At 38.1% G+C, this 461,373-nt stretch carries 463 protein-coding genes, 7 tRNA genes and 6 rRNA genes (2 of these 476 cut by a window edge); 157 read left to right on the top strand and 319 right to left on the bottom strand.

Translation table 11 applies throughout. The features are described from left to right. The 6 genes from ileS to MLC35_RS08185 form a co-directional block, all read left to right on the top strand. Positions 1–1,960, top strand: the 3' portion of a protein-coding gene (gene ileS, locus MLC35_RS08160; RefSeq protein WP_434636543.1) for an isoleucine--tRNA ligase. 809 nt of this gene lie to the left of the window's left edge; the window shows 1,960 of its 2,769 coding nt (coding positions 810–2,769); its start codon lies beyond the left edge, outside the window; its stop codon occupies positions 1,958–1,960. A 108-nt stretch (positions 1,961–2,068) separates the two neighbouring features. Continuing rightward, positions 2,069–3,409: an Asp-tRNA(Asn)/Glu-tRNA(Gln) amidotransferase subunit GatA gene (gene gatA, locus MLC35_RS08165; RefSeq protein ID WP_434636545.1), complete on the top strand. Its 1,341-nt coding sequence runs from the start codon at positions 2,069–2,071 to the stop codon at positions 3,407–3,409. A 51-nt stretch (positions 3,410–3,460) separates the two neighbouring features. Beyond that, on the top strand, positions 3,461–3,868 hold the full coding sequence (locus MLC35_RS08170) for a hypothetical protein (protein WP_193150172.1): 408 nt from the start codon (positions 3,461–3,463) through the stop codon (positions 3,866–3,868). 93 nt (positions 3,869–3,961) lie between these two features. Next, positions 3,962–4,303 carry a hypothetical protein gene (locus tag MLC35_RS08175; RefSeq protein WP_151901494.1) on the top strand — a complete coding sequence of 114 codons (342 nt, stop codon included), beginning with the start codon at positions 3,962–3,964 and terminating at the stop codon, positions 4,301–4,303. 65 nt (positions 4,304–4,368) lie between these two features. Next, complete coding sequence (guaB, locus tag MLC35_RS08180; RefSeq protein ID WP_151899932.1) at positions 4,369–5,814, top strand: IMP dehydrogenase; 1,446 nt, start codon at positions 4,369–4,371, stop codon at positions 5,812–5,814. 80 nt (positions 5,815–5,894) lie between these two features. After that, the gene (locus tag MLC35_RS08185; protein ID WP_434636548.1) at positions 5,895–8,381 is read left to right on the top strand and encodes an EAL domain-containing protein; all 2,487 of its coding nucleotides are present in this window, start codon (positions 5,895–5,897) and stop codon (positions 8,379–8,381) included. On the opposite strand, the gene MLC35_RS08190 is transcribed toward MLC35_RS08185, so the two are convergent. Together MLC35_RS08190 and MLC35_RS08195 are read right to left on the bottom strand one after the other, a co-directional pair. Then, complete coding sequence (locus MLC35_RS08190; protein WP_434636550.1) at positions 8,374–9,717, bottom strand: PepSY domain-containing protein; 1,344 nt, start codon at positions 9,715–9,717, stop codon at positions 8,374–8,376. The genes MLC35_RS08185 and MLC35_RS08190 overlap by 8 nt on opposite strands. Beyond that, complete coding sequence (locus MLC35_RS08195; RefSeq protein ID WP_434636553.1) at positions 9,711–11,762, bottom strand: TonB-dependent receptor; 2,052 nt, start codon at positions 11,760–11,762, stop codon at positions 9,711–9,713. Before MLC35_RS08195 ends, MLC35_RS08190 begins: the two co-directional genes overlap by 7 nt. 86 nt (positions 11,763–11,848) lie before the next feature. On the opposite strand from MLC35_RS08195, the gene MLC35_RS08200 reads away from it, so the two are divergent. Then, complete coding sequence (locus MLC35_RS08200; protein WP_346389002.1) at positions 11,849–12,352, top strand: RDD family protein; 504 nt, start codon at positions 11,849–11,851, stop codon at positions 12,350–12,352. Here MLC35_RS08200 and MLC35_RS08205 read toward each other — a convergent pair. The 35 genes from MLC35_RS08205 to MLC35_RS08375 form a co-directional block, all read right to left on the bottom strand. Then, positions 12,336–13,058 (bottom strand): tRNA 2-thiocytidine biosynthesis TtcA family protein, encoded by a 723-nt coding sequence (locus MLC35_RS08205; RefSeq protein ID WP_434638307.1) that lies wholly within the window; start codon positions 13,056–13,058, stop codon positions 12,336–12,338. The genes MLC35_RS08200 and MLC35_RS08205 overlap by 17 nt on opposite strands. A gap of 16 nt (positions 13,059–13,074) precedes the next feature. Further along, the gene (locus tag MLC35_RS08210; protein ID WP_346389004.1) at positions 13,075–13,767 is read right to left on the bottom strand and encodes a 5'-methylthioadenosine/adenosylhomocysteine nucleosidase; all 693 of its coding nucleotides are present in this window, start codon (positions 13,765–13,767) and stop codon (positions 13,075–13,077) included. Between the two features lie 2 nt (positions 13,768–13,769). After that, positions 13,770–14,492 carry a nitrilase-related carbon-nitrogen hydrolase gene (locus tag MLC35_RS08215; protein ID WP_346389005.1) on the bottom strand — a complete coding sequence of 241 codons (723 nt, stop codon included), beginning with the start codon at positions 14,490–14,492 and terminating at the stop codon, positions 13,770–13,772. 1 nt (position 14,493) lies between these two features. Next, positions 14,494–15,432 (bottom strand): ACP S-malonyltransferase, encoded by a 939-nt coding sequence (gene fabD / locus MLC35_RS08220; RefSeq protein WP_346389006.1) that lies wholly within the window; start codon positions 15,430–15,432, stop codon positions 14,494–14,496. Further along, positions 15,429–16,232 (bottom strand): Fis family transcriptional regulator, encoded by an 804-nt coding sequence (locus MLC35_RS08225; RefSeq protein WP_230973305.1) that lies wholly within the window; start codon positions 16,230–16,232, stop codon positions 15,429–15,431. The genes fabD and MLC35_RS08225 overlap by 4 nt, the downstream gene beginning before the upstream one ends. Continuing rightward, positions 16,180–16,704, bottom strand: coding sequence for an FKBP-type peptidyl-prolyl cis-trans isomerase (locus MLC35_RS08230; RefSeq protein ID WP_151899923.1), 525 nt, complete (start codon positions 16,702–16,704; stop codon positions 16,180–16,182). Before MLC35_RS08230 ends, MLC35_RS08225 begins: the two co-directional genes overlap by 53 nt. Before the next feature lie 75 nt (positions 16,705–16,779). Next, positions 16,780–17,685: a tetratricopeptide repeat protein gene (locus MLC35_RS08235; protein WP_418640528.1), complete on the bottom strand. Its 906-nt coding sequence runs from the start codon at positions 17,683–17,685 to the stop codon at positions 16,780–16,782. A gap of 9 nt (positions 17,686–17,694) precedes the next feature. Beyond that, the gene (gene pal, locus MLC35_RS08240) at positions 17,695–18,252 is read right to left on the bottom strand and encodes a peptidoglycan-associated lipoprotein Pal (protein ID WP_151899921.1); all 558 of its coding nucleotides are present in this window, start codon (positions 18,250–18,252) and stop codon (positions 17,695–17,697) included. 72 nt (positions 18,253–18,324) lie between these two features. Next, on the bottom strand, positions 18,325–19,575 hold the full coding sequence (gene tolB / locus MLC35_RS08245; protein WP_151899920.1) for a Tol-Pal system protein TolB: 1,251 nt from the start codon (positions 19,573–19,575) through the stop codon (positions 18,325–18,327). Positions 19,576–19,578: 3 nt separating this feature from the next. Further along, positions 19,579–20,295, bottom strand: coding sequence for a TonB C-terminal domain-containing protein (locus MLC35_RS08250; protein ID WP_434636556.1), 717 nt, complete (start codon positions 20,293–20,295; stop codon positions 19,579–19,581). Then, positions 20,288–20,680: an ExbD/TolR family protein gene (locus MLC35_RS08255; RefSeq protein WP_346389010.1), complete on the bottom strand. Its 393-nt coding sequence runs from the start codon at positions 20,678–20,680 to the stop codon at positions 20,288–20,290. The genes MLC35_RS08250 and MLC35_RS08255 overlap by 8 nt, the downstream gene beginning before the upstream one ends. A gap of 4 nt (positions 20,681–20,684) precedes the next feature. Next, the gene (locus MLC35_RS08260) at positions 20,685–21,251 is read right to left on the bottom strand and encodes a MotA/TolQ/ExbB proton channel family protein (RefSeq protein ID WP_434636559.1); all 567 of its coding nucleotides are present in this window, start codon (positions 21,249–21,251) and stop codon (positions 20,685–20,687) included. A gap of 7 nt (positions 21,252–21,258) precedes the next feature. Beyond that, entirely contained in the window at positions 21,259–21,651 is a 393-nt protein-coding gene (atpC, locus tag MLC35_RS08265; RefSeq protein ID WP_151899917.1) for an ATP synthase F1 subunit epsilon, read from the bottom strand. A gap of 27 nt (positions 21,652–21,678) precedes the next feature. Then, positions 21,679–23,073, bottom strand: coding sequence for a F0F1 ATP synthase subunit beta (atpD, locus tag MLC35_RS08270; RefSeq protein WP_151899916.1), 1,395 nt, complete (start codon positions 23,071–23,073; stop codon positions 21,679–21,681). An 11-nt stretch (positions 23,074–23,084) separates the two neighbouring features. Beyond that, complete coding sequence (atpG, locus tag MLC35_RS08275; protein ID WP_151899915.1) at positions 23,085–23,975, bottom strand: ATP synthase F1 subunit gamma; 891 nt, start codon at positions 23,973–23,975, stop codon at positions 23,085–23,087. A 10-nt stretch (positions 23,976–23,985) separates the two neighbouring features. Next, complete coding sequence (gene atpA, locus MLC35_RS08280) at positions 23,986–25,503, bottom strand: F0F1 ATP synthase subunit alpha (RefSeq protein ID WP_151899914.1); 1,518 nt, start codon at positions 25,501–25,503, stop codon at positions 23,986–23,988. 23 nt (positions 25,504–25,526) lie between these two features. Further along, positions 25,527–26,060 (bottom strand): F0F1 ATP synthase subunit delta, encoded by a 534-nt coding sequence (locus MLC35_RS08285; protein ID WP_151899913.1) that lies wholly within the window; start codon positions 26,058–26,060, stop codon positions 25,527–25,529. A 1-nt stretch (position 26,061) separates the two neighbouring features. Further along, positions 26,062–26,574: a F0F1 ATP synthase subunit B gene (locus MLC35_RS08290; RefSeq protein ID WP_193150191.1), complete on the bottom strand. Its 513-nt coding sequence runs from the start codon at positions 26,572–26,574 to the stop codon at positions 26,062–26,064. A gap of 9 nt (positions 26,575–26,583) precedes the next feature. After that, positions 26,584–27,006 carry a FoF1 ATP synthase subunit B' gene (locus MLC35_RS08295; protein ID WP_151899911.1) on the bottom strand — a complete coding sequence of 141 codons (423 nt, stop codon included), beginning with the start codon at positions 27,004–27,006 and terminating at the stop codon, positions 26,584–26,586. 84 nt (positions 27,007–27,090) lie between these two features. After that, the gene (locus MLC35_RS08300; protein WP_346389012.1) at positions 27,091–27,939 is read right to left on the bottom strand and encodes a ParB/RepB/Spo0J family partition protein; all 849 of its coding nucleotides are present in this window, start codon (positions 27,937–27,939) and stop codon (positions 27,091–27,093) included. After that, entirely contained in the window at positions 27,939–28,721 is a 783-nt protein-coding gene (locus tag MLC35_RS08305; RefSeq protein WP_151899909.1) for a ParA family protein, read from the bottom strand. The genes MLC35_RS08300 and MLC35_RS08305 overlap by 1 nt, the downstream gene beginning before the upstream one ends. After that, on the bottom strand, positions 28,718–29,353 hold the full coding sequence (locus tag MLC35_RS08310) for a biotin--[acetyl-CoA-carboxylase] ligase (protein ID WP_418640530.1): 636 nt from the start codon (positions 29,351–29,353) through the stop codon (positions 28,718–28,720). Before MLC35_RS08310 ends, MLC35_RS08305 begins: the two co-directional genes overlap by 4 nt. Further along, positions 29,334–30,248 carry a methionyl-tRNA formyltransferase gene (fmt, locus tag MLC35_RS08315; RefSeq protein WP_346389014.1) on the bottom strand — a complete coding sequence of 305 codons (915 nt, stop codon included), beginning with the start codon at positions 30,246–30,248 and terminating at the stop codon, positions 29,334–29,336. The genes MLC35_RS08310 and fmt overlap by 20 nt, the downstream gene beginning before the upstream one ends. A 2-nt stretch (positions 30,249–30,250) precedes the next feature. Beyond that, positions 30,251–31,012, bottom strand: a complete 762-nt coding sequence (proB, locus tag MLC35_RS08320; protein WP_346389015.1) for a glutamate 5-kinase — start codon at positions 31,010–31,012, stop codon at positions 30,251–30,253. Positions 31,013–31,016: 4 nt separating this feature from the next. Beyond that, the gene (gene obgE / locus MLC35_RS08325) at positions 31,017–32,117 is read right to left on the bottom strand and encodes a GTPase ObgE (RefSeq protein WP_151899905.1); all 1,101 of its coding nucleotides are present in this window, start codon (positions 32,115–32,117) and stop codon (positions 31,017–31,019) included. Between the two features lie 149 nt (positions 32,118–32,266). Beyond that, complete coding sequence (gene rpmA / locus MLC35_RS08330; RefSeq protein ID WP_151899904.1) at positions 32,267–32,524, bottom strand: 50S ribosomal protein L27; 258 nt, start codon at positions 32,522–32,524, stop codon at positions 32,267–32,269. A gap of 19 nt (positions 32,525–32,543) precedes the next feature. Continuing rightward, entirely contained in the window at positions 32,544–32,852 is a 309-nt protein-coding gene (rplU, locus tag MLC35_RS08335) for a 50S ribosomal protein L21 (RefSeq protein WP_151899903.1), read from the bottom strand. Positions 32,853–32,949: 97 nt separating this feature from the next. Next, a complete protein-coding gene (locus MLC35_RS08340) occupies positions 32,950–33,342 on the bottom strand; it encodes a RidA family protein (RefSeq protein ID WP_151899902.1) in 393 nt (130 codons plus the stop codon). Next, positions 33,320–33,751 carry a DUF255 domain-containing protein gene (locus tag MLC35_RS08345; protein ID WP_434636562.1) on the bottom strand — a complete coding sequence of 144 codons (432 nt, stop codon included), beginning with the start codon at positions 33,749–33,751 and terminating at the stop codon, positions 33,320–33,322. Before MLC35_RS08345 ends, MLC35_RS08340 begins: the two co-directional genes overlap by 23 nt. Beyond that, a complete protein-coding gene (dapE, locus tag MLC35_RS08350; RefSeq protein WP_346389039.1) occupies positions 33,748–34,851 on the bottom strand; it encodes a succinyl-diaminopimelate desuccinylase in 1,104 nt (367 codons plus the stop codon). Before dapE ends, MLC35_RS08345 begins: the two co-directional genes overlap by 4 nt. 3 nt (positions 34,852–34,854) lie before the next feature. After that, entirely contained in the window at positions 34,855–35,205 is a 351-nt protein-coding gene (locus MLC35_RS08355) for a hypothetical protein (RefSeq protein WP_151899900.1), read from the bottom strand. After that, positions 35,192–35,995, bottom strand: a complete 804-nt coding sequence (gene trpC / locus MLC35_RS08360; protein WP_151901490.1) for an indole-3-glycerol phosphate synthase TrpC — start codon at positions 35,993–35,995, stop codon at positions 35,192–35,194. Before trpC ends, MLC35_RS08355 begins: the two co-directional genes overlap by 14 nt. Beyond that, complete coding sequence (locus MLC35_RS08365; protein ID WP_418640533.1) at positions 35,992–37,287, bottom strand: hypothetical protein; 1,296 nt, start codon at positions 37,285–37,287, stop codon at positions 35,992–35,994. Before MLC35_RS08365 ends, trpC begins: the two co-directional genes overlap by 4 nt. After that, positions 37,280–37,660, bottom strand: a complete 381-nt coding sequence (locus MLC35_RS08370) for a YkgJ family cysteine cluster protein (RefSeq protein WP_151899898.1) — start codon at positions 37,658–37,660, stop codon at positions 37,280–37,282. Before MLC35_RS08370 ends, MLC35_RS08365 begins: the two co-directional genes overlap by 8 nt. Then, positions 37,648–38,343: a tRNA1(Val) (adenine(37)-N6)-methyltransferase gene (locus tag MLC35_RS08375; protein WP_434636564.1), complete on the bottom strand. Its 696-nt coding sequence runs from the start codon at positions 38,341–38,343 to the stop codon at positions 37,648–37,650. The genes MLC35_RS08370 and MLC35_RS08375 overlap by 13 nt, the downstream gene beginning before the upstream one ends. A gap of 55 nt (positions 38,344–38,398) precedes the next feature. On the opposite strand from MLC35_RS08375, the gene kdsB reads away from it, so the two are divergent. Then, on the top strand, positions 38,399–39,115 hold the full coding sequence (gene kdsB, locus MLC35_RS08380) for a 3-deoxy-manno-octulosonate cytidylyltransferase (RefSeq protein ID WP_151899896.1): 717 nt from the start codon (positions 38,399–38,401) through the stop codon (positions 39,113–39,115). A 63-nt stretch (positions 39,116–39,178) separates the two neighbouring features. Here the strand turns inward: kdsB and rpsO are convergent, their stop codons facing one another. Beyond that, positions 39,179–39,454, bottom strand: a complete 276-nt coding sequence (gene rpsO, locus MLC35_RS08385) for a 30S ribosomal protein S15 (RefSeq protein ID WP_151899895.1) — start codon at positions 39,452–39,454, stop codon at positions 39,179–39,181. Between the two features lie 162 nt (positions 39,455–39,616). On the opposite strand from rpsO, the gene MLC35_RS08390 reads away from it, so the two are divergent. The 3 genes from MLC35_RS08390 to MLC35_RS08400 are packed head-to-tail and all read left to right on the top strand — an operon-like array spanning position 39,617 to position 43,318. Next, positions 39,617–40,021: an RrF2 family transcriptional regulator gene (locus tag MLC35_RS08390; protein WP_151899894.1), complete on the top strand. Its 405-nt coding sequence runs from the start codon at positions 39,617–39,619 to the stop codon at positions 40,019–40,021. Between the two features lie 20 nt (positions 40,022–40,041). Beyond that, positions 40,042–42,228 carry a flagellar biosynthesis protein FlhA gene (flhA, locus tag MLC35_RS08395; protein ID WP_346389019.1) on the top strand — a complete coding sequence of 729 codons (2,187 nt, stop codon included), beginning with the start codon at positions 40,042–40,044 and terminating at the stop codon, positions 42,226–42,228. A 10-nt stretch (positions 42,229–42,238) separates the two neighbouring features. Next, positions 42,239–43,318 carry a DHH family phosphoesterase gene (locus tag MLC35_RS08400; protein ID WP_434580074.1) on the top strand — a complete coding sequence of 360 codons (1,080 nt, stop codon included), beginning with the start codon at positions 42,239–42,241 and terminating at the stop codon, positions 43,316–43,318. A 14-nt stretch (positions 43,319–43,332) separates the two neighbouring features. Here MLC35_RS08400 and MLC35_RS08405 read toward each other — a convergent pair whose 3' ends face one another. The 13 genes from MLC35_RS08405 to MLC35_RS08465 all read right to left on the bottom strand — a co-directional run bounded on the left by MLC35_RS08405 (position 43,333) and on the right by MLC35_RS08465 (position 58,472). Then, complete coding sequence (locus tag MLC35_RS08405; protein ID WP_434580076.1) at positions 43,333–44,718, bottom strand: N-acetylmuramoyl-L-alanine amidase family protein; 1,386 nt, start codon at positions 44,716–44,718, stop codon at positions 43,333–43,335. Positions 44,719–44,724: 6 nt separating this feature from the next. Next, entirely contained in the window at positions 44,725–45,816 is a 1,092-nt protein-coding gene (locus MLC35_RS08410; RefSeq protein WP_151899891.1) for a nitronate monooxygenase, read from the bottom strand. Position 45,817: 1 nt separating this feature from the next. Next, positions 45,818–47,017 carry a tyrosine--tRNA ligase gene (tyrS, locus tag MLC35_RS08415; RefSeq protein ID WP_346389021.1) on the bottom strand — a complete coding sequence of 400 codons (1,200 nt, stop codon included), beginning with the start codon at positions 47,015–47,017 and terminating at the stop codon, positions 45,818–45,820. A gap of 19 nt (positions 47,018–47,036) precedes the next feature. Beyond that, positions 47,037–49,175, bottom strand: coding sequence for a RelA/SpoT family protein (locus tag MLC35_RS08420; RefSeq protein ID WP_434638309.1), 2,139 nt, complete (start codon positions 49,173–49,175; stop codon positions 47,037–47,039). A 19-nt stretch (positions 49,176–49,194) separates the two neighbouring features. Continuing rightward, positions 49,195–49,416: a DNA-directed RNA polymerase subunit omega gene (locus tag MLC35_RS08425; protein WP_151899888.1), complete on the bottom strand. Its 222-nt coding sequence runs from the start codon at positions 49,414–49,416 to the stop codon at positions 49,195–49,197. 19 nt (positions 49,417–49,435) lie between these two features. Next, positions 49,436–50,146 (bottom strand): UMP kinase, encoded by a 711-nt coding sequence (gene pyrH / locus MLC35_RS08430; RefSeq protein ID WP_151899887.1) that lies wholly within the window; start codon positions 50,144–50,146, stop codon positions 49,436–49,438. Positions 50,147–50,212: 66 nt separating this feature from the next. Then, positions 50,213–50,806, bottom strand: coding sequence for a GGDEF domain-containing protein (locus tag MLC35_RS08435; RefSeq protein WP_434636568.1), 594 nt, complete (start codon positions 50,804–50,806; stop codon positions 50,213–50,215). An 85-nt stretch (positions 50,807–50,891) separates the two neighbouring features. Next, positions 50,892–53,183: a molybdopterin oxidoreductase family protein gene (locus tag MLC35_RS08440; protein ID WP_434636570.1), complete on the bottom strand. Its 2,292-nt coding sequence runs from the start codon at positions 53,181–53,183 to the stop codon at positions 50,892–50,894. Then, positions 53,180–54,745, bottom strand: a complete 1,566-nt coding sequence (locus MLC35_RS08445; RefSeq protein ID WP_434636572.1) for a DmsC/YnfH family molybdoenzyme membrane anchor subunit — start codon at positions 54,743–54,745, stop codon at positions 53,180–53,182. The genes MLC35_RS08440 and MLC35_RS08445 overlap by 4 nt, the downstream gene beginning before the upstream one ends. A 174-nt stretch (positions 54,746–54,919) precedes the next feature. After that, positions 54,920–55,408, bottom strand: a complete 489-nt coding sequence (locus tag MLC35_RS08450) for a hypothetical protein (RefSeq protein WP_151899884.1) — start codon at positions 55,406–55,408, stop codon at positions 54,920–54,922. Beyond that, on the bottom strand, positions 55,401–56,006 hold the full coding sequence (locus MLC35_RS08455) for a hypothetical protein (RefSeq protein ID WP_434580084.1): 606 nt from the start codon (positions 56,004–56,006) through the stop codon (positions 55,401–55,403). The genes MLC35_RS08450 and MLC35_RS08455 overlap by 8 nt, the downstream gene beginning before the upstream one ends. A gap of 166 nt (positions 56,007–56,172) precedes the next feature. Continuing rightward, positions 56,173–57,861: a cbb3-type cytochrome c oxidase subunit I gene (locus MLC35_RS08460; protein WP_151899882.1), complete on the bottom strand. Its 1,689-nt coding sequence runs from the start codon at positions 57,859–57,861 to the stop codon at positions 56,173–56,175. Further along, positions 57,858–58,472: a hypothetical protein gene (locus tag MLC35_RS08465; RefSeq protein WP_151899881.1), complete on the bottom strand. Its 615-nt coding sequence runs from the start codon at positions 58,470–58,472 to the stop codon at positions 57,858–57,860. Before MLC35_RS08465 ends, MLC35_RS08460 begins: the two co-directional genes overlap by 4 nt. A 214-nt stretch (positions 58,473–58,686) precedes the next feature. Between MLC35_RS08465 and MLC35_RS08470 the strand changes: the two genes are divergently transcribed. The 8 genes from MLC35_RS08470 (at position 58,687) to MLC35_RS08505 (ending at position 69,870) form a co-directional block, all read left to right on the top strand. Beyond that, a complete protein-coding gene (locus MLC35_RS08470) occupies positions 58,687–59,967 on the top strand; it encodes an MFS transporter (protein WP_434636575.1) in 1,281 nt (426 codons plus the stop codon). A 20-nt stretch (positions 59,968–59,987) separates the two neighbouring features. Then, entirely contained in the window at positions 59,988–61,910 is a 1,923-nt protein-coding gene (locus tag MLC35_RS08475) for a ferredoxin--nitrite reductase (RefSeq protein ID WP_434636577.1), read from the top strand. Positions 61,911–61,984: 74 nt separating this feature from the next. Then, positions 61,985–62,776 (top strand): formate/nitrite transporter family protein, encoded by a 792-nt coding sequence (locus MLC35_RS08480; protein ID WP_151899878.1) that lies wholly within the window; start codon positions 61,985–61,987, stop codon positions 62,774–62,776. A 58-nt stretch (positions 62,777–62,834) separates the two neighbouring features. Beyond that, positions 62,835–64,475: a protein kinase domain-containing protein gene (locus MLC35_RS08485; protein ID WP_346389026.1), complete on the top strand. Its 1,641-nt coding sequence runs from the start codon at positions 62,835–62,837 to the stop codon at positions 64,473–64,475. 23 nt (positions 64,476–64,498) lie between these two features. Next, positions 64,499–65,812, top strand: coding sequence for a hypothetical protein (locus MLC35_RS08490; RefSeq protein ID WP_434636580.1), 1,314 nt, complete (start codon positions 64,499–64,501; stop codon positions 65,810–65,812). 3 nt (positions 65,813–65,815) lie between these two features. After that, on the top strand, positions 65,816–66,904 hold the full coding sequence (locus MLC35_RS08495; RefSeq protein ID WP_151899875.1) for a trypsin-like peptidase domain-containing protein: 1,089 nt from the start codon (positions 65,816–65,818) through the stop codon (positions 66,902–66,904). A 12-nt stretch (positions 66,905–66,916) separates the two neighbouring features. Further along, on the top strand, positions 66,917–68,869 hold the full coding sequence (locus MLC35_RS08500; RefSeq protein WP_434636582.1) for a M3 family metallopeptidase: 1,953 nt from the start codon (positions 66,917–66,919) through the stop codon (positions 68,867–68,869). Positions 68,870–68,922: 53 nt separating this feature from the next. Continuing rightward, complete coding sequence (locus MLC35_RS08505; RefSeq protein ID WP_346389028.1) at positions 68,923–69,870, top strand: endonuclease/exonuclease/phosphatase family protein; 948 nt, start codon at positions 68,923–68,925, stop codon at positions 69,868–69,870. On the opposite strand, the gene MLC35_RS08510 is transcribed toward MLC35_RS08505, so the two are convergent. The 22 genes from MLC35_RS08510 to MLC35_RS08615 all read right to left on the bottom strand — a co-directional run bounded on the left by MLC35_RS08510 (position 69,845) and on the right by MLC35_RS08615 (position 90,760). Beyond that, positions 69,845–70,528, bottom strand: a complete 684-nt coding sequence (locus MLC35_RS08510; RefSeq protein WP_418640544.1) for a uracil-DNA glycosylase — start codon at positions 70,526–70,528, stop codon at positions 69,845–69,847. The genes MLC35_RS08505 and MLC35_RS08510 overlap by 26 nt on opposite strands. A 116-nt stretch (positions 70,529–70,644) precedes the next feature. Beyond that, positions 70,645–70,760 (bottom strand): 5S ribosomal RNA (gene rrf, locus MLC35_RS08515). Positions 70,761–71,016: 256 nt separating this feature from the next. Continuing rightward, positions 71,017–73,910, bottom strand: a 23S ribosomal RNA gene (locus MLC35_RS08520). 287 nt (positions 73,911–74,197) lie between these two features. After that, positions 74,198–74,273, bottom strand: a tRNA-Ala gene (locus tag MLC35_RS08525). 137 nt (positions 74,274–74,410) lie between these two features. Continuing rightward, positions 74,411–75,928, bottom strand: a 16S ribosomal RNA gene (locus MLC35_RS08530). The 16S, 23S and 5S rRNA genes sit together here with 1 tRNA gene alongside, the layout of an rRNA operon. Positions 75,929–76,373: 445 nt before the next feature. Beyond that, a complete protein-coding gene (locus MLC35_RS08535) occupies positions 76,374–77,084 on the bottom strand; it encodes a prepilin-type N-terminal cleavage/methylation domain-containing protein (RefSeq protein WP_418640545.1) in 711 nt (236 codons plus the stop codon). 93 nt (positions 77,085–77,177) lie between these two features. Then, entirely contained in the window at positions 77,178–78,992 is a 1,815-nt protein-coding gene (locus tag MLC35_RS08540; protein WP_346389922.1) for a citrate/2-methylcitrate synthase, read from the bottom strand. A 9-nt stretch (positions 78,993–79,001) separates the two neighbouring features. Continuing rightward, a complete protein-coding gene (locus MLC35_RS08545; protein ID WP_151899869.1) occupies positions 79,002–80,342 on the bottom strand; it encodes an ATP citrate lyase citrate-binding domain-containing protein in 1,341 nt (446 codons plus the stop codon). 87 nt (positions 80,343–80,429) lie between these two features. Continuing rightward, positions 80,430–81,623 carry a hypothetical protein gene (locus MLC35_RS08550; protein ID WP_434636585.1) on the bottom strand — a complete coding sequence of 398 codons (1,194 nt, stop codon included), beginning with the start codon at positions 81,621–81,623 and terminating at the stop codon, positions 80,430–80,432. After that, positions 81,620–82,186 (bottom strand): anthranilate synthase component II, encoded by a 567-nt coding sequence (locus tag MLC35_RS08555; protein WP_151901488.1) that lies wholly within the window; start codon positions 82,184–82,186, stop codon positions 81,620–81,622. The genes MLC35_RS08550 and MLC35_RS08555 overlap by 4 nt, the downstream gene beginning before the upstream one ends. Before the next feature lie 61 nt (positions 82,187–82,247). Next, the gene (locus MLC35_RS08560; RefSeq protein WP_418640546.1) at positions 82,248–83,291 is read right to left on the bottom strand and encodes an AI-2E family transporter; all 1,044 of its coding nucleotides are present in this window, start codon (positions 83,289–83,291) and stop codon (positions 82,248–82,250) included. Positions 83,292–83,302: 11 nt separating this feature from the next. Then, the gene (locus MLC35_RS08565) at positions 83,303–84,100 is read right to left on the bottom strand and encodes an ABC transporter permease (RefSeq protein WP_418640547.1); all 798 of its coding nucleotides are present in this window, start codon (positions 84,098–84,100) and stop codon (positions 83,303–83,305) included. 4 nt (positions 84,101–84,104) lie between these two features. Beyond that, the gene (gene flgK, locus MLC35_RS08570; RefSeq protein WP_434636587.1) at positions 84,105–85,985 is read right to left on the bottom strand and encodes a flagellar hook-associated protein FlgK; all 1,881 of its coding nucleotides are present in this window, start codon (positions 85,983–85,985) and stop codon (positions 84,105–84,107) included. 1 nt (position 85,986) lies between these two features. Next, positions 85,987–86,415, bottom strand: coding sequence for a hypothetical protein (locus MLC35_RS08575; RefSeq protein ID WP_346389917.1), 429 nt, complete (start codon positions 86,413–86,415; stop codon positions 85,987–85,989). 23 nt (positions 86,416–86,438) lie between these two features. Then, positions 86,439–86,645: a flagellar biosynthesis anti-sigma factor FlgM gene (locus MLC35_RS08580; protein ID WP_151899863.1), complete on the bottom strand. Its 207-nt coding sequence runs from the start codon at positions 86,643–86,645 to the stop codon at positions 86,439–86,441. Positions 86,646–86,721: 76 nt separating this feature from the next. Beyond that, entirely contained in the window at positions 86,722–87,030 is a 309-nt protein-coding gene (locus MLC35_RS08585) for a rod-binding protein (protein WP_434636589.1), read from the bottom strand. Next, positions 87,030–88,076: a flagellar basal body P-ring protein FlgI gene (locus tag MLC35_RS08590; RefSeq protein WP_151899861.1), complete on the bottom strand. Its 1,047-nt coding sequence runs from the start codon at positions 88,074–88,076 to the stop codon at positions 87,030–87,032. The genes MLC35_RS08585 and MLC35_RS08590 overlap by 1 nt, the downstream gene beginning before the upstream one ends. Positions 88,077–88,112: 36 nt before the next feature. After that, a complete protein-coding gene (rsmD, locus tag MLC35_RS08595; RefSeq protein WP_151899860.1) occupies positions 88,113–88,712 on the bottom strand; it encodes a 16S rRNA (guanine(966)-N(2))-methyltransferase RsmD in 600 nt (199 codons plus the stop codon). Next, positions 88,702–89,076: a hypothetical protein gene (locus tag MLC35_RS08600; RefSeq protein ID WP_418640550.1), complete on the bottom strand. Its 375-nt coding sequence runs from the start codon at positions 89,074–89,076 to the stop codon at positions 88,702–88,704. The genes rsmD and MLC35_RS08600 overlap by 11 nt, the downstream gene beginning before the upstream one ends. A gap of 4 nt (positions 89,077–89,080) precedes the next feature. Next, positions 89,081–89,782 carry an exonuclease domain-containing protein gene (locus MLC35_RS08605; protein WP_434636592.1) on the bottom strand — a complete coding sequence of 234 codons (702 nt, stop codon included), beginning with the start codon at positions 89,780–89,782 and terminating at the stop codon, positions 89,081–89,083. Then, the gene (locus MLC35_RS08610) at positions 89,776–90,336 is read right to left on the bottom strand and encodes a hypothetical protein (protein ID WP_434636594.1); all 561 of its coding nucleotides are present in this window, start codon (positions 90,334–90,336) and stop codon (positions 89,776–89,778) included. The genes MLC35_RS08605 and MLC35_RS08610 overlap by 7 nt, the downstream gene beginning before the upstream one ends. Then, positions 90,329–90,760: a hypothetical protein gene (locus MLC35_RS08615; protein ID WP_151899856.1), complete on the bottom strand. Its 432-nt coding sequence runs from the start codon at positions 90,758–90,760 to the stop codon at positions 90,329–90,331. Before MLC35_RS08615 ends, MLC35_RS08610 begins: the two co-directional genes overlap by 8 nt. Positions 90,761–91,000: 240 nt before the next feature. On the opposite strand from MLC35_RS08615, the gene murA reads away from it, so the two are divergent. Continuing rightward, complete coding sequence (gene murA, locus MLC35_RS08620) at positions 91,001–92,263, top strand: UDP-N-acetylglucosamine 1-carboxyvinyltransferase (protein ID WP_151899855.1); 1,263 nt, start codon at positions 91,001–91,003, stop codon at positions 92,261–92,263. A 5-nt stretch (positions 92,264–92,268) separates the two neighbouring features. Here murA and MLC35_RS08625 read toward each other — a convergent pair whose 3' ends face one another. From MLC35_RS08625 to purH, 3 genes are all read right to left on the bottom strand, one after another. Next, the gene (locus tag MLC35_RS08625; RefSeq protein ID WP_151899854.1) at positions 92,269–92,643 is read right to left on the bottom strand and encodes a heat shock protein transcriptional repressor HspR; all 375 of its coding nucleotides are present in this window, start codon (positions 92,641–92,643) and stop codon (positions 92,269–92,271) included. 15 nt (positions 92,644–92,658) lie between these two features. Beyond that, positions 92,659–93,555 (bottom strand): DnaJ C-terminal domain-containing protein, encoded by an 897-nt coding sequence (locus MLC35_RS08630; RefSeq protein WP_434580117.1) that lies wholly within the window; start codon positions 93,553–93,555, stop codon positions 92,659–92,661. A 104-nt stretch (positions 93,556–93,659) separates the two neighbouring features. Further along, complete coding sequence (gene purH / locus MLC35_RS08635; protein ID WP_434636596.1) at positions 93,660–95,198, bottom strand: bifunctional phosphoribosylaminoimidazolecarboxamide formyltransferase/IMP cyclohydrolase; 1,539 nt, start codon at positions 95,196–95,198, stop codon at positions 93,660–93,662. Positions 95,199–95,288: 90 nt separating this feature from the next. Here purH and MLC35_RS08640 point away from each other — a divergent pair, with 90 nt between their 5' ends. Further along, a complete protein-coding gene (locus MLC35_RS08640; protein ID WP_434580120.1) occupies positions 95,289–96,266 on the top strand; it encodes a 6-phosphofructokinase in 978 nt (325 codons plus the stop codon). Here MLC35_RS08640 and MLC35_RS08645 read toward each other — a convergent pair. The 4 genes from MLC35_RS08645 to MLC35_RS08660 form a co-directional block, all read right to left on the bottom strand. Continuing rightward, complete coding sequence (locus MLC35_RS08645; protein ID WP_151899850.1) at positions 96,263–96,850, bottom strand: DUF302 domain-containing protein; 588 nt, start codon at positions 96,848–96,850, stop codon at positions 96,263–96,265. The two genes, MLC35_RS08640 and MLC35_RS08645, sit on opposite strands and share 4 nt — an antisense overlap. A gap of 76 nt (positions 96,851–96,926) precedes the next feature. Next, positions 96,927–99,143, bottom strand: a complete 2,217-nt coding sequence (gene purL, locus MLC35_RS08650) for a phosphoribosylformylglycinamidine synthase subunit PurL (RefSeq protein WP_418640554.1) — start codon at positions 99,141–99,143, stop codon at positions 96,927–96,929. A 62-nt stretch (positions 99,144–99,205) separates the two neighbouring features. Further along, complete coding sequence (gene greA / locus MLC35_RS08655; RefSeq protein ID WP_151901487.1) at positions 99,206–99,730, bottom strand: transcription elongation factor GreA; 525 nt, start codon at positions 99,728–99,730, stop codon at positions 99,206–99,208. A gap of 12 nt (positions 99,731–99,742) precedes the next feature. After that, complete coding sequence (locus tag MLC35_RS08660) at positions 99,743–100,069, bottom strand: hypothetical protein (protein WP_151899848.1); 327 nt, start codon at positions 100,067–100,069, stop codon at positions 99,743–99,745. A 144-nt stretch (positions 100,070–100,213) separates the two neighbouring features. Between MLC35_RS08660 and MLC35_RS08665 the strand changes: the two genes are divergently transcribed. The 7 genes from MLC35_RS08665 to MLC35_RS08695 are packed head-to-tail and all read left to right on the top strand — an operon-like array spanning position 100,214 to position 107,750. Further along, entirely contained in the window at positions 100,214–101,017 is an 804-nt protein-coding gene (locus MLC35_RS08665) for an HDOD domain-containing protein (RefSeq protein ID WP_151899847.1), read from the top strand. Positions 101,018–101,022: 5 nt separating this feature from the next. Beyond that, the gene (locus MLC35_RS08670; protein WP_434580121.1) at positions 101,023–102,969 is read left to right on the top strand and encodes an RNB domain-containing ribonuclease; all 1,947 of its coding nucleotides are present in this window, start codon (positions 101,023–101,025) and stop codon (positions 102,967–102,969) included. Further along, positions 102,962–103,930 carry a DNA polymerase III subunit delta gene (gene holA, locus MLC35_RS08675; protein WP_151899845.1) on the top strand — a complete coding sequence of 323 codons (969 nt, stop codon included), beginning with the start codon at positions 102,962–102,964 and terminating at the stop codon, positions 103,928–103,930. The genes MLC35_RS08670 and holA overlap by 8 nt, the downstream gene beginning before the upstream one ends. Positions 103,931–103,968: 38 nt before the next feature. Beyond that, the gene (locus tag MLC35_RS08680; protein WP_151899844.1) at positions 103,969–104,376 is read left to right on the top strand and encodes a Fur family transcriptional regulator; all 408 of its coding nucleotides are present in this window, start codon (positions 103,969–103,971) and stop codon (positions 104,374–104,376) included. Between the two features lie 59 nt (positions 104,377–104,435). Continuing rightward, entirely contained in the window at positions 104,436–105,362 is a 927-nt protein-coding gene (locus MLC35_RS08685; RefSeq protein WP_151899843.1) for a ribose-phosphate pyrophosphokinase, read from the top strand. 8 nt (positions 105,363–105,370) lie between these two features. Beyond that, entirely contained in the window at positions 105,371–107,161 is a 1,791-nt protein-coding gene (gene lepA, locus MLC35_RS08690) for a translation elongation factor 4 (protein WP_151899842.1), read from the top strand. Positions 107,162–107,171: 10 nt separating this feature from the next. Then, entirely contained in the window at positions 107,172–107,750 is a 579-nt protein-coding gene (locus tag MLC35_RS08695) for a ComF family protein (protein WP_434636599.1), read from the top strand. On the opposite strand, the gene MLC35_RS08700 is transcribed toward MLC35_RS08695, so the two are convergent. Next, positions 107,742–109,763: a hypothetical protein gene (locus tag MLC35_RS08700; RefSeq protein WP_434636601.1), complete on the bottom strand. Its 2,022-nt coding sequence runs from the start codon at positions 109,761–109,763 to the stop codon at positions 107,742–107,744. The two genes, MLC35_RS08695 and MLC35_RS08700, sit on opposite strands and share 9 nt — an antisense overlap. A gap of 192 nt (positions 109,764–109,955) precedes the next feature. Here MLC35_RS08700 and grpE point away from each other — a divergent pair, with 192 nt between their 5' ends. Together grpE and dnaK are read left to right on the top strand one after the other, a co-directional pair. Further along, positions 109,956–110,486 carry a nucleotide exchange factor GrpE gene (grpE, locus tag MLC35_RS08705; RefSeq protein ID WP_151899839.1) on the top strand — a complete coding sequence of 177 codons (531 nt, stop codon included), beginning with the start codon at positions 109,956–109,958 and terminating at the stop codon, positions 110,484–110,486. 108 nt (positions 110,487–110,594) lie between these two features. Further along, positions 110,595–112,481, top strand: coding sequence for a molecular chaperone DnaK (dnaK, locus tag MLC35_RS08710; RefSeq protein ID WP_434636603.1), 1,887 nt, complete (start codon positions 110,595–110,597; stop codon positions 112,479–112,481). Positions 112,482–112,502: 21 nt separating this feature from the next. Here the strand turns inward: dnaK and MLC35_RS08715 are convergent, their stop codons facing one another. Beyond that, entirely contained in the window at positions 112,503–113,015 is a 513-nt protein-coding gene (locus MLC35_RS08715) for a nitrous oxide reductase accessory protein NosL (protein WP_346389904.1), read from the bottom strand. A 64-nt stretch (positions 113,016–113,079) separates the two neighbouring features. Between MLC35_RS08715 and MLC35_RS08720 the strand changes: the two genes are divergently transcribed. Then, positions 113,080–113,577, top strand: a complete 498-nt coding sequence (locus MLC35_RS08720; RefSeq protein ID WP_434636605.1) for a redoxin domain-containing protein — start codon at positions 113,080–113,082, stop codon at positions 113,575–113,577. Positions 113,578–113,684: 107 nt separating this feature from the next. On the opposite strand, the gene MLC35_RS08725 is transcribed toward MLC35_RS08720, so the two are convergent. After that, positions 113,685–114,041: a c-type cytochrome gene (locus MLC35_RS08725; RefSeq protein WP_188110038.1), complete on the bottom strand. Its 357-nt coding sequence runs from the start codon at positions 114,039–114,041 to the stop codon at positions 113,685–113,687. 45 nt (positions 114,042–114,086) lie between these two features. Here MLC35_RS08725 and MLC35_RS08730 point away from each other — a divergent pair, with 45 nt between their 5' ends. From MLC35_RS08730 to MLC35_RS08740, 3 genes are read left to right on the top strand one after another with little or no spacing between them, the layout of a single operon-like run. Further along, entirely contained in the window at positions 114,087–114,998 is a 912-nt protein-coding gene (locus tag MLC35_RS08730; protein ID WP_434580128.1) for a VWA domain-containing protein, read from the top strand. Next, entirely contained in the window at positions 114,995–116,566 is a 1,572-nt protein-coding gene (locus tag MLC35_RS08735; RefSeq protein ID WP_346389903.1) for a vWA domain-containing protein, read from the top strand. Before MLC35_RS08730 ends, MLC35_RS08735 begins: the two co-directional genes overlap by 4 nt. Beyond that, positions 116,547–117,698: a hypothetical protein gene (locus tag MLC35_RS08740; protein ID WP_346389902.1), complete on the top strand. Its 1,152-nt coding sequence runs from the start codon at positions 116,547–116,549 to the stop codon at positions 117,696–117,698. The genes MLC35_RS08735 and MLC35_RS08740 overlap by 20 nt, the downstream gene beginning before the upstream one ends. Here MLC35_RS08740 and MLC35_RS08745 read toward each other — a convergent pair. From MLC35_RS08745 to MLC35_RS08790, 10 genes are all read right to left on the bottom strand, one after another. Then, complete coding sequence (locus MLC35_RS08745) at positions 117,691–118,149, bottom strand: hypothetical protein (protein ID WP_346389901.1); 459 nt, start codon at positions 118,147–118,149, stop codon at positions 117,691–117,693. The two genes, MLC35_RS08740 and MLC35_RS08745, sit on opposite strands and share 8 nt — an antisense overlap. Positions 118,150–118,159: 10 nt before the next feature. Next, positions 118,160–118,585 carry a hypothetical protein gene (locus tag MLC35_RS08750; protein WP_434636607.1) on the bottom strand — a complete coding sequence of 142 codons (426 nt, stop codon included), beginning with the start codon at positions 118,583–118,585 and terminating at the stop codon, positions 118,160–118,162. Then, the gene (locus MLC35_RS08755) at positions 118,582–119,682 is read right to left on the bottom strand and encodes a 4Fe-4S dicluster domain-containing protein (RefSeq protein WP_434636609.1); all 1,101 of its coding nucleotides are present in this window, start codon (positions 119,680–119,682) and stop codon (positions 118,582–118,584) included. The genes MLC35_RS08750 and MLC35_RS08755 overlap by 4 nt, the downstream gene beginning before the upstream one ends. Further along, positions 119,679–120,329, bottom strand: a complete 651-nt coding sequence (locus MLC35_RS08760) for a TorD/DmsD family molecular chaperone (RefSeq protein ID WP_346389898.1) — start codon at positions 120,327–120,329, stop codon at positions 119,679–119,681. Before MLC35_RS08760 ends, MLC35_RS08755 begins: the two co-directional genes overlap by 4 nt. A gap of 78 nt (positions 120,330–120,407) precedes the next feature. Next, positions 120,408–123,683, bottom strand: a complete 3,276-nt coding sequence (locus MLC35_RS08765; RefSeq protein WP_346389897.1) for a molybdopterin-dependent oxidoreductase — start codon at positions 123,681–123,683, stop codon at positions 120,408–120,410. A 13-nt stretch (positions 123,684–123,696) separates the two neighbouring features. Next, complete coding sequence (nrfD, locus tag MLC35_RS08770) at positions 123,697–124,620, bottom strand: NrfD/PsrC family molybdoenzyme membrane anchor subunit (RefSeq protein WP_434636611.1); 924 nt, start codon at positions 124,618–124,620, stop codon at positions 123,697–123,699. Continuing rightward, complete coding sequence (locus tag MLC35_RS08775; RefSeq protein ID WP_151899823.1) at positions 124,620–125,255, bottom strand: 4Fe-4S dicluster domain-containing protein; 636 nt, start codon at positions 125,253–125,255, stop codon at positions 124,620–124,622. The genes nrfD and MLC35_RS08775 overlap by 1 nt, the downstream gene beginning before the upstream one ends. Before the next feature lie 261 nt (positions 125,256–125,516). Further along, entirely contained in the window at positions 125,517–126,806 is a 1,290-nt protein-coding gene (gene hisD, locus MLC35_RS08780) for a histidinol dehydrogenase (protein WP_434636613.1), read from the bottom strand. Continuing rightward, entirely contained in the window at positions 126,806–127,240 is a 435-nt protein-coding gene (locus MLC35_RS08785; protein WP_151899821.1) for a thioredoxin family protein, read from the bottom strand. Before MLC35_RS08785 ends, hisD begins: the two co-directional genes overlap by 1 nt. Next, positions 127,233–127,748: a shikimate kinase gene (locus tag MLC35_RS08790; protein WP_151899820.1), complete on the bottom strand. Its 516-nt coding sequence runs from the start codon at positions 127,746–127,748 to the stop codon at positions 127,233–127,235. Before MLC35_RS08790 ends, MLC35_RS08785 begins: the two co-directional genes overlap by 8 nt. A gap of 110 nt (positions 127,749–127,858) precedes the next feature. On the opposite strand from MLC35_RS08790, the gene MLC35_RS08795 reads away from it, so the two are divergent. The 7 genes from MLC35_RS08795 to crcB are packed head-to-tail and all read left to right on the top strand — an operon-like array spanning position 127,859 to position 132,882. After that, positions 127,859–129,169, top strand: a complete 1,311-nt coding sequence (locus MLC35_RS08795) for a S41 family peptidase (RefSeq protein WP_151899819.1) — start codon at positions 127,859–127,861, stop codon at positions 129,167–129,169. A 5-nt stretch (positions 129,170–129,174) separates the two neighbouring features. Then, positions 129,175–129,888: a phosphoribosylaminoimidazolesuccinocarboxamide synthase gene (purC, locus tag MLC35_RS08800; protein WP_151899818.1), complete on the top strand. Its 714-nt coding sequence runs from the start codon at positions 129,175–129,177 to the stop codon at positions 129,886–129,888. A 3-nt stretch (positions 129,889–129,891) separates the two neighbouring features. Continuing rightward, positions 129,892–130,131 (top strand): phosphoribosylformylglycinamidine synthase subunit PurS, encoded by a 240-nt coding sequence (purS, locus tag MLC35_RS08805; protein WP_151899817.1) that lies wholly within the window; start codon positions 129,892–129,894, stop codon positions 130,129–130,131. Next, positions 130,131–130,805 carry a phosphoribosylformylglycinamidine synthase I gene (purQ, locus tag MLC35_RS08810; RefSeq protein WP_346389896.1) on the top strand — a complete coding sequence of 225 codons (675 nt, stop codon included), beginning with the start codon at positions 130,131–130,133 and terminating at the stop codon, positions 130,803–130,805. The genes purS and purQ overlap by 1 nt, the downstream gene beginning before the upstream one ends. Then, entirely contained in the window at positions 130,802–131,848 is a 1,047-nt protein-coding gene (locus tag MLC35_RS08815; RefSeq protein ID WP_434636616.1) for a hypothetical protein, read from the top strand. The genes purQ and MLC35_RS08815 overlap by 4 nt, the downstream gene beginning before the upstream one ends. Further along, positions 131,826–132,524, top strand: coding sequence for a lysophospholipid acyltransferase family protein (locus MLC35_RS08820; RefSeq protein WP_434636618.1), 699 nt, complete (start codon positions 131,826–131,828; stop codon positions 132,522–132,524). Before MLC35_RS08815 ends, MLC35_RS08820 begins: the two co-directional genes overlap by 23 nt. Next, the gene (crcB, locus tag MLC35_RS08825) at positions 132,493–132,882 is read left to right on the top strand and encodes a fluoride efflux transporter CrcB (protein WP_151899813.1); all 390 of its coding nucleotides are present in this window, start codon (positions 132,493–132,495) and stop codon (positions 132,880–132,882) included. Before MLC35_RS08820 ends, crcB begins: the two co-directional genes overlap by 32 nt. Here crcB and MLC35_RS08830 read toward each other — a convergent pair. Further along, complete coding sequence (locus MLC35_RS08830) at positions 132,872–133,444, bottom strand: ABC transporter ATP-binding protein (RefSeq protein ID WP_346389894.1); 573 nt, start codon at positions 133,442–133,444, stop codon at positions 132,872–132,874. The genes crcB and MLC35_RS08830 overlap by 11 nt on opposite strands. A gap of 3 nt (positions 133,445–133,447) precedes the next feature. Then, on the bottom strand, positions 133,448–134,143 hold the full coding sequence (locus tag MLC35_RS08835; RefSeq protein WP_346389893.1) for a dUTP diphosphatase: 696 nt from the start codon (positions 134,141–134,143) through the stop codon (positions 133,448–133,450). Positions 134,144–134,224: 81 nt separating this feature from the next. On the opposite strand from MLC35_RS08835, the gene MLC35_RS08840 reads away from it, so the two are divergent. After that, complete coding sequence (locus MLC35_RS08840; RefSeq protein ID WP_151899810.1) at positions 134,225–134,398, top strand: uracil-DNA glycosylase; 174 nt, start codon at positions 134,225–134,227, stop codon at positions 134,396–134,398. On the opposite strand, the gene MLC35_RS08845 is transcribed toward MLC35_RS08840, so the two are convergent. From MLC35_RS08845 to ovoA, 4 genes are read right to left on the bottom strand one after another with little or no spacing between them, the layout of a single operon-like run. Then, complete coding sequence (locus MLC35_RS08845; RefSeq protein ID WP_434580142.1) at positions 134,373–134,798, bottom strand: hypothetical protein; 426 nt, start codon at positions 134,796–134,798, stop codon at positions 134,373–134,375. The two genes, MLC35_RS08840 and MLC35_RS08845, sit on opposite strands and share 26 nt — an antisense overlap. Further along, the gene (locus MLC35_RS08850; protein ID WP_434636621.1) at positions 134,799–135,020 is read right to left on the bottom strand and encodes a hypothetical protein; all 222 of its coding nucleotides are present in this window, start codon (positions 135,018–135,020) and stop codon (positions 134,799–134,801) included. Continuing rightward, complete coding sequence (locus MLC35_RS08855; protein WP_434636623.1) at positions 135,013–136,209, bottom strand: pyridoxal phosphate-dependent aminotransferase; 1,197 nt, start codon at positions 136,207–136,209, stop codon at positions 135,013–135,015. Before MLC35_RS08855 ends, MLC35_RS08850 begins: the two co-directional genes overlap by 8 nt. Continuing rightward, positions 136,194–138,293, bottom strand: a complete 2,100-nt coding sequence (ovoA, locus tag MLC35_RS08860; RefSeq protein ID WP_434636625.1) for a 5-histidylcysteine sulfoxide synthase — start codon at positions 138,291–138,293, stop codon at positions 136,194–136,196. The genes MLC35_RS08855 and ovoA overlap by 16 nt, the downstream gene beginning before the upstream one ends. A gap of 46 nt (positions 138,294–138,339) precedes the next feature. Here ovoA and pgeF point away from each other — a divergent pair, with 46 nt between their 5' ends. Continuing rightward, a complete protein-coding gene (gene pgeF / locus MLC35_RS08865; RefSeq protein WP_434636627.1) occupies positions 138,340–139,062 on the top strand; it encodes a peptidoglycan editing factor PgeF in 723 nt (240 codons plus the stop codon). Here pgeF and MLC35_RS08870 read toward each other — a convergent pair. From MLC35_RS08870 to bioD, 19 genes are all read right to left on the bottom strand, one after another. Further along, the gene (locus MLC35_RS08870) at positions 139,059–139,463 is read right to left on the bottom strand and encodes an RrF2 family transcriptional regulator (RefSeq protein ID WP_151899804.1); all 405 of its coding nucleotides are present in this window, start codon (positions 139,461–139,463) and stop codon (positions 139,059–139,061) included. The two genes, pgeF and MLC35_RS08870, sit on opposite strands and share 4 nt — an antisense overlap. Beyond that, positions 139,463–139,894 carry a DUF4395 domain-containing protein gene (locus MLC35_RS08875; RefSeq protein WP_346389888.1) on the bottom strand — a complete coding sequence of 144 codons (432 nt, stop codon included), beginning with the start codon at positions 139,892–139,894 and terminating at the stop codon, positions 139,463–139,465. Before MLC35_RS08875 ends, MLC35_RS08870 begins: the two co-directional genes overlap by 1 nt. A 72-nt stretch (positions 139,895–139,966) precedes the next feature. Further along, entirely contained in the window at positions 139,967–141,790 is a 1,824-nt protein-coding gene (dxs, locus tag MLC35_RS08880) for a 1-deoxy-D-xylulose-5-phosphate synthase (RefSeq protein WP_434638311.1), read from the bottom strand. A gap of 1 nt (position 141,791) precedes the next feature. Beyond that, positions 141,792–142,571 (bottom strand): flagellar assembly protein FliH, encoded by a 780-nt coding sequence (fliH, locus tag MLC35_RS08885; RefSeq protein ID WP_151899802.1) that lies wholly within the window; start codon positions 142,569–142,571, stop codon positions 141,792–141,794. A gap of 3 nt (positions 142,572–142,574) precedes the next feature. Continuing rightward, on the bottom strand, positions 142,575–143,603 hold the full coding sequence (gene fliG / locus MLC35_RS08890; protein WP_151899801.1) for a flagellar motor switch protein FliG: 1,029 nt from the start codon (positions 143,601–143,603) through the stop codon (positions 142,575–142,577). Positions 143,604–143,605: 2 nt separating this feature from the next. After that, positions 143,606–145,315 carry a flagellar basal-body MS-ring/collar protein FliF gene (gene fliF, locus MLC35_RS08895; protein WP_434636630.1) on the bottom strand — a complete coding sequence of 570 codons (1,710 nt, stop codon included), beginning with the start codon at positions 145,313–145,315 and terminating at the stop codon, positions 143,606–143,608. Positions 145,316–145,334: 19 nt separating this feature from the next. Then, complete coding sequence (gene hisC / locus MLC35_RS08900) at positions 145,335–146,429, bottom strand: histidinol-phosphate transaminase (protein ID WP_151899799.1); 1,095 nt, start codon at positions 146,427–146,429, stop codon at positions 145,335–145,337. Next, on the bottom strand, positions 146,426–147,508 hold the full coding sequence (gene pheA / locus MLC35_RS08905) for a prephenate dehydratase (protein ID WP_151899798.1): 1,083 nt from the start codon (positions 147,506–147,508) through the stop codon (positions 146,426–146,428). Before pheA ends, hisC begins: the two co-directional genes overlap by 4 nt. Continuing rightward, on the bottom strand, positions 147,508–148,296 hold the full coding sequence (locus MLC35_RS08910; RefSeq protein WP_434636632.1) for an HAD-IIA family hydrolase: 789 nt from the start codon (positions 148,294–148,296) through the stop codon (positions 147,508–147,510). The genes pheA and MLC35_RS08910 overlap by 1 nt, the downstream gene beginning before the upstream one ends. Before the next feature lies 1 nt (position 148,297). Next, complete coding sequence (lysA, locus tag MLC35_RS08915; protein WP_434636634.1) at positions 148,298–149,509, bottom strand: diaminopimelate decarboxylase; 1,212 nt, start codon at positions 149,507–149,509, stop codon at positions 148,298–148,300. 53 nt (positions 149,510–149,562) lie between these two features. Further along, on the bottom strand, positions 149,563–150,639 hold the full coding sequence (locus MLC35_RS08920) for an LptF/LptG family permease (RefSeq protein WP_434636636.1): 1,077 nt from the start codon (positions 150,637–150,639) through the stop codon (positions 149,563–149,565). Then, positions 150,633–151,187 carry an aminoacyl-tRNA hydrolase gene (gene pth / locus MLC35_RS08925; RefSeq protein ID WP_434636638.1) on the bottom strand — a complete coding sequence of 185 codons (555 nt, stop codon included), beginning with the start codon at positions 151,185–151,187 and terminating at the stop codon, positions 150,633–150,635. Before pth ends, MLC35_RS08920 begins: the two co-directional genes overlap by 7 nt. Before the next feature lie 7 nt (positions 151,188–151,194). Continuing rightward, positions 151,195–151,731 (bottom strand): 50S ribosomal protein L25/general stress protein Ctc, encoded by a 537-nt coding sequence (locus MLC35_RS08930; protein ID WP_151899794.1) that lies wholly within the window; start codon positions 151,729–151,731, stop codon positions 151,195–151,197. Between the two features lie 56 nt (positions 151,732–151,787). Next, a complete protein-coding gene (locus MLC35_RS08935; protein ID WP_434636640.1) occupies positions 151,788–152,978 on the bottom strand; it encodes a type IV pilus twitching motility protein PilT in 1,191 nt (396 codons plus the stop codon). After that, positions 152,975–153,958 (bottom strand): transaldolase, encoded by a 984-nt coding sequence (locus MLC35_RS08940; RefSeq protein ID WP_434636642.1) that lies wholly within the window; start codon positions 153,956–153,958, stop codon positions 152,975–152,977. Before MLC35_RS08940 ends, MLC35_RS08935 begins: the two co-directional genes overlap by 4 nt. Before the next feature lie 57 nt (positions 153,959–154,015). Beyond that, on the bottom strand, positions 154,016–155,332 hold the full coding sequence (locus MLC35_RS08945) for a sensor histidine kinase (protein WP_434636644.1): 1,317 nt from the start codon (positions 155,330–155,332) through the stop codon (positions 154,016–154,018). Beyond that, positions 155,329–156,267 (bottom strand): aminodeoxychorismate synthase component I, encoded by a 939-nt coding sequence (locus MLC35_RS08950; protein ID WP_418640579.1) that lies wholly within the window; start codon positions 156,265–156,267, stop codon positions 155,329–155,331. The genes MLC35_RS08945 and MLC35_RS08950 overlap by 4 nt, the downstream gene beginning before the upstream one ends. Next, positions 156,264–157,133, bottom strand: a complete 870-nt coding sequence (locus MLC35_RS08955; protein WP_151899790.1) for an aspartate carbamoyltransferase catalytic subunit — start codon at positions 157,131–157,133, stop codon at positions 156,264–156,266. Before MLC35_RS08955 ends, MLC35_RS08950 begins: the two co-directional genes overlap by 4 nt. 21 nt (positions 157,134–157,154) lie before the next feature. Next, a complete protein-coding gene (gene bioD / locus MLC35_RS08960) occupies positions 157,155–157,802 on the bottom strand; it encodes a dethiobiotin synthase (RefSeq protein ID WP_151899789.1) in 648 nt (215 codons plus the stop codon). A 137-nt stretch (positions 157,803–157,939) separates the two neighbouring features. Between bioD and MLC35_RS08965 the strand changes: the two genes are divergently transcribed. Then, entirely contained in the window at positions 157,940–158,101 is a 162-nt protein-coding gene (locus tag MLC35_RS08965; RefSeq protein ID WP_434636647.1) for a hypothetical protein, read from the top strand. A 202-nt stretch (positions 158,102–158,303) separates the two neighbouring features. Here the strand turns inward: MLC35_RS08965 and ilvC are convergent, their stop codons facing one another. After that, on the bottom strand, positions 158,304–159,326 hold the full coding sequence (gene ilvC, locus MLC35_RS08970; protein ID WP_151899787.1) for a ketol-acid reductoisomerase: 1,023 nt from the start codon (positions 159,324–159,326) through the stop codon (positions 158,304–158,306). Positions 159,327–159,751: 425 nt separating this feature from the next. Between ilvC and MLC35_RS08975 the strand changes: the two genes are divergently transcribed. After that, a complete protein-coding gene (locus MLC35_RS08975; protein WP_418640583.1) occupies positions 159,752–160,402 on the top strand; it encodes a hypothetical protein in 651 nt (216 codons plus the stop codon). Then, on the top strand, positions 160,393–161,130 hold the full coding sequence (locus tag MLC35_RS08980) for a hypothetical protein (RefSeq protein WP_418640584.1): 738 nt from the start codon (positions 160,393–160,395) through the stop codon (positions 161,128–161,130). The genes MLC35_RS08975 and MLC35_RS08980 overlap by 10 nt, the downstream gene beginning before the upstream one ends. Here the strand turns inward: MLC35_RS08980 and MLC35_RS08985 are convergent. From MLC35_RS08985 to MLC35_RS09025, 9 genes are all read right to left on the bottom strand, one after another. Beyond that, positions 161,114–163,567: a bifunctional diguanylate cyclase/phosphodiesterase gene (locus tag MLC35_RS08985; protein ID WP_434636649.1), complete on the bottom strand. Its 2,454-nt coding sequence runs from the start codon at positions 163,565–163,567 to the stop codon at positions 161,114–161,116. The genes MLC35_RS08980 and MLC35_RS08985 overlap by 17 nt on opposite strands. A 122-nt stretch (positions 163,568–163,689) precedes the next feature. Then, complete coding sequence (ruvX, locus tag MLC35_RS08990; RefSeq protein ID WP_434580161.1) at positions 163,690–164,106, bottom strand: Holliday junction resolvase RuvX; 417 nt, start codon at positions 164,104–164,106, stop codon at positions 163,690–163,692. A 2-nt stretch (positions 164,107–164,108) separates the two neighbouring features. Then, positions 164,109–165,446 (bottom strand): tRNA uridine-5-carboxymethylaminomethyl(34) synthesis GTPase MnmE, encoded by a 1,338-nt coding sequence (mnmE, locus tag MLC35_RS08995; RefSeq protein WP_434580163.1) that lies wholly within the window; start codon positions 165,444–165,446, stop codon positions 164,109–164,111. 3 nt (positions 165,447–165,449) lie between these two features. Then, positions 165,450–166,322 (bottom strand): Jag N-terminal domain-containing protein, encoded by an 873-nt coding sequence (locus MLC35_RS09000; RefSeq protein WP_346389874.1) that lies wholly within the window; start codon positions 166,320–166,322, stop codon positions 165,450–165,452. Continuing rightward, positions 166,322–167,932: a membrane protein insertase YidC gene (gene yidC, locus MLC35_RS09005; protein ID WP_434580167.1), complete on the bottom strand. Its 1,611-nt coding sequence runs from the start codon at positions 167,930–167,932 to the stop codon at positions 166,322–166,324. Before yidC ends, MLC35_RS09000 begins: the two co-directional genes overlap by 1 nt. Positions 167,933–167,935: 3 nt before the next feature. Continuing rightward, positions 167,936–168,259 (bottom strand): membrane protein insertion efficiency factor YidD, encoded by a 324-nt coding sequence (gene yidD, locus MLC35_RS09010; RefSeq protein WP_434580169.1) that lies wholly within the window; start codon positions 168,257–168,259, stop codon positions 167,936–167,938. After that, positions 168,240–168,578: a ribonuclease P protein component gene (gene rnpA / locus MLC35_RS09015; RefSeq protein ID WP_418641414.1), complete on the bottom strand. Its 339-nt coding sequence runs from the start codon at positions 168,576–168,578 to the stop codon at positions 168,240–168,242. The genes yidD and rnpA overlap by 20 nt, the downstream gene beginning before the upstream one ends. Continuing rightward, positions 168,566–168,700 (bottom strand): 50S ribosomal protein L34, encoded by a 135-nt coding sequence (gene rpmH / locus MLC35_RS09020; RefSeq protein ID WP_013327469.1) that lies wholly within the window; start codon positions 168,698–168,700, stop codon positions 168,566–168,568. The genes rnpA and rpmH overlap by 13 nt, the downstream gene beginning before the upstream one ends. A gap of 334 nt (positions 168,701–169,034) precedes the next feature. Beyond that, entirely contained in the window at positions 169,035–171,611 is a 2,577-nt protein-coding gene (locus tag MLC35_RS09025; RefSeq protein WP_434636650.1) for an ATP-dependent Clp protease ATP-binding subunit, read from the bottom strand. A gap of 447 nt (positions 171,612–172,058) precedes the next feature. Here MLC35_RS09025 and MLC35_RS09030 point away from each other — a divergent pair, with 447 nt between their 5' ends. The 4 genes from MLC35_RS09030 to MLC35_RS09045 all read left to right on the top strand — a co-directional run bounded on the left by MLC35_RS09030 (position 172,059) and on the right by MLC35_RS09045 (position 174,594). Then, on the top strand, positions 172,059–172,568 hold the full coding sequence (locus MLC35_RS09030) for a hypothetical protein (RefSeq protein WP_434636651.1): 510 nt from the start codon (positions 172,059–172,061) through the stop codon (positions 172,566–172,568). Positions 172,569–172,625: 57 nt separating this feature from the next. Then, positions 172,626–173,807, top strand: coding sequence for a PIN domain-containing protein (locus MLC35_RS09035; RefSeq protein WP_434636654.1), 1,182 nt, complete (start codon positions 172,626–172,628; stop codon positions 173,805–173,807). A gap of 140 nt (positions 173,808–173,947) precedes the next feature. Further along, positions 173,948–174,196, top strand: a complete 249-nt coding sequence (locus MLC35_RS09040) for a hypothetical protein (protein ID WP_346389869.1) — start codon at positions 173,948–173,950, stop codon at positions 174,194–174,196. Further along, positions 174,196–174,594 carry a PIN domain-containing protein gene (locus MLC35_RS09045; protein WP_346389868.1) on the top strand — a complete coding sequence of 133 codons (399 nt, stop codon included), beginning with the start codon at positions 174,196–174,198 and terminating at the stop codon, positions 174,592–174,594. Before MLC35_RS09040 ends, MLC35_RS09045 begins: the two co-directional genes overlap by 1 nt. Before the next feature lie 41 nt (positions 174,595–174,635). Here MLC35_RS09045 and MLC35_RS09050 read toward each other — a convergent pair whose 3' ends face one another. From MLC35_RS09050 to MLC35_RS09060, 3 genes are read right to left on the bottom strand one after another with little or no spacing between them, the layout of a single operon-like run. Next, entirely contained in the window at positions 174,636–175,496 is an 861-nt protein-coding gene (locus tag MLC35_RS09050) for a 1-aminocyclopropane-1-carboxylate deaminase (protein ID WP_346389867.1), read from the bottom strand. A 6-nt stretch (positions 175,497–175,502) separates the two neighbouring features. Further along, positions 175,503–176,333 (bottom strand): peptidylprolyl isomerase, encoded by an 831-nt coding sequence (locus MLC35_RS09055; RefSeq protein WP_418640594.1) that lies wholly within the window; start codon positions 176,331–176,333, stop codon positions 175,503–175,505. A 58-nt stretch (positions 176,334–176,391) separates the two neighbouring features. Further along, complete coding sequence (locus MLC35_RS09060) at positions 176,392–178,356, bottom strand: response regulator (RefSeq protein ID WP_346389866.1); 1,965 nt, start codon at positions 178,354–178,356, stop codon at positions 176,392–176,394. A 62-nt stretch (positions 178,357–178,418) separates the two neighbouring features. Between MLC35_RS09060 and nth the strand changes: the two genes are divergently transcribed. Then, complete coding sequence (nth, locus tag MLC35_RS09065; protein WP_434636657.1) at positions 178,419–179,060, top strand: endonuclease III; 642 nt, start codon at positions 178,419–178,421, stop codon at positions 179,058–179,060. A gap of 25 nt (positions 179,061–179,085) precedes the next feature. Next, the gene (locus MLC35_RS09070; RefSeq protein WP_434636659.1) at positions 179,086–179,340 is read left to right on the top strand and encodes a hypothetical protein; all 255 of its coding nucleotides are present in this window, start codon (positions 179,086–179,088) and stop codon (positions 179,338–179,340) included. A 3-nt stretch (positions 179,341–179,343) separates the two neighbouring features. Here MLC35_RS09070 and cmoA read toward each other — a convergent pair whose 3' ends face one another. After that, positions 179,344–180,054, bottom strand: a complete 711-nt coding sequence (gene cmoA / locus MLC35_RS09075; protein ID WP_434636661.1) for a carboxy-S-adenosyl-L-methionine synthase CmoA — start codon at positions 180,052–180,054, stop codon at positions 179,344–179,346. Positions 180,055–180,105: 51 nt separating this feature from the next. Here cmoA and MLC35_RS09080 point away from each other — a divergent pair, with 51 nt between their 5' ends. After that, positions 180,106–180,453 carry a hypothetical protein gene (locus MLC35_RS09080; RefSeq protein ID WP_226066098.1) on the top strand — a complete coding sequence of 116 codons (348 nt, stop codon included), beginning with the start codon at positions 180,106–180,108 and terminating at the stop codon, positions 180,451–180,453. Here the strand turns inward: MLC35_RS09080 and fbaA are convergent. Beyond that, positions 180,450–181,529: a class II fructose-bisphosphate aldolase gene (gene fbaA, locus MLC35_RS09085; protein ID WP_434636663.1), complete on the bottom strand. Its 1,080-nt coding sequence runs from the start codon at positions 181,527–181,529 to the stop codon at positions 180,450–180,452. The two genes, MLC35_RS09080 and fbaA, sit on opposite strands and share 4 nt — an antisense overlap. Positions 181,530–181,624: 95 nt before the next feature. Here fbaA and MLC35_RS09090 point away from each other — a divergent pair, with 95 nt between their 5' ends. The 8 genes from MLC35_RS09090 (at position 181,625) to MLC35_RS09125 (ending at position 186,733) form a co-directional block, all read left to right on the top strand. Next, positions 181,625–182,266 (top strand): hypothetical protein, encoded by a 642-nt coding sequence (locus tag MLC35_RS09090; protein ID WP_151899766.1) that lies wholly within the window; start codon positions 181,625–181,627, stop codon positions 182,264–182,266. Between the two features lie 34 nt (positions 182,267–182,300). Further along, positions 182,301–182,951 (top strand): hypothetical protein, encoded by a 651-nt coding sequence (locus MLC35_RS09095; protein WP_151899765.1) that lies wholly within the window; start codon positions 182,301–182,303, stop codon positions 182,949–182,951. A 3-nt stretch (positions 182,952–182,954) separates the two neighbouring features. Next, a complete protein-coding gene (locus tag MLC35_RS09100) occupies positions 182,955–184,634 on the top strand; it encodes a hypothetical protein (protein ID WP_346389863.1) in 1,680 nt (559 codons plus the stop codon). Positions 184,635–184,835: 201 nt separating this feature from the next. Then, complete coding sequence (locus MLC35_RS09105) at positions 184,836–185,075, top strand: helix-turn-helix transcriptional regulator (protein ID WP_151899763.1); 240 nt, start codon at positions 184,836–184,838, stop codon at positions 185,073–185,075. Positions 185,076–185,079: 4 nt separating this feature from the next. After that, the gene (locus MLC35_RS09110) at positions 185,080–185,313 is read left to right on the top strand and encodes a hypothetical protein (RefSeq protein WP_151899762.1); all 234 of its coding nucleotides are present in this window, start codon (positions 185,080–185,082) and stop codon (positions 185,311–185,313) included. Positions 185,314–185,372: 59 nt separating this feature from the next. Beyond that, positions 185,373–185,657, top strand: coding sequence for an HU family DNA-binding protein (locus MLC35_RS09115; RefSeq protein ID WP_151899761.1), 285 nt, complete (start codon positions 185,373–185,375; stop codon positions 185,655–185,657). 132 nt (positions 185,658–185,789) lie between these two features. Further along, entirely contained in the window at positions 185,790–186,176 is a 387-nt protein-coding gene (gene msrB / locus MLC35_RS09120) for a peptide-methionine (R)-S-oxide reductase MsrB (protein ID WP_151899760.1), read from the top strand. Positions 186,177–186,187: 11 nt separating this feature from the next. Then, a complete protein-coding gene (locus MLC35_RS09125; RefSeq protein ID WP_434580182.1) occupies positions 186,188–186,733 on the top strand; it encodes a peptidylprolyl isomerase in 546 nt (181 codons plus the stop codon). Between the two features lie 5 nt (positions 186,734–186,738). Here the strand turns inward: MLC35_RS09125 and folP are convergent, their stop codons facing one another. The 5 genes from folP to MLC35_RS09150 are packed head-to-tail and all read right to left on the bottom strand — an operon-like array spanning position 186,739 to position 190,721. After that, entirely contained in the window at positions 186,739–187,878 is a 1,140-nt protein-coding gene (gene folP / locus MLC35_RS09130; protein WP_434636666.1) for a dihydropteroate synthase, read from the bottom strand. Next, positions 187,875–188,495, bottom strand: coding sequence for a DNA polymerase III subunit delta' (locus MLC35_RS09135; protein WP_434580186.1), 621 nt, complete (start codon positions 188,493–188,495; stop codon positions 187,875–187,877). The genes folP and MLC35_RS09135 overlap by 4 nt, the downstream gene beginning before the upstream one ends. Then, a complete protein-coding gene (locus MLC35_RS09140; protein WP_151899756.1) occupies positions 188,482–189,030 on the bottom strand; it encodes a HobA family DNA replication regulator in 549 nt (182 codons plus the stop codon). The genes MLC35_RS09135 and MLC35_RS09140 overlap by 14 nt, the downstream gene beginning before the upstream one ends. A gap of 8 nt (positions 189,031–189,038) precedes the next feature. Next, on the bottom strand, positions 189,039–190,250 hold the full coding sequence (locus MLC35_RS09145) for an aspartate kinase (protein ID WP_151899755.1): 1,212 nt from the start codon (positions 190,248–190,250) through the stop codon (positions 189,039–189,041). Further along, positions 190,251–190,721, bottom strand: a complete 471-nt coding sequence (locus MLC35_RS09150; RefSeq protein WP_151899754.1) for an RNA pyrophosphohydrolase — start codon at positions 190,719–190,721, stop codon at positions 190,251–190,253. A gap of 77 nt (positions 190,722–190,798) precedes the next feature. Here MLC35_RS09150 and hemW point away from each other — a divergent pair, with 77 nt between their 5' ends. From hemW to queA, 4 genes are read left to right on the top strand one after another with little or no spacing between them, the layout of a single operon-like run. Continuing rightward, positions 190,799–191,854 carry a radical SAM family heme chaperone HemW gene (gene hemW / locus MLC35_RS09155; RefSeq protein WP_434636668.1) on the top strand — a complete coding sequence of 352 codons (1,056 nt, stop codon included), beginning with the start codon at positions 190,799–190,801 and terminating at the stop codon, positions 191,852–191,854. 59 nt (positions 191,855–191,913) lie between these two features. After that, positions 191,914–192,339: a Sec-independent protein translocase protein TatB gene (tatB, locus tag MLC35_RS09160; RefSeq protein WP_346389858.1), complete on the top strand. Its 426-nt coding sequence runs from the start codon at positions 191,914–191,916 to the stop codon at positions 192,337–192,339. Continuing rightward, positions 192,332–193,180: a twin-arginine translocase subunit TatC gene (gene tatC / locus MLC35_RS09165; RefSeq protein ID WP_418640602.1), complete on the top strand. Its 849-nt coding sequence runs from the start codon at positions 192,332–192,334 to the stop codon at positions 193,178–193,180. The genes tatB and tatC overlap by 8 nt, the downstream gene beginning before the upstream one ends. Then, positions 193,173–194,201, top strand: a complete 1,029-nt coding sequence (gene queA / locus MLC35_RS09170; RefSeq protein ID WP_151899750.1) for a tRNA preQ1(34) S-adenosylmethionine ribosyltransferase-isomerase QueA — start codon at positions 193,173–193,175, stop codon at positions 194,199–194,201. Before tatC ends, queA begins: the two co-directional genes overlap by 8 nt. An 11-nt stretch (positions 194,202–194,212) precedes the next feature. Here queA and MLC35_RS09175 read toward each other — a convergent pair whose 3' ends face one another. Then, the gene (locus MLC35_RS09175) at positions 194,213–195,667 is read right to left on the bottom strand and encodes an acetyl-CoA carboxylase biotin carboxylase subunit (RefSeq protein WP_346389856.1); all 1,455 of its coding nucleotides are present in this window, start codon (positions 195,665–195,667) and stop codon (positions 194,213–194,215) included. A 126-nt stretch (positions 195,668–195,793) separates the two neighbouring features. Between MLC35_RS09175 and MLC35_RS09180 the strand changes: the two genes are divergently transcribed. Next, complete coding sequence (locus MLC35_RS09180; RefSeq protein ID WP_151899748.1) at positions 195,794–196,669, top strand: AraC family transcriptional regulator; 876 nt, start codon at positions 195,794–195,796, stop codon at positions 196,667–196,669. On the opposite strand, the gene MLC35_RS09185 is transcribed toward MLC35_RS09180, so the two are convergent. The 4 genes from MLC35_RS09185 to MLC35_RS09200 all read right to left on the bottom strand — a co-directional run bounded on the left by MLC35_RS09185 (position 196,659) and on the right by MLC35_RS09200 (position 202,660). After that, complete coding sequence (locus MLC35_RS09185; protein ID WP_151899747.1) at positions 196,659–197,435, bottom strand: DNA-processing protein DprA; 777 nt, start codon at positions 197,433–197,435, stop codon at positions 196,659–196,661. The two genes, MLC35_RS09180 and MLC35_RS09185, sit on opposite strands and share 11 nt — an antisense overlap. Before the next feature lie 7 nt (positions 197,436–197,442). Beyond that, positions 197,443–198,435 carry a divergent polysaccharide deacetylase family protein gene (locus MLC35_RS09190; protein WP_346389854.1) on the bottom strand — a complete coding sequence of 331 codons (993 nt, stop codon included), beginning with the start codon at positions 198,433–198,435 and terminating at the stop codon, positions 197,443–197,445. Positions 198,436–198,498: 63 nt separating this feature from the next. Beyond that, entirely contained in the window at positions 198,499–201,648 is a 3,150-nt protein-coding gene (locus MLC35_RS09195; protein ID WP_434636675.1) for a transporter substrate-binding domain-containing protein, read from the bottom strand. Then, the gene (locus tag MLC35_RS09200) at positions 201,620–202,660 is read right to left on the bottom strand and encodes an HD domain-containing phosphohydrolase (protein WP_151899744.1); all 1,041 of its coding nucleotides are present in this window, start codon (positions 202,658–202,660) and stop codon (positions 201,620–201,622) included. The genes MLC35_RS09195 and MLC35_RS09200 overlap by 29 nt, the downstream gene beginning before the upstream one ends. A gap of 231 nt (positions 202,661–202,891) precedes the next feature. Here MLC35_RS09200 and rpsF point away from each other — a divergent pair, with 231 nt between their 5' ends. The 4 genes from rpsF (at position 202,892) to MLC35_RS09220 (ending at position 206,061) form a co-directional block, all read left to right on the top strand. Next, the gene (gene rpsF, locus MLC35_RS09205; RefSeq protein WP_151899743.1) at positions 202,892–203,338 is read left to right on the top strand and encodes a 30S ribosomal protein S6; all 447 of its coding nucleotides are present in this window, start codon (positions 202,892–202,894) and stop codon (positions 203,336–203,338) included. 30 nt (positions 203,339–203,368) lie between these two features. After that, complete coding sequence (locus MLC35_RS09210; protein ID WP_151899742.1) at positions 203,369–203,926, top strand: single-stranded DNA-binding protein; 558 nt, start codon at positions 203,369–203,371, stop codon at positions 203,924–203,926. Positions 203,927–203,952: 26 nt separating this feature from the next. Then, entirely contained in the window at positions 203,953–204,216 is a 264-nt protein-coding gene (rpsR, locus tag MLC35_RS09215; protein ID WP_151899741.1) for a 30S ribosomal protein S18, read from the top strand. A gap of 99 nt (positions 204,217–204,315) precedes the next feature. After that, entirely contained in the window at positions 204,316–206,061 is a 1,746-nt protein-coding gene (locus tag MLC35_RS09220; protein ID WP_434636679.1) for a hypothetical protein, read from the top strand. On the opposite strand, the gene MLC35_RS09225 is transcribed toward MLC35_RS09220, so the two are convergent. The 3 genes from MLC35_RS09225 to serB form a co-directional block, all read right to left on the bottom strand. Further along, positions 206,058–206,396: a cytochrome C gene (locus tag MLC35_RS09225; RefSeq protein ID WP_418640636.1), complete on the bottom strand. Its 339-nt coding sequence runs from the start codon at positions 206,394–206,396 to the stop codon at positions 206,058–206,060. The two genes, MLC35_RS09220 and MLC35_RS09225, sit on opposite strands and share 4 nt — an antisense overlap. A 66-nt stretch (positions 206,397–206,462) precedes the next feature. Beyond that, complete coding sequence (locus tag MLC35_RS09230) at positions 206,463–206,762, bottom strand: hypothetical protein (protein WP_151899738.1); 300 nt, start codon at positions 206,760–206,762, stop codon at positions 206,463–206,465. After that, complete coding sequence (gene serB, locus MLC35_RS09235; RefSeq protein ID WP_418641415.1) at positions 206,756–207,412, bottom strand: phosphoserine phosphatase SerB; 657 nt, start codon at positions 207,410–207,412, stop codon at positions 206,756–206,758. Before serB ends, MLC35_RS09230 begins: the two co-directional genes overlap by 7 nt. Positions 207,413–207,439: 27 nt before the next feature. Here serB and MLC35_RS09240 point away from each other — a divergent pair, with 27 nt between their 5' ends. From MLC35_RS09240 to MLC35_RS09270, 7 genes are all read left to right on the top strand, one after another. Continuing rightward, positions 207,440–208,351 carry a methylenetetrahydrofolate reductase gene (locus MLC35_RS09240; protein ID WP_151899736.1) on the top strand — a complete coding sequence of 304 codons (912 nt, stop codon included), beginning with the start codon at positions 207,440–207,442 and terminating at the stop codon, positions 208,349–208,351. Positions 208,352–208,359: 8 nt separating this feature from the next. Then, positions 208,360–209,610 carry a serine--tRNA ligase gene (serS, locus tag MLC35_RS09245; protein WP_151899735.1) on the top strand — a complete coding sequence of 417 codons (1,251 nt, stop codon included), beginning with the start codon at positions 208,360–208,362 and terminating at the stop codon, positions 209,608–209,610. 211 nt (positions 209,611–209,821) lie between these two features. After that, on the top strand, positions 209,822–210,040 hold the full coding sequence (locus MLC35_RS09250) for a cold-shock protein (protein ID WP_151901482.1): 219 nt from the start codon (positions 209,822–209,824) through the stop codon (positions 210,038–210,040). A 67-nt stretch (positions 210,041–210,107) separates the two neighbouring features. Beyond that, positions 210,108–210,184 (top strand) — tRNA-Met (locus MLC35_RS09255). Positions 210,185–210,241: 57 nt separating this feature from the next. Next, positions 210,242–211,135 carry a hypothetical protein gene (locus MLC35_RS09260; RefSeq protein WP_434636682.1) on the top strand — a complete coding sequence of 298 codons (894 nt, stop codon included), beginning with the start codon at positions 210,242–210,244 and terminating at the stop codon, positions 211,133–211,135. A gap of 86 nt (positions 211,136–211,221) precedes the next feature. Next, the gene (locus MLC35_RS09265; protein WP_151899733.1) at positions 211,222–211,413 is read left to right on the top strand and encodes a hypothetical protein; all 192 of its coding nucleotides are present in this window, start codon (positions 211,222–211,224) and stop codon (positions 211,411–211,413) included. 393 nt (positions 211,414–211,806) lie between these two features. Further along, positions 211,807–214,146, top strand: a complete 2,340-nt coding sequence (locus MLC35_RS09270) for a tetratricopeptide repeat protein (RefSeq protein ID WP_434636684.1) — start codon at positions 211,807–211,809, stop codon at positions 214,144–214,146. Positions 214,147–214,157: 11 nt separating this feature from the next. On the opposite strand, the gene MLC35_RS09275 is transcribed toward MLC35_RS09270, so the two are convergent. The 7 genes from MLC35_RS09275 to MLC35_RS09305 all read right to left on the bottom strand — a co-directional run bounded on the left by MLC35_RS09275 (position 214,158) and on the right by MLC35_RS09305 (position 220,283). Beyond that, positions 214,158–214,790, bottom strand: a complete 633-nt coding sequence (locus tag MLC35_RS09275; protein ID WP_434636687.1) for a phosphatidylserine decarboxylase — start codon at positions 214,788–214,790, stop codon at positions 214,158–214,160. Next, positions 214,780–216,756 carry an ATP-dependent zinc metalloprotease FtsH gene (gene ftsH, locus MLC35_RS09280; protein ID WP_434636690.1) on the bottom strand — a complete coding sequence of 659 codons (1,977 nt, stop codon included), beginning with the start codon at positions 216,754–216,756 and terminating at the stop codon, positions 214,780–214,782. Before ftsH ends, MLC35_RS09275 begins: the two co-directional genes overlap by 11 nt. Before the next feature lie 2 nt (positions 216,757–216,758). Next, positions 216,759–217,592, bottom strand: a complete 834-nt coding sequence (locus tag MLC35_RS09285; RefSeq protein WP_151899729.1) for a 50S ribosomal protein L11 methyltransferase — start codon at positions 217,590–217,592, stop codon at positions 216,759–216,761. After that, the gene (locus tag MLC35_RS09290; RefSeq protein WP_151899728.1) at positions 217,592–217,966 is read right to left on the bottom strand and encodes a chemotaxis response regulator CheY; all 375 of its coding nucleotides are present in this window, start codon (positions 217,964–217,966) and stop codon (positions 217,592–217,594) included. The genes MLC35_RS09285 and MLC35_RS09290 overlap by 1 nt, the downstream gene beginning before the upstream one ends. Positions 217,967–218,035: 69 nt before the next feature. Further along, entirely contained in the window at positions 218,036–218,746 is a 711-nt protein-coding gene (hisA, locus tag MLC35_RS09295) for a 1-(5-phosphoribosyl)-5-[(5-phosphoribosylamino)methylideneamino]imidazole-4-carboxamide isomerase (RefSeq protein WP_151899727.1), read from the bottom strand. A gap of 20 nt (positions 218,747–218,766) precedes the next feature. After that, on the bottom strand, positions 218,767–219,378 hold the full coding sequence (gene hisH, locus MLC35_RS09300) for an imidazole glycerol phosphate synthase subunit HisH (RefSeq protein WP_151899726.1): 612 nt from the start codon (positions 219,376–219,378) through the stop codon (positions 218,767–218,769). Continuing rightward, positions 219,378–220,283 (bottom strand): PDC sensor domain-containing protein, encoded by a 906-nt coding sequence (locus MLC35_RS09305; RefSeq protein ID WP_151899725.1) that lies wholly within the window; start codon positions 220,281–220,283, stop codon positions 219,378–219,380. Before MLC35_RS09305 ends, hisH begins: the two co-directional genes overlap by 1 nt. 68 nt (positions 220,284–220,351) lie before the next feature. Here MLC35_RS09305 and waaC point away from each other — a divergent pair, with 68 nt between their 5' ends. Next, positions 220,352–221,356: a lipopolysaccharide heptosyltransferase I gene (gene waaC, locus MLC35_RS09310; RefSeq protein ID WP_434636693.1), complete on the top strand. Its 1,005-nt coding sequence runs from the start codon at positions 220,352–220,354 to the stop codon at positions 221,354–221,356. Beyond that, a complete protein-coding gene (locus tag MLC35_RS09315; protein WP_434636695.1) occupies positions 221,346–222,227 on the top strand; it encodes a lipid A biosynthesis lauroyl acyltransferase in 882 nt (293 codons plus the stop codon). The genes waaC and MLC35_RS09315 overlap by 11 nt, the downstream gene beginning before the upstream one ends. Here MLC35_RS09315 and MLC35_RS09320 read toward each other — a convergent pair. From MLC35_RS09320 to panB, 3 genes are read right to left on the bottom strand one after another with little or no spacing between them, the layout of a single operon-like run. Further along, a complete protein-coding gene (locus MLC35_RS09320) occupies positions 222,218–223,270 on the bottom strand; it encodes an AI-2E family transporter (protein ID WP_418640643.1) in 1,053 nt (350 codons plus the stop codon). The two genes, MLC35_RS09315 and MLC35_RS09320, sit on opposite strands and share 10 nt — an antisense overlap. After that, entirely contained in the window at positions 223,271–224,284 is a 1,014-nt protein-coding gene (ruvB, locus tag MLC35_RS09325) for a Holliday junction branch migration DNA helicase RuvB (RefSeq protein ID WP_151899721.1), read from the bottom strand. After that, positions 224,284–225,075 (bottom strand): 3-methyl-2-oxobutanoate hydroxymethyltransferase, encoded by a 792-nt coding sequence (panB, locus tag MLC35_RS09330; RefSeq protein ID WP_434636697.1) that lies wholly within the window; start codon positions 225,073–225,075, stop codon positions 224,284–224,286. The genes ruvB and panB overlap by 1 nt, the downstream gene beginning before the upstream one ends. Before the next feature lie 80 nt (positions 225,076–225,155). Here panB and MLC35_RS09335 point away from each other — a divergent pair, with 80 nt between their 5' ends. Further along, the gene (locus tag MLC35_RS09335; RefSeq protein ID WP_151899719.1) at positions 225,156–225,557 is read left to right on the top strand and encodes an Hpt domain-containing protein; all 402 of its coding nucleotides are present in this window, start codon (positions 225,156–225,158) and stop codon (positions 225,555–225,557) included. A gap of 1 nt (position 225,558) precedes the next feature. Further along, positions 225,559–226,299, top strand: a complete 741-nt coding sequence (gene trpA / locus MLC35_RS09340) for a tryptophan synthase subunit alpha (protein WP_434636699.1) — start codon at positions 225,559–225,561, stop codon at positions 226,297–226,299. Here the strand turns inward: trpA and MLC35_RS09345 are convergent. From MLC35_RS09345 to MLC35_RS09355, 3 genes are all read right to left on the bottom strand, one after another. Continuing rightward, the gene (locus MLC35_RS09345; protein ID WP_434636701.1) at positions 226,296–227,216 is read right to left on the bottom strand and encodes an esterase-like activity of phytase family protein; all 921 of its coding nucleotides are present in this window, start codon (positions 227,214–227,216) and stop codon (positions 226,296–226,298) included. The two genes, trpA and MLC35_RS09345, sit on opposite strands and share 4 nt — an antisense overlap. Positions 227,217–227,232: 16 nt before the next feature. Continuing rightward, positions 227,233–227,308 (bottom strand) — tRNA-Arg (locus MLC35_RS09350). Between the two features lie 61 nt (positions 227,309–227,369). Next, positions 227,370–227,990, bottom strand: a complete 621-nt coding sequence (locus MLC35_RS09355) for a porin family protein (protein WP_346389837.1) — start codon at positions 227,988–227,990, stop codon at positions 227,370–227,372. A gap of 408 nt (positions 227,991–228,398) precedes the next feature. Between MLC35_RS09355 and MLC35_RS09360 the strand changes: the two genes are divergently transcribed. Both MLC35_RS09360 and MLC35_RS09365 read left to right on the top strand, forming a co-directional pair. Continuing rightward, the gene (locus MLC35_RS09360) at positions 228,399–229,364 is read left to right on the top strand and encodes a helix-turn-helix transcriptional regulator (RefSeq protein ID WP_434636703.1); all 966 of its coding nucleotides are present in this window, start codon (positions 228,399–228,401) and stop codon (positions 229,362–229,364) included. A 224-nt stretch (positions 229,365–229,588) separates the two neighbouring features. Then, on the top strand, positions 229,589–229,720 hold the full coding sequence (locus tag MLC35_RS09365; RefSeq protein ID WP_418640649.1) for a hypothetical protein: 132 nt from the start codon (positions 229,589–229,591) through the stop codon (positions 229,718–229,720). Between the two features lie 36 nt (positions 229,721–229,756). Here MLC35_RS09365 and MLC35_RS09370 read toward each other — a convergent pair whose 3' ends face one another. Then, positions 229,757–230,464: an IS3 family transposase gene (locus MLC35_RS09370; RefSeq protein WP_434638313.1), complete on the bottom strand. Its 708-nt coding sequence runs from the start codon at positions 230,462–230,464 to the stop codon at positions 229,757–229,759. A 75-nt stretch (positions 230,465–230,539) separates the two neighbouring features. On the opposite strand from MLC35_RS09370, the gene MLC35_RS09375 reads away from it, so the two are divergent. Then, entirely contained in the window at positions 230,540–231,511 is a 972-nt protein-coding gene (locus MLC35_RS09375) for an IS30 family transposase (RefSeq protein ID WP_434636706.1), read from the top strand. A gap of 1 nt (position 231,512) precedes the next feature. Here MLC35_RS09375 and MLC35_RS09380 read toward each other — a convergent pair whose 3' ends face one another. Next, positions 231,513–231,635: a hypothetical protein gene (locus MLC35_RS09380; protein ID WP_434636708.1), complete on the bottom strand. Its 123-nt coding sequence runs from the start codon at positions 231,633–231,635 to the stop codon at positions 231,513–231,515. A 110-nt stretch (positions 231,636–231,745) separates the two neighbouring features. Continuing rightward, positions 231,746–232,057 (bottom strand): transposase, encoded by a 312-nt coding sequence (locus MLC35_RS09385; RefSeq protein ID WP_434636711.1) that lies wholly within the window; start codon positions 232,055–232,057, stop codon positions 231,746–231,748. Positions 232,058–232,327: 270 nt separating this feature from the next. On the opposite strand from MLC35_RS09385, the gene MLC35_RS09390 reads away from it, so the two are divergent. Continuing rightward, entirely contained in the window at positions 232,328–232,510 is a 183-nt protein-coding gene (locus MLC35_RS09390) for a hypothetical protein (protein ID WP_434636713.1), read from the top strand. Between the two features lie 59 nt (positions 232,511–232,569). Here the strand turns inward: MLC35_RS09390 and MLC35_RS09395 are convergent, their stop codons facing one another. The 4 genes from MLC35_RS09395 to MLC35_RS09410 form a co-directional block, all read right to left on the bottom strand. Continuing rightward, on the bottom strand, positions 232,570–232,875 hold the full coding sequence (locus MLC35_RS09395; protein ID WP_434636715.1) for a hypothetical protein: 306 nt from the start codon (positions 232,873–232,875) through the stop codon (positions 232,570–232,572). A gap of 176 nt (positions 232,876–233,051) precedes the next feature. Then, positions 233,052–233,128, bottom strand: a tRNA-Arg gene (locus MLC35_RS09400). Positions 233,129–233,194: 66 nt separating this feature from the next. Next, positions 233,195–233,413: a hypothetical protein gene (locus MLC35_RS09405; protein ID WP_418640652.1), complete on the bottom strand. Its 219-nt coding sequence runs from the start codon at positions 233,411–233,413 to the stop codon at positions 233,195–233,197. 7 nt (positions 233,414–233,420) lie between these two features. Next, positions 233,421–233,648 (bottom strand): hypothetical protein, encoded by a 228-nt coding sequence (locus MLC35_RS09410; protein ID WP_151899624.1) that lies wholly within the window; start codon positions 233,646–233,648, stop codon positions 233,421–233,423. 120 nt (positions 233,649–233,768) lie between these two features. Here MLC35_RS09410 and MLC35_RS09415 point away from each other — a divergent pair, with 120 nt between their 5' ends. The 4 genes from MLC35_RS09415 to aat are packed head-to-tail and all read left to right on the top strand — an operon-like array spanning position 233,769 to position 238,180. Further along, positions 233,769–235,004, top strand: a complete 1,236-nt coding sequence (locus tag MLC35_RS09415) for an aminotransferase class I/II-fold pyridoxal phosphate-dependent enzyme (protein ID WP_151899623.1) — start codon at positions 233,769–233,771, stop codon at positions 235,002–235,004. Positions 235,005–235,009: 5 nt separating this feature from the next. Continuing rightward, positions 235,010–235,309, top strand: coding sequence for an ATP-dependent Clp protease adaptor ClpS (locus MLC35_RS09420; protein ID WP_151899622.1), 300 nt, complete (start codon positions 235,010–235,012; stop codon positions 235,307–235,309). 1 nt (position 235,310) lies between these two features. Continuing rightward, positions 235,311–237,488, top strand: coding sequence for an ATP-dependent Clp protease ATP-binding subunit ClpA (gene clpA / locus MLC35_RS09425; protein ID WP_434636717.1), 2,178 nt, complete (start codon positions 235,311–235,313; stop codon positions 237,486–237,488). Then, the gene (gene aat / locus MLC35_RS09430; protein WP_434636719.1) at positions 237,488–238,180 is read left to right on the top strand and encodes a leucyl/phenylalanyl-tRNA--protein transferase; all 693 of its coding nucleotides are present in this window, start codon (positions 237,488–237,490) and stop codon (positions 238,178–238,180) included. The genes clpA and aat overlap by 1 nt, the downstream gene beginning before the upstream one ends. On the opposite strand, the gene rrf (MLC35_RS09435) is transcribed toward aat, so the two are convergent. From rrf (MLC35_RS09435) to MLC35_RS09555, 25 genes are all read right to left on the bottom strand, one after another. After that, positions 238,176–238,291 (bottom strand): 5S ribosomal RNA (gene rrf, locus MLC35_RS09435). The genes aat and rrf (MLC35_RS09435) overlap by 5 nt on opposite strands. A 218-nt stretch (positions 238,292–238,509) precedes the next feature. Next, positions 238,510–241,402: ribosomal RNA gene (locus tag MLC35_RS09440) — 23S ribosomal RNA — on the bottom strand. A gap of 288 nt (positions 241,403–241,690) precedes the next feature. Further along, a tRNA-Ile gene (locus MLC35_RS09445) sits at positions 241,691–241,767 on the bottom strand. A gap of 286 nt (positions 241,768–242,053) precedes the next feature. Further along, positions 242,054–243,573, bottom strand: a 16S ribosomal RNA gene (locus tag MLC35_RS09450). Positions 243,574–244,032: 459 nt separating this feature from the next. Further along, positions 244,033–246,621 carry a M14 family zinc carboxypeptidase gene (locus tag MLC35_RS09455; RefSeq protein WP_434636721.1) on the bottom strand — a complete coding sequence of 863 codons (2,589 nt, stop codon included), beginning with the start codon at positions 246,619–246,621 and terminating at the stop codon, positions 244,033–244,035. A 32-nt stretch (positions 246,622–246,653) separates the two neighbouring features. Then, positions 246,654–247,568: an ATP-grasp domain-containing protein gene (locus tag MLC35_RS09460; RefSeq protein WP_151899618.1), complete on the bottom strand. Its 915-nt coding sequence runs from the start codon at positions 247,566–247,568 to the stop codon at positions 246,654–246,656. 9 nt (positions 247,569–247,577) lie between these two features. Beyond that, a complete protein-coding gene (locus MLC35_RS09465; protein WP_151899617.1) occupies positions 247,578–248,681 on the bottom strand; it encodes a M20 family metallopeptidase in 1,104 nt (367 codons plus the stop codon). A gap of 146 nt (positions 248,682–248,827) precedes the next feature. Then, complete coding sequence (rplS, locus tag MLC35_RS09470; protein WP_151899616.1) at positions 248,828–249,187, bottom strand: 50S ribosomal protein L19; 360 nt, start codon at positions 249,185–249,187, stop codon at positions 248,828–248,830. Positions 249,188–249,320: 133 nt separating this feature from the next. Then, complete coding sequence (gene trmD / locus MLC35_RS09475; protein WP_434580289.1) at positions 249,321–250,022, bottom strand: tRNA (guanosine(37)-N1)-methyltransferase TrmD; 702 nt, start codon at positions 250,020–250,022, stop codon at positions 249,321–249,323. Further along, complete coding sequence (rimM, locus tag MLC35_RS09480; RefSeq protein ID WP_230973295.1) at positions 250,023–250,538, bottom strand: ribosome maturation factor RimM; 516 nt, start codon at positions 250,536–250,538, stop codon at positions 250,023–250,025. A 13-nt stretch (positions 250,539–250,551) separates the two neighbouring features. Beyond that, positions 250,552–250,788: a KH domain-containing protein gene (locus tag MLC35_RS09485; RefSeq protein WP_434636724.1), complete on the bottom strand. Its 237-nt coding sequence runs from the start codon at positions 250,786–250,788 to the stop codon at positions 250,552–250,554. Between the two features lie 2 nt (positions 250,789–250,790). Next, the gene (rpsP, locus tag MLC35_RS09490) at positions 250,791–251,012 is read right to left on the bottom strand and encodes a 30S ribosomal protein S16 (protein ID WP_151899612.1); all 222 of its coding nucleotides are present in this window, start codon (positions 251,010–251,012) and stop codon (positions 250,791–250,793) included. 270 nt (positions 251,013–251,282) lie between these two features. After that, positions 251,283–252,638: a signal recognition particle protein gene (gene ffh, locus MLC35_RS09495; RefSeq protein ID WP_434636726.1), complete on the bottom strand. Its 1,356-nt coding sequence runs from the start codon at positions 252,636–252,638 to the stop codon at positions 251,283–251,285. 59 nt (positions 252,639–252,697) lie between these two features. Further along, positions 252,698–253,432 carry a pseudouridine synthase family protein gene (locus tag MLC35_RS09500; protein WP_434636729.1) on the bottom strand — a complete coding sequence of 245 codons (735 nt, stop codon included), beginning with the start codon at positions 253,430–253,432 and terminating at the stop codon, positions 252,698–252,700. A gap of 14 nt (positions 253,433–253,446) precedes the next feature. Beyond that, positions 253,447–254,613: a lipid IV(A) 3-deoxy-D-manno-octulosonic acid transferase gene (waaA, locus tag MLC35_RS09505; RefSeq protein ID WP_346389581.1), complete on the bottom strand. Its 1,167-nt coding sequence runs from the start codon at positions 254,611–254,613 to the stop codon at positions 253,447–253,449. Between the two features lie 2 nt (positions 254,614–254,615). Continuing rightward, positions 254,616–255,329: a zinc ribbon domain-containing protein gene (locus MLC35_RS09510; RefSeq protein ID WP_346389582.1), complete on the bottom strand. Its 714-nt coding sequence runs from the start codon at positions 255,327–255,329 to the stop codon at positions 254,616–254,618. Between the two features lie 47 nt (positions 255,330–255,376). Further along, positions 255,377–256,099: a Nif3-like dinuclear metal center hexameric protein gene (locus MLC35_RS09515; protein WP_151899607.1), complete on the bottom strand. Its 723-nt coding sequence runs from the start codon at positions 256,097–256,099 to the stop codon at positions 255,377–255,379. Further along, positions 256,096–256,704 (bottom strand): tetratricopeptide repeat protein, encoded by a 609-nt coding sequence (locus tag MLC35_RS09520; protein ID WP_434636731.1) that lies wholly within the window; start codon positions 256,702–256,704, stop codon positions 256,096–256,098. Before MLC35_RS09520 ends, MLC35_RS09515 begins: the two co-directional genes overlap by 4 nt. Before the next feature lie 10 nt (positions 256,705–256,714). Next, positions 256,715–257,581: a M23 family metallopeptidase gene (locus MLC35_RS09525; protein ID WP_418640659.1), complete on the bottom strand. Its 867-nt coding sequence runs from the start codon at positions 257,579–257,581 to the stop codon at positions 256,715–256,717. Further along, the gene (smpB, locus tag MLC35_RS09530) at positions 257,581–258,033 is read right to left on the bottom strand and encodes an SsrA-binding protein SmpB (RefSeq protein WP_151899604.1); all 453 of its coding nucleotides are present in this window, start codon (positions 258,031–258,033) and stop codon (positions 257,581–257,583) included. The genes MLC35_RS09525 and smpB overlap by 1 nt, the downstream gene beginning before the upstream one ends. A gap of 95 nt (positions 258,034–258,128) precedes the next feature. Next, complete coding sequence (locus MLC35_RS09535; RefSeq protein ID WP_151899603.1) at positions 258,129–258,554, bottom strand: hypothetical protein; 426 nt, start codon at positions 258,552–258,554, stop codon at positions 258,129–258,131. 94 nt (positions 258,555–258,648) lie between these two features. Beyond that, positions 258,649–259,431 carry a 4-(cytidine 5'-diphospho)-2-C-methyl-D-erythritol kinase gene (locus MLC35_RS09540; protein WP_434636733.1) on the bottom strand — a complete coding sequence of 261 codons (783 nt, stop codon included), beginning with the start codon at positions 259,429–259,431 and terminating at the stop codon, positions 258,649–258,651. A 7-nt stretch (positions 259,432–259,438) separates the two neighbouring features. Beyond that, the gene (csrA, locus tag MLC35_RS09545) at positions 259,439–259,672 is read right to left on the bottom strand and encodes a carbon storage regulator CsrA (protein ID WP_151899601.1); all 234 of its coding nucleotides are present in this window, start codon (positions 259,670–259,672) and stop codon (positions 259,439–259,441) included. Next, entirely contained in the window at positions 259,666–260,487 is an 822-nt protein-coding gene (gene truB / locus MLC35_RS09550; RefSeq protein ID WP_434636735.1) for a tRNA pseudouridine(55) synthase TruB, read from the bottom strand. Before truB ends, csrA begins: the two co-directional genes overlap by 7 nt. Beyond that, positions 260,484–262,532: an ATP-dependent helicase gene (locus MLC35_RS09555; protein ID WP_151899599.1), complete on the bottom strand. Its 2,049-nt coding sequence runs from the start codon at positions 262,530–262,532 to the stop codon at positions 260,484–260,486. The genes truB and MLC35_RS09555 overlap by 4 nt, the downstream gene beginning before the upstream one ends. A 127-nt stretch (positions 262,533–262,659) precedes the next feature. Between MLC35_RS09555 and MLC35_RS09560 the strand changes: the two genes are divergently transcribed. Then, entirely contained in the window at positions 262,660–263,562 is a 903-nt protein-coding gene (locus MLC35_RS09560) for a LysR family transcriptional regulator (protein ID WP_151899598.1), read from the top strand. 8 nt (positions 263,563–263,570) lie between these two features. Here the strand turns inward: MLC35_RS09560 and MLC35_RS09565 are convergent, their stop codons facing one another. From MLC35_RS09565 to MLC35_RS09580, 4 genes are read right to left on the bottom strand one after another with little or no spacing between them, the layout of a single operon-like run. Beyond that, positions 263,571–264,029, bottom strand: a complete 459-nt coding sequence (locus MLC35_RS09565) for a hypothetical protein (RefSeq protein WP_434636738.1) — start codon at positions 264,027–264,029, stop codon at positions 263,571–263,573. Beyond that, positions 264,023–264,604, bottom strand: coding sequence for an aminotransferase class IV family protein (locus tag MLC35_RS09570; RefSeq protein ID WP_346389590.1), 582 nt, complete (start codon positions 264,602–264,604; stop codon positions 264,023–264,025). The genes MLC35_RS09565 and MLC35_RS09570 overlap by 7 nt, the downstream gene beginning before the upstream one ends. Beyond that, on the bottom strand, positions 264,597–265,520 hold the full coding sequence (gene cysK, locus MLC35_RS09575) for a cysteine synthase A (protein ID WP_434636740.1): 924 nt from the start codon (positions 265,518–265,520) through the stop codon (positions 264,597–264,599). The genes MLC35_RS09570 and cysK overlap by 8 nt, the downstream gene beginning before the upstream one ends. Further along, positions 265,520–265,975 carry a low molecular weight protein-tyrosine-phosphatase gene (locus MLC35_RS09580; RefSeq protein ID WP_346389592.1) on the bottom strand — a complete coding sequence of 152 codons (456 nt, stop codon included), beginning with the start codon at positions 265,973–265,975 and terminating at the stop codon, positions 265,520–265,522. Before MLC35_RS09580 ends, cysK begins: the two co-directional genes overlap by 1 nt. Before the next feature lie 77 nt (positions 265,976–266,052). Between MLC35_RS09580 and MLC35_RS09585 the strand changes: the two genes are divergently transcribed. Beyond that, entirely contained in the window at positions 266,053–266,310 is a 258-nt protein-coding gene (locus MLC35_RS09585) for a hypothetical protein (protein ID WP_346389593.1), read from the top strand. Between the two features lie 7 nt (positions 266,311–266,317). Here the strand turns inward: MLC35_RS09585 and MLC35_RS09590 are convergent, their stop codons facing one another. The 3 genes from MLC35_RS09590 to MLC35_RS09600 all read right to left on the bottom strand — a co-directional run bounded on the left by MLC35_RS09590 (position 266,318) and on the right by MLC35_RS09600 (position 270,035). Further along, positions 266,318–266,770: a YaiI/YqxD family protein gene (locus tag MLC35_RS09590; protein ID WP_151899592.1), complete on the bottom strand. Its 453-nt coding sequence runs from the start codon at positions 266,768–266,770 to the stop codon at positions 266,318–266,320. A gap of 91 nt (positions 266,771–266,861) precedes the next feature. Then, complete coding sequence (lon, locus tag MLC35_RS09595) at positions 266,862–269,279, bottom strand: endopeptidase La (RefSeq protein WP_346389594.1); 2,418 nt, start codon at positions 269,277–269,279, stop codon at positions 266,862–266,864. 18 nt (positions 269,280–269,297) lie between these two features. Continuing rightward, positions 269,298–270,035 (bottom strand): outer membrane protein assembly factor BamD, encoded by a 738-nt coding sequence (locus tag MLC35_RS09600; RefSeq protein ID WP_418640661.1) that lies wholly within the window; start codon positions 270,033–270,035, stop codon positions 269,298–269,300. A 114-nt stretch (positions 270,036–270,149) separates the two neighbouring features. On the opposite strand from MLC35_RS09600, the gene mntA reads away from it, so the two are divergent. The 4 genes from mntA (at position 270,150) to MLC35_RS09620 (ending at position 272,059) form a co-directional block, all read left to right on the top strand. Then, positions 270,150–270,572: a type VII toxin-antitoxin system MntA family adenylyltransferase antitoxin gene (mntA, locus tag MLC35_RS09605; protein ID WP_346389596.1), complete on the top strand. Its 423-nt coding sequence runs from the start codon at positions 270,150–270,152 to the stop codon at positions 270,570–270,572. Beyond that, on the top strand, positions 270,541–270,858 hold the full coding sequence (hepT, locus tag MLC35_RS09610; RefSeq protein ID WP_434636744.1) for a type VII toxin-antitoxin system HepT family RNase toxin: 318 nt from the start codon (positions 270,541–270,543) through the stop codon (positions 270,856–270,858). The genes mntA and hepT overlap by 32 nt, the downstream gene beginning before the upstream one ends. A gap of 88 nt (positions 270,859–270,946) precedes the next feature. Then, positions 270,947–271,918: an IS30 family transposase gene (locus MLC35_RS09615; RefSeq protein ID WP_434636706.1), complete on the top strand. Its 972-nt coding sequence runs from the start codon at positions 270,947–270,949 to the stop codon at positions 271,916–271,918. A gap of 12 nt (positions 271,919–271,930) precedes the next feature. Beyond that, a complete protein-coding gene (locus MLC35_RS09620; protein WP_434636746.1) occupies positions 271,931–272,059 on the top strand; it encodes a hypothetical protein in 129 nt (42 codons plus the stop codon). Between the two features lies 1 nt (position 272,060). Here the strand turns inward: MLC35_RS09620 and MLC35_RS09625 are convergent. Then, a tRNA-Phe gene (locus tag MLC35_RS09625) sits at positions 272,061–272,136 on the bottom strand. Positions 272,137–272,392: 256 nt separating this feature from the next. Here MLC35_RS09625 and MLC35_RS09630 point away from each other — a divergent pair. From MLC35_RS09630 to hpf, 5 genes are all read left to right on the top strand, one after another. Next, positions 272,393–276,799 carry a hypothetical protein gene (locus MLC35_RS09630; RefSeq protein ID WP_434636748.1) on the top strand — a complete coding sequence of 1,469 codons (4,407 nt, stop codon included), beginning with the start codon at positions 272,393–272,395 and terminating at the stop codon, positions 276,797–276,799. Next, positions 276,793–277,419 (top strand): type II secretion system protein, encoded by a 627-nt coding sequence (locus tag MLC35_RS09635; protein ID WP_346389599.1) that lies wholly within the window; start codon positions 276,793–276,795, stop codon positions 277,417–277,419. The genes MLC35_RS09630 and MLC35_RS09635 overlap by 7 nt, the downstream gene beginning before the upstream one ends. Beyond that, positions 277,419–278,342, top strand: a complete 924-nt coding sequence (locus MLC35_RS09640) for a type II secretion system protein (protein WP_434636750.1) — start codon at positions 277,419–277,421, stop codon at positions 278,340–278,342. The genes MLC35_RS09635 and MLC35_RS09640 overlap by 1 nt, the downstream gene beginning before the upstream one ends. Continuing rightward, the gene (locus MLC35_RS09645) at positions 278,318–278,818 is read left to right on the top strand and encodes a hypothetical protein (RefSeq protein WP_151899584.1); all 501 of its coding nucleotides are present in this window, start codon (positions 278,318–278,320) and stop codon (positions 278,816–278,818) included. Before MLC35_RS09640 ends, MLC35_RS09645 begins: the two co-directional genes overlap by 25 nt. Positions 278,819–278,886: 68 nt before the next feature. After that, on the top strand, positions 278,887–279,420 hold the full coding sequence (gene hpf, locus MLC35_RS09650) for a ribosome hibernation-promoting factor, HPF/YfiA family (RefSeq protein ID WP_151899583.1): 534 nt from the start codon (positions 278,887–278,889) through the stop codon (positions 279,418–279,420). A 138-nt stretch (positions 279,421–279,558) separates the two neighbouring features. Here hpf and recG read toward each other — a convergent pair whose 3' ends face one another. The 8 genes from recG to MLC35_RS09690 all read right to left on the bottom strand — a co-directional run bounded on the left by recG (position 279,559) and on the right by MLC35_RS09690 (position 287,052). Then, positions 279,559–281,370 carry an ATP-dependent DNA helicase RecG gene (recG, locus tag MLC35_RS09655; RefSeq protein WP_434636752.1) on the bottom strand — a complete coding sequence of 604 codons (1,812 nt, stop codon included), beginning with the start codon at positions 281,368–281,370 and terminating at the stop codon, positions 279,559–279,561. Positions 281,371–281,443: 73 nt separating this feature from the next. After that, positions 281,444–282,328, bottom strand: coding sequence for a glycine--tRNA ligase subunit alpha (gene glyQ, locus MLC35_RS09660; protein WP_434636754.1), 885 nt, complete (start codon positions 282,326–282,328; stop codon positions 281,444–281,446). A gap of 46 nt (positions 282,329–282,374) precedes the next feature. Beyond that, the gene (locus MLC35_RS09665) at positions 282,375–283,172 is read right to left on the bottom strand and encodes a hypothetical protein (RefSeq protein WP_434636756.1); all 798 of its coding nucleotides are present in this window, start codon (positions 283,170–283,172) and stop codon (positions 282,375–282,377) included. 9 nt (positions 283,173–283,181) lie between these two features. Then, positions 283,182–284,039, bottom strand: a complete 858-nt coding sequence (locus tag MLC35_RS09670; protein WP_434636758.1) for a damage-control phosphatase ARMT1 family protein — start codon at positions 284,037–284,039, stop codon at positions 283,182–283,184. Next, a complete protein-coding gene (locus tag MLC35_RS09675) occupies positions 284,036–284,515 on the bottom strand; it encodes a DUF3972 domain-containing protein (protein ID WP_434636760.1) in 480 nt (159 codons plus the stop codon). The genes MLC35_RS09670 and MLC35_RS09675 overlap by 4 nt, the downstream gene beginning before the upstream one ends. Positions 284,516–284,539: 24 nt before the next feature. Continuing rightward, complete coding sequence (gene purE, locus MLC35_RS09680; RefSeq protein WP_151899578.1) at positions 284,540–285,037, bottom strand: 5-(carboxyamino)imidazole ribonucleotide mutase; 498 nt, start codon at positions 285,035–285,037, stop codon at positions 284,540–284,542. A gap of 36 nt (positions 285,038–285,073) precedes the next feature. Beyond that, on the bottom strand, positions 285,074–286,366 hold the full coding sequence (locus MLC35_RS09685; protein WP_151899577.1) for a peptidase U32 family protein: 1,293 nt from the start codon (positions 286,364–286,366) through the stop codon (positions 285,074–285,076). Continuing rightward, positions 286,363–287,052 carry a chemotaxis protein gene (locus tag MLC35_RS09690; protein ID WP_434580314.1) on the bottom strand — a complete coding sequence of 230 codons (690 nt, stop codon included), beginning with the start codon at positions 287,050–287,052 and terminating at the stop codon, positions 286,363–286,365. The genes MLC35_RS09685 and MLC35_RS09690 overlap by 4 nt, the downstream gene beginning before the upstream one ends. Before the next feature lie 73 nt (positions 287,053–287,125). Here MLC35_RS09690 and MLC35_RS09695 point away from each other — a divergent pair, with 73 nt between their 5' ends. Continuing rightward, positions 287,126–287,905, top strand: coding sequence for a histidinol-phosphatase HisJ family protein (locus MLC35_RS09695; protein ID WP_434636763.1), 780 nt, complete (start codon positions 287,126–287,128; stop codon positions 287,903–287,905). Here MLC35_RS09695 and MLC35_RS09700 read toward each other — a convergent pair. After that, on the bottom strand, positions 287,902–288,345 hold the full coding sequence (locus tag MLC35_RS09700; RefSeq protein WP_434636765.1) for a globin: 444 nt from the start codon (positions 288,343–288,345) through the stop codon (positions 287,902–287,904). The two genes, MLC35_RS09695 and MLC35_RS09700, sit on opposite strands and share 4 nt — an antisense overlap. Positions 288,346–288,477: 132 nt before the next feature. On the opposite strand from MLC35_RS09700, the gene trxA reads away from it, so the two are divergent. The 7 genes from trxA (at position 288,478) to dapB (ending at position 292,959) form a co-directional block, all read left to right on the top strand. Continuing rightward, positions 288,478–288,798, top strand: a complete 321-nt coding sequence (trxA, locus tag MLC35_RS09705; protein ID WP_434636767.1) for a thioredoxin — start codon at positions 288,478–288,480, stop codon at positions 288,796–288,798. Between the two features lie 86 nt (positions 288,799–288,884). Continuing rightward, positions 288,885–289,298 carry a hypothetical protein gene (locus tag MLC35_RS09710; protein WP_230973293.1) on the top strand — a complete coding sequence of 138 codons (414 nt, stop codon included), beginning with the start codon at positions 288,885–288,887 and terminating at the stop codon, positions 289,296–289,298. After that, entirely contained in the window at positions 289,295–290,236 is a 942-nt protein-coding gene (gene trxB, locus MLC35_RS09715) for a thioredoxin-disulfide reductase (RefSeq protein ID WP_346389607.1), read from the top strand. The genes MLC35_RS09710 and trxB overlap by 4 nt, the downstream gene beginning before the upstream one ends. A 10-nt stretch (positions 290,237–290,246) precedes the next feature. Further along, positions 290,247–290,687: a hemerythrin domain-containing protein gene (locus MLC35_RS09720; RefSeq protein ID WP_346389608.1), complete on the top strand. Its 441-nt coding sequence runs from the start codon at positions 290,247–290,249 to the stop codon at positions 290,685–290,687. Next, complete coding sequence (locus MLC35_RS09725) at positions 290,677–290,901, top strand: hypothetical protein (protein ID WP_346389609.1); 225 nt, start codon at positions 290,677–290,679, stop codon at positions 290,899–290,901. Before MLC35_RS09720 ends, MLC35_RS09725 begins: the two co-directional genes overlap by 11 nt. Next, complete coding sequence (locus MLC35_RS09730; protein ID WP_434636770.1) at positions 290,901–292,154, top strand: hypothetical protein; 1,254 nt, start codon at positions 290,901–290,903, stop codon at positions 292,152–292,154. Before MLC35_RS09725 ends, MLC35_RS09730 begins: the two co-directional genes overlap by 1 nt. A 37-nt stretch (positions 292,155–292,191) precedes the next feature. Further along, entirely contained in the window at positions 292,192–292,959 is a 768-nt protein-coding gene (dapB, locus tag MLC35_RS09735) for a 4-hydroxy-tetrahydrodipicolinate reductase (protein WP_151899567.1), read from the top strand. A gap of 1 nt (position 292,960) precedes the next feature. On the opposite strand, the gene MLC35_RS09740 is transcribed toward dapB, so the two are convergent. The 21 genes from MLC35_RS09740 to MLC35_RS09840 form a co-directional block, all read right to left on the bottom strand. After that, positions 292,961–295,315 (bottom strand): tetratricopeptide repeat protein, encoded by a 2,355-nt coding sequence (locus tag MLC35_RS09740; protein WP_434636772.1) that lies wholly within the window; start codon positions 295,313–295,315, stop codon positions 292,961–292,963. A 32-nt stretch (positions 295,316–295,347) separates the two neighbouring features. Then, entirely contained in the window at positions 295,348–296,856 is a 1,509-nt protein-coding gene (gene nuoN / locus MLC35_RS09745) for an NADH-quinone oxidoreductase subunit NuoN (RefSeq protein ID WP_434636774.1), read from the bottom strand. Further along, positions 296,856–298,415 (bottom strand): NADH-quinone oxidoreductase subunit M, encoded by a 1,560-nt coding sequence (locus MLC35_RS09750; protein ID WP_151899564.1) that lies wholly within the window; start codon positions 298,413–298,415, stop codon positions 296,856–296,858. The genes nuoN and MLC35_RS09750 overlap by 1 nt, the downstream gene beginning before the upstream one ends. A gap of 3 nt (positions 298,416–298,418) precedes the next feature. Next, positions 298,419–300,338, bottom strand: a complete 1,920-nt coding sequence (gene nuoL, locus MLC35_RS09755) for an NADH-quinone oxidoreductase subunit L (RefSeq protein WP_151899563.1) — start codon at positions 300,336–300,338, stop codon at positions 298,419–298,421. Positions 300,339–300,341: 3 nt separating this feature from the next. Then, positions 300,342–300,650, bottom strand: a complete 309-nt coding sequence (nuoK, locus tag MLC35_RS09760) for an NADH-quinone oxidoreductase subunit NuoK (RefSeq protein WP_151899562.1) — start codon at positions 300,648–300,650, stop codon at positions 300,342–300,344. After that, the gene (locus MLC35_RS09765; RefSeq protein WP_434636776.1) at positions 300,647–301,213 is read right to left on the bottom strand and encodes an NADH-quinone oxidoreductase subunit J; all 567 of its coding nucleotides are present in this window, start codon (positions 301,211–301,213) and stop codon (positions 300,647–300,649) included. Before MLC35_RS09765 ends, nuoK begins: the two co-directional genes overlap by 4 nt. Positions 301,214–301,225: 12 nt before the next feature. Next, complete coding sequence (nuoI, locus tag MLC35_RS09770; protein WP_346389614.1) at positions 301,226–301,843, bottom strand: NADH-quinone oxidoreductase subunit NuoI; 618 nt, start codon at positions 301,841–301,843, stop codon at positions 301,226–301,228. 11 nt (positions 301,844–301,854) lie between these two features. Continuing rightward, positions 301,855–302,844 (bottom strand): NADH-quinone oxidoreductase subunit NuoH, encoded by a 990-nt coding sequence (gene nuoH / locus MLC35_RS09775; protein ID WP_151899559.1) that lies wholly within the window; start codon positions 302,842–302,844, stop codon positions 301,855–301,857. 3 nt (positions 302,845–302,847) lie between these two features. Then, positions 302,848–305,334: an NADH-quinone oxidoreductase subunit G gene (locus tag MLC35_RS09780; protein ID WP_434636778.1), complete on the bottom strand. Its 2,487-nt coding sequence runs from the start codon at positions 305,332–305,334 to the stop codon at positions 302,848–302,850. Then, positions 305,334–307,577 (bottom strand): NADH-quinone oxidoreductase subunit G, encoded by a 2,244-nt coding sequence (locus MLC35_RS09785; protein WP_346389616.1) that lies wholly within the window; start codon positions 307,575–307,577, stop codon positions 305,334–305,336. Before MLC35_RS09785 ends, MLC35_RS09780 begins: the two co-directional genes overlap by 1 nt. Positions 307,578–307,589: 12 nt before the next feature. Then, the gene (locus tag MLC35_RS09790) at positions 307,590–309,626 is read right to left on the bottom strand and encodes an FAD-dependent oxidoreductase (RefSeq protein WP_151899556.1); all 2,037 of its coding nucleotides are present in this window, start codon (positions 309,624–309,626) and stop codon (positions 307,590–307,592) included. Positions 309,627–309,635: 9 nt separating this feature from the next. Beyond that, on the bottom strand, positions 309,636–309,860 hold the full coding sequence (locus MLC35_RS09795; RefSeq protein WP_151899555.1) for an NADH-ubiquinone oxidoreductase subunit E family protein: 225 nt from the start codon (positions 309,858–309,860) through the stop codon (positions 309,636–309,638). Beyond that, positions 309,860–311,101 carry an NADH dehydrogenase (quinone) subunit D gene (gene nuoD / locus MLC35_RS09800; protein WP_151899554.1) on the bottom strand — a complete coding sequence of 414 codons (1,242 nt, stop codon included), beginning with the start codon at positions 311,099–311,101 and terminating at the stop codon, positions 309,860–309,862. Before nuoD ends, MLC35_RS09795 begins: the two co-directional genes overlap by 1 nt. 13 nt (positions 311,102–311,114) lie before the next feature. Next, the gene (locus MLC35_RS09805) at positions 311,115–311,921 is read right to left on the bottom strand and encodes an NADH-quinone oxidoreductase subunit C (RefSeq protein ID WP_418640680.1); all 807 of its coding nucleotides are present in this window, start codon (positions 311,919–311,921) and stop codon (positions 311,115–311,117) included. A gap of 1 nt (position 311,922) precedes the next feature. Beyond that, on the bottom strand, positions 311,923–312,432 hold the full coding sequence (locus MLC35_RS09810) for a NuoB/complex I 20 kDa subunit family protein (RefSeq protein ID WP_151899552.1): 510 nt from the start codon (positions 312,430–312,432) through the stop codon (positions 311,923–311,925). After that, complete coding sequence (locus MLC35_RS09815; protein ID WP_151899551.1) at positions 312,414–312,803, bottom strand: NAD(P)H-quinone oxidoreductase subunit 3; 390 nt, start codon at positions 312,801–312,803, stop codon at positions 312,414–312,416. The genes MLC35_RS09810 and MLC35_RS09815 overlap by 19 nt, the downstream gene beginning before the upstream one ends. Positions 312,804–313,051: 248 nt before the next feature. Beyond that, the gene (locus MLC35_RS09820) at positions 313,052–314,788 is read right to left on the bottom strand and encodes an ATP-binding protein (protein WP_434636781.1); all 1,737 of its coding nucleotides are present in this window, start codon (positions 314,786–314,788) and stop codon (positions 313,052–313,054) included. An 8-nt stretch (positions 314,789–314,796) separates the two neighbouring features. Next, positions 314,797–316,080, bottom strand: coding sequence for an OmpP1/FadL family transporter (locus MLC35_RS09825; protein ID WP_434636783.1), 1,284 nt, complete (start codon positions 316,078–316,080; stop codon positions 314,797–314,799). 136 nt (positions 316,081–316,216) lie between these two features. Further along, positions 316,217–317,107: a deoxyribonuclease IV gene (gene nfo / locus MLC35_RS09830; RefSeq protein WP_434636785.1), complete on the bottom strand. Its 891-nt coding sequence runs from the start codon at positions 317,105–317,107 to the stop codon at positions 316,217–316,219. Continuing rightward, positions 317,107–317,577: a hypothetical protein gene (locus MLC35_RS09835; RefSeq protein WP_434636788.1), complete on the bottom strand. Its 471-nt coding sequence runs from the start codon at positions 317,575–317,577 to the stop codon at positions 317,107–317,109. The genes nfo and MLC35_RS09835 overlap by 1 nt, the downstream gene beginning before the upstream one ends. Beyond that, the gene (locus MLC35_RS09840; RefSeq protein ID WP_434636790.1) at positions 317,578–317,736 is read right to left on the bottom strand and encodes a hypothetical protein; all 159 of its coding nucleotides are present in this window, start codon (positions 317,734–317,736) and stop codon (positions 317,578–317,580) included. Between the two features lie 101 nt (positions 317,737–317,837). Between MLC35_RS09840 and MLC35_RS09845 the strand changes: the two genes are divergently transcribed. The 13 genes from MLC35_RS09845 to MLC35_RS09905 all read left to right on the top strand — a co-directional run bounded on the left by MLC35_RS09845 (position 317,838) and on the right by MLC35_RS09905 (position 330,897). Then, positions 317,838–319,106, top strand: coding sequence for a Y-family DNA polymerase (locus MLC35_RS09845; RefSeq protein WP_434636792.1), 1,269 nt, complete (start codon positions 317,838–317,840; stop codon positions 319,104–319,106). 190 nt (positions 319,107–319,296) lie between these two features. After that, positions 319,297–319,698 (top strand): prepilin peptidase, encoded by a 402-nt coding sequence (locus MLC35_RS09850; RefSeq protein ID WP_151899545.1) that lies wholly within the window; start codon positions 319,297–319,299, stop codon positions 319,696–319,698. Beyond that, positions 319,695–319,970, top strand: coding sequence for a hypothetical protein (locus tag MLC35_RS09855; protein ID WP_151899544.1), 276 nt, complete (start codon positions 319,695–319,697; stop codon positions 319,968–319,970). The genes MLC35_RS09850 and MLC35_RS09855 overlap by 4 nt, the downstream gene beginning before the upstream one ends. Positions 319,971–319,983: 13 nt before the next feature. Continuing rightward, on the top strand, positions 319,984–321,864 hold the full coding sequence (locus MLC35_RS09860; RefSeq protein WP_434636794.1) for a hypothetical protein: 1,881 nt from the start codon (positions 319,984–319,986) through the stop codon (positions 321,862–321,864). Continuing rightward, complete coding sequence (locus tag MLC35_RS09865) at positions 321,864–323,057, top strand: AAA family ATPase (RefSeq protein WP_434636797.1); 1,194 nt, start codon at positions 321,864–321,866, stop codon at positions 323,055–323,057. The genes MLC35_RS09860 and MLC35_RS09865 overlap by 1 nt, the downstream gene beginning before the upstream one ends. Continuing rightward, a complete protein-coding gene (locus tag MLC35_RS09870; protein ID WP_434636799.1) occupies positions 323,048–324,613 on the top strand; it encodes a CpaF family protein in 1,566 nt (521 codons plus the stop codon). The genes MLC35_RS09865 and MLC35_RS09870 overlap by 10 nt, the downstream gene beginning before the upstream one ends. Beyond that, complete coding sequence (locus MLC35_RS09875) at positions 324,613–325,548, top strand: type II secretion system F family protein (protein ID WP_151899540.1); 936 nt, start codon at positions 324,613–324,615, stop codon at positions 325,546–325,548. The genes MLC35_RS09870 and MLC35_RS09875 overlap by 1 nt, the downstream gene beginning before the upstream one ends. Then, positions 325,545–326,381, top strand: coding sequence for a type II secretion system F family protein (locus tag MLC35_RS09880; RefSeq protein WP_434636801.1), 837 nt, complete (start codon positions 325,545–325,547; stop codon positions 326,379–326,381). The genes MLC35_RS09875 and MLC35_RS09880 overlap by 4 nt, the downstream gene beginning before the upstream one ends. A gap of 11 nt (positions 326,382–326,392) precedes the next feature. After that, a complete protein-coding gene (locus tag MLC35_RS09885) occupies positions 326,393–327,289 on the top strand; it encodes an SAF domain-containing protein (RefSeq protein ID WP_434636803.1) in 897 nt (298 codons plus the stop codon). Next, complete coding sequence (locus MLC35_RS09890; protein WP_434636805.1) at positions 327,279–327,704, top strand: hypothetical protein; 426 nt, start codon at positions 327,279–327,281, stop codon at positions 327,702–327,704. Before MLC35_RS09885 ends, MLC35_RS09890 begins: the two co-directional genes overlap by 11 nt. A 12-nt stretch (positions 327,705–327,716) precedes the next feature. Continuing rightward, positions 327,717–329,549, top strand: coding sequence for a hypothetical protein (locus tag MLC35_RS09895; RefSeq protein ID WP_434636807.1), 1,833 nt, complete (start codon positions 327,717–327,719; stop codon positions 329,547–329,549). Between the two features lie 94 nt (positions 329,550–329,643). Next, positions 329,644–329,835, top strand: a complete 192-nt coding sequence (locus MLC35_RS09900) for a hypothetical protein (RefSeq protein ID WP_434580351.1) — start codon at positions 329,644–329,646, stop codon at positions 329,833–329,835. 144 nt (positions 329,836–329,979) lie between these two features. Continuing rightward, the gene (locus MLC35_RS09905) at positions 329,980–330,897 is read left to right on the top strand and encodes a DUF234 domain-containing protein (RefSeq protein WP_434580352.1); all 918 of its coding nucleotides are present in this window, start codon (positions 329,980–329,982) and stop codon (positions 330,895–330,897) included. Positions 330,898–330,906: 9 nt separating this feature from the next. Here MLC35_RS09905 and MLC35_RS09910 read toward each other — a convergent pair whose 3' ends face one another. After that, positions 330,907–331,710: a J domain-containing protein gene (locus MLC35_RS09910; RefSeq protein ID WP_418640690.1), complete on the bottom strand. Its 804-nt coding sequence runs from the start codon at positions 331,708–331,710 to the stop codon at positions 330,907–330,909. A 156-nt stretch (positions 331,711–331,866) separates the two neighbouring features. Between MLC35_RS09910 and purF the strand changes: the two genes are divergently transcribed. Together purF and MLC35_RS09920 are read left to right on the top strand one after the other, a co-directional pair. Next, positions 331,867–333,222 (top strand): amidophosphoribosyltransferase, encoded by a 1,356-nt coding sequence (purF, locus tag MLC35_RS09915; protein ID WP_418640691.1) that lies wholly within the window; start codon positions 331,867–331,869, stop codon positions 333,220–333,222. Beyond that, the gene (locus MLC35_RS09920; RefSeq protein WP_151899531.1) at positions 333,222–334,181 is read left to right on the top strand and encodes a TIGR01212 family radical SAM protein; all 960 of its coding nucleotides are present in this window, start codon (positions 333,222–333,224) and stop codon (positions 334,179–334,181) included. The genes purF and MLC35_RS09920 overlap by 1 nt, the downstream gene beginning before the upstream one ends. Here the strand turns inward: MLC35_RS09920 and MLC35_RS09925 are convergent. The 7 genes from MLC35_RS09925 to MLC35_RS09955 all read right to left on the bottom strand — a co-directional run bounded on the left by MLC35_RS09925 (position 334,178) and on the right by MLC35_RS09955 (position 340,699). Beyond that, on the bottom strand, positions 334,178–334,726 hold the full coding sequence (locus MLC35_RS09925; RefSeq protein ID WP_418640693.1) for a DUF2393 family protein: 549 nt from the start codon (positions 334,724–334,726) through the stop codon (positions 334,178–334,180). The two genes, MLC35_RS09920 and MLC35_RS09925, sit on opposite strands and share 4 nt — an antisense overlap. Then, positions 334,723–335,235: a DUF2393 domain-containing protein gene (locus MLC35_RS09930; RefSeq protein WP_434580355.1), complete on the bottom strand. Its 513-nt coding sequence runs from the start codon at positions 335,233–335,235 to the stop codon at positions 334,723–334,725. The genes MLC35_RS09925 and MLC35_RS09930 overlap by 4 nt, the downstream gene beginning before the upstream one ends. 7 nt (positions 335,236–335,242) lie before the next feature. Further along, the gene (gene hisIE, locus MLC35_RS09935) at positions 335,243–335,923 is read right to left on the bottom strand and encodes a bifunctional phosphoribosyl-AMP cyclohydrolase/phosphoribosyl-ATP diphosphatase HisIE (protein WP_151899528.1); all 681 of its coding nucleotides are present in this window, start codon (positions 335,921–335,923) and stop codon (positions 335,243–335,245) included. Positions 335,924–335,925: 2 nt separating this feature from the next. Further along, a complete protein-coding gene (locus tag MLC35_RS09940; RefSeq protein WP_151899527.1) occupies positions 335,926–337,011 on the bottom strand; it encodes a prohibitin family protein in 1,086 nt (361 codons plus the stop codon). Between the two features lie 254 nt (positions 337,012–337,265). Beyond that, a complete protein-coding gene (locus MLC35_RS09945) occupies positions 337,266–338,195 on the bottom strand; it encodes a branched-chain amino acid transaminase (RefSeq protein ID WP_151899526.1) in 930 nt (309 codons plus the stop codon). Positions 338,196–338,246: 51 nt separating this feature from the next. Next, entirely contained in the window at positions 338,247–339,227 is a 981-nt protein-coding gene (locus MLC35_RS09950; RefSeq protein WP_346389636.1) for a fatty acid desaturase family protein, read from the bottom strand. 143 nt (positions 339,228–339,370) lie between these two features. After that, positions 339,371–340,699, bottom strand: coding sequence for a hypothetical protein (locus tag MLC35_RS09955; RefSeq protein WP_434636812.1), 1,329 nt, complete (start codon positions 340,697–340,699; stop codon positions 339,371–339,373). Positions 340,700–340,924: 225 nt separating this feature from the next. Here MLC35_RS09955 and pstS point away from each other — a divergent pair, with 225 nt between their 5' ends. The 6 genes from pstS to MLC35_RS09985 all read left to right on the top strand — a co-directional run bounded on the left by pstS (position 340,925) and on the right by MLC35_RS09985 (position 346,706). Further along, positions 340,925–341,929, top strand: coding sequence for a phosphate ABC transporter substrate-binding protein PstS (pstS, locus tag MLC35_RS09960; RefSeq protein ID WP_346389637.1), 1,005 nt, complete (start codon positions 340,925–340,927; stop codon positions 341,927–341,929). 155 nt (positions 341,930–342,084) lie between these two features. Continuing rightward, positions 342,085–343,038 (top strand): phosphate ABC transporter permease subunit PstC, encoded by a 954-nt coding sequence (pstC, locus tag MLC35_RS09965; RefSeq protein WP_151899522.1) that lies wholly within the window; start codon positions 342,085–342,087, stop codon positions 343,036–343,038. Beyond that, positions 343,035–343,841, top strand: coding sequence for a phosphate ABC transporter permease PstA (pstA, locus tag MLC35_RS09970; RefSeq protein WP_151899521.1), 807 nt, complete (start codon positions 343,035–343,037; stop codon positions 343,839–343,841). The genes pstC and pstA overlap by 4 nt, the downstream gene beginning before the upstream one ends. Positions 343,842–343,858: 17 nt before the next feature. Next, on the top strand, positions 343,859–344,641 hold the full coding sequence (gene pstB / locus MLC35_RS09975) for a phosphate ABC transporter ATP-binding protein PstB (protein WP_434580364.1): 783 nt from the start codon (positions 343,859–343,861) through the stop codon (positions 344,639–344,641). A gap of 25 nt (positions 344,642–344,666) precedes the next feature. After that, the gene (locus MLC35_RS09980; protein WP_151899519.1) at positions 344,667–345,326 is read left to right on the top strand and encodes a phosphate signaling complex PhoU family protein; all 660 of its coding nucleotides are present in this window, start codon (positions 344,667–344,669) and stop codon (positions 345,324–345,326) included. Next, the gene (locus MLC35_RS09985; protein ID WP_434636814.1) at positions 345,327–346,706 is read left to right on the top strand and encodes an ATP-binding protein; all 1,380 of its coding nucleotides are present in this window, start codon (positions 345,327–345,329) and stop codon (positions 346,704–346,706) included. On the opposite strand, the gene MLC35_RS09990 is transcribed toward MLC35_RS09985, so the two are convergent. Together MLC35_RS09990 and MLC35_RS09995 are read right to left on the bottom strand one after the other, a co-directional pair. After that, positions 346,703–348,889 carry a sensor histidine kinase gene (locus tag MLC35_RS09990; RefSeq protein WP_434636816.1) on the bottom strand — a complete coding sequence of 729 codons (2,187 nt, stop codon included), beginning with the start codon at positions 348,887–348,889 and terminating at the stop codon, positions 346,703–346,705. The genes MLC35_RS09985 and MLC35_RS09990 overlap by 4 nt on opposite strands. Then, positions 348,886–350,169: a diguanylate cyclase domain-containing protein gene (locus tag MLC35_RS09995; protein ID WP_434636818.1), complete on the bottom strand. Its 1,284-nt coding sequence runs from the start codon at positions 350,167–350,169 to the stop codon at positions 348,886–348,888. Before MLC35_RS09995 ends, MLC35_RS09990 begins: the two co-directional genes overlap by 4 nt. A 133-nt stretch (positions 350,170–350,302) precedes the next feature. On the opposite strand from MLC35_RS09995, the gene MLC35_RS10000 reads away from it, so the two are divergent. The 4 genes from MLC35_RS10000 (at position 350,303) to glnA (ending at position 355,099) form a co-directional block, all read left to right on the top strand. Then, entirely contained in the window at positions 350,303–352,015 is a 1,713-nt protein-coding gene (locus tag MLC35_RS10000; protein WP_434636821.1) for a lysophospholipid acyltransferase family protein, read from the top strand. Next, entirely contained in the window at positions 352,015–352,401 is a 387-nt protein-coding gene (locus MLC35_RS10005) for an EAL domain-containing protein (RefSeq protein WP_434636823.1), read from the top strand. The genes MLC35_RS10000 and MLC35_RS10005 overlap by 1 nt, the downstream gene beginning before the upstream one ends. After that, positions 352,343–353,542, top strand: a complete 1,200-nt coding sequence (locus tag MLC35_RS10010) for a diguanylate cyclase domain-containing protein (RefSeq protein ID WP_434636825.1) — start codon at positions 352,343–352,345, stop codon at positions 353,540–353,542. The genes MLC35_RS10005 and MLC35_RS10010 overlap by 59 nt, the downstream gene beginning before the upstream one ends. 126 nt (positions 353,543–353,668) lie before the next feature. Beyond that, positions 353,669–355,099 carry a type I glutamate--ammonia ligase gene (glnA, locus tag MLC35_RS10015; RefSeq protein WP_434636828.1) on the top strand — a complete coding sequence of 477 codons (1,431 nt, stop codon included), beginning with the start codon at positions 353,669–353,671 and terminating at the stop codon, positions 355,097–355,099. 50 nt (positions 355,100–355,149) lie between these two features. Here glnA and MLC35_RS10020 read toward each other — a convergent pair whose 3' ends face one another. Further along, a complete protein-coding gene (locus MLC35_RS10020) occupies positions 355,150–355,359 on the bottom strand; it encodes a hypothetical protein (RefSeq protein WP_434636831.1) in 210 nt (69 codons plus the stop codon). A 132-nt stretch (positions 355,360–355,491) separates the two neighbouring features. Here MLC35_RS10020 and leuA point away from each other — a divergent pair, with 132 nt between their 5' ends. After that, entirely contained in the window at positions 355,492–357,150 is a 1,659-nt protein-coding gene (gene leuA, locus MLC35_RS10025) for a 2-isopropylmalate synthase (RefSeq protein ID WP_434580375.1), read from the top strand. Here leuA and MLC35_RS10030 read toward each other — a convergent pair. Genes MLC35_RS10030 through alaS form a run of 7 tightly spaced genes read right to left on the bottom strand, consistent with a single transcriptional unit; the run spans position 357,147 to position 365,611 of the window. Then, positions 357,147–359,144, bottom strand: a complete 1,998-nt coding sequence (locus MLC35_RS10030) for a penicillin-binding protein 1A (RefSeq protein WP_434636834.1) — start codon at positions 359,142–359,144, stop codon at positions 357,147–357,149. The genes leuA and MLC35_RS10030 overlap by 4 nt on opposite strands. Further along, on the bottom strand, positions 359,141–359,830 hold the full coding sequence (locus MLC35_RS10035) for an ATP-binding cassette domain-containing protein (RefSeq protein WP_418640705.1): 690 nt from the start codon (positions 359,828–359,830) through the stop codon (positions 359,141–359,143). Before MLC35_RS10035 ends, MLC35_RS10030 begins: the two co-directional genes overlap by 4 nt. After that, entirely contained in the window at positions 359,827–360,924 is a 1,098-nt protein-coding gene (locus MLC35_RS10040; protein ID WP_151899511.1) for an aminotransferase class I/II-fold pyridoxal phosphate-dependent enzyme, read from the bottom strand. The genes MLC35_RS10035 and MLC35_RS10040 overlap by 4 nt, the downstream gene beginning before the upstream one ends. Then, on the bottom strand, positions 360,921–361,937 hold the full coding sequence (locus MLC35_RS10045) for a GGDEF domain-containing protein (RefSeq protein WP_346389648.1): 1,017 nt from the start codon (positions 361,935–361,937) through the stop codon (positions 360,921–360,923). The genes MLC35_RS10040 and MLC35_RS10045 overlap by 4 nt, the downstream gene beginning before the upstream one ends. Then, positions 361,937–362,494, bottom strand: a complete 558-nt coding sequence (maf, locus tag MLC35_RS10050) for a septum formation inhibitor Maf (protein ID WP_151899509.1) — start codon at positions 362,492–362,494, stop codon at positions 361,937–361,939. Before maf ends, MLC35_RS10045 begins: the two co-directional genes overlap by 1 nt. Beyond that, a complete protein-coding gene (locus MLC35_RS10055; RefSeq protein ID WP_418640709.1) occupies positions 362,484–363,020 on the bottom strand; it encodes a hypothetical protein in 537 nt (178 codons plus the stop codon). The genes maf and MLC35_RS10055 overlap by 11 nt, the downstream gene beginning before the upstream one ends. Further along, entirely contained in the window at positions 363,020–365,611 is a 2,592-nt protein-coding gene (gene alaS, locus MLC35_RS10060) for an alanine--tRNA ligase (RefSeq protein WP_434636839.1), read from the bottom strand. Before alaS ends, MLC35_RS10055 begins: the two co-directional genes overlap by 1 nt. A 161-nt stretch (positions 365,612–365,772) precedes the next feature. On the opposite strand from alaS, the gene MLC35_RS10065 reads away from it, so the two are divergent. Continuing rightward, complete coding sequence (locus MLC35_RS10065) at positions 365,773–366,582, top strand: hypothetical protein (protein WP_434636842.1); 810 nt, start codon at positions 365,773–365,775, stop codon at positions 366,580–366,582. 76 nt (positions 366,583–366,658) lie between these two features. On the opposite strand, the gene MLC35_RS10070 is transcribed toward MLC35_RS10065, so the two are convergent. Continuing rightward, positions 366,659–368,371, bottom strand: coding sequence for an oleate hydratase (locus MLC35_RS10070; RefSeq protein ID WP_434636844.1), 1,713 nt, complete (start codon positions 368,369–368,371; stop codon positions 366,659–366,661). Positions 368,372–368,706: 335 nt separating this feature from the next. Between MLC35_RS10070 and MLC35_RS10075 the strand changes: the two genes are divergently transcribed. After that, positions 368,707–369,657: an MBL fold metallo-hydrolase gene (locus MLC35_RS10075; protein ID WP_434636846.1), complete on the top strand. Its 951-nt coding sequence runs from the start codon at positions 368,707–368,709 to the stop codon at positions 369,655–369,657. Between the two features lie 15 nt (positions 369,658–369,672). Here MLC35_RS10075 and MLC35_RS10080 read toward each other — a convergent pair whose 3' ends face one another. After that, positions 369,673–370,032, bottom strand: coding sequence for an ArsR/SmtB family transcription factor (locus tag MLC35_RS10080; protein WP_151899504.1), 360 nt, complete (start codon positions 370,030–370,032; stop codon positions 369,673–369,675). Positions 370,033–370,141: 109 nt separating this feature from the next. Here MLC35_RS10080 and MLC35_RS10085 point away from each other — a divergent pair, with 109 nt between their 5' ends. Beyond that, entirely contained in the window at positions 370,142–370,612 is a 471-nt protein-coding gene (locus MLC35_RS10085; RefSeq protein ID WP_434636848.1) for a rhodanese-like domain-containing protein, read from the top strand. A 51-nt stretch (positions 370,613–370,663) separates the two neighbouring features. Further along, complete coding sequence (locus MLC35_RS10090; protein WP_151899502.1) at positions 370,664–371,131, top strand: DsrE family protein; 468 nt, start codon at positions 370,664–370,666, stop codon at positions 371,129–371,131. Positions 371,132–371,290: 159 nt separating this feature from the next. Here MLC35_RS10090 and MLC35_RS10095 read toward each other — a convergent pair whose 3' ends face one another. Together MLC35_RS10095 and MLC35_RS10100 are read right to left on the bottom strand one after the other, a co-directional pair. Further along, positions 371,291–371,761, bottom strand: coding sequence for a DUF523 domain-containing protein (locus MLC35_RS10095; RefSeq protein WP_434636851.1), 471 nt, complete (start codon positions 371,759–371,761; stop codon positions 371,291–371,293). A 166-nt stretch (positions 371,762–371,927) separates the two neighbouring features. Then, complete coding sequence (locus MLC35_RS10100; protein ID WP_434636853.1) at positions 371,928–373,346, bottom strand: aldehyde dehydrogenase family protein; 1,419 nt, start codon at positions 373,344–373,346, stop codon at positions 371,928–371,930. A gap of 73 nt (positions 373,347–373,419) precedes the next feature. Between MLC35_RS10100 and MLC35_RS10105 the strand changes: the two genes are divergently transcribed. Then, positions 373,420–373,818, top strand: a complete 399-nt coding sequence (locus MLC35_RS10105; RefSeq protein ID WP_346389658.1) for a thioredoxin family protein — start codon at positions 373,420–373,422, stop codon at positions 373,816–373,818. On the opposite strand, the gene MLC35_RS10110 is transcribed toward MLC35_RS10105, so the two are convergent. The 14 genes from MLC35_RS10110 to MLC35_RS10175 form a co-directional block, all read right to left on the bottom strand. Then, on the bottom strand, positions 373,815–374,903 hold the full coding sequence (locus tag MLC35_RS10110) for an HD domain-containing phosphohydrolase (RefSeq protein ID WP_151899497.1): 1,089 nt from the start codon (positions 374,901–374,903) through the stop codon (positions 373,815–373,817). The two genes, MLC35_RS10105 and MLC35_RS10110, sit on opposite strands and share 4 nt — an antisense overlap. A gap of 51 nt (positions 374,904–374,954) precedes the next feature. Continuing rightward, positions 374,955–375,284, bottom strand: coding sequence for a YraN family protein (locus MLC35_RS10115; RefSeq protein ID WP_151899496.1), 330 nt, complete (start codon positions 375,282–375,284; stop codon positions 374,955–374,957). A 126-nt stretch (positions 375,285–375,410) separates the two neighbouring features. Continuing rightward, the gene (locus MLC35_RS10120; protein ID WP_434636856.1) at positions 375,411–377,486 is read right to left on the bottom strand and encodes a molybdopterin oxidoreductase family protein; all 2,076 of its coding nucleotides are present in this window, start codon (positions 377,484–377,486) and stop codon (positions 375,411–375,413) included. A gap of 119 nt (positions 377,487–377,605) precedes the next feature. Continuing rightward, positions 377,606–378,337 carry an SDR family NAD(P)-dependent oxidoreductase gene (locus MLC35_RS10125; RefSeq protein WP_434636858.1) on the bottom strand — a complete coding sequence of 244 codons (732 nt, stop codon included), beginning with the start codon at positions 378,335–378,337 and terminating at the stop codon, positions 377,606–377,608. 8 nt (positions 378,338–378,345) lie between these two features. Continuing rightward, positions 378,346–379,608, bottom strand: a complete 1,263-nt coding sequence (locus tag MLC35_RS10130) for a homoserine dehydrogenase (protein ID WP_434580402.1) — start codon at positions 379,606–379,608, stop codon at positions 378,346–378,348. Continuing rightward, positions 379,608–380,840 (bottom strand): LL-diaminopimelate aminotransferase, encoded by a 1,233-nt coding sequence (locus MLC35_RS10135; protein WP_151899492.1) that lies wholly within the window; start codon positions 380,838–380,840, stop codon positions 379,608–379,610. Before MLC35_RS10135 ends, MLC35_RS10130 begins: the two co-directional genes overlap by 1 nt. A 74-nt stretch (positions 380,841–380,914) precedes the next feature. After that, positions 380,915–381,748 (bottom strand): hypothetical protein, encoded by an 834-nt coding sequence (locus MLC35_RS10140; protein ID WP_434636860.1) that lies wholly within the window; start codon positions 381,746–381,748, stop codon positions 380,915–380,917. Further along, the gene (locus MLC35_RS10145) at positions 381,742–382,524 is read right to left on the bottom strand and encodes a hypothetical protein (RefSeq protein WP_434636862.1); all 783 of its coding nucleotides are present in this window, start codon (positions 382,522–382,524) and stop codon (positions 381,742–381,744) included. The genes MLC35_RS10140 and MLC35_RS10145 overlap by 7 nt, the downstream gene beginning before the upstream one ends. Continuing rightward, positions 382,514–383,200 carry a 23S rRNA (guanosine(2251)-2'-O)-methyltransferase RlmB gene (rlmB, locus tag MLC35_RS10150; RefSeq protein WP_151899489.1) on the bottom strand — a complete coding sequence of 229 codons (687 nt, stop codon included), beginning with the start codon at positions 383,198–383,200 and terminating at the stop codon, positions 382,514–382,516. The genes MLC35_RS10145 and rlmB overlap by 11 nt, the downstream gene beginning before the upstream one ends. Before the next feature lie 48 nt (positions 383,201–383,248). Next, entirely contained in the window at positions 383,249–384,058 is an 810-nt protein-coding gene (gene rsmI, locus MLC35_RS10155; RefSeq protein ID WP_151899488.1) for a 16S rRNA (cytidine(1402)-2'-O)-methyltransferase, read from the bottom strand. 9 nt (positions 384,059–384,067) lie between these two features. Further along, positions 384,068–384,268, bottom strand: coding sequence for a 50S ribosomal protein L31 (gene rpmE / locus MLC35_RS10160; protein WP_151899487.1), 201 nt, complete (start codon positions 384,266–384,268; stop codon positions 384,068–384,070). 112 nt (positions 384,269–384,380) lie between these two features. After that, the gene (locus tag MLC35_RS10165) at positions 384,381–386,060 is read right to left on the bottom strand and encodes a sensor domain-containing diguanylate cyclase (RefSeq protein WP_434636865.1); all 1,680 of its coding nucleotides are present in this window, start codon (positions 386,058–386,060) and stop codon (positions 384,381–384,383) included. 23 nt (positions 386,061–386,083) lie between these two features. Then, positions 386,084–386,755 (bottom strand): 16S rRNA (uracil(1498)-N(3))-methyltransferase, encoded by a 672-nt coding sequence (locus MLC35_RS10170; RefSeq protein ID WP_434636867.1) that lies wholly within the window; start codon positions 386,753–386,755, stop codon positions 386,084–386,086. A 1-nt stretch (position 386,756) separates the two neighbouring features. Continuing rightward, the gene (locus tag MLC35_RS10175) at positions 386,757–387,152 is read right to left on the bottom strand and encodes a hypothetical protein (protein ID WP_346389666.1); all 396 of its coding nucleotides are present in this window, start codon (positions 387,150–387,152) and stop codon (positions 386,757–386,759) included. Between the two features lie 78 nt (positions 387,153–387,230). On the opposite strand from MLC35_RS10175, the gene MLC35_RS10180 reads away from it, so the two are divergent. Next, positions 387,231–388,442 (top strand): molybdopterin molybdotransferase MoeA, encoded by a 1,212-nt coding sequence (locus MLC35_RS10180; RefSeq protein WP_434636869.1) that lies wholly within the window; start codon positions 387,231–387,233, stop codon positions 388,440–388,442. A gap of 10 nt (positions 388,443–388,452) precedes the next feature. Here MLC35_RS10180 and MLC35_RS10185 read toward each other — a convergent pair whose 3' ends face one another. The 14 genes from MLC35_RS10185 to mnmG form a co-directional block, all read right to left on the bottom strand. Continuing rightward, complete coding sequence (locus MLC35_RS10185; RefSeq protein ID WP_346389668.1) at positions 388,453–388,803, bottom strand: metal-sulfur cluster assembly factor; 351 nt, start codon at positions 388,801–388,803, stop codon at positions 388,453–388,455. Beyond that, positions 388,800–389,177, bottom strand: coding sequence for a SufE family protein (locus tag MLC35_RS10190; RefSeq protein WP_434636871.1), 378 nt, complete (start codon positions 389,175–389,177; stop codon positions 388,800–388,802). Before MLC35_RS10190 ends, MLC35_RS10185 begins: the two co-directional genes overlap by 4 nt. A 41-nt stretch (positions 389,178–389,218) precedes the next feature. Further along, on the bottom strand, positions 389,219–390,451 hold the full coding sequence (locus tag MLC35_RS10195; protein WP_434636873.1) for a SufD family Fe-S cluster assembly protein: 1,233 nt from the start codon (positions 390,449–390,451) through the stop codon (positions 389,219–389,221). Position 390,452: 1 nt separating this feature from the next. Continuing rightward, the gene (gene sufC, locus MLC35_RS10200; protein ID WP_151899480.1) at positions 390,453–391,196 is read right to left on the bottom strand and encodes a Fe-S cluster assembly ATPase SufC; all 744 of its coding nucleotides are present in this window, start codon (positions 391,194–391,196) and stop codon (positions 390,453–390,455) included. 5 nt (positions 391,197–391,201) lie between these two features. Beyond that, positions 391,202–392,635 carry a Fe-S cluster assembly protein SufB gene (gene sufB / locus MLC35_RS10205; RefSeq protein WP_151899479.1) on the bottom strand — a complete coding sequence of 478 codons (1,434 nt, stop codon included), beginning with the start codon at positions 392,633–392,635 and terminating at the stop codon, positions 391,202–391,204. Between the two features lie 91 nt (positions 392,636–392,726). After that, entirely contained in the window at positions 392,727–393,308 is a 582-nt protein-coding gene (locus MLC35_RS10210) for a 6-pyruvoyl trahydropterin synthase family protein (protein ID WP_151899478.1), read from the bottom strand. A 240-nt stretch (positions 393,309–393,548) separates the two neighbouring features. Further along, a complete protein-coding gene (locus tag MLC35_RS10215) occupies positions 393,549–394,307 on the bottom strand; it encodes a 7-carboxy-7-deazaguanine synthase QueE (protein ID WP_346389672.1) in 759 nt (252 codons plus the stop codon). Continuing rightward, the gene (gene moaA, locus MLC35_RS10220; RefSeq protein WP_346389673.1) at positions 394,304–395,269 is read right to left on the bottom strand and encodes a GTP 3',8-cyclase MoaA; all 966 of its coding nucleotides are present in this window, start codon (positions 395,267–395,269) and stop codon (positions 394,304–394,306) included. Before moaA ends, MLC35_RS10215 begins: the two co-directional genes overlap by 4 nt. 54 nt (positions 395,270–395,323) lie before the next feature. Then, entirely contained in the window at positions 395,324–395,788 is a 465-nt protein-coding gene (locus MLC35_RS10225) for an RDD family protein (RefSeq protein WP_346389674.1), read from the bottom strand. A 234-nt stretch (positions 395,789–396,022) separates the two neighbouring features. Then, positions 396,023–396,991 (bottom strand): c-type cytochrome, encoded by a 969-nt coding sequence (locus tag MLC35_RS10230; protein ID WP_151899474.1) that lies wholly within the window; start codon positions 396,989–396,991, stop codon positions 396,023–396,025. Positions 396,992–397,001: 10 nt separating this feature from the next. Beyond that, on the bottom strand, positions 397,002–398,216 hold the full coding sequence (locus tag MLC35_RS10235; protein WP_151899473.1) for a cytochrome b: 1,215 nt from the start codon (positions 398,214–398,216) through the stop codon (positions 397,002–397,004). A 14-nt stretch (positions 398,217–398,230) separates the two neighbouring features. Further along, the gene (gene petA / locus MLC35_RS10240; RefSeq protein WP_151899472.1) at positions 398,231–398,767 is read right to left on the bottom strand and encodes a ubiquinol-cytochrome c reductase iron-sulfur subunit; all 537 of its coding nucleotides are present in this window, start codon (positions 398,765–398,767) and stop codon (positions 398,231–398,233) included. Between the two features lie 61 nt (positions 398,768–398,828). Beyond that, positions 398,829–399,695 carry a hypothetical protein gene (locus tag MLC35_RS10245; protein ID WP_434636878.1) on the bottom strand — a complete coding sequence of 289 codons (867 nt, stop codon included), beginning with the start codon at positions 399,693–399,695 and terminating at the stop codon, positions 398,829–398,831. Beyond that, positions 399,692–401,569 (bottom strand): tRNA uridine-5-carboxymethylaminomethyl(34) synthesis enzyme MnmG, encoded by a 1,878-nt coding sequence (mnmG, locus tag MLC35_RS10250; protein WP_434636880.1) that lies wholly within the window; start codon positions 401,567–401,569, stop codon positions 399,692–399,694. The genes MLC35_RS10245 and mnmG overlap by 4 nt, the downstream gene beginning before the upstream one ends. Positions 401,570–401,997: 428 nt before the next feature. Between mnmG and MLC35_RS10255 the strand changes: the two genes are divergently transcribed. The 4 genes from MLC35_RS10255 (at position 401,998) to recQ (ending at position 405,527) form a co-directional block, all read left to right on the top strand. Then, positions 401,998–402,201: a hypothetical protein gene (locus tag MLC35_RS10255; RefSeq protein ID WP_151899469.1), complete on the top strand. Its 204-nt coding sequence runs from the start codon at positions 401,998–402,000 to the stop codon at positions 402,199–402,201. Continuing rightward, complete coding sequence (locus tag MLC35_RS10260) at positions 402,201–402,887, top strand: tetratricopeptide repeat protein (protein ID WP_151899468.1); 687 nt, start codon at positions 402,201–402,203, stop codon at positions 402,885–402,887. Before MLC35_RS10255 ends, MLC35_RS10260 begins: the two co-directional genes overlap by 1 nt. Before the next feature lie 75 nt (positions 402,888–402,962). Then, positions 402,963–403,577, top strand: a complete 615-nt coding sequence (gene ribE / locus MLC35_RS10265; protein ID WP_151899467.1) for a riboflavin synthase — start codon at positions 402,963–402,965, stop codon at positions 403,575–403,577. Positions 403,578–403,655: 78 nt separating this feature from the next. Continuing rightward, positions 403,656–405,527 carry a DNA helicase RecQ gene (gene recQ, locus MLC35_RS10270; RefSeq protein ID WP_434636882.1) on the top strand — a complete coding sequence of 624 codons (1,872 nt, stop codon included), beginning with the start codon at positions 403,656–403,658 and terminating at the stop codon, positions 405,525–405,527. On the opposite strand, the gene MLC35_RS10275 is transcribed toward recQ, so the two are convergent. After that, on the bottom strand, positions 405,524–406,315 hold the full coding sequence (locus tag MLC35_RS10275; protein WP_434636884.1) for a tRNA (5-methylaminomethyl-2-thiouridine)(34)-methyltransferase MnmD: 792 nt from the start codon (positions 406,313–406,315) through the stop codon (positions 405,524–405,526). The two genes, recQ and MLC35_RS10275, sit on opposite strands and share 4 nt — an antisense overlap. Positions 406,316–406,465: 150 nt before the next feature. On the opposite strand from MLC35_RS10275, the gene katG reads away from it, so the two are divergent. Then, positions 406,466–408,628: a catalase/peroxidase HPI gene (gene katG, locus MLC35_RS10280; RefSeq protein WP_434636887.1), complete on the top strand. Its 2,163-nt coding sequence runs from the start codon at positions 406,466–406,468 to the stop codon at positions 408,626–408,628. Positions 408,629–408,845: 217 nt separating this feature from the next. On the opposite strand, the gene MLC35_RS10285 is transcribed toward katG, so the two are convergent. The 21 genes from MLC35_RS10285 to rplM form a co-directional block, all read right to left on the bottom strand. Further along, positions 408,846–409,271 (bottom strand): hypothetical protein, encoded by a 426-nt coding sequence (locus MLC35_RS10285; RefSeq protein WP_346389696.1) that lies wholly within the window; start codon positions 409,269–409,271, stop codon positions 408,846–408,848. 176 nt (positions 409,272–409,447) lie between these two features. After that, the gene (locus MLC35_RS10290) at positions 409,448–411,775 is read right to left on the bottom strand and encodes a coiled-coil domain-containing protein (RefSeq protein WP_434636890.1); all 2,328 of its coding nucleotides are present in this window, start codon (positions 411,773–411,775) and stop codon (positions 409,448–409,450) included. 455 nt (positions 411,776–412,230) lie between these two features. Continuing rightward, entirely contained in the window at positions 412,231–413,196 is a 966-nt protein-coding gene (locus tag MLC35_RS10295; protein ID WP_346389699.1) for a hypothetical protein, read from the bottom strand. Beyond that, complete coding sequence (locus MLC35_RS10300; protein WP_346389700.1) at positions 413,196–414,152, bottom strand: replication initiation protein; 957 nt, start codon at positions 414,150–414,152, stop codon at positions 413,196–413,198. Before MLC35_RS10300 ends, MLC35_RS10295 begins: the two co-directional genes overlap by 1 nt. After that, positions 414,145–414,348, bottom strand: coding sequence for a hypothetical protein (locus MLC35_RS10305; RefSeq protein WP_346389701.1), 204 nt, complete (start codon positions 414,346–414,348; stop codon positions 414,145–414,147). The genes MLC35_RS10300 and MLC35_RS10305 overlap by 8 nt, the downstream gene beginning before the upstream one ends. A 469-nt stretch (positions 414,349–414,817) precedes the next feature. Then, positions 414,818–415,282 carry a hypothetical protein gene (locus MLC35_RS10310; protein ID WP_434636893.1) on the bottom strand — a complete coding sequence of 155 codons (465 nt, stop codon included), beginning with the start codon at positions 415,280–415,282 and terminating at the stop codon, positions 414,818–414,820. Between the two features lie 8 nt (positions 415,283–415,290). Further along, positions 415,291–415,791 carry a hypothetical protein gene (locus MLC35_RS10315; RefSeq protein WP_434636895.1) on the bottom strand — a complete coding sequence of 167 codons (501 nt, stop codon included), beginning with the start codon at positions 415,789–415,791 and terminating at the stop codon, positions 415,291–415,293. Further along, positions 415,778–416,326 carry a hypothetical protein gene (locus MLC35_RS10320; RefSeq protein WP_434636897.1) on the bottom strand — a complete coding sequence of 183 codons (549 nt, stop codon included), beginning with the start codon at positions 416,324–416,326 and terminating at the stop codon, positions 415,778–415,780. The genes MLC35_RS10315 and MLC35_RS10320 overlap by 14 nt, the downstream gene beginning before the upstream one ends. A gap of 82 nt (positions 416,327–416,408) precedes the next feature. Beyond that, entirely contained in the window at positions 416,409–417,509 is a 1,101-nt protein-coding gene (locus tag MLC35_RS10325; RefSeq protein WP_434636899.1) for a tyrosine-type recombinase/integrase, read from the bottom strand. Positions 417,510–417,679: 170 nt separating this feature from the next. Beyond that, positions 417,680–418,171, bottom strand: a complete 492-nt coding sequence (locus tag MLC35_RS10330) for a hypothetical protein (protein WP_434636901.1) — start codon at positions 418,169–418,171, stop codon at positions 417,680–417,682. Between the two features lie 8 nt (positions 418,172–418,179). Continuing rightward, the gene (locus tag MLC35_RS10335; protein WP_434636903.1) at positions 418,180–418,482 is read right to left on the bottom strand and encodes a hypothetical protein; all 303 of its coding nucleotides are present in this window, start codon (positions 418,480–418,482) and stop codon (positions 418,180–418,182) included. After that, positions 418,482–418,997 carry an S-ribosylhomocysteine lyase gene (gene luxS / locus MLC35_RS10340; RefSeq protein WP_434636905.1) on the bottom strand — a complete coding sequence of 172 codons (516 nt, stop codon included), beginning with the start codon at positions 418,995–418,997 and terminating at the stop codon, positions 418,482–418,484. Before luxS ends, MLC35_RS10335 begins: the two co-directional genes overlap by 1 nt. 320 nt (positions 418,998–419,317) lie before the next feature. Continuing rightward, positions 419,318–420,274, bottom strand: a complete 957-nt coding sequence (locus tag MLC35_RS10345; protein ID WP_226066313.1) for a thiamine pyrophosphate-dependent enzyme — start codon at positions 420,272–420,274, stop codon at positions 419,318–419,320. A gap of 9 nt (positions 420,275–420,283) precedes the next feature. Continuing rightward, positions 420,284–421,507 carry a 2-oxoacid:ferredoxin oxidoreductase subunit alpha gene (locus MLC35_RS10350; protein ID WP_151899457.1) on the bottom strand — a complete coding sequence of 408 codons (1,224 nt, stop codon included), beginning with the start codon at positions 421,505–421,507 and terminating at the stop codon, positions 420,284–420,286. Next, on the bottom strand, positions 421,508–421,903 hold the full coding sequence (locus MLC35_RS10355) for a 4Fe-4S dicluster-binding protein (RefSeq protein ID WP_346389709.1): 396 nt from the start codon (positions 421,901–421,903) through the stop codon (positions 421,508–421,510). A gap of 10 nt (positions 421,904–421,913) precedes the next feature. Next, positions 421,914–422,471: a pyruvate flavodoxin oxidoreductase subunit gamma gene (locus tag MLC35_RS10360; RefSeq protein WP_346389710.1), complete on the bottom strand. Its 558-nt coding sequence runs from the start codon at positions 422,469–422,471 to the stop codon at positions 421,914–421,916. Between the two features lie 112 nt (positions 422,472–422,583). Continuing rightward, positions 422,584–423,237, bottom strand: coding sequence for an HAD family hydrolase (locus MLC35_RS10365; protein WP_346389711.1), 654 nt, complete (start codon positions 423,235–423,237; stop codon positions 422,584–422,586). Position 423,238: 1 nt separating this feature from the next. Continuing rightward, complete coding sequence (locus MLC35_RS10370) at positions 423,239–424,756, bottom strand: peptide-binding protein (RefSeq protein WP_434636908.1); 1,518 nt, start codon at positions 424,754–424,756, stop codon at positions 423,239–423,241. Continuing rightward, positions 424,756–426,111, bottom strand: coding sequence for a hypothetical protein (locus tag MLC35_RS10375; RefSeq protein ID WP_434636910.1), 1,356 nt, complete (start codon positions 426,109–426,111; stop codon positions 424,756–424,758). Before MLC35_RS10375 ends, MLC35_RS10370 begins: the two co-directional genes overlap by 1 nt. Positions 426,112–426,238: 127 nt before the next feature. Continuing rightward, entirely contained in the window at positions 426,239–426,631 is a 393-nt protein-coding gene (rpsI, locus tag MLC35_RS10380) for a 30S ribosomal protein S9 (protein WP_151899451.1), read from the bottom strand. Between the two features lie 11 nt (positions 426,632–426,642). Beyond that, positions 426,643–427,065 carry a 50S ribosomal protein L13 gene (rplM, locus tag MLC35_RS10385; protein ID WP_151899450.1) on the bottom strand — a complete coding sequence of 141 codons (423 nt, stop codon included), beginning with the start codon at positions 427,063–427,065 and terminating at the stop codon, positions 426,643–426,645. A 118-nt stretch (positions 427,066–427,183) separates the two neighbouring features. On the opposite strand from rplM, the gene modA reads away from it, so the two are divergent. From modA to MLC35_RS10415, 6 genes are all read left to right on the top strand, one after another. Further along, entirely contained in the window at positions 427,184–427,930 is a 747-nt protein-coding gene (gene modA, locus MLC35_RS10390; RefSeq protein ID WP_434636912.1) for a molybdate ABC transporter substrate-binding protein, read from the top strand. Further along, positions 427,927–428,325: a TOBE domain-containing protein gene (locus MLC35_RS10395; protein WP_151899448.1), complete on the top strand. Its 399-nt coding sequence runs from the start codon at positions 427,927–427,929 to the stop codon at positions 428,323–428,325. Before modA ends, MLC35_RS10395 begins: the two co-directional genes overlap by 4 nt. Next, positions 428,322–428,993, top strand: a complete 672-nt coding sequence (gene modB, locus MLC35_RS10400) for a molybdate ABC transporter permease subunit (RefSeq protein ID WP_151899447.1) — start codon at positions 428,322–428,324, stop codon at positions 428,991–428,993. Before MLC35_RS10395 ends, modB begins: the two co-directional genes overlap by 4 nt. Beyond that, positions 428,990–429,844 carry an ATP-binding cassette domain-containing protein gene (locus tag MLC35_RS10405; protein ID WP_434636915.1) on the top strand — a complete coding sequence of 285 codons (855 nt, stop codon included), beginning with the start codon at positions 428,990–428,992 and terminating at the stop codon, positions 429,842–429,844. Before modB ends, MLC35_RS10405 begins: the two co-directional genes overlap by 4 nt. A gap of 98 nt (positions 429,845–429,942) precedes the next feature. Further along, the gene (locus MLC35_RS10410) at positions 429,943–431,622 is read left to right on the top strand and encodes an EAL domain-containing protein (RefSeq protein WP_434636917.1); all 1,680 of its coding nucleotides are present in this window, start codon (positions 429,943–429,945) and stop codon (positions 431,620–431,622) included. A gap of 101 nt (positions 431,623–431,723) precedes the next feature. Beyond that, positions 431,724–433,376 (top strand): EAL domain-containing protein, encoded by a 1,653-nt coding sequence (locus tag MLC35_RS10415; RefSeq protein WP_188110016.1) that lies wholly within the window; start codon positions 431,724–431,726, stop codon positions 433,374–433,376. A 104-nt stretch (positions 433,377–433,480) separates the two neighbouring features. Here MLC35_RS10415 and MLC35_RS10420 read toward each other — a convergent pair. From MLC35_RS10420 to MLC35_RS10475, 12 genes are all read right to left on the bottom strand, one after another. After that, positions 433,481–433,564 (bottom strand) — tRNA-Leu (locus MLC35_RS10420). 71 nt (positions 433,565–433,635) lie between these two features. Then, the gene (locus tag MLC35_RS10425; RefSeq protein WP_151899443.1) at positions 433,636–433,950 is read right to left on the bottom strand and encodes a F0F1 ATP synthase subunit C; all 315 of its coding nucleotides are present in this window, start codon (positions 433,948–433,950) and stop codon (positions 433,636–433,638) included. Positions 433,951–434,091: 141 nt separating this feature from the next. Then, entirely contained in the window at positions 434,092–436,272 is a 2,181-nt protein-coding gene (locus MLC35_RS10430; protein WP_434636919.1) for a polyribonucleotide nucleotidyltransferase, read from the bottom strand. Continuing rightward, positions 436,269–436,937: a phosphoribosyltransferase gene (locus MLC35_RS10435; protein WP_151899441.1), complete on the bottom strand. Its 669-nt coding sequence runs from the start codon at positions 436,935–436,937 to the stop codon at positions 436,269–436,271. Before MLC35_RS10435 ends, MLC35_RS10430 begins: the two co-directional genes overlap by 4 nt. Before the next feature lie 11 nt (positions 436,938–436,948). After that, entirely contained in the window at positions 436,949–439,141 is a 2,193-nt protein-coding gene (locus MLC35_RS10440) for an LPS-assembly protein LptD (protein WP_434636922.1), read from the bottom strand. Next, the gene (locus tag MLC35_RS10445; protein ID WP_151899439.1) at positions 439,134–439,583 is read right to left on the bottom strand and encodes an RDD family protein; all 450 of its coding nucleotides are present in this window, start codon (positions 439,581–439,583) and stop codon (positions 439,134–439,136) included. The genes MLC35_RS10440 and MLC35_RS10445 overlap by 8 nt, the downstream gene beginning before the upstream one ends. A gap of 11 nt (positions 439,584–439,594) precedes the next feature. Further along, a complete protein-coding gene (gene purD / locus MLC35_RS10450; protein WP_434636924.1) occupies positions 439,595–440,860 on the bottom strand; it encodes a phosphoribosylamine--glycine ligase in 1,266 nt (421 codons plus the stop codon). A 299-nt stretch (positions 440,861–441,159) separates the two neighbouring features. Then, complete coding sequence (locus MLC35_RS10455) at positions 441,160–441,801, bottom strand: uroporphyrinogen-III synthase (RefSeq protein ID WP_434636926.1); 642 nt, start codon at positions 441,799–441,801, stop codon at positions 441,160–441,162. A gap of 126 nt (positions 441,802–441,927) precedes the next feature. After that, a complete protein-coding gene (gene guaA, locus MLC35_RS10460) occupies positions 441,928–443,478 on the bottom strand; it encodes a glutamine-hydrolyzing GMP synthase (RefSeq protein ID WP_151899436.1) in 1,551 nt (516 codons plus the stop codon). 249 nt (positions 443,479–443,727) lie between these two features. After that, positions 443,728–445,035, bottom strand: coding sequence for a sodium:proton antiporter NhaD (nhaD, locus tag MLC35_RS10465; protein WP_434636928.1), 1,308 nt, complete (start codon positions 445,033–445,035; stop codon positions 443,728–443,730). After that, on the bottom strand, positions 445,035–446,486 hold the full coding sequence (gene nadB / locus MLC35_RS10470; RefSeq protein ID WP_151899434.1) for an L-aspartate oxidase: 1,452 nt from the start codon (positions 446,484–446,486) through the stop codon (positions 445,035–445,037). The genes nhaD and nadB overlap by 1 nt, the downstream gene beginning before the upstream one ends. Then, a complete protein-coding gene (locus MLC35_RS10475) occupies positions 446,486–446,680 on the bottom strand; it encodes a hypothetical protein (RefSeq protein ID WP_151899433.1) in 195 nt (64 codons plus the stop codon). Before MLC35_RS10475 ends, nadB begins: the two co-directional genes overlap by 1 nt. Before the next feature lie 81 nt (positions 446,681–446,761). Here MLC35_RS10475 and MLC35_RS10480 point away from each other — a divergent pair, with 81 nt between their 5' ends. The 6 genes from MLC35_RS10480 (at position 446,762) to MLC35_RS10505 (ending at position 454,397) form a co-directional block, all read left to right on the top strand. Then, complete coding sequence (locus MLC35_RS10480) at positions 446,762–447,100, top strand: hypothetical protein (protein WP_434636930.1); 339 nt, start codon at positions 446,762–446,764, stop codon at positions 447,098–447,100. Further along, a complete protein-coding gene (uvrC, locus tag MLC35_RS10485) occupies positions 447,090–448,892 on the top strand; it encodes an excinuclease ABC subunit UvrC (protein WP_418640742.1) in 1,803 nt (600 codons plus the stop codon). The genes MLC35_RS10480 and uvrC overlap by 11 nt, the downstream gene beginning before the upstream one ends. 69 nt (positions 448,893–448,961) lie before the next feature. Further along, the gene (locus MLC35_RS10490; protein WP_151899430.1) at positions 448,962–449,378 is read left to right on the top strand and encodes a PAS domain-containing protein; all 417 of its coding nucleotides are present in this window, start codon (positions 448,962–448,964) and stop codon (positions 449,376–449,378) included. An 11-nt stretch (positions 449,379–449,389) separates the two neighbouring features. Continuing rightward, a complete protein-coding gene (locus MLC35_RS10495; protein ID WP_434636933.1) occupies positions 449,390–450,820 on the top strand; it encodes an Hpt domain-containing protein in 1,431 nt (476 codons plus the stop codon). A gap of 3 nt (positions 450,821–450,823) precedes the next feature. Next, the gene (locus MLC35_RS10500) at positions 450,824–454,009 is read left to right on the top strand and encodes an ATP-binding protein (RefSeq protein ID WP_434636938.1); all 3,186 of its coding nucleotides are present in this window, start codon (positions 450,824–450,826) and stop codon (positions 454,007–454,009) included. A 10-nt stretch (positions 454,010–454,019) separates the two neighbouring features. Then, positions 454,020–454,397: a response regulator gene (locus MLC35_RS10505; protein WP_151899427.1), complete on the top strand. Its 378-nt coding sequence runs from the start codon at positions 454,020–454,022 to the stop codon at positions 454,395–454,397. Positions 454,398–454,450: 53 nt separating this feature from the next. On the opposite strand, the gene MLC35_RS10510 is transcribed toward MLC35_RS10505, so the two are convergent. The 6 genes from MLC35_RS10510 to MLC35_RS10535 all read right to left on the bottom strand — a co-directional run. Beyond that, positions 454,451–457,168 (bottom strand): RecB-like helicase, encoded by a 2,718-nt coding sequence (locus MLC35_RS10510; RefSeq protein ID WP_434636941.1) that lies wholly within the window; start codon positions 457,166–457,168, stop codon positions 454,451–454,453. Beyond that, positions 457,161–457,541 (bottom strand): HepT-like ribonuclease domain-containing protein, encoded by a 381-nt coding sequence (locus tag MLC35_RS10515; protein WP_230973290.1) that lies wholly within the window; start codon positions 457,539–457,541, stop codon positions 457,161–457,163. Before MLC35_RS10515 ends, MLC35_RS10510 begins: the two co-directional genes overlap by 8 nt. After that, positions 457,534–457,821, bottom strand: coding sequence for a nucleotidyltransferase family protein (locus tag MLC35_RS10520; RefSeq protein ID WP_151899425.1), 288 nt, complete (start codon positions 457,819–457,821; stop codon positions 457,534–457,536). Before MLC35_RS10520 ends, MLC35_RS10515 begins: the two co-directional genes overlap by 8 nt. Before the next feature lie 309 nt (positions 457,822–458,130). Next, on the bottom strand, positions 458,131–460,476 hold the full coding sequence (locus MLC35_RS10525; RefSeq protein WP_434636943.1) for a PD-(D/E)XK nuclease family protein: 2,346 nt from the start codon (positions 460,474–460,476) through the stop codon (positions 458,131–458,133). Positions 460,477–460,478: 2 nt separating this feature from the next. After that, on the bottom strand, positions 460,479–461,006 hold the full coding sequence (locus MLC35_RS10530) for a FixH family protein (protein WP_151899423.1): 528 nt from the start codon (positions 461,004–461,006) through the stop codon (positions 460,479–460,481). Continuing rightward, positions 460,984–461,373, bottom strand: the 3' portion of a protein-coding gene (locus tag MLC35_RS10535; RefSeq protein ID WP_151899422.1) for a 3-dehydroquinate dehydratase. It continues 330 nt past the right edge of the window; only the last 390 of its 720 coding nucleotides appear in the window; the start codon falls outside the window, past its right edge; the stop codon is at positions 460,984–460,986. The genes MLC35_RS10530 and MLC35_RS10535 overlap by 23 nt, the downstream gene beginning before the upstream one ends.

A 461,373-nucleotide genomic window follows, 5' to 3' on the forward strand; every position in this document is an offset into this window, starting at 1 on the left:
AAAACTATTGAATGCTTTGGTTGAAGACGGCATTCTCAAAGACGGTGTCGCCAAAACTTTTGATGCGACTCTGTTTGAAAACCTCAACGCCATCAACCCGCTCAATGGCAGAACTTCCCGTATTGTTTTAGGGGAGCATGTTTTAGTTGACAATGGTACAGGTTGTGTGCATACCGCTCCGGGTCACGGTGAAGATGACTACCGTGTCGGACTGAAATATGACCTTGAAGTTGTTATGCCTGTGGATGAAACAGGATGTTATGATGCAACTGTTGTGCGTGATGCTTTGATTCCGAATGCGCAGGATTTTGTAGGGCGTCACATCTTTAAATCAAATGAAGACATCATTGAGATGATGGGTGAGAACGTGTTACATGTAAGCAAATTTATGCACTCGTATCCGCATTGCTGGAGAAGTCATACACCGCTTATCTATCGTGCTACAAAACAATGGTTTATCTCTGTTGATGAAAAACCGCAAGACGAGGAGAAGACACTCAGAAACATTGCCCTTGATGAGATTGAAAAAACACTTTTCATACCGCAAACCGGAAAAAACCGTTTGACTTCTATGGTTGCGAATCGTCCTGACTGGTGTATTTCCCGCCAGCGCGACTGGGGTGTTCCTATTGCATTTTTCAGAGTAAAAGAGACTGGTGAAGTTTTACTTGATGAAAAGGTGCTCAACTTTGTAGCCATGATATTTGAAATGCAGGGAAGTGATGCCTGGTACTCTATGGACATCGCACAGCTTCTCTACCCGGGAAGCGGTTACAAGCCCGAAGAGCTTGAAAAAGTAACAGATATTTTGGATGTATGGTTTGATTCAGGTTCTACCTGGAATTCGGTACTGAAATCCCGTAATTATGATGCGGGAGACTATCCTGCTGACTTGTATGTCGAGGGGTCTGACCAACATCGCGGCTGGTTCCAGTCATCACTCTTTTTATCTTCTGCGGTTGAGCACAAAGCACCCTACAAAGGTGTATTGACGCATGGTTTCACAGTAGATGAAAAAGGTGAAAAGATGTCCAAGTCAAAAGGCAATGTCATCGCACCCGAGAAAGTTTTAAAAGAATACGGCAGTGAAATTTTACGCCTATGGGTTGCTTCATCGGACTATCAGGGTGATTTGAAAATTTCTCAGGGGATTTTAAAACAGACTTCTGAAAACTATCGTAAACTGAGAAACACCTTTAGAATTATGCTTGCCAATATCAATGACCTCGAGAACCTGACACCATACGAAGATATGGGTGATTTGGATAAATGGATTTTAAATGTTGCACAAAACACGCTTGATGAAGTACATAAACATTTTAGTGAATATAACTTTGTCAACGGTATGAGCACACTCAACAACTTTATTGTTAACGAACTCAGCGGCATGTATATCGATATGACAAAAGACAATCTTTACTGTAATGCTAAAGATTCTACGAGAAGACGTGCAAGCCAAAGTGCAATGGCAATCATTACAAAAACACTGCTTTTGATTATGGCTCCTGTTATAACCTACACAGCAGATGAGATAGTAGATAATGCCCCTGCCATCATCAAAGGTGATGCCGAAGATATTTTTGACATGACCTATGAAAAAATTGAAGCCGGTGACATACCTTTTGATGCTGAGTATATGGTAAAAGCCCGTGAAGGTTTCGGCGCAGAAGTTGATAAACTCAAAAAAGAAAAAATCATCAAAAACACCCTTGAACTTGTCATTTACACAGAATCAAAAACTGTCCTTGAGATGAACAGTACCGATGCAGAAGACTGGTTTGTTGTTTCCGGAATTTTTGAAGACAAACCAGAAGAAGAGATTATAGCCAGCTTTAAAGTTGATGAAGACACCTTCAGCATCGCAAAAGCCACACTGCACAAATGTCCAAGATGCTGGAAATACCAGGCTGAAGCAGAGGAGTGCCTTTGTAAAAGATGCCAAAGCGTAGTCAATGTTTAATTACAGTGAGCCCGTTAGTACAACATTTATTGGAACAACCATACTTGCTGTATTTGTTATGATTGGCATAGGTATTTTAGCTGTTAAAAAATTTAAAAAGGAAAGTTAGTGATTACATTAAAAGAAGCGCTTGCAATGAGCAAAGATGAACTTAATAAATTTAAAGATGAATTACAAACAAAAATAGAAGCAAACAAAGATTTAAATGCGTATATAGATGTAAATACTTTTGGTGAGGGCGTGCCTGTTGCCATTAAAGACAATATTCAAGTCAAAGAGTGGTCTGTTACTTCTGCTTCAAAAATTTTGCAAGGCTACATTGCGCCTTACAATGCCACTGTCATAGAAAAACTTTTAGCTGCCGGGCTCTCTCCTTTTGGTCGTACAAACATGGATGAATTTGCCATGGGTTCGACAACTGAGACAAGCTGCTACGGCAAAACACTTAACCCTGTCAATCCTGAACATGTTCCCGGTGGAAGTTCGGGAGGAAGTGCCGCTGCAGTTGGAGCGGGTTTGGCTATAGCTGCACTTGGCAGTGATACAGGCGGAAGTATCCGCCAACCCGCAGCATATTGCGGTATCGTAGGTATGAAACCGACTTACGGAAGAGTCAGCCGTTACGGTTTGGGGGCTTATGCTTCAAGTCTGGATCAAATCGGACCGATGACACAAAATGTAGAAGATGCTGCTATTTTGTATGACATTATCAGTGGGAGTGATGTCAAAGATTCAACAAATGCCATGAGAGATGACAAAGTCAGTGACAATCTCAATCCTGAAAGAAAACTCACTATTGCCATTTTGCCAAAGTATATAGAAAATGCGAGTGATGATGTGAAAGAGGCTTACAGCAAAGCAGTTAAAGCACTCAAGGCACAGGGACACACTATCGTTGAAAAAGAGATGATGGATGCAAAATATGACATTTCTGCATACTATGTGACGGCTACAGCAGAAGCAACAACCAATCTTGGGCGATATGACGGTATACGTTATGGCAACCGTGTTGAAGGTGCAAATTTAGAAGAGACCTACTACAAAACAAGAAGCGAAGGTTTTGGGGATGAAGTCAAGCGCCGTATCCTGCTTGGCAATTTTGTGCTCTCAAGCGGCTACTATGAAGCCTACTATGTAAAAGCACAAAAAACACGCCATTTGATAAAAGAGGAGTATGCAAAAATCTTTAACGATGTTGACTTGATTCTCTCTCCGGTTGCTCCGAATGTTGCTCCAAAATTCGGAGAACTTGCAAATCCGATGGAGATGTATCTGAGTGATATCTATACAATCAGTGTCAACCTTGCAGGTCTGCCTGCCCTTTCATTGCCAATAATGAAAAATGCAGCAGGGATGCCTGTCGGACTGCAGCTTATAGCAAACGCCTATGAAGAGCAGACACTCTTTGACGGTGCTATGAGCCTTGAAAAAGAGATTGCCTATAAATAATGTAATGACAATGAGATAATTTTTTGCTACTATTTTAAAAAAGGAAGTAAAATGGCATATTTTGACAATGTAAAAGTAAAAGACAAACTCTACGGCTTGGTTTTTGGCCGGGGCAAGGTTTCTCAGGTTTTTGAAGATTCTCATTACAAAATGATGGTAAAATTTAAAAACGGGCATGAGGTTCCCTATACAGAAGACGGTATACCAGGCTGGGGAAATTTCAAAAAACAGACGATCTTTTACAAAGATGATATAGATTTGACAGATGTTGATTTTGCCCCTGTCACAAAAGTATTGAGTCCTAAAAAAATCATTAAACTCCGGGAAAAGAAAAAGCTTGAAGTCAGACTCCCTTCGGGAATATGGACAAACTGTACAAAATGTGTAGCAAGTTATGTTGAAGATATGCTCGAATCTGAGAACTATCATCTCTTTAGAAAAACACCTAAAAAAGGATAAGTCATCACATATACAATCATTCATACCATACATATTTTTGCTGTTTTTATTTACGGAGGATTTCTCTTTACCGATAATCTTTTTATGGCAAAGATGAAACAGTCATTAACGGAAGAAGAACATAAAAAGGCCCGTGAAGCCATTATGATACATGTACGAAAAGTTGTACCGAAGGCTCTTATTGTTGCTGTACTTTCGGGAATGTATCTTTTTTCACAGGTTTTTGGAAAAATTTCCCCTGATGGATTAAGCAGTTTTCAGATAGCTCTTTCAATCAAAGCCTTTTTAGGTCTTTGGCTTGGTTTTCGCGGTGTCAATCAGGTATTTTTCGGTATACAGCCATGGGTATTCAAGAGCCATATTTTCCCTTTTGTTCTTGTCGTTATTATCATTTTACTTTCCCAGTTTATGTTTTTAGATTTTACCTCTTTTTAACCACAAAAGAGGTATAATGCAAAAATTTCTAATAATTAATTTTATACTCTGCAAAAGGATACCCCATGAGAATTCGTAAACGCGCCCTGACATTTGAAGATGTACTTTTAGTACCACAGTATTCGGAAGTACTTCCTAAAGAGGTCTCACTTGAGACAAAACTCACTCGTAATATCACTCTTAAAATTCCTATGGTTTCGGCTGCTATGGACACAGTTACAGAATACCGTGCGGCTATTGCAATGGCAAGACTCGGAGGTATCGGAATTATTCATAAAAACATGGATGTCGAAACACAGTGCAAACAGGTCAAAAAAGTAAAAAAATCTGAAAGCGGCATTATCATTGATCCGATTTATGTCCACCCGGATGCTACTTTAGCGGATGCAGAAGCCTTGATGAAAGAGTTTAAAATCTCCGGTGTTCCTGTTGTAGACGGACATAACAAACTTCTTGGTATTTTAACAAACCGTGATATGCGATTTGAAAAAGATATGCGAAAACGTGCAGACGAAGTGATGACAAAAATGCCGCTCATTACTGCAAAAAAAGGAATCTCTCTGGATGAAGCCGCTGATATAATGCACCAGAACAAAATAGAAAAACTCCCTATCATAGATGATGAAGGCTTTTTAAAAGGGCTCGTAACCATCAAAGATATCAAAAAACGCATAGAGTATCCAAACTCAAACAAAGATGCCTTCGGTCGTCTGATAGTTGGCGCGGCTATCGGTGTCGGTCAGATGGACAGAGCCAAAGCCCTTGTGGATGCCGGTGCGGATGTTCTTGTTCTGGATTCTGCACATGGTCATTCCAAAGGTATTTTAGATACTGTCAAAGCGATTAAAGAGTCTTTGGAAGTTGATGTAATTGCCGGAAATATTGCAACCAAAGAGGCAGTTCTTGCACTAATAGAAGCAGGCGCCGATGCTGTAAAAGTGGGAATTGGTCCCGGTTCAATCTGTACAACACGTATCGTTGCCGGTGTCGGTGTACCACAGATTTCCGCCATAGATGAGTGTGCGGAAGTTGCCCGTCCCCACGGTGTGCCTGTTATCGCAGACGGAGGTATCAAATACTCCGGCGATATTGCCAAAGCACTTGCTGTCGGTGCAAGCTGTATTATGGCAGGTTCTCTTTTAGCGGGTACGGAAGAGTCTCCGGGTGAGACGATAATGTTTCAGGGACGTCAGTACAAATCATACCGCGGTATGGGCTCTATCGGGGCTATGCAAAAAGGAAGCAATGACAGATATTTCCAGGAAGGTACAGCCGCTGACAAACTTGTTCCAGAGGGAATTGAGGGACGTGTTCCCTTTCGTGGTTCAATCGCCGGAATTGTGCATCAGATGATGGGTGGATTACGCTCCGCTATGGGCTACTGCGGCAGTGAAAGCATTGAAGCTTTCTGGGACAAGGCAGAATTTGTTGAAATCACATCAGCAGGACTCAAAGAATCTCATGTTCATGATGTCATCATCACGCAAGAGGCACCGAACTATCACGTATAGTTAAATTTTTAAATACATACTTTAATGTTCAATCAATGTATTATAATATATAATAGATTATAACACTGAGGAATTAAAGTATGAACCTTCTGCAAGATGTAAGAGAGTACACAGATTTAAGAATTTTATATGTCGAGAACAGACTCTCGGTAAGAAACAAAATTTATTCTCTCCTGCAAAACCTTTCTTTACATGTAACGGTAAGTGATAATGTCAAAGAGGCGCTTTCTCTTTATAAAACATACTATTCCAAACACAGTAAATATTATGATATAGTTGTCCTTAGCCTGGATTTCACAAACTCCCAGGGCATAGAACTGGCAAAAGAGATTAAAAAACAGCATGAAAATCAGGTTATTGCCCTTATAACACAAAAAGGAAGCTCTCATTTTTTTCCGGAGGCTATCGGTTTAGGAATAGACAAATATATCAGTGAACCTCTTAAAAATACAGATGATACACTGCTTGCCCTACTGGAACTTGCAAAAAAATCTCTCCTTGTACAGGAGTTGGAAAATAAAGCATTTTTGTTACTGCAAAAAGAGAAAATGATTGATGAAAATATCTTTTTGACAGTTTCGGATATTCATGGAAATATAACAAATATTTCGCAGGCCTATTTGGATTTTACAGGCTACACAAAAGAAGAAATACTTGGCAAAAATCACAGTATTTTTAAAAACCATGATATCCACAGAGAAACCATAAAAAATTTGTGGGAGACTGTCTCTGCCAATAATACCTGGGAAGGTGATTTAAAAAATACAAAAAGTACAGGTGAAGAATATTGGGTACATGCAGTTATTACACCTTTGCATGACAAAAGCAAAAACATCATCGGTTATACCTCTTTGTTAAAAGACATCACCTATCAAAAAAGACTGGAATATTTTTCTACTCTTGACCCGATTACCTCTTTATATAACAAACAATACTTTCATAACTACCTCAAAACAGAATACAAGCGTGCCATTTGGAAAGAGGAATTGTTTGCCCTCTTACTGATTAAAATCGATGATGAACCCATTGAAGATGAGACAATCCTGCAGGTATCTCATTTTTTACAAGAACTCAAAAACCCGCAAAATTCTGAATTATTTCGGATATCACACAATGAATTTGCTCTGACTGTGCACAACAAAGAAGATGAATATATAAATGATACAGCAAAGAATATTCTTGAATTGAATACTCTAAAATCCTTACATCTTTCAGTAGGTGGCATTAATCTTGATACGTCAAAATTTTATCTTAACTGTGATGATTTATACAGCATAGCCGATGAAAACCTGCATAAAGCGCAAAAAAACACTGTGATGCTTGATGTCAACGAATATGCCATTAAAAATCTCAAAAGCCTGGATAGATTTACAAAACTTCCAAATCATACCGCACTGCATGAAGATCTTTCTCTGCTTAAAAAAGAGGCGATGCTGATAATTTTACATGTAAACCAGCTGAATGTATTAAAAGACCTTTACGGCAATGCTGTTGTCCAGGATATCATTAGACAAAAAACCAGAGAACTGCATAATATAGTCCATGATGAAGAAGTGACCTTATATAATCTTAATTTGCAGGAATTCGCATTTTTAATCACAAATAAAAATCTTTTTGAGAAGTATTTACTTTTAATGCAGCACTCTTTACTGCTTCCGACTGAAGCAGAGGAAAATGAAAGCAATGAATCTATAGTGGCTGACTTTACAGCAGGTATTGCCTACGGTATAGATACTGTTTTGGCACATGCAAACATTGCACTGCAAGAAGCACTTATTTCACAAAAAAAATACAAAATCTATAAAAACAGACAGTCCCTCAAAGATGAAAAAGCACAGAAAATTCAGAGACTTAAAGTCTATAAAACAGCACTTTACAACGGTGACATCATTCCGTACTTTCAACCTATTATAGAGGCAAAAAGCGGAAAAACTGTCAAATATGAAGCATTGGCAAGAATACAGACAAGCAGCGGTGAAATTATCTCGCCTTATTACTTTTTGGATGCGGCAAAAGAAGATAAAACATTTGAATTTTTTACACGACAGATGATGCAAAAAGTATTTAATGTCTATGCAAAAAACAATATTCAAATTTCTATCAATCTCAGTTATGAGAACCTCAACTCTGCCTCTATGCTTGATTATATAAAAAACCGTTTGGAAAAATACGGAGGGGAAAGAATTACATTTGAAATACTCGAATCAGAAGATATTGACGATTATGGTGTTGTCGAAGCCTTTATTTTATTTGTAAAAAAATACGGATGCCAAGTGGCTATTGACGATTTTGGTTCGGGCTATTCCAACTTTACAAATATTTTGAGACTGCATCTTGACTATATAAAACTCGATGGCTCACTGATAACACAGCTCAATAAAGATGAAAATATTAACAATATGGTACGGGGGATTATACAGTATGCCAAACAGGCTGATATTCGTACCGTTGCCGAATTTGTCAGCACAGAAGAACTGGCGCTGCTTGTCAAAGAGTTTGGAGTCGATTTTCTACAGGGTTATTACTATGGAGAACCGCAGGCTCCAAAGTACTATGGGCTCACTTAAAGAAAAGATACTTGAAATGCTTTCTTTTGTGTCTCCATCGTAGAAACCCGCTTACCAGCAGCAACAGCAAAGACAAAGCAGCTGCATCATTTACCCATATCCACCAGGAAGCGAAAAAACTGCCATCATGCAGTGTTAAAAGTACAGAGTAGAGTGTTGCCTCATGAAACTGTGGTAACTTTACACTCTTTTGCACAGGGCTGAAATATTCTACTCTGTTCTCTTTTTCTATAATGTCACGGAACATATGCGGTGCATTTTTTAAAATTTCAAAGTGCTTTGCATCCAAAATACGGTTGGGGGCTCCCATTCCGCTGACATACAGGAGTTTTCCTCTTCGTATCATTCTGTACGCAAAACCTCTGTTTTCCAATTGCCATTTGTTTAAATCCCTACTTTTGTAGATACCGTAACGATTCCCTATTCTATACACTTTCCCGTCGTAGTCAACAGACCAGATGTCAGCTTTTAGAGTATTGTATATTGGTGGTAAAACTTTATGTGGAATTGTCACAGATTTCATAAGTTTTCCAAGTGCTGACGCATGATCTAAAAAAATTCCGGTTGTCAATAAAATAAAAAGAGGAAATATAGAAAAAATGACAAAAATATTTGCATGTGTTTTTATCATTTTTCTTGCAAACTGTGCCTTTTGTTTAGAGCGTATCAAATACCAAATGATATATCCGCTTATACTGAGCCATAATAAAACCAGTGCCCCGTAATCATTGAGAAAAAGAGAAAGGTCTTCGTCAAAAAGTCCTCTTGCATAGTGTAAATCCCGTATAAATCTTGAAAGTTTTATATCTTCTTGCAGTGCTTCTTTTGGCAGAAGTATTTCTGTGCTTGTTGTAACTTTTCTACTCTTTATATCTACTACATACACTCTCTCTTTCTCTTCAACCGCTACCAGTTTATTTTCATATAAGGCCAAGGAGCTTATATATCTATTTTTAAGGACCAACGGTGTCAGTTTTTTAAAATCATAGCAGTATACGCCCTGCGATGTTGCTATGTACAGTGTGTGTTTCTGCTCCCTTATCGCATTACACTGCAGGGAACTGATTTTTTCAAAATGCTTTCCTGCATCCGTGCTTTTAAACAAACCCCGTTTACCGCCCGCTATGACAGTATCGGGGTTTTTTTTATCAATATAATACGCTTCAAAAAGCCTTTTGTCCGCCTCTATACTCTTTTGCGGCACACTCTTGAAAGTTATCGTATATAAAAAACTCCATTTGTCATGATCCAGTAAAAATCCCGTAAAAGCCAAAAGAGCCAATACTGCGGCAAAACTCAATCCGACAATTTTATGAAGTGTATAGATTTTTACCATTTATACTCTAAGCCCACATAAAACTGTCTTGGATCACCGGGCGTATAGTCTTCTCTTCCGTAGGCATACCGAGCATTGACAGCATATCTTTTATCTGTAATATTGGTAATTTTGGCAAAAACTCTTACCCTCTTTGAGTAGTTATAATTCATTTTAACATTGCCGATACTGTATCCGTCATATTTCTCAACCGTATGTGCATCATCCATCCAATAGGAACCGACATATTGCCATTCGCCTTGCAGGGTAACTCCTTTGAGAGCGTCCGGCATATAAAAAAGACGTACATTTGCTATATTATTCGGTGCTCCTGCCATTTCATTATCGCCAAGAACAGGATCATTGTCATAATTGTGTTTTGTATAGGTATATGCAACTGCCGTCTCCAGTTCCCGAGATATCTCCTCTTTGAGTGTCAGTTCTATCCCTCTGTGTATAGAACTGCCACCATTGCGGTAACCACCGGTATTTCTATCTCGTATGATGGTATCCTCTATAGTCATATAATAGACTGCCAATTCAAAAGATGTCTTTTTGGAAAAAGATTTTTTTAATCCTATCTCGTAGGTATTTGATGTTTCGGGATCAAGGTTTATCTGTTCGTATCCTGCCTTTACAGAATACAGACGTGTTGCCTGTGGAATTCTAAAACCGTTTGCATACCGTGCATAAAGATTTAAATCCTTCGCAGGAAAATAACTCAAAGCCAGTTTGGGACTTAGATAATTATAGCTGTCATCTCTGTCTGCAGGTCTGTAATATGTTCCCGAGGCGTCATAACTGTTATCTGCAAGTTTATTATCATAACTGTAACTGTTATAGTCATATCGCAAGCCGGCACTCACAATCAGGGCACTCCACAGTTTGTATTCTGTGTGGATGTAAGGGGCTATGGCAAAATAATTTACCGTATAGTCATACAATGCCCCTGTAAGATAGGTAGCACCGCCCCATCCTGTCGTTGTAATATCAAAATCCTGATTATATTTCAGAGAAGACTGTGTATATTCTGTATCAAAGCCAAAAACTATTTTTCCCCATTCTTTTTCATAAGTATTTCTCTGTTGCAGGCCAAAGGTATAAATTTCATTATCATTGCTTGGAAGATTTGTTTCCCAGGTTGCAACATATCTGTTTCTGTTGTAACGCAGATACGGAATCAGAGAAATTTCCAAATCATTATACCTGTAATTATTCAGTTGGACACTGACTCTTGCATAGTCAAACTTTCTCTCTACATCTGTTTTTTGCAAGGCTGTATAATAATTCGGATCATCACTTGCAGCCGTTGAGCCGTTTGTTATATTTGCATAGTTATTAAAGCTGTCAGCCTGTTGTGCCACAGTTTTAGAAAAATTTGCAATAATTTTTATATCATTATCGTCATTCACTCTTTTGTCATAACGAAAATTGGACTCAACTCTGTCAGTTTTTGTATGCTCCCGCCAACCGTCACTGTGCATATAAGATATATTTGCACGATATCCGCTCTCTTTGTCTATAGCATCACTCACCTCCGCACTTCCTAGGCCGTATCCGTAGCTTCCGCCCATACCTTTGAGTAAAACAACCTTCTCTTTTGAAGGTTGTTTCAAGGATTGTACATCAATGGTGGCAGCAACGGCATCGGATCCATACAAAGCAGTTCCTGCTCCCTTTATCACTTCAACAGACGAAGCACTCTGAAATGTAGTATAGGCAAGCCCGTTATGATTGAAAAAACCGCTTGACTGCACAGGGATTCCGTCCTGCATAAAGAGATAATAGGGACCGGTATTCACAGGCATACGAATGGATGTCATATGTCCGATAACAGAACCGGTTTGTTCAATACGCACACCGGAAAGGGAGTTGAGCAGGTCTTTTTGAAATATAACCTGATCAAGCTCTATCTCCTTTTCCCCTTTCGTGCTTATACTCAGAGGCTGTTCTAAAACACTTTCTTTCACACCTGTTGCTATCACACTGACAGGACTGATTTCTACCACACTCTCTGCTGATGCCAACGATGCACACAAAGATAAAAACAAAATTTTTCTATTCATTACATTTCTCCCGCAAAATATGTAAAAGTGTATAGAAAAAGTGTTACATTAGTATTAAGTAAGATTTTTTACGCTATCTTTAGGGTATGAAAAAAAATATTAGATATGCAGGGTTTTGGATACGCTTTTTTGCTTCATTTTTTGATACGCTCTTTTTGGCTCTGCCTGTAGGTATCATTATTTATTTTGTAAGTGATGGCAACTGGTTTGATTTTGTACAGTACCAAAACAATATTCAAATGGCAATGAACGGGAATATACATGCTCTTGACCAACAGCCCCATACCTCTTTAACATGGGAATTTGTTTTTGAGATTTCAGTTTTGCTTGTAACAATTCTTTTTTGGGAAAAATGGCGCGGAGCGACCCCCGGGAAAAAATTTCTACATGTAAAGATAGTTGATGCCTTTACATGTAAAGATATAAACAACAAACAGGCGATTACACGTTCTTTGGCCTATATCCCCTCATTACTGTTGTTCGGACTCGGGTTTTTGATGGTGGCTTTTCGAAAAGACAAAAGAGGACTGCATGATTTAATTGCCGGAACCATTGTAATCTATGATGAAGAGGCTACTCCTCACTCATAAAAAAACTATCGACTGAGATGTTTTTAAAAGCGGCATTCAGTGAAGTAAAAAGCTGAGGATGTTCTTTTTCCATTGATGAGAGCATCTCTTTCATCTGTGCTCTTGCATAGGGCATTTTGACATCAAAACGCATGGCAGGACAGGCTTCATCGCCTATGGCTTCTATGCCGTTGTCTTCCACAAAAGCACGCAGCTGACGTTCACGCATCTGAATCAGAGGACGAATCACAACAAGCCCGTTTTGGGCTGTATATTTCGGAGCAAGACTGCGCATCTGTCCATTGTAAATAAAATTCATAAAAAAGCTCTCTGCCGCATCATCCATATGGTGGCCAAGTGCAACCTTGTTACATCCCAGTTCTTTGGCAACACTGTAAAGATACCCTCGCCGCATACGGGAAAAAAAGCTGCAAAAGGAAGAATTTTTGCGAATTTTTTCTTTTGCCAAATCATAGGTCTTGGTCTCTTTTACTATATGTTCTATACCATATTCCCTGCAATGTGCGGAGAGTTTGTCAAAATTTTCACCCATTCCGTAGCTTACGGTAACGGCAATAAAATCAAAGGCAAAAGGGGCCCGGCGCTGCTGCTCTTTCATCGCATGAATCATTGTCAGAGAGTCTTTGCCTCCGCTGAGTCCGACAAGAATTTTGTCCCCCTCTTCTATCAAGGCAAACTCGGCATTTGTTTTACCGAGTTTTGACATAATTTTTTTGGAAAGTTTAACCGACAAGTTTATCAACCATTTTCATAATAAATTCAGCAGATTCCACGGCACTGGTCTCTAAAAACTCATCAAAAGAAAAACTTGCATCCATGTCTGCCGCATCACTTATAGCACGAAGAATAAAAAAAGGCACATCCAAAGCATCACATACAACAGCGACACTTGCCCCTTCCATTTCCAGTGCATCTGCATGAAACGTCTCTCCAATCCAGTTTTTTCTTTTTTCATCTGCTACAAACTGATCACCCGTTGCAATAATACCTTCTTGGACATTTTTGCCCATCTCTTTTGCAACCTCTTTTGACAGGGCTGTCAGTTCTTTGTCTGCTTCAACATAAACAGCACCCTCTGGCACATATCCAAAAGGATGTCCAAAGGCTGTAATATCAAGATCGTGTTGGGCAAGTTTTGTAGCTACAATCAAATCTCCTACTTTTAGCTTTGGCGATATTGCTCCGGCAACACCTGAAAACAGAAGTTTTTGCGCTCCAAAATGTTCACACATGGTGGTTGCCGTCAATGTTGAAAATACTTTTCCTATTTTTGAATAGGCTATGACAAGATCTGTGCCTTTGTAATTTGCTTCATAATATTTGTTTCCTGCATATACAGTCGTTTTGTATTCACCTAATTTTTCTAAAATCGGTGCGATTTCTTCAGGCATTGCACCCATTATTGCTATTGTCATATTTATTCCTCGATTGTAAATGTCTGTATTGATTTTTCAAACAGTGGCAACTGATGCACTCTTTTGCCCTCTTTTTGAACGATACAGCTTCCGCCCCAAAAGCCAAGTCCGTCTTCAAATCCCACACGGTTGACAAAAAGAAGCTCTGCGCGGCACTCTTTTGCAACATTGCTGATAATTCCATACCATTTGTCTTGAATATCCAAAGATTTTTCATTAAATCCGCGAGCCGGGGATGCCACAAGAACGATGATCAAGTCCGGATCAAGGCTGGTGAGTTCTTCATGCACACTGGTATGCCACAAATCCTCACAGATGAGCATCGAAACTTTTTTTCTCCCCGCAACAAATGATTCAAATCTGTCACCGCCTTCAAAATAGCGTGCTTCTTCAAACATTCCGTAATTTGGCAGGTGTACTTTTATATGTTTGGAGAGAAGTTTTCCGCCGCTGTAGTACAGTGCTGTATTTCTAAAAACATTCCCGTCTTTGAGTGCTGCGCCGACAACAATATCAATATCTTTGCTCAACTCTTCAAAAACACTCAGTTCTTCAAGCAAATAGGCATCTTCAAAAAGTTTATCCTGAAGCAAATACCCACTTAAAGAGAGTTCAGGAAAGACTATAAGATCTGAACTTTCTTTGACATCATTTATCCAGACAACTGCCTCGGTAATATTTGTACGGTTTAACTTCGGTGAAGTTTGTGCAAGTGTGACTCTCATATTAAGAGCAAACTTCCTCTTTCACTTTTTGTAATGATGCCATATCTGATATATTGAGTGTTTTCAACTCTTTTGCAATTCTTCTGTTAAGACCTTTTAGTACAACTCCGTTGCCAAATTCTATGGCCAGGTCAACTTCAGGCGCTATTGCCTGAATTGACTGTTTGTATTTTACCGGTTTTACAAGCTGCTCTTTTAAAAGGTCAACTGCTTCCGCTTTTGTACTGTAGGGTTTTGTTGTAACATTTGAAATCACAGGGGCTTCAAAATTCTCTTGTATCTGTGTTTGCATAATTTCGGCAAGAGATTCCTGTGCAGGTGCCAGTATATCACAGTGTGATGCAACAGACATATTTAAAAGCAAGGCTCGTTTTGCTCCTGCTTCTTTAAAAGTCTGCTCCAGTGATGCCAGGTCTTCTTTATTTCCCGCAACTACAAGTTGTCCGTCCTGGTTATAGTTGGCAGGCCATACCTGTTTGCCTTCGTTTTGTGCATCACTGCAGATTTTTTCCACACTTGCGTCATCAAGGCCGACAATTGCCATCATACCGGCATTTTTTCCTTCACAGGCTTCTTGCATAAAAGCACCGCGTTTATGCACAAGTTCTACGGCATCTACATAATCAATGGCACCTGCTGCACATAAAGCAGAAAATTCACCCAGAGAGTGTCCTAAAAAAAGTTCGGCTTTAGTGTCGGGACAGGCCTCTTTGAAAAGTCTGTATGCTATCATCTGAACAAGTAAAATTGCCGGCTGTGTATAGGCCGTCTGTCCCAGTTTTTCATTTTCTTCAAAAATAAGTTCTTTAAAATCCACACCGATTCTTTCACCGGCTTTATCAAACATTTCACGTGCAGTTTCAGAATTTTCATAAAAATCTTTTCCCATACCAACTGCCTGAGAACCCTGTCCTGCAAATATCATAGCTATTTTTTTCATATTTTTCCTTCTATATATTTTTTATTTTCTGTTATCTTTTTTCGTAATGTGTTTCTGTTTAAACCCAGACTTTCAGCTAACTGTACCTGTGATTTAAACTTATGCAGACCTGCTTTGAGAAGCGGTACTTCATAAAGATACAAATAGTTTCTGTAATCACTCTTGGAACCAAGTTTGTCGTAAAGATAATGTTCAATAATGTCCATTAGCTCACTGTCTTGAATATCTTGAAGTAAATAATTTATCATCACCTGTCTTTTTAAAGAGATGGCATTTTGGGACAAATCAGGCTTAAAATTACTTACGTCAAAGTTACTGCACTCACCAAATAACACAATAGCTTCGCTCACAAACTTTTCGATTAATGCTTTGACATCTTCCATTCTCTCTCGTAAAGGAGGAATATTAAACTTCACACTGAAAAGTTCATCAATTGCCCGGTGGGAAAAAGAGTCTTTTGCCGTTGCTATAACTCTTACATTGTTTTCTTTTACAGCCTGTACCAAACGTTCAATATTGGGTGAATTGTCAAGATTTGTGATTATGATAGCTTGTGTGTTTTCTAACGAAAGAAGCAGCTCATCAAAATTAGATGCGTCAATTATAAATGCATCAGGGAGAATAAAAGAAGCCAAGGTCTTTTTTCCAACACCGTGTTCACCTGTAATAAGTGCATTTACCGTAAGTGTTTTTAAAAGAGTCGCTGTCTTTTTAGCCTGGGAGGAAGCCTCACAGGCAGTTAGAAATTTAGTTACATCCACAACCGCTGCCGCCACCTGTTCCACAACAACCCTCTTCATCAGAAGGTTTGTTTTCTTCCGGAACACCAGTCATTGCTTCTTCAGCAGAGGCATCTCTTACATTGTTAATGGCAACAGTGAACATTAAATCTTTTCCGGCAAGAGGATGATTAAAATCAATGACAACAGTATCATCTTTGATTTCTTTCACTATAACCTGCACAGTTCCACCATCTTCACCCTGACCGTAAAGAGTCATGCCCTCAGTTAAATCAATTCCGGCAAACTGCTCTTTTGGAACCTCTTGCGTTGCATCTGCATTATATTCACCATAGGCATCTGCTGCTTTAACTAAAATGTCAGCTTTGTCACCTGTATTCATATCTTTGATTCCGTTTTCAAGTCCTGGAATAATTTGTCCTTTTCCGAACATAAATACCAATGGAGCTCCACCTTTGTTACTGTCTACGATTTGATCGCCATCACGTACTTCATATTCCATTGATACAATTTGATTGTCTTGAATTGCCATTATTTTACCTTTTATTTTTTTGGGATTTTATCATAATAATCTATATTATTGCTGAAAAGCATCTTTTACCCCAGTTTAGTCTAAATGTTTCTTAGCCTCTTTTGCTTCTTTTGAATGAGGATATTTTGCAATTACAGCATTGTAAAATGCCTTTGCATGTGCCTTGTCTCCTGTTTTATCCATCGCAATTGCAGTATGTAACAACAGTTTTGGCATATACGAAGCTTTGTCATACAAAGAAGCACTTTTTTTAAAATATGAAATTGCCTCTGCATAATTTTTTCTTTTAAAGTTCATCTCACCTATCATATAATGTGCATAGGCCGGTTTGTATTTTCTTTTAATGAGTTCTTTATAGTTTTGAATCGCTTTTGTATAGTATCTTTTGTCAAAATTTGCTTTTGCCTGGTTGTATAACTGCGCACTGCTTATTTTGCCCGGTTTCACACTGTTTTTTCTAGACTGCATCTCTTTTGCAATCAATGTTTTAAAATCATTGATATCTTTTACAAGAGTATTGAATGTATCTTTGCTTACATACTGGGCATTTATTTTATCTACGACTTTTGAAAGCTCAAAGATCATAGTTTGCAGTTTTGCTATCTCATCTTGATTCTTCTGTACTTTTTCAGCCAGCCTGGTTTGAAACTCATGAATATTGTCAAGATTTACTCTGTTTTGCTCTTTGAATTTTTGTAATTCTCGCTTATTTTCATGAGAGCGTACACTCAGATTCTCTACAACACTTTGTATACCGTCTACCCTTTCACGCAATGAATCAAGTTTGCTGGCTTGTGATTTTGTATTTATGGCAACTTTTTTTAAAGTATCTTTTGTTTGCAAAATAACTTTTTCACTTTGAGTAAGTCCGTAGGGTGTCGGTGCGGTCAAGTCGCCTGCTCCGAACGCAGAAGGTTCAGAAGCAAACGATAAAGAAGAGACAAAAGTAAGAAGTAATAAAATGCGTATATTACTTTTCATCTATAAAACTTATGGTAAAAGTTTGAAATTTACACGACGGTTTTTAGCCCAGCATTCTCTTGTGTGCTCAGTACATACAGGATTACTCTCTCCGTAACTGACCATAGAAATACGAGAAGCGTCAATGCCCTCGGCAACCAAAGCTTTTTTTACACTGTTTGCACGTTTGAGTCCAAGTGCAAAATTGTACTCATCACTTCCCCACTCATCACAGTTGCCTTCAAGTTTTATATTAAAAGACTTTGCAGTAGTTTTTCCAAGTTCTGCTGCAGTATCCACTTTCTCCTGCATGTCAGGTCTAATGTTATACTTGTCAAAATCAAAATAGACTGTAGGGAATTTTGATTCAATTGCACTGGCACTTAACTGATTGCTGTTGAGTGTATTTGAAGATGAACTAATTTCCGCATTTTCACCTGTCACAGTTTCAGTCATCACTTCTTCAACTTCTTGTGCTACCGGTGCTGTGACTTCTTCAGTCTTTGTGTCGACTGCCGGTTCTTTTGTACTACAACCACTGAAAACCAAAAGTGCTACTACAACACTTGAAAGAACTATACTTTTCATTATTTATTTCCTTGCTTTTAAAATTGATATATTATACCAAAAAAATGTAATAAGTGATGAACACTTAAAACTTTACCAGTCCATAGATTGTATTTTTCCTGATTTTAGAGGAAAAAGATAGTTTTTATTGTGCATCAGCCGAATAATGCCAATGGCACTTTGCGATTTGTAGTTTTTTATAAATATAATCGCATCACCGTCTTTGGAAAACCTTGGAAACTCATTCACTCCTGTCGCAGTGAGCCTGCGAATAAAATCGGTCTCTGTGGAGATAAGATGCAGATTAAATGTATTTGCACTAAAAGCATTTGAACTCTCACGGGCCTCATAGACTACATAATGTCCTTGCGCACTGCATGAAGAGTTTGCTTTTCCATAATAAACCAGCTGTTCCACAAGCCCGTTGTCCAATCTTTTGGAAAACACATTGGGATAGCCTAAACGGGATGAAATAAAAATAATTTTATCATCTCCCATAAACTGTCCGTTTACATCTATTCCGCTGTATGTGGTAATTCTTTTATATTTTTTTGTCTCTGTATTGTAAAGATAAATATCCGGCTGACCGTCTCTTGCCATTGTCAGCAGCAGCTTTTTTCCGTCTTCGCTGACATCTGAACATACCATCATCCCGTCAGAAGATATAATGTTTTTCACTTTTGCAGTTTTAATGTCAACATATTTCAAAGTAGGTTCAAAAGAATCCAAAGATGTATAATAAAATGCGGTCTGTGCTTTGTTCGCCCATTTTGGAAAGATATTCAATCCGCCTGAGATGATTACATGCTGGTAAGAGAGTGTATAGTCCGCAATAATGATTTCACTTTTTTTAGGCGCAACTATACGGGAAAATATAACTTTTCTCTTCATCCATCCAACAGAGGGTTCACCCATAAACTCATTGATATCATAAGCCATTGCATGAGATATAAACATATAGATTTTTTTGTTGTTTACTCTGTATCGTTTTGAAAAGACTACTTCATTTTGGTGAAACAGAGTCATTTCAATATTTAAAGCTTTGTTGTCATCCTCAAACAGTTTATAGCGCAAAACATAATTCATATCTTTATTGGCAACAAGTACATTTGTATCATCAAAATCGGCAAACCTGTGATGTCTGTCAACATTAAATAAAGAAATAACATTTAAATCTGCTATCAAAGCTTTAAAAAAACGCAGCTTAAATGTGTCATTATAGCTGATCGACGCATCTTCAACTGCCAAGGAAGGCAAAGAGTCTGCTTTTTTCACTACTTCTATAGTTGCATCACCTGCAAAAGCAAGGCTGATTAAAATGAACAAAGAAAAAAATATTTTCAAAATCTACTCCTTAGAAATTAATATAACAATCGTTCTGCTCGGTCTGTTTTTCGGGTTAACAGGAAATACAACATCTTTTAATCGTTCTTTAATCCTGTCTGCTTCTTCATTGAGTGCTTCATTCTTAGAATAACTCAGTATTCTAAAATCAATAAGTTTACCAAAAGGGTCAAGTTCGATTACTGTTTTTACACTATTACCCTCACTGTTTTGCGGCACATTAAAATGTTGATAAACAATATCCTGAATTTTAGCCAAATATTCATTAACTTCATTCGCAGCAGATGTTGCTTCACTTTTTGACGGGTCATGACTTGCCTGAAGTGTACTGATCTTTTGTGTGACAGACTCTCTGTCTTCTTGTTTTGTGGGCCTGATTTTTCTTGTAATCTGTTCTATCCGTCTTTTATTGTCAGTTTTTTTAACTTTTTTTACACTGTTGTCTATTTTTTTTGTCCATACATCACTGAACAGATTATTGATATCTATGTTTTTTACAACTTTTTTAGTTGCAGGAACTGTTTTGGAACTTTTCTTTTTCGTCGGGTGCTTTGTATTTGTGACATTAATTGAAACAGAAATATAATTTTCTTTTTTATAGCCATATGCTTTTGTTTTGGAAGCATGAAACATCATATAAAGAAATGAGAATAAAAAAAATGCAAAAAGGAAGAGTGACAAAAAGCCACTTATGTAAAAATAACGGCTGTTGTTATCCATTTGTAGCTAAAGATACCTCAGTGAAACCTGCCTGTTTAACCGCAGCAAGCACTGACATAACTATACCATAGTCCAAACGTTTATCTGCACTGATTAATACAGTTGCTTTTTTATTTAACTTTCTTGCATACAAGGAAAAGTTATCCATAAAAGCATTTAAGAGATAGTTGTCTTTATTGACTTTTATATTTCTGTCTTTGTCTATTGTTATATGCACAGGAGGAATCTTCGAGAGTTGCTCAGTTGTTGAGCCCTGCGGCAGTTTTATATTTTCTTCATATATAATATTTGGAGCGATAACCATTAAAACGACAAGCAATACAAGCATTACATCCACAAGGGGAGTAATATTAAGCTCTGGTTTTTCTTCCCAATCATACAGCACTGTTTTACGCCTTGCGTGCTAAAATCGCATCACTTTGCATTTGAAGATAGCTTATAAGTTCATATGACTTTCTTTTTAAAACCTGATGGTATGTATAGGCGAATGTGGCTACAAATATACCTGAAGCGGTTGCCACTAATGCATCCGAAACACCGCTGGCAATAATTGACATACCTCCGCTGTTTTGTCCGATATGAGAAAATGTATCTAAAATAGAAACAACTGTACCAAACAGTCCGATAAAAGGAGAGGTAGAAGCAAAAACAGAAAGTACAGAAAGTCCTTTTGTCGCATCTTTTGTCGCAGCAAGCATACCGAGTCCTAAAACTTCTTTTGAAACAACATTACTGGTTTTTATAAAATTATTTAAAAAAGAGTTTTCATTGACAGTAGTAGCTCCAAGTAAAAGTGATTCAAGAGAAGCACTTTCACGAGAAAGCCAGTTATTAAGAGAAAAATAGCGGTAAAAAAACACCCAGTTCAATACTATAAAGTATAAAGAGAGCAGTAGCAATACTCCGAGAGTCACAGGGTGGCTTTTTAGATAAAAATCTATTAAATTATTAATCATACGGTTACTATATTAACTTTTGTGCGGCAGATTCTATTTTTGCTGATACTGATGCGATAGCAGTGCTTGAATCTGCAATTTCATTAATAAGTTTTTTTGCTGCATCAAGTGCCTGCGCAATCTCAGATTCAGTTTCACCGCGAATTGCAGCAGCACCTTCAACCAAAATAACAACTTTTTCTTCATCAACTTGAACAACACCCCAATTAACAACAATAGACTCGACTGATTTATCTTCTTTTTCGATATCTACCACGCCAGCTTCTAACAATGTAGTTAGAGATGCATGACCTGCCAGAACACCAAACTCTCCCTCTTTTCCAGGAAGAACAACACTGACAGCTTTACCATTATAGATTTCACCGTCAGGCGTTAGGATTTCAAGTTTAAATGTATCCATTACAGTCCTTTGTCTTAAGCAATATGCTTATTTATTTTTCTCATTCTTAGCAATAGCTTCATCCATATTTCCGACCATATAGAATGCACTTTCAGACATGTGGTCATAGTCACCGTTTAGGATGCCTTTGAAACCTGCAATTGTGTCTTCAAGTTTAACATATTTTCCTGGAGCACCAGTGAAAACTTCTGCAACAAAGAATGGCTGAGAAAGAAACTTCTCAATTTTACGAGCACGTTCAACAACATTTTTGTCATCTTCACTAAGTTCATCCATACCAAGAATCGCAATAATATCCTGCAAATCTTTATATTTTTGAAGTGTTTGCTGTACACCGCGAGCTACATTGTAGTGCTCTTCACCCAAAATTTGCGGATCAAGCAGTCTTGAAGTTGAATCCAATGGATCAACCGCAGGATAGATACCTTTTTCCGCAATTTTACGGTTAAGAACCGTTGTTGCATCCAAGTGGGCAAAAACTGAAGCCGGAGCAGGGTCAGTCAAGTCATCTGCCGGTACATATACTGCCTGAACAGATGTAATTGAACCGTTTTTAGTTGATGTAATACGATCCTGCAGTGCACCCATTTCACGAGCCAATGTCGGCTGATAACCAACAGCTGAAGGGATACGTCCAAGAAGTGCAGACATCTCTGAACCTGACTGTGCAAAACGGAAGATGTTGTCAATAAACATCAATACATCAAGTTTTTTCTCATCACGGAAATACTCAGCCATAGTAAGACCTGTAAGCGCAATACGGTTACGTGCTCCTGGAGGCTCAGACATCTGACCGTAGCACAGTGCAACTTTGTCAAGTACGTTCGATTCTTTCATCTCGTAGTAAAGGTCATTTCCTTCACGAGTTCTCTCACCGACACCGGCAAATACAGAAAGACCGTCATGCCCGTGTGCAACATTGTGGATAAGCTCCATGATGATAACTGTTTTACCGACACCAGCCCCTCCGAAGAGTCCGACTTTACCACCTTTTGCATATGGAGCAAGCAAGTCAACAACCTTAATACCTGTTTCAAACATCTCTGTAGTTGTTGACTGATCAACCAATGGTGGAGGATCACGGTGAATTGACCATGTTGGAGCATCAGTAACCTGCTCTCCTCCATCAATTGTTTCACCAATTACGTTAAAGATACGACCGAGTACTTTTTCGCCAACCGGAACACTGATCGGTGCACCTGTAGCTTTTGCGTCCATACCACGAACCAAACCTTCACTCATATCCATTGCAATCGTTCTAACACGACCGTCACCTAAGTGTGCTGCAACTTCTAATACCAAACGATGTTCACTACCTTCTAAATTAACATTCACTTCAATTGCTTCGTTAATTACTGGAAGATAACCATCAAAATCAACATCAACAACAGGACCCATTACCTGGCTAATTTTTCCAATCATATTTTTCTCCATTATTTCATAGACTCCACACCACTGATAATTTCTATCAGCTCTGTAGTAATAGCGGCTTGACGCGCTTTATTGTATTGTACATTTAAACTTTTTACCATCTCTTTTGCATTGTTCGTTGCTGTATCCATAGCCTGCATACGTGCAGAATGCTCTGCAGCAACTGAATCAATCAAAGAGTAATACATATTGTAATTTACATATTTTTCAATTAAAGACTCAAGCATTTTATCTTCATCTTCTGCTTCAATTTCCATCATTGATTTTGATTCTACTTCTTTACAATCAAAATCATTTACATCAATAGGTAAAACATTGTTTACATGTAACTCTTGTGTTATCATGTTTTTATAGCCGTTATAAATAATATGAACAGCATCCGTTTTACCCTCTTTGTAATCTTCGATAGAAGTTTTTATAAATTCATCAGATCTCGTTTTATTCGGCTTAGAACTTAAGTTTATGACAGTATCAAACATTTCAACTTCATTATACTTATAGTATTCTATCCCTTTTTTACCGATTCCGCGTAAACGCACTTTTACTTTTTTCTCTTTGTACTCTTTTAGAAGTTTATTCACAGCTTTAATTGTTTGAATATTAAAACCGCCACATAAACCTTTATCTGCAGTTACAAAAATAATGTCAACCATTTTTGGGTTTTCAATTGCTGTAAAAAAGCGATTTTCCAACCCTCCAACTCTGTTGCATTCTATGCGTCCAGCTATTTCGGCAATGACCTGATTCATTTTTTGAGCATAAAGACGAGAACGTTTTGCAAGTTCTTCTGCACGGCGAAGCTTGGCAGTCGATACAAGCTTCATCGCACGAGTCGTCTTTTGAGTGTTTGAAACACTCTTAATCTGTCTTTGAATATCTTTCAAGTTTGCCATAAGTTATTCCTTAGTTAGCTACAAAGCTGGCTTTGAACTCTTCTAGTGCTTTCATCAATAGTGTTTTTGTTTCATCATCTACTTTTTTAGTACTTCTGATATTTTCAAAGATCTGAGGATATGATGCTTCTATAAACGGATACAGTTCTGCTTCAAAACGAACAACATTTGATACATCCATATCATCCAGGAAACCTTCATTTCCGGCAAATATAATAACAACCTGTTTTTCAGCAGGAAGTGGTGAAAAAGGCCCCTGTTTTAGGATTTCAACCATTCTTTGTCCACGCTCTAACTGTTTACGTGAAACTTCATCAAGATCAGATGCGAACTGGGCGAATGCCTGCAATTCTCTAAATGATGCAAGATCAAGTCTTAATGTACCTGCCACCTGTTTTGTAGCTTTAATTTGCGCAGCACCACCAACACGAGATACTGAAAGACCGACATTGATCGCAGGACGAACACCTGAATTAAACAAGTCAGTTTCCAAGAAAATCTGACCATCGGTAATAGAGATAACATTCGTAGGAATATATGCCGCAACGTCTCCGGCCTGTGTTTCAATAATAGGAAGAGCAGTTAAAGAACCGGCTCCGTTTTCGTCAGACATTTTTGCAGCACGCTCAAGTAAACGAGAGTGAACATAAAAAACATCACCAGGATATGCTTCACGACCCGGAGGACGACGAAGAATCAGTGACATTTCACGATATGCAACCGCATGTTTTGACAAATCATCATATACAATCAAACCGTGTCTTGCATTGTCACGGAAATACTCACCCATAGTAACACCGGTATACGGAGCTAAAAATTGAAGTGCAGCAGCTTCAGCAGCAGTAGCAGATACAATAATTGTATATTCCATTGCTCCGTGATCTTCCAGACGACGAACGATTTGTGCAACAGTTGACTCTTTTTGACCGATGGCAACATATATACATACAACACCGTTGCCTTTTTGGTTGATGATTGCATCTAACGCAACTGTAGTTTTACCGGTTTGTCTGTCACCGATGATAAGTTCACGTTGCCCGCGACCAATCGGAACAAGTGCATCAATTGCTTTGATACCCGTTGCAAGTGGCTCATGTACAGATTTTCTGTCCATAATTCCAGGTGCTTTTTCTTCTACAAAACGAACTTCTGTAGTATCAATCGGACCCTTACCGTCAATCGGTTCGCCAAGTGCATTTACAACACGGCCAAGAAGGGCATCCCCTACAGGAACTTTTAGAAGTGTTCCCAAACGCTTCACGCTCATTCCCTCACGAAGTTCAGGACCAGAACCGAGAATAACAACACCAACGCTGCTCTCTTCCAGGTTTAGAACCAAACCTTTTGTTCCCTCTTCAAATTCTACCATTTCTCCTGCCATAACATTGCTCAGTCCGTAAACCTTCGCAACACCATCGGCATAAGAAACAATTTTACCTGTTTCATTGATATCAACACTTAGTTCAAAGTTGTCGATACGCTCTTTAATTATTGAGCTGATTTCATCAGCTTGAATTTTTGCTACCACTATTGTTCTCCTCTCATTGAAAGTTAAATTGCTTTTATTATATGTTCTATAATTTGTCTGTCTATTCTGTCTTTAGAAAAATTAATTTCTATACCAAGACCTTCTACTTCTACTTTTATACCGTTAAAGTCATTTTTAACAAATGTCAGGCTGATAGTTACATCATACTTTTTGCCTAAGCCGGCACTCAATTCTTCTATTACTTTTGAATTGATATCTGTATCACTGTAAATAACACCTTCATAAGTTTTAGCCGCTTTTGCCAAATCACTTTTCAATTCCTGTGCAATTGCCGGAATAATATTGATACGTTTGTTTTCTACCAACAGCTTGATAAAGTTGTTGATTTTATCAGAGTTGGCACTTTTTACCGCCTCTAACAAAATCTTTGATTTTTCTTGAGCTTTTATGCTTGGGTTAGCAATAATACTGACAAACTTGTCATTTTTAAATGACTCTGCCAAGGCAGAAAATACTGTTGTCATATTTTGCATAGATGCTAAGTCAGAACCCATACCTAAAGCTTTTATGTATCGTTTTGCAATCAGTTCTTCCATATCAGGCAACCTTTTTCAAAATGATATTAGCCATAGTTTCTCTGTCAAAACTATCACTGCTTTGTTTCAATGTCTCTTTTATGACATCTTCAACAACACTGCGAATCATTTTCTTTTCTTCAAATTCTTTTTTGAGAGCAAATTTTTTCACCATAGCTTCAATATCACTTTCTGCCTGTGCAATAATCGTGTCATTCAAAATTTTGTTCTCTTTTTTAGAAACAATCGCCAACTCTTCAGCAAACTTTTCAGCCTCAGAAATTTTTGCCAATGCCTCTTTTTTAAGAGCGATTGATTCATTCAGCTTTTCCTGAACCTTTTTCAATTCGTCAGCTATTGCCTGACTTCTTGATGCAAAGAAATTCTTTACAGGTTCCCCAACTAGATACCAAACAAGCCCGGCAAATAACAGAAAGTTTACAGTTCTTTGAACTATGTCTGTTCCTGCATGCTCGTGCCCAGATGCCAATGCATAAGTTGATATCATTAGCATTAATACTAAAATTCTACTCACATTACACCTTTATATCTGACTAAATTTAGCTTTTACAGCTTCTTTAAATACCGGAACTTGTGACATTAAGTCAGAAGTCAACTCATCTTTAGATTTTGCAAGTGATTGCTCAAACTCTAAATACTCTGCCGCGAGTTCAGCACGTTTTGATTCTAACTTACTGTCAGCTAATTCCTTAGCATCCGCGATAACTTTTTCTCTTAGGGCCGCAGCTTCCAGCTTGGCATTCATAATTATTGACTCTGCTTTTGCTTTGAGCTCATTGATTTCATTGTCATTTGATCCTACTTTTTCAAGATCTTTTTTAATGTCATCATCACGCTTTTGCATAAAAGAAAGTAATGGGTTATAAAGCCAACTGTTCAGAACGGCTATAAGGGAAACAAATACAACAAATGTAGCCAAAAGTAGTATTGGATTTATATCTAACATAGCACCTCCTAAAAGTTGCGTGATTATACTATTATAAAATTGAAACGATAGTTAAATGGAGGTATAAATTTGTTATTTGAGTGATTAGTTTCTAAAATGTGTCAAAAATTCATCAATTTCATCTTGTGATGCAAAACTGACGGTTATTTTATTTTTAGAAGCCTTTACATGGAATCCAAGTGCACTGAATTTTTCTTTTATCTGTGTAAAATCATAATCGGCATCGCTCTTTTTGACAGACTCAGTTGGTGCAGGCTCTACATTTTTCATGTTTTTTATCATAGCTTCAACTTCGCGTACACTCAGTTTCTGCCCTATAATCGAATTGAGTATCAGCTGCTGGTCTTTTTCATTTAACCCAACCATTACTTTTGCATGTCCTGCTGAAATCTTTTTTTCAACCAGTGCCTTTTGTGTCTTTGGAGCAAGCTGCAGCAGACGCAGAGTATTTGTTATATGGGTTCTGCTTTTATGAATAATATTGGCAAGTTCGTCATGTGTTACATCATGCAGCTTTATAAGTTCTGTATATGCCTCTGCCAGTTCTACAGCATTTAATTCTTCTCTTTGAATATTTTCAATCAACGCGAATTGCCGCATTTTTTGTTCATCAGAGTTGAGAACTACTGCCCGTATCTCTTTGAGTTTTGCAAGCTTTGAGGCGCGTAGTCGCCGCTCTCCTGCAATTAAGATATATCCGTCAATATCTTCTGTTACAACTATAGGCTGAATCAGTCCGTCATTTTTTATGGATTCGGCAAGTTCCAAAAGGGCAGTTTCGTCAAAGGATTTTCTTGGCTGAAAAGGATTCGGTCGGATATCTTTGAGCGGAATCTCCAATACAGCATCATACTGGCTTCCTTCATTTTCATATGCCTCGTCTATTTCTCCAAGAAGAGCGTCCAGCCCTCTGCCTAATTTTTGTGACTTCATTATCGTATAATCGCCTGTGCTAAATTTTGGTATGCAATAGAACCGCTTGATTTTACATCATACAAAATTGCAGGTTTTCCGAATGACGGAGATTCTGCAAGTCTTACATTTCTCGGTACCACTATATATTTATCTGCAGCATCTTTAAACAGTTTGCCTTTAAAATGCTGACGCAAATCTGCAAATACCTGTTTGGACAAATTGTTTTGTGATGAAAACATAGTTGGAAGAAAGCCTCTTACCGCAAGTTTCGGATTAATTGATTTTCTTACCAACTTGACAGTATTGAGAAGCTGTGCCAACCCTTCAAGTGCAAAAAATTCACACTGTATCGGAATAATGACCGAGTTTGCCGCTGAAAGTGCATTGATTGTCATCGGACCAAGCGCCGGCGGAGAATCTATAATAATATAATCATACTCTTTTTGTACATTTGCAATCGCTTTTTTCAAAACAAGTTCACGCCCTTTGGCTTTGTCTGCATCATAATACTCTTTTTCTATTCCCACAAGACCTATGTTTGAAGGTGCTAAATGCAGTGTAGGCAGATCTGATTTGAGAATAATTTCTTTGAGCTTTTTTGTACCTATAAGCACATGATAAATATTAAACTCATAATCATTTCTGTGAAAGCCCAATGATGTCGTGGCATTTGCCTGCGGATCTGAGTCAATCAAAAGCACTTTTTTTTCTGCAACAGCAAGTGACGCTGCCAAGTTTACAGCGGTAGTCGTTTTGCCTACTCCGCCCTTTTGATTTGCAATTACTATTACTTCACTCATCGCCTGCTGTATATCCTCTCACCATTTATATTCAAACTGCCATCACTCTCGAGTACACAAGACTCAAGTGATATTTTTTTACCATCACTATGGGTAAAAAACTCCTTGTTGTTTTCAAATTCTAACTTATATTTGCTAAAAACTTGCTTCCATAAAACCTTTTTTTCTATATTTTTCAAATATGCTGCAATTAATATTTTTCTGTTGAGCGCAATATCCAATGATGCAAAGCCCTGTGGTGCTGTTACAAGGTTTATTCCCACACCGCAGACAAGTGTATCGTCTACTCTGTTTGTAATCATTCCGCCTGTTTTTTTTGTACCGATATAAAAATCATTCGGCCACTTTAAAAAAACTTTTGAACCAAATTCAGATAAAGTTTCTTTGAGCAGATAAGAAAAGTACAGTGACACAGATTCTAATTTTAAATCATGAGGCAATTGTTCTGTATCCAGGGCAAAGGACATAAAAAGATTTCCTTTTTGGGAACTCCATTCGTTATTTCGACTGCCGATTCCCTTTGTCTGAATATCTGCAACCACAGCCACAGGAGCAGTCAGCTTCTTGTTTTTCAACTGTTCTTTTAAAAAAAGCTGCGTTGATGGCAGTGTATTATAGTAATGTATCTTCAAGTCCGAGTCTTTTCCCGTTAATATAAGAGATAACATCCATCTCTTTTTTTGACTGTGGCTGTACCTTATAAATACGAAGAGCCCCCTGCTTACATGTAACGACAATACTTTTTTTGTCTATTGCAGTTATTTTGCCGGCATCAGCATGTTCTTCATCTTTTTTTTCAAGCTGTATCTCTTTTAGTTTCAGTCCGCTTGCAAGATAAATTCCCGGCCATGGTGTAAAAGCACGGTATTTGTTATAAATCTCCTGCGCATTGTCAAAGACAACTGCACCGTCTGCTTTTGTTATTTTTTTACAATAAGAAGCATGTGCATCATCCTGTTTTTTGGGCGTATATATATGAAAATTGCGCAGCACATCTATCGTCAGATCAGCAGCAGTCTGTGTAAGCTTTTCAAACAACTCTTCAACCATCATCTCCTCACTGACAGAGACTTTTTCGATTTTTAAAATGTCACCCGTATCAAGCCCCTCTTCCATAAGCATGGCAGTTACACCGGTTGTCTTGTCACCGTTTAACAAGGTTTGCTGTATCGGACTTGCTCCGCGATATTGCGGTAACACCGAAGCGTGAAGATTGATACAGGGTGCATGATCTAAAATTTCTCGTGGTAAAATCTGCCCGTATGCAGCCACTACTATAAAATCACAGGGAATTTCAAGAATCTCTTTTACAGTTTCCTCATCCCGAAGTTTTTTTGGCTGATAGAGCGGAATGTTATGCTCTTGCGCAGTAAGCTTCACAGGAGGAGGCGTAAGTACTTTTTTGCGCCCGACAGGTTTGTCAGGCTGTGTATAGACGGCAACAACATTTATATCTTCTGTTGCTATTACTTTTTGAAGAATTTTCTGGGCATACTCAGGTGTCCCCATAAATATTATATTTTTCATTGCTAACCTTTACATGTAAAGAGAGTACCGCCCTTGTGGGAACCTTCAAGCATAAAACTTTTCACATCACTTAAATCAAAACCACTGGCAAGAAATGTATCTATGTTTGCCTGCAGAAGATATTCTGCGGCTTTTAGTTTCGTAACGATACCCCCTGTTGCAAAAACATTGTTTGGAGTGACTTCTTTATGCAGTTCTTCCTCACTGATTTTGTTTACTGTTTTGAATGCTTTTGCCTCGGGATTTTTTCTCGGATCGCTGTCATAATAGGCATCAATATCTGAAAGAATCACAAGCATATCGGCCTGCATGTCTTTTGCTATATATGCTGAGAGCTGGTCATTGTCACCAAGTTCAAGTTCATCTGTTGCCGTTGCATCATTTTCATTGACAATAGGAAGCACACTGTTTTGCAAAAGTGTTTCAACAGTTGCGCGCACACGCTTAATATCAGAAGGAGTATTCAAATTTGCAGCAGTCACTAACACCTGTGCTGTCAGTATTTCGTATTTTGAAAACTTGTTCGCATATTTATTCATCAAAATAGGCTGGCCTATTGCGGCTAAAGCCTGTTTGTTCGCAATATTGTTTCTATCGAGTTTCAGCTCGGTATAACCACCCGCAACTGCACCGGAAGAGACCAAAATCACCTCATGCTCTTTTTTTAACTCGCTTAGAAATTCTACGAGAGAACGCATACGATCAAGTGCTATATTGCCATCCTGGGTTAAAACGGCACTGCCTACTTTGACTACAACACGCATGGAATTACTGCCTTGTTTGCTGTACTAAATTAAAGAGTGCGTACTTTAAAGGTTCAATATTTTTGTTAATCGCGGAAGAAATAGGCACAACAAAATAAGGTTTTTCTCTATCATACCCTAATGTTTCATCAACACTCCCCTGAATAAAATAAGGTAAATCCTCATCAAAATCAAATTCACTTCCCTTGCTGGACTCAAGATCAAGCATCTTGATAAATTCGGCGATTTTTTGGGAAACTTCTTCTTGAGGCACTATATCTGTTCGTGTTAATGCTATTGCATATCGCGAAGTGCCCAACTTTTGTGAAAAAGAAGCTACTTCGTCTTTGAGTACCTCTATCTGTTCTTTGAGATCTCTGTACGATGCCAAGTCTATCATAAACAGCAATATCTCTGTTCTTTCGATATGACGAAGAAATTCGATTCCAAGGCCCTTGCCTTCATGCGCTCCGCCGATAATTCCGGGAATATCTGCCATAACAAATGATTCATAATCTCCGATATTTACCTGACCGAGTTTCGGCGTTAATGTTGTAAACTCATAATTTGCAATTTCAGGTCTTGCATTGGACACAGTAGAAATAAGCGTAGACTTTCCGACATTTGGAAAACCGACCAGTCCGATATCTGCAATCAGTTTCAAATCAAGCTTGATATTTCTCGTTTCACCCTTTTCACCGGGCTGTGCATACGTCGGTCTTTGGTTTGTCGGTGACTTAAAGTGTGTATTGCCGAGTCCGCCTTTTCCGCCTTGCAGAAATTTCACTTCCTGTCCGTCTTCAACCATATCAAAAAGAACTTCACCGCTTTCCTGGTCAATAATCTGTGTTCCGGGTGGGACAATAATGACTTTTTTTGCCCCTGATTTTCCGGTACAGTTTGAACCTTCGCCGGGTTTGCCGTTTTCAGCTTTTATATGCATTTTTCTCTGGAAGTGTGAAAGTGTATGCGTATTGTTGTCACACTTAAACCATATATCACCGCCTTTTCCGCCGTCACCACCGTTTGGACCACCATTGAGTACAAACTTTTCACGGCGAAAAGCCACACACCCTTGCCCGCCTTTTCCAGAACTAACTGTTAATTCGACACTATCTGTAAACATTCGTGAATCCTTTTTATGGCTTTATGCCATTGTAAATACTTAAGAAAATACTATGAATTATAAAGTAATTTATTAAATATTTTGAATTTTCTTTGTGGAATATGTTTCCATCGGATATGATGGAAACAAGAGGTTTTATACTGTAGAAATTACGCAGCAGGTATAATGGAAACTTGTTGACGCTTTTTGTCTTTTCGCTCAAACGCAACAACACCGTCAACCAAAGCAAATATAGTATGATCTTTTCCCATACCTACATTTTTGCCTGGATGAACTTTTGTTCCTCTTTGACGAATAATGATGTTACCGGCCACTACAGCCTCTCCACCAAATTTTTTTACACCAAGCCTTCTACCAGCCGAATCACGATTATTCTGTGTACTACCCTGACCTTTCTTATGTGCCATTACTTATCTCCTTAATTTATTACGCAGCTATTTTCGTGATTTTAACACGAGTATAGTCTCTTCTGAAACCACGTTTTACTTTAGAATCTTTACGACGACGCTTTTTGAAAATTACAACTTTCTTGTCACGTCCTTCTGCAATAACTTCAGCAGTTACAACTGCACCCTCTACAAAAGGAGTTCCGATCTTAAGCTCTCCGGCATTCACAGCCAGAACCTCTTTAATCTCTACCGTAGCACCAGTGTCAAGAGATAATTTATCCAATGATAAAACATCACCCTCTTGAACTTTATACTGCTTACCACCATTTTTAATAATTGCGTACATCTATGGTCCTTACATATTTTTAGCTTGTATTTCTACAAAAGTCCGGAATTATACCCATTCAAGCTTTAAGTCTTGATTAAACAAAAAGAAATACCACTTAAAAAGAGTAGTCTGTCACTAATGCCACGGCATCTATTTCTACCAAAGCATTCTTAGGCAGTGTTTTTACCGCTACTGTTGCGCGTGCCGGCTTATGTTCACCGAATGCTTTTTCATATATTGCATTGACTGTGGCAAACGAGTCCATATCTGCCAAAAAAATTGTTGTTTTTACCACATCCTGTAAAGAGCTTCCCGCTTCTTCCAAAACTGCCTGAAGATTTTTTAAAACTGCAACTGTTTGAATTGACACATCTTCTTGAAGCAGCTCATCTGTACCTGAAGCCGTTAACGCAATCTGTCCTGATGTATAAACGATTCCGTTTGCCACGATTGCCTGTGAATAGGGTCCTATTGCCGAAGGTGCTTTATCTGTCTTTACTTGTTTCATAGTTTTCATCCTTTAGTATTTCATAATGTTCCTGGGCATTGTCCATAAATGCATTGAACATCTCTTCGTCTCTGTATCCTAAAGATGCATACAGTATTTTTCCTGTTTCATCCAAAAAATAGTGTCTTGGAACAGGAGATGTTTTCAAAAATTTCGGTATTGCATGTCTGTCTCTTGAGAGTAAAACAGTAACAAATTCTTTATTAACTCTCTCTTTAATCTTTGTATTTTGCAAAGTTGTCTTTTCAAATTTTTTGCACCACCCGCATGTGTCAGAAATGATTAACACATAGATAAGCTTATGCTCTTTTTTTGCATCTGACAATGCTTTCAAATAGTCATGACTCCAATGAAGCGGTGCACAAAAAAGAGTGACACTGAAAAAGAGCAGCACAAAAAGAGATTTCACTGCCTGTTCCACTCGCTGATAAGCGTTTTAAAAACGCTATAGAGATCTTGTACCTCTTTTTGTGTTGTTCTCTCATTTATCGAGTGAATGGTGTCATTTTTTACACCAAACTCAACCACATCTATACCAAGAGGTGCAATGAATCTTGCATCGCTTGTTCCGCCTGCCGTAGAGTGTTTTGGCACTTTACATGTAACCATTTCTATAGCCGTGTCTATTTTTTTGACAAGTTTCGTATCCGTATCTGTTTTAAAAGGATAGGAACCTTGTGTCAGACGCAGTTCATAGTCCAATCCCTGTAAATGTCTGGCAACAAATTCTTCTACCTCTTTTTGTGTGGTTTTTGTATTGTTGCGCACATTAAACATCATTTTCAGCTCATTGGGTGTAACATTTGTCACCTGCATACCAGAACGAATATCGGTAATGACAAACTTTGAAGGTGCAAAAAACTCATCTCCCTCATCCAAATCAACACCTGCCATATCACCCAAAACTTTTGCTATTTGGTGTATGGGGTTTATCGCTTTTTCGGGATAAGCTGCATGCCCCTGTTTTCCTTTAAGAGTAAGGTAGCCGTTAATAGAACCGCGGCGTCCCACTTTTATGGCATCGCCAAACTCTTTTTCGCATGTAGGCTCTGCAACCACACAGGCATCCGGAAGCATATTGTTCTTTTTCAAATATTCCAGTACTTTGACCGTACCGTTCGTTGCTTCACCCTCTTCATCCGAAGTTAAAAGCAAAGAGAGCGTGCCTTTAAAGTTTTTCGTATCTTTTACAGCCTGAATAAAAGCGGCGAGTCCGCTTTTCATATCCTGTGCGCCCCGTCCGTATATATAGCCCCCTTTTTCCACGGCTTCATACGGGTTTGTATCCCATCCTTTTCCTGCAGGAACAACATCAACATGCCCGGCAAAACAGAGATGCTCACCCTCGGAAAATCTTTTATAGATAAAAAGATTTTTAACATCTTCAATATCAATTCTTATCGCTTCAAAACCGGGAAGATAATCCTCAACAAAATTCAAAATACCGCCATCATCCGGTGTTTCACTTTTTGAGTTGATCAGATATTTAAAAAGTTGAATCACATCCATCATTTAATTCTTTGGGTTTTCATAAAACACATAGGGTGTTGAATAATTACTGATTTCAAAGTAGACTTTTTTCTCCCCTTTATCAACTACAAAATTCCTGTTTGTATCTATATAACCATACCCGTAGCGGTAGTTTCTCGGTGTATTTCCGTCTGTACTCGTCGCTGTGGTAAGTTTGTCAATTTTGATAAATCTCTGCACCAGTTTGCCGCCCATATAAATATCAAGCACACCGTTTGTTCCTGTCCAGTTTTGGATAGAGCGTCCTATTTTATTTTGTGCTTCTTGCGTACATCCGCTCAAAAAGAACACTGTGAGTGTAAAAAGCAGAATAATAATTTTATTTTTTTTCATAATTTTCTCCGAATTTCAGTTTCTTTACTGCCAACTCTTCATCTTCTTGCCGCATTAATGATTCACCGACCAAAAATGCGTCAACCCCTGCTTTGCTTAAATCTTCAAGCTGTCCATGCTCGTATATGCCACTCTCCGCCACAATAATTTTTCCGTTTGGTATTAAAGGAATCAATTCATAGCAAAGGTTCATATTCATCTCAAACGTCTGCAGATTTCTGTGATTTATTCCGATAATATCTGCCCCGGCATAAATAGCTTTTACCAAATCTTTTTTGTCATGCACCTCAACCAAAACTTCCAATCCCAAGTGTCTTGCATAGCCCAGCAAATCTTTGAGCTCTTTCTTGCTTAAAGCTGCTGCAATAAGCAAAATAAAATCAGCCCCAAAAACCAGAGCTTCAAGTACCTGATATTTTGAAATAATAAAATCTTTTCTTAAAAGAGGAACAGAAACATATCTGCGAATACCTGCAAGATAATCAAGAGAACCTTGAAAAAAGTGCGGTTCTGTTAAAACAGAAATAGCACTTGCCCCTCCCCGTTCATAGGCCTGAGCAATGGCGAGCGGATCAAAATCTTCACGAATGACACCCTTTGAAGGTGAGGCCTTTTTCACCTCAGCAATAATTCTGTACGGGTCTTCCTCTGTAGCTTTTAAAAACGGAATTACATCACGCGGCTGTCTGGCATTGAATGCAAGAGAACGGCCTAGCCAGTCCAGAGAAAACTCTTTCTCTCTTTGTATCAGATCTTCTTTTGTTTTTTTAATAATATCATCTAAAATCATTTTTTCTTCTTCCCCTTTTTGTGTTCTAAACTCTTTTTGTAACATGCCTCTATTTTCTTTACATGTAAGAGTACTTCAGGATTGTCTCCGCCTTCCATATTGACTACTCTGTCCATCACTTTTTTCGCTTCAACGCACTTTCCAAGTTTATAATAGCCCCATGCCAGCGAATCCAGATAAAATGCAGAATCCGGATTTGTTTTTAACACTTTTTTGATGTAGTACATACCTTTTTTAATATCCAGGTCATGATCAATCAGAATATAGCCCAAATAGTTTAGATAGAGTGGTTCATCTGTCTCTTTGGTAACTTTTGTCAACTTTTTTACGATAGACGCCAAAAGCTTTTTTGTCATTTTCTTGCTGTGTGCTTCATACTCATAAACAGCACTTTGTCCCAAATATTTTATATCCCCGCTTTTTTCATAAAGTTTCTGCGCCAAAGCACTTGCTTTTGCATAATTTTTCCCTGTCGTATAGAGTTCTAAAAGTACCGTATCATCTGCATGTGTCTCTTCCAAAAAGTCAATAAGTTTGACATAGTCTCTTTTATAGGCATATATACGGATTATTTTTTGTGCGACTGATTTGTCTTTTTTTAAATTGTAGAGTCTTTTATATACAGAGAGCAAACCTTCAATATTGTTTTCATTACTGTAAATTCCGATCAAACGGTTACAAATAAGCTGTGAGCATCCGTGCATGCGTGTATGTGTCTCAAGATAGGCAATCGCATCTTTTTTCCTGTGCAGATTAACATACAGAATAATTGCCATTTTATCAAGTATTTTTTCGTTATACTCTTTCATATATGCACTGTTAAGATACTTTAAAGCTACATCAAATTCCTGGTTTTTGATATACACATCACTGGCTAAAAGGTAATCCTCTGCTTTTTGTGTTTTTTTTGCAAGTGCTATTGAGAGTTTTTTTGCATAATCGAGTTTTCCCATTTCCGTCAAAGCAATGATTTTTAGACGGATAAGCGCTGGATCAGAGAAAGTACCCTCTGTTATTTCATCAACTTTTTCAATCACTTTTTCATTCTTTTTTGCCAAAAGATAGTTATGCAAAGAGCGATACAGATACTCTTTTTTGGATGCTTTGTCATAAAGTTCTTCAAAACGCTTTGCCGCCACATCATAATGTTTTGTAAGTTCAGCATTTAACGCAAGCATGATATAGAGATCTTCACCCTCAAAAGCTTTTTCATTTGGACTTATCGGTCTGGGATGCGTTGAGCATGAAACAAAAAACAGCGACACTGTTACTAAAAGGAGAATTCTAATCATCTATTATTCCTGGACACTCAAGTTTTAGCTCATCAACTCTGGTTTTGTAATAATCCCAAAAAGGAAATGTTTTACACTGATTTGGACGGGCACTGTATATTTTACACCCATTTGTTTTTCTGTCATAAAAAACACATTCATAGGAGTCATTGATTTTATTTTCTTTGATAGAGTATTTATACCCTTTCTTAAAGAGATATTTTAACGCAAATTCATTAACATCCATTGCTAAAACTTCTGCAATTGCAAATATTTCATTTTTAGTGACATATATATAACCACTCTCCCCTGTACAGCATCTGCCTTCGCATGCAGCACATGCACTGGCATCAAAAGCATAGGGATAATTTTCTTTTTTTATTATATTTGACATTTTATACTCTGTGTATTGGCTTTTTTATAAATGTTTTGTACTTTTTGTGAAGGATTGTCTCCCTCAAAACTTATCAATGGAGGCCAGACCTTCATCATTGCCTTTGAACCGTTTCTTGCATGTATCATTACAAGTGATGCACTCCTGTCAATTTTGGGGTGGACAAACTGCACATCCACTATCTTCATTTTGACTCTCTCAAGTTCAACGCAGACATTTCCAAACTGAGTCGCATCATAACAAAATATAAAATGTGAATGTGGCCGCAACAAACGCGATACCTTTTTAAAAAACTTCTCTAAGGGGAGGTGTACATTATAGCGTGCATTAAATAATATCTCATTTTGGCTTTTTTGTACACCAGCCGGATAGAACGGCGGGTTCGAAATAATATAATCATATTTCTGCATTTCTTGCATATCCAAAAAATCACACTCATGCAGTCTATACGCTATTTTGTTCACTCGGGCATTCGTTTTTGAAAAATGTCTGAAAACTTCCTGCTTTTCCACTGCTTCAAGTTCTATTTTTTCATTGTCTCTTGCAACAAGCAGTCCTACCACTCCGCAACCTGCCCCTACATCCAAAACTTTCCCTTTGGGATGAAAAGAGTTGATAAAATCGTACAAAAAAAGAGAGTCGCTGTTATAGCAGTAACCAGAATCCGGTTGGTAAAGAAGCATGAATTAAAGTCCCTTGGGTTATAATATTGCAATTATATCATAAGGGCAGATTAATATGATTATTATTCCGGCAAGATTGGCATCCACACGGTTTCCGCAAAAGGTTTTAGCAGACATAGGAGGCTTGCCTATGGTGGTAAGAACGGCACAAAGAGTATCACATTTGGATGATGTAGTTGTCGCGTGCGATGATGAACGTATCATTACTACATGTAAAAAGTATGGAATCAAAGCTATGCTGACATCCACAACACATAAAAGCGGTACGGACAGAATTCATGAATGTGCCACTATTTTAAATTTATCGGATGAAGAACTTATTATCAATGTACAGGCAGATGAACCTTTTATAGAGCCTGATGTTGTTGAGTCCCTTATACAAAAACTCAAAGAACTGCAAAAAGAAAAAAAAGATTTTATTATGGGAAGCTGCTACAACGCTGTTAATGCACAAGCGGCAGAGGATTCCAATCTCGTCAAAGTTGTGCTCGATGCAAACAGCAATGCCGTCTATTTTTCCCGTGCTAAAATACCATTCAATCAAAGCGGAGAAGCTGTCTATTTCGGACATATCGGTATTTACGGTTTTTCTAAAAAAAGCTTAAAAGAGTTTTGTTCACTCCCTGATGCCCCTGTTGAAGACATAGAAAAACTAGAGCAGCTTCGTGCAATATACCATGGAAAAAATATAGCTATGGTCAAAGTGGCGAGTACGGGTTTTGGTATAGATACAAAAGATGATTTACAAAGGGCGATTGAGATTTTTTTATAAAAATTAGTTTACATGTAAGGAAGAAGTCCCTTAAAAGGGACTTTTAAAGAAAAAGTTTAAAACTTAGATATTGTCACGGATGCCTAAATCTTCGATGAGTTTCATATAGGCGTCTTTGTCTTTTCTTTTGAAGTATTTCATCAAACGACGACGCTGACCAACTAATTTCAGTAATCCCAAACGAGATGCGTGATCTTTTTTGAAAACTTTTAAGTGTTCTGTTAACTCTTTAATTCTTTCAGTTAAAAGTGCAATTTGAACTTCACTTGAACCAGTGTCATTTTCACTGCGACCGTATTTCGCAACTATTTCTTGTTTTTTAGCCGAATCTAAAGCCATAATAGCCTCCTGATAGGTATAATAATCTAACTCAAATGCACAATGCAGAAGAATTGAAGCGTGATTATAGCAAAACTTTTCTTTAAATTTTATTTTTGTTTATTTCAGCAGTAATTTTGGATATAATATCATTTTAAAAGTTTAAATAATGAAAGTAAATACATGCTTATAACCCGTGCCAGCGAATATGCCATCTTATCACTTATACTGCTTTGCAAAGCAGAAGCGCCAATGGACAGTGATACTCTTTCCAAAGAGCTTTCTATCTCCAAAAGTTTTTTGGCAAAAATTCTTCAGTCTATGGCAAAAGCGCAGATTTTAAACTCATACAAAGGTGTCAATGGTGGTTTTGCACTCAACAAAGATCCCAAAGATATCAATATGCTTAGTGTCGCGTCCTGCGTAGAAGGCAAAGCACCTACTGTTTTTGAGTGTGCTCCCTCTTTGGAAGACTGTCCTTCCGAAAAAGCCAGTACATGTACAATATGGCCTTTTTTACACAAACTCCAGGGGAAAATAGATTTGTTTTTGGCAAACTTGACTTTGGCAGACTTACTCGACGACTAAATTTGGTGAGACACTGACACTTGGCAAGAAAATTGACAACAAAACAAAAAATCGGAACCTCCCTTAACTTTTTACTAGGCAAACGTGATCTTGGTGTTGTCTTTTTTGTAATGGCAATACTCGCCATTATCATTGTTCCTCTGCCTTCTTCGATATTGGATGTTTTGCTGACAATTTCAATTGCCTTGTCTGTTTTAATCTTGCTTATTTCATTATATGTACCAAAACCGACAGACTTGACTACCTTCCCGACACTTATACTGATTCTCACCCTTTTTAGGCTTTCACTCAACATTGCGACAACCAGAATGATTTTAAGTCACGGTTATGAGGGGCCGGAACAGGTCAGTGATGTTATTACAAGTTTTGGTGATTTTGTTGTCGGGGGAAACTATGTTATCGGAATTATCGTTTTTTCCATTTTGGTTCTTATAAACTTTATGGTTATCACAAAAGGTTCCACAAGGGTTGCAGAAGTTGCAGCACGTTTTGTACTTGACTCTATGCCCGGAAAGCAGATGGCGGTTGATGCGGATTTAAATGCAGGACTCATTGATGATGCCGAAGCAAAACAACGCCGTGCAGAAATTCTTCAGGATGCCAATTTTTACGGGGCGATGGACGGTTCTTCAAAATTTGTCAAAGGCGATGCTGTTGCAGGTATTATTATTACTCTTATAAATATCATCGGCGGTTTTCTCATCGGTGTTTTTCAGTACGATATGAGCGTTGCAGACAGTGCTTCTACCTTCACACTCCTTACAATCGGGGATGGTCTTGTCAGCCAGATTCCGGCACTCATTACCTCAACTGCAACCGGTATTATCATTACCCGTTCCTCAAGTGACGGTGACAATTTTGCCGAAGGCACTATTTCACAGATGATCGGAAATGCAAAGATTATGATGATAGTCGGCTTTATCATGCTCCTGTTTGCTCTTGTTCCTGGCCTGCCTACTGCTTCTATGGGATTTGTCGGAATGATATTCGCCCTGCTTGGGTGGTCTATCTACAAATATGAAAAAGGGGAACTTTCCATTTTGGATGTTGAGAATCTCCTTGGTGTCAAGACAAAAGAAGAGACAGAAAAAGAGAAAGAGAGAATCAAACCGAAAAAAACGAACGAAGAAATTGCAAAAGAGGAAGAAAATGCGCTTGATGACATACTCAAAGTAGAAATGCTTGAATTGACTTTGGGATATCAACTTATAAAACTGGCCGACAGTTCCCAGGGTGGTGATTTGCTTGAACGTATCCGTTCCATGCGAAGAAAAATAGCAAATGACTATGGATTTTTAATGCCGCAGGTCAGAATACGTGACAACTTACATCTCAAACCTAACCAATATCAGGTACTGCTTAAAGGCATTGCCATTGGTGAGGGTGAGATCATGCCTGATAAATTTCTTGCGATGGACAGTGGTATGGCTACAGGAGAGATTCAGGGAGAACCGACAAAAGAACCTGCTTTTGGACTCGACGCCCTGTGGATAGCACCGGAACAAAAAGAAGATGCCATTATCAACGGATACACCGTTGTTGATCCTGCTACAGTCATCTCCACACATATGAGCGAACTCATCAAACGCAATGCCGAAGAGCTTTTAACCCGTCAAGAAGTACAGTCACTTATTGATAAAATAAAAGATGATTATCCTGTAATCATTGATGACGTTTTAAAAGTGGCTTCTATCGGTCTTATTCAAAGAGTTCTCAAAGCACTGTTGCATGAAAAAATTCCGCTCAAAGATATGCTTACTATTTTAGAGACAATTGCAGATATTGCCGAATACACAAAAAATGTTGACCTTATAACAGAACAGGTAAGAGCCAGACTTTCTCGCGTCATTACCCAAATGTATGCAGGGGATGACGGGGTGATACGCCTTTTGACATTTGATACACAGACTGAGCAGTTGTTACTGCAAAAATCACAAGAACAAGACGGTGTGAGGAACCTCATGCTCAATGTAGGAGAAATAAATGCCCTGATTCAGGCAACAAGCACAAAGGCTGCAGACTTACTGCAAAAAGGGATTTCCCCTGTTATTATTATCGTCGATCCACAAATCCGTCGCAGTGTTGCAGAAATATTTGAGAGATTTTCTCTTGATGTTGTAACACTCTCTCATGCAGAAATTGATTCGAGTGCTACATTTGAAGTGATGGGCTCTATTTCAATTCAAACACAAGAAACAAATAACTAAAAGGGTACAAATGAAAAACAGAACTATTCATCATCTTTCACACATTGATTTGGATGGCTACAGCTGCCAGCTGGTCATGCAGTACACACCGTACAAAAGATTTAACTACAACTCCAATTACGGAGCAGAAGTGAAACAAAAGCTCGACCTTATGCTGGAAAACATCAGAAAAGCAAAAGAAAAAGCTTACATTCTTATTACGGACCTGAATCTTACAGCGGATGAATCCCGTTGGCTCAGCCATGAAGTAAAAAAAATGAATGACGGTGCATTTGATGTCAAATTACAACTTCTTGATCACCATGGAAGCGGGGAAGAGAGTGCAAAAAAACATGAATGGTACTATCTTGATACCAGCCGCTGCGCTACAAAAATCACCTATGACTATGCAAAAGAACACTTTGAACTCAACGAACCTGCATGGATGGAGAAGTATGTTGATGTTGTTAATGCAGTAGATTTATGGAAACAGGAAGAACATGACAATTTTGAATACGGGAAAGTCTGTATGCGTCTTGTAACAGAAACAAAAGAGCTCAACCGAATTATGTTTCCTGATGAAGATTCAAACTACAAACTCACACTGTTGCATGAAGCGGCAAAATTCATTCATGAACCTGATGCTCCTATTTTACTTGATGAAAAAATCCACTCTTTAAAAAAGAATTTTTTCAAACGCGACAAAGATGATACACTCGACAATCTTGCCACACGGTATGTCGTTGAACTTATGGGCAAAGCCAGAAGTGAAAAAACAATCTATTACAAGGGATACAGAGGCTACCTGAGTTATGGAATAGGAAACACCTCCATAGTCGGCAACGGATTTTTAACAGCCTACCCTGAATATGATTTCATTGTGGATGTCAGCTATCGGGGAACAATGAGTCTGCGTGCAAGCGACAAGGTAAGTGTTGCACAGATATCCAAAGAGTGGGCAAACGGCGGAGGGCACCCAAATGCTGCCGGAGGAAGAATTATGGGATTCAAAGAGCAGTTCCGTTATGACAAAGTCAAACAGCAGATTGAAAAAGTCATCAACGACAAAGAAGCTGTTGCCGGGGATTTGGAATATAAAAAAGAGGACTAAGCCTCAAGGCTGCTTTATCTTTTTTGAGAGTTTATAAAATAGCGTTCCACTCCATTGGCAAGCCCCTGTGCCATTGTTTTTTGGTAACTTCTGCTTACAAGCCGTCTGGCTTCTGTCGGATGTGTTATAAATCCGACTTCTACCAGAACAGAAGGCATTTGTGCCCCTACAAGCACCCAAAACGGTCCTTCTCTGACCCCTGCATCTTTCACATTCTTATATCTGCTTTTGAGTGTTGCTAACGCCCCTCTTTGCAGATCAATTGCCAGCTTGTTCGATGCAACAATATTGTGTGAATTTATTGTGTTTAAAAAGCTTTGCTTTCCGTAATAGTCCATCTCATCCAAATCTGCCGAATTTTCCATTTCTGCCACTTTTTTTGCCCTGCTTGAACGGGATGTTGAAAGAAAATAGCATTCCAGTCCACAAACTTTTTTGGCATCTTTGCGTCCAACTGCATTGGCATGGATACTGATAAAGATATCTGCATTTTTTCTGTTTGCATATTTTGTTCTGTTTCTTAATTTTATAAAGCGATCACTGTCGCGTGTCATGTACACTGTAAAACCTCTTGCACGAAGTATACGCTTTAACTCTCTTGCTATACTTAAGACCACAATTTTTTCTCTGTATTTTCTGTATCCTATGGCTCCCGGGTCTTTTCCGCCATGCCCCGCATCTATGACTATGATTTTATTTCTGTCGAGTCTTTTGGGTGACTTTTTCTTGTATTTGTTAAATACTGCAACACTCTTTGTTTTTACTGACTTGTTGATAATTTTTATAGAAAGCTCTTTGCCTTTTTTGAAAAAACGGATTTTTAAAGGAGTTTTGTTTTGAATAACCAACCGCAATGTATTTGGATTGTACTGTGCCAGTTTAATTTTATCAACCCCCTCTTGTTTGAGAGTATTTGACTTCTTCAACATGGAAGCATGTATATCAAAAACATATTTATAGATGCTCTTTTTTTTATCATTGAGCGTAAAATAGTTCACCTGTTTCTTTTGAAGATTTTTATCAAACTGTAATACCAGTCTTTTATTATAAAAGCGAACTGATTTTAATTTATGTGAAGATGTGACTTTAATGTTTTTTTTTGCTTTGTAATTTTTTCTGGACGCAGGGGAGAGGTGTTTATACTCCTGTTCATATCTTTTTACATCAATATGTAATTTATGTCCACTGGAGATTATCCCTTTTAGAGCGGAGTGTTTAAGTTTTTTATCTCCGTTCAACAATGCTCTTAAATACAGATTTTTATAATCATTATATGCACGAAACTGATTGCTTTTACTCGAAGATTTTAAAAAAGAATCTGCCCTTTTTAAAATCTCCTGATCATTGACAGCATGTAAAACAGTAATAAAAAAAAGTATGAGAGCAAAAACTTTTACCATACAGTATTATTCACCATGCATAAGCTTGTCAATAAGTTCTTTTACTGTAATAATTTCATTTAGTTTATAGCCATTGGTTCCAGAGAAAAAGAGTCCTGTTTCCAGGTTGCCCTCATAAGCATCACTTAATCTGTCTGCAATACAAAAACCGACAATTTTAGCCTCTTCTCCCCGGTTACACGGTGCAACACAGTTTGAAATACACTTAATTGCAGGACCTTCTCTTTTTTCTACCATATGAGTGAGATTTGTCACAACTCCCTGTGCAGGATATCCCACAGGAGAACTCATCAGTTTAATATCACCCTCTTTTGCATCAAGAAGGACTTTTTTAAAGTTTGCATGCGCATCACACTCATAAGTACCGATAAAACGTGTTCCCATTTGAACACCGCTCGCACCGAGTTCCATCATGGCTTCTATATCGTTTTTGTCCCAAACACCACCTGCAGCAATTACCGGCATGCCGCCCCATTGTTCTGCTTCTTCTACAACAGGTTTTACAAGGTTTTCCAACTGATATTCAGGCATTGAACACTGTTCGTATGTAAAGCCCTGATGCCCACCGCTTTTGGGACCTTCAAGAATAACTGCGTCAGGAAGACGGTTATAGCGCTTCTGCCATCTTTTACAAATAATTTTCAAAGCTTTTGCAGAGGATACAATAGGTACAAGCGCTACATCAGGATATCCTTCTGTGAACTCCGGCATATTTGTCGGCAGCCCTGCACCTGTTATTACAATATTGATACCGGCTTCGCAGGCATCGCGAACAACACGTCCGTAGTCATTGATAGCATACAAAACATTTGCGGCCAAAGGCTTGTCGCCACAGATTTTTCTGGCATTTTTTATTATTTCGGTAAAGCCCTCTTTTGAGTAAAAGTTTGCTTCGCTCAAAGGCCTGTCTGCTACCAGTTTTTTTGCAAACTCTTTATCTTTGTAGTAACCTGTTCCAACAGAACTGATAACTCCAAGTCCGCCTTCTTTTGAAACAGTACCAGCTAACTGATCCCAACTGATCCCAACGCCCATACCACCTTGTACTATTGGTTTTTCAATCTCATATTTACCAATTTTTAAAGACTTGAAACTCATTTTATTTAACCTTTAACTTTGCAAATTTTCTTTTTCCAACCTGTAACAGGTACTCTCCTGATGACAATTCCAACTTTTCATCAGATACTTTTTTCTGGTCTATTTTAACACCACCCTGCTTGATATCTCTTCTGGCCTGGGATGTTGAGGGTTCCATCTTGCAGTCAACCAAAGCTTTTGCAATCCAAATCGGTCCCTCACAGCTAAACTCTGCAATATCACTTGGAATTTGGCTTTTTGAATGGACCTTGTCAAACTCTTCTTTTGCATTTTGTGCTGCTTCTTTATCATGAAAACGCGCTGTGATTTCCAATGCCAAGTCTTCTTTTACTTTTTTCGGATGTAATTTTCCTTCTTTTACTGCTCTCTCAAGTGCTGCAATCTCATCAAGACTTTTATCGCTCAAAAGCTCAAAATATCTCCACATCAGCTCATCGGATATACTTAAAACTTTACCAAACATATCATTTGGTTCATCTGAAACACCAATATAATTTCCCAGAGACTTACTCATTTTCTGGACACCGTCAAGACCTTCGAGAATAGGCATCATTAAAACAGCCTGCTGTTTCTTAATATTATATACTTTTTGCAGCTGTCTTCCCATTAAAAGGTTAAATTTTTGATCTGTTCCGCCTATTTCTATATCAGATTTCAAGTGTACACTGTCATAACCCTGCAACAACGGATACATAAACTCACTTGTGGCAATTGCGACATTTGTTTTAAATCTTTTTGAAAAATCATCACGCTCCAGCATACGTGCCACTGTTAAATTTGAGGCAAGCGCTATTAAATCAGCTGCACTCATTTTTCCCAGCCAGTCATCATTGTAGACTATGTCAGTTTTACTCTCATCTAAAATTTTAAAAGCCTGTGTCGTATAACTCTCAATATTTTTGATTATATCTTCTTTTGACAATACTTTTCGTGTGGCATTTTTCCCTGTCGGATCACCAATTGTTGCCGTAAAACTTCCTATAAGAAACTGTACTCTTGCACCATATTTCTGAAAGGTTGCAAGTTTTTGCAAAAGAACAGTATGTCCAAGATGCAAATCCGGTGCAGTCGGGTCAAAACCGGCTTTTACCGTATATGTCTTTCCCTCTTGAAAATAAGCTTTTAAAAGTTTTTCTATTCTTTCGTTGTCAATAATCTCTGCACAACCTCTGTTTATCTCTCTTAAAGCTTCATCTATCATTTTTTCTCTCTATATTTATTTAATTTTTATAAGCATCATCAGTTCTCACCAAATTGACAACTTTTATTTTAGACTCTATTTTAGCACGAAGTGAATTAATATCAGCTTCTTTTGCCTCAAAAACAAGCTCACAGTACTTAATATAATCAGCACTCTCTTTGCCCAGCTCAATTGCATTGATATCCACATCCAATTTAACCAGGAAACTTAAAAACTCAGCCAAAGCACCTTTTTCATTATGCAAAGAGGCAATCAGTTTGTATCGGTAAATTTTTTCCTGCTTCCAGCGGACAAAGACCATCGGATCATGTGCATCGAGCATTTTTGTAGCATTGTTGCACAGTTTGTGATGAACATGCACCTTTGTTTTATCCAAAAATCCCATAATTTCATCCCCGTGTTTAGGATGACAGCAGTAATCAAACACTATATCGGTAATGTTTGTTGTAGAGAATATCTCAATACCTGCAATTTCATACCCTTTGAGTTTGAATCTGTGTCGGGAAATAAACTTTTTAAATCTGTTGTTTTTACTGATTTCTACTATATATTTATGAATAACATTCTTAAAATGTTCTATGTCGTTAGGAATAGAGGTCACACTGTCACAATGATGTTTCAAAAACCATTCCTGCACTCTCGCGAAATTCAGCTTCATTGCAGTTGCAACAATACTCACAGCCACTTTTGCATTAAGATCACGTATTCTTGCATTGCAGTTTAGTTTCATATTTGTTTTGGCTTTTGATGTTTTGACCGCATCAATCCAGGAACATCTTGTAACAATTTCATCTCCGGTAATTATTTTTACTATATCACCATTATTGAGTTCGCTCATTAAAGAGGCTTTTGTTTTGTTGATTAAAGCGTTCACAGCTTTGTTTCCGACTTCTGAGTGTACAGCGTAAGCAAAATCAAGTGCCACTGCTCCGCGGGGAAGGGTAAAAGCATCACCGGACGGAGAAAAAACCGAAATGTCTTCAGAATACAAATCATTTTTTATCAATGCATAAAAATCCTCTACAGACTCATTTTGGTACTGCAGACTGTCTAACCAGTCCAGCTTGATATTGTTGCCGCCGCTTTTATATTTCCAGTGTGCGGCAACTCCGAGTTCAGCAGTTTTATGCATATCATAGGTTCGAATCTGTACTTCAAAAATTGCAGCATCATGAAAAACAGTTGTGTGAATGGTCTGGTATCCATTGTCTTTTGCAACAGCAATATAATCTTTAAAACGTGAGGCAAGCGGACGAAAATTAAGATGAATAAGCCCCAAAATCGTATAACACTTTACAGGGTCTTTTGTAAGAATCCGAACAGCCAAAAGATCCAGCACCTCATCAATACTCACACCTTTTCTCTGCATCTTCAGATAAATAGAATATTTATGTTTTATTCTGGACAAAATCTCAAAATCATCTTCACAAAAGCCATTTTTCACAAGAATCTTCATAATTGATTCTTTGATTGCATCAAGTTTCATCTCAATTGCATGATAGTTTGTCTGAAGATAATTTTCTATTTCCTGCTTTTCCTTGGGAAACAAATAGCCAAAACTTAAGTCTTCAAGTATATTTTTTAAAAATGAAATCCCCAATCTGTGTGCAATAGGGGCATACACAACCAATGTCTCTTCGGCAATTCGTTTTTGCTTGTGAGCAGGCAAGGCATCAAGGGTGAGCATATTGTGCAGTCTGTCACACAGTTTGACAACAAGCACCCGTACATCATGAATACTGGCAATAAGCATTTTTCTAAAAGAGAGTGCCGATACAACAAGTTTTTCATCAGAATTGGAGGGAATGAGTTCATGATCTCTAATCGTATCTATTTTTGTAAGTCCCTCCACCAAATGGGCAACATCCTTACCAAACAAATCTTCTATCTGTTCAATAGTAACAGGAGTGTCTTCAACAACATCATGCAATAAGGCGGCAATAGCCATCGACTCATCATTTGTTATAGAAACAACAATGGAGGCTACTAAAATGGGATGGATTATGTAAGCTTCACCACTTTTTCTATACTGCCCTTCGTGTGCTTTTATAGAAAAGTCTAATGCTTTTTCAAGTGGTTCACTTTGGGGTATTTGAGAAAAAAGATAAGCTATTGCAGATTCAACATCATTGATGTGTTTTACCTGTTCTATATCCATTTGACTCAAAGGCAAAAACTTATTTCTCTTTGTCGCTAAAGCCTTTGACTCTAATAAGTCCTTCAGCTATTTCCATAAGCGCCAAATCAGTTGACTTGATACTGCTTGTATTGACATTTAATTTGCTTGGAGCACCGTTTTCCAGTTCATCACATCTTTTTGCAACTGCAATTGCCAGTTGATATCTATCCATACTTGGATTTTCATCTAAAACTTTCGCTGTTAATTCTTCAACTTTCATTCTCTGTTTTTCCTTTAGTTTATTTTACTATTGAGCAGTTGCTCATATTGCCATTTAAAATATCCAATAAGTTACCTTGCTTGGACATATCGCAGACAATAATAGGCAGACTGTTGTCTTTTGCCAGTGCTATTGAGGTATCATCCATAACTTTTATATGATCCTGCAATGCCTGGTCATAGGTCAGTTCGGGTAATTTCACCGCATCCGGGTATTTGGCAGGGTCCTTGTCATAGACACCGTCAACTTTTGTGGCCTTGATAATAACTTCTGCACCGATTTCAACAGCTCTAAGTGTTGCTGCCGTATCTGTAGTAAAAAACGGATTTCCCGTCCCTGCTGCAAAAATAACAACACGTCCTTTTTCAAGATGGCGTGTCGCTTTACGATTAATATACGGTTCAGCAATCTGTTCCATTTTTATAGCGGTTTGCATACGTACCTGCATTCCGGCATGCTCACAGGCCTCCTGCATTGCTACACCGTTTATCACAGTTGCAAGCATTCCCATATAATCTCCGGATGTACGCTTAATAATTCCGTCTTGGGCAGCAGTCACACCACGAATGATATTCCCGCCTCCAATGACTATACCGACTTCTATACCTGCATCAACAAGAGTTTTAATCTCCTGGGCAATATACTTTAAAATCTTTGTATCGATTCCATGACCTGCTTCTCCAGCAAGAGCTTCACCCGAAAATTTAACTAAAACACGTTTGTTTGCCATGCATATACCTTTTTATAAAATCCGTGAATTATACTTAAAATTGGCTTTTGTTTTGCTTTGAACTATTCAATCTCTATCAATTGCAGCCTTTCTCGCTTTTTCCATTAATGCATCCGGATTTGCAGCCCCATCCGGATACACAGATGTACCTATGGAAACCTTAAAATCTATAGTATATTTTGTATTGAGTTCGGGAGCCTGTGCAAATGATTCTTCTACTCTTTGACATACTCTCCTGTAATTTTCTTCTTGTAAATATTCATTAAAAACAATGATAAAAGAGTCATCACTGATATGGCCGATTATATCCTCACTCCGTGTACTTTGCAGCAGTCTGTTACTTGCTTCAAGCATAAATTCCTCTGCCAGCACTTTGGAATGCAGCTGAACTTCATGAAAATTTTTTATTTTTATTACCATAACCAAAAAAGATTTATTATGTCGCAAAGCTCTTTGTATCTGTTCAGAAATTACTATTTTAACATTTTCTTTATTTGGGAGAGAGGTGACAGGATGATAGTAGGCATTTTTTATGAGTCTGTTTTCATCTTCCAAGCGTTTTTTTATCTTTTTTCTGTATTTGATATTAAAAAACAGACTTGCAAGCAAAAGTATACTGCCTGTAAAAAGAGTGTATTGATACAGTTCACATTCCTGCATAATTATGACCGCCGTTCTTTGAAGTTTTTGGACTGTTTAACTTAACGGGATTTGAAAGGACCCGTAAATAATTATAACATAACTTCTATTGTTGCAAATGCACCTCTTTTTCTTTATAGGCAACCCCTTCATAAACGACCTTGTGATGTGCAATCGCTCCGCTTGATTGTTCCTCTTCAAGTATCAGACCCTCCGGTACCTCTTCTGAGTGAAGCTGTATTGCCGTTTGTTTGAAATTAGGTTCCCCTGACTTTGGACAAAAACTTTCATTAGTCAACGTATTGACAAGCTGTTCATTAAAATGGAACGGGACAAATACCGTGCCTTCGCGTACACTTGATGTCACCCGTACAATAACATCATCAATGCGCCCCCTTGGAGATGAAAGACTCATTCTGTCGCCGCTTTTTACTTTGAGTTTGACCGCATCTTTTGGATTTATGTCCACCCAGGCTTCAGGAGCCAAATTGTCAAGAATTGCTATATCTCTTGTTTTTGTTCGTGTATGCCACTGCTCAACTGTCCTTCCAGTGTTTAAAATAACAGGAAACTCAGGGCTTACAGGCTCTGCCATCGGATGCCATTGCACACATACAAGTTTTGCTTTTTTATCGGATGTTCTAAAAGGGATATCTTTGGTGTAGAGTCTTTTACTCCCTTTTGGGAACTGTTCGTTACATGGCCATTGAATCCCGCCCAACTCTTCTATAAGCTCATAACTCATACCGCTGTAGTCACACAACTGTCCTTTTGAGACTTTTTTCCACTCCTCAAAAGCATCACGAGGCTGGCTCCAGTTTGGAAAAAGCATTTCATTCACACCTTCAAAATATTTTGAAAATTCAAGAATGATATCAAAATCGCTTTTTGCCTCACCTATCGGTTCTACTGCTTTGTTCGCCTTGTTGCAGCGACGTTCAGAATTCGTATAAACGCCCTCTTTCTCACCCCAGGTCGCAGCAGCGAAAACAACATCTGCTATTTGTGCCGTATCGCCTAAAAAAGCATCCTGCACGACCAGCAAATCAAGTTTTTTCAGTGTTTTTCGCAGTTTGTCCTGATTGACAAAACTAACCAGCGGATTTGTCGCCGTTATCCAAAGTGCTTTTATTTCACCTCTGTCTATGGCATCAATAATTTCGGCATATTTATAGCCACGTTCACGCGGAATAATTTCCTGAGGAACATTGACAATTTCCGCATATTCTTTTAAAGCCTTTTCATCCCCAAAGTTTCTGTATCCCGGAAGAGATGAAGTGAACCCTGTCTCACGTGTTCCCATCGCATTACACTGCCCTGTTATACTAAAAGGCCCCGTTCCCTCTCGACCGATATGCCCTGTCAAAAGATGCAGATTAATGATGGCACTGACAGTATCTGTTCCCATAAAAGACTGGTTCACACCCATTGTCCAACCGGTGATAACACTTTTACTTGAGACAAATTCACGTGCGAGTTCATACAGGGTTTTGACATCAATGCCTGTAATGTTTGCCACCTCCTGGGGCGGATAATCCTGCAAATGCTTTTTCAGCTCTTTGTATCCGTTTGTATTTGCTTTTATATAACCTTCATCTTCCCATCCCTGCTCCATCACAATGTAAGCCAGACCGTTGTAAAGCGCCAGATCTGTACGCGGTTTTACAGGCACATACACATCTGCCATTTGGGATGTTTTCGAGGCCCTGGGGTCTATAACGATGACTTTCTTTTTTGGGTTTTTGTTTACATGTAAGGTAAGTATCGGATGATTGTCCGCAATATTGGCTCCCACCAAAAAAATAGTATCGGCAAGTGCAAAATCTTCATATGAGCTTGTCGGACCGTCACTGCCAAGAGACTGTTTGTAACCCATAACAGCAGATGCCATACACAAGGTTGTATTGCCGTCATAATTATTTGTGCGAAGACCAAGCTGGACAAATTTACCCAAAATGTAAAATTCTTCTGTCAGAAACTGCCCTGTGCCAATGACAGCAACGGCTTTGTTTCCGTGTTCTTTTTGAATTCTCTTAAATTCACTGCTTACTTTCGTGAAGGCTTCATCCCAAGTTGCAGGTTTCAGCTCACCGTTTTGTTTTATCAACGGGGTTTGAATTCTATGGGGAGAGTTAAGCATTTGATGTTCACTCAAACCTTTTGGACAGAGTGTTCCCTGATTGACAAAATGTTTTGGATTGCCTTTTGTGTAAACAGCTTTACCGTCTTTGACACCGATGTAAAGTCCACAGCCGACCCCGCAGTATCCACAGGTTGAAAAGACCCATTTATCGGGTTTTTTTGCATCGGCTATCATGCCGAATGTTTCATCATGTGAGAGTTTGTATTTCTCTTCTTTTATATCAAACCCTAAAAAATCTTTTAATTTACTTATCATCGTTGTTTCCCTACAAAAAATCCACCTGCCATTCCAAGAGGAACAACCGTGGTATAAAATAAAAATCTATCACTTATTTCACTCACAAAGGCAATAATGATTGCCAAAAAAAGCATCACAGAAGCCGTTACATGTAACGAAGCGCTTACAAAGACCAAAGTAAACAGCGGCAGTACCACACCACCGAATATCAACGTGGCAAAACGAATCATTTTGACCTTATGAAAATTTTCATTTAAAAGTCTTTTTGTCCGTTGCAGTTGGTATGCATTCTCTTTAGCATCAAGTGTTCTTATATCTTCATAAGAGAAAAAAAGCTGTGCCAAAGCACCGAGCATACCCAAGGTCGTCAAAGGAATAATCGCTTCATGCACGCTTGATACAGAGCTGATAAATGCAACGAAAAAGATTCCGATATATGCCACACCGAAGAACTTGAAGTTCGTTGTAATCCTGTTCCAGGAAGGACGGGCACGAATACGGTAAATCATACTTTGTGCATAAATTCCATAGATTCCCACAGCTAAAGTCAGTGCTTCAAGGAACAAACGCAATATATTGGAGATATCGAAAAAGTATGTTGCCACTACGGCACTCATAAGCCCTGTAAAAACACCCAAAGCCAAAGCCTCGCGGGAGAGCCACGAGGTTTTTATATTTTTCATGGCTGTCATCGCCAAAAACGGACGCCCAAGGTGCAAGGCTGAGAGAGGCAGCCCGATTGCCGCGGGAAGCATCACAAGCAGTGCCATAATCCAGTTGGTACTCTCAAATCCAAACAGACTCATAAAGTCTCCTAAAAAGAGCGCCAAAAACCCACCGAGTGAAATTTGCGTCAAAACTGTCATAAAAACAAGAGGCAGTTCTTTATGTGCAGGTTTTAAGATGTGTTCATCCATCTCTTTCATATCATCCGGCAGATTCTCGGGAAGCGTGTAGCGCGTTGTAGAATTTGTTATGCGTGCATCCGGCAAAAACGGCATGTTTGCCTGTTCGTCTATGTCACGTTCCAGCCACTCTTTGACATTGACAACCTCAATCTCAATAGCTCCTGCAGGACAGGCCTGCACACAGGCAGGAGACTCTCCGACATCAAGCCGTTCATGACACATATGACATTTTGTAACAATATTTCTCTCTTCATGAAAAACAGGAACACCGTACGGGCAGTTCCATGTGCAGTACTGACAGCCGATACAGGTATCGTCATCATGCACGACTATGCCTGTTTCGGCTATCTTTATATATGATTCCGTCGGACAGCCTGTGAGACATTCAGGATCTATACAGTGATTGCAGCTCATAGAATTGAGCATCTGGGTAAAAGCCGGAAAATCTCCGCCTTCCATCTCTCCGACACGACGCCATTTTATATCGGCAGGATTGTTGTTTTGTTCGTTACAGGCAACTTCACAGCACCGACACCCGACACAGGCAACAGCATCAAAATGAAAACGGTACTGTTCCCCCTCTTTTAACGGCGGTATCTCTATAGAGTAATTCCCACATTGCATCCCTGTATCGGCTTTATACTCTATAAAATTTTCTAAAGGTGTCTGCATGTAAGGTATCTCCATATAAAAGTGATGAAATTATACTCTATGCAAATGAATATTTTTATAATTCTTTGTTTAATTTTTAATCATCACCTTCCATATCCTCTTTGTCCATAACTGCCCCGACAATAAGCAATCCTATGACAAAAAGGCTTACTGCTCCAATAAAAAAATAGTGCATTAGCGTTTTCCTTTGTCTTTGGCCAGCGCCAAAAACTCTTTGCGTTCATCAACAGATCCAAAGGCAGAATTTTGAAAAAAAAGTGTATCATGCAGGCTTTGCACCAAAATCCCGTTTTCAAGTTCTATTATCCTTGTAATTTCTTCCCAGGGAATGCGCTTTTTATCTTTATGCAAGCCTTCTGTGTCAATAATAAAATGCACTTGTGTATCTTGAGGCATATTTTTTTTGTAAAAATTTAACAACATTCTTTTTCGCAGAAACCATCTTCCAAAATACCAGTAAAAGACCAAAAAGGTTGAAAGATACAAAATACCGTAACTTTCATGCTTCAAAGCACCGACAATACCAAACTGCACCAAAGCGACAAAAAACCAGCCTATATATCTTTTGGCAGAATGACGCATATCATAATCATAAAAAAGCTTGCTTGTCTGCAGCGCCAGTTCTTTGTTCCAAATATAATCAACACTGATTGTTTTAGACATGTTCTTCACACTCATGAATCAACAAGTCCTCTTTTTTGATACACTCTTTTTCTTCCAGTGCTTCCAAGAGTTGTAATGTCTGCAGATAAAGCATTTCGTAACGCTGTTTGTTTTTTGCATACAGTCTGCTCTGCTTTTTACCATACCAGTAGGCAAAAGCAACAGAGGAGGCAAAGAGTGTATATATCCACCATTGCCACGCTTTGAGATTTAGCAATACTATAAAATACTGCACAGAAAAAAGAACAAAAAACTCAATGGAAAAAATGATGACAAGCGTGGCACTCTGTTCAAAATCAAGTGTATATTTTTCCAAGACACGCAATTTTGCCAGATTTTCATTAAAGGTTTGCGCTTCTTGTTTGCATTCATCTTTGAGATTTTGTACATTGATATCTTTGAGATGGATATTGCTCAAATTGTATTCGACATTTGTCTGCATGTAATCTTGCAGAATTTCCGGATTTTTCTCTAATATCTGAAGAATTTCTTCTTCATTTACTCTGTTTTTCCCGGTAATTCTTTGCACATCCTGCAAAACCAAATCGTACAGTCCTATAGTCTTGATTTCACGTGCAACTCGGTCTAAGTTTATCAACTGTTTTTTCCTATTATTTTAATCTCTTACTGAATAAATTCTAAATCTTAAAACTTTCCAAACATGACTATTATGTTTGCAATCTGTTCGGAACCCGTACTTTAGTACGGGCTTTGTGTCTTTAAAGACTAAGCCCTGTCTGAATTCCGAAAAAAATATGAAACTTTTACTGCGCAAATGCCGGATCATCTGCCGGTTCCAACTCTTCTTCTATCCCATAAGAAGCCGTTGCATCTTTTGCAGGCAAAAATATACCGATTAAGCCTTTGATACCCACACTCATAATAATATTGTATAAGAATACTGCCCAGGCGACAAGCAGCATCGTTCCAAAAATAGCGGCGAATATCATGTCTGGATTAAACTGCCCATCCACATAAAGGTGACGACGGAGCATCCCGTCAAGTCCTGCCATTCCCATAAATGCGCCCATACCGATACCGCCAATAAGATGCAGCCAAAAATGTGTATTTGCCAGTTTGTGAGAATAGAGTTTTGTGTTGTTTGTTACCAATGGCCATAAAACATACAGAGCCGAATAGAGTGTCATATACAATCCGACAATCAAAGCAATATGCACATGCGCACCGATAATCCACTGTGTATTGTGCAACACTCTGTTCATCCCCATATCTGCCTGGATAATTGCAGCAGGCACAGCCAGACCAAACCCTACAAGTCCGCCGAGAAGATATTTTAGTTCCATAGTCATTTTCAGAGGACGGGCCTTCCAAAGTGTCACAAGGGTAATAAAGAGTGCCAGTCCCTGGGTCAGCAGTTCAAAGGCAGTCACCATCTCACCGGAGATAAGTTTCATCATTTCAGGTTGTCCCTGATCACCAAGAAGGTGATGCGACCAGACCATCCAGGAAACCAAAAGCTCAAGCATTAACGCCGCACGGGCAACATTTTCCATAAAAAGCTTTTGTCCGGTGATTAATGTGGCGAGCAAATACCACGAACCTGCCACATAAATCAGAACCAGACCATCCGCAACCAAATCAAGCCCCCACCAAAAAAAGTTCTTGTACAAAAGGGCATCAATCGCCGTGACATCAAGTGCATGTCCGCTTGCATCAAAAACCAAATAAACCAGGATTAAAATACCTGCACCCAAAATCACCAGTGCATCCAAGAAAGTATCTACCGTACCGCGGAAGATTGCCACAACAGGAAGTGCCAAAGCCGGCTCTTTTGTATAAGGCTGTTTTCCTCTCAGCTTGTTGATAAGATTTAAAAATCCGTCTATACCAAATCCTGAGATTAAAAGTTCTTTTGTTGTCTTGTTTTTATGAATACCTACCCGCGCAAAAATTGTTGCATATATATTGTAGATAAAGCCTAAAGTTCCAACCATAATTAATGCTACACCCAGAATAAAGACAATACCGCCAATAACATTAAACTGGTGTGTATCGGCAGGAAGCGGCCAGTACAATGTATATAAGGGTGCATACTGCCATACAAATGCGGCTATCCATGCCAAAGCAGTCCCTAAAGTAATCAATATCCAGGTCCAGTTGGCAAGTTTTACGCTGTAGAGCGGTTTTTTCGTAAGATATGGCACCAAAAATGTAAAAGCACCAAAGACCAGCTGATAGGTCGAACCGAATATACCGACAATCGGGTGTACTGTCATGATGGAAAAGAAATGTTCCGGATGAAAAAACTGCTCAGGCAGAGGATTAAGCGGCACATGTCCGACCTCAACCATTCTCATAATCATACCCTCCAAAGCGACCAGTCCGTAAAATAAAAATGCCATGACAACCGGTCTGAGTGTTACCTTTTGCAAAGCATTTAAGCCTTTATGGTCAAAATTTGTACCATTTATTAATGTATTTATATAACTCATTGAATGCCTCCATTATCTTTACAGCCTACGACTTTAACGAAATCTTTCACCAGCATTAAATCTTTACCGTCTTCGCTGTACTGTCTGGGTCCGGAATATTCAGTGGATGTTAAATCAAAAACACCGTTATGATTAAATGTCCATAAAATATCATTGGAGTCCAAGATACCGTTGACATCCGTGCCGGGATTGACCTGCATCTGCATCACCATGGAACCGTCTTGACGAAAGAGTCCAAACCCATACACCAGATCTCTGCTGTGTACATCAAACTCAACCGTTTGTCCACACTGTATAACTATCTGTTTTGGCAAACCCAGCCACTTATGATTTTTAATCTCAAATTCATACTTTGCATCCGGTTTGATGTTATGTCTGTCAATATCCTGTGACACCCACGGAATTGTATTGTATGTAAAAATATGGTGTCCCACACCGCCTGCAACCAAAAATGCCATATACCAGTAAAATGGAATACGAAAAACTGACTTGGCATCTTTTTTTGTCAGGTTATACCCAAACCATGCAACAACAGAAATAATCATTGCAGCATATATAGAGTAAGCAACCCAGTGAAAAGACAACAATTCAGCCGAATTTGTAAATGTCATGATAATGCTCTCCTTAAATTTTCACAAATTGTATAAAAAACGAGAATTGATAAAATTGATATATATCAAGAAAATCACTCTTTAATATGAAAATTGTATAATTTCTAATCTTTTGAAAATTCTAAATTGATTACTTTTTAATCAATAATATTTTTAAATCGGAAATATTTTTCACTATAATTACACTATTAAATTTCATTGGAGAATGTATAATATGGCAAGTTTTAAAGCCCTCAAAGGTCAAGGCGATGCAAAAACACTTTTTGCAGCTTTTCTTTATTTTGATTTTAGCTTTATGGTCTGGACCATGCTAGGCCCATTGGCAACAGAAATCAGTGAATCATTGGCAATGCACGGATTTATAATGAGTGCCTCACAAAAAGCCACACTGCTTTCTATTCCGATTTTGGCAGGAGCACTGCTTCGTATTGTACTTGGATTCGGTGTTGATAAATTCGGTGCGAAAAAAACAGCGCTTATGAGTCAGGCAGTTGTTATATCTGTGCTGTTTTACGCCTATTTCAGAGGAGAGACCATTACCTATAATGAACTCCTGATTGTAGCTGTCGGTCTCGGATTTGCAGGTGCTTCTTTTGCGGTTGCATTGCCACAGGCAGGACAGTGGTATCCGCCAAAACTGCAGGGAGTCGTTTTGGGAATTGCAGGTGCCGGCAATATTGGTGTTGTTGTTGACTTTATGTTTGCTCCAAAAATAGCAGAACTTTGGGGGTGGCAGGCAGTCTTTTTAGTTGGTGGAGCATTATCAACCTTAATCTTTGTAACATACATCTTTTTGGCAAAAGATGCACCAAAAAAGGTTTACACGCCCCGTCCTAAAAAACTCAAAGATTATGCCAAACTCTTACGTGACAGAGACACTTGGTGGTTTAACCTCTTTTATGCAGTAAGCTTTGGAGGATTTGTCGGATTTGCAGGATATATGAAAGTTTATCTTATGAACACCTATCAAGCAGATATGAGTAGTTTTGGACTCAGTGTATTTAATGAACCCAATGTTAAAGTCATTGCCGGTTATTTTGGAGCGCTTACAATTTTTGCCGGTGCAGTCTTGAGACCTGTCGGTGGTGCTGTTGCAGATAAAATGGGTGGTGTCAAATCACTTTATATCTTTTTTGGTATTGTAGCCGCATTGGCAATTGTAAATGCAACTGTTACTCTGCCGTTTTGGGTTGCAATTGCAGTACTCTTTGCAATAATGGCAAACCTTGGCATGGCGAACGGGGCAGTTTTTCAACTTGTGCCTCAGCGATTTGGCAAAGATATTGGAATCATGACGGGGATTATCGGTGCAGCCGGCGGACTCGGGGGTACAGCCCTTATTAAAACGCTTGGATGGTCAAAAGGTGCCTTTGACGGCTATTCGGCTGGTTTTATGATATTTGCCGGTGTTGTACTTGTAGCTATCATGGGAATAAGTTTGGTAAAAACACGATGGAGAACAACCTGGGGCGTTGCAGCCGGCGGAAGAATATAAATGAGAAAATGGAGAATATTTTGCAATTACAAGTATTAGAAAAAGCATATGAAGCTAGAAGTAAAAAAGTTAATAAAATCGAAACAGTCAAAAACCTTAAAAATCCTATGGAGGCTTTTGAAAAGATAACAGAGTATGCACGAGAGGGATATGATGCAATTGAGGATGAAGACAAAAAATATTTTTTGAAATGTTTTGGGATCTTTGACAAAGACGGTCTCACGCCGAAGCAGTTTATGATGAGAGTCAGAGTTGCAGGGGGACACCTCAACGCAATTCAGGCAAAAAAAATCGGAGAAATTGCAAAAAATTTCGGTCAGGATTATATTGATATCACAACCAGAGCACAAATTGAACTCCGTTTTTTAAATATCGAAGATATGCCTGCTGTTTTAAACGGACTTGAAGAAGTTGGACTCACCTCCTACCAGACAGGTGTGGACAACTTTAGAAATATCGTCACAGACCCATTTGACAAAGACGGTTTTGACAATGTGCTTCCTTCGTATGATTTACTTAAAAAAATCGAAAAAACATTTTTAAAAAATCCGGATTGGATCTCAACACTGCCAAGAAAATTCAATACCGGGATTTCAGGCTCTCTCGCAAACAGATGTAATGTTTTTGGACATGACTGTTCTCTCGTACTTGCACAAAAAGACGGAGTATACGGTTACAATATGTTTCTTGGTGGCAGAGTCGGTATGATTGCAAAAAATGCAGACATATTTTTGGCAAACGAAGAAGAGGTTTTACAGGCCTACGGTGCACTTATAGCAATCTTTCAAAAGTATGGTTTCCGTGACAACAGAAACAAAAACAGACTGCACTTTCTCATTGAGGCTGTCGGCATGGCTGAAATTTCTGCAGCCATTCGTGATGTTGCAGGCGTAAATTTTGCCACCGCCGGTGACACAATGACACAAATAGATCCTGTAGACTCAGAACACGGAAAAATCCAACTTCGAGACGGTTCATTTGGAGTACAGATTATTGTACCTTCGGGAATATTTACAGGTAGCGATCTGATAAAAGTATCCGAGTTAAGCCAAAATTACGGCAATAACGAAATCAGATTCAGTGTTGAACAAAATATCTACATTCTAGGTGTCAAAGACACGGCTGCACTTTTAGAAGATTCTTTTTTTACAAAATATAAAAACATAAACACGCCTTACTTTAACAACCTTGTCGCCTGTGCAGGAACCAAACACTGTGCATTTGGCGTTATTGAAAACAAAGAGGATGCTATAGAAATGGCTGCATATTTAAGTAAGGCCGTTCCTCTTGAATCAGGGAGAGTACGAATGTACTGGTCAGCCTGTGTCAAAGGCTGCGGAACACATGAGATAGGAGACATCGGTTTTGAAGGCTGTAAAGCAAAAGTGAAAGGACAAACCGAGGACGGTGTCCACATAACCATAGGCGGGAAAATCGTCAGTGAGGGAAAAAACGGGTATACCGTTATCAAATCTGCTCCACTGAAATTTTCTAAATACTTTGTTGAGACTCTTGTGTTGGAATATAAAAAACTGCGTTTAAAAAACGAATCATTTGAAGCATTTCATGACAGAATTTTAGCACAGTATTCTCATGCATATCTCGGTTTTTATATGCAACTCCAAGCTTATTTACGATCAAAAAACATTGCTATTGATTTAAATATCAATAAAATTCCAAAAACAGGACATATTGAAGAGTTTGAACTTTTTGAACTTGGCCGTAAGCTCTATTTTGCTCTCTCCAAACAAGAACCGTATACGGCATACAACAGATTTACAAATGAAAATCCAAGAGAAAAACTGATACCTCTCAATAAAATAGTTTCCGATATTGATAAGAACATCAATGAACTCGTTTTTAAGATGCTGGATGTTGAAGCAAAAAGAGCCGTTGTTTTTTCCGAATTGCTTCCATTAATCAGCTTGGCTGACAATGATTAAAAATTAATCATTATAAACCTATTAAGTATACAGATTTAAGCTATACTTATTAAATAAAATTATAAGGAATTCATATGAGTTATGTAAAACCAGAGATAGTTGTAGATGGAATGGTAACAGCCGGAGTATACAAATCAGGATTGGGTGTAAAAGATTTATTGATACGCGGTTCCCTTGCGGGTGCTCTTCTTGGGGTTGCTACAACCCTGGCTATTGTTGCTTCTACACAGACACATCTGCCTATTGTCGGAGCGCTTATTTTCCCTGTCGGTTTTGTTATGATTGTTTTGCTGGGATTGGAGCTTGTCACCGGAAGTTTTGCTTTATTGACGACATCTTTGTTTGACAAAAAAATCGGGTTCGCAAAACTCTCTGTAAACTGGTTCTGGGTCTTTACAGGAAATCTGCTGGGCAGCCTGCTTTTTGCAGCTCTTTACAGCCTGGTTGCTACAAAATTCGGACATGTGGAATCATCTCCTGTCATAGACATGATTAAGCATATTGCAGAAGCAAAAACAATCGGATATGAAAAAATAGGTGCAGACGGTATCTATACCGTCTTTTTAAAAGCTGTTTTTTGTAACTGGATGGTGTCTTTGGGTGTCGTTATGGCATTGACAGCTACAACAACAATAGGAAAAATTGCAGCTATGTGGCTCCCGATTCTTACTTTCTTTGGACAGGGGTTTGAACACGCCGTTGTAAATATGTTTGTTATTCCTGCAGGCATAATGCTTGGTGCAAATGTAAGTGTGTCACAGTGGTGGCTGTGGAATGAAATTCCGGTAACTTTGGGAAATATTGTTGGCGGAGCGATTTGTACAGGTATGGCTTTATATTACACACATAGAAAAAATCAGGCATAAAAACTCTTTAAAATAAATACCGTTTTGCTATAATCTACTTTACATGTAAAGGGGCAATATGGCAAAAGGTAATATTAAAACTTCCGGGTTCTCACTTGCAAAGACCAAAGAACTGACCGGAGATGATTTTTATGATATGGCAACTATCGGCAACCTGAGTGTTGCCATAGTCTGTGATGGTGTCGGCAGTGCCGAAGAAGGTGCCCAAGCAGCAAAAAGAGTGACCTCCTATCTTATAAACAACTTTAAGATTCGCCCAAAGTCATGGTCAATCGAAAAATCTATAAAAACATTTATCAATTCCATAAATACAATTCTTTATAAAGAATCACAACTCAATTATGAACGCAGTGAACTTATCACAACCCTTGCTCTCGTTGTTATAGAAGGAAACCGTTTATACGGCGTAAATGTCGGAGACAGCAGAGTATATCTCCTCAGAGATGCTTCACTGACACAGCTCTCATCTGACCATGCCATGCAAGAAGAAGGATATGAAAATGTCCTGACGCAGGCTATTGGTATCAGTGAGGATGTAGAACCCTACTATTTTGAAAATATTATTCAGAAAAATGATAAAATTCTTCTTTGCAGCGATGGTTTGTATAATGTACTTTCTGAAAATGAAATAAAAGACAATATTTCAAAAGGAGCTATTGCTCTTGTCAAGCGAGCAAGTAACCATACAAAAGACCATCTTCCTGATGATACAACAGCAGTTGTGTTGGAAGTACTCAATGCTGATGAGATAGAGATACTCAAACAGCAAAAACTGGATATTCCACGGTCACTCAAAGCAGGTCAGACCATAGACGGCTATAAACTTGAAAAACCTCTCATACAAAATGAAAGAACCTGGCTTGCAAGTAAAAAAACAAAGCAATATGTTATAAAGTTTGCACCGGTTGAGTCCAAAGAAGATAATCAGATCTTAGATCTGTTTGTCAAAGAAGCATGGAATGCCAAACGTCTCAAAGCAAAGTTTTTCCCAAAGGCTGTCATTCCAAAAAACAGAAGTGCCCGATACTATGTTATGCAGCTCTTTGATGGAGAAGATTTAAATAATTACCTGGCATCACACTTACATGTAACGATAGATGATGCTGTGGAACTTGCGCAAACACTTTTAAACATGTCTCAGTTTTTACTTAAATATGATCTTGTACACGGTGATATCAAGCCAAACAATATCATGATTGCCAAAATTGACGATGATAATACAGAATACAAGGTTATTGATTTTGGCAGTATTACAGAGATATTTTCAGAAGAGTCCCGCGCCGGTACACCGAGTTTTTTGGCACCTGAACGATTTCAAGGAGAGTCCATAAGTGAAACAAGCGAAATTTTTGCCATTGGTGTGACACTCTATTTAAGTCTTACGGGGAAATATCCTTACGGCGAGATAGAACCCTTTCAAAACCCGACATTCAAAGAAGCCAAAAAACCGAGTTATTACAATTCAAATATACCTGATTGGCTTGACAGTGTTATCATGCGTGCTATTGCACTTCAAAAAGACCAAAGGTATGAGCATTACTCTGAGATGAAATATGAACTTACACATCCGCAGAAGGTAAAACCCTACTTTATTAAAAATGCACCACTCATTGAAAAATCACCCTTACTCTTTTATAAGAGGGCTTTTACTATAATGACAGTTATAAACTTTATACTTATCTATTTGGTATTAAAATAAAGGGCATCCCTAAAAGGAAATTTATGAACTGGTTCCACTTTTTCCGGCCAAAGTCCTATTGTTCAAAAAGCTTTGGAAGAGGTATTCATGCAGATATCGCAGAAAATGAAGAAGAACTCTTTAACAAAGCCTACGAAGCCTTTGAAAAAAAAGAAATTTTAAATGCCTATACATTCTTTTTCAACTCTCTGATGAATTACAAAAACGGTCTTCCCAATCAAAATATTATACTCACCCGGGAAAAGGAGTCTTTGAAGTTTATCCTGTATCAAGGCAGTGCAAAGATCAACGGCTTCACAACAAACAAAAAACTCTACGCCGAAGTGACTATGGTCAAAGCAAAAAATGCAAATGTTGCTCTCAAACGCTACGCACTTGAAAGAAATTACCAGTTTACCTATGTAAATTACTGCAGTGACGGAGACCATATTAAATTAAAACTCAATCTTGACAATATTACTATGACACCCAAGAAAGCTTTTTATCCTTTAAGAGAACTGGCACTGAATGCAGATTATGACAAAGAACACATGCTTAGTGAATTCGAACAAAAAGAGTTAGAGGACATCGACCACATTCAAAAACTTGACACTGCCGAGTTACATGTAAAGTATAGGTATTTACATATTTGGATAGAAGAGCTTAATGCAAAAATACGGACATTGCCGGCAGAGGACAGTATAGGTATGCAGGCATTTCTATATCTAAACTTTTTATTTAAAATTGACTATCTTTTGGTACCAAAGTCTAAAATCTATCAAAAAATGACAAAAAAACTTCAAAATTATTTTGCAGATGAAGAAGCACTGCCAGAAGTAAAAAATGCGGAACTTGCAAAATATATTTTAAGTCTTGAAAAGCTTGATTTTGATGACTTCAGTCAAAACTTTTATGAAGCCAAATACACATTCAGCCAAATTGAAAAAAGTTCTTATGATGAGTTTGTTGACTTTATAGAAGAATCACTTATAAAGCTCAGATGGTACAAAAACAACCGCCATCCTCAAATCATACCAACCATTTACAGTTATATAGCCTTGTATGCTCTGTATAACTACGGATTGAACCCTGCGGCCAGAAAATTACTCCATATTTATATTTGTGTCATTTATGCTGAGTATATGAATGCGCTGGGATGCAAAGGATATTATGATACGCAAAAGAACCAGTTTTTAGAAAGTGAGATAATCTCTCAAATTGACGAAACAGTTTCCAGATACAGACATCAGTATAAACTGCTGAGCGCTTTTGGTGATGAACTTGATTTCAGTTCACTCAATGATTTTTCAAACAGTTACTTCAGTGCATTAAAAAATCTGGATTTTCATGAGGCCTAGCAAATGAATACGCAAACTCTTTTAGAAACCTACATTGAAAACATTATACAGATAATGACACCCTATGGCAGCGGAACAGGTTTTATTATAGATAATCTTATTATTACAAATTCGCATGTATGTTCGGGGCTGAGAGAAGTTGTAATCAAAGCAGAGCACTTTGAGCGAAGTATTGCAAAAGTTATTTATGATGACCCCTATTATGATTTGGCATTTATAAAATATGAATTCAAACAACCAAAAAACCCGCTTAAACTTGCCAAAACCAACGTAGAAAACGGTGATACCACCATAGCCATTGGACACCCTTACGGTCTTAATTATACAGCGACAGAGGGAATTGTTTCCCGTGCAGCCAGACTTATGGGAGATCTTGAATATATTCAGATTGATGCTGCCATTAACCCGGGAAACAGCGGGGGTCCTCTGTTAAATGACAAAGGGGAAGTTACAGGAGTCAATACTTTCATTATTCAAAATGCAAATAATCTGGGTTTTGCACTCCCTGTACATTATCTTCAAGATGCACTCACCGCTTTTAAACAGCTCGGAGTAGAAAATGTCATTAAATGCCCTTCGTGCAAAAATCTTATCCAAGAAAAAGATATAAAAAATGACTACTGCCCAAAATGTGGAGCAGAACTTGAAATAGCCAGACTCAGACGAAAAGGTTACACACCTATAGGCCCGACAAAACTCATAGAAGATATACTGGAGTCCCTGGGCATAAATGTTACCCTGGCAAGAAGAAGCCAATCATCCTGGAGAATAGACAAGGGAACTGCAAGAATCAATATAAACTATTATGAAAACGGCATTATTATAGGAGATGCCAAGCTTTGCGGTATTCCCAAAGAAAACATTGAAAAGATGTATGATTTTTTGCTCCAGGAGAACAACAAACTCTCCTATTTACAGTTTTCTATCAATGAAAACAGCGTATATCTTTCCTATCTGGTTGTAGACTCCTCCTTAACAAAAGAAGAAGGAAAAACTGCAATAGAAAAGTTAATCAAAGATGCAAATAAGTATGATAATATTCTCATAAACAAATACGGTGCTCTGCGACAGAAAAAAGACACTGAGGACTAAAGGAAAACATAGATGACAAAATTTTTACAATTTGATTGTGACTTGGATACTTTTATAGAAGAACTGCAAAAACATCTCAATAAAAATAACAAAAAGATAGAAACCTTACTTGGGCAAAAAGAAAAAACCTATGCAAACTTTGTCAAACCACTGGAGATGATGGATGAGTATCTTGAACAGTTTTTTACACCCCTGTCTCATCTCAATGCGGTAAACAACTCTGAAAAAACACAAAAGGTCTATACAGAAGCACTCCCTCTTATTACAGAGTATTCGACACAGCTTTCACAAAACATTGAAATATACAATGCATATAAAGAAATAATGCAAAAAGAACAAACATCCCTCAACAGTGAACAAAAAAGAGTTTTAGCATTAAATATTTTACATTTTGAATTAAGCGGTGCCCATCTAGATAAAAAAACAAAACAGAGGCTCCAGGAAATAAACTTGAAAAAAAGTGAACTTTCTAATAACTTTTCTCAAAATCTGCTTGATGCAACAAATGCCTACGAATATATAATTACTGATGAAGCAGATATAGAAGGTTTGCCAAAAAGTGAAATAGAAAATGCCAAATTTGAAGACGATGGCGTTGTAAAATATAAATTGACACTGCAAATGCCATCATACATAGCCTATATGACCTATGGAAAGAACAGAGCAATTCGAGAGGAACTCTACCGTGCCTATGTTTCACGCGCACCCCAGAATGCAAAAATAATTGATGAACTGTTGGCACTGCGACAGGAGATGAGTCAGCTTTTAGGGTTCAAAAACTATGCTGAACTTTCTCTTGCTACAAAAATGGCCGAAGATACAAAAAGTGTTTTAGGGTTTTTAGAAAATTTACTTGAAAATTCAATTCCCCAGGCAAAAAATGAACTGCAGGAACTTCAAAATATCGCTCCACACAAACTGGAGAGTCATGATACCTCTTACTATGCAGAAATATTAAAAAAAGAACAATATGACATAGATGAAGAGGAGTATCGCCCTTATTTTGAACAAAAAAATGTTATTGCAGGGATGTTTACTTTCTTGGATAAACTTTTTAATGTTACATGTAAACAGGTGAAAGAAAAATTGTGGCATGAAAAAGCCTATGCCTATGATGTGTATGAAAACGACATACTCAAAGCCCGTATCTATCTTGATTTAGAAGCAAGAGAATCAAAACGGGGCGGAGCATGGATGCATAACTGGCAAACACACTGCATAGATGAAGCAGGCAAAAAACAGCTGGCCTCAGCCTTTATAGTATGCAGTTTTCCTCCATCAAATGATACAAATCCTTCACTGCTTCGTCATGATGATGTTGTCACTCTTTTTCATGAAACAGGACATACTTTGCATCATATCCTGAGTGAAGTAAATGAAAATGAAGTAAGCGGTGTCAATGGAGTAGAATGGGATGCTGTTGAATTTCCGTCTCAGTTTTTAGAAAATTTTGCTTATGAGCCTCAGGTTCTCAAAATGTTTGCAAAACACTATGAAACAAATGAAACTATTTCAGATGAAATGATAGATAAACTCGTAAAAAGTAAAAACTTTTTATCTGCAATGGGTATGCTCAGACAATTGGAATTTTCACTCTTTGATTTTAAACTGCATACTAAAGTTTACAAGGGAGATGAAGTACAAAATCTGCTTGACACCATACGAGAAAAAACCGCACTGATAAAACCGCCAAAATACAACAAGTTCCAAAACGGATTTTCACATATATTTTCAGGTGGGTATGCTGCAGGATACTACAGCTACAAATGGGCCGAAGTTCTGAGTGCAGATACTTTTTACACCGTAGTAGATGAAAATATTTTCAATTCCCCTACAGCAAAAAAATATCAAAATATCATTTTACACCGTGGCGGTTCACAAAGTATGCAAGAACTTTTTCATGAACTGATGGGCAGAGATGCCGATACAACGCAACTATTAAGACTCAACGGTATAATAAAGTGAGAGTATTCTTTCTTTTAACTCTGCTTATCACATTAATGTATGGAGAAACAACTTTGAAAATTGCAACATATAATGTTGAAAATCTTTTTGATTTGCAACGAAACGGACATGAGTATAAAGAATATATTCCTTATGCAAAATCAAATTGGAATGATAAAAATTATAGAAAAAAACTTAAAAATATTGCAAAAGTCATCAAAGATATCAATCCCGATATCATTGGACTCCAAGAGATAGAATCTCTTCAGGCACTCAAAGATCTACGATATACTTTAAAAAGAGAAGGAGTTTATTACCAGTACTATAAAATTGCCAATTTAAAATCTACAACAATCAAAGTAGCCATTTTGAGTAAAATTCCGTTTGTATATACACATGAAATTGCTGTCACATCTTCCTACAGATATAGAAATATTTTAGAAGTGAAATTTAAAATAGGCAATGAAGATTTGTATATCTTAATTAATCATTGGAAATCAAAAGCAGGGCCTGAAAGCATGCGTATAGTCTCTGCAAAAAAACTCAGAAAAAGAATTGAAGAACTGGGAAAAAATAAAAATATAATTGCACTTGGTGATTTTAATTCTGATTATGAAGAGTATGAAATTTTTAAAAGAAAAAGAAAACATAATGACACAGATGGAATAACAGGTATCAATCATATACTGGGTACTATAAAGTATCAGAATTCATCACTAAATATACATCTGGCACCTTATGATTTTTACAACTTATGGTATGACACTGAATTAGAAAAAAGATACAGCTATATCTATAGAGGCAAAAAAGAAGCAATGGACAGTATTTTAGTCACAGCCGCACTTCTTGATAAAAAAGGCATTGATTATAAACCACATAGTATCGCTGCTTTTGAAAAGCCCTATCTGTTTAAAGGAAAAGAGATTTACAGATGGCAGACAACCAGGAGCAGATTAAGACGTCACAAAGGGAAAGGCTATTCAGACCATCTGCCTGTCATAGCAGAGTTTGTTCTGCACTGAGACACCATTCAACAGGCTTTTTCTTATGTTTGATCAAATACTCATTTGCTCTGGAAAAAGGCTTTGAATGAAAAAAACCTCTGTATGCCGAGAGCGGAGAAGGGTGAGAAGATTTAATAATACAATGTTTTGTTGTATCGATGAGAAACTCTTTTTTTTGTGACGGTCCACCCCATAATATAAAAACCAAATGTTCTTTTTCATCAGAGAGTTTTTTGATAACGGCATCGGTAAACTTTTGCCAGCCAAAATCTTTATGAGAATTTGCCTTCCCCTGTTCAACAGTTAAAACAGCATTAATCAACAAAACTCCCTCTTTTGCCCATTGTGTCAAATCCCCGTTTTTCGGATATTTACAACCTATATCATCGACTAACTCTTTGTATATGTTTTTTAGCGAAGGTGGAATATTACATTTTGGACAAACAGAAAAAGCAAGACCGGTAGCCTGATTTATTCCATGGTATGGATCCTGTCCTATAATTACAACTTTTACTTCAGAAGGCTTTACTAAATTAAAAGCTCTAAATATATTTTCAAAATTGGGGAATACAGTTTTTGATTTATATTCCAAAGATACTTTTTTAAGAAGTTTGATAAAATATTCTTTATGAATTTCATCATTGAGAAAATTTTTCCACCCGTTTTCCAATAACATTCTCTTTCCATTTTTTTACAATTATATAAAAATAATACTATGGATAAGATTAGTCGTTAGATGTAAAGAGTATCAATGATTATAAAATAGTTAAAGAGTAAGTAAAAATCTGATCAACTAGGCAGCGACCTACATTCCCACAAGTGAAACCTGCAGTATTATCAGCGATGAGAGGCTTAGCTTCTGGGTTCGGAATGGGGCCAGGCGTTTCCCTCTCTCTATAGCCACCTAGACAAGATCAGATATAAAGACATCTGACTGATGTATTTATATCTGATCTTATATCAGTTAAGAGTTGAGTAATATCAATTGTTAAAGTCAACAAACTCTTCGGAACCCAGACTTCAGTCTGGGCTAATTGGCTTAAAAGCCTAAAAGGCAAGGTTAAAACCTTGTTTCCGTCATACTAAATAACTTCTTAACATATCTCTTATTAGTATATATACACTAAATAAGGTAGTGAAGCAATTGTGTTCATTTAAGAACTTGGTAAAAAGACAAACGTACTATTAGTACTGGTCAGCTAAACACATTGCTGTGCGTACACATCCAGCCTATCAAGCTTGTAGTCTTCAAGCGTACTTCAGGGAACGTTCATCTTGGAGTTGGCTTCCCGCTTAGATGCTTTCAGCGGTTATCTCATCCGTGCGTAGCTACCCAGCTATGCCCTTGGCAGGACAACTGGTGCACCAGTGGCACGTCCAACCCGGTCCTCTCGTACTAGGGTCAGCTCTCCTCAACGTTCCTACGCCCACGGAAGATAGGGACCGAACTGTCTCACGACGTTCTGAACCCAGCTCGCGTACCGCTTTAAATGGCGAACAGCCATACCCTTGGGACCTGCTCCAGCCCCAGGATGCGATGAGCCGACATCGAGGTGCCAAACCTCCCCGTCGATGTGAGCTCTTGGGGGAGATCAGCCTGTTATCCCCGGCGTACCTTTTATCCTTTGAGCGATGGCCCTTCCACACAGAACCACCGGATCACTATGACCGTCTTTCGACTCTGCTCGACTTGTATGTCTCACAGTCAGTCCGGCTTATGCCATTATACTCTACGAAGGATTTCCAACCCTTCTGAGCCGAACTTTGTAAGCCTCCGTTACTTTTTAGGAGGCGACCGCCCCAGTCAAACTACCCACCAGACATTGTCCTCGCACGAGATAATCGTACGGAGTTAGCTATCAGAATATTCAAGGGTGGTATCTCAAGGTTGCCTCCTCCAGAACTGGCGTCCTGGATTCAACGGCTCCCACCTATCCTGCACATGAATATCCCAATAGCAGTGTCAAGCTATAGTAAAGGTGCACGGGGTCTTTCCGTCTTTCCGCGGGTAGGAGGAATTTTCACCTCCACTACAATTTCACTGGATCCCTTGTTGAGACAGCTCCCATCTCGTTACGCCATTCATGCAGGTCGGTATTTAACCGACAAGGAATTTCGCTACCTTAGGACCGTTATAGTTACGGCCGCCGTTTACTCGGGCTTCAATTCATGCCTTCGCTTGCGCTAAGCAATCCTTTTAACCTTCGAGCACCGGGCAGGCGTCACACCCTATACATCCACTTACGTGTTAGCAGAGTGCTGTGTTTTTGGTAAACAGTCGGGAGGGACTCTTTGCTGCGACCCGTCAGTGCTTCTGGGAGTAAATCCCATAACACTTAGGGCACACCTTATACCGAAGATACGGTGCTAGTTTGCAGAGTTCCTTAACAAGGGTTCATCCACGCGCCTTAGAATACTCATCTCACCCACCTGTGTCGGTTTACGGTACGGGCAACATTACATCTCGTTTAGAGGCTTTTCTCGGCACGACAGTATCAAGGGTTCTGGTCGCTCTCCGAAAAGATTGACCAGCCTGTCAGATCTCGGTCGCTTGACGAGCGGATTTGCCTACTCGTCGACCTACGTCCTTCGAGCCACTATTCCATCAGTGACCCCCTTTAACTCTATGCGTCCCCCCATCACTCAAACGATGTAATGTCGGTATCGGAATATTAACCGATTTGCCATCGTCTACCCCTTTCGGACTCGACTTAGGTCCCGACTAACCCTACGATGACGAGCATCGCGTAGGAAACCTTGGGTTTACGGCGAAGAAGATTCTCACTTCTTTTCTCGCTACTCATGCCTGCATGCTCACTTCCATCCGCTCCAGTACTCCTTACCGGTATACCTTCAGCGCTGAATGGAACGCTCTCCTACCACTTACAGTAAACTGTAAATCTAAAGCTTCGGTGTTTATCTTAGCCCCGTTATATTTTCGGCGCAGAATCGCTAGACCAGTGAGCTGTTACGCTTTCTTTAAAGGATGGCTGCTTCTAAGCCAACCTCCTGGTTGTCACAGCAACTCCACATCCTTTTCCACTTAGATAAAACTTTGGGACCTTAGCTGTTAGTCTGGGTTGTTCCCCTCTCGACATAGGATTTTATCACCCTACGCCTGACTCCCGAGGTTACACGTATAGTATTCGGAGTTTGATAGGGTTTGGTACCGCGGTAAGCAGCCCTAGCCCTGTCAGTGCTCTACCCCTATACGCTAATGCTCGAGGCTATACCTAAATATATTTCGGAGAGAACCAGCTATCACTGAGTTTGATTGGCCTTTCACCCCTATCCACAAGTCATCCCAAGAATTTTCAACTTCTACGGGTTCGGTCCTCCACTGGCTCTTACACCAGCTTCAACCTGCTCATGGATAGATCACTCAGTTTCGGGTCTGCAGCATCTGACTATGTCGCCCTATTAAGACTCGCTTTCGCTACGGCTTCTCGTTCGATTAACCTTGCCAGATACCACAACTCGCAGGCTCATTATGCAAAAGGCAGTCCGTCACACTTATTTAATAGTGCTCCGAATGATTGTAAGCCATAGGTTTCAGGTTCTATTTCACTCCGCTCACCGCGGTCCTTTTCACCTTTCCCTCACGGTACTTGTTCGCTATCGGTCTAGTAGTAGTATTTAGGGTTGGAGGGTGGTCCCCCCATATTCAGTCAAGATAACACGTGTCCCGACCTACTCGTTCCATACCTTAGTTTCCACATAAATGTTTTCGCTTACGGGAGTATCACCCTCTATGCTCATCCTTTCCAGAATGTTCTGCTAACAAATATGCTAAATGTATGCGCCCTATTCCAATTTCGCTCGCCGCTACTCTCGGAATCTCGTTTGATTTCTCTTCCTTTGGGTACTGAGATGTTTCACTTCCCCAAGTTCGCCCCACCCGAAGGTGGTAACACGAATCGCTCCGTGCTGGGTCGCCCCATTCAGAAATTCCCGGATCAAAGCTTCTTGGCAGCTCCCCGAGACTTTTCGCAGCCTAGTACGTCTTTCATCGCCTCTACTAGCCAAGGCATCCACCTATGGCCCTTAATATCTTTTTATTCTATGTTGCGTTCACTACCTTATTTAATGTATGAATACATTAAACAAGATGAATGATCTGTTATTGTAGTTATTTAGTTTTTAATTATATCTCTATAATTAAAGTTGTTGACTTTAACAATTGTAATTTAATGATCGTTTGGTTTTTAAACCAAATATAAATTCTTATGACTTTAAGAACTTATATTTAATTTAAAACTTGTTTCTTAGATGAGTTGTGCTTAAAAAAGAAGCGAAGCATACTTTAGTATGTGAGTTTCTTTTTTAAGTGCAAATCGCTAAGAAATGGTGGAGAATAGCGGGATCGAACCGCTGACCTCCTGCGTGCAAGGCAGGCGCTCTCCCAGCTGAGCTAATTCCCCATTTTATAATCGTAATTCAAATGAACACAGATCACTGAAAACTAAGCAAGTAAGACTTAAAAGATAACCAATAAACGATCTCTGTGAGATTTTCTTTTGAATGAAGTAGTCAAACGAATGACTCTTCTTTACTCTAGAAAGGAGGTGATCCAACCGCAGGTTCTCCTACGGTTACCTTGTTACGACTTCACCCCAGTCGCTAATTCCACCGTAAGCGGTAGCCCCCCGAAGGTTGGCTTCCCGATTTCGGGTGAAATCAACTCCCATGGTGTGACGGGCGGTGAGTACAAGCCCGGGAACGTATTCACCGTAGCATTGCTGATCTACGATTACTAGTGATTCCAGCTTCATGGAGTCGAGTTGCAGACTCCAATCCGAACTGAGAGACGCTTTAAGTGATTAGCTCCACCTCGCGGTATCGCAACACTCTGTACGCCCCATTGTAGCACGTGTGTAGCCCTAGCCATAAGGGCCATGATGACTTGACGTCGTCCTCACCTTCCTCCTCCTTACGAAGGCAGTCTCCTTAGAGTGCTCAGCTTAACCTGCTAGCAACTAAGGACGAGGGTTGCGCTCGTTGCGGGACTTAACCCAACATCTCACGACACGAGCTGACGACAGCCGTGCAGCACCTGTTTTCGAGCTCCCCGAAGGGCACCCCGCCATCTCTGGCAGGTTCTCTCAATGTCAAGGCTAGGTAAGGTTCTTCGCGTATCTTCGAATTAACACATGCTCCACCACTTGTGCGGGTCCCCGTCTATTCCTTTGAGTTTTAATCTTTGCGACCGTACTCCCCAGGCGGTTCACTTAATCTGTTAAGTGCATCACCGCCCTGACTAGCAGAGCGACGACTAGTGAACATCGTTTAGGGCGTGGACTACCAGGGTATCTAATCCTGTTTGCTCCCCACGCTTTCACGCCTTAGCGTCAGTTATGTTCCAGGAGATCGCCTTCGCTTTCGGTATTCCTAGTGATATCTACGGATTTTACCCCTACACCACTAATTCCATCTCCCCCTCCCATACTCTAGGTCGGCAGTTTCAAATGCAGTTCTACAGTTAAGCTGTAGGATTTCACATCTGACTTGCCAACCCGCCTACGCGTCCTTTACGCCCAGTGATTCCGAATAACGCTTGCACCCTCCGTATTACCGCGGCTGCTGGCACGGAGTTAGCCGGTGCTTATTCATATGCTACCGTCATTTTCTTGACATATAAAAGGAGTTTACACACCGAAATGCGTCATCCTCCACGCGGCGTTGCTGCATCAGGGTTTCCCCCATTGTGCAATATTCCTCACTGCTGCCTCCGTAGGAGTCTGGTCCGTGTCTCAGTACCAGTGTGGCGGATCATCCTCTCAAACCCGCTACCCGTCATCGCCTTGGTAGTCTCTTACACTACCAACTAGCTGATGGGATATAGACCGATCCCTTGGCGGAATCCATTTCCCGACTTATCTTGTGATAAGAAGGAGTATCCGGTATTAATCATCGTTTCCAATGGCTATCCCGGTCCAAGGGGCACATTATCTATATATTACTCACCCGTGCGCCACTCGTCAGCATAGTAGCAAGCTACCATCTGTTACCGTTCGACTTGCATGTGTTAAGCACGCCGCCAGCGTTCATTCTGAGCCAGGATCAAACTCTCCATAATTGTTATTACAGAAAGATAAGTAAACTTATTACTGATCTTTTGCCCAAGATTATTAAATCATTGGCTTTGTTATTTTAAGTCTTAATAAAACTGCTTAAGGTTCTATTACTAGACTGTATAGTTATCTATTACTATTAAGGGAACCATACAGGCAAGCCTGTATGGATTTCAAAATAGAATAGACGGTTGTTGTTTATTAGTTATTTCTAAGTAATTTATCTCTTTAACTCTAAAGTTAAAGAGTCTCTTACTTGCTTAGTTTTCAATGATCTCAAACATTTTTAAAAGCTTCTACTTGAAGTCTCTCTAGGCCTTTTAAATCAGGTCTCTCTGTTTGTGGATGGGAATTATAGGGGAGTGTTGCTTAGAGACTGCTTAATGTTTGGTGGGTTTTTTAAAAAGTTTTTGAAGTTACTGTTTCTTAATATTTTTTTCACGTCTATAGCTATAATATGTGTGCATACCCGGTTTCCGGTTCTATTTTAATTACAATCTCATTCCTGTTGTTCGCACTCGTTTTTGGATTAATACAAACATCCAAACAAAGCTTTATATAAATTGCTGATGTCGCAATTCTATCAACAGCAGAATTTAAAGCAACCATAGAAGTTGAACTTGTATTCCCTCTGTATGGTCTGCCTATATGATCAAACAAAATTCTTCTTGCTCCTGAACCTGTGCTTCCTCCTGTCACTGTAATAGCAGCAATACCATATTTCTTGCCTATGTCCAACTCTTTTGAAAGATGTTTTGTTTCAGAATTGTCAAAATTATTATTTGCAACACCAATCAAATACTTACCTTTTTTTAGCGGATTTTGTGCTACTTCCACATCAGTATATGTATTGTTCGCGCTTGGATTACCATCATACGCTCCACCAATTTTAGCAGGAGAATCCGAAAATATCATGTAAGAGTTTGTTCCGGCAGCCGTGGAAAATGCCAATTGCCACTTTTGCCTAAACCAGTATGGCTCATTCGCATCAAACTTGTCATCAATAATTGCCAAATGCTGCGTATACCTTATATGGGAAACCAATTGTATAGCTGCTTCCTGTAAAGGATTGGTCTTGGTATGCGGAATTATAACTGCTGCCAATATACCAATTACAACCACCACAAAAACAATTTCTAAAAGAGTAAAAGCTTTTTTCATGAGTGTAGTATATCAGAATAGAATAAAAAAAAGGGAGGGGGAAAAGGAATGAAGATAAGACAAAGAGTAACCTCTTTGTCTCATGCAGAATAATTAAATTTTTTCTGCTTTTTTTACATCGTAAAGAATATCATCCATCGGATGTCTGTACATTGGCATAGCAAGACGTTTTTCATCAAGAACATGCCCGATAAAACCTATTGAACGACCAACTATAAAGAATGAATTGAGAGTACCTGATTCGATAAATTCATTGATTTCTTCTTCAGAGTATCCCAGTGCTCTCCACATATCAACCATTAAGATACCTATAGTACCATCAACATTTAAGATAAGGTTCTCTTTTTTTGATGTTGTTAACGCTTCAACAGTTTTTGCATAATCCAGCAGTGGAGTACTTGGAAAATGTTCTGCTGCGTAATTCATAAGACCCGTAACACGAAGATCCGGATTTTTAAGAGATTTAATACGGTGACCGATACCTGGAATTGGTACGCCTTCACTTTTCATATATGCTAAAAACTCTTTTGGAGAAAGATTGTTATCATCAGCATATTTAAAATATTTTGCCGCACCGTCAATTGCACCACCAAATCTCGGACCAATTGTCAATAAACCGGTTACAAGTGATTCAACAACTGATTTACCTGCACGTGCTGTTACTTTTGCATTATGCGCACCAGAAACCGCAGGACCGTGGTCTGCTACTGTTTTTATAACAGTTTCTATAAAATCTGTCGCCCATTTTGGATACTGTTTTTTAAACCATAAAAGTGAAATAACATCACCGATACCTTTACCTGTATCCGGAGTCGCAACAGATGAAATAGGAAAGCCTGCATATGTAGCCTCTTCCCCTCTGTCATCAGAAATAGTACAGATAAAGTTTTTAGAACGACGCATTTTAGGAATAACATTGATTTCAGGTTCTTCAATTTCCCCAATAATGCCTTTTGTTTTTAAATCATCATAAACTTCCATGATAGTTGCCGGTAAATCGTTAAATGTAGCCGGTACATGTATACCAGCTTCAGCCATCGCTTTGTTTTTAGCTTCAGCAGTTTCACGCTCAGCATTTGCTGAAGCACCAGCATGCCCGAATTGAACACCGGAATCATAATACTTAGCAATAGTACCGATACACCATGCAATAATTGGCTTAGTAATTTTTCCGGATTTTACTGCTTCGATTACTTTATACTCTTCTGTACCACCGACTTCACCCAGTAAAATCATATATTTTACATCCGGGTTTTCTTGCATACGCAATAAATTGTCAATAAAAACTGATCCTACGAATCTGTCACCACCGATAGCAACACCCTCAGCAATACCATCAGCATTAATTGCAATGATGTTTGAAAGTTCGTTAAAAAGTCCACCAGAGCGTGTCACAAGTCCACATGAACCTGCACGGTGCAATTTTGAGTTGATAATATTTTCAATAGTACCACCGATATTGGCAATTTTAAATGCACCCGGAACAATAGCACCAACAGTTGCAGGTCCTATAACAGTTACATTGAGTTCTCTTGCATAGGCATTCATGCCACGGGCAAGTCTTTCCGGAATTCCCTCAGCTGTGATCATGATTGTTTTAAAGCCGCCAAGGTTTAAGGCTTCCATAGTTACATCATAAGCCGTTCTGAATGATGCAAAGTTTAAAAGTACATCAGCTTGCGGCTGAGCAGCTTTTGCTTCTGCTGTACTTTTGTAAATAGGGACCATAATCTCATCCGCACCCCAAAAAAACTTTTCAAATTTGTTTGAACTCGTAGGTGCAACGATTGCCGCCACAGATGGTGTTTCTCTTTTGATTGTGTAATCATAGTCAAGCATTCTCTGGATAGCAGTTTTGTTGTTATTCCAAAAAATTGCTTGTGTATCTCTAGTAAATAATTTTCCCATCTTTTCTCCTTACTTCTCTTCTAATGCCATACGCACGATGTCTGTTACATGTGTTTCCGGACCATATACTTCAATGTTTAAACCTAATCTGTCAGCAGCTTCTTTGATGTCTTTTAAACCTTTTTCATAGTTTGGACCACCACGTCTGACATAAATTTTTATACCTACATCTTTCATTTTATCGGCGTAATTTTCAAAAGCCTGAATAATACCTGTAAATGTTTTTGCAACATCTGTAAAGTTTGCAATCGCTCCACCAATGATTAAGATTTTATCACGCCCTTGAGGATCTTTTTCTCTTGTCATTAAATCAAGAAGTGTTTCAGCATAAAATTTTGTTTCACCCGTAGTTGGACCACCTGAGTATTCACCATAGTTCGCTAAATCTTCAATACCTGCAAAATCAGCAATAGTATCAGCGTATACAACTGAAGCACCACCACCGGCAACCATAGTCCATATTCTAGCTTCAGGCTTCAGTAATGTAAGCTTGAGTGAAGCACCTGTTTTTGCATCTGCTTCCTCGATTGCTTCAACTTCCGGAGATTTTGCTTCCATACCAAATGCAGTTGGATACTCAACATCACCCCACTCTTCTACCATCATAAATCCGGCAGTATCATCCAGTTTTGCAACCATGTCTAAAAGCTCAATTTTTGTTCCCTGCATAACAAATGGATTAATTTCAAGGTATGCAAAATTTAGTTCACGATACGCTTTAAAAAAACCGATTGCAAATTTTGCAAAATTTTCTTTATCTTCTTCTTTTACATCTGCAGGAATATTTGCTTTTATTTTCTCGGCGATCTCTTCTTCTGTAGCAGTAATCGGGAATGCAACTTCGGTAACTTTTTCATCCCATCCCTCTTCAACTTCCATACCGCCTTCAGCTGACATGTAGAGAACATCTTCATCTCCTACCACAGTTGCTGAAATATAATACTCTTCAGACTGATCATGCGGAGTAAACGGCTCAACAATAAAGTGAGTCAATCTGTCTACTTTTGGCTCACCTGTCGGAGTATCTCCCTCAAATGAAAAATAGACTGCCACATCTTCTTTCGCTTTTTCGTCAATCCATGCTGCAGCTTTTTCTAAAGTAACATCACCCGGTTTTTGATCTTTAAAAAGCACCAAGTTGTTTTTACCACGTTTACCAAACAGCATATCCGGTTTTACAACTAATGGTTTTTCTTTTAACCATGGTTTTTCTTTTGCAGCTTCAAGCAGTTCCGCACCTGATGTTACCAGAACCGTCTCGTATGCATAAGTGAAATCTGGAAAGTATTTATTCCAATGTTTTGCTAAAATTGACTTCGCGTCATATTCTCGTATCGCTTTTTGAGCCATAGAAACTCCCTATTTTGATATTTGTGGATTATTCTAGCATAAAGTATCCAACAAATATCTTTGGTTTATATTAACCATTAAATAGATTTATTTATTGTTTATTTTAGTAACATTAGCCTTATACAGTATTTTATTTTTGTAACGTATAGTAACATCACTCTTAATATTTGAATGAGGTTTCAGTTCTTGTAAAACATTTTCATCACATTTATCAATAAAATAAAATTTTAATCTTTTCTGCATATCCTGGCTGGTTTTCACACACAATATATTCATTGCTTTTAACTCGGTTGCAAGTTTTTTGGCAATATGCATTTTATATGCAAAATGTTTTTTTGGATTGTCTAAAAGTAAATACAGTTCTTTGTTAAACATTACAATTAGGGTATTAAAAATTAAAAATACAAAGGCCAACACAAATATTGCTCTGTATCTTTTCCTGAAGTTTGTCAGTCTCACCCTGTATGAATGTGCAAAAGTTTTCGCCGCCAAGGGCAGCGCTAAAATCAGATAAGGTGCAAATAACTCAAGTTCGACACGTTGTCTAAATGACAGGAGTAAAGAAAACAATAAAGCAGTTGATGCTATATACCATATTTGGTCATTCTCGTCATTAAGGTAACCACGATACAGCGTATAAAAAATATATATAAATATAACAGGGGTAAAAATAGCACTGTAAACTCCGATTGTGTCTAAAAAATGACCACTCGGCACACCGGATATATTTAAACCGTAGATATAAACAGACAAACCTGAGAGAAAAAGATTATATAAAAACAATATTTTATTTTTTTGAAATAAATAAAATATTGCAAGTCCTACAAACAAATAAACAAAACCCGCATCTAAAAGTGCATACAAAAACAACAGAACATTCAAGTAATAATCATTCAGTTTTTGACTCAAATATATGTACAGAAACAGTCCAAAGATAATCAAACCGGCATGACTGACAACAAGAGCAGCACTGACAACCCCAGGCAAAAGTACAAATACTGTTACTAACCATAACCTGTTTCTCTCTAATGCCAAGTATTTTGCAGAAATCGCATATAAAAGCCATGCACTTAAAAGATGTAAAAGTATCATCACAAACCGTAATGCAAAATCATTTTGTCCAAATATTTTTAATGAGAGTTTCACTAATTGCTGTAAGAAGGAAGCATCTCCGTACAAAAGTGATGCTTCAGAGGGAGAGATGGAAATTTGCGTAGTTTGAAAAATAAGAATAGATGCATCCAATCCAAGTATCAGGAATAAGATGATTCGATATTTCATAATTTTAAAAAATTTCCAATAATTTCATGTCCGTATTCGCTCATTATAGATTCAGGATGAAACTGCACGCCGTAAATATCTTTATCTTTTATTTTTAGTGCCATTATTTCATCATCATCCATACTGAAGGCTGTCGGTTCGATACTCTCCGGTATACTCTTTTTATCGACTATCAGAGAATGATAACGTGTTGCCGTAAATTCATCCGGCAGAGTGTCAAAGAGTTTACATGTAGAGTGTTTAATCTTTGATGTTTTACCGTGCATCATATTTTTGGCACGCACGATATCTGCACCAAAAGCCTGTGCAATACTCTGGTGCCCTAAGCATATACCAAGAATCGGCAATTTGTCCTGAAAATAATTTATCACTTCCAAGGTTACACCTGCCTCATCAGGAGAAGCCGGTCCGGGAGAAATTATAATTTTTTCCGGATGAAGATTTTCTATCTCTTGCACACTCATCTCATCATTGCGTATAATTTTTAAATCCGCTCCAAGTTCCCTGCAATACTGAACAATATTGTATGTAAAACTGTCATAATTATCTATCATTAATATCAAAATTTTTCCTACTGAGTAATCTATATATTTTTTTGTAGTATAGCTATATTGCTCTTGTATTTTACTTATTAGTTTCTTCATTCAATGCAATATTGTCACCTGTTCCAAGCAGGACGCCTATCCATTGTGTATTTTGATTGGCATCAAAAATAATCTTTGCCATTATTGTTAAAGGAATTGACAAAAGCATGCCTACTATGCCCAAAAGCCATCCCCAGAACATGAGTGAAAGAAAAACTATCAGGGTGGACAGTCCTAAACCTTTTCCCATAATTTTAGGTTCAAGAATAGAGCCTATGACTATATTTATCACAGTGTATAACACCATGACTGCCAAAGCGCTCATGCCTCCCAGCTGCACTAAAGTAATTAAAACAGCAGGAATGGCTGCAATTATTGAACCTATATTTGGGATAAAGTTTAACATAAAAGCCAATACTCCCCATAAAAAGGCATAATCTGTACCTAAAAAATAGAGACTCATCCATATGATGGCACCGGTAAACAATGAAATGAGTGCTTTGAGTACCATATAGTTTTTTATTTTAGAAAAAATTCTTTCTATATGAGCCATTGTCTCTTGATGTCCGTCAGCCAGTTCCACTTTTTTTACAAAATATTGTGATTCAAGCAGCATAAATATCACTGTTAAAATAATGATAAAACCATTTGTAAACATAGCACCCATACTTTGAATAATACTTGTTGCGAATTTCATCGCCTGTTTCATATTTATCAGGTTTGCTATATCCTCAGTTGAAATTTCTATACCGAAAGAAGCGGTATAGTGTGAAATAAGCTGATAATATTGCGCAAGTTTTTGTGCATATGTATCAATATTGGCACTAAAATCATGCACTGAATTACCCACAAGTTTTGCAATCAGCGCCAAAAACAGAATAAAGACTGTTATTACCAAAGTAACAGACACAATATCCGGTATCGACTTTGACTTAAAATAATTATACAAAGGAGAGAGGATAATTGCAATAAACAAAGAGAGTAAAAACGGAATGATAATGACTGATGCACTTTTTATGCCTGCCAGGACAATCACAACACTTGCCATAACGATAAAATAATAGCCTATTTTATGCTCTTTCATACGTTTTTCCTTTAGCTTTGAATCTCTTGCTGATTTGTAATCTGCTGTAAATAGTTTGAAATATTAATAAGTGAAAAAGTGACTAAAAAAATCATTAAACCTGGAAAAAAACTCACCCACCAGGCAATGTCAATAACATCTTTTCCTCCACTTAAAATTGTCCCCCAGCTCATCTGAGGTGCGACAATTCCCAATCCTAAAAAACTCAATCCTGACTCTGCCAAAATAGCACCGCCCACGCCGAAAGTAAAACTTACAAAATAGATCGGAGCCAAAACAGGGGCATAATATTTTAAAAGTATTTTTAATGTATTTACCTTTGCAATCTTGAGTATTTTAATATAAGGCTGGGAAGTAATCTTAAAACTCTCAGAGCGTATCAGCCTGGCGGTTGTCATCCACCCTGTAATTGATATAATAACAATCAGAACCAAAGCAGAGGCATTGACATAACTGACCAATGCAAGCAGTAAAAAAAATGTCGGAAATGTCAAAAAAAGATCGACTGTAATGACAAAGATCCTGTCCACGCTTCCTTTGAAATATCCGGCCATCGAACCCAGAATCAGTCCAATAAAAGAAGCGACAAAAGCACTCCCTGCCCCAATAACAAGAGAAACTTCTCCTCCGGCAATAAGGCGAGCCAATATATCCCTTCCCAGCCTGTCCGTGCCTAAAGGGTGCATCAAGGAAGGCGCCAACAAAATTGCTTTTGCATCTAAAGCATAGGGGCTGGCATGGTATAGTTGTGATCCGAAAAACGAAAACAGGAAAATAAAGATGAGTATAAATATACTGAATTTAGGCATAAAGCTATTGTTTAATGCCTAAAAGTGTCTGCATCATTTGATCAACAGTAGTAATCACTTTTGCGGCAGCACCATAAGAAGTCTGATACTTGATGAGATTTGTCATCTCTTCATCAATACTTACTTTTGTAATAGAATTATATTCCATCTCTGTCGCATTAAATTGCGTAGAAACAGTTTCATTCCTTGTTATGGCTGAATTTGTTGAGATGCCTACATAGGTACTGGTAATATCAAACATCCCGTATGTTGTCGTATCATACTGCTCATTTCCTACCTGAAATTTATAGGATTCAAACTGTTGCTGAACCATATCAAGAGCGACTCTGTTATCACCTGCATTGGATGAATAGCCAGCATGTAATTGTGTCGGATTATTCCTGTATTGTGTATTGAGACGAATATCTCTTGCATTAGTTCCCTCAAAAAAGGAACCAAGCCCTATAGCACCTGCAAAATTTGTTCCTGATGCAAATGTATTATCAGGTAAGTTGTCAACAACGGCAAATGTATAGCCTTGCGAATTGGCAGCTGTATTCATGCTGAGTTCAAGTTTTCTATCACCATTCGCATTTGGTGCATAATTAAAGATCATATAATCATCAACATCATTATTGGCATTTGCATCACTGTTGTCATCTTTATTTGCGATGATTTGCCCCTCAATTGAGTTGGAACCACTGATACCTGACATAGAAGTTGCAGCATCAATGTTTATCGTCCTTTTTGCCACCTCATTGCCATCTATATCATACACTGTCACATCAAAAGAACCGGGATTAATATTTAAAGAGGAAGTTACCAAAGGAGTTGCCGGATTAATATTAATGTTATTTGACTCCATTCGGGATCTGGCACTTTTTGCATACAGGTTGTTTGTTGATTCTATGAGGCCCTTGGCAAAAGCATCAAGATCTGAAACAACATTTTGCAATACACCATCTGTCGGCATACCACTTGTTGTATCAACAGCCCGACCTCTCAGATTGAAAATTGCTCCTATCTTTCCATTGGTTATCTCTTCTTCCATAGGAATAAGTGTACCGTCCTGTCGTTCATAGGAGAGTTCATAAAATCCATACGGATTATTCCCTTTTTCAATAGTGAGCGGATGATATGTACTGCCGTCAACAAGATTAAAACCGTTAACACTAAGTGTATAACTTCCGGTTCTTGTATTTGAATTGGAATCTATCTGAATATTTGATTCCAACTGTCCTTGATTTACTTCAGCGCCTATCAATCTGGATAAACTTCTTTCTATAACATTTCTTTTATCCCGTAAATCATTTGCAGTGTATCCTCCACCCGCTTCAGCAACATCAATGGACTTGTTAAGATCTGCCAACTGCTGAGCCAGACTGTTTACCTCAGTAATATTAACATCAAGCTGGTCATTTACCTGCATTTGTAAATTTAAAACCTGGTTTTGTGTTTGGGTTATATGCTGTGTCAGTGTTTCGGTCTGTTTTGCCAATGCAACTTTTATGGAATCATTATTTGGATTATCAGCAAAAGTCTGCCACATATTATAGTATTCGGCCAGGTCCGCTTTAATTCCGACACCATCTATTTCAGGAAAATATGTTGAGAGTTCTTCAAGTGTTTGTCTTTCAAAATCACTGTATTCTTTATCTGCAGAAACACTGCTGTATCTGTCAAACACAAAATTGTCAAATACTCTTTTGATATCCTGGATTTCAACGCCATTTCCAACATTTCCTGCACTCGTAATCAAAGGATTTGCAGCTGAAGTGATCACTCTTTGACGGGTATATCCTTCATTTTCCGCATTTGCTATATTGTTTCCTGTTGTATTTATTCCGACTTGTGCTGCGCTTAATCCGCTGTATCCGATGCTGAGTGTATTAAAAATTGAAGCCATTTTAAACCCTTACTTCCAATATTGTAGAGTCTTTGGATGCAACCTTGTTGTACCCCTGCATTTCAGTGGGTACTAATCTTTCCAGGAATGTATTGTATAAATTACTCACGACAACTACTAACTTTGCATACTGTTTATTCACTGTTCTGAGTTCTGATAAGCTTTGTTTTAATTCATCCAATAGTTGATGCTGTGTTTCATCTAATAATTGGGGAAGTTCAACATCCGGATGGGATGTAATTAACGCAGAAATTTCGTAATCTATCATTGCTTTTTTTGCTTCAAAGCTTTTTAGTTTTTCTTCTTTTATGGAGAGTCTTTCAAACTGATGGTCATGTTGCGCTTTTTGAATATCTTTGATATCTGATTTTGTTATTGAAATTAAATCTTTTAAATCCTGTAAAGCACTCTGCAAATGATGACTCAACATGCCATTCTCCTGTTCGTTTATTTCTAAAGTAACTCATCTGCCATTTTTTTAGACAATGCAGACAAATCTACTTTGTATTGTCCTGAGTCTATAGACTCTTTGAGTTGTTCGACTTTACTGCTCTTGTTTTCCACAGCAGTTACTGAAGTATTCTCTTTTTTTTGTGTGTTTGAAAGTGTATTGTTCACATAGGCACTCCCCAACACTGAATTATTTACTTTTGAAATCATAATTCATCCTTTATATAATAAGTTTGTTTTATTGCTATTGTTATATCGGCAATAACCAGAACTTATTAAGTTGATTTTATGAATTCTTTTGAGATAAATAATCATAAAGCATTTGCGAAAATCCGAAACTTCCGGCACTTGCTTTAGAAAGCTCATCTCTGTACATTGATTTATATATTTTATCTCCCGGATCATTTTGTGATGAAAAAAGATTCTTATCATCTTTCATCGCATTATCCATCAGCATTTTTACTATAACGGCTTCAAAAGCATCTGTCTGTTCTCTCAGAGCCTTATCCTGCGCCTTTTCGTCAATCCTGGGTATTGCTTTATTCGCTGTAGCCATTTGTGCCTGGGCATTGACAGCATTCATTGAGTAATTCATCATATCACCTTTAGTTCTGCAGATATACTCCCTGCACTTTTCATCGCTTCAAGTATAGATATAATATCTTTTGGTGAAGCTCCGAGTTTTTGCAAAGATCTTACAAGGTTTGCCACTGTTGTTGTTCCCTCTTTGGTATAGACTTCATTCTCGTTTAAACCGATAACCAGATTATTATCAACACTCATTGAACCTGCAGGCTTTGAAATCTTTTTCTGTTCAACAATCTTTATCGTAATATCTCCGTGTGTTAAAACTACCGGTTTGAGTTCTATATTTACTCCAGCAACAATTGTTCCTGTTCTTTCATTTATTATGATTTTATCTTTTGGATGATAATCCATGTCGATCTCTTGAACCTCAGCCAAAAACTCTATCATAGAACGATTTTGTGGACATTTCAGTTTTATACTTCTTGAGTCCATAGCTATTGCTAACTGTGTATGATAATAATCATTAATTGCCTTTTGAATTCCAACAGCATTCCTGAATCCTGATTCTTTAAGAGATAATGTTGCATATTTTTGATGAAACAGATCAATATTGATTTCTCTTTCAATTATCCCTCCGTTAAAAACAATTCCTGTAGTAGGGTGTGACGCATTTCCTGCACCTCTTGTGTTCAGTCCGCCTATACTGATGGCTCCTTGTGCCAAAGCATAAATTTTTCCGTCAACCCCTTTTAAAGGTGTCATCAGAAGTGTTCCCCCTTCTAAAGATTTTGAGTCTCCTATAGAAGAAACGGTCACATCCATTTTATCACCCTGTCTGGCAAAAGGTTTCATAGTAGCAGTTACCACAACAGCAGCAACATTTTTCGACATGATGTCAATTGGATCCATGTTTATATTCATTGCACGAAGCATATTGGAGATAGACTGAAGAGTAAACCTTGAGGTAGTCCCGTCTCCGGTTTTTTTCAATCCGACAACAAGGGAATAGCCTATAACCTGATTGTCTCTTACTCCTACAATATTTGACACATCCGATATCTTTGTAGCATAAAGAGTAGAGAAAAAAAGTATAAACAGTAAAATAAATTTCATTAGCAATCCTTACATGTAAAGATAAACCAGCAAATTTTATTCCATATTATTGTTTGTAAGATATGTTAACGTAGTATTCCCAAATTTTTTTGATTTTTTCACCTTGTATATGCCTAAGAATTCAGGAATCTTCAGACCGCTCATATGTTCTACAATAATCATCTTTACATGTAAGGCAGGCAGTTTTTCTATAAGTTTCATAGTTTTTTCATAAATCTCTTCCATACCCTCACGGATGCTGAACGGAGGGTCAATGTAGAAGAATGCATCTTCATTCGATTTTTTCAGTCTAGAGAGAACTAACTCAATATTTTCAAAACTGTCTCCGGCAAAGACTTCACAGGCCGACGGGTCTGTCTGAGAAATATTTTTTTGAAGTGTTTTTAATGCTTCTTTGTCTTTTTCCATAAAGTATATTTTTTTTGCACCACGGCTGAGTGCTTCAAGACCTATTGATCCGCTCCCTGAAAAAACTTCAACAAAGTTTGCATCAACTATATCAAACTGTAAAGTATTAAAAAAAGATTCCAAAACTATAGACTTGGAACTTCGTGTAGTGACTTTTGACGGGAGCAAAAGTTTTTTTCCCTTATATTTTCCTGCAATAATCTTCTTGCTCAGTTGTTTACTTTTCATAAAATGCTTTCACCGCTCTTAGAATATTTTCCTGATACTCTTTTGTTAACAACTCAATTCTTTTTTCCAATACTTCAAAGTTCATTCTCTCACTTGTGTTCTGATCTTCAGGCTGAGTATTTGTACTCTCAGGATAGAGTTCATTATATTTTTTTTCCAAGGCCAAAATAAGCTGTGACTTTGAAAAAGGTTTCAACAAGTCTGCTCCTTCTTTCGTTGAAATATAAAAACATCGGCTCTCATTCAAGCACTCTTCATCACGAATGATTATGTCACTTTTTTTTGATGAACTTAAATACTTTGCCAAAAAAAGTTCTAATGACTTTTGCAAAAGCGGAGACTGGCATTCAACAGCTACTTTCATAAAACTATCCTCTCAAATAATACTCAAGCGAGTACTTTAAATCTTCATCCAAATCTTCCAGACACAACATCCAGTTCACATAATTAATATCATGTTGGACTATCTCTTCTATATATTTTCCCATATATTTTCCAAAGGGAAATTTTTCTAAAAGCACTTTTTGAAAACTTAATTCTTTCATCTTTTCTACTGTTGCATACTCAAGCAGATATTCAAACAATAATTTTGTTACAAATACATCATTGAGTGCATTATTGGAGCATAAAGCATCTTTAATTCCATACTGCTGTTTAAGCGCATTCTCTTGTCTGTACAGCTTGAGTTCATAGCGTAAAAACTGCAATGAAAACTGTTCGCACTCTTTGATAAGATGTTTTGTGACTTTTAATGTATCTATTACAGTTCCTTGCCATTGCAGACCCGAAACAGCAAATTTTTCCAAAACGAATTGTACATTATGTGCAATTAAAGTATTTTCAAAAGTATTGTTTTTTTGTAATATTTCATATACTTGCGTCATTTTAAAAAGCTTTTTATCTTTGATCATTTCATTTGTAACATGATGAATACTTGAAGCTGACGGCGGTATCTTTTTTCCTTCGTTTATAAGTTCGTAAAATACCTTTTCATCTTTTAATAATGCAACGGAGCACACAACATCGCCTGCTTCAATCCCTGTAGTCTGCACATCTGTAAAAATCAACATTTTTTTACCTGAACTTTTTTACATTTTACACTGAGTACAATGAAAGAAAAAAAACCGGCAATTAGTATAAATATATGCAGCACATACATATTAAACCATGTAAACACGCTCTCATATGAGCTAAAAAGCTTCATAACAATCACTGCCACAATCATTTCTCCTGCAACTGTCCATATCATCAGCATAAACCATTTTCGCCATACTTTCAACAAATCACCATATCCAATCTCATCTATAATCTCTCCTGTTTCTTCATTCGTCTCTTCTTTGGGACAACCTAACAGGACAAACACATACCCTTTTATGCATTTATTAAAAATATATTTCAGACTTCTAAATAAAACAATCAAAAGCGCAAAATTCCATGCCACCATAAACCAGAATTTAAATATAGTCAAAAGTGCCCTTGTTATTTCATTGTCTAATGTACCTGTTCCCTGGCTTATATATATTACCAGTGTTATAAAAGCAGCAATAAAAAAAGTCAGCAACGCTGTATACAATGTCAGTTTTACCGCCCACTGCAACCATATAAAAAAATAAAATCTACTCATTCTCCTGCCCGAATCTATTTAGCATATCATGATAATGTTCAAGTGTCATAAAACTTTTTTCAAACCTGTAGCGAATGACAAATTCCACTACCTTCTCTTTTAATTCAGTGGCAACATTCTCAACTCTTCCAAAATAGGCCAAAGAGATATTTTTACTTTTTTGTATTGCGTTTTTGTCATAATGAATTGCTAAAATCTGTAAATATTTTCCTTTTTTAATTGTACCAAGATCCTCCTCATTTAGCGATACACCCGAAAGGTTCACAGCTTTAAAATGAAATAAATCTTCAAATTTTGCTACTTTTTTGTCTATATCCAACTCCCCAAACAGCTTTTGTAATATTTTTAAATTTTGCTTTCTCGCCGTCTCATAACTGGAAATTTTATTTGTTAAATGTTTCAATCTGTCTAATGCGGAACTCATGTGTAAATCCTTTAAAAAATTAAGTATATCAAAAATAAACTGTTTATATAATCATATTAATCAGGGCATCTCTAAAAACCCTGATATACCTCAAAACCAAAAAGAGAAGCTACTCGTAGCTCCTGCATAGTTTTGCCTTGCATTAGCACTTTTGCTATAATGTTGAGATATATCAGGGTTTTTAGAGGTGCCCTTAGATATAATGCCAATTATAAAATTTATGAAAATACAAAGAGACCTATGGATTATTTAAAAATAAAAAACAGTGCTTCACTCGAAGGTACTATAAATATCTCAGGTGCAAAGAATGCATCTCTACCTCTTATTGCTATGTGCATACTGGCCAAAAACAGTGTACATATGAAAAATTTACCACAGGTTGTAGATATAAAAACGCTTTTAAAACTCCTGTCAAATCTTGGTGCAACCTGTGAATTTTCGCAAGACAGTGTTATCGTCAATACATTTGATCTACACGAAACAAAAGCTACCTATGATATAGTAAAAACCATGCGTGCTTCTATTTTGGTTTTAGGACCGATTTTAGCACGTTTTGGGCATTGTGAAGTCTCTTTACCCGGAGGATGTGCAATTGGACAGCGTCCAATTGATCTGCATCTTAAAGCCTTGGAGCAGATGGGTGCAAAAATAGCTATTAAAGCAGGATACATCGAAGCAAGAACGCCAAATGGCTTGCACGGATGTGAAATAATTTTTGACAAAGTCACCGTTACAGGTACTGCAAATATTGTTATGGCCGCCGCCCTTGCCAAGGGGGCAACAACGATTACAAATGCAGCCAGAGAACCTGAAGTTGTCCAATTATGCGAAGTACTCAATGCCAGCGGCGTGAAAATCAACGGCATAGGCACAGCAATACTCGAAATACACGGTACAGACGGACAACTGCTCAATATCAATGAGTTTTCTATCATTCCGGACAGGATAGAAGCCGGAACATACCTTTGTGCAGGGGCCATTACAAAATCGCAACTCACATTGACGAATGTTGAACCGAAACATTTGGGCGCAGTTTTATCCAAACTCGAAGAGATGGGCAGTACTTTTACCCTCACAGACACCACAATTACAATTCACCCTGCCGCGCATATCAAACCTGTTAAAATTGTCACACAGGAATATCCCGCATTTCCAACAGACATGCAGGCACAGTTTTTGGCACTTGCAACACAGGCAGACGGTGTTTCAATTATAGAAGAACGACTTTTTGAAAACAGATTTATGCATGTCAGTGAATTACAGCGTATGGGTGCAGATATAACATTAAACGGTCATATTGCAACAGTGAGTGGAAAAAGTAACCTGTGTGGGACTGATGTCATGGCAACGGATTTACGTGCATCAAGCGCATTGGTTCTCGCTGCACTTGTTGCAACTGGAGAAACACATGTACACCGCATCTACCACCTGGATCGAGGATATGACTCACTTGAGAAAAAACTTTACCAGGTCGGTGCCAATATACAAAGACTCAAAGAGTAGATCTTCTACTCTTTAAAAACTATCATCTCATATAAACTTTTTTTCGTGACAAGTGACTTTTCCGGAGCAACAGAATGTGCATTTTTGACTACTTCAACTTCGTGACGAAGTTCTGCTATCTCTTTTTCCATTGCATCTATTGTTTCTTTCAAATTAAGAATAATATCCACACCTGCAAGGTTCACACCCAGTTCACGTGTCAATCGCAAAATTAATTTAATTTTATCTATATCCCGTTGCGAGTAGAGTCGTATTCGTCCGTCAGAACGAGATGGATTTATTAAGTTTTCCCTCTCATACTGTCGTAGAGTTTGAGGGTGTATATCTAATATTTTTGCAACAATGCTTATTAAATAGACCGGTTCATCATAATGGTGCATAGCAATACCCTCCTTTTATACTGTCTTTGGTAATTTTTCTTTCATAATTTTTACTAATTCAGGATCCAGATCTTCAACTTTTGGCAATACAATATTTGCTTTTAGATACAAATCACCTCTTTGTTTCGTTTTACGATTCATAGCCCCCATACCTTTGACACGAAAGCGCTGTCCGTTTTTCGTATTTTGCGGTATTTTAAGTTTAATCTCTTTTTCCAGAGTCTGTACAGATATTTTGTCACCAAAAAGTGCCGCATACAAAGGCACATCAATAGTTTTGACTAAATCATCTCCCTCTCTCTCATACTCCGGACTCGGTGCTACATGTATGCGCAAAAAGAGGTCTCCGACTCTGCCGTTTTGTGCATGGCCTTTGCCTTTGACGCGCATTCTCTCACCGTCTTTTACACCGGCAGGAATTTTGATGTCAAAACGCTCGCCGTTAACCGAAACAGAGTGAGATCCTCCTAAGATTGCTACGGCAAACGGGATGGTTACATTTGCTTCTATATCAAGGTTTGGTTCCTGGTAGCGTTGCCCTCCGCCAAATCCGGAACTGCTGAAGCCGGATGCTCCGCCTCCTGCACCGCTAAAGCCTCCAAATCCGCCGCCACCGGAAAACATCTGACGCAGTATTTCATCAAGATCTACATTTCCACCCTGACTTTGAGAAAAATCATGGAAATTCTGACCGCCGAACATTGCATCACCGTACTGATCATACTGTGCTTTTTTCTCTTTGTCACTCAGCACTTCATAGGCTGCATTTATTTCTTTAAATTTTTCTTCCGCACTCGGATCCTTATTAACATCCGGATGGTATTTGCGGGCTAACTTTCTGTAGGCTTTTTTGATTTCTGATTCACTTGCATTTGGAGATACTTCCAATGTTTCGTATAATGATTTGCTCATATTTATTCCTTCTAACTTATTTAATTATTCATAGATTCTCATTAGTGGAATTATATCATATTACTTGAGTGTATGTCAATCAAGGTAAAGGAACCTTGATAGATTTAATGTAAGAAGTGGCGGATATCTGAAAAGTAGAGACTCATACCAAATTCATCGGCTGCAGCTATTATTTCTTCGTCGCGAATAGAGCCTCCTGGTTCTATAATATTTTTGACTCCTGCTGCCGCGGCTGCATCTATAGAGTCACGAAACGGAAAGAATGCTTCGCTGGCAAGGGCTGCGCCTGTTACGTCAAGCCCCATATCTTTTGCTTTTTTAAGCGCACACTGTGCAGCATCTACACGGCTGGTCATTCCCATACCGACAGCAACCATTGCGGAATTTTTCACATAAACGACACAGTTTGATTTTGTCAGGGATGCTACCTTATAGGCAATTTCAAGATCTTTCATCTCTTCAGGTGTTGCTGCATTTTTACTCATAAGTTTTGCATTTTTCACTTCATCATCCTGCACCTTGTCCGCATCCTGGAAAATAAATCCGCCGTCAATGTGCTTAAAGTCTTTTTTATCATTCGCCAGTATTAAGTTATCCGCACCCATCTCAAAAAGTTTGATTCTTTTCTTTGCTGCAAATACTTCCTGTGCTTCTTCGGTAATACGTCCTGCTATAATCACTTCAATAAATATTTCATTCATTTTTTCTGCCAATGCTTTGTCAACTGTGCCATTAACGGCAACCACACCGCCAAAAGCAGATACAGGGTCACATTTGAGTGCTTCTGTATATGCTTCGAGTAATGTATCTTTAATTGCAAAACCACAGGGATTACCGTGTTTTGAGATACAAACAGCATTTTCATTCCCAAAGGCAGCTGCAATTTTAACCGCACCGTTTAAATCATTTAGGTTGTTAAAACTTGCTTCGCCTTTGAGTGTCTTAAAATTATTTGAAAAATGTTTGTCAAATTCATAGAGGGCACCTTTTTGATGAGGATTTTCACCATAACGAGTGTTCATTACTTTATTGCCAACAATAAACTGTTTTTCGCCGAAACCTTCGTTGAAACGTTCATTCATGTAGTTTGCAATCATTGAATCATAGGCTGCAGTATGTTCATACGCCTTAATCATAAAACCGCGGCGAAACTCTTTTGTATTTTTTTCATTCTCAATCGCATCAATAACGATGTCATAATCTTGTACATTTGTTACAATTAGAACAGCATCAAAGTTTTTTGCAGCCGAGCGAACCATTGCCGGACCGCCGATGTCAATATTTTCTATAATTTCATCAAAATCATCCGTTTTTTCTATTGTTTCCTTAAACGGATAAAGGTTGACACATACCAGATCAATCGCTTCAACCCCAAGCTCTTTTGCCTGGTCCAAATGTGACTGTTTGTCACGACGATGCAAAATCCCACCGTGAACAAAAGGATTTAAAGTTTTCACACGCCCTTCAAAACATTCGGGAAACTTTGTTATCTCATCAATTTCAATAGCATCCACCCCATTTTCTTTCAACAACCTGTATGTTCCGCCGGTAGAAATTATCTCATACTCATTTTTTACCAATGATTTACAAAAATCTACAACACCGTTTTTGTCACTTACACTTACTAATGCTCTTTTTTTCATTTGACGCCTTGATTTAAAATATTACTGCTATTTTATCCAAATAGAGTTTAGAAGATGGTAAACTTAAAAAAACAATTTAAGGAAGCTATAATGAAGCAAAATATTGCCATACTCTGTTCTGGCGGAGATGTCTCCGGCATGAATCCGGCATTGAAAAGATTTGTTGAATACAGTTTACAAAATAATTTAACGCCCTACTTCGTGTATGACGGATACGAAGGACTGATTGACAACAATATTCATAAAGCGAGTTATTGTGATGTTTCGGGCATTATTAACCGTGGAGGCACTAAAATAGGAAGTGCCAGAAGCAAAAGATTTATGCAGGAGAAGTATAGAAACATAGCAAAACAAAACCTTGATGCATTACATGTAACAATGCTTATTGTGCTTGGGGGAGATGGTTCTTTTCGTGGTTTACATCAGTTTTACAAAGAGCATAACATAAAGTTTTGCGGTATTCCCTCTACTATTGATAATGATATTTCAGGCACAGACTACTGTTTGGGAGTAGATACGGCACTCAATATGATAAAATTCTCAATAGACTCCATCAGAGATACGGCATCTTCTTTCAAAAGGGCTTTCATTATTGAGACCATGGGAAACAAATGCGGTTACCTTGCACTTGTATCTCATTTGACATCCGGTTCTGAGCTTTGTTTAATTCCTGAAACAGCCTATAATTTAAACGCGTATGAGCAAAAATTCAAACAAGAGATACAAAACGGACGAAGATATTTTATTGCTATTGTAGCAGAGGGGATAAATGAGGATTCTGAAGAGATAGCACGATGGTTTGAAGAAAAAATCGGCATTGAATCAAGAGTAAATGTACTTGGTCACCTGCAGCGCGGAGGAAATCCGACAGTAAAAGACAGACTTATGGCATATAAATTTATTACGTATGCGATAGATGCTTTGCTGGATAATAAAAACGAAACTATTGTTTGTTATACAAAAGAGGGGTTCAGGTATAAAGAGATTGATGCGGTTGTGAATACACCCTATCAGTTAGATGAAGAGCTTATAAAATTTATAAACTCTCCAGAAGCAACAGGTGACTAGAAATCACCTTGTGCAGCACGAGCAGGAATTCCTTCCATTGCGTCTTTTACTTTTAAAGCAGCTTCCAGCATTTTGGGAGGTAACGGGTATCCGCCATGAATTGCAAGAGTCATATCCATACTGATTAAGAAAGCGTCTCCGTTACCATAACGAACATACATAATTCTACATGGCATAAAACCACCATAATAACGTGAATAATTCAAGAATATTTTTGCAGTCGTAAGGTTACACAAAGACCAGATTCTTGCTTCTGCCACTTCATTTGGTTTTGCATCCTCTTTTGTATACATCTTAACATAGCCTGTAAGTCTCATGTTATACTCTTCAGTAAGTGCAGCTATTGACTCTTTTACATCATCACCGCTCACACCTTCTTCAACCTTCCACTCTTTCATCATTGCACGTGCAGGGTCACCGTATTTTGCAACTTTTGTAAACATTTCATCATACGCATCCATAGCTTTGTCGTCAAGTTTGTGTTGACTCGTAACTGCCACCCAGCCCATATGCATTGTAGAACATCCTGTTGCAAAAAATGCAACACTCAGTGCAATTATTGCAGTAATTATGTTTTTTCTCATTTATCTTTTCCTTTGTGATATTTTCGTGATTATTATATACCTAAACGGATTAAAGTTTTATAAGATTTTGCTATTACTATAAATCTTGTTCAACTATTTTTCTAAAAGTAGTAAAATAATTCTCTTTGAGGCTTTTTATACTCATATTTACATCATTTATTCGTACAGTATCTCCGCCGACTGTTCCAATTTTTTCAACAGACATTGATTCATCAAGCATCGCTTCAAAAGCTTCACAGTTTTCAGACTTTACTTCAATAATGGCTCGACTCATACTTTCTGCAAAGATATCCCGATCATCAGCAACACTCATATCTACATCGCAGCCAAGTCCGCTTGTGGCTGCCATTTTCGCTAATGCTATTGCAACACCGCCGCTGCTTGCATCTTTTGCGCACTCCAGCAAATGCTTTTTGTTTGCTTCTATAACCAAATCCCAAAGAGCAAGCTCTTTCTTGTAGTCAATTTCAGGTATAACTCCGGCAACAGTGCCGTAAAGCTCTTTCATATATAAAGAACCGCCGAATTCTGATTTGCTTTCGCCTATCAGATAAAGCGCATTTCCCTCAGATTGAAAACTTGACATTAACACATTGTTTTCATCATCATTCACACCTACGGTTGCAATAGAAGGCGTTGGAAAAACAGAAACACCGTTTGTTTCATTATAAAGAGAAACATTTCCGCCAATGACCGGAGTTGTCAGCTCTGCACATGCTTCTTTTATACCCAAACAGCCTTGGCCAAACTGCCACATAACTTCAGGGTTTTCCGGATTTCCGTAATTAAGACAGTCGGTAATTGCCAACGGTCTTGCTCCGCTCATAGCAACATTACGCCCGGATTCAACAACCGCTGCCGCTGCTCCCATTTTCGGATCTATATAACAATAACGCACATTACAGTCAGCTGACATTGCCAAAGCTTTTTTATTCTCTTTTACGCGGATGACGGAAGCATCAAGCATGCCTCCGTTTTTAACAGTATTTGTCTGTACCATAGAATCATATTGTGTATAAATCCATGATTTATCAACTACTTCCATAGATTTTGTCAGTTTTTCAAACGCTTCCTGATTTGACACTCTGTCAAAATCATCAATACTTACTTTGTGAATATCATCAAGGTAAGCAGGTTTTTTCATAGGACGGTTCAGTTCCGGAGCTTCTTCACTAACAGGGTCAACAGGAACCTCAGCACATTTTTCTCCATGCCAAAAAAGCTCCATTTTTCCGGTATCTGTTACCTCGCCTATAACTGCAGCATCCAGATCCCATTTTTCAAAAATATCGATAATAGCCTGTTCTGAACCTTTTTTGGCACACAAAAGCATACGCTCTTGCGATTCACTGAGCATAAAATCATAAGGAGTCATATTTTCTTCGCGCGCAGGAACCTTGTCAAGGTGCATAATCATTCCCGAACCTGAACGTCCCGCCATCTCAAAAGAAGAAGATGTAAGTCCGGCAGCTCCCATATCCTGGATTCCGATGACATGATCCGTTTTAAAAAGCTCCAGACATGCTTCCAAAAGCAGTTTTTCGGTAAAAGGATCCCCTACCTGAACCGTCGGACGCAAAGATTTGCTCTCTTCGGTAAAACTGTCCGAACTCATAACAGCTCCGCCAAGACCGTCACGACCTGTTTTAGCACCTACATAAAGGACCGGATTTCCTGTCCCCTCTGCCTTGCCGTAAAATATTTCGTCACTTTTTGCAATTCCCAGAGTAAAAGCATTGACAAGAATATTTCCGTTGTAACACTCATCAAAACTGGTTTCACCGCCGATGGTCGGAACACCCATACAGTTGCCGTAACCGCCGATTCCCTCAGTGACACCGCGCACCAAATAACGCTGATGCTTGGAAATATCATCTTTGTTCAAAATATTGCCAAAACGCAGTGCATTCAAGTTTGCCACAGGACGGGCACCCATTGTAAAAACATCACGCATAATTCCGCCGACACCGGTTGCCGCGCCCTGATAGGGTTCTATAAAACTCGGATGATTATGTGACTCCATCTTAAAAACTGCCGCATATCCATCACCAATATCAATAACACCGGCATTTTCACCAGGTCCCTGAATAACCCATGGTGCTTTTGTAGGAAACCCTTTTAAATGGACTTTGGAAGACTTATACGAACAGTGTTCACTCCACATGGCTGAAAATATACCTAATTCAACCAAATTCGGTTCACGTCCTAAGATCTCTTTAATATGTATATAGTCTTCTTGCGAAAGCTTATGGTTGGCTAACTGTTCATCAATGTTTTGTAATTGTTGGCTCACGGGGGTTTCCTAAAAATTGGTTTTTAAAAATGAATTATATCCAAGCAATGGTAAAAGTTGTTTTAATGAAAAGAAAAATCACTTTTTGTGCGAATATTCTTTTTCAGAGAAAAGATATTTTTATACTCTATTTTTTCAATTTCATACTCTTTTATCTGATTTGGCAACCTGACTTTGACCTCGTCGCCTGCACTTTTGCCAAGCAATGCTTTTGCTATAGGAGAATGAACGGATATCAGTCCGTTTTCCGGTTCGCTCTCAAGCACACCGCATAAAGTATACACCTCTTCTTTATCGGTTTCAAGATCAACCAATGTAACGGTACTTCCAAAAGAAATACGTTCATGTACATGTAAAGAGGGATCAATGATTTGTGAGTTTTGAATCATTTTGTTGAGATAAAAAAGCCTTTTGTCAATAAAACGCAATTTCTCTTTTGCCGCCTGATAGTCAGCATTTTCACTTCGGTCACCAAGTGCGGCAGCTACAAGTTTTTCATGCGCCACCTTGGGTTTTTCAACTTCGAGCAGATATTTAAACTCTTCTGTAAGTTTATCATACCCTTCGATACTCATTGGTTCTTTCATCAACTGCTGTTCCTAATGCTCGTACCCTATAATATAATATGTTTCTTTATTTGGTAATTTGTCTGTTTTTACCTTGAATTTTCTGCTGAAATGCTCTATCTTTTCATGTGCTTCCTGTGCTAACTCAGGAGTAGGTGACTCTACTTTTATTTTAAAGTAATCTTTTGTATTGGATAAAGCGACATAGGCATTATTTACTTTGAGATGATCATTTAAATCCAAAATATGCTTCTCTATTTTTTCATATCCCGGAGTATTTTTTTGAATTCTTTTGAGTTGCTGCACCAAAGCTTCATTTGGTACATATCGCAGTTGCGTCAACATTGCATCATTTTGCATATCTGTTTCCTTCTAAAATTTTTATGAAAAATAATAACAGTTTTTTGTAAACAAACATCAAGAAAAATGATTACTTCAGTATGTATTTAGCTATTGAGACTATAATTACACTACAAAGACTATATTTAACAAGAGAGAAATTAAATGACTGAAGATATATTAAAAAAAATCAAGCAACTCCCGCCACTTCCGGAATCTGCTCTTCAAATAGAGAAAGTTTACAAAGATCCAAACTCTACATTTAATGATATGGCAAAAATTTTAGAAAAAGACCCTCTTTTGACAGCCGATATCCTTAAAGCGGCAAATTCACCGCTTTACGGTTTCTCCAGAGAAATAAATGCTATCAGTCAGGCAGTCGGTCTCTTTGGTATGGGTACTGTTCGCGGATTTGCATTAGCTTCAATCGTGAAAAAAAGCTTTGATCTTGATTTGTCGCCCTACGGCATTACAAACGAAATGTTCTCTGAACTCTCAAAAAAACAGCATGCGCTTACTACGGCCTGGTGTCTAAAAAGAGAAAACAGGCTTATGGGTATTTTATCCCCTGCTGCCTTTTTGGTAGAAATCGGAAAAGTACTTATTGCACAGCAGATTATAGCGGACAAAAAAGAAGCAGAGTTCAAAGCAGTTATGCAGGAGTTACAGGATGTTGAAGCTGCCGAAAAAGAGATTGTAGGTGTAGATACACCTGAAGTCAGTGCTACAATATTTGCACAATGGAAATTTGAAGAGGGACTTGTTGATGTTATACGCAACTGTCAAAATCCTGATGCAGCCAAGGAAGAAGATAAAAAAGCTGCACAGATTCTTCATGTAGTTCGTATCACTGTTCCTATAAACGGTGTAATCACAAACGAGAGCATTCAAGCTGCAAAAGAGTTAATAGAAAAATACGGACTTGATATGGAGAGTTTCGATCAAGCCCTGGAACATATAAAGAGTTAAATGCATTGAAATCACTACTTATACGACTCACTCATGGACTCAATGAACAAGACATCACGGAAGAGGAACTTCCTGTAGTACGCGAATGGCTTGCAAAAAAATACCTGACACACAAGCATAATATATACAAATTCAATTCCAAATACCGTGCCGGAGTTTTAGGACTTGTCCAAAAAGGAACAGCCTATTTACATGTAATAGGCGAGAATATTAAAGACCTCTATATCAATGAAAACAATCTCGGACTTGCCAATGAAGGGGATTTGGTTATTGCTCAGAGACTTTTAGGGCACAGAGGACAACCGAGTGCCAAAATAGTAGAAATAGTCGGAAAAGAACAGACTTACAGTGTCGCCTACATTATAGAAAAAGAGGGACACAAATCTTTAGTTGATCTTAAAACCGAGTATCCCGTCGGTGCTGAGATGTCAACAGAAGAGCTCAATAACTATGCAGTGGGTGACCTTTTTAAAGTTGACAACAATGAAAATAAAATCATGGAAAAAATAGGCAACATCAAAGACCCGAAATCTGATGAGAAAATTGTCCTTGCCCAGTTTAACAAGCATGATGCATTTGATGAGGAAGTTTTAAAAATCGCTCGCTCTTTTCAGCCTGTTGATGCTTCAAAGTATCCAAAAAGAAAAGATTTAAGAGATTTGACATTTTGTACAATAGACCCTGTGACTGCAAAAGATTTTGACGATGCCATCTACTGGGATGACAAGAACACAACCCTCTATGTTGCTATCGCAGATGTCAGTGAATATGTCACACCTTTTGGTCCCATAGATACCGAAGCAATCTACAGAAGTTTTTCTATTTACCTGCCGCATCGTTCTATTCCTATGCTCCCTAGAGAACTCAGTGAAACTTTATGTTCCCTTCAACCCCATGTAGACAGACTTGCTTATGTATTTGAAATCAAACTTGATGTAAAAACTCTTGAAGTCGTAAAATCTGAAGTGTATGAGGCACTTATGCACTCTGACAGAAGATTTAACTATGAAGAGATTGACCTCTTTTTAGAAAATAAGCTGCAGGCAAAAACAGAAGAAGAAACAGAGATATTTGCCTGGATAAAAAAGCTCAAAACAGTTACCGACAGATTACGGGCAAAACGTCTGCAGGAAGGTTTTGACTTTCATTCTACAGAAATAGAGATGACTCTGGATGAAAACACAAACCTTGTCGCCACAACCCTTGCCCAGGAGACACCTTCTCACGGACTTATAGAGGACTGTATGCTCTTAGCAAACAAAGAAGCGGCAAAACGTTACAAAAGAGGGCTTTTTAGAATCCACGAACCGCCAAGTCAGGCAAAACTTCAGAAGCTTTACCAGGAGTTAGCCGGCATAGGCATACATGTAGAGATAAAAAACACTATCAAAGAAACAATAGACTCCATCCAAAAACAGGCCAGAGAGATGGGTATTGAAGCGGAAGTGGATACACTGATTATTCAGTCCCAGATGCAGGCACGATACTCCCCTGTAAATGTCGGGCACTTTGGACTGGGTTTTAAAGAGTACACCCATTTCACCTCACCCATAAGAAGGTACAGTGATTTAATTGTGCACAGACTTTTAAAAGCGATTAACAGAGGCGACACACAGGAGCAGTCTTATGTTTTAAGAAATATAGAATCACTCAGTATGGCTATCAGTGAAAAAGAGCGTGAGGCTATGATTATAGAGTCCGAATACAAAGCACGCAAATATGCAAGATGGGCAGAACAAAACCTGCACAAAGAGTTTAAAGCAAGAATTACCTCTACAGATCCGGAACTGCGTGCCCAGTTGCATGATAAAATCATAGGTGCAAGACTGCATTTTACATCGGGTGCGGATGTAACACTTTTTGAAGATGTCATTGTTCGCATTGATAAAGTGAATATAGCAAGAGCCCGAATATATGCCTCTGTAGTCGGGAAAATAGAAAACAATGTATAAAAACGAGTTTGACAAACATATACAAAACAAGAGTATCTCCAACAGCTTTATCTTTTTTGGAGAAAGTACCTTCTTGATAGATATGTATACAAAAATGCTGACAAATATAGAAGAAGCAAATATTCTCAGCTATTACCATGACGAATATGATTTTAACTCTGCAAAGGCACATCTCTCGCAGGGTTCACTCTTTGGAGACAGAAATATCCTTGTCATAAAAAGCGAAAAAAAAATTCCCAAAAAAGAGCTTGATCTGTTTTTATCCTTATGTGACAAAAATACAGAAAATATTTTTGTCTATGCCTATTACGGATCAGACCATAAAACCTACAACAATAAAAAAGCTTTTGCCAAAACAAATGTCATGAGTGTAAGATTTTTTCACCCAAAAGAGTATGAAGCACAAAATATTATTTATGCCCTTGCCCAAGAAAAGCATGTCAATATTGATAAATTTACAATTTCCCATCTCTTAAAAATTCACAATGGAGATGTTGCGCTTGCATCGAATGAAATAGAAAAGTTTCGTGTTTATGACAGAGCCATTACAACAAAAGATGTTGACAATCTGGTATATGGACTTGCAAGTATCAACCTTGACGACTTTATAACAAAACTGCTTGACAAAAAAGATTTTCGTCCTGATTTACTTAATATACTCGAACATGGCGAAGATGAAATAAGAATTATTACAGCAATTACCGCCTATTTGACACAGCTTTATATGTTTAACATATATATCCGAATAAACGGTGCGCCTAATGCTTTAGAAATTTTAGGTTACCCTGCACCCTCTTTTGTGGTAGAACAAAAAGCCTCTGCTGCAATTAAAATAAAACCGCAGACATATGCAAAACTGCATGAATTACTCTTAAACAGTGAACTTCAGATGAAAAGTTCAAGTGGTGACAAAAGCGCGATTCTCTTTTCCAGCTTAATCCGATTACAAAAACTGCTTTAGAAAACTATTTTTAAATATTTGTAGTGTATAATTCTATTATGAATAATTATACAGATATATTACGTCAACATCATTTAAAAGCAACACCGCAAAGACTGGAAATTGCAAATGCACTTCATGCCAATGGACACATGACAATAGAGCACCTGTATGAAGTCATGCTGAAAAAATTCAATTCTATCTCACTGGCTACTATTTATAAAAATATTAATCTTATGATGGAGAATGCTTTTATACAGGAAGTAAAAATTCCAAATGAGAAATCAGTATTTGAACTGACAAAAGAGACACACTCCCATGTAATCTGCAGACAATGTCATACAATTCAGGATATTGTACTGGACCTGTCACAAACTGCCCAACTCGCTTCACAGACTTCTCATTTTAAAATCGACAAAGCCGACCTGGTTTTATCCGGACTTTGTCAAAAGTGCCAAGAACTTTAACATATACTCAGTACAATTGCTGTATAATACAACATTAATTTTTCCAAGAAGGAACTCCTATGCGTGGTTATAAAATTTTTGCAGGATCTGCCAGTGTTGATTTTGCGAAAGAAATTTGTAGTATTTTAGATATTCCCTTAGCGAAAGCTGATGTTAAAAAGTTTAGCGACGGTGAAATTTCGGTCCAGATTGCAGAATCTGTCCGTGGTCGTGATGTATTTATCGTACAGTCAACCGGTGCTCCCTCAAATGACAATCTTATGGAACTGTTAATTTTGACTGATGCCCTCAAACGCTCATCAGCTTCAAGTATTACAGCTGTTGTTCCCTACTACGGTTATGCGAGACAAGACAGAAAAGCCGCTCCCCGTGTCCCGATTACGGCTAAGCTTGTAGCAAACCTTTATGAAACTGCCGGCATAGACAGAGTCGTAACTATAGACCTGCATGCCGGACAGATTCAGGGATTTTTTGATATTCCGGTTGACAATCTTTACGGTTCTATTACCTTTGAGCAGTATATAAAAAGCAAAAACCTCAAAAATCCTATTATTGCTTCTCCTGACATCGGCGGGGTTGCGCGTGCGAGATACTTTGCATCCCGAATGGGTCTTGAAATGGTTATCGTTGACAAACGCCGTGAAAAAGCAAATGAAAGTGAAGTCATGAATATCATCGGAAATGTCGAGGGACATGATGTTATTATGATAGACGATATGGTTGACACGGCAGGAACAATGGTCAAAGCGGCCACTGCTCTTAAGAACAAAGGAGCTGTTTCTGTGATGGCATGCGCTACACACGGTGTTCTCAGTGGAAATGCCTACCAGAATCTTGAGAACGGTGAGCTTGATGAGCTCATTATAACCAATACCTTAGAATCAAAACCTCATTCAAAAATAAAAGTCTTGAGTGTTGCACCACTTTTTGCCGAAGTAATTCGCAGAGTCTATCACAACGAGAGTGTGAACAGTCTTTTTGCATAGGAGTATCATTGAAAAATATTAGGAACTTCTCAATCATTGCCCATATTGACCATGGAAAAAGCACCTTGGCTGACAGAATTATACAAGAGTGCGGTTCTGTTACCGAGAGAGAAATGGGTACACAGATGATGGATACCATGGATATAGAACAGGAACGCGGCATTACCATCAAGGCACAGTCCGTTCGCCTTGACTATGTCAAAGACGGGGAACATTATATTCTCAATCTTATAGACACACCGGGTCATGTTGATTTTTCTTATGAAGTGAGTAAATCTTTGGCATCTTCTGACGGAGCCCTGCTTATCGTTGATGCCGCACAGGGTGTTGAGGCACAGACAATTGCCAATGTCTATTTGGCGCTTGACAACGACCTTGAACTCATTCCAGTTATTAATAAAATTGACCTTCCTGCCGCCGATCCTGATAAAGTCGCCGAAGAGATAGAAACTTCTATAGGTATTGATGCCACAGATGCTGTCCTTGTGAGTGCAAAAACAGGCGTCGGGATTCGTGACCTTATTGATGCCATTGTTGAGAGAATTCCGGCACCTGTCGGTGATCCGGATGCACCTACCAAAGCAATTATTTATGACTCCTGGTTTGACCAGTACCTTGGTGCCCTGGCACTTGTACGTGTTTTTGACGGAGAAATTAGAAAAAATCAGACGATTAAACTGATGTCAAACGGTGAAGAGCATCAAGTCCTTGATTTATTATATCCGCATCCTTTGAAAAAAATCAAAACACAGGCTATAAAGAGTGGTGAAATCGGCATTGTAGTCTTAGGGCTTAAAGAGGTAAGTGTGGTGAGTGTCGGTGATACCATCACTGATGCGAAAAATCCCACTGCCCAACCGGTTGGAGATTACGAACCTGCTAAACCTTTTGTATTTGCCGGACTCTACCCTATAGATACCGACAAATTTGAAGACTTAAGAGATGCACTTGACAAACTCAGACTCAATGACTCTTCCCTCTCTTATGAACCTGAAACATCTATAGCACTCGGTTTTGGTTTTCGTGTAGGCTTTTTGGGTATGCTGCATATGGAAGTCATCAAAGAGCGTCTGGAGAGAGAATTCGGACTTGATCTAATTGCCACAGCCCCTTCGGTTGTCTACCATGTGTACCTTAATAACGGGAAGATGGTAAAAGTGCAAAACCCGTCAGAATTGCCCGAAATCAATCATATTGACAGAATCGAAGAGCCTTATGTGAAAGCCACAGTGATAACCCCCAGTGAGTATCTAGGGAATATCATGAATCTTTTGGTTTCAAAACGAGGTATCCAAAACAAAATGACCTATCTCAACGAAGAAAGAGTAATGCTTGAGTATGAAATACCTATGAATGAAATAGTCGTGGATTTTTATGATACGCTCAAGTCCATTTCAAAAGGCTATGCTTCTTTTGACTATGAACCGACCGAATTCAAAGAGGGCGACCTTGTCAAACTTGATGTCAAAGTTGCCGGAGAGGTCGTGGATGCGCTCAGTGTAATTGTCCCGCGAACCTCTGCGCTTTCTCGCGGGCGAACACTTGTAAAAAACATGAAAGAGCTTATTCCCCGTCAGCTTTTTGAAGTAGCCGTACAGGCATCACTGGGCAATCAGGTCATAGCCCGGGAAACAGTCAAGTCAATGGGAAAAAATGTTACTGCCAAATGTTACGGTGGAGATATTACCCGTAAACGCAAACTCCTTGAAAAACAAAAAGCAGGGAAAAAACGAATGAAATCCATAGGCAAGGTGCAGCTGCCGCAAGAGGCTTTTATGTCTGTTTTAAAAATGGACTAAAGCAGATTTTATGAAATGTATAGTGTGTGAAAGTTATGCTTTTACACACATATGTTCCGCCTGCCAGACAAACTTTCTCTCCCCTGCTCTTTACAGAAGAAAACTCCCTAACGGTACCGACATCCTCTCTTTTTACAAATATGAGGAGATAAAAGAACTGTTGTTTACGAAACATACCGATATCGGTTTTTATATTTATACTATTTTAGCAAAACTCAGCTTTAAAAAATTTGCCAAAGAATTTCATACAAAAGAGAAATATATCTCTTTGGCAATAGATGACAAAAGTACAAGTGGCTATTCGCACACAGCACTGTTAAACCATGCACTTAAAACATACAATATCCGTCCGCTTTACAATAAACTTCGGGCACAAAACAGTGTTTCGTATTCGGGTAAAAGCAAACAATTCAGACAGGAAAATCCAAGAAACTTTCAACTGAAAAAGTTCAAAGATGATGAGAGTATCATTTTAGTTGATGATATTGTCACAACAGGGCAAACACTTGCACAGGCCTGTACAAAAGTTGAAGAACAGGGCCAAACCGTCAGTTTTTGCCTTACCCTGACTGATGTAAGTCTAAAATAGTCCTTTTAACAGATTTCCGACATCTTTTCCTATTCTTTTTTGTATCTCTTTTTTAATCGCTTTTGTTGCCTCTTTTTTGATAATCTGCTTTGCGTCTACCCCGATTTTCGGTCTGTTGATATTTCCTTTTAGCGTAACACTCAAAGGGTTGCCGTTCGCATTAATATCAATTTTTGCATCAATTGTATTGGCTTTTGTGTCAATTTTTGTATTTTTTGCCACAATGGAAGATGTATTTGACTTTAAATCCAACGAGGCAACAATTTTTTCTTTCTTTATTTTTGCATCTACATCTCCTTTAAAACGCTGTTTGTAGAGGTCTATATGTGCATATTTTTTTGTCAAGTCAAGTACCTGGTTAGGCATAAACGTACCATCGAAAAGCAATCCTTTAAAGTCACCTTTTTCATCTGCGAGATTATAAAGAAATTTTCCGTCTACAGAGGCCTTGAATATTTTAGGATACAGGAGCATATCTAGAACATCCAAAGTCTGCAGTGATTTTAAATTTGCAACAAAATCATCATTGTGCAGTTTTGCATCAAGTTTGCCGCCGGCTATATTTGAAAAAAGTGTAAAATCCAAATCTTTTGCTTTTTTCAGTATTCCATTGGCAGCCAAAGCACCTTTGAGATGCCGTTGCGTTGCAAAATAGAGTTGCTCAAGATTAGGAATTTTTACGGCATAGTCCGTCTGCAAAGAAGCCTCTTTTGTATCAAAACGTGCTTTTTTAATAACAAAATTCGCAAGCGTTGAAGAAAAATTTAATTTCGTGTCAATGATATTCTTACTGAGTACTGTATGTGTTGTAGCATGAAACTTTGTTCTTGGCATCATACTTTTAAACTTATACGCTTGGGTAATGTACCTTGTGTCTGCCAGCCCCTTTGTAATCTGAGATGTCACAACACCCTGCAGATTTTTCGGATCAGCATTGCTGATGTTCACATGCATGGTAAACAGTGCATCTGCATAATGAGGCTGTTTGAGCATATAAAGCAGTTTTTGAAGCTTGAGACCTTTTATATCCGCTTCAATGCTTTTGGGTGCAAAATCATGCAGTGTTGCTGTAAATGCTGTGTTTGAAGCAGCCAAGTCACTTTTTCCTTTGAGAATCATTTCTTCTTTATTGCCGACTACTGTTCCGTTGAGATTTAATTTTCCTCTTATATCAGCCGAAGTTATCGGTTTTAAAACAGCCAGCTCTTTTACATGTAATGCGTATTTTGCCTTTACATGTAACGGTGCCGGAACTATATTGCCTTGCGATGTCATTTTGGCAAGGTTAGAATTGAGATTATATCTATAATCAATTGCATCGCCTTTGAGCTTTGCATCCAAATTCATTGCAAATGCTGTTGGAGGAATAGTAATATTGAAATCTTTTTTCATCACGCTTGCGTTTAATTTTCCATTTTTTGTAACAAGAAGAATATCACCGTCAAGTTGATGCGGCGTAATGTTTGTAAAATTGACATTCAGATTCACCTGGGCACTCGCATACGGTTTTTGATTGATCATATGCAGTAAAGAGGCTAAATCGGCACGCGCTACTTTGGCAATAACTGCAGTGGGACTGAAGTCTGTCATAACAATTTTGTAGTCTGTTTTACTTTTGGCAACATCACTCTTTCCTAAAACAGTAAACAGTTTGTCATTCCCCTGTACCCTTCCCTCTGTAAAAAAGGCATCCTGCAACTGCATTACAGTCAAAGGCTGCAGCGTTGCCAGTTCTCCTAAATCAACACTGTATTGTATATCAAAAGATTTTGAAAGAATCGAATAGGTTCCTGCAGCTTTAATTGTATTGTTCTCATTTAATTGGAAAATTATTTGAAAATCACTCATTGATAAAGAAAAAACCTTTAGTTTAGAATCAAGTTTCGTCTCTTCTCTGATTTTACTCTCTATAGCGGGTTTTATCAATGAATTGCCAAAGCCTGTAAAGAGTATGACATACACGAAAATAAATATACCTACAACGCCAATAAAGAACCAAGTTAAATATTTCATAATATTTCTCCATAAATTTGTAGTATAATAATACTCAAGTGAAGCTTCATTACAGTTTTAAGAAGATGAAAACAAACTTGACAGGATGTGACTAAAGTTATTTTATATAAATCACACAACCATTACTTGACATTATTACACTCAATGTGTATAATACGTTATCTTTTCAAGAAAAAGGAGATATGAATCATTATGTCTGAAAAAGAAAATACAAATAATAACGAAATAGAGAATGATGAAGTCGCTGCTGAAGCTGAAGCAGTTGAAAACGAATTAGATTTACTGCAAAAAGAACTGGCAGAACTAAAAGACAAGTATGCACGTGTTCATGCTGATTTTGACAATATTAAAAAGAGACTTGAACGTGAAAAATACACTGCGGTTGAATATGCAAACGAAAAATTTGCAAAAGATATGATCCCTGTAGTGGATTCTCTTGAGATGGCCCTGCAGTCTGCTAATGCAGATGCCGAACCTCAGGAACTTATAGAAAAGCTCAAAGAGGGTATTGAACTTACACTCAAGCAATTTACTACAGCACTGGAAAAACACGGTGTAACAATGGTATCACATGAAGAGCCGTTTGATCCGAATATTCACAATGCCGTACAGAGTGTTGACAGTGATGAAGTTGAAAGCGGACAGATTGTCCAAACCTTTCAAAAAGGTTACAAATATAAAGAGAGACCATTGAGAGAAGCTATGGTTGTTGTTGCAAACTAGCTTTCAGTAAATGCAACCTAGGTTGCAAAAAAAAAATTTAAAAGAGCGTACAATTACACTGTTTTAAAAAATATAAAATTCAATTAAACTTAAAAAAAGGAAGAAAAAATGAGCAAAGTAATAGGTATAGATTTAGGAACAACAAATTCATGTGTGGCAGTATATGAGGGTGGTGAAGCGAAAATCATTCCAAATGCAGAAGGAAAAAACACAACACCTTCAGTTGTTGCATTTACAGACAAGGGAGAGGTTTTAGTAGGAGATCCTGCAAAACGTCAGGCTATCACAAATCCGGAAAAAACAATTTCATCTGTCAAAAGAATCATGGGTCTTATGATGAATGAAGAAAATGCAAAACTTGCACAGGAAAAAGTAACATATAAGATTGTAGACAAAGACGGTATGGCAGCAGTTGATGTTGCAGGAAAAATCTACACACCACAGGAAATTTCAGCAAAAATTCTTTCAAAACTAAAAGAAGATGCTGAAGCGTATCTTGGAGAAAAAGTTACTGATGCTGTAATTACCGTTCCGGCATACTTTAATGACAGCCAAAGAAAAGCGACAAAAGATGCCGGTACTATTGCGGGACTGAATGTACTTCGTATCATCAATGAACCGACTGCATCAGCACTTGCATATGGTTTAGAGAAAAAATCTGATGAAGATGTTTTGGTATATGACCTGGGTGGTGGTACATTTGATGTAACTACACTTGAAATTTCTGACGGAACATTTGAAGTTCTTTCAACAGACGGAAATGCATTCCTTGGTGGTGATGACTTTGACAACAAAATTGTTGACTGGTTAGCAAGTGAATTCAAAGCAAGTCACGGAATTGATCTTAAAAATGACAAAATGGCCCTACAGCGTTTGAAAGATGCTGCAGAAAGTGCGAAAAAAGAGTTAAGTTCGGCAACAGAAACAGAAATCAACCTGCCGTTTATCACAATGACAGAAGCAGGTCCGCAGCACTTGGTTGTAAAACTTACCCGTGCTAAGTTTGAAGGTATGATTGAACCACTTGTAGATGAGACAATGGATCATGTTCAAATTGCAATGAAAGATGCAGATTTAAGTAAAGGCGACATCAAAGAGATCATCATGGTTGGTGGTTCTACTCGTGTTCCTTTGGTACAAAAAAGAGTTTCTGACTATTTTGACGGCAAAGAGTTAAATAAATCAGTAAACCCTGATGAAGTTGTTGCTGCGGGTGCAGCTATTCAAGGTGGTGTATTACGAGGAGATGTTAAAGATGTTCTTTTACTTGATGTTACACCGTTATCACTTGGTATTGAAACACTTGGTGGTGTTGCAACGAAAGTTATCGAAAAAGGAACTACAATTCCTGTAAAAAAATCTCAAATCTTCTCAACTGCAGAAGACAACCAGCCGGCTGTTAGCATTAACGTTGTGCAGGGTGAGCGAGAATTTGCAAAAGACAACAAATCTTTAGGTCTGTTTGAACTGACTGATATTCCGGCGGCACCGCGTGGTGTACCTCAAATTGAGGTTACTTTCGATATTGATGCCAACGGAATACTGACAGTTTCAGCAGTAGACAAGGGAACTGGTAAAGAGCAAAAAATTACAATCTCAGGTGCTTCAGGATTAAGCGAAGAAGAGATTGAAAAAATGGTTCAGGATGCAGAAGCGCATAAAGCTGAAGATGAAGCAAGAAAAGCTGTTGTTGAACTCAAAAATCAGGCAGATGCATTGATTGCACAAACTGAAAAATCAATGAAAGAGATGGGAGACAACCTTGCAGCTGACGAAAAAGCAAAAATAGAAGCGGCTATCAATGATCTTCAAGATGTTCTAAAAGATGAAAACTCTACAAAAGAGCAAATTGAAGAGAAAGTAAAAGTACTTACAGAAGCAAGCCATAAAATGGCAGAGCAGATGTATAAAAAAGAGCAAGGCGGTGAAGCCGGAGCAGCAGATGCAGCAAAGAAAAAAGACGATGACGATGTTATCGACGCTGAGATAGAGTAAACACTCTGTCTCAACCCCTTCTTATTTAAAATCCTTCCTGGCTATTTGCCAGGCAGAATAAAAATCAACTATTTTCCCACCATATTGGGCCTGAAAAGCCTGTGCGTCTTTTAAAGATTTGAATGCATATTTACTTATTCTACTCATTGTAGCGGGTTTTTTACTTCCAACAACATAATAAGCTTCTGTTACAGGAACAAATTTCAAAGAACTCACATCAACAACTTGAGGATTTTCCAGTTCAGCACCTTCTTTAATATCTTTTGTCAAACAATGAATAGAACAGTACTGATGTGTTATCCCATTCTCTTTTGCCGCATGATTTGTTTTATAGAACTTTACCAAATTCATGCCGCATATATGGCAAGATTCTTTATGCTTTCCTTTTTGCAACAAAACAGCTTTTTCCTTAGAAACACTTTGGAACATTCTATGCACCGTTTTTTTTGTTTTATGAGGAGTTGCTTTGTGCAATGAAGTGCTGCATCCCGTCATCAATACGAGAGACAGTGAAACAAGTAGTGCTTTAACCATGTATTTTCCTTTATTTTTTTAGCATTTTATCAGTTTATTATTACAATAGTGTTAAGCTTGTCTTATGCTAAAAAAAATGAAACACTACCTCAAAGAAATTATCTTTTTTGTGATTACGATGACTCTTTTTGCAAATGCTTTAAGTTTGTACAGAAGTCAGGATTTATCACAGAGTCCCTTAACTGTTGACAGCTTTAAACTTATAAATAATCAAGAGTATCAAGTAGTAAAAAACAAACCGGTTTTAGTACACTTTTGGGCTAACTGGTGTCCTACATGTAAGCTTGAAGCTTCAAATATAGAATTTTTATCGCACTATTTTGAAGTCATTACCATAGCTGTGAAGTCAGGGAGTGATGAAAAGCTTCAAAAATATCTTGATGAAAACAATTACACTTTCAAAGTTGTCAACGACAAAAATGGAAAACTCTCCTCAATATTTCATATTTCCGGATTTCCGACAACTTTTATTTATGACAAACACAAAAAACTGGTATTTAGTGAGGTTGGATACACTTCAACGCCGGGGCTTTATCTAAGAATGCTGTGGGCAGAAAAATAGATGTAGCGTCTCAAACACGCTTACACTAAAGCATCATATATCCAATTCCCCGTATGGTTTTTATGTACTCTTTTGTATTTGCAGGATCTATTTGTACCGGAACAGATTTATGAACCAAATCCGCCCAGTATATCGTCCTGTACATCTTCAACAGGTACTTCTTTGTGATTGGAAAGAAAAAAGGATAAATCGTTAATATCCTGATCACTCAGTTTTTTCGCAAACTGCGCCATCATCTGCTGTGAAACACTGCTGGCCTTTCCTGCGCGAAAATCAATCAGTTTCTTTTTCAGGTAACTGCTTTTTTTGTTTGCAAGTCTCGGATAGGTACTGCTTCCTTCGGCAGATGGTCCATGACAACTTGAGCAGGCATTGGCAAAGAAAAGCATTTCACCACGATTGTAAGCATCTGAATCTGCATATATTTTCGTTAGCAGGATAACAAATAAAAAAATAAATCTCATTCTCATCTCCTCTTTGCTATAATTGTATCAAAAAGTAGTGACAAATTGAATAATTTTACCTTTGAATATCCTTATGTTTTCATCCTTTTACTTTTGGTAATCTGCATATATAAATGTCCTCTTACGCTCAAAAAAATTATTTTCCCGCACATACATCTCTTTTCAAAAAAAACCTCTTTCATCAACAAGGAAAAACTGCTCTATTCCCTGATTCTCTCCTCTATGATTTTTGCACTTGCCTCACCAATTGTATATGACCAAAAAAGTTCTTCCAAGCGAAAAGGAAGAGATTTGGTTTTTGCTCTTGATACCAGCGGTTCCATGGCGGAGAGTGGATTTGACTCAGAAAATCCGCAAAAAAGAAAATTTGATGCACTCAAGGAACTTTTAGCTTCATTTATATCCAAACGTTACAACGACAATGTCGGTGTAGCAATATTTGGAAGCTATGCCTATCCTGCCATTCCTTTGAGCTATGACATGAAGAGTGTTGCATTTTTACTGGATTTTTTTGATGTGGGCATTGCAGGAGAAAGTACCGCTATAGGAGAAGGACTGGCAACTGCACTCAAAATCCTCAAAAAAGGAAAAGCAAAAGAAAAAGTGATTATTCTAGTGACAGACGGCTATCAGAACAGTGGTGCTGTTTCTGTAAAAGAGGCGGTACAAAGGGCAAAAAAGCAGCATGTGAAAATTTATACCATAGGTATAGGAGACACCTCCTCTTTTGATGCCAATCTTCTCAAACTCATAGCAAAAAACACAGGTGCAAAAATGTTTGCGGCTAAAGATGTCAAGATGCTGCAAGAAGTTTATCAGGAAATAGACAAACTCGAACCAAGTGCCATTCGATCAAAACATTATCTTCATAAACAAAATCTCTTTATCTATCCGCTTACTTTGGCATTGCTCCTGCTGTTCTATCTTATTACAAAACAGAAAAAGGAAGTTTTATGACACTTTTGTATCCCTGGATTCTTTCTTTTCTGATTCCACTCTATTTTTACTATAAGAATGATATAAAAGAGACACAGCAAAAGACAAAAAAGCAAAAGAACCTGCTCTACCTTTCTCTGTTTTTTATGCTCATCGCACTCAGTCGACCGGTCATTACAAACAAACCGATCGAGCAAAAATTTGATGCACAGGATTATATTATAGCCCTTGATGCATCCTTTTCAATGCAGGCGGATGACCTGAAGCCAACACGCTATGAAGTGGCAAAAAAAAATATTGCCTCTTTGCTTAGGCAACTGAATCAGGATCGGTTCAGTATTTTTGCATTCACCTCCAATGCCATGCTCATCTCACCTCCGACAACAGACAGTACCATCAGTATGATGGCACTCAACTCTCTGGAGCCAAAATATATATTAACAAAAGGAACCTCCCTGCTCTCTTTGTTTCAAAGTATTGCCAAGACTTCCTATAAACAAAAAAATCTCATTATTTTCACTGACGGGGGCGAGGACAAAGATCTTGCCAGCCTCGTAGATATATGTAAAAAAAATAGCATCATTCCCTATATCGTTGCAACAGGTTCAACAAAAGGAACCACTCTGAAAAAGAACAACAAACCTATTTTGGACAATAACGAGAATCTTGTAATTTCAAGAATAAATCCACTTTTAAAACCGTTGGCACAGGAGTGCGGAGGAAAATATTATGAATTGGACACAGATTCAGATATATCAAAGGAAATCATCAGCGATCTTCAAAAACAGGGTACTGCCGTTGAATCAACGACAAAGGTACTCAGCTACCGGGAACTTTTTATTTTTCCGCTTTTTATAGCGCTGCTTAGTTTCTTTCTTGCTGTAACAAAACTGCACCAACTCTTTGTTTTTCTGCCTTTTATCATTCTGCCATACCCTGTTCATGCGGCCTCGCTCTTGGATTTTTATCATCACAACAAAGCAAATCAGGCATACAGGCATAAAAACTATGCAGCTGCTGCACAGGAGTTTCTCAAGCTTTCTCCCTCCCCTGCAAGCTACTATAACAGTGCAGTTGCCTATTGCAAAGCAAAAAATTACAAAAAAGCTGTAGAACTTTTTTCACAAATACGTTCCACAGATCCAAAACTCAAACAAAATATTTTTTACAATCTCGGCAATTGTGCTGTTGCCTTGAAAAAATACAGCCGAGCAATGCGCTATTACCAAAAATCATTGGCACTTGGATTTGACAAAGATGCTTTTTACAATCTCAGCCTTCTGTATAAACTGGGACTTCAGGATGAAAAAAATCTCGGACAAATGCTTCCAAAAACCAACAGGCAGCACAAAAAGCAAGATGATAAAAAACAAATGCAGAAAAAAAGCACAAACAAAAGTGCCTCATCGTCCAACTCACAGCAAAAAGCTTCACAAAAAAGCAGCGGCAGCGGAAAAAACAGCAAAAAGAAAAAAGAGAACCAAAATCTTCTACATGTAAATAAGAAAAACAAATCAAAATACAAGCTGGGATACAGAGCTTATGAACTCATAAACAAAGGATATACAAATGAAAAACACCCTTGGTAAGATATTTTTGCTTTTTATACTTTTTACTGTCTCACTTTTTGGTGCAGGCCAGCTGGCAACCTACAAACTTACAACCAATAAAAAAAGTGTCCACATCAAAGAACCTCTGCTCATTACCTTTCAGGCGGAACAGAAAAACCACAGTGATCATATGTTTTTTTCCTTTAATGTGCAAAAAAGCCCTGATTATGAAGTAAAACTTTTACAAAAAAGCATACAGGACAAAGGCTACCACAACACGAAGACAATCTTTAAGTTTATTCTCTTTGCACTCAAAGCAAAAACACTGCATGTAAATTTTGATTTTATTATTCGCACCGCCAGTGACAAAGCTGTCAAACAAAGTTATGTTGATGACCATGATGACAGTATAGCCATCAGCACCTATGATACAAAAATAGCGCTCAAACCTTTAACACTCAAGGTAGAAAAATTTAAAAAACATGTTGACCTGGTAGGAGATTTTAAAATCAGCTCTACAATTGACACCGATGAAATTGACCAGTACGGGATTGTCAATCTGCATTATATACTCTCCGGTACGGGTTACAAAGAAACAGCATTGAATATCCTCAATACGCAAATTGAAAATGTAAGCATATTTTCAAAAAGAAAAGACAAACTTTCCAGGCTTACAGAAGATGGGTATATTATCAATACAGAATATATATATGCCCTCAGCGCGGCAGATAATTTTACAATCCCCTCTTTTGCGTTAGAAGTTTATTCCCCGCGCAAAAACAGCTATTACACACTCCATACAAAAGCATATAAAGTCAAAGTAAAAAAAACAAATCCTGCACTCTTGTTAGACAAAACAAATGCCCCACAAAATGAAGCATGGATAAATTTTGCGCAGATAAAAACTTTTTTCATCTATACCCTGATTTTTTTAGCCGGATTTTTCACCGCAAAAATCAGTCAAAAATCATTTTTTACCAAAAAACAAGAAGAAGAGTTTGCAGATATTAAACGCGCAAAAGATGCAAAAGAATTGCTCTTGCTCTTAATAATGAATTATCAAAACAGAGGTTTAGATGAGGAGATTGCAAAGCTTGAGGCGGATATTCATAAAAAACATCCCCTCAATCTCGGAAAAATAAAAAAAGAGATACTGAAAAAGCTTAAGTAAAAAACTCGATATAGACTTTGTCAAGATATTTTTTTGCTTTTTCCGCTTTTTGAATTTTCGGTTCGAAAATCTCTTTCATTGCCGGATAGTTTTGCATATATTCTTGATACAAATCACATTTCATATCCATGTGTTTTTTAAATTCATTGACAACAGCCTGCATGTCTTCGGGTGTAGCAATCCACTGCATGAAATTTTTAAACATTCTCTCACGTACATCTATGGCAAAAGATTCGCCCAGTTCAGCTGCTATGCGTTTTAAATCCCATCTTGAAAAATAGATACCGCTTTTTGCCGGAGGCATAATCTCTGCATAAATGGCCTTTAAATAGTCTGGATAGTCTTCATACTCATCTTCTGCACAGCTTCCGTCATCACAGGCAGCCTGCATTGCCTGTTTTTGCATCATTTCAAATTCGTTTCTTAATTCATTTAAATCTTTTATATCCATAATTGTCTTCCTATCTTATATATTTTTCAAATATTTCTTTTGCTAAAGCTTCGCCAAGCAATGTACTGTTTTTCTCAAGATACGTTCCGATCAGTCGTTCACCGTCTCTTAAAACAAAATCACACTTGTTATACACCTGTACAAATTCATCTGCTTCATCCAGCAGTTCTACTGCACTCTCCTGATATTCTTCTGCTATATATGCACCGTTGACATGAGACTTTTTCATATTTGAAAGTGTATAATAAAAATCATCTTCGCGTATATTCATCGGTATCATCATGGCATCGGCATTATTTGCTTTTATCTCTTTGTTAAGTAAAATAAACAGTCTGTTTGGACTGGCATGTTCAGCAATAAGCCCAAAGAGCTTTGTCTCTTTTTTGATCCCGTCATCAGCATTCATTGTCTCGACTTCTGCCATTCTTTCACTCATTGTATCCCCCATAGTTCTTTTGCTTCTTCTTCTTCAATCCTGCATCTGTTACAGATTTTCTCTCCACCCTGATAGGCAAAAAAGTTCCCGCATTCATCACATCTTTTAATGTCAAAACGCACCAGGGTTTCAATTTTCGGTTCAAAAAAAGTACTGAGCGAAAATGTTTTTCTCAGTGTGAGAGAATGCGGTTCGCAGACATCATGACAGCTGTGACACTGTACACAGGCGAGCGGATTAAAATCAATTTTACTGCCTCTGTGATCTGAGCTCAGAGCACCGGTCGGACAAATTCTGTAACACATCTGGCAATTGGTACATGTAGTCTCATCCAGATCCTTTTGTGAAATAAATGAGATGTCCTCTACAGAAATCGTATGATACATTTCAGGCACTTTGGCACGTTTCATAGCCATAAGCAACAGACTTCGCCTGTCCGGTATATTCTTCTCTTTGATTTTCATAATATCTTTTGCTGTAACTGTATGTGTCTTTACATTCGTATCACTCGCATCAACTTCATTTTGGAGTTGATGCTTGATGGATATTGCAGTTTTGACACCCTCTTTTGAGAGCAGTTTACGCCGGCTTAAAGTATCACTTTCTTTTTTTATTTCAAAATTTAATGCTGCAACATTTAGGCTTTTTTCCTGTTGCATCGCTTCAAGCAGGAAATTCACCTCTTCTGCTCTGTTGTTTATAACAGCAAGATTTGTTTTTGCTATTTCACACTCTGCACAGGGTCCCACATCCAGAGTAATTTTTTCTGAAGATATCAATGCAACACTCAATAACTCTTCAACACTCAATGAGGCTATACAGGGGAAATTTTCGTCCTTACATGTAAGCACACTCTTTTCATCTTCTAAAAACTGGAAAATATAATTCATTGGGTTAAAATCATCCAGTGTATATGCCGCAGTAGGGCAAACTGCATTACAGCCTCCACATCCAACACATTCACTCGGTGTAAAAGAGATTGCAGAGTTTTCCAGATGAATTGTTTGAACAGGACATGCCTGCACACATTTGTCACATATTGCAAACTTGTTTGAAGTATGTACGCATTTGCTGACATCTAAAGTTAAAAGGCTCATGCTTGGTGATTATATCCGCTGTTTTTTAATTCTGTGAGGTATTCAAAGTCACTCATAATGAACTCCAAAGCCAAATCAGCCGCATCAAAATAAAAAGCCGTGCCTGCTTCACTTTTCACATTTAACAGATACATTGGCGCCCACTCCAAAATATGGTCTCGCATAAAACCGTACTGAATCTGTGCTATCTCCTGTGCCACTTTAGAGTTCCCCTCTTCAAGTGCCTTTAGCTCTGCTCTGCAGAGTTCATACATAAACTCAAGTTCAATCGCTATATGGTCAGCAGCCATAACTCGTGCTTTGTCAAGCTGTACATTAAATTCAAAAGCATTAAAAATGGCCTGTACAGGATTGTCGCCACCTGTTTCAAGCATCTGATCATCTCTCGTGTAGAACGATTCATACGGAATAAGATGGAGTAAAAAAAGGTTAGTAAAATCAACATTCAGATATCTTTCTATCAAATCTTTTGAATCAAGCTCTTTTCGTTTTTTCCATTCTTTGAATGTTGGAAAAAAAGAGAGCATATTTTCGTCTTCTTCTATTGATTTTAATAGCCCTTCATCAATTTCACTCATCATTATTCTTGAGATAAGTGCATACAAATTTATTCTTGCAATCTGCTCTTGTTTTAAATCATTATTCATTAAAAATGTGCCTTTTGGAAATTTTCTTATATTAGAAGTATAGTAAAGCCACACTTGAAGTGGGCTTTACCTTTGTTGTTAAACGTCTTTTATATTGAACTCATAAGCCTTTTGGCTTGGTTTCACCGGACGTTTAATATGATATGGACGGCGTAGTTTGTCTGCCGCAGTCAACGGACGAGTCAACTGATCTCTCCATGCCTGATACACTTTAAAGTTGTTTTCATAGTTCACTTTAATATCACCTATTTTGTCATCAGCACCTGCTTTGGTAATGATAACTTTTTGGTGCCAGCCGTGGTTTCCGGCAATAGGATCCGGATGACAAGGGGCTACCGCATTTTGCCATGCACCACTGAGTCCATCCCACCAGATATTGTCAAGATCTTTGTTGTACTCTTTAAACTGCCATGCATGATGCGGTTTGATACCTTCAGTCGGTTTCATTGTTCCGACTTTTCCGTCATCAGTCATTTCATATTTAGGAGAACCCAAACTCATAATACCAAGCTGATGCTCAAATCCCGGAATAGTTACAGAGTCTTTGAGTTTCCAGCGGCCTGCATGGTGTGAACATGCAAGAACACCAGGACGTGTTGCTTCAGTTGGCACAGCCATTGCAATAAAGTAACCGCTTTTAATACCTGTAAGAGTATCCTGTATTTGTACTTTAACTGCATCTCCGCGTTTGATACCGAGTTTTTCAGCATCTTTTGTATAGATCCAAATAGGATTGTGGTTTTGTGAAATCTCCATCAAGTGTTTAGAGTTCACAGAACGCGTATGAATATTGTACGGCAGACGATAAATCGTATTGAGTGCAAATTCATTGTCCGCTTTCATGTGCTTATGGTGAACCTGTGTTACAAGGTGTACCATTTTGTCGCTCTCTGCATCATTTCTCGGATAGATTGGAATAGCATACTCCGGCCATTTCCATTCTTCAGCCAACCACTCAGAGAAAAATTCAAGCTTTTTACTCAATGTATGGAAACCTTCACGAAGTTCTCCGTCAATTTCAGCACCGATAGATTTTTTGAAGTTTCCGTCTTGTACCCATAATGCACCGAATTCATCCTTGGTAACTTCGTCTTTGGAATATTTATGACCGTGTGCATGGTAATATGTTCCGTCAAATTCAAGTTCTTCTTCCTGAGGCTTGTATACATCAGTTTTTTCTGTCCAGGCACCATGATCTCTCATGTAGCTGTAAACAGGGAACTCTTCTTTTGCATACAGTTTTGTCGCTTCGGCTTTTAATTTCGGTAAAAGACTCATCGCCGCATCAAAATACTCAGGAACAGTTACCGCACGGGACGGATCTTTTTTACTTGCCCAGTATTTTCTGATGCCCAATGAACCATCCGGATCTACATAATCTACAATTAGATTTGGCCAGAATTCACTCTCTTCCCATACTTCACCCAGACCGAATTTCATGTGTGCTTCAAGTGTAGCACGTTCCGGTCTTTTTGCTTTCCAACCTGATTTTTCAGCAGCAACACGAAGAACCGCCTGACGGAATTCTATACGCTGTTCCGGTTTTGAAGGCGTTGACTGTTGATCGTTTCTCTCACCCGCAAGTCCAACAGGAAGTACATAATCACAGTACCAGTTTGTTTCAGACCAGGTAGGAGAGAGGTTAAATGACAATTCAAATTTATCTTCACGCTTGAGTGCTTCTATCCATCTGAATCCATCCGGATTAATCCATAAAGGATTGTGCATTCTTGGAACATAAACAGCCATAGATTTAGGAATCTTCAGTCCGCGTTTCGTCCATTTCTCATGCCATGCATCATCCATCATAATCTGTGGCATCATGTAACCCATCTCATATGTTGAAATAGGATACTCCGGCGGCCATGCAATTTCATTCCATGCATCAGTTTTTTCAGGGTGTTTTCCTGCAACTGTGGCTTTGTCACCTTTTCCTGCAACTGAAATTTCATGCCAGTGGTGCATACCTACTCCACCGATATCTCCACGCATAGCTCCGACAAAAACAAGAGGCAGGAAACCTGCACGTGTATTCATCCAGCCACCACGGTGACCGATTGGTCCTGCACGCCATAAATATGTAGCAACTTTAGCTCCTGCAGGTACAAACATCTCCCACAGTTCATCCAGTTTATATTCCATACCTTCGAGTTTACACTCTTTAACAACAAACTCTTTAGTATACGGAGCGTACAACTCTTTTGCAACTTCTATAAAAGACTCATAACTGTCATCTTTTGGCATTTTAGAGATATATCCGTATCCAATCATCTTTTGCAGATAATCTTTGTTGGCCATCAGTCTGTCCCAGTTAACCCACTCTTTTACAAATTCATGATTTACAATATCTGACCCGTCTTTTTTCTTTTCATTTAAAATACGGTTTGTCAAATATAGATAAAGTGCTGCTTCTGTTCCCGGCCAACACGGAATCCATAAATCCGCCATACCCGCTGAGTTACTCATTCTAGGGTCAATAACAACCATTTTTGCACCACGTTTGCGCGCTTCAGCAATCAAACCGGCTGACTGTTGGAAATAGTGACCCGCATCTGCTGCATGTGAAGACTGTAAGAATATCAGATCTGCATTTGCCCAATCCGGTGAGTTTCTGTCATCATTTGCCCATTGGATAGTTCCCTGACGAGCCCCTGCCGAACAGATATTGGTATGTGAATTGTATCCGTCAATTCCTAAAGATTGCGGAACACGCGGACCAAAGCCGTTTTCGTTTGGACGACCGACATGGTACATGATAGATTTTTTAGAAATCTCATCACCTTTTGCAAGTGTGTCATGCATTTTCTTCCCGATAGCAGCCATTGCCTCATCCCATGTTACACGAACCCACTTTCCTTCACCACGTTTTGAACCCGGCGCACGTTTAATAGGAAACGGAATACGATCAGGATCGTACATTTGAGAAGTTACAGCATACCCTTTGGCACAGTTTCTGCCTCGAGAACCTGTGTGTAATGGGTTACCCATATACTTTCTTACCGTCATAGTATCTTTGTTAACCCATGCAGTTAGACCACAACCCGCTTCACAGTTTGAACAGACTGTTGGAACAATTGTATAGTTGTTTACCTGGATACCGTCAGGATTGTCGGCAGATCTTACGCCATGGCGTTCGATACCGCCACGTTTCCAGTCATCTCCGTCGAGCTCCGCAAAATTGTCCCACTCTGATTGGTCAGGATAAAAAGAAATTGTATCAGGAGTGTTTGTAAACTTACTTTGGCTAACAGATTCGGCAATTGCATCTGTTGCAAATACCCCTTTAGCAATAGCTACACCAGCTACGCTGAATGCAGCACCTTTTAAAAATGTTCTTCTACTTTGTAAATACATTTATACTTTCTCCTTAACTCATTGGTAATAATTGTGGAATAACTAGCCAAACATGCTTCACTACCCACAGACCTACGATAGCTAAAATAGCTGCGAGGTTTAAAAGACTGCTACTGTTACTTACTCGTGAAAGCGCAACCAGTATCATTGGTAAGATATATGCAACCCACTGTCCAATCCAGAACATTGTAGCATACTCACCATCGCCTTTAACATAGCCTAAGATAGCTGCAACTTCTTCAGCTTTCATAGCACCGAAAATATACTCTGACATATAAATAATAAATGCCATTAAAGCACTTAATCCTAAAATCGCTCCAAAGAAATTTTTCGTTTCATCGCTTAATTTAGAACCGCCGAGAAGGATAATTGCCGCAGAACCGGAAAGTGTTGCTGCCAAAATCATTTGTGCTGATTCTGTCGGCATCTGCCATAATTCTCTTGCTGTTGCTTCAGCCATAATACCGGCAGTATAAAGTGTTACTGGAATTGCCAGCAGCGTTACCCAAAAAAGTGTTTTATCAAAAAAGGCGGTAGGCTGTTTTGTCAGCAAACATTTCTCTTTTCTGATCATTACTGCAATCATGACAAATTCAAGACCTACAAAGAGTGTTGCCATCCAGGCACCCACTGTAATTGCTGATGTCCAGTGAGGATAAAAGAATATATGCCACATTCTCCACATTTGATGCAGGTCCAACCATGTGAAAACCAGGAAAATATTCATAAAGACAAAAGAAGCAATCATAACCGGCGTTCGCAGTCCGTTCATTTCACTCGGATTTTTCTTTAATAAAAGAAAAAGCATAAATACCAGACCGGTACCGATACTTTTTGCCCACATATTCATTGTTACATACCAACCCCAGAATATATCAGGAATTGCAACATCTAGAGTTACTACAGCATTTGTTGCTGCTAAAGTTTCATGTACCATTAGTGATGCCCCCCTAGTGGAAGTGTTGTAATATTGTTAAACAGGTTATACCCTTCTTCTCTTCTTGATGCAAGAGGATTAAGACTCGCTTGTCCTGCTCCGACATAATAGTGATGAGGATTTGTTCCCTTCTCAGGTTTACGAACCTGTACATCTCTGTGATCTTGAATATATCTTGAAATATTTGATGCAGGATCTTCCAAGTCACCAAAAATATTTGCTTCTACCGGACATGCAACCACACAGGCCGGCATCATCGAAGATGCAATACGGTGTGCACAGTAGGTACATTTATCAGCAGTCTGCGTTTCAGGATCAATGTATATTGCACCGTACGGACAGGCCATTACACAACCGGCACAGCCGATACATCTCTCTTTGTCAATGTTTACAATACCATTCTCAATATAGTGAAGAGCGGATACCGGACAAATTCTTTCACATGGTGCATTTTCACAATGATTACATCTAAGAGGGGTGAATGTTCTCTTAGTTTCAGGGAAAGTTCCCACATCTACATATTTAACACGAAGTCTCCATGTACTAAGCGGAACTTCATTTTCCACTTTACATGCGATCTCACAACCTTTACAACCCATACACAGGTGTAAATCAACTAGGAAACCTAATTGCATATATTCTCCTTTGGCCTTCAGTGGCTTTTTTAAGATTTATAACTACGACTTATTAACACTAAAAGAAGCCCTTATGCGCGGCATTTCAGGCTTTTTTTACTGTAGATATATTAACGCATGAACCTTAAAGAAGTAATAAAAGAGTGATATATTTTTGATAATTTTTTTGTAATGGGTATATCGGGAAAATTAATATTTCAAAGATTTATATTAGTTATAAAATAAAATTTTATAACTAATATATTATAATCAGATAATTATTTATTTTAGGCGAACACGGACAGACTGTTCATGAGCCGTTAATCCTTCTGTATTTGCAATCAAAGCGCACTCTTCTCCAATCTCATTGATAGCATTTTTACTGAATGAAATAATAGAACTTTTTTTCATAAAATTTTCAACACCAAGCGGTGAATAAAATTTTGCTGTACCCCCAGTAGGAAGCGTGTGGTTTGGTCCTGCAACATAGTCGCCTATAGCCTCAGGTGTGTTGTGTCCCAAGAATATTGCTCCGGCATGCTTGATATACGGCAAAAGTTCAAAAGGGCTCATCGTAGCGACTTCAAGATGTTCGGGCGCTATTTTGTTCATCAAACCAACGGCTTCATCCATATCTTTTGTTACGATGATTGCCCCTCTTTCTTCTATGGATTTTCTGGCTATTTCCTGGCGTGAAAGTTTTGTTAGCCATATTTCAATTTCATCTTTTACAGCATCGGCCAGTTTTTGCGAGGGTGTAATCAAAATAGAACTTGCCATTTCGTCATGTTCTGCCTGAGAAAGCAGATCTATAGCCAAGTGGTTGGCATTTGCACTCTCATCTGCCAAAATACCTATTTCACTTGGCCCGGCTATCATGTCAATATTGACTTCACCGAAAACCATTTTTTTTGCAGTTGCCACAAAAATATTTCCGGGTCCTGTTATAACATCCACTTTCGGTATTGTCTCGGTTCCATACGCCATTGCGGCAATAGCACTTGCACCACCCACTTTATATACCTCACTCACACCACAAAGATGACAGGCAGCGAGTAAAAGCTCATTTGGTTCATTATCCGGTGTCGGCGTACAGATAATAATATTTTCAACACCTGCAACCTGCGCAGGAATAACATTCATAAGCAAAGATGAGGGGTAAGCTGCTTTTCCTCCCGGAATGTAGAGCCCTGCACTCTCAACCGGAGTCACCTGCTGTCCCAAAATCGTTCCGTTTGCTTCTGTATCAAACCATGATTTCGGTTTTTGCTTTTCATGATATGCTTTTATTCTGTCATAGGCAAGATGCAGGGCATCTTTAAGCTTTTTGTCAATATTTTCATAGGCTTTTTGCATAGATGCAGTCGTTATTTTCAAGTCTGCATCATTTTTTGGTGTCCAGTTGTCAAACTTACTGATATGTGATCGCAAAGCCAGATTTTTATCTGTTTTTATATCTTCAATAATATCATTTACTATGCCGCTCACATGGGCAATATCCATCTTTCCGCGCGCTAAAAGTTCTTCAAACTTTCCATCAAAATCATTATCACTGGATTTTACAAATATCATTACTTTTTCACTCTCTTTTGATTTGTATTAAATTCTTTTTGCACTATCTCTAATGCCTGTAAAAACACATCTTTTTTTGCATATCCCAAAAGTGGCTGAAACATAGGATCACCATTTGGTAACAAAAACCATATTCCCGGAAGGCCCGGAGTATTTTGTGCCAGTACAGCCGGAATATAATCTCTTTTGTCCGTCCATGAACGAACAGCAATAAAATTTTTATTTATCTTTTGCACAACTTTTTCATCTTTAAGTGTTGTTTTATCAAGAAGCAGACAGTATTTGCAAGAGTGACTTGAAATAATAAAAAGAACAGGTTTATGCTCTTTTTGTGCCTGAACCATCCCTTCTTGATAGTCTTTTGCCCAGTGTATCTCATCAGCCATCAGAGATGTTGTGAATACAAATGCCAGTACCAATAATAATTTACCCATGTTTTTTTACCTTTTTTAAGAGTTCTTTTGCACATTCCTGTGCTGATTTTCCAGTAACATCTATGATGATATCTGCCAACTTCAGATACTGAGGTCGTCGTTCATCATAAAGTTTTTTTGCTTTTTTCAAATCAGCAAGCAACGGTCTTTTTTTCAATTTTCTTGTTGCATTGGGGTGTTCTTTTAATCGTTTAATGATAGCATCAAAAGGAGAATCCAATAGAACAATTGTACCTATTTTTTGTAAATTTGTCTGTTTGTAGAAACCGCCGCCGGTAGAAATCAGCGTATCATGTACACTTGTTTCCAGCCATTTTGCAACCCGTTTTTCCAGTTTTCTAAAATACTCTTCACCGTTTTCTTCAAATATCTTTTTAATTTTTCTGTTTTCCATGCTTTCTATAATGTCATCAGTGTCTATCGTCATATACGAAGAATATTTGAGCGCTTCGCGCGCTATACTTCCTTTGCCTACACCCATGAAACCTATCAGTACAATGTTTTTCATTTGATATCCCATACAAATTTAAAATGATTTTATCATATTTAGCATAAAAGTTTTCCATTTATCAACTGTTGGTATAATATCTTCTTTAAAAAATCAACAGTAGGTTTATTATGAAAAACAAAAAGTTTATCACTCTAGGATTTGCATCGGTTGCGACATCAATAGCGCTTATGCTTTCTTCTTCTTTATTTGCAGAGAGTTCCATAAAAGATGCACAGGCTTCTAGACTTCAGGCTTTGGAGAAATTCACGAAAGTCATCAGCATAGTACAACAATATGATGTTGATGATGTAACGATAGAAGAGCTTATAGACAAAGCACTTGACGGTATGATGAAAAATCTTGATGCCCATTCAAATTATCTGACAGAAAAAGATTACAAACGATTAAAAGTACAGACAGAAGGTGAATTTGGCGGTCTGGGAATTACTGTTGGTATGAAAGACGGTGCACTCACAGTTATATCTCCTATTGACGGAACACCGGCAGATAAAGCAGGGCTCAAAGCAGGTGATATAATTTTAAAAATTGACGACAAATCTACTATTGGCATGACTATAGATGAAGCGGTATCCCTTATGCGGGGAAAAGTCGGAGAACCTATTGATTTGCTCATCGTCAGAGAGGGAGAACTCAAGCCTCTTTCTATCCATATTGTCCGTGATATAATCAAAATAGAATCTGTACACGCAAAAGTAATAAATAATGATATTTTATACATACGCGTTGCCAGTTTTGACAAAAAAGTTGTAGAAGATGTTACGAAAGAGATAAATAAACGCAAAGCTTCCACTAAAGGTATTATTTTAGATTTAAGAAACAATCCCGGCGGATTACTTGACCAGGCAGTAGGTCTGGTTGACTCTTTTGTAGACAGCGGCGTGATAGTTTCCCAAAAAGGAAGACGAAAAATTGAAAACAAAACCTACAGCGCTCATGCCTCAAACACTCTGACAAAGGTTCCTTTGGTTGTTTTGGTCAACGGGGGCAGTGCCAGTGCCAGCGAGATTGTCAGTGGGGCTCTGCAAGACCACAAACGCGCTGTGCTCGTAGGAGAAAACACTTTTGGCAAAGGAAGTGTACAGGTTGTCCTGCCTATTACAAAAACAGAAGCAATAAAACTTACTATTGCCAGATACTACCTCCCAAGCGGAAGAACCATTCAGGCGGTAGGCGTGAAGCCTGACGTAGTCGTTATTCCAGGTGAGCTTAAAACACATAAAAATGAGTTTGCCATAAAAGAAGCAGACCTGAAAAAACATCTGCAGGAAGAACTTGAAAAAGTTGACGGGAAAAAAGAAGAGACTAAAGAAGATAAAAAAGATAAAAAAGATATAATTACGCCAGAAATGCTCAACAAAGACATTCAACTCAAAGAAGCCGTTGACATCATAAAAGCTCTTGTTATAATGAAAGGATAAAAAACGTGAAAAAAAAAGAATTACTTTACGAAGGTAAGGCAAAAAAACTCTACGCGACAGAAGATGAAAATTTAGTCATTTCTGAATTTAAAGATGACTTAACAGCATTTAATGGCGAAAAAAAATCCAGCGAAGTCGGAAAAGGAGCACTGAACAATAAAATTTCTACAGAATTGTTCAAACTCTTGGAAAAAAATGGCATTCCTACTCATTTTGTGAAAATGCTTGATGACAATCACATGCTTCATAAAAAAGTTGATGTTATCCTCATAGAGGTCATTGTTCGCAATATTGCAACGGGAAGTCTTACCCGCAACCTTGGCATTGAAGACGGTACGGTTCTTCCTTTTACTCTTGTAGAATTTGACTACAAAAATGATGAACTTGGTGATCCTAAACTCAATGACCAGCATGCACTGATTCTTGGACTGGTTGATTTTCAGGATGAGCTTGACAAACTTCGCCGTATGGCTCGACAGGTAAATGATATTTTAAAGCCTTATTTTGCTCAGAAAGGTTTGAATTTAGTTGATTTTAAACTTGAATTCGGAAAAGACAAAGAGGGAAATATCATTCTCATTGATGAAATTTCACCGGACAACTGCCGTTTTTGGGACATACAAAGTGGTGAAAAAATGGATAAAGACAGATTCCGACAAGGACTAGGTGGCGTTACAGTAGCTTACGAGCAGGTATTAAACAGAATTTTAGGAAAATAACAAATGAAAGCAATAGTAAATGTATTTTTAAAAGCAGGCGTATTAGACTCGCAGGGAAAAGCTGTACATCATGCCCTTAACTCTCTGCAATTTGGTAATGTTGAAGATGTTCGTGTAGGCAAACAGATCATACTCAAAATTAATGAAACAGATAAAGAAAAAGCAATGTCTGATGTGACAAAAATGTGTGAAGATCTTTTGGCAAACACCGTAATTGAAGACTATACTATAGAGCTTGTATAATGAAAGTTTCTATTTTACAATTTCCGGGAACGAACTGTGAATATGATACACAGTATGCTTTTGAAAAACTTGGTGCGACAACACAGATAGTATGGCACAAATCTACAACAATACCCGAAGATACTGATTTGCTTGTAGTAGCAGGAGGGTTTTCCTATGGTGATTACCTCAGAAGCGGTGCTATTGCGAAATTCAGCCCTGTTATGTCTGCAGTAAAAGAGTATGCAGAAAATGGCGGAAAAATTTTAGGTATTTGTAACGGTTTTCAGGTTTTAACAGAAGCAAGACTTCTTCCCGGCGCACTGAAGCGGAACGAAGGGCTGCACTTCATTTCAAAACATCACCATCTTCGTGTAGAAAACTGTGACAATATTTTTTTAAAAAAACTGCATACCGGCGATGTTGTAAATATACCAATAGCACACCATGACGGAAACTATTACATAAATGACGAGGGTCTGGCAGAGCTTGAAGCCAACGGACAAATACTTTTGAAATACACTGACGCAAACGGTGAAATACAAAATCCTAACGGAAGTGTTGCAGGCATTGCAGGTGTTTGCAATAAAGAAAAAAATATTTTTGGCCTTATGCCGCATCCAGAACGCGCTATGGAATCTCTCTTGGGAAGCGATGACGGAATAAAAATGCTAGAAGGATTTTTAGCGTCGTGATCAAAGCACTTTTAATTGCTCTCATTTTCATCACATCACTTTTTGCAAATAAAGTGATTTATCTCAGCTATGATGAAATTCCGACAAGAGTTATTAAAGGTGAAATATTTCCCGTAACTTACAAAACACTCTCAACAGTAAAAAACTTTGATGATGTTTTGTATGAATTTTCAAATCATCAAGGTATCAAAATCCTTGATGAAGCACCCCAGAGAGTGCAAAAAGGAAAGTATTATTTTGATACTTTTCATATGCTGGCAACACAAAAACAGGCAAAACTTCCCGATATTGAAGCTTTTTTAATGGCACCCCATGATTACAACAGCACAACGCTTCAAGGTCCGAACCTTAATGTAATTACACTCAATCCCGGGGAAAACTTTTCCAATATCATAGCCAATAGTTTTACTGTTCAAGAGTATAAAACAACAGTGTATGACGATACACACAACATTGTTATATTTGTTGCCTCAGCACAAAACGCTGATCTGAATGAAATCCGTTTTAAACATGTATACAAGCAGGGACTTGAATCAATTTCCGGTAACTACAGGGAAGGGAAAATTATATATTTTGTTATTATTGACAAAAAAATAGAAAATTTTTCTTTTTCCTATTTTAATTTGCTTAAAAATGATTATGCTTTAGTCACGATCCCGATTATAGTCAATGATGACAGTGTTACCACACAAAGTGACTTGCGACCGCGAGACCAGTCACATGATACAATCAAGATGTATATAGCGGCTGCTGTGGCATTCTTAGGTTTTATTCTAATTCTTGTACGTCGTAAATATTTCTATCTGATTTTTATTATCATACCATTAATTTATATAATTTATCTGGCAATACCCCAGAAAAAAGTATGTATCAAAGAGGGTACACCTCTTTATCTGCTGCCGGTAGACAACTCTACTGTATTTGAAACAACACAAACACAATACCATTTAACGAAAGAAGGACAGGTGCGAAACTTTATAAAAGTAAAACTGAAAAACAATAAAATAGGCTGGGTGAAAAATGAAGATACTTGCTCATATTAGTTGGGCTTATGCCACGTTCATTATCTTTACAGGGCTGACTTTTTCCATAATTTTATATCCGATTTTACCTCGTCCCTATGCAAGAAAAGCAGTAGCATGGTTTATCAGGCTCACTACATTTTTTTCTACAACAGTCGAAGGAAAAGAAGACCCCGATGCACAAATGTTTTTAGTAAACCACCAAAGTGATTTGGATATCGGTATTTTGGAGACTGTTACAAATAAAGATATAACATGGGTTGCAAAAAAGTCTCTTTTTGATGTACCGTTTTTTGGTTTGGCAATGAGTATGCCAGAAGATATAGAAGTAGAAAGGGAGAGCAAAACATCTCTCATCAAACTGCTTCGTGCTGCCAAAGACAGGCTGAAAAAGAAAAGAGTCATTACAATGTTTCCAGAAGGCACACGTTCAAAAGGAGCCAAAATGCTCCCTTTCAAGTCAGGAGCCAAAGTCATAGCAGATCAATACAAGCTCAAAGTGCAGCCTATCGTTCTTATAGAGACTGCAAAGTGCTATGATCTGAAACGTTTTTATTATGTTCCCCGAAATATAAAAGTTGTTTTTCTTGACTCTTTTATTGCTGATAAAAATGATCCGGACTGGTTAAATGAACTAAGAAAAAAAATGCAAAAGGTATATGATCATGAGCTGGCAAACAATACTTGCAATAGGTAGCGGCGGATTTATCGGAGCAGTATTACGCTCATACATTAACGGGCTTATTTCCCACAGAGTACCGCATGAACTCCCTTTTGGGACACTTGGTGTCAACCTCATAGGAAGTTTTATTATGGGTGCGCTTTTGGCATATTTTATGTATTCAACTTTTTTAACACCCCATATGAAATCTTTTCTCTCAACAGGAATTTTAGGTGCATTGACCACCTATTCCACCTTTGCCATTGAAAGTTTTTTGCTTTTGGAAGGAGGGAGTATCGCGTTGGGGCTTTTAAATATGGCACTGAATGTTTTTGGAACAGTATTTATGGCGGGAAGCGGTTATTATCTCATCAACCATTTTTTCAAATCCTGATGACCTCATCTGCGCACCAGGATGCCAAGTCCATGTCATGGGTAATCAAAAGCATTCCCATTGAGTCAAGATTTTTTATAAGCATTTTCATCACTTCAAGCTGAATCACATTATCAAGTGCCGATGTCGGTTCATCCAGTAAAAGGAGTTGCGGCTTCATAAGCATAGCTCTTATGATAGATGCACGCTGAAGCTGTCCGCCTGAGAGTTCATGCGGCAGTTTTAAAAGCAGATCATACTCAAAACTCATATTTTCCATCAAACTGTTGAGATTATCCAAAGATGCCACATCTTTTATTTGGTGCAATAATGTATAACTCGGATGAAAGGAACTGTAAGGATCTTGAAAAATCTCAGACACCCTTGAAACTTTAATCGTACCGTTTTGTGGTTTGAGATTTCCGAGTATAAGTTCAAAAAGTGTACTTTTGCCGGCTCCGCTCTCTCCGACTATAGCCTTTAACTCCCCCTGTTTTAAACACAGTGAAAAGTTTTCAAAAAGAGGCTTCTTATTTGTATAGCCAAAGCTTACATTTTTTATCTCTAAAACAGTATCTTGCAAAAATCAGCTCTCACTTTCTGCAGGATAGGCCTGTTCAAGTTTTTTATACAGCTCATCAGGAGTCACATCAGCGTGCTCTTCCCATATTCTTTTCATCACAACGTTATCTTCTTCACCCTTCCAGATTTTTATATAACTGCCCTCTTTGTATCCGTGATCCTGACGGAACTGATTGAGTATATTTTTTCCTACATAAAGACGATAAAGCGTCTCTAGATTCAGGCCGCTCATACTGACCAAATCAAAAAATTCTGATACCAGTTCTTCTAAAGCAATGCTCTCTTTTGAGACAGCAATGCGTATAAGATTTTCAATTTTTTGCATCACATCCTCCTGCGATGCAAATGCTGCAGCATCGGATTCTATGCCACCGAGTGCTTTCAAAGCTGATATGTCTATCGCTATATCTTCGATGCCGCCTTGTAAATTTTTACTGTATTCTTCTATTGCCAGGCTCATAATAAAATGCCAGACATCTATAACTTCAATCTGGTGATTTTGCCAGTCAGGCTCGACATCTATACTCTTCCAATGCTTCCAGCCAAAACTGTCCACCATCTCTGCGCACTCCATATATATACAGCGTTTCCAGTTAATGGACTTGCCGTTTTTTGTTATGCCTTTTGTCCACTCTTCACCATTGGTTGCATCGTTGAGCTGGTTTTGCAGTTGCAGCATCAAAAAAATTTTATTATTCATCTGTTTCCTTTTAATCTGGAAGAAATTCATTTCTTTATTTTATCTAATATGCTAGAATTACTTACTTAAAGAGAGAGATTTATGAAAAGAATTAATTGTAGAAAATGTGAATACTATTATGTAACCTGGGAAGCATCAAAACCGCATGGATGCAAAGCGTACGGATTTAAATCCGTACAGATTCCCTCTATGGTGGTTTTAAACAGCAGTGGGGCTGATTGCTCCTTGTTTAAAGTGAAAACGGTTCGTAAATAATTTTTTTTCCAAAACCCAGTCTGTTATCAGTCAATTTAAAATAATGCACTTCTATTTGCCAGAGTTTGGGCATCATTGCCAATGCATACGGAAAGGTTTTAAAATAGAGTTTTTTCAAAGCACTGTTTTGCAGTTGCTTCATTTCCCCCCGAAACTGTAAACCCTCAATTTTTCCGACTTCCTGTGTTTCAAGTAAAATATTCCCTGCAATAAACGGATTTTTTAAAATATGCTTTACATGTAATGTCTCTTCACTGCTTGCTACGATAAAAGAGAGACTCTTCGTGTCATACGCATAAAAAAGGCTGCAAACGCTAAGTCGGTCCCTGTCTGTTGTTGCCAGGCTCATCACATGATGTTTTTGAATAAACGCAGTAATTTTTTTTAACTCTTTCTTCATTTAGTTTTGAAACATAAAATTTTCCAGTTTTTCCGGATCTGTTATATTGCGTTTATCCAGCATCATTTTTGCCGTTTCGTCCTGAACAAGTATTTCAAAGATTTCAAAAGGGTTTGTCATGTTATAATAACTCTTAATGAAATCAAGCAATATTGCGAAATTGTCATTTTTTACTGTGTATCTTTTATACTCTTTATACTCATTCCAGTTTATATTAGCCACTTATTTTCCTCAATGCATTTTCAAGTCTTTGAACGACCTCTGCCATTTTAGCAGAGCTGAGCGCAAAATTCAAGCGCATAAACCCACTGCCTTCTCTGCCAAAACTGATACCGGGATTAAGTCCGAGTTTTGCTTCTTTGATAAAAAAGCTACGGAGCTCTTTGTCTTTTAAGCCCATACCGCGACAATCAATCCATGCCAGGTAGGTCGCCTCAATCGGTGTTACCTTTATAAAGTGCGGATACTTTTTTGCAAGTGCGCTCAGCATTGAATAGTTTTCATATAAATGAATTTTCAATGCTCTAAGCCACTCTTTTGCTTCTTTGTAGGCAGCTTCAAATGCTACATGTGACAAAGATGAGCCTTGGGCAAAATGCACTTTGTCATACGCTTTTTTAAATTTTTCCCGCAGCTCTTTGTTCGGGATGGCTACTGTGCTTATTGCAAAACCTGCCATATTAAAAGTTTTTCCTACGCCAATTGCGGTAAGTGTAATATCTTTTGCCCGTGAGCCTAATTCGGCAAACGGAGTATGTTTGTATGGTGCATAGACCAGATCAGCATGTATTTCATCCGCAAAAACGACAATATTATGTTGTAGACAAACTTCCAGTATCTGTTCAAGTTCCTCTTTCTTCCATACTCTTCCCACAGGATTATGAGGAGAACACAGCAGTAAAAGCTTTGTATTTTCATCAATTTTTGCTTTCAAATCTTCTATATCAAATTCATATTTTCCCTGCTTGTTACATGTAAGCGGATTTTTAACAAGTTTTCTGTTTAATTGCAAAACACTGTGGAAAAAAGGCGGATAGACAGGTGTTTGTACGATAACACCCTCTCCCTCTTTTGTAAAAGCCTCTATAGCAGTATGCATCGATGCTACAACAGAATGGGAATAGAACATATCTTCCAATGCAAAAGTAACATTATGCTCTTGTTTCATCCATGCAATCTGTGCCATAAATGCGGACTCCGGTACCTCTTCATATCCCATTACCGGATGCCGGAGTCTTTTTTTCACAGCATCCAAAACACACTGTGGTGTATCTATATCCATATCTGCTACCCATACAGGAAGGACATCCTGTGTACCGAAAAGCTGTTCTCTTAAAACATATTTTTCCGCATTGCTGCCTTCACGTTCACTGGCTGTATCAAAACTGTACTTCTTCAACGCTTTTTCCATACACTTACCTGTGAAACGGTATGTTGATATTTTCTTGCTGTTTCTTTTATGACAAACTCCAAATCTTCTACATGTAAAAGCTCAAATTTATCATGCAGAATATCTTTCAGGCGCTCTATTGTTCTGACTGCATTTCCGTTTTCGTCTTTGTATCCGCCAAGCCAAAACTCTTTTTTTGTAGAGCTTTCCTGCCATGTATAGGGAGAGGTAAGCATCAGTATACCGTCGGCATTGAGTCTTTGGTCTACCGTGTCCAAAAAGAGTCTTGGGTTGTAAAGTCTGTCTATGAGGTTCGTTGCCATTATCAAATCATACGCAGTGAAATCAGGCTTCAGGTTACAGGCATCTCCCTGCCAAAAAGAGACTTTCTCAGCCAACTGCTCATATCCCAAATCCTGCAGAGTCACTTTTTTATTGATACTGAGTTCACCCTCTTCCTTACATGTAAACGCAACATAGCCTGCTTCTTGTAATTTGGAACCGACCTGAATGAAACGTACAGAAAAATCTATACCCTCAACTTTGTCAAATGTTTTTGCAAGCTCGAAACTGGCTCTTCCTGTTGCGCAGCCTAAATCCAGTGCTTTTGTTGTATTTGCTGCATATTTTGCAGCAATCTTTGCACAGGCTATGGCAAAATTTTCAACACCAAAATGCGTGTCACCATACTGAAATTCACAATACTGTGAAACAAGTTCATCACTCTCATAGATATCTCCACGGTCATCTTTGCTGTTTTGTGTTATAACATAGCGAAAACCGGCATTTTGAAAAAAGTGTTTTCTAAATGCATACCGAGAGTGTTTCATGATTAGGTTTCCACTGCTGGCCCATGATGAACCGAGTATCATAGCATGCTTGTCATCAAAAGTAGGCACAGAAAAGTCGTCATAGGCCGCATGCACTTCAAAACCTTTAAAAGGGCGTATCGGTGTTCTGCTCCACTGCCATACATTTCCTATAACATCATAAATCCCGTTAAAACCGAACTCATCAACAGGACAGGAGGAAGCATAATGATAAAAATTGATATTTGCACGACTCTCATGCAGGGCAGGAACATCTTTAAGATTGGCTTTTTTATATATCAACTCATATTCTGCCTCACTTGGAAGGAGATACTCTTTGTTCTCTTTTTTGCTTTTGTATCTGCAAAATGCTTCTGCCTCAAGAGCATTCACATCTACAGGCCAATCTTGCGGCATATCTATAATTTTGCTTAACGCTCTGTACTTAAAGACTCCGTTTTTTTTGACCCAAAAATGAGGATGCTTTGCATTGGATTTTTCTAAAAACACCAACCCTTCTTTATCCCAGTACTCTTTTGTCTCATATCCGCCGTCATTGACAAACTCCATAAATTCGCCATTGCTGACAAGAAATTTACAAACCTGAAAATCTTTAACAACTTCTTCATAGCTGCCATATTCATTATCCCATCCATACAGATGATGATTCTTGGCTTTTCCCAGAGTAACTGTATCGCCCTTGAGTGTTATCATCTCATTTTGAGGCGCATCTGAAGAGTGTGTACAGATATTGAATTCAGGAACATCTTTGATATATTCCAGAGGCATTTGACGATGCAGTACCAAAGATGTCTCTATGTGAATACGTTCATGCTCTATCCCCATCAGTATAATCCACATTGGTGAGTCCTGTTTTATCGGTAAGCTAAACTCCAACTGCATGATCAATCTGTCTACCAGTTTTCGAACAGCATCCCGGTAATTTTTCACTGCAGAGACTTCAGGCCACCTGTAGCGTGACTCGTCCAGATCATCCCAACGCATTTCATCCACGCCTACAGCAAACAGAGACTCAAATTCAGGATTTATTCTTTCATAAATTATTTGCATACTTACAAGTCTGTTTACAAAAAAGGTCGCTGTATGTCCAAAATAAAATATCATTGGATGACGGGTCGGTTCGCTTTTCTTGTAAAACACAGACTCATCTTGCAACAATTCAAAAACTTTTTCAAACAGATCAAAGGTATTATGGAAGTACTCGCGTATCTCTTTGCGTTTTTTCTCAATATTTTCTCCATCAAGTGTGACCGGGTACATACTTAGTTTACTCAATATTTTTCCTTTTTCTATTTATCATGGCTTATGTTATAATCATTATATGAAATTTTATCAAAGTAAATTATTAAACAACTACTCAAAACTCACACATGCCTTTACATGTAAGGAAAGCGGGAATTTAGCCTTTCATGTTCAGGATAATCCAAAAAATGTACTGCAAAATCATAAAACTTTGGCAAAAAAACTCCATTATGACTATAAAGCACTTGTACACATGAAACAGATTCACTCAAATATTGTAAAAACAGTTGATAAAAACGACAACTTTTTCAATCCTCCTACCTGTGACGCAGTGATTACAAATAAAAAAAACACCCCTCTGCTGGTAATGGCAGCCGACTGTTCTCCGGTCCTTTTTTATGATCCCAAACAAAATGTCATTGCTGCAGCACATGCCGGCAGAGCAGGAGCCTTTGAAAATATTGTTCAAAATGTTCTTAACAGTTTTGTCAGGAGTTTCGCATCTGATATGAAGGATCTTCTAATCACCGTCGGACCTGCAATATGTCAGAAATGTTATAAAATAAATGAACAGATTTACAAAGAGGCAAAAGAGAAAGAAGTCAGTTATGCTGTTGATAAAAAAGGAAAGAAATTCTACCTGGATATCAGAGCAATACTCCAGAAACAGTTCTGTGCAGCAGGTGTTTTAGCCAAGAATATTGAGATATCAGATATTTGCAACTGTTGTCATTCTGACAGATTTTATTCTTACAGAAAGAACAGCCCCACCGGAAGATTTGCAGGGATTATTATGCTTTAAATTTCATAAAAATATGTTGCATATGCTTTGTCAAGTTCAGAGAGTTTTACATGAAAAACAGCACGGACTTTTTCCTGAATATCTTTCCAAAAAGAGTCCAGCACTACACTTGCTCCAACATTTTGCCCTACTACAAAAAGTTCTCCTTCCAAGGCTTCTACAATATCTAGAACGATAATATTAGAAGCATCTGTGGCCAGTTTATACCCTCCGTTTACACCTCTTATACTTACAACAAAGCCGTGCTTTTTCAAGCTTGAAAGAATTTGTTCAAGGTAACCGTGCGAAATTTGCGTCATCGCAGCTATCTCTTTTATCTGCATCAGCTTGTTTCTGGGAGAATTGTACAACGCATGCATTGCTGCAACACCATACAGGCTTTTTGTAGACACGCCTACCATTACATAAATCTTTTATATAAATAATACATTTTGCATCCCAGACAGTAGTTAAAAGCAACTTCCAAAAACAGACATACAAGAAAAACACCACTCATAATATAAAACAGCATTTGTGCATGCAATAAATCAAATAATACTATAAATACTAAAAATATCAACCCAAAATATGTAGCCAGTCTTTTAGCTGCAGCATCTTCAAATTTACTCTTTACATGTAACAGCTCTTTAGTTCTTGCAGACAGGAAGTACAAAGGGCTGTAGTTTTTGTCAATAAAAAGTCTTATCATAAAATCTGCAATTAAAAAAAGCACAATACCCCTGGATGATGTACTAAGATAAAGACTGAAAAGCAGTAAAATATAAGATGCATTAATTCTGACAATATTAGCATCAACTTTGATAAATGATATAGGACAGGACTTTTGACTCATGCCGACTCCTTGTATTGATTGTTGGAATAATAATAAAGAAGTCGTTTAAAGTCAAGTAAACATAGTAGATTACTAAGGTTTATGGTTTATGACTTTTTTTGCCAGTTGTTCAGGCAAGAGTTCTAAAGACTCTTCTACAACTCTGGTATTACCGTGTGTGATAAATGCATCCTCGTATTCAAAAGATACAACGGATATATTTAAAATATTCTCCTTTGCCAAAAACTCTAAAATTGCAGAGCCGACACCGCCATACTTTGCCGTATCTGAAAAAACAAACCATTTGTTATACCTGTTTGACAAATCTTTGAGCATCTCTTCATCAAGCGGTTTTACAAAACGTAAATCGAGAATACTTACATCTTCTTTCATGCATTGTGCTGTTTGATATGCCCGTCCGACACCATTTCCGTAACCGATAAAAAGAATATTGCTCTTTGCCGTCTGTAAAAGCTGGGATTTTCCAAGTTCAAAAGGTGCAGACTCAGGCAAATCAGTTTCTGTAAAAGAACCCCTTGGATAACGCAAAGAACACGGATGCTCATATTTTGCGGCAAAACCCATTGCCTGATGAAAACTCTTCTCATCTCTAGGTGCAAACAGTGTCATATTTGGAATAGTCCGCAAATAACTGACATCAAATACACCCTGGTGGGTTTCTCCGTCTTCTCCAACAATTCCGGCACGGTCAAGTGCAAATACAACAGGCAGATCCATCAAGCAGGTATCGTGAATTACCTGATCATAGGCACGCTGCAAAAATGTAGAATAAATACTGCAAAAAGGTTTAAATCCCTCTTTTGCCAGTGCTGCCATAGAAGTCACGGCATGCTGTTCTGCAATAGCCACATCCCAAAAACGTGTCGGATATTTTTTTATAAGCTCACTTAGCCCTGTACCGCTTGGCATTGCTGCTGTAACACCGACGATCTTCTCATTTTTTTCACACAAAGAAAGAAGAGACTCGGTATATATCTGTGTAGCGCTTTTTGTTGCGGCTTTTTTGGCAGAACTTCCGCTGGAGAGATCAAACGGACCGACACCATGCCATTTTTCTTCTTTGCCTTCTGCAATTTCATACCCTTTCCCTTTAAGAGTCTGTGCATGAATTATAACCGGTTCGTTTAATTTTCTTGCCGTTTTGAGTATCTCTACAAGTTGTGCAATATTGTGCCCGTCTATTGGACCTATATAGTTAATCCCCATCTCTTCAAAGAGTATGCCCGGAGTAATGAGCTTCAAAGATTCTTCCATGCGCTTTGCAATATATCTGGCACCGTCACCAAAGTTGTCGACAAAACTCTCCGTATTTTTTTTAAATCTTTGGTAAAAAGGAGATGCCATGGCAGAGCTGAGCATTCTGCTGATTGCACCAATAGGTTTTGCTATGCTCATCTCATTATCATTTAAAATAATAATCATCGGGTACTTTCTCTCACCCAACTCATTTAACGCCTCATACACCATACCTGCCGTCATAGAACCGTCACCGATAAGCACCACGGGAATACGTTCATTTTGCTGACCTTTAAGCGCTATGGCTTTTGCAGCCCCGACTCCCAAAGATATTGAAGTGGAACTGTGTCCTGCCACAAAATAGTCATCGCTGCTTTCGCTTGGTTTTGTATAACCGCATATTCCGTTAAACTGTCTGAGTGTATCAAATTCTTCCCATCTTCCTGTAAGCAGTTTGTGGGCATACGCCTGGTGTGATACATCAAAGATAAAAGGATCCTTTTGAGAATCAAATACTTTATGCATTGCCACAATTATCTCTGTAGCCCCGAGAGTAGAACTCAAATGTCCGCCATTCTTACTCACAACTTCCAAAATTCGTTTTCTTATATCTTCACTGAGAGCTTCAAGCTCTTTAATACTTTTCTCTTTTATATTCATTCTACTCACTTAAAGCTGCCTTTTTTACTCTCTCAAATCTTTTTGATATTTGTGCATCAATATTGCCTGCATCACTCAAAACTATAACACCGCCTTCACTTACTGCACTTTCAGGCAAAACTTTTACATGCTCAAGTTTGGTAAAATGTTCTGCGATAGCGCTGTGATCTTTTGGATTGACCTTCAGTGTTATTTTAGAAGCATTTTGTAATTCCTGTATCAACTCATCACTGAGTTTTTTAGCAATCTGTGAGGAATTTTCACTGACTTCAATCTGTACAACCTCTTTTGCAATGTCTATGGCCGCATGCAGCAATTCGTTCTTTATCCCTTCTAAAGCTTTTTCAAATTCACTCGCACTCTCTTCAAGTTTTTGTATGGAGTTTGTCAAAAGCTCGAGTTTACTACGCAGTGTTTTGTCGATCTCTTCTCTTGCTTTTGCCTCTCCGGCCTTCAAGCCTTCAGCAAAAGCCTCTTCCCTGGCTTTTTTCAGTTCTTCTTGAAACTCTTCTTCTTTGGCTTCGAGTCTCATTTGCAATTTTATAAAGTTTGATGACATTTCATCTGTTTTTTTCATTAAAGACTCTATAAGCGAATCTTTTGAACTCGTACTCAGAGCACTCGAATCAACATCCGAAGCTCTTGCCTTTGGATTGTCTTCTTGTGTAAATACCTTGTTTTCTTTTTTTTGCTCTTCTTTTGAGCCCATTGCAATAACTTTAAAACTGTATTTTTGCACATTATGCTCGTTAATTTCATTTTCAGATATTATAGTTGCCATTTTTTACTCTATCATCTCTTCGCTGGAGCCCATTTGGATAGTTCCCGCTTCAGCCAACTGATTGACCACTTCCACAATTTTTCTCTGAGCCGCCTCAACATCTTTCATTTTGACTGCTCCCAGGAACTGCATCTCTTCTTCAAAGGCTTCTCGAGCCCGCTCACTCATTGCAGAGAAAAACTTCTCTTTTAACTCTTCCGGAGCAGATTTGAGTGCCAGCATCAATTCTGCTTTGTCTACAGCCTTTAAAATCTCTGCAATAGAATTCTTGTCCAAAGTCACAATATCTTCAAAAGTAAACATCATCTCTTTAATCTGTGTTGCCAACTCTTCATCGACCTGCTCAATATTTGCCAAAGTCGCTTTAGAGCTTTTTGCACCAAGGCGGTTAAAGATATCTGCAACCGCACGTGTTCCGCCAACTTCTACTTTATAAGAAGCAAGCGATTCAAGTTTTGATTCAAGAACAGCAGAAACCCGTTTGATAACCGAAGGGGAAATGTCTCCGAGTTTTGCCATACGCATCGCAACTTCACTTCGCAAATCATCCGGAAAATACTGCAATGTGTCGGCAGCCTCAGTAGGGTCCATATGTGCCAAAATCAAAGCAATTGTCTGTGGATGTTCATTGATAATAAAGTCTGAAAGCTGTTGTGGTTTGATTTTTGAAAGATAGGCAAAGTTTTGTGTATTTTGCATGCTTTTTGAGAGTTTGTCTAAAATCTTTTTTGCCTCTTCGGGACCGAGTGTTCTGTAGAGCAGTTCTCTTGCATACTCCATACCGCCTGATGTCATATACTGACCCGACTGAAATATCGCATGAAACTCTTCTAAAACAGCAGTTGCTATTGCCTTGTCAATAGTTCTGTTTGCTGCAATATATTTTGATATTTCAGTAATAGCCTCAACACCCATATTTGAAAATATTGCCGCTGTTGCGTCTTCACCCAACTGCAGCAGAAGTATGGCAATTTTTTCTGCCATACTCATTTCATCAAGTGCGGCCTGTTGCTGCTGTGTTAAAGTAGCCATACTTACTTCCTCTCTTTAGATGGAACTTCAGACTCTTCACTCAAAAGAGCCTCCAGCAAAGAAGCCACCTCTTCAGGTCTATCCTCCGCCATAGTTTTTACTTTTTCCAGGATAACCTCATGTTTGAGGTCATCTTCATTAAAATTACTTCCCATACCAAGTTGCTCTTCAACTTTTTTACGCATTTTTTGTACTTTTTCGACCAAATCATCGCCCTCTTCTTCATCCAGTTCCAGTGAAGGCGCAACAAGTTCTTCTTCTTCTTTTGACACTTCAAGCATCTTATCCGCAAACGGAGCAATGACTTTTTTGTACAAAACAAACAACAGGATAAACACAAACAGATATTTCAGCAAACCGGAAAATGGAGCCAAATATGTTTCACTGAATGCAATAGCTTTGTTGACTCCCTGAGCCCCTCCGCTTACAGATGCTCTTTCAAACTGCAAATTTTGTACACTGATTTGATCGCCTCTTTTAGGATCAATACCGATAGAACGACTGGCAAGAGAGGTTAAGGCATTTATGTCCGCAGCATCCAAAGGCACATACTCCATCTCATCAGTTGGATTCCCCTCTTTGTCCAGTTTTGGTTTGTATTTTCCGTCAACGACAACTGCAGCCGTTATCCTTTTGATTCTTGCAAACTGACTCTTTGTAGTGCTGACGGTTTTTCCGACTTCATAATTCGTTGTGCCGGAGTTTTTTGAATATTTCTCCACAATTTTATTTGAGGCAAGTCCCTGTACCGGACCAATGTTGCTTACCGTTCCAGGAACGCCTCCGACTTCTTTTGGGGCACTTCCTTCTCTTTTTTCTTCATTAACCTGTTCGCTTCGCACAACATTTTCAGGATCATATTTTTCGGAAGTAGAGTTTTTTTGTGAAAAATCAAATTCTATGGTTACCTGTGCCACAACCTTGTCACTGCCGCCTACAAAAGGTGCGATAACATCAATGATTTTTTCCTGCTTTTTTTTCTCTTCTTTTATTTTATATTTTTGCTGAGCAATAGAGAGTTCACTCATCTGCGCCATTTCATCGTCATCACCAAGTGTTACGCCGTCACTGTCAATCAACATTACATTAGAAGGTTTTAGTTTTGGCACAGCTGCTGCGACAAGATTTTTAATTCCCCTGATTTGCTTGGAAGTAAGCATCCTTCCCTCAACCAGCTGCACCATTACAGAGGCTGTCGGATCAACCTGTTTGGAGACAAAAAGAGTCTCTTTCGGCAGAGCAAGGCTCACTGTTGCTTTTTCTACAGGTGAAAGTGCACTGATAGTACGGGAGAGTTCACCTTCCAATGCGCGCAGATGCTTGATTTTTTGATCAAAATTTGTAGCACCGAATTCCTGTTTGTCAAAAAGTTCAAATCCCACGCCTCTGTTTTTTGGAATACCCAAAGAGGCAATAGAAATCCTCTCTTTGTACACAATATCACGAGGCACTTTGATAACATTGTTTGCTTCAATTTTATAAGGAATATTATCTTTGTCAAGCTGTTCTACAACTTTTGCAGCTTCAGAGGGTGTCAGAGAATCAAAAAGTACTTCATATCTGTCAAGTGAGGTTTTTTTAGCAGTAAAAACAACTAAAAAAATCAAAAAAGCAACAATACCTATTACAGCAGCTGCTATAATCATTTTTTGCTGTTTTGTAAGTTTTGCATACAAAACTGATAATTGCGAAAAAAGTACTTTAAAATCCATCAACTTCCCATCTTAAATTTTATAATAACAGTGATGCAAGTTCAAAAAAACGGCTGTTTTGCTCTTTTGTTCCGACAGTTACACGAATTGCATTCAACCCATAACCACTTAAATCCCGTACTATCATTCCTTTACGCAATAAAGCATTAGAAATTTCTGTCGAATTTTGTGTGTTATTCAGGCATAAAGTAACAAAGTTTGTATAACTCTCTATTATATCTATTTTTTGCTCATTTGCAAACTCTTCATAGCGTTTCATCTCCTGGAAATTTAAAGCGATACAATTATTTACAAATTCCTCATCTTCAAGTGCAACACTGGCAGCTTCAAGCGACAATGTCGTTATGTTAAAAGGCGGTCTCAGTTTATACAGTTCTTTTATAATATTTTCTGACGAAATACCATACCCGACACGCATGCCTCCAAGTCCGTAGGCTTTTGAAAAAGTACCCAGATAAATGACATTTTCAAATTTTTCAACCAACTCTTGAGGCATGATTTTTTTACTTTTGTCTTTATATGCAGCATATTCCATATAGGCACCGTCTACAACAACCAAAGTATCATTGTCGATTTTTTCTATAAACTTCATCAATTTGTCTGCATCTATTGCATCCCCTGTCGGGTTATTCGGTGTGCACAAAAAAATTATCGCAGGATTTGTCTCTTTATAAAGCCCATAAAATTCATCTAAATCATGCTCCTGTGATGCAGTTCTCACAATCTCTGCCCCGACATGTTTCGCATAAATCTCATACATTGCGAAAGTCACACTGTTCATCAGTATTTTGGAATTTTCATCAGCTTTTGCATGCATAATAAATTCTATAACCTGGTCACTTCCGCTGCCGATAATAAGATTTTTGTGCTCTGTTGCATATTTTTTTGTTAACGCATTTTTAAGTTTAAGCATACTGTCATCAGGATAAAGTGCCATATTCGGTAGAATTTTTGCCACGGCACTTTGTACTTTGGGGGAGCATCCATACGGATTTTCATTTGAAGCAAGTTTTACAATATCTTTTGGTTCTATGCCGAATTCACGTACGACAAGTTCTATAGGCTTGCCCGCCTCATAAGTTTTGATATTTTGTAGTTTTTTATTAAATTTCACTCTTCACCCTTTACGTAACTTCCAAGCCAAGTGACTTCGTCTTTATGTTTCTGTATGACTTTTTGAATCTTTTCCTCATCTATATGACCATAAAAGTCTATATAAAACCAGTAGCCAAAACCACCTTTGTCTCTTGAGGGACGAGACTCAATTTTTGAAAGATTTATCTTCTCTTCTTCAAAATCCTGTAAAAAACGCACCAGAGAACCAGCTTCAACAGCGTCTTTTAATCGTACCAGTATAGAAGTTTTATCATTCTCGCTGACAGAATTTTTAAAATCACTTAAAATGACGAAACGCGTTGTATTGTCTATGGCATCTTCAATGTTTTCAAACAGAGTAGGAAGTCCATACAGTTTTGCTGCAATATGAGAACATATTGCAGCCGAATTTGGCTCACGTGCCGCCAAAATGGCTGCTTTTGCCGTCGATTCTACCGGGATCAGTTCAACATTGATCAAACCATGTTCATTTAAAAATTCCCGACACTGCCCAAAGCCTTTGTCTTTTGAGTAGATTTTTGTAATATCCTCAAGTTTTTCCGCCTTTGTTGCAAAAGACATGTGAATCGGCATATAAAGTTCTGCAACAATTTTCATAGGACTTTTTGCAAGCAGATCAAGTGTCTCTCCAACAATTCCGTCACGGGAATTTTCAATAGGCACAACTGCAAATTTGGCACGGCCGGATTCAAGTGTTTTAAATACAGAAGCGATAGAATTTAACGAAAGATAGTCACTCATAGCCCCAAAACGGCTTTCAGCCGCCTGATGCGTAAAACTCCCTTCAGGCCCCAAATAGGCTATACGTTCCGGCAGTTCCAAATTTCTTGCCACAGCAAAAATTTCTAAAAATATTGCTTCTATCGCTTTGTTATTTAACAGTCCGCCCTCTTTTTCATTCAAAGAAACCAGTCTGTCAATAATTGCTTTTTCACGTTCTGGTCTATAGATTGCGCCACCGGTCTCTTTTTTGATTTCTCCGACTCTCTGGACAACTTTCATACGCTTATTCAACAGTGTAAGCATCTCATTGTCGATCGCATCTATCGCTTCTCTACAGTCATCTAAAGTTTTCATTATTGCTCCATCTTGTGGCGGATTAAAATATCCTGCATATTTTTATATATAAAATCGGGGATATTTGCTTCTTTTAAAAAAGGGACAATTTCCTCGGCACTTTTATATTTTCCGCTTGTTACAAAGAGTGTTTTCATACCAAGCTCTTTTGCTCCGCCCAAATCACCTTTTACATCATCACTGATAATAGTTATATTTTGAAAATCTGCGGCAGGATTTTGTCTTTTAATTCTTTTAAGTGCTTCATTGTAAAATGCCTGACTTGGTTTGCCTACAACATCATAAGAACAGCTTGTCGCGAATTCAAGCATTTTCAAAATCGCACCTACTCCAGGGTAGCGCCTGTTGTTTTTTGCATAAATAGATGTCTCATGCATACCGACAAGTTTCGCACCATCAAGTAAAAAATCTATCATTTGTGCATATTCATCCGCAGAAAAATCCTCTTTTATGGCAATCAGTACGGTTTTGGGGGTTGTGTAGTCAAGTTTGTATCCCATGCTTTGCAGTGTTTGTAAAAACTCTTCTGCACCATATGCAGCCACAGCCTCTTTTTCGACACGGGATTCCAGAAGCATTAAAGGATCAAGGTACTTTGTCGCGTCAAATTCAAAACCCAGTCTGTTTAGATATGCCAAAAAATTCTGTGATGCTTTTTTTGTATTATTTGTTATGATCATATAAGGAATATGCTCACGATTGAGCATTTGTATAAATTCCCTGCTTCCATCTATTGGAGATTTGTCTTCATCACTGATAAGCGTTCCCTGCACATCTATAAAATACATTTTAATCTACTAAAAATTCTTGTTCTAGACAGATAAGATCTTCAAAGCACTCTCTTTTTCTGATAAGTCTTGCTTTGGAGTTTTCAACAGCGACTTCCGCACTTCGTCCACGTGTATTGTAATTGCTCCCCATTCCAAATCCATAGGCACCGGCACTGTGAATCACAAGCAAATCATTTCTCTTTAGCTCCGGCAGAGGATAGTTTTTCGCAAAAAAGTCACCGCTTTCACACACCGGACCGACTATGTCTACTTCTCTCACCGGACCATTATTGTCTGTAATTGCTTCTATCTTATGATATGCATTATAGAGTGACGGACGCAGCAAATCATTCATTGCACCGTCAACAACAACAAATTTTTTATCACCATTTTGTTTTTCATAGAGAACTCTCGTCACAAAGTATCCTGCATTTGCCGTCAAAAACCTGCCCGGTTCACAAAGAATCGTCAAATCAAGTGCCGTAAGTGTTCCTAAAATTGCCTGTGCATAATCATATGGTTTTATCGTCTCTTCATTATCATATTTGACGCCAAGTCCGCCACCAACATCAAAAAACTTCAACTCTATATCAATAGCCTGCAGTGAACGCACCAAATCTGCAACTATTTCGGCAGCTTCTCTTATCGGCTGCAATTGTGTCAGTTGTGAGCCTATATGAAAATGAATACCGACAGGGTCCAAATATTGAGAATTTTTAGCCTTGATATACATACGTTTAGCACTTGAGAGATCCACACCAAATTTATTGTCATGCAGTCCGGTAGAGATATAAGGATGTGTCTGCGGGTCAATATTGGGATTCACTCTGATACTTATGCGTGAAGGCTTGTCCAGTCTCTCTGCAATAGCCTCAACCCGCTCAAGCTCCGCTTCGCTTTCAACATTGATATATAAAATATCTTTTTCTATCGCTTCACGTATCTCCTCATCACTTTTGCCGACACCAGAAAATATAATTTTATAAGCGGGAATTCCTGCCAAAAGAGCACGACGCACTTCACCGATAGAAACACAGTCAGCACCACTGCCCATTTTTGCAAAATGACGCACAACACTTAAATTTGAATTTGCTTTTACTGCATAAGCAATAATAGACTTACGTCCCCTGAATGCTTCTTTTAACTCTGTATACTGCGCGGACATATAATCAAAATCATATACGTACAAGGGTGTTCCATACTCATCTGCCAATGCTTTAAAATCAATCATAAAAATTCCAAATATTTTTTAGATGATTCTATCTAAAATGTGCTTAGAAGTGCCTAAGACAGTAGTGTTCTGTGTCTATACCACTGAAAAAAGGCCAATAGAGCCAATATCACAACAGGAAGAACTATCCCGACTTCACTCGGTATCACTTTATTGTTTGCAAGCTTTATCAGAAAAAAGAGAATTCCCCAGGTGAGCAACGTTGCCAGGATTGCACCAAATGTAAAAAGAGAAACATTCAAAAATCGTACACTCATTGGGACAAAGAAAAATATTATAACAATGAGACACGGAACAAAAAAAGGATAGATAAATATTTTATAAAGTGCTGACTTGATATTATCCGTATTAATGTTTTGTTTATTCAGTAAAAGCATAGCATCAACCGCATCTATAATTGTAAAGTTCACTTTTCCCTCATATACCTGGTCAAGCATTTTAGGACGAAACCCTTCTAAAATTTTCAAATCTTTTGCTTTTGTGACTTTTATTCCGGGTGAGGCAAGAGACAAATCATCAGGCTTAGTAATAATGTCAGCCTGCCTGATAAACCAGTAGTTATCTATGTATCTGGCTGACTTGGCAACAACCACTTCTTTTAAAGACTCATTTGTAACACTAAACACACGAATATTCTTCGCAGTTTCCTGCAAAGGAAGCAGTTTTGAAAAATATATATACTTTCCCTTGTACGCAAAAAAAAGATCGCGTGTGGGACTTAAATATTGCGAATTCTTTTTAATATTTCTGGAAAACTCTTCTGCTCTGGCAAAATTCGACCAGGCATGCAGCGCTATAAACAGAACAATAACAGCGGTAGAAACAAGAACAAAGGGACGCAAAACATCTACTCTTGAATATCCCAAAGAAAAGAATGAAACAAGTGCATTGGAGCGGATAAGATATATTTTTGTAGATATCATTCCAAATACCAGTGCGATTGGCAGTAAAATATCTATGGCAGAAAATGATTTGTACACCAGATAAATCAAAATAAGGTTTGCCGATGACTTGGATAAATCCTGGGCACTGCCCATATAGTCAAAACCGACAACAAACAGAACCAAAGCTGTCAGTATAATCAAAAAATATTTTATATAGTGCCATGAAATATATCTGAATGCTAACATTCCATTGCCTTTTGGGAGTATTTGCACCGTGTCTCTTCCAATGAATGTGCCAGTAAAAACTCCACTGCATCACAACATTTATCTATCCATTCCGACAGACATTTTTGTTCTGTTGCACTGAAAGGACTTAATACATAAGAGGCCACTTCTCCCTTATGCGCTGGTTTTGCTATGCCCATTCTTACTCTGACATATTCACGGGATATTTTTGAATCTATTGATTTAAGACCGTTGTGCCCGCCATGTCCTCCGCCTTTTTTAAAACGTAAGGCACCAAAAGGAAGATCCAAATCATCATGTATTACAACGACATCTTCGATTTTGTAAAACTGCTTTACTTTTACAACAGATTCTCCGGAAAGATTCATATATGTCAATGGTTTTAATAAAAAATGATTTTGAAATTTATAGAGTTCACCTTGAAATGATGAGGAGGAAATCTTACTGGCATTATGACGACGAATCAGTTCATCTATAACCATAAAACCGATATTATGGCGTGTAGCCTCATAGTCGGATCCAGGGTTTCCCAGCCCAACTATAAGCATATTGCTACTACTTAGCTTTAATAATACTTAATACGGCAACACGGTCAGCATCTGTAAATTGTACATTTTCAGTTACTTCGATGTCACGAATAAGCTTAGCGTCACCAATATCCATATCTGTTACATCAATTGTAATTGCTTTTGGTAAATCTTCAATCTTTGCTTTGACTCTCAAACGTCTTTTTGAAATATTTACAAGTCCTTTGTTTTTCACACCGATTGAATCACCGACCGCTTCAACAGGAACCATATAGTGTGTTACAACACCTGGCTGTGCCACCATTAAATCTACATGTAAAAGTTTTCCTGTTACCGGATGAGACTCATATGCCTGAACAACAACCTGCATCTCTTTTCCATCAATTGAAACCGGAAATGCCAATGTGTTTTTATTACGAACAGTACGGATATACTCATTTTCTTTAAATGCAGCATTGATATTTTCAAGCCCTTTTCCGTAAATATTCGCAATTAGATAACCATCACGGCGAAGCGCTTTTGTGCCCTTTTTGCCAATACTCTCTCTAACTATACCTTCTAACATATGAAGTCCTTTGTCTTTTAAAATAGGCGCAATTATACAGTTTTATGGATTAAACTTTACTTTAAATCAAAAATATCATCATCGTCAGAAGATATTTTAACTTTTGACAGTTCATTTTCTTCAGCCATATCTGCCATTGTCCCGCTTATAAGTCCGTTCATTTTCAGTTCTACATCAGAAGCACTCGTCGCATTGTTAAGCGCTTCTTCTTTGGAAATAACACCTTCATTGTAGAGATCCAGAATAGCCTGGTCAAAACTTTGTGATTTGTAATGCTCTTTTCCTGCTTCAATTGCATCACGAATTTCGTAATCTCTGTTTTCCAAAATAAGTTTTTCAATTGTCGGAGTCCGTACCAGTACTTCAAGAGCGGCGCGGCGCTTTCCGTCTACAGTAGGTATCAGCCTTTGAGAAACTACTCCCTGCAAAACACCTGCAAGTGAAAGACGCACACGATTTTGCTCATCTGTCGGGAACTGGGCAATTATACGGTTGATCGTCTCTTTCGCATCCACTGTATGCAGTGTTGAAAAAACAAGGTGACCGGTGTCTGCCGCGTGCAGGGCAAGGTTTATCGTCTCCTGATCCCGCATTTCCCCTACCAGAATAATATCAGGATCTTCACGAAGTGCTGCACGCAGAGCTGTTCCGAAAGAGAGGGTATCCTGTCCTACAGAACGCTGATTGATGATACAGTTTCTGTCCTTGTGCACAAATTCGATCGGATCTTCAATGGTAATTATGTGCTTTTTCTTAGTAAGATTAATCTCATTGACAAGTGCTGCAAGTGTTGTAGACTTACCGCTTCCGGTCACACCCGTCACAAGAACCAAGCCTCTTTCTCTTTGTGTAAAACTTTTGACAATATCCGGTAAATAGAGTTCTTCAAATGAAGGAATTTTGATAGGAATCACACGAAATACTGCCGACACTCCGTCCATCTGAAAAAATATATTGACACGGAAACGATTGTTTTCATCATAAGGATATACCAAATCGAGCTCTTTTTTTTCAACAAACTCGGCAAAACGCCCTTTTAAAAGTTCTTTTGCAAATATCAAAGCATCCTCTTTTGTTAAAATACCACCGGAAAACTGGACAATATTTCCATTAATCCTTGCCCGAATTACAGCATTGGCCTTTACATGTAAGTCACTGCCTCCCACCTCAATCATTTTTTTCAGATGCAGACGTATTTTTTTTAACTGCTCAAATGTTAACTTACTGACATCAACCTCTGTATTCATAATGCCTCCAATATCTCTTGGAATGCTTTTTTAAATGCTTCCAAACCATCATCTATTTGCTTTTGCAGTACTTCATCCATTTTAACACCGGTATCTTCTATCTGTGTGAAATGTCTGTTAATGATTTTTTTATCAATCGGCAAAGCTGCTTTTTTAGAACCGTTATGCGCATGGAAAGCTTTTATGGTATCTACAGGGGCTGTATTGACACTGTTATACGCCAACAGTTTTTCGATGTAATAATAGGGCGGCAGAGAGTCGTCTTTTACTCCGGTACTGGCAAAAAGAGCCCTGCATCCCTCTACATTCATACTCTGTATCTCTTCATAGATGACAGAAGTATTGTATATGCCTGTCAATCCTGTTTCTATACCGTTTTCTTTTAAGAGTATATCAAGTGCCCGGTCGATTCTGCTGACAAAAATACTGATAACAGTAGGCACGCTTTTGCCATATATTTCACTTCCTTTTTCAAAAGCCTGCGCACAGTATATGGCTTGGGATTTTTTAAAAATCAATGTTGCGTTCACAGGGATTCCAACAGATGTCAACGCCTGCATCGCTTCATACCCAGCTTCTGTGGCCGGAACTTTTATCATAACATTTTCTCTGTTTATCGCCTTAAAAAGCCTTTTTCCCTCTGCAGCAGTTGCCTGTGCATCATCACACAAAAAAGGATCAACTTCTATACTGACATATCCGTCATCCCCTTTCTCATACAAGGGTTTTAAAATATCTGCTGCTTTTCGTATGTCATATATTGCCACTGCTTCATATTTTTCTTTTGGAGAAAGCGCATCCAGTGATGCAAGTTGCTCTTTGTATGCAGGAGAGCTTAAAATTGCATTCTTAAATATTGCCGGATTTGAAGTGGCTCCATTGATTATTTTTTTGTCTATAAGTTCTTTAAATTCTTTGTCCAGGTAATCTCTTTCTATAAAATCAGCCCATAATGAAAACTTCAAATCTTCTATATACATTTTAATTCCTACTGTTTAGTAATTTTTGAAATCTATTATAACCCAATCAATCTAAAATTAAGCTAGTTTCTTTGGTACTGTAAAATGAAATACAGTACTGTTTTTTTCACTCTCAACCTCTATTGTTGTATGAAACTGTTTTTGCATTATCATTTGTGACATGTAAAGGCCAAGTCCTGTCCCATTCTTGCCTTTTGTACTGAAATAAGGTTCAAAAATAGAATCAATATGCTCTTTTTTTATCCCTCCCGCATTATCTTCAATTTCTAACTGCAAGGCATCTCCCCGGTTCTGTACACGAATAATTATTTTCGGATCTTTAATCTCTCTTGCAATAAGTTCATCAACGGCGTTATTTAAAATATTCAGCAGTACCTGAATAAGTTCATTGGTATATGTATTGATAACTGCACTGTTTTTTTGCATATATAAAATTTTTATATATGTTTCTTTGAGTCTCGGTTTAGTAAAATTAATCGCTTTTTGTATCAACTCGTTTATCTCTATGGAATTTATCTCTTTTTTGGGATGAAAATAGGTTTGAAAATCATCAATCGTGGCCGAAAGGTAGGCAATAGTATTGTTTATCTCTTCAAAAGCGGTTTCATATTCTTTTTCTCTGATCTCTTTTCCCAACAGGCGTTTTATCTGTAAATTTGATATATTGAGGGTGACAGTTGAAAGAGGCTGACGCCATTGGTGGGCTATCATGCTTATCATCTCTCCCATAACCGCTTGTTTGGACTGTACAGACAATATTTTATCTTTTTTCGTCAGTTCATCCAGCTGCTTTTTGAGCATATTTTTCTGTTCAATGATTAAACTTGCCGCTTCATTCATACGCTTTTGATAAAAATAGATAATGATACTTACAAGAATAAGCACAAAAGAGATATACGTCACCTGAAACAGAGAATACGATACATGTACAAAAGGCTGTATCGGTGCGATGAGCAAGAAAAACACCATTGCCGCAACCCAAAAAAACACATACCTGTCACTTCCAAAGTAGAGAAGAATAATAGGGTAGGTAAAAATCCATATATGTTTTAATTCTTCAGGCTTGCTCATATAAACCAGGAGTAAAAACAGTATACTGTACTGCAGAGTCATCAAAAAAGATATGACTTTAAAATACTTTTTATTGATACGTAAAGCCAACATGAGTCCAACAGCACTTAACAATAAAACAGTTTCTACAGGAATAAGCGCCGGCGTTGCTCTGAGAATATTTGCACTGATCCCAAAAATCAATCCGGCAAAAGAGAGTAAAAAAACAATATTCACCATTTGAAATTTATTTTTTAATTCACTATCATCTTCTTTAAAATCCCAGCCACTGGTAAAAAAGTTCTCTAACAATTTGTTTTTCATGGTAAATATATCTTATCCTGCAGTTCTTTATACTCACTTTGTACATCACTGTCCAAAGTAATTCCACCGCCGCTTTTATAAAAGTACCCCTTGGCACTCTTTTGTATAAAACGTATCATCACACCGCTGTCCAGGCTGTTCCCGTCAAACACACCAAATACTCCACTGAAAAATCCGCGGGCATAGCCTTCAATATCTTCAATAATATTGACGGTACTTTTTTTGGGTGCACCGCTTATACTCCCCGCCGGAAGAAGTGTTTGCAATATTGTACCGAGTTCTTCCTGCCAGTTTACATGTAAAGAACCGCGTATATGGGAGCTTATCTGTAAAAGTTTCTTCTCCCCGGCTTCTATTGTCTGTATATAACGAAATCTCTCTACTGTAACATCAGAAGCGACCATGGAAAGATCATTTCTGAGCAAATCTACTATCATAATATGCTCAGCCATCTCTTTTTCATCGGCTAATATTTTTTTCTCGGCATTGACTTTGGCAGCATCAATAGTGCCTTTCATAGGAAAGGTATGAATCGTATTGTCGGCTATTTGTATAAATTTTTCAGGAGAAAAGCAGAGAAACTCATCTTTATAACGCAGTTTATAATGCGCATTTGCCACCCTGAACATCTCTTTTAAAGTAAGGTCTGTTTTTACAGGTGTCTGTTGGGTAAGATTGAGGATATAGGTCTCACCTGATTTAATCTTTTCAATAACAGCATCAAATTTTTTTTTATACTCTGAAAATTTTATGGGATCAGTCTGAAGGGTATGCAAATGTTTTTTGAAACTGTATTTTTCGTTAATACAAAACTCTATATCTTCTTTTTCCAGGTCTTCAAGAAGAATTACCTCAACATTTTCCCCTTTAAAGTCACTTATAAACAAAAACGGCTTTTTCTGTTTTGCCAAAACATTTATTTTCTCAAAACTCATGCAATCAGTTTTTTGAGTATAGCCATTCGTATATTAACCCCGTTACTCACCTGCTCCAAGACCTTGCAACGCTTATCTTCGAGCATTGCATCACTGATATCGATATTTCGATGAACTGGTCCCGGGTGCAGGAGTATAATCTCTCTGTCTCCAATGAGTTCCTCCGTTATACAAAAATCGCTTGCATAGTCTTTTAACGAAGCGTAACTTTGCGAAGAGTGTCGCTCTGTCTGTGTACGAAGACTCATAATAGCATCTACCTCGTCAATAATCTCTGACAAATAATGAGTTGTTCTTAGACGGGTTTTTGGCAGAAAATGCGGTGGTGCCACCAAAATCACCTCCATTCCAAAACGTGTTAAAAGTTCTATATTTGAGTTTGCAACACGGGAGTTTTTAATATCTCCGACAATAGCGATTTTTTTTCCTTCAAGTGAGCCAAAGTGCTCCTTGAGTGTATACAAATCCAAAAGCGCCTGAGAAGGATGGGCATGGGCACCGTCGCCGGCATTGACAATGCTAGCCTTGGTATGCTTTGAAAGAATCTGGGGCACACCCGCATTTTCATGACGGACTATGATGGCATGTGGTCCCATAGCATCAAGATTCATTGCCGTATCTACAAGTGTTTCACCTTTTTTTGTAGAACTTTTTGCAACATCAAGATGCACTATTTCAGCACCGAGTCTTTTTGCGGCTATTTCAAACGAACTTTTTGTTCGTGTCGAATTTTCAAAAAAAAGTGTAATAATAATCTTGTCTTCTAAAATTCTTTCAAAACGGCCATCACTGAATTTTTTTGCATCTGCCAACAACTTTTGTATCTCTTCTTTTGTAAAATCATCAGTGCGTATTAAATGCTGCATTTTTATCCTAAATTATATAATTTACAAATTATACAGGAGTTGGCTTATAGTGTCAATATCCTCTTGAATTTTCAACACACCAAATCCGCTTTTGTCAAAATAAGGCCGACTGATTTTATCAAAACCAGCCTCTTGATCCCGGCAGTTAAATCCAACTACATGCGCAATATTTTTATCTTCCAAAGCTTTTTTACTCAACAGAGTATCATTAATGCAGCCCAAAGAGCAGTGTGTTACCAGGAGTGCGGGTGCTTCAAACTCTGCTATCAGGTCAATAATCATATACTTTTCATCCACAGGCACATATAATCCGCCCGCCCCTTCGATTATCAATACATCACACAGTTTCTCAAGCTTTTGCACAGTTACATGTAATCTGCTCTTATCAAGCGCCTTACCGCCTGATGCGACAAAAGGAGCGGCAGGAAGCTCATATGATACAGGAACTATATCTTCTACATGTAAACCCAAAAACTCCGGATTTAATTTTTGCACCAATGTCAAAAGTTCACTTCCATCAGGATAAAAACCATCAACAACACCTGTTTCTATCGGTTTCATCACACCTACACGCAAACCTCGCGAAGCAAATGACTCCAGTAGAAGTTTTGTAGTATATGTTTTGCCTATATCGGTATTGGTAGCTGTTACAAAAATACGTTTTGCCAAATCTATTTCCTTTTTTCAAATTATATCATAGAAAACCAAACTATATATTGATAACCACTATCGATATTAATATATACTTAAGAAAGAGCATGCTACAATTTCAAAAATTGATACTAATTATCATTAAAAGGCTTCTTATGTCAGACACAATACTAAAATCAAAAATACAGGCCCTGCTGCAGCAATCTGCTTATGACAAAAGTGTTAAACTCATTTGTCCTATTGTTAAAATACTTTCTATGAGATATCCATATCTTTCAAAAAATAAAATTTATACACTCGCAAAGTCTCTTGTATAGTATGAAGATAAAAGAATATATCGGTTCTATTATAGTGAAGGTATTGAAAACAGCAATGATTTAAAAATAGCACAAGAGATGGGTGTTGACTATATACAGGGGTATCTTTTTAAAGAGAAGTTTATAAATATTTGGAAAAATGATGAAAATATATGCAGATGATCATCAGCACACTGCCAAATGGCAAGTGCTGAGAATAAAATTAGTTTGTATCTTGGTTGACAATTTTATTTGCTGAAATCCAAGGCATCATTTCACGTAACTTTACACCGGTTTGTTCAATCAATGAAGCACGGGCATTTGCTCTTTCTGCATTCATACGAGGATACCCTGCCTGACCTTCAAGTATAAAGTCTTTTGCAAATCTGCCGTCTTGAATCTCTTTGAGAATCTCTTTCATTGCCTCTTTTGATTCTTTGTTGATAACACGTTTGCCAGAAACATAGTCACCATACTCAGCAGTGTTTGAGATAGAGTATCTCATATCAGCGATTCCGCCCTCAAACATCAGGTCAACGATAAGCTTGAGTTCGTGAAGACACTCAAAGTAAGCCATTTCAGGAGCATATCCGGCTTCTGTCAATGTTTCAAAACCGGCTTGAACCAAAGAAGTAACACCGCCGCAAAGCACAGCCTGCTCTCCAAAAAGGTCAGTTTCTGTTTCATCTTTGAAAGTTGTTTCAATAATCGCAGTACGCCCGCCACCGATTGCAGAAGCGTAAGAGAGTGCCAACTCTTTTGTAGTTCCTGAAGGATCATTTTCAATAGCAATAAGATCCGGAATACCACCGCCGCGTACAAATTCAGAACGTACGGTATGTCCCGGAGCCTTTGGTGCAATCATAGTAACATTAATATCTGCAGCAGGAATAATACTCTTGTAGTGAATGTTAAAACCATGACCAAAAGCGATCGTATCGCCCGCTTTTAAATTTGGTTCAATCTCTTCTTTGTAAATTCTTGCCTGATCTTCATCAGGAAGAAGAATCATAACAACATCTGCTTTTGCAGTAGCTTCAGCAACTGTTAAGACCTCAAATCCTTTTGCCTCGGCTTTTGCCCAGCTTGCGCCGCCTTTACGAAGACCGACAACAACATCTACACCGCTGTCTCTAAGGTTTTCAGCGTGTGCGTGCCCCTGAGAACCAAATCCTATCATTGCAACTTTTTTGCTTCTGATTATATTAATATCACAATCTTTATCATAGTAAACATTTAATGCCATTACATTTCCTTGAGCTTCATGGGTATATCCCTTGAAAAATTTGTCGCATTATACTCTATTAATAGTAAAACTTTTATTATACTAAACTTATATTGCCATCCCAAAGCAAACTTAAGCATACCAGTAACTCATCAAGAGGTAAGATGTGAAGTAGCTATTCTGAAGGCTCTACTAGTAGAGTTGAAAAATAGATGCTTTGCAGATTGCCTCTTTATGTGTTATCCAAAGGACGATTAAAAGAACATACACTTGACTTCGTTACAAATCCTTGAAGCTACTAGTAGCTCCTGCGAATTTGTGCCTCGCAATTGCATATTCTTTTAATCGCTGGTATGCTTAAGTTTGCTTTGGGATGGCAATAACTTCTGTTAAATTATCTGAGTTAATCTCATACTCTGTATAATATGAAAAAATTTGGAGAAAAAATGAAAAAATTCAACCTTTTTAATGAAGTTGTTACAGTTGATAAATCAGAACTGCTTAAAGCAATAAACTCTGCAAAAGAGTACGGCATCAATATAGACGGAGCAATAAAATATGTGCCTTTTGACGAAACAGAAATCCTCATCTATCAGGGCAGGCATACACCTCTGCCGATGAATGCACTCTCATCGGCAAAAACACCTTCTCTTGCAGAAATATTTGGTAACAATTATCAAATCACCGAAAATGAACAGCAGGTACTTATAAAAGCATTTTCCAATTGGCAGGAGTTGATTAGAGTGAATACACCCCGTGCCTCCTATGATGATACAACAGGCGACGGTGTTGACAAATTTGCCGATGAAACACTTGAAGAGATAGGCTGGAATGCAACAGAATTTGACATAAACTACAGAACGCTTGTTGATATCCTTGAAAAAGAGTGTGAGGGAACACTGCTGTGCATAGAACAGGAAGATCCGTATAAATTCAGCGGACTGGGTTTTTTGGATGATAACACACATGCAAAAGAAATTCTTTTTTCCTACTGTCAAAATGAGATTAAAAAATTAATGAGCGAAGATCCTTTATATACAACAGAGAAACTTACTGACGATGAAAAAGAAGCAGCTGAGTATTTCAAATGTCTTTAAACAAACAAAAAATTACTATAGAGTATAAATACAGAGGATCAATAGAGTTCCCCGATACTCCTGAAGCGAAAGATATTTTTTTTAAAACAAAACAGGCCTATGCGAATCATGAAAAAATGAGCATAAACCTTCTGTTTTGTGATGCAAAGCTGGCAAAATTAAAAAAGTATCAAAAAGGCGGCGCAGAAAAAGAGCTGCTGAACCTGGATTTTTATATAAACCTGGGTGAAATTCTGGGTTTTCCCACAAATGACGCCCAACAGTTAAAAAAGCGTATTCAAATTATCAACGACACGGCACATTCAAGTTTCAATATTACAAAAAGGCTCAAACTTATCAACAAAAAACAAAAATCACAGGCCAAACAAAGTTATCTTTTTTGGGATATAGAAAATTTTTCAAGTATTGCCTCGATTTTCAATGATATTATCGAGCCTTACAAAATTTCTGATACCAATATTTTTTTAGCAGCAAACCCTGATTCCCTCTATCTTAAACGAGCGGAATGGGAGGCAAATTTATATGATTACGGCAAAACACTCAACTCATTTAATTTTATAAAGTGTGATCATGGAAAAAATGTGGCAGATGATGTTTTACTGCAGAATTTTCAAGATGCCGGATTAAAAAATACAAATGTCTTTATTTTGACTTTTGACAGAGAATTAAAAGAACGTTTCAGCGAAATAACCCATCCAAGTAATAATCTTTTCATAATGGCTCAATAAGCTTTTCCTGTGGTTCGCCAAGGTAATACCCTTGCGCATATTCTATACCAATTTCTCTGACAACATCCAACACCTCGGCAGAGTGCACAAACTCTGCTATGACTTTTTTCCCAAGTTTTTTTGCAAATACCACAATTGTTTCGACAATCAAGCGCGAATTTTGATCCTGATGAATATTTTTAATCAGCGAACCGTCTATTTTCATATAATCACATGAAATACTTGTCATATATTGAAAATTGGCAAATCCGCTTCCAAAATCATCAATGGCAATGGATGCGCCTGATGCATAGACTTCTTTTGTAAAATCGTTTACGATATTTTCGTTCGTATACTCCTGTGTTTCCAGAATTTCTATTGTTAACTGCTTTGCAATATTATACTCTTTGATTTTTTCAAAAAGAAAATTTCGCATTTTTTCGCTGAATATGTCACTGAAAGAGAGATTGATGCTAAAGTCCAAACCGTTGCCGGCAAAAAAAGAAAATGTTTTTTCTATCATAATTTCGGTTATTCGAGGGTAGAGCCTTATTTTTTCACTGATTTCAAGAAAAAAATAGGGAGAAAGAATTTTTCCATCAGCTTTTCTCAGGCGTACAAGTGCTTCATATTTTTCAATTTTTCCTGTTTTTATACTAAAAATAGGCTGATAGTACGGAATAATGTCATCATTCTCTATCGCTCTTTTAATCTCATTTGCCATTTGCAGATTTGACTCATATTTTTTTGCAAGTTCTAAAGATTTATTGAAAATCAAATAGGGTTTGTGCGCTTTTTTCGCAGCTTTAAGCACCATATCGGCATTAGCCAGACCGGTTTTTTTCTCATTGATATATGCTGCTGAAACAGTCACCGAAACATGAATAACCTGATCTTTTACCAAAAACTCTTTTTGTTCTATATTACTTATAAGCTCTTGAATGGTATTTTCAATAACAGTATAGGTTTGTTCTTTATTTGAAATAATGGCAAACTCATCCGAAGGCAACTTAAATAATTCCATTCCCTCACGTTTTGTAAATTCGTGTAAATATTGCGACATTTTTACCAACACAGTATCGCCTACCGCATGCCCGTAAAAATCATTTATAGTAGTAAAATCATCAATATTTACCAAAAAAACTGTTTCACCCACACACTCATCTATCCTGTGAAGCAGACTCAATCTGTTTGGCATCTCTGTCAATTTATCAAAATATGCCTGTTTGTAGATAAACTCCGCACTTCTTTGCACTCTTTTTTCAAGTTCGGCATTTAACTCAGCCAACTCCTGCGATACGCTGTTTGCAAGGTTTGCAAGGGCATATTCTGTACTCACTGCGAAATCTTTTTTGTGTATAACACTTTTTCTGTGAACACTCTCGAGTGTTTTATTGCTTTCGCTTAGACCAAGCAGAGTAATGGATTCATTAAGCAAATCACTTTTTTGATTAGAAAAAAATTCTCCATAAGTAAAAAAACCGCTTATGTCGCCAAGCGTAGAGAGTCCTTCTAATTCATACTCTATATATTTTTCCATAAAACGTCTTCTTGCCATACAGGAGTAAACAAATACGGCTTCGGGTTGAAACTGAAGTCTGTCAAATATTTTATCCAGCTGATATTCACCGCTTTTTAGCAGATTATCAACATTGCCTACACCAAAACGGACTTTCTCACCCTCGTCAAGATTGCCGGCAAAGGTCAACGAACCGTCTTCGTGTTTAAACAGTACTGCCCTGCCTATGTTCACCCCGTCTTTTTCAAATATAAGTGGAAATTCTATACCGATTTTAGGAAGATTTTGAGCCAGTTCTTTGCCCATATATTTTGCATACATATCTACGGCGCTTATACCGTCTATTTCATATACTCTGTTTTTAACTGCTTTTGTAATTGTAAGCTTCTTGCCTATAGGTGTCCAGTCAAAACTGTAGTGGGTAAAAACATTCAATGCATCAGAATTCAAAGTAACACCGACTGCTCCATTCTCAGTAATATGCTTATTGTTAAATACAAAAGTTTTTTTGAGTTCTCCGTTGTCACCGGCCAACCCGCCTGAAACTACGATGTTTGGATTAATACTGTTAATGCCCTTTAGGAACTCTTCCCCGTTTGTGTGGAGTCCGTCAGCAAAACTGATGAGTGCTTTTGTATTGGGACGAAGAATTTTTCTTAATAATTTTTTACCGCAGATATAGCTCATTTGTGTAGAATCGGCATGCTCAACAAGGATAGCCTTCAACTCTGTCTTTTCAAATTTCGTAAAGGTTACAACATGCTTTGATGCAATATAAATATCTGTATTGTGCAAGGCACCATCTGTTGTTGTCCCGATAATCGTAGTCTGGGGATAAGTTGTTGCAAAATAGTTTTGTATCTCTTTTATCTCTTGTAGATTATTATTTGCACAAAATATTTGTATAAGTGTTTTAGAGTCTGAAGCAAAAGGCTTCATTTTTTTTAATTCTGATATATTTTGAAACGTTATAGTTTTATTTAACATAGTTATATTGTAGTAAACTGAAGCTTTAATATCATTGATACCATAGCAAAGCAGTAGGAATATTGCTGTGAATGTTAAGATATCTCAGGGGTTTTAGAGGTGCCTTTAAGTTGTAAAAATCTTTGTAAAATAATCATTGCTGAAAGTGAGTCCACTCGACCATCGCGGATATATTTTATTTTACCTTTCATCATCTGCTCCGCTTCAAGTGAGCTGCCGGCTTCATCCTGATAAAAGATTTCTCCCTCAAAAGCAACCAGATTCATAAAATGTTCAATACGTCTGCGCATCTCATCTTCACTGCTCCCGCCCAGAGGAATGCCTATGACAACCGCATCAGCTTCCCACTCTTTTATGGCTTTTTTTACTTCCAGTGAAGCCTGGTTGCGGTTTTTTCTTATAATGGCGGGAAGAGGTGTAACGATCTCTTTATGTGCTGAATATGCCAATCCGATACGTTTAAGCCCCAAATCTATTGCAATATATTTCAAAACTATTTACCCAGACAAAAAGAGCCGAACATTTTATCAAGCATTTCATCATTTTCAAACGGACGGGTAATGCCTGCCATTGCCTTTACAGCTTCATTGAGATGAAAAGAAAATATTTCCAATTCCTGATCCTTGAGCGGTTCAAAAGCCTCTTGTATATTTTGCATTGTCGCTTCAACTGCAGAAATTTGACGCTCAGAGATAAGCATAATCTCATCACTTACATTGTTTGAGTCCATAATTTCTTCAAGCTTTTTAACCAAAGCCGTCACATCACTCTTGGAATTCAATGCCAAATCAAAAGCCAAACCCGGCAAGTCAAATTTTTCTTCCAGGTCTATTTTATTTTTAACAACAAGTATCTCTTTTTTTTCTTTGTTTGAGGCAATAAGTTTTACTATTTCTTTGTCTTGTGCATCTGCAACGCGCGAAGCATCAAACAAAGCTATAACAATATCACTTTCACGGATTGCCTCAAGGCTACGCTGTATTCCAATACGCTCTATTTCATCGTTTGATTCACGAATACCGGCAGTATCTACAATTCGTATAAGATGTGTGCCTATTCTGACCTGTTCTTCTATTGTATCCCGTGTTGTGCCGGCTATATCACTGACTATCGCACGGTTATAATTAAGCAGGGCATTCAAGAGTGAACTTTTACCAACATTTGGCTTCCCGATAATAGCCACCTTAAACCCTTGCATCAATCCCTCTCTTGACTTTGAGGCAATAAGGGTTTTTTCGAGCAGTGTATAGAGTTCCTCTAGTTTTGATTCTATCTGTGCTACCAAATCCTGAGGCAAGTCTTCTTCTGCATAATCTATAGTAACCTCACTGTATGCCAGAATATGAATAATCTCATCTCTGACCTGCTCTATAAATTCTTTCAAAGAACCTTTCATCTGAGAAGCCAAAATTTTTGCCGCATCTTCACTTTTGGCTTCTATAAGCTGTGCTATGGCTTCTGCTTCACTCAAGTCAATTCTTCCGTTTAGAAAAGCCCGTTTTGAAAATTCACCGGCATTGGCAAGACGTGCCCCTGCTTTGAGTGTTGCTCTGAGAATACTCTGTGCAACTATAAAACCGCCGTGACACTGTATCTCTACAACATCCTCAGCAGTAAAAGAGTATGGTCCCTGAAAGTAAATAACTATCGCTTCATCAATAAGCTCATTTTCATTATTGTAAATATTTGTGAGTGTGGCATGTCTGGGGATGAAATTCTCTTTACATGTAAGCTGTTTTGCTATTGTCAGAGCTTTTTCACCACTCAGACGAATAATAGCAATAGAGCCAATGCCATTTGCTGTTGCAATGGCAGCTATAGTTTCATTCATAGTCTAGTTGTTGTGATAATCATTAATGATTATGTATTTCAGACCGTCTTTTGTAGAACGGATAACTACGTATTTGTCCGGATACCGTTCACGCAACTCTTTGAGTGCAATTTGTACCAGTACACCGTCAAGTATTTTTGTCTGTGCCCGTCCGTCTCTGTCAATATTTTCATAAACATTTGTTAGGTATCTCCCAACCGACTCTTCCTGGTTTTTTAAAAACTCTGCTATCTCAAGACGTATTTGCAAACCATATTTTGTATTAATCCAATTAAACAGCATATAAGAGAGCGCCTTGTATCTATAGCCCTCTTTTCCTATAAGAAGTGCTGCATCTTCACCCTTAAACTCAACCAAAAGTGTTTCTTTATCATAGGCTGAAACTTCAACTTTTTCTATGTCAAAACAGATAAGAGCAAAGAGTTGGTTAATGTCTTTTTCAACCTCTGTAACAATTGTTTCTATATTTGGAGTATCGCTCACTTCTTCTATTGCTATGTCATCATATTCATCATCATAGTCTGCTGTATATGCAAGCCCACTCGCCAAATCTTCTTCGAGTTCATCTTCATCCTGATCACTTACAAATGACGTAGGCATAATTGTATCGTTGAGCATTGTATGCTGTTGTATATCATCATTTGTATCCGGCAAAATTTCCGGAGCCTTTTGAGGAGTCTTTTGCGGTTCTTTTTCTTCTTTGGAAATCTCATTTTTTATTGTTGCAACTATTATGGCTTTCTTTTTAAAAAAGCCTAAAAAGCCACTGCTTGGAGCCTGTACAACTTCAACAGCCAGCTGCGTTACAGAGCAGTCCAGTGCAGTGGCTGCATCTTTGAATGCACCTTCCAGGGTTACTGCCTCAATCTTAATCATTACTTTTTCTCACTGCTTTTTTCAATTGCCGCTTTTGCATCTTTGGCATTTTTGAACTGCTGATTTACAATATACTGCTGTGCAATTGAGAACAGATTGTTTGTAAACCAGTACAGCACCAATCCCGAAGGAAAAGTTACAAAGAAAAATGTAAATATGACAGGAAGATATTTGAATACTTTTTCCTGCATAGGATCTGTAAAGTTGTTCGGTGTCATACGTTGCTGTAAAAACATAGACGCACCCATTAAAATCGGCAGCACATAGTACGGATCCATACGGGACAGATCGTTAATCCACAGAATCCATGGCGCACCCTGCAGTTCAACAGCATTCAAAAGTGTTCTGTAAAGCGCGAAAAACACAGGAATCTGCAATATCATAGGGAGACATCCGCCCAATGGGTTGGCACCGTGTTTTTTATACATCTCCATCGTAGCCGCATTGAGACGTTGCGGATCTTTTTTGTACTTTTCTTTGAGCTCTTTGAGTTTCGGTGCCAGTTCTTTCATTTTTTGCATAGAAACCATACCTTTGTATGTCAAAGGATAAAGTACAATTCTGATAATTGCCGTCAATGCAATAATAGCCCATCCCCAGTTTCCAAAAATTCCGTGTAACCAGGAAAGCAGTGCAAAAAGAGGTTTGGCAGCAAAAGTAAACCAGCCGTACTCTATAGCATTTGTCAGCATCGGATCAATCGCTTTAAGGACTTTATGCTCTTTTGGTCCGATGTATCCGTGTATGTTCTCTTCTTTGCCTGCTTCAAAGTAGACAACAGGGTTGTCATCTTTTCCGCGTTCAACGATGACATTCGTATCTTTTTTAAATCCATAGAGTATAATCGCAGTGTACTGGTCAAATGATGATGCAAGTTTTACACCCTGAAATACTTTTCTGCCCTCGGCATCACCGTCTTCAATAATATGCACAACATCATCATCTGTATAGATGAGTGCACCGGCAACTGCCATAAGCTTTTTGGAAACCTGAGGTCTGTCTCCCAGATAAACATAATATCTGACATCCTGCGATGTAGATATTTTTGCATCATAATGCCCATCTGCATAAAATGTCAGTACTTTTGTAACGGTAAGATTTGACAACTTTTGTGTCAGCGTAACAGTAACCGGCTTGTCGGATAGCTCCACACTGCTTACATTTGCACTATATGCCACTTTTGTAGCTTCATCATTAACAGCATCATCACTGAAACGGATATAAAGCGGTTTCGTTCCAAATTCCGGAATAACCTGTGCGTGCAGATTGTCATCATTTCGGAACTTTTCTTCAAGCAACTCTTTTGAAGAGATACGTCCGAGCGTGTCAATTTTTAAGATAAAATTCTTGTTTGTAATTGTAACGATGGTATTGGATATGCTTTTATCTGCTTTTTCTAACTCAGATACAGCATGTCCTGACGCCTCTTCTACTCGTGATGCAACATCTTTGTTCTGTGTATCTGTTAAAGACGCAGCATTTTCTGTTTTAGCATTCTCTGCTACCTTTTGTTCTTTTGGCGGAAATATCGCAGTATAGCCTACGAAAAAAATTATTGACAATAGTACGGCGACTATCAGTCTTTGGTTTGGTGACATTTTGTCTAACACAAATTACCCTTTATATAAAAAATTTTTTATGATGTAATAGCGGTTTTTTTTATTTGGAACCAACCAATATTTTACAGTATCAATTTCAAGTTTAGCGGGCTCTAAAGAGAGTTTGTCCAGGAGTGGATACTCTATTCCGCCGTCAAAAAATTGATTGCAACGTAGTATTCTAGTAAAAGAGTGGTAAAAAGCACTTGAAATTGAATTATTTTCGAAATTTATACGTGCATATTCGCTACATGTAGGATAATAGCGGCATGATCCATAGCCGATAAGTGTAAAAAATTTCTGATAGAACCATAAAAGCTTAAGTAAAAGTTTTCGCACGGGTTAATACTTTATGGAAATCATTGGTGAGTTTTTCAAATGGTGCGTCAAAGATTGCCGCTTTTGCAACAAATACATAGATACCATCTTTTAGTGAATAGGAGTACTCACAAAAAAGCGCACGAAGACGACGCTTCGCCCGATTACGCTTTACCGCATTGCCAAGTTTTTTGGTGGCGGTAAAACCTACTTTGCGTACTCCTGGTTGAGGAAGGAAAAAGAGGACAACACTCTGAGAATGCTGGTTTTTTCCTTTGTTGTAAACATATTGAAACTCTTTATGGAGTTTCAGTGTGTTGAATCCGCCTATACTGTCAATTTTTTACGACCTTTGGCACGACGACGATTAATGATGTTACGACCATTTTTAGTAGCCATTCTGGCTCTAAAACCGTGTGTTCGCTTTCTAGGTGTATTGTGTGGCTGGTATGTTCTTTTCATTCGACATATCCTTATCTGATTTAAGTTCGGAAGTTTACAAAAACTTTACTTAAAGCGTGGTTAAGCACCTCTCCACAAATAACCCCAATTTCAGAAGCTTAAAAAGAGGGCTAATGTAAGGCGAAATTCTGCATGAGCTACTAGTAGCTTAAAAGATTTTCAACGAAGCAGTAGCTCTCTTTTTAAACTTCCCTTCGGGCAAAGAGCAAATAGCCCTGTTGCGTCGTTAGATTCCTTTGGATTAACCAGTTAGTCCTGCAGAAATCTGCCTAGCACTAGAGCTATTTGCTCTTTGCTGAAATTGGGGTTATTTGTGGAGAGGTGCTTAAGGTTCTTAAGAAACCTTAACTTCCACCTCACCGTTTACAACGGTAAATTCAACATGAGAGCCCTCTTTCACTGTACCTTCAAGAATCAAGTCAGCCAAACGGTCTTCCACAATTTCGTACAATGCTCGTTTGAGCGGACGTGCTCCGTATACAGGGTCAAATCCGGCTTCTGCAATATACTCTTTTGCCTCTTCACTTAAAGAAAGTTCAATATTTCTCTCTTTGACTTTGTTGACAATCTCGTTAAAGAATATATCAACAATTCCTTTAATTTGTTCTTTGCCAAGCGCATTAAAGATTACCACTTCATCAAGTCTGTTCAAAAATTCAGGCTTAAAGGCTTTTTTAAGTTCAGCCATAACCATGCCTTCAAGTTCAGGACTTCCTGAATAAGTGATAATTTTGTCACTTGCAATATTTGATGTCAGGATGATAATAGTATTGCTAAAATCAACCGTAACACCTTTGTTGTCTGTCAAACGCCCGTCATCAAGCACCTGAAGAAGCATATTGAACACATCAGGATGTGCCTTTTCCACTTCATCAAAAAGTACAACAGAATAAGGTTTTCTTCTTACAGCCTCTGTAAGCTGTCCTCCCTCTTCATAGCCGACATATCCAGGAGCTGCACCCACCAAGCGTGACACAGCATGTTTTTCCATATATTCACTCATATCAATTCTAATAAGTGCATCCTCAGAGTCAAACAAGAACTTCGCCAAAGTTTTTGCAGTCTGTGTTTTACCGACACCTGTAGGCCCAAGGAACATAAAGCTGCCTATCGGTCTGTTTTTGTCGCTCAGTCCTGCTTTGTTGCGTTTAATAGCACGAGCAACGGCATGCGTCGCCTGTGACTGTCCTACAACTGTTTCATTCAGCACATCTTCGACATGCAGGATCTTGTCTTTCTCGCTTTGCAGCATTTTATTTACAGGAATACCTGTCCATCTGCTGACAATAGAAGCAATTGATTCTTCATCAACAGAATTTTTCAAGAGAGTTCCCTCTGCCTGCATTCTGTTCCACTGCTCATTTAAGGCTTTTTCTTCTTCAATGAGTTTTGGAATTTCTCCATACTCAATTTCTGCAGCACGGTTAAATTCAGAACGGCTTTTTGCAAGCTCTGCTTCACGGCGTTTTGCTTCTATTTCTGCTTTAATAGCTGAGATTTTTTCAAACACCTCTTTTTCTGTTTGGAACTGAGACTCAAGTTTTCTTACTTTTTCTTCAATATCAGCCAACTCTTTTTCTATCTCTTCAAGTCGCTTTTTATTCGCAGGTGTCTCTTCCATCTTCAGTGCTTCTTTTTCAACCATAAGCTCTGAGAGCTTACGTTTTGCAGCACTCAGTTCATTTGGTTCAGACTCTATTTGCATTTTGAGTTCCGCTGCTGCTTCATCGATCAGATCGATCGCTTTATCCGGCAAGAACCTGTCTGCTATATATCTGTCAGAGAGTTTTGCCGCAGCGACCAATGCACTGTCTGCAATACTGACATTATGGTGAGCTTCGAGTCTCTCTTTGATTCCGCGAAGAATCTGAAGCGACTGGTTTACACTCGGTTCATCCACAGAAATCGGCAGGAAACGGCGTTGCAGTGCAGCATCTTTTTCAAAATATTTTCTATACTCTTTGAGCGTTGTTGCACCGATTGTATGTAATTCTCCACGGGCAAGCGCAGGTTTCAGGATGTTTGCCGCATCCATTGAACCCTCTGATGCTCCGGCACCGACTATAGTATGAATTTCGTCAATAAACAGAATAATATTCCCGTTTTCTTTGACTTCATCTATAACCGCTTTGAGTCTGTCTTCAAACTCACCACGGTATTTTGCACCGGCGATCAATGCCGACATATCAAGCGCAACCACACGCTTGTTCTGTAAAGAAGTTGGAACATTGCCACTTTGAATTCTCTGTGCAAGTCCTTCAACCAGTGCTGTTTTACCAACCCCAGGCTCTCCTAGAAGCATTGGGTTGTTTTTCGTTTTACGGATCAGAATCTGCATTGTTCGCGCTATCTCTTCATCACGTCCGATAACCGGTGCGAGTTTTCCCTCCGCTGCTTCTTTTGTCAAGTCAATACCATACTTGGAAAGTGCTTCTAATGTTTCATCCGCTGTTTGCGAATCAATTTTCGCACCGCCGCGAGCTGCTTCAAGCTCTTTGCTCAACTGCATGACATCAACATATTTTGGCAGTATTGTTGAAAACGGCTCTGTATTTAAATTTGCCAATATATATGTATCTACAGCAAGATAAGAATCTCCGTTTTTTGTCATCAGACCTATACCGTTTTCAAGTGTTCGTACAAAATCCTGGGAAAGTTTGATATTTTCTTTTGTCACACTTGAAGATTTTGGCAGTTTTTCTGCCATACTTTTAATATCTAATTCCATTGCGACTTTATCTATACCCAACTTGTTAAACATTTGGTTCAGTACAGAATCCGAATTTGTTAAAAGTGCCCACAAAAAGTGTACCGGCGTCACTTCCTGATTTTTGTTATGTAAAGCTAAAGACAACGCACTCTCAATCGCCTCTGTCATATTATGTGTTAGTTTCTCAAAAATGTTATTCATCTCTCAATCCTTTTTTTTATTTATGCTGAAAGTATACCTTTTTGCAAAATATCATTTTGCTACTTTAGTTGCAAAGCGTTACAATTATACCGACCTGAGTCTTTATTTGTCAAGGAAGTTAAACAAAATCATTCATTAGATTTTTTTAGCACTCATAATAATCTCTCCTACCCAAAGGAACAAAATGTGTTTTTATTACGATTTAAGACAAATAAACAACCACTTTGTTCAACTATTAGTCAACTCAGCAATAAAAGCACACTTTATTTTTAAGCATAACAGTCATTATTTTTATAAATCATCAAAAACATGACAAACCACAATAAATTTTCCAATAAACTAACATTATTGGTGTTCATTTATTTTTTAATATACGAGTCATTTGTGTTATAATGTTAGTTGATAGAATAGTTATAAAGCTGCAAACGAAAAAGGATATTACGGATTATGGATAAACAGTATAAATATATTTTGTATATACTTTGGTTAACTGGTATTATTACAATTGGATTCATTATATATAAATACTTTTGTATTGAAAATAATTCTACATTGTTAGGAGCTTTTGGAATATTGATATCTGCTTTTTTGGCTTCAGTCACTATGGCTAGGTCCTATGCACAGAATGAAAGATTTAATCAAGAAGAAAAAAATAATAATGAATTTAAAATAAAGAAATTTGCTTTATTGTCTGCTTTAGATATATACCATGCATACAATCAAAGTGATAACTCCTTAGAAACTTTAAGAGAACTAAAACATGAATATGCAGACAGAATAGAAATAAGTAGTGAATTACTCAAAGAGTTTTATGATGATTTATACTTAGCCGTTGACTTATTATATGAAGATCCTGAAGAAGTGATTATCACAAAAGTTTCTTTAGCAAACAATAGACTACTGACTCAAGCTGATTTACTTCAAATTAGACATCCATTCAAAAGAATAGAAAAGTAATAAGTTTATAACAAATCGTAGCAACAAAAATATATTATTGAGTTTTGAAGGAAATAAATGGACACGATACAACTTTCTATTGATGTAGATGAATACAAAAAAAAGTTATCTATAAACCTTTTCGAATTAAGAAAATTAACTACTGGTGGACATTTTGGAAACAATCCTCCCTTAGTCTTTTTAGATACAAATATTTTACTTTGGCTATATAGAATTAATAATGCTGCCAGAACAGAAATTTTATATTTTCTTCATGAATTAAAAAAGAATAATCGACTATTTATTCCATCATGGGTCGTACATGAATATAATCATCATATACAAAAAAGAGAGGATAATACTCTATTCCCATTTAAAAAACCTGCAAATGAAATAAAAACTAGATTACAGTCAATAGAAAAATATTCAAAGCTCATTGTTGATGACAATTATATACAAGGAACAGAATATGAAAGTGGAAATGCCTTTTTAGATGAATTAGATCAGACGACAAAAAAATTTGAAAAGCTTTTGAAAACATTAACGAATTCTAGAAATACAAATATTGACTCTATTCAGATAGAAATAGAAAGATTAATAAATGAATGTATATTGGATAGTGATTTAAACTCTTTGATGGATAATGCAAAAAAATCTGCTGAAATAAGAATAGAAAATCGAGTTCCACCAGGTTTTTTAGATGCAAAGAAGCAAGAAAATAAATATGGTGACTATATATTATGGCAAGAAATAGTTTTAGAGTGTAAAATAAAAAAATGTTCAGGAATTCTTATTTCAAATGATATCAAACTTGATTGGTTATACTCTCCTAAATATATCTCAGATAAAGTTCCAAATAATGGTACAAAAGATATAAAAATATTCTTACCACATCCATTCTTAAGTACCGAATTCAAACAAACAGTGGGAAATAATTCAGAATTTATACCTATAAACATAGAATTATTATCTCATTTATGTTCTTCTGTAAAACATAATCCACAATCACATCAAGAATATAAAAATTTGGCAAAAGCAGTTGCTATTGAGTCATCCAGTTGTGATACATACTCGGTAATTAGTTGGTTTTTACAGAATGAAGATAAATACAGTGATGCTATTCGTAGTGTTGCATCGTATATACAATCACCAGATGAAATTAATGAAGATGATTTAAAAGAGTATATTGAACAAAATATTCCTAATATTGATAGTAGTAAAATAAAACTACAAGAAATTATTTGTGAGATATTTATTTAGATATAACAAAACCTTGGAAGGAAATAAGTGACCCTAGCGGGTAACTTATTTCTCAAGTCAACCGTTAATGGAATTAAATATTTTTATCTTTACAAATTTATATTATTATTGTACAATATTGTAAAGATAAAGGATTGACTATGAAAAGAGCAGTTAACTTAAGATTAGAAGAAAGTGTGATTATGACACTGAATCAATTAACAGAAGAATTAGATACAACCAAAACAGAAGTAATAGAAAAAGCCATAATCTTTTTTTCAAAACAAAATAATTTAAAGCATAATCAATTATTACAGTTTGCAGGTAAATTAAAAAGTAATGATGCTGATACTATGTTGCAAAGTATTACTGAAGATAAGAATTCTAAAGACTTTGAGTTAAACCTTTAATGAAAAAATATTTAATTGATAGTGATATATTAATATATTTTTTAAAAGGGAAACAAGAAGTTGTTCAAATGCTATCTCAAATTCCAATAGATGATTTATATATTTCGAGAATAAATTATACTGAATTGATTTATGGTGCATACAACTCTTCAAAAATCAATCAAAATTTAAAAATTATAGAGCCCTTTTTAGAAAATTTTAAAATATTAGAATTCACTCAAGCATCAAGTTTAGTTTTTGCAAAAGAAAAAGCTAGATTGAAAAAAAATGGTAATATAATTGCTGACATGGATTTAATGATAGCAAGTATAGCTATTGCTAATGATTGTACTCTCATTAGTAATAATATTAAGCACTTTGATAGAATACAAAACCTAGAACTTAAACCAAAGCTATAACAAGTACGAGGATCCCTAAACGTGCCGCTCAGCTTCGCCGTTTATATGAGTCCTTTTTTTTCATAACGAGCAAGCATACTTTTGTTACCGCTCACTCCGCCGCTATGTATATACATAATGGTTTCATCAGTTTGTTCCAAAAGTGCCTGCCACATTGCCGGAGCATAAAGTAAATCAAACTCAATTCCCTTTACATGTAAAGCCTTGTATATCTCATAAAACTCCTTATAGGGTTTTGCAAAATGGTATTTTCTCTTTGGTTCCAGGATAACAAGATTGTCCGGAATTTCTGCCAAAGCACGCATTTGCTTTTTGAGATAGCTGCTGTCCCCTATGCAGGGTGTTGTATAAACTCTGTACTCAGGTAAAGCAAGTGCTAAAAAAAGTGCTGTTGTCCCTGTACCGGAAGGTGTTGCGACTGCCTTTACATGTAAGTCTCTGCTTTGTTCCTGTATCTCCTGCGCTAAAACTTCCAATCCTGTTTTTGCTTCCTGTACTGCGCCACCCTGATCAACAAAACAGGTTTTTGCATTTACATGTAAGCGCAAAGAAGCAATAAACTCTTTATAAAAATCATTTTCTATTTCTCTATGCTGCATACCTAATTTCAGGGCATGCGCATAGTTTCCGCCGCCTTGCTCTTTTTGTGTTGCGGAGAGTTTTTTTGTATAGTAAAGAAATTTCCATTTTTTTTTCTGACATAAGGCGGCCAACGCCAGCATAGCATTAGACTGTGTTCCGCCGTAGGATATCAGCGTATCATAAATATTGTCTGGAGTATTTAAGAGCGTGTAGAGTTTTCTGTATTTGTTCCCTGCCAAACAGGGGTCAATGAGGTCATCGCGTTTGACAAAAAACTCTCTCTCTTCTAAAATAATTTTAGAAAGAGGAGAGTTTTGCATGCCTAACTACTTAATAGATGCTTTTTTCTGCAGTTCATCCATTTTTTTCTTCATAACAGCTTTAAATTTTTCCATTTTCAGACGCTGTTCTATAAATGCTTTTACCTCATCAAAACTTCGTGTCAATGAAGGTTTTTTGTCTTCCACATAAATAACATGGTATCCAAACTGTGTTTTAACCGGCTTTGATGTCACTTCGCCTTTTTTCATAGAAAAAACTTTATCATTAAAAGCAGGTACCATTTGCCCTTTACTGAAATATCCAAGATCTCCGCCTTTTGATCCGCTAGGTCCTGTTGACTCTTTTTTCGCAAGCTCTATAAACTTTTCTTTGAGTTTTTCTCCGCTTAAATGTTTCAACTGCGCAATGATTTTTTCTGCTTCCTCTTTGGTTTTTACTAAAATATGGCGGGCATGCACGCTCTCTTTTTCATTAAATTCTTCTTTGTTTTTGTTATAGTAGTCTTTTAACTCTTTTGTTGAAATTTTAATGCCGTCAAGCAGTTTCTTCTGCCAAACCTGAATAGCAAGCTCTTTTTTCATTCTTTGTTCAAGCTTATTGTATTCATTCTTATACTCCGCAGAGTTGATGATACCGGATTTTTTTGCATCATCATAAATCAACTCTTTGCCTATAAGCTGTTGTAAAACCTGTTGTCTGAATGCAGCCTGACGATCAGCCGGTACCTGGTTAAATCGCCCCTGTGTCGCCTGCATCAGCTCCTGGTCAACTTCTTCTTGGGTAATTGGTTTTCCGTTTACTGTCACTAATGTTTTTGCACAGACGACTGAACCTGTCAACAACAGGGCAGATAATAGCATTGTAATTTTATTCATTATAGAGTTCCTTACTAAATTGATAAAGAGAAGTTTAATAACAATATATTAATAGTTATTAAACAGATTCATTTTCATAGCTTATTTTAAGGTATTTGTCTAAAATATACTCCAGTTTGTCTCTTGTTAGCGGCTTTGAAAGATAATCATCAAGCCCCTCTTCCAAAAGCATCTCCTTGTCCCCTTCCATTGCCATTGCTGTCAGGGCAACAATCGGCGCCTGTGATTTTAGGAGCATCATATCTTTAATCTCTTTGGTTGCAACAATCCCGTTCATATACGGCATATCTATATCCATAAATATAATGTCATATTTTTTCTCTTTATACATTTTTACCGCTTCAAGTCCGTTAGAGGCGGTAGAAACATCTATGTTATACTCTTCCAGGAGTATTTTTATCAGACGCTGATTGATAAGATTGTCTTCCACAACCAAAGCCTCGGTTTTATCTTTGAGAGTAAGTTCATTTTTATCTTCATTGGTATATTTGTAGCTGTTTGCCATATACAGATGTTTGGCTATCACACTGGCCAGCAATGGTTTTTCTATCACTTCATCAATAATGTGTGTCATCTTTGTTTGCAGTTTTTCATCTTCATCCAAAAGAAAAACAACAGGTGCCTGCTTTTTATATGTCGCCAGATCCAGTATCCACGATGAATCACCCTGGTCACCTACCACATAAAGCTCATCTATATCTGTATAAATATCAGCATTGAGTTCGGAAGATTTTGTCACATCAATAGCAAAAGAACGCAAATAGGTCGTTAAGAAATTGGCATCATCAACTTTTTCTTTATCCAGTAAAAGCACTTTTGCTTTTTTATTTGGCATCATTTTGTAGTTTTGCCCTCTTGAAGCTTTAAAATCAAGAACAAAATTCACGTAGGTACCGTTGTCTAATTCACTTTTTATACGTAATTCTGATCCCATCAACCGTACCAGACCGCTTGAGAGGCTCAATCCTATGCCGAGTCTCTCATCTGCATGACTGCCTGCGGTAAAAGGTTCATCCATAAGAGATATCTGTTCTTGAGACATCCCCTGACCATTGTCTTTGACACTAAAACCGACAGAACAGGCTCCGTTTTGGAGTCGTTTTAAAAGTTTTACTTCTATAATAACCTTGCCGCCATGCGGTGTAAATTTAATTGCATTTTGAATGATAGAACGCATAACCTGCAAAATTTTGTTTGCATCACCTTCGAGTTCCTGTGGCAATTTCGGGTCTATAAAACTCATAACCTGTACCCCGTTGTTGCTTGCCTTGTCAAAACATGTATATATGAGTTTTTCCATTGCGACAAGAAGATTAAAAGGTTCGGACTCCACTGTAAGACGCCCGCTTTGCAACTGCGCCAAATCCAAGAGACTTTCAATATTATTCATCAGATTTTTAGAAGAATAATCAATCATATCAAGGTATTCATTTTGATGTTCGTTAAGACTGGTTTCTTTGAGCAGCTCTATAAATCCGAGAATACCATTCATCGGAGTTCTAAATTCATGCCCTATATTGGCCAAAAATTTTGTTTTCAGCTTTTCAACCTCTTTCACCTGCAAACGTGCTTTTTCCAACTCTGTAACATCTTTTAATTCCAAAATATACAGCTTCATGTTTTTTGAATACCTGTGACACTTTGCTTCAATACTGAGAAGTTGCCCCTTAGCATCAGTCATATTTACCCTGTAACCATCGCTTTTGTACTTTTTAATATAATCCAGCCAACTTTTGTCAGACTCGGTAAAAATCTCTTCACTCTCACTCAAAAACATATCACGAATACTTTCATTGGCTCTTTTAAAATCTTTTATATCAAAATAATTCATTGTAGTGAAAAAAGTTTTATTCGCACCTATCCATCCTTCACCTTGTAAAAAATAGAGCATCATTGTATCACTGCTGTCTGCCACTTCAATAAAGAAATCTTTATCCAATTGTGAAAAAAGTGTCTCCTTTTTTTTGCCTGTATCATACACATGCGTGTTTTTTTGTTTTGAAAACAGTGAAAATATGCCCATATTTTACCCCTTTTTAAAAGTCATTGCTTTGATTATAACATATAAGTTGCTAAAATACATTTATGAAAAAAGCAACGAAAAAAGAGATCCAAGAGATCCAAAAACGCTTTATGGAGCGCTACAGTGATGCGGTCACAGAACTGCATTATAAAAATGCCTATGAACTGGTAATTGCCGTAGCACTCTCAGCGCAATGTACCGACAAAAGAGTCAACCTTATTACTCCTGCCCTGTTTGCAAAGTATCCGACGCCTCAAGATTTGGCAGATGCTGATATAGAAGAGGTGAAAAAGCTTATTAACACCTGCTCCTTCTTTAACAACAAAGCAAAAAACCTCATAACCATGGCAAAACGTGTTGTTGAAGTGTATGACGGTGAAATACCAATGAATGAAAAAGACCTGCAGACCCTGGCAGGCGTCGGACAAAAAACAGCCCATGTTGTGATGATAGAGTATACCGGTGCGAACCTAATGGCAGTGGATACCCATGTATTTCGTGTCGCACACAGACTTGGTCTGAGCGATGACAAAACAGCCAAGGCAACAGAAGCCACTTTGGTAAAAAAATTCAAAACCGACCTGCATGTACTCCATCAGGCAATGGTTTTGTTTGGAAGGTACATCTGCACTGCCAAAAATCCTAAATGCGATGAATGTTTTTTAACAGAGTTTTGCAGAACAAAAGAGAGTTTCAAAGTTTAGGTATGCAAAGTGCTTGGAGATTATTATGATACGCATATATTTATTAGTTTTATTCATGCTTTTTTTTAACGGCTGTCTAAACAAACACGGGATTTCTGCAAAATACTACAGTGACTGCAAAGAGTACTACGATTTTCAGGGATATTATCACAAAGAGTGCGGAGATGATGACATCATTACCTATGAGACAATGGGCAAAGAAATAAAAAAAGGCAGCGCAAAAATCAAAAGTTTTTTTGGTGAAAAAGAGCAGCCAAAAGCAGAAAAAAACGTCTGGTAGGTTCTACTCTTTTACAGCAATAAAAGTAGCAAAATTTGCCCAGCGCAAAAGTACTTCACAATGAGAGAAACCTGCATTTAATACCATTTTTATATTTTCTTCTTCACTGTAAGGCACCAGTACATTTTCCAGAGCTTCGCGTTTTTGCATGATTTCATACTCGGAATAGCCCTGCGCTTTTTTAAAATCATAATAACATTCAATCAACTCTTTGTTGAGTTTGGGATGATGAGAAATGACTTTTTCGCTAAATATAAATACACCCTCTTTTTTTAATGAAACGGCTATTTTTTTTACCAGCTCTTCACGAACAAGAGGACGAATAAACTGCAGAGTATAGTTACTGATAAAAACATCTGCCTCTTTATAATCATAGCTCAGTATATCCGCATTGCAAACTTTTATGTCGGCACCATACGCTTCGCATTTCTTTCTTGCACGCGTGAGCATTGCTTCAGAATTGTCAAGACCTATAAGCTCTGCCTTGTTTGAGAGTTTTCTGTGAATACTCAGCAGTGTTGATGCGGTTGAACAGCCAAGATCATAGACTCTCCCATTTTCATTCAGGTTTTTCAGTGCAAAAAATTCTGTAATTTTTTGCGCCTCTTTGTAAAAAGGAACACTCCGCTCGAGCATATCATCAAAGACAGCTGCCACTTCTTCATCAAATTCAAACTGTTTTTTTATCGGTTTTGTAAATACTTTATCATTCATAACTGGAATTTTATCAAAATAAGCCTATAATTGAGCAAAAAAAGGATATTAATGGAACTTTCACTCTCTTCTTGGATGATGATTGCTTTTTTACTCGGTCTCGGTCTGAGTGCATGGAAAATGTATAAATTTATGCCGACAAAACAACTCAAAGATGATGACACAACCCCTCAGGCACAGACAGAATTAATGGATTTGATTTTAAAAATCATAAAAGGCAGTCATGGAGAACTCACAGAAAAAGAGTTGCATGAAATGGTCACAAAACACGAAGATTTTGACAAAGAGCATTTTTGGAGATTTAATGAAAACAAACTGAGACAGCTGTTACATATACACTATACAAAAAATCCCGATACAAAAAGTATCAAGGATATTCACAAAAAACTGCACTCTTAGTTTCTATCCATGGCATTCAAGTCTTTATAGGCCTGAATAACACGTTCAACCAGACCTTCCTGTCCGGCACGCAGCCATTTTCTCGGATCATAGTATTTTTTGTTCGGTTTGTCTTCACCTTCCGGATTTCCGATTTGACTCTGAAGATAATCATGATACTTTTCTATATACTGACGAACGCCGTTCCATGTTGCCCACTGAGTATCGGTATCGATATTCATTTTTACAACACCGTAACTGATCGCTTCACTGATTTCTGAAGGCAAAGATCCTGAACCGCCGTGAAATACAAAGTTGACAGGTTTCTCTTTTGTATGCAGTTTTTCCTGAATATATTTTTGTGAATTGTCTAGTATCTTAGGTGTCAACTGTACATTTCCCGGCTTGTAAACACCGTGTACATTTCCAAAGGAAGCGGCTATTGTAAAATTTGGAGAAATTTCACTCAACTCTTTATAGGCAAGAGCCACCTCTTCGGGTTGGGTATATAAAAGTGCATTGTCAATGTTTGTGTTGTCCACACCGTCTTCTTCTCCGCCTGTACAGCCTAGCTCTATTTCGATGCTCATACCGATTTTGTTCATTCTTTCAAAATAGGCTTTACATGTACCGATGTTTTCATTTAAAGACTCTTCTGAAAGATCAAGCATATGGGAAGAAAACAGTGGTTTTCCCTGTGTTTTGTAATAACTCTCACCTGCTTCAAGCAGAGCATTTATCCACGGAAGCAGCTTTTTTGAGGCATGGTCAGTATGCAGAATCACCGCAACACCGTAAGCCTCTGCCATCATATGTGTATGAATCGCACCGGCCACCGCACCAATAATTGCCGCTTTTTCACCATCATTGCTTAAACCTTTGCCTGCATAGTAGGAAGCACCCCCGTTACTGAATTGTATAATCACAGGAGAGTCGGCTTTTGCAGCAGCTTCCAATACACCGTTGACAGAGTCAGTATTTACAACATTGACAGCAGGTATAGCAAAACCATTTTCTTTTGCATATTCATAGACTTTTAAAACATCATCACCAAAAAGGACCCCGGGTTTAACAATATCCAATACACCATTACTCATAATAATTCCCTAAAAAATTTAATTTTACAATTATAATATATAGTTCATTTAAAAGAACTTTATGCTAAAATCAGAATCCCAAAGGATACATAAAGATGAGTGCTTGTGAAGAAATCAATACTGATATAGTTTTAATAGATATCATTAATTTTTCAATGCTTACCATACAGCAACAGTTTGAAATCATCAATTTTTTGACACGCAGTTACAAAAAAATCATACAACGTCTGCTTGAAAGTGCAAAACTTCCTGTAGAAGAACTTATTTTGGGGTATATCCCCACAGGAGACGGATTTTACTGCATACTCACACCAAAGTTCAGAGGCTACGGAACAATTTTAGGGCTGAGCTTTCATCACTTTTCGGAGCAGCTTTCAAAGAAATTTTCCTATTTTCATGGCTTGCGTATAGCAGTGCATACGGGGAGAATCAATAAATTTACAGACATTTTAGGGCATCAGAATTTTATAGGCACAGGACTCAATGACTGTGCCCGATACTTGGAAATCAAAGACTTCAGTATTTCAACGGTAATGATCTCTCATGAAGCATATTACAATTTTAAACGTTTCATTTCTGTGCATAAAGAGTACAACCAACTCCTTCAGGAAAGAGAATTTAAAAAGTCCACCCTCTTTGCTTTTCAGGACAAGCATGGCAATGAAAAAAAGGGATACCGTGTATGGCTGAGAAAATCAGGTATAATTATTCCTCCAATTTATAAAGGGCACCTCTAAATTTTAACACCCGGTGTTTCAAAAAGGACAGTATATGAAATTTACACTCGATGAATATTCAAAAAAATTTAAAATGTCAAAAGAGATGATCAGTTCAAAACTTCGCAGCAAAAAGTTAAATTATATCGTTGAAGATGACACTGTTTACATAATTGTTCCCGAGGAAGCCTCACCGCAACCGCAACAAAGACCTCAGCAAAACACTCCGCCTGCAAAACCACGGACAACGGTTGCCATGGTTTTGTCATTGTACCAAAAAGAGAACCTGCAGCTCAAAGCTAAAATTGTCCAGCTCGAAGAGAAAATAGACAAACTCATCAATGACAAAGAGCAGATGCTCCGTGATGAGATGAGTAAAATAGAAAGAGTTTATGCCACAAAAGACGAGCAGTTAAAGCAGGTTTTGGAACTGCTCAACACAAAACTTCTTGCCCAAAACAGCAACACGGTACATGATGTCGAACCTTTGCCGCAAACACAAAAAACCATAGAGGCGGAAAAAGACAACCAGATTGTTGAACTCAAAACCTATTTGAAAACACTTGATCTGGAGCCCTACCAGAGAAAAATCATCAAAAAAAGATTTTTAGCCGTGTATGACAGTGATATCAGAGTCATTAAACAAAACGGTAAACTCTACCTCGATTTTGCAAAGTATGATTACAGTGATTTGTTAGAGTATTAATGAATGCCAAAAAAAACAGAACATAAAATTATAAAAACCCGTCATATCAAAGAAGCATTGCAAACATTTGCGCAAGAAAATTTTATTCTTCCATCAGAATGTGACTTTGTTATAAACAAGACAGAAACATATATAAAAAGCAATGCCAGCACTTCTTTTGAACTTTACAGCAAAGAGATACAGGAAAAATACAAAGATAAAGAAAAAATACTCAATGAACATGTGGAATTTCAACAGCGCTATACTGTCACGCTGATGAAAAAAGAAAAAAGAGATCTTGAACTTGAATATACTATAGATTTTTCAAAATTTTTCACACATCCTTTTTTGATACTGTCACCGGATTCAAAAATTCCCTATAAATCACATCAGCCTGTTGAGTTGTTAAAAATACTCTTTAGAGAATGCAACAAAATCAAAGCGTATCATAAAATACTTGTGAACATCTTTGATGAAGAGATGAAAAAATCTCTGAAAATTTTAGTGAAGTACATATATGCAGGAAAATTTGTCAAACGTGTCAAAATTCCTCTGTTTGAAGGGATAGAGCCTGTTCTCACACGTCCGGGTAAACTTATTTTTTGGTTTAAAGAAAAAGCACATACAGGCGAAGTTATTGAAGTAGATGAAAATGAACTTCTTGTTGAATATAAAAAGCCTGTATACGGACAAAACGGACTCAATGCTTTTGGTGAATATATAGACGCAAATTTTGCCAACAACATGGATGACCTGCAGGCAGATGTTGATGAAAAATCTATTAGAATAGAGGAAAATGCAACATCAAAAAAATATATAAGCAAAATACGCGGATATGTACATTATGACGGCAAAGAACTTCTTGTTGACAATCGCATAAAAGTCAGTGAAATCACAAAGCACAAAGACCTTGTAGAAGACCTCGAAGACAATAATATTGAAATAGTGGTGACACAGCATGATACAGCAAGGGATACCATAAAAGAAGGGGTGACACTTGTTTCAGAGAGAATACATGTAAACGGTTTTGTGGGAGCAAAAAGCCGTCTTGAAGCGATAACCCTTGAAATTGAGGGAGCTACCCACCAGGACTCACTCCAGTATGCAAAATATGCAACCATTAACAGACATAAAGGTACATTACGATGCCATGAGGGGAAAATTTCTCTGCTTGAAGGCGGTGTGGTACATGCAACCACTGTAGAAATTGAGGCTTCCATAGGGGGTGCTGTTTACGCCCAGGATGTTACCATCAAGCACGTGAAAAACAATCTAAAAGTTTATGCTTCGAATTCTATTACCGTCCGGCTTGTATCCGGTGAAGACAATCTCTTTAAAATAAACTACCGTGATGTCCCGATAGTGCAAAGCAAACTGCAATTTATAGACAAAGATATCAAGGAACTCAGGCATAAATTAGAAGGAGCAAAAAGACACAACTTAAGTAAAGTTGAAGAGCTGGAAAAAGAGATTACACGCCTTAAAAAAGAAAAAGAGGCAATACACAACGCCTACAAAAATGCAAAAATTACTGTCAAAGAACCTTTCAAAGGTTTAAACAACATTGTCTTTACTATTGACAATGCCCATGAAATAGCCTACAAAACAGATGCAAAATTCTATCCTCCCTTTTATCTTGAAATACAAGAAAACATCATCACCCTTCACCCTGTCGCAAAATCCATAGTTATCGAAGAAAAATAGTATTTTTTTAATTTTCTCTGTTTATTCTTCAAAACTTCATACTCTTTACATACGGTAATCCGTATACAAAATACATTAAATACATCATTATAATATATATAAATTATATAATACACATTAATCAATATTTATCATACGATAATTATCAATTAATATTATAAAAAATGTATATTTAAGTATTTATTCCGTATAATATTTTTTATGCAAATAAATGATTTATTTAACATCCTCCATAACTCAATAGAGTCTCAATACAATGGGAAAAAGATTTCCCTTAAAGATATGGCTAAAAGTCTGGGGATTTCTATGCGTACATATCAGGACTGGAAACTGGGACGTGCCAAACCACAGGCTGCGGCAACTGTTATAAAAATGTTAGGTAAATTAGATGATGATGAAATTATCAGGGCTGTAAGAAAAATCAACAGATTAGAGGAGTAGCGGAATGGGGATACTGACTAAAAATGAAAGAGATGGTCTTGAAGATGTGTTTTTATCAATACATACATCAACAAATAAATACAAAAAAATCAAAGATTTATCAGCTTTAATTATGATGCCTAAAACGACTCTAAATTTCAAAAAGCTCTTAAAACAGGCTAAATGTGGACTAAAAGAAACAAAAATTTCAGATTTTCTTCTTAAATACACCAAAAAGAAGAAAAATTTAAGCAAATAAACTATAAAGTATCTGTAGCTGAATTATTTCAGGGCAAATCTTAATCCAAGGGTAAATTTATGAATAAAGCACAATTCGTTGAGTTAGTACAAGAACACGGAAACTACAAAACTAAAGTTGAAGCTGAAAATGCAATTAAAGCTTTCACTGAAGCAGTAATAGAAGCCTTAGTAAAAGGGGAAGATGTTTCTCTCGTTGGTTTTGGTAGTTTTGCGGCAGTACTTCAAAAAGGTAAAACCGGTAAAGTTCCGGGTACAGATAAAACTTATACGACTCAAGATAAAATGGTTCCTAAGTTTAAAGCAGGTAAAGGTCTTAAAGACCGCGTTGCAGCTGGTAAATAACTATTTAATAGTATTGCTTTTGAGAAGCAGTACTATTCTTTCTTTTCCCCTATAATTTTTGAACAAAACCCTCCTTTTATATAAAATACAAAACAGACTTGCTATACTACGCAAAAAGCATAAGGAAATTCAATGAAAATAACAAAGAGTGAAGATGAATGGAAAAAAATTCTGAGTCCTGAAGCTTTTTCGGTATGCCGAAAAAACGGCACAGAAGCCCCTTTTTCCGGAAAATATTATGATAACAAAAGTGATGGTATTTACAAATGTATCTGTTGTGGTGCCCCGCTTTTTGAATCAGGTACAAAATTTGATTCAGGAACAGGCTGGCCAAGTTATTATGAAGCTGTTGAAGGGGCTGTCACTGAAATAAAGGATATGTCACACGGTATGATTCGTACAGAAGTCAGATGCAGCAGTTGTGATGCTCACTTAGGCCATCTTTTTCCTGATGGTCCTGAGCCTACGGGATTGCGATACTGCATCAACTCTGTATGTTTAGACTTTGAAGAAGAATAAGGAGCTTTTTAATGAAACGAATTTTACTGGCACTGGTATTACTCTATACGACTCTTTTGTTTTCAACTGAGAATAATCCGCATGTTGTCCTGCAAACAACACAGGGAAATATAGAACTTGAACTTTTTCCAGATGCGGCACCTTTGGCGGTTGAGAACTTTCTTACACATGTAAAGGAAGGCTATTACAACGGTGTTGCTTTTCACCGAATCATTCACAATTTTATGATTCAAGGCGGTGATCCGACTGAAAGCGGCAGAGGCGGTGAAAGCATCTGGCATAAAGAGTTTAAGGATGAATTCAAAGCAAATCTTGTTTTTGACAAACCCGGTATTTTGGCAATGGCAAACAGAGGTCCAAATACAAACGGCAGTCAGTTTTTCATCACAACAGCTCCGACACCATGGCTTAACGGCGGCTATACAATTTTTGGAAAGGTTGCAGATCAAAAATCCATGCAAACTTTGCAAAAACTAAACAATGTCGCTACTTCCGGGCGTTCTGGCGGAGACAGACCGCTGGAACGTCAGGAAATAATCAAAGCATACATAAAATAGATACTTTATGTATGCAAGGCCTTAAAAACTTTAAGCGCTTGCAGGTGCTGGGCGACATCATGCACCCGTAAAATGGATGCACCGTTTTTTACTGCTTCAAGATGAAGGGTCAGTGTGCCGGGAAGCCTTTCTTCAACAGAAGAAGGTGAAATTTTATCTATCATGGATTTTCTGGAAGCTCCGACCAGCAATGGCTTGCCCAGCGTTAAAAAGTGCTCAAGGCTATTTAAAAGTTTTAAATTGTCTTCTACTCTTTTTCCGAAACCTATGCCTACATCAAGCACAATTTTTTTCACTCCAAAACTCTCAGCTTTTTCTACTCTTTTGCTAAAGAAATCATATACATCCTCTATGACATTTTCATAATGGGGGTTTTTCTGCATCGTTTGGGGCGTTCCTTTCATATGCATGATTACCGCTGTTGCATTATAAGCCGCACAAAGCCTGCATACCTCATCGTTTTGCAAACCGGTTATGTCATTTACAATACTAAAACCGCTCTCCAGTGCCCTTTGTAAAACTTTTGGTTCATAACTGTCACAACTGAATTTTACCTTTTCATACAGTTTTTCTTCTTTTATAAGTCTCAAAAGCGGTTCTATTCTTGCCAATTCCTCTTTTACACTCACATGTGGAGCATTTGGGCGAGAAGAGACAGCACCGATATCTATTATATCTGCACCCTCTTGAATCATAGTCTCTATGGTTTGTATTGCTTCTTTTTCTTTGAGCCTGCTTTGTGCGTAAAAACTGTCATCATTCGCATTAACAATACCCATAATTTCTACTGCATCCGGCTGACGAACCTGCGCAAACTCTTTGAGTTTTTTTGCTAACTCTTTGAGTCCAAAAGGTTGTGCCAACTCTTTTTTTGCCAAAACTTTCAGCTGTTTTGTATTCGCAATGAGTATGCAGTCAACTTTTGGCTTTGCTGCGATAACTGTCCCCCGGGGAACAGCCAAATCAGCCCCGATGGAGAGAGCATCCTGTTTCAAAATATTGGCAGCCCCTACATGCAAATCATATATATATAAAATATGCATTGTTGCTTTTGACGCCAAAATTGTAATACCGCCCGAATCAACACCAAGCTTTTGCAATGCATCTTTTATATTTATTTCATTTGACAGTTTTTCTACTCTCACTGTCTCTCCTGTGCAAAGCTCATAAGCAGCATTGCCAAAACACTTTGAGGCCGTGAATTCAGATCAAGCAATCTGTAGGCCTTGTCAAAATTATCCAGCTGCAATGGAGAAAGTATGAGCCTGTCTATAACAGTTGCTCTGTAAAAAAGCGCTTCAACCAAAGCTTTGGCTTCTGTTTTAGAGACTCTGGCATGCTGTTTTAAAAATGCAAAAACCTCTTTATAGTCAAGTCGTGCAAGTGTAATATCCAACTCCATAACACTGTGATGGAGCTGGTTCTTTAAAATCGGCAGTCGTGAGCGTACGGTAGGCAGCAAGTTGGATTTCGTCGGGGAGATTATAATAAACTCTATATTTGCCGGCGGTTCTTCCAAAAGTTTTAGCAGAGAGTTTTGTGCCACATCAGTAAACTCAAAAGCTGCGATGATGATATACTTTGTCTGTGCTTCGCTGATGTACGCTTCAGCCGTTACAAGTTTTGCATGTTCAATTTTAAAATTTTCTTCTATAAACTTTACAACCCGGAAGCCCTGCAGTTCATTTTCCAGTTTTTCAGCAGCTTCCTCCACATCATTTGCAATGAGGATATGCCCTTTTATTGCATCAGGAACTTGCATCAACCTCTCCAAACATTGCAGCATTCAACGAAGCATCAAAAAGTTTGTAGAGCTGTAACAGTTTGATATCCAAATCCGTATCATAGGATTTGAGTGTAAACGCATTGTTAAAATCTTCATCAAAGATCCAAAAATAACTTTCATCTTTTCTTTTGGCAATATCGCTGCGTTTATCATCTCCTTTGCCGATGTACCAAAAAAAATAATCGCCCTTAAAAGAGAGTGAAATCATATCGTCTATAATATCTATCATTTCACCACTGCCTACACTGTTGTAATGTGTATAAATATTGTCAATGCTGATGATAGGTATCATAGGGCGTTCAAGCAGTACTCCGTTTAAAGAACTCAAAATGTAATTTTCAAACCACTTTCTTTTTTCGTCAGTAATTAAAATGATTGTTTTGCCATTAAGAATCTGTTCCAGTGCGTATGCAGTTGTTTTAGACCACTCAAACCGGTGTTCTTCAAGCCAGCTGAGACTGCCGCCCTTTTCTCTTATGGCATCCAGGCTCCATTGTGCAAAATCCGGCATGTAAGTACTTATTTGTCTAGCTCATAGGTATTGTGCAGAGATCGCACCGCAAGTTCTGCATACTTTTCGTCTATAACCATGGATACTTTTATTTCTGATGTTGAAATCATATTGATATTGATATTTTCTTTTGCCATCGTCGAGAAGGCTTTGGCAGCAACACCGGCATGCGATTTCATACCAACACCCACTACAGAAACCTTGCAGATATCTTCATTATAAGAATCATCTTTGATTTCACCGCTTTGTACAAAGGTGTCTACAACAGATTTTGCATCATGCAGATCACTCACAGGTACAGTAAAGTCAATATTTGTTGTATCATCAACCGCTTTGTTCTGAATGATCATATCCACATTTACCTCGGCATCTGCCAATGCATTAAAAATATCAGAAGCAATGCCCGGTCTGTCTTTGACACCCATTAAAGAGATGCGTGCCTGGTTTCTGTCTAACGCAATTCCGCTTACTAGTGGTTTTTCCATAATATTTTCTTCCTTTGTAATTAATGTTCCCTCATCATCGCAAAAGCTGCTTCGTGTTACGAGATTGACATTGAGTTTTTTTGCCAGTTCTACAGAGCGGTTTTGTAATACTTTTGCGCCTAATGATGCAAGTTCAAGCATCTCTTCATAAGAGATTTTATCAAGTTTTTTTGCTTTTGGTTCAATTCGCGGATCTGTTGTAAAAATACCTGTCACATCCGTATAAATTTCACATAAGTCAGCTTCTAATGCACCTGCGATAGCAACAGCTGAGAGATCGCTTCCTCCACGTCCGAGTGTTGTGACATCTCCGTCTGTGTTTACTCCCTGAAAACCGGCAACTACAACAACTTTGCCACTTTGCAACGCACTTTTCATAGCTTTGGGATCAATCTCTTCAATACGCGCTTTGGTATGCTGCTTGTCAGTTACAATACCCGCTTTTCTCCCCGTCATTGCAACAGCATCAATTCCCATCTCCTGCAGTGCAATAGAGAGGAGTGCCGATGTCACTCTTTCACCTGAGCTCAAGAGCATATCCATCTCAGCCCGGGCAGGATTTTTTGAAAAATGTTCGGCATATCCAACAAGTTTGTTTGTTTCTCCGCTCATTGCCGAAACAACAACTACTACATCATGCCCGGCTTCTTTTGTTTTTGCCACACGATTCGCTACATTTTGTATGCGTTCCAAATCACCAACACTGGTCCCACCGAATTTTTGAACTATTAGCATTTACAACAGCCCCTCTCTTTTAAAATGATTTATAACTTTTTCATATACAGACTGCTTAAAATGCGGTGTAAAGTCTAAAACATCCTCTATTGCCACAAATTTATAGTTTATAAACTCGGGATGCTTTGTATCTAGGTTTATTTTGGCATCTTTTGCGAGTTTGAGTAAAAAATATTTTTGTGTCTGTCCCTTATACGGCTTCATTTTACTCGCAATTTTAGGAGGAAAATCATAAGAAATCCACTCTGGATATTCTGCTATTATTTCAGCAGAGTCTGTCCCTATCTCTTCTTCCATTTCACGGAAAAGAGCCTCTTTGACCTCTTCGCCTTCATCAATGCCACCCTGTGGAAACTGCCAAATGTCAGTCAAATCATTTCTTTGTGCGATAAAAACATCTTTTTTTTGCGGATACTCATTTGAGACGATTATCATAGCAACATTGGGACGGTATATTTCTTCTTTACTCATATAAGCACCTGTATTTAATTGTACGCGATTATACAGCAATAGCAATTAAAATAAGTTTATCCGGCTATAATTTCACTATGTTAGTTTATATTCATATTCCTTTTTGCGATTCCAAATGCTCTTACTGTGCCTTCAACTCTTATGTTGACAAGTTTCATCTCAAAGAGAATTACATGTATGCACTTAAAAAACAGCTGCAGCATGAATTGCAAAGATTTCAGGCAGAAAAAGAGACCATAGAAACTGTTTTCATAGGAGGAGGTACGCCTTCAACCGTTGCCCCGCAGCTTTATGAAGAAATTTTCGACCTGCTTAATCCCTATCTTGTGAAAAACGCAGAAATAACCAGTGAAGCAAATCCCAACTCTGCAACAAAAGAGTGGCTTGAGGGCATGTATACTCTCGGAGTGAACCGTATCAGCTTCGGAACGCAGACTTTTGATAAGGAAAAACTCAAAATTTTAAACAGAGCACATACCCCGCAGATGTCTTCAGATGCTGTTCACAATGCCTCTGCTGTCGGCTTTAAAAACATCTCATTGGATTTGATTTATGCTACCCTGGGTGATACAAAAGAACTTCTTTCACATGACATACAAACAGCGCTGTCTCTGCCAATCAATCACATCAGTGCCTATGCCTTAATGATTGAAGAGGGTACGGCCTTTGAAAACCGTCCTCAAATGTCAAGTGAACAGCTCTCACTTACAAAATGGATTTTCAAAGAGATTCAAAAGCATGGGTTTTCACAGTATGAAATAAGCAATTTTGGAAGCTATCAATCTCTTCACAATCTTGGCTATTGGCAATATAAAGACTATATCGGTGCCGGGGCCGGAGCTGTCGGCAAACTTGGACTAACAAGATTTTATCCCTTAACTGATATAGAAGCATATATCAGCGATCCTCTCTCAATCAGACAAGAGATACTCACACGAGAAGACAAAAGACTCGAACAGATCTTTTTGGGTCTGCGCTCTGTTGTCGGCGTAGATCAGGATATATTAAATGCACAGGAACGGCAAAAAGCAGAAATTTTGCTCAATGAAAACAAAATCATGTTAAAAAATAATATTTTATACAACACAGATTACCTTTTGGCAGATGAAATTGCGCTCTTTTTGACCTCTTGAAGATTTTTTAATGATTCTTTGGATAAAATCTCACTATCAATAAACTATGAAGGCTGAATATGTTTGGTATGGGTTTTACAGAGATGCTACTCATAGCAGTTGTCGCTATTTTATTTCTAGGTCCGGACAAACTGCCTAGTACAATGGTCGAAATTGCTAAATTTTTTAGAAACGTTAAAAACACGATAGGAACAGTAAAAGACTCCCTTGAAGAAGAGATGAATTTAAGTCAGATAAAACAGGAAGCACTTGCTTATAAACAAGAGCTTCTCAATGCCAGCGAAAGCCTGAACAAAGTTACAGACATTCCTGCGCAGGCCGGTGCAAAACTTACAAACCTCACAGACAATCTTTTAGAAGATGATGAAGATACAATCGAAAAAGCACCTAAAGAGACGCAGGAAGTGACTTTTAAGAAAAAGAAGAAAGAGAAAGAGAAAGAAAAAGAAAATACAGAGAAAGAAGAAGAAAATAAAAATGTTTGATGAATTAAGACCGCACCTTGTAGAACTCCGAAAGAGGCTGGCTATTTCAGCAGCAAGTTTAATAGTTATGTTTTTTGTCATGTTTTACTTCCATGAACCTATACTTACATGGATGGTACAGCCACTCAATGATGCTCTGACAGAAGTCGGCAAAGTCTCTGTCAATGCGGCAAACGGTATGATTACCACATCACAGGTTGGCGGCGCATTCTTTGTCGCATTGAAAGTTTCCTTTTTTGCAGCGATTGTCGGAGCCTTGCCTATTATACTTTCGCAAATTTGGCTTTTTATCGCGCCTGGACTCTATGCCCACGAAAAAAAGATGATCATTCCTTTTATTGTCGGTGGTACAGTTATGTTTCTTGTGGGTGTTCTTTTTGCCTACTATATTGTGACACCTTTTGGATTTGACTTCCTCATTACCTTCGGTTCATTTAAATTTACTCCGCTTATTAACATCGAGGATTATGTCGGATTTTTTACAAAAATCATGTTTGGTTTCGGTCTTGCTTTTGAACTGCCTGTGTTTGCCTACTTTTTGGCACTTCTCGGACTTGTTGATGACAGACAGATGACGGCATTTTTCAAATATGCAATCATTATTATTTTTATAGTTGCAGCCCTGCTGACTCCACCGGATGTGTTGACACAACTGCTTATGGCCGGTCCGCTTGTGATACTCTATCTGCTTTCTATTTTGATAGTGAAAATGGTAAACCCTGCCCCGCCTTTGGAAGAAGAAGAGGATGAGGACGAAGAGGAAGAAGATGAAAGCAGTTTAAGTGTTAAGCATCATGATGAATATGATGAGCTTACAGACAAAAAGGACAAAGATGAGTAACCAGGAGTTACTCACTGCAAGCTATGACTTCACTCTTCCTGATGAACTTATAGCAAACTATCCTGCTTCTCCCCGTGATCATGCAAAACTTTTAGTCTACGACAGAGCCACGGACACAATTACACACACCTTTTTTTATAATCTTGAAAACTTTCTTTCTCCGGAGTGTGCTCTCATTTTTAATGATACAAAAGTTATAAAAGCAAGACTATTTGGAAAAAAACAGAGTGGCGGGAAAATAGAACTTCTCATAAACAGAGCCATTACTGCACACAATATCAATGTATATATTCGAGGAAAAGTGAAGAGAGACACAGAGATATTTTTTGATGACAATCTCATGGCAAAAGTGACACAATTAAATGATGACGGCAGTCGTGAAGTCAATTTTTACCAAAATAACATACTCTTACGGTTTGAAGATTTGCTTCCTGTAATAGACAAAATAGGGCATATCCCTCTTCCTCCCTATATTCAAAGACCAGATGAGGATGAAGATGCTGATGAATACCAAAGCGTATTTGCTTCGCAGGAAGGAGCCGTTGCCGCACCTACCGCTTCGCTGCATTTTACCTCCGAGCAGCATAAAAGAATTTGTAAAAAACACAAGCATGCCTATATTACTTTACATGTAGGAAGCGGTACTTTTAAACCTGTGGAAGCTGAAGTGATTACAAACCATCCTATGCATTCGGAGTACTATGATATTTCAAAGGAAGCAAAAGAGATTTTGGATTCTGATATTCCTGTCTTGAGTGTTGGAACAACATCAACAAGAACTATAGAATTTTATGCAAGACACAAAGGACAAATGAGGGGTGAAGCAAATCTATTTTTACATCCAAACAACAAACCCTTACGCGTGAATCATCTTTTGACAAATTTTCATCTGCCAAAATCAACACTGCTTATGCTGGTTGCATCTTTTGTCGGGCTTGATAAAACGCATCAGCTTTACGCTGAAGCGATACAAGAAAAATACAGGTTTTACTCCTACGGCGATGCAATGCTTATTCTCTAAGCACTGCTGTTTCAGCTTCTTGTAATTAAATTATTCTCTTTGATTTTTTTGATAATACTGCTTAAAAAAGAGACTTTCTTCTCTTCATCAGCAAGAAGAGAGACTGCACCAAGATTGAATTTTTCCATTTTGGAATCCAGATAGCCTGTATTAAATTTTCCTGCTCTAAACTCTTCATCCCGTACAATTTCTCTGTGAAGAACAATATTTGTTTTGAATCCTTCAATATAGAACTCATCCAGTGCTCTTTTGGCTTTTCTCACAGCACCCTCCCAGTCCAGAGACCAGACTATGAGTTTTCCAAGCATAGAATCATAACATGTAGGCAATTCATAGCCCGCATAAAGGCTTGTATCAAGACGCACGCCCGGTCCTCCAGGTGTCAGATATTTTGTAACCGTACCGGCAGTTGGCATAAAGTTGTTTTGCGGATCTTCAGAATTGATTCTAAATTCAATGGAATAGCCTCGAAACTGTATCTCTTCTTGTAAAAATTTCAATTTGTCTCCGCCGGCAATCTCTATCATTCTTTGTATAATATCCACACCTGTAATCGTTTCAGTTACAGGATGTTCCACCTGCACTCTGGTGTTCATTTCTATAAAATAAATATTATCCTGTTCGTCAACCAAAAACTCTACTGTTCCGACACTCTCATACCCCAGTCTGAACATTGCTTTGATGGAAACTCTGTAGAGTTCTTTGCGAACCGCATCATTAAGCAGTGGCGACGGTGCAATTTCAATAACTTTTTGGTGACGACGCTGAATCGAGCAGTCTCTCTCTCCCAAATGCACAATATTGCCATATTTGTCAGCAACAATCTGGACTTCGATATGACGAGGATTTTCAACATATTTTTCTATAAAAACATCCCCTTTTCCAAAATATTTCACCGCTTCATTTGTAGCAGATTCAAACATTTTAGAAAACTCTTTTGCCTGCTTGACAATTCTCATTCCTCTGCCGCCGCCGCCGAATGCAGCTTTGATAATTACAGGAAATCCTATCTCTTTGGCAATTTTTTCACCCTCTTTAACATCTATAACCGGTGTGTCAGTCCCTTCTAAGACAGGAACACCGATTTTTTTCATCGCAACTTTGGAAGCCATTTTGTCACCAAAAAGTTCAATGTGCTCCGGTTTGGGACCTATGAAAATTATACCGTTCTCTTCACAGGCTCTGGCGAATTCAGCACTTTCAGATAAAAATCCGTATCCCGGATGTATGGCATCGCAGTTTGCTTTTTTTGCCATTGAAATTATTCTGTCATAGTTCAAATATGCTTCAATAGGATTCCCCATTATAGGATAGCATTCATCTGCCTTGGCAACCCAGACGCCTTCCACATCAACTTCTGAAAACACAACGACTGTTTTTATTTCCAACTCTTTACACGCACGAATAATTCTCAGCGCTATTTCGCCTCTGTTTGCGATCAACATTTTAGATATTTTTTGCTTCATGTGATTCTCCAATATTTTAAACTGCAGTATTATAAAGTTTTAAAAAAATTATCTCTATACTTTAATTGGCATTAAAGTTATCTATTTTTGTAATTTTTATTTTCTAATTTTGCTATAATAAGAATTATGAAAAAAACAACTTTAGAAAAAAAGATAAAAATCTCCAATTATATTATGTATTACATCTATACCAATATAGATACAGATATCAATATGGATGAACTTGCCCAAAACCTGAAAATCAATAAATTTTACATGCATAAGATTTTCAAAGAGATATTCAACCGAAATATATATGAAAGTATAAAATCCATACGCCTGCAAAAAGCTTCCAATCTGCTCTTAACCAACAAATACTCCACAATATCCGAAGTTGCAAACTCCTGTGGATACTCTTCGCAGACTTCTTTTATACGCGCTTTTAAAATCCGCTTTGCCATGACACCCAAAGAGTGGCGAAAAGGGGGCTACAAAAAGTATTCGAGCAAAATCCTCAAGCAGTCTTTAATAGCCACAAAATCAAAGGCACAGTTTCATACCATTACACCTGAAATTGTGAAGATGCCTGAACTTTCAGCATACTACATAAGACACAGGGGATATAACGACAGCATAAAACAGACTTGGCAAAAACTCCAAACATGGGTGTTTAGCAACAATCTCACCAACTACAAAGAAATTGCACTTCTGCATGACAATCCGGCAATTACACCGCTTGACGAGTGCCAATATGTCGCCTGCATCGTCAATGAGGATCCAAATATTACCGTGAATGACAGATTGCCAAACTTTAAAATCTCAGGAGGAGTCTATGCAAAATTTGATCTGCAGGGAGAATCCGGAGACTTTTTGAAATTTATTCATTGGGTATATCACAGCTGGCTGCCGCAAAATGAGTATGAAACCACAACAAAACCCCCTTATGTCGTTTATAAAAAAAACAAGTATTTATCCAAAGACAATAAGTTTGACATCAGTCTTTATTTATCAATCAGTTACTAAGATAGACTCTTGCATTTTTTATCTCTACGGTTCCGGCCAGTTCCGCTTCAAAAATTTTTGTCGGATATTTTTGCAAAGCTTCTTCGTATGTCGGATTACTTTGACAATAGTGCAAAAACTCATCTAAAGCCACTTCTTTACATGTAAACCCTGCAAACTCTGCTACAAAAGCATCTAGATTATAAATAGCTTTTGCTTTTGCTTTTGCAAGTAAATTATTTGTCGCTTCACTCTCTCCTATACGGTGTGGTAAAACATATACCTCTTTTCCCATTTTCAAAGCATACTCAACACTGCGCATTGTTCCTGAGTTAAAATCTGCATAAGTCACTACAAGTACATCTCCCAAAGCAACAACTATTTCATTTCGCAAAGGGAAATGATACTTACGAGAAGGAGTCCCTTCTTCAAACTGACTCAGTACCAAACCGTTTATCTCAATATCTGCAATAATATTTTTGTTGATTGCAGGATAGCGCTTGTCAAGTCCTGTTGCTGCAACCATAATGGTGTTTTTTGCACCGGCAGCCTTATGTGCAATGGCATCAACGCCCAAAGCACCGCCGCTTACTATGCAGACACCCTCTAAAGAAAGCTTGTGAGAAAGCCGGTGTGTCAATTCTCTTGCATATTGATTTGGTTTTCTGCTTCCTACAATTGCAATTTTCTTTTTATGCAATAATTCACTGTTTCCTTTGTAAAAAAGTTTCTCCGGATAGTGCTTCATAGCATCAAGTTCGGGTATATGAAAATTTATTTGTTGCATTGCAAAGTCAATATATTTTATTTATCTGCACTAACTCAACATCTTTGAACAAAGCCTTAGATTCAGAGAGTGCCTGCAGTGTATTTTTATGCGGATGGCCTATCGCAATAGCACTGCCATGTGCCTTGGCAACTGCAATAGCTTTTTTTATCTGTTTTAATATATATGGCTTGTCCATGTGATGATCCAAAAAAACATCGCGCGCAACATATTTCAGTCCGAAATTTTTCAGTACTTTTGGTGCCATTGTTTTAGCAGTCGTTCTACTGTCTATAAAGCGTATATGGTTTGCATTTAGAGCAAAAACCAGTCTGTTCATTGCTATTTCATTTGATGTAAACTTGCTGCCGGTGTGATTGTTAATATAGGCGACTTTTGGAAACAATTTTTTAATATCTTTAATTTTTGCAGAGATTTTTTGCTGAGAATCATGTATGCGGAGAGTATGCGGTTCCTCAGCACTAAAGTGCATTGCTTCCATCGGTAAGTGTACCATATAAAACTTTTCATGTGATGCAAGTTTCGCAGAGTCTGGTCTTGCTGCACGTGGTGGCAAAAATGACATAGTAACATTGAGATGCAAACGTTTTACGGCTCTTACCTGAGATGCGGTCTGCATATCATCTATGATGATAGCCAATTTCGGTTTTGATGTATAAATCTGCACTTTTTTCGGTTTTTGCTTTGGAGGGTTTGCCAGGGTTTCATTATCTATTTCATGTGCTGCGGAAACGTATGTTTTTGTCTCTTTTTTCAGTACCTCCTGCAGTCTTTTGTTTACACTTACAGCTGGTGCTTTTGGAATTGTTTGTACTGACTTGTGCTTTGTTGTTGACTTTTCTTTTTTATGCGTTTTTCCATCATTTGCTCCAAAATAATACCCTGTAATTAAAGATATTAAAACAAGGGCTGTCAGTGCTAAAAACCATGCTGTATATTTTAATAAAGAAGAACCGGTTTTTTTCTTCGTTCTTCTTGTTCTTTTTTTTCTTTTTGCCATCTACTCTTCATCTTAAAGTTAAATTTATTGAAACTATATCCTAAAAAAATAAAAATCTTAATTTTATTGCAGTTTGTCATATAGATCTTCGGCAGTGGTATCGAAACGCTCAAGCAGCTTTTCAAGCTCTTTGATATCGAACGCTTCTATACTCTCTTGAAGTTGCAATGCATACTGCTCAAGAGGTTTTATATCATACTCTGCTGCCAGGGTACAAAGTCTTTTGCTAAAATCTTTTGTGTCAGAAAAGCTATGCGTCTGCAGTGCTTTTTTATAAAGAGTCTGTATCTCTTCTTCTATAGTTTTTCGTATCTCAGCACTGTTTTGTTTTGCTTTTTCACTGAGTTCAAATACCTCTTTATCTGGCTTATCAGGCATTTCCGCCTCATCAACTGCCAAAAATTTGCTTAATTCCACAAAAAGATCATACTTCAAAACAGGCTTTCGTAAAAAACCGTCAAAATGGGTATCTTTGTATTCCTGCTCATTTTCCATAAGCGAAGCTGTTAATGCAATAACAGGACACTTGGAGATTTTTCGCAATGCAGTTGTCACTTCATAGCCATCCATCTCAGGCATTTTTATATCCATTAAAACCAAGTCCGGCTGCTCTGTTTTACAAAGTGCTATCGCTTCCAAACCGTTTTTTGCCGTTATCACTGTAATTGCAGTGTTTTCAAAAATTTTCACTATCAAATCACGATTACTTTCAATATCATCAACAACCAGTATTTTTGCTTTTTTAAATTTTATATTTTTTAAATTTTTTATACGAATATCATCCTGTGCATCATTCTCTGCTATTGATGCTATGCTTACATTATACAGATGCACTTTAAAGACAGTTCCTTTTTTCTCTTGGCTCTCTACAGAAATATTGCCTCCCATCATTTCACACAAACGTTTTGATATACTCAGTCCAAGTCCTGTACCGCCAAACTTGCGTGTATCCTGTCCGTCCATCTGCTCAAACTCATTAAAAATTTTTGCCAACTGCTCTTTTGGTATACCGATACCACTGTCCTCGACAGAAATCTCCAGATTTAATTTTGAGAGATGCTGATCAATATCAAATGCTTTTACGCTTAACTTTACAAAACCTTTTTGCGTAAATTTGATTGCATTTCCTATCAGGTTGAGTAAAATTTGGCGTATGCGTACTTCATCAAGTAACAGACTTTTAGGAATGTTGGTGTTTACATGTACTACAAAATCCAAATTTTTCCTCTCCACCTCAACTGCAAAGACAGAACCCACTTCATCAGCCAATGCAAAGAGATTTGTCGGTTTTGTCTCTATAATCAGTTTTCCTGCTTCTATCTTGGAAAGGTCAAGTATGTCATTTATAAGTGTCAAAAGCGTATGACTCGCATTTTTCACTGTTTTTATATGGCTTTTTAACTTTGGATCCTGTATCTTTTGACTGAGTATATCCGAAAAGCCGATAATAGCATTGAGCGGTGTTCTGATTTCATGGCTCATATTTGAAAGAAATTCAGATTTTGCCTTTGTTGCCGCTTCGGCCTTGTCTTTTTCTATTTGCAGCCTGTGTTGTGTTTGCAAAAGTTCTTCCTGTGCTTTTTCTCTTTTTTTAATCTCTAATGCCAGTTTTCTGTTCCAATAGACAAAAACAGCAATGATAAAAACAACACCGGCCAGAAGTTTCCATAAAAGTTTATAATCAAAGCCATGTGCATATTCTACAGCTATCCAGCGTGACTCTATTCTGTGCCTGTCTTCTTCTTTTATTGCGCTGATTACTTTTTCAAAAATAGATGCGAGTGCCGGCAAATCTTTTTTTATACCCACACTGAACGAAAGAGTGTCCTGCAATTGTCCGGATATTTTCAACTGGTTTGGAAATTTTGTCTGCACTTGATAGCCAACACCTATAAGCGTGCCTATATAACCGAACAACTCTCCATTTTGCACCTTTTGCAACCCCTCCGTTATGCTTTTGACATCAATAAAATCTACTTTTGGATATTTTTGTCTGTAGCTTTCGTTAAAAGAGTAGTCTTTTACTATTGCCACCTTTTTACCTTCGAGTTGTTCCATACTGCTGATATAGGTAACATCCGGTCTTGTGGCAATTACCAAAGGGGTATGCAGATACGGCTTTGTAAAGTGCAGATATTTTTCTCTTTGCGGCGTTTTGACAACCAAAGAGAGTATTTCGCACCTCCCGTTTTGTACAAAAAGAAGCGATTCGCTCCATGTTTTTGTCCGGACAACTTTTATGGGAACAGGAATATTTTTTTGGAACTCTTTAAAATATTCGGCACTGATGCCAATATATTTTCCATCTTTGTCAAAAGCTTCAAAAGGCATCCAGTCAGGATCTATACACAAAGTAATCTGTTTGTGCTGTTGTAACCACCTTTGCTCTTTCTCGCTCCATTGCAAACTCCGGGAGACTTTTGTATCTGTCTGAGAAGCCTCAAACCATTTATCTGTAATTTTTTGCCGTTCTTTATCACTGATATCCTGTAATGATTTTTCTATTATTGCAAATAATACAGGCTTGTTTTTGTCTATAGCAATAGAAACTTTTGTATCCATTCCCGGAACATTATTTACAATTTTTAAATTTGAAAGATAATCCTGCTTCATTATATAAGAAGCCACTGCAATATTGCCTATGTAGGCATCAACCTTTGAAAAAGAGAGTGCTTTGAGAGACTCTCGGTTTGAGGAGGTAAGGTAAAGATGAATATTCGGATAGTTTTTTTGCAACCATTCATGCAGATACGAGCCCCTGTTTACCGCAACCGTTTTGTTATTCAGTGCATCCATGTTTTTTATATCTTGCCGCGTAGCCTGTGTGACAATAACCAAGGGCATCTCAACATAGGGTGTTGTAAATTTTAAAAATTTTTCTCTTTTTGGTGTTTTTGCCGCACAACTCAGACCGTCAAATTTTCCTGCTTTCATATCGCGCATAACATCAGCCCAAACTTCTGATGTAACAGCAAATGTCAAACCGCTTTTTTGGCTTATGAGCTTTAAAAAATCAGCTGCAATCCCTGTATGTCTTCCCTGTTTATCTACAAATTCATACGGAGGCCAACTGTAATCTGCTCCCAAACGAACGACGGGATGCTCTTTTATCCACTCTTTTTCCTGCGAAGAAAATGTAACTCCAAAAAGAGCCGAAGTATAGAAAAATACAAAAAAAAGAAAACTAATCCTGTGCAATTGCAATGAATTCATCAAGATGTTCTTTAAAAATAGCAACCAATTCCGGATCAAAATGATCTCCACTGTGTTCTTGTATATAATTGACTGCATCATCTATACTCCAGGCATCTTTGTAGACCCTTTTATGTGTCAAAGCATCAAACACATCCGCTAAGGCTACAATACGGGCAAATATGTGAATATCTCTGCCCTGAAGCCCGCGAGGATAGCCCGCTCCGTTGTATTTTTCATGATGTTCATAAGCAATTATATCTGCCGCTTTCATCAGTTTTCTGTTTGAGATTTTCAGGTATTTATGGGCGATTTCAGTATGCGTTTTCATCACTTCAAATTCTTCTTTTGTGAGGGAACCTTTTTTGTGCAAAATATTTTCAGGGATACCCATCTTCCCAATATCATGCATAGGACTTGCATGATAAATCACATCAGCATCTCCCTCCGAAACAGCAGGATGATACTGTGCCAAAAGTCTGCTGTACTCCGCCACACGTTTTATGTGTCTGCCTGTCTCATCCGATACAGATTCAACAAGTTCTGTTAAAATAAAAATCATCTCCTTCTGATTCTCTTCAAGTTCACTGTATATACGTTTTTGTTCCTCTTTTAATTTTGTCTGCAAAGACAGGTTGTGAATTTGAAGTATTTTTTTTGCAGTATAAAGTTCAAGATGTGTTTTTGTTCGGGCCAGAAGCTCATTCGCATGAAAAGGCTTTGTAAGATAATCCACCCCACCTACTTCAAATGCTCTGGTCATAGAGTCTATATCTGATTTTGCAGTTAAAAAGACAACAGGAATATCTACGAGTCTTGGATCGTTTTTCATCCGTCGGCATACTTCATATCCGTCTATACCAGGCATCATAATATCAAGCAGTACCAAATCAAAATTATTAAAATCCAGAAGGGCTAAAGCTTCTTCCCCGTTTTTGGCATATGAAAAGTCATATCCCTCTTCTTTGAGAATATTCATCGCTACCTGAATATTTTCTATCACATCATCCACAATCAAAACTTTATAACTCATACTCTCATCATGCCCTTCATACTGTATAATTTAAATTAATCTATTTAAACTAAAAACAAATAAAGAACCACTTAAAAGAAGATAAATATATTCAATTTGCTTTTTTTAAGCAAAACTTATGTATAATTTCGAGTTCCTTTCTCTTTGTAATGTCAGAATTGGCACTATATTCAGATCCGAAAGGGAAACAAAAGCCTAGAATTAGGCAATACCAAGAGGAGATCATACTATATGAGACACTACGAAAACCTAGTAATCGTAAAACCTACTTTTACTGCAGAAGAAATCCAGGCCAGCGTCAAAGCAGTTGAAGAAGTTATTACTTCAAACGGTGGAGAAATTGCAGCGACAAACGCTATGGGAATGAGAAAATTAGCATACCCAATTGAAAAAAACGAACGTGGTTACTACTATGTAATCTACTACTCAGTAGCACCTGCTGCAATCGCTGAAATTGAAAGACGTTTCCGTATCAACGAAGACCTTTTAAGATTTATAACGATCAAATATGATTCAAACCGTGAAATAAAAGCATGGAATGAACTTGTAAAAAAAGCAAACAAAGCACCTGAAGCTCCAAAAGCAGAAGAAGCTCCTGCAGCTGAAGCACAAACAGAAGAAGCTCCAAAAGCAGAAGAAGCAACAGAAGCTCCGGCAACAGAAGCAGCAGCTGAGTAATAGCATTCGCTATAAAATGAAGGAAAACTTATGTTCAATAAAATAATTTTAGTTGGTAACTTGACGCGTGATATCGAACTTAGATATTCTCAAGGGGGAATGGGAATTGCAAAAACTGCAATTGCTACAAGCCGTAAATTCACCAGCAATGGAGAAAAGAAAGAGGAAGTCTGTTTTGTAGATATCACATTCTTCGGAAGAAGTGCAGAAGTTGCAAACCAATACCTCAGAAAAGGAAGTAAAATCCTTGTTGAGGGAAGATTAAACTTTGAACAGTGGGTTGACCAAAACGGACAAAAAAGATCGAAACATTCTGTTATTGTAGAAACTATGCAAATGCTTGATTCCAAGGGTGACAACCAAGGCGGCGGTTATAATGCACCGGCACAAAACAGTGGATATAACGCACCTGCGCAGGGAGAACCGCAAGGGTATCAACAGCCGCCTGTGCAACAACAGCAAAGTTACCAGGCACCACAGCAGCAAAACAGTTACAATAACAATCAAGCAGCGTCTCAGAGTCGTGAAATGCCAAGCAGCAGCTCTATTCCTGAAATTGATATAGATGAAGATGAAATTCCGTTTTAGAAAAAAATAGATACAAAGGGTATACCATGTCAGAAAAAAGAAAATACAAAAAAAGATATTGTAAATACTGTGAAGCAAAAGTTGACTTCATGGATTACAAAGAAGTAGCAAGTTTACGTTTTTCATTATCAGAAAGATATAAAATTATGCCACGTCGTTTAACAGGAAACTGTAAACGTCACCAAGATATGATTACAGTAGTAATCAAACGTGCTCGTGCAGCAGCTTTAGTTCCTTATACTGTAAGCCGTAAGCAAGTTGTAACTGCACCATTTGAAAACCTGAAATAGGTTTTCCTGGTGCTTTTGCACCACTTCATCCCTTAAACTTTCCCGACAAACACCACTTAGGAATATTTATTGCTATAGTTTATCTAAAAAAGCAGTCCTATGAAACTAACTTTATTTATTTTACTGATATTCCATAATTTTTTGCTTCATGCAAAAACATCTGATGATTTTGCACTCATTATTCATAAACCTTTTCAGTCAGGTTTGGTTGATATCACCCAAAATTATGACGGAACCTTGAGTGCTCTTGGTTTTACATATGACTTCAAAAAACAAAGTTTACATGCTGACAAAACATATAAAACATATAATGATCCTTTTGCATACCTGCAGAACATTTCAAATAAATACGGTGCCAAAATAGAACTTATTAAAGTGAATGACAAAGCACAAATCATACAGTCGAAAATCATTCCCCTTACACAATTTGCAAAACCGGCCTCCTTTGTAAAAACACCTGCGAATGGATATATTATAGGCGGATACACAATGGGTGGGTCACAACTCTTGGTGTTACTCGACGCTGCTTTGCACCTGCAGCGATCAGTCTCCTTTGGTACTAAAAACAATAATACAATCCATAAACTTGTTAGCTTGAAAGACGGCGGAGTATTAGCAATAGGCACCTCTTTTACTTCCAGATCAACGCAAGACAACATGTTTCAAAGCGGTTTGGGCAATGATGATGTATGCATAAGCAGGTTTGACAAAGATGCACATCTGCTGTGGACTAAAAAATACGGCACACAGTATGATGATCAGGGGATAGATGCTTCAGAAGCCGATGACGGTTCAATAATAGTTCTCAGCACAACACATACAAAAATGAAAACAGCTGTCAACATCTCAAGATTAACCCAAAACGGCGATAATATATGGCTCAAAGAGATTCCGGACAATGGTTTTAATGAACCTGTAAGTTTACTCAGGCTCAAAGATCATAATTTTGTCATATCATTAGCCAAAACAGATACCATGCACAAAAAGCAAATACGCCTTGTAAAATTTGATATATATAAAAACATCTTGATTGACAGTGAAATCAGTACAACATACTCAAGCCAAATCAACGATCTCAAGGAGTTCAGTGACGGCACATTAATTGGAGTTGGCTTTGTCCGGGACAGCTTCAATACTGATGGTCTGGCGATGATAATCAGCAAAAATCTGAAACTTTTAAAACAGGAACATTACGGAGGAGAAAATTATGATGTTTTTAACAAAGCTGTCATTTTAGCAAACTCCCAGGTAGGTGTAGCCGGTATACATACAGACAAAAATTCCAATGAAAACAATATGTGGATTCTCAAACTCAACAAAGATGCTACAATTGCCAAGATTGCAAGAAACACACTGGATTTCTACACGCAGCTGCGTCAGTTGTTTCAAAAAGAAATAGACACGAAAAAAGTTATCATAAAAAAAGATCTAACTATTGAATTTACTGCTAAAAATCTTTATTTTAAGGCAGGAGAATACAAACTCGGCAAACAGCAAAAAAAGTTTTTTAGAGAATTTTTTACAAAATTAGTAAATTTTTTATATACACACAGAATGCAGGTAAAAACTTTAGAGATCAATGGACATACTTCCAGCGAGTGGAAAAACAGTACCTTTTCAGGGAGATTTTTAAACAATGAAGAGCTCTCTATGAAACGCTCCTATGAAGCGTTCAAGTCGCTTTTCTTGGTACAAAACCCGACAAAGCAAGAATATTTAACGCATATTTTAAAGGGGAGCGGTCTTAACTATAGAAATAGAATTATAACCAATCACACAGAGCATAAAGAAAAATCAAGAAGAGTAAGTTTAAAAATCATTTTAAACAAACACTCTCGTCATTAACCACAGGTCGGGACTTCACCGTCTGCTGCATATTTCCAGACAAAGTCATAAAGGTTTTTCACATCTTTTTCTTTCATTTTCTTAATTTTTTTCACGCCATGAGGACAAATTTTCATCCATTCTTCTTGAAGTTTTCCAGACTCTTTTAAAGAAGCCCAACCTTTACGGTCATGTTTTATCGCAAATACAGCTCCATTTTTCAGTCCGTCTTTCTTACAGATTTTCAGCTTTTTTAAATAAAACCTTTGCCCTTTGCTTGCATCAGCTGTCGCACTTGTTGTAAAAACAGACCCGGCCACTGCAGCAGCCAATAACAATGAAGTCATTTTATTCATTTACTTTCCTTTACATCTTATAACATTGTGATATGTTACTGACATCTTCATAAATTATAGATTAATCTATACTCTGAAACTGAGCCTTGTTTTATCCTGAATTAACTTTTTATAGAGCTTGAATTTTGCTTTTTCCAACTCTTCATCAGTATATGCAAACTCTTTTTTAATTATCCCTTGAGCAATCCCTGCCGTATCCATTGCAAAAAGTTTCAGCTCTTTTTTTGTCAATTTTGCTTTGAGCGCCGCATAAAGTTCTTTGTCATCTTCTATCAGATCTACAGTATCAAGTCTACAAAACTCTGCAAGTTTTTCTCTAAAACTGTTGTCATTATGATATTGTCTCCACACTGTACTCTCTAGCATTGTATTTCCTTTAATATTTGTGTTAAATCTTTTGTTTGTATTATTATATTTGCTTCACGTTTTAAAATCTCTCTTGCGCAAAAAGCAATCCGAGTCCCTGCATGGGCAAACATTGAAAGATCATTTGCACCGTCACCGCAAACCAATGTCTCTTCTTCGCTTACACCCAAAATATTTTGAAGTCTTACCAACATATCGCCTTTTGAGAAATTAAACATCATATCGCCGCCGACAAGTCCGGTAAGCTTTCCGTTCTTTACATGTAAAGCATTGGAAAAATCAGCATCATATCCTAAAATATCTTTTGCATAGGAAGTCGCTGTTCTGAAACCGCCGCTGAAACAGACAACTTTCATGCCTCTGTTTTTCAATTCTGCTATGGTCTCACGTGCTCCTGGCATATAAGGCAGATTATGTGCTATTTTTTCAACAACTGCATAATCCAGCCCTTTTAGCAGCCCTACTCTTTGTTGTAAAGATTCAAAAAAATCAAGTCTTCCGCTCATGGCCTCTTCTGTGATGCGTGCGACCTCTTCGCCTATTCCCAATTCATCCGCAAAAAAATCAATTGTTTCACCGTCCATTAATGTAGAATCAAAGTCAAATACTGCAAGTTTTAGCATAAATTTTCTCTCTTTTGTATATAATATCGCAATTATAGCGAATTAGGATTTTTTTTGTTTGACACACTGATACATAAATTAAAAAACGACAGATATATTACTCTTGAAACTACACCCGGGCATTCGGCAACTTTTACACCGACGATAGACAAAATAGAAACACTCGGGCTTGCAGATTTAGTCGATGGATTTTCCACCACAGACAATCCTTTGGCAAAACTCAAGTACAATGCTCTTTTTGCCGCCAAACTGCTCCAAGAGAGATTTCACAAGCCTGTTATTGCAACGATGAGTATGCGCGACAGAAACAAAATTGCCCTGCAGTCTGATTTGCTCGGGGCAAACGAAGTTGACATCAGAGCCATCCTGGCACTCACGGGAGACCCTGCCACCATCTCTGACCAACCCAATACAAAAGGTGTTTTTGAAGGTGACAGCTCTTTGCTTCTGGACATCATTGCCGCTTTAAACTCCGGTATGGATTATGCAGCAAAACCTTTTAATGTTGTACCAAAACAGATACACCCCTTTGCAGTTGTCAACTCCTATGCAAAAAACCCAAAAACACTCCAAAAAAAGATGCAAAAGAAAATTAAACATGGAGCAGTAGGTATCATAACACAGCCGGTATATGATGTTGAAAATGCAAAACAGCTTTTGGAACTCAAAGAAAAAGCAAACAAAGAGTGTTGCCGTGAAAATAAAAATGCAGAACTTATTTTAGGAGTTTTTCCTATCACGAAGCTGCGCACTGCACAGTTTTTATCATCCCATGTACCGGGGATCAACGTCCCTCCCTGCTGGATAGACAAACTCCGAGAGGCAAATACAAAAGGTGCAGAGGAGGAGTATAAAGTGGGATTTGAGCTTAGTAAAAAACTCTTTGAAGAGCTTAAGCAGCTCCATCCTAAGATTCACCTGATGACAGCGAACCAGTTTCAAATAGCCAAAGACATATTAGTATAAGGAATAAAATGATTGATTTAAAACTATTGCAAAAAGATTTTGACGGTATAAGCAAAAAACTGATGCGCAAAGGCGTTGATGCAAAGCTTTTGGAAAAAGTGAAAATAAAATTTGAAGAACTCAAAGAGGCAAAATCCCACTTTGAAACCCTTCAGGCTGCGCAAAATGCTATGAGCAAAGAGTTCGGTGTATACAAACGTGAAGGCAAAGATGTCTCAGAGCTGAAGAAAAAAGTCGATGAAAATAAAATCCGTATTGCTGATGCTTTGGAAGTGCAACGCCTTCGTCAAGAAGAACTCGAAGCGCTTGCAATGGCTATACCCAATATACCTGATGATGATGTGCCAGACGGCGAAGATGAAGATGACAATGTCGAAATCAAAAAAGTGCTCACACCAAGGGAATTTTCATTTACCCCAAAAGAGCACTGGGAACTGGCAGAACAAAACGGCTGGATAGACTTTGAACGCGGTGTCAAACTGGCAACTTCGCGCTTTTCTGTCAGCTTTGGCATGGGTGCAAGACTGGAACGCGCACTTATAAACTTTATGCTTGACTTTAACCGTGAACGCGGATTTGAAGAGGTCAGCGTTCCTGCACTTGTCAACAGAAAAGCCCTTGAAGGAACAGGACAGCTTCCAAAATTTGAAGATGACTTATACAAAGTAGAGGATCCTGAGCTTTTCCTCATTCCTACAGCCGAGGTTCCTCTTACAAATCTCTATCAGGATGAGATACTCACAACAGAGGAACTGCCAAAAACAATGACTGCCTATACTTCATGTTTTCGAAAAGAAGCCGGAGCTGCAGGACGGGACACAAGAGGCATGATACGCCAGCATCAGTTTCATAAAGTAGAACTTGTAAGCATTTCTACACCGGGTGAAAGCGATATAATTTTTGAGAATATGGTCACATGTGCCTCTGATTTACTCACTGCTTTGGAATTACCGCACAGACTGGTAACTCTGTGTACAGGAGATTTGGGTTTTTCCGCGGCTAAAACAATCGATCTTGAAGTATGGCTGCCCGGGCAAAACAAATACCGTGAAATTTCTTCTGTAAGCAATACAAGAGACTTTCAGGCAAGACGTGCCAAAATCCGTTTTAAAAACGGGAAAAAGAATGAACTCGTACATACCCTCAACGGTTCTTCTCTTGCCGTTGGCCGCACACTTGTAGCCATTATGGAAAACTTTCAAAATGAAGACGGAAGTATAAATATTCCTGAAGTTTTGCATCCTTATCTAGGGATGTAAATACTTTACAAAAAAGAATTGTTCACATTCCTTGCATTTAAATTTTTTTTAAGATATACTTCCAACAAGAAAAGATGATTCTAGTTACATCTTTAGATTGCTTTATATTGATAACTTCTTTGTTTCCAGTACATTCACCTAAAAGAAAAACTTTATATTAGATTTTTATCATCAAAGAAATTTGGTGTACTCAAACAAACAAGGATTTACAATGGCAACATTACAAAATGGAACAGTTAAATGGTTCAACAGCGACAAAGGTTTCGGATTTATCGAAGTAGAAGATGGCGGCAAAGATGTATTTGTACATTATCGTCAAATTAATGACAACGGACACTCTCGTGTTTCACTTGACGAAGGTCAAAAAGTAACTTTTGAAGTCGGTCAGGGTGACAAAGGTCCACAAGCAGAAAACGTTACAGGTCTGTAACATCTTCACAGCGGACAGTTTATCAAAACTGTCTGCTCTTTCTAACATCCACTTTAGACTCAAATATCGCGGAATAGAGCAGTTCGGTAGCTCGTCGGGCTCATAACCCGAAGGTCGCAAGTTCAAATCTTGCTTCCGCAACCAAATCACAAAAATTACAACACTTATGTAGCCAGTTAATTTTACCAAGGATACGCAGTAGTGAATATAGAAATCATAACAGCAAGAAATGAACATTTACAAGAAAATACCATCTTACATGCTATAGCATCCCTTGGATATACTGCTGAAGTTCATGAATGCCACACCATACAAGACCTACACCAGACAGTACAAAGAAAACCTCACTTGGCTATCCTTACTCTTAACAATATTGTCACTGAAGACGGAGAAAAAATTTGGCTCTGTGAATTTTTCAAAAAAAACAATATCAACTTTACCGGTTCAGATAAAAAAGCTTTGCTCTTTGATGCAGATACAGAACTGGCAAAATCCTATCTTAAAGAAAAAGGTATCAGTACATCAAGATATTTTATTGCCGATGCAGAAAAATATTTGCGTGATTACGACATACCTATTAATTATCCCCTGGTTGTTAAACCTGCCCGTTCCCTGCAATGTCAAGAAGAAAACAAATGTTTTACTGTCAATAGTTTCAGCGAATTTGAAAAAAGTGTTTCTTCTCTTTCTAATAAATATAATGTTCCTGTTTTGATTGAAGAGTATCTCGATGGAGAAGACTATCTTGTATCCATCATAAAAACAAAAGAAGATGCTATGCTGATCTCCTCTGCAAAGGTTTTACGATCAAACAACGGAAATAAAAAAATTCTGGAAAATATTGAAGACCAAACAATCAAAGAGCGTGTTGAAAATCTTGCAATAGATGCCTATATTGATCTTGGTATCAGAGATTTCGGGCAAATCAGTATAAGAACAAACCAAAGCGGTCAGTGTTTTTTTATGCGGACAAATCTCAATCCTGATATTACTGACAAAAACAGCTCCTTTATTGAAACTTTTGCAGCAGGACTTAACCTTGATTATGATGCAATCATTAAGCATATTCTGCAGGAGTGCAGTAAAAGAGATTAATTAAGAACTGCAATTATATTAAAATTATTTATAATTATTAAGTTTCTTTGCAATAAAATAGTAGCATATCCTTTAAGGAGGACGCTATGAAAAAAAGACTCTCAAAATATTTCAACATTTATGTCATCATTGCTTTAATTGGCGGATTTTCCTTTTTATATCTTGTATCTTTTGCCTTTGTTCTCAATGATGTAGCAACAGGATCAAGTTTACAAATGAAAAAAGCAAAAATAGAAAAACAAAGACAAATTTGTCTCAAAGATCCAACACAGTGCTAAAAGAGGCGAAAGAGTTTTATTTACTCTTTCGTGTTTGAATAACGCACCACAAATATAAAAAGACTCAGTACTGCAACCATGATACCTACCCCTGCTATCAGATAAAATGCATGTATCATTTGTTCATAATCACTCAAAGCGATTTTAAATAGAGGATTTGCTGTTAAATGATAGGTTATGCAAGAAGTCTAATGAATATTGTTTTTTGTATATTGAAATAATTTCTTTCATAATCTACCTCGCTTCATACATTACATGTATGCATCAAATCAGGTAGTTACTGCTATAATACTCCTTAAATATAAGATATAATGATATTGTTTGAGAGATCAGAGCATTGGTACTTTTTTTGCTTATTCAATACAAAAGATGCAATATTTAACAGGGTAGTCAATGGCTGATGCACAAGAAGAGATAATAATCATAGAAGACAGCGATGCAGTATTACATTCGCATGAGCAAACTGACGAATTTCTTGATGAAAATGATGAAGAATCCAAACAGAAAAAAATCATTCTTTTTGGAGGAATAGCTGTTATTGTTGTGTTGCTTATTGCTGTTACCGCACTCTTGCTGATAAAAAAATCCTCTACAAAAAAAGTTGACAATTTCAGTCTCCTGGAAAACAAGCTTGAAGAAGCAAAAGCTCCCGTTATAGAACAAAGTAAACTTGAAAATATGATTGCCAAAGCAAATTATCTCTATGCAACAGGCGCAAAAGAAAAAGCTCTGGCTCTTTATGAAAATATTGCCTACTATTCGCAGGCCATCTCACAATACAATCTTGGTGTTGCCCAAATGAAAAACAAGCAGTATGCACTGGCATTGAAAACATTTCAAAATGCGATACTCAATGATGAGAAAAGATGTGTAAGCGCTATAAATGCGGCAGTATGTTCATTACATGTAAAGGATCAATCCAGTTTTAAATACTACATCGACCTGGCTTATGCCTATTTGCCATATGAGATCAATTCGCCTTTGTACTCATATTACTATACCCTTATAAGCTATTATAACAAAAACTATCTTGGTGCTTTAAATGCTCTCAAAAATACAGATCATCCTGCATATCCGGTTATACAAAATCATTTAAGCGCGAAAATCAATGCTTTGTATAACAATAACTATGATGCAATTGATGCTTTGGAAAAAATAAATGAAGAGGTAGATGATTTCAGCCTGGCTCTGCTGTATGCGCGGATAGGTGACTTTAATCTTGCAATTGACCATCTCAACACTGCTATCACAAAAAACAATCAGCCACTCAGGGCAAAATTGGCACGCAGTTATATAAACCTTAAAGCAGGACATACAAAAAAAGCGGCATCACAACTCAAAAAAGTTACAGATGAATATCCGCAAAAAATTTATAAGATTTATCCTGTAAGTGTCAAACTCAAAGATGCTTTATTTGACCCCCAAAAAGCTCAAACCCTCTACAGGAAAAAAATTCAGAATTCAAAATTTCTTAATTTTCAGAAAATATTTTATTTTTCACCCTATAAAATTTTTAATGCAAATCAGACAATCAGCTACATTAGAAAAGGAAATGCAAATATATATATTGACAATATCCAATCTGCCCAGCAATACCTGAAAAAAAGCTATTCTGCATCAAATGTTGATATAGGCATAACAAAAGCCATTAAAAAGGCTCTTTCTTTAAAAATTCGAGAGGCAAACCAGGATTTGCAGCAACTTGTTAAAATACAGCCCAAACACTCTATTTTACACTATAATTTAGCCTTGACCTATGCACAAATGGGAGATATGCTCCAGGCAAACAAACACTTTTTACGTTCCTATCACTTAGATGCCAAAAACTATCTTTCCGGTGTTTATGCTGTCATGACCAGTAAACTTATAAATAAAGATTACACAAAACTGGAATCTATTTTGAAAGATTCCCTTTCCGGCGAAAACAGCAGTGAAGAGATTGACTTGTACAATACTCTTTTACATATCAACGACAATGACTATCTCTCAGCAATTGAATGGCTTGACAAAGACTACAAACAAAGACCTTTGTATCTTATGCTCAAGGTACTTATTGGAATGAAAACAAAAAATTTGGACAGAGCAAAATCTGCTGCATCCAAACTCACAGTCATCTTTCCTCATGATATCCTGCCGCATATGATCTATATAGATACACATTTTACTGGGTATACCATACCAAAATACGCAGAAGAGGTCTTGAAATACTTAAACACTCAGCAATTCACCTATACTGATTTATATTACGGCCCTTTCATTACAAGATACACATATATACAGGAACATTTAATCACCGGAAGGCTCTACTACCTACAAGAGCAGCTAAAGTATGTTTTACAGACAAAAGATACTGATATACAGGACATAGAAAGCGCTTTGGCTTTGACACTCCTGTATAATAAAAACTTTGAAGAAGCCTATACCCATTACAATCATTTAATTGACGAGTTGAAAGTACAGGATGCTTATACACTCTATTTGGGAGCTGTTGCATCAACTGCGGCCAAACATCATGCCAATGCAATAGCATTGCTTGAGTTGTCAAAAATGAAAAATGAAAATTTTTATGAAGCCAGATATGCACTCGCCCTTTTGTATATGGAGATCAAGAACAATGAAGGAGCAGCCATTCAACTGCAAAAAATAGATGATGACAGCTTCGAATCAGAATATTTTGAATTTAATATTGATACAGACAAACTCTTGTTTATGAAAGAGCATCCCAATGGATAATAAACTGCTTTCTAAGTAAAATAACCGATTAGAGAGTGAACTGCCTGGACTTCATTGTTTACTTTAGTGTCCAGTCTGAAATTCTTTGGAAGATACAGTTCGGTAACACTGTTCGTTGCAAACCCGTATCTTGTCCCTTTGTGCAAGGTTTCTCTGACTGGGATTTCTATAGCAATCGGCGCAAAACTCTGCTTGAGTCTATGGAGAACTTTTATTTTATTGTTATGGGTATCTACAAACAAAAGTTCTGCACGTTCATTTAAATCATAAAAGAGCTTTGATTTTTTTGATGTTCTTGCCCCCCTTGTAGTTTTGACATTCTCAAGACGTCCGCTTAAAGGGATCCGCAATATACCGACATTTCTGTAATCTAATTCTATAACTATTCTGTAGGCATACTCACCGCTTTCAAGTGTATCTATAGATTTTACAGTGCCGTCAACAGGAGAGACTACGGCTTTGTCATCCAAAAAAGTATTCTCTCTTTCCGGATTTCTGAAACTGTACATAAAAAACAGTGCAAGAACAAAAGCAGAAAATGAAAAAAACTCTAAATCCAAAAGCCCAAATACCAGGGCGGCAAACAAGGCATAAAGAATATATTTATACCCGTTTTTGCTTATAATAAAAAGGTTATTTTTCATCACTTTTTCCGTCACTGTTCTCGGTGTCTGTCATGGTGGCATCTGCTTTTAGCTCTTCTTCAATACTCTCACTGTTTTCTACAACTTTAGACTCTATGCCATTTTCTTTTTCAAAATTTATAATAATTTCTCTGACTTCGTCCCCTGTAATATTCTCTTTTTTATAAAGCAGTGCAACCATTGCTTCAATCGCCCCACTGTACTCTTTTAAGCGGTTGACAACGGCTTTATAGTGCTCATCCAATGACTTTTTGATGTATTCATCCATCTCCTCTGCCATTCTTTCACTGTACTCACGTGTCGCCTGCTGCGGACCGCCCAAAAATGACTGACGGGATTTTTCAAGCACCATAAGTCCTGCAATATCACTCATCCCGTATGTCTGAACCATTGATTTTATAATGTCTGTGGCACGTTCCAAATCATTTCCCGCACCTGTAGAAATTTCACCGATAAATACTTCTTCGGCAGCACGCCCGCCAAGCAGAGTATCTACTTCTGCCCACAGTTCATGCATCTGCATCATATATTTGTTTTCTTCAGGCTTGTTCAGTGTATAGCCAAGTGCTGCCAAACCGCGAGGCACTATAGAGACTTTGGAAACTTTTTTTGCTCCGTCTGTTGTCTCTGCCATCAAAGCATGTCCGCTTTCATGGTAAGCAACAATTTTTTTCTCTTTAGGATTGATACGGCGAGATTTTTTAGCAAGTCCTGCCAAGGCACGCTCAACCGCTTCATACATATCTTTTTGTTTCACTGTTTTTTGACTTTTTCTTCCCGCAAGCAGTGCTGCTTCATTGACTATGTTTGCCAGGTCTGCTCCCGCGAGTCCCGCTGTCAAACGGGCCAACTCTTCCAAATCCACATCTTTGTCTATTTTGACATTCTTTACATGTACTTTCAAAATTTTGACACGCCCTTCAAAATCCGGTTTGTCAACAAGCACCTGTCTGTCAAAACGTCCGGGACGCAACAGTGCCTGATCTAAAATTTCCGGTCTGTTGGTTGCAGCTAAAATTATGACAGGCGTATCTGTTCCAAAACCGTCCATCTCTGCCAAAAGCTGATTGAGTGTCTGTTCCCGTTCATCATTTCCGCCCATAACACCGCCGGCTGCACGGCTTTTACCGATAGCATCTATCTCATCTATAAATATAATACTCGGCGCATCTTTTTTAGCCTGTTCAAACAGATCTCTTACACGCGCAGCACCCACACCGACGAACATCTCTATAAAACTCGAGCCGCTGACTGAGAAAAAAGGTACTTCCGCTTCTCCGGCAACAGCCTTTGCAAGCAGTGTTTTACCGGTTCCGGGACTTCCGACCAGCAAAACACCTTTTGGAATTTTTGCACCGATTTCCACATAACGACCGGGATATTTCAAGAAATCTACAATCTCCTGCACCTCTTCTTTCGCTTCTTCCACACCGGCTACATCATCAAACTTTGTATCCGGTTTTTCCGAATTAATCAGCTTTTTGGAATTTCCCATTCCGAGCAGTCCCCCACCCATACTTTTTTGCATACGGCCGGCAAAAAACATCCAAATGGCAATGATAATCAAAAATGGGAACAGCCAGCCAAACATCTCGGTAAACCAGTTTGTTTCACTGAAGCCTGTATAGTCGATTTTTTCTTTGTCCAAAAGCTTTATTAGTTCATTGTCCCCTTTGACAACTCTTGTTGTGTAGATTTTTGAACCGTCTGTTGATATGGCCCTGATATATGTCTGGCCTATTTCAACTTTTTTTACTGCTTTGGATTTCACAAGCGCTTTGAACTCTGAATAGTCAACCGGCTTAATTCTTGTTGTTGATGTTCCCATCACAGAACTGTTGCCGGCACCTTCTCCAATCATTACTTTAAACAACAAAATTACTACTACTGAAAATATTGCAAATGTTATCAGTGGATTTTGATTAAAAAAGTTGTTATTGTTGTTTTTGTTTTCGTTATCTGCCATTTTTATTTTTTCTCTCTTTTTAAAACTAATGTAACCCATTCGTCCTGGGCTATTCTTTGTGTTATTTTACAGTCTTTATAAGCATTGAGAACTTTTTCTTCATACTTATTCAGTATACCTGATAAAATCAAGATTCCGTCCTCTGCCATTGCTTTTTTCAGATCATTTGCAATAAAAGTCAACACATCTGCAACTATATTTGCCACGACTATAGTGTACTTTTCATCCAAATTTGAAGCAGAACCTTCCCATATGGAGTGAAACTCCAAATTATTCAATTTTGCATTTTTTATAGAATTTTCAACCGATACAGGGTCCGTGTCACAAGCATCCACGACAGCTCCAAGCTTCATAGCTGCAATGCCCAGTATACCGCTGCCGCAGCCTACATCCAAAACTCTGTCATTCTTTTTCACATGTTGAGAAATTGCGCGCAAAGAAGAAGCAGTTGTCGGATGATGCCCTGTACCAAAAGCAAGCGCCGGATCTATTACTATGTTTATCAGGTTTGGATGATTGTCATTCCATGTAGGATGGATGTAAAATTTATCTATAACAAGGGGTTCTATACTGTTTTTATAAGATTCTACCCAGTCATTGTTTTGGAGTTTTTTTTGTGTACATTCTACGTCTACAGATTTGCCGAGTGCTTTTTGTAAGGCCTCTGCAAACTGCTCAATCCCCCACATTATAGTGTCGAGTTCTTCTTCACTTCTTATAATGAATCCGTTGTCTGTCTCTTCAAACCCGATCGGTAAAGTATCTGCCAAAAAATCTGCAAAGAGTTCATGATGTGAAGAGACTTTCACTACTAATTCGTAGTAATGCTCTTGCATTACTCAGATACACCCATCACGGCAGCAAGTTTTTCTTTTAAAACCTGAGGCGTAAACGGTTTTACAATATAATTGTTTACTCCGGCTTTAAGTGCTGTAATAACCTCTGCTTTTCCACCTTCAGTCGTAACCATAATGATAGGTGTATCTTTAAAGCGCTCATCCGCACGAACTTTTTTGACAAGCTCAAGCCCGTTCATCTCAGGCATATTCCAGTCTGTGATCAGCATATCAATATCAGGATTTGCGTCCATTTGCGCCCAGCCTTCAACACCGTCTGCACCTTCAAGTACATCTTTATAACCAAGTCGAGCCAATGTATTTTTTATAATACGGCGCATTGTAGAACTATCATCAACAACAAGTAATTTCAATTGAAATCCTTTACATAATATTTTGCATAATTTATATCTAATAATAGCAAAATTCTGTTTGTTTTGCTATTAATTTACCAATTTAAACATTTTGGCTAAATCCAACCTGCCCTCATAATAAGCTTTTCCTATGATAACACCATCCACTTCACCCGTGGCTATCAAAGCTTTTATATCCTCTTCATCTTTCACACCGCCGCTTGCAATTGTGCTTATTTTACCGGCTCTTGCGATATCAAGTGTAAAATCTACATTGACGCCGCTGAGTGTACCGTCTTTGCCGACATCTGTGCATATTATCGCCTCTACACCGGCATTTGCAAACTCTTTTGCCAGATCAGTCGCACGCATGGTACTGACTTCGCCCCAGCCTTCGACTGCCACATATCCGTCTATGGCATCTATGCCTACTGCGATGGGATATTTTGCCGCCATATCTCTTACAAACTGAGGATCTTTTACCGCAATAGAACCTAAAATAATCCTGTCAATTCCGATATCCAACATCTTTTGAATCGTTGCTTCATCACGAATACCACCGCCAAGTTCAAGTTTTACATCTGAGTTTTGACGAATTTTGATGATTTGTTCAAGATTTTTAGGCTCTCCCGCAAATGCACCGTTTAAATCAACCAGATGCACCCACTCCGCACCCATTTCTTCAAATTTTTTCACTAATTCATAAGGCTCGTTTGAGTAGATTTTCGCACTCTCCATCAAACCTTTTGTCAAACGGACTGCTTTGCCGTCTTTTAAATCTATTGCCGGATATAATGTCATATTTCTCTCTTCCTTTTCTCTTACAGTTGTATAAAATTTTCTAAAATTTTCAAACCGTTTTTATGGCTTTTTTCAGGATGGGGCTGTATTCCCATTATATTACCGTGAGCAACGGCAGAAGTAAATTTATAGCCATAATATGTTTCTCCGATAATGTCATTGGCATCTTTACATGCAACATGGTATGTATGTACAAAATACAGATAATGCTCATCATCCAGTCCTGCAAACAGAGGATGCTCTTTTGTAAACATTCTGTTCCAGCCCATATGCGGAACCTTCAAAGGTTCATTGAATTTTTTCGTATCAAACTTTACAACACTGCCTTTTATAAGCCCGAGCCCTTCATGTTTTCCAAACTCTTCGGAATTTTCAAACAAAAGCTGCATTCCGAGACAAATTCCAAGCATCGGTTTGTCACTCTTTGCAAATTCCTTTATGGACTCTACCATATTCCGTTCATGCAAATGCTGCATCGCATCACCAAAAGCACCGACACCGGGCAATATCAGCTTGTCATACTCTTTAAATTTATCAGGATTACTCTCAACTACTGTCTCTTGTCCAAGCTTGGCAAACGCATTTTTCACACTTGCCAAATTTCCCATGTTATAATCAATTATTGCTATCATTATTCATCTATCTTTAATTTTGTAAATTTGATATATATTGCCAAAGAGACTATCAGAATACCTACACCCGCAATAATATACATAGAATAGATCAGCTTGTTTGGATCCGTAATTGCAAACTTGAATACAAGCATTAATGCTTCAATGGAAAGTGCAATAATGATAGAACCCAAAAAGCGGACCATCGTTTTGTGCGGACCTGCTATGTCATGTTCTTTATAGCGTCCTAATATCTCCTCTTCAATAAGGGTTTTGGAAAGATCAAAAATTGCCAAAGAGAGTGTAAGCAAAATTGTTGCTTCAAAAACATCTTTAATCTGAAAATGACCTATTGAAATTCCATATTCAAAAAAACTCTCTATCCCTTTTACGAAAAGCAAAAGTGCTATAGCCACCAAAGCAAATGCAAAAGCACCATAAGTCCACTTGAAAAATTCTCCAAAGAATATATCCATTTTATTGAGATGTGCAATTTTCAACACTTCTTCAAGCGGCATATCAATACATGCCACATACCTGAGCGAACCGTTTTCATCAAATATAGGCGCTGATGCCGTTACAGTCAAATCACCTGTAATGAGTGACGGATATGGATCGGTAATCGTACATCTGCCTTCTCTGACTGCACGATAGTAGTATGCACGGTCAGCACGAATCTTTCCTATATCATCATCTATCCGATCATCTTTTGTAAAAGTCGGACTTACCTGTACACCCTTGTGGTCAAGAAGGTACACTCCCTCACAGTTTTCAAGATCTGCTTTTATTTTAAGCAGTCTCGGCATAATCATATCTTCACTTAAAGAAGGAAGTCTATTGGGAATATTCTTTGAAAAAAGGTAACAAAAATATGCTCTGGCTTTTGTTCTGCCTTCGGCAAAATGTTGAATATCTATAGGAACCATACAAGTCACTCCTTCTTAATTTATTTGAATTATATCAAAGATTTACTATTATTGGTATAATGTCATTGATGAAAAAAGATATTAAAAATATTGCTATTGTCAGACTCTCCGCACTCGGAGATATAATCAACAGTGCAGTTGTATTGCAGTTTATCAAAAAAGAGTATCCTGATGCAAAAATAGACTGGATAAGTGAAGAGATTTTTTCAGATATTTTACAAAACAACAAACACCTGCATACAGTTCACACTGTCAATCTAAAAAAACTCAAAAAGACAAAAAGCTTTTCCTTGCTACAAAAAACATTCGCTGAGCTCTCTATGCTGCCCGATTATGATATTATAATAGATATGCAAGGACTTTTAAAGTCAGCAGCAGTTGCCAGAATCATAGGGAAGAATACCCATGGTTTTGATAAAAATTCAATACGTGAATCTTTGGCCGCACTTTTTTATAAAACGACCTCCTCTGTCCCGTATGAAGAAAATGTTATAAAGCGCAACTGCTTTGTTGTTGCTGACGCTCTCGGATTTGAGATTACGGATGCTATGATTTTAAACAAAGAACCCGTTTTTTCACAAACAAAAGAATTTTCACTGCAACGTGAGAAAAAAAACATTGCCTTTGTGATAGGCGCTTCCTGGCCTTCAAAAATTTATCCAAAAGAGTCTGTTGCGGACATTTGCAATAGACTCCAGGAGCAGTGTTACATTATTTGGGGCAATGCATCTGAAAAAGAGGATGCTGAGTGGATTGTGCAACACTCCAAGTATGCCGAACTGGCACCAAAACTCACACTGGTAGAACTTGTATCTTTTATATCGAGCATGGATCTGCTTATAGGAAATGACACCGGTCCGACACATCTGGCATGGGCGCAAAACATTCCCTCCATTACACTTTTGGGTCCGACTACCACGAGAATGATTTACGAAACGCCAAAAAATACAGCACTCAAATCACCCTCAAAGGTAAATATTCTTAAAATTAATAAAAATGACTTCTCCATTAAAGAAATTCGTCCTGAAGATGTCACACAAAAAGCAAAGGAGCTGTTAACTAATGGGCTATAATTTCCTCCTCGTCATTGAACATATTTTAATGCTAGTGCCGCATAAGGCACGCAAAGCATTTTTTACCTTTTTGGCCTTTATCGGCTACAAATCAGCAAAAAAATACCGTCGTATCGTCAGACAAAACCTCAACTATGCCTTTGACAACAGTATGAGTAACGAAGAAATTGACACCATCACACGCTACAGCTTTAAAAACCTGCTCTATAACTTTTTACACCTTATGGAAATTCGCCATTTGAGCAAAGAAGAAATTGCCAAGAGAATTACAGTAATAAATAAAAAAGAAATTGAGAGAATTCACAAAGAAGGCCGTGCCGTTATTTATGTGACTCCCCATTACTGCGCCTGGGAACTTGGTGCGGCAGGACTTGCTTTACATGTAGAACCCATTGCTCCTGTTTACAAAAAGCTCAAAAACAGAATCTATGAAAAATGGCTGCTCGATGCAAGAGCAAGATTTGGCAACACCAATCTTGAGAAAACAAATGTTGTCAAACCTCTTATACGCCTTATAAAACAGGGAAAAGCCAGCGGGATTTTAATAGATACCAATATCAATGAGAAAGAGGGTGTTATGGTGAATTTTTTAGGCAAACCGCTGCGTATGACGGCAACACCTGCTTATTTGGCACGCAAATTCAATGCCGCCATAGTGCCCGTACACATAAGAACTGATGATGAAGAAAATTACACAATAATTATAGCTGATGAGATAAAAATTGATAAAACAGAGAATGAAAAAGAAGATATACAAAAAGCAACACAGCTCCAAGCCGACTGGCTCACTTCCATCATCAAAAAAGAGCCAAAGTTTTGGTTTTGGCTCCATCGTCGATGGAAAAACGACAAACCAGAAATTTATACCTGATTTTTTGTTTCACACTCTTGCGTTCTGGCTTCAAAAAGTTTTAAAATTGCAAGAAAAAAAGCTGTTATTGCAGGCCCTAAAATCATTCCCCAAAATCCGAAAGTTGTCAGCCCTGCAATAATTGCAAAGAAAATAACAAGTTCGTTGAGCTGTGCATCACTCTCTTTGAGCAGTCGATTGTTTATCTCCTTAATTATCAAAGGCTTCACAAAAGTATCTGCTATAATTGAAATCACAATAATTGAATAGAGTGCTATAAAAACAGCATTTGCATTATGTCCTACCGAAAATTCATAAATCATAAACGGAAGCCACATTAAAATTCCTCCTATAACAGGAAGTAAAGAAGCAAATCCGTACATAATGCCAAAGAGCAGGCCATTATAGCCCATAAAAGAGACTGCTATACCAAAGAGTGCACCTTCAAACATTGCCGTAGCGATGATGGAATAAAAAACAACACTCATAACAGCGGAGAGTTCCCGTGCAAGTAAAGTACTGTCTTCAACAGACATCTGGACAACACGTTTGAGAAACTCTACAATTGTAGAACCGTTATACAAAGCAAAAAAGTAAAAAACAATGACCAAAAAAGCATTTTTTACAAAACCTGCACTGAATGTTCCAATTTTTGCAGCTACATGTAAAGCATTTGTAGTCAAACTGTTGATATCTATTCCTTTTAAAGAATCTGCAAGATAAGGTTTTAAAAAGAGCAGAAATTTCGGTGGATTGGTAATCAGCCCGTTTATATAGAGTTCTATATTTTGCAAACTGCTCGGCTCCAAATTGTTCAGCTTGATTGTGAGTGTTGCCAAAAAGTAACCAAGCGGTGCAAAAAAGAGCATGGCAAGCAGTAGACTTGATACAAATGCCGCCAACAAACGAGAGGAAAACAACTCTTCAAAATAGTTATTGATCGTAGCCGTAGAAATTGCCAATAAAGCGGCAATAGTCATCACAAGCAAAAAAGGTTCATACAGAAGATACATCCAGTACAAAGATGTAGCAAACAAAACAGCTATAAAATATTGTGATTTCATCTAAAAAAGTGTCCCGTCTTCATTTACACATGACATATTTAAGACATCGTAGGTTGCGGGTGTTGCCCGTCTGCCCTTTGCTGTCCGTTCCAAATAACCGTTTGCAAGCAGATACGGTTCCAAAACATCTTCTACCGTTCCCTCATCTTCACTTAATGCTGCCGCGATAGTGCTCAGCCCCATTGCACGTCCTTTGGCACTTGCTAAAAGCGTCAGCAGACGCAGATCCATTTCATCAAAACCGTGTGAATTGATGCCCAGTTCATCCAATGCATATCGGGTACGCTGATGATTTATATTTTTTTCATCGGCAACTTCCGCAAAATCTCTCACGCGACGCAACAAACGCAGGGCAATACGTGGTGTTCCACGACTTCTTTTTGCAATCTCCAGAGCCGCTTCATGAATGATTTGGCATTCGAGCTTATTCGATGCCTGCACAATGATTTTTGCCAGTTCTTCCTGATTGTAAAAATTCATGCGAAAACTCATACCAAACCTGTCTCTTAATGGATTTGAAAGCATTCCCGCCCGTGTTGTCGCTCCTATAAGCGTAAATCGAGGCAAATCAATCTTGACCGTCTGTGCAGCAGGACCACTGCCGATGATAATATCTATTCTATAGTCTTCCATAGAAGAGTATAGAATTTCTTCAACGGCAGGAGAGAGCCTGTGTATTTCATCGATAAAGAGAATGTCCCCCTCTTCCAGGTTTGTCAGAATTGCTGCTAAATCACCGCTTTTTTCTATCATCGGTGCGGCTGTTACTTTAATATTTGCATTCATTTCATTGGCGATAATCAAGGCTAAAGTTGTTTTACCAAGTCCCGGAGGTCCGTAGAACAAAACATGATCAAGTGCTTCGTCTCTTTTTTTTGAAGCTTCTATAAAAACAGCAAGATTCTTTTTAATCTGTTCCTGCCCTATATATTCACTCCAGGCATCAGGACGTAATGTAACTTCGCTGCTCTCTTCTTCAAGAGAAAAAGTTTCAATATCTACAACTCTTTCCATTAGTATATATGTTCCTCTGTCGGAAATTTACGGTTCACAACCTCATCCGCATACTCTTGCAAAGCTTTTTTAACCAGAGTGGCCCCATCAAGATATTTTTTTACAAATTTTGGAGTAAATTCTTCAAAAAACCCCAACATGTCAGAAAATACCAAAACCTGGCCGTCTACATCAGCACCTGCACCTATTCCTATAACCGGTATCGTCACACTCTGTGCGACCTCTTTTGCAACCTCGGCTTTTGTTCCTTCTATCACCATACAAAAGGCACCTGCTTCTTCAACTGCCTTGGCATCTTTGAGGAGCTGTTCTCTTTCATCAGCAGTTTTCCCTTTGACTTTGTATCCGCCTTCACTTCTTACCGACTGTGGCAAAAGTCCTATATGTCCACATACTGCAATGCCGTTCTCTGTCAAATGTTGAATAATCTCTGCTTTGTCTGTTCCGCCTTCTATCTTCACACAGTCTGCCGGTGTCTTTTGAAAAACTTTTATAGCATTATGTAAAGCATCTTCTTTACATGTATAGGTTCCAAAAGGCATATCACAAATCACAAAACTGTTTGGTGCCCCTTTACAAACGGCATTTGTGTGATAAATCATTTGTTCCAATGTGGTACTGATTGTATCATTGCGGCCTGCAAAGCTCATATTTAAACTGTCACCAACCAAAATCATATCTGCACTTGGTTCGAGCAGTTTTGCAAAGAGTGCGTCATAGGCCGTTATCATTACCAAAGGCTTTTCACCCTTTCTTTTTTTTATAGCTGTTATCGTTAATTTTTTACTCATTTTAAAACTCTTTATTATATTATATAGATGTATTTTAGCCAAAAATTGCTATAATCTGAACTATACAGGAGAATTATTTTATGGGTGTAAGAAGTGATTTAGAAGAAAACTTTGATTTTGAAATTATTGATGAGTTTTTGGATCACTATGCTATGATGGTTGAGAGCATGGAAGTTATGATTCTTGACCTTTCAAAACCCAATATGTACGAAAGAAGTGTCAATGAACTTTTTCGTGTATTTCATAATATAAAATCAGCAAGCGGTTATTTGAAAATCATACCAATGAATAAACTGGCTGCTTTTGTTGAAGATGAGCTTGAATCTTTACGTCAAAAAAAACCGCCTGTCAGTGATGAAACAACAGACTGGCTGTTAAATATCAGTGATATGTTTGCTGTTTGGAATGACGACTTGAGACAGAACAACAAACTCAGTAAAATAAAATACTCCTTATTAAAAATCCCTGACTTGGAAAAATAATTTGAAAAACTTAGTAGCATACATAACATCCGGCTATCCGGAAAAATCTTTTACAGTTGACTTGAGTCTCGCCCTTGCACAAAGCGGTGTCGACACTTTGGAACTCGGTGTTCCTTTTTCAGACCCTGTAGCTGATGGTCCTCTCATAGAAAAAGCAAATCACAAATCACTTGAACTTGGATTTAAATTTAAAGATTTACTTGAAATTTCCAAAGAGATTGCCCCTCAGGTAGATACACTCTGGATGGGTTATTTCAACAGTTTTTACCAGCAAAACATGCAAAATCTCATTCCTTTGGCAAAAGAACTTGGCATAAACGGACTGATTATTCCGGATGTTCCCCATGAAGAGGCGTTGACATACAAAGATTTATTTCAAAGCAACGGTATTGCAAACATCTCTTTTGTTGCACCTACAGACAGCGAAGAGAGGATACAGACTGTTGTCAGCGATGCGCAAAAGTTCATCTATATGGTTGCTTATACTGGGATAACAGGCTCAGGAAAAGCCGAAGATCTGCAGCCTTTTTTGCACTCTATCAAAAAATACACCAAAACACCCGTATATGTAGGTTTCGGTGTAAACGAAAAAACAGCAAAAGAAAAAGTGCAAGGTGCTGACGGGGTCATAGTCGGGAGTGCTTTTGTAAAAATTTTACTCAATAATGATATAAACTATACGCAAAAAATCACTCAATGCTGTGAACTTGCAAAAGTGATTAAAGATAAAATCAACACTTAGGGCTTTATTTCAAAAAGCACCAAAAGTGTTTTTTGCAGCATATTCTCATTGTCATCACTGACCATCAAATATTTGTTTGCATACATATGTGTCAAGCCTTCAAAATTATCAAGTTTCCAACCGTTTGAGGAGTCAAGTTTAGCTAAAACTTCACTTTTGCACACTCTGGACTCACTGCATGTATCTAAGTATACTTTCATCAAAGCAGTTACCCGTCTGCGTGTCAAATAACTAAAATCACGCAGCAGTACCAAAACAGTATCTTCTGAAAAAAACTCCATGCCTACTATACTGCCACCAGCACTGAATTTAAATATTTGATCTTTCGTATAAAGTGTATGATATTTTACATCTGTATTTTTCAGCGGCAGTTCCGGTGCCGTCACAACACCATATTTGTCATTACATGTAACGGCTTCGAGCCCTTTGTTTTTGCTGGCATAATTATTTTTGTTTTGCAGATCTTTATGAATTTTTATTTTCTTTATTTTCAATCCGTTTTTTGAGTACCAAACAACACGCTGTTTTCTCTCAAACGATACCAGCAGTCTGTCTTTGCAAAGTGCCAAACCTTCCGCATCCCTTTTTTTCTTTTTTAACTTCTTCCCTTTTTTGTTTTTCAAAACATAGGCATCCAGATATTGCAAACTGCTGATTTTATTCTTTCGAATATTTATGAAAAATTTATATAAATATCCCTGGTCACTGACAAAATAAACAACCCCGTTTTCATACACAAGGTCTGAAATTTCATGAAAAGGAATACGTTTTTTAGTCTCAAAATGTAAGATTTTTGCATCAAGTATTTTTATTTTTTGTTTCGTTACATGTAAAGTATTGTCTGGAGTAATTTTATACGCAGTAATTTGTGCATGAAGTTGTAAAAAAAACAATAAAGCAAAGAAAAAGTATTTCAAAAGTTTTGCCTTTTTTTGGTCTCCCTACGTGGACTCGAACCACGAGCTATCCCTTAGGAGGGGACTGCTTTATCCAGTTAAGCGATAAGGAGAAGAAACAGTATTTTTTTATATGAGCAGAAAGATTCTGCTCACAGATACTGTCTGAATGTTTTAAAAAGTATAACTGACACCGGCAAAAATGTTATTTCCGCGCGGACCGTCTATTAAAGAGCCTTCATACTCTCCTATGAGTGCCCAATGCGAAGAGAGACCGTATTCCATTCCGGCAGCATAGGTAAATCCGTCATTGGTTCCGTCAATACCAAAAGCACTGATTTTTTCTTTCTCAATTTCCCATCCTGCTTTTCCAAAAAGAACAATTTCCTCATTTACATGATATCCGTACAGCAAATCTATACCGTAACTGTAATAATCTGCTCCCGCACTTACATCTGCCTCACCGACAACAGATTTTGTAACCGTAGTATGTGTGTATGAAAAATCAAATTCTGTAGCAAAACCATAGCCCAGTCTATATCCCAAATCAATTCCGAAACCCTGTCCGGTGTCACCTTTTAAAATCGCTTCAGGTTCTGTGCCTTTTGCTTCTTCCGTATAATTGTCACCTAAACTCAACAGTCCTTTGGCAACGATATAAAGGTTTCCTTCTTCATGGTGTTTTGCCTCAATATGTGCGCGAGAAGCATCCGCTTCCTCAGGAACTTCGCCGGCAAAGAGTGTTGTTGAAAGCAGAAGCATTCCACTCAGACATAAAAGATTTCGTATTTTCATTGTTTCTCCTTAGAATTATAAACGTATTGTAATCTTTTTTTATAGAAATAAAGCTTATCCGCCAAGTTGATATGGATACATTACGAAAATCAATGCAAAAACAAGGTTACTCCAAACAGATTCTTAACGGATGCAGTCTAAGAAGCATTAAAGATGCTTTATTAGAAATTCCTGATGCTTGGCAAGGATTAATTTTCAAATTAATAACTTGGAGAAAATGCCACCCCCCTACCATGACCAGCAATGAAATAAAATACCTTATCATAGAGCTTCATTAGGGCAATTCTTTTTTATTTTTTCCAGAAAAAGATATAGTTTTTTCTGGGTTTAATCTCACTCATATCACCATTAGACAAAATATGACCAAAAATAAGGTTATAATTTTCTAAAACAATTTGAAGGTGTGTTATGACAACCAATCAAACAGCGAGAGTTTTAGAACTTTTAAAAAGATTTAACAGTGGAGAAAAAGTTTGTATTGATGTTTTACAAAACGATGCAATGTGGTTTGGAAAAAGTGAAAAAACAATCCGTAGAGATCTTGATGTAATCAAAGAGTATTTTCCTGAGAGTTTTGATCTTATTCGCGGTGGCAAGGGTGAAAAGGGATGTTATAAAGCGATAACAAAAGAGATCTTTAACAACTTTTTAGACCAAGACACCTTAGCTTTAATGGTACAGACGTTTAATATTGCACAAAGAAACAATATTTTAGAGAGTTTAAATATAGATGAGAATGATAAGAAAATTATCAATACAAAAATCCAAAAATCAAAAGAGTGTTATGAATTTGTCACAAAACCTTTTGAAACAAAGAAACAGGATGTCAAGCTTCTGCGTGAGATGGAGAGAGCAATCACATACAAGCAATATATCACCATCACACAACAAGAAGCAAAAGGAGAGAGCAGTTATGAGCTCAAACCTTATAAAATTCTCTTTATCAATGAAAACTTTTATCTTGTGGGTGAGAATGCAAATGAAGCTTACCCTTTTAGTATTTTTAGAGTTACAAATATTACAGATATTGTGCTTCATAAAAAAACATTTCATCATAATCCGGATATAGTTGACTTTGTAAAAACCATACAAACCCCCTACCCCAAATATACGCCATCTTTTAGAAAACACCTTATAGAGGTAGTGGTAGAAGTAAGCCCAAAGAAAGCAAAATATTTCAAGATGAAACAATTTTTACCTTCTCAAAAGATTATAGAGCAAAAGAATGATGGAAGTATATTGTTCTCATTTACGGTAACACAGGAGATGGAGATAGAAGATCTTGTAAAAAAGTGGATTCCACATATGAAAGTTGTTTCACCTAATTCTTTGAGAGAGAAGATTGAAACTGATGTAAGAGCATATTTGTTATAATATTTCACAATAGTTTTATTCATTGACAATATCTGTCCATAGCAAAGAGTAATATATCGCAAACTGATGAAGGAATCAAAATGTACAACAAAATCATATTGGTGGGAAATCGCACAAGAGATATAGAGATAAGATATTCTCAAAGGTTCTAAGATATGGATATGGATGATGAAAATCCATTTTAAGCTATAAATACGAACAAAATTTAAAAAAGGATTTTCACTATGCAAAAAACAATATTCGTTCTACTTTTACTCTTGGCTTCTATTATTAGCGCAAGAGAGAATGTAACTGTTACAAAAGTGATACCACTCACACTTGATGCCTCACTGCAAAAACAACTACAATCTCTCTGATGTGTCAACCCTATTTCATACTTATCCATAAAGATTCTAAGCTGCTGTTTCAACTTGTAACATCATTTTTTCTTCAAACTCGACAGGTGATAGATTTCCATTTGCAGAGTGCATTCTCTGTCGGTTATAATAAACTTCGATATACTCGAATATAGCCTGATTAGCTTGTGCTTTTGTCTCGAAAATCTCATGATAAATGAGTTCTGTTTTTAGTGTATGAAAAAAGCTTTCTGCCACCGCGTTATCCCAACAGTTCCCTTTGCGTGACATACTCTGAATTATGCCATGTTGTTGTAATAAATCCTTGTGAGAGTATGAAACATATTGACTACCTCGATCAGTATGCCAAATCAAACCTTTTGCTGGTTTTCTTGCAGTGAGTGCCATATTTAAGGCATCATTTACAAGTGATACTTTCATCGTGTCATCCATTGACCAACCAACAATGCGACGGGAGTATAAATCCATTACAGTCGCTAAATATAGCCAGCCTTCATTTGTTGGAATATAAGTTATATCTCCAACATATTTCTCATCAGGATAAGAAGCATAAAAATCTCTGTTTAAAATATTCGGTGCAACTGGTAGATTATGATTGGAGTTTGTTGTATTGATTCTATAGCGTTTTTTCGTCTTTGCAACAAGTCCCAGCTCACACATTATACGCCCTATGCGACGACGAGAAACAACAAATCCATACCTTTGTACCAGTTTATCTTCGCCAATTCTAATATCAAGTGCAATTTTTTAAAAGTAAGTTGAAAGGTAGGGTTAACTGATAACCTGCTAATCTATTTCAACCAAAAAATAAGAAGTAGCATGAGATATAAACAATTAACCCTAGAGAAACGATACCATATTTCAGCTTTGCAAAAGGCTGGATTAAACCAAAAAGAAGTTGCAAATGAACTTGGTGTGCACCCATCAACAATAAGCAGAGAGCTTAGAAGAAATAATGATAAGATAAGAGGCTATAATGCAGAGCTAGCTCAGATTATTTCAACAAAAACTGAGATGCAAAAAAGAAAGAGACACTCACTCACGAAACCTATCGAGAAATATATCAGAGCGAAGCTAAAACAGGACTGGTCGCCAGAACAGATATCAGGTCGTATGAAACTCGATACTGGGGTATCAGTAGTTCATGAGACTATCTATCGCTACATTTATACCAACAAAAAGAATGGTGGTAAACTTTACCAGTACCTCCGACACAAAAACAAGAAGTATCATAAGCGAAGTAATGACTATATGGCGAGAGGTACTATTATAGACCGTATCATGATAGATAAGAGACCAAAGATTGTAGAGAAAAAGTCTCGCATCGGAGATTGGGAAATTGACACTGTAGTTGGTAAAGATCATAAAGGATTTTTAGTTACTGTAGTTGACAGAAAATCAAAATTTGCTATCATTAAAAATGTACCAACTAAACATGCCGAAGTAGTAACCCAAGCGCTTATAGAGATGCTCACACCAATGAAAAAGATCACTCATACAATTACAAGTGACAACGGCAAGGAATTCGCATATCATAAACAAGTAGTAGCTGCACTGAACACAGATTTTTACTTTGCTAATCCATATCACTCTTGGGAGAGAGGATTGAATGAACATACTAACGGATTAATCAGGCAGTATTTACCCAAGAAAAGCACCTTTTTAAATGTCTCAAAGGATGAAATCATTATGATTCAGAACAGACTTAACAATCGACCTAGAAAAATCCTTGGATATAAAACTCCATATGAGGTGTTTTTTAGTGAAATGAGTAAAAAGTTAGCTAGTTAAATTAGGTGGAAATTGCACTTGATATTAGAATTGGCGCTTTAATTCGTCGGGTACCGTAGTTCTCTCTTCCCTGCATAAAGATAATTTCAATGAGTTCATTAAGTTTTTTATCTATCTGTTGCATCTGGCATCCTTGCTTTATCCAGTGGTAATAACTTGCTTTATCGACTTGAAGTATTCTACACATCACTGCTATTTGAAACTCGTTTGAGTGTTCTTGTATCCATGCGTATTTTACAGAGTTTCTTTTGCGAAATACGCGGTTGCCTTTTTTAATATGTCACGTTCCTGCTTGAGGAGTTTGTTCTCTGCACGCAGGCGTTTATTTTCCTCTTCTGCGGTTTCTTTAATGCTGTTGCTTCTTGTAAACCCACCTCTTGGTGCTATGGGAATATTATTGGCTTTTTTATACTCTCTAACCCAATTATAAAGCGTTTTTTCATTAACATCCAAGTCCCTAGCAATCTTTGCTGTTGACTCTTCTGAATTTAAAACTAACTGCACACTGGAATCTCTAAACTCTCTTGTATATTTACTGTTTCTCATCTTCTCTTTTTCCTTACTCATACTGATATTTGATCTCAGAATTGCTAAATGTTCTGAGTATGAATAAGTGTAGCCACATCATTTGATTATGGAAAAAGGGAATTAGATGTACTCCCAGCATCTATAGACAAGCTTATCTCCCGTGGTTATATCAAGATAAAATATTCAGAAACAGTATATACAATTGACACATTACATAATAAAGAGCTGTTAAAAGAAGGCTTTGAAGTTATAAGCCGCCATGATGAGTATATTCAAGAGGCACAGCAGATGAAAATAATCACCCATCACTATAAACAAGAACCTCTTGTCAAGTATGTTTCACATGAAGAGTTTGCACAGGAATACCAAAAGATGGATAGATATATTGAGCAGATGGTAAAAAAATTTCTGCATCCTGATAAAGAAGAAGAGTTTGGTGATGTGAAAGAAAATTGGGTGCCGCAACGATAGCTTATTTTTGCATGCAAAGAACTTTTACATGAGCATAGCAATAAAAGCTATGCTAAAAATCATTGCCCTACATAAGAACCGTCAGGCGCCAAAGTTGCAGTATTACCACCAACATAAGAGCCATCAGGGGCCAAAGTGCTTGTTGATCCACCTACATAATTACCATTTGGCGTCATAGTACTGCTCGAACCCCCTACATAAGAACCATTTGGGGTTAGTGTTGCACTATTCCCTCCTACATATGTGCCGTCAGGAGCTAAAGTTGCAGTATCCCCACTAACATAACTACCATCTGGAGCTAAAGTGTAACTACCTGCCAATGCCATTGTTGATGCCAAAACTGCACCTATTATTATTTTTTTCATCTTCTTGTTCCTTTTTTTGAAGTGTAAAGATTATAGGAAATTAGATGGACAAGTTTTGTCAATTAATAAATTCTTATGCCAATTCTGACATCAAGTGTTATTGTTATTTGAGAAGAGACAGACTGAATAACATACCATTAAAATTTATTGGTTAAATAGGTGAGGAAGTTTAAGTATGGTGCGCCCGACATGATTCGAACATGTGACCGCTGGTACCGCAAACCAGTGCTCTATCCAGCTGAGCTACGAGCGCACACCATTCTCTGATTGAGAGGCTGAAATTATATCACTTATAACTTATATAATTATAAAACAGTGTCTAATCTTCAATTTTTACTAATATTTCTTCTACTTTTTGATTTTGCAAATACAATTCATGGTTTTTTCGTACATATGCCTGGAGTAAAACTTTAATATCATTGTTTCCTTCCATGTTAAAATCTTTTATCATCTGTTTCTGTAAAAAATTGGCAAATTTATCTTCCACATCAACATCAAATCTGCGGCCTCCGATATGTAGTCCAATTTTTTTACTCATTATATTATTAACCTAAAATACTTTCGATTTTATTTACAATTTCTTCTATTTCTATATCTTTTTGAGCATTTTCTTCATGCAGTCTTTCAATTTCCTGATTTTTCAATGCACAATCTGCTTTGAGTGTCACGATTTCATTTCGCATCTTCTCATTTTCATCTATGAGCGTATGATATTTTTCAAGAATACTTGAAACTTTTTCACTGAGTTTATTCAAAGCTGTTTGATTATCCATTTGCGTTTCCTAATATTAATTAATAAATTTCTTCTTTAGAATTCTAACATAATTAAAGTACATAGGATAAATATTATCTCTAATTTGCTATAATTTATAGATAATTAAAAGGCATGAAATATGAATAAATTTGAAGACTACTGCACAAAATTTGTACAAAGTATCGGAAGTAAAGAAGGAGCGGTCTCTCCGAGTATAGTATCCTCAGCTTCTTTTTCTTATGGAAGTCCGGAAACAGCAGAAGGGATTTTCAATGGCAGTGTAAAAAAGCCTCTCTATTCAAGAATGGGCAACCCAACAACAGCAAAACTTGAATCAATCATGGCAGAGATGGATGGTGGTATTGGAGCTGTTGCAACAAGCTCAGGGATGGGAGCAACATCTCTTGCCGTAATGTCCCTGCTTTCTCAAGGAGATGAAATCATTAGCATAGGCGGATTGTTTGGCGGGACATACGCACTGTTTGATGAAACTCTCAGCAGATTTGGTATAAAAACTCACTTTTTTGATGTTGACGAATTTGACAGCATAGAAAATGCCATAAACAAAAATACAAAAATAATTTTTTTAGAAAGTGTCGGTAATCCGAATATGAGGCTTCCTGATATTAAAAGAATCGCTGCAATTGCGAATGAATCAAATGTAGCGCTCATCGTTGACAACACTATTACTCCCTTAAGTGTTTCGCCCTTGGCTCTTGGTGCTGACATCACGGTTTATTCAACTACGAAAATCATCTCTGGAAATTCCTCTGCACTAGGCGGTTGTGTGGTTTTTCGCGCCATACATGAAAATGCTGACAAATTTAAGACAGAACGTTACGCATTCCTTGAAAAGTTTATCAAAGGAGCGGGGAAAACGGCTCTCATACCTAATGCAAAAAAACGGGCTTTACGAGACTTGGGAATGAGCGCAAATGCACATGCCAGCTATCAAACGTTACTCGGACTCGAAACACTGGCACTCCGACTTCCAAGAATAGTCAAAAGTGTTGAAACAGTGGCCCTGGAACTTGCCAAACATGGTATAGCGGTAAACCATCCGTGTATTCAGTCTCATCCTCACCATGCACGGTATAAAGAAGATTTTCAATATGGATGCGGAACCCTTTTGACAATTGATATGCAAAGCAAAGAGCGTGCATACGACTTTTTACGTAAAACAAAAATAGCAACAATTACTGCAAACATAGGCGATTCAAGAACACTCGCCCTGCATATGGCATCAACTATATACAGTGATTTTGACGAAAAAACCAGAGAATTTCTTGGAATTACCGACGGTCTTATTAGAATTTCTATCGGACTTGAAAACCCGGTAGAAATTATAAATGATTTTATTCAAGCAGCAAAGTAGAAAAAATGGCAACAAAAACAGACTTAGAAATAGATGAACAGACAATACTGAAATATCCAAAAAAATATTTTGTATTTTTACTCAATGATGATTATACGCCTATGGATTTTGTAGTCGATATTCTCATGGAAATTTTTCATAAAACATATGAAGAAGCGCAGGATATTATGCTTGAAGTACATAAAAAAAACAGAGGTTTGTGTGGTGTTTACACATATGAAATCGCAGAGACAAAGCTTAAGCAAGTACGTCGCAAAGCGAAAGACAACGGCTTTCCCCTAAAAGCCACAATGGAGGAAGAATAACATGATAAGCTCATCACTCAATGATATATTTCAAAAATCTGTAATATTTGCAAAACAGCTCCACCATGAATACCTGACAATTGAGCATATATTTTACCTTTTGTTAAGTTCGGATGAGGGCGCATCAATTATAGAAACATGTGGCGGAAATGTGTCAAAAATGAAAGAAGAACTTGGCGAATACATCAAAAAAAATATGGAAACACTTCCTGCCGATATAATACAGGACCCTTATGAAAGCGTAGCGCTTTCCCGTTTGATTGATAAGATGGTGCGCCATGTTCAGTCATCCGGTCAAACGAATGCGGATATAGGGGATCTTTTGGCAACTCTTTTTGAAGAGAAACATACATTTGCCTATGCTTTGCTCAATAAATACCAAATAACAAAACTGGATATATTGGAAGTAATTTCACATCCTGACACAGACCAGGATGAAGAAGAAAAAGAGTCTAATTTACGAAAATACACAATAAACCTTATAGAAAAAGCCAAAGAAGGAAAAATTGACCCTGTAATAGGCAGAGATAATGAAATTCAAAGAGTCACACAGATACTCTGCAGAAGAAAGAAAAACAACCCTGTACTTGTAGGTGAACCAGGCGTTGGAAAGACAGCAATAGCAGAAGGACTGGCTCTGCGTATTGCAGCGAATGATGTTCCTGACATAATCAAAGACTCCAATCTTTATGCGCTTGATTTAGGGGCATTGCTTGCAGGAACAAAGTACAGAGGAGACTTTGAAAAACGCCTTAAGGGTGTTATGGATGAACTCAAACGTGAACCTAAAGCAATTTTATTTATAGATGAGATTCATACACTTATAGGAGCAGGAAGCACGAGCGGAACAATGGATGCAGCCAATCAGCTCAAGCCTGCTCTTGCTTCAGGCGAAATAAAATGTATGGGAGCTACAACTTTTGCAGAATACAGAAACGGGTTTGAAAAAGACAAAGCACTCAGCAGAAGATTTTCCAAAATAGATGTTAATGAACCATCGAAAAAAACAAGCTATCTCATTCTCAAGGGACTTCAAGGCAAATATGAAAAACACCATTCTGTGCAATATACAAACAAGGCATTAAAAACAGCAGTGGATCTCTCTAAACGCTACATTACAGACAAATTTTTACCAGATATTGCCATAGATTTAATTGATGAAACAGCAGCATCATTTCATCTTCAAAAAAGAAAAAAAGAAAAAGTAACCGCAAATGATATTCAAAAAACTATAGCATCTATTGTGGGTATCAGTAATTCAAAAATATCTAATAATGAAACGGCATCTTTGCAACATTTAGAAGATAAACTCAGACAAAGAGTTATTGGTCAGGAAAAAGCTGTAGAGATGGTGACAAAAGCTATTAAAATATCAAAAGCAGGACTAACACCTCCGAACAAACCCATAGCTTCATTTTTGTTTTCAGGACCGACAGGTGTTGGAAAAACCGAACTGGCAATTGCATTAAGTGAAATTTTAGGGATCAATTTTGAAAAATTTGATATGAGCGAATATATGGAGAAACATGCTCTCAGCCGTTTGGTAGGAGCGCCTCCTGGATATGTAGGATATGAGCAGGGAGGACTGCTTACAGAAGCCATCAAAAAGCATCCTTATACAGTTTTACTGCTTGATGAAATAGAAAAGGCACACCCTGAACTTATAAATATTTTACTTCAAATAATGGACAGCGCAACACTCACTGACAATAATGGCTACAAAGCCGATTTTCAGAATGTTATACTGATAATGACATCAAATATAGGAGCTCAAGCCAGAAATGTAATGGGATTCAATAAAGATGAATCTATTTCCAAAAACGAAGAACTAAAATCATTTTTTACTCCGGAATTCAGAAATAGATTAGATGCTATTATAGAATTTGGGCAATTGAGTCATGAAATAGTCGAAAAAATTGTACAAAAATTCATAGCAGAACTCAATAAAGAGTTAAAAAAGAAAAAAATAATTGTAACTGTTTCCGATAAAGTTATAAAATTTATTGCTGAAAAAACCTATTCACCGGAAATGGGAGCCAGACCGCTTAAAAGGTATATTAAAAATAATATTACCGATAAACTCAGTGATGAAATTTTATTCGGAAAACTTAAAAATGGCGGAAAAGTAGAAGTGATAATACAAAATGACACTTTAGAGAATGTATACGAAGAAGCTTAATGTATTTGCCGCAGCTTGACAATTATTCACTCTCCTTTCCTGATCCCCATGATGCGAACAAAGAAGGTATAGTAGCATGGGGAGGAGATTTAAATCCCTCTAGATTATTAAAAGCATACCAAAATGGTATTTTCCCCTGGTACTCGCAGCAAGACCCGATACTGTGGTGGTCAACGAATCCGCGTCTTATTATGGAGCTTGATGACTTTAAACTAAGACGTTCATTGAAAAAAAAATTGAAAAAGTTCGAATATGCATTTGATAGCAGATTTCAAGAAGTTGTGCATAAATGTGCTTCTGTTGCAAGAAAAGATCAAAATGGTACATGGATAAATAAAGATCTGGCAGAATCATTCAATGTTTTGCACGGCATGGGTATAGCTCACTCAGTTGAAAGTTATCTCGATGGCAAACTGGTAGGCGGGCTGTATGGATTGACAATAGGAAAAGTGTTTTGTGGAGAATCAATGTTTGCAGAAGTCAGTGATGCGTCAAAAGCTGCATATACGGTATTGGTAAAACATTTAAAAGTATGGGGATATGATTTTATTGACTGTCAGGTACCGACACCACATCTTAAATCATTAGGAGCAAAAGAAGTTTCAAGAGATTATTATCTTGAACGTTTGTATAAAGTAAATATGGATATTGTAAAAAATGAATGGATTGTTGATAAAAATCTGATCAACTAGGCAGCGACCTACATTCCCACAAGTGAAACCTGCAGTATTATCAGCGATGAGAGGCTTAGCTTCTGGGTTCGGAATGGGGCCAGGCGTTTCCCTCTCTCTATAGCCACCTAGACAAGATCAGATATAAAGACATCTGACTGATGTATTTATATCTGATCTTACAAGGACCAGTTGAGTGAGTTAATGATTGCTCATTAAGTTAGAATTGGTAAAATCAACAACAGCCGGCACTAAAGTACCGGTTCCAAATAACTACTGTAATAGTTCATACTTATTAGTATATATACACTAAATAAGGTAGTGAAGCAATTGTGTTCATTTAAGAACTTGGTAAAAAGACAAACGTACTATTAGTACTGGTCAGCTAAACACATTGCTGTGCGTACACATCCAGCCTATCAAGCTTGTAGTCTTCAAGCGTACTTCAGGGAACGTTCATCTTGGAGTTGGCTTCCCGCTTAGATGCTTTCAGCGGTTATCTCATCCGTGCGTAGCTACCCAGCTATGCCCTTGGCAGGACAACTGGTGCACCAGTGGCACGTCCAACCCGGTCCTCTCGTACTAGGGTCAGCTCTCCTCAACGTTCCTACGCCCACGGAAGATAGGGACCGAACTGTCTCACGACGTTCTGAACCCAGCTCGCGTACCGCTTTAAATGGCGAACAGCCATACCCTTGGGACCTGCTCCAGCCCCAGGATGCGATGAGCCGACATCGAGGTGCCAAACCTCCCCGTCGATGTGAGCTCTTGGGGGAGATCAGCCTGTTATCCCCGGCGTACCTTTTATCCTTTGAGCGATGGCCCTTCCACACAGAACCACCGGATCACTATGACCGTCTTTCGACTCTGCTCGACTTGTATGTCTCACAGTCAGTCCGGCTTATGCCATTATACTCTACGAAGGATTTCCAACCCTTCTGAGCCGAACTTTGTAAGCCTCCGTTACTTTTTAGGAGGCGACCGCCCCAGTCAAACTACCCACCAGACATTGTCCTCGCACGAGATAATCGTACGGAGTTAGCTATCAGAATATTCAAGGGTGGTATCTCAAGGTTGCCTCCTCCAGAACTGGCGTCCTGGATTCAACGGCTCCCACCTATCCTGCACATGAATATCCCAATAGCAGTGTCAAGCTATAGTAAAGGTGCACGGGGTCTTTCCGTCTTTCCGCGGGTAGGAGGAATTTTCACCTCCACTACAATTTCACTGGATCCCTTGTTGAGACAGCTCCCATCTCGTTACGCCATTCATGCAGGTCGGTATTTAACCGACAAGGAATTTCGCTACCTTAGGACCGTTATAGTTACGGCCGCCGTTTACTCGGGCTTCAATTCATGCCTTCGCTTGCGCTAAGCAATCCTTTTAACCTTCGAGCACCGGGCAGGCGTCACACCCTATACATCCACTTACGTGTTAGCAGAGTGCTGTGTTTTTGGTAAACAGTCGGGAGGGACTCTTTGCTGCGACCCGTCAGTGCTTCTGGGAGTAAATCCCATAACACTTAGGGCACACCTTATACCGAAGATACGGTGCTAGTTTGCAGAGTTCCTTAACAAGGGTTCATCCACGCGCCTTAGAATACTCATCTCACCCACCTGTGTCGGTTTACGGTACGGGCAACATTACATCTCGTTTAGAGGCTTTTCTCGGCACGACAGTATCAAGGGTTCTGGTCGCTCTCCGAAAAGATTGACCAGCCTGTCAGATCTCGGTCGCTTGACGAGCGGATTTGCCTACTCGTCGACCTACGTCCTTCGAGCCACTATTCCATCAGTGACCCCCTTTAACTCTATGCGTCCCCCCATCACTCAAACGATGTAATGTCGGTATCGGAATATTAACCGATTTGCCATCGTCTACCCCTTTCGGACTCGACTTAGGTCCCGACTAACCCTACGATGACGAGCATCGCGTAGGAAACCTTGGGTTTACGGCGAAGAAGATTCTCACTTCTTTTCTCGCTACTCATGCCTGCATGCTCACTTCCATCCGCTCCAGTACTCCTTACCGGTATACCTTCAGCGCTGAATGGAACGCTCTCCTACCACTTACAGTAAACTGTAAATCTAAAGCTTCGGTGTTTATCTTAGCCCCGTTATATTTTCGGCGCAGAATCGCTAGACCAGTGAGCTGTTACGCTTTCTTTAAAGGATGGCTGCTTCTAAGCCAACCTCCTGGTTGTCACAGCAACTCCACATCCTTTTCCACTTAGATAAAACTTTGGGACCTTAGCTGTTAGTCTGGGTTGTTCCCCTCTCGACATAGGATTTTATCACCCTACGCCTGACTCCCGAGGTTACACGTATAGTATTCGGAGTTTGATAGGGTTTGGTACCGCGGTAAGCAGCCCTAGCCCTGTCAGTGCTCTACCCCTATACGCTAATGCTCGAGGCTATACCTAAATATATTTCGGAGAGAACCAGCTATCACTGAGTTTGATTGGCCTTTCACCCCTATCCACAAGTCATCCCAAGAATTTTCAACTTCTACGGGTTCGGTCCTCCACTGGCTCTTACACCAGCTTCAACCTGCTCATGGATAGATCACTCAGTTTCGGGTCTGCAGCATCTGACTATGTCGCCCTATTAAGACTCGCTTTCGCTACGGCTTCTCGTTCGATTAACCTTGCCAGATACCACAACTCGCAGGCTCATTATGCAAAAGGCAGTCCGTCACACTTATTTAATAGTGCTCCGAATGATTGTAAGCCATAGGTTTCAGGTTCTATTTCACTCCGCTCACCGCGGTCCTTTTCACCTTTCCCTCACGGTACTTGTTCGCTATCGGTCTAGTAGTAGTATTTAGGGTTGGAGGGTGGTCCCCCCATATTCAGTCAAGATAACACGTGTCCCGACCTACTCGTTCCATACCTTAGTTCCACATAAATGTTTTCGCTTACGGGAGTATCACCCTCTATGCTCATCCTTTCCAGAATGTTCTGCTAACAAATATGCTAAATGTATGCGCCCTATTCCAATTTCGCTCGCCGCTACTCTCGGAATCTCGTTTGATTTCTCTTCCTTTGGGTACTGAGATGTTTCACTTCCCCAAGTTCGCCCCACCCGAAGGTGGTAACACGAATCGCTCCGTGCTGGGTCGCCCCATTCAGAAATTCCCGGATCAAAGCTTCTTGGCAGCTCCCCGAGACTTTTCGCAGCCTAGTACGTCTTTCATCGCCTCTACTAGCCAAGGCATCCACCTATGGCCCTTAATATCTTTTTATTCTATGTTGCGTTCACTACCTTATTTAATGTATGAATACATTAAACAAGATGAATGATCTGTTATTGTAGTTATTTAGTTTTTAATTATATCTCTATAATTAAAGTTGTTGACTTTAACAATTGTAATTTAATGATCGTTTGGTTTTTAAACCAAATATAAATTCTTATGATTTTAAGAACTTATATTTAATTTAGAAACTTGTTTCTTAGATGAGTTGTGCTTAAAAAAGAAGCGAAGCATACTTTAGTATGTGAGTTTCTTTTTTAAGTGCAAATCGCTAAGAAATGGTGGGCCTACCAGGACTTGAACCTGGGACCTCACCCTTATCAGGGGTGCACTCTAACCAGCTGAGCTATAGGCCCTTTCTGGTGCTTTTAACTTTATTCTGCGTCAGAACCTTTACTTCAGTTGTCACGTACAGTTTGTACGCTCCGCCTTCAGCAAAGAACCTTCCTTGACTAAAGCTAAAATCCCTCAGAAAGCAAAGCCCTCTCAAGGTTACACCTTTGACATAATCGTAATTCAAATGAACACAGATCACTGAAAACTAAGCAAGTAAGTTAACTTTTGAAACAACCAATAAACTATTTCTCGTGTGAGATTTTCTTGTGTTGAGCCACTCAATCGAATGAGTGCTCTTTACTCTAGAAAGGAGGTGATCCAACCGCAGGTTCTCCTACGGTTACCTTGTTACGACTTCACCCCAGTCGCTAATTCCACCGTAAGCGGTAGCCCCCCGAAGGTTGGCTTCCCGATTTCGGGTGAAATCAACTCCCATGGTGTGACGGGCGGTGAGTACAAGACCCGGGAACGTATTCACCGTAGCATTGCTGATCTACGATTACTAGTGATTCCAGCTTCATGGAGTCGAGTTGCAGACTCCAATCCGAACTGAGAGACGCTTTAAGTGATTAGCTCCACCTCGCGGTATCGCAACACTCTGTACGCCCCATTGTAGCACGTGTGTAGCCCTAGCCATAAGGGCCATGATGACTTGACGTCGTCCTCACCTTCCTCCTCCTTACGAAGGCAGTCTCCTTAGAGTGCTCAGCTTAACCTGCTAGCAACTAAGGACGAGGGTTGCGCTCGTTGCGGGACTTAACCCAACATCTCACGACACGAGCTGACGACAGCCGTGCAGCACCTGTTTTCGAGCTCCCCGAAGGGCACCCCGCCATCTCTGGCAGGTTCTCTCAATGTCAAGGCTAGGTAAGGTTCTTCGCGTATCTTCGAATTAAACCACATGCTCCACCACTTGTGCGGGTCCCCGTCTATTCCTTTGAGTTTTAATCTTGCGACCGTACTCCCCAGGCGGTTCACTTAATCTGTTAAGTGCATCACCGCCCTGACTAGCAGAGCGACGACTAGTGAACATCGTTTAGGGCGTGGACTACCAGGGTATCTAATCCTGTTTGCTCCCCACGCTTTCACGCCTTAGCGTCAGTTATGTTCCAGGAGATCGCCTTCGCTTTCGGTATTCCTAGTGATATCTACGGATTTTACCCCTACACCACTAATTCCATCTCCCCTCCCATACTCTAGGTCGGCAGTTTCAAATGCAGTTCTACAGTTAAGCTGTAGGATTTCACATCTGACTTGCCAACCCGCCTACGCGTCCTTTACGCCCAGTGATTCCGAATAACGCTTGCACCCTCCGTATTACCGCGGCTGCTGGCACGGAGTTAGCCGGTGCTTATTCATATGCTACCGTCATTTTCTTGACATATAAAAGGAGTTTACACACCGAAATGCGTCATCCTCCACGCGGCGTTGCTGCATCAGGGTTTCCCCCATTGTGCAATATTCCTCACTGCTGCCTCCCGTAGGAGTCTGGTCCGTGTCTCAGTACCAGTGTGGCGGATCATCCTCTCAAACCCGCTACCCGTCATCGCCTTGGTAGTCTCTTACACTACCAACTAGCTGATGGGATATAGACCGATCCCTTGGCGGAATCCATTTCCCGACTTATCTTGTGATAAGAAGGAGTATCCGGTATTAATCATCGTTTCCAATGGCTATCCCGGTCCAAGGGGCACATTATCTATATATTACTCACCCGTGCGCCACTCGTCAGCATAGTAGCAAGCTACCATCTGTTACCGTTCGACTTGCATGTGTTAAGCACGCCGCCAGCGTTCATTCTGAGCCAGGATCAAACTCTCCATAATTGTTATTATGTAAAGAACACATTACTGTGCATTACTGATCTTTTGCCCAAGATTATTAAATCATTGGCTTTGTTATTTTAAGTCTTAATAAAACTGCTTAAGGTTCTATTACTAGACTGTATAGTTATCTATTACTATTAAGGGAACCATACAGGCAAGCCTGTATGGATTTCAAAATAGAATAGACGGTTGTTGTTTATTAGTTATTTCTAAGTAATTTATCTCTTTAACTCTAAAGTTAAAAAGTCTCTTACTTGCTTAGTTTTCAATGATCTCAAACATTTTTAAAAGCTTCTACTTGAAGTCTCTTCAGGCCTTTTAAACAAGGTCTCTCTGTTTGTGGATGGGAATTATAGGGGAGTGTTGCTTAGAGACTGCTTAATGTTTGGTGGGTTTTTTAAAAAGTTTTTGAAGTTTTTTATTTGTTACTTTTTATAGAAGTTTGACTCAAACAAACTTCTAACTGTTTACTTCAATATATACAGGTTCAGAAAAATTTGGAACATCATCATATGAAAATACTGCATAATATTTATGAACATTCAAATCACCAAAATTATCATACGTATAATTATCACTGCCGCCATAGAGTTTTTGCCCATCATAAGGAGAGCATGGAACCTTGAATCTGTTTTTTACAACAATCACACCTCTGTAACCATCGTCTTCAGGACTTTCCCACTGCAGTTTTATTATTCCGTTTTCCATACTTGCCCGTAAGTTCTCTACCTGTTTTGGCGGATTTTTCCTTTTACGGATGTAATCCAAAGTTAAAACCGGTTTATCTATTTTTTTATTGTCTATCCAGTTTACATCAGCATTTTTGGACATCTCAGTTTCTGATGAAGCGGAAATTACAAAAAAGGCTTTCTTCTTTTCTTTTGCCAACTCAAGCATTTCCTGAATTGCATATGTATCAAAAACAAATCTCTGTTTTGAAGACCTCTTGATCTCTGTAATACTTACGTCATATCCGATTCTCTCAATAATGTTTCTGTTTTTTATCTTCTCATAGGTAATTTCACCTGTAATCGGTTCCACCAGTTCTATATGAAAACGTAAATTATTCTCTTTTGCATTCACCTGATATGCCTGTAAATCTATATACGCATCAGATACTACGGTATTTTCCATATCCGGTAAATTCAATAAATCAAATTCAATGCATGCATATTTCAGGTTGCCACTTGCGTCATATCCGGATTTAAGCGCATTGTCTTTTATATTGTCATGATTGACTGTAAACTCATAAGAAGATTGAATATCCAGTTTTGCTTCATGTATGGTATACGAAATATCAAGCTTTGGTCTGTAGGTTAATCCTCCACTGAATTTTCCATATCCGATATCCCACTGCATCAACTGAGAAGACCTGTCAAGCGGCAAAGAGGTCGGTCCTTGCATTCTAAAATATGCTTCTCGTCTTTTTAAAGCTTTTTCAAGAACTTTTATTTCCTGTTCTGCAAATTGATATTCTCTCCATATACCCTGAGCCAATTGATGTGAAGAGGTTGGTCGATCTATATAAGAAAGCATTTTTGCATTTTTTATATCATCAAAACTGTCTATTTTGTCTATTGTACGCTCATCCATCTGTCCAACCCGCCACTGACCATAGCGCTCAACCTGTACAGCAACCCGGTTCATCGGATAAAATGAAATTTTTGCTGCTGTAATAATCGCATTTTCCGGAATTGTCATTAAGGAAAATCCACACACTCCGTAACACTCCCCTTTTTGTTCTGAAATTCCGACAAACAGAGAATTGTTCCCAAAATGATCTTTGTTCTTTTGTGTCTTTTCTCCGACATATCCTATTTTGCTTGCAATGGGATATAAAATTTTGGAAAACATATTTTCAGCCGGTTTTGTTCTTACCGCAACAAGCTGAGCATAAGGTGATTTAATTGACTTGTCCTTGCAGACCGCACGAATATAATAATAATAATTTGTCGAACTCTTTAAATTGGAATCTGTAAAACTTTTCATTTTTGTCATGGCAATTCGATTGGAGGCCTGCGCAAACCCTTTGAGTTTTGTTGAACGATAAATTTCAAAATAAATTGTTTCGTCTTCTATATACTCCCAGCTAAGTTCTACCTCTTTTGCCCCAATGCCTGTTGCCACAAAATTTTCAACACGTTGTAAATTATTTTCTTTTTTGTAATTGTTTACTTCGGAGAGAGCCATAATCAAAGCTGGAATATTTTCCTGGATATTCTCACTCATATTCTCAATATAGTCACTGATGTTTCTCGTTCCGACTTCTGCTACTAGCGAAAGGATTCCCTGAGAATAGTAAAACTCGCGTCCGCTTCCTGAAATGAGATGCACAGGCGGTTTTCCCATATGAATGCCGTATTCACGAGAAGACTCTTTTCTTATTTCTTCTGCCATATTTCCCGCCAGAAGATTCAAGTCAACAGCATCCTCCGCATCTTCATGAATAAAATTGTGTGCAGGAAAAAATACATTGCCCTGAGAATGGTAGTCCAAAGCAATTGTAATATTTTTGCGTTCGAGTATAAAATCTCTAATGGCTGCGGTTTCCGGCTCACTGAACGGTTCCGGACCGGAGTAGACATTCGAAGTATAATTTTTGTTCGGGGTAAAACCTACGCTAAAGTTTCTGTTCAGATCAACACCGTAACTTCCGTCAGGATTTTTTCTCCGGTTTTTTCTCCAAAAAGAGAAATGGTTTCTTGAGTATTCAAAACCGTCCGGATTTGCACAGGGGACCATATAGAGTGTTGTATTGTCCAATATTTTATTAAGTTGTGGTTCATAATCAATATGTTCTAAAATATATTTTGCAAAAGCAAGAGAAAGTTCTATTCCAATCCATTCTCTTGCATGAATTGTACCTGTGTAAAAAAGTGCAGGTTTTTTCAGATGTGCCTCTACATTTTTAGTAATTGAGACAGCAATAATATCTCTGCTTTCCCATGTTTGTCCTATTGTTTCTACTTTAACAAGATTTGGATGTCTCTTTTGAGCAGAATTAAAAAAATTTATACATTCATCATATGAACTATATTGTTGTCTCAAGCCATTGCCTTCATTTTTTTGAAATGATACTCTTACTTCGTTTTTCTGTCAATTAAATCCACAATTAAATCAATTTTTTTGTCATTAAAGTTTAATCCCATTTTTTCCTGTTCAGGAGTAGCAAAAGCAGGAATACCGTTTACTTCCAAAACAATATACTCTTCTTTTTCTCTGTCATAAATAATATCTACGCCACCAATATCCACACCTGTTGCTTTGCATGCTTTTTTTGCAATACTGACAACTTCGTCATTTGCTTCACGTACAAAAACACTGCCGCCGCTTGTCACATTTGTACGCCAGTCAGTTCCGCTGGCTTTTCTTCCGTAACACGAAACAAATTCTCCGTCAACAATATCAACTCTAAAATCCGTATTATCATAATCAATAAATTTTTCTACATAAAAATAGCGCAGATCCATCTGATTTAAAAAAGGCATAAGCATATCCAGGCTTGCTTCATTCTCGATTTTGGTAAGTCCCACACCACCCCAGCCATCAGTAGGCTTGTAGACCATTTTGTCCCATTTTTTAATGATTTTTTTAAGTTCATGCCCATCATCCCGATGACACAGCTTATAATCAGCTGTTTTCACACCGCTGTTTCTCAGAACAAACGAGGTCTGAAACTTATCTTCTGTCAAAGCAAAAGACTCATAAGAGTTAATCATCGGAATAATTCGGTTTAATGCCTGATACAGGTACATTTGATACTGTGTCTGTTCCCCTGCATTATAGGAAAAAAACAGATCCAGTGTATCAAGTTTTTCTCCATGATACTCTTTTCCGTGATAGAGTATATGCGCATTTTTTGCAATCGCATGACGCAAATTAATATCGTTTAATACTTCAATGTTTCTTTCTTTGAGTTTTTTAATTATTTTTTTTGCTATTTTATCTCCGCCGCCATTCTTGTATAACCACATGCCGATTTTTCTTTTTTTCATTGACATCCCCTAAAATTTTAAATTTTTTATAAAATACCCAAAGAGCTTTCTGCTCATCTCTATGCGACGGACAAAACTCTCCTTGCTCGCCCGCTCTTTTACTGTATGATCTCCGTCACCAAACGGTCCGAAACCATCAAGTGTCACAACACCACATGCGCTGACAATATTTGCATCACTCACACCGCCTCTTTCTTCTGCGGATATCTGCTGTTGTGTAATCTTTTCTATTTTTTTAAGTAGAGCGATTGAATCCTCTGTTGTCTGCATCACATCTCTTTGTATACCACCGCTTAATGTTGCTTTTACGCCATCAACAACAGAGGTTTGCACAATCTTTTCTATGGCTTCCAACACTCTCTCTTTCTCAGCAGAATATTTGTATCTCAATTCAAAAACCAATTGTGCCTGCGGAGAGACAGTGTTTGCCCCTATTCCCCCCATAATTTTTCCGACATTAACGGTTGTACCTTTGTCCAGGTCTGTCAACTGCACAAGTTTTTGCAGCTTGTATGCAAGTTCTAAATTTGCATCACAGCCCTCACTGTAATGATTGCCTGCATGGGCTGCTTTGCCCTCTATGTCAACAAAGAAAGTTCCTACACCTTTTCGTCCGGTTACAAGTTCCAAATGCGCACCGGCCGCTTCATACACAAAACAATACGCATACTCTTTGGCAAGTTCAGCAGTCAGATATTTGGAATCATCACTCCCAGTCTCTTCATCACTGACCAAAAGAATATCAATATTTTGAATTTTCACGCCTTTACATGTAAGCTGGCGCAGTGCTTCAAGCAGTACAATATTGCCGCCTTTCATATCACATACACCCGGTCCGTATACCCAGGTGTCATCTTCTGTAAAATATTCAAATTTTCCGGGAGGAAAAACCGTGTCAATATGTCCGAGCAAAAGTAATTTTGGAGAATTCTTTACATGTAAAGACTTGTAGTAACGATGATCACCGACATTGTTGCGTTTGTAAATGACAGTTTCAAAACCCAATGCCCCAAACCATTCATCAAAAATTTCACCGACAAGGTTCACACCTTCTGTGTTTTTTGTATAGGAATTTATTTCTACGACCTTTTTTAAGTCTGCTATGTAGTTCATTGTTATCCAAATAATGTCTATTTTTATTGATTATACTATGAATTTGTTATTTATGCTAAAAAGTTAGATTAATTTTTACGGAGTTTAAAAAATATGTGTAATGTGGGAATGTTATAAAATATGAAGAAGGCAAGAGCCCAGAAGAATTATTTTCTTCTAAGTTCTTTAATACGGGCTTTTTTACCGGCAAGTGCACGAAGATAAAAAAGTTTCGCACGACGAACACGACCGCGACGAATCACTTTAATTTCATTGATTGAGTCAGAATAAACTGGGAAAATTCTCTCAATGCCAACACCGTTAGCACCGATTTTACGTACTGTAATAGTTTGCCCTGTTCCCTGACCACGCTTAGCTATACAAACACCCTCGTAGTTTTGTACACGAGTTTTGTCACCTTCTTTAATTGTTACTGCTAAATTTACAGTATCCCCGGCACGAAAATCTGGAATATTTTTCTCAGCAGTTTGTGCTTTTTCAAAGTTTTCAATATACTTATTTCTCATAAGACTAGATCCTTAATTTATTTCATAAATGAAGGAAACCCTCCATTTGATTTATAACGAGAATGGAAATAATTCCTTTCTCTACGTTAACACTTTGTTTTTCTCGGCGAAAAGCCCATCGCACTGGTGCGATTTAGCGTAATCGTTCTTCCGATTTGTGCTTTAATAGCTGTTCTGGTCTAAAGAATTTGGTCTTTGCTTCAGACAAGGCTAATTTTAGTGAGCGAATTTTACTATGATTTCCCTTTAAGTATTCTGATGGAACACTTAAACCTTCATAGTTTTGTGGTTTTGAAAATGACGGTGCTTCCAAAAGCGGCGTTTCAAAACTCTCAATCTCCAAAGACTGGGCATTTCCGAGAACACCTTCTTTGTTTCTGCTTATGGCATCACAAAGTACCAGTGAGGCCAGTTCGCCTCCGGTCAGAATATAGTCACCGATTGAAAATACTTCATCCGCATATTTTTCAATAACTCTTTCATCTATTCCCTCATATCTTCCACTCACAAAAGCTATATGGGTTTTCTTTGCCAAACGCTTTGCATCATTCTGTACAAAAGGTTTGGCAACCGGAGTCAAAAAAATGATATGAACATTTTCATCTTTATTTTTCAAATCATCCAGTGCATCAAAAAGCGGCTGTGGATTCATTACCATTCCCGCACCGCCGCCTACTGCCGTATCATCAACTTTAGAGTGTTTGTTCTTTGAGTAATCCCGAGGATTCAAATAGTCTATCTTTATGATATCCTTCTCAATGGCCCGTTTCAAAATCGAATCTTTAAAATAGCCTTCAATCAGAGCAGAAAAAAGAGTAACAAAAGTAAAGCGCATTCAAGAAGCTTCCAGGATATCAACAGCACCACTGAGTGTGATGCGTTTGTTCTCAATGTCAACTTCCACTTTAAACGGTTCAATAAAAGGAACCAAAAAGCTCTTGGCCAAACCGCTTTCGACTAAACTTGCATCCGTAACAATACTTAAATAATTGGTAGTATTGAATCTCTCTATCTCTTTTACTCTGCCAAGACATTTGCCATCTTCATAGACTTCACAATCTTCTAAATCAAACCAGAAATACTCACCCTCTTCCAAATGGCAGTTTTTTCTTGTCTCTTCGTAGGTGGTAAAAAGTTTTGCATTTGTAAACTTTTTGGCATCTTCAGGATTTGCAATGCTGTTAATGCGAACCAATCCACGATTCAAATCAACATCACTTAAAGTAATGCGCTCACTTTTATTGATTAAAAAAGTGGCTCCCTTAACAAACTGTTCAGGAAAATCACACTTAAGATGCAATTTCATATCTCCATGAATGCCGACAGTTTTACCAATCGTTGCTATATGCAACAACTTTTCTTTACTAGACTGCTTCGACATTGATACGGTAACTCACACCATCTTTTGCTTTACATCCGGAAATCACAGTTTTAATAGCACCAATCATCTTACCGCTTTTTCCTATTAATTTCCCTATATCTGCCTGGTTTGCGTAGAGAACTATTTCTGTTATTTCATCGCCCTCATGAACTTCAACTCTGATATCATCGGGGTGTGATGCTATCAGTCTTGCAAATTGTGCGACAAAATCAGCAATCATAATTAACGACCAGTGATCTTTTTCACACGATCACTCATCTGAGCACCGACACCCAACCAGTAATCAACTCTTTCATTGTCAACTTTCAGCTCTTTTGTCATTGGATTGTAATATCCGATAAGTTCTATCCAACCGCCATCTCTACGTTTACGGCTGTCTGTTACCGCGATACGGTAAAATGGTCTTTTCTTTCTTCCCATACGAGTAAGTCTAATTACTGTCATTTTGTTTCCTGTTTTTTTATTTACCTGTTACCGGTTACATGTATACATATTGAGAGTTTATTACTATAAATGCTAAGTTTTTTTGGGAAGGTATAAATGTAGAAGAGTCTTTTTTCTCTTAAATAATTTTGCTTCCCTCTTACCATCTCTATAGTTGGATGTACACATGTAACCGGTAAACAGGCTACAAATCTTTTTATCACAGAGGTATTGTTTAAAAAGATTTATTTGAAATGGAATTATATCCACTTTTTTCTTAAATTACAATCTCTATCTTGGCAGGCCACCCATACCTCCTGGTCCGCCTGCCTGACCCATCATCGACTGAAGCTGCTTCATACCGTTTTTGCCGGAAAATTTCTTTGCCATTTTCCCTGCATTTTTAAACTGCTTGATCATTCTGTTTATTTCAACGATATCAAGGCCGCACCCTTTTGCAATTCTTTGCTTTCTTGAGTTATTTAACAGGTCGGGGTTTTCTCGCTCTTTTTTTGTCATTGAAGCAACCATGGCTTTGATATTTTTAAGCTCTCCGGAGTTTTCAAAATCAAAATCCTTAATCGCTTTGGACATATTGCCCATGCCCGGAATCATTCCTATGATAGAACTCATGCTTCCCATTTTTTTCATCTGTTCCATCTGTTCTAAAAAATCATTAAAGTTAAATTTGCCTTTTTGAATTTTTTTTGTCAGTTTTTTCGCCTGTTTTTCATCAATAACATTCGTTACTTTTTCCGCAAGTCCTTCTACATCACCAAAACCCATCAGACGGTTGACAATACGCTCCGGTAAAAAGACTTCCAAATCTTCCATTTTTTCACCCAGACCGATAAAACGAAGCGGTACCTGTACCTGAGATGAAAGACCCAAAGCAACACCGCCCTTTGCATCTCCGTCGTACTTGGAAAGAATTACGCCGTCAATCCCGATTTTTTCTTTAAAACTCGTTGCTGTGCGTACGGCATCCTGCCCTGTCAAAGAGTCGGCCACATAAAAGATTTCATCAGGATTTGCCGCTTTTTTTACATTTTCAAGCTCATCCATAAGTTCTTCATCAATAGCCAGACGGCCGGCCGTATCTATAAGCACAACATCGAAAATCTTGGAATCAGCATACTCTAACGCAGACTGTACAACATCTACAGGATTTTTTGTTGCTTCATCTTCATACAATTCAACTTCAATTTGTGCGGTAATCTGGCGTAATTGTTCTACCGCGGCAAGACGTTGCAAGTCAGCTGCAACAACAAGTACTTTTTTGCCTTTGTTTTTAAGATAATTTGCAAGCTTACCGGTTGTAGTTGTTTTACCAGACCCCTGCAGTCCTGTCATCAAAATCACAGTCGGAGGGTTGGGAGCAAAGACGAATCCTCGGTTGCCGCCTACATCTAAGAGCTCGTTGAGAGTTTCACGTAAGGCTTCAAGAAACTGGTCTTTGCCTATCCCTTTTTCTTTTGTACGCAGTTGTACTTTTTGAATCAGTTCTTTGACGACTCTATGGTTGACATCCGCTTTTAAAAGATTTTTTTTCAGTTCATTGAGTGCTTTAGAGAGTGCCTTGTCATCATCGTGAAAACGAATCTTTTTTATTGCATTTGTAAACGAATCTGTTAAAGTACCGAACATGAAAACACCTCTTTTATTCTATATAAATTTTTTCGAAATTGTAACTAAGTTTTTCTTAATTATTCAAATGTCACAAAGCTTTTGGGCTCTTTTGCCACAAACTCCATTCCAAGAAGTCTGACTTTATGGGCATGGAGCATCACGCGTTTTGCACGACGCCCGCCATACTGCTCGTCACCGACTATAGGATGGTCGATATAACGTGCATGGACTCTTATCTGATGTGTGCGCCCATTGTGAATAATGCATTTGACTTTTGTTTTTTTGGCGCTGACAATATCAGGAAAAAACTCCGTTCTCGCCGGTTTTCCTTTTGGAGAAACATTTGAGTAGGCTTTGTTGTTTTTTTTCTGTGTTGTAATTGCTTTGTCTACTTCAACCGGCTCTGTCATTATTCCCTCAACCCAGGCGATATACTCTTTGTAGACTTTGTCATCACGAAACTCTTTGATAGCACGCTGACGAAATTCCTCATTTTTTACAAGCATTAAAACACCGCTTGTTTCGCGGTCGAGTCTGTGCAACAGTACCGCCGGTTTAAATTGACGCTCTATCTCGTCCGAGTTTACATGTGCCGGCTTATCGACTACAACAATGTCATCATTTTCAAAAATAGGCTTAACGTGTTCTACTTTTTGTACTCTGAATATCGTTCGCTCATCAATTTCACCACGGGCAATCATCACTTTTTTGTTGCCGACATACACAAGTCCTCTGTCTATCATAGACTTTGCATTGGAATTGGAAATTCCCTCTTGCTGTGCCAATAATTTATACGCTTTTTCTGTTGCCATTTTACCAGCTCCTTTTAATTTTTTAATATTTTTTGAACCACGGGTTCCAGGTTTATCTGCTCTTCTACCATTGAAGGCGGCAACTCCTTTGTCATCTCAAGTGCATCGGCTATTTCATCCGGCTCAACATACTGCACGTGATGGACATATTTAAACAACTCTTTTTGGTGAAAAAAATGCTTTCCTGTAATTATTTTACATCCGAAATAAGCCGGTTCGAGCGGATTGTGCCCACCGACATCATTTTTAAAAGCACCCCCTAATATAGCTATGTCGCTGATGGCATAGATATTGTTGAGTTCACCCATCATATCGACTAAAATCAAATCACCTGCAAAACTCTTTCCTTCTGAAAAACGGGAAACAGTGGCATTATTTTGCCTGCCGTATCGTTCCATTAAGCTATATACCTCTGCAAAACGTTCCGGATGACGGGGAACAATTACAAGTTTTGCCTCTTTGCTCTTTTCATAGGCAAAAAATGCCTCTAAAATGCTTTGTTCCTCACCAGGATGGGTACTTCCAGCTACAATTACTTCCGCATCGGGCTTTTCGTATTCTTTTGTTTTTTTGATTTCACCTGCCAATTTTATATTGCCAATCACCTCAATGTGTTTTGCACCCAAGGCCAAAAATCTGTTTTTGTCACTTTCGCTTTGAGCATAGACCATATCTACATTCTCTAAAAGTTTTTTATAAAACCAGGCAAACTTCATATATTTTTTGACACTTTTATCTGAAATTCTGGCATTAAGCAAAATAACTTCTGCACCGCGTGAACGCGCTATGCTAAAGAGCAGATACCAAAACTCCGCCTCAAGTACAATAAGCTTTTTTTGCGGTTTGACCCAAAACGGCAGATACATTTCATACGGAAGATAACGTACCTCTGCATTATATTTTTTTGCTTCATTGTGTCCGGTTTGTGTAATCGTTGTCACAAGTATCTTTTTATTTGCCAATAGATCCAGAAGCGGTTTAAGAGCTCTGGCTTCGCCTAAAGAGCAGACATGAAACCAAATTGCATTTGTACTGCGAAACGGAGGGTTCTTAAAAAGAAAAAAACGTGCAGGAATTGATTCTTTGTATTTTTTTTTAAAAGCAAGCAATATCAAAAGAGGCAATGCTGTTATAAACAGCATTACACTCAGTACATAATAGAAAAGGAAAAACGGCTTCAAGCCTACTCTTCGTTAACTTTCACATAAAGGATGCGTCCGCAGTGGGGACATGTAGTGATATCTTCACCTTTTATGACATCAGCATAAACCTTATCGCCTATTATCATATGGCATCCCATACATGCCTGTTCTTCAACAGGAACCACTGTTGTGTTTTTTGCCCAACGACGGATTTTTTGATAAAAAGCAAGCCCTTTTTGATTGATATCTGACAAAAGAGTCTCTTTTCTTTTGAAAACCTCTTGTCTCTCTTTGTGTATTTTTTCAAGTTTTGTATCTACATCAGCTTTTACACTTTCCAAATTTGCATTTAACTCTTCCAGAGCATTTTTTGCAGCTTCAATCTGCTCTTTTTTTGCTTCAATGATTTTTTCAAGTCTTTGAATCTCTTCATTTGCAAATGTGACCTGCTCTTTGGCAATCTCTTCTTCAAGCTGCAGCGATTTCATCTCACGTTCTGTTTTTACTTCAGAGCTTTTTTTTACATTCTCTTCAAGTTTTTGTGAAAGTTCCGAGAGATGCAGTTCGTTTTTTGCTTTTTTAACTTCTTCGTCTTTGATTTCATTCGTTAAATTTTCAATATCTGACTCTATGCTCTTTGTTTTTGCAAGAGCCGCTTCATAATTTGCATTTGCTTCTTCAATCTGAGGTTCAAATGCGTCTATCTCTTTATCTATAATTGACAGATCGATTAATTGTTTTAAGTGCTTGTTCATTGGGATCCTTTAGGGGTTTACTTCTACCATTACCTGTATTATTAGACCTAAATATATGTAAATGGGTTTTCTGATGATGCAATTATAACTTCTAAACCTAAAATTTTCAAATGCTTTTGCATAATTTGTGCAAAAAAGTACTCACTTTCATAGTGTCCGATGTCAATTAAAGACAATTTTATACTTTTTGCCTCCATTGCATCATGATATTTTACATCACCTGTCAAAAAGCAGTCAGCATCCAGACTCTTCATCAAAGAACATCCCGATCCTGTTGTCAGGGCCACTTTTTTTACTCTTTGCGCACACTTAACTGTTCTTGCACATTTAAGTCCAAATGCTTTTGAAACATGTTTTGCGAATATATCAAAATCTTCATTCACTTCCAGGTATGCAACAAAACCGTCTTTTTTACAAATTTCGTATCCGAGTATCTCTTTTGCAACATATTCGTTTAAGTGTGTCTGATCAAAATTTGTATGCATCGCAATATTTGAAATATTTTTTTTAATCATTTTTTGAATCAAATTTGCAGGATATTTAGAGAACTCAAGTTGTTTGAGTCCGCCAAAAATAATCGGATGGTGCGTAATAAGCAGCGTATTTTCATCCAAAGAATCAATCAGTTTTTCATCTACATCAATACTCAAAGCAATTTTTGAAATATCATCTTTGAAATCACCTATCAAAAGACCGGAATTATCCCATGACTCCTGAATATCAAAAGGAGAAAGTTCATTGAGATATTTGTATATTTCCAATATTTTCACAGCGATTCTCCCTTCTTGATTTTTTTCAGTTCCTCTTTTGCTTCTTTAAATTCAGGGTCAAGCTCTATCGCTTTTTCATACATTCCTTTTGCTTCATCAAAATGCTTCATATCAACAAGCAGATTCCCGTAATTATAGTAGGTAATAGGGTTTGTGGCATCAATTTCAAGCGACTTGTTGAGATGATTTCTTGCACTCGCATATTCACCCGCTTTTCTATACAGGGATGCCATCGCCTGATGGATATAGGTATTGTTCGGGTCCAGTTCCAACGCTTCTTTGTAATACTCCATAGCCTCATCATCCCTGTTTTGCTGTGCAAGTGTATAACCCATTTTAAAGAGTGTTTCAAGGTTCTTTGGATCTTTAATATTTGCCTCGCTGTAAATGGCAAGCGCTTTTTGCAAATCTCCCTTTTGCATCTCTTCATCGGCTTTTTCCACCAAAGAGGAGGCATCAAAAGGGGAAAATGCCTCAGCACTTCGTTCACCTTGGGCACCTGTGTGCTGTTGGTCCTGCGGATCTTTAAGTGTTTGTATATGTTCGTAAATTTTGTATGCAAAAAAAGCAGAGGCTCCAAGCATAAGTAACTGAAAAAGTGTCATAATTGTTTTCCTATTTATTTAAAATTAAATTATTATTGAGTAATGTTATAAGTTGCAACGGATCAACTTGTACACCGGCAATTCTAGCTGAAAAATGCAAATGAGGACCTGTTACCCTGCCGCTTTTTCCTGATAAGCCCAAAAGTTCTCCTTTTTGGACAAGCTGACCTGTTTTGACATTGAATTTACTCATATGAAAATAACAGGTATAAATGCCTTCACCGTGATCAATGACAACAGTGCCTCCCGAATAAAATCTTTTTTTGACCAAAACGACTTTTCCGTCATTGGACGCTCTAATCGGTGTGCCTGTTTTCGCCCGAAAATCCGTCCCGCTGTGATACCCTTTCAAAGCTCCGTTATAAATTCTTGCTGTACCAAAAGCACTTGTAATTTTACTCTCCACCGGCAAGATAAAATCTGAATGCATATAGCTTTTGTTTGTTATTGTATGATAAATTTTCATAGCTTCCCTGTACTCTTTTGCGATTCTTTTTTTTATCTTGGGCAGCGTCGGATTTACTTTCGAAGCGCTTACACGGATGGTTTCTTTTTTGTATTTTGCATCTTTGATTGTAAGAGAAAGCTCTTTGTGCTTTTTTATCCCGTTTTGCAGATAAATAACTTTCACGGTTTTTTGAGCAGGTTTGTCATAATAGGAGACGGGAATCAAGGCATAATATTCACTCCTGTTCAAAGGATTCGGAAAAATTTTTATCTTTTTTTCTTCAAAAAAGAGTGCTTTGTATTCAATGCCTTTTTCTTTTGCAAACTTCACCAGTACTGTCTTGCCGTTACCTACCTCATCATTGACTATCTTTACATGTAAAGCAAAAAGAGAGGAGACAAAAAAGCACAAAAAAAGCAAAAGTTTCATTAATAATCCTTCATCGCCCTTTGAATGTCTCTCTTTTGGTCTTTCTCTTTTAGATCATTTCTTTTGTCATGCAGCAGTTTTCCTTTTGCTATGGCAATTTGCAGCTTTGCAATGTTGCGTTTGTTAAAATAGAGCTGCAAAGGCACAATGGTATACCCGTCACGTGCTACAGCCTTTTGCATTTTCTCTAACTCTTTTTTGTGCAGAAGCAGCTTTCTTGCCCCGCGCTCTTCGTGCCCGTAATAATGGTGCGTCGTCTCGAGTCTGCCGATATGCGCATTAAACAAAAAAGCCTCTCCGTTGACAAAGCGGATAAAACTGTCTTTAAGATTAACGCGATGCGCACGTATGCCTTTGACCTCGCTCCCTGTAAGAACCAGCCCTGCTTCAAACTTCTCTTCAATAAAATAATCATGATACGCTTTTTTGTTTTTTGCTATTGTTTCACCCATAATCCACTTCCTTCTAAACTGTATAGCCTAAAATATTTCTGCTATTTTAGCATGCATTCATTAAGGTTTGGATTGTTAAAGAGATGTTTATTGTTTTAGTTTTCGTCGCGAACTATATTATGACAGCGAAAACAGGCATGCTCAATATAGGTATAAGCTCTTTGAGACTCTTCTCTTCGAAGTTTACCCGACTGGTTATATTTATTCGCAATAGCGTCTAATATAATCTGAACATTATGTGCAATAATCTGTGCACTCATAATCGCTTCGTTGGCTTTATGCTTCTTGTTTTTAGGAAGCATCTCCTCAAATTTTTCTTTATCAGCCAATAAATCATTGGCGTGTTTTGCAAACCGTTCAATCGAAACTTTTATACCCTCTTTATCACTAGTTATAAAGCCTTGTTGAACTTCTCGTAATTCTGTGTTTAAAAGTATCATATTTGACTTAAGATTATATGCTGATGCAGAAGTAACTGACAACGTCAATGCAAACACACTTATTAGTAATAATTTTCTCATCTTGCCCCCCTTATTTTGACAATTTTTATTGTATCATAATATTGAATACTTTGACAAAAAACATTCTCTTATGCCAATAAAATGGTGCAAACTATTAAATTACTCTAAAAAAACTGCTTCCGCTTCCGCTGAAGAAATACCCATTTTTATAATGTTTTTCTAACTCTGTATATTCTTGCAATGCAGGCGCAAAGAGATCATTTGCTTCTTTTACATCGAGTTCCTGCAAGATTTCTACTGAAGATTTCTTTTTCAATGCATCGGCTTGAAATCCGTCTATGGGTCTGTAAAATTTTTCTCTGTATGCTTTATAGACTTTTGGAGTGCTGATTTGTATCTTGGGTGTATACATATGAAATGAGAGCGGTGTTTCCTCAAAGGCTTCTACCACTTCCCCTATTCCGCTGACATTGGCACTATTGTATCCATAAATAAAAAACGGCACATCCGCCCCTACATGTAAACCTATTTGTGCGAGTTCATTGAGACTCAGACCCAAATGCAGTACTTCATTGCACATTTTCAGATACGTTGCCGCATCACTGCTGCCTCCGCCAAGACCTGCAAATGCGGGAATGTGTTTTTCAACAGCCACCGCATACGTTTGCATAAGTTTTTCAAGTGCAGCGCTTGATGTAGCCTCTTTCAAGGCTACATATGCTTTATAAATGGTATTTTGTTTTGTATCACAATCAAAATCACCAATTATTTTAAACTCATTTGCTTTGGCTTGAACATCTTGTTTTGATACAAAGGAGAGGACATCATACAAATCATTGACTTTCATAAATCGAGAGACTATCTCATGGTACTCGTTTCTCTTGCCTGTTATTTTTAAAAAAATATTTACTTTGGCATAGGCCTTATACTTTTTCATCCGCTTTTTATTTTCCCAGTATTTTGTTCAAAGACAGAATATCATTTTCGTCTACAGTTCCCAAAGAAGCCGCCTTGTTACTCGCTTTGACCTCTTCGATAAGCTCATTTCTAATGATGGAAATCTCTTTTGGCGCGTCAATTCCGAGTTTTACGACACCGTTTTCTACAGAGATAACTTTTACAACAATATTTTCACCAATAACTATAGATTCATCTGCTTTTCTTGCAAGTACTAACATTCTATCCTGCCTAATTCATATTTTACTCTGCCCTCATTTACTGTAATAATGGAGATGCTTTCGCCATTATCCAGCCAATATGTGCCGTCATCCTGAAACTCTAAATCTTCTAAAGCAAGAACTCTTCCATACTTTACATTATCACTTTCACCCAAATAGTAATTCTGGGGAATGTTTAAAGATTCTTTGATATTCAAGGCTTTTTCATCCTCATAAACAAACTGTCCTTCATTCAGTCGCTCAAGCATACTTAAACTTCCATGCGCTATACCAAGTTTATGCGCAATCATCTCTCCCAGAGAACGTATATAAGTCCCTTCGCTTACACTTGCTTCAAAGGTCACAAAGGGATGGCAGTAGTGAATCAGTTTCATTTCATAAACAGTTGAGTTGACAGTATTGAGAACAACCTCTTTTCCCGCACGTGCCAAATCATACGCTCGCTGTCCGTTTATCCGTTTTGCACTGAAAATCGGCGGTTTATACTCTAATTCACCCTCTAAAGACAAAAGCACCGCTTCAATCTCCTTTACATGTAAAGGTTCAGGAAGTACAACTTCTTCGATCATCTCTGTATCAAGGGTATCACTCTTTGCACCAAGCCACAAAGTCGCTTTGTATCTTTTAGGTGTTTTGTTCAAAAATCTAAAAAGTTTCGTATGTGAGCCAAAACCTACCAAAAGCACGCCTTTGGCAAAAGGATCCAGTGTTCCGGCAAAACCTGCTTTTTTATTGTTATACTTTTTTTTCAGACTGTAAAGATACTTGTTTGAGCCTACTCCCGAAGGTTTGTATGCAACAAAAAGACGATTCATAACTTCTCTACAAATGATGCAAGAATATCGCGTTTTGTTCCTGCAAAATTAATCTTGAGTTTAAATTCTCTTCCCGACTTACTCACACCGATAATGCGCCCTGTTCCAAAGATTTTATGTCGTACCAAATCACCTTTTTTAAATGCTGTGTTTTTTTCACACTTTAAAGAGCCTTTGCAAAGTCCGGCTTCATTGAAAAAACGGCTTTTTTCCAAATCACTTCTGCGTCCTTTGTAAAATCTGCTCCCGGCATGGCAAAGCGTCAAGGTCTCTTTGGCACGGGTAAACGCAACATACCCAAGTCGTCTCTCTTCTTCCAAATCACTTCCGTCTCCTGTCAGTGGCAAAAAGCCCTCTTCCATTCCTATGACAAAAACATGTTCAAACTCCAAACCTTTGGAGGCATGTATACTCATCATGTAGATACTCTCCCCCTCCACCTGGTCCTGCTCACTTTGCAACGTCAGTTCGTTTAAAAACTCATCCAAAGAACTCTGTGGTGATTTTTTTACAAAATCTCTAAAAAGACCGTAAAACTCATCTATATTGAGAATTCTTTCCTGTGAGTCTTGCATGTTTTTGTAAATATCTTTCAAAGAAAAAGTTTCTTCCAAAGCATCTATAAACTCATAGGTAGACGCCTGCGCAATACCGGCAACCTCTTGAATGTTTTTAGCAAACTCTTTGAGCGTTGCAGCATTTTTCTTTCTGACCAGGCCTTCAAGTTCTTCCATGGATGCCTGAGTGATATATTCATAAATAGAAGTTCCCTTTTTCTGAGCTGCAAGTTCAATTTTATCCAAACTTGCTTTGCCCAGTCCGCGTTTCGGCTTGTTGACTATACGTTTCAAGGAGAAGTCATCATGATGATTTGTAATCACCCTGATATAAGAAATAAGGTCTTTTATCTCTGCCCGGTCATAAAATCGCAAACCACCCACAAGTTTATAGTTAATCCCGTAACGGTTCAAGCCTTCTTCTACAGAACGTGACAGAACATTGACACGGTACAAAATAGCTATTTCTCTGGCACGTACTCCGCTCTCAAGCAGTTTTTGTATTTTTGCGGCAACTTTTCTTGCCTCTTCGTTTTCATCATTAGAATTCAGTGTTGTCACATCATCCCCGTTGCCACGCGTTGCTATGAGTTTTTTTCCCAAACGGGACCGGTTGTGCTCGATAAGCGCATTGGCAACTTTTAAAATCGGCGCACGTGAACGGTAGTTCTCTTCGAGTTTAAAGACATGTGTGCCTGAAAAATCCTGGTCAAACTCCATAATATTGCGAATATGCGCACCACGCCAGCCGTATATACTCTGATCGTCATCACCGACTACACACAAATTGTTATGCACTGTACAAAGTTTTTGTAACAGCTTAAACTGCAGTTCGTTTGTATCCTGGTACTCGTCAATCATAATGTACTGATATTTCTGCGAGGTAGCCTTTGCCAACTCAGGGTTTTCATCCAAAAGTTTATAGGTAAGCGCGATGAGATCATCAAAATCAACAAGATTGTTTTCCAGTAAATATTTTTCATACTCTGCAAAAACTTCGGCAATCTGCTTGTAACTGAACAGTTCAGTCTGCTTGTAGGCATCATCAGGACTCATTAAAGAGTTTTTGTATCTGGAAATTTCACTCGCGATAAGCGGTGTCGGCAGCTCAGAATTTATTTTTTTAATGATTCTCTTTTTATCATCTGTATCTATCACAACAAAATTATTGGCTCTGCCCAAAAGATGTATATTGAATTTTAAAAAAAGAAGTCCAAACTTGTGAAAGGTACAAAGAAGAGGAGGATAGGCGACATTTTCTATCATAGAGAGAGAACGCTCTTTCATCTCTTTTGCAGCTTTGTTTGTAAACGTCAGGGTAAGTGTATTTGAAGCGGGAATACCCACAACCTCAATAAGATACGCCAAGCGTGAAATAATTGTTGTCGTCTTTCCGCTTCCCGCTCCTGCAAGAATCAGGACAGGTCCTTCTGTTTGCTTTACTGCTGCTGCTTGAGACTCATTTAAATGATTAAAAATTTTTTCCATATATGTTCACTACTAAGTTGTATTTCTACTTATTATAGCTAAAATGTCATAAATTATTACAAAACTATTGCAATAATTATAATTATGAGTTATAATTTTACTATTATTGATACTTATAGGAATTATTATGTTAAAAGATTTTGCGAAATTACATACTTTTTTGATGGTTATAAAAGAGAAAAGCTTCTCTAAAGCATCAGCAAAACTTGGGATTTCCCAGCCCGCTGTCACGCAGCAAATCAAGTTCATTGAAGATTATCTTGATACAAAAATCGTTGATAGAAAGAAAAACGGAATTATCCTCACAAAAGAGGGTGAAGATCTCTACAGAATCGCTTTAAGACTTGAAAAAGCTATACACAGCAGTGAAAAAGAGTTGTTAAAAATAATCAACAAAGAGTTCACTTTTGTCATGGGTTCTTCTTTTGCAATCGGTAATTATGTGCTTCCGAATTATCTCAGTGAAATAAAAAAACGCATCAACAATGAAGTTTTTATGAATGTGGATCTCTCTTCAAACATTATTGACCAGCTTGAAGATAAAAAAATAGATGTCGCACTCATCGAATCTCCTGTTTTCAGAGATGGTGTCATTTACAGAGAATGGGTGGAAGATGAATTGGTCGTTTTTTCAAACCAGCCGATGAAAAAACATCTCAGTGCAGATGATTTACTCGATTTCGACTGGATTTGTCGCAATGAGGACTCCCACACAAGAAAACTGACATCAGAAGTTTTTGAAGAGATGGGAGTGCAGTGTAATAATTTCAATGTTATCGGTGTTCTTGCCAGTCCGACTTCCATCAAGGAGTCTATTTTACATGCAGACAAGAACGCAGAACGACCTCTTGTCTCTATTATGTCCCGTCATGTCATCAAGTCAGAAATCGAAAACGGCCAACTTTATGAAGCCAGACTAAAAAACCATAAAATTACAAGAAGTTTTTACATAGCCTATCTCAAAGACAGAAAACATGATGCTTTTGTAGACAACGTAGTCAATTATCTGCTCTCGCTTAACAGAGTGTAGATAGCGTCTTATTTTATAAACTTGGAGTTTTCCGGATTTGAGAGAAAAGATGCCATGGAGTTTTTCACTCCGCTTTCGTCTATATCAGCTTCTTGTTTCTTTCTTTCCTCTTTATATGCAGATATATTAATCAAAACCGGAGTTTCATCGATAATAATCTGTAAAATACTCAGCAAGGGTACATGTACAACACTTCCAAAATTTTCACTGCCAAAACCTGCCTCAAAAATTAAAATATCATCCTCTATTCTGGCAGTCTCAAATGTATATCCTGCCAAAAAGAAAAGTGTCAACGGACGAAACTCAGCGTTTATACTTTCCGGTAGTTCCGGTGCAAAACTCACATCTTCGATTTTACATAAAATACCGAAATTCTGCTCTTTTTCAAACAGCAGAACAATCAACTCCTGAATATTTTTTTTCATTAAGTGTGCAAAATCTCTGTCTTGTATTATATTTTCTAACAAATTATATCCCTTATGTTTTCATTTGGTATTATATCAAAATCTATCATGGCATTCATCAGTGCAACCTGTTCGAAATGATTTAAATCCTCTACAGATATATCATCTTCTCTGATTTTCCCGCTCTCGAGCAACCTTGCTCTGGTCGTTCCTTCAAGCAAAGGGCTTTTTGGTGTTATCCATTCATCTTTATATTTAAAAGCGATATTGGCAATGGATGTATCTGTAATAAGAGAATTTTTTACAATAAGTATGTCATCACAAAAAGATTTTTTTTCCAGCAGCTTCTCTATTTTGCTTCTGTCATAATATTTTTTACAATACTCTATCTCATTATCAAAAACAAGTTTCAGGGTTTGAATACTCTTTTTTTTATACTGATGGTATGTGATGCTGTACTCTTCGCCATCATATACAACCCTGCACCGGAAAAATCCTGATGCGGGAGGATGTAAAATATCTTGTAATATAATGCCGGAATGCCCAACTGTTTTCTCAAGCCGTTTTTGATGGTATGCAAGATGAAACAGTTTTGCATCAACTGCTTTGATTGTTTCTAAATATTGAATTTTATTCACTGAAAAGTTCTGTACTTAAGTACCTTTCTCCCGTGTCACATAAAACGGTCACAATCGTTTTGCCTTTGAATTCTTCCCGTGAAGCCACCTGCATGGCAGCATATACATTTGCTCCTGAAGATATACCTACAAGCAATCCCTCTTTTCTTGCCAACATTCTGGCTGTTGCTATGGCATCTTCATTACTCACTTTTATCACTTCACTGTAACAGGAGGTATCTAAAATTGCAGGAACAAAACCTGCGCCTATTCCCTGAATTTTATGTGGAGCCGGACTCTCTCCTGAGAGAATTGCCGAAGCTTCAGGTTCTACTGCAAAAACAGCAATATCTGCAATATGTTCTTTCAAGACTTTCGAAGTTCCGCTAAGCGTTCCTCCCGTCCCTACAGCTGCCACAAAAGCATCCAGATTTTGCTCTGTATCACGGAGGATTTCCTGTGCCGTTGTGATTTCATGTATCTCCGGATTTGCCGGATTTTCAAACTGTTGTAAGATTATAGAGTCCGGTGTATTTTCCTGAATTTCCTGTGCTTTTTGAATGGCTCCGTTCATCCCTTTTGCAGCCGGAGTCAGTACCAGTTCAGCGCCTAAAGCTTTGAGCAGGTTTCTTCTCTCTACACTCATAGACTCAGGCATAGTTAAAATAAGTTTTAAATTTTGAGCTGCACAGTTGGCTGCCAGAGCAATTCCTGTATTTCCGCTTGTAGGTTCAATAATCGTTGTATTTGCTTGAATACGTCCTGATTCTATACCCCTGCGGATCATATTGAATCCTATTCTGTCTTTGACCGAACTTGTCGGATTCATAAACTCACATTTTCCCAATATCGTGGCACCTGTCAGCTTTGATGCCTCATTCAGCCTTACCAATGGCGTGTTGCCTACTAATTCAGTTATATTTTTTGCAATTTTCATTATTTTTCCTCTTGAAGTAATTTTACACTAAAAAGATTATTTACACAAACTTCTATCATTTTGTAGACTTCTAAAAATCCGTCAAATCCGTCAAAAAAATACGGATCCGGAACATCCTGACAATTAAATGCGAAACATCCCAGCTTTTCTATATTTTTGGCACCCAGTTTCTTGACATGCAGCCTGTTGTTTTCATCAAGTACAACTATCAACTCATATACATCAATATCTTCTTTTGTAAACTGTCTCGCTCTAAGATGGCTGATATCTATGCCGTGCATTTGTGCCACCTTGATAGAACCCTCACATGGGGGTTCGCCGATATGCCAGTCTCCTGTCCCTGCAGAGTCTATTTTTATATCTATTTTATGTTCTTGTGCTATTTTTTTGGCAATCCCCTCTGCCAACGGGGAACGGCAGATATTGCCAAGACATACAAATATAACGGATTTCATATATTTCCTATTCTTTGAGTATAATAAGTATTGCTATTTTAAAGCAATACTTATTATACAAAAAAATAGAGGCAATCATGGCAATCTACAGTAGCGACGGCAAAAAATTACTTAATGTTGAGTTTGATGTAACGCCACAGGTTGGAGATATAGTTGATGACATGCGTGTTTTATCTGTCAATCAAAAAGAGAATGAAGAATATGCCGTATTCTTGCTTGAACCAAATACACGAGTCACCTGTTATGTTTTTGATGAAATTTTCATTATCGGCAAAGAAAGTGGATTTGAAAGTTTAAATGATGCCATTTTTTCCTGGAAAAATGACGAAATCTAAAACAGTGTCATCGCATATGTTTTTGCAAAAACATGTTTAGCTGATTTGCAAAAAGTTCGGCATCTTTTGAACCAAAAGGCTTCGGACCTTGCGTCATCTCTCCCATTTCTCTGATATTCTCCATGAGATTCCGCATTGCAAGATACTGTTTGATGTTGTCTTTGCTGTAAAGTTCGCCTCTGTGATCTATTGCATGGGCATTCTTATCTATAACTCTGTCCGCCAAGGGAATATCTGCAGTGATAACCAAATCCCCCGAATGTACTTTTTGTACAATTTTATTGTCAGCCTCATCTGCACCTGCATCTACAATGACATACTCTATATTTTTTGATTTTCCAATATTGATTTTTTTATTTGCAAACACACAGGTTTTTATGCCGTACTTTTCTATTTGACGAAAAATAATCGGTTTTAAGAGGTTAGGAAAGGCATCGCCGTCTATATATATTCTCAGCATTATATTTCTCTTTTTAAACATTATAACAAATAAACAAACATTCAAAAAGGGCGTATCGTTACATGTAATTATAAATTTGGATTTTCAGGTTCTACACAAGAACCTGTTTTAATACCTCTTCTACCCGTTTGACCGGTACAATCTCAAGTGCTTCTCTTACTTCTTTTGGAATATCTTCCAAATCTCTTTCATAATTTTTTGCAGGAATCAGAGCTTTAGTCATATCGGCTTTATATGCAGCTATAAGCTTCTCTTTTAATCCGCCAATCGGCAAAACATCCCCTGTTAATGAAACTTCTCCTGTCATAGCGACATCAGAGCGCACTTTATAGGAACCGAGTATGGAAGATATAACTGTTACCATGGCTATACCCGCACTCGGTCCGTCTTTTGGCGTTGCACCGTCCGGTACATGTACATGTAAATCATACCGCTTGTAAACCTCACTCGGATCAACCTCTATAATCTCCTCTTTTTCTTTAAAGGTCAGCGGAATATTGTCTTGAGAAATTCTCAGCTTTCGTTTGTCTATAAGTGTTTTTACAACACTCATGGCAATTCTTGCAGACTCTTTCATAACATCACCCAGACTGCCTGTAAGCTGCAGATTGCCTTTGCCTTTGATGCGGATACTCTCTATTCGTAAAACATCTCCGCCTACTGCTGTCCATGCCAGGCCGTTGACTACACCGATAACAGGGACTTTGTCTGTTTTTTCAATCTCAAAGACACTTTTATCAAAAAACTGTTTTAAGTTTTTCAGTGTCACTGATACTTTTGCAACATTTTTGTGTTTTAGCAGTTCCATAGCTGCTTTTCTCGCCATTTCAGCTATACGGCGGCGTAAATTTCTCACACCTGCTTCACGTGTATAACTGTGTATCAGCTCTTTTAACGCCGGTTTTGAAATACTGAGTTCAGATTTTTTGAGTCCGTGTTTTTTAATCTCCTGCGGCAACAGATAACGACGGGCTATCTCAAACTTTTCCTGCGGTGTATATGAACTTAAGGTGATAAATTCCATTCTGTCACGCAAAGGAGCAGGAATACGCCCGACATCATTTGCTGTTGCTATAAAAATTACATTGCTCAGATCCAAATCAAAATTCAGATAATAATCGCGAAACTCGCTGTTTTGTTCAGGATCCAAAATCTCTAAAAGAGCCGCTGTCGGGTCCCCTCTTTGTGAGCGGGTAATTTTATCGATCTCATCAAGCACTATCACAGGATTCATTTTTTTCGCATCTATAAGCCCCTGTGCTATACGTCCCGGCATAGCCCCAACATAGGTACGGCGATGTCCGCGCAATTCATTCACATCTTCAAGACCGCCCAGTGCTATTCTGATAAGCGGACGTTTGAGTGCTGTTGCTATAGAGTTGGCAAGAGAGGTTTTTCCGACACCCGGAGGGCCGGAAAAACACAATATCGCTCCAGCACTTTTTTTCGCTGAGACACCGCGAAGTTCAAGCAGTTCTTTTACTGCAAAGTATTCCACGATTCTCTCTTTTGGTTTTTTTAGCGAAAAATGGTCTTTGTTGAGCTGTTCTTCCACACTCTCTATGCGAAGCGGTTTTTTTGCCAAATCGCCAAAAGGAAGATCCAAAGCCCAGTCAAGATATGTCTGCGTCATAGAAGCATCCGAAGAATCCGGGTGCATACGTGCAAATCGTTCAAGCTGTTTGCTTATCTCTTTGTAGGCATCTTCTCCCATTTTTTCTTTTTTGGCTTCAAGCTTTTTTCTGTACTCTTCTATCTCTTCTTCTCGGGATGTGTCCGTTCCGAGTTCTTTTTGAATCTGTTTGAGCTGCTCTTTTAAGAAGTACTCTTTGTTGACTTTTTCTATATGTGTATGTACTTTTGAACGAATTTCGCGCTGAAGCTTGTTTGCCTCTATCTCATCAATCAACAGATCGATAAGATCCAAAAATCTTTTTTCTGTATCAGTTTCTACAAAAAGCTTATAAGCCTGCTCTTTTTTGAGTTTTACTGTTGAACATATCAGATCAATGATACGGTTGTGATCATGATTTTCTTCTATAGTTCGCAGTAGATCGGGCGGGAAATAGTTACTTACAGCAGCCAAAGCTCTCACTTTTTCACGCACGACTTCAAGTATTGCATCAATTTTTAAAGAATCAACCTCTGTTGACTGCATCACGTCTACATGGGCTATAAGCGGATCTTCTGCAACTTTATATAAAGATTTTGCACGGGCAAGCCCTTGAAAAAGTACTTTGACCCGTCCGTCAGGAAGCGAAACCTTTCGCATAATTGAACCTACCACACCTGCGTCATACAGTGCGTCATACTCTCTTTCACCTTCATGTCCTGGCTTAGTCGGGCAGACTATCACCAAAGAATTGTTTTCAATGGCCTTTGTTGCCGCCTTAATATTTTTTTCATCACTTAAAAAAAGCGGTGAAATCATAAAAGGATATAAAAAAAGTTCATCTTCTGCTATCACCGGGATGTCAGCAGGAAATTCTCCGTAGTTGCTTAATTTCATAAATATAGTTTCCTTATATTATTTTGTTTTATTATTGTCTGATTTAACTGTATTTCTAGAGACGACACTCTGTGTATCCGGAATCATAAAAGCATACCAGCTGGATGTACCGTCTCCTTCAAATATTTCTCTGTACCATGGTATTTTTGCACGCTCAACTTCATCCCATTTTATCCACGGTTCTACTCTTAAGGTGCGATAATATGCTGCCGATTCCGGCTTGTCTAACCTGGTATACAAATCGACAATTTCCTTGTTTAAAGAGGCATCAGCAAGATATAAATTTGTCAGCATCGTATCCACCAAAGAGTAGTACATAGAGTGCGGATAATTTTGCTTGAATGTTTTTGCATTTTTTATGGCCTCAAGTATAAGCCCTTGATCACGTCTTGGATTTGGAAGGGCCATATATTTTGCTTTAATCTTTAAAAATTCCGCGAACTCTCTCTCATTGGCATTTGCATATCTTCTGACATATTCATTTAAAAAGTGTTCAGTAAGCAGATACTCTTCATTGTGCATATGCGCAATTGCAAGAATCATGGTTGCCTCAGGCAAAAGAGGTGACCCGATATGTTCCCCCTGTAAAGAGGAATAATAGTCATCCGCTTTGTCAATATTTCCGGATGAAATAGACTCCACAATTTTGCCATACCAGTAAACAGCCGGCTTGTTGTATTCCTCCACCTCTTTTGAACACGAAGCAAATAAAATGATAAAAGAGAGAGCAAATACAAAAGAGAATTTTGATTTCATATGAAAATATCCTAATTAAATTAAATTGAATGTTATTTTATCCAAAAGTTATATAATAGGGATTAAACTAAAAAAATTTATGTGTTATAATAAATAAATAAAAGGTTCAACAAGATGGATATAAATCAAATAAAGCGTATTTTACAAAGATATGACACTGTCGAAAATGCATTACTCTTTGGGTCGTATGCAACAAATACCCAGCACAACATGAGTGACATGGATATTGCAGTGCAAACAAGCCGTGAACTCAATTTGTTTGAGATGGGTGATATTATCGCAAGCCTTGAGACGGAACTAAATCATAAAATAGATTTTGTAATATTTAATGAACTTTATAAAACATCACCACTTCTTGCCTATAATATCTACAAAAACCATACGATTCTTATACTGAATAATAAAAAAAAATATGATATCTTCAAAGAAAATGCTCTCCATTACTATCTTGATTTTAAGCATATACTTGATGAGCAAAACCTGGCATTTAGCAAAAGGATAAGTAATGGAAATATTGCAAAAACTCAAACAGCTTGAAGAAAATATAAAAATATTAGAAGAACTGAAACAAGAGATGCAAGTTGAAGACATTGCGGCAAATAAACGTTACGAATGGGAACTTCGATATGGTTTTTTTGAATCAATACAAATAATGATAGATGTCAGCTGTAAAGTGACAAATTATTTTAACCTGGGGAAGCCTGAAAATTATAAAGAATGCATAGAAATTCTTAGTAAAAATGACTACCTAAACAAATTTCATAGCCAAAAGTATATTGCAATGATAGGACTTCGAAATCTTCTTATCCATCGCCAATTCTAATATCAAGTGCAATTTTTTAAAAGTAAGTTGAAAGGTAGGGTTAACTGATAACCTGCTAATCTATTTCAACCAAAAAATAAGAAGTAGCATGAGATATAAACAATTAACCCTAGAGAAACGATACCATATTTCAGCTTTGCAAAAGGCTGGATTAAACCAAAAAGAAGTTGCAAATGAACTTGGTGTGCACCCATCAACAATAAGCAGAGAGCTTAGAAGAAATAATGATAAGATAAGAGGCTATAATGCAGAGCTAGCTCAGATTATTTCAACAAAAACTGAGATGCAAAAAAGAAAGAGACACTCACTCACGAAACCTATCGAGAAATATATCAGAGCGAAGCTAAAACAGGACTGGTCGCCAGAACAGATATCAGGTCGTATGAAACTCGATACTGGGGTATCAGTAGTTCATGAGACTATCTATCGCTACATTTATACCAACAAAAAGAATGGTGGTAAACTTTACCAGTACCTCCGACACAAAAACAAGAAGTATCATAAGCGAAGTAATGACTATATGGCGAGAGGTACTATTATAGACCGTATCATGATAGATAAGAGACCAAAGATTGTAGAGAAAAAGTCTCGCATCGGAGATTGGGAAATTGACACTGTAGTTGGTAAAGATCATAAAGGATTTTTAGTTACTGTAGTTGACAGAAAATCAAAATTTGCTATCATTAAAAATGTACCAACTAAACATGCCGAAGTAGTAACCCAAGCGCTTATAGAGATGCTCACACCAATGAAAAAGATCACTCATACAATTACAAGTGACAACGGCAAGGAATTCGCATATCATAAACAAGTAGTAGCTGCACTGAACACAGATTTTTACTTTGCTAATCCATATCACTCTTGGGAGAGAGGATTGAATGAACATACTAACGGATTAATCAGGCAGTATTTACCCAAGAAAAGCACCTTTTTAAATGTCTCAAAGGATGAAATCATTATGATTCAGAACAGACTTAACAATCGACCTAGAAAAATCCTTGGATATAAAACTCCATATGAGGTGTTTTTTAGTGAAATGAGTAAAAAGTTAGCTAGTTAAATTAGGTGGAAATTGCACTTGATATTAGAATTGGCGCATGAATATACGACAATTGACATAAAAAAACTCTATGATTTTTTAAATTCTATTGATGACTTCAAAAATTTTATACGTGAGATTAAAGAAAATATATCTGAATAAGTGGTGGCCTGTCTCGGAATCGAACCAAGGACACAGTGATTTTCAGTCACTTGCTCTACCGACTGAGCTAACAGGCCAAATTGAAGAAACGAAATTATACCTTTATGAGCTGAATATAAACTTATAAAATCCACTCTCTTTTTGTCACTTTTAACACATTTTCTCATAAATTTTAAAAATACCATAAAAAACATAGCACAATAACCTCTTTTAAAGATATTTCAGCTAAAATTTAGCAATAAAGTACGACAATTGAAACGTAGACAATTGTTTCTTTTTAACATGAGCCCCCTTTGTGGGTGCCGTGATTTTTCCTACAAAAAAGGGGATGTTATGAAAAAGTTGTTATTCCTTTCAATTTTATTTTTGACGACATTACTAAATGCAGCAGGAGATAGCTGTTCAAATGCTATAGAGCTTTCTCTGCCAAGTGAAACTGATACTTCTTTGCAAAACAGAACTTGGAGTATGGGTAGCCATTATTTCTATACTTATTACAAGTTTACCCCCTCCTCAAATGGAGAAATTGTTATCCAAACTACTGACATGGACAATGACAGTAACGCCTGGCTCTATGATGATATAGATGAATGCGTATCTTGGTGGGGAAGCACGGTTGCTTCAGATACACGTAATAACAATGACATATACATTACCTACACACTCTCTGCTGGAACAACCTATTATCTCCCTATAAGAAATTATACCGATGATGATGATTCTTTTACGCTCAATCTTTCCTTCTCTTCCTCATTTTCCTCATCTTCTATCAGTAATGATATATGCTATGACAGTATCTCAGTCAGTGGACTAAATTTTGGATTTATAAATGTTCTCAGCAAAACAACTATTCCTATCAGAAATATTTCAAATGGTGATTTATCTGATGTACAGGTAGTTCTGGCATCTGATTCGCTTTTTTCAGCTTTTTCAAACTGTGATGTTTTAGATGGTGACGGCAGTGAAACATGTTCACAAACAAGTGATTTGAGTTTTTTCAATACTTTTACAGCCTTTAACAGTGGTGTCACATATGATTTACAAACACTTATATCAAACAATTCAAAAAGCGCTTATGTTGAATCACTCTTTAGTTTTTTAAACAGTAACGATTATGATTTATTGGCAACATATACAAAAGACGGCACGACATACAGTGGAAAACTTTCACAATGTAAAAATGATACAAACGAGACTTCAGATGGTCGTCCTTTTACCATTAGAAATCCGGATGACACCAGAAATATTCGAGGTAATGTCAAAATCATCGGAAACACTGTTCTATGTGAAAAAGACAGTAATGGTCAATGCAAGGAAACCTCTGATCCAAACAATGACACTACTTTAAGTTACATTAAAGAGCTAGATGGTTTCACCAATGCTTCAAAAGCAAAAATAAGCGGTATTCCGGATACTGCAGAGGTAGTGTGGGCAGGATTTTATGCCCAAGGATATACAAATGAATCGCTAGAAACAGTTCGAGCAGATCTCAACTCTCAGCCCATGTACCTTATAGCACCGGACAACACTCTTTTCCCGCTGTATCCGGAAGTGATTGATTCCTTACAGTGGGTTGGCTACACCTATTCAACCTTTAGTACCGTCAATGCTCTCATTGGAAAAAAAGGGAGTGAGATAAACGGCTGGTGGACAGGTGCAAATATCAAGGCTAGCGAAGGAAAAGATACATCCTTGGGCTATTTTGGAGCATGGACACTTGTTGTTATATATAAAGACAGCAGTGAAAGCTTTCGTAACATTACTGTGTTTGATGGCTATACTAACATTTCATCATACAACAGAGAAGAGACCATAGATTTAAGCGGTTTTTTAACCCCGAAAGCAGGAGATATCAACTCTACTTTTTCTTTCTTTGCAGGGGAAGGGGATATAGCCTATACTGGAGATGAACTCTATTTTAACGGCTCTCAAATTGGAAACTCCAACAATGTCATGTACTCACATACCAGCGGATTTGAGAAAGAGCCAAGCTTAACAAACAATTTTGGTATAGATATTCAAAATATAGATATCGGTACATCCGGAGCAGACTTGCTAGGATACAAAGACACCAGTGCTACAGTACGCTTTACATCAAGTGGAGATTCATACTACCCAAGTATGTTTGTTTTCACAACAAACCTTTATACCCTTGATATCTGTTATGACTACACCTATGGACAAAATGGATACTATACTACAGCACCAAGTATCAAACCTGCACTTATTGATGGAACTTTCAACAAAAGTACACCACTTGACCTTAAAGTCTATTTCAGAAACAGAGAAAATTCTGACACTACTATTAACAACTTGAACATAGATATACTAAACCTTGAAGAAGCCGTTTATCATTTAAACTCGACAAAAATAGCTAAAACAGATACCACTGTGACAAATATTGATGATAATATTTTAGATATTGCATCGGACAAAAGTTATGTTAAGAACATCCCTATTGGTAGCTTTGGAAGTTTGGATTATTTTTATCTCTACTATAGTTTAGACCTGAATCAAAGTACTCTTTCAGAAGTACCGGTTGACATAGAGTTTCGCTATGATTTGACGGTTGACGGTATTGGATTAGGGACATACAGCACTAAATTAAGTGACATGGATCCTTGCCAGCCGACTCCAGGCTACGAACCGGTTCCAGATATTTTCAATATTGTTCAAGCCGGAGAAACAAAGAGTGATGATCCTTACTATTATTTTAATATTCCAACACAGGTCGTCAACAGAGTGGGGAACTTTTTATTAGAATCAATGGATCCCAATGATTTAAACAAATCAAAAGCTGTCAGCAAGGCACAGGATGTCAATATTACAATGGTAAATATGTCAGGTTTTCATTATACCAATGCAACCTGTACAGATCCTGACAACAGTATTGTAATAGGCACGCCTGTAAGCACACACTTTAATATTAATGATACAACCGTCAGTATTGATAAAGATGCAATGCGTACTGCAGCAGTCTTTTCCAAAGCCTCTCAAAATGCGGCCTTTAGAATTATTTATACAGATGAAAACAACAATACGAAAAGCATCTGTTCAAGAGACAACTTTGCCATTCGCCCGGAAAGCTACTCTTTTAAATTTACAGACTATAATCACTCAAATCCGTCACAAAAAAGTTTTATCATAGACAATAACGGCAGCAACATAAAAACTGCCCACTTGGCTGCGGGGTACAATTACCTCTTGACCATGAATGCAACGGACCATCTTAACAATACACCTGTCCTCGGTTACACCACAAGTAGTCTTGATGCAAATATGACATGGCAGGGAACTTCTTCACTTGTTTGTAACGATGAAAGCAATATTACACTCGAACATCCTTTTGTCAATGGTGTTGCAGAAACGAACACAACATGGAACAATGTCGGATCATACAAACTTCATATTATTGATACAAAATGGACAGCGGTTGATTCTCTCTATCTTGATCATCATACAGCTCCGTATTTTCAAACAGGAGCGGACTGTATACAAAACTCATCTGCAGTCGAAGATGAAAGTTCTGCTTCCAAGAATGGTTGTAACATATCTTCGGTGCATCATAATAATGACTATTCCCAAGATTTTCAGGATATGCTTGTATTTTATCACCCTTACAGATTTGATCTCAATGCAACTGCAGGAGGAACAGCTGTTACTCCTACTATCGGCTTGCTGTTTACTCCTGTGCCAGGCACCACACCGTATATCTATATGGCAGACATTAACAATACACTGGATGAGAATATGTCCTACCATTTAAACGGGAGCATTACAGCTTTAGGTGAAAACAATGTCACCCTTTCAAACTTTGTAGACCAATGTTATGCAGTACCTTTAGATATAAACATTTCTACAAGCAACAGAGACTTGAATGACTCAAAGGGGAATCATGTTCCCTACAGAATACGTTTTCATGACATTAATTCGAGTGGCAGTATTATAAATGCATTGGATATCAATCTTACAGAAACAAATCCCGCACTGCAGTCTAATGACATACGCATTCAAACTGCTCAAACATATTTTCCTAAAAATTTAAACGGTACTATGCAGACACGCTTAAATATGAACTATATGAGAGAAAAAGACACTGCTGTCAATCCGACAACACTCACCTTTATAAAGTATCAGGTCAACTGTACAAATGCGGTAGCTGATTGTACTTTTAATGCTGACCTTATAAACAGCAAGACAACAAAAGGGATTAAAGATTTAAATTCGACAATACCCGTCAGGCACTATTACGGGCGCACAAATGCACCGAGACAGACTGTTTTAGGTTCTGACGGCAATGTTTCTGTATACTATGAAGTATTCTGCAACGGAGCTACATGTAACAAATCATTACTTCAAGACGGGAACAGTTCAACATCAACAGATGATCCGCGTTGGTTTGTCAATACCAACCATACTAGCGATGCAGGAACGGCTGCACAAACAGCCACAGTGCAAAAGAATGGTGTAAATGTAAGTATTACCAGAGAAGCCAACGGAAATCATCCTGACTATATTGGAGTACACTACAATGGAAGCAGCGGATATCCGTACAAGGCAACAATGGAAAACAATGCCTCAGGCTGGCTCATTTATAACAAATACAATGCCAATGCCGCAACCAATGAGTTTCAGGTAGACTTTGTCAATCCTAATGCAAACTGGGCCGGCATATATGAAACAAATGCCACAACCAATAAAAATGCTTCTGATAATACCAACAGGAGACTTATGTGGTAAAAAAAAGCGCTTTTACGCTCATAGAGCTTATTTTTGCCATCGTCGTGATTGCAATTACTGTCATCTCTTTGCCAATGATGAATCAGTCCATTTCAAAAGGAATTGATTCAAATCTGCTGCAAGAAGCCATTTTTGCAGCAGCAACAGAACTCAATGAAGCAACAACTGCCCAATGGGACGAAGCTTCCATAGATGAAAACGCAAGTACAACTGTCAGTCAGGTTATAAACCTCGACGGCTTATGTGAAAACAATCAATCCAGTCAACGCTACCGATTAAAACCCGGACATATTCTGGAACCGCTTCATAGAAAATGTTTAAACAATTTAAATCAAACAGCACTCCATTCCAATACCAACCCGGACGTTGATGCAGTTGAAGACAAAGCACATGGATACAGAAATATATTTTTAAACTTAACACCGGGGCAGGAAGGGTACAAGCAAGACTTTAACTCTTCACTTGTCATCAGCTATAACCCTGTATTTGACGGAATTCAAAGACCTAATATGAAAAAATTAACCATTACAGTTAAAGATGAAGAAGGTAATGTTGTTACTTCTTTATTTACCTATGTTGCAAATATCGGCGGCATAGACTACTATAAAAGGTCCTATTAATGAAAAATCGTTTTGCTTTTACTATGCTTGAATTAGTATTTGTCATTGTCATTATGGGAATTATAGGAAAATTCGGCGTGGAATTTTTGGCACAGGCCTATAACAGTTTTATATTTTCAAAAATAAATCATGAACTCCAGTCAAACAGTGAAGCTGCGGTTGAACTCATAGCAAAACGGCTCGAAGGTCGCATAAAGGATTCTGTGATTGCCAGAGAAGCAAATAAAAATTTTGATCCGATCGGAGACGTAAATAATTCAAAAACCTATGCAGTGTTAGAATGGATTGGCAGTGATACGGACGGCTTTCGCGGTATTTCAGATACCACTGCAACCCATCTTCCTAATTGGAGTGGCATTATAGATCTGGATGCAGGAAACAGCAATACATTGGTATCTCCGGAGACCAATACCACAAAAACAAATACTTTGATTGCTATACTCTCAAGTGGTACTGCAGGAATAAATGACAGCGCCATCTTCTTTACAGGGGCAGACAGTGACATCCGTACCGGCTATGGCTGGGATACAAATACAACGATAATAAATGCCCAAAAAGGTGCTATGCACCCTGTCCAAAGTGTAGCCGGACAACCGACACAGTTTACATCTTCTACAGGTACAGACTTCAGCGGTGTCGATATTTACGAGTATTACAAATTAGCATGGACTGCCTATGCCGTAGCTATGGAAGACTATAATTCAACTACAAAAATGGGTAATTTATATCTATATCACAATTATCAGCCATGGCAGGGAGAACAATATGATGACAACAATGACAGCCTCCACAAATCATTACTTATGCAAAATGTCAGTACCTTCCGATTTACCGCTATAGGTTCTATTATGAAGATTCAGGTATGCACGAAAACAGACTTGGCAGAGGAGTACTCTTTATGCAAAGAAAAAACAGTATTTTAAAAGGGAAGCGTTCAGGTATTGCCATGATTATGGCGATTGCCGTTATTGTCATTATTGCAACCATAATGGCTTTAGCCATTTCTCTTACTTCCCAAACAACCAAACGCACGACAGATGTCTATCTGTATGAGCAGTCTGTACTTCTTGCGCACAGTGCAGCAGAATATGCACTTTTGCGGATTTCGCAAACTCCACCTTGTACTGATTTAGATACAACATTCACGCAAGACACACTTTACAATATAACAATCAAACTACAATACATATATTATGATGATCCAAATACACCTTTAGTCAATGAAGCACAAGCTGTTTGCAATGCTATACCTGCTGCCAACAGAGGCATACTCTATACAACTGTTACCACACCCGAACAAAACGGTTCTGTCCTTATGGATGTAACTGTAGATGTAAATGATACAACAGTTGCCAGTGAACCTGTCAGATATTTCAAAAGAACTCTGCAAAAATTATAGATTCGTACTTTTTATTAAACTTTTTAATGGTATAATTTTTTTCCAATAGAATAAAAAAGGATTTAATCATGAATATCAGCATGACAGGAAGAAATGTAGAACTTACTGATGCTTTAAAAGAGCATATTTCAGCTTCTATCGAAACACTAAAAAAATTTAATTTAGATATTATTTCGGTAAATGTTGTTGTCTCTACACAGACAAAAAAGGGCAAAGAACACGCTATTGTTGAGTTTGTCATCAATCTTGCACATAAAAATACTATAGTAATCAAGCAAAATGATGAGGATGCCTATGCTGCTATTGACCTTGCAACCAACAGAGCACAAAAATCACTCCGTCGTCTCCATGACAAAGTAACAGACCATCAAAAAGTCGGTTTAAATGAAGTCAAAGCGGAAGAAGTCGATGTAAAAGCTGCTGCAGAAGCAATGGAAGATGAAATCATTCCGGTAGAACTTGAACTCTACAAGCCTCGTGAAGTCGAAGATGTTTTAGAAGATCTTAAAAACAGTGATAAAACATTTGAAATCTTTTTAGACAATGAAAACAAAACACGTGTTCTTTTTAAAATGGGGAACAAAAAATTCGGGCTCTATTAAACCCGAAACCCGTACTTTCAAGCGCGGGCTTTGAATAACAAAGAAGTTGTTACAGCCGGCACTGAAGTACCGGTTCCAGGGGTTTTCGGAACCCGTACTTCAGTGCGGGCTTTGTGTCTTTAAAGACTAATACCCAGGTTAACACTTAGGTTTAGAAACAGCTTTTAAATCTTTTTTTACCATTTTAACTATTTCTTCATCTTGCGCAAAATCCACCCATTTAAACCGGCTCCCGCTTTGTACAATTCCTTTGAGCAGATCACCACTCTTTCGAAACTTCAAATCCAAATTTGCTATATCAAATCCGCTTTTGGTATGTATAAATTCATCTAAACGCTCAGACTTTTTTTTGTTTGTATATAAAAAGCAGTAGCCTTTTAAACCGGTACGGCTCACCCTTCCACGAAGCTGATGCAGTGTTGAGAGCCCCAAACGCTCTGCTCCAACTATTACTACCGTACTCAGACGAGGCAAAGATATACCCACTTCTACAACTGTAGTCGCTATCAATATGTCGCCTTTTTCTCTAAAATCAAGCAGTACCTGCTCTTTGTCTTTGTCTTTTCCATGGGTCACATAAACATTCTTAAAATTTTTCTCCCAGTAGCCCCGTGCCTCGTCTATACTCTGATAATCAAAAGCTTCACTCTGCTCCACCAAAGGGTAGACAAGTAAAACCTGATTGTTTTTTGCAATTTCCGCCTTTACATGTAAGAGCAATGCTTGAAAATCATTTCTGTGAATGACTTTTGAACAAATATCTTTTGTAAAAGGCGTAGTAGTAATGAGGCTGACATCTATATGTGCACTCTCAATCATCGCCTGTGTTCTTGGAATCGGAGTGGCTGAAAACTGTATAAAATGCGGTTTTAATGCCTGTTCTGTCACCAATTTTTCAAGCATATTTCTTTGTAGAGTTCCAAAACGATGCTGTTCATCCACCATAATCAGTGAAGCCTGCGGCAATTCTCGATACAGAAGCGCATGCGTTCCTATGATAAAGTCATAAGGACTCAAGTCTGTTTTTTTTGTTTTATTTGTTACAAGTGCAGCTTTGAGTTGAGGAAGGTATTTTTGTGCCTCTTCAAAGAGCTGATTTGCCAAAATCGTTGTCGGAGCCATTAAGACAGATCGGTTTGGCATATTCATATAGGCAGCTGCCAGAATCACCATTGTTTTACCGCTCCCCACATCCCCGACAACCATCCGTTTTGCCGCTACATCTTTTTTCAAATCCTGATAAATATCTTCTATAGCTTTCAACTGCTCTTCTGTCAGCACAAAAGGGAGCGTTTTACTCCATGGCGTATACTCTTGTGCCTGTGAAGAGAGTGATTCAAAATAACGCCTTTTTCCAGCTAACATCTGCATATAGGAAAAAAGTTCCGTGTATTTTAATGCTTTGCGTGTTTTTTCACTGTACTCTTTATTTTGTAAAAATTCATCTGTTGGAAAATGGAGTGCTAACAGCTCCTCGGCAATATCTTCACGCAGCTTTACATGTAACAGGTTTTCTTTTGTAAGACAATTCTGTACAAGCCGTTGCATAACATCGCTTCTGAGTACCGTTTTATATTTTGGAGTAATCATCCCCACTTTAGAGACTTTTTTTGGCATACTCATACTGCAGTGCCCCTGCTTGCAGTCTATAACACCGTAATAACAATCCCTCTCTCCTACTTTAAACTGATGTAACATGTAAGGTTTGGGGCGAAAAAGCACTCCCTGAACAGTATGCCCGAGATTGTGTGCAAAAAAAGTAATTTGAATAGAATTTGGGGCTTTATAGACAGACTCAACCGTCGCATCTATGAGCTGTGCTTTTTGCGGAAGTAATTTTTCATGAAGTCTGTAATCTTCATAGGTATGAGGCACCAGCAAGGCAAGTTCCAAAACAGAATTAATTCCAAGCTTACGAAACTTTGCCTCTTCATCCTTTGATAAATTCATAATTTCCCTTTTCAAACTAAATTATAAAGAAAAAGAAAAAAACTTTTATAAAATATGACAAATTGAAATAAAATTAAGTATTTACTCTTTTAATACGTTCCTCTTCCTGTTCTTTATAGAGTTCTGCGCACCCTTTTGAAAGTTCTCGAATTTTTAAAATATAGTTTTGTCTTTCTGTTTGTGAAATTGCTTTTCTTGCGTCTAAAACATTAAACGTATTTGATGCCATCATACATAAATCATAGGCAGGTAAAGGCAAACCGGCCTCAAGTGTGCGTAAACACTCTTTGCTTTTGGCGTTAAAATCAGCAAAAAGCATTTCTGTATCGGCTACTTCAAAGTTGTATTTTGAAAACTCGATTTCACTCTCTTTGTGCACATCTTTATAGAGCGTTTGACTTCCATCAGGAGCAATATTCCACACGATGTCAAAGACCGTATCAACGCCTTGCAAGTACATTGCCAGACGCTCCGTTCCGTATGTAATTTCAACCGCAACCGGATCACACTCAATCCCGCCGACCTGTTGAAAATAGGTAAACTGCGTCACTTCCATACCGTTAAGCCATACTTCCCAGCCAAGTCCCCATGCACCGAGTGTCGGAGACTCCCAGTTGTCCTCTATAAAACGAATGTCATGTTTTGCCAGGTCAAGTCCCAGATACTCCAAAGACTGCAGATACAACTCTTGAATATTATCCGGCGAAGGTTTTATAAGTGCCTGAAACTGGTAATAGGAACCTAGACGGTTGGGATTTTCTCCGTATCTTCCGTCTGTCGGACGGCGAGAGGGAGCGACATACGCCGTTGCCCAGGGCGTAGAATCGAGTGAGCGCAAAAATGTAGCAGGGTGAAAAGTCCCTGCTCCGGCAGGAATATCGTAAGGCTGTACAATATTGCACCCCTGTTTCATCCAGAATTCTTGTAATTTGAGTAACATTTCGCTAAAAGTAATCATTTTTTGCCTTCAATTTGTTTTTGCTATTATAGCCAAAGAGACTTTTTTAGTATTTAAAAACAATTCCAAATTTAATGTATTCGTTATATGCTTTACTTTCCGGTTCCAAATACCCTGTGCCTGTATTATCATATACAACATTAGATTCCTCTATTTTTTGATACTGATATGTATATGCAGCATATAAAGAAAATTTTTGTGTAATTGCATATTTTATAGGCAGTGTAAACTCCATAATATTTGCAGAACCTAGCTTAAAATCATCACTAATACCTGTAGCACTCATTCTAGGTCCTAACCCATATTGAAACTCAAATTTCGGGGCAATTCTCAAATCATAATATATATAAGAAAATGAAACACTTGGTCGAAGAGAAAACCATGTATAGTCTTCTATTTGTTGAACTGACAGCTTCCTGCGCCAAAATCTGTACCCAACACCTAGAGAGATAGTAGTTGTAAAGGAAGATCTATCTTCATATGTGTGTGCAAAATCTATTTCCATATCATAAATTTGATTTGAAGTTATACTTACTAAACTTCCATATCCAAGGTTAGAACCAATGTATGCACCCTTGTATTCTGTATTGCCACCTACAGCCATGATATTTATTGATACCGTATCAAAATCTTGTGAAGTTTCTGTTTGCTTTATATATTTATATTGAATTTCTAGACCTTTTAAATCTGCAAAATCTGATTCTTCACTATCCAAAAAAACTCCATTTTCGGACTCTTTATAATCCATACTCATACCAACAATATTTATGGCATATTCATAACTTACTTTTGCAAATACCGCTGAACTAACTAACAGCATACCTATCGTCAGTTTTTTTAACATTTTGATTCCTTATACAAGTTTACAAACTATATCACCGACTTCTTTGCCTAATGAGTTGGCAACAACATTGCATTTTACTTTGAGCAAAAAACAGATATTATCTCTGTGGCTTGGACTGAGACATTCATAATTTCCCATGCCTTTGCTTATTATCAGATCTGCTTCATCAAAAAGCTTTTGTGCCTCTTTTGCAGCACGTTCGTAAACAAATCCCGGAGTATTGACACCGCTGTCAACCAGATTGCAGAGTTTCTCAAAGCCGGCTTCTTTTGCCTCTTTACATGTAACGTCATTGATTATAGGATTACCCCGTACCATATAAGTACATGTAAGTTTTGGATAGAGTTCCTGTAAAGTCTCTATAAACAAATAGTCAAAAATATGTTCGCCGACATTATCACCAAGAATTACAATGTTTTTTGCAGTTTGCAATACTTTTGCAAACGCTTCAAAATCATTATGAGAAAATTCTGTATGAAAAATTTTCTCAAGTTCTTCCTGCAAATCAAATTCTACCTGAGCAGCCAAATCTATAACATTGCCTGCTACAGCAATTTTTGTGGCTGTCAAAAGTTTGTCATTACATGTAAAGAGTTTTTCTTTTAAAAACGGAATAAAGGACAGGGCTTTTTTTGTTGAGAGTTCTTTGACCTCATCATACAGATCTTTTTTATCTGCAATCTCTGACATTTTTTCATACACATCTGCAGCAATTTCCGGAGGAGTTTTTGAAAAAGAAAAATCTTTACTCATGCTTTCCACAGTTGTTCTGAGTCTGTTTTTTAAAGTTTCATCTGCACCAATTGCATCAGCGACTTTCACACTTTGGTTAATGATACATCCGACACATTCATTATCTATGGTCATGCTTTTCCAGTATGTTCATCAATAGCCTTGTTCCACATAAGTTTATATTTGCGGCGCATAAATTCAACTTCCTGCTGTGAGAGTTTGAGCTGTTCTTGCAGAGTATGTATGGTTTTTCTGTCTTCATCATACAGTTCCTGCAAAGAAGCCAATGCTTCACGTAAAAACTCATTTTCCACCCGGACGGCTTCGAGTGTTTCATCTTTTGCATCCAAAACTTTTTCATGCAGATTGATGATAGTCCCGATGGTTTTTTCAACGAACTCAGGCTGAACAAGCATTTCATGGGTGTTTTTTTTCGCAAGTTCCTTAAGTTTGGCAGGCACAACGGCTTCTGTCGCACCTTTTGACGGATCAATGTAACGAATGCCGTCTTCAATTTTTACATTTAATTTGCCCCTCTCAATCAAATCTTCAATAGAAGTTATATCCAATCCCGTCAGTTGACTGTATTCCTCATCACTCATCCACTTCATTGCCAAACCTCTCTTTTGCTGTAGCTATTTTATAATAGTTTCTATCTCTAAAGAATCCATCTCTACTTTTTTTGCTTTTGCAATACGGTCTTCTTTGAGTTTTATACTGAGTTCTTCATTGTCAAGTGCGAGTATCTGCATAGCCAGATATGCCGAATTAATAGCCCCTGCCTTGCCTATGGCAACAGTAGCAACAGGCATACCTGCAGGCATTTGCACAGTTGAGAGCAGTGCATCTATGCCTGCCAGTGCAGATGCTGACATCGGTACGCCTATTATAGGTTTGATGGTTTTTGAACTTAATACACCTGCAAGATGGGCAGCCATGCCTGCTGCAGCTATAAAGACCTGCGCACCTTTCTTTTCAGCTTCTTCTATGTACTCTTTTGTACGCTCAGGGGAACGATGCGCTGATGAGATAACCATCTCATAACTGACTCCAAATGCCTCTAATGTGTCAGAACACGATCTCATTACTTCATAATCACTTTTTGAGCCTATTACTATAGATACAAACTTCATATTATTTTACCTTTCTTTTAATTTTAACACTCTGCATTATTTTTTTGGAGCTGTATTCATATCTGCACTCGCCGGTATTCTAAAGAATGTATAGGGCGGAAATTTTGTCGGCAACTCTATAGGGTTGACATTGCCGCTGTGAATTTCTTCCCAGATTTTTCCGTTTTGTGCTTTAAGCTGTTTGAGTTTCATAAAAAATTTCCCGTCTCTTTCATATGTCGAGCCTATATCGTTATCAACCTTTTCCACTTCACTGCCCAAAGGAAAAACGACTTCCATCTCATCACCGGGAAATGTTTTGTATTTACATAAAAAATGTGTGCCCTCGGCATTGACAACACCGCTGACCTGATGCGTGCCAAGCTGCATGGTGAAGTCCAGGCTCTGGGTATCATGTCTTTCAAATGGACGAGAGACAAGATAGGCATCCGTATATCCTCGGTTTTGCAGAGACTGCAGTTCATACTGGTACCGTTCACTGTCAATCTTTCCTGCATAATAGTCATCTATTGCCATTCTGTATGCTTTTGCCGTAGTGGCTGCATAATATGCTGTTTTTGTACGTCCTTCTATTTTTATGGAATCCACAGCACCGCTGTCTAAAATCTCTTGTATGTGTGAAGCCAAATTCAGATCTTTTGAATTCATAATGTAGGTACCGACACCCGGGTCCTCTTCAAGCTTGAAAAGCGTACCTGTTTCCGGATTTGCCGCATATATTTCATAAGGAAATCTGCAGTCATTGGCACAGCTTCCGCGATTTGGCACACGCCCGCTTTGCAGGGTTGAGATCAGACAGCGCCCGCTGTAGGCAAAGCACATAGAACCGTGCACAAAAACTTCTAGTTCCAAATCAGGCAAAGCCGCTTTAATCTCTTTTAAGTCACGCAGAGAAATTTCTCGTGCAGTAATAATGCGTGTCGCACCCATTTCATGGTAAATCTGTGCATCAAGCACATTCATAACATTTGCCTGTGTTGAGAGATGCAGAGGCATATCGGGCACCAGATCATGGCACAGTTTCAACACACCCGGTGTCGCTACGATGAAAGCATCGGGCCCCAGTTCACCCATTTTCACAATATGTTTTTTCAGTAAATCAAGCTGGGAATTAAATGGAAATCCGTTTATTGTTGCATAGACTTTTTTTCCGCGTTCATGAGCATATTTGATACCCTCTTCAAAATCTTCAAAACTAAACTCTTTTCCGGAGCGAATACGCAGTGAGAAATGACTGACTCCGCCATATACGGCATCTGCACCAAAATCTAGTGCAATTTTTAATTTTTCCAAGGTTCCTGCGGGGGAAAGCAATTCTACTTTATTCATTGTTTTGAAAACTGTTCCAAAAGCGCTTCTATGTCATCTGTAGAAGCCAGCTCGTTGTGCGTGTCTCCCGCAATGTGTATGGCGGAAGAGACACGTTTGTCATCATCAATTTTACCCTCAAAGAGCGTATTCATATACTTTGACAATGCACGCATGACATTGATAACCCGCTCAATTTTCTGTCTGTGAATATCCTGGTACTGCATGATATCCATAACACTCATGATAGCATCTCCGCTCTCTTGCAAAACTTCTATGACACCGTTGATTTCATTCAGAGCTGTTTCATTTTTTTCCAGCTGTGTTTGGAAGGTTTGCACATCAGGGAATTTTTCACACAATTTTGTAAACAATTCTATATTTGAATGAAGAATTTCACTTACTGTATTGAGACTTTCTTCTTTTTCCATCAAATTGCTGCTGATATTGTCAATAATATCAAAAATCTCACTCGCTTTTTCTTCACTCTCTTTGGTAACATCGTCAAGCTGATGCACCATTTTGTTTTCATTTGTCGCAGGAAGCGGAAGTTCGGCTGCTTCAATGCCTGCTGTTATCGGGTCTTTGGAAGATTCATCTTCCTTGTCCTGCGAATTTTCATCATCTTGGGTATGCTCATCCTCTTCAGACATATCATCCATATCCACACCACCGCTCATTAAGGCGTCCAGTTCTTCTTGCGTCATAAACAGTCTCCGTAATTGAATAATTTATTAATTCACACTATAATAGCATAAATTATATAATACGAGAACAAATATGAAAGTAGACCTCCATAACCATACACCATTGTGTAACCATGCCCAGGGCACAATAGACGAGTATATCAATGCTGCCATCAGGAACAATACGAAAATATTTGGCTTTTCCGACCATGCGCCTATGGACTTTGATCCAAAATACAGAATGTCATTTTCAGAGATGCAAAAATATGAAAAAGACATTCTCGATGCAAAGAAAAAGTATGCCGATACGATTACTGTTTTACTTGGCTATGAAGTTGACTACCTTGAGGGGCATATGGACAAAAGAGTGCTCAATGCCGATGTTGACTACCTCATTGGTTCTGTACATTTTATAGACGAATGGGGTTTCGACAATCCGGAGTTTATAGGAGAGTACCAGAATGAAGATATCAATCTGATATGGCAGAAATATTTCAATGCTGTCGAGGCTATGGCCAACAGTAGACTATTTGACATTGTCGGACATCTGGACCTTATAAAAGTATTTAAATTTATGCCGACGCAAGACATCAAAGAGATAGCAAAAAATGCTTTGCATGCCATAAAAAATGCCGACATGGTGTTGGAAATCAATGCAGCCGGCTACAGAAAACCCGTCGGAGAGGCATATCCTTCAAGAGAACTTTTAAAAGAAGCCTTCAAACTGGGTATTCCTGTTACTTTCAGCTCTGACGCCCACAAACCCGAACAGGTGGCTATGTTTGACAAAGAAGTCACACAGCTTGCCAAAGATATCGGCTATTCAGAGTGTGCTTACTTTATAAACAGAGAGCGAAGGTTTTTACAGTTTTAGCTTTTCGTATTCACCACCCACATAGAAAAAAGATCCAAATAGTTCCAAAAAGATTCTATATATCTGGGAGAAATACCTTCTTCTGCAAGCGCATTCAAAAGCGGAATGTAAAGTTCCAGCCAGACTCTTCGCGCATTTTCATCTATGCGGAAGGGTGCATGACGCCCAACCATTTGATGCTCTCCCCTGCTTTGTGTAAAATAATCAGGACCACCTGAAATTTCTATCAAAAAATCAGCTGCATGTTTTTGTGCCTCTGCAAAATCATCATCATCAAATACAGGAAATAAAAAAGCAATATCACTGCTCTTGATGGATTCATAATGCTCAAACACCAGTTTTCTAAACCTTTCTTCTCCCACTTCATCAAAAAAACCCGGATGAGGCTTTGCCACAGGAGGTCGTACATCAATTTTTCCAGCTGTAATTTCTAACTTCAAAACTTTTTTCCTTTACATGTAGTTCATTATAGAGAATTATACAAATTATTGCTATAACTAAATTTAAAGTTTGGATTAATGATAGCACTTGTATAATACTTTTATAACAAACAAAATAAAAAGGATTTACTAATGGGTAAATATATAGAACTAACTGGTGCAAATTTTGAAGCAACTCTTGCAGAGGGTGTATCTCTGGTAGACTTTTGGGCGCCATGGTGTGGGCCGTGTCGTATGATTGCTCCTGTTATTGAAGAATTGGCGGAAGATTATGACGGAAAAGCTAAGATCTGTAAAGTCAATACTGATGAAGAGCAGGATATTGCTGTAAAATTCGGTATTCGTTCAATCCCTACTATTATGTTTTTCAAAGACGGTGAAATGGTAGACCAAATCGTAGGCGCACAGTCAAAACAGGCTCTTGCAGAAAAACTTGACGCTCTTTTAGCGTAATTTCAAGGACTTCAAAAGTGGCCGGAAAGGGAGGCAAAAGCCTCTTTTCTCTTTCCACTCTTCTAGCATCTTTCTTTGGTGCTGCAATGATAGCAGGTGCTTTTGCCTATTTCAACTACAAATTTTCAGAGTATAAGTTTATTAATTTTAAAGAGTTCGTTTATTATGAAAAAAATGATGTTTTCACGCCAGTAAGTGAAGAGTATATCGTCATTTTTTATTCTTCAAGAGATAAACACACAATGAACAGACTTGCAAATTTAGATTTAAACCTGCCGATACTTGCCATTGACTACTATAACAGGGTCCGGGAAAACACAAAAACAACTACTTTTTTAAGAAGTGGGACCAACACATCTTTAAAATTCATACAGCGCTTCAATATCTACAACTCACCATCTATTTTTTTCATAAAGAGAATAAAAGATTCCCTTTATAAGCAAAATAGTATGATACGTAAGCTTGACAATTTAGACCAATTAGAGGAGATAAAATCATGACTTTAGACTGTGCAATTATAGGTGGGGGACCGGCGGGTCTTACTGCAGGACTATACACTACACGCGGCGGACTTGAAAATGTTACAATGTTTGAAAAAGGTATGCCTGGCGGGCAGATTACACAGAGTTCCGAAATAGAAAACTATCCGGGTGTAACAGGTGAGATAACCGGAATGGATCTGATGATGCCATGGCCCGAGCAGTGTCAAAAATTTGGACTCAAACATGATATGGCAGAAGTAAACCGTATAACAAAAGATGGCGATCTCTTTCATGTACTCAAATCAGACGGAACAAGCATTGAGGCACACAGTGTTATTGTTTGTACCGGTTCCTCTCCCCGCCGTGCAGGTTTCAGGGGAGAAGACGAATTTTTTGGCAAAGGGGTCAGTACCTGTGCAACCTGTGACGGATTTTTTTACAAAGGAAAAGAAGTGGCAGTGATAGGAGGTGGAGACACTGCTCTTGAAGAAGCCTTATACCTTGCAAAAATATGCACAAAAGTCTATCTTGTTCACAGACGCGACAGCTTTCGTGCAGCACCAAATACAGTAAAAAGAGTCAAAGAAAATGAAAAAATAGAACTTGTACTCAACTCTGTTCCTGATGAAGTTTATGGCGATGCAAGCGGAGTAAACGGATTGAAAGTCAAAGACAAAGATGGAAATATAAAAGATATACAGGTTCCCGGTGTTTTTGTGTTTGTGGGGAACAATGTCAATAATCAGACACTTATCCAAGAAGACGGAACTTATCTGTGTGATGTGAATGAGCAGGGACAGGTTATTGTAACCTTAAGCATGAAAACTTCTGTTCCTGGACTGTTCGCTGCGGGTGACATACGGATAGAAGCACCGAAACAGGTTGTTTCAGCAGCCGGAGACGGCGCTGTTGCTGCGCTTTCTGCCATTTCATATGTTGATGAATTACTAAATTAGGAGTACCGATATGACTATAAAAGATTTTATGACAAGTAAACACAGAGAGTGTGATCATCTTTTGACGCAGGCAGAAGATTTTCTTGAAAGCGGAGAGTTTGACGAAGCTCTTTCCAAATATTCAGCCTTTAAAAATGAAACTCTCCTGCATTTCACAATGGAAGAGGAGTATCTTTTTCCTATGCTTGAAGAAAAATCAGGGATGGGAAGTATGGGACCGACAAATGTTATGCGAATGGAGCATGCACAGGCAAAATCACTCTTTGAAAAAATGGATGAAGCCTATAATGCCAAAGACAAAGAAAGAGCTTTTTCTCTTGGAGAATCCATGAATATTCTCCTGCAACAGCACAATCTCAAAGAAGAGCAGATGCTCTATACCATGATGAACAGTGCCCTGGCAGAAAATGCAGAAGAAATCGTTCAAAAACTACAAAACTATGAAAACTAAAAAAGAGATTATTCTGGATGTCAGTGAGCTTGAAGCGCCCTACCCTCTGGTAGAAGCCATCAATGCTCTTAATATTTTACAGGATGATGAAGTGCTGATATTTCGCCATCGGATGAACCCTCAAATGCTTTTTCAAAACATTTTGTCCCTTGGTTTGCAATATGAAATTACGAAAGAAAATGAAAATGAGTTTGAAATGAGGATCTATAAATAATGTTTCAAGGTCTGAGTCTTGAACAGGCACCCCCTTATGCAATTCCAATAAAATTTTATCTCAGTGGTGCCTTTTATCTTATACTTCTTTCAGTAGCCATTGTAATCTACGGATTTTCTATAGGTTCACGGTTTGATTATGAAGTTATTGCTTTGACACATCTGCTGACTCTGGGTTTTATCACACATGTCATGTTCGGCTCACTCTTTCAAATGTTGCCTGTTATGCTGGCAACACCCTATACAAATGTCATAAAAAATGCAACAATCGTTCACATTGCTTTAAATGCCGGAATTCTGAGTTTTGTTGTTGGATTTCTCACAAATACGCCACTCTTGCTCTATCTTGCAGGAACATTGCTGAGCGGAACCTTTTTCTATTTTGCAATACTCTCTTTTAAAACAGTTTTGCTCAGCCAGGAAAAAAACACGCTGGTACAAAATTTTGCAGCTTCTTTTATAGCTCTTTTTGCAGCAGCTCTGTTTGGAGCTTTGGCACTGCTTGGACATTTTGGATTTGTTGACACATTGCGTTATGGAAACACTCATATTGCTTTTATGCTTTTTGGCTGGGTCTTTTTACTTATAGTCTCCGTATCATATAAAATTATTCCTATGTTTTTTGTTGCAAAAGAGTTTCCGATATTTTTACAAAAAAGACTCTATCCTGCACAACTTGTATTTTTACTTTTATTTGCATATGCACAACTTCAAGAAAAAATGCTGCTTCTCACTTTAACACAGATACTGCTTTGCGTACCAGTCATCATTTTTGCTCTGTTGAGTATACAAATTTTACGAAAAAGAAAACGAGCAAGAAAAGATGCCAGCATCCAGCTTTGGTATTTTGCCATGGGCAATGCTGTTCTTGCGTCTCTCCTTTTTACAGGTGCAAATCTTTTACATGTAAACCTTTCTTTTGCTATTGGGTTTTTTACTCTCTTTGGCGCTGTATATGCCCTAATCAATGCAATGCTTTATAAAATCATCCCTTTTTTGACCTGGTTTCATTTAAGTTCAAATATGGTTTTTGATGCGGAAATGGGCAATGTAATACCAAAAAAAAAGATGCAGTATCAGATCAATTTGTACTATCTTTCCTTTTTTCTTTTTCTTTTTACGGCTTATTCGCGTATTTTTTTAATACCCGCTGCTATACTCTTTTTCTTTTCGTCCCTGCTGCTCCTGCTCAATATACTCAAAGCGCAAAAGTATTACAATGAGTATATGAAAAAGAAAGTAGTATTTGAGTAATATTTTGCTATTATAAGAAAAAAAATGAGGATATATTATGATAAAAGTAGGCGTATTCGGTGCGAGCGGTAGAGTTGGCAGACTTTTAATAGAAGATTTAAAAACAACAGATGAAATGAGTTTGAGTACAGTATTTGTCAGAAATTCACTTGATTTTTCCATAGATCCTTCAGTTCTGGTTACTTCTGATATGCAGGCATTTTTGCATGCGGCTGATATTATTATAGATTTCTCACTACCGGATGCCTGTGAGATACTTCTCGAAGAGGCAATGAAAACTCCCAAACCGTTAGTCATCGGAACAACAGGACTCAATACACATCAACTCAATCTTTTAAAAGAGGCAAGTGAGCGCATGCCAGTTCTTTATGCCACAAATATGTCCCTGGGTGTAGCACTTCTGAACAAACTTGTTTATCAGGCTTCAGCAGCCCTTGAGGGATTTGATATAGAAATTGTAGAAATGCATCACAGACACAAAAAAGATGCGCCAAGCGGTACTGCATTGACACTCAGCCAGTCAGCAGCAGCCGCAAGAGGATTGGATCTTGACAAAGTACGCATCAGCGGCAGAGACGGGAACATCGGCGAAAGAAGCAAAGATGAAATAGCAGTTATGGCTCTGCGTGGCGGTGATATTGTGGGCCGTCATACTGTCGGCTTTTACAATGACGGAGAATTTATAGAACTCAACCATACAGCAACTTCAAGAAATACTTTTTCCAAAGGTGCCCTTCGTGCCGGAAAATGGCTTGCAGACAAAGAAGCCGGTCTCTACAGCATCAGTGATTGTTTGGAACTTTAATTTAAAGTTCCAATGCACTTTTTGCCAGTTTGGCCCAGGAAGATTTTGGGTCAGCGGCTATTGCTTCCTTATATGCTTTTTTCGCAGCATCATCTCTCCATAATTTATCAAGTACACTGCCTAAAAGATATTTTTGCCGCGCACGTAATGTAGGCTTTAGTCCCAGTTTATCCAATGATTTTATAACTTCCAAAGCCTTGTTGTACTCTTTTTTATCCATATATGCCTGGTACAGTGCAAATTCCACATAAGGACTCTGCGCATAGGAATTTGATTTGTTCTGTATCTGCATTACTTTTTTTGCATATTTTATTATCAAATTGTCATCATGTCGTTCGTTTCCGAGTGTTACCATTGCAACATAACGTTCTATATCTTTATAGTCGAGGCCAAAGATTTCTTCGATTTTTGCCATTGCATCAATCATCTTCTCTTTTTGCTCTAATCTTTCATATGTATCAAACAGATATCTGTAAACCTCTTTGTATTTTGAATTTTTGTCATCTTCTATCAAAGTAATTAAATCTTTGGCTGCATCCAGTACATCACTGTAATTTCCCGTAGCAAAATCAACTTTTATGTAGCGAAAAAGCCATTTTTTTCGCTTATCCAAATCTTTGGACTTTAAATTTTTACGTGCTATACTTTTTGAAAGCTGAAAATCTCCGCCTTTCATCGCACATTCATATATACCGTCATCCCATTTATCCGAAAGCGTAATGTTATATTCATTTGATATGATTAAAACCTGTTTACAGTTTTTCTTACGCAGAGACTGTTTCATCTCTCCGATAGCAGCATCCTGTATAATTTTTTGGATATCTTTATACTCTGTCCCATCCAGAGATTCCAGGGATTTTTTTAAAGAGAGCACCTCTTTGTATTTTCCCTCTTTTAAAAGTAATTTTGCTTTTTCATACAGTGCACGTTTGCCTATAGTATCGTTTTGATACTCTTGAATAAGCTTGTCAAATTCTGCCAGTTTTGCTGTTGTATTTAAATCAGAAACTTCAAAAAAGAGTGCGTCTTTGGCAACCTGAACAGCATCCACATAGTCTCCGTCAGGAAATTTTTTCAAATATTCATTGAGAGCGGCCAAAGCCTTTTTCTTCTCTTTTGTTTGGGCAAGCCATAAAGCTTTGTTTTTAAGCAACTCTTCATATTCATCATATGTGGCATCAATCTCCTGCAGCAAAGTATCGGCTATAGCTGCAGCAACTTTATAATACCCCTGATTTGCAAATTCCTCCATCATCTTTTGTGATGCTTTAAAATCTTCCATAAAAAAGCCAGGATCTGCCTGAATAATTTTCATCGCATACTGCGAAGCCTCTTTTGGCTTGTAAGAAAGATACAAAGAGGCTAAATGGTATGCGGCATTTGCTGCCACCTCTAAATCTTTCGTCTCATACAATGCTTTTTTATAATACTTTAGCGCTTGTTTTGTACCACCTGACTCTTCAAGCATCTCTCCCTTGTATATATATCCCAGTTGTGTAAATTTACTTTTTGGATGTTCTGTAAACAATCGGTCATAAAAGTAATCAGCATTTGAATTTTCACCGAGTTTGGCATATGCTTTTGCTACCAGGGAAAGGACCTCTGCAACATTCTCATCAGAAGAGTATTCTCTTAAAAACTCTTTTGCTACACTTACTACATTATCCCAGTCTTTTATTTTTGCATACACTTTAATTTTATAATAGAGCAGCTCTGCTTTAAAAAGCGTATTTGGATAATCATTCAATATGTCATTTATACTTTCAAGACACATTTCATACTCTTTGTGTTTATAATACTTTTTTATTTTCAAGTACTCTTTCACATCTTCTACATTTTTGATATATACCGGGTTTCCCTGCAGGTCCAGACTTCCTACATACGGCAGTTTGTCTTTGTCAAGGTAAAAAGGAAAATCCAATGCAAGTGAAGAGGCTTCCTCCTGCTTAAACAAAGGAAATGTTTTTTTGTACCCTAGAACACTCCAATGGTCTGAATATGTTACATTTGCATTAAAAACTTCATTGTCTTTTGTGAGATCAAATATTTCCGGAATCAATTTTATTTTGTAAAAGGGCTTGATTGTAACAATAAATTTTTCATCTTTAAAAACTGTATTTACTTTAAAAAAATCATTTTGAATATGCTTGAGTTTTCGCACTGGTCTTTTTAAAAAAATACATTGAATTTCCAAAACTGTATCAAGATCGTTTTTAATCTCTTTACATGTAAAGCGTTCAGTGTTTCGAATGTCAAGTGTAGAGTATTTTATGAAGTTGTCCTTTGCACTCTCTATGGAAATTTCAAGTGCAAAAGAATTTGTAAGAACAAAGGCCAGGAGTATCCATTTTAGCAAATTTTCTCCCCCTTGTTTAAGATTTTAGACTATTAATATCCACTGTTATATACAAAAGCTGTAATAAACTCTAGAAGCGGGTTTATAGCAACAAAAGCAAATATGGTTCCTACTGCTGCTATACCGATAATAGTTTTGAGCGCCAATGTCGCATTGGCAACATATATCTGTCCGCTCGCACCGACAACCGGTTCTTTCATAAACATATATACAATAAGTTTTAAATAGTAATACCCTGCTATTGCTGAGTTTAGTGCCATAATAAGTGCAAGGATTGTATAACCGCTTGTTACCGCAGAGCTGATCAGATAGATTTTACCCCAAAACAGTGCAAACGGAGGGATTCCTGCCAAGCTCAGCATAAAAAGTCCCATAATCATTGCCGGTACCGGTGCGGTTTTAATCATCCCCGCAAATTTGTCATACGAGTGGTCTGACATTTGATGTTCCGGTAAGCTTTTTTGACGGGAGATCCATAGCATTGAGAACGACCCGAGGTTTGTGAATGTAAACAGAACCCAGTATAAAAAGAGTGCGCTGTTTGCCTGTGTCGTTCCTATTAAAATAGCAGCCATCACAAAACCTGCATGCGAAATTGAACTGTATGCCAGCATACGTTTTACATCTGTTTGCACCAGTGCCCACATATTTGCCACTGTCATCGTAATAATAACAAAGGCATATAAAACAATATCAAGCCATACGATACCGCTGTGGACTAAAAATTCAAAAAATCTCATAGCCACGACAAAAGCAGCTATTTTTGGTACGATTGACATATAACCGGCCATTGGTGCAGAAGATCCTTCATACACATCAGGTGCCCATGTATGAAATGGAATAAGTGATAATTTAAAAGCAAAGGCTGCCAGCATAAACGAAACACCTACAAGGACATATCCGATGTCAGCATACCCGTTTGCAGCAAGAACCAAGGCAATTTTATTAATTTCTACCGAACCCGTCAATGCATAAAAGACCATGGCACCAAAACTGAAGAAACCTGCGGCCAAGGCACCCATTGTAAAGTATTTCACAGCAGCTTCAAAAGATTTGTCACGGTTATGCATAGCTATGAGCGTGTACAATGCCAAAGATGCTGTTTCCAAACCGACAAATATCAAGATCAGATTATCTGTAGCAACCATAAACTGGAAACCTGCAATCATAAACAAAAAGAGTGCAAAAAACTCAGGATAGGAAAACTCATGAAAGCGTTTGTTTGTCAAAGCCAACGGAATAAAGAGCATTGATGCTATAACGATAATAAACTGAGCCAACAAAGCCAGACCGTCTATCAGCATTACATCAAACATACCAAGTACTGTACCGTTTTGGGTGAAAATCTCTGAGGCATCAAGCAAAGAGAAAAAGTCCATTGCCAAAAAGAGCAGGCTCAGTACGACGTAGAGTGATTTGTGAAGCCCACCCTTGATAACATCAATCACTAAGATTAACAATGCACCTACTACCGGTATCAGCATAGGCGCCAGAGTCATTACATTTAACGACTCCATTGAAATATTTATCGGCGCTAACATTAGTGAACCTCCTCTATAATAGTTTTTTCTATAATTACAACTTTAGGTTTCACTAAATTTGGAATTCTTTCTTTACCTAATTCTGTTGTAGCTTTATTGTGCATTAACTGTACAATTGATTTCACACTGTTGTTAATCGGTTCCAACACAGGTTTGGGATATATACCCAGCCATATGGTAATTACTCCAAGTGGCAGGAGGGCAACCCATTCTCTTTTATTGACATCTTTAAGATTTTTATTCTCTTCTTTTGTTACCTCACCAAAAAACATTTTTTTGTATGCTGCCAACATATAGATGGCACCGACAATAATCGCTGTTCCGGCTAAAAGTGTCAAAATGTGAGACTGTTGGTAAAATCCGAGAAGCGACAAGAACTCACCTACAAAGTTGATTGTCAAAGGCATTCCTACAGAAGCCATTAACATGAGACCAAATATTGTTGCATATCTTGGCATCACCTGTGCCAAGCCGCCAAATTCACTCATCATCTTCGTATGGCGTCTGTCATAAATAACACCTACGAGCAGGAACAGAGCTCCCGAAACAACACCGTGTGCTATCATTAAAAAGATTGATCCCGAGATACCTTCCACATTCAGTGCGAATGTTCCCAGAATAATCACACCCATATGCGAGATCGATGAATATGCAACAACCTGCTTGATGTCTTTTTGCGCATAGGCAACCATAGCAGTATACACAATCATAATAATTGCGATGATTGCGATTGGAACCATAAAAAATGCCGAAGCATCCGGAAACATTGGTAAAGAAAAACGAATGAACGCGTATGTTCCCATCTTTAACAGAATTGCTGCAAGGATAACAGAACCGATAGTCGGTGCCTGTCCGTGCGCATACGGTAACCATGTGTGAAACGGAAACATCGGTACTTTAATAGCAAAACCGATAAAAAATGCTGCAAAAAGCCAAAGCTGGAAAGACTCTGGTAAAATCAGTCTGTACCAGTCTAAAATAGCGAAACTCCAGACACCTGTTGCCTGATAGTAAAAATATGCCATAAAAAGCATACCGACAAGCATCACAAGCGAACCTGTAAAAGTATACAGGAAAAATTTAACAGAGGCATATATTCGCAACGGTCCGCCCCATGCACCGATGATATAAAGCATAGGTACAAGCGAAAGTTCCCAAAAAATGTAAAAGACTATTGCATCAAGTGCCACAAAAACACCGACCATTGTCATTTGTAAAAACAACAATGTAATAATCATATATTTTACATTAGGCGTATCTGTTAAACTGGCTATTCCTATCATAGTAAAAAAAGCTGCAAGAATAACAATAAACAAAGATATACCATCCACTCCAAGTATATAATTGATTCCAAAAGAAGGAACAAGCGGCAGGCTCTCCATAAACTGCATTCCGGACACATTGCCATCAAATACATACCACAGCCACAGTGAAAGTGCAAACTCTATAGCAGCGACAGAGATACCGTATGCACGCATACTCTCTTTTTGTATCATAAAACCAAATACGGCTGCGAGTGCCGGAAAGAAAATTAATAACGATAAAATATGATCTAACATATACTAAACTCCTAGAGCTGATAAGAATAGTACAATCTCATCAGAATATCTTGCTGCAAGCCCAAACACCACAGCGAGTGAGAGCAGACCAACTAAACCTGCTACCATCCATTTAAGCATAGTAGATAAGTTACCACTTTGCATTTTCCTAGTTTTCTTACCGGTACCATACACAATACCTGCAATCCCGTCAACAGTAGCATCCACAATTTTCATATCTACTTTTGTCCAGAAAAGTTCAGAAGCCTCTCTGTACGGTTTTACAAGGTACTCTTCGTAAAAATATGGAATATAGTACTGATTAAACAGCAGTTTATAGATAAATGAATTTTCTATCGGACTTGTGCCATCCGGAACACTGCTCCATGAAGCATATTTTTTATATGCATACAAAATAGCAAGTGCTACAAAAAGCTGCGTACCGACCAACATAATCCATAGTGTTGTATGGGAATGGATATGATACTCATGCGCACGTAAAATTTCTTCGATCATGCCAAAGAACGGTTCTTGAAAAATTCCGGCTATCATAGCAAGAATAAGCAACGGACTCATTGCAATCAGCATAAATCTATAGGCTTCATGCGGATGAATACCAAATATCTTGTAACGCTCTTCACCGTGAAAGATCAGTGCCACAAGTCTAAATGAATAAAATGCTGTCAGACCTGCCGTAAAGAGCAGTACACCGTAAATCACAAAGTGATGCTCAGCAAATGCCGCTTCAAGAATCGTATCTTTGGAAAAGAATCCTGCAAAAGGAAAGATTCCCGCCAAAGCCAATGAGGCAATTGTCATCATAATCCATGTCCACTTCATTACTTTTTTCAGTCCACCCATCTTAAACGGATCAAGTTCATCATGCATCGCATGCATTACATTTCCCGCACCAAGGAACAACAGTGCTTTAAAGAACGCATGTGCCATTAAGTGAAAAAGTGCAACCCAGTAAGCACCAAGACCAGCTGCGGCAAACATATACCCTAACTGAGAAAGTGTAGAGTAGGCAATGATTCTTTTCATGTCACGATTCACAAGGGCCATAGAAGCTGCAAACAATGCCACAAATGCACCAAGTGAAGCAATAAACAATCCGACATGAGGAATCAAACTGTAAAGCTCATTCGAACGCACTACAAGATAAACACCCGCTGTAACCATTGTTGCCGCATGAATAAGAGCCGATACAGGAGTAGGCCCTTCCATCGCATCTGCAAGCCATGTATGCAGAGGAAACTGTGCTGATTTACCCATTGCACCGATAAATAAAAATATACCTATCCATGTCAATGTGGCAGTATCCAGCAATGGCATAACGGCAAATGCTTCATCATACTGCAGTGTACCTGTATTCCAATAGACTAAAAAGATACCGATAAGCATACCAAGGTCGGCGATACGGTTCATGATAAACGCTTCATTGGCTGCCCATGTGGCAATTTGTTTATGATACCAAAAACCGATAAGACCCCATGAACACAGACCAACACCTTCCCAGCCTATAAAAAGTCCTGCGAAGTTGTCACTCATGACAAGAACCATCATTGAAAACACAAATGCTGACAGCCATGCGAAGAAACGGTTAAAACCTTTGTCATGATCCATGTAACCGATAGAGTAAATATGTACGATAGTTGAAACCAAGGTAACAACCATCATCATAGTTACCGAAATCTGATCAACAACAAAACCAAAAGGAATATAAAGGTCTCCGGTTGCCATCCATGTCATCATCTCTACATGTACAGGCTCTCCGCCTTTGAGTATATAAATCAACAGGACTGTACTTGCTGCAAATGATGTCAATATCATAAGACTGGCAACAATACCCGTAAACAGTTTCTTTGGTGTCGCTGTAAACAACGCTGAAAACAAAGAACTTACAAGCGGAGCAAAGAGTGCTATGTATAAATATTTTTCCATTCTTTATCCTTTCATCGCTGTTAACGCATCTAAGTCAATTGAACTGTGGCGTTTATACCATACTATCAGAAGTCCAAGACCGACTGCAACTTCTGAAGCTGCAATAGCAATTACGAAAAATGCAAACATCTGACCAGTCAAATCGCCATAATAATGCGAAATTGCTGCAAAAGCAACATTCACAGCATTTAAGAGTATTTCGGTTGCAAAAAACAGTAAAAGAAGGTTTTTTCTACGCATAACACCTACTAAACCAATAGCAAATAAAATAGTAGATAAAACAAGATAATGATTTAAACCTATTTCCATCATGAAAGTACCTTTGTGTTATTTTGTTCTTCAATTTCAGCATCATTCATCAGTGTAATTGAAAGATCCATTTTCTTCCCTGCAAGGACGATACCAGCCACCATTGCAACAAGCAGCATAATTGCAGCCACTTCAAATGGTACTAGATATTTTGTAAATAAAATCAGTCCTACTTCTTGAGTATTGCCTACTCCTTCAATTGCCGGATAAAGAGCAACAATATTTTCAGATACCATCGGCGCTGCAAAAATAACAACTATCAGAACTGCTGCCAGTGTTGAGAGTCCGACAATGATGTATTTGTTCCCCTGTTTCTCTTTAACTTCTCTTGTTGTGTCAAAAAACATCATACCAAAAGCATATAAAGCCATTACTGCACCAGTGTAAACAATTATTTGCACTGCACCTAAAAAATCAGCACCCAGAATAAAGAAAAATGCTGATATGAAAATCATTCCCGCTGCCAATGCACTTAATGCATATAACGCCTGTGATGTTGTTACTGTGATGAAAAACATCGTTATCGTCAGAAATGCAAACAAGTAAAATGCTACCGCTTCAAACATAATCCAAACTCCTTAATATGCTAGAGGTGTTTTTTTAACACGCTCATCTTCATGTGGTGTAATCGCACCAAAACCTTCAAACTCCATTTGAGTTCCGGCTTTCATTTTGTCAAGTGGCGTCAACATATACGCATAGTCAACAAAATGCTCACGCTGTTCTGATGCCTGTTCATACTCTCCGCCATGAGTAATAGCAAGTTCAGGACAAACTTCCGCACAGTAACCGCAAAAAATACAACGCCCTAAATTAATTGTATATTCGGTTACTTCTTTTCGTGAATTCTCATCTATCTTTGTATCCATACGAATACAGTCAGATATACAGATTTTTTCACAAAGTCCACATCCGATACAACGTTCAGTATCACTTTCCCAAAGTCTTTTCATTTCATGCACGGCACGATAACGAGGACCTATAGGCAGTTTCTCCTGCGGATACTGTACCGTATGAATATCAAACTTGATCATTTCACGAAGCACTACCCATAAACCTACAAAAAGTTCGGCTCTGAAAGTTCTTTTTACGACACGTTTAAATTTACCCCAACCATCAGTAGGATAATCTTCAATATCAACTAAAAAGTAACCGTTGTCAGCTACATTTCTATCATTAAATTGTTCCATTTTCATTCATTATCCCCTTAAAACATCATCACAAAGCCGGTGATTACAACATTAATCACGGCCAATGGCATTAGTACTTTCCAACACAACCACATCAACTGATCCGGTCTTACATCCGGCCAGGCAGCTCTTGTCCACAAAAAGAAGAAAAAGAAAAATGCCACTTTTCCTATCAGCCCCAATGCGCCAAGCATACTTCCGTCACCGTATCCGCCTAAAAAGATAAGAGGAATCACAAAGGAGATAAAGAACATATTTGCATACTCGCCAATGAAGAAAAGACCCCATCTCATTCCAGAGTACTCTGTTCCAAAACCGTCAATAATTTCATGGTCATTTGCTATCAGGTGAAACGGCGTACGTCCGGTTTCAGCAAAAGCCGCGATCCAAAATAAAACAAAGGCTACAGGCTGAGACCATATAATCCAGTCACTGATACCGCCTGCCTGATAATTGTTAAAATCAATCAGAGACAAAGAACCCACCATCATAATCGGCGCCAGAATAGCTAAACCGCTGACAACTTCATAAGAGATGAAAACAGCTGCCGTACGTGCTGCTGAAAGCAGGGAAAATTTATTTGCCGAAGCCATACCACCAAGCAAAGGTCCGTAAAGTCCGACTGCCATTACACCCAGAATATATAAAATACCGATATTCAAATCAGCTACAATAGGGTGTACTGTATAACCGAACACTGTGAATTGTGGAAAAAACGGAATCGCTGCTGCTGCCATAAATGCAGTTGCCGCAGTAATTACAGGTGCAATTTTAAATACCGGACCCACTACGTTTGTAGGAATAATATCTTCTTTTGTAAAAAGTTTTATACCGTCTGCTGCCACCTGCAACAACCCGTATGGTCCGACATACATCGGCCCTAAACGACGTTGCATAAATGCAAGTATCTTCCGCTCAAAATATGTACCGATACCTGCCAATGCAGAAAATATAAGTAGAATTACAACGACTTTTATGATCGTTTCAATTAAATATGCTGTATCCATATATTACCCCTTTTGGATTGAAGCTGTACTAAAACGGTAGCCGTCAAAGAGTGCTTCTGAGTTTAATTTTTTATCAAATGTAGGTAAAACCACTATATCACCTGCAATTTTATTGTCACACACAACTTTTGCAGTCAGTTCACCTTTTTTGGTTTTCACTGTGACTGTATCACCCTCATTGTAATCAGTTTTGGATAAATACTCTTCACTCATGTAAATACCGCTTACTTCGTCAAGATTTGTTGTCTTGTAGGTAAATTCCGTAAACTGTCTTACAGGATTTGCTAAATAGATTATACACCCTTCTAACTTATCTTCACTGAATTTTTCTACACTTTCATCTTCACTGGCCTCTACTGCTACATTTTCTAACACATAACCTCTTACTTCTGTACCGTCATTTTCATAATGATTTGGCAGGTTATCGAATTCTTCTGCTTTAAATCCTCTCGCAACAGGAAGTTCTACAGTGTAATCTATAATATTTTCTGCTTCAAAACCAAGCGCTTTTGCAATATCGTTTAATTCATATCCCTCATATCCGATAGCAGCATTTGTAGGGTTGACACGTTTGTTTACAGATGTCAATGTTCCTTCCTGCTGATTGATCGCCGGCATATCCAAATCACCGTCGCCAAGCCCGGAGAGTACAAAATCGCCATCAGTATTGTACGCAACCGTATAAGAGCCTTTCTCATCATCAAGGTCACAGATCAGCGCTACACCCAATGAGTTTGTAAGTGTTGGAATCATGGTAACTTCAAAAGCTGAGTATTTTTCCAGCAAAGCAACCAGACGAGCCAGGTTTTTTGCATTTGGATGCATATATAAATCTGGTCCAACCATAAGCGCAAAAGTCTCTTTTTTCTTCAGGTTCTTTTCAAGTGTTTGCATAAAACTATCATCAAGACCAAGTATTTCCAAGAGTCTGTTATCATCAACCTCTATTTCTTTTGCAATCTTTGTAGAAACCATTTTGGTTTTTTCTACTTCAATTTCTTCTTCTTCCCCTGTTTCTTCATTGACTTTTGTCTCTTTGACAAGTTCCACAACTTTTTCTTTCACAACTTCTTCAACTGTAACGGTTTTTTGTGAATGAAAAGAAGCAAGGTATGCCACAATATCAGAAGGCAGTTTTGATTTGTCTGCAAAAAGATCAAGCAGAAGATATAATGCTGCTTCTTCTTGAAGAGGAGCATGGGCAACTGTCATGATAGACTTCCCTATACCCTCGATAATCGGATCTTTTACAGGATGAAAATAAATTCCTGCGCCTTTTTTTACTGTCAACGAATTATTTAATGCATAGCGTGCATTTGGATTGTCAGTTTTGAGTGCCGAACCGACTGAGACTATAAAGTTTGTACTATGCACTTTTTCCAGATCGCCTTTATAGAGTTTATGTCCACTGATTTGTGCATAATTGTTTAAAAAATCCTGAAATGCTTTTGCTTCCGGATTGACAAGTCTGTATCCGAATTTTTCTTTCATTTTTTGAAGCAGGTAGGCTTCTTCATTGGTAATTGTAGATGTAAAAGCTATTGTATCTGCCTTTTTAAAGGCCTCTACTGCATTTGCAAATGCAGTCTCGTCTTTTGTAACACCGGCATTTTGATAATCAAATCCGTAACGGCCTGCACCACAAAGTGAAACATAGTTCCATTCGTTCATAACACGGTATATTTTATCTTCAGGATTGTCAATACTTGTATGTTTCAGATCATAAGTTATCTGACATCCCGCAGAACAGTGTCCACAGGTTGCAGGAACCTGTTTTAACTCCCAGGCATTGGACTTATACATAAACTGGGTATCAACAAGTGCTCCGACCGGACAGACTGCTGCACATTCGCCGCATGAGGTACAGTCAAGAACATCAGTTCCGTTTGTCAAACCAATGACAGACTTGTTGAGTTTGTTCCACATTGCATATGCGTCTTTTGGCATACTCTCTTTATAATCTGCATTGATAGGATCAGAACCGCGCGGAATTGTTTTAAGTGAATTGTCACCTATCATATCCTTACAGGCAGTAACACAACGTTCACACACGATACAAAGGCCCGGATCATAGTGTAAATGTCCCCAGTCATGAGAACTTCTGTCTACATCTTTAATGGAATAATGTTGTGAATCAACACCCATCTCAAGTGTATAATTTTGCAGTTCACACTCACCTGACTGGTCACATACACCACACTGAAGCGGATGGTTCACATCGTATACTTCCATGATGATTCTGCGCTCTTTTTCTATAGACTCAGTCGATGTTACTACCTGCATTCCCTCTTTTGCTTTTGCATTACAGGCATATACCTGTTTTCCATTTGCTTCAACAAGACATATACGACAGGCTAGAGTCGGGCTGCATCTTGTTAAATAACATATTGCAGGAATAAATATGTCATTTGCACGGGCAGCATTTAACAAATACTCACCCTCTTTTGTCTGAACATCTTTTCCGTCAATGTTTATGGTAATTTCACTCATTATATTACTCTCGCTATTTTGGATTTTTCAAATCTATATCTGCTAAAATCCTGACCTAAATCGAAGGTAGGATTGAGTGCTATAGTTCCTTTTAGTTCTTCATCTTGTTTAAAAACTCTTTGTATTGTTCTTGATGCAAAGCTTATTTCAACTACATCACCATCTGCAATCTTTGCAGCTGCCGCAAACTGAGCCGAGCCTCTTAATGTTGTGTCTTTTTCCAACTGATGTGTTTTATTTGTAAACGCATTAAACTGCAAAACAGGGTTACAATTATAAATTACACTTCCGTTAAACTCAGGCAACTCTTCAATCGGTGCTACTTCTGAATCTGCTTCACAGACAACTTCATCTAAAATATAGCCCCTTTTGTCTTCACCGTAAGGTGTTAAAAAATTCTCCAAATCATCAAAAGCAATTGCTTTAAAACCTTTTGATGTGTCGAGCTCTTTTGTATAGTCAATAGTATTTTCTTTTTTCAGACCAAGAGCATTTGCTATATCATTCAAAGTATATCCTTCAAAAGGAAGTGCCACATTCAACGGAAGTACCTGATTGTCAACATTGACAACTGTTCCTTCCACTTGATTAAGTGCCGGCATCGCCAAATCTGAATCTTTTAAAGATGACATTATAAAGTCACCTTCTGCATTATAAGCAACAATGTTGCCTATATTTTCATCAGTGTCGAGTTTACATGTAAGGGCAACCCCTGCAGTATTTACTTCTGCAGGAATAATCAGTAATGAAAATTCAGTATATTTTTCAATCAAAGCTGCAAGTTTCGCAATATTTTTTGCACGCTTATGTGCAAATACATCACTTCCGATGATAAGTACATGCTTTTGTGCCCGCTTGAATGACTTCGTCATTAATTTAAGTTCATCATCGCCCACATTGCTTTCAGCTTCAAGGTAGCCCAAATCCAAATCATCTAAAAATGATCTGGTTTGTTCGTCCACATCACTGTTTTGAAGAAGCTCATTTGCCAAAAGTGCCATGACACCCTCTTCTGTACCCACTTCATATTTCATAAACTGTGTAGCGGTATTTTTCATAAGCGCATCTTCAAGCGGATGCGCATATACTATTTTTGCACCATTATGCTGGGATGCTGTTCGCACAGCATAGCGTACCATCGGATTATCCGTCGCCAGACGTGTGCCGATAATAATGATTGCATCGGCTTGTTTGACGGCATCCATCGAAGCACTGTGATGCAGTTTACCGCTTACTGAAGAATAAGATTTCATAAATTCAGCATACAGTCTTGCGTCCTCATTAAAAAGTTTTATCCCAAGTTTCTCTTTTAAAAGCTGTAAAATATGTGCCTCTTCATTTGTAATAATTGAAGAAAAGCGTATAGCATTTGCATTTTGAATGGCTTCAACTGCCTTGTTAAATGCTTCTTCGTCTTTAGAGGCGCGATTTTCAAAATCAAATCCGAAACGCCCTGCTCCACATAATGAATTGAATTCATAATTGTTTTTCACTCTGTAAATAGAATCTTCACCGTTGATACCGACGTGGCGTGTTTCATATTCCAAAGCACAACCGGCAGAACAGTGGGCACATGTTGAAGGAATACGGGAGAGTTCCCATGCATTTGCAGAGTACTGGAAATCACTGCTTACCAAAGCACCGACCGGACAGACTGCAATACATTCACCACAAAAAGTACAATCCAGTGTATCCGCATTTTTTGGGATAATCACAGAAGAGTATCCGCCGAATTTTACTTCAATAGCATCATCGCCTATAACTTCATTACATACATGTACACATTTTTCGCACATAATACATAATGCAGGGTCATAATTAATCAGTCCCCAATGTTCCACTTTTCTGAGTTGGTCTTTTGCAGAAAATTCCTGTTGTGCTACGCCAAACTCCAAAGTCATATTTTGCAGATCACATTCACCTGATTTGTCACAAACACCACACTCCAATGGATGATTTACATCATAGAGTTTCATGATATTTGTACGTTCAAGCTCAAGCTCGGCAGAGTTTGTTCTGACTTCAATACCCTCTGTCGGAGGTGTGTTACAGGAAAGAACAAGCCCATCTACACCTTCTACCTCGACAGAACAGATACGGCATGATGCACAGGGTGTCGTTTTAGAAATATAACACATAGTAGGAATATAGATATCATTTTTTCTTGCAGCCTGAAGAATTGTCTCCCCTTTTACTGCTGTAACATCTTTGCCGTCAATTTTAAAATTTATAATTTTACTCATTTACGACTCCCCTTATGCCTGTACCATTGCTATATAATAACAACGCATACATCTCTCAGCTTCACTTAAAGCCTGTTCCTGTGTGAAACCAAGATTTACTTCCGCATTATTATGCTTTCTCACTTCAACATCCAAAACAGAAGAGTGCTCACGAGGAAGACCCGGCAACCAGCCGGTAACTTTCTCTTTTTTATCATAAACTTTCAGTTTAACAAGATGATCTTCCATAATCTCATCATCAGTCAAGCTTACTTCACCGGTCTGTACATATCGGGCCATAACAGAAGCCGCACGTTTGGCTTGACCGACCGCATTGACAATCGTCATAGGACCGTATTCACAGTCACCTGCGGCAAAAATACCTTTGCGTGATGTCATATAGTCTTTGCCGTTTGTCTTAATAGTCGCCCATGAAGTCATCTCAATGTCCCACTCTTCAGGCAGTAAATCCAAATCAGCCGACTGAGAAACAGCAGGAATCAGATAGTCTGCTTCAATGGTATAGGATTCACCCTCTATTTTTACAAGCTGTGCACGTCCGCCGTTTGGATCAGGAACAAGCTCGAACTTGTCAATCAAAAGTTCTCGTAAAATGTCATTTTCATCTGTCGTAATTTTGTTTACAGCGGAGTGAAAAAGAAACTCGACACCCTCTTCAACCGCTTCATGGTACTCTTCATAGGTTGTATTGCGTATAATGGTTTTTTCATCACGACGGTATATCATATAGACTTTTTTGGCATTGGCCCGAATTGCACAACGCACAACATCCATTGAAGTAAATCCGCCGCCCACGCAGACCACGGTTTTGCCTGTCAGGTCCACATAGTCTGTAGTAAGCAAATTCTCTTCCTGCACCTCTTTAGGAATGGTGATGCCGTATTTTTCATACAGATTCACACGGTCAAGAAAATCAATAGCGCCCCAGTAACCCTTAATCTCTGGTCTTTCATTTTCACAACGGACTTTTTTGGAGATCCTTGTCCCTACGGCCACCATCGTTGCATCATACTCTTTTTCAAATCTGCGCATATCGTCGGCACCGATTCTCGAATTTGTAATAAAGTTCACACCCATATCGCGGACACATTCTATATCCTGATTGTATTTGTCAACCGGCATACGGTATTCAGGAACACCCACAGCCACTTCACCGCCTAAAACAGGGAGATCCTCATATACATCGACTTTTATGCCTTCTGCAGCAAGATAATACGCAGTCGTCAGCCCCGCAGGACCTGCACCGATAACAGCAACTTTTTTGTCAATCGGCGGCTTCTTCTCCATCGGGTGAAAAAACTCATATTCATGGTCTGTTTCCCAGTCTGCACCAAGGCGTTTGAGTGCCATAATTGAAATAGGCTCATCAAGATTGGTTCTTCGACAGGCATCTTCACACGGATGCGGACAGACACGTCCACAGGTATGTGCAAGCGGCATTGTCTGGCGTGTTGCTTCCAGGGAATCGTCAAAACGCAAGTCTCTGACACCTTCAATATATCCGGGTATATCAACATGCGCAGGACAGGCATCCGTACACGGTGCTGTTATTTTTGCTATATAGCCGATTTTTTCATCATAATGTTTTGATTTTTTCTTTTCATTGATACACTCCAGAAATGTATCTTCGAAATGCGTCATTAAGTCCAAAATAGGATTTGGAACTGTTTTCCCAATCTCACACTTGGATGTTATCTGCATACTTTTACCAATCTCTTTTAAGTGGTCCAAATCAGCCAATTCACCTTCACCACGAGCAATTTTATCAAGCTGGTCATATAAAATACGGCCACCCCATCTTCCAGGAGCACATCTTCCGCATGCTTCTGAATAGACTTGATACTGTGCAGCATATTCCATCGCTAAACGAATAACATCCACATCCTCATGAAACAACGAAACACCGTCCCAGCCGATAAAAGCTTTTGAATCACGGTGATCATCATATTGTGCCGGTAAGTTATAAGCTGACTCTTCCCACTCTTCTTGTGGTTTGCCGATATTGTTAACAAGCTCACCATTCCAAGTAGAAAAATATACTTTGCTCACATTCAATCCCTATTTTTTCACTACGATAGTCCAGTCGACTTCGTTAAATTTTAATGAGTTATACAGTTCATACCCACACTCTTTTACCAAATCAGCACTTCTTTGGATCGGAGAAAAATCTCCTATTTCAAAAAGAAATATCAACGTCTCCGTCGGTTTGTGTTTTTCTTCTAAAATCTCTTTCATACGAGGTTCAAAATTATCTTTTAAATGTCTTAAATCATATCGTTTCATTATCTGTCAACCTCCCCGAAAACTATGTTCGTTGTACCGATTATTGATACAACATCCGGAATATAGTGACCCGGTAAAAGGTCGGTTAAGATTCCTGTATGCCAGAATGACGGCGCACGCAGTTTCAGTCTGTACGGATACGGACCGCCTTGGGAATTGATGTAGAATCCAAGCTCACCTTTTGGTGATTCTGTAGGAACATACACTTCACCGACCGGCGGTCTCATTCCCTGTGTTACAAGAACGAAATGCTGCATTAATGAGTAGTTTTGTGTCATTATGTCGATTTTCGGTGCCGAAATATACTTCGGTGCATGTGCCATCAAGTCAGTCTGACCGTCTTTTTCGCATTTTTCATACATTTCTATACATTGATACAGAATCTTCGCACTTTGACGCATCTCTTCCATATAAATACGGTAGCGGGCAAAGTTGTCACCTTTGTCTGAAAAAGGAACATCAAACTCCACTTCATCATAAAGTTCATACGGCTCTTCTTTACGAATATCCCATGCAACACCAGAAGCTCTGAGCATTGGACCCGTACAGCCCCATGAAAGTGCCATCTCTGTAGAAATCACTCCCACCTCTTCCATTCTCATCAGCCAAATACGGTTAGAGTCCAAAAGGTCTTCATAATCTTTGATATTCTGCGGCAGTTTGTTTAAAAATACTCTGAGCTGGTGTAAAAATCCATCCTGCAGATCGAGAGGGACTCCACCTATACGAATTGCTGCATGTGTCAAACGTGCACCACAATAGCCTTCGATAATATCCATCAGGTATTCTCTTTCACGGAAAGCAAAAAGAAAAACCGTCATAGCGCCGATGTCAAGTGCCGTCGTCGCCAGCCAGAAAAGGTGAGACATAAGACGGTTGATTTCCAAAAGCAGCATACGGATAACTTTTGCACGGCGAGGGACTTCAAGCCCGATAAGTTTTTCAACAGCCAGAGCAAATCCGTAGTTGTTTGAAGATGATGCGATATAGTCCATGCGGTCTGTCGTCGGCATAAACTCATTATAAATCATGTTTTCAGCCATTTTTTCCATACCACGGTGTAAATACCCGATATCAGGATGTGCTTTTACAATCTGTTCCTGTTGCAGATGCAGCATTAAACGTAATTGCCCGTGAGCAGACGGATGCTGTGGACCAAAGTTTAATATCAGTTCATTGTCATCTCTGTCAAATGTTATATTTTCAAAAAACGGTGTTAATCTGTTTTTTACCTGTGCCATATTTTATACCACCTTATCTTTGCGGATCATCAATAACTACTGATGACTCTTTATCAAGTTTTTTGATGAGGAAAACGCCGCCTTCTTCCTGATACGAATGCGTAACTGCCGGCTCGTCACCGGTAATTTTTGTACCTTTTGGAACTTCATGCCCAAGACGTGCAAAACGCTCAGAATCATATCTGTCCACTCTTGCAGTATCGCGAAGTTCAGGGCCTATGATGTCACGTGCTTCTTTTCCATAGATTTTATCTACTTCATACCATGCTGCGAATTCATCCCCTTCAAGAGGATATGTTTTCAAAAGAGGGTAGCCTTCCCAGTCATACGGCATTAAAATTCTTTTCATAAACGGATGGTTGTTCGCTTCAATGCCAAACATATCAAACATTTCACGTTCACTCCAGTCAGCACTTCTGAAAAGCTTTTCAACACTGTCAACAGCCTCTCCGTTTTTAATGAAATATTTCACACGGATACGTTTGCGTTTTGTCATGGAAAGCATCTGATAAAAAATTTCGAATGTATCATCTTTTGCCAGCCAGTCAATAGCAGACATTTCTGAAAGCTGTGTATATTCCAACTCATCGCGCATCAATTCAAGCACACCGTAAATATCATGCGCATTGATGTATACGACCATTTGTTCCACTTGAATATAGGCCTCTTTCACTTCAAATTTTGCTTGAATCGCCTCTAAATCTGCAGCAAAAACCGCATCTTCTTCTACCGCTGTTTTCGGTACCTGCGGCGCTACATAAAATCTGTCTGTATAGTATGCCTTTGCCTGTACATTGTCTTTAGGTTTATACGCTCTCATATTACATTAACCTTTTAGCTTTTTGTGCATTGCCTGCTTTGTTTGCACGAATTTTCTTTTGTAACAACATTACACCATACTGCAGTGTTTCAGGACGCGGTGCGCAACCGGGAAGATACAGATCAACCGGAATAATTCTGTCACATCCCTGCACTGTCGCATAGGTATTGAACATTCCGCCTGTATTTGCACATGAGCCCATAGAGATAACCCATCTCGGTTCGGTCATTTGATCATACAGACGTTTGATGAACTCTGCATGCTTTTTGGTAAGTGTACCGGCAACTATCATAACATCCGCCTGACGGGGACTCGCACGGAAAATTGTTCCGTAACGGTCAAAGTCAAATCGTGAAGCACCTGATGCCATCATTTCAATACCGCAACATGCAAGACCGTATGTTAATGCCCAAAGAGAATTAGAACGTCCCCAGTTTACAATTTTATCCACACTTGTCAGTGCTATCGGTAAACCACCGTCCTGTGTATAATTTACTTTATGTTGTGCCATTCCAGCGCTCCTTTTTTCCATGCATATACAAAACCTATTGCCAATAACAATATAAACATTATCATTTCAGCAAAACCGAACCAACCAAGCACTTTAAAATCTACTGCCCAAGGGAACATAAATACTATTTCCACATCAAAAAGCAAAAAAAGCAATGCAAACAGATAAAACTGAGGTGACACCCTGTTTGGCTGCTTAGTAATTTCAGGTCCACATTCATACACTGAAAGTTTGATTTTTTCACTGTCTTTACGTGCCAATGCACGACTCGCCAATCGGGCGACGACAGTCGTTGTAATAAACGCACCAAATGTTATAACAAAAAGTACAAATACCCCAAAATACGGATTTGAAGTCACTATATGCTCCATATAACCTACCTTTTATTTTAAAAGTTATATTTATTAAAAATATAACTGATTTTTATATTTGTTTTCTAACGATGAAAAACGGTTTTTGTTGCAAACCTATTTTCATTTGTTACTAGAAAAAACAGTTACTGCACTATAGCAAAATGAATATTAAAAAAAAGTTTTGTGGAAGATAACTCATACCAAATGTCACTTATCGCAACACTGATACGAGTAAATATTTTGTTAGTTTAAAAGAAGCTTTAAAATTATTTGTTTAAAAATCCCATAGATTTCTCACTGTCAAAGTTCGCATCTTTTTCACGCTTGATTTCATCAATAAAGTCATCAAGCGTAAAGAGCGGATTCTCCCGCACAGCGACTTTATAGGCTGTGTTTTTGATTATGAGACTAATCTGTCCGCCGGTAAGAGAATATTCTGCAAGCGCTGCAACATTGAAGTTGTCCTCATAAGGTGCTTCTTTTGGTAACATTTTCTTCCAAAGCTGTACCCGTTGTTCTTTGTCCGGTTTTTTAAACTCGATTTTGTAATTAAATCTTCTGGAAAATGCTTTATCGATATTTTCAAGCAGGTTTGTCGTTGCTATGAGCATTCCTCTGAAATTTTCAATCTGTTCCAAAAAGATATTTTGCATCTGGTTGTGCATCTGATCTGAGCCTGTGATATTACCGCTGCTTCTAGCACCTAAAAACTGGTCTGCTTCATTGAGTAACAGTATAGGTTCTGTTTTTGTTTTTTCGCTCAGTTCATAAAAAGTATCAAAGATTTTACGGACATTTTTTTCACTCTCTCCTACATACATAGAAAGGATCTTGGAACAGTCAAAGGCCAAAACCTGGCGTTTAAGTGATTTTGCCAAAGAGTATGCCGTCATTGTTTTTCCGGTTCCTGCAGGTCCGTAAAAAATTATTCTGGCATCTATACCGCTTTTTTTATCTTTGATACCCCATTTTACAAGGCGGCTCACAACCTCTTTATCTACCTGTTTCATCAGGTTTTCAAGCGTCTCTTTTGTTTTGACATTAAGCACGACATCATCCAAAGAAGTCTCAGGCTCTACCAGTTCAAAAATATCCTGTTCTTCGACCAAAGCATTGAGTTTCAAACGTGTTACTTTTTTTGTTTTTTGCGGATGAATAATTCTTTGTAAGACATCGTCTACTATATAGAAAGAACGGCTGATTCCGCCAAAAGGATTGAGCATCTCTTCATAATCTATAATCCCATTGCTTAAAAGGTTTGAGCCCTCTTCTAACAATGAACGGTTTTTAATACGTTCATACTCATCAAGCGAAATCAAATCTATCAACGTATTCATCTCCCGCAAAGAAGAATCAGTCGATCCGTACTCTTCACGAAGCAGTGCAATAAAAATTACCTGCTCATAGTTGCTCATTTTCTTCTGTTTGAAAAATTTGTCCAACACAAGATTTTCAGAGCTCTGTTTTACCCGCTCTTCAATGCGCTTTTCAAGCAGTTTGAGTTTGTTTTGCAGTCTGTCAATACCGAGAGAATGTTCATGTACATTTTGACGAATCACACTCATTTTCTGATAGAGTTCAATCCGAAAAAACTGATCCTGCAGGTACTCAAGATGGTCAGAGTAGGGCTTTACTTCAGGCAAATCCAAATCCAGTGTGCCGTCCTGTAAGAGTTTTAAAAAAGCAGGTGTGAGCCCTACTGCAGTGTTTAAAAGTTCAAGCGGTGTTACATCCGCTATTTTTACAGGAGTAAAGCTTTGCTGATGCAGCCAACCGAGTTCAAGCAGACTTTTCAGTTCTCTTAAATGTACCAAATGTTCATAGTTTTCACTTTTGTACAAATCCTGCAGCAAATCTAGGACAAGTACATCATCCTGTCCTTTCATATACCTGTGCGCAATATACTGCAGTATCTTTGCTTCATTGATACTGCATTTTAGATGGATAAATATCTCCGATTTTTCAATCTCTTTTTCGTTTAAAAAGTTAACTAGTGTTTTCAATTATTTCCTTAAAATTTATACCCTAAACCGGCTGAAACAAGCAGCGCTCTAGAGTTGCTGAATGTACCGTCCAGTCCGTTTATATTCGTCGTTCCAGAAATTGTTCTGTCTTTTTTTATGGAGTACAATGCTGACAAGCCTATATCCATACTATCATTTATTTGATAACGTCCGCCAAATGAAAAAGAGTATGCATTGCTTCCCGGTGATTCAAAATTGAGTGTAGACTCCGGCGTTGGAGTTTCGTCATAAATCGCACCTGCCCGTAAAGTCACCTTGTCCAACTCCTGCGTAATACCCAAACGAAATGTGTTTGTATCTTTCCAGTTTTTAGGTTTGGGGTTATCAAAGGCAGCAATCAAAACCGGGTTTGTAAGTGATCCGTCATACTCAAAATCAAGAGATTTATAGGCAGACCAGTATGCTTTTTCATAAACAACTTCTACCGTTGTTTTTGTCTTCTCAAATGTATAGGCTCCGGCAAGCATCAATGTTGCAGGGAGAGGAATACTCACACTTGCCTCACCGTTATATGAACCTGCAGGAATGGCTCCTCCCAATGCAGCCGTTGATGAGAGTCTCGCGCTTCCTTCTACCGTCAAATTTACATTCGAACGGTATGTGGCAGCCAGTTCCAGTGCTTTTGTCGGGTGGTATGCCAGGGCGAGATTATACCCGAAATCCAAAGAGCTTCCTTCAAGATCACGGCTGATATAGGATGTTGCCAAAGGAGATGCATTGACAATTGCGCTTTCACTGCTTTTTACAACCCCGCTTGTATGCACCGCTCTAAAACCAAATGCCAATGCCAGGGTGTTTGTAATTTTATACGCAACACTTGGGCTCACTTCTACAATCTTTAATGTAAACTCCTGAGAAACAAGTTTGGCAGAGCCCTCTTCCCATTGTCTGCTCAGTCCGGCAGGCACAGTGATACTCAAACCGACACGCACACCGTTTTCACCAAGTTTTGGAGAGACATAATGGAGTGAAGGAAGAATAAAAGTCTGTTTTTCCGAATTGAGCTCTTCTGCGCCTGTAAGTGTTTTTGCGTAAGTTCCCTTAAAGTTTGTAGAGCTTAACCCTACATACATCAAATCCACTTCTGCATGTTGTGCATCATCCATAAAAACCATATTTGCCGGATTGTCATATGCGGCATCGGCATTTTTTGTATGGGCAATATTTGCTCCCCCAAGAGCAACTGAGTTTGTAGAAGTTTCCGGAATTTTATATCCGCCCGCCATTATTATTGAACTTGCCATCAATGACATAAACACTGTTTTTTTCATATTTTTTCTCTTTTTGATATTTTCTGCGGACAATACTATCTTATTTTTCCTCAAATATCTATAAAAGACACAAAGCCCGCACTGAAGTACGGGTTCCAAATGCAATACCAATTCTCTCGGAACCGGTAGTTTAGTCTTAGAGCTGGAACGAGTATAAAAGTGCTATCTCCTCAGCCCATATCGTTTCATCTATCGTTTCCAGGATAAGCGGTATATCATCCATACGTTCATCGTTCATGATGAATCTAAACGCATCCAGTCCGATTTCACCCTTGCCCAGTGAGTGATGTCTGTCCACTCTGCTCCCCAAAGGCGGTTTTGAATCATTCAGATGCATCCCGCTCAGATACTCAAAGCCGACAATCTCACCAAATGCATTCCATGTTCTCTCATAGGCTTCACGCGTGCGTATATCATAACCCGCAGTAAACATATGACAGGTATCTATACAGACACCGATTCTTGATTTGTCTTCTACCTTGTCTATGATATATGCCAGATGTTCAAACTTATACCCAAGGTTACTGCCCTGTCCTGCCGTATTTTCTATGACTGCTTTGACATTTTTTGTTTTATCAAGTGCCAGATTGATGGACTCGGCTATCACATCCAGACATTTGTTTTCGATTTCCTCTAAAAGGGCCTTGTCTTCTTTTTGTTTTTTGGTAAGTTTCGCCAAATGGCTGCCGGGGTGAAAGTTCAGTTTGTCTAGTCCCAAAGCATCACAGCGCTCCAGTTCATCTATAAAAGCCACGCGTGATTTTTCAAGTTTATCAGCTTCGGGATGCCCCAGATTTATCAAATAACTGTCATGCGGCAGTACATGTTTTGGTAAAATTTCGCTCTCTTCTAAGGCAGTTTTAAACTTTTGTATCGTCTCATTGTCAAGAGGTTTTGCAACCCACTGTCTTTGGTTTTTTGTAAAAAGGGCAAAGGCTTTTGCACCTATGGCTTTGGCATTAAGCGGTGCATTGTACACACCGCCGCTTGCACTTACATGTGCGCCTACATATTTATGGCCTGTCATCAGTTTGGTTCCTTAATTTTAATGAGTATATGGTTTTTTTTGTCTTTAAAATAAATTTCTCGGGAGTTTACCCTATATTTTATATCTACATCTGAAGTTTTTATATTTTGTATAAATCCGTTATCTTTTTTTAAGCTGTTTTTACCGTCATATATCTCTTTCCCCAATATTACGTTTTGCAGCAAAGAAGGAGGATAAACACCAGACAAATACTCTTGATTAAAACTGCTTTTGCTTATACATCCCTCATTCACACAGATCAGATGATTTATATGAATGCGCTGAAGCACATGCCCTGCGACAAAAAGTTCCAGCTCTATCGCATCTTTGCTGTGCCGTATATAGCCTATATCTGAAAACTTTAGTCTTGGAGATTTTATGATGACAATCTTCGCATCCGTGTGGGCATAGTTTTTTATACTGCATCCCCCAAAGAGGAGAAGTATAAAAACCGCTAAAAAATATCTCATCTATTTTTCTAAAAACTTACCGCATTTTTTTGTCACAGTGCCGCCGAATTCTCTGATTTCTCGTGCTGTACCGTTTTTTGCTATCACCTGTCTTTTACACTCGTCTTTTGCTATACACTCTTTATTTTCACATCCTATATCTTCGGGTACCTGTGCCATATCCGCTTTCCTTATTAAAATAATTTGATGAAATTATAATATATTTTTGTCAATTTGCAATACTTTTAAAAGATTTCTTTTTTCTCTGCTAATATTAAATTATGAAAATCCATATTGACATCGACTGCTTTTTTGTCAGTGCAGCTCGTATACTTGAGCCTTCTTTGGAACACAAACCTGTTGCCATCGGCGGAAGAAGCGATACAAAAATATTTACCAAAGACGCAAAGAACCAGAGAGTCAATTTTGAAAATTCCGGTTCGTTTGTACCGACTTTTTATAAAGCCTATGAAAACGGGGATGATCTCAAAAGTTTTCAGGACGAAGATGGACGTATCCGCGGTATTCTCACAACTTCAAGTTATGAAGCCCGTGCCTATGGCATCAAAACCGCCATGAGTATTCGACAGGCTCTGCAACTCTGTCCGCATCTCATCATCAAAGCACCAAATATGTCTTTGTACCAGGAGCTTTCTCACAGACTCCATGACTTTCTAGCACGCAAAATTCCGCTTGTCGAGCAGGCATCTATTGACGAATTTTACGGAGATGTAAGCGGATGGATAGATGATGAAGAGATACCACAGTTTATAGACAGCTTGCGCCATGAAATCAAAAAAGAGCTCCAGCTTCCTGTCTCCATCGGTGCCGCATCCACACGCTACATCGCAAAACTTGCAACAGGCTATGCCAAACCTTTTGGATGCAAAACGATTACAAAATACGAATTTGACGGATTTGTCAACCCCATCAAAGTAGAAGATTTCGCAGGCATAGGCAAAAGTATGAAAAACAAACTGCACAGTGCACAAATCAAAACACTCGGAGAACTGCGAAAAAGACGGGGAACTCTGGAGTCATGGGGACCGTATGCAAAAGAGCTCTATAAACGTGTCAACGGAGAAAGTGATGCGCAGATTAAAACGACCCATCAAAGAAAATCCATCGGAATATCCAGAACTTTTGATCCGCTCTATGACAGAGCAGAACTGCTCAGACGGGTTCACATTCTTGCCAGACATCTCAGCTTTGCCATTATAAAACTTCAGGTAATTCCCACTGTTTTTCATTTGGGTATTGCCTATGAAATGCATCAAAAATCTCACAAAAACATCTCTCAGGCAGAAATATTTACCGAAAAAAAGTTTGATGCCTTATGCATTTCTCTTTTTCATGCGGCTGACATTCACAAGCGTCTTTGTGTCGTTCGTTTGAGTATCAACTGTTCAAGCTTTACGAGGGATTCAAAAAAAGAGCTCTCACTTTTAGGCTTTGAAGAAGAAAGAAAAATGTATACGCTTACATGTAAAACACAAAAACTGCGTGAAAAGTACGGTATGGATGCCCTCAGATTTGCAAGTGAACTCTAAAATCAACATCATAATCTAAACTTATATTTAAAAAAACAAAAACTACTTCGAAAAGTAACAATTATCATTATTTTTTCTTATTTTGTACTAAAATTCATTGTTTTTCACATACTTCAAATTAATTTAAGCTTCTCTTCCATACAATAGCTCAAATATCACAAAAATATCAAAAAAGAGTGTAGGGAATGTGATGATTATATTTGTTTATTTTATAGTTATTGCTTCTGTTCTCTCTTATATTGACAGTAAAAAAAGAGTTATTCCGGACAGAATTATACTTCCGGCATTTGCAGTGTTGGTTATTTTAAAATGGTGGGATGCAGACCTGTCTGTGTATGATTTATATGCGGTCTTGATTGTACTTGTCATATTTATCATCCCTGTTATTTTAAATATGGCTTTTGGCGGCGGTGATTTACGATTTGGTGCCTTTTGTGCCCTTTTTGTAGGTTTGTCACAGGTTGGGTATTTTATCATATTTTCAGGGCTGATACATCTTGTGATTTTAGCTGCTCTGAAAAAGAAAAGCTATGGCTTTGCTCCGGCTATGAGCATTGCCGCAATACTGAGTTATACAATAGGAAAATTATGAGAAGAGGTTCTGCAGCACTGGTACCATTGTTCCTGGCAATTATGCTGCTGTTTTGGTTTATCTGGTTTATGGGCGGTGAGAGTGACAACCTCCACAAAGTCAACCAGTTGGAAAATTTGCAGCATACGCAGGAGCGTCTAATTATTGCAGCCTGCCAAAAGAAGCAGGAGCTTTATGATGCAAACAGAAGTCTCACCGATGCGCAGTTAAATGAAAAAGTGAGTCAATACATTCATAATATTATGGTGTTAAACAACATAGATGAAAACTAAAAAAGGGGAAAAAATGAGAAAAATCATACTTGTAAGTCTGTTTGTACTGACGCTGGTACTCTCGGCAAAGACAACAACAAATGTGACGTTGCAGACACCGTATGAAGAAGAGGACGTGCAAAATGACTATGGTGACAAGATTATGTACCAGAATGTCAAAATCAATACGCAAAATTTTAAAATCAACAATTTTTGGGGAAAATTTTCAGATGCCGCACAGGACCAGTCCAATTTTACAAATATTGCAACTGCCGCAAATGTAAAACTTACAATAGAAAATGTCTTTACATGTAAAGACGGCGGGCTACCGGAAGAAGGCTGTTCAGGGCAAAAACCGTTTTTGATTAATGATGGAACTTTAGCTAATCCCCAACTGCAAAAAGATGCCATGGGACAAATTTTGCCTACAGGTGAATATAGAATTCCTTTTGATTCCGCACAAAACTATGATCCTGACCATGATGATGCTTTTTATGCTTTGGATGTTTTTCGAGACGGCAAATATTACCAGGATGACAATACAAATGATTATAACAATGAAAAACCAAGAACTTTTTTTGGTTATATGGTACAACTGATCAAAACTTATTTTTCTCCGCAAAACGATACAACAATAGTAGATGCTTTAACGCAAAATGAAATAGAATCCAGAAACCGATATATGGCAAACATTATTTTTGGTCTGCAACAAGACTACCGTATAAAAAAAGAATCTGCTATCGATACGAACAGTATCAATCAGGCTTTTTCTACAAAACAGCCCTCTTTGCTTGATTATAATGCCCTAATGATAAATGATACAACAGGCTGTGACGGCATCTTTTTTACCTTCAATCCGGACAGTCTGACATGTAAATTCCAAAACTTTTTCGGGATGACGCAATGGATGCCTTTTTTTGGAAACGGTGCCAGTCTGCTGGGTGAAAATTCCAACAAATCCAGCATACAGTCAGACTCTGTTTTAGAGGATACAGAAACAACTCTGCTGACACTGGCAAGCAAACTCGACAATACCAATTATGTACAGCCTAAAATTGATCCGCAAACAGGAAGAGTAGGTATTCTCGGAGAAGTTTTTAAACCGATGATATTCATGGCAAAATCCATGTTTCGCTTTTTCTTTGGAGAGAACTCAAAAACACTCACAGAAACTGTCAGTGTAAACTTTGATTTTACAAATCATATGCCTTTGACTTTTATGCAGGTACAAAACGGCATAGTCAAAGGCTTTGAGTATTTTAAACTTTTAGGCATTGAAAGTGTTTATGGAACGGAAGTACAGTCTTGTACAGTAAAAGATGAAAAAGGAATCTTTGGCTGGCGTTCATCATATCAGACATTTACACAGGGAATTCCAACGGACACAACATTGGATGGTGGGAAAACACGCAAGAGATGTGCAGATGATTCGGCTGTATCTGATTATAACCTACTCTCAAGAACATCCGAAACTTATCATGACCATTGTTTATATCTCAATCCGTTTAATTATTCTACACAAACAGAATATACTATTCACGTATCTACTGAAGATTGGCTGGACTGGTGTAAGCGCAATCAAGGCAGACAAAAGAAAGGTTTGTTTGGAAGAATAATTGACACCTTTACAAATATTGTGAGTATTTTATCGGGACACTCTTCCAATGGAGCCGATTATGATACGCAACTTGACAATCTATTGGACAAGAATGATTATAGCGTTGTCGAATACAAAGAAAAAGTACACAAAGGACTTATTCTCCATCTGAAAAAAATAGACATTGAAGATATTAACGCAACAACTCCAGGAACAACAACAGAGTTTGAAATCATTAAAGTCTCACGAGGCAGTCAGAACAGAAATGATCAAAACAACAACCAAAACAGTAACAGTCAAAACGGAGGAATGCATTAATGATAATAGCCTATGTATCAAAAGTCGACAAAGAGTGCTACAATGATCTAAAAGACGAATTTACCGATGTCAAAAACTTTAACTCCATCAATGATTTTATCAGTTTTTATGCTGTTAGCAAAAACCGCGATGTGGTACTTCTTTACAGAGTTGAAAGCCTAGAAGACATTGAAAAGATTGAAGAGATACACTTTAACAATAATATTTATATGATTGTTATAGGCAAGAATGATACAAAATTTTCTCTGCTGGCAGGAAAAATCGGTGTAGATGTATACCTCAGTGAAGAAGAAGCCAATTCGGGACTTATCACAAACCTCATCATCAAGTCACAAAGCATTATAAAACAAAGACGCGGAAACAGTAACATATCTGTATTTACAGGTATCAGCGGTGGAGTTGGAACAACAACAATTTCTATGAATCTTGCAAAAACACTGGCACAGGACCATCCAGACAAAAATGTTTTATATCTTGATTTTGCCTACACAAAAGCTGTTTCTAACCTGTTTTTTAATTATCCGCAGCCCAAAAAAACCATAGTTGACATATCTAGTGTGCAAAATCTGGATATGCAGGAACTCTTTGAAAACGGTTTGGAAAAACTGAATGACAACCTCTATTTTGTCCCGGGTGTACAAAAACATACTGACAGAGAAGAGCTGGAAAAACCTGAAAACATACAGATGTTTTTAAACTTTATCATGTTTATCAAAGAAAAATTTGACTTTATCATTATAGATGTCGGGGTTTTTGAAGATGTCGATTTAGAGATAGATATTCAAGAGATCGCAGACAATATTTTTGTCATTACCGAATTTTCCATTCCTTCCATGTCTATTTTAAAAACATATATAGATATCATTGACAAAAGCGGATGGTATTCCAAAACACACATCATAGCCAACCGTTCCGACTCTTTTGGAAGTGTTACCCAGGAGGAGGCAAGAAAGATACTCTCAAAAGGCCTAAAACACAACTTTGAAATTGCTTTTGCCTTGCCGAATGATGCTGTTCATTTACGAGAGTGCTGGAATGAAGCGCAACTTGTCTGCGACGAATACCCGGATTCGCCTTTTATGCTAAAGCTCAAAGAGTTTGGAGAAAACTTTTTTATTCATGATGCTTCTTTGTATGAAAATGCCCACAAAGGCGAACACTCTTTCTGGTCCAAGGTGAAACGATGGCTCTAAAAGAAAAAATCAAAGAACGCCACAATAGCACTGAAGAGAATGTACAGGTCAAGAGTACTGCTTCAACTGTACATATTGAAGAGAACCTCTGTTCTGAGTTTTGTTTCCCGCTGATTTACAGAAATGAAGAGTATTTTCAGCTTGCCTGTTCTATATATGATGCTTTTGTCGAAAAACTCAATATTAACGGAAAACTTACAGAAAAAATGATACGGGAAGTTGTCATCAAACATATCTCTGAGTTTACTTTGCCAAAACCTGCCCTTAAAACGGAAATAGCCGACTTTGTTATAGACAATCTGCTCAACTACGGTCCGATTTCAACGATTATGCGTCTTGCAGGACAGGGGCTCAATGATATTTTGGTCAACACAAAAGATTATATTGATGTTATTTACAACGGCCAGACTATAGCAACACCGTTTAAATTCAGGAATGAAGAAGATTTGCGCCGTTTTATTAACAGAATGCTCATGGCTTCAAACAGAAAAATCGATGAGTCACACCCTATTGCCTCTGCAAAACTGCCTGACGGCTCACGTATAGAGATACAAATACCGCCTGTTTCTGCAAACCTTGACAGCGACGGCAATCCCGGCTCCTATGTCACTGTGAGAAAATTTCGCGAGATTCCTCTGCTTTTTGAAACCTTGATAGACTCAAATATGATTGATTTGAAAATGGCATATTTTCTCATAAAAGCCATACGAGGCAAACTTAACATTGTTGTCTCCGGCGGTACATCAAGCGGAAAAACAACTTTTTTAAATGCCATTACCCGTTTTATAGACGAGGGCGACCAGCTGCTCACCATAGAAGATACAAAAGAGATGAAACCGCAAATGCCCTGCCATGCGATTCGCTCCTTTGAGGCACGTCCGCCAAACGAAGAAGGTGCAGGAGCGATCACGATTGAGAGCCTGTTACGTACGGCTTTGCGTTCAAGTCCACGACGTATTATTGTCGGGGAGTGCAGAGGTCCAGAAATTGTCACGATGCTCAATGCCATGAACACGGGACATCCGGGTTCTATGACAACAATTCATGCGGATGATACAAAAGAGGCAATTGTAAGAATTGAAAATATGTTCCTAGAAGCACGTCCTACGGCAAATATGACCTTTGTACGCTCACAAATTATCTCTGCTGTTGATTTGATAATACAAATCGTCCGTTTTCCCGACGGAACAAGACGCATCGTCAAAATATCTGAACCTGAAAGACGCATAGAAGAAAACGGTGTCGTTTCCATGCTGGACCTGTTTGAATTTCAACGCAATGCCAACAGTGACAATCCGATGGATTCAAGCGGAAATTTCAAAGCAATTTCAGGTTCTTCGCGTGCTATATTAAAGATGATGCAAAACGGTGTCACAATGGAGAGTCGTATCTTTGACAATGATTATGTTGTCAGCAAAGAGATGCTTACAAATGAGCTTAAGGAGTTTCATCCAAAAAGAATGTGCGGATGGAAAACAAACTATATGTCTGAGATTATACAATCCTCCTATATCTCAAGCAAAAGCATATTAGAAAGATGGCCGAACCTAAAATAATGACTGAATTACAAATAGACATATTACTTATCTTTGTCATTACAAGCAGTGCTACTGCACTTGGCTATATTCTCTTGGCAGAGTATAAACGGACAAAACACATTAATTACATCAAGCATGTCATATCACTTGTGGATGTAGATGAAGATGACATTTTACGGGAAAAACATTTAGAAAGCAAAAACACGCTGAAAAACAAAATAAACGCTCTGATGCTTCAGGCAGGATTTCATTTTTCTCCTTACATTTTTGTTCTTGTTTTTTTCGCATTTTCTCTCCTGGCAGGATCTCTCTTTGCACTTTTTCTACGCCACTGGAGCGGATATCTTATAGGTATCCCCTTTGGTTCGTTCATCTTTTACATGATTTTACGTGCCATTATAGACAACAGAAAAAAGAAATTCAACAAAGCACTTGCCGTTGCAATTTCAGTGCTTGTAAAAATGATGAAAAACGGTATTGGGTTTGAACAGGCACTCAGCAAGTCAGTTTCAGTTTCAGGGTCCAAGCTTTTTCGTGACATATTTGCAAAATTTTTCCAGGAAAAAAATACTATCGGAGAGATGGAGGCTTTTAACAATTTAAACCAGTTTATCCATTCCAAAGAACTCCGTATCTTTGCCTTGGCGATTAAAATAGGGCGCGCGAGCGGCGGACAGTTTTCAAATACTTTGGAAAAGGTTGAAAAAACGATCAGCTACAGAGAAAAAATGCAGGAAAAAGTAGATGTTGTTACAAGAGAAAGCAGTGTAGGCTCATATGTCGTTGTTTTAATTACCATCTTTTTATACTTTTCGCTGAATGGGAACTTTGACGGGAAACTGCATCAGTACTTTATGGAATCCCAATACGGAAGATTTCAGCTTTTGGGTATTGCTCTTTGGGTATTTACCGGCATAATGATCAATAAAGTATTGACAAGGGTACACAAATGATAGAACTGTTTTCATACATTACTCTTTTCATCTCTCTTGGCATTATCGCTTTTTTCCTCTCTTTGTATGCTTATGTGCATTATAAGCACAGGAGACTTTTAAGCGCCATTTTTGCCAAAGAAGATGACATAATTATCACTGACAATTTCAGTGCAAAAAAAGCAGAATTTAAATTAAAGCTTCAAAGAGCGGGACTTACACGCAAACAGTTTAATGAAATAGTATTTGCAAGTATTTTGGCAGGCATCTCTTTGATATCGCTGATTTTTATTATGGATTTTAGTTTTTTAACTGAGCTTTTTTTAGTTGTGTCAGGTGTTGCCATAGCAATATTTATGCCCTATATATATGTTGAAGAACAGATAAAGGCAAGAATCAAAAGAATAGAAAATGATTTGCCTATCTTTATAGATTTGCTGATTATCATTCTTGAAGGGGGCGGAGGACTCAACAATGCCATAGACAAAGTAACAACAGAAGGTGCAAGTGTTTTAGGTCCAGACCTCTTAAGTGAGTCTAAAAAGTTTAAAAACGAGTTTATAACATACTCAAGCGATGTAGCGTTTACAAATCTTGTCAACCGTACAGGAAGTGATGCAATTGCCACTATTGTCGGATTTATGCGACTTTCCGAGGAAACAGGAATCGGTGTCAAATCTATATTTGAGAATCAGGCGCAGGAGCTTAAATCAATGGAAATGCTAAACATAGAGAAAAAAGCCGCAACGATGAATATAGGCATTACGCTGGTCATGTTTATATTCATCTTACCGGCAGTCATCGCAATGATAGCATTTCCAATGGCAGCAGATGCCTTAATGCCGGGATTTTAAAAGGGAGTAATATGAAAAACAGAAAAACAAGAATAATCATGGGAATAATGGTCGGACTGGTGCTTTTTAGCTCCTCCGTAGCACTTCTTCTATACCTCAAACAGGGAAAGACAAAAGAGCACAAGGAAGCAGAAGTTGAAGTTTTTGTTGCGGCAAAAAACATACATAAAGGGGATGTTATTAATGCAGATTCACTTAAAAAAGCAAATCTTGCCAAAAGCTATATCAGCTTTACTCCTTTGACAGATACAGAAATTATAGGCCGATATGCCAATGTAGATATCTACAAAGGTGAGCCTATTCGTCCTGAAAAGATTGTTACGATACCGCCAAAAACCGAGCAGGAAGCAGAGGCGAAAAAGCAAAAGAAAAAAGAAAAACAGGTACAGCCTCAAAAGACAGAAGCACCACAGCAGGTCACCAAAGACACACTCTCAGTCGCACTCTCTCTTTTTAGAAACCAGGACACATCTCTGCGTTCGGGAGATTTTGTAGATATAGCCTGTGCCATTCCTTCTGCAAACAAAAAAACTCCAGATCTCTTTTATACAAAATATGTCGCTTTACATGTAAAGATAGATACCTTTGTCATCAACGGAAACAGACAGACAAAACCTCTCAGCTACAATGAAAAGCAAATGCTTACCAAGGCAGATACTGTCATATTCCAAATGGCACCAAAAGAGATTAAAAACTTTTTGGCGTATTACTATAAAACACAGGCGCTTAACAGTAAGCGAGTCTATAATCTTCACAACTACGGAGGGCAGTTATGGATGATAAAAACACCCAAAGAGATCAACGTCAAGCTGCAAAAACAAAAAGAACTTCTCCTTGTAGACAAAAAAATGTTTAAAAAACAGAGAAAAAAACATGTACAAAGAGTGAAAATATCCTATGAAAACTAAACACAATTTTCGCAATGCCTTTGGTATGGGTCAAATCATGGCGATGCTGCTTGTTGTTCTGCCGACTTTGGCATTTATCATAACACTGATGATAGACTACTGGAGTGTCATGCAAGAGGATTACAAACTCAAACTCATAGCCAATCAGACCTCTACCGTACTTGACAGTGAACAGGATCTCAGAAGCAATACTCTCAATGCAACACTCGATACAGAAGTAGGAAGCAGACTGTGTCCAAAAGGAACAACCATAAGCTTTTCTGCTCCGGCCGATGCAACCTTGCCTGGTCAGGTCATTGTAACCATAAAATATACCCATAACGGTCACTATTTTAAAAACAAAACCTTAAGTACACAGATGCAAACCTATTCGTATCATGATCAAAACATATCAATCACCGGCACCTGCCAATAAAAAGGGGAAAAAATGAAAAAAATACTACTATATCTTGGAATCTGTCTGCATCTTTTTGCAAACGACATTCTTGTCTTTAACAATGAGTACCAGGTCCTACCCTTGCAAAAAAAGATCAAAAAACTCATTGTCGGTAACAGAGAAAACATTAACGTTTCTCTTTTGGAGAGTACGGCAAAAGGAAGTTTGCTTAAAATATTTGGTAAAAAAACAGGCAACACCTCTATTCTTATCATTTACAGGGACAACTCCATAGAAAATTATCATGTCTATGTGAATGAGAATCTCGGCTATATTCAAAAAATGATCAATATTATTGAACCGAATCTTTCACTCAGCATGGTCGGTAACGACTCTGCCGTTATTACAGGTGTATTTAAAGATCCGCATGACAAAAAAAGAATTTATGAGATTTTGAAAAAAGGCGGTGTAGATACAGACAAACTGATGGATTTGACAAAAACACGCAGAGTCAACAAAATGATTCGTACAAAACTCTACCTCATTGCCGTAGACAACCAAAGAGCAAAAGATTTGGGTGGTGTTACCGGACTGGGATTTTTCAACAAATATGTCAATGCAACAGCCAATGCGGGTGCTGCAAACTCTGCAACATTTAGTGGTTTTTTACTTGACAACCTGGGAAATTTTACAACAGCAACCGGAAAATCCGTTCTTGCTACACTCAATTTTTTACAGACAAAAGGGGTTGCCAATATACTTGATGACACGGTGCTCATTACAACAGAAGACAAAAATGCAACCTTTCGCGTAGGCGGGGAGCTTTATATCCCGACAGGTATTATACAAAACACAGGAACGGCACCCACCATTCAGGTGACAGAAAAAGAGTATGGTCTCAAACTTACACTCACAAGCAAATTTATGCAGACAGAGGGCTATATGCATATCAATGTAGATATTCAAGACAGTGCCATAGACCCTAACCCTGCCAATAATGTTGCTCTTGGAGCCGGCATCTCCATTCCCTCTTTTATCAGTAAAAACATTCAGACAAATGTGGTTGTAAAATCTGAACAGGTTATAGCCCTGGGTGGTCGCCTGCACAGTGAAAATTCCAAAAGTGAAGAAAAAATCCCTTTGTTTGGAGATATTCCTTTACTGGGCGAGCTTTTCAAGCATAAAGTTGAAAATTTAAACACAACTGATTTGATCTTTTTACTTGTCCCTGAGATTGTGGATGCCAATGAAGAGATAGATGACACTGACTTTTACAAAAATTTTAAAGCGCAAAGTACTGTTTTTCATGCAAAGGTGACTGACACTCCGAAAAAAATTCCCGATACAGAGCAAAACACTACAGAAACGGCACCATCAGAAGTATCACATATTTCATTTCCCGCTCCGATTATAATAGATGAAGAAGAAAGTCTGCAAACTCCACCGGAAGAGAATGCCAAACAACAGACACAACAGACACAACAGACACAACAGACACAACAGACACAACAGACACAACAGACACAACAGACACAACAGACACAACAGACACAACAGAAGATAGCACAAAAAACACAAAAAGCAGCACAAAAGACACATGAACTTACAATGACAATGCCAAAGAAGAAAGAAACAGCAGTAAAAAAAGAGACAAAACCTTCTCTGCAAACCTATGCTGTCAATGCGAAAAAGATATTTCTCAGAGAAAAACCTGTAAATGGAAAGCGTGTTAATGTTTGGAAAGAAGGGCATAAGTTTACATCAGACATCTCCAAAACAATCAACGGTGCAAGCTGGTTAAAAGTAAAACAGGACTGTTACCGTACATGTAAAGATGTAAATACAAGTGTATGGATTTCACAAAAATACACAAAAACACTATAAGCTAGGTTAATAATTGGTTTAAGTAAATATTATTTGCTTTTCTTATATAAAAGTGATATACTTATCACAACTTTATCACAAAGAAGGAGAGAATATGATAAAAAATCTATTCAAACGTATTAAGTCACAAAAAGGTCTGAGCGGTGTTTTAGTTGCTCTTTTATTAGTAATTGTCGGTGTTGGATTGGTAGCAGGTGTAGATACATATTTAGGGAAAGCCAAAAAGGCTATTACGGATAAGACTTCAGCAAATCTGCTAGCAGATCAAAATATTACTGTACCATAATATACTTAACAAAGTTTTTCGGAACCTAGGTTTTAAACGTTAAAGCGTAACTTAGAAAGTACGGGTTCCGAAAAAGTTACTTAACTTACAAACCATAAAGGCGAGGCGAAAGCATCACTTCCAAAAATATGTTACAATTAACATATGACAAAGACAAAACTTCTTGAGCAGTTTCGCTCTTTTTATTTTAAAAACTACCCCGATGATATGGAGACGCAGATCTCCTACTTCGCAGTATTTGGCGGACTTGACTGGGAAATTGACACGACAAAGCCTATTGAAGAATTACTCCGGCTGCTTGTATTGGACAATTTTGAAGCTATAGATGCACAGATGAGAGAACTCACTCTCAACAATACCCTCAACCGTAAACTTCTCAAAGCCCTTGCAACAGGAGACAGACGTATCTTTTCTGCCTTTAACAAAGCCGGACTCAACAATGCCAACGGTGGAGCAGCCCTTAATTTTTTGCAGGAAAAGGGCCTGATTCAACTAGAATATTCACGGGAAGAGCATCCTCGAGACAAATATCCAAACATAAAGCTAAAAAGAGAAGAGGCACGCCACCGCATATCACACAAAGTCCTTTTTACCCACCCTTTTGTCAGGTTCTGGTTTTACTTTGTCATACCCCATATCAAAGAGATTGAGGCACAGAAATATGATGCCTTTTTCAAAGATTTTACCCTGCGCCACAACAGTTATACCAGCCTGGTATACGAAGAACTCTCCGAAGTCCTGCTGAACTATCATCTTCGTGACGCACATATACGCAGCAGCGGCAGCTACTGGGATGCAAAAATAGAAATAGACATTCTGACCATCACACAAAACGGCCGTATCTATGTCGGAGAGTGCAAATGGACAAACCACATCATCAACAAAAAAGAGCTGCATAAAATACGGGACAAATGCCAGAAACTCGGGATTGAACCGACCCAAATCGTTTTGTTCTCAAAACGGGGGTTCTCCAAAGAACTCACCCAGCTCAGCGGTGCAGGTCTGGCACTTTACAGCAGCGAGGACTTTCAGGCACTGCTTAAAAAACGCTCTCTCAAGTAAAAAGTATAATTAACTGACAACACGCAGTGCCTGGTACGCTTCTTGCAGCAGCTGAAATTTTTGTGTGTAATGTTCTACCAGATAAGGACTTTCATGAAAAATTTTGTCCGGATGATAAACTTTTGTCAGTTTTTTATAGCTTTTTTTCAAAGCATCCTGCGAAGCACCGATCGGACATTCTAAAATCGTATAAAAATGTTTTTTCTCTTCATCAAAAGAGGCTTTGCATAAATCTCCGAAAGAAAAATTTGCAAAATCCGAGTAGAGTTTGGACATAAAATGATTGTCATAGGTATACTGAATCTGATAATGCAAGATATGACGCTTGTTTAAAGCACGTTCCAGCCTTGCTTTTGACCTAAAATCACTGACATCCACCACCAAAGAAATATCTGTTCCCCGCTCCACATACACTTCAAGCTGTGAGCGCATATAGTTGAGCACCCATGAATTCGGACTGTCCAGTGAAATAAGCACCGTATCTTTATCATATGCATAGAGATGTACTTTTATAGTTTCAGGCTCTTCCATCCTGTTGAGTTCTATTTTAATCGGCTGATTGCCAAACTTTAACATGGAACGTAAGAAAAATTCATGATTGAAATCATGTGTTTTCGCATGAAACTCACTTAACTCTCTTATGAAATTCTCTCTGACCTGCGTTAATGACTGATTTTGAAATACAAGTACAGCTTTAGGTAAAAAGAGCATACCACGGGCATGATGATTTAAAAATTCTCTCATCCAACTTGTATTTAAGGTATCAAACCCTGTAGTGATAAGAATAAGATTATTGCGCAAAACAATTTCCATATATCCTACCTTTTTTGAAAATATATAATTTATAGCAAAAACAGTTCCACTTTGAAAATAAATTATATCTATTAATTAAGACAGCTTTGAGAATATTTATAGATATTTTGAGTATAATTGCATCATAATTTAATTACAACTTATCAAGGAAAAAAATTGCGCGAAAATATGAATGAAAAGTGTGCTGTTGTTGGGATTTTTGGTCATAAAGAGGCTTCAAAGTTAGCCTACTTTTCTCTTCATTCTCTCCAACACCGCGGACAGGAAGCAGCAGGTATCAGCTCATCTGACGGAGAAAAACTCCATACTATCAAAGATCGCGGACTTGTCATGAGCGTCTTTAACGAAGACAAACTTGCTACTTTAAGCGGATCAAGCGCTATAGGCCACACCCGCTACTCCACAGCGGGAAATGATTCCATTCTTGATGCACAGCCTGTATTTGCAAGATACGATTTGGGTGAGATGGCAATTGTTCACAACGGTAACCTTACAAATGCTGATGAAGTACGTGCCAGACTGATCAAACGCGGTGCAATTTTTCAGACATTTATGGACACTGAAAATCTTATTCATCTTATCGCCAAAAGTGAGCAGGACAAACTTCTAGACAGAATTATAGATGCTGTTCAAAAAATAGAAGGTGCTTTTTCTCTTGTCTTTTTAAGCAGAACCAAAATGTTCGCTATGCGTGACCGTTTCGGATTTCGACCTTTAAGTCTTGGGCGTTTGGCCAACGGCGGCTATATTGTGGCAAGTGAAACCTGTGCCTTTGATCTTGTGGGGGCTACTTTTGTCCGTGATGTGGAACCGGGAGAACTTCTGATTTTTGAAGAAGGCAAAGCCCCTCAAAGTGTAAAAATCTTTGAACCGACACCAAAACACTGTATCTTTGAATATGTCTATTTTGCCCGTCCTGACTCTTCTGTCTTCGGACAATCTGTATATGAATGCAGAAAAGAGATGGGAAAAGAGCTGGCAAAAATTCAGCCTGTTGAAGCCGATTTGGTTATCCCTGTGCCTGATGGTGGTGTACCTGCTGCAATCGGTTATGCACAGGAGAGTGGAATTCCCTATGAAATGGGAATTATGCGCAATCACTACATAGGGCGTACCTTTATAGAACCGACACAGGAGATGCGTGATTTAAAAGTGAAGATGAAACTCTCTCCTATGACAGACATTATCAAAGGCAAAAGAGTTGTCGTTATAGATGACTCTATAGTCAGAGGTACAACTTCAAGAAGAATCATCAGAATGCTGAAAGAAGCAGGAGCAAAAGAAGTCCATATGCGTGTCTCTTCTCCTCCGACTACCGATCCGTGTTTCTACGGTGTTGATACACCAAGCAAAGAGAATTTAATCGCTGCAAATATGGGTGTGCAGGAAATTTGTGATTTTATAGAAGCCGACTCTTTGGCCTATCTGGATGAAGCATCACTCTTAAGAAGTGTGAATGCGACACAGGATATCTACTGTACAGCCTGTTTTACTGGAAAATATATCGTTTAATGGAACAAATTTATACATACGGTAATTATTTAAAAAACAAATTTGGTGTAAAAGTACACAAGGTTGGCATCAATATTTCCGGCTTCACCTGCCCGAATATTGATGGAACCGTGGCCAAAGGAGGCTGTACATTTTGCGAAAATGACTCTTTTTCAGCCAGTACTGATGCCGTTGTGGAGCTCAAAGGATTTCACTTAAATCTTGAATCAAAAGAGAATCCTTTTTTGCAAAAACAACTCAAACAGCTTGAACTGCAGTTTGATGCCATATCAAAACGCCAGAAAAGAGAGTATGGCGCAAAAAAATTTCTTGTATACTTTCAATCATTTACCAATACCTATGCCCCTTTTGAAACCCTCAAAGCACTCTATGAAAAAGCGCTCTCTTTTGAGAACGTGGTAGGGTTAAGCATTGGTACACGTTCTGACAGCATCACAGAAGAGACACTTGCCTACCTCTCAGGCCTTGCCAAAGATAAAGAGATCTGGATTGAATTTGGCATTCAGTCTGTATATGATGAAACACTGGAAAAAATCAACCGTGGGCATGACAGCGAAAATGTTAAGGAGTGGATTATCAAATCAAAAGAGGCAGGTCTGAATGTTTGCGGGCACCTTATCTTTGGTCTTCCGGGAGAAACGCAGGAGATGATGCTTGAGACCTCCAAAGCCGCTTATTCATGGGGAATTGATTCTGTAAAATATCACCCTCTGTATGTTGTAAAACGCACTGCCTTGGCAAATGAATTTAACCGTGGAGAGTTTACCCCAATCAGTGAGCAGGAATATCTTGATGTGCTTGTAAAATCTCTTCTGATGAAACCCAAAAATGTCAATGTCCAAAGAGTGACAGCAGGCATTGATGATGATTCCCTCTTAGCTCCAAAATGGTGCCGCAACAAGAACCAACAGATAAAAAATATTAACGCCGCACTTAAAAAAGTCGGTCTAAAGTATTAATGCCCGTATGCTTTTGCAAATTCCGCAGTACTTCTGAAATAGGGCGGATATCTGAAGTATACTCTAAATGCCTTTGCCTGACCGGGTTTGAGATTTCTGGCAACAACAAACTTTTTCGTAACGGTTTGCGGTTTGTGTGATCCCATTCCAAAACCTCCGGAAAAAAAGTCCATAAAACCGCTGGGTTTATAAAAATTCCCGCCTTTTACATTTCCTGTTGCATGCCCTTTATTGACCAGTTTTATTTCAAAAGTCACTTTTCCTACAGGAAATTTTCCGACATTTCTAACAATACCGTAATAGGCTATCTCTTCCGTGCTCAAGAGCCTTTTGTTGTGCAGTTTTTCCAACTGCACCTTTTTCGTATACTTATCAACAATCATAACAGAAAAAACAGCCATAAAAACAGTCACCAAAATAATAGAAAATATCATAGAATAGACTAGTTTTTTGTTTTTTTGTTTCACTGCACTCACTATACCGGCAATACTCAGTAAAAAGATTACAAAGAAAACTATATAATGCCAGTAATTAAAGAGTGTCATTTACAATTTCCCTCCAGAGATACATTATAGTCTTTTTTATATGCAAACGGTTCTATGATAATTTTAAACTCTCTTGTTTGCCCTTGTGCTATATCAGGTTCTAGAATCGACATTTTTTGAAATGGTTTTAATCGTAAAAGATAGTTTTTGTACTTGTTCTTTGTAACCCTGTAGACTTTTGCAGTGATTTTACACTCGGAAAAATCGAATTTGGATTCATTTGTGATACTTCCTTTAACCACCAAAGCCTCCACAAAATGAAGTCTTTTTTGCGAAAGCAACTGGACAGAATTTTTAAAAAGATATTTGTGCATCTCGATATAACCAAGCGTAGGACCGAGAAGAAGTATTGCAAATCCAAAAAGAACAAAAAAGATCGCAAGAATTATCTTTTTTCGAAGGAGAAGTGCAAGAATAATAAAAAGAAGAAAAAGAAGAAATGACATACCAAAAAGGATATAATCATACGTTATTAATCCATGAATAAATGCCAACAGCTTCTCTTTCATATTTTACTTACTCTTTTCTTGCGTTTTTTTCAGCGATGCCACTCATGTCAAATCTACGGGCAAGCTCCTGTTTTATTCTGTCTGGTGATATATTTTTAGAAGCGAGCGCCACAAGCATATGGTAGGTCAAATCTGCCGCTTCATACACCATCTCTTTCTCATCATTGTCTTTATGTGCAAAACAGTATTCACCGGCTTCTTCAACAACTTTTTTCAAAATTGTATTTTCCCCTTTGCTTAAGAGTTTTGCCGTCCATGAAGTGGCAGGGTCTGCACTCTTTCGCTCTTGAATCGTATGATAGAGTGTATCAATAACACCGTATGCAGCCTCGGTATTTACCTCAACTTCAGAAGTAATCTCACCGCTTTGCAGCTCTGTAAAAAAACATGATTTTCTCCCGGTATGACAGGCTACTCCGTTTTGATTGACTTTTATCAGGAGCGTATCATTGTCACAGTCAATAAAAAAAGAGACGATTTCCTGCGTATGTCCGCTGCTTTCGCCTTTTTTCCATATACGCTGTTTGCTTCTTGAAAAGTAGTGTGCCTGCTTTGTTTTGAGTGAAAGTTCCAAAGCCTCTTTATTCATGTAGGCCATCATCAGCACTTCATTGGTCGTGTTGTCCTGGACAATGACAGGCAGAAGCTCCTGCTTCTCCCAATCTACTCTATTGACTATTTCCTGCATGCTTATCGTGCCGTCGTTCTTTGCTGAATATTTTTTGTATCAACCCAGATATTTGGTGTTGAACCGCCCGGTGTCAAGAATATTTTTGCATCTTTGTTGACTCTGAGTGCATCATTAAACTTGTTTTGTACTTTCATCTGTTCAAGCTGCAAAAGCTTCGTTGTCAATGATTTTGCAATTAAAATATTTGCTTTGGCATTGGCATCTGCTTCAATTGTTACGGCATCTGCTTTACCCTGTGCTTCAATTCTTGCTTTTTCCGCGATACCGCGAGCCTCTGCTGCACGTTTGAGTGCTTCTTGTTTCGCACGCTGTACTTCCTGTTCTGCCTGTTGTACCTGTTGTTTAGCCAGTTGTACTCTCTCAATCTGTGCTTTTACTTTTTCCGGCAACATAATATCACGAAGCTGGATTGACTGCAGGATTACCGGAGAGTTTTTCAGACTTTTGATACTTTCCCGTATGCCGTCTTCTATCGCAGTTGCAATTGTATTACGCATAACAGGAATAGATTCGGCATCATACTTTCCTACGACATTACGCACAACATCACGAACAACAGGATTGATTATTTTGTCTTCCCAGCTGAATCCCCAGTTTGAGATTGTCTGTGCGGCAAACTGTGCATTGAGTCTGTACTGAACAGTCAGTTCAATCGAAACCGGCAGACCCCGTTTGTCAAGCACTGTAATGGCAGGCTTTGAAATAATCCCCGAAGCATTTGAATTTGTTTCTACACGTGATGCATAGTTGATAATACGGACCTTCGTATCCACCGTATATACTTTTTGAATCACAGGAATAATAAAATGCAATCCCGGAAGCAGTGCCTGGTCCTGATACTTTCCGTTTGTACTTAAGATACCCCGTTCACCCTCTTGAATAATAATAAACGGCTTTGCCAGAACAAGCATCACAGCAACAGCAATCAAGAAATATGTCAGTGCTGCCTTCCCCCCGCCAAAATTAAAATTCAAATTTGGCATCTGAGGTCCTTTTGGACCACTGCCACCGCCTGAGTTAGAGTTGTTAAATCCTCCGCCTTCACTTTTCTTCTTGTTAAAATAGTCATTCATATCTGATGCCATTGTATTCCTTTTTTTACTTTTTAAATTTTCCTGCCATTCTCAGCCCGCACTAAAGTACGGGTCCCGAAAAAACCGCTTAACTGAAGGGCATTGACCCTAAAGAATGAGTTCCAATACAGGCTGTTTCCCGGAACCGGTACTTCAGTGCCGGCTATTGCAACTTTCTTGCCACTCTCAGCCCGGACTACAGAAAAAAATTTAGTTTTTTTCTAAGTCATGCTTTAGTATTGAAAGTCCAGGTTCCGACAGTCTTCTTAATTGATCTCATCCACATAGGTAAGATAATGCTCATATTTTTTGTTTCGACCAAATACAATGTCAAAATAGCCGCTCTGAATAATTGCCGTAATCTCCCCGCGGGAACCTCTGCCTATCTCTCTGGCGTCAACCAAAGCAACCGGTGTGATTTCTGCAGCCGTTCCTGTCAAAAATGCCTCATCCGCCACATAGACCTCTTCTCTTGTGATACGACGTCGAGTCACTTTGTATCCAAGGTCTTCAGCCATTTCAATGACAGTTTTTTGTGTGATGGAAGCTAAGGCGTTATCACTTGGCGGTGTAATAATCTCCCCGTCTTTTATCATGAAAAACGAGGCCCCGCTTGCTTCTGCAACATAACCTTCATCATCCAGAAGCAAGGCTTCATCATATCCGCAGTCAATCGCTTCATATTTTGCCATTTGGGAGTTCAAATAGTTTGCAGTGGCTTTGGCTTTTCCCATATTGGATGTGTTTGCCGGGCGTGTCATAGAAACAATTTTCAGACGAATGCCTTTACGCATACCCTCTTCCCCAAGGTAAGCACCCCATTCCCAGGCGGCAACAGCTGTCTCAACCGGTGCGTCTTTGTGGTAAAGCCCCATAATACCATAGCCTAAAAACGAAAAAGGACGAAGATAGACATTGTCCCCGGTAAATTCATTTCTTCGGATGAGTTCGATCTGTGCAATGTTTAACTCTTCAACAGTATAAGGAATATTAATCAGTGTCATTTTTGCCGACTCTTTGAGTCTTTTGGTATGATCATTCAAACGAAATATTGCATACCCTCTCTCAGTTTTATAAGCTTTTGTTCCTTCAATTACACCGTTTCCATAGTGAATTGTATGTGTGAGTACATGTACCTTTGCATCTTCCCATGCAACAAATTTTCCATTCATCCAAATATATTTGGCTGCGTCCATTAAAATCTCCAAATTGTTAATTAGTGATATTTTATCTAAATTGCTATTTACCTAATAGGATTTGAGTACATTGTTTATCTGTACATACGCCTGCAGCGGTGTTGTTTCAAAATAGGCAATACCCTTTTTCTGTGCAAATTCCTTTGTCATTTTTTGGATTTTCAGCAGATTGAACCTGGGTGCTTTTGGGAAAAGATGATGCTCTATCTGGGTATTTAATCCTCCGTAAAACCAGTGTACGAATTTCCCGCCTTTTAAAGAGCGTGAGGTACGCATCTGCAACTCCATCCATGAAAGTTTTTCGCCCACTTCTTTGTCAAATACTTCACAGCCAAGATGGTTTGTTATAAAACCAAATGCCAGCCAGACAGAAAGTGTAAGATTCAGTGTCAGGTAAACAGTAAATGCTTGAGTCAGAGGTAAAAAATAAAAAACGCTTCCCCAGATTACAGGCCAATGCAAAAGCATCAATCCAAGCTCACCCCATTTTTTACGTTTTATTACAAAATTATAAGACTGTACAATAAAAGCAGGATACATAAAGAACATAGCACCCCAAAAAACAAGATATTTGCTCTTGCGAAGCCATGTTTTGTTGCCTTTGTTGTTTGTAAATGCTCCATCAAATGCCAATATGTCAACATCTTTTTGGACAATATTGCACCAGGTATGATGGTTGACATTGTGTTTGAAATCCCACCAGGAAGAGGAGTTCGAAAGGATAAACGCTGAAAACGGATAGCTCAGTTTAAAAGACAGACGCTTGTTTTTAAAATACTGTGTATGCAAAATATCATGCGACACGAAAACGGCACGCGTAAAAACCAGAGACATAAACAGACCAAGACCTGCAGCTGCTGCAAAAGAATTGTCAATGAGATTTTTGTGATAAAAAAGTATCACATAAACAATTCCCATACTTAAAAGTATCGCTGTCATTTCAAGGCTTCCTCTCACAGGAACACGTTCTAAAAGACCTAAAGCACGGACTTTTGATTTTAATTCATCAAAATCATACGAAGATTTCGTCATTTTTACTCACTTTGTTAAAATTTATTTATTATAACATAAAATGAAATTTGTGATTTTAAAAAAATAGAAAATAGAAAGAAGTTACATGTAAAGCGGTGATGCTTTACATGTAAAAAAGGAGAAATGAAATTTGAAATTTGTTTTTAGAAGAACCACTGAGAAGTAACTTTTATTCTGCGTTCTTTCTCGTTTCCTATGTTTGCACCATATTTGTCTTCCTGGAATGTCAATCCGGCTTTGATTGAGTTCCCCATTAAATACCAGTTTACACCGGCTATTTTGGATGTCAAATCGTAACCGTCCAAATCTTTAAATTTGTCCCAAGACTCATATCTGACAAAGGGAGCAACAAAACCATAGTCTGCAAAAACATATTCACCGGTTGCATACCAGCCGTTGGATTTTCCTCTTGTCGTACTCGCCCAGTCTTTTGCAACACCGTCAAAGTCAAAATATTCTGCTTGAACAAAAGCACCTTTGTAGTGTGCTGACATTTCAAGATTTAACAGTTTGTGATCCACTGAAGTATTTACACCACCTGTTGTTGTATACTGAATATCAGGACTTACCCAGTAACCGGCACCCACTTCAAAATGTTTTCCCTGCCCAAAGTAACTTTCAGTTCTTTTTTTCTCTTCCCAGCCGTCAAACGGAGAAAGAACAATTTTACCGCCATAAAAGAAGTTCTTCTGCATAAAATTACTGCCGCCAAAAGTTGCACCCGAAGCATCATGAAGTTTTCCAGAGTAGACACCGTCACCTATAGCTACCTGGTAGTGTACTTTCTTGTTCCAGTTACCGTAAACCTGTGCATTTGTACCACGACGGTTATGGGTAATATACTGTGCCGCTTCATCCGCTACATGAGGACGGTCAAAGTGTAGCACGCGCGCTGATTTTACCGTTTCTGTACGGGAGACATCAATTTTTGCACGAAAAAGTTTAAAGTTGACCAGTGACGAACCAAAAGGTTTTTTGATTTTTACATAGGCATCACCGACATTGAATGACTGCTCTCCCTTGTCTTTATAGTTCGCTTTGTCATTTCGTACATCCATTGTAAAAGAAGCATACTTGTTAAAACCCGCTGCCACTTCAAAACGAACGCGTCTCAAATAAGCATCATAATAACTTGTTGTCGCACCTGTTGCCAAATCTTCCACACTTCTGTTTTCAAATGTACCCTGAATACGCACACCTGCTTTGAGCCACATATCAGGATTGTCCTGTGCAACAAATTTCATATTAATATGCGTCTGCTTGCCTAATAAAAAGTTTGGAGATTTCTTGTCTACTATAGTAATATTTTGTTTTGTATTTCCAAGACTGTTTGTATCCAACAGTGTTCTGTCCGGTGCAGGCTGTGTAAATACTTGTCCGTTAGCATCTTGATACAGTTTGATTTCATTAGCATTTACAGCAACTGAACTGAGGGTTAAAGCAGCTAAGGCTGATAAAACGATTTTATTCATTTTTGAATTCCTTTTTGTTTTGTTGGCGGAAGTATAAAATATCCAGGTTACATAAAGGTTACAAAACGGCAACAGGCAACAACCCTATACTATAATTGTAAATGATACAAAACAATTCAAGTGACAATACTCTTGAGGTTTGTCACAAAGTTTTTGCCATTTTGTAACCTTAGTGTAATAAAAAAAGTCTATACTTTCATAACTAAAATTAAAAAGGTGTAACAGATGACAAAAGTAATCAAGTTAGCTCTTGTAGCTTCAGTTCTTACAGGCGGACTCAGTGCAAATGATGTACTCAAAGGAAGTGGTGCTTCTTTTCCATATTCGGTATATCAAAAATGGACAAAAGCCTACTATAAAGCTACTGGTATCAAAGTTGACTATATTTCAAAAGGTTCTTCAAAAGGGATCAAAGATGCAAAAGCAAGACAGGTTGATTTTGCGGGAACAGACAAACCATTGTCACCTAAAACACTTAAGAAAAACAACCTTTATCAGTTTCCGGGTGTTGTCGGTGCAATCACAATGGGCTATAATCTTCCGGGTGTTTCTGAGTTGAAACTCAGCAGAAGTGCAATCGTTGCAATCTCTGAAGGGAAAATAAAATACTGGGACAACAAGTTGATCACTGCTGCAAACGCAGGATTGAAACTGCCACATGAAAAAGTAACATTTGTTCACCGTGCAGACGGGTCGGGAACAACATTCAACTACACATATTTTTTAAGCAAAGTATCCAAAGAGTGGCGACATACATATGGTGCAAAAAAATCTTTGAACTGGCCTGGCAATCAACATATCGGTGGAAACAAAAATACAGGTGTGGCAAGTCTTATCAAACAGACTCCCTACTCTGTCGGATACATCGACTATGCGGATGCACAGAAAAACGGCATTGTAATGGCTTCGGTTGAAAACAGAGAAGGGCACTATATCAAACCTGAATTAAAAGCATTTCAGACAGCTGCTGCAAAAGCAAACCTGGATCCCAAAAAAGATTTTTACTCTATTATTGCCGATCCCAAAGGTGCCGACTCTTATCCTATCGTAGCTGCTACATTTATCCTGGTGCCTGCTGAAAAACCTGAAATGGATAAAAAAGTAACAGCATTTTTTGACTGGTCATACAAAAACGGTCAAGAAATTGCAAAAAGTTTAGGTTTTGTTCCATTACCGGACGCACTTACAGACAAAATCAGAAAATACTGGGAAGAAAAAGGGATTAGATAATCTCTTTCTTCAAAAAAAAACAAATTTCAAATTTCACTCTCTCCTTATTTTATGTTACACTTTTTGTGTAGCATAAATTTCTTTCCTTAATGTAATCTCTTTGTAATGAAATTACAATATAATATCAAAATAAATTTACTCTAGGGTTTTCTTATATGGAAAAAATATTTCAAAAGCTCTCTTTATCAAGTGCTTCTCTTGTGCTCGTTATACTTATTGGCATATTTATCACTCTCTTTAGCGCTGCAAAGCCCGCCATTGAAGAGTTTGGACTCCATTTTCTTGTTGATCCGACATGGAACAAAGAGGTTCCTGTGGAGAGTGCTGCCGGCACAATAAACACTGCTGTAAACATCGCAGATGAAAATGCCATCGAGGATGAAGATGATATGATTCTTGATGAAGATGAAGAGTCTCAGACAAAAACACTTTATGGCGGACTTGTTCCGATAGTCGGAACAATTCTTTCTACGCTTATTGCCCTCTCTTTTGCACTGCCTATTGCTATGGGTATTGCTGTTTTTCTGGCTGAAATCGCTTCAAAAAACATCTCCAAGTTTGTCGGTATGGCCATTGAACTTTTGGCGGCAATTCCGAGTATCATTTTTGGTATGTGGGGGCTCTACTATTTTGCCCCCATTATCTCCGATACCTTTGGCGGCTATCAGGTCTCTTTGCTGACCGCCGGACTTGTTCTTGGCATTATGATTCTTCCCTTTATGGCAGCCATCACCCGTGACAGTATGAATACAACCCCTGATGTACTCAAAGAGTCTGCCTATGCGCTTGGTGCCACAAAATTTGAAGTGGTCAAAGATATTATATTTCCCTACTCAAAGGTTGGTATTATAGGCTCTATCATCTTGGCACTCGGACGCGCCTTGGGAGAGACTATGGCTGTTGCATTTTTGATTGGAGCAGTCTATTCACTGCCTGAAAAGATTACTGACCCTACCATCTCCATTCCTGTTGCTATGGCTGTAAACTTTGGCGAAGCCAGCGGACTGGGAGAAAGTGCACTCTTTTACCTCGGGCTTATCCTTTTTGTTATGAGTTTTATCATCATTTCAGTTGCCAAATTTTACTTTTTGAAAAAGGCTAAATTATGAGACTTCTGCTAAACAAAATCTTTTTGGCACTTTCGGTAACTTCTGCACTTATAGGCATTGGTTTTTTAGGATGGATTCTTGCCGTCCTTTTTATCAAAGGACTCTCTTCGCTTCATTTAAGCCTCTTTCTCAATGACCTTGTTGACGGGGGACTCAGAAATCTTTTGGTGGGGCAGCTTGTTCTTGCCTCTTTGGCAGGTGCTATAGGAATACCGCTGGGAATGCTTGCAGGTATTTATATACGCGAATACGGAAGAGGAAAATATCCGGAACTGATTCGGGATTTGAGTGACATCATGATGTCCGCACCTTCTATTGTAATCGGAGCCTTTGTCTATGCCATAGCCGTTGCCCCTTATGGAGGAGCCAACGGATTTGCCGGTATTTTAGCGCTTACCATTATGATGGTTCCTATCATCATCAACACAACAGACTCTATGCTCTCTCTTGTTCCCAAGGAGTTACGAGAAGCAGGTATTGCCCTTGGTGCATCAAAATACCGTGTTATCCTGGACATCGTTATAAAAGCCGCAAAAGTGGGAATCATGACAGGTATTCTTTTGGCATTTGCAAGAATTGCCGGTGAAACGGCACCGCTGCTCTTTACAAGTGAAACAAGCAACTATTTCAGTCTCGATCTCACACAGAGTTTTCCCTCTTTGACTGTCAGTATTTATAATCTTGCCAATGAACCTGAAGAGTCGAGTCGTGATCTTGCCTGGGCTGCTTCATTTATACTGACAATGATGGTTTTAGTTATCAACCTGCTGGGTCGATTTATCACAAGAAACAAACACAAATAACTAAGGAAACAAAAATTATGCCTGTAATGAATATTAAAAAATTCTCTTTTACCTATCCTGGGGCCGACGAGCCCTCTTTAAAAAATATAAATCTATCCATAGAGAAAAATAAAATTACTGCTCTTATCGGTCCGAGCGGTTGCGGAAAATCAACACTTTTACGCTCTATGAACCGTATACATGACCTGTATCCCGGTAATAAATATGACGGAAAGATTGAGTTACTTAATGAAGCAACCGGAAAATATCAAAATATTCTTGAAATTAAAAAAGAGAATGAATTTATAGAACTCCGCCAAAAAGTCGGTATGATTTTTCAAAAACCGACACCTTTTCCTATGAGTATTTTTGACAATGTTGCCTACGGATTGAAAATTGCAGGCATCAAAAACAAAAGTGAACTTGCCGACCGCGTAGAGACAGCACTCAAGGGCAGTGCATTATGGAAAGAAGTCCATGACAGGCTCAACAAGTCTGCAATGGGACTCTCAGGCGGACAGCAACAGAGACTCTGCATTGCCCGCGCAGTAGCAGTCAAACCCGAAGTCATTCTTTTTGATGAACCGACCTCCGCCCTTGACCCCATCTCAACAAGTGCCATTGAAGAACTGCTGGTGGAACTGAAAAAAGATGTCAGCATTGCAATTGTGACACACAATATGCAGCAGGCTTCGCGTATCAGTGACTATACTGCATTTATGTACCTTGGAGATTTGATAGAATTTGACAAAACAGAAAACATCTTTTTAAATCCTAAAGAGAAAAAAACAGAAGACTATATCACAGGTAGATTCGGATAAATTATAAAAAACAAAGGAGTCAAAAATGTTACCTACATTTAGAACAAGCCTCGATGAAATAAGAAAAAAACTTACACATATCGGAGAAAATCTTGTAACTGCCAATACACTCATTCTCCAGGCATTACAAAACTGCGATGAAAAAACCTTTAATGATGCAAGAAACAGCATCAAAAACATTACGGCAAAAGCGGATGAAATTGACAATGCAATCATTAAAGTCCTTGCTCTGTATACACCAGAAGCAAGAGACCTGCGACAGGTTGTTGCCTACTTTAAAATAAGCAATGAACTCTCACGCGCATGCTCCAATACAAGAAGTTTCATACGGGGATTTACTGATGTATGCAAAGACCTTGACGTCAAAGAGATTAACGAATATGCAAGCCTGATGCAGACCTCGACGGTCAAAGCCATTACAACAACAGTAAGAATGATCAATGTTGATGACATGGATGAACTTCAGGAGATGTATGAAGAGGTACTTATCGAGGAAAACAAAGTTGATGACCTGTATGAAATGATAGAACGAAAGCTTGTAGAACAGGCCGAAGGCTCGAGTACCTTTGAAAAATATCACAAGATGCTCAGAGCACTTCGAAAAAGTGAAAAAATCGCCAGCAGGGCAATCAGCGTGGCAAACCTGCTGGTATATATCAAGATCGGTGGAAACATCCACAATTAAATGAAAAAAATTTCCCGAATAGTATTAGAGAAGTTTTTAGCACTCTTTTTAGCACTCTTTTTAATAGTGAGTGCTATAGTCTACTATTGGGTATATGAATTTTATCTTCACTCTTCAAAAGAAGCACTTATGCAAGCCACTGAGCTTGTCTCTTTCACTATCAACAAAGACACAGACCTTGATGCACTTGCAAAAAAGGTAAAAAAACAGCTCCATTTGCGCCTAACAATTATAGATGAAGAGGGCAATATCCTGGCGGAATCTGACAAAGACAAACATACTATGGACAACCATAAATACAGAGACGAAATTGTACAGGCAAACAGGGAAAAACACGGCTACACCATACGCCACTCACATACTCTTGACAAAGATCTGCAGTATGTGGCAAAAAAATACACCATTGACGGCAGAGTTCTCTATGTACGGGTTGCACGTGAAATCAAAGGTGTCCGCAGTGAAATCATCAACCTTGGCATTAAAATAGCCTTTGTTTTACTGCTCTTTTTTCTTATCGTTCTTTACATGTCCTACAGAATAAATATACAGATTCAACATGAAACAAAAAGAATAGTGGACTTTTTAAAATCTTTGACAAAAAAGAAAAAAGATACCTATATAAAATCTGACTTTTCCCAGGAATTTTCCCATATAACAAACCTGCTTACAAAAGTTTCACAGATTCTTGTCAAAAAAGAGAAACAAAAAACAAAATATACGCAAAAACTCCAAAAACTCAATGAACAAAAAGATGATATTATTTCTGCGATATCCCATGAGTTTAAAAACCCTATCGCGGTTGTAAACGGCTACTCACAGACACTTCTTGATGATGAAAACATCAACCCGAGTATACGAAAGAAATTTCTTACAAAAATCTATACAAACGGTACAAAACTCAGTGAGCTTATAGATACCCTCAGACTCTCCATGAAACTTGATGGCGGGCACCAGGCTTTAAATACACGCAAAGTAAATTTATATAATCTGGTACAAGAAACAGCACAAAACCTGGGACTGCATTATAAAAACAAAAAAATTATTGTCAATGGAGACAAAACCCTGGCCATAGAGATTGATCCGACACTTTTTGGCATTGTCATTACAAACCTGATAGAAAATGCTTTTAAATATTCCGAAGATGAAGTCATAGTCAATATCAGTCAAAATTCACTCGAAGTTATTGATACAGGAATAGGTATTTCTGAAAAAGATTTGCAAAACATTACAAACAAATTTTACAGAGTCCACTCGAATCGATGGAACAACTCTTTGGGTCTGGGACTCTTTCTCGTGAACAATATCATTCAGCTGCACAACTTTAAACTTGTCATCAGAAGCAAACTGAATGAAGGCTCCAGTTTTACTATTGTCTTTTAACTCTCCTGCGTAAAGTCGATGATAAACTCGGCTCCCTCTTTTGTATTGCTTGCATGTAAATGTCCGCCCATGTTTTGTTCAATTATTATCTTTGACATATAGAGTCCTACACCTGTACCCATGCCCTGCTCTTTTGTTGTAAAGTAGGGTTCAAACACTCTTTTTATAATTTCCTCCGGTATTCCGCCTCCGTTATCTGTGATAATTATCTTTTTGTTTTTCAATATAATGTCTATTTTTCCATACTCTTTACGGTTGTGGACAATGGCATCTTTTGCATTGGATATAATATTGAGAATAACCTGCTGAAACTCACCTTCAAGCCCATGAAGCATAAAATCCTCTCCATGCAGTGATATTTCAATATTGTGACTTTTTAACTGTGCATTTACCAAAGAAAGAGTGTTTTCAATGCTTTGTTTTACCCAAAAATCCTGTTTGACTTTATCAACTCTGAAAAAGTTTCTAAAATCATCTATGGTTTGACTCATAAAGTTTATTGTCTGTGTCTGTTTGTCAATAAATTCATCTATAAACTCTTTGTCAATTAAACCCTCCTCATAATCATCATCAAGATTTTGAATATTGATATTGAGTGAATTCAGCGGTTGTCTCCACTGATGCGCTATGGCTCCGACCATCTCCCCCATCGCAGCCAGCTTTGCCTGTTCCTGGAGCATTTTGTCTTTTTGCAGTATCTCGTTTGTACGTTTTTCTATCTCTTCTTTGAGGTGTTCATTGAGCTGTTGCAGTTGTGTCTCAAGTTTCTGTCTTTTGCTGACATCTATCAAATAGCCTAAAAAGTGCGTTATTCTCCCTTTTTTATCACGAATAAAAAGCGTTGTCTGTTCTACCCATTTTTTTGTTTTGTCTTTTGTCGTGATTTGATATGGCTGATGTTTTAAAATATCTAAATTCTTTTCAAATGCTTCTGTAAGTTCATGGAGGGCGTTTTGCAAATCCTCTGCATCTATCAAATCAGGATATTCGATTTCACCGTTTACAAACGCCTCTTTTGTGTATCCTGTCAAAGAGGCAACATTGTTTGAGACATATTCGACACTCCAGTGAATATCATTTTGCCATCTAAAAAGAGCAATATCTCCCTTGTCAAAAAGTTCCAGGAGTTTTTGTTGTTCCTGAGCTGTTTCTTTGAGTGCTTTTTTTCGAATAAACTGTAGATAAAAAAGATACACAAGCAAAAACAAGCCTAAAAGCAAAATCAGACTGATGAGCTTAAAATTGTACAAAATAGACTGGATATTTGAATTATCTGCATATAACACAAGATAGGCTACTGTCTGCTTTGATTTTACATTTTTAACAGGTAAAAAAGAGACAACTTCGACACTTTTTCCTGTTTTTTGATACAAAGAAAAAGCCTTGCATTTTTGCATATTTTCTTTTATCTCCTGCTGATGTTTTTGAATAATATTTTCTTTCAAATACTGCAGATACTGTGGTCGAACCCCTTTTGTATAAACAAACATGTAGTCATCTGATTCTATACTTGTTTTATAGTGTGCTAAAAATTCTTTGTCTTTATACCATTTCACATCAAATACTTTTTTATTGACCAAAAAATGTGTGTAGAGTCTGTTTACTTTGGCAAGTCTGTTTTGAAAAGATTCTGAGGAAAAAGATATTTCATAGGCACAGATATACTTTCCCCCGTCAAACAAAGGAAAAACATTACGAAAACCATGCGCAATACGCCCCTGCTCAAACCCTGCAATCGCTTTATGTGTTTTATTGACATACTCAAAAGTATAGCGAATACCTGTTAAATCATCCCCGTATCTGTCCGGTTTGTGCATGCGTAAAAAAGAGACATTGTCGGGGAGTACAAACTGCATTTGTAAAACACCACGTTTTCGAATTTCGCTGTATTGCTTTTTCAAATGTTGATACAATTCTTTACGCAGAAACTCTCTTTTTGCCTCCGTTACATGTAAAGCCTCCTGCAATATACGCAAAACCGTTGCATCATTAGACACAAAGGCATTTAAAGAGGCTGCATCTGCCTTGTCTGTCTCATTTACTATTTCATAATTTATTTTCAAATGCCTGAGAACCGAAGAGAGCTCTCTTTGAATTAAGTGGTTTTTATGATAGTTGTTCAGGTACTGGCTTACCACAAACAAAAGTAAAAATAAAAGTAAAAATTTTATTTTCTGTTTCATTTTTTACTTACCACCCGGTTTCTTCCTTTCTCTTTTGCACTGTATAAAGCTTCATCCGCTCTTTGGAGCATTGATTTGAGCGTATCCCCTTTTTTATAAGCAGTGACACCAAAGCTCAGTGTAATCTTTCCATATTCCTGAGCATGAAGTTCTTCAAATTTTTTTCTGCATTTTTCAAGAAGCAGCTGTGCGTCATTAAGTGCTGTTTGCGGCAAAAGCATAACAAACTCTTCTCCGCCCCATCTTGCTATAGTATCGGCACTTCGGGTACACGAAGTCAGTGTATTGGCGACAAGTTTCAAAATTTCATCCCCAACCAGGTGTCCGTATCTGTCATTAAAAAGTTTAAAATGGTCTATATCTGCTATAGCCAAAGAGAGGGGATAGCCATATCTTTTGACCTGAGAAAGCTCATACGCAAAAATCTCTTCAAACTTGTTTCTGTTATAGAGTCCTGTAAGCATATCATGGTTGGCTTTTTTTGTAATGGCTTCTCTTTGTTTTTCTATTTCAGTTACATCTGTAAAGTTCATCAGAAACTGTGTTTCATTAATCCTGGAAATATTGACCAAAAATGATTTTTTCTCATGTTTGGTGTTTACAATCGTTGTAATTCTCTGTGTCTCATTCAAAGAGTTTATAAAATCATACAGACTGTTGCCTTTTTCCAGGAAAGCCTGTATATTTTTCGTAGTGATACTGTCCTCTTCATTTGAAAAAATGTTAATAATAGAATGAAATTTTTCATTAAATTCTTCTACACTCTCTACTCCAAAGTATTTCAAAAAAGATTTTGAGGCAAAACTGACATGTTCAATATTTGCAATAACAGACATACTGTTTTCAGAATCTATAATATACTGCAGAATTTCTCTCTGTTCTTCATACTCTTTTTCAATAATGATATTTTTGGCAAGTTTTTCTATCAAAGCGGTTAAGGATTTTTTTTGCACAGGTTTAAGCAGATACCCCTCCACCTGCAACTCTATCGCTTCCAGCAGATAGGCACTTTCACTGTGTGCTGTTGTAAATATAACCTTTGCATCCTCGTCCATCTCTTTTATGGCCCGAATCATATCAAGACCGTTCATTTTAGGCATTTTAATATCGCTTACAACAATATCAGGCTGATACTTTTTAAAACATTCGAGTCCGACAATACCGTTGTTGGCTGTATATAATTTTTTGCTTATCCGTTTGAGTGCACGGGCATAGCCTTCGCGCACGTCATCTTCATCTTCTACATACAAAATCCTTATCTGTTTTGCATATTCAGGCATGAGCATCCCTTTTCAATATTTTCCACTAAATTAAGTATACAGAATTATCTTGAATTATATATAAGGAAAAATGTAATCTCTGTGTAACCTCTCTTTACTATAATTTTTCAACGCAATACAAAAAAGAGTATGTATGATTGATGTTGAAAAAATGATTATAAAAAAATACCCCAAACTTAAAAACTCCAGGGTGATCAAAGGTGCAATTTCAAAATTTGCAGATTCTGTAGTCCATGAGAAACAAATCAATGAATTTATCAAAAAGAACAGGCATTTGGGCAGTTTTGAGTTTATTGACGAAGCATTGCAATACCTCAACTTTGATTTTTCCGTCTCCGACAAGGATCTTCAAAACATTCCTTCCTCCGGACGCGTTGTCATTATTGCCAATCATCCGCTTGGTTCTTTGGATGCACTCGCACTTATCAAACTTGTCAGTAATGTCAGAAAAGATATAAAAGTTGTTGCAAATGATTTTTTAGAAGTCATCACTCCCATAAAAAATATTTTCATCAATGTCAACAATTTTAAAGCACGGCAAAAAAAAGAAGCCGTTACACAGGTATATGCAGCACTTGATGCAGAAGAGGCTGTCATCATTTTTCCTTCCGGCGAAGTAAGCCGGGCTACTCCGACAGGAATAAAAGACAAGGTTTGGCACAAAGGTTTTTTAAAATTTGCCAAAAAAGGCAATGCTCCTATACTTCCCGTATTTATAGGAGGGAAGAATTCCAAAACCTTTTACTCCGTATCAGCGCTGAACAAAAAACTTGCAGCCCTGCTTCTTGCACACGAAATGTTTAAACAAAAACACAAAGCTATTGAGATGATTGTAGGCGAACTCATTCCTTATGAAAACATCACGCCAAAGGGGATACAAAAGGACAAACTCCTCAAACTCTATAAAAAACATCTGTATGCCCTCAAAAGAAATGAGAGCTATTTTGAAACCCAAAAAGCAATTGCCCATCCCGAAGACAGACGGGATCTCAAAAAAGAGTTAAAATCATCACAACTGCTCGGAGAGACAAAAGACGGAAAAAAAATTTATCTCTACAGCAGCAATGACAACAACTCTATTATCATCAATGAAATAGGACGGCTCAGAGAGCTCTCCTTTCGCAAAGTCGGAGAGGGTATCAACAAAAAAAGAGATATAGACAAATATGACAGATATTATAAACACATTATACTCTGGGATGAGGAAGATCTTGAAATAGTCGGAGCATACCGTATAGCCGAATGTACGGATATCATAAAAAACTTTGGCGTTGATGCCCTTTATACAACAACACTTTTTGATTACAACGAAGCATTTTTGTCTTACCTCCCTGATGCCATAGAACTTGGCAGAAGTTTTGTCCAGCCAAAATACTGGGGTTCCCGGGCGCTTGATTATTTGTGGTACGGCATAGGTGCATATCTCAAAAACAATTCGCATATCCGTTACATGTACGGTCCAGTTTCACTGAGTGAAAGTTATGCCAAAACAGCCAAAGATATGATTTTATACTTTTATGATGAAAACTTTCAAGACAGACAAAATCTTGTCAGGGCAAAAAATCCCTACAACTTTAAAACAGATGAAACACTCGTGGCAAATCTTAAAAAAGAGTTCAGTGCACCGGAATACAAAGAGAATTTCAAAACACTCAAAAAAGCGCTTGGCAGTATCAATACAAATATTCCAACGCTTTACAAACAGTATGCCGATCTGTGTGAAAAAGGCGGCATACAATTTTGCGCCTACAACATAGACAGTGATTTTTCCAACTGTATAGACAGCTTTATAATCGTCGACATTTCAAAAATAAAAGAATCCCAAAAAAAGAGATATCTAAAATAATGAATAATGAACTCACCCAACACTGGAAAAACAATCTTAAAATTCTTGATGTGGCTTTTCAGCCTATCATCAATATCCATACAGGAACACTCTACGGTGTCGAAGCCCTGTTGAGAAATTTTCAGGATGTCGGATTTAAATCTATCTTTGCACTCTTTGATGCTGTTTATAAAGAGAAACTTTTGTACTCTTTTGATTTGGCACTGAGAGAAAAAGCTTTAAAAAAATACACACAGATACAAAGCTATAAGAACATAAAGCTCTTTTATAATCTGGATAACCGGGTTTTGGAAATGGAAAATTTTTCTGCAGGGACTTGCGACCAATATGAAAAAAAAGCTTATGGTTCGCAACATCACACATCTTGCCATTCAACTGGGCATTAAGGTGATTGCCGAAGGTGTTGAGACAAAAGAAGAGTACCTTACATGTAAAGACATCGGCTGCCATTTGGCACAGGGCTATCTTATTCAGAAACCTACAAAAAATACACAAAAAATTTATCAGCAATACACAAATATCATTGACATTATAAAGTTCGACAGACGGATAAGTGACAAAAATATTTTACTGAAAAACAATATAGACAAAATTCAGCCTTTAAAACTTAAAACAAAAATGAATCTGGTCATAGAGTATTTTAAAAAGAATCAGAGTGTTCCCATTGTTCCTCTTGTAAATTCCCAAAATGAGCCTGTGGGAATATTGCTTGAATCTGACATCAAAGAGTTTCTTTACTCTCCCTACGGCATGTCTTTACTCTTAAATGAACAGAATAACTCAAAACTGGAAAACCTGCTTCACCCCTGCGGGCATGCAGATATCAACAGCAACACCACTACCCTTATAGAACTTTTTGCGAACAATCCTGAATCTTCAGGCATTATTATTACAAAAAACTCAGGCTATTATGGATTTTTGTCCGCAAAAGCAATTATCAACATGATGCATCAGGAAAATATGATTCAGGCCAGAGACCAAAATCCGCTTACAAAACTTCCCGGAAACACAATGATTGAAAAATACATATACAAAGTATCCCAATCCTCAGCATCCTATCTTCTGTGCTATTTTGACCTCGACAATTTCAAAGCCTTTAATGATGTGCACGGTTTTCGAAACGGTGACAGGATTATTCAGCTTTTTGCAGATATTATGAGAAAAGAACTGCCAAAAGATGTTTTCAAAGCCCACATAGGAGGTGATGACTTTTTTGTTGCCTGGGAGAATAAAGATTTTACCCATAACTCTTTTGACATGAAAATGATAGAAAATATTTTGGAAAAATTTGCTTCCTCGGCAAAAGAATTTTATAATAAAAAAGATAAAGAGAATGGCTATATCATTTCCAAAAACAGAAAAGAGCAAACATGCAGATTTCCGCTTCTCACAGCAAGTGCCTCCTTGCTTATCACTCCAGAGAAAAAATCATGCATAAGTGAAGAGAGTATAAATACAATTCTCTCCTGTCAAAAAAAAGTTGCAAAAAATGAGCCAAAACATCTTGCTGTGAGTTCTTTGATTTAAAAAACTTTCATTTTTATCACAATATGAAACAAATCTGAGAAATTGATTATATTTTCATCATTCTCAAAGTTATAAATTTGTTTTAATAAGATATACTACATGCAGATAAAATTCAGGAGATAATTAATGGGAAAATTCGTTAATAACATAGAAGAGTTCTTTACATTTTGTAATGAAAATGATGTACAATTTGTAGATTTGAGATTTAGTGATATTAAAGGTTCATGGCACCACCTTACATACCGTTACAGTGCAGTAAATGCAGAAAATTTAGAAAACGGTTTCCCGTTTGACGGTTCTTCTGTCGAAAACTGGCAACCGATTAACAAATCGGACATGCTTTTAAAAGCAGATGTTCCGACTGCATTTCTTGATCCTTTTACTGCCGATCCTACTGTGATTCTTATCTGTGATGTATATGACATTTACAAAAATGAATTATATGAAAGATGTCCGCGTTCAATCGCAAAAAAAGCACTTAAATATGCCGAAGATATCGGAATAGCTGATGCTGCATACTTTGGTCCGGAAAATGAATTTTTTATCTTTGATGATGTTAAATTTGTTGACAACATCAATGAGATGGGATTCAAAGTAGACACAGAAGAGGGTGAATGGAATTCAAACACCGGATATGACGAAATGTACAATACGGGTCACAGACCGGGAACAAAGGGCGGTTATTTCCCTGTAGCACCGACAGATTCTATGGTAGACATGCGTGCTGAAATGATGCAGGTGTTAGAGCAGGTTGGTCTTGAAGTTGTTCTTGGACACCACGAAGTTGCCCAGGGTCAAGGGGAAATCGGTATCGTTTTCGGTGACATCATCACTGCTGGTGACAATGTTCAAAAATACAAATATGTTGTAAAAATGATAGCGCACCTCAACGGTAAAACTGCTACATTTATGCCAAAACCATTATATGGTGACAACGGAAACGGAATGCATGTTCACCAGTCACTGTGGAAAAACGGCAAAAACCTTTTCTATAAAGAAGGCAATTATGGAAACCTAAGTGAAATGGCAATTCATTATGCAGGCGGAATTTTCAAACATGCTGCTGCAGTTGCTGCATTTACAAACCCGTCAACAAACTCATACAAACGTCTTATTCCTGGGTTTGAAGCACCAAGCATTTTGACTTACTCTTCTCAAAACCGCTCAGCTGCCTGTCGTATTCCGTATGGTGCAGGTGAAAAAGCAACACGTATTGAAATGAGATTCCCGGACTCTTCATCTTGTCCTTACCTTGCTTTTGCTGTAATGATGATGGCGGGACTAGACGGTATCAAACATGCTACAATCCCTGTCGGTCCGATGGATGAAGACCTGTTTGAACTTTCTCTTGATGAAATTCGTGAAAAAAACATTCCACAAATGCCGCACACACTTCGTGAAGCATTAGAAGGTCTTATTGCAGACAACGAATTCTTAAAGCCGGTATTTACATCTGAATTTATAGAAGCATACCAGCACTATAAATTTGAACGTGATGTATGGCCGGACGAAGGTCGCCCGACTGCATACGAATTCAAAACTACCTACCAGTGCTAAGAACTTTAGTTTAGGCTATATGTTCTAAGCTTTTTCGGAACCCGTACTTTCTATGCTAAAGCATGGGTTCCGACAAAATATCTCGGAATCGGTACTTCAGTGCCGACTGTTGCTACTTTCATGACACTCTCAGCCCACCCTGAAGGATGGGTTCCGAAAAGCAACACCCCTCTGCTCGGAATCGGTACTTCAGTGCCGACTGTTGCTACTTTTATGACACTCTCAGCCCGCACTGCAGAAAAAAATTTAGTTTTTCTCACAAGTCATGCGTCAGCATAGAAAGTACGGGTTCCAAATAAAAGCCCATTAAATCAAAAATTCGATATAATTGCAAACATAATAGTCCTGTATAAGAGTGCAGCTATTAAATAATTCAAGAACAAGGATTCTTTATGAAGAATATTCCTAAAGGCAAATACAAGCCTTATCCGAAAATAGACTTGCCAGACAGAAAATGGCCGGACAACAGTATAACCAAAGCACCGATATGGTGCAGTGTCGATTTGCGCGATGGCAACCAGGCACTTATCAATCCTATGGATATGAAGAAAAAACTTGAATTATTTGCACTCTTACTTAAACTCGGTTTCAAAGAAATAGAGGTGGGATTCCCCTCTGCTTCCAAAATAGAATTTGATTTTTTGCGCAAACTCGTCAATGACAATCTCATTCCGGATGATGTGACCATTCAGGTACTTGTGCAGGCAAGAGAACATTTGATTGCCAAAACATTTGAAGCCTTGGAAGGCGTAAAAAAAGCAACGGTACATTTGTATAATTCAACCTCGGTTGCCCAGAGAAAAATAGTGTTTTCAAAAACACAGGATGAAATTATTGACCTTGCCCTGGAGGGTGTTGATTTGGTCAAAAAATATGAAGCAAATCATAACGGAGAAATATTCTTAGAGTATTCTCCAGAGAGTTTTACGGGAACGGAGTTGGATTTTGCGGCACGGATTTCCAATGCCGTAACGGCTCGCTGGGGAATAAACGAAAACAGAAAGGTGATTATAAACCTTCCTGCAACAGTAGAGATGGCGACGCCTAATATTTATGCAGACCAGATAGAATGGATGGGCAGACACCTGGATAATCGTGAAAATGTCATCATCTCGACGCACACGCATAATGACAGAGGCACTTCCATCGCTGCAACAGAGTTGGCACTTTTGGCAGGGGCAGACAGAGTCGAGGGAACACTTTTGAGCAACGGAGAGCGGACAGGCAATGTAGACATCATCACCCTTGCCTTAAATATGACCTCCCAGGGCATAGATACGGGGCTTGATTTTTCGGATATCAACGAAGTGGTGCGAGTTGTCGAAACATGTACAGAACTGCCGACACACCCGAGACACCCCTATGTCGGAGAACTTGTTTATACGGCATTTTCCGGTTCCCATCAGGATGCCATTAACAAAGGGCTTGCCTATCAGCAGGCAAAAGAGGACCCTTTTTGGGAAGTGCCTTATCTGCCGATAGATCCGGCTGATGTGGGACGGACGTATGAAAGTATCATCCGTATTAACTCACAATCGGGAAAAGGCGGAGTGGCTTATATACTCGAACACAATTACGGCTACCATTTGCCAAAAGCCATGCATCCTGAAATCGGTCGTGCCGTGCAGGCATTAAGTGATGAAAAAGGACGAGAACTGGAACCCGAAGAGATATTGGAAGTTTTTAAAAATACCTATTTCAATATTGAAGAGCATATCTCTTTTGTAGACTTTACACTCTCCTCAGATAACGGGAAGGCTACATGTACCTTAACGTACAAATACAATGGAGATGTCATTACATCTGAGGGCGAAGGCAACGGACCGATTGATGCCTGCAAGAATGCACTGATGCAAAAGTACAAAAATGATTTTACTGTTAAGTCATACTCGGAACACTCGTGTGGTGACAAAAGCAGTGCACAGGCAGTAGCATACATAGAAATTCAGACAAAAGAGGTACTCTCACGTTTTGGTGTCGGAATAGACAACGACATCACTGTAGCCTCAATCAAAGCCATGTTTTGTGCTTTAAACAGAACCTTTGGCTAAAAAAGAAGTTCAGATTCTGTTTCATCACTGTAATCACTTCTTGGCGGCTTTGAGATATCACTGAAATACTCTTTTTTTCCATTGATTTTCACTTCAATAATTCCCTCAGGCACATCAAATTTTCGCTTTATCTGAGGGTAGAGTTTCAAAAGATTTCTGAAATAATAAGCAAAGGCGGGACCCGAAACCCGTCCTCCTGTCTCTTTGTGATACATCGGTGTATTGTCATCATTGCCGAACCAGACAACCGTCTCAACTGTAGGAGAATAGCCGGCAAACCAGGCATCTATATTATTATTTGTTGTTCCTGTCTTTCCTGCAATTTCTATGCCTCGCACTCTTGCTCTTCGTCCTGTTCCTCTTGTGACAACATCACGCAGTATCGTCGTCATTATAAAAGCCTGAGTCGGAGCCGTTATATAATAAGAAATATCCTCTTTTTTATAAACAGTACTGCCGCCTTGGTCAATACTTGTAATCAAGTGAGGTTTTACCTGAATCCCGTAGTTTGAAAATGACGTATAATACTGTGCAAGTTCAAGCGGTGACATTGACATGGTTCCAAGAGCGATAGAGAGGTCATTTGGCAGATTTTTAATATGAAATTTCTTAAGTTCCCGCAGCAACTGTGACAGGCCTATGTCATTTACAAGATTGATAGTCGCTAAATTTCTTGAATGAATAAGTGCTTCTCTGAGAGTAATGAGACCTTTATAGTTTTTTTCATAGTTTTTAGGCTGCCATTTCATCTCCTCACCATTTTTTTCATAGGCATATGTCTGGGCAATATCAACAAGTTTTGTAGCACCCGAATATCCCAAATCAATAGCTACCTGATATATAAAAGGTTTAAAAGCGGAACCGGGCTGGCGCCTGCCCTGAGTAGCACGATTATAAGAGCTTTTTTTATAATCTACACTCCCAAGCAGTGCCAAAATATCCCCTGTTTTGGAATCAAGAGAAACCAAAGCACCGTTAAGCTGTGACACATTGACATCCTGGACTTTAAAGGTTTCGTCTTCTGTTTCCTGTGCCTCTTTTTCTTTGTATTTTTCAATTCTCTCTAAAGCTTTGTCATACGCATACTGCAGTGATTTTCTTCCAATATCCTGCAGTTTCAAATCAATCGTTGTATATATTTCATATCCGCCTGTTTTTAAGTCATCAATTCCCATATTTCTGAATCTTCTTGCAACTTCATCCACAACAAAAGGGGCTCTGTTTTGTGTCAGTGTATCATTATATACTACCGGATTTTCAGCCAATGCCTTTTTGTATGTTGCGTCGTCTATCCAGCCAAGTGTATACATTCTTGTGATGACACGATTGGCTCTGCCCATGGAAATATCATAGTTTTTTGTAGGCGCATAGGTACTTGGCGCCTTTGGCAGACCTACAAGTATTGCTATCTCTTTAAGTGTCAAATCAGAGAGCTTCTTGTGAAAATACCCGTCTGCAGCTGTTTTGATGCCATAATATCCGTGCCCAAAATAGATCTCATTTAAATACCGTTCCAGAATCTGCTCTTTTGTCAGTGCATTTTCAAGTTTAAAAGAGTATATCAACTCTTTTATTTTTCGTGAAAGTTTTTTCTCCCGGGTCAATAATTTGTTTTTTACCAACTGCTGCGTAATCGTACTGGCGCCCTCAACCATCTTTCCTGCTTTGATATCTTTGATAACTGCCCGAAAAATTGCATCAAAATTAACGCCGGAATGTTCAAAAAAGGTTGTATCTTCAATGGCAACAAGTGCTTCAATCACCCTTGGAGGAATCTCATTGAAAGAGGCATAATATCTATGCTGTTTATCAAAAATATTTGCTATTTTTTCTCCGTTTTTGTCATATATTCTGCTTGTCTGTTTTGGTTTGTAGTCTACTAAGGAGGATATATCATAATCATAGCTTACCAGGTAATAGCCAAGAATTATAAAGGGTGAGAAAAACCCTAAAATCAGTACGGTTACAAATGTTCTTTTTAGTAGTTTTTTCATGTTCTGAATTTCCTGTTGGCAAAACTGGCCTCTATTAATATTTTTGTATACTCTTGTTGCGGATTCTCTGTTATTTCACGCATTTTTCCGCTTTCAACTATTCTTCCGTTTTTTATAATAGCAACATCTTCGCACAGTGCCTTGGCAGAAGCTATGTCATGTGTCACAAAAAGCATTTGAAACTGCTCTTTTTTTTGCAACTTTTTTAAAAGCTGAAGTATCACCTCTTTTGTCTGGGGATCAAGTGCGGTTGTCGGTTCATCAAGTAAAAGTAACCTCGGTTTTGATTCTAACGCAATTGCAATGACAACACGCTGAAGTTGTCCGCCTGAGAGTTCGGGGGCGAAGCGTTCGAGCAAATCGTAATGCAGACCGACTTCATCAAAAAGTTCCCTGACTCTTTTTGGCTCACTGAAAAACTGTTTTTTGATTTTTGTCAGTGGAGAGAGTGCTGTAAAAGGATTCTGCGGCACAAAAGAGAGGGTTTTTCCTGCTATGAGTTCAAAATCAAAATTATCTGCAAGCTCTACTCTCATCTCTTTGGGCAGCATCCCCAGAAGCGCCTTGATTGTCAGGCTTTTTCCGCTGCCGCTTTGCCCTATTAATGCCAATGAAGAGGAAATGTCAAAGGAGATGTCCACCAAGGCTTTATTGTTGTAGATAATTTTGAGTTTGGACATTTTCATGACTCTATTCCTGCCAACTCTTTGCAAACCAGTCTGAGCGTATCACTCTTTTCACCGAGTCTTGCAATCAGACGAATTATTGCAGAAGCAACCGTAGGCTGGCGTATCGCCCCCACACTGTAACCGGATTTCAACAGCCTGTTTTTAATATCTATGACCTGTCTATTGTCTCCTATACAAACAGGCACAATCAAACCCTTTACATGTAAGCCTAACTCTTGGGAGACTATTGTTTGGCGAAGCATTATCTCTTTTTTCAGTGTTTCACTATTTTGCAAAATATATTTGAGTCCGTTATGCGCCAACAGTGTATCATACAAAGAGAGAGCAGTCGCATACACAATCGGTTTTGCACGATTTAAAAGATAGTGTGATATATGTTCTGATGAGAGTATAAAAGCACCGAAACTGCCATAGGCTTTTCCGAGCGTTCCCATTTTAATATGGTTTTGCTTTACGGCAATACCGTAATAATCAAAAACACCCATCAGTTTGTCTCCGACTACTCCGCTGCTGTGCGCTTCATCAACTATCAAAATCGCTTCCTCTTCATCACATATATCAAAAACCTCTTTTGCGCACAAATCACCGTCCATTGAGTAAATACCCTCAACTGCAACGATCTTTCGTTTGGCAGTTGAATGTTTTAGCAAGCTTTGCAACTCCTGCATATCATTATGTTTGAAAAAAACTACATCTATATTATGTAACTGGGAAGCCAAAACACCTGAGGCATGATACAGTTCATCCATAAAAAGCGTATCACCACGACGGACAAGCGATTCAATCAAGGCAATATTTGCATTAAATCCGCTTCCAAGCACTATTGCTGCCTCAAAGCCGTTTGCTTCACATAAAGCCTCTTCAAAATCCTTGTGTATCTGATGATAGCCGTTTATCAGCATAGATGCCTTGGGATTGTTGAGCGGATACTCTGCTAATTCTTTACATGTAAGCGTATGAAGTTCTTTGTTGTGCGAAAGTCCCAAATAGTCATTTGAGGCAAAATCATGCAGAGTGTTGTCAACAATTTCACGTGTCCGATAACGCCCTGCTCTTTGAAGAGCTTTGAGCTCTTTAGCATAAAAATTCATCCAAGAACTACCTTGTTTCTCCCTGTTTCTTTTGCTTTGTAAAGAGCCAAATCAACTCTTTTATACAGAGAAATATCATCGTCGCCTTTTTCATACTCTGCAACACCAAAGCTCATGGTAATAGGCAGAACAGCTTTGTATTTTTCAACACTTTCTCTTATCTTTTGTGCCAGGGCATACGCTTTGTCTTTCGTAGTATTTGGCAGGATCACTATAAACTCTTCTCCGCCGATTCTGCAAAAAATATCGGTATCACGCAGCATAGAAGCAATATACTTTGTATATTCTACCAGTACTTTATCGCCTGTATCGTGCCCGTAGTTGTCATTGACTTTTTTAAAAAAATCTATGTCAAAAATAATCAGCGAAAACGGATGGTGATAGCGCTGTGTCAGCAAAATCTGTTCATCCAGTTTTTTATGAAAAAAACGCCGGTTGCCGATCTTTGTCAGTGAATCTTTTACAGCCAGAATCTCCAGCTCTTTTTTATAGTTTTCCTGTTCGGTTATATCGGACAGTATAATTCCGTACAGATTGTCTTTTTTGTCAAGAACCGAAGCAGAAATAGCAAAATAGTACTCTTTGTCGTAAATCCTGACTTTGGTTTTGTGATATACCTCAGAATTTTTGACAATATATTCTATCCAACCCAGACCATTGTTTACAGCGCCGATATATCCTTCTTCTTCTTCAAAAAATTCACATATACAATGGTGTTTTTGTGAGAACTCTTCTATATTTTTATAGCCTTTGAAATATTTAAAAAAAGTTTTATTTGCAGAAACAAGCTTTTTTTCATTACTGACAATGACAATATTTGTAGAGTTGTCAATGATACTTTTATAATAGTGTTTTTGCTTGGCATAGCGATAAAACAGAATACTGATACCCATAAACAAAAGTGTGACAAGAATAACATTCCAAACCAGACTTAATTGCAATGTGACAAAAAGTACGAAGAGATATGCCAGCAGTATATTAATAAAAAAACTGTATCTTTTATAAAAATACATCAGTTTTGCTCCATAAAAGTTTCCAGCACTTCGACACAAAGTCCCATTGCCGTACTCTCATAGCCTCTGACTTCTTTGATGTAGGGCTTGCAAAACCCTTCTACCATACAGGCACCAGCCTTGCCTCGCCACTCTCCGCTCTCTAAGTAACGTTCCAAATCTTGTGTATTAAATGGTTCAAACAGATAGTCTGTCTTTGAAATATCTATTATCTTTTGCTGTTTTGCATGATATATCATACATGTAATGATACTCGTAATATTTCCGCTCTGCGTCATTAAAATATTACGGGCATCATCTTTGCAGCGTGCCTTTCTTAAAATATGTCCCTGGCTTGTAACAACAGTATCGGCTACCAACAGCGGATACTCTTCATAGCCAAATACTCTGAGATTTGCTTCATACTTGCCCAAAGTTGCCTGATAAACAAAGTTTTTCGGGCTGTTTGCGACAATACTCTCTTCATCAAAATCAACACTCTCTTGAATAAAATCAATGCCTGCTTTTTTTAAAAGCATGGCGCGTGTCTGAGATGATGAGCAGAGTCTAATAGGCATTTCGCAGAGTCACTCCCAGATAAATTGCAATAATTCCAAGTGTGATATTGATGGGAACCATATATTTTCCAATAAGCTCTAACGCTTTTTTTGCACCTGCTGTATCACCTTTTTGTAAAAGTTTCTGTGCTTTGTTGCGTCTGAAAATCATAGCCGCAAGATTAGCCGCCATAATCATCCAGATCACCTCTTTTACATGCACAAGATTATATATATGCATCGCATACTCATCTATCACATTGCCGCCTGCATCAACGGCAGCCGCACGAAAACCAAGTCCGACAGCCATGATAACTGCTGTAATGATAAGTATAACAACAAAAGGCAAAACAATCATAAAGAGCCTGTTGAGTGCCTGTGAAATTCGTTCGAGTCTGTGCAGAGGTGATTCAATTTGTATAAATGAAGGATGCGCTGCAAATTTCATGGCAATCATCCCTCCGACCCAAACAACGGCAGAGATTACATGTAAAAAGACAATCTGTGTTCTGTAATCTGCAAAAAGTTCAATCATAAAATCTTTCATCAATCCAATACCTCTGTAATAAATTTCAGTGCTGCTTCTTTTGCCTCAGGCAGTTTTGAAGCATCTTTTCCTCCGGCTTGGGCAAAGTCAGGACGACCGCCACCGCCTCCGCCAAGGAGCGGTGCTATTTTTTTGATCCAATCACCCGCTTTTGCCTCGCACCCTTTGACACCTGCGGCTATAAGCACTTTATCGCCTTTGACCTGGAAAAGCATTGCACAGAGTTTGTCATTTTGATTTTTCAGCTCATCTATCTTTTCTTTGATATCCCCGTTAGGCAGTTCATCCACAACTACTGACACACCGTTTATCTCATCTGCTTTAATTTCAACTTTTGCAGCTTCGTGTGCCTCTTTGAGTTCATCTTTCAAAGCAGCTATATTTGATTTGAGCCTGCTGATTCCTGCAAGCAGATCAAGATTTTTCACTTCACTCTGCGCCTCTTTTACAAGTGCTCTTTGCTCACAAAAGTATTTATACGCCGCATTGCCGCACACAGCTTCAATACGTCGCACACCGGCACTCACACCGCTCTCTTTGGTAATGATAAATGAACCGATATTTGCCGTATTGTTTACATGTATTCCGCCACAAAACTCAACAGAAGCGTCTGCAAATTTGACAACACGCACCTCGTCTCCATACTTCTCGCCAAACTGGCTCTTCGCACCTGATTTTTTTGCCTCTTCTATAGGCAGTACCTCAGTTTGGGCAGGAATTGCACGCATTATTTCAACATTTACACGTTCTTCTATTACATGTAATTCCTCTTCACTGAGCGCTTTTGGATGAGAAAAATCAAATCGCAGACGATTTGCCTCAACCAAAGAACCCGCCTGTGAAATATGTTCTCCAAGCACATCAAAAAGTACCGCATGCAACAGGTGTGTTGCCGAGTGATGTTTTGTTATCTCATTTCTGGAAATATCCACTTTTGCATCTACATGCTGTCCGACTTTGAGAGAGGCATGCAACTCTATCTTCGAAAGATTCAAACCAAAGAATTTTTTCGTATCAACTACCTGTGCAATGCCTTCAAGTTCTCCAATATCACCACACTGTCCGCCACTCTCAGCATAAAAAGGTGTAATATCTAAAAATACCCATCCTTTTTCTCCGGCTTGCAGTTCTTCCACACGCACATACTTTTCATCTAAAAGTGCCAGCACTTTGCTTGCATGATGCATAGTTTCATATCCGACAAATCTGTTTTCACCAAACTCCTCAAGCAGTGTTTTAAAGTCACCGCTGATGGCATCATCCCCACTCCCTTTCCAGGCAGCTTTGGCACGTCTTCTCTGCTCATTCATCAGGCTCTCAAATGTTGCCGTATCCAGTGAGAGGTTTTTTTCTTTGAGCATATCTTCTGTCAAGTCAAGCGGAAAGCCGTAGGTATCATAGAGTTTAAAAGCCACTTCACCCGAAAACACATACCCCAGGGCACCTTCTCTGTCTTCGGCATTCGCCTTGTCTTTGGTATTTTGCAGTTCCATGTTAAAAAGTGCTATGCCTGATTCTATTGTCTTGAAAAATCGTGCCTCTTCAAGCTCTATCTGTTCTTTGACAACCTCTGCTTTGGTCTGAAGATACTCATACTCCCCACCCATAATATCAACCAAAGTATCGACAAGTTTATACATAAACGGTTCGCGAAAACCTAAAAGATACCCGTGACGCACAGCACGGCGCAGGATTCTTCGAAGCACGTACCCGCGTCCCTCATTAGAAAAATTTACACCCTGAGAGAGTAAAAACACTGCGGTTCTGATATGATCTGCTATAACACGGTACGATGCACCTGTAGCGTATACATACTCTTTGCCTGTCAAATCTTCGACTTTTCGGATAATCGGCATAAACAAAGAGGATCCATAATTGGAAATGGCACCCTCTTTAATGGCTACAACACGCTCCAGCCCCATTCCTGTATCTATGGATGGATGTGCAAGAGGAATTCTCTCTCCGCCTTTTTCTTTGACTTCATACTGCATAAAAACAAGGTTCCAGATTTCCAAAAATCTGTCGCCTTCACCGCCCATATAATCCTCGGGACCGCTAAAATGTTCTGCTCCCTGATCATAAAAGATTTCAGAACACGGTCCGCACGGTCCCGTATCACCCATAGACCAGAAGTTGTCTTTGTCTCCAAGACGCATAATCCGCTCAGGCGCAATATGTTTTTTCCAGATTTCTTCAGCCTCATCATCACTTTCATGCACTGTTACCCAGAGTTTGTCTTTGTCCAGATGCAATATCTCAGTGATAAACTCCCAGGCATAGGCAATTGCCTCTTCCTTGAAGTAGTCTCCGAAACTGAAATTTCCCAGCATTTCAAAGAAAGTATGATGACGCGCTGTATGTCCGACATTTTCCAGGTCATTGTGTTTTCCACCCGCACGGATACAAGTCTGGCAGGATGTGGCACGAGGATTTTTCGGACGAGGAACCTCCCCTGTAAAAATCGACTTAAAAGGCACCATGCCTGCGTTGTTAAAAAGCAGAGTCGCATCTTCAGGCACCAAAGGCGCTGAGGGAACTCTTGTATGTTGTTTTGATTCAAAAAATTTTAAATACTCTTCTCTAATATCCATGGTTGTTTCTCTTTTATAAAATTACGCGATTATATCCAAAAGGAGCTAAATTTTTTGAATTTATTCTCTTTTTTCTACAAATTAAACAAATTTTTTAAAATTAATGTGCCTCTTAACTATAATAAATTATAATATTTTTCAATTTAATTCACGGAGAGAAAATGAAAAAAACAGTAGTAACAGGCTTGGTAACAATGATAATAGGAGCAAATCTTTTTGCTGAAAAAGTAAGCACATATGAATATGCGGCATTTCAAAATGCAAATGATGTCAAAACGGCACTTACAAAAAACGGTTTACAGGTTGTTGGCGAATATGATGCTATGCAGGACCCAAATTATCATGTCATAGCCTATACATGTCCTACATTGACAAAAGATGCTTCTAAAAAAGACAGGGCATTTGCCGGTGTGCAAAAAGTGCTCGTAAACACTAAAGACAATGAACTCGTGCTTACAAATCCACAATATTTTTTACATGCTTTTATGCAGGATGATTTTCAAAAAGCACATGCAAAAAAAGTAAACACCAAGCTTGCAAATGCTTTTGGCACACTCAAAAATTCAGAAGATGCTCTTGATGATGACGATATTGCAGGGTATCACTTTATGATGGCTATGCCGTATTATGAAGATATGATAGAAGTTGCAAAAGGAGAAAAACTCAAAGAGAAACTGGAAAAAAATGCAGCAAAAAACATTGTTTTTACATTAGAAACCGGGAGTGCAACGCTTTATGGTATAGCAATGCCGACTAAGAAAGGTGAAAAATACTATGTTCCTGAAATAAAAGGAGAAAAACACAGTGCATTTTTACCTTATATGGTAATGGTTGAAGGAGACACAGCAAAAATCCTACACCCGAAATACTATCTTGCTATTGCCTATCCAAACCTCAGCATGGGTGAGTTTATGTCAATCTCAGGCACACCTGGAGATATTGAAGAATACTTTAGCTCTCTTTTTCAGTAATAAGCTCTTTTGCGTGACAATTGATACTTTTGATTTCTCATCAGGTATCTCTTGTCCGGAGCCTTTACGGGGTGCCTTAAAGCAACTTTTCAAAAATGGTATTTTTTAATTTCTTTTTGACAACACTCTCAATCAAACGCATTATCAAGCCTTCATGCTCACTTTTCATCGTTTTGACAGCACTTGCCAACACACGAATATCATACTGGCCCGGATATATCTCCGGTACATTTTTATTGAGTTTCAATAGTGTATACACAGCGGTAATTGCAGAACGGACAGAGTATTCAACAGTAAAGACGCAATCATCTTTAATCTCACAGAACTGCCCCAAAAAAGCCAGATTCACACTCCCTTTTGGTACAACTTCCGGTCTGTCGCCTTGAAGCCTTGGCATAAACTGGCTTGTTATATAAGGCATCATCACAGGAATCACGATGCACTCCTCAACATATTCCTGCATATCCTTGTCATCTATTCCAAAATGGTATAACAGTTCCTTTAACAATTCTTCTCCGGAACATTCGCTCATCTTCTTGTCGATAAAGTCGCCTTTGTTGTCCGGATAGAGTGCATATGCCCAGGCAACCGTATACTCAAATGGCTGGTTTTTATACTGCGGCTGCCTGTTTACCGTAACACTCATAAGCCAGTTCGAATCTTTAATGGTAATAATTCCGCCCGTTGCTGTTTTATGCGGCAAAAATTTTCTCTCGGCAAAACTCTCCAAAAGTTTGCGCATTTTTGGTCCCCTGGCAGTTATCGTAAATGATTCCCATTTTGTTTTGTCTATATCACTGCAAAAAACTTCCGGTTTGCCGAAAGACGCATCTTTTTGTGCCAGCTTTTTCCACAATGCCCAGCAGGTACCCTCTTTTCTATTTAAAACAGGAGCCCTCTTCATATCTCCAAAAGAAGAGTTTTCCACCATTGAGCCATTAGTAAAAAATATCAAATCATTTTCACATGTCTCAATAACTTCTTCTTTGGAGTTTTGCAGCAGATGAATGGCGGTTATCGTCTTTTTCTCTTCCTGAATATCTACTTCCAGATCACTTACTCTGGTGTTAAAAACAAAATTGACACCTTTGTCCTCTAAAAGTTTTTTCAGCGGAAGGGTCAAAGAATCGTATTGGTTATACTTGGTAAACACCAGGCCCCTCATCGTACTCATTCCCGGCAAAAGATGCATAAAACGGTGCATATAGCGCTTCATCTCGGCAACACTGTGCCACGGCTCAAAAGCAAACATGCTTCTCCAGTACAGCCACATGTCTGTCTCAAAATAGGATGCCTCAAAATACTCTTCAACACTCATAGTTCCCAAATCCTCTTCCTTTTTCAAAAGCAGTTTTGTCAACTCTTTTATGTGTTTCTCTTCCAGTCCCAAACCTGTTGAACGCTGTTTTTCTCCCCTGTTGTATATTACGCGTACCTTTGAAAAATTCGGATCAATGTCATTGAGTTCTTTAAACTCATCAAGAACAGTTCTTCCCTCCTCCTCCAGAGACGGGACCCCGGCATACAAATCCCACAAACACTCATAATGCTCTTCCATCTCCCGTCCTCCGCGCGCTACAAAGCCCGTTTGAGGATTACCTGCGCCATCAAGCGCACCACCGGCCACACTGCTCTCTTCAAATATCGTTATTTGATGACCCTGCATATATCCGTCACGCATTAAATACTCGGCAGCAGCCAAAGAAGCTATACCCGAACCAATCAAAAAAGCTCGTTTGTTTTCAATACCTGCGGGTTTGTGCGGATGGACTCTTTGATAATTATTCATGATTGGGTATCCTTTGTATAAAATTTCACTATTTTCATTATAGGGCACTTCTAAAAACCCTGATATATCTCAACATTATAGCGAAGGTACTAATGCAAGGCAAAAACTACGCAGGAGCTACGAGTAGCTTCAAGTGGTTTTAACGAAGCAGTAGTGCTTTTGCTAAAATGCCCTGCGGGAACCAAAAAGAGAAGCAATCTTGCACAAAATTTTCTATCACCGTAGCTACGGCTATGGTTCAAGAAAAGTTTTGCACAATCTCACTCCTCTTTTTGGCTTTGAGGGATATCAGGGTTTTTAGAAGTGCCCTATATTACAAATATAAGGAATACGCATTGAAACTTACTTTTTTAGGAACAAGTGCCGGCAAGCCGACAAAAGAGAGAAATGTTACAGCCCTTGCACTCGAATTTGACCAAGACAATAAATGGTATCTTTTTGACTGCGGGGAAGCTACGCAGCATCAGATACTCAGAACCTCTCTTTGCATTGGAAAACTCTCTACAGTCTTCATCACCCATCTCCACGGCGACCATTGCTACGGACTTCCCGGACTGCTCTCTTCAAAAAAACTCGATAAAGCCTTTTCTCCTCTGACGATCTATGGACCAAAAGGAATCAAACATTTCATTGAATGTGTTACAGACACTTCCCAAGAGCATCTGGGATATACGCTCAAAATAGTTGAGACAGAAGCAAACAGGAGAATAAACTTTGACAAATTCGTCCTCCGTGTTCTCCCGCTTGTACACTCTGTGGAAAGTTTTGCCTATTTTATACAAGAGCATGACACAACAGACAAACTTGATGAGCAAAAGCTGCGCCTGGCGGGACTCGAGCCTTCGCCTCTTTATGGAGAGCTTAAACGCGGAAACAGCATTATGCACAAAGGAAAAGAGTTTCTCTCAAAGGACTATATGCTGTCTCCCCTGCCGGGAAGAAGTCTCATAGTAGCCGGAGACAACAGTGAACCTGATATTTTAGGCGCTTATCTGGAGAATCTTGATCTGCTGGTGCATGAAAGTACCTACACACAGAAAGTATACGATGCATTAAAGACAAAATTTCTTCATACTACAGCAAAAAAACTGGGTGAAGCGGCACAGAAACATCACATAAAAAATCTTATAGCTACCCACATCAGTCCAAGATATTCACGGGGAAGTTCCTGCGATGCAGAAATGATTTGCAGGGAGATAAAGTTTGCCTATAAAGGGGAATGTTTTGTTGCCGCTGATTTTGATGTTTTTTATCTTGACAGGGAGAAAAAACTTAAAAAGTTGTAATTTTACACGCTTTGCTTATGTGAAAAAAAGTTCCCGATTGGCTTCAAAGTTTTCAACCAAAGTATTGAAACAGCCCCCTAACTCCCGAATTGTTTCCATATTCGGTTCTATATAGATTTTATTTGATTTTTTTTCCATTGTGATGATACCGGCTTCTCGAAGTTCTTTTAAATGTTTTGAGATCGTTGGCAGCGAAAAATCAAAATGCTCGGCAATGGTGCTTACACAGGTTGCATGGGGACTGACCTTGACCTTCGGATCTTTTTTATCAAGAGAACATGTATATCCGCCCGTAAAAACATTTTTAAAAATTAAAAAACGTGTTTCATTCCCAAGCGCCTTGAATATCTTGATTTTTTGTTGCATATCCAGCATTGTTGTCCTTGACATTTTAATTATAAAATTATACCATACTCTCATCTATTTAGTTAAATGCCTAATTAAGCATTTAACTATTAGGTTATTTCAAAACAAAGGAATAACAATGAAAAAATTGTTATTGATCATTGCATTGTTGAGTACCAACCTGCTCATGGCAGATATTGCAAATAAAATGGTGCTTATCAAAGAAGCCAGAAAAAGTGTGGGAGAGATGCCTGCAAAACAGCTTAAAGCTTTGCTTGATGAGGGTGAAGACGTAATTGTTCTGGATGTAAGAGAGAGTGAACAGCGATCCGAGGGAAGTATTCCCTATGATGAGTTCAACAAAGAAAATTTTGTAGCCATTACCCGTGGAAATTTAGAATGGGAAGTAGCCAAAAAGATCAAAGATCCTGATATACAGATTGTTACATACTGTCGAAGCGGAGGCAGAGGGGCATTGGCAGCCGAAGTGTTGAAAAAAATGGGTTACAAAAATGTAACCACGCTCAAAGGCGGGCTCAAAGGCTGGGTAAAAGCAGGATACCCTGTAAAAACAGGTCTGGGTGAAGTTGTACTAAAAAAAGAAAAGTGATTTTACATAAATTTTACTTATCTGGGATAAGATATTTCAAAGGAACTTATAATGAAAAAAGTGATACTGATTTTAACCTTGCTTCTTAGTCTGGTTCAGGCCGAAGATGAAAATGCAAAGGCAGTGTATGATTTGACAACAAAAAATTTGGCAAAATTTGAAAGAAATATACTCAAAGGAATTGTTTTCAACAAAACACTCTATGCAAACCAGCTCAAAGAGCTTGATGTAGCCGTTGTTATCCATGGAGGAGCCTACAGATTTTTTGTAAAAAATCTGGACACTACCATCTTTAAAAATGATCAAAAACTTCAAAAAGCCTACAAAGAGCTCAAGCAGCGTATCGCCACAATGGCTGACACCTACGATGTGGAATTTCTAATGTGTGGAGCGGCAATGGACCGCAACAGGCTTACAAAAGATGACATTGTTCCTTTTGTAAAAATTATTCCAAACTCTACCATAGGACTTATCAACAAACAAAATGACGGTTTTGCCTATATTCCTGTAGGAGATTAACAGAGAATATGTGTCACTCTTTGTAACCAAAATGGAATAAAAAAATACTACAATTTTCAAACCCACTGAAAATGGAGAAAAACAAAATGCATGAGAGAGAGTTTACGATAGATGCGAACAATCCCGAGTTAGAGTTTTTTTATGATCTGGATGATGCTTTTAAAGTCTATCTGACTCGTTTGGATTATGTTTCATAAAATTTAATTCATCTTCGATTTTGATATTTTTGTAATATTTGCTCATAAGCTCTGCAGCGATTCCGTTGCCGAGTTTCACAGTCTCTTTTTTCTCATTCAAAACAGGAGTCGTACCATATCCGCAGCTTGGTGACTTGGATTTGAGGATGATACGCTCAACATTTGGATACAGTTTCATAAAAGTGTTTATTTCGTCTTCCAAAAGCTGTGTAACATCTTTGTTTGTCTCATCTGTCACGATTCTCTTTTTTCCGTGTATTTCCAAAACATTGATACGTTCTCTCGGCGTTCCAAAAAGCGGTGCTTCAGGGCAGAAAGGAATGATTTCATACTCCTTTAAAGCCTCTTCTACCACATCTGTCTTTTTTGTTTTACCGTCATAACGGCAACACTCACCGAGTAAACAGGCAGAAACGATTACTTTTTTTTTCATACAGCCCTCTCTTGTAAAAAAACAAAGCCCGCACTGCAAAAAAAAATTTAGTTTTTTCTAAGTTACGCTTTAGCGTTAAAAGTGCGGGTTCCCAAAAGCTCTTTCATCGGAATCGGTACTTTAGTGCCGACTCTTAGGGTACAAAAGTCTAAATTTCACTTGTCATTTAACAAATGACAATAGACTTCAACTCCGTCATCTCTTCTATGGCAAAACGCGGACCTTCGCGTCCTACTCCGCTGAGTTTCACCCCGCCGTAGGGCTGTATGTCAAAACGAAGTGTCGGCATATCATTTATAACTATTCCGCCCGCATCAAGCTCCTCTATTGCACGGTTTGCAATGCTTAAATCGTTCGTAAAAACCGAAAACTGCAAACCGTAAGGCGAGTCATTCATTCTTAGGGCAGCATCATCAAAATCCATCACTTTTACCAGCGAAACTATCGGTGCAAAGACCTCTTCGCAGACAATTGCCATATCATCCCTTACATTTGCCATGACACAGGGATAAAATGTTCTGCCTTCCAAACGCGGAACCAGTAAAGGAATTGCACCCTCTTTTATAGCGGCATCAACCCAACCCATAGCACGCTGGCATGATTCATCATCTATGAGCGGTCCCATAAATGTCTCCTCATCATAAGGGCTGCCGACTTTGAGTTTTTTTGTAGCGGCTGCCATAAGTTCTGCAAATTCATCATATATATCTTCTTGCACATAAATACGCTGCAGCGATATACACACCTGTCCCGAATTGACAAAAGCACCCATGGCGCATTTCGTTGCAGCATAGGCCAGATCAGCCGATTTTTCTATGAATGTCGCGGCATTGCCTCCGAGTTCAAGTCCTATTTTTTTGATACCGGCATTCTTTGTAATAATATTGCCGACAGGAACACTGCCTGTAAAACTGATAACACGGGGAATATCGCTTGTAATTAGTGCATTACCAACTTCTGCATCACCGTAAACAACACTTAATGCATCAGGTACGGCATAATCACTCTCTATAAAAAGCTTTGCAAACTTGTATGCGGTCAGAGGTGCTTCGGGTGTCGGTTTAAGCACTACGGCATTACCTGCGACAAGTGCCGGTCCGAGTTTATGTGCCACGAGATTTAAAGGAAAATTAAAAGGCGTAATTGCCACAACAACACCGGCAGGTTCGCGTCGAAAAAAGCTAAGCGTTTTTTTTCCGCTGGGCATGGCATCAGTGTTGATCGTTTCACCGTGCATTGTCCGCATTGTCTCTGCTGAAAGCGTTATGGTTTCAATACAACGTTCAACTTCTATACGTGAAAAAGAGATAGGCTTCCCTACTTCATCCGTAATGGTTTTTGCCAAATCTTCTTTGTTTTCTTGAAGTTTTTTGGCAACATCAAGCAGCCATGCGCAACGCTGTGCCAAAGTACTTTTTTTGGCAAATACAGCGGCATCTTTGGCAATCTGCAATGCTTTTTTTGCATCCTCTTCACTGCATACAGGAGCAGTTGATACCACTTCCCCGCTGTAAGGCGATTTTCTTTGGCTTACTTCTGCTTTTTCTGCTTCTTTAGAACCGAAAAATATTTTTGCTTCTTTCATCATTTTTCCTAAGATATCATTTTATATTAAGAAAATTATATCATTTTAATTGTAATCCTAATACAATTTGATTATGAAAACATTTATAACTATCCTATTTTTAGCATCTTCTCTTTTTGGATTTGAAACAGACAAATGGCTGCATGATTACAATACGGCAGTAAATCAAGCACAAAAAGCGCACAAAAACATTTACCTCTTTGTCGGAGCGGACAGATGCCATTTTTGCAAAAGATTTAAAGAAGTAACACTCTCTCAAAAAAAAATCATACAGAGGCTTCGTCAAGACTATATCCTTGTATATCTCTCACGTGACCGGCACTTCATTCCAAAAAAATTCCAAAGATTCGGCGTTCCAAGACACTATTTTCTTAATTCACAGGGAAAAATTTTATTTGAAAGTTTCGGAGTGCTTGAGCCCGCAGGCTTTTTTACCCTTTTAGACGAAGCCGATCTAAATACAAATAACTAAGAGCAGGCAACATCACAATATCGGTCTCTTATTTTCTTAAAGTCCGCAATATTATTTAAAAATATATCAACAAGCAGAGGGTCAAAGTGTCTTCCTTTTTCTTCTTGAAACATTGCAACAATATCTTCATCCTTCCAGGCTTTTTTGTACACTCTCTCGCTTCCAAGCGCATCAAATACATCTGCTACAGCGGTAATTCTTGCATATATGCTTATCTCTTCTCCTGCCAAACCTCTGGGATATCCAGAGCCGTCATATTTTTCATGATGCTCATACGCAATCGTAGCTGCAATCTGTAAAAGTTCTTTGTCGCTGTGCCTAAGCATATCATACCCCAGAGTAGTGTGTGTCTTCATAATTTCAGTCTCCTGGGCTGTATGTCTTGCGGGTTTGTTGAGTATGGCATCGGGTATGCCTACTTTTCCTATGTCATGCATTGGACTTGCTTCTTTTAACATCTGCGCATGAAATTTATCCATACCACTGTACTCCGCCAACAAGCGGGAATACTCTGCAACCCGCCTTACATGATTTCCTGTCTCTTTGGAACGGCTCTCGCCAATTGTGCCCATTGTAAATATGATCTCTTTTTGTGTTTCGCGTATATCTTTGTTGAGTGCTACAATATCTTTGATTCTGCGGTGTACCTCTTCTTTGAGATACTCATTCATATTTTCCATATTTTTCTGCAGCTCCTGCAAAGCTTTTTTGTCTGTAATGTTTTCTCTCAATGCATGGTAGCCGACAACTTCTCCGCTCTCATTGGTATATGGTCCGATATGCGCATACACCCAATAAAAACTGCCGTCTTTGGCCCTGTTTTTTATCTCGCCATACCATTCTTTTCCGGCTTTTAGAGTAGCCCACAAATCTGCAAACAGCTCTTTTGGCATATCTTTATGTCTTAAAATATTATGGTTTTTTCCTAAAAGTTCTTCTTTTGAATATTTGCTTATTCTGCAAAATGCCTCACTGGCATATACAATTTTTCCCTGCAAATCAGTTGCAGAAAAAATGACATCTCTGTCAAATGTTTTGAGCAAATAGTCTTTATTCATTGTATCATTCAAAAAATTATTTTTCATAAAAAAACCTGTAAAACAAATATCACTTTCTACAGTTTAGCAAAAATTAAATTAAATTGTAATATTTTCCAATATTTCTATGTTTTTCGGGGTGACTATCAGTGCATCAAACATATACTCAGGATCCAGAGTATTTTTTTTCATATAGACCTGTGCGGTTTTTATAAGACGGGAGAGTTTTGCCGGTGTTATGTTTTGAATGGCTAGTTCATAATTTTCACCGCTTTTTACTTCTATGAAATGCAGGATATTATCTTTGAAGGCAATAATGTCCAATTCGCCAAAACGGGAATAAAAATTCTTTTCTAAAATAGTATACCCATGTTCTTGCAGGAATAGAGCAGCCTTTTCTTCTGCTATATTTCCTTTTGCTCTGCTCATGGGTTTATGTCCTTTCTTGGCAATTTTCAAAACAACTCTCAGCCCAGACTGAAGTCTGGGTTCCTCGATATCTTGAGATGCTTATATTTATTCGGAACCCAGGTTTTAACCTGGGCTGGTGTTTGCTTAGCAGTTTATTATTTCAACTTGTATAGACTTAAATGCCGCTGTCATAATCAGCTCATCACTCTTGTCTCCAAATATATTGTTCAGTTTTGAATCTGCATGATGAAATGTTGTATAAAGCGTTTTTGGACGGACTTTGTTGGTAAACTTTACACGAAGAGGATTTGTCTGACCAAACTCTGTTTTTAGAATCACCTTTTCGCTCACAAAGTCTGCCGCATCCTCTTCATGTACCAACAAGAGATCCTCTGTATAGCGTTTCATCAGTTTTTCGGTATATTTTGTTTGTGCAGAGTTGTTGTAATGTGCCATAGCACGGCCTGTTGTAAGATGGTATCCTTTGAGATTTTTGTTTAAAATCTCTTCTACCATCCCTGAGAGTTTGTATCCGTGGTATCTAAAAGCACCAATGCCGTCACGTGTTCTGAAATCTTCGCGATGCAGTACAGGAGTGCCCTCTCCCTCTTCGGTTATCGGCCAGGAAATGCCTTTTTTTTCATTTTCTCTGAGCACTTTGTAAGAAGCGCCTTTAAATCTGTTTGTCGCTGTTTTTCTGACATCTTCCCATATTGCTTCGGACGAGTCAAAACCAAAACCGCCGCCCATCTTTTCATCAAGCAGTTTGATCACTTCCCAGTCATCAGGTAAATCACACTCTACCAAAGGTCTTGAAAGATGTACTTTTCTCATGGCATTGATATAAACACCTGTTTTTTCGTAGGCTGATTTTACACCTACCACTATATCGGCACGTTCGGCAATATCTGTCATAAAAAGCTCTTGCACAAATATCAGTTCCAAATTTTCAAAGGCTTTCGTAATCTTGTTAAGATTCGGATGAATGTGTGTCAGATCCTCACCAATGTTGAGAACACCTTTTATACTTCCGTCAAGCATTCCGTCAACCAATTGGGGTGTCATTAGTCCTACCTCTTTTGGAGCTGTATAATCAGGCGCATAATACGGAAGCATTCCCATGTCACAGACACCCTGTACATTGGTCTGTCCACGAAGCGGCATAACACCGGCTCCGTCTTTACCGATATTTCCGGTCATAAGTGCCAAATGCACTATGGCCATAACAGCATAGGAACCGTCCACATGTTCGGTAATCCCGAGACCCCAGAGAATCAAAGACTTTTTGGCCGCATACTCACGGGCAATTTCAGGAAGCATATCCGCAAGATACTCATACCCTTCTACATCTCTGAAAAACTCCGGATTTGCATACGGGTCGGCTAATATGTTTTCCTTGAAATGTTCCCAGTTCTTTGTTCTGTTTTTGATAAAATCTTTACAGTAAAGCTCTTCTTTGATGATAGTGTAGGCTATCATATTTAAAACAAGCAGATTTGATTCATGAGGTGTTACCGCTTTATACTTTGAAAACTTGTGCAGTTTTATCTCACGAACATCAAAACATGCAATAGGCGTGCCCTTTTGTGCCGCTTTTATCATACGGTTTCCGACAATAGGATGGGCTTCTGTAGTATTTGAGCCCATTACGATCATAAATTCTGTTTTGTATATATCATCAAAAGGATTCGAGGCAGCCCCTTCGCCTATAGTAAGACGCATGCCTTTTAGTGATGGGGAATGGCAGACTCTCGCACAGTTGTCCACATGTGGAGAGTTCAGTGTATAACGCGTAAATTTCTGAAAATAGTAGGCACTCTCACAAGAGCTTCTTGCCCCGCCAAGCGAACAGACAGATTTGTCGCCATATTTTGCCTGAATATCTTTGAGCTTCATTGCACCGGCTGTTGTTGCACTCTCCAAATTTGTTTCATACCATTTTTCATCCAGAGAATGAAGCGAATCAGCTATAACAGCTTTGATATGAGGATTCTTTTCCAAAAAGCTTTTTCGGATACGGGGATTTTTAATACGCTCTTTTGCATCAACAAAGTCAAAACCGTATGTTCCTTTGATACAAAGCTTTCCCTCTGATGTAGCACCGTCGGGATGTGCGAATATCTTCTTGATTTTGTTCTCTTTGACATCAACATGTGCGGCAATGTCACAGCCTACGCCACAGTATGCGCACACACTGTCTATTGTCTCTATATTTTCCATTTTCCACCCTTAACTATTACCATATTTTCAATAAGATTTTTTAAGGATGTTTTGTGAAGCTCAGACCGAAGGGAGGATTTGTCTTCATAAAATATTCTTAAAAAATCTGCAATATGCAACTATGAAAGATAGTTTACAATTCTTTGACTTAAAGCTGATGGAAGTAAATTCATAAAACGAATGATTAAATAAAATCTAAGAGGAAAGGCATAAAACTTTTTTCTTTTTTCTATTGCCTTTTTCATACGTTTGACTCCCTCTGCAGTATCCAGCAAAAACGGCATCTTAAATTCATTTTTGTCAGTCATTTCACTTTTGACAAATCCCGGCAAAAGTATGCTTACATGTAAACCGTCTTTTGCATACTTGTAAAATATACCCTCAGCATAGGCATTTAAAGCACGTTTGGACGAAGCATACACTTTTGCACTCGGCATAGTAAAAAGTGATGAAAGCGATGAAACAAATACAATATGACCGCTTTTTTGTGCCTGCAGTTGCGGTAAAAGCACTTCTAAAATCGCATGATTTGCCAGCACATTGACATTGTAAAGATTTTGAAAATCATGTATCGTTGGAATAGTTTGCGTATGTCCAAGCGATATTCCTGCATTTAACAGAAGCAAATCAACTGCTCCGACTGACTTGATTTTTTCTTGCAGTTGCGAAAAATCAGTTACATCCACAACAAGCAAAGTAATACTTTTACATTTTGGAGCGAGTTCTTTTTGCAGGCTTTGCAGTTTTTGCTCTCTGCGTGCCAACAAAATAAGTTCAGTATCTTTGTTCGCATATTGACGTGCAAATTCCGCACCAAGACCGGAGCTTGCCCCTGTAATCAGGATTTTCATCTTAAAAGTTACACTATCCTGATCATAGAAGGTTTTGCATTTATAAAATCAAGTGCTTCAAGTTCGCGGATCATATTTTGTATATCTTTTTCCACGGCTGTATGTGTTGATATCAACAGGTTTGCACTTTCATTGTCACTTGGACGCTGCAGCATTGTTTCTATAGAGATATTGTGTGTTTCAAATATTTTTGTCAGTCTTGCCAAAACACCGGTTCTGTCTGAGACATTGACTCTCAAATAGTATTTGGACTCGATTTTTTCCGTTGGTTTGAGTGTCAGCTGATTGCCTTCCATCGGTCGGTTAAATCCAAGCATCGGCGTCGATTTTCCGCTTCTTGCTATATCTATGATGTTTGCCACAACTGCCGAAGCCGTTGCATCGCCGCCTGCACCCGGACCGTAGTAGAGTGTTTCGCCGACTTTGTCACCGACAACAGAGATGCCGTTCATCACGCCGTCTATTTTTGCTATCATCTCTTCTTGTTTAATCAAACAGGCATGTACTCGCAACTCAACTTCATTTTTGTCTTTTTTTGCAATCCCTAAAAGTTTGATGGCATAACCGAACTCTTTGGCAAATGCAATATCGTCCTGCGTCACATTTTCAATGCCCTCAATCAGAATATCCTCGGGTTTTGCATCAATGCCGTAAGCAATGGAAGCCAAAATAAGCAGCTTGTGCGCAGCATCATATCCGCCCACATCAAACGTCGGATCAGCTTCGGCATAGCCGAGTTCCTGAGACTCTTTTAAAATGTCATCGTATGCCACACCCTCATTCGTCATCTTTGTCATCATATAGTTACATGTACCGTTCATAATTCCCATGATTGATTCTATATGATTTGCAGACAAACCGTCACGAAGTGCCGTTATGATTGGAATACCACCGGCAACACTCGCTTCAAATTCAAAGGCTTTGTCTTTTGCAATCTCCTGCAATTCATAACGATGGTATGCCAGCAGCGCTTTGTTTGCAGTTACAACAGACTTACCGGCTTTGAGTGCGCGTTTTACCACTTCAAATGCCTCTTCTACTCCGCCCATCAATTCTACGACAATGTCTATTTCTTCATCATTTAAAATATCATCTACATTATCTGTTAATACAATGTCCAGACCCCGCTCTTTTTTGAGATTTTTCACGACACCGCTTTTGACGACAATATCAACACCCGCACGGGCAGAAATCACATCCGCATTCTCTTTTAAAATCTGGGCTACACTTGTTCCGACTGTTCCGACACCGATTATTCCGACTTTTATCATTACTTTTTACTCTCTTTTTTACAGCCGTCAAACTGTTTTAAAAATTCTTTAATATTTCTTGCCGCCTGACGAATTCTGTTGTCATTTTCAATGAGTGCTATACGAACATAGCCTTCACCGTATTCTCCAAAACCGATTCCCGGAGCCACGGCAACACCTGCTTCAATCAACAGTCGTTTTGAAAATTCCAAAGAACCGAGATGTGCGACACACTCAGGAATTTTTGCCCAGGAAAACATTGTTGCCTCATTCTTTTGTATATGCCAGCCTGCACGCCCGAATGCTTCTATGAGCACCTCCTGGCGGTGATTGTATTTTTGGGTAATTTCGCTCACACAGGTCTGGTCCCCGTTCAGTGCAACCGTCGCCGCCACCTGAATAGGCGTAAACATACCGTAATCCAGCCATGATTTGATTTTTTGCAAGGCGCCTATGAGTTTTTTGTTTCCTACAAAGAAACCTACACGCCAGCCTGCCATATTGTACGATTTTGAAAGCGTAAACGACTCGACTGCCACATCTTTTGCACCCTCTACGCTCATAATAGAAGGTGTTTTATAGCCGTCAAAGGTAATGTCACCGTAGGCAATATCGGAAATCACATAAAATCTTTTCTCTTTTGCCATCGCAACCAAACGTTCATAAAACTCAGGCGTAACCGTTGCTGTTGTCGGATTGTGCGGAAAATTGACCAAAACATATTTTGGTTTCGGGGAGCTCTCTTTGAAAACCTTTTCCAGACTCTCAAAAAAGTGATCTTCATTCACCCGGTAATGCTCATCAAACTCTATACCGAATTTGATAACATTGCCTCCGGCCAAAATAAAAGAGTATTCGTGAATCGGGTAGGTAGGATCAGGTACAACCGCCACATCTCCTATGTTTGTAATGGCATAGGTAAGGTGTGCATACCCCTCTTTGGAACCCATTGTCGCCACACACTCTGTTTCAGGATCAAGCTTGCAGTCATAACGGCGTTCATACCAGTCTGCAATTGCTTTGAGGAGTTTCGGAATCCCTTTTGAAGAAGAGTATCCGTGTGTTTTTGTCTTTTGGGCTGATTCGACAAGTTTGTTTCGTATATGCTCCGGCGTCGGTCCGTCAGGATTTCCCATAGAAAAATCTATCACATCTTTACCGGCACGGCGTTCTGCCATTTTTATATCATTAACTTCCGCAAATACATACTTTGGAAGTCTCTCAACTCTATTAAAATTAAACTCATCAAACATTGTTTACCCTATAACATGAAATATTTAGTGCTATTTTAGCGAAAAATTATTAGAATAAAGTTACGGTCTGTAAATTATCTTTTGCCCTTTGGATATAAAACAAGAGAATCTTTGACATTTTTGAGTGTATGCATATCCGATATTTTGATATATTTCGCATTTTTGGGCATGATAAGTGTCAGTTTTTTATAAATTTTATTTTTTTTAAAAAGTTTTAAAAGATGCAAAGAGGCATCATAATAAGCAATATACGGATACCATCTGTTTCTTCTTGAACTTTTGATCGTCAGACTTCTGATCTTTGAAATATCAAGCCAGTGGGCATACAAAGAGCGCTTTAGTTTCATCTCTTCGCCTGTATGCAGCTGAGCGACATTGAGATATCCGTTGCTTATGTCAATGGTGTATGTCCACTCTTTCAAAGAATTTTTTTCTACGTCTATTATATTACAACCGCTTTTTTGCAGTTCGTTTTGCAGTATCAAAGGGTCGGTTGCATACTCTGATGTGAGATTGATACTCCAGGAAAATTCTGAACTGTCAAAATTTGATGCTGTTGTCACATATCTGAAATAGCCTAGGTTTTGCAGCGTGTCTTCCATAATTTTTACAAAAAAGAGAGGATACCCGCTTGTTTTAAAATTGAGCCGAAAATCCTGTGGTGAACGAAAAAAAAGATTTAACAGACCATTGTCTTTGAGTGTCTGTATGACCTTCACCGCATTGACCCTGTCTTTGACATAAAAAGAGGATTTCGGTTCAAAAATCACATTGATAAAATCTTTGTTTGTCTCATAGGATTTCTCACCTAAAAAGCTTTTAATTTTCACATCCAATGGGTCTTGTGTTATATCAGCACAATTTGCAAAACCAAAAAAGAGTGCCATGAGAACAAAGACTTTTACCATGCACTACCTCTGTTGAGTCTTTTAAATTCCTCAAAAGTCAACTCCTTCACTGCACCCTCTTTATACAGGAGTCTTAATGTTTTTTTCGAATTAAATTTCTTTTTCTCTGTATCCGTGACAATATCTATGTAGCCATGCCCAAAAATCAAAAGCCACTCTTTGTCTGGATCAAGATCAAACTCTCCCGTAAATGTCTTTTGATATTTCTTGTTTGTTGCAACATCAATATAACCCATCCAGACTTTTGATCTTGCAATAATTTTAAAACTTTTCTCTACGGCTTTTTCTTTTTTTATTGCAGTTTCCTGTGTCGTGTTTGCATCTTTGAGTGTCTTGTTTTCATCTTTTTTCTGACTGACATTTGTATCAACAGATAAAATCTGAATATTGCTTTGTTTTGGAGGAGGAGTCTTTATCTCTTTATCTGTATATTCCACTGTATAATACAAAGCAGCAAGCAGAGCAACCATTGTAAGTAAAATATATAAAAGTGTGAAGTTTTTCTTTTTTTTCGGTGCTATAAAAATCCCGTCTTCAGTGGTTGTCTCAACAGGATTTTTTTCATTATAGTAGGCAGTTCCGGCATTTTTCAATTCACTCAAATCAATGTTGTACTCTCTTTGAAGTATCGAAATAAACCCAATAAACTGAATTTTGTTCAAACCGTCAAAACTTGCATGCAAAATTGCCTGTATATGTCCTACCGGTATGTGTGTATCTTCATAAATTTTCTGTGCGCCGATATCTTTTAATTTTTGCAACCCGTCATTGTTCATATCTCATCCTGTCCATTAAAATAGCTCCGGCAACACTTACATTCAGTGAATCAAAATCATGTGCCATTTTTATACTGACTATATTGTCTAACTTCGCGCTTACTCTTGCGGTCAGACCTTCTCCTTCATTGCCCAGGACTAAAAGCCTTTTTTTCGCAATTTTTGCTTCTCTGATATCAATACCGCCCATATCAGCACCATAGCTGACAAAACCGGACATCTTAAAATCATTCAATAAATTATGTATGTTATTTTCAACAGCCAAAGGCATATCAAAAAGTGCACCGGTACTTGTACGGAGCAATGGTTCAACAGCAAGATGTTTGATCCCGCTGACAATAATCGCATCCACACCCAAGGCATAAGCACTTCGTACAATGGCGCCAATATTGCCGACATCTGTGAGCCCTGCCAAAACAACTACAAACTCTTTGTCTAAAAATGTCTGGTAATTATGGAGTTTGTAATCTTCAACTTCAGCCAAAAATCCCTGGTGATTGGCATTTTTACTCATTTTAACGGCTGCTTCATTTGGAATGCGTTTAATTGCAAAATCCATTTTCATAAGGCGGGAGTACTCTTTTTTCTCAAGTTCTTTTGCAAGATACAGAGTCTTTATTTTTTGCGGATAGTTGTTGATAAGATAATATATTGGTTGTTTGGCATAAATTAACATGAGAGTATTTTATCCAAAAAAGTGTTTATTTAAAATTTTTTCATAAATTTACATTAATCTTTGATAGATCTCTTTTGTATTTTCACCTGTAATTTTACTGATAAGTTTTGCCTGCACTTTTTTAGGCAAGTCCAGTGCCAGTATATCGTTTTCACTAACGGCAGAACTGTTTTGTTCATTGGCTGCCTGAATCACCACAACCCATTCGCCACGAAAATTTCCATCAAGTTTTACAACTATTTCAGCTGCAGTGCCACGCAGGTATCTTTGATATTTCTTACTCAGCTCTTTACACAGAAATATTTCTCTTTCAGGTGCTTCTTTTGCAATTTCTAAAAGCAGTTTTTCCAAACGGTGGGGGGACTCATATAAAACTGTTGTATAGCCACTGTGCAAAGCACGCTGCAAACCTTCACTGCGACTGCTTCCTTTATGGTCCAAAAATCCTAAAAACAGCATTTTTGTTTCACAAAATCCACTGGCAACAAAAGCAGTAAGCACGGCATTGGCACCAGGAAGCACATCATAGGAAATATCATGTTCCAGACAATAGGCAACCAAGGCCTGTCCGGGATCACTCACACCGGGCATGCCGGCATCACTGACATAGACAATATTTTGCTCAAAAAAAGAGGGAGAAAGTTTTTCAACAAAACTTTGTTCATTATGAGAATGCAGAGCAATAAACTTTTGGTTCTCTTTAAATTCTGTATTATAGCGTTCTTTAAGAATATGGATGAGTTTTTTGGTAACGCGGGTGTCTTCGCATAAAAGTGTATCGGCATTTCTCAGAGCATCAATCGCTCTGAGTGAAATATCGCCGATGTTTCCAATCGGAGTTGGAACAAGAGTCAGCAAGTTAAAAAATTATTTTTTATTGTAACGTGCGTTAAATTTCTCGATACGACCAGCCGTATCAACCATACGCTCTTCGCCTGTAAAGAACGGGTGACATTCATTACAAATATCAATTCTCATTTCCGGCTTTTGGCTTTTTGTTACAAAACTATTTCCACATGCACATGTTACAGTACAGTCAACTAACTGAGGGTGAATACCTTTTTTCATCTTTTTACCTTTTGATACTCGTCGAAGTACGAATATCTATATATTTTTTAAATCCGTATGGGGGCAGATTTTCTGAATGGAATTATAACCAAATTTTTTCTTAATACAAAATTTATCCGATGATATACTGATTTCTTCCATTCTCCTTTGCTCTGTAGAGTGCATTGTCTACACGTTTAAAGAGTGCATCCTCATCATCTCCCTCACAGTAAAGCGTTAATCCGAAGGAGAGCGTCACCTTTGGCACCGGAGTAAAAGATTCCTGAAGCATCTTTTTCTGAATCTTCTGTGCTACTTTTTCCAAAGCTTCTACTTTGGCGTTTTTCACAATAATAATAAATTCTTCGCCGCCCCATCGTGCAACGAAATCATCCTCACGTACATTTTTCAGCAAAATTTGTGCAATTTTTTTCAAGACATGATCTCCGACATCGTGTCCGTAATTGTCATTGACCAGTTTAAAAAAGTCTATATCAATCATCATCATGCCAAACACTTCGCCATACCGTTTTGCACTTTTTATCTTCTTTGTAACTATACGGATATACTCCTGTCGGTTATACAAGGCAGTCAGAGGATCATGAATGGTCAGGGTTTCCAACTCCTGGGATGTCATCTTGACCAGATGGGTTAATGATTTTTTTATAGAGTCAAAAGTATGCTTTGGTGCAAAACTTTTTTTCTCGCACTCTGTATAGTCTGATTCTGACAAGAAGAGCGCTGTTGTTGTGACATTTAACAACTCTGCCATCTCAGAAGATTGAAAAAATTCACCAAAAGTAAAAAAACCGCCTGTCGGTGCAATGGCTTCCAAAACACCCAGTTCATCTTCGAGTTTTTCTCCTAAAAGTGCTTTTCGTGCGACACAGGAATATATAAAGATTGTTTCTGCGCAGTGCCGGCTCAAAGCACCGTAAAGTTCATCAAGATGATCTGTCAAATCTTCAATGTCGGCAAAACTAAACCGCACAACATCGCCTACTTCAAATCTGCCTGCATACTGCAAAAAGCCCTCTTGCGTCACAGCAATAGGATCCCGCGCTACAGTAATGTCTCCTTTTTTCAGCAACAACGGAAAAGGAGCACATGCTTCAGGAATTTTTTCCAAAATATGCTTGCCAAGGTATCTCTTGTATATGTCCAAAACAGGGATTCCGTCAAGTTCATACAAAACTGTCTCTTGTGCTTTTGTCACTATCATCTCTTTGCCGATAGGGGTCCAGGCAAGAATATAATCACTCTTGGCATGCAGTTCCTCACCGCTTAATGTTGCTATCACACATCCGTTATCACTGTAATTTTTCTCGTCAAAAACAAATGTTTTTTGAAAAAGTTCATCACCGGCTCTTCCTCCTGCAATGACAATATCTGGCATGGTCCTGTGAATATTTTCTATCAATGCTTCAGCGTTACTTTTAAATCCGTCACTGAAAATTATCATCGCTTTTGTATTTTCCCGTACCAGCGCTTTTTGCATCATTGCAACATTAAAATCATCTTCAAAAGAGTAAAGTCTCGAAGCGACTGTACTCTTTTTAAAGAGACTCAAAGAGAGCACAACTTCTTTGTCATACATGACAGCATTCGCTATGCCGCCGGCCGTTGTGGTACCGATGATATTTGCATAGGGGAGTTCTTTTTTGATAAACTGTGCAAGAGAGAGACAGAACTCTTCCTCTGTAATCCCGCTCAATACCTGAACAAGAAGTGCCTTTTCCTCTTTCAGTTTATACTTTTTTACAAATTTTTGAAATGTTTTTTCATCTTTATAAATTATATTATAACTCTTCATTCAAAAATTATATCACGCTTCTCTTAAAGCAATATTTTGCTTGCAACTGCTAAAACTGCACTCTCAGAACGAAGAATCATAGGTGTATCCAGCCGGAACACTTCCTGATTTTTCAAAAACTCTTTTTCTTTGGCTGAAAACCCGCCCTCACAGCCTATCAGTACTGTTGTAAAATCACTCTCATACTCCAGTATTTTGTCTGTAAAATCAAAAACTTTTGTATCCGGATTTTCTTTGATAAATGTTTCAAGCCCTTTACATGTAGCAAATTCCATAAACTCTGTACGCCCGCACTGCTGATTTGAAGCCTGCAAAATCCGTTCAAACCGCTTGAAATCAGGCTTAAAGTTTTTCTGACTGCGCTCGCAGTAGATGAAAGTAATCTTTTTCACCCCTGTTTCGTTCAGACTTGCCAGTACTTTTTCAACAGACCTGTTGTCAATGACACACCAGCCGATATGCAGCTCTTTTTCTGCTTTGACTCTCAGGATTTCTGAAGAAATACGCTCAAACACTGCCGTTCTTGGTTCGATTTTCTGCAACCTGTATATATGCAGCCTCTCTATATCTTCTTTATTGCGAAAACCCAGTTCGTCACCGACTTTGTGGCGGCGTACTTTTATAAGATATTTAAAATCTTCGCTCTTTACATGTAAAGAGTCTTTGCCTGCTTCTGCATTGAAAAGATATACCATTTTACAAAAACCACATCCACAGTGACATCAAAAGCACCAAAACAAATTCTGCCTGCAAAATTGTTCTTGCAAACGGTTTGTATGCGTTAAAAGCATGCTCTTTTTTCGTACTCAGATATTTCAGGGCTTTTAACCTTTTTGTTTCCAAAACAATCAATACAACACCTAAAAAAATCATAGCAATATTTTCTATACTGAAGTGCAGGTGCTTTGCCGCCATCATCACTATACCGGTAAACAAAAGCGAACCAAGTATTGTCATTGTCAAAGGTGTCAAATACAAAGAGTTGACCCTTTTGTATCTGGCAAGCTCCTGAGAACTTATCAGAAAAAAAAGATTTACAAAAATCATCACTAAAATTGCAACCGCAGACCAACTATGTAGGCTTAAACCCATATTATACATTTCATTCATAACGAAATTATATTATAATATGTCCATTAAACAAAGAGTCTGCACAAAGGATATACTATTATGACTGTAAGCATTGAAAAAGCACTCGAACTGATTTATACAAATACGAAACGAAAATCGCTCAAAATACTGCCCATTGAAGAAGCTTTGGGCTATGTACTTGCCGAAAATATTACAGCAACACACAATCTCCCGCCTTATGACAATTCCGCGATGGACGGGTATGCGGTAAAGATAGAAGACTCTGACAAATGTGTTACGGTGTCTTGTACAATTTTTGCAGGGGATGATTTTCAGGGTGAACTCAGACACGGAGAAGCCATCAAAATCATGACAGGAGCAAGAATTCCGCTTGGAACCCAGTGTATCGTACCGGTTGAAGATACACAGGAGTGCCAAAACGGTGTCAAACTTCCCGACAATCTTGTCATCTCAAAGCATATCCGTCTCAGCGGTGAAGATATCAAAAAAGAGACTCTCTTGCTCTGTGTCGGTGACAAAATCGATGCGCATCAGATTACACTGCTCGCATCCCAGGGCATCAGCCATGTCAAAGTGTACAAAAAGCCCCGTGTCGCTCTGTTTGCTTCAGGGAATGAACTGAAAATGCACTTTGAGCAGATTACAGAGTATCAACTCTACAATACAAATACACCGACTCTCCTCTCCCGTGTCAAAGAACTCGGCTGTGAAGTGGAGTTTATCGGTACTGCCGCAGATACCCTCGAAGATATTCATACACACATAAGGAGTGCACTTGACTGTGATTTTATCATTACAAGCGGCGGAGTAAGTGTCGGAGATGCCGACTTTACAAAAGAGGCGTTTGGCGCCTTCGGGTATGAAATTCTTTTTGACAAAGTAGCCATCAAACCTGGAAAACCGACTACTTTTGGAAAAATCGGAAACAAAGTCATCTTGAATCTGCCTGGAAATCCGCTCGCAGCAGCTCTAAATTTTGAGCTTTTCGGAAGAAGCATTATTTATGCAATGAGCGGACAAAAAGACAAATACATCAACCCCATTATTGCCAAAATGAAAAATGATGTCACACTGCGCGCAGGAAGAAGAACAGTCATTCCCGGCTATTTTGACGGTGAATATTTTACGGTTTGTGAGCAGTATGCTCCGGGAATGATTTCTCCTCTCGCAGAGGCGAACAGTTTTATCATCACTGATGAAAACTGTACAGAAATTCCAAAAGAAACCCCGGTAAAGACAATCAGTACAAAGTTCAGCTTCTGCAGTGCAGACTTTATACCTTTAAGTTAGCAGCGTAATTTTACAGCATCCCCATAGCAAGTTTTGCCTCTTCGCTCATCTTGCTTTGATCCCATGGCGGATCATACACCACCTCAACATCAAGTTCTTCAACAGAACCGTCTTCTATCGTATTGGCAATATTTTTCACCATATCTATAATGACCTGGCTCATCGAACAGGTTGGTGCGGTAAGCGTCATGACAACTTTGCATCTGTTTAATTTGCTCACCGGATCTTTTTCACACTTGACATCATAAATCAGACCAAGATTATAAATATCTACCGGAAGTTCAGGATCATATATCTTCTTTAACTCTTCAATAACCCGTGCTTCACTCTCCTTAGGCGTCACATCTCTTATATCACTCATACCACTTCCTCTTTGCATCTTTTTGCATAAGCATAGACTTTGTTTAAAAAAGCCTCTAAACTCTGTTGACGAACAGGGGAAAGGTGCTCGACTATTCCCAGTTTTTCAAGCTCTTTGGGATCAAAGGCAAGAATATCATCCACCTCCTGTCCGCTGAAAATATCTAAAAGCAGACTCAGCATTCCCTTTGCCATTTCACTGCTGCCCTCACCTCTTAAAACAAGCTTACCATCTTTACACTCACCGACAAGCCAGGCAGGAGAAGAACAGCCTTCTATAAATGTTGCTTCATTTTTTTCTTCTTCAGGCAAGACAGTGTGTTTTTTTCCCAAATCAAAAATATATTCAAACTTTTCGTTTGGTGTTTCAAACATCTCCAGATCTTCTTTGTAATAATTTACTTTGTCCCTAACACTCACAACTCTTCTCCAAACACAGTCTCACAGCAGTGATGGCAGGTGGCTATACACTCCAACTGTCCATGACCGTAATAAACCTTTTCAAAAGAGAGGTGCACATTTTCTCTTGTTTTCTCATCTTCTATCGCATCAATGATTTCATTTGCAAAAGCCAAAATCAACATTTTTCTGGCCTCTTCAAGCATAATACCCCGTGAGCGGAGATAAAAAAGCTGTTGTGCATCAAGCTCCCCTATCGTTGAACCGTGACTGGCTTCCACATCATCTATATAAATTTCCAACTGTGGTTTACTCGCCATGTAGGCCCCGTCATTGAGTAAAACGGCCTGGGAGTTTTGGTAGGCTTTTGTACCGCTCCCTTCTGCTTTGATTTTAATGAGCGCATCAAAAATTCCCCGTCCGCTCTCTCCTAAAATTGTTTTTGCTTTTTGGGAACTTTGTGCATCTTTTGCAGCATGCACAATCTGCGAAACCGTGCCTCTTTTGCTCTCTCCCTTTGTATATAAAAGATGATGTGCCCTGAAATCACTTGAGTGCATCAGTTTTGCCTGTATTAACTGAAGCCCGTCGGCATTGCCAAAATCAAAACTGAAAAAGTCTGCACTGCTTTGTTCTGCCAGCTCTATATAATGCGAATGGACCGGTGTATAGATACCCTCAACGAGTGTTTCATCTTTTATAAAAGTGAATCGCGTATCTCTTTGAAGACGGATATCACAGCCGTAGAGCACCAAACTCTCTTTTGCATCACAGCCTATAAAAGATTCAGAAAGTGTCACTTTTATATTTGGTGCAGTCTGCACAACTACCCTGTAGGCAATAAGCGCATTTTCCTGGGTATATCTGTGTAAAATCTTTATGCTGCTGTCATTTTCAAAATTGATTTCAATGACTTCCAAAGAGAGCAGATGCCCAAGATAATAGAGCGGGTCAAAATGCTCTTCAGCAATAGTGCGCCTCTTTGTATAGCCGATTTTCAAGCCCTTTGGCGCACGTACTACAACACCGTCAACTATCTCCACAAAATCGGCTTCTTCAATTTCAGACTCTTTTTTTGCGATTGCTCTGTACTCTGCATTGAGGAGTTTTTCAATAGGAAAATACCGGTACTGCTCTGTTTTTTTCGTAGGCAGTCCGAGTAGTTGCAGACGGGATGCCGCAGCTGCTGTTTCTTGTGAGACCACAGAAGAAAGGTTTGCTAAAATATTGGCCAAAACTATCTGTTTCATTTTAAAACTCCTCAAGAGTTGTATATCCCTTCTCTTCCAACTCTGCCACAAGTTCAGGACCCGCAGTTTTAACAATTCTGCCGTCTTTGAGCACATGCACATAGTCAGGTTTCACATACTCAAGAATTCTGCTGTAATGTGTGATAATCAAAAAGGTTCTTTTCTCATCTCTGATTTTGTTAATCCCCTCACTTACTGCCCGCAGAGCATCAATATCAAGTCCGGAATCAATCTCATCCAAAATAATAAAATCAGGTTCAAGCATCAGCATCTGCAGTGTTTCGTTTCGTTTTTTCTCGCCGCCCGAAAAACCCTCGTTGAGTGAACGGGTAATGAGCTCAGGTTTCATTCCGAGTTCCGTTGCCAGACGCTTTGCTTCGCGTAAAAATTCTGCAGCGTTAAGCTCTTCTTTGCCTTCAAACTTTCTTTTTGCATTCACCGCTGTTCGTAAAAAATAGGCATTGCTCACACCCGGAATCTCTACAGGATTTTGAAAACTTAAAAATATACCTTTGAGCGCACGCATTTCCGGTGCTTCTTCAACAATACTTTCTCCTTTGTAAACAATATCGCCCTCACCGACACTGATATCATAATGCCCGACAATGGCTTTGGAGAGTGTCGACTTCCCTGCACCGTTTGGCCCCATAATGACATGAACTTTCCCTGTTTCGAGTGAAAGATTCAATCCTTTTAAAATATTTTTTTCACCTATATTTGCATGCAAATTTTTTATTTCCATCATTGTACTCATCCTACACTTCCCTCCAATGTTAATTCTAAGAGCGCTTTGGCTTCTACCGCGTACTCCATCGGCAGTTGGTTAAACACCTCTTTACAAAATCCGTGTACTATCATGCTCACAGCATCCTCTTCGCTGATACCCCGTTGACGCAGATAAAAAAGCTGTTCGTCGCTGATTTTTGTTGTTGTTGCCTCATGTTCAACCTTGGCATGGGCACTTTTGTTCTCCAAATAAGGAAATGTATGTGCCCCGCACTCGCTTCCTATAAGCAGAGAATCACATTCGCTTCGATTGTGTGCGCCTTCAGCTTTGGCCGCCATTTTGACTAGTCCGCGATAACTGTTCTGTCCCCGCATCGCAGAAATTCCTTTTGAGATGATGGTAGAACTTGTATTTTTTCCCAGGTGAATCATCTTTGTTCCTGTATCTGCCTGCTGTGCAAGCGTTGTCACGGCAACTGAATAAAATTCACCCACACTGTTGTCTCCCTGCAAAATACAGCTTGGATACTTCCAGGTGATGACGGAACCGGTCTCCACCTGCGTCCAGGAAATTTTCGCATTGTCTCCCTTGCAAAGACCGCGTTTGGTAACAAAGTTGTAAATGCCGCCTTTGCCCTCTTTGTCACCGGGATACCAGTTTTGAATGGTAGAATATTTGATTTCCGCATCCCTCATCGCAATCAGTTCCACAACAGCGGCATGCAGCTGTGAATCATCCCGCATTGGTGCGGAACAGCCTTCATTGTAGCTTACATAACTTCCTTCGTCTGCAACAATCAGTGTTCTCTCAAACTGTCCTGTGTTGAGTGCATTGATACGAAAGTAGGTACTCAACTCCATCGGACAGCGAACCCCTTTTGGAATGTAGACAAAGGTGCCGTCTGTAAAAACAGCAGCATTCAGGGCTGCATAATAGTTGTCATTCATCGGTACGACACTGAACATATACTTTTTAACAAGTTCAGGATAATCCTGCAGGGCCTCAGAAATAGAACAAAAGATAATCCCGTGCTTTTTCAACTCCTCAGAAAATGTGGTTTTTACAGAAACAGAATCCACAACGGCATCTACGGCAATCCCCTGCAGCTGTTTTTGTTCATCCAAAGGAATGCCGAGTTTTTTATAGGCTTCAAGAATTTTTGGATCAACTTCATCAAGAGAATTTGCTCCCTTTTTTGGAGCCGAAAAATAAGAAATTGATTGGTAGTCTATAGGTTCGTAAGTTACATGTGCCCAGTGGGGCTCTTGCATTTTCTGCCATTTTTCAAGAGCATTTAAGCGCCACTGCGTCATCCACTCCGGTTCATTTTTCTTTTGGGAAATGAAACGAACGGTTGTTTCATTTAACCCGGGAGGCAGTGTGTCCTGTTCTATATCTATCTCAAATCCGAGTTTATACTCGCCCGAGACAGCTTTGTTAATCTCTTCCTGTGCCATATCTCTTCTCCTTTTATACCAAAAGAACAGTGTTTTATATTTTTGTTTGCTTTAAGTATAGCACTCTATTATTAAAAAATATTAAGAGGGCTCAGACACTTGCAGGATTTAAAAAAGTTTCTCCTCTTTTTATCTTTTCAAATAGGTCTTTATCTTTAAAATCCTCTAAAACCTGCACAGAAAAAACAATCTCTTCAAGCTTGATTTCACCCATGTTTTTTGAGTGGGCATCTTCACGAAAACATTGTGCATAACCTGTGGCGGTTTCATGCACTATGACGCTCTCAAGGCGTACTTCTTTTTCTCCGTTTTGTGTTGATGTAAGCGACAAAAGTCTCTCTATCATTACAAAAATGACGCGTGAAAACTGCTCTGCAGAAGGCGACACAGGCAGTTGGACCCAGCGCGCAGAGTGTTTTTTCATATCACGGACAAACTCCGGATCATCATCACGCCACAGAGCAATCGCATGATCAAAACTCTCCACGAGATCTTTCATGTTTTGCTTCATCAGTCCAAAATCATAGACCATCTGTCCGTTATCCAAAAAGTTGGATGCAAAAAGCAGTTCCACTTTGTAAGAGTGCCCGTGAATCGAACTTCTGCATTTTACAGTTGAGCATCCCCGTACAATATGTGCATTTTCAAATTTAAAAAGTTTTCTGATAATCATGATAAATCCCTCTTGTTCACCTATTTTTAAAGACACAAAGCCGGCACTGAAGTACCGGTTCCAAGAAAGCATTAGTTTTCTTAACTTAATAGTGTTGTCGGAACCGGTACTTCAGTGCCGGCTGTTGCAATAGCCTTGCCACTCTCAGCCCGGACTGCAGAAAAAAATTTAATTTTCTCTCAAATCATGTTTGAGCATTAAAGTACGGATTCCGACAAAACATATGAAACTGCCTTGATGCTATACACCTTTGTTGGCATCCCAGATTCTTATGTGCAGTCTGTCACTGAAATTGTACCCCTTTGCCTTGCAGAACTCTATCAGCGGTTCGGTATTTTCTTCCAACTCTTTTTTGCTTCCTGCTACAGGCATACAGTAAACCTTGGTCTGAGGGGAATGCATGGTGACGCTTTGTATCTCCTCTTCCAGAGCTATATTTATAGACTCTTTGTCAATGGAAAATTTAAAAAAAGCATCTTTTGCATTTGCGGCAATATTGTAAATCACATCACCGCGCAGACGTTTACTCAGGGATTCTCCAGAATTAAAAAGCTTCACTGACAGAGCGAACACACACTCTTTGTATACAGGATATTTTTCAAAATCAACCGCTAAAGAACCGTTTGTTTCAAAAGTTATCTGATGTCCCTTTGCCACCAGGGCTTCCAAAAAAGCAACAAAGAGTGTATCGTTGGCATAAATCAGAGGCTCACCGCCTGTCAAAACAATGTCTACCGCTTCGGGCAAATCATACAAAGAGAGAATATTGAGCAGTTCTTCTACTTTATAAACAGGTACCCAACTCTGTAAAAAATGCTCTTTATTGACGGCATAAACAGTATCACAGCCGACAACTTCTGTACCGTCATTTGCTGTCTCTTTACACCCGAAACCTTCGCACTTCATATTGCAGCCGCCGAAACGGAAAAAAAGAGAAGGCGTGCCTACATACTTGCCCTCCCCCTGAATAGAGTAAAAATGCTCAACGAGGTAGATCATCCACCCGTCTCATAAAAAGCCCGGTTGGAAACTTCATCATCTTCTCCGCCCCAGCGATTCTTTTCCGGTTTTGTACGCACAACCTCTTTTAAAACAGCTGCCGCCCCTTTGATATCACCCTTTTTAATCGACTCCGCAATGCTCATTGCCTCATCAAAATACAGGCACGGTATCAGATTACCCTCGGCAGTCAGTCTTATACGGTTGCACTGCTTGCAAAAATCATCTCCGTAGGGTTCAATAATACCAAACCGGTATCCGTCTTTCATTCTGTAATAATGCGATGGCGAGGCACCGTCAAAACCTTCATCTTCAAATTCATATTTTTCTCTGAGAATTTCCAGAAGCTCTGATGATTTCAGCCCTGAAATATCCGCTTTGGCAAATTTGTTTTCCATATACTCTATAAAACGCACACTCATATTACGCTCTTTGCAATACTCCAGCACATCCACAATCTCATCAGCATTCATGTTTTTCATAGGTACCATGTTTACTTTGACTTTCAGCCCTACTTTGAGTGCTTCATCCACGCCTTCAAGTACATTTTTCAAAACATCTTTTCCCGCTATAGCCTGTGCCACTTCCGGTTTAAGAGTATCAATACTGACATTAATGCGTTTAAGCCCTGCATCTTTAAGCCGCTGTGCCGTGCCTTTGAGCAAAAAAGCATTGGTTGTCATTGCCAAATCTATCGCAGGTTCATAATCATAAATCATTTGAATAAATTTGTCCAGATCTTCGCGCAAAAGCGGTTCTCCGCCTGTAATGCGAATCTTTTTCACACCCTCGTCAATAGCCACTTTCATAAATTCAAACAGCTCTTCAAAGCTCAATAAGTTTTCTTTTGGAACCCATGAAAACGGTTTTTCGGGCATACAGTACTGACATCTAAAATTACATCGTTCGGTTACAGAAACTCTTAAATAATCTACCACTCTGTCATAGCTATCAATAAGCATTATATTTCCTAATTTTAATTCTTGTCATTATATCTTTTAGAGTTGATGCACTTCTTAATCAACTTCAATTTCTACAGTTGCGCATATTATATCATGCAATGCTTTTTTGTCTTTTCTGTAAAATGGAATTGCTAATCCTAAAAGAATTGTTGCAGAAAACAAAAAAGCTGTAAAACGGCACAAAGCCCGAAAAAATCCTATATTTTTATATGTTTTATCGTCAACTACTTTAATTTTATAGGCTTTTTTTCCCGGAGTCTGTCCAAATTTTGCCAGAAGAACGGCGTAAATCAATCCATATGTTGCTACCCCGAAAAATGGTGCCCATTGCGAAGACTGAAATGCTTCTTTGCTTCCCATCACAATATAAGCAATAATATATAAAATAGGTGCATATATCATAAACAAGTCGGTAATGAGTGCTTTTATTCTATCCGGATAACGCGCATAGCGTATGTGAGGTCTCTTTTGTTGTTGTTTTTGATGTTTTGTGTTTTTTTTGATATCTCTAAATCTCATAAAAAAGATTATATCAAAGCTTAACTTTAGGAGGGGTAATAGCGCAGTGTTATTAAGTGAAAAAAATTAATACTTTTTCGGAACCTGTACTTCAGTACCGGCTATTGCAATATTTTTGCCACTCTCAGCCCGCACTGAAGTACGGGTTCCCAAAAGTCGCTTAACTTAATAACATTGATTGTAATAGCCAGGGAATGGGTTCCCACACAAAGTATGGAAACCCAAAGAAAAAGACTAGTGCAAGTCTCTCCACACTTCTTTTTTCCAAAGAATAGCAAATATTGCAAAGATAATAATATATATCATAACATATTTACCGATTTCTTCTCTTTTGTGACGTTTGGAATCTCCGACATTTTCAAGATGCTCAATCACTTTATCAGCAGCTTCTGCAGTCACACCTACACGAGGCATCGCAGTTCCTTTAAGATACGCTTGAGGATCTTCAACAAAAGTTTTGATGTAGTGCTCTCCGCGAGAACGGATATACATACTTAAATCCGGTGGCAAGGTACCGAGATATTTTGTTAAAGCGTCTTGATAATCAAGCACTTTTGTTTCAAATGCCAACTCATCCTGTTTGTGTTTGAATGTCGGTTTTTCTCCGATTTGTGTCCACGGTGCATGAAGCTTTCCGTCTAAATTATACTGATAATGAATTGCATGACATCGTCCACAAGCAACTTCAAATGCCATATTTGGCGTTAATTTCTCTTGCGGTACTGCAATTGACTGTAAGTAGGCAACCATGTCAGCCACTTCCTGATCCATATCTCCGCCGGCTCCGTAGAACTGTGGCATCGGATAAGATTTACCGCTTTTTTCATTGTATTTATGCTCAAGCATTAAAGCATGTGCAGGGTTTTTAATGAGTGCTGCTAAAAATTTAGCATCGAAAACAACCCCTGCATTTGATAAATCCGGTGGGTTTACACCGTAGCTTTGTGCTGCAGTTACAGGATCCATCGGAGCCGGCATACCGGCAACCTCAATACTGTGACAACCAACACAGGCACCTGCACCCATGACCAGGTCTTTTCCACGTGCAGCATCACCTTTTTTTGTCAATGCCGGTAAATCTTTGTATGTAAACCCTTCACTTTCTATGTGTTTGTGCATTTGCGAATGTGCAAACGGTTCAACCAAATAGTATGTCACAAGAGTAAATACAGTTACGACCACTAATATAAATAATTCTTTCACTGTTTACTCCTTAAACTTTTTTTTCAAATTTTGTGATAAATGGAAGTATAATCCATAAACCGATAAACGTTATAGCCGCGTAAAAACCGATAGCGCTAAATACACCTTCTGGCGGAACTTTACCCATTGCCGTCAGTATAATCATGTCAATCAACATTGCCCAGAACCAGTATTTGAACAGACCTCGACGTGACGCAGGCACTGCATTTGGGCTTCTGTCTAAAAATGGTAACAGAAAGAAAATTACCTGTGCAAAAGCAAATGCAATCAGTCCGACATCTGTTGAAAATGGACGTAAAATCTCATAAGACCATAAGAAATACCACTCAGGATAAATATGCGCAGGCGTCTTCAGACCGTTTGCAGGGTCAAAGTTTACAGGGTCCATTGCAAAATCATAATGATAAAAGACAAGATAAAAGAAAAGAATGAGGAAAATTCCCACAACCATCATATCTTTTGCCAAAAAGTCATTCATAAAACGAATTACTTTTGAATTTGCTTTGTCGCCGGCCAAATATTTTTTCGCTTCAGCATCAAAGTCAATCTCTTCACCGTCCTGGTTGTTTACATGTGGAATACGAAGCGCACCGAAGTGTAATCCGATAAGACCGATAATTGCCAAAGGAATCAACAATACATGTAACATAAAGAAACGATTTAAAAATGCTTGAGCAGGAATATAATCTCCGCGTATCCACTCAACTAAGCCATCAGCATGTAAACTACCACCAGCAAAAAGATTTGTAATAACCATACCAGCCCAATAAGACATTTGACCCCATGGGAGCATGTATCCTGAAAATGCTTCTGCTGAAAACGCAACAAATAAAAGCATCCCTGAAATCCAAATCATTTCACGACCGTTCTTATATGAACCGTAATATATCCCTGTGAACATATGAATGTAGATTATCAGGAACACTACAGATGCCGCTACACCGTGAACATGTCTCCATAACCAACCGTAACCGACTTCCTGCATTATCGTGTAGTTTACACTGTCAAATGCCAAATCAATATTCGGTTGATAATACATCAGTAAAAAGATACCCGATATCAATAACAGTCCGAATGTAATCGCAAGTATCATACCCATTGCCCATAAAAAGTTAATATTTTTAGGAATCCAATACTCCGTAGCTAAAACACGGTTAAGCGTATCAATCGCAAGTCGTTGATTAAGCCAATCGTGCAAATTTTTTGCTTTTGTAAAATGTGCCATTTATCTTCCTTTGCTTATGCTTTTAATGTTATGCCATTTTCAAGCATCTTCTTATATTCAGGTCCTTCTTCACCTAAAACCAGTTTGTCTCCATCAATTTTAAATGGAGGAATATCAAGCCCACGCGGTGGCGGAGCTTTTGTCACCTCCCCTGTAAAGTCATACATACCACCATGACATGCACACAAAAAGCTTTTTTCGTCAGGATTGTACCCAGGGATACAACCAAGATGTGTACAAAGACCAAGACATACTAAAAAGTAATCATTTCCAATTTTAATAAGTCTCTCTAAATCTTTAGGATTTTTTTCTGCTTTTTTAACCATCTCTGCAGTTTGCTTTAAAACGAAAATAGGCTTCCCTCTCCATTTTTCTGTTACCAACTCATTCTCTTTATACTGCGACATATCAAGAGTAGTAAATCCGGCTGCTTTGACGCTCGGTAAAGGATCCCATGATCTCTTCATCGCGTACAATGAAGCGACAGCACCCACACCGGCAACAGCACCAAACGCTTTGCCCATAAAACCTCTACGGCTATTATTTTTCATGTTTTCTCTCTTCTTTATTCAATTTTCAATCCTTATTATATACCAAATAAGTTTTAATTATTTATAAATTTAAGCTTTCCTTTAGAAAGTTTGCTGTTTTGTTACTATTTTTTTCAATTATTTCATAATTTCTCGTAAAAACAGTCTCTAATATCACATTTAAGTGATTTTTATCATAATTATAAACGACAGGAATATTTAAGCTTTCAAACAGAGGAATAAAATCCCGTGTGTAATCTTCTCTCTGTATATAAACAGGTTTCCCGCCAGAGGCTAAAGAATCCAGCACTGCCTGTGGCGAAGCTGTAACTAAAACTTCACTCTGCATTATCATTTCATCATACTCTTCAAATTCGAAATAATGAACGAATCTTGTTTTTAACATTTCTTCATAATCTAGAAAATAATAAAATCCAAGCTGCAAATGTGGACGTAAATCTTCTATAAAATCTAAATGTTTTTCCAAATCTTTTTCATAATCATCATCTCCGAAAAAATAGGAGAGTGGTACTGTCTTTTCTTTACATGTAAAGTATTTGTCAGCTACAACCACGGCTTTGCAGATACCTTCATCTTCCAAATAGGGAGAGAGCAAAAATTCACTCTCCGCTTTTACCTCATCAGGCTTATCGCTGATTCTCACAAATCTTGAAAAATAGTTTCGCATATCCTCAAGCATGACAGGATTTGCCTCTGCAGAATCAAAAATCAGCTTGTCGCCGTTATGGGCAATTTGGGGGATATTTCTGACAACATCAATCCCCACACTCTTTTGTATGCCAAAATCACGTGCCGCCTGTGCAATGCGATAATCACTTGTCAACAGTGTAATATCTTCATCTTTTAAAGCATTGAGTATCGCCACTGCCCTGCGAAATCTGTCCAGGCCTATTCTGTGCCCCGTATGCACATAATAAAAAGTTCTCATAGTTTTTTTGCAGCCATTCTGATATATATATGCAGTATCTCAATTGCTGCGGGTGTAATTCCGCTGATATTCATCGCTGCCTGGAGTGTCGGAGGAGAAAAAGCCGCCAGTTTTTCCTGTACCTCTTTGGAGAGCCCGCTCACACCCGTAAAATCAAACCCTTCGGGTATTTTGACTTTCAAATATTTTTTCATACGTTCTATTTCCTGGCTCTGTTTGTCAACGTAACGGGCATATTTTCCCTCCACCAAAATTTCTTCTTTTATATAGTCATCATACTTGTCAAGTTCCGGCACCACCGTGACCATCTTCTGCACATCAAATGTTTTACGGGCAATAAGCTGCTGTGCGGTTGAGACATCCTTGAGCGGCTGTTCGTCCATAGATGCCAACAGTGCATTAAACTCTTTGTTTGGTGTAAATTTTGTCTCTTCCAAAAGTTTGGCACCCTCTTGTATTTGCTGGGCTTTTGTTTTGATTTTTTCATACTGTTCATCGGAGATGAGTCCAAGTTCATGTCCGTATTTTCCCAGTCGTACATCCGCTGATTCTTCACGCAAAAGGAGTCTGTACTCTGCACGCGAAGTAAACATTCTGTACGGTTCGTTCGTTCCTTTTGTGACCAGATCATCAATCAGTACACCGATGTATGCCTCATCACGACGTAAAATAAGCGGTTCTTTGTTTTGCAATGCCAAAGAGGCATTGATTCCCGCCATAATTCCCTGTGCTGCCGCCTCTTCATAGCCTGTTGTCCCGTTTATCTGACCGGCAAGATACAGACCTTTGATTTTTTTGGTTTCAAGCGAGTGCTTCAGTTCACGCGGATCGACAAAATCATACTCTATGGCATAGCCGTAACGGACAATTTTTGCATTTTCCATTCCTTTAACCGAATGAATCATTTCTCTTTGCACTTCAGGAGGCAAAGAGGTACTGAGCCCGTTGACATAGATCTCTGTATTGTCCATGGTTTGCGGTTCCAAAAAGAGATGATGACGCTCTTTATCAGGGAACTTGTCTATTTTGTCTTCGATAGAAGGACAGTATCTTGGACTTTTTCCTGCAATCTGACCCGTAAAAAGCGGTGCCCTGTAAAAATTGCTCTCAATGATTTTGTGTGTCGTTTCATTTGTATAGGCGATGTAGCACGGCAACTGTTTTTTTGTCGCACGGAATTTTTCTCTGTCTGTTCTGAAACTGAAAGGATTCGGCAAGGCATCCCCATCCTGTTCTTCCATGACAGAAAAATCAATACTTGAACTGTCAATACGCGCACAGGTACCGGTTTTGAGGCGTGCCATACTCAGCCCTGCATCATTTTTAAGCGAAGCAGAAAGTCCGACGCTTCGTGGTTCTCCAAAACGTCCGCCCTCTTGCTGCACCTCGCCTATATGGATTATACCGTTGAGAAATGTCCCCGAAGTAATGATGACTTTTTTGGCTCTGTACTCGTTTAACAATGCTGTGCGGACACCTTTTACCTCACCTTCTTCTATGATTAATGATTCAACCGTATCCTGTGCCAAATCAAGATTAGGCGTATTGAGTACAACATTTCTGGCGATTACACGGTACTTGTCCATATCTATCTGTGCACGGCTTCCGCGAACTGCAGGCCCTTTTGTCTGATTGAGTATGCGAAACTGTATGCCCGCTTCATCGGTAATGAGTCCCATTTCGCCGCCGAGTGCATCAAGCTCACGTACCAAATGCCCTTTTGCGAGTCCGCCTACGGCAGGATTACAGGAAGTTGCCCCGACATTTTCCGCAAGCATGGAAATCATCAGTGTTTTGTTCCCCATTCGAGCTGCCGCCAAAGAAGCCTCTATACCGGCATGTCCACCGCCTACTACTATTACATCATAATTCATTTATACATCCTGTTAGCATAGCTTGTTTATATAAGTAGTTTAATTTTTTGAGAATGGGCTAATTAAGGGCACCTCTAAAAACCCTGATATATCTCAACATTATAGCGAAGGTACTAATGCAAGGCAAAACTACGCAGGAGCTACGAGTAGCTTCAAGTGGTTTTAACGAAGCAGTAGTGCTTTTGCTATAATGCCCTGCCGGAGCCAAAAAGAGAAGCAATCTTGCACAAAATTTTCGATCACCGTAGCTACGGCTATGCTTCAAGAAAAGTTTTGCACAATCTCACTCCTCTTTTTGGCTTTGAGGGATATCAGGGTTTTTAGAGATGCCCTTAAATTACTTATATAAACTTACTTTATTAATGCGAATTTTATCATTTTTCAGTATCATTTGCATAATATAAAGTAAATTACCTGAGGTTTTTAAGATGCGTACAGATTTATTTCAAGATTATGTACCCGAAATACTGGTTTATGACCCAGAAATTGACGGCAGTTACAAGCATAAAATACGGGACGAACATCTCAGCAGCAAAGAAAAATTATTAGAAAAAGTAAGAAAAGCAAAAGCAGCCGCAAAAGGCAATACAACAACTTTTAGACAACCAATTCGTACGGAGAATGAAGAATAATGATACAAAAAGCAAACGAAGCCTATAATTCCGGTGATTTTGAAACTGCATACAAACTTTATACACAGCTTGCCCAAGAAGGCAATGCCGATGCGCAAACCTCTTTGGGCTATATGCACCAAATGGCACAGGGGTGTGAAAAGGATGAGGCAAAAACACTGGAGCTTTACACAAAGGCAGCCGAGGCAAAACAGCCTTATGCCCTTTTTAATCTCGCAATTTTATATGAAAACGGTATTGGCGGTGTCAAACATGACATGTTCAAAGCATATGAGCTGCATATGGAAGCGGCAACAAGAGGCGTTCCGCCTGCCATGTATGAAGTTGCGCTTATGCTTGAGCGCGGGCTTGGCTGTATGCAAAACTACTCAGAAGCCGCATTTTGGTATGAAGAGGCGGCAAAACGCGGACATTTGCAGGCATTTAACAATCTTGGCGCACTCTACAAAGAGGGCCATGGCGTGATACAGAACGATGCAAAAGCTTTTATCTGTTTCAAGCGTGCAGCTGATGGCGGACTCACAGAAGGGCTGTATAATCTTGGACTCCTGTATGATCAGGGAATAGGCTGTGAAGAGGATCATGACAAAGCCCTTGACCTGTGCCGAAAAGCTGCCTATCAAGGACATGAAAAAGCCAAAGCTATCATTAAGGGTCTTCAAGAAGACGGTAAAATCGTCTTCTAGTTTTTTAACACGTGAATCGGAACACGTCCCGATTCACTGCGCTAGCCTCTCATGAGGCAGAGGAGAAACAGATATATGTTTACAGGATTAATCAGAGAAGTTGCAACAGTGAAAAGCTTTGTGGGTTCCACTCTCAGTATCAGAGCAACATACAAAGCCGGTATCGGTGATTCAATTGCCGTAAACGGTGCCTGTTTAACCGTAGTAAAAGTAAATCCAGACGGCTTTGCCGTAGAACTCTCTCCTGAGAGCCAAAAACTTTTGGCCATTGAAAATTATAAAAACGAGGTGCATATAGAACCTGCTATGAAAATGGGTGACCGGTTTGAGGGGCATATCGTTCAGGGACATGTTGATACTGTAGGCACCATTAAAGAGATCAAAAATAACGGCAACTCTTATGATGTTTTTATCACAGTAGAGAAGAAATTTATTCCCTATATTGTGCCAAAAGGCTCCATTACCATTGACGGGGTCAGTTTAACGGTCAATGATGTCGATGAAAACAGTTTTCGTCTGACTATCATTCCCCATACAATGAAAGAGACACTTTTTAAGAACTACAAAAAAGGCAGTCGTGTCAATGTCGAGACAGATATGTTTGCCCGGTACGTCGCACATATCATCAAACATCAAAAATCAACTTCACTCTCATGGGATGAAGTAGATCGAATAAGTGCAAATTATTAATTTTTTTCTGTAGTGCGGGCTGAAAACGGCAGGAAAGTTGCAGCAGTCGGCACTGAAGTACCGATTCCGGGAAAATAAATGCCAGGAACCCATCCTTCAGGGTGGGCTGAGAGAAAAAGCAAAGCAACAACAATCAGCAGTGCAGAAAAAAAGTTGACAACCAATGGAGTACAAATCAAAAATCAGATATTAAAAGACAATTTCGGACATAACAGCTTTAGAGAACTCCAGGAAGAGGGTGTGGATGCCATCTTAAAGGGGCAGGATTTACTGATGATACTGCCAACCGGCGGTGGAAAGTCTCTTGTTTATCAGCTCCCGACGATGATGATGGAGGGCATTACTATTGTCATATCTCCTCTTATCGCCCTGATGCAGGATCAGGTACGCGCACTGCAGGCACAAAACATATCTGCACAAATGATAAGCTCGGCACAAAGTTATGAAGAGGTGCAGGATATTATCTCACAGGCATACAGCGGTGCTTTAAAGTTTTTGTATCTCTCTCCAGAACGCTTAAACAACGGGCATACCATTGAACTGCTGCACGGTTTACATGTAAACTTCTTTGTGATTGACGAGGCACACTGTATCTCCCAGTGGGGACATGAGTTTCGTGATGATTATCGTGCCTTGGGAAATCTGAAACACAACTTTCCACATACGACAATCGCCGCTTTTACCGCAACATCAACAGACAATGTCACACAGGATATTTTAAGAGAACTGCGTCTTGAAAACCCTCTTTTGCTCAAAGGAAAAGTATTTCGCAAAAATATTTTTATTTCCGCGCAAAGACGCATAAGCAACGGCCATGCACAGCTTAAAAACTTTTTGGCAAGACACCAAGACGAAAGCGGAATCATATATGTGAGTTCGCGAAAAAAAGCCGAAGAACTCAGCACTTTTTTAAATGTCAACGGCTACAAATCTCTTGCCTACCATGCAGGCCTGCCTCAACATGTAAGAGAACAGAATTTTAAAATCTTTGTCAACGACAAGATCAACATTATGGTGGCGACCATTGCCTTTGGCATGGGCATAGACAAAAGCGACATCCGTTTTGTCGTGCATATGAGCCTGCCAAAGTCACAGGAGAACTACTATCAGGAAATCGGACGTGCGGGACGTGACGGAGAGGACAGCGAGGTTTTACTTTTATTTAATGCAGGTGATATGGCACAGCATAAAAGGTTTCTGGCAGACATCGAAAATGAAGAGTACAAAGCCCATCTTGATACAAAAATAGACAAAATATACAAATATGCCACCAGCGAGATCTGCTTTCACAAACAGCTTGCCGAATACTTTAACGACACTCTTGATGCCTGTAAAGAACGCTGCGACAACTGTCTGACATCCGATGACAAACGCCAGGATATCACCAAAGAGGCACAAATGATTCTCAGTACAATCTACAAGACCAATCAGGGTTTTGGAAAAAACTACATCATAGATATTCTTCGCGGTTCCACTGAACAAAAGCTGCTTGCCAACGGTGCTGACAAGCTTTCAGTCTATGGCATCGGCTTGGAACTAAGCAAAAAAGAGTGGTTTGTCATCATTGAACGCCTTTTGGAATTAAAAATCTTACTGCTGGGTGATTTCAGCGTTTTAAAACTCACAAATGATGCCATAGCCGTACTCAAATCACAAAAACTTGTAGATATCAAATCTTCCAGACTCCAGATAAACATAAAAGAGAAAAAGATCAAACAGGCAAAAGAGTTTGATTATGATGAAGAGTTATTTGAAAAACTTCGGGCAAAAAGAGCCGAACTCGCAAGTGAAATGGGGGTACCTGCCTACATCATTTTTGGAGATAAAACACTCAAACACCTTGCCAATGACATGCCGACCAACAAAGAAGAGATGCTTGAAGTAAACGGTGTGGGAGAAAAGAAATTCGCACAGTTTGGAAAAGAGTTTTTGAATGTTATCAATGACTAAACAGGTGACAAAAAATTCAGTTCACTGTCTCGCAAGGGTTGTACGTCAGGGTTACATGTAATCTTGTGTTGCATATTCACCGGTTCAAAGTTGCTTAACTCCCTCAGAGATGCCACCGTTGCAGCTCTGAAATCCTCTCCTTTGTTTAAATAGATATAAAACCCGTTTACATGTAAGGCCAGACGGGTTTTGAGTGCTGTAGAGTATGTTGTCAAAATCGCATCTTTTTTCATACTCTTTTTTATATCACTGAAATACTCCTGTGTCCAGAGCATCGGATTTGCGTCAGGCGAGAAAGCATCCTGATAGACAATGTCAAATTTGTTTTCAAATTTGTTTACATACTTCCGTGCATCCCCTAAAAAAAGTTCTATACAAAGCGTCTCATCCTCATATCTTCCCTGTGTACTGAGTGCTGTTATTACCTCGTGCAGTATTTTAAATTCCTCCGGATAGTGAAAAGAAGGCAGGGATTGCACCAGTTTTGCATCCGACTCCGGAGAATATATATGCAGTTTTATCTGCGGTGCATATTTTTTGTAATGCAATACTGTTGCCAGAGTATTAAACCCGAGTCCGTAACAAATATCTAAAATAGCTACCTCTTTTTTCTCCTTTACATGTAAAGAAGCAGGGAGTATATGCTTTTTCAAGGACTCATGCAGGGCACCGTCTCTTGTTGAATGATAGTGCTGGGCATACTCTTTTGAGTAGGCCGTATAGCTTCCGTCTTTTGTAAGTTCCAGGGTATGCATATCTGTGTCGAATCTGTCTGTATCTTTTTTCATGATGCTATTTTACCATTGTGTTACTCAAAATATTGCACAGAGAAACAAATTGTAAAAATTTCTAATAATAAATAATCGTTTAAGTTTAGTTCTGCAATAATAAAGGATAATTATTTTCCATTAAGAAAATAGTTCTTTAAAGGATTTATTATGCAATCATACAAACATACCATTGTAGATGGTGATGAAATCGCAAAATGGTGGCCAAATCAGCTTAATCTTAAAATACTTACACAGAACAATCCGCGTCTGACGCCTGCAACATCAGAGTTTTCTTACAAAAAAGCTTTTGGGACACTCCCCTATGAAGAACTCAAAAAAGATCTTATTTCGCTTATGACGACTTCCGTTTCCTGGTGGCCTGCGGATTATGGGCATTACGGTCCTTTTTTTATTCGTATGGCATGGCACAGCGCCGGCACCTATAGAATCACAGACGGACGCGGCGGCGCAGCAACAGGCAACCAGCGCTTTGCCCCGCTTAACAGCTGGCCCGATAATGTCAACCTGGACAAAGCCCGCCGTTTGTTATGGCCTCTGAAAAAGAAATATGGAGAGAAAATTTCCTGGGCGGATTTAATGATACTCGCCGGAACTGTGGCGATGGAATCTATGGGTTTACAGACTTACGGTTTTGGCGGCGGCCGTGAAGATATCTGGCAGACTGAAGAAGACATTTACTGGGGAGAGGAAGAGGAGTGGCTTGCAGACAAGCGCCATTCAAAGGACAAAAAGCTTCAAAACCCATTAGCTGCTGTCCAGATGGGACTTATCTATGTGAACCCTGAAGGCCCTAACGGAGAACCGAATGTTTTGGCTGCCGCTGAGGACATACGGGTAAGTTTTCGTCGTATGGGTATGAATGATGCAGAAACAATTGCGCTTATTGCAGGCGGACATACCTTTGGCAAAAGCCATGGAGCCGCTGATCCTCAAAAATATGTAGGTCCCGAACCTGAAGCAGCTCCATTGGAACAACAGGGCTTTGGTTGGAAAAACAGCTATAAAAGCGGAAAAGGAGCCGATACTATTTCAAGCGGCTTGGAAGGTGCCTGGACACCAACTCCTACAAAATGGGACAACAGCTATCTTGAAATCCTGTTTAAATATGAATGGAATCTTGAAAAAAGCCCTGCAGGTGCGTGGCAATGGGTCCCTGTCAATCCTGATGCAGAAGATTTGGCCCCTGATGCACATATAGAAGGGAAAAAAGACAAAACAATTATGTTTACAACAGATTTGGCACTGCGAATGGATCCTGAATTTGAAAAAGTTTCCCGCTCTTTTTTAGAAAATCCGGAATTATTTGCCCAAAGTTTTGCAAAAGCATGGTTTAAACTGACACACCGGGACATGGGTCCAAAATCACGTTATCTTGGGCCGGAAGTACCGCAAGATGAGTTCCTGTGGCAAGATCCGCTTCCTGCTGTTAATGAGGATACGCTGATAAATGACGATGAGACAGAGGCTCTTAAAGAAGAGATTTTACAAAGCTCTCTGCAAATCTCCGAGCTGCTGTATACCGCCTGGTCATCTGCTGCAAGCTATAGAGATTCAGATAAAAGAGGCGGTGCCAATGGTGCAAGAATTGCTCTGGAACCACAAATAAACTGGCAGGTGAACGATCCGATACAGCTGCAAAAAGTATTATCTGCTTTGCAAGAAATTCGAGAGAATTTCAATGAAAATCATAAAAATAAAATTTCACTTGCGGACATGATTATCCTTGGAGGAGCAGCGGCACTTGAAAAAGCTGTACACAATGGCGGCTATGCAAAAAAAGTTCCTTTCCTGCCGGGAAGAGTTGATGCGACACAGGAGCAGACCGATGTTCACAGCTTTGCATACCTTGAACCAAAAGAGGGAGATGCCTTTAGAAATTATCTTCCAAAAGAGTCTCAGGTAGCTGCTGAACGTCTTTTACTCGACAAAGCACAGCAATTGACACTGAGTGTTCCTGAAATGACAGTGCTCATCGGTGGGCTGAGAGTGCTCGGGGTCAATTATAGCCAAAGTGACTATGGAGTGCTCAGCGACAAAAAAGAAGTGCTCAGCAATGATTTTTTTGTCAATTTGGCAGATATGAATTTATCATGGTCACCGGCAGATGAAACACACAGCTTGTTTGAGGGCCACCAAAACGGCGAAATTCGATACAGAGCCACACGCGCAGATTTGATTTTTGGTGCGAACTCGCAACTGCGCGCACAAACAGAATTTTATGCCCAGGATGACAAACAGGAACAGTTCGTAGATGACTTCATTTCGGCATGGGATAAAGTCATGAATTTAGACAGGTTTGATGTTTTATAAAATTATTTGATGATTTCTTGATGAAACACTTCTTTTAGCTCATCAAAAGGGATGATCTCCTGTGTCAAATGAACTGCAAAAGGGGCAGGTGAAGTTTGAGAAAAATTATAACCCGTTGCCCCACATAGAAGACTTTTTAAAATAAGTCCCTATTTTTAGGGTTTTATCAAATGTCATAAAAAAAGTTATACGACTTTTTATACGAGTCATAATAATTTTACTTGTGTTGATTTTCAAACCATCTCTCCACTTCTTCGACATTATAAATAATCTTTCCACCCTCTACTTTTTGATGGTATGGTAAAGGGTTATTATGTCTTCCTCTATAATTCTGCTGTGCAGTTTTTGAGACATTATATATTTCAGTAAACTCTTTAACTGATATATTTTTCTTTGATTGTATCTTAATCATATGTTTTTCAATTTCTAAAATTTCTTTGTATCGTTCTTCTTGTTTTAATAAATTGTTTAATTTTATGAGTGGTTTATCATATTTATCGGTGGTTATTTTGTTTAATTTGTCTTTTTCTTCAAAATCATAGGTATTTGTTCTTATATTTTCATTTTCAAATATTTCTTTATTTCTATACTCTAAAATATGTTCTATAACCTCTTTAATCTCTGATATATCTCTTTTATTCAAACTTCATTCCTCAAAATCAACTAACTTAAATTTTAATGACACAAATATTAAAAGATACAAAAACAATCGTCTTAGATTGTTTTCTATCTTCCCAAAAAACATTAGCCGTGTTTTTCTAAATCTGTATCAAAAGGAAACCCCCACAAGAATTTCACATAAAATTATATCTAAAAGAACTATGATTGTGTGATTTTTTTATTTTTTATCTTTATGTCTGTTTTTAAAGTATTAGACTCTAATTTTGGTAGTTTATCTCGTGAAGAAGTAAAAGTGAATTCTTCTTCTTTTCTTAATTCTTCTTCTTTTCTTAATTTCTTGATTAAATTGTTATCGTGTTTATCAATTAATTTAATATTATAATTATATTCATCTACTTTGTTTCTCAAATAATTAGAAGTTTTTTTCAAACCATTGTTTAATTCAGAACTTCTATTAAACATTGATTTAACTTTACTTTTGAAACTATCGTATCGTTTTGATAATTTTGAAACGATACTTTCAAGAGATTTAATTTTTTGTTCTTGTTCTTTTATAACTACTTCGTGGCTCGATATTAAACTATCTGCTTTTAACAAAGTAGTTTTATATGTATTAATTTCACTTTCAAGAGTTGTTATTTTATTTTCATAAGTTGTTTTAACTTTTTCAATCTTTCCCTCTATTTCTTTGTCTTTCTCATTGTTTGCTTTATTTACAGCAGTTTCAATAATAGTTTCTGTATTTTGATATAATACATCATAATCTTCTTTCAAACTCCCATTTTTTGATTGTAAATCTTTAATAGTTTCTTTTAATTTAAGATTTTCAATATTTGCTTCTTTGTAAATTCTATCTTCAATCTTTTTAACTTCATTGTCATAAGTATCAATTTTCACAAGTTTTTTAACCTCATTAACCAATGAATTTTTTACTTTCTCTTTATCTAGGAGAGTGCCACCATATTTGTAATTTTTTCCATCTTCTAAAATATTATTTATTTTTCTTTTTATAAGTGGTGTCATATCTTCTTTTGATACTTTTTCCCTTGCTTCTTTAATTTTAACAATTTCTTTATTTCCCTTGTCTATTTGTTCATCGACTGTTTCAAGTGCTTTGTATTTATCTTGTAATTTTTCTTCTAATTTATCATTTTCAGATTTTAATGCGACTTCTCTCTGTAATTCCTTTGATACATAATCAATTTCACTTTTGAAATCTATTTCAATATTTTCAAGTGAAGATATATTATCTTCTAATTTTTGTTCTTGTTCTTCAAGTGAAGATACATTATCACTTAATTCTATTTCTTGTTCTTCAAGTTGTTCAATCTCTTCTATTAACTCTTGTTTCCGTTGTTTTTCCAATTCAATATCTAAACTTCTACCGTTGAATTGTCTGTTATTTATACTTAATCTTTTATTCTTCTCAATCTCTTGTTTTTGTGTAATTGTAAAGTCATTAAAACCTAAAACTGCATTGTAATTTTTCTTATGAAACAAGTGTTTATTTATATCTTCATAAATGAATTCTTGTAAGTTTTTCCCTTGATTTTTAATCTGTGTAAGTGTTTGTTTTCTTACTCCTTTTTCATCAATATATCCGACATCTTTTTTAATAATTTCATCACTAAATCCCTTGCTTTTCAGATATTCAACGACTAATAAATGTTGTTGTATGTAATAATCAAATTCTCCCGTCTCTTTATTTTTTGTATTTATAAATAAATGAGAGTGATATCCGCTTTCTTTTTGTTCATATTTTTGATTATGTTCTTTCTCCCATTTCTCAATATTTTCGGGTTTTTTTGACATATGTAATTCGTCATTATGTGAAACTCCAACAACAATATCATAATTTTTAAAATGTCTTCTAAAAAAATCTTGACTGTATAACAACATATCTTCACTTGATATGTCGTCAATATTATTTTCAAATGGTATTTTAACGACAAATTCAACGAATTCAACTTTATCAACTGATAACTTTGCTTCTCTCCTCTCTTGTGCTTTTCCCACTTTTTCGATGACTTCAATATATTTATCTAAGTTGTTTCTAATTGTTTTTTTAGTGTTTAATGTTTCAAAATAGACAATTAAATTATTTCTATTGACTCTATGAGGTTCATTAGCAAACTTTTCTAATAGTTCGTGAAACTCTTTATCTTCAATCTTTTCTCTTAAATACTTTAAAGATTTATATCTTTTATTTGAATCTGATTTTGATAATTTTACTGGTTTTAATTTTCCGATTTCTTTATTTTGATTTGTTTTAATAACAGTATCAATATAATCTAAATATGTTTCTTGTGTCATTTCATTTAAATTTTGCAAAAAATCTTCACTTTTACCATTAAATAAAATCTTATTTAAATTTTCTTTTTCTCGTTTATAACTGATTGAACTTTCTCCATCAATTTCAACTCTCAAACTGTGTCTTAACGACTTTGCTAATTTTGCTAATTTTTTAGTAGTGTAAATAATTGTTGATAAATAAGCACTTCCATTTCTCATAATTTTTTTCTCCATTTTTTATAATTTTCTTTTATAAATATGTGTGTGTTTCTGCTCTTAAAAAATCTTTGATTTTTCCCTTTTCGTAGAAAAGTCTCCCTCATACTTCTAAATATACGCAGTAGATTTTGGAGTATGAGAATAGGAGATAACATATTCACATATATATAATTATAAAGCAACAAATTTTCTTTTAATTAATTTATTTTCTTCTTCTCCTCTTCCCGTCTTCAATTTTGCTAAAAATTGATTTCAAAACATCAAAACGAAAAACTTTTCGGATTGGTAAATGTCTAAAATTTTTCATACTAAAATAAAAATGGGAGTTTACTTTTTGATGGGGTATAAGTGATATTTTTCTTTCATTTCGTTTAATGTAATTAAATACCTATTTATTTAGAAATATATATGGTTTTTTTGTATGGAGTTTAGACTCCATTTAGATGGGCAGTCGTAAAATAGGGAGTTATTTAATAAATATCTCTGATTTTATTTTCAATATATCTTTCGATTTCGTGTCCGTGTTTCTCAATTAAATCTTCACGACAATAAGCAAGAATAGATTTAATAACTTCAATATCGTTGCCAAATTCACTTTCAAACTCATTTTTAAATCTTTTCAAAAATGACATATCAACAATACTTTTGTCAATTTTTAGCTTTCTTCTTTTAAATCTGTTATATTCGATAGATTTATATGTCTTCAAATATCGTTCATAATTAATAAAATCATATTTGTCTATACTTTCTATTGATTTTTTATTTTTAACTGTTTTAAGTGTGTTTTTGTTATTATTTTTAACTCTTTTGTCTTCATCTCTTGTTCGCCACTTCATATTAAGTTCTTTGATTAAGTTTTCCCAGTATTTAAGTGAATATAAGATGTCTGTTTTCCACCATTTTACTTTAAAACCATTTTTGGCATTTATGGTATTCGGTAATCTTCCAACCCTTGACATATCAAATGTATTGTCTATCTTCTCTTTATCTTCGTTAAATACTTCCTCTTGCAGGTATTTTGTCAATGTTTTAGATATTTCATAGATATATTCAAAATTTGTTTCAATAGGTTTATCAAATTGATATATAAATTGATACTTGTCTTGCGAAGTTTGAATAATATAACTTGGTCTTCCAAAAATTTCTTTAACTTTATTTCCTACTTCATAACCATCTTTATCAAAATCAAAGAATAACGACTTAATTTTATGTAAATTATCTTCTTTTCGACTTATTTCTCCATCAATATATTTAAAAGTGTTTATACTAAAATAAATGCTTTGTTTAAGTTCTTGTCGTTCTTTAAGTTCTTCAACAAAATATTTAAAAGAATATTTATGTTTATATACAGATAATTTAAAATCGTTCGGATGTTCCTTTGCAGTGATAAAGAATAATTCTTTATCGTTAAAATATTCATTGATAAAATCAATCATTATTCTTCTCCTTTTGATAAATTACTTATTATTTCTTGTTCTTCTTCTGTATGTTTAAAAATATATATATCTTGTCCCTTACTTTTATCTAACATCTCTTTTCTTTTTTTCTGTTGTTGTCTATCTTTTACAGCTCTTTCATTTTCAACGACAAGAAGTTCAATTACTTTTTTATTATCTTGTTCTATGAAAGCAATAGTTATATCTGTTTTTGTATTTATACCTTTGATTGATTTAACCATCTGCTCTTTTGCTTTTGATAAATATTTATAATCACTTTGAAAAATAATATTCAATTTTTCTAATGTTAAATTCTTTATAACTCCACCATTAAAACCCACATATTGCTTACAATATTCATATAATTTAATTTGTTTTACTCCTGATAATATAGCAGTATATTTATTGTGAATTATTGTATAACTACCACTTGAATTTTCATTTAAAAATTTCATCATTTTTTTACTTACTTCAATATTATATATTACTTCTCCACTTGGAAGTTTTTCCCTATCAAACCCTGATATTAAAGACATAACAACATAATCAAAAGTTCTACCTTGTTTGTCTGTGTATTTATCTAATTCAATCTTTCCCTCTTGTAAATTTTCCATTGCTTCTTTAATAATAGTGTCGTATCCTTTACCACTTATTTTTAAAGTTTTTTTCATATCAATCAGAGGTATAGATATTTCGTTCTTTTCTAAAACACCATTATTTTTAACCATTCTTAAATTCATTTCTCTGTATAAAAAATTTCCCAAATTATGAGAGTGTTTAGTTGATTTAATATTGCTTTTTCCTTTAATTATTCTATTGCTCTTTTTAAAAGTTTCCTCTATGGATGGAATATCATTAAAAACAATAGGAATGTTATAATTTTCTTGTTTTTGCTTCTTTTTAAGTTTAGTTTGTTTTTTGTCATCTTTAAGAATATCTTTGATTAAACTACTCATTTATTGCCTCCCATTTACCCATAAATTCAAGTTGTTCTTTTTTGTCTATAATGAAACCTATTTGAATACCTTTAAACCATAGAGAGATATAACCACTTGCTGATTTAGTTATCTCTGCTTCCCATCTGTCAAAACTAATATTTATATCTTTTCCTAAAACTAATAAATAACTTTTTTCCATTTTTTCAATTTTCATTTTTATCCCTTATTAATTACAAAATATTTAATATATTTTATAAGTTATTATTATTATAGTATATAATTTCTACTTTTTCTAAAAAAAAGAAGTTTTTTAAAAAGAATATTGAAAGTTTTTTGAAAGTCCCTATTTTATGAAGTATTTTAATGGTTCTAAAAAAAAGAAATTATGTATAATTGATTATATGAAATTAGATTTCCCTGAAAAAAAGAAAAACCTCCCTGAAAAAAAGAAAAACCTCCCTGAAAAAAAGAAAAACCTCCCTGAAAAAAAGAAATTTATTCTCGAAACACCTATAAATCACATATCTTTCAGACTTCCCAATATATACTAATATAGTCTAAGATAATCTAATATAGTTCGATTTTTTGATTTATTGAAAATTACTGCATTAAAAGTTTAATGTTTTGTATCTTTAAATCACTCTTGCGAGTGAAGACAGAAAGAGAAGAGAAAGAAGAATTCTTTATCTAAAATTATAATTTGGTGTAGTTGTAGATATAGGCTGTGGATACTCTTGAACCTTACACCACTTATAACCCTCTTTGCGATAATACCCTGGGATTTTTTTCTTTACTATTTTAGATTTATAGCAGTTCTCGTAAGTCCCTGATATTTTCCATAAATCATAATGCTTTTTATCTTTGATTTTATAGTTATTTTTGTAAGTTTTTGTTTGATAGATTTTTAGTTGATTATTTACAATCTCGTAGTTATAGATAGTATTTGTAGTTTGGTTTTTCACTTCTCCCGTCTTATTAAAAATAAGAGTATAAACCTCTCCTCTTTTTTTGGAGAACTCTTTACCAAAGGAGGTAAAACCATTCAGTTTGAGTGATGATACCTCCCACACACCTGTAATATTTTTAGTGGTGTATGGTTGAGCATATAAACTAAAAGATACTAAAAGTAATAATATAGTTTTTTTCACTTTACTATCTATGCCTTAATATTATATTTTTTCTTTAATGCTTCATAGGCTCTCAAAGCAGATAGCTGGTTGTATTTTTTTAATAATACAACGAGATTATCTGATTCTTCCTTATATTTCTCAAGACCAGAAAAATATTCAACAGTATCTCTATCCATATATTTAGTAAAAAAGTCTGCTAATTCTTTAGAATATCCTTTATCAAGATATTTTAAACCATTAATTATATCTATATACTCATGCTCAGCAAAATAATATTCATCTCCACGAATCTTTTTTATAGCCATAGCCTCTTCGATAGTATCAATACCATCAAAACCAGAAGCATATATACCGAATCCAAAAACAGAAATTCCAGAAGCAACTAATGGATCCGAATAATATGTTTCAAATGCATTAAAGGCTTTTTTGTAATTGTTATCTTTAATACTTTTAAAATTATTGTCTGTCAATAAATTTGCTATATTGCTGTAGCTTATTGAACTCAATTTCTCCTCAGTTTTTTCCAATATAGTATAATGCTATTATTAAAAAAAACAGACCTACCAATACTGCAGCAGTTTTTAAAATAAATCTCATTATTTTAGTTTTTAAAATAAATCTCATTATTTGGAACCCAAAATTTAAATTTTTCAATGTCAAAGGCAGTAATGTTATAGCCAAAGCAATCACTCCAAAGATAGTAACAACAGGCCAAATAGCATCTAATTTTGCTCCACCCATAAATAATTTAACAATAGTAAATATATAAATAGCAGCTACAACAAGTGATGAACTTCTATAATATTTTAAATAAAAATTACTCATATTTGTAGGTCTTAAAAATTTTATTTTATAACCATAAAAATAAAACCAAATTAAAAGTGCCAAAGGAGCTGCCAATCCAAATACTATTGCTATTAGAGCAATAACCATAAGTCCAACCCATCCTTGTGCATTTCCCAACATAACTCCACTTACTGCTGAACCACTTTTAGGATTTAAATTAACTTCTTCTCGAGAGTTATCATAATAAATCTTTCCATCTTTACCTGTGTATGCCATTAATTTTCCTTATATTTTTGTGGAAAGCATTATATCTCCACCCCCTTAACTAAACATTAAAATCAACATTTTTTATCAATTTTTATGATTTCAATCTAATTAATTCCCAATATCTATTATATGCCTCTTCAATATCTTTATATTCAAAACTTAAATAATGATTGATAACTCCTCTTTGCTTATGGTTTAAACAACTATCAGCAAGAACACTATCAATCTTTAAATCTTTAATCATAATTGATAAAAGTAATCTTCTCATATCGTGTGGAGATATTCTTTTTCCGTTAAAAGTTTCAATATTTGCTAATTTTACCAATCTTTGAAATACTTGATACATAGAGCCTTTTTTGACTGTTGGGAAAATCAAACCTGATTTTATAGTTTTCAAATATGGTATAACTTCTTCTGGAATTGGATATCTGTAATCTTCTTTTGTTTTTGTGATTGTTTTAGGTGCAATAATCATTTTTCTATCTAAATAACAATCTTCAATCGTTAATTGTCTTAATTCTCCGTGTCTATGAGCTGTCATTACAATCATCATTAAATATGCTCTCATTTCTTCTTTTTGATTATATGCAAGTGCTTCATACTTTGGAACAGCATTATATAATTTTCTTACAATATCAAGATTATTTTCAAATGTTCTTAATTCTATCTTTTCCCGGACTGGCATATTGTATGTTTCAATCATATCAACGACATTAGTATGTATTCTCCCATTTTTCATTTCTTCAATGAAAATAGGACGAACTATTCTTTTGAATTGATTTTTCGTTGAATTTTCAACATGAGACATATTAACATCATATAATTTTCTTAAATCTTCATAAGTGATTTTTGATAATTTTTTATGTCCAATAGTTTTTCTTATGTATTTATTATAAAAATAATCATAGCTTTCTACTGTTCTTGTTCTCCAAGTTCCATTTTTTAACGAAATTTTCTTTCTTTCGTCATAAAGTTCATTTAGTGTTTCTTTTGTCAAAACAAATGGGTTTCTACCTTTTGAAATTTCAATCTTGATTTCTGCTAATTTTTCTAATGTTTTCTTTTTAGTTTTACACCCATACAATTTAGTAAAATTCTTCACTGGATACTCTCTACCCTGATACATAAATCTTACATAATAATTCTCTGTTCCATTCTTCAAAGTCTTAACTGTTATATTATCTTTTTTCATACTGTTTCCTTGTCTTATGACAGTATAGCAGTATTTTAATTTTATACGACTTTTTATACGAGTTAAACTGTAATAAAGTGGTTCAAAGTGGTTCAAAATAAAAATCAGATTATTGATTAGACCCCATAAATAGGGGTATTAAGTAGGTATTTAGGGAGTTATAAAAATGTTTATAATCCATTACCCCACATGTGCATTTTTTTTGCCATGACCAAATCATATTCAGGCAGTATGTCTATGGCATTGGGAGCGCGAAATTCGAATTTTTCCAACAGCTCTTTTGTATTTTCTATATCCATTGTCCCTTTTTTTTGCATAATTATCACATTTGCCGTATTTGCAAGTGTTGTGTAGGCAATTCTGAGGAGCAGCTCCGGGTTTTGATGCCTAAAAAAAACATCTTTGAAAATTACAAGGTCATGATCTCTGGGCAATGCACGAAAAGGTTTTGAAAAATTTGGTATATACTCTATTTTAGTCTCTTTGAGAACATCGGGAATTTGCAGCTTTTTTTCTGTATAAAGAGCCAGATGAAACTCACCCTCAACTGCTGCAATCATTTTTTGCAAAGCAAGGGTCGTTGCATCAATTTTGTCGGTAATCTGAATATAGTGATTTCCCGGCAGAGGGTTAAAAAGTTCTAAAAACTGTTTTAACTCCATTGTTTCTCCTAATATGCAAGATCATGCAGTTCACGAAATAAATACGCTTCTACAATCTCATCAATCGTTTTTTGCGTATGTGCAACGAGTACCATCATGGACATATTCATAAAGTCTATAACAGGTTCACCATCGCTGTTTACAACAACGGCTTCAGACCAGTTCTCAAAACCGTCGTATGTGTCACAATGCAGTACCTCTACAAGTTCACCCTCTTCTATACGAAGCTGTGCCCATGTTTTTGCTTCTAAAACCGGTGTAATCTCGGCTTCTTGCACATCTGCAGTGTTCATCGGTACTAAAACCAACATTAGCTGTTTATCTCTTTAAGTTTCTTTTTACTCAGTTGCAGTTTTTTGTTATCCATCACGCCTATTTTATGCGAAAGAATGTCACTGGCAATTTTTTTGGCATTTTTAAGAGAGTGCATTTTATAGGTTCCGCACTGATAAATATTGAGTTCAGGAATATTTTTTTTGCTCTTTACATGTAAGACATCTTCCATAGATTTTTTCCAGGCCTTTGCCACTCTTTTTTCATCAGGAGTTCCAATTACCGACATATAGAATCCTGTGCGGCATCCCATCGGCGAGAGGTCTATAATTTCAACATTTTTTGAATTTAAATGATTGCGCATAAATCCTGCAAAAAGGTGTTCCAAGGTATGAATTCCCCGTCCGTCCATTTTGTCTTCGTTTGGTTTGTAAAAACGCAGATCAAAAACTGTAATTTTGTCTCCGCACGGTGTTTTCATAACTTTTGCTTTACGCACTGCAGGTGCCGGCATAATTGTGTGGTCAACGGTAAATGAGTCTAATAATGGCATGAGTCTATTCCTTAGTTTATATTATATGTATTTTAGCGAAAAAAATTGATGATAAATTGAAGGATGAAAGCAGGCATGAATTTTAGCCCGGATTGAAGTCCCTATGCCGTTAAGTTAAGAAAATTAATGCTTTCTCGGAAGCGGTACTTCAGTGCCGGTTGTTGGAATAGTCTTGGCACTCTCAGCCCGGACTGAAGTCCGGGTTCCGAAAAATAAAGAAGTTTTAGATTTACTGTAGTTTGTGCCAAAGTCAGAAAAAGGCTAGGCTAACAGCCTGCCGTTTCTGACTTTTGTGCAAAATGCGGTGAAGATGAAACTTCTTAAACGCGAGCTTCTTCTCGGCGGTTTAGATACTCCCAGTTTGCATCGACACGCTCTTGCCACTCTTTAATAAGATGTTTGTATTCATCTTTAAAAAGATGCTTGAAACGTCCCTGTGCAGCCAGATATTCTTCAACAGGAATAACGTTTTTTGGTCTGTATGTTATGTTTAACTCATGCCCGTCAATGATTTCATAAAGCGGAAATACCAACGAATCAGTCGCAAGGTCCGTTAACAGCATCGTGTCTTTAGGGTCAAATTTCCACTCAGTCGTACAAGGAGAAACAGCATTGATAAATACAGGCCCCTCCACTGCCATACCGTGTTGGATTTTTTTCACCATATCTTTCCATTTGTTTGGAGCTACCTGCGCCGCATACGGAATACCGTGGCTTGCCATAATGCTTACCATGTCTTTTTTGTTTTTCTTCTCACCGTAGCTTACACGACCTGCCGGTGCAGTTGTTGTGCTTGAACCGATCGGTGTTGAAGAGGAACGCTGTCCGCCCGTATTTGCATATACTTCATTGTCTAAAACAACATGCATCATATTGTGCCCACGCTCCATACAGCCTGAAATCCACTGAAAACCGATATCGTAAGAAGCACCGTCACCGGCAAAAGATACGAATTTAGGATTACGGTCAGGCTGCTTGAGACGGCCTTTGCGTTTTAATGCATTATACATGGCTTCAGCTCCTGCAACAGCAGTTGAGCCGTTTTCAAAACCGATGTGAATCCATGAAGCATCCCATGAAGTATAAGGATACACTGCTGTACAAACTTCTAAACATCCGGTAGATGCTGAAAGAACCAGGTCATCATTCGTTGCATTTAAAACTTCACGAACAATGATAGAGTGTGCACAACCAGGGCAAAGAAGGTTTGCCCCTTCAAAACGGTCTGCTGATGTAGAAAACTCTTTTAAGTTTTTAATTTTTTTCATTTCACTCATCGTTTTTTCCTATAAAAATTGTAATTTCGGTCCACGAACACCGATAAATTGTTGTAGTGGAGTAAGCACCTTGCCGGCATCAGCATTTGCCTGCAGTTCAGTATACAGGTCTGTGAGATGTCTTTTTGTTAAATCTCTCCCGCCAAGACCATAAATGTAACCCGAAAGTAAGGCTTTTGTATCTGTGTTAAAAAGTGCACCCGCAATTTCATTAAAGAGCATACCCGGCGCTCCGTTTGGAGACGAACGGTCGAGTGCTGCTATAGCTTTTACATCTTTAAGCGCTTCTTGAATTTCAAAAAACGGAAACGGCCGAATAACACGAAGTCCGACAACACCGGCCTTAACACCCTTTTCTCTCATCTCGCTTGCCACTTCACGGGCAGTTTCCACTGAAGTACCCATACATACAACACACACATCCGCATCATCCATATCATATTTTTCAACGATATTGTATTTGCGTCCTGAGAGTTTTTCGAACTCATCAAAAGCTGCTTGAATCTTTGGCATTACTTTTGTCATAAGGTCATTATGCTGGCGTGCTTTATGTTCAAAATGCCAGTCTTCTTCCGTTTGTACTCCGTGTGTTACCGGGTGTTCAAAATCAAGCATATCGTTCATAGGCTTGAAATCACCTACAAAACTGTATGCGGTATCATCATCAAGTGTATGCACACCCTGTGCTGTATGTGAAGTCATGAAACCATCCTGATGTACCATACACGGCAGTCTCACATCATGATCTTCAGCCACTTTAAAAGCGATAAAGTTCAAGTCATACGCATCCTGAGGGCAGTATGCATCAAGCTGTATCCAACCGCAGTCGCGTCCAAGATACATATCTGAATGGTCACCATTTACGTTCAGCGGTGCAGCCAATGCACGGTTTACGACATTTAAGACAATCGGCAAACGCATACCGGAAGCCTGATAAAGCGTTTCAACCATTAAAGCAAAACCCTGTGAAGATGTTGCGGTAGCAACACGCCCGCCGGCAGCTGCAGCACCGATACATCCCGACATTGCCGCATGTTCAGACTCAACCATTACGAATTCACCCTCGACATAGTTGTCTGCCAAAAATTTTGCATATCCCTCAACTATAGGAGTTGACGGCGTAATCGGGTATGCGGAAACAACATCAATTTGACACTGTCTCATTGCCTGCGCAGCTGCAAAGTTTCCATCCCATACTTCGATATCTCTTAATTCCATTTTATCAAATGCCATCTATTTCTCCTTTGTCTCTTTAGCAGGCCAATTTGCTATTTCTGTCTCTTCGTCTGCCTGTTCCGGAAACATTAAAAGTGATTTTGGGTTTGTAGGACAAACCTCAACACAAATTCCGCACCCTTTACAGTGATCCATATCTATACCTATCATCTTTTTGTCTCTTGAAATAATTGAAATATCCGGACAGTAGACCCAGCAAAATTGGCAATCAATACAAAAATCTTTATTAAAAACCGGTTTTTCAATTCTCCAGTCAGCAACACTTGCAGAAAAAGAGCTGTTTTGTGAATACGGACGGTCTTCTTGGAGTGTACCCGCAATATCTTCTACTGCACCATCAAATGTACGAAGCATTGCTCCGATTTCAAATTCGTCCCAACCTGTATTTGCCATCTATAGCTCCTTATTTTACTTCATCATATGCGCGCTGTATGGCGATCATATTTGCATCAACAATTTTCTTAGGCAGTTTATCTAATATTCTCATCATATTCTCTTTAAAGAATTCAATATCATACATACCCGATATCTTCATAAAAGCACCAAGCATCGGTGTATTAGGAATAGGACGCCCAATCGTTTCTTGCGCAATTTTAATACAGTCAACCGTGTAAACATCTTTGCCCTCAAGTTTTGGCTGAGAGGCGACAAGTTCTTCTGTACTCATATGCGTTGTAATGATGTATTTTGTATTGTCTTTCCCGTTTACCGTAACATCTGTTGTGTATACCAAAGCGGGATCTATGACAAAGACATAATCAGGCTCCATATATTTTTCATGATTCATGATTACTTTATCATCCACACGATTATATGCTGTCATTGCAGCTCCACGTTTTGCAGAACCGTAAAACGCAAATGCCTGTACATGTTTACCAGTTGTAGAAATAACGTCTGCCAAACCTTTGGCACCTGTAACAGCACCTTGGCCAGCACGACTATGCCATCTAATCTCTAGCATAAATTCTCCTTCAATTTTCAAGAAACTTACTTTAACAATTTTTGTCAATTCTTAAGCTCTATTTTAGAACAGACCCACTTAAAGTTAGCTTGATAATATGATTAAGATTAACTTATACTATAAAGTGTGCGGTTTTTCTACTTTTCAGGTAACCGATTGCATCCAAAGAATCATTAAATATAATGTCAGAAAACTTTTTTAAACTTTTTTTCTCTTCATATCCACTCAAAACACCGATGGAATTGACACCGGCATTTTTTGCCGACAACAGATCCATCTGTGTATCTCCGATCATCCATATCTCTTTGTTTTTTGTATCAAAACTCTGCAGAGCTTTTAAAATCGGTTCCGCATGCGGTTTGGGATTTTGCACATGTTCTCTGCCTACAAGGACCTCAAATTTATCCATTAATCCGAAATGTTCCATTAAAATCCGGGAATATTTTCCTGTTTTTGTTGTCACTATTCCCAAAGAAGCAAATGCTGCTGCCGCTTCTACGGCCTCTTTGGCATTGGGCAGGAGTTTTGTTTTTTGCGTGGAAATTTCTCTGTAATGCTCTTTGTAGGTAGTGACAAAATCCAAAACAAGCGCTTCATCCACCCCGAGTTCTCTGTACATTACATCCAAAGGATGGCCGATAAGCGCCTTTATCTGTGCATCAGCGGGTACAGAGAAGCCGTGCACTGCAAAAGAGTTGTGAAAACTCTCCAAAATTGCCTCTGTCGAGTCTATAAGTGTGCCGTCCAAATCAAATAATATTATCACGTCAGTTTTTCTCCCATTGTATGTAGTTGTGCCATATACCGCTTTGTGCCGGTTGAATATGCTTTATCTTTTTGTTCACGGCCGTGATGGAATTTGGAATATACAAAAAAAGATAAGGGTTGTCCTCTGCAATGATTTTAAACATCTTTCTCCACAGCTCTCCCAGTTTTTTTCTGTCAATTGTCGCCTGCGATTTTTCTATCATTGCGTCTATTTCACTGTTGTGATAGCCTACAAGGTTAAAACCGCCCGGTTTATCGCTTTTTGAGTGCCAGAACATATAGGGGTCGGGTGTAGGTGAGAGTCCCCAGCCCAAAAGAACCGTGTCAAATTTATGCGGAAAAACCACCATATTTAAAAAGGCCTGCCACTCCATGACTCTCAGCTTGACAATTACACCGGCTTTTTTGAGCTGATACTGCAGGATTTCTGCCGCATAGGGGCGAATCGAGCTGGCGTTTGATGTGGCTATTTCAAAAGTAAAAGGGTGCTGCTCGTCATAACCTGCCTCTTTAAGCAGTCTTTTTGCCTCCCCAATATTTTGTGTCGGAGCTTTGACATCAGGATTAAAGGCAATTGTTCCCGGCAGAAACGGACCCGTGCAGACCTTTGCATGTTTTAAAAAAAGGATGTCGATGAGTTCCTGCCTGTCAATCGCCAAAGAGAGTGCGCGTCTGACTTTCGGATTTTGAAACTTCTTTTTTCGCAGATTAAATCCGAGATATGTATAGGAGAGAGTGATTTTTTCATATATATTGAAGTTTTCAAAAAATTTCTGAGTAAGCTGTCTTTCATAGACGAAAGGCTCTACACTGCCGATATCCAGTTGTCCTGATTTAAGCATCAGAAATCTTGTCATTGCATCACCGATAACATGAAAAGAAACAGTATCTATCTTTGGTCTGCCCTCGAAATACGCATCAAAAGCAGAGAGCTCTATATTTTTTGAGTATTCAAGACGTGTCAGTTTATAGGGACCTGTCCCTGTCGGATGTGTATTAAAAGAGGCGTTCATCAGGTTTTTTTCGTTTTTTAAAACATGTTCAGGAAGTATTCCCATCATCCATGTCTCAAGTGCCTTAAAGTAAGGTTTTGTGTATCGTACTTCTATCTTGTAGTCATTGATAATCCTGACGCTTTTGACAAAACGAAAATCTGAACTGTAAGGAGAAACTATTTTATCTGAGAGAAGTGTTTTATAGGTAAAGAGTACATCCTTGGCACTGAATTTTTTGCCGTCATGCCACAAAACATTTTTTTTCAGTTCAAAAACAAGTGTTTTATTGTCTTTAAAATAAAATTTCTCTGCCAAATCCCCTATAATCTCTTTGGAATCTTTGTCATATTTGACAAGCCCGTTAAATATAAAAGAGCTGATTTCCGAGGAAGAAGAATCTGTTGCCAAAACAGGATTGAGTCTTGAAGGATTTGACGATGTAGCCAGATGCAAAGTGGCTCCGTTGAGAGAGCCCAAGAAGAAACTCCAGGAAAAAAAAAGAAAAAAAACCGTCTTTGCCATTACTGTACAACTTTACCGTTTACTGTAAGTCTGCTGTCTGTAAATGCTATATCAAAATAGACACTCTGCGCATCCTCTTTTGCATAGGATACAATCACTGCTGCCGCAGGTGTATCTTCTATCATTTTGAGATAGAGTGCTTTTGCCACTTTTATTTTCATATTCATCTGTGCATTTGCAAGCAGCAACAGAGGTGACATCTTGAGTTTTTTGGCAAAATCTTTGTCCTGTGCTATTTTCAAATCACTTTGAATTTTCATACTGCCAAGTTCTTCAATCCTGTTGAGTGTTATATTTTCAAAGGAGAGGTCCGATACCTTTACATGTAAACCGTGTGCAAGCATGGCAAGCAAGGCCTGCTGTTTTATCTGTTTTGATTGTGTGAGTAACTGCGAAAATTTTTCATAGCTTTGTTTGTCCAGGTCCTCAATAGAGATATCGCTGTTGAATGCTTTGAGAGAAAAATTTAATTTATTTGCGTGAAATATCAAAGTATCTATAAAGCTTTTTGAATGCAATGCCACTTTGCCGTCTTTTTCAGAAGAAGAGGAAGCCATATCCACATTACCAAGAGATATATTGATATCATCCTGAGAATTTTTCATCAAAAACTTGATTTGAAATACTTTAGTATCCGTTGTATAGTGGGAAAAAGATGTAAATTCACTCCTGTTTTGCAAATTATTTATCTCAAAAGAGAGTGCATTTGCAGCATCTTCTAAAGCGAGCTTCATTGTTTGTAGATGAAAAGTCATATTTTCTGCTGCAAAAAGGCTTCCCTCTCCGCTAAACCTGACACCTTCTAACTGCATACGCACATTTGCATTCTTTTTTACACTGTAATGTGCATCTATATCTTTGACAAAGCCGTTAAAATCACTACTGAGCACATTGTACTCTACATGATACAAAAGCCCTTTTGCATTAAGAAAATCAGTAAAATATCTGTAGGCTTGCGGATTGTTTTTTTTCATCTCCTGCATAAGTGTATTTGCAAGCTGCAAAGGATATACCTCTACAGTCACAGCCTTTGAAAAGGGAATATTGCTGTAGGCAACATCTGCGCCTATTGTCGCACCTTGAAAAACTTTCTCTACAGCCGGCGGCACTGCTGATTTTGTGTAAGAACGTAAATAGTTTTGCAGTGCCTGTGTATCTTGCAAAACAAATTCAAAATGCTGTTTTGTGTTAAGATAACCGCTCTCTTTTGTACTCTTTTTAAGTACCAGACCCTGTGACTGCAAAACCTGAATATTTTCATCTATAAGTTTTTGCATGAAACTGTTGCCGAGAAACGGAAAAAGAAGCATTATGAGCATGGTAAACAGTGTGAGAATGAGCGTTGTTTTTTTCATATAAATACCTGCTTTTTTATGGAACAGACATTATATACTAATAGAGTTAATTTATTGTGTACTTTGCAAAAAGGAGATAAAAAAGAATTTTACCAATGCAAAAGGCATTGATAAAAATTCCAAACGATTAACGTTTAGAGAACTGGCGAGAACGACGAGCTTTACGCTTACCTGGCTTCTTACGTTCAACAACACGTGAGTCACGAGTCATCATACCTTCAGGTTTAAGCATTGCTTTTAATTCCGGATTGTATGCTACCAAAGCACGGGAAATTCCGTGACGAAGTGCATCTGCCTGACCACCGAAACCACCGCCTAAAGTAGTAGCAACGATATCAACATTTGTTTCTTGTTTTGTTACTACCAATGGCTGTTTTACACGAAGTTTTTTCGCTTCAAGTCCACCCAACCATGCGTCTAACGAAAGACCGTTGATAGTGATTTTACCGGTTCCTGGAGTTAACCATACTTTTGCTACAGAGGCTTTACGACGACCTGTTGCATATATTTTATTTGCCATATAATCAGTCCTTATTTAGCAATTTGTGCAGTGTGAGGATGTTCAGCACCTGCATAAATTTTTAATTTTTTAAGCATTTTAGCACCAAGCTTTGTTTTAGGAAGCATACCGCGAGTTGCCAACTTATACAGTTTCTCAGGGTTCTTTTCTAAAAGCTCAGTCATTTTAACGCTCTTTGTACTACCGAAGTACCCAGAGTGAGAAAAATATTCTTTGTTTGCTATTTTTCCAAGACCGTTAAATTTTGCCTTAGAAGCGTTGATGATAACTACGTAGTCACCACAGTCGATATTAGGAGTAAAACACGGTTTGTTTTTCCCACGAAGTATAGTAGCTACTTCAGTGATCATACGACCGAATGTTTTACCCTCAGCATCAATCAAAACCCATTTTTGATCGATTTGTTCAGGAGTTGCAATTTTTGTAAATTTCATTCTCGAACCCTTCAAGTAATTTTATTTGATGGAAGTATAGCCGTATAAACTTATAAAGAACTGAATTTAAGTTATTTATAAGCTTTGCCGATTAGGGTTTCTCTGCTATAATCTTGTAATGAAAAATTATCTTATTATACTTTTATTCTCCTTTACAACTGTTTTGGCGGGTACTCTCAACATTGCAACCGCGGCAAATGTCAGTTATGCCCTTCCCCGACTGATAAAAGAATTTCAAAAAAATAATCCGCAAACAAAAATACAAATGACTATAGGCAGCAGTGGAAAACTCACAGCACAGATAATGCACGGCGCACCTTATGACATTTTTCTCTCTGCAAATATGGCCTATCCAAAAAAATTGTACGAAAAAGGCTTTGCTCTGACCAAACCGGTTGTGTATGCCCGGGGCGCGCTTGCTCTTTTTAGCACAAAAAAAAGAGACTTTCAGCAGGGAACAGCTCTCGTTCTTGACAAAAATATCAGAACAATAGCCATAGCCAATCCGCAAACCGCACCTTACGGAATAGCAGCGCGTCAGGCACTGCAAAATGCCTCTTTGTATAAAAAAATCAAAAAGAAACTTGTTTACGGAGAGTCTGTCGGACAGACTGTTGCCTATGCAGTCACGGCAGCTGATTTGGGTTTTATCGCCAAGTCAGCACTCTTTTCTCCTAAAATGAAACAGTATAAAGAAGGCGTCAATTTTAAAGATGTTGATCCAAAACTCTACACACCCATTGCACAGGGTATTGTTTTGCTCAAACATTCCACAGACAATGCAGACGCACACTCTTTTTACACCTTTTTACTCTCACAACCGGCAAAAGAGATTTTCAAAGCGTACGGATACAGTGTACAATGAATACAATTCCAGCAAAAGCAGAGACAATCCAAACAGTGCAAAACTTACATGTAGTACACTTTACATGTAATGAGAGCACGCTGGGCATGATGAGCCTTGAATTGCCCCAAACACTCACACAAAACACAGAAGTTCTCCTTACATGTAAACCCACAGCCATCGCCATAGCAAAAAATCTTCAGGGAGAACTGAGCCATGCAAACCAGTTACATGTAACGGTGCGTTCTATAGAAGTCGGAGAGCTCTTGTCTGTTGTAGAGTTACAGTTTTATGACAATGTTTTGGAGTCCATCATCACAAGCGATTCTTTGCAAAGAATGCAGTTGCATGTAGGGGAATCTGTCATCGCACTGATAAAATCAAGTGATTTGTCACTCAAGGAGATAGTTTCATGAGTTTTGAACCCTTTGTGCTCTCCTTCAAACTTGCGGCGTTGACAGCTTTTATTCTCTTTTGTATCGCCCTGCCGCTTGCATGGTTTCTCTCACAGACAAAATCACAAACAAAACCTTTTTTAGAAGCCCTTACAGCTTTGCCAATTGTTCTGCCCCCTTCTGTTTTGGGGTTTTATCTGCTTTGGGCATTTGCATACAGCTCCCCAATCGGTCACTTTTTTGAAGAGACTTTTGATGTCAAACTTGTTTTTTCTTTTACGGGACTTGTTGTGGCAAGTTGTTTTTACTCTTTGCCATTTATGGTGCAGCCTCTTCAAAACGGGTTTGAGAGTCTCAACAAAAATATGCTTGAGGCGAGTTACATTGCCGGCAAAAGCAAACTCCAGACTCTGTTTTTTGTCGCCCTGCCAAATATGAAACCGGCGGTACTCACTGCCGTCATTGTCACTTTTGCCCATACAGTCGGAGAATTCGGCGTAGTTTTAATGGTAGGCGGCAGCATACCGGGTGAGACAAAGGTGGCCTCTGTAGCCATTTATGAAATGGTGGAAAATATGGACTACACTGCCGCTCATATCTACAGCGCCATAATGGTGGGCATCTCTTTTGCAGTACTTCTGAGCGTCTACATCTTTAATGCCAGACACAACAGAAGGTTTGGATTATGATACATATAGATGTCACAAAAACACTTCACGGAGCCCAGGGCGTTATGCCTTTACATGTAAAGCTCAATATTAAAGAGGGCGAGTTTGTAGCCATCAGTGGGAAAAGCGGCAGCGGAAAGACTACACTTTTGAGAATTTTAGCAGGGCTTGAAGAGGCCAAAGGGAGCATCACTGTACAAAACAGCGTCTGGCTTGATGCAAAAGGGGCCCTGTCTGTTCAAAAAAGAGCCATCGGTTTTGTTTTTCAGGAGTATGCCCTTTTTGAAAATATGAGTGTAGAAAAAAATCTGCTTTTTGTCAACAATGACAAAAAATTAGCCGAGCATCTTTTGGAATTGAGTGAACTCTCCAGCCTCAAAGAACGCTATCCAAACAGCCTCAGCGGCGGGCAGAAACAGAGAGTCAGCATCTGCCGTGCCTTGATGAAAAAACCAAAAATATTACTGCTTGACGAACCCCTCTCGGCACTTGACCCTGCTATGCGGACAAAGCTGCAAAACGAACTGCTTGTGCTGCATAAAGAGTTTGGCACGACAACCATTATGGTCAGTCACGACCCGAGCGAAATATACCGTCTTGCCTCTCGTGTCATCATTTTACAAAACGGAAAAATAATCAATGACGGCGCACCAAAAGAGGTTTTGCTCAAGACGCAGGGCAGTCAAAAATTTTCTTTTGAGGGAGAACTGCTCGATATTAAAAAAGCAGATGTCATCTACATCGCTGTTGTAGCCATAGGACAGCAACTCGTCGAGGTTGTCGTCAGCTCCACAGAAGCCAAAAATCTCCAAATCGGACAAAATGTCAGACTCAGTACAAAGGCTTTTACCCCGACTGTCACACAAAACTAAAGCTTTTTATTGGCTTAACGGTATTCCCCCCCCGTTTATTATAAACAGATATTAATCTTTTTCATGCTAGTCTATGGCTAATACTACTAGGAAATATAATGATGTCTGAAAAATATTGGGAAATTTTAGTCGTTGATGATGATGTTTCTACGCATAATGTCATTAAGAAAGAACTGCAAAATATCTTTATTCAAAACAAACCTGTCAAAATCCTCCATGCACACAATGCACAAGAGGCGAAAGAACTCTTAAAAAACAATGCTGATACTGCTATTGCTTTTATTGACATATCCATGGAAACACCCGACGCAGGCTTGAAGCTTGTTGAACATATAAGAAATGTTCTGCACAACAGCAACATAAGAATTGTCATGATAGACAGCGGAAACTCGCCGGTTCCTCCTGATAAAATTTTTGACCATTATGATATTAACGGCTACAAAGAAAGAGAAGAAATTGTAAGCGGTAAATTTTATTTTATCATCCGCAATGCACTTAAGCAGTATGAACAGTACAAAGAGATCAAATCCAGCAGAGATGAAATCTATAAAAAGATGACGACCAATAATGTAACCAATCTGCCAAACAGAATCAAACTCTCAGAATATCTGGACACAATGGGAGAAAAATCTCTTATACTCATTAATATAGACGACTTCAGCCTCATCAATGAACATAACGGGTTTGACTTTGGCAATGAAGTACTGCGTGCTTTTGCAAAATTTTTGGAGAAAAAATATGGCAGATATGCCCAGGTTTTTCATCTGCACTCCGATAATTTCGTACTCTTGTGTGTCAAACTCGAAAATGAAACAACCGAAGAGAATATTTTACGCATCAAAGACGATATTGCAAAATATATTTTTAACGTCAACGGTATAAAAACACGCCTGACAGCAAGTATAGGCATTGCACTGTACGAACGCGGAAATATCATCCAAAAAGCGGAGTTTGCCCTCAAAGAGGCACGCCGTTACGGCAAGAACAGTATTCAAAAGTATACAGATGATTTGAACATACTCCGGACGATTCATACCAATTCACTATGGAGTACAAGGGTACGCGATGCCCTGCACAACCATAAAATGCATACCTATTTTCAGCCTATTTTAGAAGTAAAAACCGGTAAAATCATTAAATACGAAGCCCTTGTCAGACTGGAATACGAAAATGAGATCTACTCCCCTTTTCATTTTTTGGATGCGGCACTCTACAGCGGACAGATATTTAAAATATTTCAGTTTGTTTTGGAAGAGGCCTGCAAAAAGGCTGTCCAAAGCACTTACTTTTTTACGGTAAATATCAGCCAGTACGATATGCAATATCCTGATTTTCTTCCGACAGTCAAAAAGATAGTAAAGAAATATAACCTGCCCCATTCCCGTATTACTTTTGAAATTCTGGAAAATGACAGCATTGCCCACAACAAAAATATTCAGGCACTGCTGAATGAACTCCATGCAGAGGGCTTTCGGCTTGCCATAGATGACTTTGGTGCCCAGTGTTCAAACTTTGGACAGCTTAACAACCTGCCCACAGATTTCATTAAAATTGACGGAGCCTACATCAAAAATATCATAACAGATGAAAACTCTCAGATAGTCACGACTACCATTATTGACTTTGCCCACAAAAAAGGGATTCCGGTCATTGCAGAATATGTCTGTTCCAAAGAGGTGTATGATTATGTAAAGGCTTTGGGCGTGGAGTATGTGCAGGGGTATGAAATAGCAGAACCGAAACCTGATCTGCAGGAATTAGACTCCTTGTCTCCTTAGTACAGATAAAAAGCCTTTCCTTCTGAGAATCCTCATTTAATTGATTAATAAAAGTTTTATGAGCAGCGATATATAATAGTTACTAACGCATGGAGTTCATAATGTCTACAAAATTTTGGGAAATACTACTGGTTGGCAATGATGCTTTTGTCCACGATATTTTAAAGGAAAAGTTGGGAGATGCCGTCATTTTCCATAAAAAGCTCAAAGTACTTCATGCACACAACGCAGAAGAAGCACGAAAAATCATTCAAAACAATAAAGATATCGCTGTTGCCTTTATAGATATCAATATAGAAAAACTAAGCGGCGGACTGCAATTAATCAACTACATTCGGGCACAAATCAGTACTACAATGCGCATAGTCATTATAGACAGTGTAGACTCAGCTGTTCCCACTGATGAAATTCTTGAGCATTATGATATAAATGACTACAGGTCACGCGCCTGCATAGAGTCTCAAAAATTCTTTCTGACTGTGCGTGCAGCTATCAAACAGTACCAGCAGTTTAAAGACATTCAAGACAAAAAAGATGAAATTTACACTAAGATGACTACAAATGAGGTGACAAAACTGCCAAATCGGCTCAAACTCTCTGAAAATCTCAGCAGTAGCGGAAAGAAATCTCTCATACTTATCAATATTGATGATTTCAGTGTTATTAACAACCACAACGGATTTGATTTTGGAGACAAAGTTCTGCGGGCTTTTTCCCGTTTTTTATTGGAAAAATATACACAGGATGCCCAGGTTTTTCACCTTGAAGCAGATGTTTTTGCCATGCTCTATACACAGGGAGACACGCTCACAACCGAGCAGAGAATTACAAAGGTAAAAGATGATATTTACAACCATCTTTTCTCCATCAACGGTATTAAAATACATTTGACTGCCAGCATTGGTGTTGTCATCGATGACTATGGAAACATTATACAAAAAGCAGAATTTGCCTTAAAAGAAGCCCGTCTGTATGGAAAAAACAATCTGAAGAAATACAGTGATGATTTGACGATTCTGCGAACTATCCATTCAAACTCTTTGTGGACAGGAAGAATCCGGGATGCCCTGAGTGAGCATAGAATTCTTACCTATTTTCAGCCTATAAAAAATCTTAAAACAGATAAAATTGAAAAATATGAAAGTCTTGTCCGCATAGAGTATGAAGGTGAAATCTATTCTCCCTACCATTTTTTGGATGCCGCCCGCTACAGCGGACAGCTCTTTGAAATATTTAAAATAATCCTTGAAGAGGCCTGTAAAAAAATTCAGACCAGTGTTTATAATTTTACCGTCAACATCAGTGACTATGACTTGAAACATCCGCAGTTTATGGCAGTTGTGAAAAAAAATATCGAAAAATACAGTATCAGTCCGGAACGACTGACCTTTGAAATTTTGGAAAACAACAGTATCGCAAAACACAAAGAGATTCAAAAAACGCTTAATATTTTGCATGACCTCGGGTGTAAACTTGCCATTGATGACTTTGGCGCTGAGTGTTCAAATTTCGGACAGCTCAACAACCTAAAAATTGATTTTATAAAAATAGACGGGGTATTTATCAAAAACATCGTTGCAGACAGAAACTCCCAGATTACCGCAAAAACAATACTCGACTATGCGCACCAGAAAAACATTCCGGTCATTGCCGAATTTGTCTGTTCCCTGGAAGTATATGATTATGTAAAAAAAATGGGGATAGATTATGCCCAGGGTTATGAAATATCGGAACCTAAGCCTGAACTATCTTAACGGTATCTGCCAAAATATAGCATATATGTCCACGCACTTCATCTTCCGTTGTCTTTTATGCCGGTTTTTAAATATTGCTTTGAAAGTTCGAAAATAGGGGGTTATGGTGCGCAGAGGGGGATTTGAACCCCCACACCCGAAGGCACAACGACCTCAACGTTGCGTGTCTACCGTTCCACCACCTGCGCATTTGTGTGGTATAAAAGTGACCTGACTCTTTGGGAGCCAGGTCTGAGGTATATTTAGTAATCTCTAAAGATTATCCTAAATACGGGTTAGCGTAAAGTGCGATTAACGCAATTACCAGTGCATAAATAACCTGTGCTTCGATCATTGCAAGAGCGATGAACATTGTAGTCATAAGTTTAGCACCAAGACCAGGGTTACGTGCAGTACCCGCAATAGTTGCAGCAGCAGTATGACCCATACCGATAGCTCCACCTAATGCAGCAAGACCAAGACCGAGACCCGCAGCGATCATTGAGTATGCTTTAAGAGTTTGGTTGGCAACCTCACCGTCATTTGCGAATGCAGCAGCAGAAAAAGCTACTAAAAGAAAAAGAATTTTTTTCATAATATATTCCTTGAAATAATTACAATCCGTTCGGATAGCGTAACCTCATTACATGTAATGAAGCAACCTGAACATAAATGCCCAGATTTCCCTACTAGAAATTGATAAGCGCATTATATGAAAGTTTTGCTAAATATTCTCTTATGCAAGACCTAAAGAAATTTTATTTCCTTTAAATTCTAAAATTTCCACCTTTACTTTATCGCCTTCACTTAAAATATCACTTACATTCTCCACACGTTTGTCTTTTGAAAGTTTGGATATGTGCAACAGGCCGTCTGTTCCGTCAGGCAACTCTATAAAAGCACCAAAGTCAACGATTTTTTTTACAGTCCCTTCGTATTTTCCGCCTACTTCATATTTTATTTTTTCTTTTTTCGGTGCATTGACAATTTTTTGAATATGCTCTTTTGCTCCCTCTACACCATTTTTGTTTTTACCGGTAATTTTAACTTTTCCCTCTTTTTTATCTATATCTATCGCCACTTCAAATTTTTCTATCATTTCACGGATTGTCTTTCCTGCCTGACCTATAATTTCACCGATAAATCCCGGATCAATATGAAAAAATTCTGTAACAGGGAGTACGCCGTCATTAAATTCTATTTTAGCCTCTGCATCAAGCATAATGTCAATAATATGCGCACGTCCTTCTTTTGCCTGATACAATGCTTCTTTTAAAATGTTCAGACTCACACCGCCGAGTTTGATATCCATCTGCATAGCGGTAATACCCTCTTTCGAACCGGTAACCTTGAAATCCATATCACCATCATGATCTTCAAGACCCATAATGTCAGAAAGAATTGCATAACGCTCTCCGTCACTTATCATACCCATGGCAATACCAGCAACCGTATCACTTGTCTCAAGCCCTGCAGCTTTAAGTGCAAGATACCCGCCACACACAGTTGCCATTGAAGAAGAACCGTTTGACTCCAGTATTTCAGACACCAGACGGACTGTCTGTCCATCAAGGTTGAGTATCGGTTCAAGCGCACGTTTTGCTAAATTTCCGTGTCCGAGTTCACGTCTTTTTGTTCCCATAATAGGAGAAGCTTCCCCTACCGAAAATCCCGGAAAGTTATAATGCACCATAAAGTTTTCATTTTGAGTGCCGGAATCTGTCAAACCTTCAAACATTTGCGCATCTTTGGGTCCGCCCATCGTTAAGACCACAAGAGCCTGTGTCTGTCCACGGGTGAAGAGACAAGAGGCATGCGCAGCCGGCAATACATTTGTATCAATACTGATAGGACGTATTTCTGTCAGTGTACGTCCGTCGGCTCTCACTTTTTCATTGAGTATCTGTGCACGCACCTGCTCTCTTTTAACCGCTTCTATTGCCGCTTTGAGTTCAAGTTCATCCCACTCCAGATTATTGGTAAGAATTCTTTTTCTGAGGTTTCTTAAGGCAGTTGAGCGTTCAGACTTTGCCATTTGATTCATGGCATCTATGATATCTTGCATATGACGTTCTTTCACAAAAGCCACCATCTCTTCATTTAAACCGTCTGTTTTGAGTTCCAGAGGTTTTATCTCTTTTTGATACGGTCCAAAGGCCACTTCATATTCAACATTTGAAGCAAAAAGAATTTTTTCTGTTTTATCAAGCACTTCTATCAGTTCATCTTCACTCATTGCATTGGATACATGTGTATCTACCACTATTGTACCAAGACTCGGATCCATCATCGGGTCAAGCATCGGCTCGTAGGTCTCTTCAACCTCAACCTTTTCACTGCCGATGGAACGCATCTCTATCATCAGTAAATCTTTCTTCGTTCCTGAAAGATACAAATCCAGTGTAGAGTTCTTCAGCTGTGAAAGTGTTGGGTTCAGTACAAGCTCTCCGTCTACTTTTGCTGCGCGAACCGCACATACACTGCTGTTTATATCTATGTCCGAAGTAAAAAGTGCAGCCGAAGCGGCATTAAGAGCAAGAAGCTGCATATCAGACTCAGGATCCGCCGAAAATACCATAATGGTAATTTGTGTCGGGTGCCCGAATCCTTTTGGAAACAAGGGACGCAGACTTCTGTCTACTATTCGTGATGTCAGAGTCTCAAAATCACTCGGCTTTGTTTCACGTTTGAAAAACCCTCCCGGAATTTTTCCGGCTGCATATGTTTTTTCTATATACTGTACAGTCAAAGGCAAAAAGTCATCTTTGACAACCTCAGTCTCATCAATCACTACCGTCGCCAGTATTACAGTTTTACCTGATTTAAGCCATGCCGAACCGTTTGCCTGTTTGGCAACATCACCAAAGGAGTATTCTTCTACTCTGTTTTCTAATTCTAATTTTACATCATACGTCATCTGTTATCCTTTAAATCTTTACTGAGTATTTCTTCTATTTCTTCATCGTCCATTATTGTTAAATTCTTATAATACAATGATGTTTCTACATAGTCATCTATGTCATACAGAAAAAATATGTCATCTACGAATGTTTCTAACAATTCCAAAACATCTCTTGGCAGTACAGGACTGGCAATATAAACTGCTTTTGGTTTCTGGGCCAAAACTGTTTTGAGTGCAGTCATAAACTTGCTTCCTGTCTCACTTCCCTCATCTACAAGTAAAACAATCTTGTTTTTCATAGGAGGAAACGGTCTTCCTTTGCGATACTTGTATATATAGCTAAGTATATCCTCTTCATGCTTTCTGTGAGCTTCTCCGTAGATATAATCATACTGTATTCCAAAGGCATTAATCAACTCTTCATTGAGGACAATCTCCTCTGTCTCACTGACTCTGGCAACTTCACATTCAGGATTGTTTGGCGCCATAATTGCTTCTAAAAAAAGAATTTCCAGGTTATTTTTCAACTTGCCTTTTATCAGTGAAGCCAATTCAAGTCCGCCTTTTGACACTGCAACAATATTCCACGCTTCTTCTTTTAATTTTTGCATAGGAAGTACATCACGAAGCTTTTGTGCTGCATCTTCCCTGTCTTGTAAAATATGCTTATACTTTTGCATCTTTTTGCATCCTATTTTGTATCATCCGGCAATTTATACGATAAAAAAGAGCTGCCGGCATTTGCTTTCATTAACGGTTTTAATACAACAGTCAAGTATATAAACCTGTCATACACAGAGGAACTTGTACTCCCGACTGTAGTCAAGACAGGTCTGTTGTTTTCGGTATACTGCACTCCAAAATCCCAACATCGCTTTGTGTACAAAAATCCGAAAGAAAAACTTTTTCTCTCTTTTGATTCTAAATCATAATTATAGCTTGTATTGTAAGAATAGTGTTTGTTGTAAGTATATTTTACATTTGATGTGAGATAACTTGTATAGGGCGTATAAGTGGCTGTTTTTGGTAAAAAGGTATTTTTATAGAGATGTGAGAGTGCAATTTTCACGCCATTCCTGTTGAATGACACCTGATTCAAAATCTTTGAAAACTTTTTTTCCTTATAATTATAAAACATGTTATTGTAATAGGACAAAAAACTCGTTATCTTATAGTCAAGCTCATTTTCCAGGTCACCATAGCGTTCTTTTGTATTTTCGTAAGAGATGTTTTGGGAAAGTCTGTGATAGATAATCTCCTGTGCGGTACTGTCATAAAAATATTGCTGAAAGTTTAGCTGTGTATCATTTTGAATTGTTGCTATATTATAAAACTCACATCTTTGTGCAAAATTTGGATCTGCCTTATTTGTAAAATCTGAACAGTAGTCCATATTGTCCTGATAAAAACCGTCTTTCTTACTCCAGCCTTTCGCATTATAACTCACTTCAAAGCCTACAACATGACTAAAATTTGCATATGCCTTTGTTAACTGTGTTGAAACAGTAACAGTATTGTAGTTGCTTGCATAAAAGCCGTCATGATATTCAAAACCCGGAATTGGATTTTGTTCATGCCCGCTAAATTGAGAATGTTGCAGATACAGATTTGCCTTGTATGAAAGATTGACATATTCACCAAACAATGGCGTCTGAAGTGTTACAGGCAGATTTACATCTGTTTGAATTACTTTTTTGTTTATGATTCTTTGAATATTATTACTCTGCACATCAAAGGAGTACAGCAAATGATCTTTCAAAAAAGTATCTACATAATGATGGTATTGAACAGTTGGGAGTTTTTGCAGTGTATTGTCATTTGTCTGGAGTGTCAAATCTTCATAATATTTAAAATAGGCACCTATATAGTTGTCATTTGTATTATAAAAAAGGTTTACTCGTGAAAGTACCTGTGTTGCAGTTGCCTGCTGCAGTGCATTATTGTTTTGTGCAAGGTTAATGTAGTCAACATCATTCATATGGTTAATATCTGCATATATTCCGGACTGTCCCGGCAAGTCCAGTCCAAGCCATTGATTCAGAGGATTTGTATTGTCATACTTAAAATTAAATCCGTAATGGGATTGATTTTGCAGATTATATTTTAAATAATACTCCTCGTTTTCTTTAAAATATCCTGCTTTGAATTCTCCGTGTGAAACAGCAGAATCCACAAATCTGAAAGTAGTATAGAGTCCTTTTCCTCTTGTGGTTCTGATCTGTGGATTGATTTCTAAATCCCACCAGTTTTGTTCGGCAATGTAAATCGGCTGTTCATAATAAAACCCTTCGGTTGAGGATACTCCAAAAGACGGCTTCAAAAGACCGGTACGCCGTGTCGTATCAAGAGAGTAGCCAAAATAGGGCGTATAAAATACCGGTATGTCGTAAATATAAAGCCGTGCATTGTATAAATTAATCCATTTGGAATCTGTATTGTAGTCCGATGAAGAAAACTCCATTGTCCATAAAGGGTCTACAGGGTCACATCCGCTGACTGAACCTGAAGTGATATCCAGCAGCACTCCTTTTGATTCACCTTCATTTGCACTGATCCAGACATCAGATTTATTCTCAAGCAGATAAAGCGGTTTAAAATACCGCTCTTTTTTTGCCAAATTGAGTTTTGCATATTTTCCGAGTATCTTGTACTTTTTGTTATGGTTGAGCCGTACCTTCCCAAAGAGTTCCAAATCTTGCGTCTTTTGGTTATACACCGCTCTTTGAGCAGTTAAAAAATAATCTTTGTAAACAACACTGACTCCTCCGTCCGCATACACAATATTATTTTTTGATTTGACAGAGGATGCATATATTTCAATCTTGTCATCTGCAATCAGAATACCCATACAGGAGAGAAGGAAAAAAAGAAAATATTTAAGCATCTATCACCAAAGTTTTTGCGGTTTTATCATGCCATGCCTGGCGCTGCGGATCAAACATTCCCCATAAAAAACCAAGATAAAAAATCATTTCACTTATAATTCTGAAAACTGCCCTGTTGAGTGCTGCTGCAAAGTTCGGATTGTCCAGTGTGCGTACATCAATAACCTTTATTTTCATTGCCAGCTTCCCTAAAGTAGCCCCGTACTGCATTACAAAAAAAGTCTGATAGACTATTTTCATCGCAATATACTGCAATACATAGGTATTTGTCAGTATAATAATATCTTCAACCGTCTGCGCATTGGCAAATGAATCAGACATCGCGATAATAAGTAAAAAAGAGAGCAGCATTTCATCTATAAAAAATGCCATTGCCCTTTTTTTAACAGAGGCGAGCTGTAAATGTTCTCGGTTGAGAAGTTTTTCAATCTCTTCATTCAAAATTCAAATTCCTAAAGAGCTTGGTAGGCGATATCTGTACGAAGTTTTTTTCCTGCAAAATGAACCTGTCCACATCTCATATAGGCTCTGTCGCGTGCCTCTTTGATACTCTCACCCAAACCGACACATACCAAAACACGTCCACCCGTTGCGTAGAGTTTCCCGTCTTCCATTGTAACACCGGCAAAAGATATATGTGTATTTTCTTCTATTTCTTTATGCTTGACATCATCTAAAATAATTTCAGCAGGCGTTGATGGTCCGTACGGATAATTTTCACTCGCCATAACCACACCGACAGCATACTGGTCTGAAAATTCTACTTTGATTTCGCCCAAACGGTTTGTTGCCGCTTTGTAAAACATGTCAGATACGCTTGAAGTCATTAACGGCATAAGAATTTCACATTCAGGGTCTCCAAAACGTACATTAAATTCCAGAGTAATCGGCTCACCGTTTACCACCATAATACCGATAAAAAGTACACCCTCAAAAGGTGCACCCTCTTCTTGCATACCCTCAAGTGTAGGGCGGATAATACGCTCTCGTACTTTTTGGTACAGTGTTTCATCTACAAGCGGAGTCGGGGCATAGGCACCCATTCCCCCTGTATTTGGACCTTTGTCACCGTCAAGCAGGCGTTTGTGATCCTGTGCAGCCGGAAGCAAAATATAATCTTTCCCGTCACATACTGCAAACATAGAAAGTTCATAGCCGTCTAAAAACTCTTCCACGATTACTTTTTTACCCGCATCACCGAAACTTTTTCCGCTGAGCATTTCAGAAATTGCTTTTTTTGCCTCATCATGGGATTGTGCGATGATAACACCCTTTCCGCCACACAGACCATCTGCTTTTACAACGATAGGTGTCTGCAGGGTGTTTGTAAACCTGAACAGCTCTTCTATCGAATCACTCTCTATATATTTTGCTGTAGGAATATTGTATTTTGCCAAAAAGTTTTTCATGTAGACTTTTGAGCCTTCAAGCTGAGCAGCCTCTTTACCCGGTCCGAAAATTGTCAGTCCCTGTGCTTTAAATATGTCAACAACACCATCCACCAGAGGCGCTTCAGGACCTACTATAGTCAAATCAATCTCATTTTTTTTTGCAAATGCTGCCAAATCATTGTAATCTTTGATATCGAGGTTTGTTCCCAGATTGTTTGTTGCACCGTTTCCAGGCTGAAAAAAAAGTTCATGTTCCTCTTCTTCATTTTTTATAGCACGGGCAATAGAGTACTCTCGTCCACCGCTCCCCAAGATCAATATTTTCATTTGTATCTCCATATAATTAAAAAATTTATTTAGCCCACCCTGATGAAATAAATAAACTTTTTTTTGCATTAACCCGAGCAGCCGTCGCACTACTGGCTTGGTTCTAAAAGCCGAATTTGGGTGAAGAGAGGGTTGCCTGACGGCGGCAATTTCATCGGCAGAGTGAACATACCTCAAGCGAAACCACCGACACACGACAACCCTACTGATTCACAGGTTGAATATGTAGAACCCGCATATATGTGCTGACACGAACTACTCAGATTAACAAGATAATTATACTAAAAATATGCTTGTTTTTATTTTAGGGAATGCGCTATTTGCATACAACTCTCGATAGTTGTCTCATCAGAGAGAATACAGGAGCAGTTTTTTGGCAGTGCTTTTGCCGTTGTTTTGCCTATAACGATTATTTTATGTGTGTGCAGCAAAGTATGCCTGCTTAAAAAACACTCTACACTTGAAGGAGAGGTGAAAATAAGTATAGCCTCCTGCGGCACTGTTACATGTAACAACTCTTCACTGCATTTGCTTGCATAGACAATTTTTTCATCTATGCAGTATCCCTCTTCTTTACATGTAAGGACAAAATCAGAAGCAACAAGTTCAGCACGCAAATAAAGCCATTTTGTCTCTTTTGAGTATTGTTTTATTTTTTCCGCAAGAGTATCGCCGTACCCCTTACCGACAGCCAGGACCTGACCCCCTAAATCTTCAAAACTTTTTGCACTCTGTTTTGAGATACACAGCGCCTGCTTCTTTATATACTCTTTTTTCTCATACTGTTGCAACGCTTTTGATGCCTGCTTTGAGGTAATTATCAGATAATCATATTTGGAAAAATCAATATCAGGCTGAAAAAAAGTAATATCCAAAGAGTTTACATGGTGAGCATCAGGATGAGAAGAGACAGAAAAAAGGTAAATGGGCTTGTTATGCATTGAAATTTCCTCGTTTATGGAAATTGTAAAAAGTTTGGTTCAGATTGGAATGTTTTGAGGTTAAGGCATAGTTAAACTATGCTGATTCCTCAATCCTTTCAAGATGAGCCGAAATTTTTCTCAATTTTATTCCCACTCTATTGTTGCGGGCGGTTTAGATGATATATCATAAACTACGCGGTTTATTCCATCAACCTCATTAATGATTCTTCTTGAAATTCTCTCAAGCAGGTCATGCGGCAGATGTGCGAATGTTGCTGTCATACCATCAACTGCTTCTACAACTCTGATACATACCGTGTTGTCATAGGTACGGTTGTCACCCATAACCCCTACTGATTTTACATTTAAAAGAACGGCAAAAGCCTGCCATGTTTTTGCATAATATCCGCTTGCTTTGAGTTCATCGAGTAAAATAACATCTGCTTCGCGTAAAAGATCCAAATCAGGAACATTTACATCCCCCATGATTCTAATAGCAAGACCAGGTCCGGGAAAAGGATGACGGTTAATCATACTCTCCGGAAGTCCCAGTTCCAGTCCGATTTTACGTACTTCGTCTTTAAAAAGTTCACGCAGCGGCTCAATCAGTTCAAAATCCATCCAGTCAGGAAGACCGCCGACATTATGGTGAGATTTAATCACTTCTGAGGGACCGTTGACAGAGATAGATTCAATGACATCCGGATAGAGTGTTCCCTGTGCCAAAAACTTAATACCGTCATGTTTTTTCGCCTCTTTTTCAAACTCTTCTATAAAAGTATGCCCGATAATTTTGCGTTTTTGTTCAGGGTCGCTCACTCCTGCCAGTTTTGTTAAGAAATTATCCGCTGCATCCACAGTAACAAGAGGCGCTTTGAGATTTACTTTGAAAACTTCCTCAACCTGCTCTCTCTCACCTTTGCGTAACAGTCCGTTATCTACAAACACAGGAATAAGCTGATCACCGATTGCTTCATACAGCATTGCTGCCACAACAGAACTGTCAACTCCCCCGCTTAATCCGCAAAGCACTTTGGCGTCACCGACACGTTCGCGAATGGATTCAATCTGCTGCTTGAGAAAATGCTCCATTTTCCATTTTTCTGTGACGCCACAGATATTTTTTGCAAAGTTGCGAAGCATCAGGTACCCTTCTTCAGAGTGCTGTACTTCCGGATGAAACTGAAGCGCATAGACACGTTTTTCATCATTTGCAATGGCCGCATACGGTGAATTGTCAGATGTGGCGATTACCTTAAAACCCTCAGGAAGTGTTTCTACTCTGTCCGAGTGGCTCATCCATACTACAGTGTGATTGTCACAATCTTTAAAAAGAGGAGAAACATTGTCAGGGTAGCCGACTATGTCAAGTTCTGCTTTTCCGTATTCATGGTGGTCAGAACGTATAACCGAACCGCCAAAATCTACCGCAATCCTTTGCATTCCATAACAGATACCAAGAATCGGAATGCCCATTTTATAAACCTCTTTGTCAACTTCATAGGCATCTTTGTTGTATACAGAAGAGGGACCTCCGCTGAGTATGATACCCTGAGGATTTTTCGCTGCAATATCCTGGGCTTTTGTATGAAAAGGAAGGATTTCACAGTATATTTTATCTTCACGAAGACGACGAGCGATGAGTTGTGTGTATTGAGAACCAAAGTCTAAAACTATAATGCTAACATTTGTCATTGAAATGCCTTTTGATAAATTTATATATAAAATGAGCAAAAGCCCATTTTACAGCAGGGACTCTGCGTCCCTACAACCCCCTAAAGCTACAAAAAACAATGTTTTTTGAGAAAAGAAAAGTTGAAAAGAATTTAAGTTATGAAAGGATACAATAAATAAGATTAATGTTTGATTTGTTCTTGGAAATCCAAGTCTTAGCCATTAGAGACAAAGCCCGCACATAAAGTGCGGGTTCCGAAATTTGGATTTTTAATAAAGTCCCATAATTTCAAACTGAACGTACCAGATTATAATAGAGACCGCATATCCCACTAAAATAGTCCATGAATGCTTCATGTGTGAACCGAAAGTATAGATTCCGCGAAGTTTTCCCATAACTCCGACACCGGCTGCCGAACCAAAAGAGATCAGACTGCCGCCGATACCCGCTGTCATGGTCACAAGCATCCACTGGTCTATTCCCATGTTTGGAGAAGATTTTAAAATTGCACTCATTACCGGTACATTGTCTACAATTGCAGAAAGGAATCCGACACCGATATTGGCTGTGGTTGAACCAAGCAACTCATACAGATGATGGATGTATTCCAAAAATCCTAAAAAGTGCAATGCTCCGACAGCCGAAAGAATACCGAAGAAGAAAAGAAGCGTATCGTTCTCTACCTTTTCCATATTGACATAAATGTTAAAACTGTTCTTTCCTGTTCTTTCAAGCTGGAACGCATAAAGTTTTAAAATAGCCAGACCGAACATCATACCCCACATTGCCGGAAAATGAAAAAATGTATGCCCGAGAACAGCAATTGCAATGGTCAATACTCCCAAATAGGTAACGGTTATTCCGCCATCAAGTACTTTGGGTTTCTTTTCTGTCGCTGCATCAAACGGCGGTTCTCCTGAGGGAACGGACAAAGAGAGTAAAAATGCTGTAACAACCCAGCCGACAACAGAAGCAGGAAAGAGGAAAAGAAAGTCCACAAACTCTCCTTTGCCGGCAGTCCATGCCATGAGTGTTGTAATGTCACCAAACGGAGACCATGCGCCGCCTGCATTGGCAGCTACAACAATATTTATAGCTCCCGGAACCAAAAATGCAAGATTTTTCTTGTCAATCGTAAAAAGCACGGTGGAAAGGATCAAAGCAGTTGTCAGATTGTCTGCGACAGGGGAGATAAAAAATGCCAGCAGACCGGTCAGCCAAAAGAGTTTTTTATAGGTATACCCTTTTGAAACAAGTTTATACTTTAACAGATCAAAAACACCGCGTTCTAAAAGCGTCTCAATAAAAGTCATTGCAACAAGCAGGAAAAAGAAAATTTCGGCTATTTCCAAAATCAGTTTTTCCAGTTCATCATGCAGCGGATCAGGATTCATCCCGTTAATAGCATAATAAATACCGATAAGCATAAACATAAATGTACCGGCAAACAGTGCCGGTTTTGCTTTGTTTATCTCATATTTTTCTTCTGTAGCGATAAAATAATACGCTATAACAAAGACAGCTAAGCTCAGCCATCCTACCCAGGTTGTTGCAAGATTTATTGCTTCGTGTTCCATTAATTCTCCTCTTGTATTGTATGAACCCCTATGGATTCATGCCTGTTTAATGCAGATATTACTATCTCTTTTGCCGTCAGTAAACGAAATTTTAGTAGTTTACCAATATTTTCATTTAAAAGTGCATTAATTGTGGATAAAGCATCGTTTAATCCGCTTTTTGTACGAATTATAGAAACATTTTCCCACATTATTCGTCTGAGCTGGTCTTTTTTCGCCTTGTCCTCTTTGAGACTCATCACCTCATCATGGAGTTCAAATGTTTTCATACTTTTAGGAGTGTCAATATTTTTTAAAATATCATCCACTGCCCTTTTTGCAAAAACCAAACCCTCCAACAGTGAGTTCGATGCCAGTCTGTTTGCTCCATGCACCCTTGTTGAAGCAACTTCGCCAACAGCATACAAATTTTTTACATTTGGCACTCTGGCATTCAAATCGGTGCGAATACCACCGATGGCATAATGAAAAGCAGGCGATATCGGAACCCTTTGCGCAGGAACATTAAAGCCCAGTTCCCTTAGGTTCTTGCAAATATTTGGAAACCTGTGTTCAAAATACTCTTTATCAAAATTTTCACAGTTGAGATACACATGCATACCTGTCTTCTTTTTATATTTATATATTGCCTTGCTGACAATATCGCGTGAAGCCAGCTCGCCTCTCTCATCATAATCAAACAGGAATCTTTTTCCGGTTTCATCCTCTATGGTTGCCCCTTCTCCACGAAGAGCTTCTGTCAAGAGCATTTTTTGGGCATTGTTGGAATTTACAAATACAGTGGGATGAAACTGCAGCATTTCCATTCTGTCAAGGGCTATGCCTTTCATCACACAAAGTCCCTGTATATCAGCACTGATACAGGGTGCATTTGTATGGTATTCATACAAAGAACCTACACCTCCGCTTGCTATAATGACATTTTTTGCATATATGTTTCTGCGCTGTCTGTGATCAAGTACGGTAACGCCATAACATTCGCCATTATCAATCAGCAGATCAACGACTCTTGCATCACTGAGCATCGCATGGGCAGTATGTTCAAGAAGAAAATGGTGCAGATATCTCCCCGTCGCATCACCGCCTGCATGCAGTATCCGTTCGCAGGAATGTGCCGCCTCTTTTGTATAAAGAAGTTCCCCCTCTTCATTGGTGTCAAAACGAAACCCCTGTTCTATCAGGTCATCAATCGCCTGACGTGAATTTTGGCTCAGCACATCCACCGCTTCCGGATCACACAGCCCGTCACCGGCGGCAAGCGTATCTTTTATATGTACCGGAATATCCGCTTCATCACGAGCCAGCGCTACTCCGCCCTGGGCATAGAATGTATTGCATTTAAAAGTTTCCCGCTTATTGATAATAAGCACTTTTTTCTCAGCAGGGATATTCATACTTGCATAGAGTCCTGCCACACCTGCGCCTATTATTACTACATCATATTCAGTCATTACGGTGCACAGCTTTCATTCGTATCATTATTAAACTCTTTCTTTTGAATAATAAACTTCACATTTTTATCCTCTTTTGGTACACTCTGTTCATAATAAGGGGGTGCTTTATAGCCGCACCCGCTTACGCTTAATAAAAAGCTTGCTATAATTAGCCTATGAAAAACAGCAGTGATATTCTCAACTCTCTTCAAAATAAACCTCAATTTTCCAAACTGTCTCAATACAAATGCATCCATAAAATACAATCGGCATTCAGCCCCCCTTTACAAAAGATGATTAAGTTTTCATATATAAAAAACAAAATACTTTTTTTCGTTCTCAATCATCCCGGTGCCAAACAAGAATTTGATAATAGTATACAAAGCATTAAAAGTGCTTTAAAGTTTCACACTCCCACAGAATGTGAAAATGAAACTATAACAGATATAAAAGCTTTTGTTACACATAAACCTGCTTTACATGGAGACACAACAGCATTGACACAACCCAGAAAAATTGTATCCTACAGGGAAAGAGCAACGGGAAACTTTGACATTCCTGTTCATGATGAAAAACTCAGAGAACTTATTCTCTCTATCCAAAAAATTATAAAAGAAAAAAATGACACTTAAAGAAAAAATCCAACAACTGCCGAACAACCCGGGAGTCTATCAGTATTTTGACAAAAACGGCCATCTCCTGTATGTGGGCAAAGCCAAGAACCTTGCCAAGCGTGTAAAAAGCTACTGGCAGTTTACTCCCGAACTTTGTGCAAATCCGCAGCTCTCTTTGCGCATCTCAAAAATGATAAACCAAACCGTTTCCATGGATTATATCATTGTAAATTCCGAACATGATGCGCTCATACTTGAAAATTCACTGATCAAACAGCTGGGTCCGAAATACAATATTTTGCTCCGTGATGACAAAACCTACCCCTACATTTATATAGACAACTCTCAGGAGTATCCTCGGTTCGACATTACAAGAAAGGTGATTGACTCCAAAGATATCACCTACTATGGTCCCTACTCTGTCGGTGCGAGAGATATTCTCAACTCCATTTATGATATTTGCAAACTTGTACAGAAAAAATCCTGTCTGAAGTCAAAAAAACTTTGTCTCTACTATCAGATAGACAAATGTCTCGGTCCCTGTGAACTGCCAATCAGCAAAGAGCGTTATCAGCAGGAAGTAACACTTGCATCGCAACTGATTAAAAACAAAAAACTGCTTCTTGGCAAACTGGAAGAAAAAATGGAGTTTTATGCCCAGGAGTTGCGCTTTGAAGAAGCCGCCGAGCTCAGAGACACCATAGAGAGAATAGAACGGTCCCAGATTAAAAGCGAAATTGATTTTGCCACAAATGAACATTATGATATTTTTGCAATAGAAAATTCTGAAAAAAGAGCGGTAGTTGTAAAAATATTTATGCGACACGGCAAAATAATCTCTTCTTCTCATGAGTATCTGCAGCTTCATGAAGGCTTGGATTTGAATGAGCTCTATTCAAGAGCACTGCTTGGATTTTACAAAGATGAAAAGCCTCCCATCGTTGCTCCGATTCTTCTTCCTCAGAGTTTTGAGGACAAAGAACTTATAGCGCATCACCTCACAAAAGTATTTGGTCAAAAAGCACACATTCTCATCCCTCAAAGAGGAAAGAAGAAAGACTTGATTGCTTTGGCAAAATTAAATGCAGCGGAGTTATTGAAAAAAGACAAAGAAACACTTAATGTCAAAATACTCGAAGAACTCCAGGAACTGTGTCAATTGCAAAAAATTCCAAACAGAGTGGAAATATTTGACAATTCCCATATGTCCGGTGTTGCAACAGTCGGAGCTATGGTCGTATATGAAAATACAAAGTTTGACAAGAAATCCTACAGAACCTATCATCTGGAGGCAAAAGACGAGTACTCCCAAATGCGCGAAACACTTACAAAAAGAGTAGAGAGTTTTTCTAAAAATTCACCGCCGGACCTGTGGATACTCGACGGAGGAGCAACACTGCTTAAACTTGCACTTGACATACTTGAATCCAACGGTATCGCCCTTGATGTCATAGCCATTTCAAAAGAAAAAGTTGATGCCAAGGCACACCGAGCCAAAGGAAATGCTCAGGATATTCTCTATACAAAAGAGAAAATTTTCAGACTCAAAACAAGTGACAAACGTCTGCAGTGGGTTCAAAATTTACGGGATGAAGCACACAGAGCAGCGATCACATTTCACAAAAAAACAAAACTCAAACTTGATCAGGAGAGCAGACTTTTAAGTTTACATGGAATATCGGCTGCAAAAATTCAAAAACTGCTCAATCATTATGGCACCTTTGAAGCACTCAAAAGTGCCACATTTGATGATATTCGTTCACTTTTAAATACAAAAGATGCAAAAACCATCAAAAATTTTTATAAATAAGTTTTTTTTTCACTCCTTTATGATATATTTGTGAGAATTCAAGTGAATCACTAATTATAAGGTTTTTTAATGAGCAAAATTATCCCTGTAGACGAAGAGTATTTTTTTGACGGAAATGTCATTATTTCTCAGACAGATTTAAAAGGTGTTATTACCTATGCAAACAAACTATTTTGCAGTGTATCCGGTTATAAAGCCGATGAACTGGTAGGACAACCCCACAACATACTCAGACATCCGGATATGCCGCGCAGCATATTTGCAAAAATGTGGGAAACTATTCAAAGTGGACAGGCTTGGAACGGACTTGTAAAAAACCTTAGAAAAGACGGTCTGTACTACTGGGTAGAGACAGAAATTCTGCCAATCAGAGATAATGATGAAAATATAACAGGTTATATTGCTGCCAGAAAAGCAGCCTCTCGCAAAGATATTCAAGAAACAGAAGAAACATATAAAAAGATGCTTGAGACAGAAGAGGAATAAGGGATGGAAGAATGCTAATTTATAATTTTCAAAAAGAGTTTTTGGGTATTGACGAAAAAAACCTGCATACACTGGGATATAAAGATTTGGCTGATCTGCGCGCAGAAGTGACAGATTTCGCAGATTTGTTTGTAAAAACACCAGGATATATACATAATTTTCAGCATGTGCACTGGATTGACTATATAACATGTGCAGAGTCAAATGAAGAATCCAAAGTCATCATTAATGCCAATTCAAAAAACTACAAAGCAATAATTACAATTACAAATGCCTACCTTGTAGACAATCCGACTCAAAAAGCCTATATAGTACACTTAAACAATCTGCGAACACTTACAGCGCAGGAGTATGATGCTATTTCAGGAGATATTACGCAAAGAACAATACCGGAAACAGTATCTCCACAGCAGTCACAACCAATCCTTAAGACAACAGAAGAACCAACAGTCATACAAGATGAGTATGACACTCCGTTACATGTGGAGACACAAGAGAAAGAAGACCTTGATGCAATGCTGGATGTAGGTGACTTAAGCATCGAAACCCCGGAAGTAACAAAGACAGAGCCTTTCGTTCAGGAATCTCCTCAAAAACCGAAAAGCACCTATGTTTTTGACCCCAATATCGCATCAAAAGAGCTTGGTTTGCCACTTGATTTGATTGAAGAGTTTATACAGGATTTTATAACCCAGGCAAACGACTTTAAAGATGAACTTTACAAATCACTTGAAGAAGGAAATATTGATAATGTTAAAACTCTTTCGCACAAGCTTAAAGGAGTCGCAGCGAATCTTCGTATTGAAGATGCACATGAAGTACTTTCAATTATAAATGCTACTTCTGATGTCGATATCATACAGACAAACCTGGATGATTTTTACAGAATTATTGCAAAATTAGCCGGTGAAGAAGATCTTGCCACCATAAAAGATGATGAAGTGCCTCAAAAAATTGAAATTCCGGAACTTTATGATGATGATTTTGTTGCACCACAGGAATCTGAAGAAATTCTCACTTTTAAAGATGATGAACCTGAACTGACTTTGGAATTTAAAGAAGAGCCGGAGATTCAAGAAGAACAGGAAATTCAGGAAGAGACAGAAACGCAGGAAGAATCAGAAAATGAGAAAAAATATTCTAAAGAAAAAATTGCCAATGAGATAGGCCTGGATTTAGAGAGTTTCAATGAACTCTTTGAAGACTTTATAAAAGAAGCACATGCTATAATTGCAAAAATAAATGATGCTCTCGCCACCCAAGACTACCCTGCACTGAAGCGGCAAGCCTTAAAATTAAAAGGAATGAGTGACAATATGAGAATGCACACTTTTACAAATGAACTTGAAACACTCACACACTCTACAGATAAAGAGACGCTGACACAAACTGTAAAAGAGATAGAAAATATACTTACAGCAATTTCAAAAGAAGAGGAATAGGCAATGCAAATAGGACTAAAAAACAGACTTCGACTTATTAGTTTATTACCGATTATTATTTTAATTTCTATTACAAGTTATTTTGTATATAACTCATACGAAAACTATAAAGCAGCACAACTTCTTCAGGATAAACTTTCCACAAACAGGCAACTCAACAACCTTCTGAGAAATGTTTCCCGGGAAAGAGGTATGACCGTAATGTACCTTGGTAATTCCTCACCAAATACATTAAAATCACTCTTAAAGCAGAGAAAGATCGTTGACAAACAGGAAAAACTCTATTTTCAAAAGCTACAGGCACTTTCACAAAAAGACACGGCATTAAAAAATGCGATGCAAAGTATAAAACATGCCAGAACATTGGTTGATACACATAAAATAAACTTTGAAGATATATACAATAAGGTATATGGTAAAGCAGAAAAAATAATTATCAAGCAGCTTGAAACGATTACGTCGCACCAGCTTGACAGTAAAATCAACACTTATGCTTCTGTTTATATTTCGCTGGTACGTGCAAATGCCTATACTGCAGATGAACGTGACTTTATCTCTTATACCCTTGCCCGTTCAACAGAAATGGAAGAAGAAGAGATAAATCAATGGCTCTCATTAATCGCAAAAGCCGATGCTATCAACTTCTATAACCTCAAAGACAAAAATCTTGAGAAAAAGCTTGATGAACTATTTAAAAGTGATGATGCTCTTGAGCTCTTTGATGACCTTAACTCAGAACGTGCTTCTATTTTAATTGCTGCAGCAAGCGGAGAGTATGAAACAAACCCGGGTGTCTGGTTTGCCATGCTTTCAGAAAAAAGCAACCTTATTTCAGAGGGAGAAAATGTTGTCCTGAGTGCCATGGACACCAGAGCCGTTCAGGTAAAAACAGAAGCTTTACAGTTTTTGACCATTACATTGACAATTTGGCTGATTTCAATCATATTGGCAGTTTTGGGCTTTTTGCTCTCTAATGAAATTGCCAGAAATATTCACAACCTTGAAGGTGTCCTCAGAAAAGTTGCAGAAGACACGAATGAAAGCGACAAAGCAATTGAGATCAATCTTCATACAGCCAAAGGGACAGAAGAAGCCTACAGTCTTTTGGAAAAAATCATTGAACAGACAAAACGGGATAAAGAAGCAGCACAGGAAGCGAGTGAAGCAAAATCGATGTTTCTTGCAAATATGTCCCATGAAATTCGTACGCCGCTCAACGGAATTGTTGGCTTTACGGAACTTCTTAAAGATACAGGACTCAAAGAAGAGCAACAGGAGTTTGTTGAAATTATCGAAAAATCTTCAGAAAACCTGCTTGAAATTATCAACAATATTCTTGACCTTTCAAAAATCGAGAGCAATAAACTTGAAATTGAAGATGTAATCTTTAATCCTATAGAAGAGTTTGAAAGTGCCGTTGATGTATATGCTGTCCGTGCAAGTGAAAAGCACATTGATCTGGGATGTTTTATTGACCCTGAACTTGAACAGCCGCTCAAAGGTGACCCGACAAAAATTAAAGAAGTTCTTATTAACCTGCTCTCTAATGCTGTGAAGTTTACTAGCAGTTCCGGAGCTATCAATGTCGATATCAGAAAACTGCAATCACCTCAGGAAGGAACAACACGTATCAGATTTGAAGTGCAAGACAGCGGTATCGGTGTTACAAGCGAGCAAAAATCCAGAATTTTTGAAGCTTTTTCACAGGCAGACACATCCATTACACGTAAATACGGCGGTACAGGTCTTGGTCTTACAATTTCTGCGCGTTTTATCGAACTGATGGGTGGACAACTTGATCTGCACAGTGAACCGGGAGAAGGAACAACTTTCTTCTTTACACTTGATTTTGAAGAGATAGAAGTTATCAGCGAAAGTGCCAAAGAACAATATCTGGGAATCAATGCTTTAATTTTAGAGTCTGCTCATAAAACAAAGAGACAAGACACCTATCTCAAAGAGTATCTTGATTTTTACGGCGTAAGCTATACAACATTTAAAAACAAAAATGAAATTGAAACACTCCAGCGACAAATAAATTATGATATGCTTTTTGTAGATTATGAATATGCAACCGAAGAAGAATTAAAAGCATACAGCACTCTTCCGCAAAAGCTGATACTTCTTACAAAATCTTATTTTATGAGAAAAATCGACTCTATGGGTATTGAGATATTTAAGACCATATATGAGCCATTAAATAATACCAAATTAAAAGCAGCCCTTGAAAATTACCAAAGTCAAAATTTTACAGCACCAAAATTAAAAACAACTTCAAACAAAGTCTTTACAGTCGGTTCGTCTAAATTTGCAGCAAAAGTACTTGTTGCAGAAGACAATATAATCAACCAAAAACTGATAAAACGGACACTTGAAGACTTGGGACTCACTGTTGATATCGCATCCAATGGACTTGAAGCATTCCAAAAACGCAAAGACAATAACTATGATCTGATTTTTATGGATATCCAAATGCCTTTCCTTGATGGTATAGAAGCGACGCAGGAGATTCTTGAATATGAAGAGGTATACAACCAGCCCCATGTTCCAATAATCGCTTTAACAGCAAATGCACTCAAGGGTGATCGTGAAAGATTTTTAGCAGCCGGACTTGATGAATATACAACAAAACCATTAGTACGTGAAGAGATCATAACACTGCTGAATCATTTTTTAGCAGACCACATTGTGGATGTCAATGATGCAAAGACAGAAGAAAAGAAAACAGAAAAAGCACAACAGCAGGAAGAAGAAGCAAAAGAAGAAGAAGAAAAAGCAGTACCGGAAAAAGAAGAAAAAGCAGTACCGGAAAAAGTTCCGGCAAAATACAAAGCTGATATTCTTCTTGCTAAAAAAAGTCCCTTTGAAACAAAGCTTTTTACAAAAATTCTCAGTTCACTTGGATATACTTACGAAGTCATAGACAATATAGATGAATTGCAAAAGAAAATTGAAGAGGAGAGCTATAAACTTATATTGTTTGACAAAGAGACAGAAACTTTAGACTTGAAAGATTTCGCCCGGTCAGTCAAAGAGAAAAGTCAAAAAAACAATCTCTCCACCTACCTGGTATTGATTGTAGATCCGGCTGTACCTGTAAGTGAAGAAGATTCAAAATATGTAGATGAAACGATTAAAAATATTATAAACAAAGACTTGCTGAGACTTGTTATAGAAAAATTTATTTAAGGAAATAACTATGAAAAAAACTGATTTGGTTGTGCTTGCAGTTGATGATGATCTCATTAATTTGAAGCTTTTAAAATCTATGCTGATGAAAAGCGGAAATGTAAAAGAGGTTGTCGAAGCAAAAAACGGCTCAGATGCCATAGGTGTTTTAAAAAGCCGTGATGATATTGACTTGATACTTTTGGATATCATCATGCCTATCATGGGTGGTATCGATATGCTTAAAGTCGTGCGTGCCGATGAAAGTCTGCGTCAACTTCCTATTTTGGTTCTTACAACAGATGAAACAAAAAAAGCAGAAGCTTTGGAGTGCGGCGCAAATGGATTTTTAATGAAACCTATACGCAATGACGATTTGATTGCAAAAATCAAAACAGTCATCGTCTAAACTGCAAAACAGGTTCTGCACAAGGACCTGTTTTTAATACCTCTTCTACCCGTTTAAACGGTCTCTATTTTAACGGCATCTTCCAAGATATAGCAGATATAGCCACGCACTTCATCTCCCGTTATCTCTTTCACTGCTTTTACATAGTATCGAACCTGCTTGCGATGCTCCTCGGTAAAATGCATCGCACTTTTGTAGTCTATCACACTCCACTCTCCCTTTTCATGTTTGACCAACAAATCAAGATAACGCAGATTGTTCTTATAGCGCAGAGCCTTTTCTTTATAGCATACTCCCCGGGTCAAAGTCAAAAACTCCGGTGCAGCAACAAGCCTCTCTATTCTCTGCTGTATATCATCTATCTCTGACTCTGTGAGCATAAAGCCATATTTGTTCAGCATCATATCTTTGGCACAAGCAAGCGCTTCTTGTGTAAACTCCTGCATCATCTCCAGAGTATAGTGCAAAGCAATTCCAAAATTAATGGCTTGCAAATCTTCTTCATTGTGTTTTTCTAATGCCAACAAATCACTCTGTGTTCCGTAATAGATATTTTCAAACGAAAGTTTTTTATATGCCTGCGGTATGTTTTTGGCTTTACATGTAGAGCGCAGTTCTCCGAAGCTTTGAGGTTGTAAATCCAGCAATGCAAATATGGAATCTTTTGGTTTTGCAAGGATGATCAAGTTTTCTCTTGCTCTTGTAAAAGCAACATACAGGGCATTCAAACTGTCTTCTCGTATAAGCTCTTTTTCTTTGGAAAGAGCATAGGCATAGTCATGGTCAATAAGCTCTCTGTTTTTTGTTCTCAGATAAAGATTTTGCAGTTTGATGCCGTCATAATTGTAAATAATGGCATCTCTTGGAGCAGGAGCCTTTTTCAGTCTGTCCATGACAATCACATGCTCATACTCCAGTCCTTTTGATTTATGTACCGTTAAAACCCTCACTCCACTGATATCAGCCGCCGCTGCAGAAGTATCAAGTCTTTCATACTCAAACAAAAGCGCTTCAATATCTGCATATTTGGATACAGCATTCAAAAAGCGAATCAGGTGAAAATCATCTTGAAAAAGTCTGTACTCTTCTATACATCTCTTCACAACATCTACAAGCTTGACACTGTTAAAATCTACAGTGGCAACAGCCCTGACCTCCTGATTTATCAAAGCAAAAAAGTTCTGTCTGTAAATCTCTTCTCTGAAATAGAGATATTTCAAATACTCCAAAACAGCCTTGACACTTCTTTGGTTGATAAGCTTTGTGGTTGTCTCAGTCACAACCTCTATATTTTGTTCATCAAGTACGTTTTTAATGACCTGTCCGTCACTGTTAGTCGCACATAAAACGGCAATGTCATTCACATCTGCGCCAAGATCTATCAAGCGCTTTACCTGCTCAACCAGTGCATCCAAAAGTTCCTCATCTGCAATCACTTCGACAAAACCGCCCTGTGCCTCTTTGCGAACAAGCTGAGGAGTGTAGTTTTTTATTTTATCCGCAAAGACTCTGTTGACAAACGCTATAACCTCTTTTTGCGAACGGTAGTTTGTCAAAAGTTTTTTTACCTCGGTGCGGTGCTCTTTTGCCACCTCCCCAAAAAGAGCCGACACACCTCCCCTAAAACGGTAAATAGACTGTTTAACATCCCCCACAAAGAAAAAACTTCCCTCGCTGCAGACACCCGCACCCGAAGTTATCTCTGTGATAAGCGGTTTTAAAATCTCATACTGCAATATGCTGGTATCTTGGAATTCATCAAGCAGCATATGTTCTATCGTTGCATCGAGGCGAAAGTACAGAAATTCGCTCTCATTGAGACGGTGCAAAATCTCATACACCAGAAGCGTCACATCCGAAAAACTGAGTTCTCCCTCATCTACATAGAGTGCTTTTTTTGCCTTTTTGTAAAGTGCAACAAGTTCATTCAGGGCATAGAAAAAATTCTGCTCTTTTGCCTTTGCATGCGACTGTACGGCACGCTGAATTTGCAACAGAGCCGCATCCATTGCAGGGCTGAAGCATTTTTTAAAGACCCAGTAGTTCAGGCTCTCTTTATATACCCATGTTTTTGCTTTGAGTGCTTCAAAATTTTGGGCAACAACGGCTTTTTGCAGTGTCACCGATGCCTCTTTGCAGTTTTTTACAATATTTTGCAAAAGAGAGAGCCCTTGCATCGCCTCCTCTTCATACGCCTGTATCGATTTTTTTTGAAACTTCAGATGAGAAAGTTCCTCTTTTTTAAGATAAAAATCATCCAGCAGCGCAAAAATGTCACTGACACGTTTGTTTGATTCCAAAGAGAGACTGATAAGCGTCTTGCGTTTGTTGGCAACACTGACTTCTTTTAAAAAACGAGACATCAGTTTGACTTCATGCTGGGCATTCGCCGTTGAGAAATCGGGCATCAAAGAGGCATACAGAGAAAATTTTCTCAAAATCTGAGCGAAAAAGCTGTCTATCGTCATAATCTTCGTATGTGCATTTAAAAACTCGGCCAAAATCTGCGACCGTTTTGCCAAAATCTCTTTGTCAGACATCCCACACTCTTTGGCAATTTCATGCAATTCCATACGTGATTCCAATGCCTGCAGTGTCTCGACAATCCGCTCACTCATCTCGGCAGCCGCTTTATTTGTAAAAGTAAGAGCCAAAACCTTCGCAGGCTCCGCACCTTTAAAAAGTAGAGAAAGATAGCGCACAACAAGCATAAAAGTCTTCCCGCTCCCCGCACTCGCTTCGTAGGCAAGATTATTTTTAAACTTAGACATGAAGATCTTTTATTATTTCAACAGTTGCTTCTAAAAGATTGTGTATATCATTTTGACAAATTTCAAATATTACCTCCGCATCCAAATCAAAATAGTGATGAGATAAAACATCTCGCACTCCCTTTACCTGTCTCCACGGAATATTTGGATACTGAGGCAATATTTTTCCCTCAGACAATTTATCAATATTTTTAAAACCCTCTCCAATAGCAATTAGTCGCATTGAGATACTATCAAGTTTTAAAAGTCCCTCATCGTTTTCTAAAAAATCATCACTCGAATTTATTTTTTGGCATCTTTGAATAATGAGTTCTAATGATATTCGTATATCATCAAGTGTGGATAAAATCATTCTTTGTTTATCATTAAGCATAAATCAAATCTTTTTGAATCATTTCCAGGAAAAAAGGTTTCATATTTTTATGTTCACGCACAATATCCACTTTTATATGCAAATCTTCTTCTATCTGCTCTTTTATTGCAATCATATCAAACATATTAGGTCTCATTTTTACAAAAATATCTATATCACTCTGCGGTGTTGCTTCATCTCTTGCATAACTTCCGAACAATCCAATTTTTTCAACCGCATATTGTTTATGGAACTCGGGGTAATGCTCTTTTAAATAATTAAGTACATCACGTTTTGTCATAATAATATACCTCTTTTTTGCTTTCTTAAGTGTATTATAGCATTTCTGTAAATAACAAACTTAGCCATTATTTTCTCTCAAGACCTCTTCCGTTATTTCATCTGCACTTTTTTCATCGGCATAAAAATACTCTTTTACAAATGTATAATGCCCCAAAATTCAATATCCCACAATACTGTCGTGATTATAAAACATTCCAATCAAGTTTAAAATATTTATGTAGTTTAGGCGTGTTGATGATATGGCTTTTCAGACCTTTATTTTCAATTTTACTGTATTCATAAATAATATTTTGCATTATACTTACAATTAATCTCTATTACACATGATGGCATATTCACAAAACTGGCAGGGCTTTGTCTCTTCACATTTTTCAAAGTTGACGGACTCTATGGAAAGGAGATCTTTGATATGAGATTTTAATATTTCTGTTTTTTCTTGCAAAAATGCTTCCGGGATGATTTGAGACTCTTTCAAATCATAAAAACCGCAACGCTCAACGTTTCCAAAACCGCCGGCCAAAAGAGCGTAAAATTCAAGCTGAAAGTCCGTTGCCTCTGTGTAGTTGTTTTTATTATAAAGCATGTAGGCACCTGTTTTATAGTCAAGCACCTCGATAAGATTTTCTTTTTTATCTATTCTGTCTATTTGACCGACAATTTTCATGCCTGCAAAATTCGTTTCTAAAAGTTCTTCTGTTTTGAATACTTTCCAGCCTTTTTTAAACCGCTCTATTTCAGCCTCCGCAAAAGCCTCCAGACGTTTTTTTTGCATTTCAACGAGATACTTGTCAAGCTCACTCTCTCCGCAAAAATCATCCAGAGCTTTGTTGATATCTTTTTTGAGCTTTTCGGTATCCGTATAAAAATTCTGCTTTTCATAGACTGCTTTTAATGCACTGTGCACGACATTGCCTATTTCATACTCCTGAGGCATATCTTTTGGTATTTCATGGTTTTTTATATGTTGGATATATTTATAGTAATATTTACGCTTACATGTAAGGAAGGTTTTGAGCCTGCTGGCAGAGAGCGCTACATTTTTAAAACTGTACTCCTCTATTATCTCTTCTTCTTTTTGAAAACCTGCCTCTCTTTTTTGAAAGAGAATTTCAGCGTAGTCCAGTTCTCTGTGCTCATTTTTTTGTGTAATGCCGAGTTGTTTTAAAAACCTTGAACCGCTGCTCTCACTTGAGTTGACATAGGCGATTGCCACCTCTTTTGAGCGTGAAATCAGCATTTGGTAGTAATGTTTCTGCAGGCTTTCCCTGTCTCCCATCGTTGGCAAAGAGGCAGCTTTTCGTATCTGTGTATTTAAAAACATATCTTTATCACTGCGTTTTGGAACATTTTTGTCATCAAAATCTATAATAATTACTGCATCAAAATGAACACTTCTTGTCTCAAGTACTCCCATTACCGTCACTTTGCCCCCACGGACATCATCCACAGTTCTCAAAGCCAGACGCTGCATAAAAATATTCAAGAGTGATTTTACACTCATATCCTGCATAAAAGGCAAAAGTTTTTCTATTTTATGCAACTCCTCGTTCAATATTTTCTTCTCCTGTCTATTGGTAAAAAAAGCAGCCACTTCCTGCATTTTTTGCATAAAATCAATCTCTGAAACTTTTTTATAGTAGAGTCCGTGCAAAAGTAAAAAGAGCTCATCTCCCACTCTTTGTATACGTGCCTCATTCTCTTTTGAGTCCTGTTCTATCGCATTTAATGTTGCTTCGATTTTTTTATAAACTCCGGAGTGACGAAAAGACTCCCCCATTGCAAAGTTCAGATTGCACTTTTCATCAAAGCTTTTAAGTATCGGTGCTGCGGTTTCATTGGGCAAAATGACGGCAATTTTTTGGGGATTATATCCTTTTTGCACAAATTCATAGATTTTCTGCTGTACAAAGGCAACCTGCAAAAGAGATTCGCTGAAACTGTTACATGTAAGCTTGTAATCTGTAGGTATTTTTTCTTTTGTGAGCGTTTTTATGTTGTTAAAGTCAAGTTCATATATAAATCCGGCTTCCAGTTCAAACCCGAGTTCGCCCAGTTTGTTTTGCATCTTTTCATTAAAGCGCGTCGCCCAGAAACGGAGTTTTATAGACATAAACGACTTTGCCTTTTGCAACAGTTCAAGCTCAAAGTTTGTCAGATGCCCGTCTAAATAAATCGTCACATTTTGATGTGTTTTTGCATACGCTTCGTTAAATTCGTAAAGCTTTGGCAAAAATATTCTGTCAAGCAGTTTTTTTTCATTGCACAGTTTTTCATAACGTTTGTAAAGTTCTTGCAAAATGGCAATATGCTCTTCATACTCTGCATAAACATCGGCACTGCTGAGTAGATTGATATCATAAAGTTCTGCACTCAGTTCTTCATAAAATTTAAAGATATACGAAGAATTTTTAGTAAAGGTAAAAAAATTCCGCTCGATCTGAAGGTTTGCAAAGCCTTTAAAATCTGACGCTTCAAGCAAAAGCAGTATTCTGCTCTCATCATCTATAAATTTATAGCCTTTTACAAGCGTGAGTCTGGCGATAAAATCGCTCATAGTAATGTAGTTGGGTAAAAAGAGTGTCTGTTCTTGTGCAGCAAGCTGCTCGTGACGAATAGCACGGGCAGTCGGAAGGACTATGGTTGTCTCTTCCATATTTAGTACTGCGAAGCTTCCTGGATGCTTCTGTCGTTTATGATGCGGGTATCAGTTTTGATAGCATAAAATCTGCTCTTGTCACCGACATCTACTTTTAACAACAGATTCCAAACACCTTTTTTTGGAAATTTCACATCATGAAATACATAAAGACCCTCTTCAAACACAGGATCTTTGAGCGTTTTTGTGTAGGTGTCAACTTCAGGACGGCTGATTTCCAAAATCATTTTTGCGCCTTTGACCGCTTTGCCCTCTTTTGTAGTGAGGGCATACTTTACATCCGAACCATTTTCTGAAATTCTGTCTGAAACAAATTTCAGTTTATATGCTTTGTCAAAAGCTATTCTCTGTTTGATAAGTTTGTTTGCATTTGCATCTGCATCCTGGTATTTTGTCATATAATCATCACTCGGCTGTATGTCAGCCTTGCTTGTTTCTATAATTGTCCATACGCATAAGCCAAAAACACCTGTAATTGCCAGTCCTATTGCATAAGGCCAGAGTCTACCACTTTTTATAATGCTCATTTTTATGCCTCATTTTATAAATTTTTCTTTTAAAAAGCATAACTATACCATATAAAATAAAACCATAGAATAATACTCTTACATAAAACAAAGACGTTTGATTTGCATCACTGTCAAATCCATGTCCCAACTTGACACCCTTGGCTTTTGCTATCTGCTGCGCTATATCCAGGTAACCGTTAAACATTGCCGCAGAATATTTGTCTGCGACCATTCCTTTTTTTGCTTTTCCGCCTAAAAGAGGTAAAATAGTCCCTCCGGTATTGCTCATAATGCTGACAAAGTCATCCCAGCTTTTTGCATAAAATGCTGCCATCATAAAGGCCTGTACATAGGATGTAACCGGACTCAGTACCTGTTTTTTGTC

The organism is Sulfurimonas sp. NW7, from assembly GCF_051132265.1.
GTDB classification, from domain to species: Bacteria; Campylobacterota; Campylobacteria; order Campylobacterales; family Sulfurimonadaceae; genus Sulfurimonas; species Sulfurimonas hydrogeniphila.

Bases quoted from the DNA above. Each gene is read 5' to 3' on its own strand.
- MLC35_RS09145 (WP_151899755.1), bottom strand. From the start codon at position 190,250: ATGCTAATAGTTCAAAAATTCGGTGGGACCAGTGTTGGTGATTTGGAA.
- MLC35_RS10490 (WP_151899430.1), top strand. From the start codon at position 448,962: ATGAGCAAAATTATCCCTGTAGACGAAGAGTATTTTTTTGACGGAAAT.
- MLC35_RS08410 (WP_151899891.1), bottom strand. From the start codon at position 45,816: ATGAGTTTCAAGTCTTTAAAAATTGGTAAATATGAGATTGAAAAACCA.
- MLC35_RS10275 (WP_434636884.1), bottom strand. From the start codon at position 406,315: ATGAAAAAAGATACAGACAGATTCGACACAGATATGCATACCCTGGAA.
- atpC (WP_151899917.1), bottom strand. From the start codon at position 21,651: ATGGATACATTTAAACTTGAAATCCTAACGCCTGACGGTGAAATCTAT.
- csrA (WP_151899601.1), bottom strand. From the start codon at position 259,672: ATGTTAGTACTTGCAAGAAAAGCAGATGAATCTATAGTTATTGGTGAA.
- MLC35_RS10005 (WP_434636823.1), top strand. From the start codon at position 352,015: ATGAATAATGAACTCACCCAACACTGGAAAAACAATCTTAAAATTCTT.
- crcB (WP_151899813.1), top strand. From the start codon at position 132,493: ATGAGCTGGCAAACAATACTTGCAATAGGTAGCGGCGGATTTATCGGA.
- MLC35_RS10335 (WP_434636903.1), bottom strand. From the start codon at position 418,482: ATGTTGGTTTTAGTACCGATGAACACTGCAGATGTGCAAGAAGCCGAG.
- MLC35_RS09025 (WP_434636650.1), bottom strand. From the start codon at position 171,611: ATGAATAACATTTTTGAGAAACTAACACATAATATGACAGAGGCGATT.
- MLC35_RS09845 (WP_434636792.1), top strand. From the start codon at position 317,838: ATGAAAATCCATATTGACATCGACTGCTTTTTTGTCAGTGCAGCTCGT.
- MLC35_RS10345 (WP_226066313.1), bottom strand. From the start codon at position 420,274: ATGAGTGAAATGAAAAAAATTAAAAACTTAAAAGAGTTTTCTACATCA.
- nfo (WP_434636785.1), bottom strand. From the start codon at position 317,107: ATGACAGGCCATAAATATGTAGGCGCACATGTAAGTGCAAGCGGCGGT.
- MLC35_RS08230 (WP_151899923.1), bottom strand. From the start codon at position 16,704: ATGGCAATTCAAGACAATCAAATTGTATCAATGGAATATGAAGTACGT.
- MLC35_RS08560 (WP_418640546.1), bottom strand. From the start codon at position 83,291: ATGAAAGAGCATAAAATAGGCTATTATTTTATCGTTATGGCAAGTGTT.
- MLC35_RS09940 (WP_151899527.1), bottom strand. From the start codon at position 337,011: ATGGCATCAGATATGAATGACTATTTTAACAAGAAGAAAAGTGAAGGC.
- proB (WP_346389015.1), bottom strand. From the start codon at position 31,012: ATGCGTGTTGTAGTCAAAGTAGGCAGTGCCGTTTTAACCCAGGATGGC.
- hepT (WP_434636744.1), top strand. From the start codon at position 270,541: ATGGAAATATTGCAAAAACTCAAACAGCTTGAAGAAAATATAAAAATA.
- MLC35_RS10045 (WP_346389648.1), bottom strand. From the start codon at position 361,937: ATGTATTTTTATAAAAGATACAGTTTTTTTATTAATATACTGCTGGCA.
- MLC35_RS09600 (WP_418640661.1), bottom strand. From the start codon at position 270,035: ATGAAATCAAAATTCTCTTTTGTATTTGCTCTCTCTTTTATCATTTTA.
- fbaA (WP_434636663.1), bottom strand. From the start codon at position 181,529: ATGAGTAATGGTGTATTGGATATTGTTAAACCCGGGGTCCTTTTTGGT.
- fabD (WP_346389006.1), bottom strand. From the start codon at position 15,432: ATGAAAAAAATAGCTATGATATTTGCAGGACAGGGTTCTCAGGCAGTT.
- pstC (WP_151899522.1), top strand. From the start codon at position 342,085: ATGGAAAAAATATTTCAAAAGCTCTCTTTATCAAGTGCTTCTCTTGTG.
- MLC35_RS10300 (WP_346389700.1), bottom strand. From the start codon at position 414,152: ATGAGTAGTTTAATCAAAGATATTCTTAAAGATGACAAAAAACAAACT.
- MLC35_RS08920 (WP_434636636.1), bottom strand. From the start codon at position 150,639: ATGTTAGCATTCAGATATATTTCATGGCACTATATAAAATATTTTTTG.
- MLC35_RS08720 (WP_434636605.1), top strand. From the start codon at position 113,080: ATGCTAAAAAAAATGAAACACTACCTCAAAGAAATTATCTTTTTTGTG.
- MLC35_RS09360 (WP_434636703.1), top strand. From the start codon at position 228,399: ATGACAACCAATCAAACAGCGAGAGTTTTAGAACTTTTAAAAAGATTT.
- MLC35_RS10260 (WP_151899468.1), top strand. From the start codon at position 402,201: ATGATACAAAAAGCAAACGAAGCCTATAATTCCGGTGATTTTGAAACT.
- MLC35_RS10510 (WP_434636941.1), bottom strand. From the start codon at position 457,168: ATGTCTAAGTTTAAAAATAATCTTGCCTACGAAGCGAGTGCGGGGAGC.
- MLC35_RS08575 (WP_346389917.1), bottom strand. From the start codon at position 86,415: ATGTTGAGTCATCATTTGCAGAGTGCTTTACAGGATTTAAAAGATTTA.
- MLC35_RS10350 (WP_151899457.1), bottom strand. From the start codon at position 421,507: ATGGCATTTGATAAAATGGAATTAAGAGATATCGAAGTATGGGATGGA.
- cysK (WP_434636740.1), bottom strand. From the start codon at position 265,520: ATGAAAATTGCAAAAAATATAACTGAATTAGTAGGCAACACGCCATTG.
- flgK (WP_434636587.1), bottom strand. From the start codon at position 85,985: ATGGCTTCAATTTTTAATACACTCAGCATCGGATACAGCGGATTAAGC.
- hisD (WP_434636613.1), bottom strand. From the start codon at position 126,806: ATGATATTTGTAAAATCCAGTGATAATGATTTTGATGGAAAGTTTGAA.
- tyrS (WP_346389021.1), bottom strand. From the start codon at position 47,017: ATGATAGATGAAGCTTTAAGAGAGATAAACAGAGGTTGTGCAGAGATT.
- MLC35_RS08205 (WP_434638307.1), bottom strand. From the start codon at position 13,058: ATGTCAAAACTCGGTAAAACAAATGCCGAGTTTGCCTTGATAGAAGAG.
- pstS (WP_346389637.1), top strand. From the start codon at position 340,925: ATGACAAAAGTAATCAAGTTAGCTCTTGTAGCTTCAGTTCTTACAGGC.
- MLC35_RS08725 (WP_188110038.1), bottom strand. From the start codon at position 114,041: ATGAGATTTATTTTTTTATTTGTTATCCTGCTAACGAAAATATATGCA.
- holA (WP_151899845.1), top strand. From the start codon at position 102,962: ATGTATAAAAACGAGTTTGACAAACATATACAAAACAAGAGTATCTCC.
- MLC35_RS10085 (WP_434636848.1), top strand. From the start codon at position 370,142: ATGAAAAAATTGTTATTGATCATTGCATTGTTGAGTACCAACCTGCTC.
- nadB (WP_151899434.1), bottom strand. From the start codon at position 446,486: ATGACTGAATATGATGTAGTAATAATAGGCGCAGGTGTGGCAGGACTC.
- MLC35_RS10210 (WP_151899478.1), bottom strand. From the start codon at position 393,308: ATGATTATCAGAAAACTTTTTAAATTTGAAAATGCACATATTGTACGG.
- MLC35_RS08930 (WP_151899794.1), bottom strand. From the start codon at position 151,731: ATGTTAGAAGGTATAGTTAGAGAGAGTATTGGCAAAAAGGGCACAAAA.
- fliF (WP_434636630.1), bottom strand. From the start codon at position 145,315: ATGGATTTTAAAGTACTTTTTTCGCAATTATCAGTTTTGTATGCAAAA.
- MLC35_RS09990 (WP_434636816.1), bottom strand. From the start codon at position 348,889: ATGAAACAGAAAATAAAATTTTTACTTTTATTTTTACTTTTGTTTGTG.
- clpA (WP_434636717.1), top strand. From the start codon at position 235,311: ATGATAAGCTCATCACTCAATGATATATTTCAAAAATCTGTAATATTT.
- rpsP (WP_151899612.1), bottom strand. From the start codon at position 251,012: ATGACAGTAATTAGACTTACTCGTATGGGAAGAAAGAAAAGACCATTT.
- MLC35_RS08295 (WP_151899911.1), bottom strand. From the start codon at position 27,006: ATGTTAGATATAAATCCAATACTACTTTTGGCTACATTTGTTGTATTT.
- MLC35_RS08425 (WP_151899888.1), bottom strand. From the start codon at position 49,416: ATGAAAGTTGAAGAATTAACAGCGAAAGTTTTAGATGAAAATCCAAGT.
- MLC35_RS09415 (WP_151899623.1), top strand. From the start codon at position 233,769: ATGAATAAATTTGAAGACTACTGCACAAAATTTGTACAAAGTATCGGA.
- MLC35_RS10190 (WP_434636871.1), bottom strand. From the start codon at position 389,177: ATGTTTGAAACACCAAACGAAAAGTTTGAATATATTTTTGATTTGGGA.
- MLC35_RS08175 (WP_151901494.1), top strand. From the start codon at position 3,962: ATGAAACAGTCATTAACGGAAGAAGAACATAAAAAGGCCCGTGAAGCC.
- MLC35_RS09335 (WP_151899719.1), top strand. From the start codon at position 225,156: ATGGGTGTAAGAAGTGATTTAGAAGAAAACTTTGATTTTGAAATTATT.
- MLC35_RS09355 (WP_346389837.1), bottom strand. From the start codon at position 227,990: ATGAAAATACGAAATCTTTTATGTCTGAGTGGAATGCTTCTGCTTTCA.
- pstB (WP_434580364.1), top strand. From the start codon at position 343,859: ATGCCTGTAATGAATATTAAAAAATTCTCTTTTACCTATCCTGGGGCC.
- MLC35_RS10480 (WP_434636930.1), top strand. From the start codon at position 446,762: ATGATTAAGTTTTCATATATAAAAAACAAAATACTTTTTTTCGTTCTC.
- MLC35_RS08760 (WP_346389898.1), bottom strand. From the start codon at position 120,329: ATGAATAATGATTTAAAACAAGAGCAGATTGCAAGAATAAATTTGTAT.
- MLC35_RS08485 (WP_346389026.1), top strand. From the start codon at position 62,835: ATGGCAAAAGGTAATATTAAAACTTCCGGGTTCTCACTTGCAAAGACC.
- MLC35_RS10000 (WP_434636821.1), top strand. From the start codon at position 350,303: ATGATTGATGTTGAAAAAATGATTATAAAAAAATACCCCAAACTTAAA.
- MLC35_RS08875 (WP_346389888.1), bottom strand. From the start codon at position 139,894: ATGAGTCAAAAGTCCTGTCCTATATCATTTATCAAAGTTGATGCTAAT.
- recQ (WP_434636882.1), top strand. From the start codon at position 403,656: ATGCCAGGAACCCATCCTTCAGGGTGGGCTGAGAGAAAAAGCAAAGCA.
- MLC35_RS08260 (WP_434636559.1), bottom strand. From the start codon at position 21,251: ATGATTAATAATTTAATAGATTTTTATCTAAAAAGCCACCCTGTGACT.
- MLC35_RS09690 (WP_434580314.1), bottom strand. From the start codon at position 287,052: ATGACGCAAGAAGAACTGGACGCCTTAATGAGCGGTGGTGTGGATATG.
- MLC35_RS09520 (WP_434636731.1), bottom strand. From the start codon at position 256,704: ATGACACTTTTTCAGTTACTTATGCTTGGAGCCTCTGCTTTTTTTGCA.
- MLC35_RS08355 (WP_151899900.1), bottom strand. From the start codon at position 35,205: ATGAAAAAAAATAAAATTATTATTCTGCTTTTTACACTCACAGTGTTC.
- nuoI (WP_346389614.1), bottom strand. From the start codon at position 301,843: ATGAAAATGGAACAATTTAATGATAGAAATGTAGCTGACAACGGTTAC.
- MLC35_RS10360 (WP_346389710.1), bottom strand. From the start codon at position 422,471: ATGCTAGAGATTAGATGGCATAGTCGTGCTGGCCAAGGTGCTGTTACA.
- MLC35_RS08605 (WP_434636592.1), bottom strand. From the start codon at position 89,782: ATGTTGATTTTTACAGATGTGCAGACTACAGGGATTGAAGCAGGCGAT.
- uvrC (WP_418640742.1), top strand. From the start codon at position 447,090: ATGACACTTAAAGAAAAAATCCAACAACTGCCGAACAACCCGGGAGTC.
- MLC35_RS08680 (WP_151899844.1), top strand. From the start codon at position 103,969: ATGAATAATTATACAGATATATTACGTCAACATCATTTAAAAGCAACA.
- MLC35_RS08470 (WP_434636575.1), top strand. From the start codon at position 58,687: ATGGCAAGTTTTAAAGCCCTCAAAGGTCAAGGCGATGCAAAAACACTT.
- MLC35_RS10515 (WP_230973290.1), bottom strand. From the start codon at position 457,541: ATGCTTAATGATAAACAAAGAATGATTTTATCCACACTTGATGATATA.
- nuoH (WP_151899559.1), bottom strand. From the start codon at position 302,844: ATGGATACAGCATATTTAATTGAAACGATCATAAAAGTCGTTGTAATT.
- MLC35_RS09320 (WP_418640643.1), bottom strand. From the start codon at position 223,270: ATGAAATCACAATATTTTATAGCTGTTTTGTTTGCTACATCTTTGTAC.
- MLC35_RS08745 (WP_346389901.1), bottom strand. From the start codon at position 118,149: ATGGATATAAAAGATTTAAATGAATTAAGAAACGAATTTGAAATGATG.
- katG (WP_434636887.1), top strand. From the start codon at position 406,466: ATGCAATCATACAAACATACCATTGTAGATGGTGATGAAATCGCAAAA.
- MLC35_RS10140 (WP_434636860.1), bottom strand. From the start codon at position 381,748: ATGGTAAAAGTCTTTGTTCTCATGGCACTCTTTTTTGGTTTTGCAAAT.
- MLC35_RS08600 (WP_418640550.1), bottom strand. From the start codon at position 89,076: ATGAAAGTAGCTGTTGAATGCCAGTCTCCGCTTTTGCAAAAGTCATTA.
- MLC35_RS08210 (WP_346389004.1), bottom strand. From the start codon at position 13,767: ATGACAATAGCAATAATGGGTGCAATGCCTGAAGAAATCGCACCGATT.
- MLC35_RS08215 (WP_346389005.1), bottom strand. From the start codon at position 14,492: ATGAGAGTCACACTTGCACAAACTTCACCGAAGTTAAACCGTACAAAT.
- MLC35_RS08855 (WP_434636623.1), bottom strand. From the start codon at position 136,209: ATGGAAAAAGCGTTGAAGAAGTACAGTTTTGATACAGCCAGTGAACGT.
- hisIE (WP_151899528.1), bottom strand. From the start codon at position 335,923: ATGCAGGAAATAGTCAATAGAGTAGATTGGGAGAAGCAGGAGCTTCTG.
- MLC35_RS10440 (WP_434636922.1), bottom strand. From the start codon at position 439,141: ATGCTTAAATATTTTCTTTTTTTCCTTCTCTCCTGTATGGGTATTCTG.
- purE (WP_151899578.1), bottom strand. From the start codon at position 285,037: ATGAAGTTTGTATCTATAGTAATAGGCTCAAAAAGTGATTATGAAGTA.
- MLC35_RS08250 (WP_434636556.1), bottom strand. From the start codon at position 20,295: ATGGATAACAACAGCCGTTATTTTTACATAAGTGGCTTTTTGTCACTC.
- MLC35_RS09780 (WP_434636778.1), bottom strand. From the start codon at position 305,334: ATGAGTGAAATTACCATAAACATTGACGGAAAAGATGTTCAGACAAAA.
- MLC35_RS09920 (WP_151899531.1), top strand. From the start codon at position 333,222: ATGGAACAAATTTATACATACGGTAATTATTTAAAAAACAAATTTGGT.
- MLC35_RS09750 (WP_151899564.1), bottom strand. From the start codon at position 298,415: ATGTTAGATCATATTTTATCGTTATTAATTTTCTTTCCGGCACTCGCA.
- MLC35_RS08740 (WP_346389902.1), top strand. From the start codon at position 116,547: ATGAAAAACACCCTTGGTAAGATATTTTTGCTTTTTATACTTTTTACT.
- MLC35_RS10525 (WP_434636943.1), bottom strand. From the start codon at position 460,476: ATGGAAGAGACAACCATAGTCCTTCCGACTGCCCGTGCTATTCGTCAC.
- nuoD (WP_151899554.1), bottom strand. From the start codon at position 311,101: ATGGCACAGGTAAAAAACAGATTAACACCGTTTTTTGAAAATATAACA.
- nuoN (WP_434636774.1), bottom strand. From the start codon at position 296,856: ATGTTAGCGCCGATAAATATTTCAATGGAGTCGTTAAATGTAATGACT.
- MLC35_RS09125 (WP_434580182.1), top strand. From the start codon at position 186,188: ATGAAACGAATTTTACTGGCACTGGTATTACTCTATACGACTCTTTTG.
- MLC35_RS09905 (WP_434580352.1), top strand. From the start codon at position 329,980: ATGACAAAGACAAAACTTCTTGAGCAGTTTCGCTCTTTTTATTTTAAA.
- greA (WP_151901487.1), bottom strand. From the start codon at position 99,730: ATGAAAGAACCAATGAGTATCGAAGGGTATGATAAACTTACAGAAGAG.
- MLC35_RS08735 (WP_346389903.1), top strand. From the start codon at position 114,995: ATGACACTTTTGTATCCCTGGATTCTTTCTTTTCTGATTCCACTCTAT.
- MLC35_RS09560 (WP_151899598.1), top strand. From the start codon at position 262,660: ATGTTAAAAGATTTTGCGAAATTACATACTTTTTTGATGGTTATAAAA.
- MLC35_RS09070 (WP_434636659.1), top strand. From the start codon at position 179,086: ATGATACGCATATATTTATTAGTTTTATTCATGCTTTTTTTTAACGGC.
- MLC35_RS10040 (WP_151899511.1), bottom strand. From the start codon at position 360,924: ATGAATTTTTATGCTAAAGAGCTCAAAGCTCTTCAAAGAGCAGGGCGT.
- MLC35_RS08795 (WP_151899819.1), top strand. From the start codon at position 127,859: ATGAAAAACAAAAAGTTTATCACTCTAGGATTTGCATCGGTTGCGACA.
- luxS (WP_434636905.1), bottom strand. From the start codon at position 418,997: ATGCCATTATTAGACTCATTTACCGTTGACCACACAATTATGCCGGCA.
- MLC35_RS10010 (WP_434636825.1), top strand. From the start codon at position 352,343: ATGAAAAAAAAGCTTATGGTTCGCAACATCACACATCTTGCCATTCAA.
- MLC35_RS09460 (WP_151899618.1), bottom strand. From the start codon at position 247,568: ATGAAAAAAAGAAAAATCGGCATGTGGTTATACAAGAATGGCGGCGGA.
- MLC35_RS10505 (WP_151899427.1), top strand. From the start codon at position 454,020: ATGAAAAAAACTGATTTGGTTGTGCTTGCAGTTGATGATGATCTCATT.
- MLC35_RS08370 (WP_151899898.1), bottom strand. From the start codon at position 37,660: ATGTCAAATATAATAAAAAAAGAAAATTATCCCTATGCTTTTGATGCC.
- MLC35_RS10035 (WP_418640705.1), bottom strand. From the start codon at position 359,830: ATGAAAATGTCCAAACTCAAAATTATCTACAACAATAAAGCCTTGGTG.
- MLC35_RS08460 (WP_151899882.1), bottom strand. From the start codon at position 57,861: ATGAGTTATATAAATACATTAATAAATGGTACAAATTTTGACCATAAA.
- MLC35_RS09555 (WP_151899599.1), bottom strand. From the start codon at position 262,532: ATGGAAAAAATTTTTAATCATTTAAATGAGTCTCAAGCAGCAGCAGTA.
- MLC35_RS09900 (WP_434580351.1), top strand. From the start codon at position 329,644: ATGATAAAAAATCTATTCAAACGTATTAAGTCACAAAAAGGTCTGAGC.
- MLC35_RS08480 (WP_151899878.1), top strand. From the start codon at position 61,985: ATGAGTTATGTAAAACCAGAGATAGTTGTAGATGGAATGGTAACAGCC.
- MLC35_RS08645 (WP_151899850.1), bottom strand. From the start codon at position 96,850: ATGAGAAAAAACATAATTACTGCAATAATTGCACTGAGTGTTGCATTT.
- MLC35_RS10100 (WP_434636853.1), bottom strand. From the start codon at position 373,346: ATGAAAGAAGCAAAAATATTTTTCGGTTCTAAAGAAGCAGAAAAAGCA.
- MLC35_RS09835 (WP_434636788.1), bottom strand. From the start codon at position 317,577: ATGAGATATTTTTTAGCGGTTTTTATACTTCTCCTCTTTGGGGGATGC.
- MLC35_RS08195 (WP_434636553.1), bottom strand. From the start codon at position 11,762: ATGAATAGAAAAATTTTGTTTTTATCTTTGTGTGCATCGTTGGCATCA.
- MLC35_RS10120 (WP_434636856.1), bottom strand. From the start codon at position 377,486: ATGGAAAATATAGAGACAATAGACAGTGTGTGCGCATACTGTGGCGTA.
- MLC35_RS09765 (WP_434636776.1), bottom strand. From the start codon at position 301,213: ATGTTTGAAGCGGTAGCATTTTACTTGTTTGCATTTCTGACGATAACG.
- alaS (WP_434636839.1), bottom strand. From the start codon at position 365,611: ATGGATATTAGAGAAGAGTATTTAAAATTTTTTGAATCAAAACAACAT.
- MLC35_RS09535 (WP_151899603.1), bottom strand. From the start codon at position 258,554: ATGAGAAAATTATTACTAATAAGTGTGTTTGCATTGACGTTGTCAGTT.
- MLC35_RS08870 (WP_151899804.1), bottom strand. From the start codon at position 139,463: ATGGTAGGCGTGTCTACAAAAAGCCTGTATGGTGTTGCAGCAATGCAT.
- msrB (WP_151899760.1), top strand. From the start codon at position 185,790: ATGAAAATAACAAAGAGTGAAGATGAATGGAAAAAAATTCTGAGTCCT.
- MLC35_RS08700 (WP_434636601.1), bottom strand. From the start codon at position 109,763: ATGAAATATTTAACTTGGTTCTTTATTGGCGTTGTAGGTATATTTATT.
- MLC35_RS09180 (WP_151899748.1), top strand. From the start codon at position 195,794: ATGAAAAAAACAACTTTAGAAAAAAAGATAAAAATCTCCAATTATATT.
- pheA (WP_151899798.1), bottom strand. From the start codon at position 147,508: ATGAAAACTTTAGATGACTGTAGAGAAGCGATAGATGCGATCGACAAT.
- MLC35_RS09590 (WP_151899592.1), bottom strand. From the start codon at position 266,770: ATGCTGAGAATATATATAGACGGCGATGCCTTTCCTAACCTCTTAAAA.
- trmD (WP_434580289.1), bottom strand. From the start codon at position 250,022: ATGCGCTTTACTTTTGTTACTCTTTTTTCTGCTCTGATTGAAGGCTAT.
- MLC35_RS08985 (WP_434636649.1), bottom strand. From the start codon at position 163,567: ATGAAGCCTTTTGCTTCAGACTCTAAAACACTTATACAAATATTTTGT.
- MLC35_RS10405 (WP_434636915.1), top strand. From the start codon at position 428,990: ATGATACATATAGATGTCACAAAAACACTTCACGGAGCCCAGGGCGTT.
- MLC35_RS09390 (WP_434636713.1), top strand. From the start codon at position 232,328: ATGAAAATAATCACCCATCACTATAAACAAGAACCTCTTGTCAAGTAT.
- MLC35_RS08935 (WP_434636640.1), bottom strand. From the start codon at position 152,978: ATGAATACAGAGGTTGATGTCAGTAAGTTAACATTTGAGCAGTTAAAA.
- MLC35_RS10125 (WP_434636858.1), bottom strand. From the start codon at position 378,337: ATGAAAATCCTGATTACAGGGGCAAGCTCCGGTCTTGGTGCGGAATTT.
- MLC35_RS10130 (WP_434580402.1), bottom strand. From the start codon at position 379,608: ATGATAAAAGTCGGAATAATCGGTGTCGGAACAGTCGGAACAAGTGTA.
- MLC35_RS08550 (WP_434636585.1), bottom strand. From the start codon at position 81,623: ATGAAATATCGAATCATCTTATTCCTGATACTTGGATTGGATGCATCT.
- modB (WP_151899447.1), top strand. From the start codon at position 428,322: ATGAGTTTTGAACCCTTTGTGCTCTCCTTCAAACTTGCGGCGTTGACA.
- purS (WP_151899817.1), top strand. From the start codon at position 129,892: ATGAAAGCAATAGTAAATGTATTTTTAAAAGCAGGCGTATTAGACTCG.
- MLC35_RS09285 (WP_151899729.1), bottom strand. From the start codon at position 217,592: ATGCAAGAGCATTACTACGAATTAGTAGTGAAAGTCTCTTCACATCAT.
- modA (WP_434636912.1), top strand. From the start codon at position 427,184: ATGAAAAATTATCTTATTATACTTTTATTCTCCTTTACAACTGTTTTG.
- MLC35_RS09685 (WP_151899577.1), bottom strand. From the start codon at position 286,366: ATGAATAAAGTAGAATTGCTTTCCCCCGCAGGAACCTTGGAAAAATTA.
- fliH (WP_151899802.1), bottom strand. From the start codon at position 142,571: ATGGCAACTATAATATCTGAAAATGAAATTAACGAGCATAATGTGCAA.
- MLC35_RS09385 (WP_434636711.1), bottom strand. From the start codon at position 232,057: ATGAGAAACAGTAAATATACAAGAGAGTTTAGAGATTCCAGTGTGCAG.
- MLC35_RS08340 (WP_151899902.1), bottom strand. From the start codon at position 33,342: ATGAAACAAGTAAAGACAGATAAAGCACCTTCGGCAATAGGACCCTAT.
- MLC35_RS09640 (WP_434636750.1), top strand. From the start codon at position 277,419: ATGAAAAATCGTTTTGCTTTTACTATGCTTGAATTAGTATTTGTCATT.
- hisH (WP_151899726.1), bottom strand. From the start codon at position 219,378: ATGATAGCAATAATTGATTATAACATGGGAAATTTGGCAAGTGTGAAA.
- MLC35_RS09815 (WP_151899551.1), bottom strand. From the start codon at position 312,803: ATGGAGCATATAGTGACTTCAAATCCGTATTTTGGGGTATTTGTACTT.
- rpmH (WP_013327469.1), bottom strand. From the start codon at position 168,700: ATGAAAAGAACATACCAGCCACACAATACACCTAGAAAGCGAACACAC.
- MLC35_RS09100 (WP_346389863.1), top strand. From the start codon at position 182,955: ATGCCAAAAAAAACAGAACATAAAATTATAAAAACCCGTCATATCAAA.
- MLC35_RS09895 (WP_434636807.1), top strand. From the start codon at position 327,717: ATGAAAAAAATACTACTATATCTTGGAATCTGTCTGCATCTTTTTGCA.
- MLC35_RS10090 (WP_151899502.1), top strand. From the start codon at position 370,664: ATGAAAAAAGTGATACTGATTTTAACCTTGCTTCTTAGTCTGGTTCAG.
- MLC35_RS09925 (WP_418640693.1), bottom strand. From the start codon at position 334,726: ATGACACTCTTTAATTACTGGCATTATATAGTTTTCTTTGTAATCTTT.
- dnaK (WP_434636603.1), top strand. From the start codon at position 110,595: ATGAGCAAAGTAATAGGTATAGATTTAGGAACAACAAATTCATGTGTG.
- MLC35_RS08170 (WP_193150172.1), top strand. From the start codon at position 3,461: ATGGCATATTTTGACAATGTAAAAGTAAAAGACAAACTCTACGGCTTG.
- purQ (WP_346389896.1), top strand. From the start codon at position 130,131: ATGAAAGTTTCTATTTTACAATTTCCGGGAACGAACTGTGAATATGAT.
- nuoL (WP_151899563.1), bottom strand. From the start codon at position 300,338: ATGGAAAAATATTTATACATAGCACTCTTTGCTCCGCTTGTAAGTTCT.
- MLC35_RS09785 (WP_346389616.1), bottom strand. From the start codon at position 307,577: ATGAGTAAAATTATAAATTTTAAAATTGACGGCAAAGATGTTACAGCA.
- MLC35_RS09220 (WP_434636679.1), top strand. From the start codon at position 204,316: ATGAAACTAACTTTATTTATTTTACTGATATTCCATAATTTTTTGCTT.
- mnmE (WP_434580163.1), bottom strand. From the start codon at position 165,446: ATGAATGAAACTATAGCTGCCATTGCAACAGCAAATGGCATTGGCTCT.
- MLC35_RS09525 (WP_418640659.1), bottom strand. From the start codon at position 257,581: ATGAAACTTTTGCTTTTTTTGTGCTTTTTTGTCTCCTCTCTTTTTGCT.
- mnmG (WP_434636880.1), bottom strand. From the start codon at position 401,569: ATGAATTATGATGTAATAGTAGTAGGCGGTGGACATGCCGGTATAGAG.
- ribE (WP_151899467.1), top strand. From the start codon at position 402,963: ATGTTTACAGGATTAATCAGAGAAGTTGCAACAGTGAAAAGCTTTGTG.
- MLC35_RS08390 (WP_151899894.1), top strand. From the start codon at position 39,617: ATGCTTATAACCCGTGCCAGCGAATATGCCATCTTATCACTTATACTG.
- MLC35_RS10395 (WP_151899448.1), top strand. From the start codon at position 427,927: ATGAATACAATTCCAGCAAAAGCAGAGACAATCCAAACAGTGCAAAAC.
- MLC35_RS09115 (WP_151899761.1), top strand. From the start codon at position 185,373: ATGAATAAAGCACAATTCGTTGAGTTAGTACAAGAACACGGAAACTAC.
- MLC35_RS08300 (WP_346389012.1), bottom strand. From the start codon at position 27,939: ATGAAGTCACAAAAATTAGGCAGAGGGCTGGACGCTCTTCTTGGAGAA.
- MLC35_RS08820 (WP_434636618.1), top strand. From the start codon at position 131,826: ATGAAGATACTTGCTCATATTAGTTGGGCTTATGCCACGTTCATTATC.
- pyrH (WP_151899887.1), bottom strand. From the start codon at position 50,146: ATGGCAAACAAACGTGTTTTAGTTAAATTTTCGGGTGAAGCTCTTGCT.
- MLC35_RS08610 (WP_434636594.1), bottom strand. From the start codon at position 90,336: ATGAGTAGATTTTATTTTTTTATATGGTTGCAGTGGGCGGTAAAACTG.
- ffh (WP_434636726.1), bottom strand. From the start codon at position 252,638: ATGTTCGGTACTTTAACAGATTCGTTTACAAATGCAATAAAAAAGATT.
- MLC35_RS08910 (WP_434636632.1), bottom strand. From the start codon at position 148,296: ATGTATTTTATAGATGTGCAGGGAACGCTTATCAGTGATGAAGACAAA.
- MLC35_RS10135 (WP_151899492.1), bottom strand. From the start codon at position 380,840: ATGTTTGATGAGTTTAATTTTAATAGAGTTGAGAGACTTCCAAAGTAT.
- MLC35_RS09035 (WP_434636654.1), top strand. From the start codon at position 172,626: ATGGACACGATACAACTTTCTATTGATGTAGATGAATACAAAAAAAAG.
- hisA (WP_151899727.1), bottom strand. From the start codon at position 218,746: ATGACATTATATCCGGCAATAGATTTAAAAGACGGCAAAGCAGTCCGT.
- MLC35_RS09725 (WP_346389609.1), top strand. From the start codon at position 290,677: ATGAAAACTAAAAAAGAGATTATTCTGGATGTCAGTGAGCTTGAAGCG.
- MLC35_RS09135 (WP_434580186.1), bottom strand. From the start codon at position 188,495: ATGCAAGTTCCTGATGCAATAAAAGGGCATATCCTCATTGCAAATGAT.
- MLC35_RS08955 (WP_151899790.1), bottom strand. From the start codon at position 157,133: ATGCAGCATTTAATACGCACTGATGATTTTACAAAAGAAGAGATACAA.
- MLC35_RS09050 (WP_346389867.1), bottom strand. From the start codon at position 175,496: ATGCAAAACTCTCCTCTTTCTAAAATTATTTTAGAAGAGAGAGAGTTT.
- MLC35_RS10165 (WP_434636865.1), bottom strand. From the start codon at position 386,060: ATGAAGAGTTATAATATAATTTATAAAGATGAAAAAACATTTCAAAAA.
- MLC35_RS10255 (WP_151899469.1), top strand. From the start codon at position 401,998: ATGCGTACAGATTTATTTCAAGATTATGTACCCGAAATACTGGTTTAT.
- MLC35_RS08200 (WP_346389002.1), top strand. From the start codon at position 11,849: ATGAAAAAAAATATTAGATATGCAGGGTTTTGGATACGCTTTTTTGCT.
- MLC35_RS08565 (WP_418640547.1), bottom strand. From the start codon at position 84,100: ATGCCTAAATTCAGTATATTTATACTCATCTTTATTTTCCTGTTTTCG.
- MLC35_RS10235 (WP_151899473.1), bottom strand. From the start codon at position 398,216: ATGGCACATTTTACAAAAGCAAAAAATTTGCACGATTGGCTTAATCAA.
- queA (WP_151899750.1), top strand. From the start codon at position 193,173: ATGAGTAACCAGGAGTTACTCACTGCAAGCTATGACTTCACTCTTCCT.
- MLC35_RS08420 (WP_434638309.1), bottom strand. From the start codon at position 49,175: ATGGATATAGAACAGGTAAAACACATCAATGATGTTGAATCTGCAATA.
- MLC35_RS08510 (WP_418640544.1), bottom strand. From the start codon at position 70,528: ATGTTATTGGAAAACGGGTGGAAAAATTTTCTCAATGATGAAATTCAT.
- MLC35_RS09420 (WP_151899622.1), top strand. From the start codon at position 235,010: ATGGCAACAAAAACAGACTTAGAAATAGATGAACAGACAATACTGAAA.
- MLC35_RS10530 (WP_151899423.1), bottom strand. From the start codon at position 461,006: ATGAGCATTATAAAAAGTGGTAGACTCTGGCCTTATGCAATAGGACTG.
- pgeF (WP_434636627.1), top strand. From the start codon at position 138,340: ATGAAATTTTATCAAAGTAAATTATTAAACAACTACTCAAAACTCACA.
- MLC35_RS09710 (WP_230973293.1), top strand. From the start codon at position 288,885: ATGATAGCAGGTGCTTTTGCCTATTTCAACTACAAATTTTCAGAGTAT.
- MLC35_RS09945 (WP_151899526.1), bottom strand. From the start codon at position 338,195: ATGGACGCAGCCAAATATATTTGGATGAATGGAAAATTTGTTGCATGG.
- MLC35_RS09110 (WP_151899762.1), top strand. From the start codon at position 185,080: ATGGGGATACTGACTAAAAATGAAAGAGATGGTCTTGAAGATGTGTTT.
- nhaD (WP_434636928.1), bottom strand. From the start codon at position 445,035: ATGGAACACGAAGCAATAAATCTTGCAACAACCTGGGTAGGATGGCTG.
- MLC35_RS08845 (WP_434580142.1), bottom strand. From the start codon at position 134,798: ATGAAGAAAGAGTTAAAAAAAATTACTGCGTTTATTCAAAAACATCAT.
- MLC35_RS09840 (WP_434636790.1), bottom strand. From the start codon at position 317,736: ATGGCACAGGTACCCGAAGATATAGGATGTGAAAATAAAGAGTGTATA.
- MLC35_RS08500 (WP_434636582.1), top strand. From the start codon at position 66,917: ATGACAAAATTTTTACAATTTGATTGTGACTTGGATACTTTTATAGAA.
- MLC35_RS08305 (WP_151899909.1), bottom strand. From the start codon at position 28,721: ATGAGTGAAGTAATAGTAATTGCAAATCAAAAGGGCGGAGTAGGCAAA.
- MLC35_RS10175 (WP_346389666.1), bottom strand. From the start codon at position 387,152: ATGGGTTTAAGCCTACATAGTTGGTCTGCGGTTGCAATTTTAGTGATG.
- MLC35_RS09375 (WP_434636706.1), top strand. From the start codon at position 230,540: ATGAGATATAAACAATTAACCCTAGAGAAACGATACCATATTTCAGCT.
- lysA (WP_434636634.1), bottom strand. From the start codon at position 149,509: ATGATTGATTTTAAAGCATTGGCAGATGAGTATGGAACACCCTTGTAC.
- mntA (WP_346389596.1), top strand. From the start codon at position 270,150: ATGGATATAAATCAAATAAAGCGTATTTTACAAAGATATGACACTGTC.
- glnA (WP_434636828.1), top strand. From the start codon at position 353,669: ATGGGAAAATTCGTTAATAACATAGAAGAGTTCTTTACATTTTGTAAT.
- MLC35_RS08630 (WP_434580117.1), bottom strand. From the start codon at position 93,555: ATGAGCAAATCATTATACGAAACATTGGAAGTATCTCCAAATGCAAGT.
- ruvB (WP_151899721.1), bottom strand. From the start codon at position 224,284: ATGGAAAGAGTTGTAGATATTGAAACTTTTTCTCTTGAAGAAGAGAGC.
- MLC35_RS09630 (WP_434636748.1), top strand. From the start codon at position 272,393: ATGAAAAAGTTGTTATTCCTTTCAATTTTATTTTTGACGACATTACTA.
- MLC35_RS09060 (WP_346389866.1), bottom strand. From the start codon at position 178,356: ATGGGCATATTTTCACTGTTTTCAAAACAAAAAAACACGCATGTGTAT.
- rsmD (WP_151899860.1), bottom strand. From the start codon at position 88,712: ATGAAAAGTAAACAACTGAGCAAGAAGATTATTGCAGGAAAATATAAG.
- MLC35_RS09395 (WP_434636715.1), bottom strand. From the start codon at position 232,875: ATGAAAAAAATAATAATAGGTGCAGTTTTGGCATCAACAATGGCATTG.
- MLC35_RS09890 (WP_434636805.1), top strand. From the start codon at position 327,279: ATGAAAACTAAACACAATTTTCGCAATGCCTTTGGTATGGGTCAAATC.
- MLC35_RS10410 (WP_434636917.1), top strand. From the start codon at position 429,943: ATGATGTCTGAAAAATATTGGGAAATTTTAGTCGTTGATGATGATGTT.
- MLC35_RS09810 (WP_151899552.1), bottom strand. From the start codon at position 312,432: ATGGCACAACATAAAGTAAATTATACACAGGACGGTGGTTTACCGATA.
- MLC35_RS09095 (WP_151899765.1), top strand. From the start codon at position 182,301: ATGAAATTTACACTCGATGAATATTCAAAAAAATTTAAAATGTCAAAA.
- MLC35_RS09645 (WP_151899584.1), top strand. From the start codon at position 278,318: ATGCAAAGAAAAAACAGTATTTTAAAAGGGAAGCGTTCAGGTATTGCC.
- hpf (WP_151899583.1), top strand. From the start codon at position 278,887: ATGAATATCAGCATGACAGGAAGAAATGTAGAACTTACTGATGCTTTA.
- dxs (WP_434638311.1), bottom strand. From the start codon at position 141,790: ATGAATATAAAAGAGAAAAGTATTAAAGAGCTTGAAGCTCTCAGTGAA.
- MLC35_RS09950 (WP_346389636.1), bottom strand. From the start codon at position 339,227: ATGACGAAATCTTCGTATGATTTTGATGAATTAAAATCAAAAGTCCGT.
- MLC35_RS09995 (WP_434636818.1), bottom strand. From the start codon at position 350,169: ATGCCTGAATATGCAAAACAGATAAGGATTTTGTATGTAGAAGATGAA.
- MLC35_RS08190 (WP_434636550.1), bottom strand. From the start codon at position 9,717: ATGGTAAAAATCTATACACTTCATAAAATTGTCGGATTGAGTTTTGCC.
- dapB (WP_151899567.1), top strand. From the start codon at position 292,192: ATGATAAAAGTAGGCGTATTCGGTGCGAGCGGTAGAGTTGGCAGACTT.
- kdsB (WP_151899896.1), top strand. From the start codon at position 38,399: ATGATTATTATTCCGGCAAGATTGGCATCCACACGGTTTCCGCAAAAG.
- tatC (WP_418640602.1), top strand. From the start codon at position 192,332: ATGTTTGATGAATTAAGACCGCACCTTGTAGAACTCCGAAAGAGGCTG.
- MLC35_RS09500 (WP_434636729.1), bottom strand. From the start codon at position 253,432: ATGGCAACAGAAAAAGCGTATAAATTATTGGCACAGCAAGAGGGAATT.
- waaC (WP_434636693.1), top strand. From the start codon at position 220,352: ATGAAAAAAGATATTAAAAATATTGCTATTGTCAGACTCTCCGCACTC.
- ilvC (WP_151899787.1), bottom strand. From the start codon at position 159,326: ATGGCATTAAATGTTTACTATGATAAAGATTGTGATATTAATATAATC.
- MLC35_RS10185 (WP_346389668.1), bottom strand. From the start codon at position 388,803: ATGAGTGATATAAGAGATGTGACGCCTAAGGAGAGTGAAGCACGGGTT.
- MLC35_RS08945 (WP_434636644.1), bottom strand. From the start codon at position 155,332: ATGAAAAACAAATTGTTAGAGAACTTTTTTACCAGTGGCTGGGATTTT.
- MLC35_RS10195 (WP_434636873.1), bottom strand. From the start codon at position 390,451: ATGAAACAGATAGTTTTGGCCAATATTTTAGCAAACCTTTCTTCTGTG.
- MLC35_RS09825 (WP_434636783.1), bottom strand. From the start codon at position 316,080: ATGAAAAAAACAGTGTTTATGTCATTGATGGCAAGTTCAATAATAATG.
- pth (WP_434636638.1), bottom strand. From the start codon at position 151,187: ATGCTTATAGTTGGGCTGGGAAACCCTGGATCCGACTATGAGGCTACA.
- hemW (WP_434636668.1), top strand. From the start codon at position 190,799: ATGTTAGTTTATATTCATATTCCTTTTTGCGATTCCAAATGCTCTTAC.
- MLC35_RS09670 (WP_434636758.1), bottom strand. From the start codon at position 284,039: ATGACCATAGATAATGAATGTGTCGGATGTATCATTAACCAAAGTGTG.
- ftsH (WP_434636690.1), bottom strand. From the start codon at position 216,756: ATGGCAGATAACGAAAACAAAAACAACAATAACAACTTTTTTAATCAA.
- MLC35_RS10070 (WP_434636844.1), bottom strand. From the start codon at position 368,371: ATGAATAATTATCAAAGAGTCCATCCGCACAAACCCGCAGGTATTGAA.
- guaA (WP_151899436.1), bottom strand. From the start codon at position 443,478: ATGACAAATGTTAGCATTATAGTTTTAGACTTTGGTTCTCAATACACA.
- MLC35_RS09805 (WP_418640680.1), bottom strand. From the start codon at position 311,921: ATGAGAGCGTATAAACCTAAAGACAATGTACAGGCAAAGGCATACTAT.
- MLC35_RS08365 (WP_418640533.1), bottom strand. From the start codon at position 37,287: ATGATTAGAATTCTCCTTTTAGTAACAGTGTCGCTGTTTTTTGTTTCA.
- fliG (WP_151899801.1), bottom strand. From the start codon at position 143,603: ATGGCTACTTTAACACAGCAGCAACAGGCCGCACTTGATGAAATGAGT.
- MLC35_RS10520 (WP_151899425.1), bottom strand. From the start codon at position 457,821: ATGACAAAACGTGATGTACTTAATTATTTAAAAGAGCATTACCCCGAG.
- MLC35_RS08755 (WP_434636609.1), bottom strand. From the start codon at position 119,682: ATGAGCCTTTTAACTTTAGATGTCAGCAAATGCGTACATACTTCAAAC.
- pstA (WP_151899521.1), top strand. From the start codon at position 343,035: ATGAGACTTCTGCTAAACAAAATCTTTTTGGCACTTTCGGTAACTTCT.
- MLC35_RS08435 (WP_434636568.1), bottom strand. From the start codon at position 50,806: ATGCAGGAATGTGAACTGTATCAATACACTCTTTTTACAGGCAGTATA.
- MLC35_RS10370 (WP_434636908.1), bottom strand. From the start codon at position 424,756: ATGGCAAAGACGGTTTTTTTTCTTTTTTTTTCCTGGAGTTTCTTCTTG.
- MLC35_RS09080 (WP_226066098.1), top strand. From the start codon at position 180,106: ATGGAACTTTCACTCTCTTCTTGGATGATGATTGCTTTTTTACTCGGT.
- MLC35_RS09270 (WP_434636684.1), top strand. From the start codon at position 211,807: ATGGCTGATGCACAAGAAGAGATAATAATCATAGAAGACAGCGATGCA.
- MLC35_RS09000 (WP_346389874.1), bottom strand. From the start codon at position 166,322: ATGATTAAGATTGAGGCAGTAACCCTGGAAGGTGCATTCAAAGATGCA.
- MLC35_RS10030 (WP_434636834.1), bottom strand. From the start codon at position 359,144: ATGAAAAAACTACTAAAAAGAACATTTGTAACCGTACTGATTTTAGGG.
- MLC35_RS10095 (WP_434636851.1), bottom strand. From the start codon at position 371,761: ATGAAAAAAAAAGTAATCGTTTCTGCCTGTTTACTCGGTGAGTGTTGC.
- MLC35_RS08975 (WP_418640583.1), top strand. From the start codon at position 159,752: ATGAAAAAATTCAACCTTTTTAATGAAGTTGTTACAGTTGATAAATCA.
- MLC35_RS08465 (WP_151899881.1), bottom strand. From the start codon at position 58,472: ATGACATTTACAAATTCGGCTGAATTGTTGTCTTTTCACTGGGTTGCT.
- MLC35_RS09665 (WP_434636756.1), bottom strand. From the start codon at position 283,172: ATGTTAAAAAAACTGACGATAGGTATGCTGTTAGTTAGTTCAGCGGTA.
- MLC35_RS09580 (WP_346389592.1), bottom strand. From the start codon at position 265,975: ATGAAATCCGTTATATTTGTATGTCTTGGCAATATCTGCCGTTCCCCG.
- MLC35_RS08545 (WP_151899869.1), bottom strand. From the start codon at position 80,342: ATGGCTCAAAAAGCGATACGAGAATATGACGCGAAGTCAATTTTAGCA.
- leuA (WP_434580375.1), top strand. From the start codon at position 355,492: ATGAAGAATATTCCTAAAGGCAAATACAAGCCTTATCCGAAAATAGAC.
- MLC35_RS08185 (WP_434636548.1), top strand. From the start codon at position 5,895: ATGAACCTTCTGCAAGATGTAAGAGAGTACACAGATTTAAGAATTTTA.
- rpsO (WP_151899895.1), bottom strand. From the start codon at position 39,454: ATGGCTTTAGATTCGGCTAAAAAACAAGAAATAGTTGCGAAATACGGT.
- MLC35_RS09410 (WP_151899624.1), bottom strand. From the start codon at position 233,648: ATGGATAATCAAACAGCTTTGAATAAACTCAGTGAAAAAGTTTCAAGT.
- MLC35_RS09200 (WP_151899744.1), bottom strand. From the start codon at position 202,660: ATGAGTTATAAAGTTTTGATTGTGGATGATGTGATAGAAAATATTCAG.
- nth (WP_434636657.1), top strand. From the start codon at position 178,419: ATGAAAAAAGCAACGAAAAAAGAGATCCAAGAGATCCAAAAACGCTTT.
- rpsR (WP_151899741.1), top strand. From the start codon at position 203,953: ATGTCAGAAAAAAGAAAATACAAAAAAAGATATTGTAAATACTGTGAA.
- MLC35_RS08940 (WP_434636642.1), bottom strand. From the start codon at position 153,958: ATGTATATAGAAGATTTGAAGTTTTCATTATGGGCTGATTTTATAGAA.
- MLC35_RS08445 (WP_434636572.1), bottom strand. From the start codon at position 54,745: ATGCAGACACCTTTAGAAAATTTTATAGAGTATAAAGCCGATACAGGG.
- MLC35_RS09140 (WP_151899756.1), bottom strand. From the start codon at position 189,030: ATGCCGGATTTTGCACAATGGAGCCTGGATGCCATAAGAGAAAAGGGC.
- MLC35_RS09365 (WP_418640649.1), top strand. From the start codon at position 229,589: ATGCAAAAAACAATATTCGTTCTACTTTTACTCTTGGCTTCTATTATT.
- MLC35_RS09860 (WP_434636794.1), top strand. From the start codon at position 319,984: ATGAGAAAAATCATACTTGTAAGTCTGTTTGTACTGACGCTGGTACTC.
- MLC35_RS08235 (WP_418640528.1), bottom strand. From the start codon at position 17,685: ATGAAAAGTAATATACGCATTTTATTACTTCTTACTTTTGTCTCTTCT.
- MLC35_RS08695 (WP_434636599.1), top strand. From the start codon at position 107,172: ATGAAATGTATAGTGTGTGAAAGTTATGCTTTTACACACATATGTTCC.
- MLC35_RS08495 (WP_151899875.1), top strand. From the start codon at position 65,816: ATGAATACGCAAACTCTTTTAGAAACCTACATTGAAAACATTATACAG.
- MLC35_RS10415 (WP_188110016.1), top strand. From the start codon at position 431,724: ATGTCTACAAAATTTTGGGAAATACTACTGGTTGGCAATGATGCTTTT.
- MLC35_RS09980 (WP_151899519.1), top strand. From the start codon at position 344,667: ATGTTACCTACATTTAGAACAAGCCTCGATGAAATAAGAAAAAAACTT.
- lon (WP_346389594.1), bottom strand. From the start codon at position 269,279: ATGAAATTAAGCAACTACGGAGAATTTCCTGCTGACATCCCGGTGATA.
- MLC35_RS10455 (WP_434636926.1), bottom strand. From the start codon at position 441,801: ATGCATAACAAGCCCATTTACCTTTTTTCTGTCTCTTCTCATCCTGAT.
- MLC35_RS08715 (WP_346389904.1), bottom strand. From the start codon at position 113,015: ATGGTTAAAGCACTACTTGTTTCACTGTCTCTCGTATTGATGACGGGA.
- grpE (WP_151899839.1), top strand. From the start codon at position 109,956: ATGTCTGAAAAAGAAAATACAAATAATAACGAAATAGAGAATGATGAA.
- recG (WP_434636752.1), bottom strand. From the start codon at position 281,370: ATGAATTTATCAAAGGATGAAGAGGCAAAGTTTCGTAAGCTTGGAATT.
- MLC35_RS10375 (WP_434636910.1), bottom strand. From the start codon at position 426,111: ATGAAAAAAACAACGCTCATTCTCACACTGTTTACCATGCTCATAATG.
- rpmA (WP_151899904.1), bottom strand. From the start codon at position 32,524: ATGGCACATAAGAAAGGTCAGGGTAGTACACAGAATAATCGTGATTCG.
- MLC35_RS09720 (WP_346389608.1), top strand. From the start codon at position 290,247: ATGACTATAAAAGATTTTATGACAAGTAAACACAGAGAGTGTGATCAT.
- rpsF (WP_151899743.1), top strand. From the start codon at position 202,892: ATGAGACACTACGAAAACCTAGTAATCGTAAAACCTACTTTTACTGCA.
- MLC35_RS08590 (WP_151899861.1), bottom strand. From the start codon at position 88,076: ATGAAATTTATTTTACTGTTTATACTTTTTTTCTCTACTCTTTATGCT.
- MLC35_RS10355 (WP_346389709.1), bottom strand. From the start codon at position 421,903: ATGGCAAATACAGGTTGGGACGAATTTGAAATCGGAGCAATGCTTCGT.
- rpsI (WP_151899451.1), bottom strand. From the start codon at position 426,631: ATGGCAAATAAAATATATGCAACAGGTCGTCGTAAAGCCTCTGTAGCA.
- serS (WP_151899735.1), top strand. From the start codon at position 208,360: ATGATTGATTTAAAACTATTGCAAAAAGATTTTGACGGTATAAGCAAA.
- MLC35_RS09540 (WP_434636733.1), bottom strand. From the start codon at position 259,431: ATGAAAAAGTATAAGGCCTATGCCAAAGTAAATATTTTTTTAAAAATA.
- MLC35_RS10305 (WP_346389701.1), bottom strand. From the start codon at position 414,348: ATGAAAATTGAAAAAATGGAAAAAAGTTATTTATTAGTTTTAGGAAAA.
- MLC35_RS10430 (WP_434636919.1), bottom strand. From the start codon at position 436,272: ATGACGTATGATGTAAAATTAGAATTAGAAAACAGAGTAGAAGAATAC.
- truB (WP_434636735.1), bottom strand. From the start codon at position 260,487: ATGAATCGTCTTTTTGTTGCATACAAACCTTCGGGAGTAGGCTCAAAC.
- tatB (WP_346389858.1), top strand. From the start codon at position 191,914: ATGTTTGGTATGGGTTTTACAGAGATGCTACTCATAGCAGTTGTCGCT.
- MLC35_RS09910 (WP_418640690.1), bottom strand. From the start codon at position 331,710: ATGGAAATTGTTTTGCGCAATAATCTTATTCTTATCACTACAGGGTTT.
- rlmB (WP_151899489.1), bottom strand. From the start codon at position 383,200: ATGTTAATTTATGCCAAACAACCAATATATTATCTTATCAACAACTAT.
- trxB (WP_346389607.1), top strand. From the start codon at position 289,295: ATGACTTTAGACTGTGCAATTATAGGTGGGGGACCGGCGGGTCTTACT.
- MLC35_RS09055 (WP_418640594.1), bottom strand. From the start codon at position 176,333: ATGAATAAAATTACAATGCTATTATCTGCCCTGTTGTTGACAGGTTCA.
- MLC35_RS08840 (WP_151899810.1), top strand. From the start codon at position 134,225: ATGAAAAGAATTAATTGTAGAAAATGTGAATACTATTATGTAACCTGG.
- MLC35_RS09795 (WP_151899555.1), bottom strand. From the start codon at position 309,860: ATGAAACGATATGATTTAAGACATTTAAAAGATAATTTTGAACCTCGT.
- MLC35_RS08580 (WP_151899863.1), bottom strand. From the start codon at position 86,645: ATGATTTCAAAAGTAAATAATTCAGTGTTGGGGAGTGCCTATGTGAAC.
- MLC35_RS10170 (WP_434636867.1), bottom strand. From the start codon at position 386,755: ATGGTATATCTTTTCAATGCAGAAGCAGGCAAAGACTCTTTACATGTA.
- MLC35_RS10290 (WP_434636890.1), bottom strand. From the start codon at position 411,775: ATGGAGAAAAAAATTATGAGAAATGGAAGTGCTTATTTATCAACAATT.
- MLC35_RS08535 (WP_418640545.1), bottom strand. From the start codon at position 77,084: ATGAAAAAAGCTTTTACTCTTTTAGAAATTGTTTTTGTGGTGGTTGTA.
- MLC35_RS09585 (WP_346389593.1), top strand. From the start codon at position 266,053: ATGGCAATCTACAGTAGCGACGGCAAAAAATTACTTAATGTTGAGTTT.
- MLC35_RS10065 (WP_434636842.1), top strand. From the start codon at position 365,773: ATGAAAAAAACAGTAGTAACAGGCTTGGTAACAATGATAATAGGAGCA.
- MLC35_RS08585 (WP_434636589.1), bottom strand. From the start codon at position 87,030: ATGAATTACTCAATGAATGCTGTCAATGCCCAGGCACAAATGGCTACA.
- MLC35_RS10225 (WP_346389674.1), bottom strand. From the start codon at position 395,788: ATGAGATTTAGAGATATCAAAAAAAACACAAAACATCAAAAACAACAA.
- MLC35_RS09090 (WP_151899766.1), top strand. From the start codon at position 181,625: ATGAGTGCTTGTGAAGAAATCAATACTGATATAGTTTTAATAGATATC.
- MLC35_RS08285 (WP_151899913.1), bottom strand. From the start codon at position 26,060: ATGGAAGAACTGATTGCAAAACGATACATAAAAGCTTTAGGTATGGGT.
- MLC35_RS09040 (WP_346389869.1), top strand. From the start codon at position 173,948: ATGAAAAGAGCAGTTAACTTAAGATTAGAAGAAAGTGTGATTATGACA.
- MLC35_RS09105 (WP_151899763.1), top strand. From the start codon at position 184,836: ATGCAAATAAATGATTTATTTAACATCCTCCATAACTCAATAGAGTCT.
- MLC35_RS09225 (WP_418640636.1), bottom strand. From the start codon at position 206,396: ATGAATAAAATGACTTCATTGTTATTGGCTGCTGCAGTGGCCGGGTCT.
- MLC35_RS08225 (WP_230973305.1), bottom strand. From the start codon at position 16,232: ATGAAGAGGGTTGTTGTGGAACAGGTGGCGGCAGCGGTTGTGGATGTA.
- MLC35_RS10320 (WP_434636897.1), bottom strand. From the start codon at position 416,326: ATGGCATACACAGGTAAAGATGGAAAGATTTATTATGATAACTCTCGA.
- obgE (WP_151899905.1), bottom strand. From the start codon at position 32,117: ATGTTTACAGATAGTGTCGAATTAACAGTTAGTTCTGGAAAAGGCGGG.
- MLC35_RS09405 (WP_418640652.1), bottom strand. From the start codon at position 233,413: ATGAGTAAAAAAATTGGACTACATATCGGAGGCCGCAGATTTGATGTT.
- fmt (WP_346389014.1), bottom strand. From the start codon at position 30,248: ATGAAAAATATAATATTTATGGGGACACCTGAGTATGCCCAGAAAATT.
- MLC35_RS08625 (WP_151899854.1), bottom strand. From the start codon at position 92,643: ATGCACCATTATGATGAACCGGTCTATTTAATAAGCATTGTTGCAAAA.
- MLC35_RS10145 (WP_434636862.1), bottom strand. From the start codon at position 382,524: ATGAACAATGACGGGTTGCAAAAATTAAAAGATATCGGCGCACAGAAA.
- nuoK (WP_151899562.1), bottom strand. From the start codon at position 300,650: ATGATGGAAATAGGTTTAAATCATTATCTTGTTTTATCTACTATTTTA.
- MLC35_RS09030 (WP_434636651.1), top strand. From the start codon at position 172,059: ATGGATAAACAGTATAAATATATTTTGTATATACTTTGGTTAACTGGT.
- MLC35_RS09175 (WP_346389856.1), bottom strand. From the start codon at position 195,667: ATGAAGCAAAAAATATCTAAAATGTTGATCGCAAACAGAGGCGAAATA.
- MLC35_RS09730 (WP_434636770.1), top strand. From the start codon at position 290,901: ATGTTTCAAGGTCTGAGTCTTGAACAGGCACCCCCTTATGCAATTCCA.
- MLC35_RS10180 (WP_434636869.1), top strand. From the start codon at position 387,231: ATGACTGTAAGCATTGAAAAAGCACTCGAACTGATTTATACAAATACG.
- purH (WP_434636596.1), bottom strand. From the start codon at position 95,198: ATGAAAAAAAGAGCATTAGTAAGTGTAAGTGACAAAAACGGTGTTGTA.
- panB (WP_434636697.1), bottom strand. From the start codon at position 225,075: ATGAGTAAAAAATTAACGATAACAGCTATAAAAAAAAGAAAGGGTGAA.
- MLC35_RS08965 (WP_434636647.1), top strand. From the start codon at position 157,940: ATGTCAGACACAATACTAAAATCAAAAATACAGGCCCTGCTGCAGCAA.
- MLC35_RS09885 (WP_434636803.1), top strand. From the start codon at position 326,393: ATGAAAAACAGAAAAACAAGAATAATCATGGGAATAATGGTCGGACTG.
- MLC35_RS09875 (WP_151899540.1), top strand. From the start codon at position 324,613: ATGACTGAATTACAAATAGACATATTACTTATCTTTGTCATTACAAGC.
- murA (WP_151899855.1), top strand. From the start codon at position 91,001: ATGGATTATTTAAAAATAAAAAACAGTGCTTCACTCGAAGGTACTATA.
- MLC35_RS08640 (WP_434580120.1), top strand. From the start codon at position 95,289: ATGAAGCAAAATATTGCCATACTCTGTTCTGGCGGAGATGTCTCCGGC.
- MLC35_RS09870 (WP_434636799.1), top strand. From the start codon at position 323,048: ATGGCTCTAAAAGAAAAAATCAAAGAACGCCACAATAGCACTGAAGAG.
- MLC35_RS08750 (WP_434636607.1), bottom strand. From the start codon at position 118,585: ATGAGTGAAAGAATGGCAGAAGTCGAGACAATGAATGCTGATGACGGG.
- MLC35_RS09190 (WP_346389854.1), bottom strand. From the start codon at position 198,435: ATGGCAAAAAGAAAAAAAAGAACAAGAAGAACGAAGAAAAAAACCGGT.
- MLC35_RS08405 (WP_434580076.1), bottom strand. From the start codon at position 44,718: ATGGTAAAAGTTTTTGCTCTCATACTTTTTTTTATTACTGTTTTACAT.
- MLC35_RS09250 (WP_151901482.1), top strand. From the start codon at position 209,822: ATGGCAACATTACAAAATGGAACAGTTAAATGGTTCAACAGCGACAAA.
- moaA (WP_346389673.1), bottom strand. From the start codon at position 395,269: ATGCTTATTGATAGCTATGACAGAGTGGTAGATTATTTAAGAGTTTCT.
- atpG (WP_151899915.1), bottom strand. From the start codon at position 23,975: ATGGCAAACTTGAAAGATATTCAAAGACAGATTAAGAGTGTTTCAAAC.
- atpD (WP_151899916.1), bottom strand. From the start codon at position 23,073: ATGATTGGAAAAATTAGCCAGGTAATGGGTCCTGTTGTTGATGTTGAT.
- MLC35_RS10330 (WP_434636901.1), bottom strand. From the start codon at position 418,171: ATGGAGTTAAAACAGTTTTTAGAACTTTTTAACCCTCTGCCGGGAAAT.
- MLC35_RS09865 (WP_434636797.1), top strand. From the start codon at position 321,864: ATGATAATAGCCTATGTATCAAAAGTCGACAAAGAGTGCTACAATGAT.
- MLC35_RS09615 (WP_434636706.1), top strand. From the start codon at position 270,947: ATGAGATATAAACAATTAACCCTAGAGAAACGATACCATATTTCAGCT.
- MLC35_RS09855 (WP_151899544.1), top strand. From the start codon at position 319,695: ATGAGAAGAGGTTCTGCAGCACTGGTACCATTGTTCCTGGCAATTATG.
- MLC35_RS09380 (WP_434636708.1), bottom strand. From the start codon at position 231,635: ATGCAACAGATAGATAAAAAACTTAATGAACTCATTGAAATTATCTTT.
- MLC35_RS08775 (WP_151899823.1), bottom strand. From the start codon at position 125,255: ATGCAATTAGGTTTCCTAGTTGATTTACACCTGTGTATGGGTTGTAAA.
- MLC35_RS08685 (WP_151899843.1), top strand. From the start codon at position 104,436: ATGCGTGGTTATAAAATTTTTGCAGGATCTGCCAGTGTTGATTTTGCG.
- MLC35_RS08490 (WP_434636580.1), top strand. From the start codon at position 64,499: ATGAACTGGTTCCACTTTTTCCGGCCAAAGTCCTATTGTTCAAAAAGC.
- sufC (WP_151899480.1), bottom strand. From the start codon at position 391,196: ATGATGGAAATAAAAAATTTGCATGCAAATATAGGTGAAAAAAATATT.
- MLC35_RS09210 (WP_151899742.1), top strand. From the start codon at position 203,369: ATGTTCAATAAAATAATTTTAGTTGGTAACTTGACGCGTGATATCGAA.
- MLC35_RS08440 (WP_434636570.1), bottom strand. From the start codon at position 53,183: ATGATAAGTAAATTAAAAGATTTTTTAGGGTTTGATATAAAAGAAGAG.
- maf (WP_151899509.1), bottom strand. From the start codon at position 362,494: ATGCCTATTAGACTCTGCTCATCATCTCAGACACGCGCCATGCTTTTA.
- guaB (WP_151899932.1), top strand. From the start codon at position 4,369: ATGAGAATTCGTAAACGCGCCCTGACATTTGAAGATGTACTTTTAGTA.
- MLC35_RS09955 (WP_434636812.1), bottom strand. From the start codon at position 340,699: ATGAATAAAATCGTTTTATCAGCCTTAGCTGCTTTAACCCTCAGTTCA.
- trxA (WP_434636767.1), top strand. From the start codon at position 288,478: ATGGGTAAATATATAGAACTAACTGGTGCAAATTTTGAAGCAACTCTT.
- MLC35_RS09195 (WP_434636675.1), bottom strand. From the start codon at position 201,648: ATGAATTCATTGCAATTGCACAGGATTAGTTTTCTTTTTTTTGTATTT.
- MLC35_RS08790 (WP_151899820.1), bottom strand. From the start codon at position 127,748: ATGAAAAACATTGTACTGATAGGTTTCATGGGTGTAGGCAAAGGAAGT.
- MLC35_RS10495 (WP_434636933.1), top strand. From the start codon at position 449,390: ATGCTAATTTATAATTTTCAAAAAGAGTTTTTGGGTATTGACGAAAAA.
- MLC35_RS08450 (WP_151899884.1), bottom strand. From the start codon at position 55,408: ATGTCTAAAACAATCAGTGTTGATTATATTTGGAACAAAGAACTGGCG.
- MLC35_RS08400 (WP_434580074.1), top strand. From the start codon at position 42,239: ATGAAAAACAGAACTATTCATCATCTTTCACACATTGATTTGGATGGC.
- MLC35_RS09315 (WP_434636695.1), top strand. From the start codon at position 221,346: ATGGGCTATAATTTCCTCCTCGTCATTGAACATATTTTAATGCTAGTG.
- MLC35_RS09985 (WP_434636814.1), top strand. From the start codon at position 345,327: ATGAAAAAAATTTCCCGAATAGTATTAGAGAAGTTTTTAGCACTCTTT.
- MLC35_RS09230 (WP_151899738.1), bottom strand. From the start codon at position 206,762: ATGCTAGAGAGTACAGTGTGGAGACAATATCATAATGACAACAGTTTT.
- MLC35_RS10215 (WP_346389672.1), bottom strand. From the start codon at position 394,307: ATGATCTACCTCGTTGAGCATTTTTACTCTATTCAGGGGGAGGGCAAG.
- MLC35_RS08665 (WP_151899847.1), top strand. From the start codon at position 100,214: ATGACTGAAGATATATTAAAAAAAATCAAGCAACTCCCGCCACTTCCG.
- MLC35_RS08950 (WP_418640579.1), bottom strand. From the start codon at position 156,267: ATGAGTTTTGAGAAAATAAATGTTTTGGCAAAACAGAAAAAGCCGTTT.
- MLC35_RS09510 (WP_346389582.1), bottom strand. From the start codon at position 255,329: ATGAACAAGCACTTAAAACAATTAATCGATCTGTCAATTATAGATAAA.
- MLC35_RS09305 (WP_151899725.1), bottom strand. From the start codon at position 220,283: ATGGTTCCTATAGATATTCAACATTTTGCCGAAGGCAGAACAAAAGCC.
- sufB (WP_151899479.1), bottom strand. From the start codon at position 392,635: ATGGCACAGGAAGAGATTAACAAAGCTGTCTCGGGCGAGTATAAACTC.
- MLC35_RS10245 (WP_434636878.1), bottom strand. From the start codon at position 399,695: ATGAGAACTTTTTATTATGTGCATACGGGGCACAGAATAGGCCTGGAC.
- MLC35_RS09485 (WP_434636724.1), bottom strand. From the start codon at position 250,788: ATGATTGCTGATTTTGTCGCACAATTTGCAAGACTGATAGCATCACAC.
- pal (WP_151899921.1), bottom strand. From the start codon at position 18,252: ATGAAAAGTATAGTTCTTTCAAGTGTTGTAGTAGCACTTTTGGTTTTC.
- dapE (WP_346389039.1), bottom strand. From the start codon at position 34,851: ATGGATGTGATTCAACTTTTTAAATATCTGATCAACTCAAAAAGTGAA.
- MLC35_RS09185 (WP_151899747.1), bottom strand. From the start codon at position 197,435: ATGCAACAAATAAATTTTCATATACCCGAACTTGATGCTATGAAGCAC.
- MLC35_RS09465 (WP_151899617.1), bottom strand. From the start codon at position 248,681: ATGAACTACATAGCAGACTTAAAAAAGGTCGTAGAAATAAATTCCTAT.
- MLC35_RS10055 (WP_418640709.1), bottom strand. From the start codon at position 363,020: ATGAAAGATTTTATGATTGAACTTTTTGCAGATTACAGAACACAGATT.
- MLC35_RS09880 (WP_434636801.1), top strand. From the start codon at position 325,545: ATGATAGAACTGTTTTCATACATTACTCTTTTCATCTCTCTTGGCATT.
- petA (WP_151899472.1), bottom strand. From the start codon at position 398,767: ATGAAAAATAATAGCCGTAGAGGTTTTATGGGCAAAGCGTTTGGTGCT.
- rplS (WP_151899616.1), bottom strand. From the start codon at position 249,187: ATGAGAAATAAGTATATTGAAAACTTTGAAAAAGCACAAACTGCTGAG.
- MLC35_RS10425 (WP_151899443.1), bottom strand. From the start codon at position 433,950: ATGAAAAAAATTCTTTTTCTTTTAGTAGCTTTTTCTGCTGCTGCATTC.
- MLC35_RS08980 (WP_418640584.1), top strand. From the start codon at position 160,393: ATGTCTTTAAACAAACAAAAAATTACTATAGAGTATAAATACAGAGGA.
- MLC35_RS09675 (WP_434636760.1), bottom strand. From the start codon at position 284,515: ATGAAGTGGATGAGTGATGAGGAATACAGTCAACTGACGGGATTGGAT.
- MLC35_RS08540 (WP_346389922.1), bottom strand. From the start codon at position 78,992: ATGGGAAAATTATTTACTAGAGATACACAAGCAATTTTTTGGAATAAC.
- aat (WP_434636719.1), top strand. From the start codon at position 237,488: ATGTATTTGCCGCAGCTTGACAATTATTCACTCTCCTTTCCTGATCCC.
- MLC35_RS10325 (WP_434636899.1), bottom strand. From the start codon at position 417,509: ATGAAAAAAGATAATATAACAGTTAAGACTTTGAAGAATGGAACAGAG.
- MLC35_RS09275 (WP_434636687.1), bottom strand. From the start codon at position 214,790: ATGAAAAATAACCTTTTTATTATAAGCAAAAACGGGTATAAATATATT.
- rplU (WP_151899903.1), bottom strand. From the start codon at position 32,852: ATGTACGCAATTATTAAAAATGGTGGTAAGCAGTATAAAGTTCAAGAG.
- MLC35_RS09045 (WP_346389868.1), top strand. From the start codon at position 174,196: ATGAAAAAATATTTAATTGATAGTGATATATTAATATATTTTTTAAAA.
- MLC35_RS08835 (WP_346389893.1), bottom strand. From the start codon at position 134,143: ATGAATAATAAAATTTTTTTGATGCTGCAACTGCAAAACCAGCTCAAC.
- MLC35_RS08785 (WP_151899821.1), bottom strand. From the start codon at position 127,240: ATGGGTAAATTATTATTGGTACTGGCATTTGTATTCACAACATCTCTG.
- trpC (WP_151901490.1), bottom strand. From the start codon at position 35,995: ATGATTTTAGATGATATTATTAAAAAAACAAAAGAAGATCTGATACAA.
- MLC35_RS09150 (WP_151899754.1), bottom strand. From the start codon at position 190,721: ATGAGTAAAGAAGAAATATACCGTCCCAATGTTGCTATGATAATCGTC.
- MLC35_RS08615 (WP_151899856.1), bottom strand. From the start codon at position 90,760: ATGAGTTCCGCATTAGACAGATTGAAACATTTAACAAATAAAATTTCC.
- MLC35_RS08660 (WP_151899848.1), bottom strand. From the start codon at position 100,069: ATGCAAAATGATGCAATGTTGACGCAACTGCGATATGTACCAAATGAA.
- MLC35_RS10500 (WP_434636938.1), top strand. From the start codon at position 450,824: ATGCAAATAGGACTAAAAAACAGACTTCGACTTATTAGTTTATTACCG.
- nrfD (WP_434636611.1), bottom strand. From the start codon at position 124,620: ATGGTACATGAAACTTTAGCAGCAACAAATGCTGTAGTAACTCTAGAT.
- MLC35_RS08375 (WP_434636564.1), bottom strand. From the start codon at position 38,343: ATGCTTCTTTACCAACCGGATTCTGGTTACTGCTATAACAGCGACTCT.
- MLC35_RS09930 (WP_434580355.1), bottom strand. From the start codon at position 335,235: ATGAAAGAGAAGCTGTTGGCATTTATTCATGGATTAATAACGTATGAT.
- MLC35_RS08765 (WP_346389897.1), bottom strand. From the start codon at position 123,683: ATGTATTTACAAAGTAGAAGAACATTTTTAAAAGGTGCTGCATTCAGC.
- MLC35_RS10080 (WP_151899504.1), bottom strand. From the start codon at position 370,032: ATGCTGGATATGCAACAAAAAATCAAGATATTCAAGGCGCTTGGGAAT.
- MLC35_RS10435 (WP_151899441.1), bottom strand. From the start codon at position 436,937: ATGCAAAAGTATAAGCATATTTTACAAGACAGGGAAGATGCAGCACAA.
- MLC35_RS09850 (WP_151899545.1), top strand. From the start codon at position 319,297: ATGATTATATTTGTTTATTTTATAGTTATTGCTTCTGTTCTCTCTTAT.
- rplM (WP_151899450.1), bottom strand. From the start codon at position 427,065: ATGAAATTTACAAAAATTGCAACTCCTGAACAAATCGATCAAAAATGG.
- MLC35_RS09695 (WP_434636763.1), top strand. From the start codon at position 287,126: ATGAAAGTAGACCTCCATAACCATACACCATTGTGTAACCATGCCCAG.
- glyQ (WP_434636754.1), bottom strand. From the start codon at position 282,328: ATGATTACTTTTAGCGAAATGTTACTCAAATTACAAGAATTCTGGATG.
- MLC35_RS10110 (WP_151899497.1), bottom strand. From the start codon at position 374,903: ATGAAAAATAATTTTTTGAATGATACAATGAATAAAGACTATTTGCTC.
- MLC35_RS10105 (WP_346389658.1), top strand. From the start codon at position 373,420: ATGAAAACATTTATAACTATCCTATTTTTAGCATCTTCTCTTTTTGGA.
- smpB (WP_151899604.1), bottom strand. From the start codon at position 258,033: ATGGGTGAAACAATAGCAAAAAACAAAAAAGCGTATCATGATTATTTT.
- rpmE (WP_151899487.1), bottom strand. From the start codon at position 384,268: ATGAAAAAAGGTATTCACCCTCAGTTAGTTGACTGTACTGTAACATGT.
- cmoA (WP_434636661.1), bottom strand. From the start codon at position 180,054: ATGAATGATAAAGTATTTACAAAACCGATAAAAAAACAGTTTGAATTT.
- MLC35_RS09265 (WP_151899733.1), top strand. From the start codon at position 211,222: ATGAAAAAAAGACTCTCAAAATATTTCAACATTTATGTCATCATTGCT.
- MLC35_RS10295 (WP_346389699.1), bottom strand. From the start codon at position 413,196: ATGATTGATTTTATCAATGAATATTTTAACGATAAAGAATTATTCTTT.
- purD (WP_434636924.1), bottom strand. From the start codon at position 440,860: ATGAAAATATTGATCTTGGGGAGCGGTGGACGAGAGTACTCTATTGCC.
- MLC35_RS10115 (WP_151899496.1), bottom strand. From the start codon at position 375,284: ATGAGCAGAGCAAAAGGAAATATAGCAGAAGAAAAGGCTGCTCTATTC.